Origin of the sequence: Deinococcus peraridilitoris DSM 19664 (assembly GCF_000317835.1) — a bacterium.
Classification (GTDB): Bacteria; Deinococcota; Deinococci; order Deinococcales; family Deinococcaceae; genus Deinococcus_A; species Deinococcus_A peraridilitoris.
In genome coordinates this window covers 3,450,001-3,881,839 of sequence record NC_019793.1, presented here as the reverse complement: position 1 = coordinate 3,881,839, position 431,839 = coordinate 3,450,001, and the positions used below count along the sequence as shown (strand labels likewise).

General features: G+C 64.2%; 394 protein-coding genes, 2 tRNA genes, 1 pseudogene and 2 riboswitches (1 of these 399 cut by a window edge). Of the genes and pseudogenes, 205 read left to right on the top strand and 192 right to left on the bottom strand.

What is annotated here, in order from left to right:
- The first annotated feature begins 10 nt into the window (after window positions 1-10).
- Window positions 11-2,251 (top strand): RelA/SpoT family protein, encoded by a 2,241-nt coding sequence (locus tag DEIPE_RS18680; RefSeq protein ID WP_015237545.1) that lies wholly within the window; start codon window positions 11-13, stop codon window positions 2,249-2,251.
- A 93-nt stretch (window positions 2,252-2,344) separates the two neighbouring features.
- Window positions 2,345-3,310 carry a tetratricopeptide repeat protein gene (locus DEIPE_RS18675; RefSeq protein WP_015237544.1) on the top strand — a complete coding sequence of 322 codons (966 nt, stop codon included), beginning with the start codon at window positions 2,345-2,347 and terminating at the stop codon, window positions 3,308-3,310.
- Between the two features lie 155 nt (window positions 3,311-3,465).
- Here the strand turns inward: DEIPE_RS18675 and DEIPE_RS18670 are convergent, their stop codons facing one another.
- The 16 genes from DEIPE_RS18670 to DEIPE_RS18595 form a co-directional block, all read right to left on the bottom strand.
- The gene (locus DEIPE_RS18670) at window positions 3,466-3,861 is read right to left on the bottom strand and encodes a thiol-disulfide oxidoreductase DCC family protein (protein WP_217218454.1); all 396 of its coding nucleotides are present in this window, start codon (window positions 3,859-3,861) and stop codon (window positions 3,466-3,468) included.
- A gap of 102 nt (window positions 3,862-3,963) precedes the next feature.
- Window positions 3,964-4,356, bottom strand: coding sequence for a 30S ribosomal protein S9 (gene rpsI, locus DEIPE_RS18665; protein WP_015237542.1), 393 nt, complete (start codon window positions 4,354-4,356; stop codon window positions 3,964-3,966).
- A complete protein-coding gene (gene rplM, locus DEIPE_RS18660) occupies window positions 4,356-4,781 on the bottom strand; it encodes a 50S ribosomal protein L13 (protein WP_015237541.1) in 426 nt (141 codons plus the stop codon). Before rplM ends, rpsI begins: the two co-directional genes overlap by 1 nt.
- A gap of 242 nt (window positions 4,782-5,023) precedes the next feature.
- Window positions 5,024-5,461, bottom strand: coding sequence for a type II 3-dehydroquinate dehydratase (aroQ, locus tag DEIPE_RS18655; RefSeq protein ID WP_015237540.1), 438 nt, complete (start codon window positions 5,459-5,461; stop codon window positions 5,024-5,026).
- A 3-nt stretch (window positions 5,462-5,464) separates the two neighbouring features.
- A complete protein-coding gene (aroB, locus tag DEIPE_RS18650) occupies window positions 5,465-6,517 on the bottom strand; it encodes a 3-dehydroquinate synthase (protein ID WP_015237539.1) in 1,053 nt (350 codons plus the stop codon).
- Window positions 6,504-7,118 carry a shikimate kinase gene (locus DEIPE_RS18645; protein WP_157448935.1) on the bottom strand — a complete coding sequence of 205 codons (615 nt, stop codon included), beginning with the start codon at window positions 7,116-7,118 and terminating at the stop codon, window positions 6,504-6,506. The genes aroB and DEIPE_RS18645 overlap by 14 nt, the downstream gene beginning before the upstream one ends.
- A 209-nt stretch (window positions 7,119-7,327) precedes the next feature.
- On the bottom strand, window positions 7,328-8,476 hold the full coding sequence (aroC, locus tag DEIPE_RS18640; protein WP_015237537.1) for a chorismate synthase: 1,149 nt from the start codon (window positions 8,474-8,476) through the stop codon (window positions 7,328-7,330).
- Between the two features lie 96 nt (window positions 8,477-8,572).
- Window positions 8,573-10,474 carry a secretin N-terminal domain-containing protein gene (locus DEIPE_RS18635; protein ID WP_015237536.1) on the bottom strand — a complete coding sequence of 634 codons (1,902 nt, stop codon included), beginning with the start codon at window positions 10,472-10,474 and terminating at the stop codon, window positions 8,573-8,575.
- Between the two features lie 3 nt (window positions 10,475-10,477).
- Window positions 10,478-11,554 (bottom strand): hypothetical protein, encoded by a 1,077-nt coding sequence (locus DEIPE_RS18630; RefSeq protein ID WP_015237535.1) that lies wholly within the window; start codon window positions 11,552-11,554, stop codon window positions 10,478-10,480.
- Entirely contained in the window at window positions 11,551-12,201 is a 651-nt protein-coding gene (locus tag DEIPE_RS18625) for a type IV pilus inner membrane component PilO (protein ID WP_015237534.1), read from the bottom strand. The genes DEIPE_RS18630 and DEIPE_RS18625 overlap by 4 nt, the downstream gene beginning before the upstream one ends.
- Window positions 12,201-12,920: a hypothetical protein gene (locus tag DEIPE_RS18620; RefSeq protein ID WP_015237533.1), complete on the bottom strand. Its 720-nt coding sequence runs from the start codon at window positions 12,918-12,920 to the stop codon at window positions 12,201-12,203. Before DEIPE_RS18620 ends, DEIPE_RS18625 begins: the two co-directional genes overlap by 1 nt.
- Window positions 12,913-14,091 carry a type IV pilus assembly protein PilM gene (gene pilM / locus DEIPE_RS18615; RefSeq protein ID WP_015237532.1) on the bottom strand — a complete coding sequence of 393 codons (1,179 nt, stop codon included), beginning with the start codon at window positions 14,089-14,091 and terminating at the stop codon, window positions 12,913-12,915. Before pilM ends, DEIPE_RS18620 begins: the two co-directional genes overlap by 8 nt.
- A 132-nt stretch (window positions 14,092-14,223) precedes the next feature.
- Complete coding sequence (locus DEIPE_RS18610; protein ID WP_015237531.1) at window positions 14,224-15,225, bottom strand: isocitrate/isopropylmalate dehydrogenase family protein; 1,002 nt, start codon at window positions 15,223-15,225, stop codon at window positions 14,224-14,226.
- Window positions 15,226-15,365: 140 nt separating this feature from the next.
- Window positions 15,366-16,346 (bottom strand): FAD-dependent oxidoreductase, encoded by a 981-nt coding sequence (locus DEIPE_RS18605; protein ID WP_015237530.1) that lies wholly within the window; start codon window positions 16,344-16,346, stop codon window positions 15,366-15,368.
- Entirely contained in the window at window positions 16,343-17,053 is a 711-nt protein-coding gene (mnmC2, locus tag DEIPE_RS18600; RefSeq protein ID WP_015237529.1) for a tRNA (5-methylaminomethyl-2-thiouridine)(34)-methyltransferase MnmC2, read from the bottom strand. The genes DEIPE_RS18605 and mnmC2 overlap by 4 nt, the downstream gene beginning before the upstream one ends.
- Window positions 17,050-18,036 carry a PIG-L deacetylase family protein gene (locus tag DEIPE_RS18595; RefSeq protein ID WP_015237528.1) on the bottom strand — a complete coding sequence of 329 codons (987 nt, stop codon included), beginning with the start codon at window positions 18,034-18,036 and terminating at the stop codon, window positions 17,050-17,052. The genes mnmC2 and DEIPE_RS18595 overlap by 4 nt, the downstream gene beginning before the upstream one ends.
- Before the next feature lie 168 nt (window positions 18,037-18,204).
- On the opposite strand from DEIPE_RS18595, the gene DEIPE_RS22545 reads away from it, so the two are divergent.
- Together DEIPE_RS22545 and DEIPE_RS18585 are read left to right on the top strand one after the other, a co-directional pair.
- The gene (locus DEIPE_RS22545; protein WP_015237527.1) at window positions 18,205-19,254 is read left to right on the top strand and encodes a hypothetical protein; all 1,050 of its coding nucleotides are present in this window, start codon (window positions 18,205-18,207) and stop codon (window positions 19,252-19,254) included.
- 67 nt (window positions 19,255-19,321) lie between these two features.
- Entirely contained in the window at window positions 19,322-20,038 is a 717-nt protein-coding gene (locus DEIPE_RS18585; RefSeq protein WP_015237526.1) for a phosphatidylserine decarboxylase, read from the top strand.
- A gap of 5 nt (window positions 20,039-20,043) precedes the next feature.
- Here the strand turns inward: DEIPE_RS18585 and DEIPE_RS22540 are convergent, their stop codons facing one another.
- The gene (locus tag DEIPE_RS22540) at window positions 20,044-21,339 is read right to left on the bottom strand and encodes a polysaccharide deacetylase family protein (RefSeq protein ID WP_015237525.1); all 1,296 of its coding nucleotides are present in this window, start codon (window positions 21,337-21,339) and stop codon (window positions 20,044-20,046) included.
- A gap of 136 nt (window positions 21,340-21,475) precedes the next feature.
- On the opposite strand from DEIPE_RS22540, the gene DEIPE_RS18575 reads away from it, so the two are divergent.
- Window positions 21,476-23,749, top strand: coding sequence for an endonuclease MutS2 (locus DEIPE_RS18575; protein ID WP_015237524.1), 2,274 nt, complete (start codon window positions 21,476-21,478; stop codon window positions 23,747-23,749).
- Between the two features lie 109 nt (window positions 23,750-23,858).
- Here the strand turns inward: DEIPE_RS18575 and DEIPE_RS18570 are convergent, their stop codons facing one another.
- Both DEIPE_RS18570 and DEIPE_RS18565 read right to left on the bottom strand, forming a co-directional pair.
- A complete protein-coding gene (locus DEIPE_RS18570; protein ID WP_015237523.1) occupies window positions 23,859-24,995 on the bottom strand; it encodes a citrate/2-methylcitrate synthase in 1,137 nt (378 codons plus the stop codon).
- A 239-nt stretch (window positions 24,996-25,234) separates the two neighbouring features.
- Entirely contained in the window at window positions 25,235-26,671 is a 1,437-nt protein-coding gene (locus DEIPE_RS18565) for a class-III pyridoxal-phosphate-dependent aminotransferase (protein WP_015237522.1), read from the bottom strand.
- A gap of 113 nt (window positions 26,672-26,784) precedes the next feature.
- Between DEIPE_RS18565 and DEIPE_RS18560 the strand changes: the two genes are divergently transcribed.
- The 9 genes from DEIPE_RS18560 (at window position 26,785) to DEIPE_RS18520 (ending at window position 38,517) form a co-directional block, all read left to right on the top strand.
- Complete coding sequence (locus DEIPE_RS18560; protein ID WP_015237521.1) at window positions 26,785-27,540, top strand: fumarylacetoacetate hydrolase family protein; 756 nt, start codon at window positions 26,785-26,787, stop codon at window positions 27,538-27,540.
- Window positions 27,541-27,632: 92 nt separating this feature from the next.
- Window positions 27,633-28,814 carry a S41 family peptidase gene (locus DEIPE_RS18555; protein WP_015237520.1) on the top strand — a complete coding sequence of 394 codons (1,182 nt, stop codon included), beginning with the start codon at window positions 27,633-27,635 and terminating at the stop codon, window positions 28,812-28,814.
- A 487-nt stretch (window positions 28,815-29,301) separates the two neighbouring features.
- On the top strand, window positions 29,302-31,632 hold the full coding sequence (locus DEIPE_RS18550) for a 3-hydroxyacyl-CoA dehydrogenase/enoyl-CoA hydratase family protein (protein ID WP_015237519.1): 2,331 nt from the start codon (window positions 29,302-29,304) through the stop codon (window positions 31,630-31,632).
- 44 nt (window positions 31,633-31,676) lie between these two features.
- Complete coding sequence (locus DEIPE_RS18545; RefSeq protein WP_015237518.1) at window positions 31,677-32,855, top strand: thiolase family protein; 1,179 nt, start codon at window positions 31,677-31,679, stop codon at window positions 32,853-32,855.
- 331 nt (window positions 32,856-33,186) lie between these two features.
- Window positions 33,187-33,429, top strand: a complete 243-nt coding sequence (locus DEIPE_RS18540; protein WP_015237517.1) for a hypothetical protein — start codon at window positions 33,187-33,189, stop codon at window positions 33,427-33,429.
- 171 nt (window positions 33,430-33,600) lie between these two features.
- Window positions 33,601-34,716: a Gfo/Idh/MocA family protein gene (locus DEIPE_RS18535; RefSeq protein WP_157448934.1), complete on the top strand. Its 1,116-nt coding sequence runs from the start codon at window positions 33,601-33,603 to the stop codon at window positions 34,714-34,716.
- Window positions 34,713-35,462 carry a sugar phosphate isomerase/epimerase family protein gene (locus DEIPE_RS18530; protein ID WP_015237515.1) on the top strand — a complete coding sequence of 250 codons (750 nt, stop codon included), beginning with the start codon at window positions 34,713-34,715 and terminating at the stop codon, window positions 35,460-35,462. Before DEIPE_RS18535 ends, DEIPE_RS18530 begins: the two co-directional genes overlap by 4 nt.
- Before the next feature lie 156 nt (window positions 35,463-35,618).
- Window positions 35,619-36,617: a LacI family DNA-binding transcriptional regulator gene (locus tag DEIPE_RS18525; RefSeq protein WP_015237514.1), complete on the top strand. Its 999-nt coding sequence runs from the start codon at window positions 35,619-35,621 to the stop codon at window positions 36,615-36,617.
- 103 nt (window positions 36,618-36,720) lie between these two features.
- The gene (locus DEIPE_RS18520; RefSeq protein ID WP_015237513.1) at window positions 36,721-38,517 is read left to right on the top strand and encodes an acyl-CoA dehydrogenase family protein; all 1,797 of its coding nucleotides are present in this window, start codon (window positions 36,721-36,723) and stop codon (window positions 38,515-38,517) included.
- Window positions 38,518-38,594: 77 nt separating this feature from the next.
- Here DEIPE_RS18520 and DEIPE_RS18515 read toward each other — a convergent pair whose 3' ends face one another.
- Window positions 38,595-39,458, bottom strand: a complete 864-nt coding sequence (locus DEIPE_RS18515) for an alpha/beta fold hydrolase (RefSeq protein WP_015237512.1) — start codon at window positions 39,456-39,458, stop codon at window positions 38,595-38,597.
- Entirely contained in the window at window positions 39,455-39,943 is a 489-nt protein-coding gene (locus tag DEIPE_RS18510) for a DUF2243 domain-containing protein (RefSeq protein WP_052326748.1), read from the bottom strand. The genes DEIPE_RS18515 and DEIPE_RS18510 overlap by 4 nt, the downstream gene beginning before the upstream one ends.
- A 94-nt stretch (window positions 39,944-40,037) precedes the next feature.
- Here DEIPE_RS18510 and DEIPE_RS18505 point away from each other — a divergent pair, with 94 nt between their 5' ends.
- Window positions 40,038-40,259, top strand: coding sequence for a hypothetical protein (locus DEIPE_RS18505; RefSeq protein ID WP_015237510.1), 222 nt, complete (start codon window positions 40,038-40,040; stop codon window positions 40,257-40,259).
- A 241-nt stretch (window positions 40,260-40,500) separates the two neighbouring features.
- On the opposite strand, the gene DEIPE_RS18500 is transcribed toward DEIPE_RS18505, so the two are convergent.
- The 7 genes from DEIPE_RS18500 to DEIPE_RS18470 all read right to left on the bottom strand — a co-directional run bounded on the left by DEIPE_RS18500 (window position 40,501) and on the right by DEIPE_RS18470 (window position 47,484).
- Window positions 40,501-41,439, bottom strand: a complete 939-nt coding sequence (locus tag DEIPE_RS18500; RefSeq protein ID WP_052326747.1) for a ribose-phosphate diphosphokinase — start codon at window positions 41,437-41,439, stop codon at window positions 40,501-40,503.
- Window positions 41,440-41,603: 164 nt separating this feature from the next.
- Window positions 41,604-42,722, bottom strand: a complete 1,119-nt coding sequence (dnaJ, locus tag DEIPE_RS18495; RefSeq protein WP_015237508.1) for a molecular chaperone DnaJ — start codon at window positions 42,720-42,722, stop codon at window positions 41,604-41,606.
- Window positions 42,723-42,814: 92 nt separating this feature from the next.
- Entirely contained in the window at window positions 42,815-43,639 is an 825-nt protein-coding gene (locus DEIPE_RS18490) for a type III pantothenate kinase (RefSeq protein ID WP_015237507.1), read from the bottom strand.
- Between the two features lie 168 nt (window positions 43,640-43,807).
- Complete coding sequence (locus tag DEIPE_RS18485) at window positions 43,808-44,509, bottom strand: hypothetical protein (protein WP_015237506.1); 702 nt, start codon at window positions 44,507-44,509, stop codon at window positions 43,808-43,810.
- A gap of 84 nt (window positions 44,510-44,593) precedes the next feature.
- Window positions 44,594-46,399 carry a hypothetical protein gene (locus DEIPE_RS18480; protein WP_015237505.1) on the bottom strand — a complete coding sequence of 602 codons (1,806 nt, stop codon included), beginning with the start codon at window positions 46,397-46,399 and terminating at the stop codon, window positions 44,594-44,596.
- Entirely contained in the window at window positions 46,374-46,781 is a 408-nt protein-coding gene (locus tag DEIPE_RS18475) for an ExbD/TolR family protein (RefSeq protein WP_015237504.1), read from the bottom strand. Before DEIPE_RS18475 ends, DEIPE_RS18480 begins: the two co-directional genes overlap by 26 nt.
- Window positions 46,774-47,484, bottom strand: a complete 711-nt coding sequence (locus tag DEIPE_RS18470; RefSeq protein WP_041231750.1) for a MotA/TolQ/ExbB proton channel family protein — start codon at window positions 47,482-47,484, stop codon at window positions 46,774-46,776. Before DEIPE_RS18470 ends, DEIPE_RS18475 begins: the two co-directional genes overlap by 8 nt.
- A gap of 350 nt (window positions 47,485-47,834) precedes the next feature.
- On the opposite strand from DEIPE_RS18470, the gene sufC reads away from it, so the two are divergent.
- From sufC to DEIPE_RS18450, 4 genes are all read left to right on the top strand, one after another.
- Window positions 47,835-48,590: a Fe-S cluster assembly ATPase SufC gene (sufC, locus tag DEIPE_RS18465; RefSeq protein WP_015237502.1), complete on the top strand. Its 756-nt coding sequence runs from the start codon at window positions 47,835-47,837 to the stop codon at window positions 48,588-48,590.
- A gap of 36 nt (window positions 48,591-48,626) precedes the next feature.
- A complete protein-coding gene (sufB, locus tag DEIPE_RS18460; RefSeq protein ID WP_015237501.1) occupies window positions 48,627-50,045 on the top strand; it encodes a Fe-S cluster assembly protein SufB in 1,419 nt (472 codons plus the stop codon).
- A 59-nt stretch (window positions 50,046-50,104) separates the two neighbouring features.
- Complete coding sequence (gene sufD, locus DEIPE_RS18455) at window positions 50,105-51,475, top strand: Fe-S cluster assembly protein SufD (RefSeq protein ID WP_015237500.1); 1,371 nt, start codon at window positions 50,105-50,107, stop codon at window positions 51,473-51,475.
- Window positions 51,476-51,582: 107 nt separating this feature from the next.
- Window positions 51,583-51,888 (top strand): Rieske 2Fe-2S domain-containing protein, encoded by a 306-nt coding sequence (locus DEIPE_RS18450; protein ID WP_015237499.1) that lies wholly within the window; start codon window positions 51,583-51,585, stop codon window positions 51,886-51,888.
- 20 nt (window positions 51,889-51,908) lie between these two features.
- Here DEIPE_RS18450 and DEIPE_RS18445 read toward each other — a convergent pair whose 3' ends face one another.
- Window positions 51,909-52,163, bottom strand: coding sequence for a hypothetical protein (locus tag DEIPE_RS18445; protein ID WP_015237498.1), 255 nt, complete (start codon window positions 52,161-52,163; stop codon window positions 51,909-51,911).
- A 763-nt stretch (window positions 52,164-52,926) separates the two neighbouring features.
- Between DEIPE_RS18445 and DEIPE_RS18435 the strand changes: the two genes are divergently transcribed.
- Both DEIPE_RS18435 and gltX read left to right on the top strand, forming a co-directional pair.
- Window positions 52,927-53,622: a GntR family transcriptional regulator gene (locus DEIPE_RS18435; RefSeq protein ID WP_015237496.1), complete on the top strand. Its 696-nt coding sequence runs from the start codon at window positions 52,927-52,929 to the stop codon at window positions 53,620-53,622.
- A 66-nt stretch (window positions 53,623-53,688) separates the two neighbouring features.
- Window positions 53,689-55,134 carry a glutamate--tRNA ligase gene (gltX, locus tag DEIPE_RS18430; RefSeq protein ID WP_041231749.1) on the top strand — a complete coding sequence of 482 codons (1,446 nt, stop codon included), beginning with the start codon at window positions 53,689-53,691 and terminating at the stop codon, window positions 55,132-55,134.
- Between the two features lie 80 nt (window positions 55,135-55,214).
- Here the strand turns inward: gltX and DEIPE_RS18425 are convergent, their stop codons facing one another.
- Together DEIPE_RS18425 and DEIPE_RS22535 are read right to left on the bottom strand one after the other, a co-directional pair.
- On the bottom strand, window positions 55,215-55,661 hold the full coding sequence (locus DEIPE_RS18425) for an META domain-containing protein (RefSeq protein WP_015237494.1): 447 nt from the start codon (window positions 55,659-55,661) through the stop codon (window positions 55,215-55,217).
- A 42-nt stretch (window positions 55,662-55,703) separates the two neighbouring features.
- Window positions 55,704-56,210 (bottom strand): META domain-containing protein, encoded by a 507-nt coding sequence (locus DEIPE_RS22535; protein WP_015237493.1) that lies wholly within the window; start codon window positions 56,208-56,210, stop codon window positions 55,704-55,706.
- 74 nt (window positions 56,211-56,284) lie between these two features.
- On the opposite strand from DEIPE_RS22535, the gene ftsY reads away from it, so the two are divergent.
- The gene (gene ftsY, locus DEIPE_RS18415) at window positions 56,285-57,253 is read left to right on the top strand and encodes a signal recognition particle-docking protein FtsY (RefSeq protein ID WP_015237492.1); all 969 of its coding nucleotides are present in this window, start codon (window positions 56,285-56,287) and stop codon (window positions 57,251-57,253) included.
- Between the two features lie 135 nt (window positions 57,254-57,388).
- Here ftsY and DEIPE_RS18410 read toward each other — a convergent pair whose 3' ends face one another.
- The 3 genes from DEIPE_RS18410 to DEIPE_RS18400 all read right to left on the bottom strand — a co-directional run bounded on the left by DEIPE_RS18410 (window position 57,389) and on the right by DEIPE_RS18400 (window position 59,584).
- Window positions 57,389-57,631, bottom strand: a complete 243-nt coding sequence (locus DEIPE_RS18410; protein ID WP_015237491.1) for a hypothetical protein — start codon at window positions 57,629-57,631, stop codon at window positions 57,389-57,391.
- 365 nt (window positions 57,632-57,996) lie between these two features.
- Window positions 57,997-58,944, bottom strand: a complete 948-nt coding sequence (locus DEIPE_RS18405; RefSeq protein ID WP_015237490.1) for an NADP-dependent oxidoreductase — start codon at window positions 58,942-58,944, stop codon at window positions 57,997-57,999.
- A 16-nt stretch (window positions 58,945-58,960) separates the two neighbouring features.
- Window positions 58,961-59,584, bottom strand: coding sequence for an NAD(P)-dependent oxidoreductase (locus DEIPE_RS18400; protein WP_015237489.1), 624 nt, complete (start codon window positions 59,582-59,584; stop codon window positions 58,961-58,963).
- A 93-nt stretch (window positions 59,585-59,677) separates the two neighbouring features.
- On the opposite strand from DEIPE_RS18400, the gene DEIPE_RS18395 reads away from it, so the two are divergent.
- Entirely contained in the window at window positions 59,678-60,307 is a 630-nt protein-coding gene (locus DEIPE_RS18395) for a winged helix-turn-helix transcriptional regulator (protein WP_015237488.1), read from the top strand.
- A gap of 135 nt (window positions 60,308-60,442) precedes the next feature.
- Here the strand turns inward: DEIPE_RS18395 and DEIPE_RS25555 are convergent, their stop codons facing one another.
- The 3 genes from DEIPE_RS25555 to DEIPE_RS18385 all read right to left on the bottom strand — a co-directional run bounded on the left by DEIPE_RS25555 (window position 60,443) and on the right by DEIPE_RS18385 (window position 61,524).
- The gene (locus DEIPE_RS25555; protein ID WP_425387739.1) at window positions 60,443-60,568 is read right to left on the bottom strand and encodes a hypothetical protein; all 126 of its coding nucleotides are present in this window, start codon (window positions 60,566-60,568) and stop codon (window positions 60,443-60,445) included.
- Between the two features lie 54 nt (window positions 60,569-60,622).
- Complete coding sequence (locus DEIPE_RS25550; protein WP_157448933.1) at window positions 60,623-60,859, bottom strand: hypothetical protein; 237 nt, start codon at window positions 60,857-60,859, stop codon at window positions 60,623-60,625.
- A gap of 98 nt (window positions 60,860-60,957) precedes the next feature.
- On the bottom strand, window positions 60,958-61,524 hold the full coding sequence (locus DEIPE_RS18385) for a helix-turn-helix domain-containing protein (protein WP_015237487.1): 567 nt from the start codon (window positions 61,522-61,524) through the stop codon (window positions 60,958-60,960).
- Window positions 61,525-61,604: 80 nt separating this feature from the next.
- On the opposite strand from DEIPE_RS18385, the gene DEIPE_RS24550 reads away from it, so the two are divergent.
- Complete coding sequence (locus tag DEIPE_RS24550) at window positions 61,605-61,880, top strand: hypothetical protein (protein ID WP_169316605.1); 276 nt, start codon at window positions 61,605-61,607, stop codon at window positions 61,878-61,880.
- The gene (locus tag DEIPE_RS18375) at window positions 61,849-62,271 is read left to right on the top strand and encodes a response regulator (RefSeq protein WP_157448931.1); all 423 of its coding nucleotides are present in this window, start codon (window positions 61,849-61,851) and stop codon (window positions 62,269-62,271) included. The genes DEIPE_RS24550 and DEIPE_RS18375 overlap by 32 nt, the downstream gene beginning before the upstream one ends.
- A 110-nt stretch (window positions 62,272-62,381) precedes the next feature.
- Here the strand turns inward: DEIPE_RS18375 and DEIPE_RS22530 are convergent, their stop codons facing one another.
- Both DEIPE_RS22530 and DEIPE_RS23270 read right to left on the bottom strand, forming a co-directional pair.
- Window positions 62,382-64,718, bottom strand: coding sequence for an ATP-binding protein (locus DEIPE_RS22530; RefSeq protein WP_015237485.1), 2,337 nt, complete (start codon window positions 64,716-64,718; stop codon window positions 62,382-62,384).
- Between the two features lie 122 nt (window positions 64,719-64,840).
- The gene (locus DEIPE_RS23270) at window positions 64,841-65,146 is read right to left on the bottom strand and encodes a PadR family transcriptional regulator (protein WP_083865893.1); all 306 of its coding nucleotides are present in this window, start codon (window positions 65,144-65,146) and stop codon (window positions 64,841-64,843) included.
- A 1,172-nt stretch (window positions 65,147-66,318) separates the two neighbouring features.
- On the opposite strand from DEIPE_RS23270, the gene DEIPE_RS18360 reads away from it, so the two are divergent.
- Both DEIPE_RS18360 and DEIPE_RS18355 read left to right on the top strand, forming a co-directional pair.
- On the top strand, window positions 66,319-66,969 hold the full coding sequence (locus tag DEIPE_RS18360; RefSeq protein WP_015237481.1) for a hypothetical protein: 651 nt from the start codon (window positions 66,319-66,321) through the stop codon (window positions 66,967-66,969).
- Between the two features lie 383 nt (window positions 66,970-67,352).
- Window positions 67,353-68,510: a S8 family serine peptidase gene (locus DEIPE_RS18355; protein ID WP_052326745.1), complete on the top strand. Its 1,158-nt coding sequence runs from the start codon at window positions 67,353-67,355 to the stop codon at window positions 68,508-68,510.
- 132 nt (window positions 68,511-68,642) lie between these two features.
- On the opposite strand, the gene DEIPE_RS18350 is transcribed toward DEIPE_RS18355, so the two are convergent.
- Complete coding sequence (locus tag DEIPE_RS18350) at window positions 68,643-69,491, bottom strand: L-serine ammonia-lyase, iron-sulfur-dependent, subunit alpha (protein WP_015237479.1); 849 nt, start codon at window positions 69,489-69,491, stop codon at window positions 68,643-68,645.
- A gap of 322 nt (window positions 69,492-69,813) precedes the next feature.
- The gene (gene sdaAB / locus DEIPE_RS18345) at window positions 69,814-70,476 is read right to left on the bottom strand and encodes an L-serine ammonia-lyase, iron-sulfur-dependent subunit beta (RefSeq protein WP_041230989.1); all 663 of its coding nucleotides are present in this window, start codon (window positions 70,474-70,476) and stop codon (window positions 69,814-69,816) included.
- Window positions 70,477-70,556: 80 nt separating this feature from the next.
- Here sdaAB and DEIPE_RS18340 point away from each other — a divergent pair, with 80 nt between their 5' ends.
- Window positions 70,557-71,399 (top strand): alpha/beta hydrolase, encoded by an 843-nt coding sequence (locus DEIPE_RS18340; RefSeq protein WP_015237477.1) that lies wholly within the window; start codon window positions 70,557-70,559, stop codon window positions 71,397-71,399.
- Window positions 71,400-71,517: 118 nt separating this feature from the next.
- Window positions 71,518-71,844 carry a hypothetical protein gene (locus tag DEIPE_RS18335; RefSeq protein WP_015237476.1) on the top strand — a complete coding sequence of 109 codons (327 nt, stop codon included), beginning with the start codon at window positions 71,518-71,520 and terminating at the stop codon, window positions 71,842-71,844.
- Between the two features lie 62 nt (window positions 71,845-71,906).
- On the opposite strand, the gene DEIPE_RS18330 is transcribed toward DEIPE_RS18335, so the two are convergent.
- The 6 genes from DEIPE_RS18330 to DEIPE_RS18305 form a co-directional block, all read right to left on the bottom strand.
- Entirely contained in the window at window positions 71,907-72,530 is a 624-nt protein-coding gene (locus DEIPE_RS18330; protein ID WP_041231744.1) for a Crp/Fnr family transcriptional regulator, read from the bottom strand.
- A gap of 429 nt (window positions 72,531-72,959) precedes the next feature.
- The gene (locus DEIPE_RS18325; RefSeq protein ID WP_015237474.1) at window positions 72,960-73,916 is read right to left on the bottom strand and encodes a VWA domain-containing protein; all 957 of its coding nucleotides are present in this window, start codon (window positions 73,914-73,916) and stop codon (window positions 72,960-72,962) included.
- The gene (locus DEIPE_RS18320; RefSeq protein WP_015237473.1) at window positions 73,913-74,932 is read right to left on the bottom strand and encodes a VWA domain-containing protein; all 1,020 of its coding nucleotides are present in this window, start codon (window positions 74,930-74,932) and stop codon (window positions 73,913-73,915) included. Before DEIPE_RS18320 ends, DEIPE_RS18325 begins: the two co-directional genes overlap by 4 nt.
- Window positions 74,929-75,939, bottom strand: a complete 1,011-nt coding sequence (locus DEIPE_RS18315; protein WP_015237472.1) for a DUF58 domain-containing protein — start codon at window positions 75,937-75,939, stop codon at window positions 74,929-74,931. The genes DEIPE_RS18320 and DEIPE_RS18315 overlap by 4 nt, the downstream gene beginning before the upstream one ends.
- A complete protein-coding gene (locus DEIPE_RS18310; RefSeq protein ID WP_015237471.1) occupies window positions 75,926-76,984 on the bottom strand; it encodes an AAA family ATPase in 1,059 nt (352 codons plus the stop codon). Before DEIPE_RS18310 ends, DEIPE_RS18315 begins: the two co-directional genes overlap by 14 nt.
- On the bottom strand, window positions 76,984-77,412 hold the full coding sequence (locus tag DEIPE_RS18305; protein ID WP_157448930.1) for a hypothetical protein: 429 nt from the start codon (window positions 77,410-77,412) through the stop codon (window positions 76,984-76,986). The genes DEIPE_RS18310 and DEIPE_RS18305 overlap by 1 nt, the downstream gene beginning before the upstream one ends.
- Before the next feature lie 283 nt (window positions 77,413-77,695).
- On the opposite strand from DEIPE_RS18305, the gene DEIPE_RS18300 reads away from it, so the two are divergent.
- The 3 genes from DEIPE_RS18300 to DEIPE_RS18290 all read left to right on the top strand — a co-directional run bounded on the left by DEIPE_RS18300 (window position 77,696) and on the right by DEIPE_RS18290 (window position 80,859).
- Window positions 77,696-78,046: a YojF family protein gene (locus DEIPE_RS18300; protein WP_015237469.1), complete on the top strand. Its 351-nt coding sequence runs from the start codon at window positions 77,696-77,698 to the stop codon at window positions 78,044-78,046.
- Window positions 78,043-78,768, top strand: a complete 726-nt coding sequence (bshB2, locus tag DEIPE_RS18295) for a bacillithiol biosynthesis deacetylase BshB2 (RefSeq protein ID WP_015237468.1) — start codon at window positions 78,043-78,045, stop codon at window positions 78,766-78,768. The genes DEIPE_RS18300 and bshB2 overlap by 4 nt, the downstream gene beginning before the upstream one ends.
- A 504-nt stretch (window positions 78,769-79,272) precedes the next feature.
- A complete protein-coding gene (locus tag DEIPE_RS18290) occupies window positions 79,273-80,859 on the top strand; it encodes a phosphoenolpyruvate carboxykinase (RefSeq protein WP_015237467.1) in 1,587 nt (528 codons plus the stop codon).
- Between the two features lie 53 nt (window positions 80,860-80,912).
- Here DEIPE_RS18290 and DEIPE_RS18285 read toward each other — a convergent pair whose 3' ends face one another.
- Complete coding sequence (locus tag DEIPE_RS18285; RefSeq protein ID WP_157448929.1) at window positions 80,913-81,734, bottom strand: alpha/beta hydrolase; 822 nt, start codon at window positions 81,732-81,734, stop codon at window positions 80,913-80,915.
- A gap of 119 nt (window positions 81,735-81,853) precedes the next feature.
- Here DEIPE_RS18285 and DEIPE_RS18280 point away from each other — a divergent pair, with 119 nt between their 5' ends.
- The 3 genes from DEIPE_RS18280 to rpsT all read left to right on the top strand — a co-directional run bounded on the left by DEIPE_RS18280 (window position 81,854) and on the right by rpsT (window position 84,593).
- Entirely contained in the window at window positions 81,854-82,294 is a 441-nt protein-coding gene (locus DEIPE_RS18280; protein ID WP_015237465.1) for an OsmC family protein, read from the top strand.
- 110 nt (window positions 82,295-82,404) lie between these two features.
- Complete coding sequence (gene treS, locus DEIPE_RS18275; protein WP_015237464.1) at window positions 82,405-84,090, top strand: maltose alpha-D-glucosyltransferase; 1,686 nt, start codon at window positions 82,405-82,407, stop codon at window positions 84,088-84,090.
- Between the two features lie 224 nt (window positions 84,091-84,314).
- Window positions 84,315-84,593: a 30S ribosomal protein S20 gene (rpsT, locus tag DEIPE_RS18270; protein ID WP_015237463.1), complete on the top strand. Its 279-nt coding sequence runs from the start codon at window positions 84,315-84,317 to the stop codon at window positions 84,591-84,593.
- Between the two features lie 75 nt (window positions 84,594-84,668).
- Here the strand turns inward: rpsT and DEIPE_RS18265 are convergent, their stop codons facing one another.
- Entirely contained in the window at window positions 84,669-85,043 is a 375-nt protein-coding gene (locus DEIPE_RS18265; RefSeq protein WP_015237462.1) for a hypothetical protein, read from the bottom strand.
- Between the two features lie 251 nt (window positions 85,044-85,294).
- On the opposite strand from DEIPE_RS18265, the gene bshA reads away from it, so the two are divergent.
- Window positions 85,295-86,416 carry an N-acetyl-alpha-D-glucosaminyl L-malate synthase BshA gene (bshA, locus tag DEIPE_RS18260; RefSeq protein WP_041230988.1) on the top strand — a complete coding sequence of 374 codons (1,122 nt, stop codon included), beginning with the start codon at window positions 85,295-85,297 and terminating at the stop codon, window positions 86,414-86,416.
- On the opposite strand, the gene DEIPE_RS18255 is transcribed toward bshA, so the two are convergent.
- The 3 genes from DEIPE_RS18255 to sucC form a co-directional block, all read right to left on the bottom strand.
- Window positions 86,395-86,958 carry a hypothetical protein gene (locus DEIPE_RS18255; RefSeq protein WP_015237460.1) on the bottom strand — a complete coding sequence of 188 codons (564 nt, stop codon included), beginning with the start codon at window positions 86,956-86,958 and terminating at the stop codon, window positions 86,395-86,397. The genes bshA and DEIPE_RS18255 overlap by 22 nt on opposite strands.
- 139 nt (window positions 86,959-87,097) lie before the next feature.
- Window positions 87,098-88,009 carry a succinate--CoA ligase subunit alpha gene (gene sucD / locus DEIPE_RS18250; protein ID WP_015237459.1) on the bottom strand — a complete coding sequence of 304 codons (912 nt, stop codon included), beginning with the start codon at window positions 88,007-88,009 and terminating at the stop codon, window positions 87,098-87,100.
- Window positions 88,009-89,154, bottom strand: a complete 1,146-nt coding sequence (gene sucC / locus DEIPE_RS18245) for an ADP-forming succinate--CoA ligase subunit beta (RefSeq protein ID WP_015237458.1) — start codon at window positions 89,152-89,154, stop codon at window positions 88,009-88,011. Before sucC ends, sucD begins: the two co-directional genes overlap by 1 nt.
- Window positions 89,155-89,396: 242 nt before the next feature.
- Here sucC and DEIPE_RS18240 point away from each other — a divergent pair, with 242 nt between their 5' ends.
- On the top strand, window positions 89,397-91,451 hold the full coding sequence (locus DEIPE_RS18240) for an ABC-F family ATP-binding cassette domain-containing protein (RefSeq protein ID WP_015237457.1): 2,055 nt from the start codon (window positions 89,397-89,399) through the stop codon (window positions 91,449-91,451).
- 90 nt (window positions 91,452-91,541) lie between these two features.
- Complete coding sequence (locus DEIPE_RS18235) at window positions 91,542-91,991, top strand: hypothetical protein (RefSeq protein WP_041230987.1); 450 nt, start codon at window positions 91,542-91,544, stop codon at window positions 91,989-91,991.
- A 78-nt stretch (window positions 91,992-92,069) separates the two neighbouring features.
- Here the strand turns inward: DEIPE_RS18235 and DEIPE_RS18230 are convergent, their stop codons facing one another.
- Window positions 92,070-101,534: a translocation/assembly module TamB domain-containing protein gene (locus DEIPE_RS18230; RefSeq protein ID WP_041230986.1), complete on the bottom strand. Its 9,465-nt coding sequence runs from the start codon at window positions 101,532-101,534 to the stop codon at window positions 92,070-92,072.
- Between the two features lie 296 nt (window positions 101,535-101,830).
- Between DEIPE_RS18230 and DEIPE_RS18225 the strand changes: the two genes are divergently transcribed.
- From DEIPE_RS18225 to DEIPE_RS18215, 3 genes are all read left to right on the top strand, one after another.
- Entirely contained in the window at window positions 101,831-102,094 is a 264-nt protein-coding gene (locus tag DEIPE_RS18225) for an acylphosphatase (RefSeq protein WP_041230985.1), read from the top strand.
- Between the two features lie 60 nt (window positions 102,095-102,154).
- Window positions 102,155-102,279: riboswitch (SAM riboswitch) on the top strand.
- 132 nt (window positions 102,280-102,411) lie between these two features.
- Window positions 102,412-103,740: an O-acetylhomoserine aminocarboxypropyltransferase/cysteine synthase family protein gene (locus DEIPE_RS18220; protein ID WP_015237453.1), complete on the top strand. Its 1,329-nt coding sequence runs from the start codon at window positions 102,412-102,414 to the stop codon at window positions 103,738-103,740.
- Window positions 103,737-104,762 carry an alpha/beta fold hydrolase gene (locus DEIPE_RS18215; RefSeq protein ID WP_015237452.1) on the top strand — a complete coding sequence of 342 codons (1,026 nt, stop codon included), beginning with the start codon at window positions 103,737-103,739 and terminating at the stop codon, window positions 104,760-104,762. The genes DEIPE_RS18220 and DEIPE_RS18215 overlap by 4 nt, the downstream gene beginning before the upstream one ends.
- A 72-nt stretch (window positions 104,763-104,834) precedes the next feature.
- On the opposite strand, the gene DEIPE_RS18210 is transcribed toward DEIPE_RS18215, so the two are convergent.
- Entirely contained in the window at window positions 104,835-105,728 is an 894-nt protein-coding gene (locus DEIPE_RS18210; protein ID WP_015237451.1) for a bifunctional 5,10-methylenetetrahydrofolate dehydrogenase/5,10-methenyltetrahydrofolate cyclohydrolase, read from the bottom strand.
- A 1-nt stretch (window position 105,729) separates the two neighbouring features.
- Window positions 105,730-107,244, bottom strand: a complete 1,515-nt coding sequence (gene purH, locus DEIPE_RS18205) for a bifunctional phosphoribosylaminoimidazolecarboxamide formyltransferase/IMP cyclohydrolase (RefSeq protein WP_015237450.1) — start codon at window positions 107,242-107,244, stop codon at window positions 105,730-105,732.
- 58 nt (window positions 107,245-107,302) lie between these two features.
- Window positions 107,303-107,386: riboswitch (ZMP/ZTP riboswitch) on the bottom strand.
- Between the two features lie 216 nt (window positions 107,387-107,602).
- Here purH and DEIPE_RS18200 point away from each other — a divergent pair.
- On the top strand, window positions 107,603-110,566 hold the full coding sequence (locus tag DEIPE_RS18200) for a (Fe-S)-binding protein (protein WP_015237449.1): 2,964 nt from the start codon (window positions 107,603-107,605) through the stop codon (window positions 110,564-110,566).
- 57 nt (window positions 110,567-110,623) lie between these two features.
- Here DEIPE_RS18200 and DEIPE_RS18195 read toward each other — a convergent pair whose 3' ends face one another.
- Window positions 110,624-111,016, bottom strand: coding sequence for an Hsp20/alpha crystallin family protein (locus tag DEIPE_RS18195; protein ID WP_015237448.1), 393 nt, complete (start codon window positions 111,014-111,016; stop codon window positions 110,624-110,626).
- 37 nt (window positions 111,017-111,053) lie between these two features.
- Between DEIPE_RS18195 and miaA the strand changes: the two genes are divergently transcribed.
- Window positions 111,054-112,067: a tRNA (adenosine(37)-N6)-dimethylallyltransferase MiaA gene (miaA, locus tag DEIPE_RS18190; protein WP_015237447.1), complete on the top strand. Its 1,014-nt coding sequence runs from the start codon at window positions 111,054-111,056 to the stop codon at window positions 112,065-112,067.
- A gap of 97 nt (window positions 112,068-112,164) precedes the next feature.
- On the opposite strand, the gene uvrC is transcribed toward miaA, so the two are convergent.
- Together uvrC and DEIPE_RS18180 are read right to left on the bottom strand one after the other, a co-directional pair.
- Window positions 112,165-114,015: an excinuclease ABC subunit UvrC gene (uvrC, locus tag DEIPE_RS18185; protein ID WP_015237446.1), complete on the bottom strand. Its 1,851-nt coding sequence runs from the start codon at window positions 114,013-114,015 to the stop codon at window positions 112,165-112,167.
- Between the two features lie 59 nt (window positions 114,016-114,074).
- Window positions 114,075-115,064: a dipeptidase gene (locus DEIPE_RS18180; protein WP_041231736.1), complete on the bottom strand. Its 990-nt coding sequence runs from the start codon at window positions 115,062-115,064 to the stop codon at window positions 114,075-114,077.
- Window positions 115,065-115,355: 291 nt separating this feature from the next.
- Between DEIPE_RS18180 and DEIPE_RS18175 the strand changes: the two genes are divergently transcribed.
- Window positions 115,356-116,594 (top strand): S8 family peptidase, encoded by a 1,239-nt coding sequence (locus DEIPE_RS18175; RefSeq protein WP_015237444.1) that lies wholly within the window; start codon window positions 115,356-115,358, stop codon window positions 116,592-116,594.
- A 72-nt stretch (window positions 116,595-116,666) separates the two neighbouring features.
- On the opposite strand, the gene DEIPE_RS18170 is transcribed toward DEIPE_RS18175, so the two are convergent.
- Window positions 116,667-118,085: an alpha-amylase family glycosyl hydrolase gene (locus DEIPE_RS18170; RefSeq protein ID WP_015237443.1), complete on the bottom strand. Its 1,419-nt coding sequence runs from the start codon at window positions 118,083-118,085 to the stop codon at window positions 116,667-116,669.
- A 70-nt stretch (window positions 118,086-118,155) separates the two neighbouring features.
- Here DEIPE_RS18170 and DEIPE_RS18165 point away from each other — a divergent pair, with 70 nt between their 5' ends.
- The 8 genes from DEIPE_RS18165 to DEIPE_RS18130 all read left to right on the top strand — a co-directional run bounded on the left by DEIPE_RS18165 (window position 118,156) and on the right by DEIPE_RS18130 (window position 126,539).
- Window positions 118,156-118,893 carry a hypothetical protein gene (locus tag DEIPE_RS18165; RefSeq protein ID WP_015237442.1) on the top strand — a complete coding sequence of 246 codons (738 nt, stop codon included), beginning with the start codon at window positions 118,156-118,158 and terminating at the stop codon, window positions 118,891-118,893.
- Window positions 118,886-119,788 carry a tRNA glutamyl-Q(34) synthetase GluQRS gene (gene gluQRS, locus DEIPE_RS18160; protein ID WP_015237441.1) on the top strand — a complete coding sequence of 301 codons (903 nt, stop codon included), beginning with the start codon at window positions 118,886-118,888 and terminating at the stop codon, window positions 119,786-119,788. Before DEIPE_RS18165 ends, gluQRS begins: the two co-directional genes overlap by 8 nt.
- A gap of 13 nt (window positions 119,789-119,801) precedes the next feature.
- On the top strand, window positions 119,802-121,073 hold the full coding sequence (gene trpB / locus DEIPE_RS18155) for a tryptophan synthase subunit beta (RefSeq protein WP_052326743.1): 1,272 nt from the start codon (window positions 119,802-119,804) through the stop codon (window positions 121,071-121,073).
- Window positions 121,070-121,876, top strand: a complete 807-nt coding sequence (gene trpA / locus DEIPE_RS18150) for a tryptophan synthase subunit alpha (protein WP_015237439.1) — start codon at window positions 121,070-121,072, stop codon at window positions 121,874-121,876. Before trpB ends, trpA begins: the two co-directional genes overlap by 4 nt.
- A gap of 86 nt (window positions 121,877-121,962) precedes the next feature.
- Window positions 121,963-123,252 carry a deoxyguanosinetriphosphate triphosphohydrolase family protein gene (locus DEIPE_RS18145; protein ID WP_015237438.1) on the top strand — a complete coding sequence of 430 codons (1,290 nt, stop codon included), beginning with the start codon at window positions 121,963-121,965 and terminating at the stop codon, window positions 123,250-123,252.
- A gap of 40 nt (window positions 123,253-123,292) precedes the next feature.
- Entirely contained in the window at window positions 123,293-124,141 is an 849-nt protein-coding gene (locus DEIPE_RS18140) for an MBL fold metallo-hydrolase (RefSeq protein WP_015237437.1), read from the top strand.
- A 61-nt stretch (window positions 124,142-124,202) separates the two neighbouring features.
- The gene (locus DEIPE_RS18135; RefSeq protein WP_015237436.1) at window positions 124,203-125,306 is read left to right on the top strand and encodes an acetate/propionate family kinase; all 1,104 of its coding nucleotides are present in this window, start codon (window positions 124,203-124,205) and stop codon (window positions 125,304-125,306) included.
- Window positions 125,307-125,387: 81 nt separating this feature from the next.
- Window positions 125,388-126,539 carry an alanine--glyoxylate aminotransferase family protein gene (locus tag DEIPE_RS18130; RefSeq protein ID WP_015237435.1) on the top strand — a complete coding sequence of 384 codons (1,152 nt, stop codon included), beginning with the start codon at window positions 125,388-125,390 and terminating at the stop codon, window positions 126,537-126,539.
- A 33-nt stretch (window positions 126,540-126,572) separates the two neighbouring features.
- Here the strand turns inward: DEIPE_RS18130 and DEIPE_RS22525 are convergent, their stop codons facing one another.
- Both DEIPE_RS22525 and DEIPE_RS18120 read right to left on the bottom strand, forming a co-directional pair.
- The gene (locus DEIPE_RS22525) at window positions 126,573-128,906 is read right to left on the bottom strand and encodes a putative bifunctional diguanylate cyclase/phosphodiesterase (protein WP_015237434.1); all 2,334 of its coding nucleotides are present in this window, start codon (window positions 128,904-128,906) and stop codon (window positions 126,573-126,575) included.
- A gap of 52 nt (window positions 128,907-128,958) precedes the next feature.
- Window positions 128,959-129,666, bottom strand: coding sequence for a metallophosphoesterase family protein (locus DEIPE_RS18120; RefSeq protein WP_015237433.1), 708 nt, complete (start codon window positions 129,664-129,666; stop codon window positions 128,959-128,961).
- Between the two features lie 116 nt (window positions 129,667-129,782).
- Here DEIPE_RS18120 and lnt point away from each other — a divergent pair, with 116 nt between their 5' ends.
- From lnt to DEIPE_RS18090, 6 genes are all read left to right on the top strand, one after another.
- Window positions 129,783-131,222 (top strand): apolipoprotein N-acyltransferase, encoded by a 1,440-nt coding sequence (gene lnt / locus DEIPE_RS18115; protein ID WP_015237432.1) that lies wholly within the window; start codon window positions 129,783-129,785, stop codon window positions 131,220-131,222.
- 220 nt (window positions 131,223-131,442) lie between these two features.
- Window positions 131,443-131,865: an SsrA-binding protein SmpB gene (gene smpB, locus DEIPE_RS18110; RefSeq protein WP_015237431.1), complete on the top strand. Its 423-nt coding sequence runs from the start codon at window positions 131,443-131,445 to the stop codon at window positions 131,863-131,865.
- Complete coding sequence (locus DEIPE_RS18105) at window positions 131,862-133,208, top strand: N-acetylmuramoyl-L-alanine amidase (RefSeq protein WP_015237430.1); 1,347 nt, start codon at window positions 131,862-131,864, stop codon at window positions 133,206-133,208. The genes smpB and DEIPE_RS18105 overlap by 4 nt, the downstream gene beginning before the upstream one ends.
- On the top strand, window positions 133,205-133,747 hold the full coding sequence (locus DEIPE_RS18100) for a GerMN domain-containing protein (protein ID WP_015237429.1): 543 nt from the start codon (window positions 133,205-133,207) through the stop codon (window positions 133,745-133,747). The genes DEIPE_RS18105 and DEIPE_RS18100 overlap by 4 nt, the downstream gene beginning before the upstream one ends.
- Before the next feature lie 77 nt (window positions 133,748-133,824).
- Entirely contained in the window at window positions 133,825-137,136 is a 3,312-nt protein-coding gene (locus DEIPE_RS18095; protein WP_015237428.1) for an AAA family ATPase, read from the top strand.
- A gap of 110 nt (window positions 137,137-137,246) precedes the next feature.
- The gene (locus DEIPE_RS18090) at window positions 137,247-137,900 is read left to right on the top strand and encodes a YqhA family protein (RefSeq protein WP_015237427.1); all 654 of its coding nucleotides are present in this window, start codon (window positions 137,247-137,249) and stop codon (window positions 137,898-137,900) included.
- Between the two features lie 124 nt (window positions 137,901-138,024).
- On the opposite strand, the gene DEIPE_RS18085 is transcribed toward DEIPE_RS18090, so the two are convergent.
- Complete coding sequence (locus tag DEIPE_RS18085; protein ID WP_015237426.1) at window positions 138,025-138,627, bottom strand: Rad52/Rad22 family DNA repair protein; 603 nt, start codon at window positions 138,625-138,627, stop codon at window positions 138,025-138,027.
- A gap of 301 nt (window positions 138,628-138,928) precedes the next feature.
- Window positions 138,929-139,795 (bottom strand): tyrosine-type recombinase/integrase, encoded by an 867-nt coding sequence (locus DEIPE_RS22520; RefSeq protein ID WP_015237425.1) that lies wholly within the window; start codon window positions 139,793-139,795, stop codon window positions 138,929-138,931.
- Between the two features lie 625 nt (window positions 139,796-140,420).
- On the opposite strand from DEIPE_RS22520, the gene DEIPE_RS18075 reads away from it, so the two are divergent.
- The 7 genes from DEIPE_RS18075 to asnS all read left to right on the top strand — a co-directional run bounded on the left by DEIPE_RS18075 (window position 140,421) and on the right by asnS (window position 148,534).
- Entirely contained in the window at window positions 140,421-141,449 is a 1,029-nt protein-coding gene (locus DEIPE_RS18075; protein WP_052326742.1) for a tyrosine-type recombinase/integrase, read from the top strand.
- Between the two features lie 104 nt (window positions 141,450-141,553).
- Window positions 141,554-141,922 carry an IPT/TIG domain-containing protein gene (locus DEIPE_RS18070; protein WP_015237423.1) on the top strand — a complete coding sequence of 123 codons (369 nt, stop codon included), beginning with the start codon at window positions 141,554-141,556 and terminating at the stop codon, window positions 141,920-141,922.
- 118 nt (window positions 141,923-142,040) lie between these two features.
- Window positions 142,041-143,339 (top strand): histidine--tRNA ligase, encoded by a 1,299-nt coding sequence (hisS, locus tag DEIPE_RS18065; RefSeq protein WP_015237422.1) that lies wholly within the window; start codon window positions 142,041-142,043, stop codon window positions 143,337-143,339.
- Window positions 143,336-145,078, top strand: coding sequence for an aspartate--tRNA ligase (aspS, locus tag DEIPE_RS18060; protein WP_015237421.1), 1,743 nt, complete (start codon window positions 143,336-143,338; stop codon window positions 145,076-145,078). The genes hisS and aspS (DEIPE_RS18060) overlap by 4 nt, the downstream gene beginning before the upstream one ends.
- Before the next feature lie 164 nt (window positions 145,079-145,242).
- A complete protein-coding gene (locus DEIPE_RS18055; RefSeq protein ID WP_015237420.1) occupies window positions 145,243-146,118 on the top strand; it encodes a PhzF family phenazine biosynthesis protein in 876 nt (291 codons plus the stop codon).
- A 133-nt stretch (window positions 146,119-146,251) separates the two neighbouring features.
- Window positions 146,252-147,049, top strand: a complete 798-nt coding sequence (locus DEIPE_RS18050; RefSeq protein ID WP_015237419.1) for a Cof-type HAD-IIB family hydrolase — start codon at window positions 146,252-146,254, stop codon at window positions 147,047-147,049.
- A 150-nt stretch (window positions 147,050-147,199) separates the two neighbouring features.
- Entirely contained in the window at window positions 147,200-148,534 is a 1,335-nt protein-coding gene (asnS, locus tag DEIPE_RS18045; RefSeq protein WP_015237418.1) for an asparagine--tRNA ligase, read from the top strand.
- A 65-nt stretch (window positions 148,535-148,599) separates the two neighbouring features.
- Here the strand turns inward: asnS and DEIPE_RS18040 are convergent, their stop codons facing one another.
- Together DEIPE_RS18040 and DEIPE_RS18035 are read right to left on the bottom strand one after the other, a co-directional pair.
- A complete protein-coding gene (locus tag DEIPE_RS18040; RefSeq protein WP_157448926.1) occupies window positions 148,600-148,785 on the bottom strand; it encodes a hypothetical protein in 186 nt (61 codons plus the stop codon).
- A gap of 205 nt (window positions 148,786-148,990) precedes the next feature.
- Complete coding sequence (locus DEIPE_RS18035; RefSeq protein WP_015237416.1) at window positions 148,991-150,397, bottom strand: aspartate kinase; 1,407 nt, start codon at window positions 150,395-150,397, stop codon at window positions 148,991-148,993.
- 250 nt (window positions 150,398-150,647) lie between these two features.
- Here DEIPE_RS18035 and gap point away from each other — a divergent pair, with 250 nt between their 5' ends.
- From gap to DEIPE_RS18000, 7 genes are all read left to right on the top strand, one after another.
- Complete coding sequence (gene gap / locus DEIPE_RS18030; RefSeq protein WP_015237415.1) at window positions 150,648-151,640, top strand: type I glyceraldehyde-3-phosphate dehydrogenase; 993 nt, start codon at window positions 150,648-150,650, stop codon at window positions 151,638-151,640.
- Window positions 151,641-151,736: 96 nt separating this feature from the next.
- The gene (locus DEIPE_RS18025) at window positions 151,737-152,903 is read left to right on the top strand and encodes a phosphoglycerate kinase (RefSeq protein WP_015237414.1); all 1,167 of its coding nucleotides are present in this window, start codon (window positions 151,737-151,739) and stop codon (window positions 152,901-152,903) included.
- A 54-nt stretch (window positions 152,904-152,957) separates the two neighbouring features.
- Window positions 152,958-153,671, top strand: coding sequence for a triose-phosphate isomerase (gene tpiA, locus DEIPE_RS18020; RefSeq protein ID WP_245557566.1), 714 nt, complete (start codon window positions 152,958-152,960; stop codon window positions 153,669-153,671).
- A 107-nt stretch (window positions 153,672-153,778) separates the two neighbouring features.
- On the top strand, window positions 153,779-154,162 hold the full coding sequence (locus DEIPE_RS24150; RefSeq protein ID WP_157448925.1) for a hypothetical protein: 384 nt from the start codon (window positions 153,779-153,781) through the stop codon (window positions 154,160-154,162).
- Window positions 154,163-154,293: 131 nt separating this feature from the next.
- Window positions 154,294-155,352 (top strand): M24 family metallopeptidase, encoded by a 1,059-nt coding sequence (locus tag DEIPE_RS18010; protein WP_041230983.1) that lies wholly within the window; start codon window positions 154,294-154,296, stop codon window positions 155,350-155,352.
- On the top strand, window positions 155,349-155,897 hold the full coding sequence (locus DEIPE_RS25310; protein ID WP_015237410.1) for a septal ring lytic transglycosylase RlpA family protein: 549 nt from the start codon (window positions 155,349-155,351) through the stop codon (window positions 155,895-155,897). The genes DEIPE_RS18010 and DEIPE_RS25310 overlap by 4 nt, the downstream gene beginning before the upstream one ends.
- Window positions 155,898-156,086: 189 nt before the next feature.
- On the top strand, window positions 156,087-156,530 hold the full coding sequence (locus DEIPE_RS18000; RefSeq protein WP_015237409.1) for a type III secretion system chaperone family protein: 444 nt from the start codon (window positions 156,087-156,089) through the stop codon (window positions 156,528-156,530).
- 71 nt (window positions 156,531-156,601) lie between these two features.
- Here DEIPE_RS18000 and pepF read toward each other — a convergent pair whose 3' ends face one another.
- The 7 genes from pepF to rho all read right to left on the bottom strand — a co-directional run bounded on the left by pepF (window position 156,602) and on the right by rho (window position 164,284).
- A complete protein-coding gene (pepF, locus tag DEIPE_RS17995; RefSeq protein ID WP_015237408.1) occupies window positions 156,602-158,413 on the bottom strand; it encodes an oligoendopeptidase F in 1,812 nt (603 codons plus the stop codon).
- 62 nt (window positions 158,414-158,475) lie between these two features.
- A complete protein-coding gene (locus tag DEIPE_RS17990) occupies window positions 158,476-159,225 on the bottom strand; it encodes an alpha/beta fold hydrolase (protein WP_015237407.1) in 750 nt (249 codons plus the stop codon).
- 80 nt (window positions 159,226-159,305) lie between these two features.
- Window positions 159,306-159,908 carry a pyridoxal 5'-phosphate synthase glutaminase subunit PdxT gene (gene pdxT / locus DEIPE_RS17985; protein WP_015237406.1) on the bottom strand — a complete coding sequence of 201 codons (603 nt, stop codon included), beginning with the start codon at window positions 159,906-159,908 and terminating at the stop codon, window positions 159,306-159,308.
- Between the two features lie 158 nt (window positions 159,909-160,066).
- On the bottom strand, window positions 160,067-160,948 hold the full coding sequence (gene pdxS, locus DEIPE_RS17980) for a pyridoxal 5'-phosphate synthase lyase subunit PdxS (RefSeq protein ID WP_015237405.1): 882 nt from the start codon (window positions 160,946-160,948) through the stop codon (window positions 160,067-160,069).
- A 93-nt stretch (window positions 160,949-161,041) separates the two neighbouring features.
- Complete coding sequence (locus DEIPE_RS17975; RefSeq protein ID WP_015237404.1) at window positions 161,042-161,431, bottom strand: response regulator transcription factor; 390 nt, start codon at window positions 161,429-161,431, stop codon at window positions 161,042-161,044.
- Window positions 161,432-161,435: 4 nt separating this feature from the next.
- Window positions 161,436-162,821: a peptidoglycan DD-metalloendopeptidase family protein gene (locus DEIPE_RS17970; RefSeq protein WP_015237403.1), complete on the bottom strand. Its 1,386-nt coding sequence runs from the start codon at window positions 162,819-162,821 to the stop codon at window positions 161,436-161,438.
- A gap of 134 nt (window positions 162,822-162,955) precedes the next feature.
- Window positions 162,956-164,284 carry a transcription termination factor Rho gene (rho, locus tag DEIPE_RS17965; RefSeq protein WP_015237402.1) on the bottom strand — a complete coding sequence of 443 codons (1,329 nt, stop codon included), beginning with the start codon at window positions 164,282-164,284 and terminating at the stop codon, window positions 162,956-162,958.
- Window positions 164,285-164,872: 588 nt separating this feature from the next.
- Between rho and ileS the strand changes: the two genes are divergently transcribed.
- Window positions 164,873-168,154: an isoleucine--tRNA ligase gene (gene ileS / locus DEIPE_RS17960; RefSeq protein WP_015237401.1), complete on the top strand. Its 3,282-nt coding sequence runs from the start codon at window positions 164,873-164,875 to the stop codon at window positions 168,152-168,154.
- Window positions 168,155-168,323: 169 nt separating this feature from the next.
- A complete protein-coding gene (locus tag DEIPE_RS17955) occupies window positions 168,324-169,103 on the top strand; it encodes a methyltransferase domain-containing protein (protein ID WP_015237400.1) in 780 nt (259 codons plus the stop codon).
- 56 nt (window positions 169,104-169,159) lie between these two features.
- Here DEIPE_RS17955 and DEIPE_RS17950 read toward each other — a convergent pair whose 3' ends face one another.
- On the bottom strand, window positions 169,160-170,962 hold the full coding sequence (locus DEIPE_RS17950; protein ID WP_015237399.1) for an arginine--tRNA ligase: 1,803 nt from the start codon (window positions 170,960-170,962) through the stop codon (window positions 169,160-169,162).
- A gap of 110 nt (window positions 170,963-171,072) precedes the next feature.
- Between DEIPE_RS17950 and DEIPE_RS24145 the strand changes: the two genes are divergently transcribed.
- From DEIPE_RS24145 to DEIPE_RS17935, 3 genes are all read left to right on the top strand, one after another.
- A complete protein-coding gene (locus tag DEIPE_RS24145; RefSeq protein WP_015237398.1) occupies window positions 171,073-171,615 on the top strand; it encodes a hypothetical protein in 543 nt (180 codons plus the stop codon).
- Window positions 171,616-171,727: 112 nt separating this feature from the next.
- Window positions 171,728-172,372 (top strand): hypothetical protein, encoded by a 645-nt coding sequence (locus tag DEIPE_RS17940; protein ID WP_015237397.1) that lies wholly within the window; start codon window positions 171,728-171,730, stop codon window positions 172,370-172,372.
- A 230-nt stretch (window positions 172,373-172,602) separates the two neighbouring features.
- Window positions 172,603-172,983 (top strand): NADH-quinone oxidoreductase subunit 15, encoded by a 381-nt coding sequence (locus DEIPE_RS17935; protein WP_015237396.1) that lies wholly within the window; start codon window positions 172,603-172,605, stop codon window positions 172,981-172,983.
- Between the two features lie 66 nt (window positions 172,984-173,049).
- Here DEIPE_RS17935 and DEIPE_RS17930 read toward each other — a convergent pair whose 3' ends face one another.
- From DEIPE_RS17930 to ligA, 5 genes are all read right to left on the bottom strand, one after another.
- The gene (locus tag DEIPE_RS17930; RefSeq protein WP_015237395.1) at window positions 173,050-173,502 is read right to left on the bottom strand and encodes a divergent PAP2 family protein; all 453 of its coding nucleotides are present in this window, start codon (window positions 173,500-173,502) and stop codon (window positions 173,050-173,052) included.
- 84 nt (window positions 173,503-173,586) lie between these two features.
- A complete protein-coding gene (locus DEIPE_RS17925) occupies window positions 173,587-174,468 on the bottom strand; it encodes a bifunctional 5,10-methylenetetrahydrofolate dehydrogenase/5,10-methenyltetrahydrofolate cyclohydrolase (RefSeq protein ID WP_015237394.1) in 882 nt (293 codons plus the stop codon).
- Complete coding sequence (nusB, locus tag DEIPE_RS17920; protein WP_015237393.1) at window positions 174,465-174,977, bottom strand: transcription antitermination factor NusB; 513 nt, start codon at window positions 174,975-174,977, stop codon at window positions 174,465-174,467. Before nusB ends, DEIPE_RS17925 begins: the two co-directional genes overlap by 4 nt.
- Window positions 174,977-175,315 (bottom strand): Asp23/Gls24 family envelope stress response protein, encoded by a 339-nt coding sequence (locus DEIPE_RS17915; protein ID WP_015237392.1) that lies wholly within the window; start codon window positions 175,313-175,315, stop codon window positions 174,977-174,979. Before DEIPE_RS17915 ends, nusB begins: the two co-directional genes overlap by 1 nt.
- 87 nt (window positions 175,316-175,402) lie before the next feature.
- On the bottom strand, window positions 175,403-177,430 hold the full coding sequence (gene ligA / locus DEIPE_RS17910; protein ID WP_015237391.1) for an NAD-dependent DNA ligase LigA: 2,028 nt from the start codon (window positions 177,428-177,430) through the stop codon (window positions 175,403-175,405).
- 230 nt (window positions 177,431-177,660) lie between these two features.
- Here ligA and DEIPE_RS17905 point away from each other — a divergent pair, with 230 nt between their 5' ends.
- Window positions 177,661-178,761, top strand: a complete 1,101-nt coding sequence (locus DEIPE_RS17905; RefSeq protein WP_015237390.1) for a BMP family lipoprotein — start codon at window positions 177,661-177,663, stop codon at window positions 178,759-178,761.
- A 79-nt stretch (window positions 178,762-178,840) separates the two neighbouring features.
- Here DEIPE_RS17905 and DEIPE_RS17900 read toward each other — a convergent pair whose 3' ends face one another.
- On the bottom strand, window positions 178,841-179,683 hold the full coding sequence (locus DEIPE_RS17900) for a phosphatase PAP2 family protein (protein WP_015237389.1): 843 nt from the start codon (window positions 179,681-179,683) through the stop codon (window positions 178,841-178,843).
- A gap of 155 nt (window positions 179,684-179,838) precedes the next feature.
- Here DEIPE_RS17900 and DEIPE_RS17895 point away from each other — a divergent pair, with 155 nt between their 5' ends.
- Window positions 179,839-181,410, top strand: coding sequence for an ABC transporter ATP-binding protein (locus DEIPE_RS17895; RefSeq protein WP_015237388.1), 1,572 nt, complete (start codon window positions 179,839-179,841; stop codon window positions 181,408-181,410).
- Window positions 181,411-181,464: 54 nt separating this feature from the next.
- On the opposite strand, the gene DEIPE_RS17890 is transcribed toward DEIPE_RS17895, so the two are convergent.
- From DEIPE_RS17890 to DEIPE_RS17880, 3 genes are all read right to left on the bottom strand, one after another.
- Window positions 181,465-182,718: a transcription antitermination factor NusB gene (locus tag DEIPE_RS17890; RefSeq protein WP_041230981.1), complete on the bottom strand. Its 1,254-nt coding sequence runs from the start codon at window positions 182,716-182,718 to the stop codon at window positions 181,465-181,467.
- A gap of 155 nt (window positions 182,719-182,873) precedes the next feature.
- Window positions 182,874-183,545, bottom strand: coding sequence for a zinc metallopeptidase (locus DEIPE_RS17885; protein ID WP_015237386.1), 672 nt, complete (start codon window positions 183,543-183,545; stop codon window positions 182,874-182,876).
- A gap of 101 nt (window positions 183,546-183,646) precedes the next feature.
- A complete protein-coding gene (locus DEIPE_RS17880) occupies window positions 183,647-183,916 on the bottom strand; it encodes a stage V sporulation protein S (protein ID WP_015237385.1) in 270 nt (89 codons plus the stop codon).
- 298 nt (window positions 183,917-184,214) lie between these two features.
- Here DEIPE_RS17880 and DEIPE_RS17875 point away from each other — a divergent pair, with 298 nt between their 5' ends.
- The gene (locus DEIPE_RS17875) at window positions 184,215-186,107 is read left to right on the top strand and encodes a S8 family serine peptidase (RefSeq protein WP_015237384.1); all 1,893 of its coding nucleotides are present in this window, start codon (window positions 184,215-184,217) and stop codon (window positions 186,105-186,107) included.
- Between the two features lie 96 nt (window positions 186,108-186,203).
- On the opposite strand, the gene DEIPE_RS17870 is transcribed toward DEIPE_RS17875, so the two are convergent.
- Both DEIPE_RS17870 and DEIPE_RS17865 read right to left on the bottom strand, forming a co-directional pair.
- Entirely contained in the window at window positions 186,204-187,493 is a 1,290-nt protein-coding gene (locus DEIPE_RS17870) for an alpha/beta hydrolase (protein ID WP_015237383.1), read from the bottom strand.
- A gap of 96 nt (window positions 187,494-187,589) precedes the next feature.
- Window positions 187,590-188,933: a M20/M25/M40 family metallo-hydrolase gene (locus DEIPE_RS17865; protein WP_015237382.1), complete on the bottom strand. Its 1,344-nt coding sequence runs from the start codon at window positions 188,931-188,933 to the stop codon at window positions 187,590-187,592.
- A 117-nt stretch (window positions 188,934-189,050) separates the two neighbouring features.
- Between DEIPE_RS17865 and DEIPE_RS17860 the strand changes: the two genes are divergently transcribed.
- Window positions 189,051-190,148: a prephenate dehydrogenase gene (locus tag DEIPE_RS17860; RefSeq protein WP_041230979.1), complete on the top strand. Its 1,098-nt coding sequence runs from the start codon at window positions 189,051-189,053 to the stop codon at window positions 190,146-190,148.
- Between the two features lie 79 nt (window positions 190,149-190,227).
- On the opposite strand, the gene DEIPE_RS17855 is transcribed toward DEIPE_RS17860, so the two are convergent.
- Together DEIPE_RS17855 and DEIPE_RS17850 are read right to left on the bottom strand one after the other, a co-directional pair.
- Window positions 190,228-190,917 carry an SDR family oxidoreductase gene (locus DEIPE_RS17855; protein ID WP_015237380.1) on the bottom strand — a complete coding sequence of 230 codons (690 nt, stop codon included), beginning with the start codon at window positions 190,915-190,917 and terminating at the stop codon, window positions 190,228-190,230.
- 46 nt (window positions 190,918-190,963) lie between these two features.
- Complete coding sequence (locus DEIPE_RS17850) at window positions 190,964-191,674, bottom strand: beta-phosphoglucomutase family hydrolase (protein ID WP_157448924.1); 711 nt, start codon at window positions 191,672-191,674, stop codon at window positions 190,964-190,966.
- 90 nt (window positions 191,675-191,764) lie between these two features.
- On the opposite strand from DEIPE_RS17850, the gene DEIPE_RS17845 reads away from it, so the two are divergent.
- Window positions 191,765-192,859 carry a peptidase MA family metallohydrolase gene (locus tag DEIPE_RS17845; protein WP_015237378.1) on the top strand — a complete coding sequence of 365 codons (1,095 nt, stop codon included), beginning with the start codon at window positions 191,765-191,767 and terminating at the stop codon, window positions 192,857-192,859.
- A gap of 59 nt (window positions 192,860-192,918) precedes the next feature.
- On the opposite strand, the gene DEIPE_RS24730 is transcribed toward DEIPE_RS17845, so the two are convergent.
- Entirely contained in the window at window positions 192,919-195,375 is a 2,457-nt protein-coding gene (locus DEIPE_RS24730) for an ExeM/NucH family extracellular endonuclease (RefSeq protein WP_217218453.1), read from the bottom strand.
- Window positions 195,376-195,882: 507 nt separating this feature from the next.
- Between DEIPE_RS24730 and DEIPE_RS17835 the strand changes: the two genes are divergently transcribed.
- Entirely contained in the window at window positions 195,883-196,071 is a 189-nt protein-coding gene (locus DEIPE_RS17835; protein WP_015237376.1) for a hypothetical protein, read from the top strand.
- An 84-nt stretch (window positions 196,072-196,155) separates the two neighbouring features.
- Here DEIPE_RS17835 and DEIPE_RS17830 read toward each other — a convergent pair whose 3' ends face one another.
- Both DEIPE_RS17830 and DEIPE_RS17825 read right to left on the bottom strand, forming a co-directional pair.
- Entirely contained in the window at window positions 196,156-197,526 is a 1,371-nt protein-coding gene (locus DEIPE_RS17830; protein ID WP_015237375.1) for an acetyl ornithine aminotransferase family protein, read from the bottom strand.
- 129 nt (window positions 197,527-197,655) lie between these two features.
- On the bottom strand, window positions 197,656-199,080 hold the full coding sequence (locus tag DEIPE_RS17825) for a KamA family radical SAM protein (protein ID WP_015237374.1): 1,425 nt from the start codon (window positions 199,078-199,080) through the stop codon (window positions 197,656-197,658).
- Between the two features lie 197 nt (window positions 199,081-199,277).
- Here DEIPE_RS17825 and DEIPE_RS17820 point away from each other — a divergent pair, with 197 nt between their 5' ends.
- From DEIPE_RS17820 to DEIPE_RS22510, 4 genes are all read left to right on the top strand, one after another.
- Window positions 199,278-199,739: an Lrp/AsnC family transcriptional regulator gene (locus DEIPE_RS17820; protein ID WP_015237373.1), complete on the top strand. Its 462-nt coding sequence runs from the start codon at window positions 199,278-199,280 to the stop codon at window positions 199,737-199,739.
- 379 nt (window positions 199,740-200,118) lie between these two features.
- Window positions 200,119-201,690 carry an L-glutamate gamma-semialdehyde dehydrogenase gene (locus DEIPE_RS17815; RefSeq protein ID WP_015237372.1) on the top strand — a complete coding sequence of 524 codons (1,572 nt, stop codon included), beginning with the start codon at window positions 200,119-200,121 and terminating at the stop codon, window positions 201,688-201,690.
- A gap of 74 nt (window positions 201,691-201,764) precedes the next feature.
- Window positions 201,765-203,072, top strand: a complete 1,308-nt coding sequence (locus DEIPE_RS17810; protein ID WP_015237371.1) for an aminotransferase family protein — start codon at window positions 201,765-201,767, stop codon at window positions 203,070-203,072.
- 226 nt (window positions 203,073-203,298) lie between these two features.
- The gene (locus tag DEIPE_RS22510) at window positions 203,299-204,069 is read left to right on the top strand and encodes a hypothetical protein (protein ID WP_015237370.1); all 771 of its coding nucleotides are present in this window, start codon (window positions 203,299-203,301) and stop codon (window positions 204,067-204,069) included.
- A gap of 63 nt (window positions 204,070-204,132) precedes the next feature.
- Here the strand turns inward: DEIPE_RS22510 and DEIPE_RS17800 are convergent, their stop codons facing one another.
- Both DEIPE_RS17800 and DEIPE_RS17795 read right to left on the bottom strand, forming a co-directional pair.
- Window positions 204,133-204,888: a WecB/TagA/CpsF family glycosyltransferase gene (locus DEIPE_RS17800; RefSeq protein ID WP_015237369.1), complete on the bottom strand. Its 756-nt coding sequence runs from the start codon at window positions 204,886-204,888 to the stop codon at window positions 204,133-204,135.
- Window positions 204,885-205,622: a 2-phosphosulfolactate phosphatase gene (locus tag DEIPE_RS17795; protein WP_015237368.1), complete on the bottom strand. Its 738-nt coding sequence runs from the start codon at window positions 205,620-205,622 to the stop codon at window positions 204,885-204,887. The genes DEIPE_RS17800 and DEIPE_RS17795 overlap by 4 nt, the downstream gene beginning before the upstream one ends.
- Window positions 205,623-205,709: 87 nt before the next feature.
- On the opposite strand from DEIPE_RS17795, the gene DEIPE_RS17790 reads away from it, so the two are divergent.
- From DEIPE_RS17790 to DEIPE_RS25305, 5 genes are all read left to right on the top strand, one after another.
- The gene (locus DEIPE_RS17790) at window positions 205,710-206,417 is read left to right on the top strand and encodes a Crp/Fnr family transcriptional regulator (protein ID WP_245557565.1); all 708 of its coding nucleotides are present in this window, start codon (window positions 205,710-205,712) and stop codon (window positions 206,415-206,417) included.
- The gene (gene bshC / locus DEIPE_RS17785; RefSeq protein ID WP_015237366.1) at window positions 206,414-207,976 is read left to right on the top strand and encodes a bacillithiol biosynthesis cysteine-adding enzyme BshC; all 1,563 of its coding nucleotides are present in this window, start codon (window positions 206,414-206,416) and stop codon (window positions 207,974-207,976) included. The genes DEIPE_RS17790 and bshC overlap by 4 nt, the downstream gene beginning before the upstream one ends.
- A 163-nt stretch (window positions 207,977-208,139) precedes the next feature.
- On the top strand, window positions 208,140-209,741 hold the full coding sequence (locus tag DEIPE_RS17780; RefSeq protein WP_041231722.1) for a chloride channel protein: 1,602 nt from the start codon (window positions 208,140-208,142) through the stop codon (window positions 209,739-209,741).
- 39 nt (window positions 209,742-209,780) lie between these two features.
- Window positions 209,781-211,022: an MFS transporter gene (locus DEIPE_RS17775; RefSeq protein ID WP_015237364.1), complete on the top strand. Its 1,242-nt coding sequence runs from the start codon at window positions 209,781-209,783 to the stop codon at window positions 211,020-211,022.
- Window positions 211,023-211,178: 156 nt separating this feature from the next.
- Window positions 211,179-211,310, top strand: coding sequence for a hypothetical protein (locus DEIPE_RS25305; RefSeq protein WP_015237363.1), 132 nt, complete (start codon window positions 211,179-211,181; stop codon window positions 211,308-211,310).
- A 133-nt stretch (window positions 211,311-211,443) separates the two neighbouring features.
- Here the strand turns inward: DEIPE_RS25305 and DEIPE_RS17770 are convergent, their stop codons facing one another.
- The 3 genes from DEIPE_RS17770 to DEIPE_RS17760 form a co-directional block, all read right to left on the bottom strand.
- Window positions 211,444-212,190: a VC0807 family protein gene (locus tag DEIPE_RS17770; protein ID WP_015237362.1), complete on the bottom strand. Its 747-nt coding sequence runs from the start codon at window positions 212,188-212,190 to the stop codon at window positions 211,444-211,446.
- A 188-nt stretch (window positions 212,191-212,378) separates the two neighbouring features.
- Window positions 212,379-213,689: a PQQ-dependent sugar dehydrogenase gene (locus tag DEIPE_RS17765; protein ID WP_157448922.1), complete on the bottom strand. Its 1,311-nt coding sequence runs from the start codon at window positions 213,687-213,689 to the stop codon at window positions 212,379-212,381.
- A 333-nt stretch (window positions 213,690-214,022) separates the two neighbouring features.
- The gene (locus tag DEIPE_RS17760) at window positions 214,023-214,769 is read right to left on the bottom strand and encodes an amino acid ABC transporter ATP-binding protein (RefSeq protein ID WP_015237360.1); all 747 of its coding nucleotides are present in this window, start codon (window positions 214,767-214,769) and stop codon (window positions 214,023-214,025) included.
- A 142-nt stretch (window positions 214,770-214,911) separates the two neighbouring features.
- On the opposite strand from DEIPE_RS17760, the gene DEIPE_RS17755 reads away from it, so the two are divergent.
- The 4 genes from DEIPE_RS17755 (at window position 214,912) to DEIPE_RS17740 (ending at window position 220,136) form a co-directional block, all read left to right on the top strand.
- Complete coding sequence (locus DEIPE_RS17755) at window positions 214,912-215,871, top strand: TAXI family TRAP transporter solute-binding subunit (protein ID WP_015237359.1); 960 nt, start codon at window positions 214,912-214,914, stop codon at window positions 215,869-215,871.
- A gap of 192 nt (window positions 215,872-216,063) precedes the next feature.
- Window positions 216,064-218,076 carry a TRAP transporter permease gene (locus DEIPE_RS17750; RefSeq protein WP_015237358.1) on the top strand — a complete coding sequence of 671 codons (2,013 nt, stop codon included), beginning with the start codon at window positions 216,064-216,066 and terminating at the stop codon, window positions 218,074-218,076.
- Window positions 218,077-218,187: 111 nt separating this feature from the next.
- A complete protein-coding gene (gene menC / locus DEIPE_RS17745) occupies window positions 218,188-219,306 on the top strand; it encodes an o-succinylbenzoate synthase (RefSeq protein ID WP_015237357.1) in 1,119 nt (372 codons plus the stop codon).
- 14 nt (window positions 219,307-219,320) lie between these two features.
- A complete protein-coding gene (locus DEIPE_RS17740) occupies window positions 219,321-220,136 on the top strand; it encodes a GNAT family N-acetyltransferase (RefSeq protein ID WP_015237356.1) in 816 nt (271 codons plus the stop codon).
- Between the two features lie 149 nt (window positions 220,137-220,285).
- Here DEIPE_RS17740 and DEIPE_RS17735 read toward each other — a convergent pair whose 3' ends face one another.
- The 3 genes from DEIPE_RS17735 to DEIPE_RS17725 all read right to left on the bottom strand — a co-directional run bounded on the left by DEIPE_RS17735 (window position 220,286) and on the right by DEIPE_RS17725 (window position 223,481).
- Entirely contained in the window at window positions 220,286-221,299 is a 1,014-nt protein-coding gene (locus DEIPE_RS17735) for an amino acid ABC transporter permease (RefSeq protein WP_015237355.1), read from the bottom strand.
- Window positions 221,300-221,372: 73 nt separating this feature from the next.
- The gene (locus DEIPE_RS17730) at window positions 221,373-222,134 is read right to left on the bottom strand and encodes an ABC transporter substrate-binding protein (RefSeq protein WP_015237354.1); all 762 of its coding nucleotides are present in this window, start codon (window positions 222,132-222,134) and stop codon (window positions 221,373-221,375) included.
- Between the two features lie 207 nt (window positions 222,135-222,341).
- On the bottom strand, window positions 222,342-223,481 hold the full coding sequence (locus tag DEIPE_RS17725; protein ID WP_015237353.1) for an ABC transporter ATP-binding protein: 1,140 nt from the start codon (window positions 223,479-223,481) through the stop codon (window positions 222,342-222,344).
- A 199-nt stretch (window positions 223,482-223,680) separates the two neighbouring features.
- Here DEIPE_RS17725 and DEIPE_RS17720 point away from each other — a divergent pair, with 199 nt between their 5' ends.
- Both DEIPE_RS17720 and DEIPE_RS17715 read left to right on the top strand, forming a co-directional pair.
- Window positions 223,681-224,106: a sodium:calcium antiporter gene (locus DEIPE_RS17720; protein ID WP_015237352.1), complete on the top strand. Its 426-nt coding sequence runs from the start codon at window positions 223,681-223,683 to the stop codon at window positions 224,104-224,106.
- Window positions 224,107-224,146: 40 nt separating this feature from the next.
- Entirely contained in the window at window positions 224,147-224,458 is a 312-nt protein-coding gene (locus tag DEIPE_RS17715; RefSeq protein WP_041230977.1) for a hypothetical protein, read from the top strand.
- Here DEIPE_RS17715 and secA read toward each other — a convergent pair.
- Window positions 224,424-227,030, bottom strand: a complete 2,607-nt coding sequence (gene secA / locus DEIPE_RS17710) for a preprotein translocase subunit SecA (RefSeq protein WP_015237351.1) — start codon at window positions 227,028-227,030, stop codon at window positions 224,424-224,426. The two genes, DEIPE_RS17715 and secA, sit on opposite strands and share 35 nt — an antisense overlap.
- 94 nt (window positions 227,031-227,124) lie before the next feature.
- On the bottom strand, window positions 227,125-228,111 hold the full coding sequence (gene tsaD / locus DEIPE_RS17705) for a tRNA (adenosine(37)-N6)-threonylcarbamoyltransferase complex transferase subunit TsaD (protein WP_015237350.1): 987 nt from the start codon (window positions 228,109-228,111) through the stop codon (window positions 227,125-227,127).
- A 291-nt stretch (window positions 228,112-228,402) separates the two neighbouring features.
- Here tsaD and DEIPE_RS17700 point away from each other — a divergent pair, with 291 nt between their 5' ends.
- Window positions 228,403-228,915, top strand: coding sequence for a universal stress protein (locus DEIPE_RS17700; RefSeq protein ID WP_015237349.1), 513 nt, complete (start codon window positions 228,403-228,405; stop codon window positions 228,913-228,915).
- A gap of 116 nt (window positions 228,916-229,031) precedes the next feature.
- Here DEIPE_RS17700 and DEIPE_RS17695 read toward each other — a convergent pair whose 3' ends face one another.
- Window positions 229,032-229,829 carry an undecaprenyl-diphosphate phosphatase gene (locus DEIPE_RS17695; RefSeq protein WP_015237348.1) on the bottom strand — a complete coding sequence of 266 codons (798 nt, stop codon included), beginning with the start codon at window positions 229,827-229,829 and terminating at the stop codon, window positions 229,032-229,034.
- A 72-nt stretch (window positions 229,830-229,901) separates the two neighbouring features.
- On the opposite strand from DEIPE_RS17695, the gene DEIPE_RS17690 reads away from it, so the two are divergent.
- Together DEIPE_RS17690 and DEIPE_RS23260 are read left to right on the top strand one after the other, a co-directional pair.
- Window positions 229,902-230,405, top strand: coding sequence for a hypothetical protein (locus DEIPE_RS17690; protein WP_015237347.1), 504 nt, complete (start codon window positions 229,902-229,904; stop codon window positions 230,403-230,405).
- A 28-nt stretch (window positions 230,406-230,433) separates the two neighbouring features.
- Complete coding sequence (locus DEIPE_RS23260) at window positions 230,434-230,577, top strand: EAL domain-containing protein (protein WP_083865844.1); 144 nt, start codon at window positions 230,434-230,436, stop codon at window positions 230,575-230,577.
- 72 nt (window positions 230,578-230,649) lie between these two features.
- Here the strand turns inward: DEIPE_RS23260 and DEIPE_RS17685 are convergent, their stop codons facing one another.
- Window positions 230,650-232,878: an ATP-dependent helicase gene (locus DEIPE_RS17685; protein WP_015237346.1), complete on the bottom strand. Its 2,229-nt coding sequence runs from the start codon at window positions 232,876-232,878 to the stop codon at window positions 230,650-230,652.
- A gap of 140 nt (window positions 232,879-233,018) precedes the next feature.
- On the opposite strand from DEIPE_RS17685, the gene DEIPE_RS17680 reads away from it, so the two are divergent.
- Both DEIPE_RS17680 and DEIPE_RS22505 read left to right on the top strand, forming a co-directional pair.
- A complete protein-coding gene (locus DEIPE_RS17680; RefSeq protein WP_015237345.1) occupies window positions 233,019-233,933 on the top strand; it encodes a DUF1028 domain-containing protein in 915 nt (304 codons plus the stop codon).
- A gap of 114 nt (window positions 233,934-234,047) precedes the next feature.
- Window positions 234,048-235,244 carry a GGDEF domain-containing protein gene (locus DEIPE_RS22505; RefSeq protein WP_157448921.1) on the top strand — a complete coding sequence of 399 codons (1,197 nt, stop codon included), beginning with the start codon at window positions 234,048-234,050 and terminating at the stop codon, window positions 235,242-235,244.
- An 88-nt stretch (window positions 235,245-235,332) separates the two neighbouring features.
- Here DEIPE_RS22505 and DEIPE_RS17670 read toward each other — a convergent pair whose 3' ends face one another.
- Entirely contained in the window at window positions 235,333-236,079 is a 747-nt protein-coding gene (locus tag DEIPE_RS17670) for an IclR family transcriptional regulator (protein WP_015237343.1), read from the bottom strand.
- A 17-nt stretch (window positions 236,080-236,096) separates the two neighbouring features.
- On the bottom strand, window positions 236,097-236,468 hold the full coding sequence (locus DEIPE_RS17665) for a hypothetical protein (protein ID WP_015237342.1): 372 nt from the start codon (window positions 236,466-236,468) through the stop codon (window positions 236,097-236,099).
- A gap of 178 nt (window positions 236,469-236,646) precedes the next feature.
- Here DEIPE_RS17665 and DEIPE_RS17660 point away from each other — a divergent pair, with 178 nt between their 5' ends.
- From DEIPE_RS17660 to DEIPE_RS17590, 15 genes are all read left to right on the top strand, one after another.
- Window positions 236,647-236,928 (top strand): DUF4212 domain-containing protein, encoded by a 282-nt coding sequence (locus tag DEIPE_RS17660; RefSeq protein ID WP_015237341.1) that lies wholly within the window; start codon window positions 236,647-236,649, stop codon window positions 236,926-236,928.
- 1 nt (window position 236,929) lies between these two features.
- Entirely contained in the window at window positions 236,930-238,657 is a 1,728-nt protein-coding gene (locus tag DEIPE_RS17655) for a sodium:solute symporter family protein (RefSeq protein ID WP_015237340.1), read from the top strand.
- A gap of 139 nt (window positions 238,658-238,796) precedes the next feature.
- Complete coding sequence (hutU, locus tag DEIPE_RS17650) at window positions 238,797-240,473, top strand: urocanate hydratase (protein WP_041230976.1); 1,677 nt, start codon at window positions 238,797-238,799, stop codon at window positions 240,471-240,473.
- The gene (locus DEIPE_RS17645) at window positions 240,473-241,390 is read left to right on the top strand and encodes an arginase family protein (RefSeq protein ID WP_015237338.1); all 918 of its coding nucleotides are present in this window, start codon (window positions 240,473-240,475) and stop codon (window positions 241,388-241,390) included. The genes hutU and DEIPE_RS17645 overlap by 1 nt, the downstream gene beginning before the upstream one ends.
- Window positions 241,380-242,594 carry an imidazolonepropionase gene (hutI, locus tag DEIPE_RS17640; protein ID WP_015237337.1) on the top strand — a complete coding sequence of 405 codons (1,215 nt, stop codon included), beginning with the start codon at window positions 241,380-241,382 and terminating at the stop codon, window positions 242,592-242,594. The genes DEIPE_RS17645 and hutI overlap by 11 nt, the downstream gene beginning before the upstream one ends.
- On the top strand, window positions 242,591-244,096 hold the full coding sequence (hutH, locus tag DEIPE_RS17635) for a histidine ammonia-lyase (protein WP_015237336.1): 1,506 nt from the start codon (window positions 242,591-242,593) through the stop codon (window positions 244,094-244,096). Before hutI ends, hutH begins: the two co-directional genes overlap by 4 nt.
- 26 nt (window positions 244,097-244,122) lie before the next feature.
- The gene (locus DEIPE_RS17630) at window positions 244,123-244,590 is read left to right on the top strand and encodes an Rrf2 family transcriptional regulator (RefSeq protein WP_015237335.1); all 468 of its coding nucleotides are present in this window, start codon (window positions 244,123-244,125) and stop codon (window positions 244,588-244,590) included.
- Between the two features lie 218 nt (window positions 244,591-244,808).
- Entirely contained in the window at window positions 244,809-245,237 is a 429-nt protein-coding gene (locus DEIPE_RS17625; protein WP_015237334.1) for a DUF4395 domain-containing protein, read from the top strand.
- Window positions 245,238-245,267: 30 nt separating this feature from the next.
- Window positions 245,268-246,815, top strand: coding sequence for a nitrite/sulfite reductase (locus tag DEIPE_RS17620; protein WP_015237333.1), 1,548 nt, complete (start codon window positions 245,268-245,270; stop codon window positions 246,813-246,815).
- A complete protein-coding gene (gene cysC / locus DEIPE_RS17615) occupies window positions 246,812-247,357 on the top strand; it encodes an adenylyl-sulfate kinase (protein WP_015237332.1) in 546 nt (181 codons plus the stop codon). The genes DEIPE_RS17620 and cysC overlap by 4 nt, the downstream gene beginning before the upstream one ends.
- Window positions 247,335-247,997: a phosphoadenylyl-sulfate reductase gene (locus DEIPE_RS17610; protein ID WP_015237331.1), complete on the top strand. Its 663-nt coding sequence runs from the start codon at window positions 247,335-247,337 to the stop codon at window positions 247,995-247,997. The genes cysC and DEIPE_RS17610 overlap by 23 nt, the downstream gene beginning before the upstream one ends.
- 83 nt (window positions 247,998-248,080) lie before the next feature.
- Window positions 248,081-249,226, top strand: coding sequence for a sulfate adenylyltransferase (gene sat, locus DEIPE_RS17605; protein ID WP_015237330.1), 1,146 nt, complete (start codon window positions 248,081-248,083; stop codon window positions 249,224-249,226).
- Window positions 249,223-249,936 (top strand): sulfite exporter TauE/SafE family protein, encoded by a 714-nt coding sequence (locus tag DEIPE_RS17600; protein WP_015237329.1) that lies wholly within the window; start codon window positions 249,223-249,225, stop codon window positions 249,934-249,936. The genes sat and DEIPE_RS17600 overlap by 4 nt, the downstream gene beginning before the upstream one ends.
- A gap of 353 nt (window positions 249,937-250,289) precedes the next feature.
- Entirely contained in the window at window positions 250,290-253,937 is a 3,648-nt protein-coding gene (metH, locus tag DEIPE_RS17595; protein ID WP_245557653.1) for a methionine synthase, read from the top strand.
- The gene (locus tag DEIPE_RS17590; protein ID WP_015237327.1) at window positions 253,934-254,800 is read left to right on the top strand and encodes a methylenetetrahydrofolate reductase; all 867 of its coding nucleotides are present in this window, start codon (window positions 253,934-253,936) and stop codon (window positions 254,798-254,800) included. The genes metH and DEIPE_RS17590 overlap by 4 nt, the downstream gene beginning before the upstream one ends.
- A gap of 53 nt (window positions 254,801-254,853) precedes the next feature.
- Here the strand turns inward: DEIPE_RS17590 and nspC are convergent, their stop codons facing one another.
- The 3 genes from nspC to DEIPE_RS17575 all read right to left on the bottom strand — a co-directional run bounded on the left by nspC (window position 254,854) and on the right by DEIPE_RS17575 (window position 257,802).
- Window positions 254,854-256,032 (bottom strand): carboxynorspermidine decarboxylase, encoded by a 1,179-nt coding sequence (nspC, locus tag DEIPE_RS17585; protein WP_015237326.1) that lies wholly within the window; start codon window positions 256,030-256,032, stop codon window positions 254,854-254,856.
- Window positions 256,033-256,105: 73 nt separating this feature from the next.
- Window positions 256,106-256,513 (bottom strand): hypothetical protein, encoded by a 408-nt coding sequence (locus tag DEIPE_RS17580; protein ID WP_041230974.1) that lies wholly within the window; start codon window positions 256,511-256,513, stop codon window positions 256,106-256,108.
- Between the two features lie 71 nt (window positions 256,514-256,584).
- Window positions 256,585-257,802 (bottom strand): saccharopine dehydrogenase family protein, encoded by a 1,218-nt coding sequence (locus DEIPE_RS17575; protein WP_015237324.1) that lies wholly within the window; start codon window positions 257,800-257,802, stop codon window positions 256,585-256,587.
- Window positions 257,803-257,906: 104 nt separating this feature from the next.
- On the opposite strand from DEIPE_RS17575, the gene DEIPE_RS24140 reads away from it, so the two are divergent.
- Window positions 257,907-258,056, top strand: a complete 150-nt coding sequence (locus tag DEIPE_RS24140; RefSeq protein ID WP_157448920.1) for a hypothetical protein — start codon at window positions 257,907-257,909, stop codon at window positions 258,054-258,056.
- 21 nt (window positions 258,057-258,077) lie between these two features.
- Here the strand turns inward: DEIPE_RS24140 and DEIPE_RS24135 are convergent, their stop codons facing one another.
- Both DEIPE_RS24135 and DEIPE_RS17565 read right to left on the bottom strand, forming a co-directional pair.
- Window positions 258,078-258,881 carry a hypothetical protein gene (locus tag DEIPE_RS24135; RefSeq protein WP_157448919.1) on the bottom strand — a complete coding sequence of 268 codons (804 nt, stop codon included), beginning with the start codon at window positions 258,879-258,881 and terminating at the stop codon, window positions 258,078-258,080.
- 78 nt (window positions 258,882-258,959) lie between these two features.
- Window positions 258,960-259,304, bottom strand: coding sequence for a hypothetical protein (locus tag DEIPE_RS17565; RefSeq protein ID WP_015237322.1), 345 nt, complete (start codon window positions 259,302-259,304; stop codon window positions 258,960-258,962).
- A gap of 197 nt (window positions 259,305-259,501) precedes the next feature.
- On the opposite strand from DEIPE_RS17565, the gene DEIPE_RS17560 reads away from it, so the two are divergent.
- From DEIPE_RS17560 to DEIPE_RS17545, 4 genes are all read left to right on the top strand, one after another.
- Complete coding sequence (locus DEIPE_RS17560; RefSeq protein WP_015237321.1) at window positions 259,502-259,897, top strand: MmcQ/YjbR family DNA-binding protein; 396 nt, start codon at window positions 259,502-259,504, stop codon at window positions 259,895-259,897.
- A gap of 276 nt (window positions 259,898-260,173) precedes the next feature.
- Complete coding sequence (locus DEIPE_RS17555; RefSeq protein ID WP_245557563.1) at window positions 260,174-260,569, top strand: hypothetical protein; 396 nt, start codon at window positions 260,174-260,176, stop codon at window positions 260,567-260,569.
- Between the two features lie 2 nt (window positions 260,570-260,571).
- On the top strand, window positions 260,572-261,321 hold the full coding sequence (locus DEIPE_RS17550; RefSeq protein ID WP_015237320.1) for an SRPBCC family protein: 750 nt from the start codon (window positions 260,572-260,574) through the stop codon (window positions 261,319-261,321).
- Window positions 261,318-262,544 carry a zinc-dependent alcohol dehydrogenase gene (locus tag DEIPE_RS17545; RefSeq protein WP_015237319.1) on the top strand — a complete coding sequence of 409 codons (1,227 nt, stop codon included), beginning with the start codon at window positions 261,318-261,320 and terminating at the stop codon, window positions 262,542-262,544. The genes DEIPE_RS17550 and DEIPE_RS17545 overlap by 4 nt, the downstream gene beginning before the upstream one ends.
- A gap of 74 nt (window positions 262,545-262,618) precedes the next feature.
- On the opposite strand, the gene DEIPE_RS17540 is transcribed toward DEIPE_RS17545, so the two are convergent.
- Entirely contained in the window at window positions 262,619-263,254 is a 636-nt protein-coding gene (locus DEIPE_RS17540; protein WP_015237318.1) for a DNA-3-methyladenine glycosylase, read from the bottom strand.
- A 58-nt stretch (window positions 263,255-263,312) separates the two neighbouring features.
- On the opposite strand from DEIPE_RS17540, the gene DEIPE_RS17535 reads away from it, so the two are divergent.
- The 5 genes from DEIPE_RS17535 (at window position 263,313) to treY (ending at window position 271,518) form a co-directional block, all read left to right on the top strand.
- Window positions 263,313-263,681, top strand: a complete 369-nt coding sequence (locus tag DEIPE_RS17535) for a hypothetical protein (RefSeq protein ID WP_015237317.1) — start codon at window positions 263,313-263,315, stop codon at window positions 263,679-263,681.
- A 117-nt stretch (window positions 263,682-263,798) separates the two neighbouring features.
- On the top strand, window positions 263,799-264,431 hold the full coding sequence (locus tag DEIPE_RS23255) for a hypothetical protein (protein ID WP_015237316.1): 633 nt from the start codon (window positions 263,799-263,801) through the stop codon (window positions 264,429-264,431).
- A gap of 263 nt (window positions 264,432-264,694) precedes the next feature.
- On the top strand, window positions 264,695-266,824 hold the full coding sequence (gene glgX, locus DEIPE_RS17525; protein WP_015237315.1) for a glycogen debranching protein GlgX: 2,130 nt from the start codon (window positions 264,695-264,697) through the stop codon (window positions 266,822-266,824).
- Window positions 266,825-266,989: 165 nt separating this feature from the next.
- Window positions 266,990-268,723 carry a malto-oligosyltrehalose trehalohydrolase gene (treZ, locus tag DEIPE_RS17520; protein WP_245557562.1) on the top strand — a complete coding sequence of 578 codons (1,734 nt, stop codon included), beginning with the start codon at window positions 266,990-266,992 and terminating at the stop codon, window positions 268,721-268,723.
- Complete coding sequence (gene treY / locus DEIPE_RS17515) at window positions 268,720-271,518, top strand: malto-oligosyltrehalose synthase (RefSeq protein WP_015237313.1); 2,799 nt, start codon at window positions 268,720-268,722, stop codon at window positions 271,516-271,518. Before treZ ends, treY begins: the two co-directional genes overlap by 4 nt.
- Window positions 271,519-271,579: 61 nt before the next feature.
- Here treY and DEIPE_RS17510 read toward each other — a convergent pair whose 3' ends face one another.
- On the bottom strand, window positions 271,580-272,596 hold the full coding sequence (locus tag DEIPE_RS17510; protein ID WP_015237312.1) for an acetamidase/formamidase family protein: 1,017 nt from the start codon (window positions 272,594-272,596) through the stop codon (window positions 271,580-271,582).
- Between the two features lie 85 nt (window positions 272,597-272,681).
- Window positions 272,682-273,650: an MBL fold metallo-hydrolase gene (locus DEIPE_RS17505; protein ID WP_015237311.1), complete on the bottom strand. Its 969-nt coding sequence runs from the start codon at window positions 273,648-273,650 to the stop codon at window positions 272,682-272,684.
- 174 nt (window positions 273,651-273,824) lie between these two features.
- Here DEIPE_RS17505 and DEIPE_RS17500 point away from each other — a divergent pair, with 174 nt between their 5' ends.
- The 4 genes from DEIPE_RS17500 to DEIPE_RS17485 all read left to right on the top strand — a co-directional run bounded on the left by DEIPE_RS17500 (window position 273,825) and on the right by DEIPE_RS17485 (window position 276,017).
- Entirely contained in the window at window positions 273,825-274,529 is a 705-nt protein-coding gene (locus DEIPE_RS17500; RefSeq protein WP_015237310.1) for a Bax inhibitor-1/YccA family protein, read from the top strand.
- Between the two features lie 116 nt (window positions 274,530-274,645).
- Entirely contained in the window at window positions 274,646-275,092 is a 447-nt protein-coding gene (locus DEIPE_RS17495; protein WP_015237309.1) for a RecX family transcriptional regulator, read from the top strand.
- Between the two features lie 116 nt (window positions 275,093-275,208).
- Window positions 275,209-275,285, top strand: a tRNA-Pro gene (locus DEIPE_RS17490).
- A 45-nt stretch (window positions 275,286-275,330) separates the two neighbouring features.
- The gene (locus DEIPE_RS17485; RefSeq protein ID WP_015237308.1) at window positions 275,331-276,017 is read left to right on the top strand and encodes a metallophosphoesterase; all 687 of its coding nucleotides are present in this window, start codon (window positions 275,331-275,333) and stop codon (window positions 276,015-276,017) included.
- 5 nt (window positions 276,018-276,022) lie between these two features.
- Here DEIPE_RS17485 and tilS read toward each other — a convergent pair whose 3' ends face one another.
- A complete protein-coding gene (tilS, locus tag DEIPE_RS17480; RefSeq protein ID WP_015237307.1) occupies window positions 276,023-277,627 on the bottom strand; it encodes a tRNA lysidine(34) synthetase TilS in 1,605 nt (534 codons plus the stop codon).
- A 190-nt stretch (window positions 277,628-277,817) separates the two neighbouring features.
- Between tilS and DEIPE_RS17475 the strand changes: the two genes are divergently transcribed.
- A complete protein-coding gene (locus DEIPE_RS17475; RefSeq protein WP_015237306.1) occupies window positions 277,818-278,294 on the top strand; it encodes a peroxiredoxin in 477 nt (158 codons plus the stop codon).
- Here DEIPE_RS17475 and DEIPE_RS17470 read toward each other — a convergent pair.
- The gene (locus tag DEIPE_RS17470) at window positions 278,279-278,797 is read right to left on the bottom strand and encodes a hypothetical protein (RefSeq protein WP_015237305.1); all 519 of its coding nucleotides are present in this window, start codon (window positions 278,795-278,797) and stop codon (window positions 278,279-278,281) included. The two genes, DEIPE_RS17475 and DEIPE_RS17470, sit on opposite strands and share 16 nt — an antisense overlap.
- Before the next feature lie 228 nt (window positions 278,798-279,025).
- On the opposite strand from DEIPE_RS17470, the gene DEIPE_RS17465 reads away from it, so the two are divergent.
- Together DEIPE_RS17465 and DEIPE_RS17460 are read left to right on the top strand one after the other, a co-directional pair.
- Window positions 279,026-280,198, top strand: coding sequence for a class I SAM-dependent rRNA methyltransferase (locus tag DEIPE_RS17465; protein ID WP_015237304.1), 1,173 nt, complete (start codon window positions 279,026-279,028; stop codon window positions 280,196-280,198).
- Complete coding sequence (locus DEIPE_RS17460) at window positions 280,195-280,515, top strand: hypothetical protein (protein ID WP_015237303.1); 321 nt, start codon at window positions 280,195-280,197, stop codon at window positions 280,513-280,515. The genes DEIPE_RS17465 and DEIPE_RS17460 overlap by 4 nt, the downstream gene beginning before the upstream one ends.
- Window positions 280,516-280,661: 146 nt before the next feature.
- Here DEIPE_RS17460 and pdxR read toward each other — a convergent pair whose 3' ends face one another.
- Window positions 280,662-282,080 carry a MocR-like pyridoxine biosynthesis transcription factor PdxR gene (gene pdxR / locus DEIPE_RS17455; protein WP_015237302.1) on the bottom strand — a complete coding sequence of 473 codons (1,419 nt, stop codon included), beginning with the start codon at window positions 282,078-282,080 and terminating at the stop codon, window positions 280,662-280,664.
- Between the two features lie 570 nt (window positions 282,081-282,650).
- Between pdxR and DEIPE_RS17450 the strand changes: the two genes are divergently transcribed.
- The 4 genes from DEIPE_RS17450 to DEIPE_RS17435 all read left to right on the top strand — a co-directional run bounded on the left by DEIPE_RS17450 (window position 282,651) and on the right by DEIPE_RS17435 (window position 284,952).
- Window positions 282,651-283,181, top strand: coding sequence for a hypothetical protein (locus DEIPE_RS17450; protein ID WP_015237301.1), 531 nt, complete (start codon window positions 282,651-282,653; stop codon window positions 283,179-283,181).
- Window positions 283,182-283,229: 48 nt separating this feature from the next.
- Complete coding sequence (locus DEIPE_RS22495) at window positions 283,230-283,925, top strand: adenylate kinase family protein (protein ID WP_015237300.1); 696 nt, start codon at window positions 283,230-283,232, stop codon at window positions 283,923-283,925.
- Between the two features lie 147 nt (window positions 283,926-284,072).
- On the top strand, window positions 284,073-284,579 hold the full coding sequence (locus DEIPE_RS17440) for a ComF family protein (protein WP_245557561.1): 507 nt from the start codon (window positions 284,073-284,075) through the stop codon (window positions 284,577-284,579).
- Window positions 284,580-284,661: 82 nt separating this feature from the next.
- The gene (locus DEIPE_RS17435; RefSeq protein WP_157448916.1) at window positions 284,662-284,952 is read left to right on the top strand and encodes a hypothetical protein; all 291 of its coding nucleotides are present in this window, start codon (window positions 284,662-284,664) and stop codon (window positions 284,950-284,952) included.
- A gap of 15 nt (window positions 284,953-284,967) precedes the next feature.
- Here the strand turns inward: DEIPE_RS17435 and DEIPE_RS17430 are convergent, their stop codons facing one another.
- The 5 genes from DEIPE_RS17430 to DEIPE_RS25300 all read right to left on the bottom strand — a co-directional run bounded on the left by DEIPE_RS17430 (window position 284,968) and on the right by DEIPE_RS25300 (window position 288,381).
- Window positions 284,968-285,489: a DUF1684 domain-containing protein gene (locus DEIPE_RS17430; RefSeq protein WP_015237297.1), complete on the bottom strand. Its 522-nt coding sequence runs from the start codon at window positions 285,487-285,489 to the stop codon at window positions 284,968-284,970.
- A gap of 67 nt (window positions 285,490-285,556) precedes the next feature.
- Window positions 285,557-285,754 carry an RNA-binding S4 domain-containing protein gene (locus DEIPE_RS17425; RefSeq protein ID WP_015237296.1) on the bottom strand — a complete coding sequence of 66 codons (198 nt, stop codon included), beginning with the start codon at window positions 285,752-285,754 and terminating at the stop codon, window positions 285,557-285,559.
- Between the two features lie 121 nt (window positions 285,755-285,875).
- A complete protein-coding gene (locus DEIPE_RS24540) occupies window positions 285,876-286,415 on the bottom strand; it encodes a hypothetical protein (protein ID WP_041231707.1) in 540 nt (179 codons plus the stop codon).
- Between the two features lie 8 nt (window positions 286,416-286,423).
- Window positions 286,424-286,870, bottom strand: coding sequence for a hypothetical protein (locus DEIPE_RS17415; RefSeq protein WP_015237294.1), 447 nt, complete (start codon window positions 286,868-286,870; stop codon window positions 286,424-286,426).
- Window positions 286,867-288,381, bottom strand: coding sequence for a putative Ig domain-containing protein (locus DEIPE_RS25300; RefSeq protein WP_015237293.1), 1,515 nt, complete (start codon window positions 288,379-288,381; stop codon window positions 286,867-286,869). The genes DEIPE_RS17415 and DEIPE_RS25300 overlap by 4 nt, the downstream gene beginning before the upstream one ends.
- 50 nt (window positions 288,382-288,431) lie before the next feature.
- Between DEIPE_RS25300 and DEIPE_RS17405 the strand changes: the two genes are divergently transcribed.
- On the top strand, window positions 288,432-291,491 hold the full coding sequence (locus DEIPE_RS17405; RefSeq protein ID WP_015237292.1) for an insulinase family protein: 3,060 nt from the start codon (window positions 288,432-288,434) through the stop codon (window positions 291,489-291,491).
- A gap of 162 nt (window positions 291,492-291,653) precedes the next feature.
- On the opposite strand, the gene DEIPE_RS17400 is transcribed toward DEIPE_RS17405, so the two are convergent.
- The 9 genes from DEIPE_RS17400 to aspS (DEIPE_RS17360) form a co-directional block, all read right to left on the bottom strand.
- Window positions 291,654-291,860 carry a DUF1540 domain-containing protein gene (locus tag DEIPE_RS17400; protein ID WP_015237291.1) on the bottom strand — a complete coding sequence of 69 codons (207 nt, stop codon included), beginning with the start codon at window positions 291,858-291,860 and terminating at the stop codon, window positions 291,654-291,656.
- Between the two features lie 185 nt (window positions 291,861-292,045).
- Complete coding sequence (locus DEIPE_RS17395; RefSeq protein ID WP_015237290.1) at window positions 292,046-292,582, bottom strand: hypothetical protein; 537 nt, start codon at window positions 292,580-292,582, stop codon at window positions 292,046-292,048.
- Window positions 292,583-292,718: 136 nt separating this feature from the next.
- Complete coding sequence (locus DEIPE_RS17390) at window positions 292,719-293,471, bottom strand: ABC transporter permease (RefSeq protein WP_245557559.1); 753 nt, start codon at window positions 293,469-293,471, stop codon at window positions 292,719-292,721.
- 34 nt (window positions 293,472-293,505) lie between these two features.
- Window positions 293,506-294,309 (bottom strand): ABC transporter permease, encoded by an 804-nt coding sequence (locus DEIPE_RS17385; protein WP_015237288.1) that lies wholly within the window; start codon window positions 294,307-294,309, stop codon window positions 293,506-293,508.
- Window positions 294,306-295,352: an ABC transporter ATP-binding protein gene (locus DEIPE_RS17380; protein WP_015237287.1), complete on the bottom strand. Its 1,047-nt coding sequence runs from the start codon at window positions 295,350-295,352 to the stop codon at window positions 294,306-294,308. The genes DEIPE_RS17385 and DEIPE_RS17380 overlap by 4 nt, the downstream gene beginning before the upstream one ends.
- 86 nt (window positions 295,353-295,438) lie before the next feature.
- Complete coding sequence (locus DEIPE_RS17375; protein WP_015237286.1) at window positions 295,439-295,945, bottom strand: arsinothricin resistance N-acetyltransferase ArsN1 family A; 507 nt, start codon at window positions 295,943-295,945, stop codon at window positions 295,439-295,441.
- 96 nt (window positions 295,946-296,041) lie between these two features.
- The gene (locus DEIPE_RS17370; RefSeq protein ID WP_015237285.1) at window positions 296,042-296,782 is read right to left on the bottom strand and encodes an alpha/beta hydrolase family protein; all 741 of its coding nucleotides are present in this window, start codon (window positions 296,780-296,782) and stop codon (window positions 296,042-296,044) included.
- Between the two features lie 60 nt (window positions 296,783-296,842).
- Window positions 296,843-297,607: an alpha/beta hydrolase family protein gene (locus tag DEIPE_RS17365; protein ID WP_015237284.1), complete on the bottom strand. Its 765-nt coding sequence runs from the start codon at window positions 297,605-297,607 to the stop codon at window positions 296,843-296,845.
- Between the two features lie 80 nt (window positions 297,608-297,687).
- Complete coding sequence (gene aspS / locus DEIPE_RS17360) at window positions 297,688-298,980, bottom strand: aspartate--tRNA(Asn) ligase (RefSeq protein ID WP_041230971.1); 1,293 nt, start codon at window positions 298,978-298,980, stop codon at window positions 297,688-297,690.
- Window positions 298,981-299,264: 284 nt separating this feature from the next.
- Here aspS (DEIPE_RS17360) and DEIPE_RS17355 point away from each other — a divergent pair, with 284 nt between their 5' ends.
- The 3 genes from DEIPE_RS17355 to DEIPE_RS17345 all read left to right on the top strand — a co-directional run bounded on the left by DEIPE_RS17355 (window position 299,265) and on the right by DEIPE_RS17345 (window position 302,354).
- Window positions 299,265-300,284: a 3'(2'),5'-bisphosphate nucleotidase CysQ family protein gene (locus DEIPE_RS17355; protein ID WP_015237282.1), complete on the top strand. Its 1,020-nt coding sequence runs from the start codon at window positions 299,265-299,267 to the stop codon at window positions 300,282-300,284.
- Window positions 300,285-300,380: 96 nt separating this feature from the next.
- Window positions 300,381-301,223, top strand: coding sequence for a DegV family protein (locus DEIPE_RS17350; protein WP_015237281.1), 843 nt, complete (start codon window positions 300,381-300,383; stop codon window positions 301,221-301,223).
- A 3-nt stretch (window positions 301,224-301,226) separates the two neighbouring features.
- On the top strand, window positions 301,227-302,354 hold the full coding sequence (locus DEIPE_RS17345) for a serine hydrolase (RefSeq protein WP_015237280.1): 1,128 nt from the start codon (window positions 301,227-301,229) through the stop codon (window positions 302,352-302,354).
- Between the two features lie 63 nt (window positions 302,355-302,417).
- Here DEIPE_RS17345 and DEIPE_RS17340 read toward each other — a convergent pair whose 3' ends face one another.
- Together DEIPE_RS17340 and DEIPE_RS17335 are read right to left on the bottom strand one after the other, a co-directional pair.
- Complete coding sequence (locus DEIPE_RS17340; RefSeq protein WP_015237279.1) at window positions 302,418-304,232, bottom strand: hypothetical protein; 1,815 nt, start codon at window positions 304,230-304,232, stop codon at window positions 302,418-302,420.
- A gap of 63 nt (window positions 304,233-304,295) precedes the next feature.
- Window positions 304,296-304,925, bottom strand: coding sequence for a hypothetical protein (locus DEIPE_RS17335; protein ID WP_157448915.1), 630 nt, complete (start codon window positions 304,923-304,925; stop codon window positions 304,296-304,298).
- Between the two features lie 126 nt (window positions 304,926-305,051).
- Between DEIPE_RS17335 and DEIPE_RS17330 the strand changes: the two genes are divergently transcribed.
- Window positions 305,052-306,242, top strand: coding sequence for an N-acetylmuramoyl-L-alanine amidase family protein (locus DEIPE_RS17330; protein WP_245557558.1), 1,191 nt, complete (start codon window positions 305,052-305,054; stop codon window positions 306,240-306,242).
- A 7-nt stretch (window positions 306,243-306,249) separates the two neighbouring features.
- On the opposite strand, the gene DEIPE_RS17325 is transcribed toward DEIPE_RS17330, so the two are convergent.
- From DEIPE_RS17325 to DEIPE_RS17265, 13 genes are all read right to left on the bottom strand, one after another.
- Complete coding sequence (locus tag DEIPE_RS17325) at window positions 306,250-306,813, bottom strand: cob(I)yrinic acid a,c-diamide adenosyltransferase (RefSeq protein WP_015237276.1); 564 nt, start codon at window positions 306,811-306,813, stop codon at window positions 306,250-306,252.
- A gap of 109 nt (window positions 306,814-306,922) precedes the next feature.
- Window positions 306,923-307,414 carry an EF-hand domain-containing protein gene (locus DEIPE_RS17320; protein WP_015237275.1) on the bottom strand — a complete coding sequence of 164 codons (492 nt, stop codon included), beginning with the start codon at window positions 307,412-307,414 and terminating at the stop codon, window positions 306,923-306,925.
- A 193-nt stretch (window positions 307,415-307,607) separates the two neighbouring features.
- Window positions 307,608-309,110: a 4-alpha-glucanotransferase gene (malQ, locus tag DEIPE_RS17315; protein ID WP_015237274.1), complete on the bottom strand. Its 1,503-nt coding sequence runs from the start codon at window positions 309,108-309,110 to the stop codon at window positions 307,608-307,610.
- 136 nt (window positions 309,111-309,246) lie between these two features.
- A complete protein-coding gene (locus tag DEIPE_RS17310) occupies window positions 309,247-310,137 on the bottom strand; it encodes a D-2-hydroxyacid dehydrogenase (RefSeq protein WP_015237273.1) in 891 nt (296 codons plus the stop codon).
- 43 nt (window positions 310,138-310,180) lie between these two features.
- Window positions 310,181-310,732, bottom strand: coding sequence for a GNAT family N-acetyltransferase (locus DEIPE_RS17305; RefSeq protein WP_015237272.1), 552 nt, complete (start codon window positions 310,730-310,732; stop codon window positions 310,181-310,183).
- A 145-nt stretch (window positions 310,733-310,877) separates the two neighbouring features.
- Window positions 310,878-312,434: an Rqc2 family fibronectin-binding protein gene (locus tag DEIPE_RS17300; RefSeq protein ID WP_015237271.1), complete on the bottom strand. Its 1,557-nt coding sequence runs from the start codon at window positions 312,432-312,434 to the stop codon at window positions 310,878-310,880.
- 140 nt (window positions 312,435-312,574) lie between these two features.
- Window positions 312,575-312,904, bottom strand: a complete 330-nt coding sequence (locus DEIPE_RS17295) for a cyclic-di-AMP receptor (RefSeq protein WP_015237270.1) — start codon at window positions 312,902-312,904, stop codon at window positions 312,575-312,577.
- A gap of 178 nt (window positions 312,905-313,082) precedes the next feature.
- On the bottom strand, window positions 313,083-313,781 hold the full coding sequence (locus DEIPE_RS17290; RefSeq protein WP_015237269.1) for a redox-sensing transcriptional repressor Rex: 699 nt from the start codon (window positions 313,779-313,781) through the stop codon (window positions 313,083-313,085).
- On the bottom strand, window positions 313,781-314,809 hold the full coding sequence (locus tag DEIPE_RS17285; RefSeq protein ID WP_015237268.1) for an SPOR domain-containing protein: 1,029 nt from the start codon (window positions 314,807-314,809) through the stop codon (window positions 313,781-313,783). Before DEIPE_RS17285 ends, DEIPE_RS17290 begins: the two co-directional genes overlap by 1 nt.
- Window positions 314,806-316,320, bottom strand: coding sequence for a tetratricopeptide repeat protein (locus DEIPE_RS17280; RefSeq protein ID WP_015237267.1), 1,515 nt, complete (start codon window positions 316,318-316,320; stop codon window positions 314,806-314,808). Before DEIPE_RS17280 ends, DEIPE_RS17285 begins: the two co-directional genes overlap by 4 nt.
- 122 nt (window positions 316,321-316,442) lie before the next feature.
- Complete coding sequence (gene rlmN, locus DEIPE_RS17275; RefSeq protein WP_015237266.1) at window positions 316,443-317,477, bottom strand: dual-specificity RNA methyltransferase RlmN; 1,035 nt, start codon at window positions 317,475-317,477, stop codon at window positions 316,443-316,445.
- Between the two features lie 149 nt (window positions 317,478-317,626).
- Complete coding sequence (glgC, locus tag DEIPE_RS17270; RefSeq protein WP_015237265.1) at window positions 317,627-318,865, bottom strand: glucose-1-phosphate adenylyltransferase; 1,239 nt, start codon at window positions 318,863-318,865, stop codon at window positions 317,627-317,629.
- A 333-nt stretch (window positions 318,866-319,198) separates the two neighbouring features.
- Window positions 319,199-319,990: a TrmH family RNA methyltransferase gene (locus DEIPE_RS17265; protein WP_015237264.1), complete on the bottom strand. Its 792-nt coding sequence runs from the start codon at window positions 319,988-319,990 to the stop codon at window positions 319,199-319,201.
- A gap of 384 nt (window positions 319,991-320,374) precedes the next feature.
- Here DEIPE_RS17265 and DEIPE_RS17260 point away from each other — a divergent pair, with 384 nt between their 5' ends.
- The 3 genes from DEIPE_RS17260 (at window position 320,375) to DEIPE_RS17250 (ending at window position 324,976) form a co-directional block, all read left to right on the top strand.
- A complete protein-coding gene (locus DEIPE_RS17260; RefSeq protein WP_015237263.1) occupies window positions 320,375-322,243 on the top strand; it encodes a glycosyl transferase family protein in 1,869 nt (622 codons plus the stop codon).
- Between the two features lie 97 nt (window positions 322,244-322,340).
- Window positions 322,341-323,912, top strand: a complete 1,572-nt coding sequence (locus tag DEIPE_RS17255) for a polysaccharide deacetylase family protein (protein WP_015237262.1) — start codon at window positions 322,341-322,343, stop codon at window positions 323,910-323,912.
- Window positions 323,912-324,976, top strand: coding sequence for a glycoside hydrolase family 26 protein (locus tag DEIPE_RS17250; protein WP_015237261.1), 1,065 nt, complete (start codon window positions 323,912-323,914; stop codon window positions 324,974-324,976). The genes DEIPE_RS17255 and DEIPE_RS17250 overlap by 1 nt, the downstream gene beginning before the upstream one ends.
- Window positions 324,977-325,290: 314 nt before the next feature.
- On the opposite strand, the gene DEIPE_RS17245 is transcribed toward DEIPE_RS17250, so the two are convergent.
- From DEIPE_RS17245 to typA, 4 genes are all read right to left on the bottom strand, one after another.
- Window positions 325,291-326,391: an IS4 family transposase gene (locus DEIPE_RS17245; protein ID WP_015231253.1), complete on the bottom strand. Its 1,101-nt coding sequence runs from the start codon at window positions 326,389-326,391 to the stop codon at window positions 325,291-325,293.
- A 128-nt stretch (window positions 326,392-326,519) separates the two neighbouring features.
- Window positions 326,520-328,160, bottom strand: coding sequence for a DUF2334 domain-containing protein (locus tag DEIPE_RS17240; RefSeq protein ID WP_169316604.1), 1,641 nt, complete (start codon window positions 328,158-328,160; stop codon window positions 326,520-326,522).
- A 551-nt stretch (window positions 328,161-328,711) separates the two neighbouring features.
- On the bottom strand, window positions 328,712-329,821 hold the full coding sequence (locus tag DEIPE_RS17235; protein WP_015237259.1) for a hypothetical protein: 1,110 nt from the start codon (window positions 329,819-329,821) through the stop codon (window positions 328,712-328,714).
- A gap of 140 nt (window positions 329,822-329,961) precedes the next feature.
- The gene (gene typA, locus DEIPE_RS17230) at window positions 329,962-331,743 is read right to left on the bottom strand and encodes a translational GTPase TypA (RefSeq protein ID WP_015237258.1); all 1,782 of its coding nucleotides are present in this window, start codon (window positions 331,741-331,743) and stop codon (window positions 329,962-329,964) included.
- 189 nt (window positions 331,744-331,932) lie between these two features.
- Between typA and truD the strand changes: the two genes are divergently transcribed.
- The 9 genes from truD (at window position 331,933) to tsaB (ending at window position 340,989) form a co-directional block, all read left to right on the top strand.
- The gene (gene truD / locus DEIPE_RS17225) at window positions 331,933-332,985 is read left to right on the top strand and encodes a tRNA pseudouridine(13) synthase TruD (RefSeq protein ID WP_041231696.1); all 1,053 of its coding nucleotides are present in this window, start codon (window positions 331,933-331,935) and stop codon (window positions 332,983-332,985) included.
- Between the two features lie 74 nt (window positions 332,986-333,059).
- Complete coding sequence (locus tag DEIPE_RS17220; RefSeq protein ID WP_157448912.1) at window positions 333,060-333,449, top strand: hypothetical protein; 390 nt, start codon at window positions 333,060-333,062, stop codon at window positions 333,447-333,449.
- A gap of 93 nt (window positions 333,450-333,542) precedes the next feature.
- Window positions 333,543-333,941 carry a hypothetical protein gene (locus DEIPE_RS17215; RefSeq protein WP_245557557.1) on the top strand — a complete coding sequence of 133 codons (399 nt, stop codon included), beginning with the start codon at window positions 333,543-333,545 and terminating at the stop codon, window positions 333,939-333,941.
- A gap of 143 nt (window positions 333,942-334,084) precedes the next feature.
- Window positions 334,085-335,803 (top strand): AlbA family DNA-binding domain-containing protein, encoded by a 1,719-nt coding sequence (locus DEIPE_RS17210; protein ID WP_015237254.1) that lies wholly within the window; start codon window positions 334,085-334,087, stop codon window positions 335,801-335,803.
- Between the two features lie 150 nt (window positions 335,804-335,953).
- Complete coding sequence (locus DEIPE_RS17205) at window positions 335,954-337,219, top strand: ABC transporter substrate-binding protein (RefSeq protein ID WP_015237253.1); 1,266 nt, start codon at window positions 335,954-335,956, stop codon at window positions 337,217-337,219.
- A 134-nt stretch (window positions 337,220-337,353) separates the two neighbouring features.
- Window positions 337,354-338,301 (top strand): carbohydrate ABC transporter permease, encoded by a 948-nt coding sequence (locus DEIPE_RS17200; RefSeq protein WP_015237252.1) that lies wholly within the window; start codon window positions 337,354-337,356, stop codon window positions 338,299-338,301.
- A gap of 7 nt (window positions 338,302-338,308) precedes the next feature.
- Window positions 338,309-339,157 carry a carbohydrate ABC transporter permease gene (locus DEIPE_RS17195; RefSeq protein ID WP_015237251.1) on the top strand — a complete coding sequence of 283 codons (849 nt, stop codon included), beginning with the start codon at window positions 338,309-338,311 and terminating at the stop codon, window positions 339,155-339,157.
- A gap of 116 nt (window positions 339,158-339,273) precedes the next feature.
- Complete coding sequence (locus DEIPE_RS17190) at window positions 339,274-340,386, top strand: hypothetical protein (RefSeq protein WP_245557556.1); 1,113 nt, start codon at window positions 339,274-339,276, stop codon at window positions 340,384-340,386.
- A 51-nt stretch (window positions 340,387-340,437) separates the two neighbouring features.
- Complete coding sequence (gene tsaB / locus DEIPE_RS17185; RefSeq protein ID WP_015237249.1) at window positions 340,438-340,989, top strand: tRNA (adenosine(37)-N6)-threonylcarbamoyltransferase complex dimerization subunit type 1 TsaB; 552 nt, start codon at window positions 340,438-340,440, stop codon at window positions 340,987-340,989.
- A 39-nt stretch (window positions 340,990-341,028) separates the two neighbouring features.
- Here tsaB and DEIPE_RS17180 read toward each other — a convergent pair whose 3' ends face one another.
- Window positions 341,029-341,940 (bottom strand): carbohydrate kinase family protein, encoded by a 912-nt coding sequence (locus tag DEIPE_RS17180; RefSeq protein WP_015237248.1) that lies wholly within the window; start codon window positions 341,938-341,940, stop codon window positions 341,029-341,031.
- A 133-nt stretch (window positions 341,941-342,073) separates the two neighbouring features.
- The gene (locus DEIPE_RS17175; RefSeq protein WP_015237247.1) at window positions 342,074-342,718 is read right to left on the bottom strand and encodes an HAD family hydrolase; all 645 of its coding nucleotides are present in this window, start codon (window positions 342,716-342,718) and stop codon (window positions 342,074-342,076) included.
- A 101-nt stretch (window positions 342,719-342,819) separates the two neighbouring features.
- Between DEIPE_RS17175 and DEIPE_RS17170 the strand changes: the two genes are divergently transcribed.
- The 6 genes from DEIPE_RS17170 (at window position 342,820) to DEIPE_RS22485 (ending at window position 347,581) form a co-directional block, all read left to right on the top strand.
- A complete protein-coding gene (locus DEIPE_RS17170) occupies window positions 342,820-343,590 on the top strand; it encodes an SDR family NAD(P)-dependent oxidoreductase (protein WP_015237246.1) in 771 nt (256 codons plus the stop codon).
- 676 nt (window positions 343,591-344,266) lie between these two features.
- Complete coding sequence (locus DEIPE_RS17165) at window positions 344,267-344,743, top strand: MarR family winged helix-turn-helix transcriptional regulator (RefSeq protein ID WP_015237245.1); 477 nt, start codon at window positions 344,267-344,269, stop codon at window positions 344,741-344,743.
- Window positions 344,744-344,804: 61 nt separating this feature from the next.
- Window positions 344,805-345,740 (top strand): VOC family protein, encoded by a 936-nt coding sequence (locus DEIPE_RS17160; protein ID WP_015237244.1) that lies wholly within the window; start codon window positions 344,805-344,807, stop codon window positions 345,738-345,740.
- A gap of 55 nt (window positions 345,741-345,795) precedes the next feature.
- A complete protein-coding gene (locus tag DEIPE_RS17155) occupies window positions 345,796-346,218 on the top strand; it encodes a DoxX family protein (RefSeq protein ID WP_015237243.1) in 423 nt (140 codons plus the stop codon).
- A gap of 51 nt (window positions 346,219-346,269) precedes the next feature.
- On the top strand, window positions 346,270-346,650 hold the full coding sequence (locus DEIPE_RS17150; RefSeq protein WP_052326735.1) for a VOC family protein: 381 nt from the start codon (window positions 346,270-346,272) through the stop codon (window positions 346,648-346,650).
- Between the two features lie 211 nt (window positions 346,651-346,861).
- Complete coding sequence (locus DEIPE_RS22485; protein WP_052326734.1) at window positions 346,862-347,581, top strand: hypothetical protein; 720 nt, start codon at window positions 346,862-346,864, stop codon at window positions 347,579-347,581.
- On the opposite strand, the gene DEIPE_RS17140 is transcribed toward DEIPE_RS22485, so the two are convergent.
- Window positions 347,572-348,687, bottom strand: a complete 1,116-nt coding sequence (locus DEIPE_RS17140; protein ID WP_015237241.1) for a PAS domain-containing protein — start codon at window positions 348,685-348,687, stop codon at window positions 347,572-347,574. The genes DEIPE_RS22485 and DEIPE_RS17140 overlap by 10 nt on opposite strands.
- Window positions 348,688-348,847: 160 nt before the next feature.
- On the opposite strand from DEIPE_RS17140, the pseudogene DEIPE_RS17130 reads away from it, so the two are divergent.
- Window positions 348,848-350,048 (top strand): annotated as a pseudogene (locus DEIPE_RS17130) (IS3 family transposase).
- A 511-nt stretch (window positions 350,049-350,559) separates the two neighbouring features.
- Here DEIPE_RS17130 and pheA read toward each other — a convergent pair.
- Window positions 350,560-351,453 (bottom strand): prephenate dehydratase, encoded by an 894-nt coding sequence (gene pheA / locus DEIPE_RS17125; RefSeq protein ID WP_015237238.1) that lies wholly within the window; start codon window positions 351,451-351,453, stop codon window positions 350,560-350,562.
- A 143-nt stretch (window positions 351,454-351,596) separates the two neighbouring features.
- Here pheA and DEIPE_RS17120 point away from each other — a divergent pair, with 143 nt between their 5' ends.
- Entirely contained in the window at window positions 351,597-352,988 is a 1,392-nt protein-coding gene (locus DEIPE_RS17120; protein ID WP_015237237.1) for an amidase family protein, read from the top strand.
- Window positions 352,989-353,201: 213 nt separating this feature from the next.
- Here DEIPE_RS17120 and DEIPE_RS17115 read toward each other — a convergent pair whose 3' ends face one another.
- Window positions 353,202-353,711, bottom strand: a complete 510-nt coding sequence (locus DEIPE_RS17115; RefSeq protein WP_157448911.1) for a hypothetical protein — start codon at window positions 353,709-353,711, stop codon at window positions 353,202-353,204.
- Between the two features lie 293 nt (window positions 353,712-354,004).
- On the opposite strand from DEIPE_RS17115, the gene uvsE reads away from it, so the two are divergent.
- Complete coding sequence (uvsE, locus tag DEIPE_RS17110; protein WP_015237235.1) at window positions 354,005-354,898, top strand: UV DNA damage repair endonuclease UvsE; 894 nt, start codon at window positions 354,005-354,007, stop codon at window positions 354,896-354,898.
- Between the two features lie 175 nt (window positions 354,899-355,073).
- Here uvsE and DEIPE_RS17105 read toward each other — a convergent pair.
- Window positions 355,074-355,148 (bottom strand) — tRNA-Val (locus tag DEIPE_RS17105).
- A gap of 86 nt (window positions 355,149-355,234) precedes the next feature.
- Here DEIPE_RS17105 and DEIPE_RS17100 point away from each other — a divergent pair.
- Window positions 355,235-355,909, top strand: coding sequence for a Nif3-like dinuclear metal center hexameric protein (locus tag DEIPE_RS17100; RefSeq protein WP_041230966.1), 675 nt, complete (start codon window positions 355,235-355,237; stop codon window positions 355,907-355,909).
- A gap of 77 nt (window positions 355,910-355,986) precedes the next feature.
- Here the strand turns inward: DEIPE_RS17100 and DEIPE_RS17095 are convergent, their stop codons facing one another.
- A complete protein-coding gene (locus tag DEIPE_RS17095) occupies window positions 355,987-358,254 on the bottom strand; it encodes a discoidin domain-containing protein (protein ID WP_015237233.1) in 2,268 nt (755 codons plus the stop codon).
- Window positions 358,255-358,526: 272 nt separating this feature from the next.
- Window positions 358,527-360,008, bottom strand: a complete 1,482-nt coding sequence (locus tag DEIPE_RS17090; protein ID WP_015237232.1) for a SulP family inorganic anion transporter — start codon at window positions 360,006-360,008, stop codon at window positions 358,527-358,529.
- A 267-nt stretch (window positions 360,009-360,275) separates the two neighbouring features.
- Between DEIPE_RS17090 and DEIPE_RS17085 the strand changes: the two genes are divergently transcribed.
- The gene (locus DEIPE_RS17085) at window positions 360,276-360,932 is read left to right on the top strand and encodes an MOSC domain-containing protein (RefSeq protein WP_015237231.1); all 657 of its coding nucleotides are present in this window, start codon (window positions 360,276-360,278) and stop codon (window positions 360,930-360,932) included.
- A gap of 29 nt (window positions 360,933-360,961) precedes the next feature.
- On the opposite strand, the gene msrA is transcribed toward DEIPE_RS17085, so the two are convergent.
- Together msrA and DEIPE_RS17075 are read right to left on the bottom strand one after the other, a co-directional pair.
- A complete protein-coding gene (gene msrA, locus DEIPE_RS17080) occupies window positions 360,962-361,501 on the bottom strand; it encodes a peptide-methionine (S)-S-oxide reductase MsrA (protein ID WP_015237230.1) in 540 nt (179 codons plus the stop codon).
- An 85-nt stretch (window positions 361,502-361,586) separates the two neighbouring features.
- Window positions 361,587-362,012 (bottom strand): hypothetical protein, encoded by a 426-nt coding sequence (locus DEIPE_RS17075; protein WP_015237229.1) that lies wholly within the window; start codon window positions 362,010-362,012, stop codon window positions 361,587-361,589.
- Window positions 362,013-362,252: 240 nt separating this feature from the next.
- On the opposite strand from DEIPE_RS17075, the gene DEIPE_RS17070 reads away from it, so the two are divergent.
- Complete coding sequence (locus DEIPE_RS17070) at window positions 362,253-362,966, top strand: aspartate/glutamate racemase family protein (protein WP_041230965.1); 714 nt, start codon at window positions 362,253-362,255, stop codon at window positions 362,964-362,966.
- A gap of 70 nt (window positions 362,967-363,036) precedes the next feature.
- Here the strand turns inward: DEIPE_RS17070 and DEIPE_RS17065 are convergent, their stop codons facing one another.
- Window positions 363,037-363,477, bottom strand: a complete 441-nt coding sequence (locus DEIPE_RS17065) for a hypothetical protein (RefSeq protein ID WP_041230964.1) — start codon at window positions 363,475-363,477, stop codon at window positions 363,037-363,039.
- A gap of 61 nt (window positions 363,478-363,538) precedes the next feature.
- Window positions 363,539-364,510: an MBL fold metallo-hydrolase gene (locus tag DEIPE_RS17060; RefSeq protein ID WP_015237226.1), complete on the bottom strand. Its 972-nt coding sequence runs from the start codon at window positions 364,508-364,510 to the stop codon at window positions 363,539-363,541.
- 199 nt (window positions 364,511-364,709) lie between these two features.
- Between DEIPE_RS17060 and hisB the strand changes: the two genes are divergently transcribed.
- The 4 genes from hisB (at window position 364,710) to DEIPE_RS17040 (ending at window position 368,210) form a co-directional block, all read left to right on the top strand.
- Entirely contained in the window at window positions 364,710-365,297 is a 588-nt protein-coding gene (gene hisB / locus DEIPE_RS17055) for an imidazoleglycerol-phosphate dehydratase HisB (RefSeq protein ID WP_041231690.1), read from the top strand.
- On the top strand, window positions 365,297-365,929 hold the full coding sequence (hisH, locus tag DEIPE_RS17050) for an imidazole glycerol phosphate synthase subunit HisH (RefSeq protein ID WP_015237224.1): 633 nt from the start codon (window positions 365,297-365,299) through the stop codon (window positions 365,927-365,929). The genes hisB and hisH overlap by 1 nt, the downstream gene beginning before the upstream one ends.
- Before the next feature lie 99 nt (window positions 365,930-366,028).
- Window positions 366,029-367,903: a 1,4-alpha-glucan branching protein GlgB gene (gene glgB, locus DEIPE_RS17045; protein WP_041231689.1), complete on the top strand. Its 1,875-nt coding sequence runs from the start codon at window positions 366,029-366,031 to the stop codon at window positions 367,901-367,903.
- A gap of 61 nt (window positions 367,904-367,964) precedes the next feature.
- Window positions 367,965-368,210 carry a hypothetical protein gene (locus tag DEIPE_RS17040; protein ID WP_015237222.1) on the top strand — a complete coding sequence of 82 codons (246 nt, stop codon included), beginning with the start codon at window positions 367,965-367,967 and terminating at the stop codon, window positions 368,208-368,210.
- Window positions 368,211-368,324: 114 nt separating this feature from the next.
- Here the strand turns inward: DEIPE_RS17040 and DEIPE_RS17035 are convergent, their stop codons facing one another.
- Complete coding sequence (locus DEIPE_RS17035; RefSeq protein ID WP_157448910.1) at window positions 368,325-369,851, bottom strand: outer membrane protein assembly factor BamB family protein; 1,527 nt, start codon at window positions 369,849-369,851, stop codon at window positions 368,325-368,327.
- Between the two features lie 137 nt (window positions 369,852-369,988).
- Here DEIPE_RS17035 and DEIPE_RS17030 point away from each other — a divergent pair, with 137 nt between their 5' ends.
- Entirely contained in the window at window positions 369,989-370,513 is a 525-nt protein-coding gene (locus DEIPE_RS17030) for a hypothetical protein (protein WP_245557555.1), read from the top strand.
- A 146-nt stretch (window positions 370,514-370,659) separates the two neighbouring features.
- Here the strand turns inward: DEIPE_RS17030 and DEIPE_RS17025 are convergent, their stop codons facing one another.
- Together DEIPE_RS17025 and DEIPE_RS17020 are read right to left on the bottom strand one after the other, a co-directional pair.
- Window positions 370,660-373,389, bottom strand: coding sequence for an AAA family ATPase (locus DEIPE_RS17025; protein WP_015237219.1), 2,730 nt, complete (start codon window positions 373,387-373,389; stop codon window positions 370,660-370,662).
- Window positions 373,386-374,588: an exonuclease SbcCD subunit D gene (locus tag DEIPE_RS17020; protein ID WP_015237218.1), complete on the bottom strand. Its 1,203-nt coding sequence runs from the start codon at window positions 374,586-374,588 to the stop codon at window positions 373,386-373,388. The genes DEIPE_RS17025 and DEIPE_RS17020 overlap by 4 nt, the downstream gene beginning before the upstream one ends.
- Window positions 374,589-374,869: 281 nt before the next feature.
- Between DEIPE_RS17020 and recD2 the strand changes: the two genes are divergently transcribed.
- Both recD2 and DEIPE_RS17010 read left to right on the top strand, forming a co-directional pair.
- Window positions 374,870-376,990, top strand: coding sequence for an SF1B family DNA helicase RecD2 (gene recD2 / locus DEIPE_RS17015; protein ID WP_015237216.1), 2,121 nt, complete (start codon window positions 374,870-374,872; stop codon window positions 376,988-376,990).
- Between the two features lie 126 nt (window positions 376,991-377,116).
- Window positions 377,117-377,386: a hypothetical protein gene (locus DEIPE_RS17010; RefSeq protein ID WP_015237215.1), complete on the top strand. Its 270-nt coding sequence runs from the start codon at window positions 377,117-377,119 to the stop codon at window positions 377,384-377,386.
- A gap of 114 nt (window positions 377,387-377,500) precedes the next feature.
- Here DEIPE_RS17010 and DEIPE_RS17005 read toward each other — a convergent pair whose 3' ends face one another.
- Window positions 377,501-378,604, bottom strand: a complete 1,104-nt coding sequence (locus tag DEIPE_RS17005; protein ID WP_015237214.1) for a universal stress protein — start codon at window positions 378,602-378,604, stop codon at window positions 377,501-377,503.
- A 226-nt stretch (window positions 378,605-378,830) separates the two neighbouring features.
- On the opposite strand from DEIPE_RS17005, the gene DEIPE_RS17000 reads away from it, so the two are divergent.
- The 5 genes from DEIPE_RS17000 to DEIPE_RS16980 all read left to right on the top strand — a co-directional run bounded on the left by DEIPE_RS17000 (window position 378,831) and on the right by DEIPE_RS16980 (window position 383,538).
- Entirely contained in the window at window positions 378,831-379,028 is a 198-nt protein-coding gene (locus tag DEIPE_RS17000; protein ID WP_015237213.1) for a hypothetical protein, read from the top strand.
- A gap of 125 nt (window positions 379,029-379,153) precedes the next feature.
- On the top strand, window positions 379,154-379,609 hold the full coding sequence (locus DEIPE_RS16995; protein ID WP_015237212.1) for a hypothetical protein: 456 nt from the start codon (window positions 379,154-379,156) through the stop codon (window positions 379,607-379,609).
- A gap of 114 nt (window positions 379,610-379,723) precedes the next feature.
- A complete protein-coding gene (locus DEIPE_RS16990) occupies window positions 379,724-380,755 on the top strand; it encodes a DNA double-strand break repair nuclease NurA (RefSeq protein ID WP_015237211.1) in 1,032 nt (343 codons plus the stop codon).
- Between the two features lie 17 nt (window positions 380,756-380,772).
- Window positions 380,773-382,551 carry an ATP-binding protein gene (locus tag DEIPE_RS16985; RefSeq protein ID WP_052326814.1) on the top strand — a complete coding sequence of 593 codons (1,779 nt, stop codon included), beginning with the start codon at window positions 380,773-380,775 and terminating at the stop codon, window positions 382,549-382,551.
- An 81-nt stretch (window positions 382,552-382,632) separates the two neighbouring features.
- Window positions 382,633-383,538, top strand: a complete 906-nt coding sequence (locus DEIPE_RS16980; RefSeq protein WP_015237209.1) for a hypothetical protein — start codon at window positions 382,633-382,635, stop codon at window positions 383,536-383,538.
- 27 nt (window positions 383,539-383,565) lie between these two features.
- On the opposite strand, the gene DEIPE_RS16975 is transcribed toward DEIPE_RS16980, so the two are convergent.
- Complete coding sequence (locus DEIPE_RS16975) at window positions 383,566-384,570, bottom strand: DHH family phosphoesterase (protein ID WP_015237208.1); 1,005 nt, start codon at window positions 384,568-384,570, stop codon at window positions 383,566-383,568.
- Window positions 384,571-384,727: 157 nt separating this feature from the next.
- On the opposite strand from DEIPE_RS16975, the gene DEIPE_RS16970 reads away from it, so the two are divergent.
- The 6 genes from DEIPE_RS16970 (at window position 384,728) to DEIPE_RS16945 (ending at window position 387,565) form a co-directional block, all read left to right on the top strand.
- Entirely contained in the window at window positions 384,728-385,417 is a 690-nt protein-coding gene (locus DEIPE_RS16970) for a hypothetical protein (RefSeq protein WP_041231687.1), read from the top strand.
- On the top strand, window positions 385,414-386,064 hold the full coding sequence (locus DEIPE_RS16965; RefSeq protein ID WP_015237206.1) for an HAD family hydrolase: 651 nt from the start codon (window positions 385,414-385,416) through the stop codon (window positions 386,062-386,064). Before DEIPE_RS16970 ends, DEIPE_RS16965 begins: the two co-directional genes overlap by 4 nt.
- Window positions 386,061-386,405 (top strand): DUF3208 domain-containing protein, encoded by a 345-nt coding sequence (locus DEIPE_RS16960; RefSeq protein ID WP_015237205.1) that lies wholly within the window; start codon window positions 386,061-386,063, stop codon window positions 386,403-386,405. The genes DEIPE_RS16965 and DEIPE_RS16960 overlap by 4 nt, the downstream gene beginning before the upstream one ends.
- A gap of 40 nt (window positions 386,406-386,445) precedes the next feature.
- Complete coding sequence (locus DEIPE_RS16955; RefSeq protein WP_041230960.1) at window positions 386,446-386,655, top strand: hypothetical protein; 210 nt, start codon at window positions 386,446-386,448, stop codon at window positions 386,653-386,655.
- 122 nt (window positions 386,656-386,777) lie between these two features.
- Window positions 386,778-387,332: a DJ-1/PfpI family protein gene (locus DEIPE_RS16950; RefSeq protein WP_015237203.1), complete on the top strand. Its 555-nt coding sequence runs from the start codon at window positions 386,778-386,780 to the stop codon at window positions 387,330-387,332.
- Entirely contained in the window at window positions 387,329-387,565 is a 237-nt protein-coding gene (locus DEIPE_RS16945; RefSeq protein ID WP_015237202.1) for a hypothetical protein, read from the top strand. The genes DEIPE_RS16950 and DEIPE_RS16945 overlap by 4 nt, the downstream gene beginning before the upstream one ends.
- 7 nt (window positions 387,566-387,572) lie before the next feature.
- Here DEIPE_RS16945 and holA read toward each other — a convergent pair whose 3' ends face one another.
- Window positions 387,573-388,505 (bottom strand): DNA polymerase III subunit delta, encoded by a 933-nt coding sequence (holA, locus tag DEIPE_RS16940; RefSeq protein WP_015237201.1) that lies wholly within the window; start codon window positions 388,503-388,505, stop codon window positions 387,573-387,575.
- Window positions 388,506-388,557: 52 nt separating this feature from the next.
- Window positions 388,558-389,337, bottom strand: coding sequence for a serine/threonine-protein kinase (locus DEIPE_RS16935; RefSeq protein WP_015237200.1), 780 nt, complete (start codon window positions 389,335-389,337; stop codon window positions 388,558-388,560).
- Window positions 389,338-389,486: 149 nt separating this feature from the next.
- Between DEIPE_RS16935 and hemB the strand changes: the two genes are divergently transcribed.
- The 4 genes from hemB to DEIPE_RS16915 all read left to right on the top strand — a co-directional run bounded on the left by hemB (window position 389,487) and on the right by DEIPE_RS16915 (window position 393,696).
- On the top strand, window positions 389,487-390,527 hold the full coding sequence (gene hemB, locus DEIPE_RS16930) for a porphobilinogen synthase (protein WP_015237199.1): 1,041 nt from the start codon (window positions 389,487-389,489) through the stop codon (window positions 390,525-390,527).
- A gap of 110 nt (window positions 390,528-390,637) precedes the next feature.
- A complete protein-coding gene (locus DEIPE_RS16925) occupies window positions 390,638-391,093 on the top strand; it encodes an RrF2 family transcriptional regulator (protein ID WP_015237198.1) in 456 nt (151 codons plus the stop codon).
- Between the two features lie 255 nt (window positions 391,094-391,348).
- Window positions 391,349-392,482 (top strand): branched-chain amino acid ABC transporter substrate-binding protein, encoded by a 1,134-nt coding sequence (locus DEIPE_RS16920; RefSeq protein WP_015237197.1) that lies wholly within the window; start codon window positions 391,349-391,351, stop codon window positions 392,480-392,482.
- Between the two features lie 119 nt (window positions 392,483-392,601).
- The gene (locus tag DEIPE_RS16915) at window positions 392,602-393,696 is read left to right on the top strand and encodes a quinone-dependent dihydroorotate dehydrogenase (RefSeq protein ID WP_015237196.1); all 1,095 of its coding nucleotides are present in this window, start codon (window positions 392,602-392,604) and stop codon (window positions 393,694-393,696) included.
- Window positions 393,697-393,801: 105 nt separating this feature from the next.
- Here DEIPE_RS16915 and DEIPE_RS16910 read toward each other — a convergent pair whose 3' ends face one another.
- The 3 genes from DEIPE_RS16910 to pyrR are packed head-to-tail and all read right to left on the bottom strand — an operon-like array spanning window position 393,802 to window position 396,502.
- The gene (locus DEIPE_RS16910) at window positions 393,802-395,088 is read right to left on the bottom strand and encodes a dihydroorotase (RefSeq protein ID WP_015237195.1); all 1,287 of its coding nucleotides are present in this window, start codon (window positions 395,086-395,088) and stop codon (window positions 393,802-393,804) included.
- On the bottom strand, window positions 395,085-395,999 hold the full coding sequence (locus tag DEIPE_RS16905; protein WP_015237194.1) for an aspartate carbamoyltransferase catalytic subunit: 915 nt from the start codon (window positions 395,997-395,999) through the stop codon (window positions 395,085-395,087). Before DEIPE_RS16905 ends, DEIPE_RS16910 begins: the two co-directional genes overlap by 4 nt.
- On the bottom strand, window positions 395,996-396,502 hold the full coding sequence (pyrR, locus tag DEIPE_RS16900) for a bifunctional pyr operon transcriptional regulator/uracil phosphoribosyltransferase PyrR (RefSeq protein ID WP_052326813.1): 507 nt from the start codon (window positions 396,500-396,502) through the stop codon (window positions 395,996-395,998). The genes DEIPE_RS16905 and pyrR overlap by 4 nt, the downstream gene beginning before the upstream one ends.
- Before the next feature lie 349 nt (window positions 396,503-396,851).
- Between pyrR and DEIPE_RS16895 the strand changes: the two genes are divergently transcribed.
- From DEIPE_RS16895 to DEIPE_RS16850, 10 genes are all read left to right on the top strand, one after another.
- Complete coding sequence (locus tag DEIPE_RS16895; protein ID WP_015237191.1) at window positions 396,852-397,358, top strand: Hsp20/alpha crystallin family protein; 507 nt, start codon at window positions 396,852-396,854, stop codon at window positions 397,356-397,358.
- A 109-nt stretch (window positions 397,359-397,467) separates the two neighbouring features.
- Entirely contained in the window at window positions 397,468-397,689 is a 222-nt protein-coding gene (locus DEIPE_RS16890) for a hypothetical protein (protein WP_015237190.1), read from the top strand.
- Window positions 397,690-397,752: 63 nt separating this feature from the next.
- The gene (locus DEIPE_RS16885; RefSeq protein WP_015237189.1) at window positions 397,753-398,583 is read left to right on the top strand and encodes a PIG-L deacetylase family protein; all 831 of its coding nucleotides are present in this window, start codon (window positions 397,753-397,755) and stop codon (window positions 398,581-398,583) included.
- 138 nt (window positions 398,584-398,721) lie between these two features.
- A complete protein-coding gene (locus DEIPE_RS16880; RefSeq protein WP_015237188.1) occupies window positions 398,722-398,994 on the top strand; it encodes an HNH endonuclease in 273 nt (90 codons plus the stop codon).
- 43 nt (window positions 398,995-399,037) lie between these two features.
- On the top strand, window positions 399,038-399,592 hold the full coding sequence (gene mobA, locus DEIPE_RS16875; protein WP_015237187.1) for a molybdenum cofactor guanylyltransferase: 555 nt from the start codon (window positions 399,038-399,040) through the stop codon (window positions 399,590-399,592).
- A 129-nt stretch (window positions 399,593-399,721) separates the two neighbouring features.
- The gene (locus DEIPE_RS16870) at window positions 399,722-401,653 is read left to right on the top strand and encodes a S9 family peptidase (protein ID WP_015237186.1); all 1,932 of its coding nucleotides are present in this window, start codon (window positions 399,722-399,724) and stop codon (window positions 401,651-401,653) included.
- A gap of 125 nt (window positions 401,654-401,778) precedes the next feature.
- Window positions 401,779-402,912, top strand: coding sequence for an acyltransferase (locus DEIPE_RS16865; RefSeq protein WP_157448909.1), 1,134 nt, complete (start codon window positions 401,779-401,781; stop codon window positions 402,910-402,912).
- Between the two features lie 71 nt (window positions 402,913-402,983).
- Window positions 402,984-404,654, top strand: coding sequence for a glycerol-3-phosphate acyltransferase (locus DEIPE_RS16860; RefSeq protein WP_015237184.1), 1,671 nt, complete (start codon window positions 402,984-402,986; stop codon window positions 404,652-404,654).
- A gap of 153 nt (window positions 404,655-404,807) precedes the next feature.
- On the top strand, window positions 404,808-405,338 hold the full coding sequence (locus DEIPE_RS16855) for a phosphoribosyltransferase family protein (RefSeq protein ID WP_041231684.1): 531 nt from the start codon (window positions 404,808-404,810) through the stop codon (window positions 405,336-405,338).
- Between the two features lie 80 nt (window positions 405,339-405,418).
- A complete protein-coding gene (locus DEIPE_RS16850; RefSeq protein ID WP_015237182.1) occupies window positions 405,419-405,955 on the top strand; it encodes a phosphoribosyltransferase family protein in 537 nt (178 codons plus the stop codon).
- Between the two features lie 162 nt (window positions 405,956-406,117).
- On the opposite strand, the gene DEIPE_RS16845 is transcribed toward DEIPE_RS16850, so the two are convergent.
- The 5 genes from DEIPE_RS16845 to DEIPE_RS16825 form a co-directional block, all read right to left on the bottom strand.
- Window positions 406,118-407,503 carry an FAD-binding oxidoreductase gene (locus tag DEIPE_RS16845; protein WP_015237181.1) on the bottom strand — a complete coding sequence of 462 codons (1,386 nt, stop codon included), beginning with the start codon at window positions 407,501-407,503 and terminating at the stop codon, window positions 406,118-406,120.
- A 288-nt stretch (window positions 407,504-407,791) separates the two neighbouring features.
- Window positions 407,792-408,226, bottom strand: a complete 435-nt coding sequence (locus DEIPE_RS16840; protein WP_015237180.1) for an inorganic pyrophosphatase — start codon at window positions 408,224-408,226, stop codon at window positions 407,792-407,794.
- Complete coding sequence (locus tag DEIPE_RS16835; protein ID WP_015237179.1) at window positions 408,223-408,666, bottom strand: hypothetical protein; 444 nt, start codon at window positions 408,664-408,666, stop codon at window positions 408,223-408,225. The genes DEIPE_RS16840 and DEIPE_RS16835 overlap by 4 nt, the downstream gene beginning before the upstream one ends.
- A gap of 2 nt (window positions 408,667-408,668) precedes the next feature.
- Complete coding sequence (locus tag DEIPE_RS16830) at window positions 408,669-409,355, bottom strand: 16S rRNA (uracil(1498)-N(3))-methyltransferase (protein ID WP_015237178.1); 687 nt, start codon at window positions 409,353-409,355, stop codon at window positions 408,669-408,671.
- Window positions 409,356-409,359: 4 nt separating this feature from the next.
- Window positions 409,360-410,178 (bottom strand): 50S ribosomal protein L11 methyltransferase, encoded by an 819-nt coding sequence (locus tag DEIPE_RS16825; protein WP_041231680.1) that lies wholly within the window; start codon window positions 410,176-410,178, stop codon window positions 409,360-409,362.
- A 167-nt stretch (window positions 410,179-410,345) separates the two neighbouring features.
- Here DEIPE_RS16825 and DEIPE_RS22480 point away from each other — a divergent pair, with 167 nt between their 5' ends.
- The 3 genes from DEIPE_RS22480 to DEIPE_RS16810 all read left to right on the top strand — a co-directional run bounded on the left by DEIPE_RS22480 (window position 410,346) and on the right by DEIPE_RS16810 (window position 413,686).
- Window positions 410,346-412,208 carry a GGDEF domain-containing protein gene (locus DEIPE_RS22480; protein ID WP_015237176.1) on the top strand — a complete coding sequence of 621 codons (1,863 nt, stop codon included), beginning with the start codon at window positions 410,346-410,348 and terminating at the stop codon, window positions 412,206-412,208.
- Window positions 412,209-412,289: 81 nt separating this feature from the next.
- Window positions 412,290-413,084: a pyrroline-5-carboxylate reductase gene (proC, locus tag DEIPE_RS16815; protein WP_015237175.1), complete on the top strand. Its 795-nt coding sequence runs from the start codon at window positions 412,290-412,292 to the stop codon at window positions 413,082-413,084.
- Between the two features lie 65 nt (window positions 413,085-413,149).
- A complete protein-coding gene (locus tag DEIPE_RS16810) occupies window positions 413,150-413,686 on the top strand; it encodes a hypothetical protein (protein ID WP_015237174.1) in 537 nt (178 codons plus the stop codon).
- An 81-nt stretch (window positions 413,687-413,767) separates the two neighbouring features.
- Here DEIPE_RS16810 and glyA read toward each other — a convergent pair whose 3' ends face one another.
- Both glyA and DEIPE_RS16800 read right to left on the bottom strand, forming a co-directional pair.
- Window positions 413,768-415,021: a serine hydroxymethyltransferase gene (glyA, locus tag DEIPE_RS16805; RefSeq protein WP_015237173.1), complete on the bottom strand. Its 1,254-nt coding sequence runs from the start codon at window positions 415,019-415,021 to the stop codon at window positions 413,768-413,770.
- 132 nt (window positions 415,022-415,153) lie between these two features.
- Complete coding sequence (locus DEIPE_RS16800; RefSeq protein WP_015237172.1) at window positions 415,154-415,999, bottom strand: DUF1206 domain-containing protein; 846 nt, start codon at window positions 415,997-415,999, stop codon at window positions 415,154-415,156.
- Between the two features lie 272 nt (window positions 416,000-416,271).
- Between DEIPE_RS16800 and prfB the strand changes: the two genes are divergently transcribed.
- A protein-coding gene (gene prfB, locus DEIPE_RS16795; RefSeq protein ID WP_015237171.1) for a peptide chain release factor 2 occupies window positions 416,272-417,367 on the top strand; the annotation gives its coding sequence in 2 pieces (ribosomal slippage) (window positions 416,272-416,316 and window positions 416,318-417,367; 1,095 coding nt in all).
- 134 nt (window positions 417,368-417,501) lie between these two features.
- On the opposite strand, the gene rdgB is transcribed toward prfB, so the two are convergent.
- From rdgB to DEIPE_RS16725, 15 genes are all read right to left on the bottom strand, one after another.
- The gene (gene rdgB, locus DEIPE_RS16790) at window positions 417,502-418,122 is read right to left on the bottom strand and encodes an RdgB/HAM1 family non-canonical purine NTP pyrophosphatase (protein WP_015237170.1); all 621 of its coding nucleotides are present in this window, start codon (window positions 418,120-418,122) and stop codon (window positions 417,502-417,504) included.
- 58 nt (window positions 418,123-418,180) lie between these two features.
- Complete coding sequence (rph, locus tag DEIPE_RS16785; protein WP_015237169.1) at window positions 418,181-418,885, bottom strand: ribonuclease PH; 705 nt, start codon at window positions 418,883-418,885, stop codon at window positions 418,181-418,183.
- Window positions 418,882-419,727 carry a glutamate racemase gene (gene murI / locus DEIPE_RS16780; RefSeq protein WP_015237168.1) on the bottom strand — a complete coding sequence of 282 codons (846 nt, stop codon included), beginning with the start codon at window positions 419,725-419,727 and terminating at the stop codon, window positions 418,882-418,884. Before murI ends, rph begins: the two co-directional genes overlap by 4 nt.
- A gap of 27 nt (window positions 419,728-419,754) precedes the next feature.
- Complete coding sequence (locus DEIPE_RS16775) at window positions 419,755-420,768, bottom strand: ATP-binding protein (RefSeq protein ID WP_015237167.1); 1,014 nt, start codon at window positions 420,766-420,768, stop codon at window positions 419,755-419,757.
- 15 nt (window positions 420,769-420,783) lie between these two features.
- Window positions 420,784-421,116 (bottom strand): YkgJ family cysteine cluster protein, encoded by a 333-nt coding sequence (locus DEIPE_RS23250; RefSeq protein ID WP_015237166.1) that lies wholly within the window; start codon window positions 421,114-421,116, stop codon window positions 420,784-420,786.
- 12 nt (window positions 421,117-421,128) lie between these two features.
- On the bottom strand, window positions 421,129-421,938 hold the full coding sequence (locus DEIPE_RS16770; RefSeq protein WP_015237165.1) for a DNA/RNA non-specific endonuclease: 810 nt from the start codon (window positions 421,936-421,938) through the stop codon (window positions 421,129-421,131).
- 48 nt (window positions 421,939-421,986) lie between these two features.
- Window positions 421,987-422,640 carry a glycosyltransferase family 2 protein gene (locus DEIPE_RS16765; protein ID WP_157448908.1) on the bottom strand — a complete coding sequence of 218 codons (654 nt, stop codon included), beginning with the start codon at window positions 422,638-422,640 and terminating at the stop codon, window positions 421,987-421,989.
- A gap of 43 nt (window positions 422,641-422,683) precedes the next feature.
- On the bottom strand, window positions 422,684-423,790 hold the full coding sequence (locus DEIPE_RS16760) for a M50 family metallopeptidase (RefSeq protein WP_015237163.1): 1,107 nt from the start codon (window positions 423,788-423,790) through the stop codon (window positions 422,684-422,686).
- On the bottom strand, window positions 423,787-424,965 hold the full coding sequence (gene dxr, locus DEIPE_RS16755; RefSeq protein ID WP_041231675.1) for a 1-deoxy-D-xylulose-5-phosphate reductoisomerase: 1,179 nt from the start codon (window positions 424,963-424,965) through the stop codon (window positions 423,787-423,789). The genes DEIPE_RS16760 and dxr overlap by 4 nt, the downstream gene beginning before the upstream one ends.
- A gap of 203 nt (window positions 424,966-425,168) precedes the next feature.
- Window positions 425,169-426,008, bottom strand: coding sequence for a CDP-archaeol synthase (locus DEIPE_RS16750; protein WP_041231674.1), 840 nt, complete (start codon window positions 426,006-426,008; stop codon window positions 425,169-425,171).
- Between the two features lie 84 nt (window positions 426,009-426,092).
- Window positions 426,093-426,641, bottom strand: coding sequence for a ribosome recycling factor (gene frr / locus DEIPE_RS16745; protein WP_015237160.1), 549 nt, complete (start codon window positions 426,639-426,641; stop codon window positions 426,093-426,095).
- A gap of 84 nt (window positions 426,642-426,725) precedes the next feature.
- Window positions 426,726-427,430 (bottom strand): UMP kinase, encoded by a 705-nt coding sequence (gene pyrH, locus DEIPE_RS16740; RefSeq protein WP_015237159.1) that lies wholly within the window; start codon window positions 427,428-427,430, stop codon window positions 426,726-426,728.
- A gap of 268 nt (window positions 427,431-427,698) precedes the next feature.
- Window positions 427,699-428,517, bottom strand: coding sequence for a translation elongation factor Ts (gene tsf / locus DEIPE_RS16735; RefSeq protein WP_015237158.1), 819 nt, complete (start codon window positions 428,515-428,517; stop codon window positions 427,699-427,701).
- Between the two features lie 111 nt (window positions 428,518-428,628).
- A complete protein-coding gene (rpsB, locus tag DEIPE_RS16730; protein WP_015237157.1) occupies window positions 428,629-429,477 on the bottom strand; it encodes a 30S ribosomal protein S2 in 849 nt (282 codons plus the stop codon).
- Between the two features lie 190 nt (window positions 429,478-429,667).
- Window positions 429,668-430,786, bottom strand: a complete 1,119-nt coding sequence (locus tag DEIPE_RS16725; protein WP_245557554.1) for a tetratricopeptide repeat protein — start codon at window positions 430,784-430,786, stop codon at window positions 429,668-429,670.
- A 213-nt stretch (window positions 430,787-430,999) separates the two neighbouring features.
- On the opposite strand from DEIPE_RS16725, the gene coaE reads away from it, so the two are divergent.
- Entirely contained in the window at window positions 431,000-431,590 is a 591-nt protein-coding gene (gene coaE, locus DEIPE_RS16720) for a dephospho-CoA kinase (RefSeq protein WP_015237155.1), read from the top strand.
- Here coaE and DEIPE_RS16715 read toward each other — a convergent pair.
- Window positions 431,557-431,839: the end of a CTP synthase gene (locus DEIPE_RS16715; RefSeq protein ID WP_015237154.1), read on the bottom strand. 1,382 nt of this gene lie beyond the right edge of the window; only the last 283 of its 1,665 coding nucleotides appear in the window; its start codon lies off the right edge, out of view; it ends in the stop codon at window positions 431,557-431,559. The genes coaE and DEIPE_RS16715 overlap by 34 nt on opposite strands.

Here is a 431,839-nt window from a genome sequence, read left to right as displayed (position 1 = left end):
CGAGCAGCTGATGTCGACGCTCTCTGACCGCTCTCCCGAAGACCAGGACCGAGTCGCGCGCGCCTACCATTTTGCCGAGCGCGCACACGACGGCGTGCTTCGCAAGAGCGGCGAGCCGTACATCACCCATCCCGTGACCGTCGCCCAGATTCTGGCCGACCTGGGTATGGACACCGACGGGGTGATCGCCGGGCTGCTGCACGATACGGTCGAAGACACCGACGTGACCTTCGAGCAGGTCGAGCAGGACTTCGGTGTGGTCGTCCGGCGCATCGTGGAAGGCGAGACCAAGGTCAGCAAGCTCACCAAGATGTCCTCGAACCTGCACGACGAGCAGAGCGAGAACCTGCGCCAGATGCTGATCGCCATGACCGGGGACATCCGGGTGATCATCGTGAAGCTGGCTGACCGACTGCACAACATGCGCACCCTCGCCAGCATGCCGGCGCACAAGCAGCAGCGGATTGCCCGCGAAACCCTGGAGATTTTCGCGCCGCTTGCTCACCGCCTTGGTATCGGGCAGATCAAGTGGGAACTCGAGGACCTGAGCTTCAAGTACCTCGACCCAGACGCGTACGAGTCGCTGGAGCGGCGCCTGCGCACCCGTCAAAGCGAACGCGAGCGTCACATCGTGGGCGCGCTGGAGCAACTGCGTGCCACGCTGGAAGAGGACGTGGAACTGCCCGAGTGGGTTGCATCGACGGATATCACCGGCCGTGGCAAGCATCTCTATTCGATTCACAACAAGATGCGCAAGGAAGGCAAGTCGCTTGAGCAGATTTTCGACCTTCTGGCCGTGCGGGTCATTCTGCGGCCCAAACCGGTCGAGGCACCACCTGGAAAAGCCAAGGAACGGGCCGAGGACGCCCGTGAAAAGCGCGTGTGTTACCACGCGCTGGGTCTGGTGCACTCGATGTGGACGCCGATCCCGGGCCGTTTCAAGGATTACATCGCGGTGCCCAAACCCAACGGGTACCAGAGCCTACACACCACGGTGATCTCGACGGCAGGGCAGCCCATCGAGGTGCAGATCCGCTCACAGCGCATGCACGAGGTGGCCGAGTTCGGTATTGCCGCGCACTGGATGTACAAGCAGGGCGGCAAACTCGACGAGCGTAGCCGCGAGAACTGGCTGGTGCAGTTGAGACAGTTGCAGCTGGACATCACCGATGCCTCCGACTTTGTGGACGCGGTGAAAAGCGACCTGCTGTCCGGGCGGGTTTTTGTCTTCACTCCCAAAGGTGACACGGTGAATTTGCCGCAGGGTTCAACGCCCGTGGACTTTGCCTACCACATCCACTCGCGCATCGGGGATACCACCGTGGGCGCGCGCATCAACGGCAGCATCGTTCCGCTGGGCTACCAGCTCAAGAACGGCGACATGGTCGAGATCATCTCCAGCCGGAATTCCAGCGGTCCCAGTCACGACTGGCTGAACTTTGCCGTGACGCGCAGTGCCCGCGCCAAGATCCGGCATTTCTTTCGCGCCAAGGAGCGCCAGGAAGCGATGCAGAGCGGCCACGATACGCTGGAGCGCTACCTGCGCAAACGTCAGCTGCCGGTGCGCCAGCTGATGCGCACCAAGCTGCTCGAGGACGCCACCGAGAAGCTGCTGGGCACCCGCAATCCCGACGATCTGTATCTCGCCATCCAGGCCGGCAAACTGGCCAGCTCGCAGGCTGCGAAAGTGCTCGCGCCTCAGCTCGAGCAGGAGCAGCAGACGCCGAAGCCTCGTCCCGTTCAGAAAGTCGAGCCCGGCGGCGTGTACGTCGAGGGCATGAGTGCCCCCACCAAAATTGCCAACTGCTGTCACCCGATTCGGGGCGACCACATCATGGGGTACATCACCCGCGGTCGCGGGGTGTCCATTCACCGCATCGACTGCCCCAACATGGTTCGGTTGCTCAAAGAAGAATCCGACCGCTGTGTCAGCGCGTCATGGGATCCCGGGACGCGCGGAAATTCCATTGTGGATCTCGATGTCGTGGCGACCGACCGCCCGGGCCTGCTGGCCGACGTGCTGGCGGTCGTGGCCGAGCAGAAGCGCAGCCCCATGCGCATTGAAGCCGGGGTGGCGGCGGCGGGTACTGCCCACATCTACCTGCGTCTGACCGTGGGTGACCAGACCGATCTCAGCTTCCTGGCCGACGCGATTCGGCGCGTTCAGGACGTTCAGGATGTCATGAGGGCGGGCGTGAGGGGCGGCAAACGGGTGCCCGCGGCTCCCCGCGCCGTGTCGGGCGATGATTGAGCGGGCCGGGCGGTCGGGAGCTTTCCGTCGCGCCCGTGCAGACCGCTGCTGTGCCCGGCGGTACCCTATCCTGAGCCCCGAAGGACGTGCCCTGTGAACCTGACCGTGCTTCCCGACATCGGTGACCTGCTGCGCCTCTCGCCTCAATACAATTCGGCAACCCTGGTGGAGCTCCTGAACGGGTGGGCGGCGAGGTCGGTGTACTGGATCAGCGCCGCCGATCCCGAGCATCCGGCGCGCGACGCCTTTGGCGCTGCCGGGATAGAGATACATGACCTGACTTCCGATTGGCGCTGGGCCGAGGACGAGGCCACGCTCTTTCCCGAGTTTCTGAGTCAGTATCCGCAGGGCCGTGAGCGTTTGCGCGCCGCAGCCCGGCTCGACGAAACGTTGCGCGCCGCCCTGAGCGTCCCAATGACCGCTCAACGGGTGACCAGTCCGGAACTGCTGGGAATCGTAGGCGAGTATCATGCGGGCCGGCGTGAAGTGCTGGGAGAGGGCCCGGGCAACGCGCACCGTGGGCGACGACTGTCCGGTCTGCGGGGACAGCTCGCAGGTCTTCAGGGAGTCGTCTTTGCCTCGCTGGATGACGTGCCCGATTTGCTGGATATTGCGCGTCTGCCGGATGTCTCGGCGTTCGCTCCCGGCGAGCGTTCGCGCGTGCGGGCGCTGGCCGACCGGGCCCTGCGTCTGGAAGAGGGCGACGACCTGGAGGCCCTGGTCGCCGCGCTGCTGCGTGAAGGCGGTGACATGATCACGCCCAAAGCCGAACTGCAATATGCTGCCGCCAACATCTATCTCGCGGTGGGCGATCTTGCCAGTGCCCGCGATCTGTTGGAAGGAGCTGCGCACGCGGTGGTGGACCATCCGCGGTCACTGCCCGGACTGGTGCTGGCCCGACTGGGTCAGGTGCGTGACGCGTTGGGCGAGCGTGAAGCAGCCCGGCGCGCTTATCAGGCGGCCCTGGCGTTGTCGTTCATACCCCAGGTGGCGCGCGAGACGGCCGAGCAAGGCCTTCGGGCGCCGTTCGAGCTGGAGCCGGATTCCCCGCCGCTCTGATCGGCTCCCCGAAGGCATTACGGAGTGCGCTCTGCGGCGAATCTTTCGCGCAGTCCGTGTGTTGCTCTTTTTCGCTCTTCGAAGGATACCCTGTCGCCTGGGCAGGTCTGGCTTTGCACGCGGAGACATTCCGGTACGCACGGAGTGTTTCGGGATCAGTCATTCAGGAAACGGTCATGCCAGTTCGCCTCGGGTACGAGACAGCGCTCGGTGCGGCCAAAGATCCGGTAGCGATGGGCCGCGACCAGTCGGTAGACAGCATCGCGGAGCGGGCGTGGAATGACCCTCAGCCCCCAAGCCAGCCGCCAGGGAAAGGGAAGTCGGCGCGCGAGGTGCACCACCGCGTCGCTTTCCTGGTAAGCCTGCCCGTGGTCGATCAGCACGACGCTGTGCAGGTCAGCTGCCACGCCATGGCAAGCGAGCAGTTCCCGGCCGACGCGTGACTGCAGCGAGGCAAAGCGCAATTCACCCCGCACGTCGCGGCGCAGCAGAAACTGCACGCTGGCGTGGCAGAGGTTACAGACGCCGTCGAACAGCACTACCGCTTTCACGCTGACAGTGTAGTGTTTCACGCGGCTGGTCGTTGCTGGAACTGCCTCCATACCGCGAGAAGCGCGCCCGGCTTGCCGGGCGCGCTTCTGTACAGACGAGCTCTAGCGCTTGCTGAACTGCGGAGCGCGGCGGGCCTTCTTGAGGCCGTACTTCTTGCTTTCGACTTCGCGGGGATCGCGGGTCAGCAGGCCGCGCGGCTTGAGCTGCGCGCGGTAGTCGGGGTTGACTTTCAGCAGGGCGCGCGACAGGCCCAGCTTGATCGCATCAGCCTGACCGGTGGGGCCGCCGCCCGACACGGTGATGTAGGCATCAAAGCGGCCCTGCGTGCCGGTTTCCCGGAACGCCTGCAGCGCGTGAACTGCACGCAGGATTCCCCGGAAGTACTGCTGGAATTCTTTGCCGTTCACGACGATCTTGCCTTCGCCGGGCTTCAGGAATACGCGGGCGATCGCAGCTTTGCGGCGGCCGGTTCCGTAGTATTGTTCAGTCGCCATCACTTGACCTCGAGTCTCTGGGGCTGTTGGGCGGTGTGGGGGTGCTGCTCACCGGCGTAGACTTTCAGACGGGTGTGCAGGGTGCGGCCAAGGCGGCCTTTGGGCAGCATGCCGAACACGGCGTGCTCGATAACGCGCTCGGGGTGCTTGGCAAGGGCCACACGCGCCGTTTCGGTCTTGAGCCCGCCCTGGTAACCGGTGTAGCGGGTGTACACTTTGGTATCCAGTTTGCCACCGGTCAGGACGACCTTGTCGGCGTTGAGGACCACCACGTAGTCACCCTGGGCAATGTTCGGGGTGAAGTCGGGGCGGTGCTTGCCGCGAATGCGCGAAGCGATCAGCGTCGCGAGGCGACCCAGTGGAATGCCTGCGGCATCCACCAGAATCCAGTTCTGTTCTGTTTCCTTGGGTACGTAGGTTTTCACCGTTCGTCTCCGAAATGTTTGGATTTCGGCGCTTTGTCGCGGCTTCGGGGTCGGGGAACCCTGCGTCGCGCGTCCCGGTGCCATTCCGGCGGTCTCGGCTCTACCAAGCGCAAAACACTAGGAGCGAGTCTATCAGAGGACGGCAGCGGAACTCAAGCGCCTGGGCAGCAGGCTTTCTGCTTTCCCGCGACGCTGCGAACCCAGCATTTCCCGTGCGGCAGAAGGGTGACGGCATTGGCCGATCAGTTCTGGTTGCTCACCTCAACCAGGTACTCCATCGCGAGGCGGTAGCCGACAAAGCCCAGCCCGGAGATTTTGCCGCGGCATACCCCGGCGGTGACCGAGACGTGCCGAAAGGATTCACGGGCGTCCACGTTGGAAATGTGCACTTCCACCACGGGCAGATCCTGCCCGGAGATGGCGTCGCGCAGCGCGTAACTGTAATGCGTCAGGGCGCCGGGATTGATGACGATGGCGCGAAAGCCCGCTCCGGCGGCTTCGTGAATCCATTCGATCAGGTTGCCCTCGTGATTGCTCTGGCGGCACGTGACGGTGACCCCGAGGTCCGCTCCCCAGGACTCGCAGGCGTTTTCCAGGTCTTCGAGCGTTTCGCGGCCATACACGGCCGGTTCGCGGCTTCCCAGCAAATTGAGGTTCGGCCCATTCAGGACGAGGATCATGGCTTATTGAACCACGGCGCGCATCTGTGCGCGCCACAGATTGAAGACGTCGCGCAGCTGATCCTCTCCGAGGCGCTCCAGATAAGGTTGACCGATGCGGCGCAGCAGCACGAAGCGCATTCCCGATCGGTCAGCCTTTTTGTCACGGGCGATAAACGGCTCAAGGTGTTCCCAGGTGAGGTGCTCCGGCAACCGGGAAGGCTTCAGATAGCTCAGAAAGCGTGAAGTGAGGGGAGTCAGGTCCTCGCCGCCCTGCGCCCGCGACAGCAGGGCCGCGAAGTGCATGCCATAACCGACCGCTTCGCCGTGCGAGAGCGCGTGCCGGGTCACCGCTTCGAGTGCGTGCGCCAGGGTATGCCCGAAATTCAGAAAGGCCCGCTCACCTTGTTCGGTCGGATCACGCACGACCACGTCGACCTTGACCTGCACCGCGTCGGCCACCACCTCGGCGAGGTTGGACGCGGACGCACCAAAGCCAGGCGCCAGCACCTGCTCGCACAGTGCACCCGAGGTCAGCAGGCCGTGCTTGAAGACCTCGGACGCACCTTCCCGAAAGATGTGCTCAGGAAGGCTCTCCAGGGTATCCACGTCACACCAGACACCCCGCGGATTCCAGAAGGCACCCACGAGATTCTTGCCCTCAGGCAGATTGAGGCCCGTTTTGCCTCCCACCGCGGCGTCCACCTGGGCCAGCAGGGTGGTCGGGAGCGTATAGAAGGCGACGCCCCGCAGGTAAGACGCGGCCACGAAGCCGGCCAGGTCGGTCGTGGCGCCGCCCCCCAGTCCGATCACGGCCGCGTCGCGCGCCAGCGCGGCCCCCGCCAGCCGTGAAAGCAGTGTGCCGTACACGTCGAGCGTCTTGCACGCATCACCAGAGGGCACCGCAAGATTCAACTCCGTCTGAAGGCGCCTTCGGACGTGCTCGACGAGGCTGCCGGGCAGGCCCTCGTCGTAAATGAGCACGCGCCGGCTTTCCGGCATGTCCACGGCCGAAAGTAACCCCCGGCCTACCGTAATGGTATAAGGAACGCTGGCCTGAACGTCAATCCGCTTCATGCCCGCCTTGCAGCTGCGTTATCCCGGGGGTGTGCTCGTGGCCGTCCTCGGCCTCGTCTTGCTGCCAGTGCCAGAGTTTCCCGACGATTTCGTCCACCACCTCGCTCGAAGCCCGTCCGTCGCTGCTGACGTGAATGGTACCTTCGCGGTAGGCGCCTTCACGTTCGGCCATCAGGCCGCGAATGCGTTCGAGCGGCTGCTCGGTTTTCAGCAGCGGCCGGTCGGTGTGCTGTGTGCGTTTCAGAATGGTTTCCGGCGAGGCCCACAACACCACTACCGGTCCGCGTGCCAGCAGCGTCTGCCGGTTTTCCGGGGCAACAAAAGCGCCGCCGCCCAGGCTCACGACGGCGTAGTCGAGCCGAACCACGCGCCGAACCACTTCCCGCTCGAAAGCCCGAAAGCGCGCCTCGCCTTCCTGCGCGAAGAGTTCGGGCACCGGACGACCCGCGACCCGCGCGATCAGTTTGTCGGTATCGACAAAGTGCAACGCCAGGGCCCGCGACAGTTCCCACCCGATCCGGCTCTTGCCCGTTCCCATGAACCCTGCCAGGGCCACCCAGCTTACGGGACGCTCGATCAGGGAAGGGGAGGGGCCAGTCATGATGCTGCAGTCTAGACGAATCGGCGCATCATCGCTCGGTGCCTGTGACCGCTGCGAAACCCGGCCGACGGACTCGAACGGTTCGAGCGTCAGGCCAAGCCGCTCGGAGAACTGTGACAGGGCCATCACGGTGCGTTCACTTGCGAAAGGGACAACCGGGCCCACTCGCGAGACACGAAAACAGGGAGGGTGCCGTCGTGTGCGTGCATTCAGTAAGTCTCGGCAAAGGCGCGCGCCGTCCGTACTCGCTCTTGCAGTTCTGGCAGGGTATCGCCACCGAACTTTTCCATCACGGCATCGGCCAGCACCCACGCGATGACGGATTGCAGGACGATGCCGGCTGCAGGCACCGCCGTCGTGTCCGAGCGTTCGCGTGCAGCGTCGGCAGCTTCATGGGTCACCACATCGACGGTCGGCAGCGGCTTCATCAGGGTGGCAATGGGCTTCATGGCCGCGCGCACCACGAGGTCTTCGCCATTGGTCATGCCGCCCTCCAGGCCACCGGCGCCGTTGGTGTCACGCGAGTAGCGCTGCTCGCGCATGAAGACGGCGTCGTGAACGGCACTGCCCGGTCTGCGGGCGGCGTCGAACCCCAACCCGATCTCCACGCCCTTGATGGCCTGCACACTCATGACAGCGCCCGCAATGCGTCCGTCGAGCTTGCGGTCCCAGTGAACGTGACTGCCCAGTCCAACGGGAAGCCCCCGAAAGCGCATTTCCAGCACGCCGCCCAGCGTGTCACCTTCGGCCTTGGCCCGGTCGATCCGCTCGATCATCCGCTCGGTGGCTTGCGGGTCGAGACAGCGCAGCGGACTGTCGGCAATACCTGGAGCGAGGCTCCATTCGAAGGGCACCTCGCTGGCAATCTCTCCCAGCGACAGCACATGACTGACACCCTCGATGCCCAGTTCGCCCAGCAGCTTCAGCGCCACGGCGCCCACCGCGACACGCGCGGCGGTTTCACGGGCCGAGGCACGCTCCAGCACGTCCCGCAGGTCCTTGTGGCGGTATTTGATGCCCCCGGCCAGGTCGGCATGACCGGGGCGCGCCGCCGTCAGGGCCTTCTTGCGCGGCTCGCCGCCGGGCTCTGGCGACATGATCTCGGTCCAGTTGCGCCAGTCGCGGTTCTCGACAGCCAGCGTCACGGGCGCCCCGGAAGTGCGTCCGGCACGAACGCCGGACAGAAACTGCACTTCATCACGTTCGATGACCATGCGCCGCCCACGCCCGTACCCGCCTTGCCGCAAAGCCAGCCAGGGATCGATGTCTGCTTTGGTCAGCGGCAGCCCCGACGGCAGCCCCTCGATGATGGCCGTCAACTGCGGCCCGTGCGACTCACCGGCTGTTAGGAACCTCATGCAGCGAACTGTAGCAAAGCCCGGCCCGGGCGCAAGAGGGCTTGATTGAACGAGAACGGGGCGCGCCGACTCGGCGCGCCCCGCTGAATATCCGCTTTACTGAACGACGTTGCCCGTGATGACGATCAGGAGCTGCGTCTGGTCCTTGCGGGTCGAGGTCCGCGAGAACAGGTTGCCGATGATCGGAATCGACGACAGGAACGGAATGCCTTCCTTGGTGCTGCGCTCCGTGTTGCTGAGCAGGCCGCCCAGCATGACCGTCTGACCACTTTTGAAGGTCACGGTCGTGTTGGCCTCACGGTTGGTGAACTGCAGGACGTTGGGAATCGAGGTGGCAGTAATGGCCGTCTGCAGGTCGCTGACGTTGCTGCGCACACCGATGGTGATCGAACCGTCGCTGGCCACCTGCGGATTGATGAAGTCGAGAATGACGCCATAGTCGATCTGCTTGGTGATGTTGCCCGACGCGCTGGGGATGTTGACTTCCAGGCGTCCGCCCGACTTGATGGTTGCTGCCGCGTTGGCACTCGACGATTCGGTGGTTCCCTGGTTCCCCTGGCGGCGTTGTCCACTTTGCAAGGTCACGCTGCCGTCATAGATGCTTTTTGACATGCCCTGCGTTTCCAGCGCGGTCAGGGTGGCGCCGAGGTTCAGGCCGGTAAAGCTCTTGGTGCTGTCAAACAACGCGGTGAGTGCTCCACCGATGATGTTGGTGGTAAAGGCGCCCAGGCCCGCCGACCAGTCGATGCCCAGGTTGCGCGCGGCCGATTCGGTGATTTCCTGAATGCGGACTTGCACGTTGATCTGCGGTACCGCCTTGTCAAGCAGGGGGACCAGCTCGGCGATCTGGTCGACTTGTGCCTGGGTGCCCCGCACGATCAGGCTGTTGGTACGCTGGTCGGCGATGATGGAGGCTCCGGTAGACGCGGCCGAGGACTCTGCTGGCGTGGGCTGGGTGGTCTCGGAGGTCGCGGTGGTCGTACCTGCTGCTGCGCCTGTCTGCGTTCCCAGGGCCCGCTTCAGCGTGCCTTCCAGCGTTTCCTTCAGTTCGGTGGCCTGGGCGTTGCTGAGCGTAAAGGTGCGCTGCACGACGGGGGGGGCGCTCTGAACGACGATTTGCTTATCGACTTGGTTCAGCAGGGCGAGGGCGGCGTCGAGCTGGTTGCTGGGTCCGGTCAGCACCAGTTGGCCTGTCCGTCCCACCGGTGTCACGCGCAGGTTGGGATACTGCGTGCCAAGCAGCGTGGCGATTTCCGGCGCTGAGCCCTTGACCGTGTACACCCGCTGCACAACCGGGTTGGTGCTCTCGGCGTTGCCGAGAGTGTCGGCCTTGTCGACTTCCAGCGCGAGACGCTCGACTTCGGCAATTTCCTTGTTGGTGCCGCGTATGATCAGGCTGTTGGTGCGGGTATCGGCAATAATTCGCAGCGAGGCGGAATCGAGCTTGACGTCCATCAGCGTTCGGGTAACGCCGACGACGTTGCCCTGTGCGTCTTTCTGCTGCACTTCGTTGTATTGGGGTGTTCCAAAAAACAGCTTGACCTGGTTGACCGCGTCTGCCGCGTTGGCGTTGCTCAACTTGATGATTTTCTGGACGGGTGAGCTGCTGACCCGCAGCACAAGCTGCTCGCCTACCTTCACCGTGTCGTAGCTGAGACCGTAGACGTCCATCAGAAGCGGCCAGACCTGGTTGAAGGGTTTGCCGGTAAAGCTGTAGACGACCGGCTTTCCTCCCTGCGGTGCGGCAGCGGTGCCCGTGGCACTTTGCGGTGTGGTTGCGCTGGCACCCACTGTGGGCAACGCATCCACGTTGGTGTCGAGCACCAGTTCGTAGCCGGCGGTTTTGGCCACGGCGGCAAGCAGTGAGGAGAGTGGTCCGCCGTAACGGCCCATCTCCAGGGTCACGGGTGCGGCCGAAAGCCGGGTGTCAACGCTGCTCTGGGCGCCGGCGATACCGAGCGTCAGCGTCAATGCGAGGATCAGGGATCGTTTAATCATGGCTCACCTTTTGTCGATTTCGAGGGTCTTGTGCGAGTCGCCGAGGGCCAACGTGACCGAAGTGGCCGAGATGTCCGTTATCACGATGTCGCTCTCGGGAAGCTTCTGGCCGAGCGAGACGACGGTGTAGCCGGTCTTGGACTGAAAGATCACCGTGCTGACTGGACCCAGGACCACCGCGTTGTAGCTGAGGTTCTGTTCGCTGACGTAAGCGTCGAGCGGATTCGCGGGCATGCTGGCCGCCACCGTGGGAGTCTCCAGCTCGGCCAGCAGGGGTGGCACGGCGGGGGACGGCGACTCGACGGCCACGGCAGCGCTGCTGGACGCGCCCGGCAGGGTGAGCGGCGTGCTGAGGGTGGCCACCGTGGGTGCGCGCACCGTCGGTACGGGCGGTTTGGGCGGCGCTTTGGGTGGCGTGGCGCTGATGACACTGACTGCGCCCTGCGTCGGAAAGGGCGCGGTGTTCTGCGGAATGGACACGGGCGGCACTGCTGTCGGAGCCACTGCCACCGCGACAGGAGGCGTGCTCCTCGGCAACGCGGGCGCCGGAACAATCTCCAGCGTGGGCACCGGGATGGGCGCACTCAGGCTGGGCGTAACCGGGGTGGGTGGCGTGCTCGCGGTGAAGGCGGGAGCCGGGGACACCGATCTGCGGGGAACGTTGGGAATGGTGGGCGCTGGAAGGGTACCACTGGCCGCATTCACCGGCGCACTGTTGACGGGCGCGCTGTCCTGCGCGCTCGCAGTTACCGTAAAAGGCCGGAAGGGGTTCGAAAGTTCGGCGTCGCGGGGAGCTGCCGGTGTGGGAGCAGCGGCCTCTTCGCTTGGTGCTGGAACCGGCTGGGCAGTGTTCAGAAACGGAATCGGCTGGACGTCGACCGGTTTGTTCGGCCGCGACACGGTGACTCCACCGTCAGTCGACTGGGTATCGCCCGCCGAGCTGGTCGCCGCACCAGGTGGCGTTTCGAGCACTGGTGGGCGGCCGGCGTTCCAGACCGACCAGCCACCCACGGCGCCGACCAGGGCCACACCGGTGAGGGCCAGCTTCATTTCGCGCCCGAGTTTGATACTGCTCTTCACTGGTTACCTCCCGCAGGGGGCGCGCTCGGGGCGGCGGGAGCGGCGTTGGGCGCGTTGTTTCCAGCCTGGCCCGCTGCCGAAGGATCGAAGGTGTAGATGGTGAGGGCCACCTGGCCGCTGAGTTTGGGATCGAAGCTTTCGGGGTTGCCCATGGTCAGGCCCACCGAATTGATGGTCGAGAAGCGGTTCATGGCCTCCAGCGATTTCAGGACACGGTAGAGCGGGGCGAACTGGCCGTCGAGGCTGAGGCTGATTCCGAGGGGACGTACGCCGGCCGGCAGACCGGCGGCCTGTCCGCCGCCTTGGGTGACACCGGTCAACTCCGCGCCCGAGGCGAGGACGTTCGTACGAATTTCACTTAGCAGGCTGCCCATCTTGGCCGTCGCCGGCAGGGCGCGGAGCAGCTCATCACGCTGCAACGAAAGTTGCGCGACGTCCTGCTGCAAGGCCGGGAGTTGCGCTACTGCAGCTCGTGATGCCTGTACCTGGGTTGCGAGACTTTCGAGTTCGAGCTTTTTATTGTCGATTTCGGCTTTGCTGGCGCTGTAGAACAGGGTGTACCACAGTGCGCTTGCCAGCACGACCAGCACCACGACGATCAGGAACACGTCGCGCCCCTTGAGTTTCGACAGGGAAAAACTGCCCATTATCTCGACCCTCCTGCGTTGGCGGCGCTGGCGTCGGTTGGCGCCTGCGGCGCTGTGGCCTGGGGCGCGCCTGCCTGCGCTCCGCTGGTTCCCGTCGGCCTGACGTTCTCGGCTTGGGCGCCGACCATGCCGACGGTGGCCGAGAAGCTGTACTGACCGCCCGCCTGTTCGCGTTGCATGTTCTGGAACTGCACACCGAAGTCCGGAGCCTGCTCGAAGGCGTTGACAAACTGGACGAGCGCCGCACTCGAACGGGCCTTGCCACTGAGCTGCACTTCTTTGCTCACTGCCTTGCCGTCGTAAAGGCCGTTCTGAGCGGCGGCCTGCTGGGCACCGGCATCGACCGCACGCATGGAAAGCGAACTGAGCGCCACTACCGGAGCGTCGCCGCTGGGAAGTTGACGGACAAACCGCGCGAGGTCGTCACTCCAGGAGGTCTGTCCGGCCTTGAGTGTGTTGGCCACGCTCGTGACCGACTCCAGTTTGGTTTTCTCGGCCTGCAGGCGGTTGCGCTCGTCGACTTGAGGTTTGAGCACCGCGATTTCACTCTGGTGCTCCTCGATCTGGCGGTTGAGGCCCGACAGGGTACCGCTGACGCTGGTTTGCAGAATCACCATGGTCAGCACGGCCACACCGGCGAACGCGCCGGCGCCCAGCTTCCAGTAGTCGGGTCCTGATGCCCGGCGCTGGTCCTTGGGCAGAAGGTTGATGTTAATCAAGGCTGCTCACTCCTCGCAGGGCCAGCCCGAGTGGCACCGTGAATTCGGGACCGTGGCTCTGGAGATAGCCCATGTCGACTTTCGATTCGTCCACGTTCACGGACAACCAGGGCGAGGCGATTTCGACACGCAGTCCAAGCGCGTCACTGACCGCGCCCGCCAGACCGCGCAGTTTGGCCCCACCACCGGCCAGGTATGTCCGATCGACCATCACGTCACCGGCCTGAACCCGGTAGTACTCGAGCGACCGGCGAACTTCGGTGATCAGTTCGCCCAATACCGGGCGAAGGACTTCGAACACCCGGGCCGGCGAGTACTGCTCGCGCGACATGTCGAAGTTCAGCAGGTTCTCCTCGTCCTCGGTGGGTGTGGTTGCCACTGCGTAGCTGATCTTGATTTCCTCGCTGGACGCGAAGTCGAGATTGAAGGCTTTTTGCAGGGCAGTAGTGAAATCGTCGGCAGAGAGACCGATGTTGCGGGTCATCAGGATACGTGCTCCCCGTACGAGTGCGATCACCGAGCTCGATGCGCCGATTTCGAGGACCAGGGCCACCTCGCCGTCCTCGGTGTAGTTGTGGCCCGCCAGGGTGGTAGGGCTCAGGTGGGCACCGAGCAGGTTGCCGCGCAACGCCCGCAGGGCCGCGAACGGTTTGAGATCGACGATCAGTGGTTCGAGTCCGGCCAGGCGCAGCACCTCGACCTGTCGGGCGACAGCCTCGGTTGGGGCGGCGGCGATCACGATTTCCATCTGCCCCTCATCCGCCACCTGTTTCGGATCGTCGAGCAGATCGTAATCCACTGTCACTTCATCGATCGGAAACGGAATGTAACGCTCAGCTTCCCATTTGATGGCTTCGTCAAGGTCCTTGCGCTCCATCTTGGGCACCATGATGTTGCGGGTGATGGCGCTCTGGTTGGGTACGGTGCTGACGGCGTATTTGGCCTGGATTCCGTGTTTGGCCAGGGCATTTTTGATCTCGCTGGCCACAGTCTGCGGTTCGATGACCAGACCGTCGCGCATCGAGCCGATGGGTGTCGGCACCATGAGGGCATGGGTGAGTTGGGGCGGTGAGCCTGGTTTGAGCGCCACGATCTTGATGGCGCTCGTGCCGATTTCCACGCCGATGGCGGCGGGTTTCGGATTCAGCAGGCGTTGGAGAAACTGAGTCATGCACTCCTCCTGGATTCGTTAAAATTTTAGCATCTTTTCATCAAATGCCAATGGAAAATTTCGCGGGACGTGCCAAACACGTCCCGTGAAATGAGCTTGATATTTTTACTTCACAATTTAATTCTCATGCGCTTATTTGACCCGGGCGATCAGCGCGTCAGTAAATTGCGCGGTGCTGGCCGAGCCGCCAAGATCACGCGTGCGTGGGCCTTCCTGAAGCACTGTGTCCACGGCCGTCTCGAGTTTGCGAGCAGCTTCGGCTTCGCCCAGATGGTCGAGCAGCATTGCTGCCGACAGTACGGTGGCCGTGGGGTTGGACACGCCCTGTCCGGCAATGTCGGGAGCCGAGCCGTGGACGCTCTCGAAGACCGCGTGCTCCAGGCCGATGTTGCCGCTGGGCGCAATGCCCAGACCACCGGTCAGACCGGCGGTCAAGTCCGACAGGATGTCACCGAACAGGTTGGTCGCCACGATCACGTCGAAACTCTGCGGGTGGCGCACGAGGTGCATGGCGCAGGCGTCCACGATGACATCGTACGCCTGCACGTCGCCGTAATTGCGCTTCGCCTCCTCCATGATGGTACTCAGAAACAGTCCCTGAGTGACCGGCAGCACGTTGGCCTTGTGCACGACCGCCAGCTTGTTGCGGCGTCGGCGGGCGAGGTTGAGCGCGTATTCGCCGATGCGCTGCGAGGCCCCCCTGGTAATCACCGCGTCGGCAATAGCCGTGTCGCCATAGCGCCGTTCCTGCTCGACATACAGCCCTTCGGTGTTTTCACGGACCAGCACCAGGTCGACGTGCTCGAAGCTGCCGGGCACCGGGTGCGAGCGGGCGGGACGCACGTTGGCGAACAGGTCCAGCTTGCGCCGCATGAAGCGGATCGCCCCGAAGAATCCCGGCACCTTGTGGCTGGGGCTGGTCGCCGCACCGAACAGGGTAGCGTCGGCGGCCATCACCGTTTCGAGGGTCCGGTCGGGAACGCTGGTGCCCGTTTCCAGAAAATGCTCGTAGCCCGCCTGCGCCTCGGTGAATTCCAGGTCGAGGCCCATGGCCTCGAGCACACGACGGGCGGCGGGGATGACTTCATGCCCGATGCCGTCGCCTTCGATCAAACAGATGGTGTGTTTCGCCATATCAGTCAAGTGTATGAGGGGGGGGTGGTCCGGACAAGTTGTCTCCCAGGCGGTGACACGCCGCCCTTCCTGCCTGATGAACGTTTGCACCGACCCCCGCTCGGTCCCAGCGCCGGCGTCCTGCGCCGTCGCGCGGCCCTTCAAGGTAAAGGGCCGCGCCCGTCCGGCCAGAAGGCCGCCTGACACGTCAGGTCGCGGGCCAGCAGAGGCCCCAGCAAAAAGCCTTTTGAGCCGAGCCCGGTCAGCGCCCAGGTTCCATCAGGCTGTGGGCCGACGGTGCGGGTCGACAGGCGGCTCCCGGTCCAGATACCGCGCGCTGGACCGGGAACCCACCCAAGAAGGCGCCGGGCGCGTTCGTCGAGCCAGTCACGCGAGGTTTTCGGAGGAGGCTGCGGATCATAGGTCGGCTGAGGCGCCTCGAAGGTCGCGCCCAACACTCCGCCCTGCGTGGCCGGGGCCACATAGGCGCCAAAGCTGAGGGGCAGCTCGGTGGGGGCCTCTGTCAGCAGCAGCAGCGAGCCCGCGCGGTGTTGAGCGGGCCAGCCTTGCCGGGACACGCCGATGGAGCCGCCGCACCACACCACGCGGTCGGCGTGCAGCACCTGGCCGTTTTGCAGCGTGACCTCATGCTGTGAGAGACGCAGCGCCCACTCCCGAAGCACCACCGCCCTGCTCGCCGAGCGCAGGGCACGCACGAAGGCGGGACCGTCGATCCAGCCTGCGCCGGGCAGCTCCAGCACCGCTTCCCAGCCGGGCGCCAGTCCGGGAATCTCAGTCGGCGGGCGCCAGATGTGCGCGAGCCCTGCCGGAAAATGCTGTTGCCAGCGCCTCCGGGTCTGCGCGTCCGGCACGGGGCGCCACACCCCACGCCGACCGTGCGGAATGAGGTGGCCATGACGCTGCAAGTGCTCGATGAGTGACCACGTGAGGGCGAGTCCTTCGGGGGCCCGTGACTCCACGCGGCCGTTCTGCCCACGTACCGGGTTGATCAGAGCAGACGGCACAGCCGACGCCGTGCCTTCCCCAGCGTCGACGAGCGTGACCTGTGCTCCCGACAACGACGCGAAGTACGCCACGGCGCTGCCTGCCACGCCTCCGCCCACCACGATGACGTGAGTCACGGCTTGCGCGCCACCAGAAACTCACGCTTGCCCGTCAGGCCGCTACGCTTTTCCACCTCGAGCCCTGCGGCGACCAGGGCCCGCCGGACGTGCCCCGCCGCACTGTAGGTCGCCAGGCGTCCCCCCGAAGCGAGCGCCAGAGCCAGCTGAACGCAGAATTCCGGCGTCCAGAGCTCCGGGTTAACGCGAGGTGAAAATCCGTCCAGGTAGATGGCGCTGGCCCAGTTTACGGGCAGCGCCGTTTGGGAAACGTCTTCGTGCCGGACTGTCAGCGTGCGCCCGTGGGAGGAGACATGCAGGCTGACCGCTCGGGCGCTTTCGGTTCCAAACGCGCTCCACGCCTGTACCGTGTCCTTCCAGAGCGGGTCCTGATTGTCCGTGATGGCCCCAAGTATTTCGCTCGGTACAGGAAAAAGCTCGAAGGCGAGATACTCGAGCGGAGCGTCGGGCCGCCGTAACCCCAGGGTTGCGCGGAAGTTGTGACCCAGCCCGAATCCCACCTCCAGCACCCTGGGTGAGGGATGCTGATCGGTCGCCGTGCCGCGCACGAAGACGGTCTCGGCTTGTGAGCGGGCTCCGTGGCGGGAACTGTATGCCTGCGAAAAACGGGTACTGAAGGCGGTCGAGCTGCCGTCTGACGTTTCGATCACCGCGAAGTCCTCGTCGGGTACGCTGCGACGGGTTGTGTCTGGCCGGATGCTGCTCATTCGGCTGGGGTCGGCAGCAACAGTTCGTTTTCGCGCGCGAAGGCCCACATGAAACGCGACAGCAGGCGCAGTTGAGAGCGGTAGCTGCGAATGGCGTCGACCTTGACTGCCTGCTGTTCGTCGGTCAGGTTGTAGCGCTGCCATCTCACGCCCTGCTGTTCCAGACGAGGAGGGGAGAGCGGCAGCTTTGGATGGTAACCCTTGGGCAGAGGCCACTCCACACCGCCGTGAACGATGTAGTAGTACAACCGCACGCCGCGCTCACTGGCGAGCCTCGTCGCCACGTAGCTCGACGAGCGGTGGTCGGGATGGGTGTCGAGCACGCTGGGTGCGAGCACCACGTCCGGCTGGACCTTGTCAAAGACCCGCCCCATCACTTCCTCGAGTGCCTTGCCCGTATAAGGCACTTTCGGCTGAAAAAGGCCGTCGTAAGGCGCACGGTCGGCGCGGGTATACGGGCTGCGGTACGGAATGAGGTAGTTCTGGGTGTACACCCGGGTGAGGCCGCGATCCGGAAAGCCAAGAAACAGCACCTGCTCTTTGGGAATGCCAAGTTTCCGGGTAGCGTCGAGGGCTTCGTTCATGCGCAGCCGACCCTGCCTGAGGTAATCCCCGGCATTCAGGGTCGGCCTGAAGGTCTGGGTCCGGACGTCCCACGGGAAGCCGTCTCCATTGGTCAAAAAGACCACAAAGGCCTGGCCGCCGCTCTTCTGGACCTGATAGAGCAGGCCGGCTGCCGTGAGCGTTTCGTCGTCTGGATGCGGGGACACGAACAAAACCCGACCGGTGACCGGGGCGGCGTGGGCCAGTTGTCCACCACTGCGCTCTACGCCTGACACCACGGCCCAGCCGGTGGGCAGCCAGCTCCAGCCGTTGATGCCCGCCGCGGTCAGCGTCGCGAGAAGGCCTGTGAGGGATACTGTATGGGCGCGGCTCCAGCGACGTGGCGGGCGTCCGGGTCGGAGGGGAGAGAAGCGAGACAAGACAGGTCAATATAAAGCATTCAGCGGGTCGGGCAGTGGAAACTCACGCTGCGCCCCCGTCTGCGCTGTCACGTCGCAAGAAGGGTGCTGTCCTTGCCCCGAGCCCGCGCCGAGGCGGGAGCGCCGATGATTTTCACTTTACCTTTAGCTTTCTCGCTACACTGAGGCGTGAATCTTCCGACGCTCGGGCTCGAAGAGGAAGTCTTCGTCCTGTACCAGGGTCGGCCCTCGACGGCCAGCCTGCTGGACTTGGCGGTGCTGCTGTGGCGCGACCCCCGGCGGAATTTCAGCAAAACGGCTTCCAACTTCACCCGTCGTCTGCCGAATCTGATGAGTACGGTGGAGTTTGCCACGGACGTACACGGCTCTCCGGCTGCCTTGCTGGCCGAAACGATGGCGCGGCGGGCTGAACTGGCCGCAGTGGCGCGCACGGGCCTCCTGGTGCCCGTGGGCATGCTGCCCGACGAGAATCCGTACAACACGGCTGGTCTGCACCTGCACCTGGGCGTCGAGGCCGGGCAGCTGCAGCGGGCCTACACGAACATCGCGCGCTTTCTGCCGGTGCTGACGCTGGCGAGTGCCTCCTCGCCCTGGCGTGGTCGGGAGCGCTTCGGGCACAGCTACCGCCTGCAGGCGTCGTTCGCGCTGGGGCCGTTACAGCGGGACCCCCTGCACCGCTTTCAGGACCTGATCATCACCCGTCGCCTGGGGACCATCGAACTGCGCGCACTGGACCCGATATGGAATCCCGAGCGCCTGCACGCCATCGTCGACGCAGCGTGGCGGCTGGCGGCGTTGCGCCGGGAATTGCCGTTTGACAGCGCCACCTACAACGCCCTGCGCAGGCGTTTTCCCCGTGAGGGGCTGACCCCTGAGTTGCGCGAACTGGCCCTCGAACTGGCCGATCTGACCGGCTTCGACCTGAAATGGCTCGAGGAGACCGAGGCCGAGCGGCTGGCGGAGCTCGCCGAGCAGGAAGGCTTCGAGACGGTCTGGCGTTGTCTGGACGGGGCTTACCGCACCGGTACGTTCGGACCGTCGACGACCCTGGACACGCGCCCGGCCAAGTGGCGCGGTGCGGCCGGTCTGGCGCTGTATTACGCGCCAAAGCTGCCTTACATGGCCCTCAAGGGCTGGCGGGAGCATCACGGTCGGCCGCCGGTGCTGGATCGCTCGCCCGGCTCGCCGCTCTTTGGCGAGGTGGCCGTCGAAGGCTGAGGTCCCCTCGCCGCGAGCATTGGGCACACCGTCACGAAGTGCATCAGTGTTTCGCTAGACTGCCTGTATGCGTAAAGTTTTCCGGGTATTGCTGCCACTCGCCCTCGTGTGGGGCGCGGTGGTGTGGTTTTTGCAGCGGGTCTGGTTTTACCGGGACCCGGTTCGGATCACGCCTCAGGACGAGGCCAACATCATCAGCCCCTGCGATGGTCAGGTCGTGTATCTGCGCCGCATTGAGGACGGCGTAATTCATTCCGAGAAGCTGGGGCAGGTGATCCGGGTAGAGGAGATCACGCACGCCGAGTGGCCGGCAGCCAGCACCCCGGGGCGGGGCTGGCTGATCGGCATTTACATGAGCCCGCTTGACGTGCACTTCAATTACGCCCCGATCGCCGGGCAGATCAGTGGTATTTATCACACCGGTGCCAAGGCAAACCTGCCCATGGTCGATTTGTGGGAGTACGTACAGCTGACCTGGCTGCGCCGGGCAGTCGACCTCTTCGCCAAGCGTTATGCGCTGGAAAACGAACGCCAGACGGTCTTCATCGAGGGACGGATCAAAATCGCGATGGTGGAAATCGCGGACAAATTCGTGAACAAGATCCGCACCTACATCGAAGTAGGTGACACGGTGCGGCCCGGTCAGAAAGTGTCGTTCATCGAGCGCGGATCGCAGGTCGACCTCTTTTTGTTCTCCGAAGACCTCGAGTTTCACGTTGGCGTCGGTGACCAGGTGTACGGCGGGCAGACGGTACTGGCCACCCTCAAGACACCCCAGACTTGAGCTCCTCACCACATGCTGGAAATGCCGATGCCGAACCGACGCTGTGTCGGATGAACGCGTGCAGACAGTTCGAAGCTTCCGAAGCGCATGCTGCTTCCGACGAAGCGCATGCTGCTTCCGACATAGAAGCCGGCATCGTGCCCCAGACTTACCCGCCAGGGACGACCTTCGCGGGTATTCCAGGGCAGCGCATACGAAACGTCGGCGGCCCCTCCCCGAATCGAATCGACTTCGGCCTGGATTCGGGTGTAATCGACAAGGCACAGATCGGCGCCGACTCCCCAGTTGCCGTCATAGCGGGCCCAGACCTCGCCGTAGCCTCCCAGCGCCAGCGCCGCGCCGAGCAGTGGCCCGCGGTTGGACCAACCCCAGCTGAGCGTGACAGGGTCGGTATTGACCGCTATGGCCAGGGCGTCATATGCGCCCTCACCCCGCACGAACGCCGCATTCAGGGCCACCTGACGGCTGCGAGCGAAGAGCTGGTGGCTGCGTTCTGCACCGACCCAACGGTAAGCCAGAAAGCCACTGCCGAGCATTTCAAAGCCGGAAGGGTGCCAGAAGCGGGGTGCGTGCGCGTTCGTGCCACGCTGGTCAAGTGCCGTCACCAACGGCGATCCGAGTAGAAGCAGTGAGCGCAGGTCGTAGCCTCCGGCCGCCCGCAGCATCAATACCGAATCGTCCCAGGGCGTGATCAGCGGTCCCTGCAGCGCATGCGGATCGCTGACGCGGACGCCGAAGGCGACCGTGCCCCCACAGCCGTACAGCGAGGTTGCCTTGCGCCGGACACGCGCATCATGCCGCCCGAAAGGATAGGCGATGCAGGCGTAACGGTGGGAATCATCCGGGAGCAGTTCCCAGGCCAGCGAGGAGGGTGTCAGGTCGGCAAGAGAGGCGTGCGAGCGGGTGTGCGATCCGACTTCCCAGCCGTCAGCCACGAGCTGTGCAATTTGGTCGTGGGTCATGTGGCCCGGATGGCCGATCAGATCGAGAATCGGGTAGACCGTGCCCGGCACGTTCAGCCTTTTCAGTACCGGATAGGCATTCAGGAAAACGTCCTCGAAGCCGTCGTCGAAACGCAATGTGACAGTCTTTTGCCCGCGCCGGTTGTTCACCGTCTGGCTGCTGGTCACGAAGCGGTAGCCCGCATCGAGGAGCTGATGGATCCGCCGTTCCAGTTCGTCTGCCGTCACGCCCAGCGTAACGCCCTTCTGAACGCCGATATGGTGATACACGAGGGTGAAATTTTCCGCTCGGGCGACGCCGAAGCAGCACAGCAGGACGACCAGCAGGAAGGCTCGCATAATGTTCAATATAAAGACATGTTGACCTAATTTTCATGTGTCCCTAATCAATTTTCGATTCGGTCACGGTGGTGGGAAGGGCGGCATAAGCCATTCGTTGCACGGTTGCTTTTCAGAGCGTTGCTAGACTGGATTCGTGCCCTTTCAATCCCACGCCCTCGACACCCTGGATTTTCCGCGCGTGCGCGAGGAGCTGTCTCGTCGTACCGCGACCCGTTACGGTGCCGAGCGCGCCGGCGCCATTGTGCCCTCGGACGATGCGGTCCGGATCGCGCGTGAGCTTGACGAGCTCGAAGACGCGTTGTTCGGAGTTTCCGTGCAGCTCGGTGGCATCTCGGATATTCGCGAGCATTACGCCCGGGCTTATGACGGCAAGGTGCTGGGCGGCAGTGAAGTTCTGGAAGTCGCGTATACGCTTGACGCCGCGATGACCTTGCGCCGCTCGGTGGTGGCGGGCTCCCGCGGGCCCCTGCGCGAGCTTGCCCAGGACATCGGGGACCATGTGATGCTCGTCCGCCGTGCGCTCGAAAGCCTTGACCGTGACGGACAGGTGCGCGACGACGCGAGCCCCAAGCTCCGTCAGATTCGCCGCCGGTTGGGTCCCCTGCGCAACGAGATCCGCGACAAGCTGACCGGGCTGCTCGACCGCTGGGCCGACGTGCTGCAAGAGCACCTCGTCACCATCCGGCGCGACCGATATGTACTGCCGGTCAAAGCGTCCTTTGTCGGTCAGGTTCAGGGCATCGTCGTTGACGCTTCGGCCACCGGACAGACCTACTTTGTCGAACCGGCGACCATCACACCCCTCAACAACGAACTGGCGCGACTGCAACTCGAAGAAGAGGCGGAGGTGCGCCGGATTCTGCTCGAATTGTCCGGTCTGATCGCTGCCGAGACGCATCTGCCGATCACGCTGACCTTGCTGGGCGAACTCGACCTCATCGCCGCCAAGGCTGCGCTGGCCCGCGACTGGCGGCTGAACCGCCCCGAACGGGCCCCGAGGGGTGAATATCAGCTGACCGAAGCCCGCCATCCCTTGATCGAAAACGTTGTTCCGAACGACCTCTCGCTTGGCGATACCCAGTTCCTGCTCATCACGGGCCCGAACATGGGCGGCAAGACGGCCACGCTCAAAACGCTCGGGCTGGCCGTGGCGATGCATCAGTGCGGGATGTACGTTCCAGCTGCCCGGGCGCGCCTGCCGGTCATTGACGACATCCTGGTGGACATCGGCGACGAGCAGAGTATCGAGGCGAGCCTGTCCACCTTTGCCGCACACCTGCGTAACCTCGAGCGCGTGCTCATGCACGCCGGGCGCGATACCCTCGTGCTGATCGACGAGCTTGGCAGTGGCACCGATCCGGCCGAAGGCGCGGCGCTGGCTCAGGCCATGCTCGAGCGGCTGCTGGCCCAGGACGCCCGGGGTGTGGTGACCTCTCACCTGGCGCCACTGAAACTGTTCGCGCTGGAAACGCCCGGCCTCAAGAATGCCAGCATGGGATTTGACCTGAACAATCTGGCGCCGACTTACCGCCTGCAGGTCGGTCAGCCCGGACGCTCGTTCGCCCTGGCCATCGCGCGGCGAATGGGATTGCCCGAGCCCCTGCTGCAGCGCGCCGAGACCGTTCTCGGGCCCGAAGGTGGGCTGCTCGAACAGCTGCTCGAAAACCTCGAGCGCGAGCGTGAGGAGCTCCGGCGCGAGCTGGAAGCGGCCACCAGCGCGCGTCGTGAAACCGAGGCGGCGCTCGGGCGTGCTGAAGAGCAGCGTGCCGAACTGCAGGCGCGCCGTGACGAACTGCTCGCGGAGGCCCACTCGCGGGCCGAGGCGCTGTACGCCGAAGCGCTCGATCAGGTGCGCACGCTACGCTCGCGGGCGCGTGACGACGTGGCCCGTCCCCGGGTGATGGAGGAACTGCGTCAATTGCGCCGAGCCTCCCAGCAGGAACGTCCCCAGCCACAGGAATTCAAGGGTGATCCGCTCAAGGTCGGTTCCACGGTGGACGTGCCCGCTTACGGCTCTGCCGGGCAGGTGCTTGAAGTACGCGGCGACGAGCTGGTGGTGCAGCTGGGCGTGATGAAGGTGAACGTCCGGCGCCGAGACGTGCGTCTCAAGCAAGAGCAGAAGGTCAAGGTCCCGGCGTTTGCGGGCACGGCTCCCCGTGCGTTCACCCGTGAATTGCATTTGCGCGGGCAGCACGTCGAGGAAGCCATCGAGGAGCTGCGTGACGCCGTGGCCGAGGCCAGCGCCCTACGAGAAACGCCGCTGCGGGTAGTGCACGGAAAAGGGCAAGGGGTCTTGCGGCGCCTGATTCGTGATTACCTCAAAACCGACAAACGCGTGGCGAGCTTTCACGACGCCGAACCTTTCGAGGGAGGACACGGCGTGACGGTGGTAAACCTCAAAGTCTGACGGTGAGAAGCGGACACGCTGAGCGGGCCTGCCCACCTCCGCCGCGTTCCGTGACCGGGCAAAGGAAGGGAGGAGCGGTTTTGCTGCTCCTCCCTTCCTTTGCCCGGTCCTACTGCCGGTCTGACAGTTCCGGGTAAGTCTGATCCTTGGCCCCCGCATACACCGCGTCGGGACGCAGCAGGCGGTTGTTGGCAGTGTACTCCATGACCGAGGCCACCCAGCCCGAAATCCGCGCGAGGGCGAAGATTGGTGTGAAGAACGACTTCTTGATGCCCAGATCGCTGTAGACCACCCCGCTGTAGAAGTCGACGTTGGGATAGATTCCCTTGCTGCCCAGGCGGTCCACGATTTCCTTCTCGATGGTTTCAAGAATCTGGTAGTAGTGGCTCTTGCCCTGCTTCTCGGAGACGTGGGCCGCGTAGTCACGCAGCACGCGGCTACGCGGATCGAAGAACTTGTAAACGCGGTGACCCACGCCCATGATCTTCTCTTTGTGATCGAGCTTCTCGGAGATGTAAGGAACAGCGTTTTCAACGCTGCCGATCTCGTCGAGCATGTCCATCACCGCCTCGTTCGCGCCGCCGTGCAGCGGGCCCTTGAGGGCGCCGATGGCGCTCGTCATGGCACTGTACATGTCACTGAGCGTGCTGGCCGTGGCAATGGCGGTGAAGGTGCTGGCGTTCATACCGTGATCGGCATGCAGGATCAGCGCGATGTCGAAGAGGCGCGCTTCTTCAGCGGTGGGTTCGCTTCCCTTGAGCATGTACAAAAAGTTCCCGGCATGCGTCAGATCCGCGCGTGGCGCCACGATTTCCTGACCGTCTTGCGCACGCGCGATGGCCGCAATGATGGTCGAAAACTGCGCGATCATGCGCACGCCGATGCGGTAGCGGTCCTCGGCGGCGGTGTCTTCGGCCTCGGCGTCGAAGAGGCTCAGGTGCGAGACGGCCGTGCGCAACGCCTGCATCGGGTGGACCCCTTTGGGATACGCGGCGATGACGCTCAGCAGCTCGGCTGGAACTTCACGGTTGGCCCGCAGTTCGGCGTCGAAGCGGGCGAGTTCGTCCGCGCCGGGCAGCCGACCGTGCAGCAGCGCGAAGCTGAGCTCCTCGAAGGTGCTCTTCTCTGCCCACTCCTGAATGGGAATGCCGAGGTGCGTCAGGATGCCCTCGGAGCCATTGATAAACGTCAATTTGGTTTCGGTAAACAAGACCCCTTCGAGGCCTTTGGCAATGGTGGTCGTCATATTCCTCCTCTGGAAAGTTTGAGCTCAACCCTGCAGGTGCGCCAAGAGACTTCAAGGTGAAGCGGCGTGGTGGGCGCGGCAGGCTGAGCCTGAACGATGCTGCGTTGTTTGGAACTCGCCTGACCTTGCTCTCCCTTTTCCCCAGGTTATCACTCACGCCTGTCCGCTCAACGGGGCAAAAGTGCCACTCCGCGAGGAACACCCTTGACATTCGCTTCGGCGCGAATTCCTGGCTCGCATTACCCGCGCGTGAGGGCAAAATGGGCCAGGCGGACTGTCGTTGACGGTGGGGTATTTTTCAGCAGGCTCCACGAACGCGGATTGCGTTGCGCGGCCAGTTCCACACGGTTCCACATCTCGTCGAACAGCTCCTGGGGCATGTTGAGTGCGGGCGTGAGGCGCACGGTCCGTTTGGAGCTGAGCGACAGATTGGCCATCACACCCGCGAGGTGCAGCTCGCGCAGACCAAAAATGGCCGTCGCCTCGAACGCCAGCTCACGCAGGGACTGCGGTTTGCCGAGGGCAATCATCGGGTGAAACTCCAGTGCGAACAGCATGCCCTGAGCGCGCACAGCAGAAAACAGCCCGGGATAGGCGCGCATGATGTTCCTGGCGCGCGTCAGGCCTTCTTGCCCCAGACGCTTGCTGCGAGCCGGCAGGTCACCTTCCAGCAGCATCTCAAGTGACTTCACTCCCACGGCCATCGACAGCGAGTTTCCCCCGAAGGTGTTCGAGTGGCGCTTGCTGGACAAGCCCGGCAGCATTTTCTCGAAGATGGCTTTGCGGGCAATGGTGGCCCCGATCGGCACCAGACCGCCACCCAGCGGCTTGGCCAGCGTCATGATGTCAGGATCGAGGCCCTGCGCAGCGCTCTCGAACCAGTGGCCGGTGCGGCCCAGGCCCGTCTGGATTTCGTCGGCGATTACCACAATCCCGTGCCGGCGGCACAGTTCCCCCACCGCACGCAGAAAGCCCGGTGGTGGAATATTCACGCCGCCTTCGCCTTGAATGGGCTCGATTACCACGGCAACCACCTTGTCGGGATGCAGACGGGCGATCAGGCGCTCGAGCGATTCCAGGTCACCATAGGGCGTATGCTCCGCGCCGGGTACCAGCGGGCGGAACAGGTCCTGATACTCCGCGTTCGGGGTGAGTGAAAGCGACATGAAGGTTTTGCCGTGATATCCGCTGCCGAATGAAATGAAGTGCCGCGCCTTCGGGCGGGCAGCCTTGGCAAATTTCACCGCCCCTTCGATGGCTTCGGTGCCGCTGCTGGAAAAAAAGACCCGCGAGTCCTGATGCGACGGCAGGTCTCTGGCCAGCAGACGAATCAGGTTGGACTGGAGGGCGGCGCGCCAGGCGCTGGTGCTCTGCTGCGGCAGCCCCATCGAGGTATTGCCTTGCAGGTAACGCGCGATGAACGCCTTGAGCTCGGGGTGGCCATCGCCAAACGGCAGCGCGGCGTAGCCGCTGGTGTTGATGCGGCGCACCCCGTGCTCGTCTTCGAGTTCCCAGGGACTGACCACCTTGAACGGTCCGGCGAGATCGAGAAGCTCCAGGCCTTCGAGCAGGTCCTGGTTGCCGTGATAGCGGTCCAGCCGCCGCACCTTGGCGGGGCTGAGGCGTTCGCCGAGCACCTCGTCGGCACTTATAAATCCGGGCAGGGTATGGGTCATGGTGGTTTCTGATGTGACGCGCCGCCCACAACTTGGTGGCGCTCCCGCCGATTGTAATCTTTCCGGAAGGCCGGGCGTTGGCGTTGTGGCACACGGCGACTACACTGGGGCGCATGAAACTGCTGCGTGGACTGTTTGACGGCCGGATCATCTGGGCCGAAGTTGAAGGTGAGCGGGCGCTGGTGCGCAGTGCAATGGCAGGCGAACGGACAGGCGAGGAACTGCCGCTGTCGGGCATCAGGCCACTCGCGCCCGCCGAGCCGACCAAGATCGTCTGTGTCGGGCGCAATTACCTCGACCACATCAAGGAGATGGGCAATCTGGTCGGCGGCGACCTGCCCAAGGAGCCGGGCATTTTCCTCAAGGGACCCAATGCGCTCGCCGCTTCCGATGAGGTAGTCGCCTACCCCGACTGGACCGAAAGCTTTCACTTCGAGGGTGAACTGGCGATGGTGATCGGCACGCGCGCGCAGCACCTGATACCTGAGAACGCCCTGTCGCACGTTGCGGGCTACACCTGCGGGCTCGACCTGACGGCGCGTGACAAGCAAAAAAGCGACTTGCAGTGGTTTCGCGCCAAGGCGGCCGACCGCTTCTGCCCGCTCGGCCCGGTCCTGGAAACCGAACTCGATCCGGGTGATTTGCGGGTGCAGACGCGCGTGAACGGAGAGACGCGTCAGGACGGACGCACCAGCATGATGATCTTCGATCCGGTGAGCATTCTGACCTACATCACGCGCTTTGTGACACTGGAAGTGGGTGACGTGGTGCTGACCGGCACACCAGAGGGAGTAGGACCACTTTCCCGTGGCGACCGGGTCGAGGTCGAGGTCGAGGGGATCGGTACGCTGGTAACCTTGATCGGTTGACGTCGTCGGGCTGGTGACGACCGGCGGCACAGAAATTCGATTTCTCACCCGGAACGCTTGCCCCCGCACATCCCGGCACGCGACACTGGGGTGTGCGTCGACTTCTTGCGCTGTGTGCGGCCCTGACCCTTACTTCCTCTTTCGCTTCACCGGCGTCGGATTATTTGGGTGAGGTCGAGCGTCTTCTGCGCGGGTACGACGGTCCATCGGGCGCCGACCTCGCCTCCCTGACCCGTCAGGCGCAGCGTGATCTTACGCAACGCTGTGCCCAGAGCGCTGCCTGTCCGCTCGACGTGGGCCGCGAGGTCGCCAAGTCCTTGGTGGCGGGTCTGGAGGACAAGCACACCAACCTCAAGGACCCCAGCGTCGCCCGGCGTGCGCGCGCCGAGATGCGCGGGGAAGATGTGCCGCGTGTCGGTCTGCGCCTGATTCCGCTGCCCGAGGGCGGGGCCGTCGTGGGGTACGTCCGTCCGGGTTCGCCTGCCGCCCAGGCTGGTCTGATGGGAGGCGAGTTCGTCACGTCCATCAACGGCGCCGAGGCGACGTCAGCAGCACTGGCGGCTGCGGAAGACCGCGGACCTGTGACCCTGCAACTCGAAGGCCGCGCCCTTCGGTTGGCTCCGGAAAATCTACCTTCCCGCGACCTGCCGACCCTTCGTGAGGTGCGGGGGATCAACGTCGTCAACATTCCGTCGTTCCTGGGTGAGGGCGTGGCACAGGGCTTTTTCGACACCTTGCGGCTGGTGGGCTCAGCGCGTCCGCTGGTGATCGATGTGCGGGCCAATGGCGGAGGCTCGCTCAACGAGTGCCTGCTGGCCGCTTCAGCGTTCGGCGAGGTGCGCCACGAGCTTTCCACGCCCCGCTACACGGCACGCTACGTGGCCCGCAATGGGCAGCTGTTCGCCGGCAACCGGCGGACCATCACGCTGGAGAGCGTCAGTGCGCCGCCTGCGGCGCGGGTGACGGTGCTGGTCGGTCCGCGCACGGCGTCGTGTGGAGAGGTGTTCGCGTCGGCGCTGCAGGGACTGGGGGCTACGGTCATGGGTGCCAAAACAGCGGGTGTCAAGAACTCCGCGGTTGGCCTGTATGACCTCAGTGATGGCTCGATGCTGTCCGTGACGACGGCCAAGGCCACCAATGGTCGTGGTCAGCTGCTGGACGCCTTCGTCATTCCCGACCGTGAGCTTGCTGGCACGCCGAACGATTGGAAGGCCGGGCAGGACGTGGTCCTGAATGCGGCGCTGGCCCTGGCGGGTCAGGTCGCCGGGCGCTGATCGGGCTTCGTATTCGGGCCCATTGGTTACCGCCCCGCGGCTTGCCCCTGTCCGGCGGCAAATTCGCGCCGCCAAGGTGAACTTCGGTTGAGCCGAACAAGGAGGCTGCGGGACAAGCCGGAGAAGAACGTCCTGTCTGCCTGGCTCTTTCCGGCGGCTTTTGGATTGTGGTTGTGCTGCGCGGCGTGAGACTGATGGTGCCCGGTGCTGGCCGCCCTGAGCGTCGTGTGGACACCTTCGGCGAAACGAGGCCCGATCGCCGGAGTGTCCTTTCTGGCACTGCTGGGGCTGGTTGTAGTGTGTTTTTGCGTCGCCTCATCGAGCAAATTTGCCCGGACTGGCACCCGCAGAGGCTACCCCCGCGCACTCCTGACACCGCACGGGCGTCCGTTGTCTGGCGTATTTTTGCGGGCTGGACAAAGCTCTTCCATGATGAAATGATTGTACCGAGTCCAATGTTTCTCTGTTTACCGTTCGGAGGAGGCCTATGAAGATCAACACTGCTGCCGTGATCGGTGCCGGAACCATGGGGGCGGCCATCGCCGCGCAGCTTGCCAACGCCGGCATTCCGACCTTGCTGCTGGACATCGTCCTGCCAGATCAAAAGGACCGCAACTTCCTCGCGCGGGCGGGCCTGGAACGTGCCCTCAAATCGCGGCCCGCCGCGTTTATGGACGCGGACAACGCGCGACTCATCACGGTCGGAAACCTCGAAGACGACTTTGAAAAACTCGCCGGTGCGGACTGGATTGTCGAGGCGATCATCGAGAAGCTCGACGCCAAACGTGATCTCTGGGCACGCGTGGAGCAGGTCGCCAAGCCGGGAGCCATCATCTCCAGCAACTCCAGCGGCATTCCAATGCACTTGCAGATCGTGGGCCGCAGTGAAGAATTTCAGCGCCGCTTCGTGGGTGCCCACTTCTTCAACCCGCCCCGCTACCTGCACCTGATGGAAGTCATTCCCACGCCCAAGACCGCGCCCGAAGTCGTGGAGGCCTTCAGCGCCTTTGGAGACGTGCACCTCGGCAAAGGCATCGTGGTGGCCAACGACGTGCCGGGCTTCGTCGCCAACCGCATCGGCGTGTACGGCATGATCCGCACCATGCACCACATGGCGCGCAGCGGCCTCACTCCCGACGTCGTGGACGTCCTCACCGGGCCCGCGATGGGTCGGCCCAAGAGTGCGAGCTTCCGCACTGCCGACCTGTCCGGTCTCGACATCATTTATCACGTCGGGCACGATCTGGACAGGGCCACCGGTGGCGACGAGGACTTCACCCTGCCCGAGTTCCTGGTGAAGCTGGTCGAGGAAAAGAAATGGCTCGGTGACAAAACGGGCAGTGGTTTTTACAAGAAGACCAAGGAAAACGGCAAAACGGTCATCCTGACCCTGAACCTGAACACCTACGAATACGAAAACAAGGGCAAGGTGCGTCTGGCCAGCCTCGAACCCATCCGTAACCTGCCGCTGAACGACCGGCTTAAGGCCCTGTATGCTCTGAGCGGGCCAGAGGGCGACTTCCTGCGAGGCGTGATGCACGACGGATTCTGGTACAGCGCCAAGATGGCTGGCGTCGTTTCAGAGCGCATTACGGACATCGACAATGCTCTCAAATGGGGTTTCGGCTGGGAGCAGGGTCCTTTTGAAACCATGGACGTTCTCGGCGTGCAGAACGTGATCGCGGCGTTAGAAGCCGAAGGACGCGAGTTGCCCCCCTTGCTGAGTGCCATGAAGCACTCTGGTCGCTCGACGTTTTACCACGACGGTACGGTGCCAGATCCTCAGGGCGGGGTGACCCATTACGAAGCGCCATTTTTGATTCTCAAGGACCTCAAAAAGGACGCGACGAAAATCGTCAGGAGCAGCCAGGGCGCCAGCCTGCTGGACGTCGGAGACGGCGTCCTGTTGCTGGAATTTCACAGCAAGATGAACGCCCTCGGCGAGGACGCCCTGCGCATGGTCAGCGTCGCTCACCAGACGGTGCAGGAGCTGGGCTTTGCCGGGCTGGTCGTAGGCAACCAAGGTGAGAACTTCAGCGCGGGAGCCAATCTGGCCCTGCTGCTGATGAACGCGCAGGACGGCGAATTCGACGAAATCGACCTGGCCGTTCGCCAGTTTCAGAAAGCCATCACCAGCCTGCGCTTCAGCCCGCATCCGACGGTTGTCGCGCCGTTTCACCTCACCCTCGGCGGGGGATGCGAGATGGCGCTGCACGCCGATCACGTGCAGGCCAGCGCCGAAACGTACATGGGCCTCGTGGAAGTCGGTGTGGGTCTCATCCCAGGCGGCGGTGGCACCAAGGAGATGCTGCTGCGCTTTACCGACGCATTGCTGCCCGGTCAGCCGCTCATGCCGGCCCTGCAGCGCGCTTTTGAACTGATCGGCACGGCCAAGACCTCGACCTCGGCGCAAGAAGCGCGCCGTCTGGGCTTTCTGCGCGACAGTGACGAGATCAGCATGAACCGGGACCGCCTGATCGAGGACGCCAAACGCAAAGTGCTCGAACTCGCTCCTGGGTACGTGCAGCCGGTCATGCGCGAAGACATTCGGGTAATGGGTGAACAGGGCATTGCCGCCATCAAGGCCGCGCTGTACGGCATGGTCGAGGGAGGGCAGATCAGCGAGTACGACCGTGAGATTGGGCTGCAGGTCGCCCGGGTTCTGTCGGGCGGCGCACTGGTGAACCGCAATGCGCGCGTCAGCGAGCAGTACCTGCTCGATCTGGAGCGTGAAGCCTTCCTGACCCTTTCCGGCAAGCGCAAGACCCAGGAGCGCATTGCGCACACCCTGAAAACCGGCAAGCCACTTCGCAACTGAGGCTACGGCCACGCCTTGAATCAGGCTCGACAGAAAGGACACTTATGCAAGACGCAGTCATCGTATCCGCCGTCCGCACGCCGGTCGGTCGTGGCCTCAAAGGCACCCTGGCCAACACCCGCTCAGACGAAATGGCGGCGCTCGCCGTTGGGGAAGCCATCCGGCGCGCCGGAATCGACCCTGCGCTCGTGGAAGACCTCGTGCTCGGCACGGCTTTTCCGGAAGGCGAGCAAGGCCTTAACGTCGCGCGGCTGGTGGCGCTCCGGGCGGGTCTGCCCGACGAAGTGGCCGGTGTGACGGTCAACCGGTTCTGCTCCAGTGGCCTGCAGTCCATCGCGCAGGCGGCGGCCAGCATTCGCGCGGGTTGGAGTGAAGTGATCGTCGCGGGTGGCCTGGAAAGCATGACCATGGTCCCGCAGACCGGTCACGTGTTCAGCCCCAATCCGGGGCTTGTGGACGAGCGCCCCGGTGCATATATCAGCATGGGGCTCACGGCCGAGAATGTCGCTGAGAAGTACGGGGTGAGCCGCGAAGACCAGGACCGCTTTGCGTTCGAAAGTCACCAACGGGCCGCGGCCGCGCAGGAGGCAGGCGTCTTTCGGGAAGAAATCGTGCCGGTTCCGGTACGTTTCGACCGGGTGAACGGGAAGAAGATCACCACCGAAACGGTCATGTTCGACGCCGACGAACTCGTGCGGCGTAATACCAACCTCGAAACGCTCGGGAAGTTGCGTCCCGCCTTCAAAACGGGTGGTACCGTTACTGCCGGAAACAGCAGCCCGTACAGCGACGGTGCGGCGGCGGCCGTGGTCATGAGTGCCGGCAAAGCCGAGGAACTGGGCCTGAGGCCCCTTGGCCGCCTGGTGTCCTTTGCCGTGGCCGGCGTGGCTCCCGAGCTGATGGGCATCGGCCCGGTCGCGGCGGTGCCCAAGGCGCTCAAGCTGGCAGGGCTGGAGCTCGGGGACATCGACCTGATCGAACTGAACGAGGCTTTTGCCTCGCAGTCGCTGGCGGTCATCCGCGAACTCGGTCTCGATTCACGGAAAGTCAACGTGCACGGTGGCGCGATCGCCCTTGGTCATCCGGAGGGCGCGACGGGCACCAAGCTCGCCGCGACCCTGCTGCACGAATTGCGCCGCCGGGGAGGCCGGTACGGCCTCGTCACGATGTGCGTCGGTGGTGGACAGGGAGCGGCTGGAGTCTTCGAAGTGTTTCCCGCGTGAACGCGGTCTCAGGGTGGGAAGGGCGAGTGGCCTTCCCACCCTTTTGATGTGGTTCACGACGTCGCTGTACCGGCGGTCTCCAGGCTGGTGCCCGGGGTCGGGTCGGTCACCCAAGGCGCGCCCCCGGTTCCCGCCGCACTTCCGGGCAAACGGGCTACACCAGGAAGTGCCCGAAGGGTTCAAAGTTTGCTGAAGTGATCCACCGGAAAAGCGACTGGCTGGCATGTGCTGACAGCCAAGCGAACTTCACGCCCTTCTGGCCGAAGTCCGGGTTGCGAGGCGCATTCTGTGCCTACGTCGGTCCGAATTGCCGATCTTCGAAAGGAGCCGCATGACAGACAGGTACAATAAACCGCATTCCGATCAGCACGGCAACGGCTTTTCTCCGAAGGACAGCATGGTCGAGGAACAGATGGACAACGAGGTCCATCAGCTGCGCCAACAAGACGAACAGAACGGCGGAGCGATTCCTGAGGAAGCAGGAAACGACTTTACCTTTCCGGACGAAGACAAGACCCTCGGCCGCAAGGCCGGTGACGATCTTCCCGGAGAGAAGGCCAGCAACCGCGAATAGTACGGCGACCTGAACCGACGATCACGGCCCTGTCCGTGGGCCAACCTGAGAACGCACGCGCAGGCGTGGCGGAATCCCAACGCAAGGTAAAGAAGGAGGGCGGCCTCGATGCCGACCCTCCTCTTGCGTTTGTGACCCAGGATGGATACGGTGCGCTTGGGGGATCCATACATGGACTTAATCGATACAGAGGGACTCGGTATGCGGGCAGGCATCATCGGCTGCGGTAACATTTCCGGCATTTACCTGAAAAACCTGCCGAAATTCGGCGTTCCCGTCGTGGCCGTCGCCGACCTCAACCTCGACCTTGCCCGGGCACGGGCCGAAGAGTACGGTGTAGCCCGCGCGTGTCGGGTCGAGGAGCTGCTGGCCGATTCCGAGGTGGATGTGGTGGTAAACCTCACCGTGCCCGCCGCCCACGCCGAGGTGGCCATGGCGGCCCTGCGGGCCGGTAAGCATGTCTACAACGAGAAGCCGCTGGCGACCAGCCTGGATGACGCGCGGGCACTGCTCGCGGAAGCGGCTTCGCGCGGCCTGCTGGTCGGATGCGCGCCGGACACCGTCCTGGGTGCCGGATTGCAGACCTGCCGGGCACTGCTCGACGAAGGGCAGATCGGTGCGCCCGTCGCCGGAACGGCATTCATGCTGTCCGGTGGACCCGAATCCTGGCATCCCAACCCCGCCTTTTTTTACGCGCCCGGTGGGGGGCCGCTCTTCGACATGGGGCCCTACTATCTTTCGGCCCTGATCACCATGCTGGGGCCGGTGTCCCGTGTTACCGGTTTTGCCCGAGCCCACACCGCCGAGCGCGAAGTCGGGAGCGGCGCCCTGAAAGGCGAGCGTTTCCCCGTGCTGACCCCCAGCCACGTCGCCGGGGTGCTGGAGTTCGCGAGCGGTCCGGTCGTCACGCTGGTGACGAGCTTCGACGTGCTGGCACATGAAACGCCCCGCCTCGAACTTTACGGTACCGAGGGTGCGCTGAGTTTACCGGACCCGAACACGTTCGGTGGCCCGGTGAAGCTGGCAGGCCGGGAGCGCGAGTGGCGCACCGTCGAACTCACGCATCCCTTTGACCAGAACAGTCGTGGTCTGGGGGTCGCGGACCTGGTACAAGCAGCGGCGCAGGGACGAACGCCCCGCGCGAGCGGTCAGCTGGCCCTGCACGTGCTGGAAGTGATGCACGCCCTGTTGCAAGCAGCAGAGCAGGGGCGCGCGACGACCATCACCTCGATGGTCGAACGGCCCGACGCCATGCCTTCCCACACCACCTCCGGAGGTGTCTTGTGACCGTTTCCATTGGCCTGCAGCTCTACACCCTGCGCAATGAACTCATGCAGGATTTCGAGGGGACCTTGCGCCGGGTCGCTGAATTGGGCTTCCACGGCGTGGAGTTTGCCGGGTACGGCGGCTACTCGGCAACCGACCTGCGCGCGCTGATCGACTCGCTGGGGTTGAAAGCTGCCGCCACGCACGTCTCCCTTGATCGCCTGCGCACGCATCTCGACGCTGAAATTGACTTTATGACCGAACTGGGAGGCATTGCGCTCGTCTGTCCCTGGGCCAACACCGAAAGCGAACAGGAGTGGCTCGCCATCGCGGACGACCTCGACCTCGCCGCTCAGGCCTGCGAAGCGCGCGGCCTGAAGCTTGCTTATCACAACCATGCCCATGAAATCAGCCGCCGTGCCGGGAGCCTGCCCGTGATGGACGCGCTGCTGACGCGCGCACCACGCCTGCACTTCGAAATCGACGTCGCGTGGGTGTATGCCGGAGGGGGCGATCCGGTGGCTTATCTGCAGGAATATGCCGATCGGGTGCCCCTCGTACACCTGAAGGACGTGCGGCCCAAGGCCGATACCCCTGGAGAGTGGGACACGGTCGAACTCGGTGCGGGCACGGTCGACCTCCAGGCAGCCATGCAGATGGCGGGCGACGCGGTCTGGTGGCTGGTCGAGCAGGACCATAGTCCACATCCCCTGGCAAGCGTCGAGGCCAGTGTCCGCTACTTGCGCGCTCAGGGTGTCATGTCGTAAGGCACGCGGGTTACCGGCGATTGACGGATTGACGGTGCCGGTCCGGCCTGTCTGGCGCTCGCACCGGGCCGACGCGACGCTGCACTGCCGATTTCGTGTCCAACCCAGGGGTCGGCATGTATCCTGGCAGCAGAGCAACTGCTGTCAGGGGGAACTGTGGCCACCATCAACGAAGTTTCACGGCGAGCCGGCGTGTCCGTGGCCACCGTTTCACGTGTTCTGAACAACTCGGGCCCGGTGAAGCCCAAGACACGCGAGAAGGTGCTGGCGGTGATGCGCGATCTGCAGTATCAGCCGAATACCGTGGCGCAGGCGCTGGTTTCCGGGCGCTCGTCGGGCATTGGGGTGCTCGTGGGTGATCTGGGCAGCCCCTTCTTTGGGCAGGTGCTCAAGGGAATCGAGAACGTGGTGCGCGAGGGAGGCATGCACGTGATGGTCTCCAGTGGAGACTTCGACGCTCAGCGAGAGCGTGAATCGGTCGAATTCCTGCGCGGACGCCGCGTCGAGGCGTTGATCGTGCAGGTTGATGCCAGCAGCAACGACACGCTGTTGGAGTGGGCGCGTCATAGCGCACCTATGGTGGTCTTCGGGCGTCACCTGCCCGAACTGACCGACCGGTGCGTGTGGCTGGACAACGAACAGGGAGGCTACCTGGCAGCGCGACACCTGCTGCGTGCCGGGCACCGACGTATCGCTCACATTTCAGGTCCCCTGTATCACGAGGACTGCCGGGCGCGGCTGCAGGGCTACGGGCGCGCGCTTCTCGAAGCAGGAATTGACCTGAACGACGATCTGGTCGTCGAAAGTGACTTCAGTGAGGCCGGTGGGCAGCAGGCGGCCGAACAATTGTTGAAACTGGGAAGCGCGTTCACAGCCGTTTTCGTCGATAATGACCAGATGGCGGCGGGTGTGCTGCAGGCCTGCCGAACGGCCGGCCTGCAGGTGCCGGACGATATTTCGGTGGTCGGCTACGACGATGTGGTGTTCGCCAGCTACCTGACGCCCGCCCTGACGACGGTGCGTCAACCCCTGATCGAAATGGGCGAGGCGACCGCGCGGCTGGCGCTGCATTTACTGGGAAATGGGGGCGGCACGGTGCAGCGCAAGTTCGAGCCGACCCTGATTCCCCGGCAATCCGTGCGCACCTTGAGCTGAACGCAGTGAACTGACCCCTTCCTCCTGCATTTTGCCGGGCACCACAACCGCAATGCTTCGCCGAAATGATTTATACTCAGTATAAGTTTAAACGGAGGACAATATGACCGCGACCCAGGACCTACTGAACCTGCAGGCAAATCAACAGAATCTTTTCAAGGGTGGAATGTTCCTGGTTGCCCGGCAGGACCACACGCAAATCTTTACCCCCGAAGACTTCGATGACGTCCTCAGGCAGATTGCCGACACGACCTCAACCTTTGTGGAGCGCGAGGTCATGCCAGTGATGGCCGATCTCGAAGCCAAGAAGGAAGGGCTCAACCGCGCGCTGTTGCGGAGAACCGGCGAACTGGGGCTGACCGCGGTCGAAATTCCCGAGGAGTACGGAGGTCTCGACCTGCCCAAGGCGGCGTCGGTGATCATCGCGGAAAAGACCGCGAAAACCGGTGGCTTTGGGGTGACGTACGGTGCGCATCAGTCTATCGGGAGCCTTCCCACGGTCTATTTCGGCAACGCGGCCCAAAAGGAAAAATACCTGCCGCAGCTGGCCACCGCTGAAATGGTCGCGGCGTACTGCCTGACCGAGCCGTCGAGCGGAAGTGACGCCCAGGCCGCCAAAACCACGGCCGTGCTGTCCGATGACGGTTCGTACTACACCCTCAACGGCAGCAAGATGTGGATCAGCAATGGCGGAATCGCCGACCTGTTCACGGTCTTCGCGCAAATCAAGACGCCTGAGGGCAACAAGTTCAGCGCCTTTCTGGTAGAGCGCGCCTTCGGGGGAGTCAGTACCGCCGCCGAAGAGCACAAGATGGGCATCCGCTCCTCGAGCACCGTGGTCTTGAACCTCGACAATGTCAGGGTTCCGGCCGAAAATCTGCTGGGTGGTGTGGGCGTCGGCGCCAAGATCGCCTTCAACATTCTGAACGTCGGGCGCTACAAGCTCGGGGCGGGCGGCGTGGGCGGCGCCAAGGACGCGCTGGAGCTCAGCACCTGCTACGCGTTGGAACGTGAGCAGTTCGGTCAGGCCATCGCCAACTTCGGTGCCGTGCAGGAAAAGCTTGCCAACATCGCCATTCGCACGTACGCCGTGGAAAGTGCCCTCTACCGCCTCGTCGGCCTGATCGACAGCGCCATCGAGAATGGCACGGACAAACTGAAGGCCATCGAGGAGTACGCGGTCGAGGCGAGCATTCTGAAGGTTCTGGGTTCCGAGCTGCTCGATTACGCCGTCGACGAGGGCGTGCAGATTCACGGTGGAGTCGGCTACAGCCAAGAGTACGCCATTGAGCGGGCTTACCGCGACAGCCGCATCAACCGGATTTTCGAGGGGACCAACGAAATCAATCGCCTCTTGATTCCGGGCCACCTGCTCAAGCGTGCCATGAAAGGCGAACTGCCCCTCATGCAGGCGGCGCAGAAGCTGCAAAGCGAATTGATGGAATTCAGCCTTGACGAAAACGAAAGTGACGAGCCGCTCACTGCCGAAGCCCGCAGCGTCGAGAACCTCAAGAAGCTGGCGCTGATGATCGCCGGGGCGGCGGCCATGAAGTACGGCCCGAAGCTGGAAAGCCGTCAGGAAGTCCTGATGCGTGTGGCCGACATCGTGATGCTCGCCTTTGCAGGCGAATCGGCCGTGCTGCGCACCCGCAAACTCGGATTGCCTGAACTGCAGGTCGAGATGACCCAAGTGTATGTCTATGAAGCGGCCGAAAAGGCAGCCACGCTCGCCCGTGAGGCCCTCGGTATGATTGCCGAAGGCGATGAGCAGCGTGTGATGCTGAGCGCCGTCAAGCGCTTTACGAAACACGAGGCACTCAATACGATCCGGCTGCGTCGCCACGTGACCAAGGCCGTGCTGGAGCAGGGTGGATACCCGGCGCCTAAGGGGCGCGTGTAACCCCGAAATTCAAACTTCAGTGCGTCAATCAGGCGCGCCCCGAGCGGGGCGCGCTTCAGCGTTTCTCAGTTTGGTGATCAGGAAATGGAACTGCCCAGGAACTCGATCAGCAGGTTGTTTACCCGCACGGGCTCGTCGCTCATCAACCAGTGACTGGCCTGGGGAAAGTGTTCGACGCGCAGCCGGGGTACCCACGGCGTGAGGCCCTCGGTCAGCTCAGGAACAAGTGCCACGTCCCTGTCACCCCAGAGAAGCAGCGTCGGTACCTCGATGATCCGCGTTTTTCCGAAGCCCCTTTTTGCCAGTACCCGGTAGTAATTCAGGGCGGGCGTCCAGTCTGTTGGCGTGCGCCAGACCGCCCGGTAGGCGTCTTGCACCTCAGGCGAGAATCCCTCCGGCCTCGCGGAGGTGGACCGCAGGAACGCACCCACGTCAAGCCGGGAGAGCAGCGCTTCGGGCATCCGGGGAAGCTGAAAAAAAAGCGCGTACCAGGACTTGAGAGCCTGCCGCATTCCTCGCAGCTCGCGGCGGTAAGCTTCGGGGTGCGGGGCGTTCAGAATGGCGAGTTTTGCCAGACGTTCGGGGCGGCGCATCGCCAAGGCCCACGCGATGACCCCGCCCCAGTCGTGACCCACGACGTGCGCTCGCTTGTGCCCGAGGTGTTCGATCAGACCCGCGACGTCGTCGACCAAAGCGGTCAGGTGGTAGTGTTCCACGCCATCCGGTTTGCCCGAGCGGTGATACCCACGCAGATCGGGAGCAACAACGCGCAACCCCGAGCGGGCCAGCGGAGCGATCTGGTGACGCCACGCCAAGTGAAATTCGGGAAAGCCGTGCAGCAGCACCACCAACGGCCCCCGTTCAGGCCCGGCGTGCACGTAATGCAGGTGCACCCCGCCCAGGGAGACCTCCGCGTGTTCCCACAGCGCCGATTCGCTCATCTTCGAAGGTCCCGGATCAGCATTGCCCCGACGCCCAGCAGGATCAGGGCAAACAGAAAGAAGCCCAGATCATACGCCAGCTCGGAATGGCCGGGCCCTTCACGGATGTGATGCAGTTGCAGCAGCCAGTGGTGCACGACGCTGTCGTAGACGTTAAAGCCACCCCAACCCAGCATCAGTGCGCCGATCAGCTGTCGCGCGGGCATGCGCCCCAAGGCAGAAGCGGACCACAGCAAGGCAAAACCGATGCCCAGGACCACCACCATGGCGGCGCTGAGCAGCCCGTCGGCCAGAATGTTGGTGCGCAAATGCCCTACGGTGTCAGGGACCACCCGAGCGCTGATGACGTTGTGCCATTGGAGGATCTGGTGCAAGAGGACGCTGTCGAACAGGCCCCCGAAGCCAAACCCCATCGTCAGGCCGCCCCACAACGCACGCCGTTCATGCCGAATCGACACGCTACCAGTGGACGCAGGACGCTGCATGACCCCGAGTGTCTCCTTCATTTCGGCCTACTGGATATGGATTGAGTCAAAATAAATTCAGGGAAGTCCACTGTTGCTGTGCCAGGATCGAAGAATGGATCTTGAGCAACGGGTGTACCTCCTTGAAAAACAGGCCGAGCAGCTGGCCGCACTGGTCAACGTGCTGCTCACCGGCATGAAGTATTCGTACGGCCTGTCGATGACCGGCTTTGATGAGACGGACCGCGAGAAAGTCGACCGGGCGCTGGCCAACGCGCAGGAGCTGCAGCAGGAAATCGAGAGACTCAAGCTGGGCGGCGAAGGGCAGCAGAACTAGCTGGACGGCAGTAAATCCACAGGGTGGTGAAGCCGAGCTTCCGAAAATACTCTCGTTCGGTTTTCTGGCGTAGCGCAAATACCCCGGCGCGCCCTGACTTTGGCAGGCACTCCCCGCAGTTTCAGGACGGAGCGTCACCGGCACCGGTTGGAGTCTCTCGGGCGCGGTGCGGGCGTCGCCTCAGTTGAGATCGAAGCAGTGGAGGCGCGCCTCCACTGCTTCGATCTCTTACTCTTGAACTTTATTCGAACAGCGCGGAAACGGATTCCCCGGTATGAATATGCTGAATGGCCTTGGCAAACAGGGGCGCTACCGAGAGGGTCTTGAGCTTTCCGCCCGAGCGTTCGATCTTGCTGTACGGCACGTCCACGGTGTTGGTACTGCAGACCTCCACCACGTCGAGGCCGTGAATACGCTCGACAGCCGGACCGGTGTAGACGCCGTGCGTGACCGCGACATGCACCGAGTCGGCACCGTTGGCCTTCGCCAGATTGACGGCCTCCACCAGCGAGCCGGCAGTGCTGATCTCGTCGTCAACGATAAAGACCTTGCGGCCTTGGACATCTCCGATCAGCGCGCGGGCGTTCACGGTCGTATCACTTGTGCGCCGCTTGTCGATAAAGGCCAGACCGCTGTCAAGACGACGGGCGAGTGCACTCGCCCGTTTGATGTCACCCGCGTCGGGTGCCAGAACCACCCCGTCGCTGAAACCGTCGACGGTCTGCTGCAGGTGCTCGGCAATCACCACTTCGGCCGAGAGGTGATCTACGGGAATCTTGAAGAAACCGTGCACCTGGGGGCTGTGAAGAGTCATGGTCAGTACCCGGTCGGCGCCCGCCGCCTGAATCAGGTCGGCAACCAGACGGCCCGCGATGGAAATGCGTGGTTCGTCTTTCTTGTCGCTGCGCGCGTAGCTGTAATAAGGAATGACCGCCGTGACGCGCGCTGCCGAGGCACTCTTGGCCGCGTCGATCATCAGGAGCAGCTCCATGATGCTGTCACTCACGGGCGAGCTGAAGCTCTGAACGATAAAGACGTCCGCTTCGCGCAGCGACTGCTTGTAGCGGACCACCAGATTGTCGTTCGTGAATTTCTGCGTTTCGCTTTGCCCGAGCGTGGTGCCCAGAACGTTGCAGATTTCCTGCGCGAGCGCGCAGTTGCTTTGGCCGGAAAAGACCATCAGGGGACTACTGTTGCTGAGCAAAAGAACCTCCGGCAGCCGCGCGGGCGCCGTGCCATAGAATATCTTCGACAGGACCGAAACCACCAGCCAGCTTTCAGGCTTTCATAGTTTGCCACGGCAGGCCGAAAAAAGGGAGGACCGTCCTTTCGGACGGTCGCGCTTCAGTCACCGCGAATAACTTTGCCCAGACGTTCGAAAAACCCCGGTTCCCGCAGATCGCCATCTTCGCCGACTTCGCGCGCGTACGCTTCGAGGTGCGCGCGCGCTTCTTTGCTGAGGCTCGAGGCTTTGGGCACCTGAACGTCGAAGACCACGATCAGGTCGCCTGTTCCGGGCGCCTGCAGCCGGGGCATACCCTGATTGCGCAACCGCAGGGTTTCACCGTGCTGCGTGCCGCTCTTGACCTCGATTTCCCGGTTGCCGTCGAGGGTGGGCACCTCGATCTTCCCCCCGAAAATCGCACGCGTCAGGCTGACCTGCGCGTGGTGAATCAGGTGCTCTCCTTCGCGCTCCAGTGCCGGGTGCGCTTCGAGCTCGATGTGTACGTACAGGTCGCCTGCGCCACCCGGACCTTCGTGACCCATGCCCGCCACACGAATCCGGTAGCCCTCGTCGATGCCTTTGGGCAACTTGACCTTGGCGCGTTCGGCTTTGAGGGTTCGGCCACGGCCACGGCAGACCGTACACGGATCCTCGATGACTTGTCCTTCGCCACGGCAGGTTGGGCAAGGCTGCTGGGTGACGACATTGCCGAAAATGGTGCGGGTCTGCTGCGCCACCACGCCATGGCCACCGCAGGTGCGGCAGGACTGTGGGGGTTTACCGCCGGGCTCGCTGCGTTGACCGTGGCAATGTTCGCACTGCGAGAGCCGGTCGATGCCGACCTCGATTTCAGCGCCTTCGCGGGCCTGATCCAGGCTGATGCGCGCCACTGTCTCCAGATCTTCACCGCGCGCCGCCCGCCGGCCACCACGGCCGCCGAACAGGCCGCCGCCGAACATCTGCTCGAACAGGTCGAAGGGATCGAAGCCCGCTTCGCCGAATCCGCCCGCGCCGGGCATGCCGCCGAGCGACGGTTCGCTGCCAAAGCGGTCATAGTGCGCGCGCTTCTCGGGGTCGGACAGCGTTGCATACGCGGCGTTGATCTGCGCGAACTTCTCCGCAGCGCCCGCTTCTTTGTTGCGGTCCGGGTGGTACTGCAAGGCGAGCTTGCGGTAGGCTTTTTTGATTTCCTCGGCGGGCGCGTCACGCGCTACACCCAACAGTTCGTAGTAATCCATGCAGAGGGCCTCCAGCTCGGGGCTGACCGCTTCATCTTAACACGAAGGCACTCAAGCTTCGTTAGTGCCAAAGGATCAGTTGTAAAACCGAATCACCCGCGCCGCGCTGCAGGGAGTGGCGAGGGCAAATCTGCGGCGGGTCGGCTCGACCACAACTCCACCAGACCTCGCAGGGTGAGGGTATCGTCGAACACATCGATTTCACGGCAGATTCCCTCTATTGTCCGGGAAAAACCACCGGTGGCAACGCTCACGGCAGGGCCGGGCAGCTCGGCGCGCAGGCGACGCAGCATGCCGTCGACCATCTCGGCGTAACCAAAGACCAGACCGCTCTGCAGCGCCTCGACGGTGTTGCGGCCCAGGGCTCGTTCGGGGGCGCTGAGGTTGACGCGCGGCAGCTTGGCGGCACGTGCGAAGAGCGCGTCTGCCGATACCTGCGCACCCGTGGCCAGCACACCGCCCAGAAACTGGCGCCCGCGCCCGATCACGTCGAAGTTGGTGCTGGTACCGAAATCCACCACGATGGCGTATTCGTGCTGACCGAGGTAGCGCTCGGCGCCAAACAGATTGGCCAGACGATCCGCCCCGATGGCGCGCGGTTCATCGAGGTGTACCCGGACGTCGGGAAGCGACTCGGCACTCACATCAAAAGCGTGAATGCCAAAGTATTTTTCCAAAGCCAGCTGTAAATTCTGGCCCACCGGAGGCGCCACGCTGGAAAGCACTGCAAAGGCCGGACGTGGCGCGTTGCCTGCCAAGTCGAGCAGGCCGCGAATCATCAGCGCGAGGTCGTCTGGAAGCAGATCGCGGTTGGTACGAATCCGCCACGTCTGCCGGAGTTCGAGGCCTTCGTCGGTGAGGCCGAGCACCGTGGAGGTGTTGCCGATATCCACGGCGAGTAGGGGACCGCTGGGCATGCCGGCATTCTAAAGCGGTTGTCAGAAGGATGAGCGCTTGCTCCAGTAAGTGGAATGGGCAAACGCTCGAGAGCCGCGCACGGTTGGGGTACCCGCAGGGAGCTCCCGGAAACCGAGCGTCAGCCAGGAGCAGAGACCGGACTTGCCTCTGCGCCTGGCTGACGGGCCTCAGTAGAACTTGGCCAGGTCGATGCCCACCGCAAAGGCGCAGTCGTTGTCGGCTTCGGTGCGGATCAGCACATCCGCCTTGGACGTGGCGTTCAGCCCGGCCTTGGCAGCGTCGAAGTAGTACACCATGCTGCCGCTCCACCGCCCCCGGGCGCTGCCCTCCCCGGCCTGCTTCCAGTCACTCGTAAAGGCGCGCCGGTATGGTTGCACGATCTTGCCGTCCGGAGTCCGCAAGGCGACATTGTAGGCGTCGCGGAGCTTTTCGTTTTCGAGCCCGGCCATGCCCACGTAAACCCGCAGGTGTCCTTCGGGAAGCCCGCCCTCACGAGGCTTGAGGGCGTCTTGAACCGTCAGGTTCTTGAAGGAATCGCGGGCCTGCTGGGCCTGCAGAAACAGCTCGTCGGCCTGGCCCGTCAGGGTGACGCTGGTCGGACGGCTGCCGTGCTGCGCGTACGCGCTGGGGTCCTGTGCCCAGCTGGTCAGACAGCCCGGGTCACCGTCGAAGACCCGAACGGCGTCTTTGGTTGCGAAGGCGCCTTCCTTGACGCTCAAGTCGATGTTCAGCACGGTGCTGACCGGCTGGGTGGTGCGGTTGTAGGCCGTGTCAAGCACCGCTTTGGCACTTTGATTGTCGAGCTTGGGCGCCCAGGCCAGGGCGCCACCGGAAACGAGGGCCACAAGAAGAAGGATGGGTCGTCGCATGAAGTAAGGTCCTTTCGAAATATTCGTGGCTGCTTCGCCTGAATTGTGCGCTTTGAGACTGACCTGGACATGACGCTGCGCAGGTCACGGCAACACGTACACGACGCGGCAGGCCTGTCCGGCCGCGCGGAACTTCTCTGCCTCCGCCGCATTCAGGACGGCGTCGGCGTTGTACTGGGCCTGCGATGAGCCACGCGGTGGCTGCACCCTTGCGGCCCGCACCACGGTCAGGTTTTTATAGGCACTGAGTCCACTGTCTCCGCGCACGTACTGCTGAAGTCCCCCTTCGTTTACAAGCTGTGAAGAGACATTGCGAATGAGTGCCGGATCGGGCCAGAGCTGTCGTCCGGCTTCGTCAAGGACGTACGAGGACATGGCCCGCTCGAAGCGGGCGCCCGCGCTCCGCACGTCCACGGCGACCGTGCACAAAAAAGGCTGGACTTCCTGTCCTGTGCCCGCTTCGCCCGTGCCTCCACGGGCCTGCTCGCCTCCCGGGCCGGCGGCACCTCCACCTGCCGGACTGCCGTTCGTCGCGCCGCGTGGTGCGGGGTTTCCTGAGCCTGCTTCTGCGGGCGCGGCGGGCGCGCCGGAACGCGCGCCCTCGCCCGACTGGGCGACGGAAGGAGGCGTGTTGCGAGGCGGCACCGACCCTCGTGGCGCGCCGCCCTCCGCCGTGACCGGACTCTCTGTCGGCGTTCGTCCGAAGGTGGTGTTTTCGGGCGCGCTGGGCACGCCCTGGCTCGGGCTCCGCTCCAGGCCGCTCCCGCTGCCGGCGCCCGGCTCACTGGCCGCCGGCGGAGTCTGGGCCGCCGCGGCGCTGGGTGGCGAGGCCGGTGGACGTGCCGGCTCGCTGCCTCCAAAGGAGGGCCCCGGGCGCGCCGGCTCCGGGCTGCTCTCCGGCAGGCTCGCGCGGGGTGGAAAGCTGGAGGTCGCTTCGGGCGCAGCGGCGTCTGCGCTTCGCGGCGTTTCTGGAGCCGCTGCCTGAGGAACCGGAGTCGTGCGCCCCTGTTCGGCGAGCACGCCCGTTGACGGCTCGACGGGTCGGGCGAGGACTTCGGGCGTGCTGGGGGTTTCGGCGGCCCGTGGTGCAGTCGGCTCCCCCCCAACGGGCGGCACAGTGCTGCGTGAAGGTTCCGGGGCGCTTTCGGATGGCGCCGGGTCTGCCGGTCTGGTTTCTGTGGGCGTGGCTTCCGGCCGTGGGTTTTCCACGGGCGGTGCGGGCTGGGCGTTGCGCGTGGGCGCCGGCAGGGACTCCGGAGCGCTTTCGGCCTGTCGGGGCGAACCTCCGGCCTCAGCTGGCGTGACACCGGGAGCGCGGGCTGCCTCAGCCTGGGCCAGGTCGGCCTGCGCGCGGCTGGGCAACTGCTCGATGTTGCGAGTTGGCGCGGGTGTCACGCGAGCGGGCGGTGTGGCGCGCGCTGGGGCGGGAGTGGGCGCGCTCGGGGTGGGTGCGCGCTGTTGCGCCGGTGCAGGGGGAGTTGCCGTGCGTGGCGGAGGCTCCGGGCGCGGGGCGGGCGCGGGGGGCGGTGGGGGTTGCGGTTGTGTCCTTGGAGCGGGCTGCGGTATGGGAGGCGGCGTGGGTGCGGGCGTGACACGGGGGGCTGGTGGGGGAGGCGTGGGCGGCGAGATCGGCGCGCTGGGGGTGCTGCGTTCCTCCACCGGCGGGCGCGGTGGGCTGATGGGCGCCCGCGGCTCGGGCGCCAGGGTCACCACCTCGATGGGCACTTCGGAAAAGTCGATGGTCAGCGCTTCGTCGTGCGGTGAGGGCCGCACCTGCAGGGCGGCCAGGCCGAGCAGAAATGCGCCGTGCAGTGCGACGGTCACCAGCAGGGCGCGCCGCCGCTCGGTTCCTCCTTCGAGGTGTTTACTGGCTGCGGGTACCGAGCGCAAGCCGTTCACCTCCCGCGCGTTTGATGGCGTCGATGACGCCGACCACCGTGCCGTAGTTGCCACGCTCGTCGGCGCGCAGGGCGACCACGCCACCCGAGCGGGTTGCGAGCGGTTTCAGGGCCGCTTCGAGCTCGGTCAGCGCGACCTTGCGGCCCTCAAGGAAAATCTGGCCGCTGCGGTCGACGCTGACGGTGGGCACGGCAGCACTGTCGCGCACAGCGGAACTGGCACGCGGCAGGTCGAGCGGCAGGGCGTTGTCACGAGCGTTGAAGTTGCTGGTCAGCATGAAGAAGATGACCAGCAGCAGCACGATGTCGACCATCGGAGCGAAATCGAAGGTCACTGCGTCCGCTTCTCGATAGCGGCGAAGTGGTTTACGCACGCGCAGGTGCCTCGCTGATGCTCTTGACAGGGGCGTTGGCGTCGAATTCGTACATCACGAGTGGGGTACCGGTCAGGACACCTTGCTGGCGCAAGCGCATTTCGGTCAGCCAGGCAGGGAGGACTTCCCGGGCCCGCTCGGCGTGCAGTGCGATCCGGTCGGCGCGGCTGCGCAGGGCGTTGCGGGCGAAATACGCGATGATGGCGACCACCAGACCACCGGCGGTGTTGATCAGGGCTTCGCTGATGCCCGTCGAGAGCTGCGCGGGCGTGGGATTGGCGGCGCTGGAGAACACCAGAAACGAGCGCACCATACCGAACACCGTGCCGAGCAGGCCCAACAGGGGTGCGATCTGCGCGATCGTGCCCAGGGTGCTCAGACCGTTGTACAACCGCTGGTCTTCGAGCAGCATGGCCTCGTTCATGGCCGAGATCGCGGCTTCCTGCCCGGCTGGAGCGCGGTCGACCCCGGCCCGCAGGATGTTCCCGGCCGGGGTGGCCAGCCGCGCTGCTTCACGCGCTGCGCCCGGCAGGTCTTGCTGCATCAGGGCGGCGTGGACACGTGTGAAGGTGAGCGTCGGATCGCTGGCGAGCTTGCGAAGCACTTGAGCGCGCACTGCAACCAGGTACACCACGAACAGCGAGAGGGCCACCAGTACCCAGAGGAGAGGCCCGGCGGCGCGCAGCAGGTCGAAGATATTCATCTCCCACACGGTTAGCACAGCCAGCAATGACACGAGTGAAGGTTTCCTCCGGAAAACATGTGAGTCGGCTGACCTGCCATGAGAACCGCGCCGGGCGGTCTTCGATCTTCTGTTGCCGGAAGATCGGGGCTTGCCTCAGGTGCTTTTCGGTCATGATAGAAGGTAAATAGAAGGCAGTTCGGACCTTGCATTGCCGATTGTCGAAATCCGAGTAGAATACTCGACTTTACCAGCCTGTACGAGTAGAATAGGCTTACTAGGAATGGCTCTCAATAAGGCCGACTCAACAGGGCCGAACCGTGCCTGAGGCTTTTGTCGAGCAAGACCATCAGCAACCCAAAGGAGTACCCATGAGCCACCAACTGGAAATCCGTAACCTGCATGCATCCGTCGGCGACCTGCCGATTCTGAAGGGCATCGACCTCATCGTGCCGCGCGGTGAACTGCACGCCGTCATGGGGCCCAACGGCAACGGCAAGAGCACCCTCGCCAAGGTCATCGTCGGCGACCCCGAATATACTGTTACCGAAGGCGAGGTGCTGGTCGACGGCCAGAACATCCTTGAGATGGAACCCGATGAGCGCGCCCGCCTGGGCCTCTTTTTGGCCTTTCAGTACCCCGTCGAGATTCCCGGCGTCACCATTGCCAACTTCCTGCGTCTGGCGCTGCAGGCCCGTAAAGGTGAAGGCGAGGAGGTCAGCTTCACCGAGTTTTACGGCAAGCTGCAAAGCGCCCTGAGCGTGCTGGAGTGGGACGAGAGCATCGTGGAGCGCTATCTCAACGAGGGCTTTTCGGGCGGCGAGAAAAAGCGCAACGAGATTCTGCAGATGCTGATGCTCGAACCCAGCTACATCATCATGGACGAGACTGACTCCGGTCTCGACGTGGACGCCCTCAAGATCGTCTCCAAGGGCGTGAACAGCCTGCGCGGCCCGAATCTGGGCGGCCTGATCATCACCCACTACCAGCGCCTGCTGAACTACATCGTGCCCGACAAAGTCCACATCATCGTGGAAGGCAGGGTCGTACAAAGCGGCGGTCCCGAACTTGCCCAGAGGCTCGACGCCGAAGGGTACGACTGGGTCAAGCAGCTCGCCACTGTCTGATCACGTCCCCGTCCTCTCAACAACCCCGGAGCGACCATGACCAACCCTGAAATTGCCACCAAACAGCTTGAAATTGGCAACGCCGAGTACGAACACGGCTGGGCCAATCCCGAGACCTACGCTGTCAAGGCCCCCAAAGGTCTGCGCCGTGACGTGGTCGAGATGATCAGCAAGGCCAAGAACGAGCCCCAGTGGATGCTCGACTTCCGCCTCAAGGCGCTTGACGTCTACCTCAGCAAGCCCATGCCGCAGTGGGGCGCCGACCTGTCGGGCCTCGATATGGACGAAATCTACTACTACATCAAGCCTGAAGGCATGAACGCCCGCAGCTGGGACGACGTTCCCGAGGACATGCGCAAAACATTCGAGCGCCTGGGGATTCCCGAAGCCGAACGCGCCGCGCTCGCGGGCGTGGGCGCCCAGTACGAATCCGAGATGGTCTACCACAACCTCAAAGAGGAGTGGGAGAAGCTCGGCGTGGTGTTTCTCTCGATTGAGGACGGCCTCAAGGAGTACCCGGACCTCTTTCGCGAGTACTTCGCGACCGTCGTGCCCCCCGAGGACAACAAGTTTGCGGCCCTCAACAGTGCCGTGTGGTCGGGCGGCTCGTTCGTGTATATCCCCAAGGGCGTCAAGGTCGACATTCCCCTGCAGACCTACTTCCGTATCAACGCCGAATCGGCCGGGCAGTTCGAGCGCACCCTGATCATTGCCGACGAGGGCAGTCAGGCGCACTACATCGAAGGCTGCACCGCGCCGAGCTACAGCCGTGACTCCTTTCACTCGGGCGTCATCGAGATCGTGGTGCTCGAAGGCGCGCGCTTTCGCTACAGCACCATCCAGAACTGGAGCCACAACGTCTACAACCTGGTCACCCAGCGTGCGGCCGTGCACGCGCGCGGCGTGATGGAGTGGGTGGACGGCAACCTCGGCAGCAAGGTCACCATGAAGTACCCTGCCTGCTACCTGCTGGGCGAGGGCGCGCGCGGTGAGGTGCTCTCGATCGCCATGGCGGGACGCGGCCAGCACCAGGACGCCGGGGCCAAGATCGTGCACTTCGCGCCGCACACCAGCGGCAGCATCGTCAGCAAGTCGATCTCCAAGGACAGCGGCCGCTCCTCCTACCGTGGCAGCGTCAAGGTGTACGAGGGTGCCGTGGGCGCGCGCTGCAATGTCGAGTGCGACGCGCTGCTGCTCGACGATGAAGCCCGCACCGACACCTACCCCTACATCGAGATCGAGGAAAAGGACGCCTTCGTGGGCCACGAAGCAACCGTGTCCAAGATCAACGACGAGCAGATTCTCTACCTGCAGTCTCGCGGCCTCAGCGAGGACGAGGCAGCAGGCCTGATCGTGCGCGGCTTCATCGAGCCGATCGCCAAGGAACTGCCGCTCGAGTACGCCGTCGAGCTCAACCGCCTCATCGAACTGGAAATGGAAGGCTCGGTCGGCTGAACGCCGCCGGATGGGGGAGGGCAATTTGCCCTCCCCCGGAAGTCTGTCTTGGAGGGACCATGACCCAAACACTCAACAAAGCCTTTTCCGGCGAAGCGGTCGCGCAACTGGGTGGTACGCCCTGGCTGGCCGAGTACCGCCGCACGGCGCTTGAACTCTTCCACACCCTGAATTTCCCCACGACCGCCGTCGAGGCCTGGAAGTACACCGATGTCTCTGAGCTCGACTTCGATTCGGTCCGGCCTGCGGCGCGCAAGGCTGCCGTGAGCAGCGCGGGTGAGCTGCCTCAGTCCGTCCGGACCCGCCTCCAGAACACCGACGTGGCCGGATACCTCGTGTTTGACGGCCCCGACGTGGTGTTTAGGGACGTGCCGCAGGAACTGGCCGCGAAAGGCGTGATCTTCACCGACCTCAGGAGCGCGCTGGACAGTCACGCAGAGCTTGTCCAGCAGTACCTGTACAGCGTTGTGCCCGCCCAAGTGCCCGATGACACCACCATCGCCGCGCCCGGCACCACGCCCAGCAAGTCGCCGGACCCCAGCGAGGGCAAGTTCAGCGCGCTCAACGCCGCCCTGTGGACCAACGGCGCTTTCGTGTACGTGCCGCGTGGTGTCGAGGTCGAGCTGCCGCTCGGGGCCTTTCAGGTGCTCGACGAGGCGGGCAGTTTCACCGCCCTGCGTACCCTGATCGTTGCCGACGTGAACAGCACGGTTACCTTCATCGACGAGCAGGACAGCCCCGACCTCGTCGGTGCCTTCGCGTTCGGCGCGGTCGAGCTGGTCCTCAAGGACGGCGCCAACCTGCGCTACGTCAGCGTGCAGAACTGGGGCTCGGGCGTCACCCACATTCAGCGCCAGCGGGGTGACCTGGCGTGCGACGCGACCCTCAACAGCCTCGTGGTGACCATGGGCGCCACCCTCAGCCGCAGCGAGATGCAGAGCTACCTGCGCGGGCCGGGCAGTTCCTCCGAGATGCTCGGGCTGAACTTCGCGGCCGCCCACCAGCACTTTGATCACTACACACTGCAGCACCACGCCGCACCGCATGCCCACAGTGACCTGCTCTACAAGAGCGTGCTGGCCGACGAGGCACGTGGGGTGTTCAGTGGCATGATCAAGGTAGATCTCGGCGCGCAGAAGACCGACGCTTACCAGAAGCACCGCACGTTGCTGCTGTCCAGCGAGGCGCGCAACGACAGCATTCCGCAGCTGGAAATCAACGCCAACGACGTACGCTGCTCGCACGGCTCCACGACGGGTCCGGTCGATCAGGAGCAGCTCTTCTACCTGCGCTCGCGTGGCGTTCCCCGCACGCTGGCCGAAAAGATTCTGGTCACGGCTTACCTGGAAGACGTGCTGGCCCGCGTGCCTCTCCAGAGTGTCGTGAAGTACATCGAGGCCGTCATCGCCGAGAAGGTCGGCGCAGTTTAACCCTTTTCTTGCAGGCCGGTCGGCGTATGCGCCGACCGGCTTTTTTCATCGGGAGAAACAGGCTGCTGGCCGCGCCGAGCGGCCCGGATTGCCGTAGACTGCCTGTCATGCGTGTGTTGGCAGGAAAAGTCGCGGAGCTGCCCGAAGGCTCACAGGTGGCCGTGGAGGTGAGCGGCGTGAGTGTCGTTGTCGTGAATTTTGAGGGGCAGTATTACGCCCTGCGCAACAACTGTTCCCACAAGGATTACCCGCTGCTCGGCGGCGATGTCAGTATGGGCCGGATCAGCTGCGAGAAGCACGGTGCGAAGTTCGAACTTTCGACGGGCAAGGCCAAGGTGCTGCCTGCCGTCAAGGCCGTGCAGATCTACCGAACCGAACTTGACGGTGACGAGGTGTACGTCCTGCCGCTCTGACGCGGCAGGTGCCCTGCTGCTCAGCGGTTGTCGCTGCTCATCGGATCCACCTTCGGGTCCAGCCGACCCAGCTCATCCGGTTCGCGGTGCGTGGTTGGACGCGCCTCGTCCTCCGATGAGGGCCTCAGGCTTTCGGTATCAGTGTTCAGTACCGCGTCCAGCACGCCGCCATCTTCGTGCTGATGGCGACCTTCGTGGTCGTCTGGTGTCTTGCTGAGGCCGGAGCTGCGCTCGTCGGCTTCTGGTCGCACTTCGGGTCGCTCTGACGGGTTCATGCAGGCATTCTGGGCGCCGGATGCGCAGCGTGCGCTGAAAATTTGCTGTGCAGCCCTTCATTGCTGCCCTTCATTGGTACTGCTTGAACCGGAGAGCCTCAGACCCACGGCCGCCGGGCGTCAGCGCTCCAAGACGTGTTCCAGGGCGTTGCTGATCAGGAGCGTGACCTGGTGGTCCGGTGGTCCGCACGACGGTAACGGACCGTCCGCCCGCCTTGCGCGAGGTCACAAGCCGGTGCTGCTCGGCTTCGGGAGCTGTCCAGGCGGCGTACTGTGCTGAGCCGACTGTGTGCTGAATGTCGCTGATCGCTACCGAGACGGCTTTGCCTGCCAGCGCGCGTCTGTTTGTGGCGTATAGAAGCTATACAGCAGCGGCCCGGGTCATCTCGAGCGCTTGAGTCGGCAGGTTGGCGTGCGGGTTGGACACGCCCGGCGTGCCATCAGGTGCCCCTCGATCTTCCGAACATACGACGGACAGTCCATTCCATCCACGAAGTACTCGAGCATTGCCGCGACGCCCCGCTGCAGCTTCGTCGCGCGGTGCATGAACGCCCTCAACCTCAACAGATGCTCATATATTGCGATCGGAAATAGATCCTCACTGCTGAAGCAAGACCTCAGGAGAGCATGCAGACACGCCAGCTCCAGAGCGTGCCACGCCGAGGCTGATATACGGGCCAGCCGCGCAAAACCCGCTAAAGTGAGCCAGTCAGTCCTTTGGGGCTCCCTGCAGGCTGCTCCTGCGTCCATCGAAAGGAAACCGATGTCCAAATACCCAGCCATCAAAGCCACGCTCAAAGAGCGGCTGCTGAGCAGCGCGTACCCTGAGAACGAGCCCCTTCCCAGCGAGCCTCAGCTGGCGCGGGAATTTGGTGTATCACGCATGACGGCGCGGCGGGCACTCGATGAGCTCGACCGCGAAGGGTACGTGTACCGGGTCCAGGGCGCCGGCACTTACCCCAGTGGCAAGCGATTCCAACAGGGAACCTTTCAGGTGCGGCTTTTCGCCGACTGGTCGCGCCATCCCGACAAGCGCGTCGAGGTATTGCGGGCCGAACGGCTGCTGGCGACACCTGACATCGCGGCCGTGCTGCACCTGCAGCCGGGTGACCCGGTGATGTTCGTGCACCGCCTGCGTGCGGACAAGACCGATCCGGTGGTGATCGAGAAACGCTACGTCGACGCCGAGGTGCTGCCTGACCTGCTGGAACACGATCTGGTCTCGGTCAGCGTGCACGATCTGCTGGCCAGCCAGACGAGGGTTCCGCTGACCCGAGTCGAGCAGCACCTGGAGACGGTCAATCTGCGCCAGGAGGAAGCGCAGCTGTTGCGCGTGCCGCTGGGCACGGCAGCTTTCCTGATGCGCCGCACGGTCTACAGCTCTGAGCGCCGTGTCAGTTACGTCAATTACTGGATCCGTTCGGACCGCTTCACTTTCCAGGAGCGCTTCACGCCCTGAATGCCCGACTCCAGAACGTCAGTTCTTCCTTGCGGCGACTTGCTCATTGCCGATACCCTGAACAGCATGGTCGTAACTCGAATTGCTCCCAGTCCGACGGGTGACCCGCATGTCGGGACCGCCTATCAAGCCTTGTTCAATTTGGTATATGCCCGGCAGCACGCCGGGAAGTTCATCGTGCGGCTCGAAGACACCGACCGCTCGCGCTACCGCGCCGAGAGCGTGACGAAGATCCTTGAGATGCTCGACTGGCTGGGCCTTACCCCCGACGCCTCACCGGCCCGCGAGGACGAGCATGGCCCCTACACCCAGTCCTTACGCGCGGAGCTTCACCAGCATTACGCCAACGAACTGCTCAGGCGTGGCGCCGCCTACCGCGCCTTTGACACCCCCGAGGAGCTGGAGGCGCGGCGCCAGGCCGCCGTGCAGCGTGGCGAGGATTACCGGGGTTACGACCGGCGCGACCGCGAGCTGGCCCCCGAGGAATCCGAGCGCCGCGCCGCCGCCGGTCAGCCCTTCGTCGTCCGGCTGAAGGTGCCCCTGGCGGGTGAGACGGTCGTGAACGACCTGCTGCGTGGAGCGGTGCGTTTTGACAACCGGGAACTCGACGACAAGGTACTGCTCAAGGCTGACGGGTTTCCTACCTACCACCTGGCCGCGATGGTAGATGACCATCTGATGGGTGTCTCGCACGTGATTCGCGCCGAGGAATGGCTGACCAGCACGCCAATTCATGTCCACATTCTGCGTGCGCTCGAGTGGACCGAACCCGTCTGGATCCACACGCCACTGCTGCGCAATGCCGACAAGTCGAAGCTCAGCAAACGCAAGTCGGACACCAGCGTCGATTCGTACCGCGAACAGGGCATTCTGCCCGAGGCACTTCTCAATTACCTGGGCATGATGGGCTGGACCATGCCCGATGGACGAGAAGTGTTCAGCGTGCAGGATATGATCGAGCAGTTCACCTGGGAGCGCGTCAGTCTGGGTGGGCCGGTCTTCGACCTGGCCAAGCTGAAGTGGCTCAATGGCAAGTACCTGCGTGAGGTACTGCCACCGGACGAGGTCGCCGAACGGCTGCACCACTATCTCAGAGCACACGGCCATCGGGTCGACAACGACGCGTACTTTCGCACGGTGGTTCGGATGCTCTTGCCGCGAATCGAAACCCTGAGCGAGTTCTGGGACAAGTCTTCATACTTCTGGCGTGAAGACTTCGCTTACACGGACAAGGCACTGCAGTTGCTGCGAGACGGGCAGGAACTGCTGCCCGCACTGCGCGAGGCGTTCGTGGCCGCTCCTGATCTCACCCACGACTCTGCCGAGGAAGTGCTGCGCGCCTTGGCCGAAGCGCGTGGGCTCAAGCCCGGCAAAGTGATGCAGCCGCTGCGCGCGGCCGTCGCGGGGACGCTGGAAAGCCCGGGCATGTTCGACCTGCTGAGTGCCTTGGGTCAAGACCGGGTAGTGGCCCGGCTGGAGCGCGCCATCACCATGGCGCAAGCGGCCAACTGACGCACGGCCAGCGAAGCGCAGGGAGGGGACTGGCGAACGCCGGTGCCCTCCCTCTTGTCTGAGGCGCAGCGCAACAGGCTTCAGTTGCGCCGGAAAATCAAGCTCTCGCGATCGCTGGTGTACAGCACCAGCAAATTCTGATACCGGGCGTAGCGCTTGACCTTGCCCAGCGACTTCAGAAAGCTTGCTTCCAGGTTTCCCTCGACGGCGTTCGCGCAGGCCCGCCGGGTGACGATGACAGGACCAAGCGACAGCAGCGCACCGTTGACTTTGGCCACGCTCGATGCCGTGCCTGCCAGCTGTGCGCTGCTGCTAAAGGCGTTGCAGCCGGTTGTGCCACGGATTTGCACACCGTCGAACTGGATGGTTGGGGCCCCTCGACGCAGCACCGTGTGGTGATTACCGGCTTTGCCGCTGCGGTAAAGCGTCCAGCTCCCGTTTTGCACCACGGGAGACGAGGTGGTCTGTGCGGCGGCGTGTCCACAAAGGCAGGCGAGGACCAGGATCCCAGAAGCTCTGAATGTCATTGAGTCAGGTTGCCACGACGCACTGACGCCCTTGTGTCGTTTTTATTGAGAACGTGTGAAGACCAGCGTATCGCGGTCGCCGGTAAACAGCACCAGAAAATCGCCGTTCAGTTGATACCGTTTGACGTTGGTGAGGGCCTGCAGGAAATACTGCTCCAGTTCTCGTGTCCTCTGGTCACTGCACGACAGTTTCGAGGCAGTCAGCGACCCGATCTTGAGTTCGCGTCCCCGGGCGATGTACCCGGCCGAAAAGCTGTTGCAGCCCGCGTGACCCAAGGCGCGGCCCACGTCAAACTGTAGGGTCGGCGCGTTTCTGGTGCTGACGGTGACCTCCTGACTGGCCTGTCCGTAGCGATAGAGGGTCCAGACGGTGCCAAACGTGATGCGCTGGGCGTGGACTTCTCCCACGGTAGACAAAACGAGCAGTGCGACTGCCGCGCGCGCCAGGTCCCCTCCAGGCACACTCGCCAGCCGAAGAGGGCGCAGTCGAAGAGGGCGCGGCAACCGGAAGCTCGGCAGAATCGAGAAGAGGGAAGACATGCGCGCCATGGCCCCATGGTAGCGGCTGGGCGAGAGCGTCTCGCGTTGCCATTTCCTGGTCCCGCCTGGCGTATCGTGAAAGCATGTCATGGTTTGACCGGCTGAGGCAAGGCCTCAGCAAGACCCGCACGCAACTGAATCAAATGGCCGGCCCGCTGGGCGTGGACGTCAAAGACGTCCTGACCAACCGGCTTGAGACCATCGAGGACCTCGAATTCGCCCTGATCGCTGCCGACGTTGGTCGCGCGGCCACCGAAGAAATCCTGCAGGACATCAAGAACAGCGGCAAGCGCGACTTGCAGGAAGCCTTGATGGACGCGATGACCCTGCAGCTCGAACCGGATGCCCGGCGCGCGCAACTGCGCAAGTTGGGCTTCACCCCCGATGCGCGCCGCGCCACAGTCGAACCGCAGGGAAGCGTCATCATGATGATCGGCGTGAACGGTGTCGGCAAGACCACCACCATTGCCAAGCTGGGACAGTACTACGGCAGCAAGGGCAAGCGGGTGATGTTTGCGGCCGGGGACACCTTCCGCGCTGCTGCCGGGGCGCAACTGGGCGTCTGGGGCGAGCGTCTCGGAGTGCCGGTGGTGCAAGGCGTCGATGGCGGCGACCCGGCGGCGGTGGCGTTTGACGCTGCCACGTCCCGCCGGTCGCGCGGGTACGACCTGTTGCTGGTGGACACTGCCGGACGCCTGCACACCAAGCACAACCTGATGGAAGAGCTCAAGAAGGTCAAGCGGGTCATCGACAAGGCCGATCCGGGCGAGCCTGCCGAAGTCTGGCTGGTGCTCGACGCCGTGACCGGGCAAAACGGCCTGTCACAGGCGGTCAAATTCCATGAGGTGGTCGGCCTGACCGGCGTGGTTGTCACCAAGCTCGACGGTACGGCCAAGGGTGGCATTGTGGTGCCGATCGTGCGCGAGTTGGGCGTGCCCATCAAATTCATCGGTGTGGGTGAGAGCGCCGAGGATTTACAGCCCTTCGATGCCCGCGAGTTCGTCCGCGCCTTGTTCGACGTGCAGGTCCCGTTGCAGGCAACTGAAGACTAAGTGCCTCCCACTTGAGTTTTGGTGTTCTCCCAACACTCAAGTCGAGCGGAGGCGAGCAGGGGAAGGGTGTCTGCCGCTGGGTTCTGTCGTTCTACGTGCTGTTCCCTTTGGTGGAAGAACTGAAGCGGTAGACACTTAAGCCACCACTGACCGCGCTTCGATCTTCACCAGCCGCTCCTGATCAAGAAAAAAGCGAATCCCGAGGCTCACCATGAATTCCCGGCGAGCTTCGAGGGTGCTGGCCAGATTCATCGCGGCTGTCAGGCGGGGCGCCAGGCGCGCGACGAGGGTGAAATCCCGAACGTGCTTGGTATGTAGCTCATACGTGCGCTCGAGTTGCGTTTCGAGCTCGGCGATCCGGGACGTGTAGTCAGGCACTTCGATTGGCGTGGAAATGATGACTTGCGCAAGCTCGGCGGGATCGCTGAGCTTGTCACGCAGGGCCGCCCATAAATCCGCGTCAAGTCGATCGGCTTCCAGAGGCGCCGGTTTTCGCAGCGCGCCTGTCCGTTCCTGGGATTAAGTACCTCCCGGATGAGTTTCAGAGTTGTACGGCGCGCATCAGGTGGAGTGCGGCGTTCAGGCACCGGCGGCGTTGCGCTATTGCTGCGAAACAAGGCGCGGTGGATGGAACTTGCTTATCATTCCGGGCTGCTTGGGATTGCTGCCTACCATGCCGAGTGGAAGTCCTGCTTGCAGTTTCAAGGGACGCCACCGGACACGTGACAGAAATTTGGGCGCCGTTATCCGGTGGTGAGGAGTACTTTACCGCGCACGTCGCTGCCTTCGAGGTATCGGTGCGCATCCGCGACCTGTTCCAGGGGGAAGGCATGGTCGATCGGGACGTGCAGATGACCGGCGTCAATCCACCGCGAAAGGAGCGCGAGGTCGAGGCCGCGTTCACGCGTCTGCATCCCATGAAAGTGCGGACCGCCAGGCGTGACAAGCGCCGTGACTTCGGCCACTTCTGCGGGGAAGGCGCGGACGCTCACCAGGGTTCCTGAGGGGGTGAGGTGCGGGCGGGCGGCGGACAGGGTGAGGATGGGTGCGGTATCGAAGATCACGTCCCAGCGTCCCTCAACGCCGGATTCCGCCAGGGAGCGTGTGTCGATGGTTTCGTGCGCGCCGAGCGACCGGACAAAGGGGTGCTTTTCCGGACGTGCGGCGCCGGTGACGTGGGCGCCATAATACTTGGCGATCTGCACGGCGAACGACCCGATTCCGCCGGACGCACCGACGATCAGGACGTGGGCACCCGGCCTGAGGTGCAGCGCGGCCCCGCGACGGAGGGCTTGCAGGGCGCTGAGGCCGGCCAGGGGGACAGCGGCGGCGTGCGCCAGTGGAATGCGCTGCGGGACGAGGGCGACCCGGGATTGCCGGACGGTGACGTACTCCGCGGCACCACCCCCCCCGTGGCCGAGCAGGGCGTACACGCGGTCTCCTACGTTGAACGCCGTAACGTCCGGGCCGCAGCGGGCAACTTCGCCCGCGACGTCGAAGCCGGGAGTAAAGGGGAGGCACGTCACGAGCTTGAAGGGTCCGCTTCCGCCGCGGATGCCGAGATCGGTGCCGTTCACGCTGGAGGCGTGCACGTGGATCAAGACTTCATCGCGCTTCGGGTAGGGCCAGTTGGTTTCTTCAAGGCGCAGTACGGACGGGTCGCCGAAGGTGTGGAATCGGACTGCTCGCATGAAGGCACCTCGTGGGTCAGTTGCTGATGGCGGGGGCATTTTGGATGAAGGCGTCGCTGTCGAGCTGGTCGAGCATGAACCGGGCGACGCTGGCGCGCGTGACGAATGGCTTGATGGTTCCGACTGATCCGGCGTGGACGGGCTTCAGGATGCCGTCGGTAAGCCTCGGAACGCGCACGATGGTCCAGTCGAGAGTGCTGGCGCGGATCAGGTTGGCGTGTGTGGTTGAGTCATTGAGAATGGTGGGCTGGGTGAGCTTGAGCAGTGTCCGGATCACGTGGTCGATGAGTTTCGGCTGGTCGCCGGGGTGGGAGACGCCAGCGCCGGTAAGGGTAATCAGGCGCCGGATGCCGTGGGAGGGAAGCAGCGTGACGAGGTGTTGGGCGGCGCTGGTCATGGTGTCGCTGCTGGTGCCGGGGGTGGGACCGAGGGCGCTGAGGACGGCGTCACTGTGTTCAAGCAGGCGCGCGATGGCGTTCATATCGCGCGCGTCGCCTGGGATGATGCTGAGCCGTTCATGCTGGCGTTTGATTTTGCTGGGGTCGCGCGCGAGGACGCGGACGTTATGTCCGCGCTGCAGGGCGAGGGTAATCAGGTGCTGGCCGGTGCGGCCGGTGCCGCCGAGGATGGCGAGGTTCATGGTTTACCTCTTTACTTTGAGGGCTGTGGTGTTGGGCGGTAGACTTTGCTTGGCGCCAGGGGCAGTATGACAGAAGATGGAGCGAGACAACAAATGGAGTGCAAGGGAGCGGACGCGGCCGCCGCGGCCGTCGAACTCCTGCAGCGCAAGCACGTGCTGCCCATCATTCACGCCTTGCTCGCCCAACCGTACTGCTTCAACGCCCTGCAACGCGCCGTGCACGCTCCCAGCGCCGCCACCCTCCGCGACCGCCTGAAAGCCCTTCTCGCAGTGGGTGTCATTCGGCGCGACGACGACACGTATCACCTCACCGCTGCGGGGTACGCACTTCAACCCGTCTTCGACGCCCTCTCCGCCTTTACCGCTGCTCACCCGCAGCACGACCCGGCGATCGTCCTGGACGCGCTGCAGCGCCGCCACGCGATGCCGATTATGCGAGAACTGCGCCAGAGAAGTATGGGATTCAACGAGCTGCAACGCGCCCTTGGCGCGCCCAGCGCCACCACGCTCACCCGCCGCATAATTGAACTTCAACAGATCGGCCTCATCTTCAAAACTGCCCCTGCGGACAGCACCGTCCCCGGACAGTACCGGCATTCCCCGTTTGGCGCGGACTTCAGTCCGGTGGTGGGCTGTATTGTCGCTTGGGGCATCCAGCACCTGCGCAACGCGCGCCGCTCAGCATCGAGCGACGAGCATGCAGTGGCGGGCGACGGCCCGTAAGTGCAGCGAAACCCGAAGCGAGCTCCTCAAGCAAGTCGTGATTCAGCTCACGACCTGTCGGGCGTATGGCCCAAAGGCGACGAGCGCGGTTTGGCGCTGGTAGGGAGCGCGCGTTAAGTACCTCCCGGATGAGTTTCAAAGTTGTACGGCTTGCATGAGGTGGAGTGCAGCAAGCAGAGCTTCTTTGAGCTCATCGCGGCTGTTGTAGCAACGTATAGGCATCAAAAAGCCCTTCAGCTTGCGCCAGGTCCCCTCAATCAAATTCAAGAACGGGCGGTACGGCGGCAGGTACCGCAGATAGAGTCCCTGCTGCTCTCACTCCGCTCGTCGTCGCTCGATCTCCCCACCCTTGTGGAACCCAGCGTTATCCAGAATCACCATCGTCAACGCTTCAGGCTGATACTGCTCAGCGAGGGTCTTTGGGTACGCCGCCTCCGCTCGGGTGCACTTCCCATCCAGCAAGCGGTACTCCAGCTGCTCGTGCTCACCGTGCAACGAGAGTGACCCCAGGACGTTCAGGAGGCCCTGCGAACCCCACCGGGTTGGAATCATGAACTGCTTCCCACGTCCCCGAGCGAACCAGGTGTTGCAGACGCTGAGCATCAAGCTGAAGCCCGCCTCGTCGAGGTATTTCAGGGTCGGTTTGCCGCTCAGAGCCCCTTTTTCAGCGCCCCAATTAAAGGATCACTCTCTGTCACCGCAGCGGGATCAGGTGTCCTGGCCGGGCTGTAGCATCTTCGTTTCCAACGGTAGCCGAGCTCGAGCAACTTCACCCGGATGGCTTCCCGTTTGATCGACACCTGTAATTCCTGCTCGATGGCTTCACTCAGCAGATCGCAGTTCCACACGCGCTGCTCTGCCAGCTTCGGATACACCAAGGTAACCATTTCTGGGGTGATCTTGGCCGGTTTGCCGGGAGCTTGCCCATCTGCCAGTCCGTGGACGTCGTGCTGCTCAAAACGGTCGAGGTCCTGGCTGATGGCTTCGACACATCGCTGGAAGTGTGCGGCGAGGTGTTCGAGGCTGAAGCCGGTGTGACCGAGTCGGACAATGCGTGCCCGCATCCGGACTTTTTCGCGGTCGCTTCTTGAATCCTGACCGGTCAGGAGATCGCCGGGCAATATATGTTGCGCCGGTCCCAGGAGTCCTTCTTCAAGCTCGGTAAGCATGTCTCCGGCCTTCCGCGCTTCCAGCTTTGCAGCGAAACAGGTCTGCACCGCTGGCCATCCTGAACCGGCTGCCCCAAGAGGCCCTGCAGACCGCAGCCGACCGAGCTTTGATGGTTACGCTCGAAAGCTTGCTCATCGCCCAGTTCCTGCAATTCATTGACCAGCAGCGAGAACTGCTCGCCCGACATGGGTATCACGTCAAGGTTAAATCTCAGGCTACAAAGAAGACTAACGATCAGCTCACTCCTTGTCCCAGCCTGAACTGCCGACCAACCTGCTGCTGTAAGCCTTACGTCAAATACGACCGTAATGGTTTCAATGGCGGCGTGCAGGTTCAGCAGAATCAGGTATGCGACGCCGCCGGAGCAGTTCTTGACCCAACGCGTCATCTTGCTCGTGGATGACAGTTCTGCGGTCGAGCATCTGTTGCGGGCGGCGTTGAAGAAATGTGGCGCCCCGATTGACCTTCACGTCAAACGCACCGCGGAAGAAGCGGTGCGTCATGCGGTGGACGCACCGGCGCCGGACTTGATCCTGCTAGACATCAGCTTGCCGGACGGGAATGGCTTAGTGGTCCTGCGGTGCCTGCGCTTGCATCCTCCCTACCAGGACATCCCTATCCTGATGTTCTCCAGTTCGCATGCAGATGCTGACATGCAACGGGCACGCGCCCAGGGTGCGACAGCGTACCTGATCAAACCCGTTGGGCTGGCTGGGTATTCCAGCCTGATCGGGCAGTTGGCGGAACGCTGGTTGTGTGTGCAGTGCGCAGGTCTTGGGACGCCTGAGCAGTGATCAGGTGACGACTGTGCCGCTCGAACACGAGGCATGGAAATGAACAGCGTTTCAACCACCCCTCCTGCGATCCTTGCAAAACCGGCACGACTGATCGGCTGTCAAAATCCTCAATCAGGTTTGGGTAACACGAAACCAAACGTCGCCCCTTCACCTAGCGTGCTTTGTGCCCACACCCGTCCCCCATGCCGCTGCACAATGCGGCGCACGTTCGCCAGCCCCACCCCTGTACCCTCGAACTCCTCTTGGCGGTGCAAGCGCTGAAACACCCCAAAAAGCTTATCCGCGTACCTTGGATCGAAGCCCACCCCATTGTCCCGCACGAAGATCGCCCACTCATCTTCGCGTTCCTCCGCCCACACCTCGACGTTGCCCGCTTCCTTCGTGCGGGTGTACTTGAGCGCGTTGGCAAGCAAGTTCAACATCACTTGCCGCAGCAAGTTGTGGTCCGCGCTGATGAGCGGCAGGGGAGAAACCTGCCACAGCACCTTCCGGTCCAGCATCTCCAGTTCCAATTCCGCTTGCACGGACGCCACGAGCGCACCCAGGTCTACGAGTCGCATCAGCAGGGGTTGACGGGAGGTGCGTGAGAGGTCCAGCATCGCATTGATGAGAATGTTCATGCGCGCCGCCGCTTGATCCACCACTTGTAAGTACTGCGCCGCTTTGGGATCGAGCGACGTCCCAAACGATTTGCGCAGCAAGTCGTTGAAGCCCATAATGTGCCGGACTGGCGTGCGCAGGTCATGGCTGACGCTGTAGGCGAAGGCTTCGAGTTCCTCGTTCGCCGCCGCGAGCGCCGCGCGCTCCCGCGTCAACTCCACCGCCTGGTCCGCCCGGTCAAGCGCCAGCGCCAAGCTGCGCCCCACCGTCTCGATGATCGCGCGACCTACACCCGTCCACCCCGTCCGGTCAAAAAGCGCCAGGCCGAAAATGCCGCGCACGCCATGCACCGTCATGAGCGGCAGCATGGCAGTGGCGGCCACGTGCGAGGTATGCTCGGGCATGCCGTCGATGCTCACGTCGTACTCGTCCTGGTAATGCACCTCCCCCGTCTCGAACGGGACGCGCAAGCTCCCGGTGGTGGCGTGCGGCAGGCCCGCATCGTGCGCGCGCCGCAGGTCGTCGTTGCCGAACTCCCCCAGCATGCTCCGCACGAACCAGCGGTCACCTTCGCGCTCGTAGTAGGCCGCCGCCTGCACCGGCAGCGACATGTACAGCAATTCCTGCGCCCGTCGGATCAGCGTGAAGGGATCGGTATCGAGCGTCAGGTCACGCGCCCAGTCCTCGGCGGCGGCCAGTACCCGATTTCGCGCGTCGAGTGCGGCGTGTTGCGCTTCGAGTTGCGCGGCGCTCTGAGCGCGCTCCAGGGCGAGACCGAGCGTCGCCGCCGCACGCTTCAGCAGGTCGCGCTCGCCTTCCTGCCAGCCGTGCTGCACCACGGGTCGCCACGTGACGAGAAAGCCTTCCAGGGTGCCGTCCGGCGTATGGATGGGCTCCACCCCGTTGGCCAGGGCGGGAAAGGACCAGACAGTGCCCGGTTCTCGGTGGTAGTCGTCCAGGTACAGGCCCTGACCTGAGTCCGCCACACGCTGCAGCACCGGCGTGTCACGCAGGCTGAGGCCGGGGCGCGTCATGTACGACACGATGACCTCTGGCGTGTCGCCCCAGAGGGTGGGCAGGCGAATCGCGCAGGCGTCAAGGCGCACCATCAGCATGCACTGTGCCCGCAAGGCGGGTCCGATGCGGGGCAAGGCCAGTTGGGCAACTTCTTCAGGGGTAGCGGCACGTTGCAGCGCGTCCCCCAGGGCCGCGAGGACTTCCGCGCGGTCGCGGGCGACCTCGGACTCGCTGGTGCGCTCTTGCAGCTGGCCTCGCAAGCGGGTGGTCAGCTGCGCGCGCCCGAAGGCGATGGCGCATTGCGAGGCGAGGGTGCGCAGGAAGCGTCGCTCCTCGTCGCTGAAGCGATATGGCTCCTGGAAATCGAGGACCAGGGTGCCGAGGGGCCGCTCGTCGAGGAACATCGGCAGCACGGCGGTGGCCACCGGCAGCGTGACCCCGCTTTGTGCAGCGAGTTCAGGGTAGGCGCGCAGCAAGTCGTCCTGGTGCTCGAAGAAGAGCGGCGTGTTTTTCCTCAGGACGTCTCCAGCGGGCCCATTCCCATTGAGGGGTCCGTTCTGCCAGATGGTCTGGGCGCCTTCCTCGTAGCCTTGGACGGCGGCGATCTCCAGACGGTCTTTCGCTGCGTTCACGAGCAACACTACGCCTGCAAGAGCCTTCAAGGCTTGCAGAGCGGGTTGGAGCACAATCACGAACACTTGCTCCTGGGTACGAGCAGCGGCGAGTTGTTCAGTGACGTCTTGAAGGCGGGCGATCAGGTGGTCGGCGCGCTGCGAAGCGGCGCTGGGAGGTGCGGTTGTCGGAGAGGGGGTGGGCGTGTCAGGCATGGGTTCCTGAGCACCAGGAGTCAGCGTGCAGGCCGTGGGCAGTCTCGCGGCAGGTGGAGCGGGCGGCGACGGTCGGGACGAGTCCGGTCAGAAGCGCGGGAGTGACGATCAGGAAGGGGAGCTCAACCATGAACAGTCCTGTGGGGCATCGCCGGATTAAGGGCGGCGCGGGCCCGCTCCAGTTCTGCGTACGCGCGGCAACAACCCGAGCCAGTCAAGCGGTAATAGCGCCGGGCGGGACGGCCTTCCGCTTTTGGGTTAACGTTTTCCCAGGCGGAGGTCACCAGACCGTGCTGTTCCAGCCGGGCAAGAATGGGATACAGGGTCCCGCTTTTCAGTGTGGTTTTCCGGCTGAGGTCGAGGCCGTAGTGTTCACTGTGGAGGTCGTCGTAGAGAACGTGTAGCACCTGCAGCGTCGGGAGGGTCATTCTGAAAGCGTTACCCATAACAATGACTCTACATAGGGATACTGCTCCTCATTCTGGTGCGGGACTACAGTTGTTGCTCATCGTAATCGCCACAACCTCAGACATGCCGTCCGGCCAGGAAGAGTGCGCGCTGCTCAGGGCGGACGAGTACGGCTCAAACCCAGCGATTTGGCACCTTCCAAATCAGACAGAACCAAGGCAGCTGAAGACGCGTTCTTCTCACTCCTATACAGCGAAATCCAAACCCAATGAGGTACAAAAACTGAGTAAAACGCACTGAATACCGCCAAAAACGGGCAGGGCCGCTTTACAAGCGTCGTGAAGAAGCAATCATTGAAATTGTCAAACGCATGAACGACCGGTCTCGCCGCTGTAACAGCCCACAAAGAATTCACGCTTGCCGCAGAAGCACTCGAAGAAATTTTCGTATACGATGCCGAAGTCGAACGCGAACAAGTCAGCCGGGAACAGTGTTGATTATGGATTTCGCTCCAGCCATAGGGCCCTTCGATCGACCGAACAAATGATCAAATCAAGCGGGGCAACCTCCGAGTCGCTTCAATACTGGCTCGACTACGAATTGTGGGCCCTCTCTACGTGGTTCAACCCCAAAAGCTTCGAACTGAAACAATCCAGCATGCCAAACAGGTCATAGCCCACTTGAGACGGACAACGGCCGTAGGAAGGGCCATATCGGTCCTGATTCGGGACCATATCGACAAGCTTCACGACAGGACATCCGTGTTTCCAGACTCCACAGGCAACAAAGCCAAGTTCACGCAGGCCATTCGAGAGGCACAAGAGCAACCTGAGCAGATCCGCACTTCTCAGTGCAAACTGCAGCAGTTACTCGCAAAATGTCTGATTGGGTGAGCGCAGCAGCTGCACGCCGGTTTACTGCAGCACCAAGTCACCAGTAAGGTACGATCACCCCATTGACCTCTAGACCAACCACCTTGAACCGTACCGGCGGATCTGCGTCCAGCAGCGTGCGTCGTAACTGTTCCGGCGAGTACATCCACCAAGCGAAGAGATACCCACGCTGACGGACCCAGAGACGAAGCGGATAGGGAAGATCGTCAATCACCACGGTACACTCCTGTCATGCAGCACGCGAAACAACTTGTTAGGAGCAACGGGACAGGTATAGACGTGCAGGTCCCCGAAGGCACTTGAGCGACGCAGCGGCCCACCTGCTGGCATACTATTCCCCGCTGGCAGGCGAACGGGTGGAATTGTCCGCGGCAAGCGTGTTGTACACGCCCCGTTCCCCGCTGCTGGGCGCCAACGCCGTTTACCCGGCGGCGGGGGGGATCTCTGAGGGGCTCGCCTGGTTGCGCGCGCGAGGAGCGCCCCCGCTGGTGGCGTCATCCGGACGCATCGAAGATGCTCAGGAGATCCTGCGGCTGCGGGTCGGGCGGTATACCCGGCAGGCGGCGCCCGGCACCGTGATGGTCGAGCAGGTGTCACGGCTGCAGCTCGTGGCCTTTGCCGAGGTGCTGGCGCGGTCGTGGGACCTGCCGCAATGGGCCAGCGCGCTGGGGCGCTCTCTGGCGCACTCGCTCGAGTCCCTGCGCGACTTCACACTTCTGATGGCCTATGACGCGGGGCAGGCCGTGGGTGCCCTGCTGGTCGTGAAACGCGACGCGCACCTGTGGGGTGTCACCGACTCTCGCGCCTTGCCCGCCCTGCTCGACGCTGCCGCCGACCTCACCGGTGGGGCCGTGAACACCAGCTGTCCACCCGAGGCCGCGGTGCAGCTGGATGGCGAGTCATCTGTGTCCTATTGGCTGCTGCACGACAATGCGCTCTTCATGCGGTAACATCTCGTCCAGCGGACATTACGCAGGTCACGCCCGCCGATCTGAGGTTCGGTGTGTCCGTGGCCTTTTCTGGAGGTGGCATGCTCTGTAGCACCCAACGCCGAACGTGGGGCCTGGCCGGGCTCCTGATACTCGGTGCACTTCTGGCCTCATGCAACAGGACACCGGTGGCGTACGTGAGTGGTCTGTGCGGAAACCGGGCGGCACCGTCGCAGGAAGGCGGGTCGTCTACCGCTGCGCTGTCTCCTGCCAGTGTGCAACGGTTCCCGAACGACGCGCCTTTGGCGGTGATCGTGCGCTTCCGTGCATCCGCGCCGTCCGCGTCCATAGGTCAGGCGTTCTCGGTTGGCAAGGTGACCTTGCGATACGGGCGCGCCCTTGCCATGGCAAACACGTTCGTCTACCACCTGGAGGTTCCCGTCGCGGCAGACGACAGAGTGCTCGCAGCCACCCTGGATGAGCTGCGTGGACGTGCCGACGTCGAGTACGCCGAGCGCGACGAGCGGCTGACGGTCAGCAAGGCGCCCAACGATCAGGATTATCCGGAGCAGTGGAATCTGACCGCCGTCAACATGCCTCAGGCCTGGGAAGTGGCGACAGGGTCGCCCCGAAGTGTCATCGCGGTGCTCGACACTGGAATTTTGTTCGACCCCCGTCGTCCGGCCTGCCGGCATCCCGATCTGGAGGGCAAAGTGCTTCCCGGCGCCGACTTCATCTCTGATCCTGGCGTTTCAGGTGATGGAGGAGGGCGTGACTCCGATCCGTACGATCCCGGCGGTGATCAGCCGGACGGCAGCTCCTCGTATCATGGAACGCACGTGGCGGGCATCGCGGCAGCAGCGACCAATAACGCTCTGGGGGTCGCGGGCGTGAACTGGAATGCCCGCATTCTGCCCGTGCGGGTCCTCGGCCGAAACGGTGGTGTGGTTTCGGACGTCGCCGACGCACTGCTGTGGGCAGCCGGGATCAAGGTGCTCGGTGCGCCCTTCAACCCCACGCCGGCGCACGTCATCAACCTCAGTGTAGGCGGTCAGGGAAGCGCGTGCCCGGCTTCCCTGCAGCGGGCCATCGATACGGTCGTGAATCGTGGAGTCGTGGTGGTGGCGGCGGCGGGCAACAGCGGGCAGGACGTCTCGGGCATCTTTCCGGCCAACTGCAGCGGCGTCATCTCGGTGGGTGCGACCACCCGGGGCGGAAACCGGGCTTCGTACTCGAACTACGGCGTGGGCCTCGACCTCATGGCGCCCGGGGGCAGCGAATCGGACGGGGTGTACAACCTGTTGGGCGACGATGTATACGCCAACACCGACCCCCGCTTCTACACCTACGCCCCGGTGGCCGGAACCAGCATGGCCGCACCCCATGTTGCCGCGCTGGCCGCCTTGCTCAAAGAGCAACGTCCCGGCCTGACCCCGGCGCAGGTGGTGCAGCGCCTGCGGAACACGGCGATTCCGTTGACCGCCACTCAGTGTGGGCGCGTCGGCAGCAGCGAGTGTGGTGCTGGCCTGATTGATGCTGCCCGTGCCCTGGGCCAGCCCTGAGCCGCGGAGCGAGGGCTCGACAGGCCGCCACGCGCTTTGTGGCCTTGCGCTCCTGAGCACTCCGGGTTGAGGTGGCTCACCCCGTTCGCTTGAAGCACTGACCAAAAGAGGGTCATGCCTTTGACAACGGGTTCAGACCTTGCGTTCCATGTCATGCATGACGCGCAGTCCTGTTGGGGTCTGCGCCAGGCCGCCTTCGGCCGTTTCCTTCAGTTCCAGCGGCATCATACGCCCCACCTGGGCCATGGCCGTCACCACCTCGTCCGGGGGGATGAAGCTCTCAAGCTGCGCCAGGGCCAACTGGGCCGCGCTGACGGCGTGCACCGCGTAAAAGGCGTTGCGGCTGACGCAGGGGACTTCCACGTATCCGCCCACCGGGTCACACACGAGGCCGATCGTGTTCATCAGCGCCAAACTGGCGGCGTGCACGCAGGCGCGTGGGGAGCCGCCCAGCAGCTCGGTAACGGCGGCGGCGGCCATCGCGGCGCTCGACCCGATTTCGGCTTGACAGCCACCCGCTGCGCCCGAGATGTACATCTGCCTGCTGATGGCCTTGCCGATCCCGGCTGCCAGGATCATCGGCATGACCAGCCGCTCGTCCGGAAGGCCCAGGTGGTCGGCAACCCCGAGGAGGGCGCCCGGGATGGTGCCCGCACTGCCGGCGGTCGGTGCGGCCACGATGCGCCCCATGCGCGCGTTTTCCTCGTTCACGGCCATGGCGTACGCCTGAACGCGTTTCACCAGCGGTGCGCCCAGCACATCGGGTGCATCCCAAAGGCCTTGGGCATTCCAGCCCACCATGCCCGTGACGCTCTTGGCCTGGGTCTTGAGGCCACGTTCGATGCTGTCGCGCATTTCCCTGATCCGGCCGAGCATCAGTTCCCGCACGTCGTGTTCACTGAGACCGTTTTCTCGGCAGTCTTCGCTCAATACCCACTGCGAGGCGGGTGCGGGCGCGTTCATGATGTCGTCCAGGTTCATAGGTTCCTCTGCCGTGTCGCTTCCAAGCGAACGCTTGTTTGGAGTATACAACCTGACATGTCGCCGCGGGCTATTGCGGAGCCATGTACAAAGTGCTCCGCGTCCTCTGCGACGCGAAAACGGTGATGTTTCCCCTGCCAGGCCGGAAAAGGTCGGCCTTGGGCAGGTCGGAGGGCAGTAACCGCCTGCCTGCGTCCTGGGCACGGCAATACCCTTCAGGGCGCTCGCCTCGCCTCGTGACGGAACCTTTCACAATGGGTCGGGGGAAGGGGTCAAAGAACTTTTTCGCGCTGAGGTTTGTTTGATTCGGAACTTGGAAAGCTCAGTCCATGACCTTGGGCAGCATGCGGTGCCACGAAATCTCGGGCAGTGTGGCAAGCTGGCGTACGGCGTGATCGCTCAGGCGGGCGTCGAGCTCGATTGACAGCAGGGCCTGGCCGCCACGTTTTTCGCGGGTGCATACCAGTGTGGCGATGTTGACGTCGTCCTCTGCGATCAGTGCCGTCACGCGTGCGATCATTCCCACTGCGTCTTGATAGCGCAGCAACAGGGTAGGCGAGGCACCGGAGAAATCCGTTTTGAAACCGTCCACCCGTACGACGTGAATGACGCCTCCTCCGGTGCTCGACGCGATCACGCTGGTTTCATTGCCGCCACCTGAGAGGTCGAGCCGGGCCGAGTTGGGGTGAACATCACCCAGGTCCACGTCTGTAAATTCGTAGTTGACCCCGGCGCCTTGTGCTTCTTCAAAGGCGCGCGGAAGGCGTGGATCGGCAGGCGAGAATCCCAGCAATCCAGCCACGATGGCCAGGTGGGTACCGTGTCCGCGTCCGGTTTTCGCAAAGCTGGCATGCAGGCCGATTCGGGCGTGTTCAGGAGGATGTCCCAACAGGGCGCGGGCCACCAGACCGATCCGGCAGGCTCCCGCCGTGTGGCTGCTCGAAGGACCGATCATTACCGGGCCGATCATGTCCAGGAGACTCATACCACAAGTATAAAGGTCGCCTATGGCCTATTGCAGCGTATTTCGCCGACACGTCACGGGGAGCACGGTAGCGTAAGACCGTGCGACTTGTATGGCTCTTGATTCCGTTGACGTTTTTTGGGCTGACTGCCTGCTCGCCTGTACAAACGCTCAATACCCTCACGCCCCTGGTTGGCCTGCGGGTCGCCACGAACCTCGCTTACGGGGAGTCTACCCGTCAGCAACTCGATTTATATTCTCCGGCCGAGCCCCAGACGGTGCCCGTCGTCGTGTTTATCCATGGAGGCTCGTGGACGGGAGGAAGCAAGGACGATTACAAATTCGTGGGAGAGTCTCTGGCGCGGGCCGGGTATCTCACCGCGGTGATCAGCTACCGGCTGGCGCCAGAATTCCGTTACCCCGAGTATGTGCGTGACGCGGCGCTGGCCGTACGGTGGGTGCGTGACAATGCCCGGCGTTATGGCGGCGATCCGGCACGAATTTTTGTGGTGGGTCACTCGGCCGGTGCGTTCAACGCCCTGGAAGTGGTGATGAACGAGCGTTGGTTGCGCGAGGCCGGGGTGCCCGTGACGAGCATCAGCGGGGTTGTGGGCCTGGCGGGACCGTACGATTACGACTTCCGGAATTTCCCCTCCCGCAATGCTTTTCCCGAGGCCGCCCTGCCGGAAAGCGTGTTGCCGAGTCGTCATGTTCGCGCTGATCCGCCGCCAACCCTGCTGCTGGTGGCAGCGCGTGATCAGGTCGTGGCGCCCGAAAACGGCCGCAAGATGCTGGCCGCGCTGGAACGTGCGAACGCCGATGTCCAGTTGAACGTGATCGAAAACGCCGACCATTACACCATCGTGGGCGGACTGTCGACACGGCTGAGCTTCATCAACCCGGTGAGGACTCGGGTGCTTGACTTTCTGCAGCGTTACTCATAGCGCAGGGCCGGTATGGACGCGGCGGGCACGCTGACATCCGTTGCAATTCCGCACGGATGGACGGCCCATAACGCCCGGTAGAATGCTCCGTGGCAAGAGACTCGCACCCAGGACGGCCATGAACCTGCTGTACGCGTTGCATACCCACTACGGCTGGTACCTGCAGCTGCTTCCCGTACTGGTCCTGATCTGGACTGCCATCCGTCGACGCGAGCGGCTGCAGCGCCTCGCGCCGGTGTTGCTGGATATCAATGTGACACTCGGTCTGTTGACCTACCTGTTGACCGGTGTGCAGGTGTCCTTGTGGCATCCGGTCCTGATGTTCGCTGCGGTGGCTTTGGCGCACGCCGTGGCGCGTCAGCGCGACCGGAGGGTAGTGATCGGCGTATGGCTCGTGGTGCTGGTCCTGATCGTCGGAGGCGTAAGGAGCGCGTCGCTGTCATAGTCGGGCTGCGTGATGGTAACGGGACCGGCAGGTTACCTGCCGGTCCCGTTACGTGGGGAGCTTCAGACGCCGGCAAGCTCGCGCAGCGCCAGCTCGTTCTGAAGCGTGATGCAGCGGTACGCGGGGGCCAGAAGACCGTCGTCACGCATTTCGCCGATGAGCTTGCTGACACTTTCTCGCGTTGCGCCCGTTCCTTCCGCGATCAGTTCGTGGGTCGCGCGCACAAAGCGCCGCCCGTCCGTGTGCCGCCCGCCCAGCGATGACGACGACAGGTTGAGCAGGTAACGCGCGATACGCTCACGAAGCTCGCCGTCCTGAATGTGTACGCCATCGTTCATGACGCGCTGCAGCTGCTCGCTGAGCGAGCGCGTTACGTTCCACAGATCGTCACCGTTCAGACGCTGGGTATGAATTGGCGAGATGACAGCCTCGGTCAACGCGATCACCTGGTGGCTGCGGGTAAGCCCATGCAGCGCTTCTTCACCGAACACGTCGCCGGGCAAGATGTGCCGGACGGTAAGGTTGCGTCCCTGGGGTGTGAGCCGCACGGCACGCAGCAATCCCTGTTCGAGCCGGTAGAGGCTGGTGCTGGGGTCACCGGTGTAGTAAAGCGTGTCCCCACGGCGAAGGGGGCGGCCTTGGTGATCGGCGGTGCCGAGGGGCGGAACTGAAACGTGCAGGGTCATCTGGCGCTCCTTCAGGCTGAGATGGGCGGGGTAAGGTGGCAGCACTGCCTTGACTCCTGAAGTGTATAACCCTTGTCAAAGCCTGGGAAGTGCTCGGATTACAAAAAGTGAGCGTGAAGAAAGACTAAAAGTTGCGCAGAGCGAGCAGTCGTGACATAGCCCAAGTGGTATGACATTTCGTGCACCCACACGGTCATCCGGATCGGAGCGATCCGGTACGGCGTGGCCTGGCTGACCCTGCATTTTCGTCCCTTCAAGCTGAACAGAGCGGAAAATATCCCGATCCGGTCGTTACCGTTTCAAACACCGAGGTCCTGCATCTCCTTGATCCACCTGCTGCAGGCACGAATGAGCGCGAGGCGAATCGGGCACTCCGTTTTTCGCTCGCCGGACTGCGTATAAGGTTTGTACAATGATTTCAGCACTGTCTCACAGGATGCGGCGGTTGAAGCGTTCCGAGGCCAGCAAACTGGCAATCAGCAGCAGGGCGGCCAACGCTGTGACCACACCGGAAACTTCCCGCGGCTCAACCGTCCAGCCGAGCGACTGGCCCAAGGAGCGGTAAATGCCACTCAGTTCACCGGCTGAGCGCGCCTCGTAATAGCGCCCGCCGGTCATTCGGGCAATTGCCTGCAGGGTTTCCGCATCGAACCCGGCTTGAAAGCGGCCGTATTCGCCGCGGCCAAACGACAAGGTTCCTTCCTGTGTGCCCAGGCCGACCGTGTACACCGATACCTCCAGGTCACGTGCGAGCATCGCGGTTTCCAGTGGATCGGGTTCACGGTTGTTGCGTCCGTCGGACAGCAGCACGATTGCCGCGGGCGGGCGGTCCGCCGGTGCGCCCTCGGTGCGGTTGGGCAGGGCGCGCAGCGCTTCGAGCAAACCAGCTCCGATGGCCGTGCCCCGGCCCAGTTCCAGGCGGTCAATGGCCTGCAGCACCCGTTCATGGTCGCTCGACGGCGGGGCATTCAACACTGAATAACCGGCAAACGACGCCAGCCCCACGCGCGTTCCCCGTGGCAGCGAACGCACGAAGTTCCGCGCGGCCTCCTGCGCGGCCGCGAACCGTGTTGGTTCAATGTCGTTGGCGTCCATCGAGAGCGACACGTCCATCGACAGCATGATGGTGGTCCGATTGTCGGGCATTGGCAGGGGAGCCACCGGTCGGGCGACTGCCAGCAGTGCCGTCGCCAGCGCCCCCAGGTACAGCAGGGCCGGCAAGTGCCGCCTCACCGGCCGCTTGTGACCGCCGGCCTGAGCGAGCAGGTGAAAATCGGGATGCAGCGCGACAGTCTTGGCACCCCGCGACAGTCCACGCAGGTACAGCGTCACCAGTACGGGCAGCAGCAGCAGCGCCAGCAGGGCCCACGGCCAAAGGAAACTCATGGCACCCTCCGCTGCCAGCGCAGCGCCAGCGCGCCACCCAGCAGCATCAGCAGCGCCGCCGTTCCGGCCAGTGGCCCAGCCAGATCAAGCTCGCTGGGTTCCCAGCGCATGACCGTACCGAGATCGCGGTAGAGTTCGCGCAACTGCTCCGTGGTCGCCGGAAAGAGAAAGCGGCCCTGGGTCAGCTGGGTCAACCGCTCGAGTTCGCGGGTATCAAAGGGTACGAAGACCAGCTGCCCCTCGATTTCACTCACGGCCCCACCCGGTCGCCCGAGGGCCACCGCGTACAGCTTGACCTTGTGGTCGGACGCGAACCGCGCTGCCACAAGCGGGCTCGGTCCCCGGTTGGAAATCCCGTCGGACAGCATCAAGATCGCTCCGGGAGCCAGTGAGTCGAGATCGACGGGCGGCGGGTTCGGGTTGCGCTCGTTCGGCGCTCCAGGGCCAGTTTGTAGTTCCTGGGGCACGACCGCGTCCGCCCGCCCGGGAAGAGCGCGAACTCCGCTCACCAGCGCGCCGGTGAACGACGTGGCCTGTGCAGGCTGAACCCGCTCCAGAGCGTCGAGCAGGACCTGACGGTCAGTCGTGGGCGACACCAGCACGGAAGCGCTGTCCGAGAAGGTCAGGAAACCGATGCGGGTAGAGGCAGGTGCGGCGCGGACGAACTCGCGCGCCACCTTGCGTGCGGCCTCCAGCCGGGAGGGCTTCACGTCGTCGGCCAGCATGGACCGGGACGCGTCAAGGGCGATCATGACGGCCGCCTTGTTGACGGGCAGGGTGGGGCGGGCGATTGGCTGCGCGGCACCAAACAGCAAGACCGCCAGCGCGGCCAGCTGCAGCGCGAGCGGCCAACGCCAGTGACGTGCGCTGCCGCTGGTCAGCACCGCGCTTTGCAAGTGCGGATCGGCGTAGGCGCGCGCCCGCTCAGCCCTGCGGCGTGCAGACCACCACAATACCCAGAGTGTCACGGGCAGCAGCACGAGCAGCCATAAGAAAAAGGGCAAACCGAAGCTCATGTTCGCCTTCCCCGGCGCGAAGCCGCAAAACGCAGCAGTGGCTGTACGGTGTCGCGCTGCGTGTCGAGTTCCAGCAGATCCACCTGCGCTGCGCGCAGGGCCGCCTTGAGTGCCCGGTCGCGTTCACCGACCAGCCGCGCGTGTGCGGCGCGCACCCGTGGATCGGAGGTGTCGATCCATTGCTCGGCGCCACTTTCCGGATCACGCAGCCGCAGTCCGCCGACGCTGGGCAGCTCCCGCTCGGCCGGGTCGGATATGCGCACTGCCACCACGTCATGCCGCTGGGCCAGTCGGCCCAGCGCGCCCGTCCAGCCTTCACCGCCCTGGGGTGGCAGTTCGAGGAAATCCGACACCACGAACACCAGCGATCGGCGGCGCAGCGTACGTTCCACAGCGCTCAATGCAGCGTCGAGCTCGCTGCGTTTGCTGTCGGTTCCACCCCGGGCGGATGGCAACGCCCGCCCGGACACGCCCTGACCGGAAAGCAAGTTCAGCACCGCCAGCGCCTGGGCGCGCCCGCTGCGGGGAGCGAGCATGGCGGACGCATCGGAAGCCGAACCGAAGGTCATCGCGCCGATCTTGTCTCCGTGCCGGGTGACCACCAGCGACGCGAGGCCGGCGAACTCACGTGCGAGGTCGCGTTTGAGGACCCGGCGGGTACCGAAGTTCATCGAACTCGACAGATCCACCACCAGCCAGGCGGTGAGTTCGCGTTCCTCACGGTACTGCCGGACGTGCAGCCTGCCGCTGCGCGCGGTGACGTTCCAGTCGATCCGGCGCACCTCGTCGCCGGGCTGGTACTCGCGCACTTCTGCCAGGTCGAGGCTCGGGCCGTAAAAGAGCCCGCGGTAATCACCGAACAAAAAGCCGTCAAGGCGGCGCAGTACCTTGAACTCCAGCCGTCTGAGCAGGTGGGCGGGAAGGTCTATGGGTGCTGGCGCGGGCGCCGGAGCGGGCGCGGTGGAGCGCGGGGCAGCCGGGCGGACGCGGCGGCTAAGCAGTCTCATGGCGCGTCGGCGAGTAACCTGCGCTCCCGTGCGGATCGCCGAGATGCATGCGGGGAAGCGGAACAGCGCCAATGATGCGCCCGATCAGGTCTTCGAGCTGCACCTCCTCGGCGAGTCCCTCGTATGACAGCATGATGCGGTGACGCAGCACCTCCGGAGCGAGGTCGCGCACATCTTCGGGCAGGGCGTATTCGCGCCCGCGCACAATTGCCAGCGCTTTGGCGCCGAGAATCAGGTTGACGCTGGCGCGCGGGCTCGCACCGTAGGTGATGGCGCGCTTCAGCTCGCCAAGCCCCACCTCCCCGGGATCACGGGTGGCCCGCGCGAGCTTCACCGCGTATTCGATCACCGAAGGATGCACGTACACCACATCGGCCATCGCCTGCAGTTCGCGCAGCTCGTCGAGCGAGAGCTGCACCTGAATACGTTCGAATTTCTGCGAGACCCGTTCCACGACGGTCATCTCCTCGTGAAAACCGGGATAGCCCACCACGACCTTGAACATGAAACGGTCCACCTGAGCCTCGGGCAGAAAATAGGTTCCCTCGGACTCGATGGGATTCTGGGTGGCCAGCACCAGAAAAGGCTCAGGCAGCGCATAGCTCTCCAGGCCGATGGTCGCCTGGCGCTCCTGCATGGCCTCGAGCAGGGCCGACTGGATCTTGGCCGGCGCGCGGTTGATTTCGTCGGCCAGAATCAGGTGAGCGAACACCGGACCGAGTTCCACCTCGAAGTTGCCGTTCTTCTGGTTGTAGATGCGCGTTCCGATCAGGTCGGCTGGAACGAGGTCGGGAGTGAACTGGATGCGGCGAAAGCTGGCGCCGATGGCGTCGGCTGTGGACTTGATCGCCAGCGTCTTGGCGAGACCGGGCACACCTTCCACCAGCACGTGCCCGCGCGAGAGGAGTGCGACCAGCAGACGTTCGAGCATCAGGTCCTGGCCCACGATGACCTTCTTGACTTCAAACAGCAGGGTGCGCAGGCGAGCGGAAGCGTCGGTGACGGCTTGCGGCGAAAGCGGGGTCAAGCGGGCATCATTGGTCATCAGGTCCTCACGTCGGGAGTGGGGTTGAGGGGAAGGCCGGGGATTGGAGAAGGACCTTGGTAAGGCTGCAGCGGAAACAGCTCGTTGTCGCCGCTTTGGCCGTCACCTGGCTCGCCCCCCGGTCCCGGCTGCGGCTGCCCCGGGCGCATTTCGTAAAGCTGACCGTCTTTGAGCAGCAGCACCGGGCAGTCACCCTGCTCCCCCTGCTGACCGTTCGGAGCGTTTTGCTGCCCTGGACCCTGCTGGCCGTCCTGGCCGGGACCGGGAACCAGGGGCACGAGTTCTCGCGGATCGTTGGGCGAGAATTGCGCCAGCTGTGCGCGTGCCGCCAGGGCTCCGCCCATCGTGCCGCTTGGCGCGCTGACGCGACCGGCCACGAACCCGAGACCAAGGGCGCCCGCCACCACACCCACCATCAGGGCGTTCAAGGCCGGTCACCGGAGAATCGTGGCCGGGCAGTCGACATCCAGCTGCGGGGAGTGATCATGAAGCCTCCAGGGAGTCGGGAATGGGATGACTTGGATTTACTGTAAGCCGTCATTCTGGGAATCGGCTGAAGGCCATAGGGCTGGCGCGTACGTTTGCTACGGTTGCCTGCCGCCGCGCTGCCAGGGCCTTTGAAGCAGGTCGTGCTGTTGGGGAACGCGCCGTGACCGTTCAGGTCCTTGTGCGCTTGCAGTATGCTGGCGCGACGATGAAAGGCAGGCTGCAGTGAGACCCATCGACCGTGAAGCCGTTCAGGCTGCCCTGAGTGTTCGGGCGAACAGGCCGCTTTATCTTCACCTGGAAACCAACGCGGGCGCATACGCAGGACTGCGGGAAACCAAAACCGTGCCGGTCGGTGCCTACATCCGCAACGCCCTGGTCTGCTTCGAGCGTGCCGCCATTGCCGGCAAAGGGCCTTTCCGCGTCGGGCTCAAGCTGGAACTCGGCTGGGTGTACGCCGAGGGATTGACCGATTGGGAGCTCGATGCACATGACCGGCTGCTGCTCGCCGGCCACGACGCCGACGGCTGCCTCGGCGTAGCCCTGCAACTCAGCGAGGTACCTTTCCGGATATGAACGCGTCAGATGCGAAAGCGACCGACACGAACAGCACGCCGCGACCCGCCGAGCGGCACATTCTGGTGGTGCTGCCCCACCCCGACGACGAAACCCTGGCCTTCGGAGGAGTCATCGCCCTGCACACCGCACAGGGCACGCCCGTGACCTACCTGTGTGGCACCCTTGGTGAAGCCGGACGCAACATGGGCCGCCCGGCCTTCGCGACGCGTGAGACGCTGCCCGAGATCCGCGAGGCTGAGCTGCGTGAAGCCTGCCGGATTCTCGGCATTGGTGACCTGCGCCTGATGGGCCTGCGCGACAAGACCCTGGAATTCGAAAATCAGGAAGAGCTGGCCGCGCGCATTGCGGAAGTGGTTGCCGAGACCCGGCCCTCATTGCTGTTTACTTATTACCCAGGTCACGGCGTGCACCCCGACCACGAAGCGATGTCGGCTGCCGCCGTGCGGGCGGTGGCCGCCCTGCCGCCCGAAGAGCGGCCGGTCATCGCCTGCGTGGCTTTTGGCAAGGAAGAAGACTTGCGCGCCCTGGGGGAGCCGCACGAATTTTACGATGTCTCGCCGGTGCTCGATACGGTCATGGCGGCGGTACGCGCGCACCGTTCGCAGACGGCGGCCTCGCTGCTGCGCACCGAGCGGCAGATGGCCGAGGACCCTGCGTTCCGCGAAAAAACCGAGCGTGAACGGCGCCGGCGCGGTTTGTGGATCTACACGCTCGACTGACACCGGGTCGCGGTCTTGAGTCATTGCCAACCCTGGGTTCGGGTCACGTGCCGAACGCCGGCTCAGAACGCGTCAAGCTGACAGGTCATTTCAACTCGGTTGAGTCCTGCTCCGAAGCCATCGGGCACAATTCGGGTTGTGTGAAACCCGTGGTGGGGAGAGGGCGAGCCCTCCGAAGGCCACGAGATCGCCTTTCACTGCGAGTACGAAGTACGCCTCCGAGGGAGCGTCCAGGAACGCCTCGAAGTCTGCGCGCTCCGAGACATCGAAAAAGGGTGGCGTGTTGCTGTCGAAGATGCGCAGGCAGGCATCACGATCGGGCGCGCGATAAGGGCGAAGGGCATTCATGAGCGAGCTGAGTATGGGCCCCCTATACCGTATGCGGCCAGGCACACCGCTGGCCGTGGCACGACGCTCGCCACCGCCGAGTTGCATCGCGTGACGAACCTACGGCACAATAATGACGAACGATTGTTAGTTATTTGCTTCCCGGAGGACCAACGCATGACAACAGCTGTTGAACGCGACCTTTCGCACCTGGGCATTCGCGGTGCCACGATCCATTTCAACCTGACCGTTCCACAGTTGTACGAAGCAGCTCTTCGCCTTGGTGAAGGACGCATCGCGCAGGGCGGCCCGTTGGCCGTGGTCACGACTCCCCACACCGGACGCTCCCCCAAGGACCGCTTCGTCGTTGAGGATGAGCACACCAGGGAAAGCGTCTGGTGGGGCGGTTTCAATACGCCTATTTCGCCTGAAGTGTTCGAAAACCTGCTGACCAAGATGACCCGCTGGGCAGGGGGCCGTGAACTCTTCGTGCAGGACCTCTTTGCCGGAACCGACCCGCAGTACCGGCTGCCCGTTCGCATGATCACCGAAATGGCCTACCATTCGCTGTTCGTCCGCAATATGTTCGTGCGACCCAGCGAGGAGGAGCTGTCCTCACACCAGGCCGAATTCACGGTTCTCAACCTGCCCTCCTTCAGGGCTGATCCGGCGGTTGACGGCACGCGCAGCGAAACATTTATCCTGGTCAGCTTTTCGCGCAAGATGATCCTGGTGGGCGGAACCAAATACGCCGGTGAAAACAAGAAAGGCATCTTCGGCGTTCTCAACTACCTGCTGCCCGAGCAGGGTGTGATGCCCATGCACTGCTCGGCCAACAAAGGCAAAGAAGGTGACGTGGCGCTGTTTTTCGGGTTGTCCGGCACCGGAAAGACCACGCTGAGCGCCGACCCCTCGCGCGTGCTGATCGGCGACGACGAGCACGGCTGGACCGAACACGGCGTCTTCAACTTCGAGGGTGGCTGCTACGCCAAGGTCATCAACCTTTCCGAAAAAGCCGAGCCTGCCATCTTCCGCACGACCCACATGTTCGGCAGCGTCCTCGAAAATGTGGTGCTCGATGAGCAGGGACGGCCAGACCTCCACGATGGCAGCTTGACCGAGAACACCCGCAGCGCCTACCCGATCGACTTCATCGAAAACAGCGATCCGTCGGGTCAGGGTGGGCACCCCAAGAACATCATCTTCCTGACAGCCGACGCCTACGGCGTGCTGCCTCCGATCGCTCGCCTCACGCGTGAACAGATGATGTATCAGTTCGTCAGCGGCTTCACGGCCAAGATTCCCGGTACCGAGCAGGGAGTCGTCGAGCCTCAGCCGACCTTCAGCACCTGCTTTGGCGCGCCGTTCATGCCGCGTCATCCTGCTGAGTATGCGGGGCTGCTCGCGCGCAAGGTCGCGGAATCGGGCGCGAGGGTGTGGCTGGTGAACACCGGCTGGACCGGTGGGAAATACGGCGAGGGCCAGCGCATGAGCATCCAGCACACGCGCGCCCTGATCAACGCAGCGCTTTCCGGTGAGCTCGATCGGGTGGAATTCGTCACCGAGCCTTTCTTCAACCTCGCGATTCCCACGAGCGTTCCCGGTGTGCCCAGCGAGGTGCTCAATCCCCGGGACACCTGGGCCGACCAGAATGAGTACGACCGGACGGCGCGCAAACTCGCCGCCATGTTCCGGGAAAACTTCAAACGTTTTCAGGACGGAGTTTCGCCGGAAGTAACCGCCTGCATGCCCGATCACGGCTGAAGGTCGCCTCATGCTGTAATCAGGGAACCCGGCTACCTGGCCGGGTTCCCTGATTACACCGCGCTGTCGCTTCGCGCGGCGAGCCACCCGGTTACCTTGTCCAGGGCCAGCTGGCTGTCGAGGTCGTTGAAGAGTTCGTGATACCCGCCCGGCGCTTCCCACAGCTCCCGGTCCTGGCTGGCGATATTGCGCACGAAGCGTCGTGAACCCTCGATCGTGATCAGGCGGTCGGCGTCCCCGTGAATGACCAGCGTGGGCAGTGTCCAGTTGCCTAGTTTCCCCCAGAGGGCATCCGCGCCGGTCATCATTTCATAAGCAGAGCGCGCCTGGACGCGCCCGCTGTAACACAGGGTGTCTGCCTCGAAGGCGCGGTCAATCTCCGGGTCGCGTGACAGGATGCCTTTCGCCACGACCGAGACCGGCGTCCGGGGAGCGACACGGCTGAGCAGCCTCAGGGCCGCCCGTTTGGCGGCAGGCTCCTCTTGCCCGACAACCAGGGCCGGAGACGAAAGCACGACGCCGCGCAGACCTCTGGGATCACGTGCAAGGCTGAGGGCCGTGACCAGCCCTCCCACGCTGTGCCCCACCGCGAAGGTAGGCACCTCGGGAGCGTGTTGACGCAGCCACGCACGGGCCGCCAGATGGTCGTCGGTGAGGTCACGCAGGCGCAACAGCGCGCGAGGTCCAGGCGAGCGGCCGTGCCCACGCTGATCGAAGGCATAGACACTGAAGTTCGCCCGTACGAGTGCTTCGATCAGGTGCGTGTAGCGTCCCACATGCTCGGCGTAGCCGTGCACCAGCAGCACCTGCGCGCGTGCGCCAGGCACGACCGACCCGTAACCGGCAAGCGAGCGCCCGAAGTCCCAGTGATCCATGGCCGCATTCAACCACATCCGGGGAACGCCGCTCATCGGTGCGTCACCTCAAGATATCGTCAGGGTCTCTGGAAGTTCTGTCACGGTCTGTTTGGGGGGAGGGCACGTTACGATGCCGCATGGCCAACATAGAGCGCAAGGCAAATGCCCAGTGGAACGGTGACCTGAAAAGCGGGAACGGAACGATCAGCAGCCTCAGTGGTGTGCTCAGCGATACGCCGTACAGCTTTCGGACCCGTTTCGAGAACCAGCCCGGCACCAACCCGGAAGAACTGATTGCTGCCGCACATGCAGCCTGCTTCACCATGGCGTTCTCGAACGTGCTGCAGCAGGCCGGGCACGCGCCGCGTACGCTGGCTACCGACGCGACGCTCGGCATGGACGCCTCAGGCGGCGGATTCAAGATCGCCACCATGCACCTGGTGGTTCGCGGCAGCGCCGAGGGCCTCGATCAGCAGCAGTTCCAGCAGCTGGCCGAGAAAGCCGAGCAGGGCTGCCCGGTGTCCGGCGCCCTGCGCGGGAACCTCGACATCACCGTCGAAGCAATCTACGAGCAGTAAGGCGCGTTCCATAACCGCCGTCAGAAACGATGAAGGCCTTCACCGAGGCCTTCATCGTTTTTTTGGGCCGATAGCTGAAAGCCGGGCGCCGACCGCTTACACTACTTCGCATGGCCACCGACTGGTACAAGGACGCAGTTTTCTACGAACTCCACGTGCGTGCATTTCAGGACGGCAACGGAGACGGCAAAGGCGATTTTCGCGGTCTGATCACGCGTCTGGATTACCTCAAAAGCCTGGGCGTGGACTGCCTGTGGCTGCTGCCGTTTTATCCGTCTCCGCTCAAGGACGACGGATACGACATTGCCGACTTTTACGACATTCACCCCGACTACGGTACGCTGGAAGACTTCAAGGCGTTCTTGCAGGAAGCGCACGCGCGCGGAATTCGTGTCGTTGCCGATCTGGTCGTGAACCACATCTCCGATCAGCATCACTGGTTTCAGGAAGGCCGCAAGGGGCGTGACAACCCTTACCACGACTACTTCGTGTGGTCGGATACCGGCAACGAGTACGCGGAGGCGCGCGTCATCTTCGTCGATACCGAGAAGAGCAACTGGACCTGGGACCCGGTCGCCGAGCGCTACTACTGGCACCGCTTCTTCAGCCAGCAGCCTGATATCAACTACGACAATCCCGCCGTGCGCGAGGAAATGAAAAACGTCATCCGCTTCTGGCTGGGCCTGGGCCTCGACGGCTTCCGTGTCGACGCGGTGCCGTACCTGTTCGAGCGTGAGGGGACCAACTGCGAGAACCTGCCGGAAACGCACGCCTATCTGCGCGAAATGCGCCAGGTGGTCGACGAAGAGTTTCCCGGCAAGGTCTTGCTCGCGGAGGCCAACCAGTGGCCGGAAGATGTCGTGCAGTACTTCGGCACCGACGAGGAGCCCGAGTTTCACATGTGCTTCAACTTCCCGGTGATGCCGCGCCTGTTCATGGGCCTGCGCCGCGAGGACAGCACACCCATCCGTGAAATCATGGAGCGCATTCCCCAGGCGCCCAGCTTCGGGCAGTGGGCGATCTTTCTGCGCAACCACGACGAGCTGACGCTGGAAATGGTCACCGACGAAGAGCGCGATTACATGTACAACGAGTACGCCAAGGACCCGCGCATGAAGATCAACGTCGGCATCCGCCGGCGCCTGATGCCGCTGCTCGACAATTCACGTCGCCGCACCGAGCTGCTGCACGCGTTGCTCTTCAGCCTCCCTGGCAGCCCGATCCTGTATTACGGCGATGAGATCGGCATGGGTGACAACGTATTTCTGGGTGACCGCAACGGGGTGCGCACGCCCATGCAGTGGAGTCCCGACCGCAACGGCGGCTTTTCGCGCGCTGATTACAACCTGCTGTACGCGCCCGTGATTGCCGATCCGGTCTACGGCTATCAGACCGTCAACGTCGAGTCCCACGAGCGCACCGAGACCAGCCTGCTCAAGTGGATGCGCCGCATGATGCAGACCCGCCGCCGTTACCCGGCCTTCGCGCGTGGTGACATCGAGTTTCTGGAAACCGGGAATCGCAAGATTCTGGCGTTTTTGCGCACTTACGGTGAGGAGCGTCTGCTGGTTTTGTGCAACCTGTCGCGTTTTGTGCAGTCCGCGCAGCTCGACCTTGGCAAATACAACGGGTTCACGCCCGTTGAACTGATCGGGGAGACCCCTTTCCCACCGGTCGGGGAGCTGCCGTACTTCTTCACCTTTGGGCCACATGCCTTTTACTGGTTCCGGCTGGAAAAACCGCTTGACCTGACTCCAGCGCAGACTGCCGCGAGCCAGAGCACTGGCACGTCCTGAAGCGGAGCGTAGCGCTGTCAGGAAGCCCGGTGCAGGTCACGCTGCGCCGGGCAGGCCAGTTGTCATTTCGCTTCACGAACGCTACACTTGCAAAGTTGCCCATCGTCTGGTGAGCGACACGGCCCTGTTTCAACGGCCGCCGCGCAGCCCCGGCCCCCGGGTGTTGTCGCTCGTGTTCCGCAATGCGGAACCGCTCCGTGTCCGCACGGAAGAAAGGATTCATCATGGCCCTGCGCCACAAATCAGCCCAAAAGCGTCACCGTCAGAGCCTCAAGCGCCGTCTTGCCAACCGCAGCAAGAAATCGACCATCCGTACCTTCACCCGCAAGGCGGTCGAAGCCGTGCAGACGGGCGCTGAGAACGCCGCAGAAGTGCAGCGTAAGGCCGAAAGCCTGATCGACAAGGCGGCCAAAGGCTCGACCCTGCACAAGAACGCGGCTGCACGCAAAAAGAGCCGTCTTGCCAAGCGCCTCAACAAGCTTGCTGCAACCGACGCTGCCTGAAGTTACAACCTCGAGGAGAGCCGTGTGTTCCCACACGGCTCTCCTCGTTTGAAGAAGCAGCTGCGACTGGGAAGGTCAGTACGACGCACTGCGGTTTTCGTTGATCTCCAGTCGGCCGGTGAAGTGGTTGAAATCCACTGTCAGCTTGTAAAGTCCGATCTCCCCACCCCCCCGGAGCGCAAGGTTATAACTGCCGGCGCGGCAGACCTGACCGCCGACAAAGGTGCCGCCCGGCGCGTACAGCCGCAATGTGGCCTCGCCGCTGCGTGTCGTGCACGAGCCGCTCAGGAATACTTCCCCACGCTCGTCATAGGTCCGAAACGTGTAGGAGTTGTTTCCCTGGGCGTTGTACATCCACGTCGGGGTCAGGCTCAGGTAGCCGAAACGCAAACCGGCGAAGTAGGCCAAGGTGGCTACGGCAACGATCAGAACAATCCACGCCCAGCGCATATGGATCACAGTCTACTGATTTTTCACGACATCTTAAAGAAAGATAAATCCCAGAGCCAAAATGGACGTTCCTTCCGCAGCAACGTCCTCCTCTGGAGCACTGCCCGCACAGACAGGAAATGTAATCTCACAACCGTCACGGCGTGAGCGCAGCTTTATGATCGGCACCCGTGGACCCACGCGCACCGACCGAGCCTCCCCTGAAGAATTCGCCCGCCTCAGCACGAGCCCTGTCTGCCTCCGGCGAGCAGATGCGCATGGCTGTGCTGTGTCATGCCAGCGCCGGAGGCTCCGGGGTAGTGGCGACCGAACTGGGTGCGCTGGTGGCGCAGGCAGGGCATGAGGTGCGTTTTGTGGGCAGCTCCCAGCCCTTTCGTCTGGCGGGACTGGGCTCTGGTCGGGGTGGTCCGTACTTTCATCAGGTGGGCAGTTACGCGTACGCCCTCTTCGAACAACCTTACCCGGAACTGGCCGAGACCAACGCCCTGTGCGAAGTGATCCTGGAGCACGACCTGCAGCTCACACACGCTCACTACGCCATTCCTCACGCCACCAGCGCCATCCACGCCCGCGCCGTCACCCGGCGTACCCGAGTGATTACGACGCTGCACGGCACCGACGTGACCCTGGTCGGACTTGATCCCGCTTTCAGGCACTCGACCCGCTTCGCGATCGAGCAGTCGGATGCGGTCACGGCCGTGTCACATTTTCTGGCCCGGCAGACGCGTGAGGTGTTCGACGTCGAGCGCGAGATTCAGGTAATTCATAACTTTGTCGACACCGAGCGTTTCGTGCGGACGGTTGATCCGACCATGCGGGCCCGCTTTGCTCGGCCCGACGAGGCGCTGCTGGTTCACGTCTCGAACTTTCGACCTGTGAAGCGTACCGATGACGTGGTTGAGGTCTTCGCCCGGGTGAGCAGCGAACTGCCCGCGCGGCTCCTGATGATCGGCGACGGCCCCGAGCGCCCCCGGGCCTTCGAGTTGGCCCAGCGGCTGGGCGTGCAGGGTCGCGTGCAGTTTCTGGGCAGTTTTCCGGGCGTGGAGGCTATTCTGGGCTTCGCGGACCTCTTCTTGCTGCCCAGCGCCAAGGAAAGCTTCGGCCTGGTGGCCCTGGAAGCCATGAGCTGCGAGGTGCCCGTGGTGGCCAGCAACATCGGGGGTATTCCCGAGGTTGTGCAGCATGACGTGAGTGGAATTTTGTGCTCGCTGGGAGACGTGGACGGTATGGCCCATGGTGCCCTGCGCCTGCTGAGTGATCCCGAAACAGGTCGGCGCATGGGCCGGGCCGGACGTGAACGCGCCATCCGGGAGTTTCATCCTGCGCTGATCGTGCCCCAGTACCTGAAGGCTTACCGGGCGATGCTGAGCTGAAGCCCGCTGGCACCGCTTTGCACGCCCGCCTTGAGCGTCTTGCCCAGCTCAATGGACACGACGTTCCAGCCGAGCGTCAGCGCAACGGACAGGCCGCGCGCCGCGCTCACGTTCACCGGGCGGCTGGCGAACACCAGGGCGACGCTGGCTTTGCCCAGGCGTGCACTTCCTTCGATCAATTCCTCGCCCTCATCGCGGCGGGTGTTGCCGTTGGCGTCGCCGTACACAAAAAGCCGTGCTTCGCTGCCCTGGACACTGCCGGACACGTTGACTTCTCCGGTGACCCCCGGCCAGGCAATGCTGTCCGAGGTAAGTCCCCACAGCGCGCGCCCACTCGGAGCCGTGTCGGGAATGGAGAGTGAGAACGCGTTTGCGCTGATTGGCGCGCTGGCGACTTCCGCGACTGGCCGGCCGGCCGCATCGATCAACCACGCGCCGACCCGGGCCTTGGCGGGGGCTTCGCCTGCCACGCTGCCGCTGAGGGTCAGCGCCTGCGCGGAGCCCAGCAGTAAGAAAGAGGAGGCCAGCAGCGTTCGCTTCATGTTGTCAGTATAGCCATGCCGGCTGACCGGCAAGTGACCGGTGTCATGACAATGGTGAGGATATAGTGAAAAATATGTGCAACGTGAACACTCAAAACACAAAAACGCGGGGTCATTGACCCCGCGTAGCCGCATCAGGTTATGCGCGTTGTGCCAGAACCTGCTGGACCAACTCAACAATCTGGGGCATGGTGTCCGCCACCGGCACGTTCGCGTCGGCCATGGCAGCCAGCTTCGACTCGGCAGTGCCCACATTTCCCATAATGATCGCGCCCGCGTGACCCATGCGCTTGCCTGCGGGGGCGGTGCGTCCCGAGATAAAGGCCACAACCGGCTTCTTCATGCTGGTCTTGATGTACTCGGCAGCGGCTTCCTCGTCTGCACCGCCGATTTCACCGATCAACACGATCGCGTCGGTGTCGGGGTCCTGCTCGAACATTGGCAGCACATCAGCGAAAGTCGTGCCGATCACGGGATCGCCGCCGATGCCGACGGTGGTGCTGGTCCCCAGCCCCGCGTCACCGAGCAACTTGCCCGCCTCGTACGTCAGGGTGCCCGAGCGTGAGATCAGGCCGATGCGGCCCTTCTTTTCATAGATGCGGTTGGGCATGATGCCCACCTTGCACTCGCCGCTCGACACGAGTCCGGGGCAATTGCCACCGATCAGGCGCACACCCTTGCCCCCCGAAGCGCGGCTCTCTGCGTCGAGCGCCTTGACTTCCTGCACGGCGCGCATCATGTCGACCGTAGGCACGCCTTCGGTGATCAGCACGATCAGCGGCACGCCCGCGTAGGCCGACTCCAGCACCGCGTCGGCCGCGCCGGCGGGCGGCACGAAGATGATCGAGCAGTCCACCTCGTGGTGGCGCTGAGCTTCCGCGACCGAGTTGTAGACCGGCACACCCTCGTGGGTCATGCCGCCCTTGCCGGGAGTTACGCCCGCCACGACTTGCGTACCGAACTCTTTCATGGCTTTCGTGTGGTTGGTGCCTTCACGGCCCGTGATGGCCACAACCAGTACCTTCGTGTCCTTGTTCACCAGGATCGACATTACTTGTTCGCCTCCTGCGCGGCGGCCTCGGCGGCCTGGAACATATCCGGATACATCTGGATGAGCGGGCTGTTGACTTCGGCCAGCAGCGCCTTGGCTTCCTCCTCGGCCGTGCCGGCGATGCGCATGCGCACCGGCTTGGTAAGAATTCCTTCCTGCAGCGCCTGAATGACGCCCTTGGCGACCTCGTCGGCGCGGGTGATGCCGCCGAAGATGTTCACGAAGATGCTTTTCACGTCGCTGTCCTTCTGGACCAGCTTCACGGCGTTGTACACGATGTCCGCGCGGGCGCCGCCGCCGATGTCGAGGAAGTTGGCGGGTTTGGCGCCCGCGCGGTTCACGACATCCAGCGAGGTCATCACGATGCCCGCGCCGTTGCCCAGCACGCCCACGTGACCGTCGAGCTTGACGTACGCGAAGCCATAGTTGCTGGCCTCGATTTCCAGCGGATGCTCGGCTTCGAGCTCACGCCAGTCGGCGAGGTCCTTGTGACGGTACATGGCGTTGTCGTCGATCTCGAACTTGGTGTCGAGCGCCAGGGGGATGCCCGACTCGTCCACGAACAGCGGATTGATCTCGACCAGCACGGCGTCCATCTTGAGGGCTGCTTCGCTCATCTTGACCATCATGTCGGCGATCTTGTTGAGGTTGCCCTTGAAGCCCGCGCGCAGTACCACCTCGCGAGCCTCGAAGGGACGCAGACCGGTGGTGGGATCGACCCGGAAGCGGATGATCGCGTCAGGATTCTCGGCGGCGACTTCCTCGATTTCCATGCCGCCCTCGGCGGAGGCCATCAGGGTATAAGACTGCACGTTGCGGTCCACGATCATGCCGACGTAGTACTCGGTGCCCGCGTCGATGTCGACCGCCTTGGTCACCAACACCTTCTTGACCGTCAGGCCCTTGATGTCCATGCCCAGAATCTTCTGGCCGTTTTCATAGGCTTTTTCGGGATCGGGGCTGAACTTCACGCCGCCTGCCTTGCCGCGTCCGCCCACGTGAACCTGCGCTTTCACGACGACCGACTGACCGAATTCCTGCGCGATCGAGCGCACCTCATCGGGCGTGTAGGCCACTTTGCCTTCCTGCACGTTCACGCCGAAACGCCGCAGCAATTCCTTGCCTTGATACTCGTGGAGTTTCAAATTACCCCTCCTGGGCCGATTGTTTGTGGAACACCGCACACGGGCACTCGCCGGGCGGTGATGATTCCCGACAAAGTATATACCTGACGGGCGTTAGGCAAGACGCGCGGAAGGTGTAACTCGAACAGTACAGGGGCCAGACCGGCCGGTGCCGGTCAGGTTGTCACCTCGGGCGCGTGGAGGAGCGTTCATTCGCCTGCTGGCTCACGCCGGACCTGGCGGAATCCTGCTAGCGTGCCGACGTGGCCACGCTGCTTTCCCTGGAGCACATCTCGCTCGCGCGCGGTGAGCGCGTGGTGCTCGATGACATCAGCCTGAGCGTCTTCACCGGCGAGCGCCTGGCCTTGCTGGGTCGCAACGGCGCGGGCAAGACCACCCTGCTGGAAGTGCTGGCCGCCCGCTGCGTACCCGACGAGGGAGAGCGCTGGCAGGCGGACGGCACCCGCCTCGGGTATCTTCCGCAGCACCCCATCTTCGAGGGCGAGGCCACGGTCGCCGCGCTGGTGGCGGCAGCCAATCCGGCTCTGCGCCGTCAGCAGCAACTCGAGGGGCTGGCTGCCCGCCTTCATCACGAACCGGAACTGTTGCCTGTCTGGGCCGAAGCGCAGGCTGCCTTCGAGGCCGAGGGCGGCTACCACTATGAAGTCACGGCGAACGAAACGCTCGGCATGCTGGACCTGGCACCTTTCCGGGACCGCACGGCAGCGTCACTCTCGGGAGGCGAGCGCACCCGGCTGGCCCTGGCACTCACCCTGCTACAGCGCCCCGACGTGCTCCTGCTTGACGAGCCCACCAACCACCTTGATTTGCGGATGCGCGAATGGCTGCAACAGGCCCTGCTCGCGTATCCCGGCGCCGTGGTCCTGACCTCGCATGACCGGGAACTGCTCGATCAGGTGGCCTTGCGCTCACTCTGGCTCGAAGCTTCCCGGGCGACCTTCTACACCGGCGGTTACAGCAGCGCCCGCACCCAGCGTGATTTTGCCCGCCGGGCGCAGGCCCGCACCCATCGCCTGTCGCAGCGAGAAGAGACGCGCCTGGCCGCAGCCGCTTCACGTGAGTCGCGCTGGGGCCGCCACGCCCAAGCGCTGCGTTCGCGCGCCGGGCGCGTGGACCTCGTCGATGCGCCGCTTCCCGAACGGCGTCTCCGGATGCGCCTGCTCAACGGAGAAGCGCGCGCCCGGGTGCTGGTGTGGGCCGAGCACCTGAGCAAGCAGTACGGCGAGCGCATGGTCCTGCGAGATGTCGCGCTCAAGATCAGGCAGGGCGACCGCGTGGTGCTGCTGGGAGCCAACGGCAGCGGCAAGACGACCCTGCTGCGAATGCTGGCCGGAGAGCTGTATTCCGAATCGCCCGAGGGACAGCTGCAATTCGAAGGTGGCGTCGCGGTAGCCTACCTCGATCAGACCTGGCACGGGCTGCACCGCGACGCCAGCTTGCTGATGCAATTCTCCCAGCGTTTCGGAGCCCGGGCAGCGGCGCTGTTGGGACGCGCCGGCTTCGGTGAGGGCGACTGGTCGAAAACGCCGCAACAGCTCTCGGGGGGTGAACGGGCGCGCGCCGGGCTGGCCCTCGTCGGGGCACTGCGTGGGGACCTGCTGCTGCTGGACGAACCAACCAACCACCTTGACGTGGAGGCGCTCGAAACGCTGGAGCAGGCGCTGCAAGGGTATGGCGGGGCATGCGTCATCGTCACCCATGACCGGCGCTTCGCGCGGGAAGTGGCTACCCGTCTGTGGCGCATCGAAGAAGGACAGCTGCTGGAGCAGGCCAGCTGGGAGCGCCGCGACGTGATCGACCCGGCGCGTACCTTGCAGGGCGACCCTCCGCCCCCGCCGCCGCCACCCTCGGCGCGCGAGCGAATGGAGGGGCTTGAGGACCGCGTTGCCGAACTGGACGGCACCCTGACGTTCGGTCGCCTGACCGTTCGTGAGGAAGCGCGCGCCCGACGGGAGCACCGTCGCGCACAACAGGAGCTCGGGCTGCTGTACGACGAGGTCTTCGGGGCGCCGGTATTCGATCACGAAGTTCGTGAAGGTCCGCTGTGGGTCCGCGCGGTGCGTATTGGCGCGGGCGGCATGATCCATGCACGTTCGGCACCCGGATGTCCTCACCTGGTCTGGAACGGCGAAATGCTCTCCTGGCAGGGTGCACCCTGTGAGCTTTGGTTTGCCGAACACTTGTTGCGCGCCGGTCTGCGCGTGCTGTTCGAACACTGGCAGGTGGCCCGCGTCCGCTTTCCCTCGGGCCGCGAACTGCTTCGCGCCGAGTATCTGCGCGATACGGGCCTGAGTTGAAGCAGCGGCCGGCGTCTCTCATCCGCTGGGATTGTGAGCAAGACGTCTCTTCACCTGTCTCTTCACCTGGAAGTGGCTATACTGTCCACCGTGGAAGACGTACTCAAGGGGCGCCTGGGAGGCGCCGAAGGTTTCGACGTGCGCTGCACGCTCGACGGAGACCGCATTGTCGGTCGCGCGGGTGGACGGCTGCACGGCAAAGACATTGACCTCGAAATCACCGAGACCGGCGTTCAGGGTACGGTGGGCGGTGAAAGCGTCGCCGTCGAACTGCAGGAAGGTGAGCTGCGTGGCAACGTTGGCCGCGAGCAGATTACGCTGCGCGGTGTGGACCGGGTTACCGGTTTTCTCGGTGAACCGATCGTTGGCTGGAACATCATGGGCCAGCAGGTCGGGCAAAAGCTGATGGGGCGCCTGGGCAGCACGATTCTCGGCAAGGATTTCGAATTCGAGCTTGGCAGTGCGCCGGGCTGGGTGGGCACCCTTGTCGCGGTGGTGGCGTTCTATGCGCTCGAACCCCGCGCTTCACTGAAAAAGTAAGAGGGGCAGTCAGCAGACCGGAAGACTGGAAGGAGTGTTGGCCCCTTCCAGTCTTCCTTTGTCATGTGACGGGGCTTCCTAAAACCGGAAGGTATACCCCAGCCTGAAAGTCGTGCTGAGACCTGACGAAACCCCGAACTGCACGCTCGACCGTGGCGTGAAGTTGTACGCCACCGCGAGCGAGGGTTGCAAGGTCGTCAGGTTCAGTCCGGAGACGGGAGAGGACACCGTGAAGGTAAAACGGTTGTCGGGCGTGTTGTAGGTGGCATTGACGAGTCCCTCGCCGCGCAAATCCACCTGGTATTCCAGGTAGAAGTCACGCGTGACGTACGAGCCCAGGGTGAACTGCACCTGAAAGTCACTCGCGCCCGAAAGCAGGTTGGTGCGGATGCGAAAGACGTCCAGCCCAAGCGCGCGTCCCACACCGCGCTCGATTTCGCCCAGCAAGAAGACGTTGAGGGTGGTACGCAGCGCACTCTGCGTGAGTTCAGAGGGCAGATTGGACGCGTTGGCACTCCCCAGAGCGACCAGCGCGTAGAGTTCTGACTCGGTCAGTTCCCGACCGGCGCGGGTACAGTTCTGGGTACAGGAGAACGTGGTGCGCAGGTCCAGGTTGCGCTCGCCACCGTCTCCCGCCGGAAAGCTGCCCTCGACGTTGACATTGACACCCACGCGCAGGTTCTCGTCAGGAACGAGGCCTTGCGCCGACGCCCGGAAAGTCGGGTAAGCCGAGGCGCCGTCAAAAGTCGCGCTGCCCTCGGCGATCGCAAATTCATTTTCGCGCAGGAACAGGCTGCCCCGAACCACGCGAATCTGCCCGCTGACCTGTGGTTCGCTTGCCCGTCCACCAAGGATCAACGAACCCGTCAGCTCGGCGCGCGCGAGGTTCTCGTCGATGCGGATGCCGTTCGGCATGAGGACCGGGATGTCCCGCAACACGATGCGAGACAGCAGGGGATTGCTGCGCTGCTCGCCGGGCACCGGCGGAAAGGTAACCAGCTCGCTCGGAAGGGGACTGATAAAGTTATCCCCGTTCCGCCCTTTGTCACCTGTGCCCGGCAGCGTGATGCCGCTTGGCGTGGCCACCCGGCCGATCACCAGGCGCTCGAAAGTGAGGGCGCCGTCCACCTCGAAGTTCTGCCCGTTCTGCTCGATCGTCAGGTCACCGTTGAGCAGTGAGTCGCGTGCATACACGATGCCAAGCTTCGGAGTCAGGCCCCGCGCGCTGGCCGTGAGCTGCAGCTGGGGGGACAGAGATCCGGTGATGCGGGCAGTGCCTCCCTGGACCACGGTCGCGTCGAGATTCCAGCCACTTCCTGCCTGCAACACCTCCGCCACGACGCGTTGCAGGCGCCCGGACTGCCGGGTGGCGAGGTCGCCGTCATACCGCAGGCGCGCGCCGGAGAGCTGCCCTTGGGCGAGCTGGCCGCTGGCAGTGATAACCCCACCGGCGGCCACGTCTCCTTCCAGCCGCAGGCTGGTGTTGGCCTGTAGCTGTCCGCTGCTGAGGCTGGCATTCAACCCCGAGAGCGTGAAGCGCACGTTGCTGGCCGAACCGCTCAACGCGCCTCCGGTCAGACGGGCCTCGGGGACCTCGTAAGTGCCCGCCACGCGCGCTTGAAGGTCGCCGCGTAAGGTGGGCTGCGCGCCACGCACGCCGGGAACGATGGCCAGAAACGGTGTGAAGGAAGTATTGCGTACCGTGGCGCGCAGGTCCACCCGGGCGCGACTGAATTCGCCCTGTACGTCCACCTCGCCCGCACCGCGCAGCCGAATGTCCACGTTGCGCAGCTCGCGGGCCGTGTAGGCCAGCGTGCCCGTGCCCGTCAGGCTTTCGTTTCCGGCAGATACCCGAATCCGTTCGGCAACCACGTCGATTCGGCCCGCCAGCGGATCGGCCAGGGGCAGCGTGAAACGCGCGAGGCCGCTGACCGTGCTTTGTCCGGGAAGCGGGCCGCTGAGCGCACTCAGAATTGCACCGACCGGCAGGGTCGTGAGCTGCAGGCGGCCGTTCAGTACGCCGCCGGTGACCGAGCCGAACAACTGCGAATCGCCGGCGAATCCACGCACGCGCCACTCGGTCCCGAAGGACGTGCCCTCCAGCCGGACAGGCAGGTCTTCGCCGGCCACCCGCAAATCTGGCACACGCAGCACGAACGTCGAACCCCCGTCGGAGAGCGTGGCCGTGCCGCTGGCGCGGCCTTGGAGCAGTTCGGCAATTTGAAGTGCCTGCAGATCGAGACCCTCCAGCCGTGCGTCGACCCGGTAGCCCTCGCCTGAAGGCTGCAAGCCAAGCTGGAGCGTGCTCAGGTTTTCTTCGAGCGCGCCCGCGAAGTCGCCGCCGCCCGAGAACGTCAGCCTTCCGAAGGTGCTGCTCACACCCGCGTCCAGCTCGAATTCATTGTCGCGCACGCTGAGCGCGCCGCGCAGCGCGGCTGCACGACCCAGCAGGGTCAAGGGGTAATTCGCTGCGTTCAGCGTACCGTTCAGCCGACCCCCGGCCAGCCCCAGATCGGCGCGCAGGGTGCCGGTTTCATTGCCGCGCGTCCGGCGCAGGTCGGCACTGACCTGACCCGACCACTCCTGCCGGCGGACGGCATCGAGACCCAGGCGGCCATTGGGGCCGCTGAGCATCCCGTTCACCCTCGTTTCACCCTCTGCGAAGATGGCGTTCAGTTGCACGAGCCCGGCGACCGGCACATCCACGACCGGCAGCGAATACGGGGTCCTCGCTGCGCTGACACTGGCCGAAACGCGCCCGGCGCGCGAGGACAGATCGTACTGACCGTTGGCGACCAGCGTTCCGCCGATCTCGTCGACGCCCAATTGGCCGAGGTCGAGTCCCGGCAGATCCACACGTACCTGCGAGGCGCTCAGCTGCACGGTGCCGTCGCGTGCACCGTCGCTGACGATGATGCGGCCTTCCTGCCTGGACAGGGAACCGCGGGCGCGCCACCCGCCGTAAGCCGCGTCAACTGAGGCGCTGGGCCCGTTGAGGGTGCCGCCCAGACTGAGGTTGACGCGGGCGCCCTCGCGCATGAGCGAAACCGCGCCCGAAAGGGCCTGGCCTGTCAGGCGCAATTCACCGTCTGCCTGCGTGCCCGGGCCATCATCGAGCGCAAGCCGTGCGCCGTTTGAGTCGGCCCTCAGCTGTGCCGCCGCCCCGAACACCCCGAGCTGAGCGGCCAGCGACGGCGTGTCCCAGGCCCCTTCGACGGTGAAGATCGGGTCACGAGTGATCACCTGGGCGGGGAGACCACCGACCCGACCCCGCCCGTTCCAGCCCACGGCTTCGCTGCCCGCCACCTCGAAAGTCGCGTTGGCGCCCGAGGTACGGATGGTTCCGCTGGCCGAGGCAGCCCCGCCCGTGTAGCCCAGACGCAAGGAGCCGCTGAGTGCACCCTCGGCGCGCACCGTCGCTTGCAGCCCCCCTCCAGGCGTGAATGAGCCATCGGCAGTGAAGCGCGACGAGAAGGCCTCGGCGGCCAGCCCTTCAACCGTCAGCTGCCGGCCGTCGAACGTCGCGACGGTGCGCTCGTGCTGCCGCGCCTGCACCGACCACTGGCGCAGCGTGCCTGCGCCGCTCAGGGACAGGTCACCCAGGCGCACGCCGGAGCGTTCGACCTGCCGAAAGCCGCCGCTCAATGCAACTTGCGGATCGCTCAGTGACCCGGAAAAACGCAAGTCGAGCGCCCCACTGCCGCGCGCGTCCAGCAGGCTCAGCGGGGTGAGGCGTGCCGAGCCGCTCAGCTGCGGCACGAAGCCCGACAGTGCGAACTGTCCGCTGCCAAGTACACCGGCGTCGATGGTGTACTGGCCGCGCCCATTCCCCACCAGGCGCACGGGCGCGCCCAGGGCAGCAAACCCGGCGCTCGCTTCGCCTTGCAGTTGCGGCCAGCGCCCGGCAAGATCGAGGGTCACCTGTTCCTCACCACGGCCCACCGAGCCCGTCAGGCGTACGCGGGCACCCGGCGGATCGAGCGTAAGCTCAGCGAGTTCGCCGGACAGCTGACCCCGGTACGGCGCGATAAAGTCGGCGGTGATCTGTGCCGCCGGGTCAAGCAGGCGGCCACGGAGCTGCGCGCGGGTCGTGACTTCCGGCCGTTCGGAGATGACCAGACCTGACAACGCCGGATCGCCCGCTTGCCCGCTCAGCGTCAGGTCAGCGCTCACCACGCCCAGCGCCGCGGCCTGCACGCCCCGCGCGACCATCCGAACTTCTCGCGGAAAAGCGCCCACCGCGCTCAACTCTCCACCGAGCGCACGCACTGTGAGGTCGCTGCTGAGGGTGGAGGGGCTGTAACTCAGTTCTCCCCGCGCACTGAAGCTGCCGGTGCGGACGTGGCGTCCCTGTACATCGAGCGCCTGTGCCCGGACCTGTGTGAGACCACGGCGGTCACCGCTGAAGCTCAGCGCGCCGCCGAGGCGCAGCTCGGAAACTTCGAAGTTGGAAGGCAGCAGGCGCGCCAGCCTCAGGTCGCGCGTCTGCAGCTGTCCACGGTAAGCGCCATCTCTCCAGGACGCCTGCGCGCTGACCTTGTCGAGCCAGCCGTCAAAGCTCAGCTCCCCCCGGGTCCCTGCGTACTGCGCCTGCAGGCGTCCGCTCAGGTCCCCTCCGCGGTCTGTCACGTCGCCCTGGGCGGTCACCTGCAGGTCGCGCCAGGCACCGCCAAGAGACGCCTCCCCGGTGACGGTGAGTTGCCCGCTCCGGCCCCACAGTGCACCCAGATCGAAGGTTTCCAGCCTGAGGGTGCCTCCGGGCCTGCCCGGCAGGCCCGGAGGGAGTGCGGCCTGAATCTGGCCGCGCCCCACCGAACCTGCCACGGTCAACACCCCTTTACCCGTGGCGACGACGTTCGTGTCCTGCCCATACGCCCGGCCGGAAGCGCGCAGGTTTCCCTGCCAGCCGGTGCGGGCATTCCAGCCGAACGGACCGTGCAGCGCCAGTTGACCGTCAGACCAGCGGACGCTGCTGGCCAACTCGAACTGTGCCGTCAGGACGCCCTGGGTCAGGTGCCCGCGTGCCGCTCCCTGGAGGGCAGACCCACTGGCCTCCACCCGCCAGTCCTGACCGAGCAGGCGGGCATCGAGCCGGGTCCCGGCGGCATCCAGACTGAAGGTCTGTGCGCTGCCGGCAGGGGCCCTCAGGGTCCCCGAGGCGCGCAGGTCGGGTTGGTTCAAGGATCCTGCGGCCCGAACGGTGTACTGACCGGGCAGCCACTGACGCAGGTCGACGTTGGCGTTCAGGTTCAACTTCGGGTAGGCCTGACCTGTCACCCGGGCGCCCAGCTGCTGGGAAGCGACTTCGCCGTCCTCAATGCGCAGTGCACCCGCCCTCCACCGGACGGGCAGGCGGAACGTCACTCCCGAGGCGGCGCCGCTGACCTCGCCGCTCGCCTGCGCCAACGTCCCGCTCAACTCGCCGCTCAACTGACCCGGCTGTCCGGTCAGTTCGCGCAGGTCGGCCACCAGCACTCGCAGTGCCCCCGTCCATTTGCCCCCGGACCGGTCAGCCTGCACGTTCAGCTGTGCTTCGGCGATTTCACCCGTCAGGCGCACGCGTTCTGATCCCAGCGTGCCTTGCACCGACACCGCACGGCCCTCGAAGCGTCCGCCAGCCTGCACCGTCACGTCACCGGGAAGCTCTCCCCGCAACGTTCCGGTGACCTGGTCCACCGCGAACGAGGCGTCCGCACGCGGATACACCTGACCCTGCACGCGGACCGCGCGGTTTGCGAGATCGCTCACCACGTCGGCGCGCAGCTGACCCTGGGCGAGCGTGACGGTGCCGCGCGCGGCCTGCTCCCCGGAGCGCAGGTCGATGTTCACCCGCGCCTGAGCACGTTCGAGATCGAGGTCGGGCAGGTGCAGGTTCCCGGTGATGGCGCCTCGTGCGTTGACCAGGGGCCGCAGGGCAAGTGCATCGAGGCGCGCGCCCCGCACGTCCAGGGTGCGGCGACTGAACGAAAAGGGCAGCCGGGTGCCCGGCTGTCTCAACTCGCCCTCGGCCCGCAGGCTGCGCTGCCAGTCCAGGCGGGCATCGAGTTCGAGCGGCAGGCCCACGTACCGTGTGTCCAGCAGATCGAGACTGGCAGTTGAATTCAGGAGGCGGGCGCGGAGCTGACCAGGCTGCAGTTCCCGCCGCATGACCTCTGGCAGCGCCCGGACGAGCGGGGTGAGGCCGGCCCGCACTTCGCCGCTCAGGGTTGGGTACACCTGCACGTTGCCCTGCACGGGCCCGGACATGCTGGTCCGCAGCGACGTTCCGTTGCCGGTTAAGCGCAGCTGTCCGCGCTCGGTTCCCAGCCTGTAGGTAAGATTCTGAGCGCCGCCCAGTACGCCTCCAGCGAAACCAAGACCACCCACCTGAACGCGCGGAGGTACCAGACTCGCGCGGACCGGCAGGGTGGCGCCCGGCAAGCTCAGCGGTGTTTCGAGAATTCGGGTCTCCTGTGCGCTCAGGTTCAGGCGGCCACGCAGATCGCGGGCGCTGCCGGTCAACAGCACGTTCCCCCACGGGCCCCGGGCACTGAGGCGAACTTCGTTCAGCTCGGTGGGCAACTGCAGGCGGGCACGCCCATTCAGGGCGGTGCCGGCGATGTCGCCGCCGAGCGACAGCTCACCCTGGCGAGCTGTGAGGCGCAGATCGCCGACCCGAAGTGTGCCGTTCAGTGCAGCGCCGCTTCCCGAGAGCTCGCCTTGCAGACGTTGCCCCATGGCCGTGAGGTCATTGAAGCGTGCCCGGAAGTTGGTCGGAGAGGAGGCGTCGAAGGTCGCGAAGCCGCCCACTCCGTCGGCAGCGCGTCCTGAGGCACGCCACCGGTCACGCTGCCCACGCAGCCGCCCGTCGACGAAAACGCCGGAAATTCGTCCACGAAGCTGGGCCTGATACGCCAAGGTGGCGGCGTCGAGACTCCCCGTGCCGCGCAGACCGGTGCCAGACACCGAAAACTGCAGCGCCCGCCAGGGCCCGGAGGCCCGCAGGTCGTACGGCCCGACCCGGCCCGACGCCCGTACTGCTCCCGTCCAGTCCGGTCCCAGTTCACCGTTCAGCTGCACGCTTGCCGACTCACCCCGCACCGTGAGCCGCTGGTCGCCCGCCACCCGCACGCGCCCATCGGCATACGTCAAGTCGAGTTCGCCCCAGCGCGCGGTGCCGCTCAGCTGAGGGGTCAGCTGCCCCGAGGCACGCAGATTCTGCGCCGGCAGCACCACGCCCGCCAAGTTCAGGGCCTCGCTCGTCCCATTGGCGGTCCACGACAGATTGCCGGGCGTTCCACTCAGGCGCGTCAGCACCTGCTGGCCCTGCCATGCCAGCGTGCCGTTCACGTCGACGCGCGGATACGCCTGCCCACGCAGGATGGCGCGCAGTTCTCCATAACGAGCGTCGACATTGCTCCGCACGTTGCCGCTGTCGGCCTGAAAGGTCGCGCGAATCTGGGCTCCGCGCAGCTGCGCCTGCAGGCTGCCCGTTCCTGAATTGCCGTTCATGTCGACCACCAGGCGACCATCGAGGTCGGGCGCACCCGCAAGTGCACGCAGGGCCCGCAGATCAAGCGCGCCCGTCGCCCGCACCTGACCGTCGCGCGCTGTTCCCCGCAAGCGCTCGTCGCCCGAGCGCAGATCAAACTGCACGCCCTCACTCAACCGGACGTCGCCACTCAGATCTGCACCATCGAGGCGCACGGTGGTGCGGTAATCCTCGCCGAGCCGCGTTTCACCGAGAATTCGCACGCCGCGTACCCGGGCGTCCAGAAGCGCCGTGGTCCCGCGGCCCCGCAGCCGGAGGGTGCCGAGGTCTCCGATTGCGTCCACCTCTCCCAGCAGCGAGCCCGGCGCGTAGGTGAGATCGCCCTGGGTGGTCAGGCCTGCTACCCGCACACCGCGCAGCGCCAGGGCAATTCCCTCGCCGCGCCAGCGGGCCGTACCGCGCCCGAAATCCCATTGCCCGCGCCGTTCGCGCCAGTTTACGTCGAGCGCTCCGCTGAGCAGCCCCTCGACTGCCGGCAGCCGGGCGTCCAGTACCCCGGTCAGGCTGCTGCGGCGCAGATCGACTCGGCCATTGCCATCGACCGTCACACCGTACGCTGCCAGCGCGTCGGCACGCCAGGTGCCCTGACCCTGGCGGTCGAGTTGTGCGCTCAGGGCACCCAGATCGAGGCTCACGCCGGTTTCGGTGACCTGACCTTTCCCCCTGAGCTCCAGTCCCGCTGCCGAAAGCCGCTCGACACTCAAGTCGAGGTTGCTCAGCGGACCGCGCAAGGCAGCGCGCAGCTCGACCCCCGAGGCGTTGACGTCGGCAAACGCCCGCAAGTTCCGCGTCTGCAGGTTGTAAACGGCAGAAATCGGGCCGCGCAGTGCCCGGCCACTCACGTTCAGGCGGGCCCCCTGGAGAGAGGCACCCAGGTTCAGAGGGGCGTCCAGGAGCATTCCGGTCGCCGTCGCGCGTCCCTCGCCGCCCACCGTCCAGTTCGCCTGGAGCTGCTGGGTTTCACCTTGCAGACGGGTGCGAACCGCGCCTTGCAGGCTACTCTGGCGGTTTTCGAGCGTGTATCCGGCCTGCAGGGCCTCGAAGGGAACTGAGGCCAGTTCTCCCTGACCGGTCACGCGGGCACTGACCACCGGCTGGTCCCATCCCTCGGCAGTGGCCATCACGCGCACATTGCCCTGACCTGTCGTGCCCAGCTCGCGCGCCAGACCGGCCAGGCTTGGCGACGCCTCGCCGCTGGCGGTCCAGCGCCGCGCCGCCGTATTCACCCGGGCGCGCGCCGATACCGGCCCGTCCCACGCCTCGCCCTTCAGGGCAATATCGTACGAACTGCCCCGATGCTGGACGGTCCCGCCGATGTCCTCAATTTCGACCAGCGGTACTCCCGGCACGACGATCCGGCCTCCCACAACCGTGAGGTCGCCCTGCAGGGCTCCGCCGTCGAAGGTGTAGCGCCCGGTGAGTTTGCCACCGCGAACGCCGGGCCAGAAGGCGTTGACAAGGGTGGCGTCGAACTGCACGTCTGCCTCGCCGGTCAGTTGGCCGCCCCGTGGGACATACCGGATGTCCGCCTTGGCGCCGCCGTGCCGCGTGATGGCCTGCACATTGAGGCGGCCGTTTTCACCCCGGGCACTCAGACGCGCGTCGGGAAGGCTGTATCCGCTGTTGTCGAGGTTCACCCGCACGTTTTCCAGTGCGAAGTCCTGCGGCACGAACTGCCAGTTGTTGCGCCGCTGCCCCGAAAACAGCTGCTTGAGATCGAGGTCGATTTCTGCGTCCTTGAGGCGGCCCGTGAAACGCAGCTCACGGGTAAAGGGATTGAAGGCCGTGATGCGGAGCTCGAGTTCGTCGGCCTCAGCACGGATTCCTGATCCATCGATCAAGGCGCCCCGCAGGACGGGGCGCCACAGTGGACCACCGACGCTGCGGGCCTGGATGCGGTAATCGCCCGGCAGTTGGTTGATCAGGCGCGGGCCGTACAGGGGCAACCCGAAGAGCAGCAAGCCAAGCAGAATGACCAGGGCGGCCATCAGCAGCCAGCGTGTGCGCGTCACGAGCGCATTCTATTCGGATGAACGTGAGTTTTGCATCCGTTAAAGACAGCTTTGGATCAGCTGTAAGCTGCCTCGGTCAGGCCTGGCGCAGGCTCGACTAAAGCGGTTGTCAAAGACATTGATCGGTTTTTGATCCATGTCTTTGACCGAGCGGAGAGCGCGCAGTGCCCGAAACCGCTTTTGGGCACGCTGTCAGCGCGGGGAGCGAGTGACCTTGACCAGGAGCGGATGGAAATGGAATTGATGGAGTGTCTTTCTCCAAGGGTGGAATGGACAAACGCTCTAGACTTTCGGGTATGCGAGTGAACGTCCTGATTTCCGGCGCGGTGCAAGGCGTGGGATACCGCCGTTTTGTGCAGCGTCACGCTCTTGACCTCGGTTTGCACGGCTACGCGGAAAACCTCAGTGACGGGCGGGTCGAGATCGTGGCAGAAGGCGAACGCGGTGACCTTGAGCGTCTGCTGCACTGGCTGCGCCGAGGCCCTTATCACGCGGCCGTCACACATCTCGATGTCCAGTGGAACGAGGCCACGGGCCTCAATGATTTTTTCGTGTATTGACAACTGCCTTGACGTGCCCGCACGAGGCGGGTAGCCTTGACGTGTTCCGACTCGGAACGACTCTTATCCAGAGCGCGTGAGGGATCTGGCCCGAAGACACGCGCAGCAACCGGCCCTCATCACGGCAACGGTGCTTTCCAGCCTGCTCTCCGCCGACGATGGCGAAACAGCGGGAACGATAAGGGAAGGGAATTTGGCACGCAATACTGTCCCCCTTCTCTCCGGAGAGGGGACTTTTTCATGTCCCCGAAGCACGCCAGGTGCGCCCTCGAGGCCGCCCAGGCACCCCGGCACTCACGCCGCACCTCGGAGGATTCATGACCACGCCTAGTCCCAAGTTCCGCTTCGAAACCCTGCAGGTACACGCCGGGCAGGCTCCCGACGCCGCCACCGGCAGCCGCGCCGTGCCGATCTACCAGACGACCAGCTACACCTTCCGGGACGCCGCACACGCCGCGAACCTTTTCGGCCTGCGCGAGTTCGGGAACATCTACAGCCGCATCACGAATCCCACCAACGCCGTGCTCGAGGAGCGCATCGCGGCGCTTGAGGGTGGTACGGGCGCCCTGGCCGTCGCCAGCGGTCACGCCGCGCTGTTCATCGCCATTCTGACCCTGGCCCGCCAGGGCGACAACATCGTCTCGACGCCTAACCTGTATGGCGGCACCTACAACCTCTTCAAGGTGACCCTGCCCCGGCTGGGTATTCAGGTGCGCTTTACTTCCCCTCAGGAACGACCTGAAGAGTTCGCGGCGCTCATCGATGCGAATACCCGGGCGGTGTATCTGGAGACCATCGGTAACCCGGCGCTGAACGTGCCGGATTTTGAAGCCATCGCCGCTGCCGCCGCCGATCACGGCGTTGCGGTGATCGTCGACAACACCTTTGGGCAGGGCGGTTACCTGTTCCGCCCGTTCGAGCACGGCGCGAACGTCGTGACGCACTCGGCCAGCAAGTGGATCGGCGGCCACGGCGCCGCCATTGGTGGCCTGCTCGTCGATGGGGGGAATTTTGACTGGGGCAACGGACGCTACCCGCTCTTCACCGAGCCCAGCCCCAGTTACCACGGTCTGAACTTCTGGGAAACGTTCGGCTTTGGCAACCCACTGGGCCTGCCCAACGTCGCTTTTGCGATTCGGGCGCGAGTCGAGAACTTGCGTGACCTGGGCCCCAGCCTATCGCCCCACCACGCGAGCCTGTTCATTCAGGGCCTGGAGACGCTCTCCCTGCGCGCGGAGCGGCACATCGAGAACACCCGCAAGCTCGCCGCCTGGCTGGCCACGCGGCCCGAAGTGGCCCGCGTCACGCACCCCGACTTGCCGTCGCATCCACATCACGCACATGCCCGGCGCTACTTTCCGCGCGGCGCAGGGTCGATTCTGACTTTTGAATTACACGGTGGCCGGGAAGCGGGCGAATCGTTCGTGAACCATGTCCGTCTGGCGAGCCTGCTGGCCAACGTCGGCGACACCAAGACCCTGGTGATTCACCCGGCGAGCACTACCCACAGTCAATTGAGCGAAGCCGAGCAGATCTCGGCGGGTGTGACGCCCGGTCTGGTGCGCGTGTCGGCGGGCCTGGAGCACATCGACGACCTCACCGCCGATTTCGCGCAGTCGCTGGCCGCCAATCTGCAACTCGCATGACGGGCGCCTTTCTGACCGAAACCTTCGGTGGGCGCGATGCCGCCGTGACACTCACACGGCCGACCGGTGCGGTCCGGATGGTGACGCTCTTTCGTGAACGGGCGCTCGAACTCGATTGTGGCGCCAGCGTCCGAAATGTGCGCGTCGCCTTTCGCACCTGGGGTGAACTGAACGCTGCAGGCGACAACGCAGTGTTGATCATGCACGCCCTGACGGGTGACCCGCACGCGGACTCGTGGTGGAGGCCCCTGCACGGGCCGTCGCGCGCGCTCGATCCGCAGGAGCGCTTTCTGGTCTGTGCGAACGTCATCGGCGGCTGTGCGGGCTCGAGTACCCCCGCCGAACTCGGAGGGCACCGCCTCGGCATTTTTGACATGGCGCGCGTGCAGGGTGAATTGCTCTCGCATCTCGGTGTTTCGCGCTTCGACGTGGTGGGCGGCTCGATGGGGGGCATGCTGACGCTTGCCTGTCTCAAGCTGTTCCCCGGGCAGCTGAAACGTGCCGTGGTGATCGCGGCCCCGCAACGTCAGTCGGCCTGGGCGCACGGTTGGAACGTGGCCGCCCGCGCGGCACTGGCGCTCGACCCGGCGCGTGGGCTGGAGGTCGCGCGCATGTTCGCGATGCTGAGTTACCGCTCACCCCTCAGCCTGGAACTGGCGCAGTCCGGGCCGAGCCCGCTGGGCAATGGGGAGCGCGCCATCACGACCTACCTGACCCATCACGGCGCCAAGCTGCGCCGACGCTTCACGCCGGAAAGCTACGCCTGTCTGACGCAGGCCATGGACGACTTCGAAATCGATGACCTGACCCTACGGACCAACCGCGTGCTCACCCTGGTTGTCGGCATCAGCAGCGATGAGCTGTACCCTGCCGAGGAGGTGAGACGGCTGGCGCACAAGCTCGGTGAGAGCACCTATTACGAGTTGACCAGCGTCGACGGGCACGACGCTTTTCTGATCGATACACAGGCGCTGGGAGCGCAGGTCGGGCGGTTTCTCCGTCTTGGTGACGACGCGTGCTGAGCAAGCCAGCATTTCCGGTTGTGGTGACGTATTCCATTGCAGGCGACATAAGGCGGTGTCCGCTACACCGCCTTATGTCGCCTGCAACTCCAGTGCGCGCGCGAAGTTGGCAAACATCAAGGCCGAGGTGAGGGGCCCCACCCCACCCGGCACGGGAGTGATGGCGCTCACGGCGTCTGCCACGTCCGGAGCCACGTCGCCTACGACCATGTTCGCCACGACGTTGATGCCCGCGTCGATCACCACGTGATGGTGCTGGACGTGCCGCGCTTCGAGCAGGCACGGTCGGCCGACGGCGACCACCAGCGCGTCACACCCTTCCAGCACGCGGGCCAGCTGCCGGGTGTGTGGATTGCATAGTGTTACCGTAACCCCGCGGTTGTTGAGCATCCACACGAGCGGCCGGCCCACTGTCCGCCCGGGGCCGATCACGGCGATGTGCGCGCCGCGCAACTCAAGCTGACGAGCTTGCAGCCCCAGCTCCAGCAGATTCAGGCAGGACGTCGGCGTGGGCGGCAGCAGCGCCTGCTCCTCGCGGCCTGCCGCGATCAAAGCCAGGTTGGCAGGGGAGAGGCCCTCGACGTCTTTGTGGGGCGCGATCGACAGCAGTGCACGTTCTGCATCGAGGTGGGGTGAGAGCGGCAACTCCAGCACCACCCCATGAACGCCCGCATCGGCGCTGAGTGCGGCAAGCTGATCTTCGAGCTGCTGCTGGGAGGGCTGCGCTCCCAGATCGACCGTGCGAAAGGTGACGCCCAGCTTGCGGGCACGGTTGGCCTTGCGCTCGACGTACACCCGGGTGGCCGGATCGTCCGAGGCGATCACTGCCGCGAGGGTCGGCGTGAGGTGCGCGAAGTGACCCAGCCGCTCACGGGTCTCCTGAGTCACGCGCCGGGCCGGAGCGCCGCCTTCCAGCAGCTGAGTGGCAGTGCTCGAAAGCGGGCCAACGGGACGCCGGGCCAGCATATCAGTGCCTGAAGTGCCGCGAACCGGTGAAAATCATGGTGAGCCCCAGTTCATCACAGGCGGCGATTACCTCGGGATCGCGCTTGGCGCCGCCCGGCTGCACGACCGAGGTCACGCCCGCCGCCGCCGCCGCCCGCACCACGTCATCGAAGGGAAAGAAGGCTTCGGATGCGAGTGCGCTGCCGGCAGCGGCGGCGCCGGCATTCAGCAGGGCGCGCTCGGCTGCCCAGATGCGGCTGACTGCGCCCGTGCCGAGCCCCACCGTCACGCCGCCTTTGGCCAGCACGACGCTGTTGCTGCGCGCATGTTTGGCTACCCGCCAGGCGAAGGCAAGGTCGTGCCATTCTTCCAGGGTCGGTTCGCGCTTCGTCACGACTTCCGGGCACAGCTCGTCCCAGGTGCGCTGGTCACGCGCCTGCACCAGAAAGCCGCCGACCAGCGGGCGGTACTCGAGCGTCGTGGCGCCCCTTTCGCCGGCCAGCAGGACCCGTAGGTCGGGCTTCTTGGCGCGCAGCCACTCCAGCGCTTCCTCGCTGACTTCGGGCGCCACCAGCACTTCCAGAAAGGTGCCGCGCATGGCCTGCGCCGCCGCCAGGTCGATCGGGCGGTTCACGGCCACGATGCCACCGAACACGCTCAGCGAGTCGGCGTCGCGGGCGCGCTCCCAGGCCGTCCTCACGTCCTGTGCCAGGGCGACTCCGCACGGATTGGCGTGTTTCACCGCCACGCACGCGGTTTCCTGAAATTCCTGCACCAGCGCCCAGGCTGCGTCAGCGTCAGCGTAATTGTTGAAACTCATCGCTTTGCCGGCCAGCACCCGGGCGTCGAGCAGTGGCCCGCGCTGACCCTTCAGGCGGTACACGGCCGCCGCCTGATGCGGGTTTTCGCCGTAGCGCAGTTCGGTCGTGCGTGACAGCTGCAAGTCGATCTCGCCGGGCAACTCTTCGGTGCCGTGCGCGGCGCTGTCCGCTCCCAGATAGGCGGTGATGGCCGCATCGTAAGAGCTGGTATGCGCGAAAGCCTTGGCCGCCAGCGCTCGCCGTTCGTCTATGCTGAGTTCGCCTTCCAGAACCCGGGCGTAATCGGACGGATCGACCAGCACGATGACGCCCGGAAAGTTCTTGGCCGCCGCGCGCAGCATGGCCGGTCCGCCGATGTCGATGTTTTCGAGCGCTTCAGCGAGGTCTACGCCCCGCGCGACGGTTTCGCGAAAAGGGTAGAGGTTGACGCAGACCAGATCGATCGCCGCGATACCGTGCGCACGAAGCTCGCCCAGGTGCCCCTCGTCCCGCCGGGCCAGAATGCCACCGTGGATGGCGGGATGCAGCGTCTTGACGCGCCCGTCCAGAATTTCGGGAAAGCCGGTCACGTCACTGACCGCCGTGGCCTGGACCCCGGCTTCGAGCAGGGCGGCCAGGGTGCCGCCGGTTGAGAGGACTTCGTGACCGCCCTCGGTCAGGGCGCGCGCGAATTCGACCACGCCGGTCTTGTCGCTGACGGAAATGAGTGCTCGCATGTTCACCTGGAAATGTCGAAAACGGTGTCGGACGGTAAGGATTGCTTCCCGTCAACAGGTTCTCGGCCCAGGCGCGCGGCCCGTGGATTCTTGCGGCTCCCCCGCGGTTGCCCGCGTCGCGTCGCCAGTCACCGCAACGTGCTGCAGTATAACAGGTCCGGTGAAAAGCGCTCTTGGGCCTGCCGGCGTACGGGAGACAGTATCCTGAAAGAGGCCGACGCGCCTGAAACGAGAAATCTGTTTTCGCGCTCGGTGCGTCCGCATCTCGCGCTGTAGGCGCGCTCCCCCGCGCGTCCGACCAGCCTCATCCGGGTACCGTTTATACTTAGACTCAGTCCAACTTTTATCGGAGGAGCCCTTGCTTCCGCTCATTCACCAGATTCTCTTCTTTGTGTTCGCGCTGATTGCCGGTGCATTCGGCCTGTGGGGTTTTTACCGCCTTTACCTGCGCGTCCGCCGTGGCCGCCCCGACCAGGAACTGCGCGCGGACCAACCCCTGGCGCGGCTCTGGTACGCCCTGCGCGTCACCCTGACCCAGGAGCGCACCTTCCGCAAGCGTCGGGCCCTGAGTGTCTTTCACAGCCTCATCTTCTACGGATTCGTGTTCTACCTGCTGGTGAACATCATCGACGGGCTCGAAGGCTACGTGCACTTCAACATCGCGTCGACCCATCCGCTTGGCGCGACCTACAACTTCCTGGCCGACCTGCTCAGCGTCCTGGTACTCGTGGGTGTCGTCGCCTTCGTGATTCGCCGTTACTTCGCGCCTGCCCGGCGTGATTTCCGCTTCAACGAAAAAACACTGCTGCACCCGAACGTCAAGCGGGGCGCAATCACCCGGGATTCGGTCATTGTCAGCAGCTTCATCCTGTTTCACGTCGGCAGCCGTCTGATCGGCAACGGCGCCAAGATGGCCGAACTGGGAGGTGACCCGTACCAGCCTTTCTCGAGCGCGCTGGGTGCCCTTTTTACTCCCGAGACTGCCGAAGGCTGGCGCATCTTTGGATACTGGGGCGCCCTGGGCAGCGTTCTGGCGTTCCTGGCATACTTTCCCTACACCAAGCACATTCACATCTTCGCCGCACCGGTCAATTACTTTTTCAAGCGCGACCGGGTGAGCGGAGAACTGCCGCCCATGAAAGTGGACCTCGAAGCCGCCGAATCGTCAGAGCACGGACCGGAAATGGGCGCGCAGTTCATGGAGGATCTGGCGTGGCCGCGCCTGCTTGACGCTTACGCCTGCATCCAGTGCAACCGCTGCCAGGATGTCTGTCCGGCCAGTGGAACTGGCAAGGCCCTCAGCCCGGCGGCACTGGAGATCAACAAGCGCATGGAGCTCAACGTGATCGCGGCGCACCCCAGCCCGTTCACCCTGAAAACGGCTGCCTTCGAGCAGGGCGCGCCCAGCTCGCGTCCGCTGCTGGAGTTCGCCATTTCGCCTGAGGCCGTGTGGGCCTGCACCACCTGCGGCGCCTGCATGGAAGTCTGCCCCGTGCAGGACGAGCAGATGCTCGACATCATCGATATCCGGCGTCGTCAGGTGATGGTGGAGGGCGAGTTCCCGCCGCAGCTGCAAAGTGCCTTTCGCGGGATGGAGCGCGCCAAAAATCCCTGGGGCATCAGCCATGAAAAGCGCATGGAGTGGGCCGAGGGCCTGCGCGTTCCGACCACCCTCGAAAACCCGCAGCCGGACGTTCTGTACTGGGTCGGCTGCGCCGCCGCGTACGATCCGGGCGCGCAGAAAACCGCGCGCGCCTTCGTGCAGCTGCTCGACCGTGCAGGGGTCAATTACGCGGTGCTGGGCAAGCAGGAAGCCTGCACCGGCGACAGCGCGAGGCGTGCCGGAAACGAGTACCTGTATCAGCAACTCGCGGAGCAGAACGTTGAGACCCTCAACGAGGTGCGCCCGAAGCTGATCGTGGCAACCTGTCCGCACTGCATGAACGCCATCGGCAACGAGTACCGCCAGATCGGCGGAAACTATCAGGTCATGCACCACACCCAGTACCTGGAGACCCTGGTCGGGCAAGGCAGACTGGAGACTTCCCGGCTCGACGAGGCCGTCACCTACCACGATCCGTGTTACCTGGGCCGCCACAACGGCGTGTACGACGCGCCGCGCGAAGTCATCCGTTCGATGGGCCTCGAGATTCTGGAACTGGAACGCTCGCGGGAGGCCTCTTTCTGCTGTGGCGCGGGAGGCGCGCAGTTCTGGAAAGAGGAAGAGGAGGGGCACGAGCGCATCAGCGACAACCGTTTCAAGGAAATTCAGCGCCGCCTCGATCAGGCCAAAGCTGGCAAGACCCTCGCGGTAGGCTGCCCCTTCTGCAAAAGCATGATGAACAGCACGCCCAGCAAGGCGCAGGCGGAAGGCATCGTGGTGAAGGACGTGGCCGAGCTGCTGCTCGAAAGCGTTCAGCGTGCCCGCGGTGAGGCTCTCTCACCCGAGGCCGCAGAGCCCGAGGCTCCTGCCGAGATTGAAGCCCAATTTGCCCCGCTGATTTCCGAAACACCGGCGTCCAACTTCATTCCGGAGCCGCGTCACGATGACCCGCCCTTTGCCAATGCCGCCTACGAAGAGCCCGGCACGACCACGGCAGAAGTCGAGGCCGCGCAGGCCGCCGGTGAACACCTGGGCGACCGGCCCGGTTCAGGTGAGGTTACTCCGCCAACGACCGGTGAGCGCAAGAAATGGAGCCCGAAAGGCAAAAGTGCCGACGACGTGTCGAGTGGCGCGCCAACTGCTCAGGACCTGCCCGAAACGCCCGGCGAAGCTCCCGTTCCTCGGCAGAAGTGGGCCCCGGCCCGGAGTGGATCGGCGGCAACGCCATCGCCATCGCCCGAAGCCTCGGGCTCCACTGCTGCTCCGGAGCCATCTGGCACCCTTGCGATTCCCGCTGAAGCGCCCCGGAAGAAGTGGTCTCCCAAAGGCGCCCCCATCCTGACTTCGCAGGAGGCACCCGAAAGCACACCCGGCCCGTCTGCTACAACGGCAGCCCCCGGCGCGGGCGAGCGCCCCAAGTGGAAACCCAGACAGGCGACCGCGGTTTCTGTGCCTGGTCAGGTCGAGGTCGCCGCGGACGCTCCGGGAACACCCCTCACGCCCGAAGAGCGTCATGCGGTCGCCCTCACACCCGACCCGACGGTCGACGACGCCATGACCTCCGGCGCCCCGTCTGCCGCAGAGACATTCAGCTCCGAGTCATCGCCGGCAAGCCAAAACGAGACTTCGCCCAGCGTGCCCACTGGCAACGCTTCCGTTTCGGGTGGCCCGGCCCAAGACGCGCCACGCAAAAAGTGGACCCCCAAGCGCAAAGACTAACAAGCGAGACGGCTATCCAGAATAAGCAGAAATCCGGGCCCTGGCCCGGATTTCTGCTTATTCGTGGTCGATGATCTTGTGACGTTTCTCGAAGCGGATGACCAGAACCCCGGCGCGCAGCTGCGCCTGCCCGGTGCCCGGCACGGTCTCCACCGGAAAGCTGAACGTGCGCTGAAAGCTGCCCTGAGGACGTTCGACGCTCAAGAACGAGCCGTCGGTCTCGGGCGGTGGCCGTTGACCGCGCACAACCACGGTGTTTTCTTCCTCGATCAGTTCGAAGGCGTCACTTTCAACGCCGGGAACGTCCATGATCAGCAGCAGTTCGGTGTCGGTTTCCAGCCAGTCGGCCGGGGGCGCCCAGGGTGCGCCATGCGAAAGGGCCTCGACTTCCTGGCGCAGTTGCATCAGCGAATTGATCCGTCGCAGAACGGGTTCGGAGCCTCCGCTCATGGCGTGACCTGTGTGATGAGCTGGGGGCAAGGGACGAATGCACGGCAGGCGTTCATACTCTTACCTTATCGCGCCTCGCTACAATGACGCCTGTGACGTGCCTTCCAAAGCGGCTTTCCATCGGTTGGCCCCGCTCGGGGAGGCGTCCGTAACCGCGCCGATCTGCGTCCTTACGGCCCCCACGGCGGCCGGAAAAACCGGGCTGTCCTTGCGGCTTGCCCGGCGCCACGGTCTGGAGGTGGTGTCGGCGGATGCCTTTCTGGTCTACCGGGGAATGGACATCGGCACCGCAAAGCCGACGCTGCGGGAGCGTGCACAGGTCAGGCACCATCTGATCGACATTCGTGATTCCCGACAGGAGTACGATGTAGCGCAGTTCGTGCGTGACGCCGAGGCGGCCATCGCGGACATCCGGCGGCGCGGCGCCGTCCCACTGGTGGTGGGCGGTACCGGCTTTTACCTCTCCGCGCTGCTGAGCGGCCTGCCCACCACCCCGCGTGCCGACTTGGAAGTGCAGCGCACGATCGAACGGGAACTCGACGAACGGGGACTCGACGCGCTGATCGCTGAAATTGCCTCGGTGCAGCCGGGAGAAGTAGAGCGGTTGCAGCGCAATCCACGCCGGGTGGTGCGTAGCTTGGAAGTCTACCGCCGCACGGGTCGCTTTCCCTCCCAGTTTGGCAGAACCATCCCGACCTTCACCTACCAGATCGTTGCCTTCGCACCGCCCGCCGAGCTGCTTGACGCCCGGATTGTGGCGCGCGTTGACGCCATGTTCCGCCAGGGCCTGGTCGAAGAAGTTCGCGAACTTCTGGAGAGTGCACCGCTGACCGACCGACCCACGACGGCCTGGCAGGCCATCGGGTACAAGGAGGTCGCGGCGCACCTGCGTGGAGAACGTTCTTTGGACGAAACCCGGGCCGCGGTTGTCGCCGCGACACGGGCATACGCCAAGCGGCAGCTCACCTGGATTCGCACGCAGCTTCGAAGTGAACTGTTGCCGGATGACCTTGCCGCCGAACACCGACTGGACGAAGTATATGGGCACTAAAAAATTCACGAGCCCCGCTTATCGTGAAATACTTCACTAGCTATCGGGTGTTTTCTGAGGCGAGAAGCAATACCCCTTCCCCTGAACTTCAGGTCGCCTATCGGGTACTGTCAGCCGCTTGTCGGCTTTCCAGAAACGACTTGACCGCGCGCGCCGCGACCAGATTCATTCCCGGTACCCGCGCGATCTGTTCCACGCTCGCTGCCCCCAGGTCTTCGAGGCTGGTGAAGTGTTCGAGCAAGGCGTCCTGCCGCTTTTTGCCGATGCCCGGCAGTTCGTCGAAGACGCTGCGCAGCATGCTGTCACCGCGCAGCTTGCGGTGATAGGACACCGCGTAGTTGTGCACCTCGTCACGCACACCGATCAGCGTGCGCAGGGCCGGGTGGGTGTGAGGCAGCAGCAGTTCCCGCTCACGCCCGACCTCGCTGCCCCCCGTGAGCCACCATTGCGCGCCATACACCGACGGCAAAACGATGCGCTCCTCGCGCTTGGCGAGGCCGATCACCGGAATCTGCACGCCGGCGTCCTTCATCGCGTCCAGCGCCGCATTGAGCTGCCCCCGCCCACCGTCGATCAATACCAGATCGGGCAGGGGCAGCTTGTCGGCCAGACTTCCCGTGAAGCGTCGCGTGATGGTCTGCCGCATGGCCTGGTAGTCGTCCGGATGATCGAGGCCCTGGACCTTGAAACGGCGATGCTCCCCCCGCCTCGCGCGGCCGCCCTCGAACACCACCATCCCGGACACGATGTTGGTTCCGAAAAGGTTCGAGTTGTCGTACCCTTCGATGCGCCAGGGCCGTTCGGGCAGCGCCAGCACTTCGCGCAGCGCCTCCAGCCCCGGGTGGTCACCACGCTTTTCCAGGCTCATCAGCTCGGACTCCAGACCCATCTGGGCATTGCGTTGCGCCATGTCGACCAGATCGACCTTGTCGCCGCGCTGAGGCATGCGCAGTTCAATGCGGCGCTCGGCCCGTTCCGAGAGAAACGCGCTCCACAGGGCGGCGTCCTCGAATTCGGCTGGAATCAGAATCAGTGGTGGAACATGCGTTGCCTGGGTGTAGTAATCCTGCACGAAGGCACCGATGATTTCGCTCGGTTCACTTTCGGCCGCGCCCGACAAGAAGCGCTTGTCCCGCCCGACGACCCGTCCGCCGCGCATGCGGAAAAGCTGAACCATCGCGTATTCACCGGCCGCCGCGAAACCCAGAAAATCGAGGTCCTCCGCGCTTACCTGCATCGCCACCTGTTCATTCCCGAACAGTTTCTCGACTGCCTGCAGCCGGTCGCGGACGCGTGCGGCCTGCTCGAAGTCCTGCTTGACCGCCGCGTCCTTCATGGTGTCACGCAGGCGCGCGATAACCGGCGCCGCACGGCCTTCCAGCAATGCCTTGACGTCCTCGACCACGGCGCCGTACTCGGGCAGATCGGCGGCCCCGATGCAGGGCGCCAGGCAGCGGCCCATGTGGTAGTTCAGACAGGGCCGCGGCTTGCGCTGCATCGGCAGACCGCTGTTCTTGCGCAGCGGGAACATCGTGTCAATCAGATTCTTGACCCGCCGCACGGCTGCCGCGTCCGGGTAAGGGCCGTAGTAACTGCCGCCGTCGTTCACCACGCGCCGCGTGACCACCAACATGGGATAAGTCTCGCTGGTGAGCTTCAGGAATGGATAGTGCTTGTCGTCCTTGAGCAGCACGTTGTAATGCGGCCGGTGCTGCTTGATGAGGTTGGCTTCCAGCACCAGCGCTTCGACCTCGTTGCGCACGGTGATGAATTCCAGCGCGGCTGCCTCGCGGGTAAACCTGCCCGACTTGCCGCCCGCCTTGAAATGCGAAAACACCCGGCTGCGCAGGTTGTTTGCCTTACCGATGTAGATCGCTGCGCCGGACGCACCACGAAAAATGTACACGCCGCTGTGCGTGGGAAGAACCGGAAGGTCGTCGAACTGCATTGCCTCAATTTTACGTCAGGGACGAAACGGCAACCATAAGGTGAGCGGGAATTCTTTGTTCACAACTGCGCGCCGAGCCACTTCAACCAGTTTCCACCCATGACCTGCTCGCGGTGTTCGTCGGGCAGCAACTGCGCCAGGCGGGGCAGGTCGGCAGCACTTTCGAGCCCGCGAGGCAGCTCGTGCACGCCGAATCCCCCGTCGAGGTCCGAGCCCAGCCCGACCTTGTCCCAGCCCACTTCTTGCGCAAGATGATGCAGCATTTCACCGACGAGCTCCAGGGGGAGGCGCGCGTCCCCGCGCTCCCAACCGGCCCTCAGGAACTTGTTGAACAGCACGCAGCCCGTAACCCCGCCGAGCTGTGCGACCGCGCGCAGCATGTCGGCGCTCAGGTGCCGGTCGGTCGGAACGATCGCGCGGGCATTGCTGTGCGACGCGATCACTTTGGGCTGCAGGTTGATGGCCTGCCAGAACGCCTCTTCGGCCAGGTGCGAGGCGTCGAGGATCACCCCAAGTTCGCGCATGGCCACCATCAGGTCCTCGCCGCGCTCGGTCAGCCCGCCACTTTCGCCGGTGCCTCCGGCGAAGCGGGTGCGTTTCCAGGCCGGGCCGATGACGCGAACACCGGCGCCGGCCCAGTACGGCAGGTCATCTGCCGCGCGCAGTGGATCGGCGCCTTCCATCAGCAGCACGACGCCCAGCGGCGAGGTGTCTGCACTCCAGCGGCGCGCGTGCTCCACGACCTCTTGACCGCTGGTGAGCAACACCACGTGCCCGTGGTCCTGCCAGCGCAGGTACTGCTCGAGCTGCCGCTGGGCCTGTGCGCGGGCACCCTGCCAGTCCTCGTACCCCCAGGGGTGCGCCGCGTCCTGGGGCATGGCGAAGAGGGTACCCAGGCACAACCCTACCCCGCCACGCCGCAGGGTTTCGAAGGTCACCGTCGCCCGATCCGTGAGCGGGTCCTGTTCGCGCAAGGCGCCCAAAGAAAGCGTGAGGTCGCGGCCGAGCATGGCGTTGTAGGCGAGGTCGAGGTGTGCGTCCACGATCATGATGCGGCCCAGCATACGGCACGAACATGCACGCGCAACGACGAAAGAACGGAGGGTGGTTCTCACGGCGACTTTATGCAAACTTAATGTCACGGCAGGTGTTAAAAATTCGCTCGCTGCGCCCATGGGCCAACGGTTTAGATGAGCCTCGGTGATCACCCACAATTCAGTTCCGACCGTGTGAGGCGCCGCCTCATCAGGTTCCGACGGCACTTCCAAATGCGTGAACGTCGGGCCGCCGAATCCCAGCGTTCCTCAAGCCCTTTCAGACTGTTTTCGGAGGACACCCTCGTGCAATTTCCCAAGTTCGCCCTGAGCATCGGCCTGGCGCTGACTCTCGCCGCCTGCGGTACGACCCCGACTCCCCACAGTACCCAGGCAGATGCCGGCCTTGCGCCCCTGTACGCCGACGGCGAGACGATTCCCGGACAGTACATCGTGGCGCTCAAAGACGGCTCGCTCGTCAGTGGAGGCGTCAGCGCACAGACCACTGCCTCACTGCTCGGTGCGCTCGGCCTCAGCTCTGCCGACGCGCAGGTCCGGCACGTCTACTCGGCCGCCTTTCAGGGGTTTGCCGCGCAGCTCAAGGGTGAGGCCCTCGAAAAACTGCGCCGTGACGCGCGGGTCGCGTACATCGAGCAGGATCAGGTCATGCGGGTGGTTCCTCAGGGTGAAGGCGGAATCGGCACACAGGCGACCCAGTCGAACGCTACCTGGGGCCTTGACCGCATCGACCAGCGCAACATGCCGCTCAACGGCACGTACGTCTATAACCGCACCGGCTCGGGCGTCACCGCCTACGTTGTCGACACCGGCATCCGCACGACCCACACGCAGTTCGGTGGACGGGCCCGCGCCGGCTACACGGCCATCAACGACGGCCGTGGATCGAGTGACTGCAACGGCCACGGAACGCACGTGGCGGGCACCGTCGGCGGCAGTACCCACGGAGTGGCCAAGAGCGTCTCGCTCGTCGCCGTGCGCGTGCTCGACTGCAACGGCAGCGGCGCGACATCCGGCATCATCGCCGGCCTCGACTGGATTCGCACCAACCGCCGTGGCGCCAGCGTGGCGAACATGAGCCTGGGAGGTGGCGCTTCGAGCAGCCTCGACACCGCCACCAACAACCTGTGGAATTCCGGCGTGACGGTCGTGGTGGCCGCCGGCAACGAGAACCAGAACGCCTGCAACGTCTCGCCGGCGCGTGCCAGCGGGGTTATCACGGTGGCCAGCAGCACGAGCAGCGACGCCCGCAGCAGCTTCAGCAACTACGGGTCGTGCGTGGAACTCTTCGCGCCGGGCAGCTCGATCACCAGCACCTGGCACACCTCGGACACCGCCACCAACACCATCAGCGGAACGAGCATGGCGAGCCCGCACGTGGCCGGCGCGGCCGCGCTGTACCTGTCCGGCAATACCGGCGCTTCGCCCAGCACCGTGCGCAGCACCATCATCAACCAGTCCACCGCGAACGTGCTGAGCGGCGTGAACGGCAGCCCCAACCGCCTGCTCTATACCCCCGGCCTCTGATTTTTGCTGAGTAGCAACAGCGAAACCGGTCCTTGCCGCCAAGGACCGGTTTCGCTGCCTCATGGCCAGCGCTCAATCGAGTTCGAAGGCGACTGCCGTCCGAGGAGGCAGCGACAGGTACACCACGCCACCCTGAACGCTCAGCTTGGCATCCTGACCGAACAGGTCGCCGCGCAGTGCGGAAATTCGGGCGGCCACGGTGCTGCGCAGGGCCACCGTGCGCCGCTCACGTCCGTTGTGCCAGGCCACCAGCACGCGCTGCTGACCGTTTTCACGCGTGAACAGCAGCAGATCGCTTGCCAGACGCGCCGGCGTGGCGAGCAGCTTCAGGTTTCCCACTGACAGCGCCGAACTGCTTTTGCGGGTGGCGATGGCCCCCTTGACCGCCTCGTATACCGCCCGCTCGTCCGGGGTCCATACGTCCGAGAAGCGCATGTCGCGGCGGTTGTCGGGATCGCCTCCGCCGCGCATGGCGATTTCGGTGCCCTGCCAGATCACCGGAATGCCGCGCAGCGTCATGAGGGCGCGGACGCCGTAGACGGTGCGTTCGCGGCCCACATCCTCGAATGGGGTGCCGTTGGCAAAACGAGGCACATCGTGATTGTCCAGAAAGAGTGCGACCTGATCCGGCTCGGGAATCTCGTCCTGACGTTCCAGCATGGCCCGCACGCCGTCAAGACCCTGACCGCTCATGATGCTCTGACGCATGGCGCCCTGCAGCGCAAAATTGAACAGCGAGCGAAAGCCCAGCTGCTGGTACTCGGCCACAATGCCCGGATCGGCGTCGAAGTACTCGCCGAGGGTAAAGGTATTCGCGCTGGCATCGCGGCTGAGCAGCTCGCGCAGAAAATCTCGCGGCACGTGCTTGATCGCGTCATAGCGAAAGCCGTCCACGCCGAGGCGACGCCAGAAGTCGGCATTTTCAAAGAGAAACCGGCGCACCTCCGGCTGCTGTTGCGCCAGGTCAGGCAAACCGAAAATCGGGCAGAACACGTCGTTGTCTCCCTTGCCGGCGCAGGAGGACGGATCGTTGAACCATCCTGGATTCTGGCGCACGAAAGGTGCGGTGTACCCGAAGTGGTTGACGACCTGATCGAGCACCACTTTCATGCCCGCTCCGTGCGCGGCGCGGGTGAACGCGCGAAAGTCATCGAGCGTACCGAAACGCGAATCGACGTTGCGGAAATTCTGCGGCCAGTACCCGTGATAGCCGGTGGCCCCATCAAACGTGCCAGGCATCTGTTCGTACACCGGGGTGAGCCAGACGCTGGTCGCGCCGAGCTCACGAATGTAGGGCAGCTTCTGGATCAGTCCGGTCAGGTCGCCGCCGTGCCAGGCCTTCGGGTCGTCACGGCGGACGACGCCGTCGTTGGCCTTGTCGCCGTTGAAGAAACGGTCGGGCATGACTTGATAAATGATTTCGCCGCGCCATGACACGGCGTTTCCCCCGCTCATGGCCATCAGCGCGGCCAGCGCCAGCACTCGTTGCATACGGGTACTGTACACCTCACCTGAGCGGGCGGGCTCGGGAGTCCGACGCACCGGGGCGTACAATGCGGGCGTGAGCGAACGTGCCGGACTGGTGGTCAGCCTCACCATCAACCGCTTTCAGGCGCGTAGCTGGTGGCATGGCTGGCGCAAGATGGCCCTGGACGGTCGCCACCTGCGCCATGTGCCGGGACTGCGCTTCGTGCGCCTGCTGGGCACTGGGCGTGGCGGTGACCTGACGCTGAGCGCCGACCCGCTTCGTTGGGCCCGTTTCGCGGTCTGGCAGGACCGGGCCGCGTTCGAGCAGTTCGAGCACAGCCTGTTTCACCGCCGCGAGTTTCCGCTGCTGGCGGAAAGTTACACGGTCATCATGCGCCCGGTCCAGTGGCATGGCGCGTGGGACGGGGCTCTACCTTTCGGCGCGGGCACGCCAGGGGGCGTGCCCGCGCCCTCCGCGCCCGTGGCAGTGCTCACCCGCGCCACTCTCCGGCCCAGTAAGCTGCGTGCCTTCTGGCAGGCGGTGCCCGCTTCGCAGCGAGCACTGCATGCGCAACCCGGTCTGCTGGCGGCTCTGGGCGTCGGCGAGGCGCCGCTGCTGCGTCAGGCGACCTTCAGTCTGTGGCGGGACGCGGCCAGCATGCGCCGTTTTGCGTACGCTGACGGGGAACACCGCACGGTCATCGCGCGCACCCGGCGGGAACGCTGGTACCGCGAAGAACTGTTCGCGCGCTTCGAGGTGCTTGCCAGCCGCGGAAGCTGGAACGGACGCGATCCGCTGCAGGCCATGACGGGCGAGGGACGCGATGTCTGACCTCCGGGCAGCGCGCACTGGCCGCTTCGCACCCAGCCCGACCGGCGTCATGCACCTCGGGAACGCACGAACCGCGCTGCTGGCCTGGCTGCACACCCGTGCGCTTGGAGGGAGGCACCTCCTGCGGTTTGAAGACCTCGATGTGGGCCGCACGCGTCCCTGGGCCTACGACCTGACCCGGCGGGATCTGGCCTGGCTCGGCCTGACCTGGGACGCCGAGGTGGTGCAAAGCGAGCGGCGCGAAAGGTACGCGGCGGCGCTTGGCAGGCTCGATACCTACCGCTGTCAGTGTACCCGCCGTCAGATCGCCGAGGCTGTCAGTGCGCCTCACGGGACCGAAGCCGTGTATCCGGGCACGTGCCGCCCGGCTGGATTGCCGCCCTCCCCGGGAGCGGCCGTGCGCTGGCGCGCGCCCGACGGCGTGGTCTGCGCGCACGATTCGCGGCTTGGCACGCTGTGCCAGTCGCTGAGTTCGGACATCGGCGATTTTGTGCTGCTCCGTGCCGATGGCGCCTACGCCTACCATCTGGCCGTGGTGGTGGATGACGCAGAGCAGGGCGTCACGGACGTCGTGCGTGGCGAGGACCTGTGGCCCAGCACGCCGCGGCATGTGGCGTTGCAGCAGGCCTTGGGCTTTACTTCGCCACGCTACCTGCACGTGCCCCTGATGACTGACTACCGGGGTCAGCGACTGGCAAAGCGGGGCGGCGCTCCCAGCGTGGCGGAGTTGCGCGAGGCCGGCGAGCGTCCGGAGCGGGTGCTTGCGTCCCTGGCGCGTTCCCTGGGGTGGGACGTTCCCGCCGAGGTGAGCGCCGCTGAGCTGCTCACGCCATATGCGCGAAACTTAGACCGCTTGTCTAAAAATGAAGGGATTCTCCATCCGGGTGAGCGCTAGCCTGAAAGCACTTATGACTTTGCCGCGTTATCCGCAACCGGACGCGCGTGGGCGCTTCGCCGAGTTCGGCGGGCGATACGTGCCGGAAACCCTGATTCCTGCCCTCGACGATCTGGCCGCAGCGTATGAAGCTGCCCGGACCGATCCCGAATTTCTCCGTGACCTGGGTGACTACCTGCGCGAATTCGTAGGCCGCCCCAGCACCCTTTACCTGGCCCGAAACCTGACCCGGCAACTGGGCGGCGCGAAGATTTACTTCAAGCGCGAAGACCTCAACCACACCGGCGCGCACAAGATCAACAACACCATCGGTCAGGCCCTGCTGGCGCGTCGCATGGGTAAACGGCGAATTATCGCCGAGACCGGCGCCGGTCAGCACGGCGTGGCCACCGCGACTGCTTGCGCGCTGTTCGGGCTGCAGTGTGTCGTGTACATGGGCGCCGAGGACATCCGCCGCCAGAGCCTCAACGTTTTCCGGATGAAGCTGCTGGGCGCCGAGGTGCGTGAAGTGACCAGCGGCACGGCCACCCTGAAAGACGCCACCAACGAAGCGATCCGCGACTGGGTCACCAACGTGCGTGACAGCTTCTACATCCTCGGCAGCGTTGTCGGTCCGCATCCGTACCCGGCGATGGTGCGTGACTTTCAGAGCGTGATCGGTGAGGAGACGCGCCGGCAGCTGCTCGAACGCGAAGGACGCGACGTGCCCGACGCGGTGGTCGCCTGCGTGGGCGGGGGAAGCAACGCCATCGGTATCTTCGCGCCGTTTGCTTACCTGCCCGAAGAGCAACGCCCACGGCTGATCGGTGTCGAGGCGGCAGGCGAGGGCCTGGAGAGCGGTCGCCACGCCGCCAGCGTCGGTGGCGGCAAAGTCGGCGTGCTGCACGGCGCCAAGATGTACCTGCTCTTTGACGAGAACGGTCAGATCGTGCCGGCGCACAGCATCTCGGCGGGTCTCGATTACCCGGGCATCGGACCCGAGCACAGCTTTTACGCGCGCTACGGGCTCGCCGAGTACGTGCCCGTCACCGACGACGAGGCGCTCGCCGCCTTCAAAACCTTCACACGGTCCGAGGGGATCATCCCGGCCCTCGAAACCGCGCACGCCATCGCCCACGTCATGAAGCTCGCGCCCCAGATGCCAGCCGACCAGATCATCGTCGTGAACCTTTCGGGCCGTGGCGACAAGGATGTGACCGAAGCGATGCGCCTGCTGCAGCGCGAACTCGACCTGGAAAGCCGTGAAGCAATTCAGGAAGTCGAGCGGGAGGCCAGACTCGCATGACCGCCACCCAGAACAGTGCCCAGAACCGCATCCAGAGTGCGTTTGACGCCGCACAGGCCGAAGGACGCGCCGCGTTCATCGGCTACCTGCCTGCCGATTACCCGGACCAGGCCGCCTTTCAGCGCGAAGCGCGCACGCTGCTGGCCCACGCCGATCTGCTCGAAATCGGTCTGCCGTACTCCGACCCGCTGGGAGACGGCCCGACCATTCAGCAGGCCAGCGAAGTCGCGCTGCGGGGGGGCGCCACCATCGCGCGGACGTTCGAGGCGGCCCGCTCGCTGCGCAGCGTCACCGACAAACCGCTTGTCATCATGACCTACTACAACCCGATCCTGGCCTGGGGCGAGGAGCGCTTCGTGCGCGAAGCCGTGGCAGCCGGGGTGGACGGCCTCATTCTGCCCGACCTGCCACCCGACGAGGCGCACGAGCTGCGCGAGCTGGCCGCCGCCCACGGTCTGCGCCTGACCTTTCTGATTGCCCCGACCAGCACGCCCGAGCGCATTGAGCTGGTCGCGGGTGCCACCACCGGTTTTCTGTATGCCGTGAGCGTCACGGGCGTGACAGGCGCGCGTTCGGGCAGCGCCCTGCACGAGGTTCCGGCCATGCTGGAGCTGGCACGCCGCTTCACTGACAAGCCGATCGCGGTGGGCTTCGGGGTCGCGGACCGCGCGTCCGCCCAGGCCGTGGCGCGCGTGGCAGACGGTGTGGTGGTGGGCAGCGCGCTGGTGACCGCAGCCCGGCAGCCCGGTGGTGTGGGCGAGCTGGCGCGGGAAATCCGCGCTGGTTGCGTGCGCGGCGCCTGAAGCGCGGTTGGCTGCACCGTTCATCTCTGGAGATGGCTTCAGCTTTTTCCTGACCTGACAGCCTGCGCACCCTCTAGACTTCCCTCATGACTTCTCTGGCGCCCACTGCTTACGACTGGTTCAACGCGCACGACACCGAGCGGCGGTTTGCCACCGAAGCGGCTGCCGAAGGCGACCTGCGCGATCCGTACGAACGCGACCGGGCGCGCATCGTCCACAGCGCGGCCTTTCGGCGTCTGCAGGGCAAGAGTCAGATTTTCGCGGCGGGCTGGTCGGGCTACCTGCGCACGCGGGTAACCCATGCCATGGAAGTAGCGCAGATCGCTCGTGCGTTGGCCAGCAATCACGGCTTGCCCGGCAGCCTGGCCGAGGCGGCCGCACTGGCCCACGACCTCGGGCACCCACCGTTCGGTCACAACGGCGAGGACGCCCTGGCCGCCTGCATGGCTCCCTACGGCGGCTTCGAGGGCAACGCGCAGACGGTGCGCATTCTGACCCGCCTGGAACCGCTGACCACCCGACACCCGGGCGTGAACGTCACGCGCGCCACGCTGCTGGGGGTACTGAAGTATCCGGGCGGTCATCACGGTCTGCCGGCCCTGTACGAGGACGACGCCGATGACTATACCCACTGGCTGTACGCTGGGGTGTCCGAGGCGCAGCGCCACACGCCGTCGCGCAGCGTGATCTGCCAGATCATGGACTGGGCCGATGACATCGCCTACTCGCTGCACGACCTGGAGGACAGCCTGACCTCGCAGCTCTTGAGCGCGCATTCACTGCGTTCACGCGAGGTGGTGGAGCGCGTCGCGCGGCGTGCCCGAAGAAGCGACCCGGCCCTGAGCGACGATCTGGTGCTGCACGTGCTGCACTCGCTGTGGTCGCGTCTCGACGACGGCTGGAGTGCCGCCCCCAGCACCGCCCGGGTGCGCGAGGTGGGCGCTTCGTATGTGCACCGCTTTGTCACCGGAACGCGTGTGGCACCCCTGACGGAAGGTGGCCACGTGGCGCAGAGCAGCTTTGACTTCGCGTTGCTGGTGCCCGACGAGGACCGCCAGGAATGCACCATCCTGAAGGCCATCACGCAGGAGCTGGTGCTGCGTGACCAGCGCACGGGCGTGCAGGCCCGCCAGGCAGTGCGAATTGTGCGCGACCTGTTCGAGTTGCTCCTTGAAACGGCGCTGGGCGATCTGGAGGACATCCGCGCGGCCGTGTTGCCGCCTGCGATGCGCTCGGCACTCCAGGACACGGTGTCCGAGCGCGCCCGGGCCCGCATGGTCTGTGATTTCATTGCCGATATGACCGACGCGCAGGCCGGTCAGTACCACGAACGCCTGTTCTCGGCGCGCCAGTCGTCTCCCTTCGCGCCGCTCTGAGCACGCGGCGACGGTGGACGGTGAATGCTAGGCTCGGCGCATGTGGCTTCACTCCCTCAAAATTGGTCAGGCGCGCGTCACCTCGCTCACCGATGGCCGCTTCCGGCTGGACGGCGGCGCGATGTTCGGGGTGGTGCCCCGGGCGCTGTGGCAGAAGGTCGCGCCGCCCGACGAGCACAACCGCATCCAGCTGCGCATCAACCCGTTGCTGATTCAGCTTGGCGGACGCAACGTGCTGATCGAAACCGGCTTCTGGGACCGCGGTGGTGACAAGTTCGAAGCGCTGTACGCCGTCGAGCGCGACGAGACGGTTTTCGACGGCTTGCACGCCCTCGGCCTGACTCCCGGCGATATTGATCTGGTCATCAACACCCACCTGCATTTCGATCATGCCGGGCGTAACGTCACGGTCGACGGCACGCCGACCTTTCCGCGCGCCGCCTACGTGGTGCAGGCACAGGATCTGTACGACGCGACGCATTCCCACGAGCGCAACCGCGCGAGCTATCTGAGCGAGTACATCGAGCCCGTCGAGCGAGCCGGCCTCTTCGAAATCGTCGAAGGGGAAGCCGAGCTGCTTCCCGGCCTCAGCGTAATCCCGTTGCCCGGTCATAACCTGGGCCAGCAGGGCGTGGTGCTTCGCTCGGAAGGCGAGACGCTGGTGTACACGGCAGACCTGCTGCCCACCTTCGCTCACCTGCCGTATCCCTACATCATGGGTTACGACCTGTATCCGGTGACGACGCTCGGGGTGCGTAAGCAGTTCTTTCCGCGCTGGGCCGCCGAGAACGCCATTATCGCCGTGCCTCATGACGCGCACCGGCCGTTCGCCCGCCTGAAAGAATCGCCGAAAGGCGGCTATACGGCAGAACCCGTTGACCGGAGCTAAACAATTCACGAGCCCTGCTTATCGTGAATATATTCACTAAGTCGTCTTCTGGAGGACATCCTTGAGCGTTCTCGTACTCAATGCCGGCTCGAGCAGCCTGAAGTACAAGCTTCTCGGCGCAGACGACCTGCGCGTGCTGCACAAAGGGCTTGTCGAGCGGATCGGAGAAGCGGACGTCCCCGACCACCGCGCGGCCCTGAAGCGCGTCGTGAGCGAGTTGCCCGTGGGGGATATCAAGGTGATCGGTCACCGCGTGGTGCACGGGGGCGAGCGCTTTCGCGCGCCCACCCGGCTCGACGCCGCGGAGCTGCGGGTGCTGGAGGCCATGACGCCGCTCGCGCCACTGCACAACCCACCGGCGCTGGCGGGCATCCGCGCGGCGCTCGAGATGCTGCCCGGGATTCCCAACGTCGGTGTCTTCGACACCGCCTTTCACGCGACCCTGCCGCGTGAAGCGTACCTGTACGCCTTGCCGTATGCCCTTTACGAGGAACACGGCGTGCGCCGCTACGGCTTTCACGGCACCAGCCACGCCTACGTGACGCGCGAAGCGGCCCGCCATCTTCAACGTCCGTTGAGCGAACTGCGGCTCGTCAGCCTGCACCTGGGAAACGGCGCCAGTGCCTGCGCCGTGCGTGGAGGTCTGTCGATCGATACCAGCATGGGGTTCACCCCGCTCGAAGGGCTGGTGATGGGCACCCGCAGCGGCGACCTCGATCCTGCCGTGGCACTGTGGCTCGCGGAGCGCGAAGGAGCGGCGCGGGCCAGCGCTATTCTCAACCGCGAAAGTGGGCTGCTGGGTCTCAGTGGCCTGTCAAACGATCTGCGTGATCTGCACCGGGCACGTCAGGAAGCGCACGAGCGCGCAGAACTCGCCTTGCAGGTGATGGTGTACCGCCTGCGGCAGCAGGTCGGCGCGTACGTGGCCGTTCTCGGCGGCATCGACGCGCTGATCTTCACCGGAGGTGTGGGTGAAAACGACGCCTGGACCCGTTCGGAGGTCATTCGCGGACTGGAAGCTTTTGGGTTTCAGCTCGATGAAGACGCCAACCAACGGGGCGACACCCAAGTCACCCTGACGCCCCCGCACGCGCTGGTGATTCCCACCGACGAGGAAGGGGAGATCGCCCGGCAGACCGTCGCGTGTCTCGCAGCGAGCATCTGAAGCGCGCACCTGCACCGTGGGCGTGCTGGTGTGAACAACTTGCTCCAGGCGCGTGCAGCCGGACGCTACACTGCACGGAATATGCGCCCCAGCCTGCCTGAACCCGTGCTGCTGACTCCCGGACCGACTCCCATCCATCCGGACGCGCGCGAAGCCCTGATGCGCCCGATGATCGGTCATATGGACCCGGAACTCTTCGCGCTCAATGCGGAAATCCAGGCTGACCTGCGGGTTTTGTACGGTACCGCGCCCGAAGCTTTTACCGCGCTCGTGGCCGGGACGGGCAGCCTGGGAATGGAGGCGGGCTTTGCCAACCTGGTCGAGAGTGGTGACGAGGTGCTGGTGTGCGCCAACGGCTCGTTCGGCCGCCGCATGGCCGAGATGGCCGCACGTTACGGCGCACGCGTCCGCCTGGTCACGGCGCCGCTGGGGGAGAGCATCAATCCCGCCGACGTGGCCGCGCACATCGATGGCGTCAGCATGGTGGCGGTGGTACACGGCGAGACGAGCACCGGGGTGCTCAACCCGGTTCCCGAAATTGCCGAGATCGTGCGTCACGCCGGGGTATTGCTGACGGTCGATGCGGTCACCACGGCCGGGATGCAGCCGTTCCGCATGGAGCAATGGGGCGTCGATTATGCCTACACCGGTTCGCAGAAGTGTCTTTCGGCACCTCCGGGGACGGCCCCCATTGCCGTCAGTGAACGGGCACTGGCGCGCTTCAGCGCCCGGCGCTCGCCTGTCCCGCTGTGGTACTGCGACTTCGAGGGCCTGCGGGACTACTGGGTCGAGCACACCTACCACCACACGGTGCCCGTCAACCTTCACTTCGCGCTGCACGCCGCGCTGCGGGCCGCGCTGCAAGAAGGTCTGGAAGCGCGCGCCGAGCGGGTGCGTCAACTGGGTTACGCGGTGGTGAGCGCGCTGGAACCACTGGGATTCAGTCACTATGTCAAGCAGCCGGAAGCGCGCCTGCCCACCGTGCTGGCCTTGCGCCTGCCCGAAGGACTCGACGACACGATTGTCCGTCAGGCCCTGCGCACGCATGGCATCAGCGTTACGGGCGGGCTTGGCCCCACTGCGGGCGTCATCTGGCGGCTGGGCCTGATGGGCGAGGCGGCACGCCCTGCGCCTTACCGCGCCTTGATGGTCGCCCTGGAAACGCTGCTCGGCGCACACGGTCTGGTGCGCCGTTTCGAGGCGGCCCTCCAGGGTGAGCCGCTTTCCGCCTGAACTCGGTTCCCGGAGGCTTTGAGCCGGCCAGGCTTACTCGCCCACGAGCACTTCGATGGGCAGGTCGTAATGACGTTCAATCTCGGCGGCCTGCGCCGGACGGCCGATCAGAAAGCCCTGTCCGAGGTCGCACCCGAGCTCCGCCAGCATTTCGAGCTGTTCGCGCTCTTCGATTCCCTCGACCACGACCGTGAGACGCAGATCGTGTGCCAAAGTGGTGATGGCCCGGACAAACGCTTTTCCACCGTCGTCGATCGACTGTACAAACGAGCGGTCGATCTTGAGGACATCCACTGGCAGCTGACGCAGGTAACTCAACGAGGAGTAGCCGGTGCCGAAGTCGTCCAGGGCCACCCGCACTCCCAGATTCCGAAGAGCGTTGATGGTCTGAGTAGAGCTCTCGATGTTTTCCACCAGGCTGCTTTCGGTCAGTTCCAGCATCAACGCGCTGCCGGGCAACTGCGCGTCGGCCAGCATTCCTTCGACGGTTGCGACGAAGCCGGCCTGACTGAACTGCAGGGCCGAGACATTCACCGACACGTACACCTCGTCGTGCATCGACTCACGCCAACGCTTGATCTGACGCAGCGAGCGCTCCAGCACCCACTCTCCCAGCGGAATGATCAGGCCTCGCTCTTCGGCCAGGGGAATGATCGAGGCAGGCGAAACCACACCAAGTGTGGAAGAAGTCCAGCGAATCAGGGCCTCGAATCCGGCAATCCTGCCGCTGCTCAGCTGCTGCAGCGGTTGATAGTGCACGGAAAGCCCTTCGTGCTGCAGGGCGTGGCGCAGGTGGCTTTCGAGCTGACCACGATGAACGAGCGACTGCGTGAGGTTCTCTTCGTAGAAACGGATGCGGTTCTTGCCCTGCTGTTTGGCCTGCTCGACGGCGAGATAGGCGTTGTGCAGGGCCAGCTCGGCGTCGCCGGCATCTTGCGGGCACATCGAAATTCCGATGCTGGCCGTGAGATACAGCTGGTCCTCGTTGAGCGTGAGGGGCTGCGCGATGCTCTGCAGAAAACGTTCGGCGATCAGTCTGACGTCGGGCGCACCGGTCAGGTTGTGCAGTACCACCACGAATTCGTCTCCGCCGAAGCGGGCCACCAGGTCACCCTGCCGCACCAGCTGTCCGAAGCGCTGCGCCATGGCCTGGATGACCACGTCGCCCTGAGCGTGGCCGTACCAGTCGTTGACGTGCTTCATCCGGTCGAGGTCTACATACATTACCGCTACCAGGTGACGGTCGCGCTGCGCGCCGCGAATGGCCTGCGTCAGGTGGGTGAGCAGTGCTGCGCGCCGGGGAAGGCCGGTCAGGTCGTCGTAACGGTCGCGCCGGAACAGATCGGCGGAGAGGCTCTGGCGCTCGAACACTCCTGCAACCTGCCGGCACAGCACCAGCAGTACCACGGCGGTGAGGCCCGCTTCGAAGTTGGTGTCCCGGGGGCCTGTCATCTGCAACACCAGGAATGCTCCGAAGGAAGCGAGAATGGCGGTGGGCGGCAGCATTTCGCGCAATGACCGGGCGCGCTCGCGCGACTGCGTGGGCGATGGCTCCGCCGTTTTGGCGTGGCGCGAACCGGGCGCCAGGTGCCCTGCCCAGCCGAACAACGCCAGACCCCACAACCAGAACACATCAACCGCGCCCCATTCCTGGTAAAGCGCTTTGCTTTCGAGGTATCCGTAGGCCAGATCGGCCCCGAGAAACATCAGCGTCCCGGCCGTCAGCAACAGCAGCTGCAGACGCGACAGCCCGCGCGGTCGCCACAACGCGGTGACCAGCAGAACCGCGGCCAGCAACAGGTCGGACAGTGGGTAAGCGAGGCTCAGGACCCAGGCCAGCGGGTTGTCGACGTTGCCCGCGAGTGTGGCGGGCAGTTCGGAAGCGTGCCAGATGATGTTGGCGATGACCGTGACTGCAATCGCCACGTCGAGCAGGAACCCGACCAACTGTGGCCTGGTCAGCGGTTCGCGGGGAAAGGAAAACAGACCCAGCATGAAGAGCGGAAAAAAGCTCAGGTAAAACAGATCGGCAGGCGAGGGAAAGACGGGCAGTTGCCATACCGCGTCGATGATTCCGTAGGTCGCTTCACCCAGTCCCCAGCACACCACACCCGCGCCCAGCAACAACCAGCCGCGGGCCCCGGGATGTTCCAAGCGCTTCGCGGCTTTCAGCAGCAGGCCGGCGCTCAGTGCGCACACCGGCAGGTACAGCAGGTAACCCAGCGAATGTCGATGTTCCGCAGGCGGCGCACCGCTCAGCATCCAGACGGTGAGTGTGACCGTAAAGAGCATCAGGGCGAGAAACAGCGTCCGCGCGTGTGGCGAGTCGCCTTGTTGACGTTGCGACTTTGCCCGCACGACGGCCATGACCTGAGTATAGGTGAATGTCTTCTGAGTACATGAACAAGACGCGTGAGCGTCAGCTGGCCATGTGGCCCGAACGGATGACCTCGGCGATCACGGGGGGCAGGTTCCAGGCCACGATGTCGAAAGCGGCCGCATGAACGTCGTAGGGTACTTTGTGGAGTTTGACGCTCACGTCCTTGTTGGTGATTTCGAGCAAGGCCACGTCCGCGCCGGGTTCATGGTTGAGCGACAGGCCCACCGAGCCCGGATCGATAAAGATCCCCCCGTCGACTTTGCGAAAGTAAGGCACGTGGGTCCCGCCGCAGACGACGACCTTGGCGCCCAGATTTTCGAGGACACCCTGCAGTTCGCGGTCGTCGGCCATCAAATCGATTCGGGAATCGGGGTCGTGCGGGCTGCCGTGAAAATAACGCACCCGGCCCATCTTGGTCATGATGCGCCCCCCGGCGGGCAGACGGCGCAGGAATTCCATCTGTTCGTCGGTGAGCATGGTCCGGGTCCAGGCGAGTGTCTGTTCTGCCACCCCGCCACGTTCGCCACGCGCCGCGAAGTCGAACGCGGCGCGAGCGTCGCTGGAGCCCAGGGCCGTGACCCACCCGGCGCGCTGCACCAGGTCGATGACAGGTCCGGGGCTGGCACCGTAACCGACCAGGTCGCCGAGAATGAACACCGACTCGACCTTTTGTTCGTCGAGAAAGCGCTGCACCGCGCTGAGCGCGTGGATGTTGCCATGGATGTCACTCAGAAAGGCCAGTCTCACAAATTCCTCATTGCTTTTCGCCTTCAGCGTACTACAGAACCGTCCACCGTGGCTGAGTCCGCACGTTGCCCCGACGACGACTTGGGCCTCTCAGTTTCCGGGGATAGAGTGAACGGGTGCCGTCCGCCCTTATTGCCCTTGCGCTGGGCGCCTTGCTCGCTGCCTGCGGAATTCCCTTTGCCTGGAGTTTTCTGACCCCCGTCGTGCTGGGCGTCCTGTTCGCCTTCGCCGCTGGTGCCCCGACCTCGCGCGGCGCGGCGGCGCGTCTGTTCTGGGCGGGGCTGGCCTTTTTTACCCTGACGTTGTACTGGCTGCCGCAAAGTTTCGGCACCGGATTCGGCATCTTCGGGGTGTTGATGTTCGTGCCGCTCTATGCCCTGGAAGCGTTTTTCTGGGGCGTGTTGGGGTGGGCCAGCTGGCGTCTCGGCAGTCGGACCGAAACGCGCCTGTGGCTGCTGGCCTTTCTGTGGGTGGTGCTGGAGTGGCTCAGGCACCTGGGCCAGATTGCCTTTCCCTGGGGAACTGTCGGGTATACGCTGCTGCCCTTGCCGGTCGTCCAGATCGCCGACCTGGGTGGGGTGCTGCTGCTCAGCCTGCTCGTGAGCACCACCGCCGCGGTGCTGGCCCTGGCGCTGCGCGGGCACACGCGGCCACTGCTGGGCGCTGTGGTGGTCTGGAGCGCGGCCGTGGCGTACGGCCTCACGCGTCCCGAGCTGACCGGCGAGCCGGGACGGGCACTGCTGCTGCGCACCAACGTGAACTCGTTCGAAAAGGCCAAAGGCGCGGGCAGCTCATTCGAGTCACAGTTCGAAGCCCAAATGCGCCTGAGCCGCCAGATCGATCCGGGTGAAGTGCTGGTGTGGTCGGAAACGGCCGTGTTCGTGCATCCCGACTTCGACCAGCGCACGTTGTTGCCCCGGCGCGAGATGATCACCGGAGTCGGGTTTCCGCAGCGCAACAGTGCCGTCAGCTGGAACGGAGCGATTCTGGGCGAGTACGACAAGATGCAGCTCGTGCCCTTTGGTGAGTTCTATCCCTGGCGTGAGCCGCTGCGCCCGGCGTACGCCTGGATCTGGTCGCGGCTGCTGGGTGTGCCTTTCAATCCGCCCAATCCTGGGCGTGCGGCGACGCCGTTGCCGCTCGGCCCGCACGCTTACGGCACGTACATCTGCTATGACAGCGTGTTTCCGGGCGTGACGCGGGGTCTGGTGGGAGCGGGCGCCGAGGTGCTCGTCAACGTCTCGAACGACGGCTGGTACGACGAGAGTCTGGGCGTCGAGCAGCATTTTCAGATGGGTCGTCTGCGCGCCATCGAAACCCGCCGCTACGTCATGCGTTCGGTTAATCTGGGCGTGGCGGCAGTCGTCGACGAGCGAGGTCGGGTTCGCCAGCGCTTCAGTGGCCCTGGAGAAGAAGCACTGCACGCCCGCTTCCAGTATCTCAGGGGCACGACGCCGTTCGTGCGCTTTGGGAATGGGCCAGTGCTGGCGTTGTGTGTTCTGGGCCTGCTGGCAAGCGTGCTGGTCGACCGCTTGGCCGGGCGGGCGCCCCGGTAAGCAGAAGAACCCGGGAGGCCCGGCGGATTTCGGTGAGGGCCTTCGCCTTCTTGTGACATGCCGAACCCGACGGCCCTGTTCGTGCGGTCTTCGATTTTTCTCCTGAACAGTAAGTCCTCGCCTGCAGCTGCGTGGTAGAATTATCACAAGTCCGGCTTATCGTGAATAATTTCACTTAGCCAATCTGTGCGCGACCTGAGAGCCCTGCTAGAATGCCCGCGTGTATACCAACCGACGCGCCCATTACGAATACGAACTGCTGGAGCGCTTCGAGGCAGGTATCGCGCTGACGGGCAGCGAAGTCAAGAGCGTACGGGCCGGGGGGGTCGACTTCCGGGACGCCTACGCGCGCGTCGAAGGACACAACGTCGAACTGGAAGGGCTCTACATTCCGCCCTACACCCAGGCGTCGTACAACAACCATGAACCCCGGCGCAAACGGCGACTGTTGCTGAAGCGCGAAGAGATCCGCAAGCTCGAACGGACGCTGAGCCAGACCGGCCTGACCCTGGTGCCCGTTCGGCTGTACGAAAAGGGTCGGCACTTCAAAATCGAGCTGGCCGTCGCGCGCGGCAAGAAACTGCACGACAAGCGACGCAGTGAATCGGAGCGCGACGCCCGGCGGGAGATGCGCGACGCATGAAAGTCCTCACGGGCCGCATGCTGGCGCTGGGTTGCCTGATTGCCGCCGGGCTCGCCGGCGCCCAGTTCAACGTGACGCGTTTCAGTTTCCTCGGCAAGACCGCACCGTCGATCACCCTGCACGGCACCGAATTCGCCCGCAGCGACACGCTCGGCGCCTACCTGAAAGTGGCGCGCAGCGGCGACTTCGTGCGCGTCGAGGCCTTTGACCGGGTGATGCTGCTGCCGATCGATCCTGATCAGGCGCGCGCCGCGCGCGAAGACAATACGGTACAAATCGATGTCCGGCGCATTCAGGCCCGCACTGCGACGCTGATCGACGGCAGTCTCTATCTGCCTCTTGCCACGCTGGCCACGGGCTTGGGGGCCGAGTACACGCCGGGCAACTTCAGCCTGCCCGCTCCACGACTGGGTGGCGTCTCATCGCGGGCGGGCAAGAACGTCGACCGCCTGGTGCTCGACCTGAACCGCGACGTGCGCTATCAGGCCCGGGTGGTGGGAAGCGAGCTGCAGATCGTCCTGCCGGGAACGGTCGGCGACGAGCGCACGTACAGCACGCGCGGACAGTTTCTGCCGCGCGTGCGTGTCTCGAGACGTGCCAACGATCTGCTGCTGAGCGCGCCCCTGGCCCTCGGGCACGGGTACCGGCTTTACCGCGCTGGCGAGGCACGAGCGAGCCGGCTGATTCTCGATGTCGGCCCCGGCATTGAGGCTGGAACTCCCGAACTGGCGGCGCGGCGGCGCAAGCCGCTGATCGTTCTCGATCCGGTGGCGCAGCCAAACGGGGACCGCCTCGGTGATGTGGCGCTCGAACTGGCCCGTGAAGCTGCCGCGCAACTGACCCGTGCCGGCTGGCAGGTACGTCTCACCCGCACTGGAAGGGGAGAGGCCAGCCTGGCAGAGCGCGCGCGCCTGGCGCGTCAGAGCGACGTTTTTCTCAGTCTCGACGTCGCGCGCTTTCCCGCGCCCGGTGCGCGTGGCTTGACGCTGTTCGAGGGCAGCGGCGCGAGCGGCGCGGCCTTGATCGACAACGTGCGCTCCTCAAGCGAGCAGAGCGCGCTTGCCTCGCTGGCGGTGGGTGGCAGCGGTGACAACCGCCGGCTCGCGCAGTTGCTGCAGGGTGAGATCAAGGCGCTGAATCTGCCCAGCAAAAGTGCGCAGCTGAGCCGGGTGTACCTGCTGCGCGAAGCCCCGCATGCCGCGATGCTGCTTGAACTGGGCTGGGCCGGCAGTGACGCGGATGTCGCCCGTCTGACCAGCGAGGCCCGGCGCCGGGAGCTCGCCACCGCGCTGGCACGCAGCGTGGCCAGTTATCTGGCGGCACGTGCCGGAGGACGCTCATGAGGTCGCTGCTGACCCCCTTCAATTTTTTCGGCCTGATTGTCCTGGCCCTCAGTGCACTGGCATATCATGAGGTGAACAAACCGCTCGCCGTGCCCGAAGTGCCGCAGTACGGCGCGCCCGCCAAGCGTCAGGATGTCAACGTGCTGCTTTATTTCAGCGATCCGCAGGTGCAGGGCTTTCAAACCGAACAGCGGACCCTCCAGGTGACCGGGAATTCGCTGCAGCGGGTGGCGCAGGCAGCCCTGGAGGCACTGCAGGCCGGTCCTACCGGCGATGGTCTGCGCACGCTGCCCGAGGGCGACACGCCGCAGGTGTGGGTGCGCGGCGAGCATCTCTATGTCGATCTGCCTCAGGCCTACAGCCGCCTCAACTACGGAACCAGCGGCGAGAACATGCTGGTGTGCAGTGTGGCCAATACCCTGCTCGATTTGCGCGGAGCGCGCGACGTGACCTTTCTGGTGAACGGCAAGAACGCTGAAACCCTCCTCGGTCACCTGGATCTGCGCGCACCGTTCACCAAGGATGATTGCAAGCTATGAGAAGGGCAGGACCAGCGCGCGAACGCTGATGGGCGCCGCCTGATCGGGCGGCGCGCACCCACGCGCTCACTTTCATCATGATCACCGCCATATCGCTGCAGGGCTTCAAAAGCTTCGCCGACAAAGCGCGCCTGGACCTGGGCCCGGGCATCACGGCCATCATCGGGCCCAACGGCAGCGGTAAAAGCAACGTGGTCGAGGCGATGCGCTGGGCCACCCACGGCGCCCGCGCGCGCGAGCTACGGGCTGGGCGGGCCAGTGAACTGGTGTTTCACGGCTCGGGAGGCAAAGCTCCGCTGGGATTCGCGGAAGTCACCCTCGAACTGCGCGGCCTGCCGACTGCCGCCCGGCTCAACCTCGCGCGCCGTGTCTATCGGGACGGCAGCGCCGAACAGGACCTCGACGGACGTCCGGCCCGGGCACGCGACATTCACGGCGCGTTGCGTGGCAGCGGACTGGGCCCCGGTGGCCTGGCGGTCATCGGCCAGGGTGAGGTCTCGGGCGTGGTACAGGCCGAACCTCGCACGCTGCTCGGCTATCTCGAAGAGGCCGCCGACCTGAGCCGCCTGAGTGCTGCGCGCGACGAGACGCACGCGCGGCTGCGCGAGGCCGACGGGTCGCTCGACACGCTGCGGCTGCTCGAAGACGAACTGGCGCAGCGCGTGGACGTGCTGGCTGCAGACGCCCGAGCGGCCCGGCGGGCGCGCGAACTGGCATTGCGCGAACTGGCGCTGCGTGACGCCCTGGTGCGGTCCCGTCAGGAAGCGCTCGCTGCCGAAATCGAAACCCTGCGCGCCGGAGAACTGCAGCTGGCCGCGCGCTCCCTCGAAGCGGCGCAAGCGTTGCGTCAGGCTCAGGACGAGCAGGAAGCGCTTCGTGAGGAGCTCGCCGCAGCGACTGAGCGGCGCAGCGCCCACCGTGCCGCCCTCGAGCTGCTGCGCGCGGCGGATGAGGCCAGCCGGCAGGCGGAGACGTACCTGAATCACCTGCAAGGCGAGTCGTCGCGGTTCGCCCGTGAACGCGCCGGGCTGGAACTGACGGCACCGGACCGCGCCGCGCCGGATCTGGCCGCGCTGGAGCTGACGCTTCGCCGGACACGTGATGAAGCCGAACGGCTGGAGAGCGAATGCCGATCCCTCGAACGTGACCTCACGCGAATTCGCACGGTCCACGCCCAGGCCTCCGAACGCCTGGCGCGAGTCGACGCGCAGCAGTCCACGTTGCGTGCCGAGTTCGAGCGGGTCGAGGAGACGCTCGAACAGGCGCGGCTGGCGCGGGAGGAGGCCCGTATGGCGCTCGAAACTGCCCACATGTGGTGTGAAGCGGGCGAGCAGGGCTTTGAACAACTGGCCAGTGGTCGCGAAGCGGCACGCTCGCGGTTGCGCGACGCCCGCTCAGAGCTGCAGGCCCTGTCGTCGGCCCGCGGCCCGCTGCAGCGCGAACGCACCCGCCTCGACAGTCTGCTGGCCAGCTTCGCTCGCTACGGCGAAGGTGCACGCAATGCGCTGAAAAGCGGCGTTCCCGGCATTGTCGGCGCCGTGGCCGACCTGCTGGAAGTACCCGGCGACTTCGAGACGGCCGTGTCGGCCGCGCTGGGGCGGCGCCTGGAGCAGGTGGTGGTCGAGCGTGCCGAGGTCGCACGGGAAATCATCGAGCACCTCAAACGGGTGGGTGGCCGGGCGACCTTTCTGCCGCTCGACCTGTTGCGGCCCCGCTCCCGGCGGGACGCTGTCCTGCTGCGCGAACCGGGCGTGCTGGGCAACCTGGCAGAGCTGTGTCCGAGCGCGCCCGCCATCGTTGCAAACGTGCTGCTCGCCGACAGCCTGCTGGTACAGGATGCCCGTACTGCCACCCGCCTGGCCCGCATTCACGCCCAGCGTCCACGGCTGGTGACCCTGGACGGCGAAGTGCTGGAGCCTGGAGGTGCGTTGACCGGTGGGCGCCTGCGTGATTCGGGTACCAGCCACCTCGCCGATCAGCGCCGCCTGGCCGAGCTGCACGACGAACTGGCGTCCATCGAGTCCCGCGAGCGTGAATTGGGTGCGCTGCTCCTTGAGCTCACGGCGCAGCTCGGTGAGCTCGACACCCGGTACGACGCGTTGCTGCGTGGACGTGAAGACGCTGCGCACCAGGAGCGTCAGCGCGAACAGCAGCTCAGCGGTGCCGAGGCGGCTGTCGCAAGTGCCGAACGCACCCTCGACGCGTTGAGGGAACGCCTCACGGCCGTGCCGCAGAACGCGTCTTCCGCGGCGGAGCTGCCCGAACTCGCACCCCGCGAGGAGGCCCTGGCCGCCCTGCGTGTGGCGGCCCAGACGGCACGGGAAGCCGAGCGGGCCTCCCAGGACGCCTTTTCGGGTGCACGTGAGCTGACGGCGCGTTGGAACACCTACCGCGCTGCCCTGGAGCGGGCGCACGCCATTGACGTGCGGAGCACGGAACTCGGACAGGCGACCCTGCACCAGCGCCAGCTGGTGCAGGGCGCACGCGCGGAGGCAGCCCGGCGGCGTGCCGACCTCGGCGGGTTTGACGAAGGTGAGGTCGAGCGTCTGGAGCAGCGGAGATCGCAGGTCACCCAGCGCTATACCAGCCTGATCGGACGCCAGAACAGACTGCGTGCGGAACTGGAAGAAGTCCGGCTGACGCTCGCGCGGCGCGAAGCAGCAGTGGAAGACGTGCCTCCCGGAGCGTTGCTGCCCGGCACGTCACGCGAGTGGCAAAGTGAGCTGACGCGGGTTTCGCGTGAGCTCGCCGAGTTGGGCGTCGTGAACGCCCGGGCCGAAACCGAGTACCAGTCCGAACGTCAGCGACTGGACGCCCTGAGCGTTGAGCGGCAGGACGCTGAAGACGCGGCAGGTGAACTGCGCCGCCTGCTGGGCGAGATCGAACGCGACGCCCAGGCCCAGCTGGCTCTCGCTTACGCCCGTGTACAGCAGGCCTTCGTGGAGTACGCCGGCGAATTGCTGGGCGGCGAGGGAGAACTGCTGACCGAGCGTGACGAACGCGGTTACTTGGTTGGGCTGCGTCTGGCAGTGCAGCCCCGCGGGAAGCGGACGCGTGCGATGAACCTTTTGTCGGCGGGTGAGCGCACGATGGCCGGTCTGGCGTTTCTGTTCGCGTTGGGCCACGCCACCGAAAACCGTGGGTTGCCGCTGGCCGTGCTCGACGAAGTGGACGCTCCGCTCGACGAAGCCAATATCCGGCGCTTCACGCATTTTCTGCAGGTCTTCGCGGCACGCGGGGCCCAGTTTATCCTGGTGACCCACCAGAAGGCGACCATGGAAGTGGCTCACGCTCTGTGGGGAGTCACCACGGACAGCAGCGGCGCATCGAGAGTTCTGAGCATCAAACACCCCTCCGAGGCCGTGGCGTCCGTGACTTCGGCGCAGTAGGCGTCCCTGCCGCTCCTCACCTCGCCGGCTCCGGGCTGTTCGCCCCACACCGCATTTCTCTATTTCACGTGAACGTCACTCGCCTGTCAGGGCGGCATAGTGGAATCGTCATGGCTAATTCCAGTACACACGACCGTTCGGGTAAGCCGCCGACTCCCTTCAGCCGTGCGGTGGGCCAATCCCGTTTCATTGTGCTGTTGGCAGTGATCGCCGTGATGCTCGTCGCCGTGTCGCTCTTTTTGCTGGGTACCGTGCAGGCGGCTTACAGTGTGTGGTCTGCCTGGAGTGAGGTGGTTGGGGGAAAGCTCAATTCCACCGACCTGACCGTCGAGTTTCTGGAGATCGTCAGCGTCATGCTCAAGGCGGTGGTGTTCTACATCATCGGCGTCGGTCTGTACAGTCTGTTCATCGCGCCGCTCAACCTGACCGTGTCGTTGGGGGTAGAGACCCTCAACGACCTGGAAAGCAAGGTGGTCAGCGTGGTCATCGTGATCATGAGCATCACGTTCCTGGAACACTTCATTCGCTGGACTGAGCCCATTGAGACGTTGCAGTTCGGTGTGGCCTTTGCGGTCGTGGTCGCGGCACTGGTCTTTTTCCAGCGCTACAGTCACCGGGCCAAAGAGGACCAGCAGGCACACCATCCGGACGTGCAGGAACGGGCCAAAAAGGAATTGTTTCAGGAGGACCACGAAGAACACATGATTCGTCCGGAAGATATCGAGGGTCGGGGCCCGTCGGTCCAGCATGACGAGGAGCGTTGAGTGCCTTGACCGGCGGGCATATCGCCCCGGCCACGACTCGACCTCAATATGGCGACGGTGGCTCACCTTTCAGTAGCAAGTGATCCACCGTGACCGCGCGAACTTTGCCAGAACGGGGCCGAACTCAGGCGGCCTGATCGCCCGATTCTTCGCCTGGTCTGAGGGCCGCGAGAGCCGCGCGCAAGTGCTTGTACATTTCACGCTGCACGGCGAGGTCGGCCGGCAGCTCGAAGCGAAGCTGCTCCAGGGCCTGCACCAGGTGGGCTCCCCCCGGTGTGCGCTCGGGCTCCGGCAGTGCCCATTCGGGTAACTGCATGGCACGCATGGGTGTGCGCCGGGTGTCATCCCAATCCGTCCACTGCAGGGGCAGGTCATACAGGTACCGGCCGACGCCGAAATGGACCGCGCAGCGTTTCAAGGCGTCGCTGACGGCCGCCTTGAGCGTGGCAGCGTCGCCCTCGCCGGCTTCGCCGATGTCTTCGCGGACCGTTCCGAATATGGTGAGTCGTCCTTTGACGGTGGGCGTTGTGGCCTGCTCGACGACTTCGACCTCGAAGGACCAGTCGTTTGGGCACACTGCGTCGAGTCGGTCCATGACGGCCCGGGCATTGACAAAGGCCACCATCAGCGCGCGCTTTCTGTCTTTGCTCACCGCTTGAGCCCGCCAATCCACCAAATGACCTGGAAAAGGGGCGGCGAGCCGTCTCTGGACATCGCTCAGTTTCATGGATTTAGTATATAACAGAATACGGTTCTGTTCAAGGCAGAATATCGTCGATATGTTTCCCTGATGGCGCGCGCGGCGGATATGACCGACCTGACCAGAGGGCTGTGAAGTCGGCCTCGGAGCGCTTATAAAACCAATCCCGGTAATTCATTCACGAGACCCAAATATCGTGAAACAATTCACTTGACGCATGTTTGGTCGTTCCGGTAACTCTGCATTCGTTCCACAAGCTAGAGTTCGCTCGCCCATATCCAAGCAGGGGAGCACAGCGAGAACTGAGGAACTCGGACGGGCGCGAGCGTCACCAATCCTCGACCGTGGCGTCATGAGTTTCGTCGTGGTAGGTATAGCGCGTCGTAGTCTCAATCGAAGCATGTCCCAGCAGCTTCTGGGCCGCCTGGAGGCTGCCGGTTTCACGGTGCAGCCGTGAACCGGCAGCCCGGCGCAGCGAATGAACGCCACGCCACTGGACGTGCGCTCGCGCCACGATTTTTTCCAGCGCGTACACCAGCTGATGGGTGGTATCGAGCCCCAGGACGCGGGACTCCGTGGCCGGTTTGCCTGTCGCTTCCCGAAGCCGTTCGAGTGCTGCACGCAAGGAGCGCGAGATGCGTACCGAGCGCTCTTTCTTTCCTTTTCCGAACACCCGCAGGCGTCCCCCAGCCAAATCGACATCACCCCAGGTCAGCTTGAGCATCTCGTCACGGCGCAGGCCAGCGTTGGCCCCGAGCAGCAAAAGCGTTTCCTCGGTCGGCGTCAGTGGACAGGTCAGCATCTGCCTTATCTCGTCGGGGGTGTAGGGGCGAGGTGGCGCGTCGCTGGGCTTGGCGACCACCACTTCGGCAAAAGGATCGCCGGGCGCGATTTCCTCGATCTGCAGGGCGCGGTACAGCTGACGCACCGGAGCCAGTCGGGCGATCACCGTAGCGGCTTTGTGGCGGCGTCGCAAGGTGTCACGGTACAGTCCGGCCTCGAGGCGGTCGAAACCAAGCACGGTCAGTCGCTGCTCTTGCAGGTAACGGAAAAACTGCAGCAGGCCAGTGCGGTAGGCCTCCAGGGTATGGTCGCTGACGACACCACGCCGGGCATGACCACGAACCAGTCGGAGCGCCACCTCGACATCAAATTCCTCGAGGGCGCGCTGCACTTCGGCGTGACGCTTACTCACCGGACACCGCGTTCATGTCACGTCGCACATCCTGAAACCAAAAATCAAGCGGCACCTGTCCAGTATGCCGGACGCGCAGGCGAGGACGCCAAGCGCGGTAATGTCCGGAAGCGAGAACAGACGATGGGGCAGAACCCACCACACATCGGTAGTATTCCAACATAATACGAGTTATGACGAAAACTGGCGACTTTTGAGCGTTCGCGGCTCTCCGGGTTGCCCTGACCGCTTGTGATCAGGGCAACCTACTTCTCAACTGATTCAATGCTGGTCATTGTGGTGTGTGCTCAATTTGCAGGCTGGCCAATCCCAGATCGTCGTGCGCCGCGCACCAGCCTGTTTTCTTGACCCGCGCTACCACTACGCTGGGTCCGTCCGGACACCGCACGTAGTGGCTGGACGTAGTGGCTGGTTGCCCGTTTTCCCAGAACCGGCCGCACCTCGATTTGGCGCAGCATAAGCCCCGGGTACAAAAACCCTCGGAAACTTTCCGCAGGCCCTTCACGGCGATTCTGTGAGCCTGCAAAAATTCTGTGTCTGAGGCAGGGTTTTTGTGATGTGTTGCGGGCGCCGTCCATAATACTGCTGCTAACATCAATAAGCGGCAGTACAGCATACTGAAGGGGTGTCCACGTCGCTCGTGCCCGTTTCTCGATGGCATCATGCCGAAAACCGCCGCCGGGAGGCTTTGCGGGCCGCGCATCAGCAGGACGCGGCGGTCCTGATCGACCTGCTGCAGTACTACCTGTCCGTCAAAAGCCGCAAAGCTGGACTGGTGAGCGCGTCCACCGTGCGCAGCTACAGCCTCGCCGTGCGTGACTTTCTGACGTTCTGTGGTCCCGCCGACCGACCGCGACACGCCCTGAACCAGCTCGACACGGAAGTCGTCGAGGCTTACCTGCGCTCGTTGCGCGAGCGCTCGCTTCAGCTCACCAGCATCCGGACTTACCTGTACGGAGTGCGGGCGCTGTTTCGCGCGCTGCACTGGGCAGGCGCGGTCGGCCATGACCCGGCGCGCGACGTCCGGCCACCGTTCGACCCGACACCCGCCCATACGCGCAAACCGGCCATCCCGCTGGGGCAGGTCGCGCGCCTGCTCACCCTGCCGCGCGAGTTGGCGAAAGACGAGCGTGTCGCGTGGCGTGACGAGGTACTGCTGACCCTCGGCGTCACCCTCGGACTGCGGGCCTCCGAAATGGTGGCGCTCGATGTGCAGGACGTCGACTTGCAGGTCATGGATGTGCACATCCGCCGGGGCAAGGGTGGCCGTGCACGCCGGGTGCCCCTCACACGCAGCGTGGGGGCGCTGCTCGACGCTTGGCTGCGTGTTCGTGCGCAGGTGTCCAGTGCACCGTCAGGCGGCGAAGCGCCCTTGCTGATCAGTTTCAGACCTGGCAGACCAGGCGCGCGTCTGAGCGCTCGCGGGCTGTCGAGCATTGTGAACGGGTATCTGGCCGCGGCTGGCCTGCCCAAGGACATGTCCGGCGTTCACACCTTGCGCCGGACGGCCGGAACGCGACTGTACCGGGCAACCCGGGATTTGCACGTGGTGTCCGATCTTCTGGGGCACGCCTCGGTGACGACCAGCGCCATCTACGCCAAAATGGACACGGACATCCGCCGGGAAGCGCTCGAGCGCATCGAATCCATGTAATGGGCTGCCGTGGCTCGCTTCGTCAGGCCCCTACCTATCAATTATGAGAGTTTATTTGACCCGTTCTTCAGCAGGCCGCTAGACTGACAGCACGGAGGCACATCGTGTTGCGAGTTTTGCTCTGTTCTGTTTTGCTTTTGCCGGCGCTGGCAGGCTGCGCTCCGCGTTCTCAGGCTGTGGCGGGCGTCACCGTGACCCCGGTGCTGATCAAGGTCAGCGAATCGGCGCGGGTGGGAGAACCGGTCACCGTGCAGGGGCGTTACCTGGGAGGCCCCAAGACGGGCCGGATTCGTCTGGGCGCCACCGAAAACGGCAATGGCGGGTATCTGGTTCCTGCGGACGCCATCGTCAGCTGGACCGATTCGCAGATTGTCTTCCGTGTGCCGCCCGGGGCGCCGGCGGGCGCCTTCTGGCTGTTCATCGAAGTGGGTGACATGCGCTCGACGGGTTTGCCGTACAGCATCAAGGAATAGCGAAGGCGCCGAACCACGGGAACCAGGAGGTTCCCGTGGTTTTTTTTGGGTAGCGTCATCTGGAGTTACCCAACCGCACAGCTGCCGTGTCCGATGCCAAAGCTCTACAATCGCCCTCATGGCCTTATTGCAGCGACCGAAGGGCACACAGGACCAGTTGCCCGAGGGTTCACCAAAGCTCGAACCGATGACCAGCGAGCGCTGGCACCGTTTCGTGACCAGCACGGCGCAGAACGTGATCGAGCGTTCGGGTGCCCAGTTCATCTCGACGCCGATGTTCGAGTACGTCGAGGTTGTGCGGCGCGGCGTGGGCGGCTCGACTGACATCGTTCGCAAGGAGATGTTCACGGTGTCGTACTTCGAGGAACGTGACAAGTACGTTCTGCGCCCGGAAGGCACCGCTCCGATTGCACGTGCCTTTCTCGAGAATGGCCTCAAGCAGCTGCCCTCTCCCCTGCGGCTGTGGACCCACGGTCCGATGTTTCGGGCGGAGAACGTCCAGAAAGGCCGTCTTAGACAGTTTCATCAGGTGGACTACGAGGTGATCGGTTCGCCCGATCCGCTCGTCGATGCCGAGGCGATCGCACTGATGGTCGAGGTGTTTGCGCAGCTGGGCGTGCGCGGCACCCGGGTGCAGCTGGGCTCGGTGGGCGACCCTGAGGACCGCGCGCGCTACAACGGGTATCTGCAAACATTATTCACGGCGCACGAAGCGCGGTTGAGCGCTGATTCCATCGACCGCCTGCAGCGCAACCCCATGCGGATTCTCGACAGCAAGGACAAGGGCGACCGTGCGCTGCTGAACGAACTCCGTCCGCTACCCATGCTGGACTTTCTGGGACCGCAGGCAGCCGCGCACTTTCAGGCGGTCCAGGGATATCTGACTTCGTGGGGCGTGCCTTTTGAGGTAGACCCAACGATTGTGCGCGGGCTCGATTACTACAACCGCACGGCCTGGGAAATCCACCACACCGGCATTGGCGCGCAGAGTGCCTTGGGTGGTGGCGGGCGGTACGACGGTCTGATCGGTCAACTGGGTGGTCAGGAGACGCCGGCCGTCGGATGGGCATTTGGTGTCGAGCGTGCCCTCATCGCGCTGGGACACGAAGGCGCCCAGTTGCCCGCCGCCAAAGGCCCGTTGTTGTATGTCGTGGCGCTGGACGAGGAGCTGTTGGGCGCTGCCGCCGGACTCGCCTTGCAGGCCCGCCGCTTCGGACGGGCCGAGTTTGGTGTGCGCGCCCGCAAGCCGGGCGCCGCCCTCGGTGAGGCCGTCAAAAAAGGTGCACATTTTGCAGCGCTGCTGGGTTCTGAAGAAGCGCACAACGGCACGGTCAGCCTCAAAAATCTTGTCACGGGCGAGCAGCAGTCGGTCGCGCAAAGCGACCTCGGCCGCCTGCTCGAAGGAGTAATGCAGTGAAACGCACCGGATACATCGAGGAAATCACCGAAAGCTGGATCGGACAGAACGTCGTCCTGCAAGGCTGGGTCGCGCGTCGGCGTGATTTGGGCAAACTGATCTTTATCGAGCTGCGCGACCGCAGCGGCACGGTCCAGGTGGAAATCGAGCCGGGCAGCGCCGCTTTTGCGAACGCCGAGAAGGTGCGTGCGGAGTACGTGGTCGAGGTCGAGGGCGAGCTGCGGCTGCGTCCCGAAGGGCAGCGCAAGGAGGGCCTGGGGGCCTTTGAGCTGGTGGCCCGGCGACTCGAGGTGCTCAACGAAGCCCGCACGCCCCCGTTCGAGCTGGACGCCGGTGAGCGGGTCAGCGAGGACGTCCGCTTGCGCTACCGTTACCTCGATTTGCGCCGACCGGAGATGTTTCGCAATTTTCTGCTGCGCTCCAAGGTCGTGGCGGCCGTTACCCGCTTTCTCGACCAGGAGGGCTTTCTGAATGTCGAGACGCCCATGCTTACCAAGAGCACGCCCGAGGGCGCGCGCGACTTTCTGGTCCCTTCGCGTCTCAACCAGGGCGAGTTCTACGCGCTGCCGCAGTCACCGCAGCTTTTCAAGCAGCTGCTGATGATCTCGGGCTTCGACCGTTACTATCAGATCGCGCGCTGTTTTCGCGACGAGGATTTACGCTCCGACCGGCAGCCCGATTTCACCCAGCTCGATCTGGAAATGAGCTTTGTCGGACAAGACGACATCCTCGACCTCAACGAGCGTCTGCTGCGCCACGTCTTTCAGAGCGTGCTGGACGTCGAGCTGCCCTCGCCTTTTCCCCGTCTGACGTACTTCGAGGCCATGGATTGCTACGGCTCGGACAAGCCGGACCTGCGCTTCGAGTCCGCCTTTGTCGACGTGACCGACCTCTTTCGCGGTGCGTCGTTCAAGGCATTCGCCGATGCCGTAGCAGCGGGCGGCTCGGTCAAAGTACTGCGCGCTCCAGAACTGACGCGCAAGCAGATCGACGAACTGGAACGGGTGGCCAAACAGAACGGCGCACGTGGCCTGGCCTGGCTGCGCCGTGACGCGGACGGCTTCGGCGGTGGCATCAGCAAGTTCGTCGAGGCGCAGCGTGAACAACTGCTGAGCCGCACGGGTGTACAGACCGGTGAGACCCTGCTCTTCTCGGCCGGTGAATGGCGTGGCGCCGTCGAGGCGTTGGGCGCGGTGCGTATCGCGCTGCGTGACCTATTTGACCTGGCAGCAAAGGGACCCCGGTTTCACATTGCCTGGGTCACCGACTTTCCGCAGCTCGACCGTGACCCGGAAACGGGAAAGTGGACGTATATGCACCACCCTTTCACTGCCCCCCATCCAGCGGACGAGCAGTACTTTGGCACCGAGCAGCAGGGCCGGATCCGGGCACAGGCCTACGACCTGGTGCTCAACGGCTTTGAGGTCGGCGGTGGCTCGGTACGAATTCACGACCCGAAAGTCCAGACCAGGATGTTCGAAGCCATTGGTTTCAGCGAAGCTCAGGCCCGCGAGAAGTTTGGCTTTTTCATGGACGCGCTGGAGTACGGTACGCCACCCCACGGGGGCATCGCCTGGGGACTGGACCGGCTGGTGATGGTGATGTCGGGCGCGTCGAGTATTCGCGAGGTCATCGCCTTTCCGAAGAACAACCGTGGCAGCGATTTGATGGCCGAAGCACCCGGACCGGTCGAGGAAGCACAGCTCGCCGATCTCGGCCTGGCCCTTCGTCGCGATTGACGGGTGAGGGTGGGGTATTGTTCCTCACCCTTAACGCTTGGACTGGCCCAGGGCGGCACAACCGATGAAATACCTTGTGAAATGCTTCACGATAAAGCTGGCTCGTGAAATTTCGGTCTGCCGTCTCACACCACTCGGGGTCATCTCACGCTAGCCTGGAATACATGATCGCCTATTGCCAGGTGAGTGCCTTCACGGAGACGCCCGGTCACGGCAACCAAGCCGGCGTCGTGGTGTCGGCACAACACCTTTCCGACATCGAGATGCAGGGCTTCGCCGCTCGGCTGGGAGTGCCCGAAACCGTCTTCATCACGGACCGGGCGCCCGGCACCGTCCGGGTCCGCTATTTCACACCCACCCAGGAGATTGAATTTTGTGGCCACGCCACCGTGGCCCTCGGACTTGTGCTGGTTTCACAGGGACTATGGCAGGGTGAAGACCTCCAGGTGAACACGTTGATCGGCCAGATCCCCCTCTCGCTCGAAGCTGAACGGGGTGTGCCCAAACGCATCTGGATGCAGCAGCGTCAACTGGAGGTCCGGCCGGTGCCCCGTGAACTGCGCAAGCGTATCGCGGGCGCCCTGGGCATTGACGAGCGTCTCCTCCACCGTGGCCTGCCCCTCTCAAGTGCCAGCACCGGACTGTGGACGACTTTCGTGCCCGTGGTCGACAGCTTCGTCGTCGACGCTCTCGATCCGGATATGCACGAAATTACAGCACTCAGCCGCGAGCTTGGCGTGACCGGCCTGCATCCTTACGCCCCTGTCAAACCCGACACCTTTTACACCCGCGACTTCAGCCCGCTGGTCGGCATTCCCGAAGATCCCGTGACGGGCAGCTCCTCGGGTGCGCTGATCGCGCTCCTGACCGCCGCCGGAACCTTGCCCCGTCGCGGCAACACCACCCACGGATACTGCCTGCAGGGCCACGCGATGGGCAGCCCCGGCGAGGTGATCGTGGAAGTGCGGCTCGATCGCGAGCAGATCTCGTGCATCCGGGTCGGCGGGTGCGCGGTGCTCGAACACGAAGGCCGTCTCTGACTGCCCGACCCATCTGCGCTCGCCCACGAGCTGGCAGGACTCCAAAACTCCAGCTCGAGGTATTCCACGGACCATGCGAATCGCCAGCTGCCGGAGGCAACGCGCACTGCCTGCTGCCCGGTAGACTGGGCGAATGCTTGGACTCGTTTGCATCGATGTGGACGGAACGCTGGTCGGCTCTTCTGGTGACGTCTTGCCCGAGGTGTGGGCAGCGGCAGCACGCGCCCGTGAAGCGGGCATCCGTCTGGCGATCTGCTCGGGCCGTCCTGCCTTCGGCAAGGCACGCGGCTACGCCGAACGGCTCGACCCGGACGGCTGGCACATTTTTCAGAATGGCGCCAGCATTGTCAACACGCGCAGCCTCACCTCACGCTCCTCGCCCCTGCCAATGCGGGCAGTGGCGGCACTGATCGAGCGCTCGCGGCGTCTGGGGCGAATTCTGGAACTCTACACCGACTCAGCGTACGCGGTGGAAAACACGGCCCGACGTGCCCGTGAGCACGCGGCGCTGTTGGGCTTGCCGTTCGAGCCGCGTGACCTGCTGTCGCTTCAGGGGCAGGTCGTCCGGGCGCAATGGGTCGTGCCCATCGAGGAAACCGATGAGGTGCTGTCTGAAGATCACCGTGGAATGACCCTCTCGCCGGCGGGATCACCCGTCATGCCCGACACCATGTTCATCAGCCTCACCACCGAAGGCATCGACAAGGCCAGCGCACTTCGAAGCGTGGCCGCGTCGTACGGCGTACCCATCGAACGGACTATGATGATCGGCGACGGTCCCAACGACGCGCAGGCCATGCGGGCTGCCGGGTATGCGGTGGCGATGGGCAACGCCGAAGCGGAAGCGCTGGAGTCGGCTCGGGTGGTGGTCAGCCACGTCGACGAGGGCGGCCTGGCCGAAGCGCTGGAGTTGGCCCTGACCATCGACTGACGTCGACACGCCTGGGGGCACAGCCCGGCGGAGCGGGTTCCGCGTCCATATCCACATTACTGCGGATAGTGAATCATTTCACGATATGCCGCGCTCGTGAAATCTGTACCGTCGCGAATCAGCCTTGGCGTCCTCCGTATAATCGGCGTCATGGCGTCCATTGCCCAGCTTTCACAGCATATCGACCAGGAGATCAGCCTGACGGGCTGGCTCACCGACAAAAGCAGCAAAGGAAAGCTGCACTTTCTCAAGCTGCGCGACGGCAGCGGCTTCGTGCAGGCCACCGTATTCAAGAACGACGTCAGCGAGGACGTCTTCGAGTCTGCCCGCCGGCTGGTTCAGGAGCAGGCCGTAACCATCACCGGCCTGGTACGCCAAGACGACCGCGCCCCGGGCGGCGTGGAAATTTCGGTGCGCGATCTTCGCCCCCTCAGCCAGAACGAGGGCGAATACCCCATCACGCCCAAGGAGCACGGCGTCGAGTTCCTGTTCGACCAGCGTCACCTCTACACCCGCCACCGTCGGCCCTGGGCGATCATGCGCGTCCGCGACTGCGTGCAGCGCGCAATGATCAACTTCTTTCACGGGGAAGGCTTCGTGCGTTTCGACTCACCCTTTTTCACGCCCAATGCCGCCGAGGACACCACCGAACTTTTCGAAATCAACCTCTTTGACGAGGACAAGGCATACCTCAGCCAGACCGGGCAACTCCACGCCGAGGCCGGGGCGCTCGCCTTTGGCAAGGTCTATACCTTCGGGCCGACCTTCCGGGCCGAGAAATCCAAAACACGTCGTCACCTGCTCGAATTCTGGATGGTGGAACCCGAAGTCGCTCCCTCGAACCATCAGGAGAACATGGCGTTGCAAGAGCGGTTCGTGAGCAGCGTCGTACGCCAGGTCCTGCAGGAATGCGCAGCCGAACTGCAAATGCTGGGCCGCGACCTCACCAAATTGGCGGGAGCGGCCGAGGGGAATTATCCACGGGTAACCTACACCGAGGCATTAAAGATCATTCGTCAGCACATCGAGTCCGCAGACCTGCCCCCCAACGTCTCCCCCGACACCCAGCCCGTCGAGTGGGGTGACGATTTCGGCGCTCCACACGAGACGATCCTGGGACATCACTTCGACCGTCCGGTGATCGTGGAACGCTATCCGGCCGCCATCAAGGCCTTTTACATGCAGCCCGACCCCGAGGACGAGCGGCTCGCGCTGTGCGACGACATGATCGCGCCGGAAGGCTACGGCGAGATCATCGGCGGGTCACAACGCATTCACGACTACGGGTTGCTCAGAAGCCGCATCGAAGAGCACGGGCTGCCGCTGGACGCTTTTGACTGGTATCTCGATCTGCGCCGTTTCGGCAGCGTACCCCACGCAGGATTCGGACTCGGCCTGGAGCGTTTCGTGATGTGGATCACCGGCAGCGAGCACATCCGCGAAGTCATTCCGTTTCCGCGCATGCTGAGCCGCATGAAACCCTGACGCAAGACAGCACGAGACCCGCCGGTGCCTTGGCGGGTCTCGTCGGGTAAAGTGTGAAGTGGGCATCAGGCGCTGTGGGAATTCGGCTGGGCGTGCGCGTGGCGGCGAAAGAGGCGGGCCAGCAACGGCGTGCGGTCGACCGGCGGATTCGCGAAGGCGGCCTTGACGTCGCGGCGGCTCTGCGCCTCCCGGTGGAGTTGATCGATGCGGTGTTGGGCGTCGCGGATGTGTTCGTAATATTCCGAGTTCATGATCGGCGCTCCTTGGGTGTCGGGCAGCTGCCCGCCCACCAGCTTCATTGTCCTCGGCGGCACCCGGCCGGACATGCCCTGAATGAGTTAAGCCGCCCGGACGCGAACGCTTAGCGGCGCTGCGCCGGACGGCTTATCCGCCCGCGCCCGAGGACGATAAATCAAGCGCCCGGCGAGTGCTCGCGGGGCGCTTCAAAGAGAAAGCTCAGGCGGGGCGCAGTTGCGCGCCGAGTTCGAACGCAGCGTGGGCCGCACGCACGGCAGCTTCCACATCGCGGTTCTCGATGGCAAAGGAAATGTTGAGCTCGCTCGATCCCTGCGCGATCATCAGCAGGTTGACATTGGCCTGCGCCACCGCACCAAACAGCCGGGCGGCCACGCCGCGCGAGCCGCGCATACCCTCGCCCACGACCGCGACCACCGCGACGTTTTCCTGCAGGTGCAGCTCACGCGGATACCCGCTGTTTCCCAGGTCACGCTTCAGCACTTCAGCGGCCCGGCGAGCGTCGGGCTGACTCACCACCAGCGAGAGGGTCGCCTGCGAATTTCCCTGAGAGATCATATGAACATTGATCTCCTCACGCGCGAGGACCTGAAAAATCTGGCCGAAGGCGTCCGGCACCCCGACCAGACCCGCGCCTCCCACTGTCAGCACCGCCAGGTTACGAATGGCCGTCACGGCCTTCACCGGGTGCGCCGGATCGATTTGAGGCTCCGCGACGATCAGCGTGCCCGGATGGTCGGGATCCGCGGCGCCCTTCACGCGCAGGGGAATGCCGCTTTGCTGCAGCGGGGTGACGGCCAGCGGGTGCAGCACTTTGGCGCCGAAATAGGCCAGTTCCATCACCTCGGCATAACTGAGCTGCGCCAGATTGCGTGCACCCTCCACCAGGCGCGGATCGGCGCTCATGACCCCGTCGACATCTTTCCAGGTCCAGACTTCCGCCGCCGACAGCGCGGCCCCGATAATGGTGGCGGTGTAATCGGTTCCGCCGCGCCCCAGGGTCGTCGTGACGCCCTGGGTGGTCTCACCGATGAAACCGGCGACCACGGGCGTCAGGCCTGCTCCCAGCAGGCCGCCCAGGCGCTCGCGCAGACGTGGGTAGGCTTCCGGCAAGGGGCGCGCGTTGCCGAACTGCCCGTCGGTGAGCAGTCCTGCACCGCCGCCGCTGAGGTGGTGGGCGCGCACGCCCAGATTCTCAAGCGCCAGCGCCATCAGGGGTGCCGACAGCCGCTCACCGAACGACACGATCAGGTCGCGCGAACGCCTGCTGAGCTCTTTGAGCAGCGCGACCCCGGCGACCGTCTGACGCAGTGACTCGCAGAGTTCGCGCACCTCGCGCGCCGTATCAGAGTTCGGTGCACCGCCGAGCGTCTCGATGGTGCTGAGATGACGGATGCGCAGTTGTGTGACCGCGTCGTTGGCGTAGGCGATGTCACCCTGTTCCGCCTGCGACGCCAGCGCCAGCAGCGAATCGGTCACGCCGACCATCGCGGACACGGCCACGACCACCGACGTCCCACGCCGCACTTCAGCGGCGACCAGAGACGCAGAGCGTTCGATGGCGGACGCGGAACCCATCAGGGTGCCGCCGAATTTCATGATGATCATGCGTTTACCTCCTGGGCCCGGCGCCTGCCTGGCCGCGCAGCCTCCTGCGAGTGCCATGCTAACACCGCCTTTTGGGATGGCCACCATACCTGTCTGATGCGCACGCAGGGTCTGCACGGGCGCTGTGCCGAACGTGAAACTTCCCTGAGATATACATTCCGCTCGGCCAGGCCGATCCCGGGTTAAGATGAGCGGCGCGTGGTCGCGCATGGCGACCCACCGGAAGAATTACCGGATACAAGGAGGACGCATGAAAGTCGGAATCAACGGGTTTGGGCGCATTGGCCGCCTCGTCTTTCGCATTCTGGTCGAGCGTGGCGTCGAGGTCGTGGCCATCAACGACCTGACGGACAATCACACCCTGGCGACGCTCCTGAAGTACGACAGCAACTTCGGGCGTTTCAATGGCACGGTCGAATACGACGAGCAGAACCTGACCGTCAACGGGCGCACCATCCGCGCTCTGGCCGAGCGCGATCCTGCCGCCATTCCCTGGGGTGAGCTGGGCGCCGACATCGTCATCGAATCGACCGGGATCTTCACCGATGGTGAGCAGGCGCGCAAGCACCTGCAGGGCGGCGCGAAAAAGGTGATCATCACCGCGCCTGCCAAGAACGTCGATTTCGATGTGCTGATCGGCGTAAACGAAAAGGAATACGACGCCGCGCAGCATCACATCATCAGCAACGCCTCGTGCACCACCAACAGCCTGGCGCCCGTCATGAAAGTGCTCGATGAAGCGTTCGGCATCGAGAAGTCACTCATGACCACCATTCACAGCTACACCAACGACCAGCGCGTCCTCGATTTGCCGCACAAGGACCTGCGACGCGCGCGCGCCGCCGGGGTGAACATCATTCCCACCAGCACAGGAGCCGCCACTGCCGTGGCCAAAGTGCTGCCGCAGCTCAAGGGCCGCTTCGATGGTTCCTCGCTGCGGGTGCCCACGCCCACCGGCTCGATCAGCGACATTACGCTGCTGTTCAAGCGTGACGTGACCGCCGAGGAAATCAACGGGGCGCTGCGCAGTGCGGCCGAGGGCGAACTGAAGGGCATCATGGCCTACACCGAAGATCCGATCGTCCTGTCGGACATTCAGGGCGATCCGCACAGCGCCATCGTGGACGGTGAGCTCACCATGTCCCTCGGCAACATGGCCAAGGTGTTCTCGTGGTACGACAACGAGTGGGGTTACAGCAACCGCATCGCCGACCTCACCCAGCTGATCAGCAGCAAAGGCTGAGCTCCGGCCCACGGCTGTCCGTTCGGGGGCGCGCACGGTCGCGCCCCTTTGCTTGAAGTTCGCCTACGATTTACCTTCTTACCTTCGGGAGGACCTGTGAACACCCTCAAAGACATCGACGTGCGCGGCAAGCGCGTACTGGTTCGTGTGGACTACAACGTTCCCGTCAAAAACGGTCAGATTCAGGACGCCACCCGCATCGACGCCAGCCTGCCCACCCTGGAGTTTCTGCTCGACGAGGGTGCGGCCGTCATCCTGATGAGCCACATGGGCCGCCCCAAAAACGGTCCTGAGGACAAGTACCGCCTGGCACCCGCCGCGGCCGCCTTGGAGGCGCTGCTGGGCCGCCCCGTCCGGTATATTCCGTCCAACCCCGCCAGCCCGGACACCGCTCAGGCCCTGCAGAATCTGCAGGGCGGCGAAGTGGCCTTGCTGGAAAACGTGCGGTTCGAGAACGGCGAGGAGAAAAACGATCCGGAACTCGCGCGCAAGCTCGCCTCGCTCGCCGACGTTTTCGTGCTGGATGCCTTTGGCAGCGCGCACCGTGCGCACGCCAGCGTCAGCGGTGTGGCGGCCCTGCTGCCGCACGCCGCGGGCTTTCTGATGCACAAGGAAGTCCAGGCGCTCTCGAACCTCCTCGAACGTCCCGAGTCACCCTACGTGGTGATCATCGGCGGCGCCAAAGTCAGCGACAAGATCAAGGTCATCGAAAACTTGCTGCCCAGAGTCGACAAAATGCTGATCGGAGGTGGGATGGCTTACACCTTTATCAAGTCGCGCGGCGGAACGATCGGCGAAAGCATTCACGAAGACGACCAGCTCGATCTGGCTCGCCGGCTGCTGAGCGAGTTCGGTGAGAAGATCAAGCTGCCAATTGACGTGATTGCCGCCGACCGCTTTGCAGAAAATGCCAGCACGCAGGTGGTGCCCGCCGATCGTATTCCAGAAGGCTGGCAAGGCCTCGACATCGGTCCCGAGACGCGCCGGCGCTACACCCGGGCGTTGCAGGGCGCCAGAACTGTTTTCTGGAACGGGCCGATGGGCGTGTTCGAGTTTGCTGCCTTTGCCGAAGGCACCAACGCCATCGCGGACGCCGTTGCCGAACTGGAAGGTGCGTACACCGTCGTGGGGGGCGGCGACTCGGTGAGCGCCATCAACAAGAGCGGTCAGGCCGCCCGCATCAGCCACATTTCCACCGGCGGCGGCGCCAGCCTGGAGCTGCTCGAAGGCCAGCAACTGCCCGGCGTGGTCGCCCTCGGGTAAGGTAAAACAATGACCGCGAGCAAACCACCGATACTGTTGGCCCTCAACTGGAAGATGAACAAACTTCCCTCGGAAGCTGGCCCCTGGGCCAAGGCATTGCAAGAGGAGCTGCCCGCCACACAGGCGGAGGTCGCGGTGCTGGCGCCCGCCACCCACCTGGCGTTTCTGGCTTCCGATCTGTACGGCAGCGGTGTGGCCTTTGGCGCCCAGGATCTGAGCGCGCACGCCTCGGGCGCGTACACCGGTGAAATCAGCGCGGCGATGCTGAGCGATCTGGGTGCACGCTACGTGATCACAGGACACAGCGAGCGGCGCACCATGCACGGCGAAAGCGACGACACCGTGGCGGCGAAGGCGCGCGCGGCGCAGGGAGCGCGCCTGGTGCCGATCGTGTGTGTCGGCGAAGCGCTCGAGATCCGTGAAGCAGGCCGCCATATCGACGTGACGCTGACGCAGCTGCGTGGCAGCCTGAATCGGGTGGATGGTGACCCGTCGCAGCTGGTGATCGCCTACGAGCCGGTGTGGGCCATCGGCACCGGCCGCACGGCCACGGCCGCCGACGCCGAGGAGATGGCGGGCGCGATTCGCAAAACGCTGCACGAACTCTACGGCGAGGCGGCGTCGGCGATTCGGGTGCTGTACGGCGGCAGCGTCAAGCCCGACAACGTGCGCGAAATCTGCGGGCAGCCCAATGTCAACGGGGCGCTGGTGGGCGGCGCGAGCCTCGAACTGCCCAGCGTGCTGGGCATGCTGGCTGCCCTCGGCTGACCGGGCGAAGAAGGGGCAGGGGCGTGGCACTTGCCCCTGCCCCTTCTTCATGGATGCTGCAGGCGCGCCATTCGGCAACGGTGAGGCCGCTAGACTCGTAGTTGACCGTGATGAACCGTTCCCTGGTTGCCCTGTTGCTGGCGCTGCTGACCCTCGTGAGCGCGCTGGCCGACGCCCGCGGGCGCAGTGGTGGAGGCTTCGGGGGCTCACGCAGCTACCGAACGCCGTACCGTACGCCGAGTTACCGCTCGCCCACGCCGATTGTTCCCAACCGGGTGCAACCGCGCCTGTTTCCCCGTTCGACCGTTCGGCCGATCAATCCGGGCTTTCGTGGTCATTTCTTTTTCCTGCCCTTTTTTGGGCTGAATCCCTATGGCTTTTTCGGTCTGGGGTATGGCGCGGGCTGGGGGCTGTTGGGCTTGCTGTTCAACCTGATTCTGGTCGTGGCGCTGGCGTCGTTCCTGTTGTGGCTGATCCGTCGACGTCGCTAATGGGAGTGGCACAACTTCTATTACAGAAGACGAGCCACTCGGTGCTAGTGAATTGTTTCACGATATTCGGGTCTCGTGAAAACTTTATGCAACGAGTAGTCGACATCGGCCCGCATGTTATGATTCGATCCATGTCACAATTTGCTGACCTGTTGGCCTCCGAGGGACTCACTGCCCTGTGGGTGACGCGTCCTGAACACGTGCGGCTGCTGAGCGGATTCTCGAGCCCGGCAGACGCCAGGATCCTGCTGACCGCAAGCGGAGCCACGCTGTACACCGACGCGCGATATACCGCACAGGCCGCGCAGGAGTCGAGAATTCCGCACTTCATCGGTGCTCCGCCACGATCGAATGCCGACCGGGAAATGTACGCCCACGCCCGCGAGCAGCTCGGCGAAGGCCGGTTGGGTTTCGAGGCCGATCACGTCACCGTCGCCGGCCTTGCCCTCCTGGAAGAAGCGTTCGAGCGCCCGCTCGCTCCCACAACTGGTCTCTTCGAATCGCTGCGGCAACGCAAATCGCCAGAGGAAATCGAGCTGATCCGCCGCGCGGTACGCATCGCCGACGAAGCGTACGAAGAGGTGCGCCCACAAATCCTGGCCGGCCGACGTGAAATCGACGTGGCGCTCGACCTCGAAATCGCCATGCGCCGACGAGGAGCCGAAGGCAGCGCCTTTGAGATCATCGTCGCCTCCGGTGAGCGGGGCGCCATGCCACACGGCGCCGCCTCCGAAAAAGTCATTCAGGACGGCGAACTTGTTACGATTGACATGGGAGCGCGCCTCCACGGCTACCACAGTGATATGACCCGCACGTTGGCCGTGGGCTCCGTTTCCGGCGAGCTGCGCCGGTTGTACCGGACCGTACTGGAAGCCGAGGAAGCCTGCGTGCAGCTGGTCCGACCAGGGGTACGCGCCGCCGATCTCGACGCTCATGCCCGCGAGATCCTTGCACGGCACGACCTCGCCCAGTATTTCGCCCACTCGCTGGGACACGGCATCGGCCTGGCAGTTCACGAGCGACCAGGACTCAGTTCCAGCAGCGAGGACGTACTGGAAAGCGGAATGCTCGTCACCATCGAGCCCGGCGTGTATCTGCCCGGGTTCGGTGGCGTGCGCATCGAGGATCTGGTGCTGGTCACCGACGAGGGGTACGAGGTGCTTTCAGGCGCCACGAAAGAAGGCCTGTGAGAATTCTGCTGGTCAGTCTGGGTCTGGCCGCCTGCACCTGGGCCGCGACCGATCACGCTTCTTACCGCGTTCGACCGGGCGACACGGCCTGGTCGCTCGCGCGGGCGAACGGACTCAGCGTGGCAGAGCTGCTGAAACTGAACGCGCTGGAGAGCGCCGACCTACAGGTCGGGCAGCGGCTCGACTTCGCAGTCCACGAAACGGACGGCGGAGCAAGGCCGGAGACGATGACGGCGTCGCCGGTCACGACCAAGGTCTGGCAACGGGGATTCGCGGTGTACTACACCGGCCAACGGGACGCCCAGACCAGCATGACTGCCGCTCACCTCACGCTGCCGTTTGGCACGATGGTCCGGGTGACGCATCAGCGCAGCGGCAAAAGTGTCATCGTGAAAATCAACGACCGTGGACCGTTCAACCGCCCGGAGCGGATCGTGGACCTGTCGATGGACGCGGCCCGTGAGCTCGACATCCTGAACGAGGGCGTGGCGCCCGTCACGCTGGAAGTGCTGGGCGTGCCGGGATTCGCGCTGCGCAAACCGTGAACCGGACAGAACGCCCGTCGTCCGGTAAACTGACGGTCGACATGAACGTGAGCCGCGTGCCTGGCTGCCATCGTGTAGAATCGTTCGGGCACCGAGCAAGTCGCTTACGGGCTTGGTCACTCTTGTCCCGACCGCGAGCCGAGCACACCCAACGCACCCTTCGCGGTGCACATTCAGGAGGATTTAGTTATGGCAGATACCGCCCTGCTGACGCTTGACACCGTCGCGAAGTACCTCAAGGACAAGGAAGTCATCCTCGACATCGAAGAGCAAAACGGCCAGCGTTTCATCCGCATGGGCTGGAAGTTCGAGATGGGTGACGCGGCCGTGCTGGTCAGCGTCAACGACGGCCCCAACAACACGAGCCGCCTCGAAATCACCTGCGTCACCCAAAAGCAGTACACTGGCCGCAAGGACGAGGTCATGGACCTGCTCAACGGCCGCAACCGCGAGCGCGCCTTCAGCCGCTCGATCGACGGGGACGGCAACGTCTGGCTGGAATACGTCGGCTTCTACCCCACCCTGATGGAATTCCCGCAGGACACCTTCGACACGCTGTTCGGCGGCGTGCTGATGCATTTCCAGGATGACTACGCCACCCTGGAGGGCGTGCCGCCCACCCCACAGGCCTGAACGGAGCAAGCGGGGCGAGGGAACACGTTCCCTCGCCCCGCTTCTTTGGCGGCGCTTCCCGGCCGCGAGAATCAGGCGCCGGCGTCGAGCAGCGCTTCGAGCCGGTCGATGTAGCCGTCGAGCACCCCGAACGTCTGCTCGACGGCCTCGCCGCTGCGCATGTCGACCCCAGCGCCGAGCAGGGCGTCCAGCGGATAACGGGAGCTGCCCGCACGCAGAAACTCCAGATAATCCTCGCGGGCCCTCTGCGCATCGGTGTCGAAGCGCGCCAGCAGGGCGTGCGCGGCGCTGATGCCCGTCGCGTACTGCCACACGTAGAAGTTGCTGTACAGGTGTGTCGAGAACATCGCCCAGGTGAGCCCGCTGCGCTCGCGGTCGACTTCGACGGCGTCGCCGTAGCCTTCCTGCAGAAGGTCGGCCATCAGGTCGTTCAGCTGTGGCGCCGAGAGGGCTTCTCCGCGCTCGACGCGCTCGTGAATCTCCAGTTCGAAGCGGGCCAGGGACGGCATCACGAAGAAATAGCGGTGAAAGTTGCTCATGGCTTCTTCGATCAGGGCGATCTGAAAGTTCACGCCGGGCTGGGTGGCGAACAGGTGGCGGCGAACCATGGCCTGATTGAAGTTGCTCGCGACCTCGGCCACGAACAGGCTGTAGCGCGAGTAGGCATAAGGCTGGTGCTGCCAGGTCAGATACGAATGCATCGAGTGCCCGATCTCGTGCGCCAGCGTCGAAAGCCCCTGCAGGTTGTCACGGTAGCTCATGAAGATGTAAGGCAGACCACCGGGAACGCCGCTGGAGTACGCGCCCTGACGTTTGCCGGCGTTGGGATAGATGTCGACCCAGCGTTCCGTGGTCAGCCCCGCTCGCATCACCTCGACGTACTCGCTTCCCAGCGGGGCCATGCCCGCGGCGAGCCATTCGGTCGCCTGAGCGTACGGCACGCTCGGTGCTTCCGGGCTGAGCGGCGCCTTGACGTCGTACTCACGAAGCCGGCTGAGGCCCAGTCCCTGTCGCTCGTTGAGCCACCGCAAACGCACCTGCCAGTAACGATGCCAGGTCGGCAGGTGCCGACGGTACGTCTCGATCAGGGCATGAAACACGCCGGTAGGAAGGTTGTTGGGCGCCAAGGCCGCGGCGAGAGAGCTGTCGTAGCGTCGCGCCCGCGCGGCGAAGACATCCTGCCTTACGCCCGCAGAAAGACACGCGGCCATGGTGTGCTGCGCCGTGCGGTGCGCGTCAGCGTACGCTTCCCAGGCGGAACGGCGCACTTCCCGGTCCACGCTACTCGTCAGCGCATCGATGTTTCCGTGACCCAGCTTGACGTCTCCGACCTGCCCGAGGTCGAGGTCGGTGTTGACCAGGGTGGGGTGAATCGTGCGCGCCGCCGCGAAAGGACCGCGCACCAGGCCGAGCAGCTCCTCGACCTCGGCACTGCGCACGTGAGACCGCTGGCGTTCCAGATTGCGAAAGACCTGTGCGTACGAACGCAGTTCCGCAGACGCCGCCCAGGAATTCAGGGTCCCTGCGCTCAGCGAGAGCAATTCGGGCTCGGCAAAGGCCCCTGCGGCGGCCAGCAGGCTCTGCAGGCTGGCCGCCCGCTCGCGCCGGGCGCTGGCAGTCACGTCAAGCGCGTCCACCGAAGCGGCCATGCTGGCGTAGGTGAACAACCGAGCGACACGCAACGCCAGCGCCTCCTGGGCCGCGAAGAAACGCGCGACCGTTTCGGCGTCGGCCAGCTGACCGGCAAAAGCGCGCAAAGAGGGCAATTCCTGTTGCACCTGAGCGAATTCCTGCTCCCAGGCGTCGGAGGTGGCGAAGAGACGTTCGAGGTTCCAGGTCGTGCGCACGTCAAGCTCCGCGCGCTTTGGCAGGACAGTGGTCATGGCGGCTTATCTTAACGCGATCGACGATCGACGGCGACCGACGAAGGGTCTGTCCGCGGCGGTCAAGGCAGGTCTCCGCTCGGTTGACGCAGGAAACGCAAGACGGCCTCGTTGAATTCGGCGGGTGCGTCCCACATCACCACGTGCCCGGCCCGTTCCAGCAGCACGTGTTCGCCGTGAACCAGTTGCGAGCAGAGTTCCAGCCCCAGTGAGGGTGGCACCAGCAAGTCACGTCCGCCGGAGATCACCAGGGTCTCCGCCTGCACCTGAGACAGCAATTCGCTCGTATTGTCGCTGAGCAGTTCGCGCCCGGCACGGTAGAGATTGAACAGCCCGGCGCGCAGTGCGTCGGTCGTCACGACGGGCACGAAGTCGAGGTGACCATTGACGGCGACGCGTGGAAGCTGCAGCGCCATGCGCCACCATTGACCGCGCAGCAGCCCGGTCGTGGCCGCCAGGATCAATTTGTCGACCCGCTCGGGAAAGCGGGCCGCCAGGTGCAGACAGATGTGGCCGCCCATCGAGTGTCCCAGCACGTGAGCCCGTTCAATGTGTGCATGCTCCATCCAGCGCGCGATGATGGCGGCACTGTGCGCCAGCGGCACCGGACGCTGACGCCGCGCGTACCCAAAACCGATCAGTTCCAGCCGGTACACCGTGTAATGTGTTTCAAAGGCGCTGAGATTGCGCCGCCACCAGCGACGCGAGCCTGACAGACCGTGCACCAGGATGAGCGGCGGGCCGCTGCCGCTCACCGTCGAGGTGATCTGACGGCCGTTCTCGGCGAAGAATTCGTAGGTGCGGCGGGCCACGCGCTTACGATAGCCAGAATCGGGCACGGGTTCTTGAAGGCAAGCTTGAGGCTTGCGGGCGCCTCACGCGAGGAGGCAGGTCATCTGCTGGGCGTGAGAAGCGGGGCACGGGCCACTTTCAAAAACAGTTCGTGCAGCCGTGTGTCGTGGGTCAGCTCGGGATGAAAGGAGCTGGCGAGCAGGGCGCCTTGCCGAACCAGCACGATCTGCCCCTGGTGGCGTGCCAGTACGTTCACTCGCGCGCCCACCGACTCGATCACCGGCGCGCGGATAAACACTGCCGGGAAACTCGACTCGAGGCCCTCGATCTGCAGCGACTCCTCGAAAGAATCGACCTGACGTCCGAACGCGTTGCGGCGCACCGTCATGTCAAGCAGGTCAAGGCTGGGCTGCGTGCCGAACTGGGGCGGTACTCCCCGAATGTCGCGTGCCAGCAGAATGGCGCCCGCGCAGGTTCCCCAGACGGCATGCCCCTGCGCGGCAAACGCACGCAACGGTTCGCGCAGTCCGTAGTCGAGCATCAGCTTGCCCATGGTGGTGGATTCTCCGCCCGGAATGATCAATCCCGACAGACCCTGCAGGTCAGTTGGGAGGCGCACCTCCCGCACGCTCGCGCCAAGCTGTTCGAGCAACCTGCGGTGTTCACGAAAGGCGCCCTGCAGCGCCAGTACTCCGATGTTCATATGTTCTCCGTGGAGCGTGCGTTCCTGATCCGGTGCGGCCCTGAGGGTTGGGCGACGCAAGACGAGCCGCGCCGACCGGAGTGAGGAAGTCAACAGAGGTGAAGTGGCACAAAGCATGCAGCGGTCAGTTCAAGCTGACCGCTGAGGCTCGGGCCGCTTTACCAGCCGCGTGACGCGAGCTTCTCCTCGGGCAGCAGATGGTCGAGGTTGATTCCCACCATCGGTTCGCCGAGGTTCTCGCTCACCTCGGCCAGCACGTCGGGGTTATTGAAGTGCGTCACGGCCTTCACGATCGCGCGTGCGCGCTTCTCCGGGTCACCGCTTTTGAAAATTCCGCTGCCGACGAACACGCCGTCGAGGCCGAGCTGCATCATCAGCGCGGCGTCGGCAGGCGTGGCCACACCGCCGGCGGCGAAATTCACGACCGGCAGCTTGCCGTGCTCGTGCACGAAACGCACCAGGTCGTACGGCGCCTGCAAATCGCGCGCCACTGTCATGAGTTCCTCAACCGGACGGGCCTGAATGGCCCGGATCTCACCCAGCACGGTCCGGGCGTGGCGAACGGCTTCGACGACATTTCCCGTGCCGGCCTCTCCTTTGGTCCGGATCATGCTGGCCCCCTCGCCTACACGTCGCAGTGCTTCGCCGAGGTTCTTGGCACCGCAGACGAAGGGCACCTTGAAGGGAGCCTTGTCGATGTGGTAACTCTCGTCGGCCGGGGTGAGCACTTCGGATTCGTCGATAAAGTCCACGCCGATGGCCTGCAGAATCTGCGCTTCCACGAAGTGCCCGATGCGCACCTTGGCCATGACCGGAATGCTCACGGCCTCGATGATGCCTTTGATCATCTCAGGGTCGCTCATGCGCGCCACACCACCCTGCACGCGAATATCGGCGGGAACCCGTTCGAGGGCCATCACGGCAGTCGCTCCGGCCGCTTCCGCGATGCGGGCCTGATCAGGGGTGACCACGTCCATGATCACGCCGTTCTTGAACATTTCCGCGAAGCCGGTCTTTACACGAGAAGTACCTGTATCCATGAAACCAGCATAAGACGCAACTGGCCCCCTGCGTAGGGCCAGTTTTGCAAATATGAAGGGACCAGTTTTCCCTGTGGAAGTTGACCGGCGGCGCTAGGCCCGCCCGGAGCGGTCCGGGGAGGGGGCGGTGATGGCGCGCAGACGCGCGAGCAGTTCGGCGGGCCGAAAGGGCTTGGTCAGGTACGCCTCGCCCAATTCGAGGCCACGCTCGGTGCTGGCCTGGTCGTGCAGCCCGGTCAGAAACAGAATGCGAGGCGACTGCGGAAGCTCACGCAATCGCTCGGCGGTATCAAAACCGCTCCAGGGACTCATCACGACGTCGAGAATCGCCACATCGAACGTGTGCGTGCGCGCGAGTGCCAGCGCCCGAGGACCGTCAGGCGCCGCGTCGACCGCGTAGCCATTGATTTGCAAGGTAAGACAGAGCAACTCGAGAAGTTGAGGCTCGTCATCAACGACGAGCACCCGGCCTAAAGGGGGCACGCCCTCATGGTAACAAACCGATGGGATCAACGGGCGTATTATCGATGCGCACCTCGAAGTGCAGGTGCGGCCCGGTGCATACACCCGTGCACCCGACGTATCCCAGCAGTTGACCCCGTTCCACGCGCTGACCGCTGGTGACGGCCGTACGGCTCATGTGGCCGTAGATGAGCATCGCGTTGCCACTGCCGACCCAGACATTGAGCCCGTAATCACCGTGTCCGCTCTGATGAATGACCCCGGCCGTCGCGGCGTAGATGGGCGTACCATACGGTGCCGCGAGATCGATGCCACCATGAAAAAACTGCTGGTGAAACTCGATGTCGCGCTCGCCGAAACGTGAGGTCAGGCGAAAATTCCGCATGGGCCACGACACGTCACCACCGTGAAAGGCGGCACGGCGCAGTACCCCGGTAGGGGTGCGCAGGGCGCTGTCCTGCAACTCGGATGTGACAGCTTTTTCATTCTCTGCCTGCGCCAGGGCGGCCGCTTTTTCCTGTGCCCGGCGAGCCAGGTCCTGCTGGTAGCGAGCCTGACGGTCGTATTTTTCCTGCAGGGCCACCCGCTCGGGACTCCTGAGCCACCGCTGATAGCGCTCGAAACGGGCCTGCGCTTCGTATTTGGCCTGCAGACGTCGGCGCTCGACGCCCTTTTGGTAGGCGACATAACGCTCATAGCGAGCGAGCGCTTCACGCCGACGCTCGTTTTCCTGCGCGCGCTCGCGCCGCTCCAGCAGTTCGTTCATATGGCGGGTGGCCTGGACCCCGGGCAACAGCACATAGTCACCCACGCCGACTTCGGTGGGCGAATTGATGGCATTGACGCGCGCGACCTCGACCACGTCCGCGCCGTAGTATCTGCTCAACTGCAGCAGGTCCTGACCGTCCTTGAGGCGCACCACCAGCCCCTGGGACATGCTGGGCACAAATATTTCCTCGCCAATGCTCAGATCATCGAGGCTCTGGCGTTCCAGGTTGGCGCTGACAAGCGCGAGGCTCGACATTTGAAACCGGCGCGCGATTTTCTCGAGGGTGTCGCCCGCTCGCGCCCGGTAGACCTGGACTCCCGGTGGCAGGCGGCGCGCTTGTGGCCCGCTGCGCAGCGGCACACGCAGCACGGCGCCGGCGGGCTGGGGCCGGTCAGGATCGACGCCAAGTTCCGCCGCGCCCACGCCGTAGGCTGCTGCCACGTCACGCGCACGCTCACCCTGTTGCAAGGTGACGTGCACCACGCCGCGTTCGTTGGAAGATTCTGGTTGCAGCCGAAAGGTCAGCGCGGGGCTGCTCAGATCGAGCGGGGGCAAAAGTGAAATTTCTGCACTCGCACTGCTGAGGCTGCACGCCAGCGCGAGTGCAGCCAGGCCCCGAGGCCGAAATAAAGAAGAAACCACCGAGTCATCATAAACCTTAATTTATGAGTAACCGATGTAAAGATGGACACAAGTGACTCATAAAAGCGAGAAAACCGCTGAAAACCGGTCACCGCTTCACGATGACCGGTTCATGCACAACGCTTGCCGCGCTCTCAGCGCGCGGCAAGCGTTGCGAGAAATTCGGCGTTGTTGGCAGTCTTGCCCATGCGGCCCAGCATCATGTCCATCGCCTCGGCGGGGTCCATGTCGGAGATAACTTTACGCAGCAGCCAGGTCTTGTGCAGCACGTCCGGCTTGAGCAGCAGCTCCTCACGGCGGGTGCCGGACTTGAGGATGTCCATGGCCGGAAAGATGCGGCGCTCCTCGAGGCGGCGCGACAGCACCATTTCCATGTTGCCGGTCCCCTTGAACTCCTCGAAGATCACGTCATCCATGCGCGAACCGGTTTCCACCAGGGCAGTCGCGAGGATGGTCAGGCTCCCGCCGCCACGGATATTGCGGGCCGCACCCAGAAACCGCTTGGGCCAATGCAGGGCGTTTGAATCGAGCCCCCCCGACAGCGTCCGGCCCGTGGGCGGCGTGACCAGGTTGTTGGCGCGCGCGAGGCGGGTGATCGAGTCCAGCAGAATCACCACGTGACCTCCTTCCTCCACGATGCGGCGTGCCCGCTCGTGCACGAACTCGGCCACCCGCACGTGGTTCTGGGGCGGCTCGTCAAACGTACTCGCCACCACTTGTGCGCCCTGCACGCTTTCCCGAAAGTCGGTGACTTCCTCGGGGCGTTCGTCGACCAGCAGCACGATCACCGTGATGTCCGGATAATTCTTGACGATGCTGTTGGCGATCTTTTTGAGCAGGGTCGTCTTGCCCGCTTTGGGAGGCGCGACGATCAGGCCGCGCTGCCCCAGGCCGATGGGCACCAGCAGATCGACCACCCGCAGGGCGTGCCCATCGTCCATCAGGGGATCTTCGAGAACCAGCTGACGGTCGGGAAAAGTCGGGGTCAGGTCGTCGAAACGCGGACGGGCAGCGGCTGCCTGTGGATCGAGGCCGTTGACCGCCTCCACGCGCTGCAGGGTACCGTAGCGTTCGTTGTCACGGGGGGGCCGGGCGCGTCCGATGACCTCGTCACCCGTGCGCAGCTGATACTGCTTGATCAGACCCGCCGAAACCAGCACGCTGCGCGACTCGACGGACAGCAGGTCGTCTTGCAGAAAGCCGTAGCCGTCGGCCGCAATTTCCAGGAAACCGCGCGCCAGCGCCTGGCCCTGGCTTTCGGCCTGGCGCTCCAGAATGGCCAAGGCCAGCGCGTCCTTTTTGAGCTTGCGGTAATTGTCGATGCCCAGCCCGGCGGCAATCAGGTGCAGTTCGGGCAGGATCTTCTGCTGCAGGTCCTGAAACTTCAGGCCTTCGTCGCGGCCTTCGGCCCGGCGCGATTCGTCGCGGCGCGTATGTTCATGGCGAGTCTGAGGGTCCATCATGTGCGTTTGTGTCCTTTGGCGCGGCCTTCAGGCTGCCTGGCTTGACGGTCGTGCGGAGCAGCTGAAATGCGGCGCCGGTGAGGGGATGTCGGAACGTTTGGGAGCGTCGTCTTCGAAATGGCCACCGTACGTGCTCGGGCGAGAAACGCCTGCGGGACGGTGGACGCGAACGGAGGCGCCCGCCTGCTCGGTGCCCCTTTACGTGCATTGTACGGTAAGCGGTGGCGTTGACGGGCGCAAAGATGCACTTTAGCATGTAGCGAGGTTCCGGCTCGCCAGAACCTCGCTCAGGCAGGCGACCGGAAGGACGAGTACGCGCGAAAGCCACCCTCAGCGAGTCGGGGACGGTGAAAGCCCGATGGCAGGCACGCGCCGAAGATCACCTTTCGCGCCGTCCGAGGAACCGCGCTGCGGCGCGCAGTAGAACGGACCGTTTCACTTCACGACAGAGAGTGCACGAGGCCCCGACCGGTCGGGGTGAAGTTGGGTGGTACCGCGTGAAGTGCAAGTCACGCCCCAGCAGCAGGCTGGGGCGTGTTGTTTTGTCGTTGCGAGATACGGAAGATTTTGGTTGAGAAGAGGAGCGGCATGAGTCAGAAAACAGCGGACACCAACGCCCCCAGAACGGGCGGAGCACTCTTTCAGGACGTGGCATCACAGCCGAACTTTCGCGAGCTTGAACGCGGCATTCTCGAATTCTGGAAGGAGCGTGACATCTTCGCGCGTTCCGTGCGTCAGGGGGGGCCGGAATTCGTGTTTTACGAGGGACCGCCCACCGCCAACGGACAGCCCGCGCTGCACCACGTGCTGGCGCGCTCGTTCAAAGACCTCTTTCCCCGCTTCCGCTCGATGCAGGGCTACCACGTCACCCGCAAGGGCGGCTGGGACACGCACGGTCTGCCCGTCGAGATCAGCGTCGAGAAGAAGCTGGGATTGCAGGGACGCAACCACGGCGCCTCGCGCGAGGAACTCGAAGAATTCAACCGGCTGTGCCGCGAGTCGGTCTGGACGACCATTCAGGACTGGAATTACTTCACCGAGCGCCTCGGTTACTGGGTCGACCTGGAAGGCGCCTACATCACTTACCGCAACGCCTACATCGAGTCGGTATGGAATCTGCTGCGCCGCCTGTGGGACCGGGGCCTGATCACGCAGGACTACAAGGTCGTGCCGCTCAGCCCTCGCATCTCGACGACCCTCTCCAAAGCGGAACTGGGCGAAGAAGACAGCTACAAGGAAGTCGACGACCCCAGCGTCTACGTGCGCTTTCCGCTCAAGCTCGACACCACGCCCAGCGCGGTCCGTGAGGCGCTCACTTCACAAGGCGTGGACCTCGAGGCACTCGACGGGCTCGCGCTGGTCGTGTGGACCACCACGCCGTGGACCCTGCCTTCCAATACCATGGCGGCCGTGAATCCGGAACTCACGTATGCGGTGTGCTCCTCTCCGGTCGGGCCGGTCATCGTGGCCGAGGAGGCCGTCGAGCGCCTGTCGTCGCTGCGCCCGAAAGAGGAGGCCCTGTCGGTACTGGCGACCCTCAGAGGACGGGACATGGAATTCTGGGGCTACAGCCAGCCTTTTCCCGACGTCGTGAAAGAGCTGGGGGTGGAGGGGCGCATGCACTTCGTGGCGCTCGCCGAGTTCGTGAGCGCTCAGGACGGCTCGGGTGTCGCGCACGAAGCGCCCGTCTATGGCGCCGAGGATCTGGAGCTGAGCCGCGCGTACGGAACGCCGATGGTCTTCGGCACCGACGACCACGGCATCATGCAGGTCACGCATGAGCGTGGGCAGTTCTTCAAGGACGCCGACAAGGGCCTGATCCGCGATCTCAAGGAACGCGGGCTGATGTACTGGGCGGGCACGTTCCGTCACCGTTACCCGTTTCACGACCGCACGGGTGACCCGATTCTGTATTTTGCCAAGCCATCGTGGTACGTCCGCACCCAGCAGATGGCCTCCAAGCTGGTCGAGCAGAACGAAAAGATCAACTGGGTGCCGGGCAACATCAAGCATGGCCGTTTCGGCAAATGGCTCGAAGGCAATGTTGACTGGGCCATCAGCCGCGAGCGCTACTGGGGTACGCCTCTCCCCTTCTGGGTCAGCGAGGACGGCAGCGATTACGTCTGTGTGTCGAGCGTGAAAGAACTTTCGGCGCTGGCCGGGCGCGACCTGAGCGAACTCGATCTGCACCGTCCTTACATCGACGACATCACCTTCGAGCGCGGTGGGCAGCTCTACCGGCGCGTTCCGGAGGTGCTTGACGTGTGGTTCGACTCGGGCAGCATGCCTTACGCGCAGTGGCATCTGCTGCTGGACGGCGGCGTGGCGACTTCGGGCGCCGCAGAGTTCGAACGGCATTTCCCGGCCGATTTCATCTGTGAGGCGATCGACCAGACGCGCGGCTGGTTTTACAGCCTGCACACCATCAGCACGCTGCTGTACGACTCGCCGGCCTACAAGAACGTGATCTGCCTGGGGCACATCGTCGACGAATTCGGCAAGAAGATGTCCAAATCCAAGGGCAACGTCGTGCAGCCCATTCCGCTGTTCGACGCATACGGTGCCGACAGCGTGCGCTGGTACATGTTCACCGCCTCTGAGCCAGGTGACCAGAAGCGCTTCTCGGAGCGTCTGGTGGGGGAAGCCCAGCGCAATTACGTCAACACGCTGTGGAACGTGTACAGCTTTTTCACGCTGTACGCCAACATCGACGCTCCGCGTCTGAACGAGGCGCCGCCGTTGCCCGAGCGTCCGGAAATCGACCGCTGGCTCGTGTCACGGTTGGAAGAAACGATTCGCGACGTGACAGCCTCGCTGGAGACGTATGACGCCCGGGGCGGCGCGCGGGCGCTGGAGCGTTTTGTCGAGGAGTTGTCCAACTGGTACGTGCGGCGCAACCGCCGCCGTTTCTGGCGCGGCGGTGAAAACCAGGAGCGCGCCGACTCGCTGGCCGCCTACGCGACGCTACACGAGGCGCTGGTGACCATCAGCAAACTGAGCGCCCCTTTCACGCCCTTCCTGGCGGATGCGCTGTACCGCAACCTGGCCTTGTCGCAAGGCGCCGGCGCACCGGAATCGGTGCATCTGTGCGACTGGCCAGTGTTTAACGCCGCACGCTTCGACGAGGGGCTGGTGCGTGAAATGGCCGCCGTGCTGAAAGTGGTGGATCTTGGCCGGGCCGTGCGCGGCCAGCACAACCTCAAGACCCGCCAGCCGCTGCAGCGGGTGCTGCTGCGTGCCCGGAGCGCCGACGAGACGGCAGCGCTGGGGCGTTTTCGTGAGCAGATCAGCGAAGAGTTGAACGTCAAGGAGGTCGAGCTGCTCGACCAGTACGCTTCCGTGGTGCGCTACACCCTGCGGCCCAACCTGCCGGTGGTGGGTAAGCAGTATGGAAAGCAGATTCCGCTGCTCAGGCAGGCACTGGCCGAAGCGGACAGCGCCGCGGTGGCGCGCTCGGTTCGCGACGGCCTGAATTTTACGGTGAACGCGGGTGAGGCGACTTTCGAACTCTCTCCTGACGGGGTCCTGGTCGACGCGCAGAGCCCGGAGGGACTTGCTGCAGCCGAGGACGCCGGATACCTGGTGGCGTTCGACACCGCCCTGACGCGCGCACTGGTCCTGGAGGGCCTGGCCCGCGATCTGGTGCGCGGTGTGCAGGACGCCCGGAAAAAAGCGGGGTTCGCGGTGTCGGACCGGATCGAGCTTTCACTGCAGCTGGAAGGCGATGCCCGCGAGGCCGCGCAGGCGTGGCGTGAGCTGATAGCCGCCGAGACACTGGCCGAGCAGTTGTCTTTGACGAACGAGCCGCCCGCTTCGTCGGAGTACACCTCGGAGGTCGAGGGCGGCAGCGCTCACCTTCGCCGAATCTGACGAATCGATGGCCAGCATTTCGCTGGTCATCGTTATGGGTCTCTAGTGATTATTTTCACGATAGATCGGGCTCGTGATTTATTTAGTCATTCGATTGTCGATCAATTGGCACTTGTTGTATCTACCTCAGTAACAACAAGCGGTCGATGGGGGGAGCTACCATGTAGGCATGCCCTGGAATCCCGACCTGTATCACCGCTTTCAGGAGGCACGTTCTGCGCCTTTCTTCGATCTGGTGGCGCTCGTGAAAGGCGAGCCGGTGCAAGCCGTTGATCTGGGCTGTGGTACCGGCGAGCTGACCTGCCGACTTGCCGACCAGTTGCCAGCAAGCCTCATCACCGGTCTGGACAGTTCTCCGGACATGCTGGCGCGCGCCTACACGCAGCGCCACGCCCGGGTCACCTTCCAACTCGGTCGCATCGAGGATTTCGCCGAACCGGCCGACCTGATTTTTTCAAATGCGGCCCTGCAGTGGCTTTCCGACCATCCAGCGTTGATCACCCGGTTATGGAAGCTGCTGCGACCGGGCGGCCAGCTGGCCGTGCAGGTCCCCTCGAACCACGACCATCCTTCACACCGGCTGCTCGCCGAGACAGCGCGGAAAGAGCCCTTTGCGGGCGCCCTGCATGGTTGGACCCGTCAGGGCAGCGCGCCGGTGGGACGTCAATCGCCCGTGCTCGGCATCGTCGAATACGCCGAACTGCTGTTCGGGCTGGGCGCCCGACAGATCACCGCGTTTGAAAAAATCTATCCGGTGGTGCTCGATGGCGCCGACGGCGTGCTCGACTGGGTCTCCGGAACGGCCCTCGTGCCGTACCTTGAGCGCCTGCCGATGGAACTCCAAGACCCGTTCCGTGAAGCCTACCGCGCGCGGCTGTGGCGCGAGTGGCCCGGCGGCCCGGTCTTTTATGCCTTCAAACGCACGCTGTTCTCAGCACACAAGCCGTAAGTGCGCGACGGCAGGCAGGGGCGCAAGGACCACTCCTGCCTGCCGCGCTCATCGCATCACATCTCAGCCGGCACGTCGATGCCCAGCCACCCGAGAGTGTCCACAAGCGCGAAGTGCATCCGTTCGACCAGGGCCAACCGGGCTTCTCGCAACCCGGCAGGGCTTGCCATCACGTTGGTGTCGAATTTGCCGTCGCTGTTTTTGTGGTTATACCAGGCATTGAACGCCCCCGCCAGATCCAGCGCGTACTGCGCAACCACGTGCGGCGAGTGCAGACGCACCGCCGATTCCAGCACGTCGTGTGAGCGGGCAATCACGCGCGCCAGCCCCGTCTCGAGGTCGGTAAGTTGTGACCAGTCGGCGGCCTGGGGCGAGAACCCGGCTTCACGCGCTTTCTGGACGATCTTGCCGGCGCGCACGGCTGCGTACTGAATGACGGGAGCGGTGTCGCCTTGCAAGGCGAGCGCCTGATCCCAGCGAAAGTCGATCTGACGTGTCGGCTCGCTCTTGAGCATCGCAAAGCGAAGCGCTCCGATACCGACCACCCGCGCAACCTCGGCAGCGTCGGCCAGCTCGCGCTCGCCCAGCACCGCGCGTGCACGGGCCTGGGCTTCTTCCAGCACTTCATCGACACTGAGCGTGATGCCTTTACGACCCGACATCGTCTGCCCTTCGAGCAGCACGGTGCCGTACGCCAGGTGAACGCTGCGCTCGGACTGCTCGTTGCATTCCGCCACTGCCAGCGCCGCCTTCACGATGGTCTGCGGGTGACTCTGGCGGTCGTCGATCACGTTGATGACCTCTGACGCATGTGCGAAACGGCGACTTTCCTCACCCGCCGGATGGGAGGTCCAAAGCGTCTTGCCGCTCGGCTGCGCTTCGAATTCACGGTACTTCAGGCCTTCGAACAGACCGTACTTCCAGAATTGCTGCGCAATATCTTTGGCGGTGTACGTTGCCGTGCCGTCACTGCGCTGCAACACCAGCATGGGGTCCTCGAGGCCCGGAATGAATTCGGACATGTCCATGACAAAAGCGCCGGCGTACTTGCCCTCGGTGGGGCGTGAGCAGTAAGGGCTCGCCTCCAGAATGTCCATGGCACGTTGCAAAAAACCGCTTCCCACGATGTCCGACTCCCACACCAGCAAGTCATACTCGGCACCCAGCGCGTAGCAGGTCTGCAGATTCGAGCGCAGCACATCCTCGACTTCGTCGCGCAGCTCGCCCGCTTCCAGCTGGTGCATCACCTCGCGGATACCGCCTTCGAGTTCCGCCTTCAGTGGATCGGCGTTCAGCTTCACGTAAAGTTCGCCCAGCCAGTGGTCGTATTTCTGAGGGCCCGAGTACGTCACCCCATAGTGGCGGCGCGCGAAGATCGACTCGGCCGCCTGGCGCCCCGTGTCATCGACGTAGTTCTGTACCTCGACCGGGTAACCGGCGGCCCGGAAGATGCGCGCCATGCTGTCGCCCAGCACCACGTTACGCAGGTGACCGACGTGCAGTTCCTTGTTGGGATTGACCGAGGTGTGCTCCACGATCACCTTGCCTGTTTTGCGCTCCGGCGTGACCGGCCCCTGCACCACGCCGCGCACGAACTCAGCGGCGTCGAGAAAAAAGTTCAGGTACGGACCGACCGCTTCAGCGCGGGCCACGGTGGCAGGAAGCTCCACGCTCGCCGCCAGCTGCTGGGCAATCTGCGCGGGGTTTTGCCGTAAAGCCTTGGCGAGGAGAAAGGCGGCGGGCGTGCCGTAATCGCCCGGCTTGTCGGGCGGGGTTTCCTGAATGACCGCCTCGATGCTCGCGCCGAGGTGCTGCGCGGCGGCCTCCACGGCAGTTTTGAGTTGCGCTTTTACGTCCATAGTGAGAAATCTTATCAAAGTCGTCTCGCTCTAACGGAGCACCAGTCCTTGGTGGCCGCGCTTGATCTCCCTGTCACGTTGCCGTCAGGTTAACCCGTCACAGTAGAAGCATGAAGAATATTCTTTCACTTCTCGGCATCACCGCGCTGCTGAGTTCTTGTGGTGCTGGAGTCTCCTCGAACGCCCAACTGGTTATCGACCGAAGCAGCGTTTCATTGCAAAGTGACTACACTGTCGACAAGGCAAACGTCCCCTCGAACTATCAACAGTTCATCGGTAGCAGCACGTATTCCGGACCGGTGATTTGCGACGACCGCGCGACGCCAATGAGACTGAGTTTCGGCTACTTCGGTGATATTCACTCGGTGGACGTCCTGCTGGAAGGGTCGGCTGGACAGAAAAATACCAGCATGACGAATATCCGCTCGACAGACTCCGGAAGCAACATTTCAATTTCCTTCCAGACCCCGGCCACCTCAGTACCTCTCTCGGTAGAAAAAACCCATCTCACATCACAGGCAATCGTCGTCGTACCCACAGCCAACGTGATCGGGGCCACCAGAGTGGTGATGGTCGCCAAAACTTCGACGGGTAGCCGTACCGGAGAATTGCTCACGAACTACATTCCGGTCGTAGATAACTGTCCTTCCTGATAAACGCCTGTTGCATCTGTTTGAGCAGCGCCTCTGGGCGCTGCTTCTCTATACCCGAGAAAAATTTAGGGCATTGTCACCCCTCGTCAGGTCTCTGCTCCAAGAATGGGGTATGTACAAGCCCTTGAGCTCTCTTTGCCTGGCCGGCCTCATCGCCGGTTGCAGCAGCACCACTCCCGACAACCGTCTCGAAGTCCGAAACGTCCGCGCGATCACCGAGTATCAGCTTGCCAACAATAATTTTGTCGGCTGCAACTCTGTGGAGGGGGCCAGCGGACCTGCGGCAACCCAGACCCAGGTGCGGGTCACCGTGGAAGCGCGGGGCGCGCTCAGTGCCCTGGAAGTTCGTCTCGAAGGCGAAACGAACGGAGTGCGCGACGAGAATTTCAGCATAAAAGTCGACAGCACGAACACGGACAACTTCCGGGCTTACGGCAACAATACCTACGCCGTCGTCTTCACCGCCGACTCCTCGACGAGTGGCGGAATGCTCCCGGCCAGTGTACCCCCGGTGGGCATTCAGGCCATCACGCCCACCCCCGTGGTCCGCAACATCAAACGTGTCACCGTAGAGCCTGCAAATCAGGTCAACGGCAACGGCCGCTTTACGGCACGCGTGCATGGTTATTCTGATCAGGGATCCCGCACGCTGACCGAGGCGATTTCAACCATCAACATTCCCGTGTATAGCGTGTGTACTCTGGTCGGTCCAAACCCCGATACCGGCGTCAATCTGCTCGATTACCCAGCCAGCTGACACGTGTGTCGACCTTGCTGCAGGTTGACTGAGTGCTTGGGTCTGCCTGGGCGTAAACATCACTCCTGGGTTCTCGGACGCGGCTTCAAAGGTACTCGGAAACACTGCCGAGAAACCGACCTGCCCCACAACGCTACCGAGGCAATGACAGTTGTCTGTGCGCCCACGCTGGCCGAGCGCCGCGACGTGTGAACCACGCTTCTGGCTCGTGATTTGTTACACTTGACGAAATGGCACACAACGACACGGCCTTGTATCAGCAGTGGATCGACTTGCTCGGGTGGATGCAGGATTATGCCCAGCAGCACGGGCTCTCTTACGAAAAGATTTCGGATTTTCCCGACTACATCTACCGCATGGAGCGGCCCTACGACCTGCCGACCACCGTGGCGAGCGCGGGCGTCGGGCACCCCGGCCAGCCCCTCTTGATTGCGGCCGTGTCGCCCCGGCACGTCCGGCTCAAGGGTGTGCAGCTGCGCCTGATGGGCGGCAGCAAGCACTGGCATTTGCACGCGGGTGACTCCGGCCTGCTGGAAGGCAAGCGGCCTTTTACGCGTGAGCGGCTCTTTGCCATTCTCGATGGCGCGTTGATGGGCGTGGCTGGCCGTTAGCACGGCAACAGCATGAACGGGAGGCAGCGGTCGGGCTGCCTCCCGTTCATTGCGTTCTGCCTGCCTTCAGCCGAGCCAGACAAAAGCGGTCATCGCGGCGAGCACCCCGAGGATGGCCCCGACCAGCACTTCCAGGTACGTGTGCCCCAGCAATACCCGCAATGGGCGCGGCGCGAAGCCCTCGCGCACGACTTCGCGCAACTCCTCTATCAGTTCGTTCAGCATCCGCGCCTGCATGCCGCTCGAATGGCGCACCCCGGTGGCGTCGTAGATCACGATCAGCGAAAAGACCACCGTAATCGCAAAGAGCGGACTGCCCGTCCCGGCGGTGAGCCCGATCCCGGTCGACAGGGCCGAGACCATGGCGGTGTGGCTGGAAGGCATGCCGCCCGTTTCCATGAATTTGTCGGGGCGCCAGCGGCGCTCAAAAAGCAGGATCAGCAGCACCTTGATCACCTGCGCACCCGTCGAGGCGAACACGGCAGTCCACAGCCACTTGTTATGAATCAGTTCCAGCATAAGTGATTCGCCTGGGTCGAGAGATTTCCGTGCACCGATGAGACAGGCAACGCACGGCGAGGACGCCCCTCGCAGTGTACCGGTTCACGGTGTGGCCTGCCGCAGCGCCGCGTGACGCTGGTAGTGCTGCAGCTCTGCCGCGCGGACGGTATTGGCCAGCAACTGCGCCACCGTAAGCGGCCCGACTCCGCCCGGTACGGGCGTCATGGCCGAGGCCACGGTGGCCACGTCCGGATGGACGTCGCCCACCAGCCGGTCGCGCTCCGGACCACGGACGCGGTTGATGCCGACGTCGACCACCACCGCGCCTTCCTGCACCATCTCAGGCGTGATCAGCCCGGCGCGCCCCACGGCCGCGAACAGCAGATCGGCCTGACGTGTCACCTGTGCGAGGTCAGGAGTTCGCGAGTGAGCAATGGTGACCGTCGCGTCGGCACGCAGCAGCAGCGCCGCAAGCGGTTTACCGACGATGTTGCTGCGGCCCACGATCACCGCGCGCCGACCGGCCGCGCTGATGCCGTAGTGTGCCAGCATCGCCATCACGCCGGCGGGCGTGCAGGGAGGCAGTCCCGGCAATCCACTCCAGAGCGAACCGACGTTGCTGGGATGAAAGCCGTCGACGTCCTTAAAGGGATCGATGGCGGCGATCACCGGCTCGGTGCTCACGTGGCGCGGCAGGGGAAGCTGCACCAGGATGCCGTGCGCGTGCTCGTCGTGGTTGAGCGTGCCGATCAGTTCGAGGAGCGCTTCTTCGGAAGTCTCTTCACCCAGAGCGTGAACCGTCGAGTGCAGGCCGATCTCACGCGCCTTCTTGTCTTTCAGCCGGACGTAGCTGACCGAGGCGGGATCCTCGCCCAGCCGAATGACGTGCAGGTGTGGCGTGGCCGAAAGGTCAGACAGGCGCGTCCGAGCGTCGGCCAGCAGGGCGTCGGCGGCGGGACCTCCACGCAGCTCGCGCGCGCTCACTCCGCGGTCTCTTCATCCGTCGGGCGTTCGTCACCCGGTGAGGGTCGGGAGTCTTGCGCTGGCAGCGCACGAACCAGGCTGGCGAGCACGCCGTTCACGAAGCGGCCCGACTCGTCTCCACCAAATTTGCGGGCGATGCGCACTGCCGATTCGATCACGGGCGGGGCGCTTTGGTTGCCGTACAGCAATTCCGAGGTTGCCAGCCGCAACACGTTGAGGTCGGTCTGCGCCATCTGGTTGAAGCTCCAGCCCTGAATGGTGCGGCGCAGCAGACCATCGACCTCGTCGCGGTGGTCGTTGTAGCCGTTGACCAGCGAACGGGCGAAGTCGAGCGCTTCAGGGCTAAGGGAGGCGTACGCGTCGTCACCCCCTCGCATGGCACCTTCGGCACGCTGCAGGGTGTCCTGGGTGGTGGACTGGCCCTGTGCCGACTCGAAAAGTACCCGGAACGCGAATTCACGGGAGGCGCGGCGGCTCGAATTGGGTGTGGCTTCACGGCGCCTGGTCATCAGGCACCCTTGGGGAGGTTCAGTCCCTGAACGCTGACGTTCACCGAACGCACCTTGAGGCCGGTCATCAGTTCGACGTTTTCGGTGATGGTGCGCTGCACGCTCTGCGACAGCGTCACCAGATTACGGCCATACTCCACGTTGACACCGATGTCGAACGTGACGCTGTCGCCTTCGCGGGTGACCTTGAGTGCCTTGGGGCGGCGCGCGGAGCGGTTGTTCCCCTTGAGCACCTCGCCTACCTTGATGGGCGCGTTGGCGACTTCCAGTCCCTCGACACGGTCAAGGGCCGTGCAGGCAATGTCATACAGCACGGTTTTGGCAATTTCAATTTCCACGGGTCCTCCTGGTCACCGCCAGTTCGGGCAGTTTCGAAATCGAGATGTTGGCCTGAGCGGGCGCTCGGCGCGCCCAGCGGGCAGGCTTCAGTCTAGCAACTGCACTCCGCGCTCGGAGAGCAGCGCGCCGAGCGCGTCTTCGTCGAGGACCGGGCGTTCGAGTTCACGGGCGCGCGCCAGCTTGCTGCCCGCGTCCTCGCCGGCGAGCACGAAGCTGGTCTTTTTGGTCACACTGCCCGACACCCGCGCACCGTGTCGTTCGAGGTGCTCGCGGATTTCCTCGCGGGGTCGGCTGAGGGTACCGGTGATGACAAAGGTCAGGCCGGCGAGCTGCGCTCCGGCACGCACCGAGGTCGACCGGGTGTTCACGCCCGCCGCCTCCAGCCTCGCCACGAGATCCTGCATTGCCGGGTCAGACAGGGCGCTGTGAACACTTCGCGCGATGGTTTCACCGAGTCCGGACACCCGCGCGAGTTCCTCCTGTGTGGCGCTCGCGATGGCGCTCAGGTCGGGAAAGGCCCGTTCGAGCGCCTGGGCGTTGCGCTCACCCACGAAGCTGATTCCCAGCGCGTTGATCAGGCGCGCGAGGGGGCGCGTCTTGCTTTCCTCGATCTGGGCAAGGATTTTGCCGGCGCTCTTTTCTCCGAGCCGTTCCAGCCCGGCCAGGGTCGCGAGGTCGAGGCGGTACAGGTCGGCGGCGTCGCGCGCCAGGCCCTGCTGCACCAGGATCTCGATGATGCGCTCGCCGAGGCCGCGAATGTCCATCGCGCCGCGCGAAACGTAATGGCGCAGACGCTCGTACACCTGTGCCGGACAGGCGGGATTGGGGCATACGGTCGCCGCACCTCCCTCGGCGCGAACGACTTCGTGGTGGCATTCGGGGCAATGGGAGGGGAACTCGAATGGCACGCTGGCGGCCCCGCGCGCTTCGGGCAACACCCGGATGATTTCCGGAATGATTCCACCCGACTTGTGAACCATCACACTGTCTCCCACGCGCAGGTCGAGCCGCTTGATGAAGTCCTCGTTGTGCAGGGTGGCCTTGCTGACGGTGGTACCCTCAATCAGCCGCGGCTCCAGGTGGGCCAGGGGATTCAGGCGACCGGTTCGCCCTACGCTGACGGTAATGTTGAGCACGCGGGTCTGGGCTTCCTCGGCCGGAAACTTGTAGGCGATGGCCCAGCGTGGGGCGCGCGACGTGAAACCGGCTTCGCCCTGCAGCTGCAGGTCATCGAGCTTGATCACCGTGCCGTCCGCGTCGAAGGGGAGCTGCGAACGCCGGGCCGTCACTTCATGATGAAATTGCGCAGCTTCCTGCCAGTTCGCTACGCGCCGGAAGTCAGGGCTGACCGGAAACCCGGCACTCTGGAGCCAGCCCAGCAGTTCGCTCTGGGTTGTGGCGTTCACACCGTCACGCTTGCCGACACCGTAGAAGTAGGCCTGCAGCCGCCGTGACGCGGTCACTCGCCAGTCTTTCTGGCGCAGCGCCCCGGCGGCCCCGTTGCGTGGGTTTTTCAGCAGTGGCAGCCCGGCCTCTTCGGCCTCCTCGTTGAGGCGCACGAATTCTTCGCGTGACAGGAAGACTTCACCGCGCACCTCGAGCTCGCCCGCGTGCCCGGGAAGCTCCCGGGGGATGCTGGCGATGGTCAGGACGTTGGGCGTCACGTCTTCGCCGACCTGACCGTTTCCACGCGTCGCGGCCCACTGCAGCTGGCCGTCACGGTAATAGAGGTTGACTGACAGCCCGTCGATTTTCAGTTCGCAGGCATAGGTGAAACCGGGCCGCTCACCGGCGGCGGAACGCACCGCCCCACTGAGCGCGCGGGCGAGACGTTCGTCGAACGCGGCGAGGTCCTCATCACTGAACGCGTTGTCGAGCGAGGTCATGGGCGTCGGGTGACGGATCGGCGCAAAAGTCGCGCCCGGCGCGCCGCCCACTTTCTGGGTGGGTGACTGGGGCAACACCCATTCGGGGTGCTCGGCTTCCAGTTGACGCAGCTCACGCGTGAGGGTGTCGTAGGCGGCGTCGCTGATTTCCGGATCGTCGAGTTCGTGGTAACGCCGATTGTGATACTCGATGAGAGAGACGAGTTCCGCGTAGCGAGCTTGCGTCATGGCGCCACAATACCAGCCGCGACGAGTCGGCTGCGCCCTGGATTCCTTGTTCCACGAGTAGTCGAAAAGCCTGAAAATCACGTCAGAAACGTGGGCCTGCGCTCTTAAGATTTCCTGTATACTCCTACAGGGTTCCCGACAATCGACGGTGCCAGGGTGCCGGGCTTGTCGAGGCAAGTCGAGCCGGTGACCATATGCGGTCGGGCAAGGCACTCCCAGGAGGAAATGCAATGAATAAGGTATTGACCCTCGGGCTTCTCGCCCTCGGCGTGGCCAGTGCACAACAACCCGTTCGCGTCGGTCTGGCATTCGACGCCGGCGGCAAATTCGACCGCTCGTTCAACCAGTCGGCCTACGAAGGCTCCCAGCGTGCCGTGAAGGACCTGGGCGTGCAGACCAAGGACTTCGAGCCGAGCGACCCCAGCCAAGTGCAGCAGGGCATCCGCTCATTCGCGCAGAACGGCTTTGACCTGACCATTGGCGTGGGCTTCGCCAACAACGCCTCGATCACCAGCGTCGCCAAGGAAAACCCCGATCTGGCCTTCGGCCTGATCGACGACGTGAGCGACGCGCCCAACGTGGCGAGCCTCGTCTTCAAGGAACAGGAAGGCAGCTACCTCGTGGGCTACCTCGCCGCGCTGAACAGCGCAACCGGGGTGATCGGCTTCGTCGGCGGGATGGACATCCCCTTGATTCACCGTTTCGAAGCGGGATACACCGCCGGCGCCAAGGCCGCCAACAAGGACATCCGCGTCGTTGCGCAGTACGTGGGCACCACGCCGGAAGCCTGGAACAACCCCTCCAAGGCCAAGGAAATCGCGGGCAGCATGAAGAACCGCGGCGCCGACGTGATTTTCGCGGCGGCAGGCGCGTCCGGCAACGGCGTGATCGATTATGTCAAGCAGACCCAGTGCCTCAAAGCCGCCCAACTGCCCAAGGGCACGACCTTCAAGAGCGACAACTTCAAGGGTGTCGCCAAGAGTGCCACCTACACCAAAGCCTGTGCGGGCAACAGCCGCCCAATGTTCTTTGTGGGCGTGGACAGCAACCAGAACTACCTGGGCGACTTCGACAAGAACCCCAAGACGCTCAACCACGGCCTGACCAGCATGCTCAAGCGTGTCGACAACGCCGTGTACTCGCTTATCAAGGACGTCAAGGACGGCACGTTCAAGCCCGGCGAACGCCGCCTGGGCCTGAAGGAAAACGGCGTCGGCTTTGCGATCGACCAGTACAACCAGGCGCTGATCAGCAAGGCCCAGCAGGACCGGGTGGCCAAGGTGCGCGCCGACATCATCGCTGGCAAGATCAGCGTTCCCACCCAACGCTGACCACCTAACGCTGACGCAGTACAGAAAGACGCCCGGCATGGTGCCGGGCGTCTTTCTGTGAATCGCCGTCAACCACGGGTCAGGCCGTCAGCATCACGGGAGGCTCCTGCGCGCCTGTGAAACGGCGCAACAGCCGCGGAACGAGCTCGGTAGCGGTCAGCACCAGCGCCACGTAGCGCAGCGCGTGGACAGCGCCAAGATGGCGCACTTCTGCGGGAAGTGCGCGGAAGGCGAAGTAGACAGCGAAGACCAGCAGCAGGCCCGCAACGACAAAGAGCAGCCGCGCGGGCCAGGTTTGTGGGGCGTTGAAGGACGGCTTGGCCAGCCAGAAGCCCGCGAGAATGCCCAGGGCAGTGGCGTAGACCGGCACGAACGCGGCTGCCACCACGGCGGCAAGCGCGACGCCCCAGGACCAGACTGGGGCGTCGCGCTCGGGGAGAGGCAGGCGTGAACCCACTGCGACCAGCACCGCGCCGACCAGCAATCCCACGAGCACGTCCAGGGGAAAGTGAACCCCCAGCACGACGCGTGAAAGCGCGATCAGCACGATCACCAGCCCTGTCAGTGCCCAGAACGCACGCGAGCGCAGCTGGGAAGCGGCCAATCCCCAGATGGTGGTCGAGACCAGCACGTGCCCGCTCGGCAACCCTGGCCCTCCCGCCGTCTGTTTGGCCGCCTCCGACGCCAGCGCAGCGTCCAGATGAAAGGGCCGCGGCGCGTCAAAGGCGTATTTGAGCCCATCGGTGACCAGGATGCTCGCTCCGAAGAAAATACCGACGGTCCGCCCTCCGCGCGGATTGATGAGCCAGTAGTACAGGCTGAGCAGCACGATGAACGCAAAGTCAGAGCCGAGGTTCGTCACGGCCAGCCAGAAGCTCTCGGCGCCGCCGAGCGCGGCGCGCATGATGTGGACTGTCTCCATGCCTCAGTGTGACAGATCGTGTCCTGGACCGACGCACAAATATGACGCTGCGGTCGCTCCTCGTACGAATCCTCGCCGGCCCGGACCATCCGTTCGAAACGGGCGAAAATCGGCCTCACGCCGCGCCCGCATACCGGGTGTCCTAAGATGAGTGTATGACGATCAACGCGCCAGCACAGTCTGGTCAGCCCTCACACCGCAGTCCGGACGCCATCGAGTTGCGCGGTATCACCAAGCGTTTTCCCCTGGTCTTGGCCAACGACAACATCAGCATGACGGTGAAGTGGGGCAGCGTCCACGCGCTGGTCGGTGAGAACGGAGCGGGCAAGAGTACGCTGATGAAGATCATTTATGGAATGCAGCCACCCACCAGCGGTGAAATCGCGGTGGACGGTCAGGTGGTCCATCTGCACGATCCCAAGGACGCCATCGCCCTCGGAATCGGCATGGTCCACCAGCACTTCATGCTGGTCGATCCGCTCACGGTGACCGAAAACGTCATTTTGGGCGCCGAACCCACCCGTGGCACCTCCATCAACTTTGCAGCGGCGCGTAAAAAGGTCGCCGAGCTGATCCGGCGATTCAACTTTGCCCTCGATCCCGATGACCGGATCGAGGATCTGCCCGTGGGCCTGCAACAGAAAGTGGAAATTCTCAAGACGCTCTACCGCGGCGCGCGCATTCTGATTCTGGACGAGCCGACGGCGGTGTTGACGCCCAGCGAAACCGACGAGCTGTTCGACTTTCTCAAAAACCAGTACGCCCGGGAAGGCAACGCCGTGATTTTCATCAGCCACAAGCTGCAGGAGGTACTGCACATCAGCGATGAAATCAGCGTGATCCGCGACGGCAGGATGATCGGCACTGTGCCCACCGAGGGTGCCACGCCGCAACGGTTGGCGCGCATGATGGTGGGCCGGGACGTGGTGCTGAGCGTTGCCAAGCAACCGGCGCGCCCGCAGGAAGTGGCCCTGGAAGTGCGTGACCTGGTCGTGCAGAACGAGAGTAAAACGAACGTGGTCGATTCGGTGAGCTTCGACGTACGCGCCGGCGAAATCGTGGGTATTGCCGGGGTGGAGGGCAACGGTCAGAGCCAGCTGGTCGAGGCGATCACCGGACTGCACCCGGTGGCCGGGGGGACCGTTCGCTACCTGGGACGCACGCTGTCCACCGTGAATGCCCGATCGGTGAGCGAGGCCGGGGTGGCGCACATTCCCGAGGACCGCAACGAACGTGGCCTGGTGCTCGACATGTCAACTGCTGAGAACCTGATTCTGGGCCTGCACGACGAAAAACCGTTTGCCGGCCCCCTGGGCTTGCTGAACCTGGAGAAAATCCAGAAAAACGCGCTCGACCTGGCTTCACAGTACGACGTGCGGCCGCGCTCGACGACGCTGCCGGCCGGGCGCTACTCGGGCGGCAATGCCCAGAAACTGATCGTGGCGCGCGAGATGCAGAAAAACCCAAAAATTCTGCTGGCCAGTCAGCCCACCCGAGGTGTCGACATCGGCGCCATCGAGTTTATTCACAAGCAGATCGTGGCAGCCCGCGACGAGGGGCTCGCGGTGCTGCTGGTCAGTGCCGACCTGGGAGAAGTCATGAACCTCGCCGACCGGATTCTGGTGATGTTCGAAGGGAAAATTGTGGGCGAAGTTCCGGCCGGCGAAGCCACCGAAGAGCGGCTCGGACTGATGATGGCCGGTGTCAATTCCGGACCGGCCGACTGACGGGTGACGGCGTGCCCGGGACCGCAGGCACCTTCGACTTCCGCAGCCTGTGATTCAGGGCAGGCGGCGCAGCTTGGAGAGGTAAAATCCGTCGAGGCCGCCGACGGCCAGGGTCCGGACGCCAAACTTGTCCTGGACGCTGGGAACGGCAATCGACAGGCCACTCGCTTCAAATTCCGGATGCCGCTGAAGGAAGACACGCAGCACGCCTGGTCCTTCATGCTCCATCACCGAGCAGACACTGTAGAGCAGCGAACCACCCGGGCGCACGAGGCTCGCGGCGCTCTGGAGCAGCTGTGCCTGCAACGCGGCCATCTCCTCGACAGCCTGCGGGGTGAGGCGAAGTTTGATTTCCGGATGGGCCCGCAGGGTACCACTGCCGGTGCAGGGAGCGTCGAGCAAGACGAAGTCCGCGCCCTCGATCCGTGGGGCTTCTCGGAGATCGGCGTCGAGAAATTCGGCCTGTAACCGCAGTCGGCTCAGGTTCTCCCGCGCCGCCTTGTGCTTGCGGGCATCGACGTCGACGCTGGTGACATGCGCACCCCGGGCGGCCAGCATGGCGGCCTTGACGCCCGCACCCCCGGCGAGATCCAGCACCCGCTCGCCGCGGACGTCGCCGAGCGCCTCGACGGCTGCAAAGGACGCGGGGTTGATCGGTTGCGCCTCGCCGCGCACAAAGGCGCTCGAGGCACGCAAGGGCTTCGCCAAGGTCACGCGGTACACGTCGCCAAAGCCCGGTTCGACTGCCGCGCCCTCGCTTTCGAGGTCGCGCACGCCCTGACCTGTCAGCCACAACCACAGCGGTGAGGGCTGCAAGAAATCGCGCATGACCGCTTCGGCCCCTTCACCGTAGGCATTCTCGAAGGCCGTGATCAGCCAGCCGGGCAGGCTCAGTTCGGTTTCGGCGCTGGGTGTGGGTGCGCTCACCCGGCGGAGCACCGCGTTGACCAGGCCGGACAGGCGGCCGAAATCCCGCTTGGCCAGATTGACGTATTCATTGACGACCGCGTGCCCGGGTGTCTCGAGAATCAGCTTTTCAAAAGCGCCCGCCAGCAGGAGCGCTTTGACCTTGTTCTGGGTATTCGAGCGCAGCAGCGGCTGCAACGCGCGCTCGAGCGTCAGGTGATAGCGCAGGCTGCCATACACGATATGCGTGGCGAGGCCCGCGTCGCGCGTGCTGAGGCGCGCTTTCGAGAGGGCTTCGTCCAGGGTGGGTGCGGCAAACCGCTCACCGATCAGAACCTGCGCCAGCACCCGGACAGCCAGTGCGCGAGCTGGGTTGAAGGAGGAAACAGCGTCGTCCGTCACAGTACCGAACAGTGTAGAGGACGAGACCGGGCTTGCGTCGCCCCGGACCCGTTGTACGCAACGCGAGGGCTCCGCACGCTTGTATCAGACACAGAGGCGCCCAGTCAGGGCGCCTCTGTGTGGTATCAACTGGCCTGGACCGCTCGGAGCGAGGGTCAGTCGCGCCGTCCGCCGGCCATGCCGAGGAAGTACACCAGCTGCGCCAGTGCGATAGCAAAGGCGGCGACGTAGGTCAGTGCAGCGGCGGTCAGCACGCTGCGCGCTCCGCCTACCTCGTTTGCCGAGAGGTAGCTGCGCTGATAGAGACTTGCGAGCGCTCGACGGCTGGCATCGAACTCGACCGGAAGGGTCACCAGATGAAACAGCACTGCGGCTGCGAAGGCAATGATTCCCAGCCAGAAGAGCCCGGCCACGTTCAGGAACAGGCCGGCCAGAATGAGCAGCGGGCCGAAGTTGGCACCCAGCTGCAGTGCAGGAAGCATGCGCGCGCGCAGCACCAGTGCCGGATATCCGATCTTGTCCTGAATGGCGTGGCCAACTTCGTGAGCGGCGACCGCAGCGGCGGCCAGGCTGGGCACGTCGTAATTCGTCTCGGAAAGACGTACGACTTTTTTAAGCGGATCGTAGTGGTCGGTCAACTGACCGGGCACCCGCTCGACCGGCACGTGCGCCAGGCCGTTTTCGTCGAGAATCAGCCGGGCCACGTCTGCCCCGGTCAGGTTGCGGGCATTGCGAATCTTCGAAAACCGGCCATACGTGTTGGAAAGGTACGCCTGTACGAGCATGGACACGCCGAACAGGAGAATCATCAGCAGGTAGTAGCTCATTGTCGGTCCTCCATACATATCTTAGCGTAGTGCTATCAAGTTTCATGAGAAAGCGCTCAACAGGGTGCCGGGCAGTTGCCCGGCACCCTGTTGAGCGGCAATTACTGGGTTTTGTAAGAAGCGATGGTAAAACGCACGGCCGTGCGTTCTTCTTCTTCCAGATCGAGTTTGACAAAGGCCGGCTGAGTCTGCAGGTCGAGTTGGTCGGGCACGATATAGCCCCGCGCGATGGCGATGGCCTTGACCGCCTGATTGACCGCCGCCGGTCCGATGGCCTGAACTTCTACTTCACCCTGAGTGCGAAGTAGGGCGGCAATCGCCCCGGCAACGGCATTAGGGCGGGACTTGCCGGACACGCGCAACGTTTCCACGAACAACCTCCGAGACGATGAAAAGCCCGATGACCGTTTCAGTGTAAGGCGCAGACTTTCATAAAGTCAACATATTTTCTCATAAAACCAATCTTTGCCCGAGAACCACTTCATACACGCTTGAGTCTTTTACCCACCAGCCTGGCCCATTTGAGCGCACAAGGCAGAAATCGCTGTCCTGGACAACGTTCTCGCCATTTTCGCGCGGTGTGCAGGGCCAGCTCCTGCTGTGAACTTTTGAGTGGAATTTGAGGGTGACTACCTAGGGTAAAGACAGTCCAACTCAAGGAGAATCCCCATGAACTGCAAACTCTCTGTCGTGGTGCTGTCCACTACCCTTCTTCTGGCATCCTGCGGCCAGCAATCGAACAAACAGGTCGCGGCGCAAGACAGCGCTGCCCGCGCGGATACGCTTTCGAACAAGGGTGGCAAGAAAAAAATCGTGGAGCCGACCCCTACCACGCCCCCGCCAAGCGAGTGCATGGCACTGTATTCCTCGCCCAGCGCGAACACCGCCACCACCAACGCGGTGATCGATCCGAGCATCGACTACAACGGTGAGGTGGGCACGCTGATCTTGTCCTTCAACTTCGACGATGCCGTCTCCCCCGCCGTCGACTTCGTGAGCAGCAAACTGAACATCAAGCTCGGCGACGGCCTCGGCGCGTTTGGCGAACTGCCGATGATCGCCCTTCAGGCACCCATCACGCGCGAGCTCGTCGATACCCTCAAGACCAACCTGCAGCAATACGGCCTGCTCTCGATCTACCAGGACCGTCCGCTGCAATACTTCCTGGACCAGAGCATCGCCTACATCAAGGCCGACGCCGCCCGCACCGCCTTCAAGACGACCGGTAAGGGCGTCGGTGTGGCCGTGATCGACTCGGGCATCGACGGCACACACGGCGACTTCCCCAACCTCGTCAAGAACATCAAGATCGCCGCCCCCATTATCGCGCCGGGCCTTGCCGGGGCCCTTTACGTCGATACGCCCAACTCTGACCTGACAAGCGGACACGGCACGCACGTCGCGAGTACAATCGCGGGCAGCGGCACGCAATCGGGCGGCAAGTACAAGGGTGTCGCGCCCGGCGCGAGCCTGGTTGGCGTGGGCGCGGGCGACGCGATCAGCATTCTGTACGCGCTGCAGGGCTTTGACTACGTCTTCCGGCCCGACGTTCGCGAAACCTACAACGTGCGCATCATCAGCAACTCCTGGGGGACCTCGGGCAGCAATTTCGCACCGTTCAACCCGATCAGCATCGCCTCGAAGCGCGCATACGACTTCGGAATGATCGTCAACTTCGCGGCCGGCAACAGCGGCCCCCGCGAAAACACCCTCAATCCCTACAGTGCCAGCCCCTGCGTGATCAGCGTGGGCGCCGGACACGCGAAGAACACCCTCACCGCCACCAACCCGCGCGTCCGCAAGGGTGTTCCGGGGGAACTGGCGAACTTCTCCAGCCGCGGCATTCCCGGCGACCAGTATCACCACCCCGACATCGTGCTGCCCGGCGTGAACATCGTTGCCGCGCGCGCCATTTCGGGTCCGATCGTCGATCCCTACCTGGGCATGGACGGCACCTCGCCCGAGCCGATGTACTCCTCGATCTCGGGCACCAGCATGGCCACACCGCATATGAGCGGTGTGACCGCGCTGATGCTGGAGGTGAACCCCAGCCTGAACCTCGACGGCGTGCTCGCGGCCGTGACCAGCACTGCCGATCCGATGTTCACCGTCACCGGTGAGCGCCGCCAGCTTGAGGTGTGGGAAGTTGGTGCCGGATACGCCAACGCCTACGCGGCAGTCGAGAAGGCCGCCAGCACCGCCGGAAGCCGTACCACCGTGCAGAGCTCCGCGCTCGACAGCTGGAGCGGCACCGTCGGCACCACCGTGGACGGCACCCCCGTGGCAGGCGAGGACAACCACAACGTGACCGTTCCCTCGGGCGCCTCTGCCCTGAAAATCAAGACCGACTGGGGCAACCCCGCCTACGACCTTGACCTGTACGTGTACGATCCGGCCGGCAAGCTGATCGCTTCCAGCGCACAGGGAGCGAGCGTCTCGGAAGAAGTGGTGATTCCCACCCCGGCTGAAGGCACCTACCGCGTGCAACTCAAGGGCTGGCTCAACCCCACGACCCAGTACAAAGGCAGCGCCGAACTCGAGAAGATCGTCGCGCTTCAGTAAGGCTGGAACAAGGCAAGAGGGACCCGATCGGGTCCCTCTTGCTTTTGACCACGCGGCTGGAAACGGGGCAGCGTGGTCAAAACAGTCTCTGCCTGGTTACTTGGCGGTGATGTTTTTGCCGTCCTGTGGTTTGACGCCGTGCTCCGTCCACAGCCGAAGGGTCTCCCAGGCGATATCGTGCTCGCGCTTGGAGAAATGGCAGTGCCCGGAGTTGGTCACGCTGGCCTGCTGCCAGGGCAAAGGGTCGACGGTCTGCTGCACCAGATTGTCCAGATTTTCCGCCGCCGAGACGGTGCGCCGAAAGATCGCCGCATGCTCGTAGGGCACCAGTGGGTCGATGGTGTTGTGCACGCTGAGCACCTTGGCCGTGAACCGTCCCATCGGTGAATAGTTGGCGCGGAGATAGTCGGCGGCCCGCGCATCAGCCTGCAGGCGCTCAACTCCGGAGTTGACGCGCGCTTCCAAACCCGCAAAGCGCGGGTCTCGGCTCTGGTACCGCTTGCCGACATTGCTGTAGGCGTTTCCACCGGTGGTGGCCAGCGAGTCGGTTAGACCGTAAGCGCTTCCTGCCAGCGCAGTGACAAACGAGACCGGATCGGGATGGGCGCCCGCAAAACCCGCCACCGCGCCCACGAGTTGCGCCTCCGGACCAGTGGCGTTTCTGGCTGCTGAGGCGAACAGATTCCCGACGGATTTCTGCACGGCCTCGACCGTCAGGCCCGGATGGGGTTCGAGGATGTTCCCGCTGCCTGGCAAGGCGTAGGGCGTGTTGCGCGTAAGGACGTCATAGATCAGCCGAAAGTCTGTCAGGTACCGCTGTTCCTCATACCAGCCGCCCGTGACGCCGCACAGCGACAGCGCACCCACGAACGCGTTCGGAAACTTCTCGACGAGGCCCACCACGATGTTGCCGCCCATCGAGTGACCGACCGCGTAGGCCCGCACCGAGCCCAGGGTATCCATAAACGCTTTCAGACGCGCGGTACGCTCGATCCCACTGTTCACGGCGTACCCGGTCTTGCGGTAAGCGGAGGCCGCAACGGCGTATCCCTGGTTGAGCGGTGTGTTCAGGAAAGCGCTCTCCACGGTTTGCGCCGGGTCCGGCTCGCTAGACGTGGGCTGCACATAACCGTGCGCATACAGCAGGGTGCTCTTGTTCCAGACAGCGGGCAATTTGGCCGCGAACGCCACACCATCGAGCTTGCCCGACAGGGTGATGCGGCCGTCGGCGGCACGCTGAACTCGGATGTCGCTGGCACCAGGAAATACCCGGGCCTGCTCACCGAGCGGCAGTTCGGCAGCGGGGCTCGCACCCGCCTGCGCGCAGGAGACGGAAGCGCCCGCAAGCAGGGCGCCGGAAAGCATCATGATCAGGGGTCGATTCACACCAGCCTCGATTCCGGCGGACAGCCCGGGCTGCCCGCGTCATGCGTTGTCATCCGGCAAATTGTACTGCATCCAAAATTCCAAATGGGGTGCAGGTCAGTACTGCGCCAAGCGCCGGAAGAACTCGGCGCCGAAGCGAATGCCGTTCTGAAAGTCTTCCAGGCGGATATTTTCATTGGGTGCGTGGACCCGACCACCCAGGTTCCCGATGCCCATGGCCACCACCGGCATTCCCAGGTATTCGATAAAGGGATGCATCGGACCACTGCCCCCGCTCGACGGGTGCAGTACCGGTTCGGCTCCGTACACGTCGCGTGCTGTTGCGACGGCCAGTTGTACCAGTGGATGGGTCAGGTCCGAGCGGGCGGGTTCTTCGTGCGATTCGAGTTCAACCACCTCGACATCGGCCAGGCCGATGCGCGCGAGATGCTCGCGCACCAGTTGCGCAACCCGCGAAGGCGACTGGTCGGGCACCAGACGAAAATCCAGTTTGGCAAACGCCGTTGCCGGCAATACGGTCTTGCTCCCCGCATCACCGTAACCGCCATGCACGCCGTTGATGTTCAGGACCGGCTCAAGGGCCAGACGCCGGTAGAATTCCGCGCCACTCGCATTCCCCAGAAACCCGGTGATGCCGTAAGTTTCCTGCAGGGCGGACGACTCATCCGGAATGCGCGACACCGCACCCAGGTCGGCCTCCGACGCAGGACGCACGTCGTCATGAAAGCCCTCGATCGTCACCCGGCCTTGCTCGTCGCGCATCGACGAGAGCGCCCGCGCCAGCTGGTAAAGCGGATTGTCCACGACCGCGCCGAATTGCGAATGCAAGTCGGACTGCGCCACCCGGGCGCGCAGCTCCAGGCACAAGATGCCCTTGAGCCCCGCGTACAGGACCGGGCGACCGGCCGGATCGATGGTGCCGAATTCCCACCAGCAGAAGTCAGCGCGCAGCTCATCGGCGTGCTCACGCACGATCCTGGCCAAGCTGGGGCTGCCGATCTCCTCTTCACCCTCGATCAACCAGCGCACCCGAAAGGGCAGCTCACCATCGCAGGACGCCTTCAGTGCCCGCAGGGCGCCGAGCCGTGAAATCAGTTCACCTTTGTCATCGCTCGCACCGCGTCCGTAAAGTCGGCCCGCCCGCTCGGTCAGTTCGAAGGGCGGGCTGTCCCACAGTTCCAGCGGCGTCTCCGGCTGCACGTCGTAGTGGTTGTAGAGCAGCACGGTACGCGCGCCCTGGCCTGCCTCGGCAATCAGCACCGGGGCCACCTGGCCCTCATAGCGCTTGACGGTAAAACCCTCAGCCTCCAGCAGCACCGTTACCGCGTCCGCCGTCTCGGGCAGCTGACGGCCCTGCGCACTCACACTTTGCAGTTTGACCAGATCCGCCAGGTCACGGCGGGCCCGCTCGAAAGTTTCAGAAAGATCGGATGTGAACATGACGGGAGCGTACCATGCGCGCCGAAGAGCTGCGGCATGAACACCAGGGCGCCCGGACCGGCCCTGGGCAGACGTGTCTCGCTGCACACGCTGGCCCTTTGTATTACACTTGCGCGCATGTCCGCCCCGCAAGAATCGTCCGCTCGTCCGTTTCCCACGGTGTTGATCGCCGGCGTGGGCCTGATCGGCGGCAGCGTCGCCCTGCGCGTCAAGAACCTGTTGCTGGCCGACCGCGTGATCGGCCTTGACCAGAACGCGCAGGTGCTCAACAACGCCATCGCCCTGGGCGTGATCGACGAGGCACAGCTCGATCCCGGCCCGTGGCTCGAACAGGTCGACCTGGTCGTGCTCGCGGCGCCGGTCAGCGCGCTGCCCGAACTGGGACGCCGCATCGCCCGCTTTACCCGCAAGGACGCGCTGTTCACCGACGTGGGCAGCGTCAAGGGCCCGGTCAGCGAGCAATTGCAGGACCTGCCGAATTTCGTGCCCGGTCATCCGATGGCGGGCAGCGAACGGGCGGGTGTCGAGCACGCCAGCGGGCTGCTGCTGCAGAACGCCGTGTGGGTCCTCACTCCCACCGAGAACACGCCGCTGCCCGCGCTGGGCAGGATTCGCGGCTTTGTAGAAAGTCTCGGTGCCGCGCCGGTAGTGATGCCGCCACACGCGCACGACCAGCTGGTGGCGACCATCTCGCACCTTCCCTACCTCACCAGCCTGGCACTCACCCACATGGTCGCGCGTGACGAACGGCTGGCCCTGCTGGCTGCGGGCGGCTTCCGAGACCTGACCCGGGTAGCAAGCGGCGATCCGCGTATGAGCCGTGACATGATCGTCGAGAACCGTGCAGCGCTCCGCGACGCACTGTCACGCTTTCGCCGGGAACTCGACCACCTGGAAGCCCAGCTCGGCGCTCCCGAGGAGCTGCTCGAAGCGGCCCGGGAAAGCAAACGCACCCGCGACAGCCTGCCGATCGTGCGTCGCAGTTTGCTGCCCCCCCGACACGACCTGCTGGTCGCGGTCGAGGACAAGGCGGGGGAGCTCGGGCGCATCACGCAGATCGTGGGCTTCGCAGGCATCAACATCAAGGACATCGAGGTGCTGGCAATCCGCGAGCAGGGCGGCAGCGTCCGTCTGGGATTCGAGATGCCCGAAGAGGTGGAGAAGGCGCGCGAACTGCTGGAACGCGAAGGCTACACGACACGCAGTCGCGTGTAAGTCAACCAGTTGCCAGCGGCGCGGGCAGTGCCGGGAGCGCCCGCCTGCCCGCGCCGCGCGCGATTTCCGTCATGGGTGTTCAGCTTCCCGGGCGCACGGTCAGATCCGTCAGGTGGGCGTCGCGTGGCAGCAGCAGTGCGGCGCGAATCGTACTGGCTACGCTGTCGGGACGAATGTAGGCCTCTGCCACAAACTCGCCGCCCTCCTGGTTCCGGACCTTGCGCTGCATGTCGGTGGCCGTGCGCCCGGGGTACACGGTGGTTACCCGCACCCCGTGAGGTGCTTCCTCACCACGCAGGGCGTCGGCCAGCGCGCGCAAGCCAAACTTGCTCGCTGCGTAGCTGCCCCAGCCCGGATTGGCGGTGAGGCCTGCCCCCGAGTTCACGAACAGCACGTGGCCACGCGCGGCGCGCAAGGCGGGCAGCAGCAGCCGGGTCAGTTCGGCCGGGGCCACCAGATTGATGGTCAGGGTCCGTTGCCATTCATCCAGTGAGGCTGCTTCGACGGTGGCCAGGTCCACCACGCCGGCATTGTGAATCAAGGCATCGAGACGGTCGATGCCGTGTACCGCGTCGGCCAGCGAAGCCGGCTGGTCGAGGTGCAGCGCCAGCACGCGGGCTTCAGGGAAACGCTCGGCGAGATCGGCCAGCTTGGCCCCGTCACGCCCGGCCAGAATGAGGTGATAGTCCGACGCGAGGCACTCGGCCAGAGCACTGCCAATGCCTCCGGTGGCGCCGGTGATCAGGGCGGTCTTGCGGTGCTCGGTCATCGTTTTCGAGTTTAGCGCCCTGCATGAGCGCCGCGACAGAGCCACTTCAAGAGAGCAGGTTGCCGCCCGTTTCGGTACCGGACGGGCCTGGCCAGGGCGGAGCGAAATCCGCGAGGCGCGAGCCGCCCAAGTCGGTCAACACCCGGTGCGCAGCGCCAACCCGCGAAACCGGCCCCAGGCCCACCACCTGAAAGCCTCCGGACAATGCAGCCTGCACTCCGGCGGGCGCGTCTTCAAAGACGACACACTGACGTGGGGGGAAACCGAGACGCCCCGCGACCCAAACAAAAACGTCCGGTGCTGGCTTGAGGTTCGCCACGACCGAAGCGTCGGCAACGACATCAAAGGCGCTTTGTAGCGCAAGCATTTCAAGCACGATGGTGACGTTGCGACTCGATGAGGCGAGGCCGGTGGGCACCCCGTGCAGGCGGGCCTCGCTGAGCAACTCACGTACGCCCGGAAGCGCGTGGTCGGGTCCGAAGTCCGAACGTGTGAGGGCTTCCAGGAAATAGTCCTGCTTGCGCCTCATCCATGCCTGCTCTTCCGTCTCGCTCAGCGTCCGTGCGCCCAGCAAGACCCCGAGCGCTTCACGGCGCGAGCGCCCCAGCAGCCGGTCATTGTCGGGGCGGGAGAACACAATGCCCTCCTCGTCGGCGAGGCGCTGCCACGATTGGTAGTGATATTCCACCGTATCGGCAATAACGCCGTCCATATCGAAAATCAGGGCGAAGGCATCGCCTGCGGGTCTGCGGGTCATCGTGCCCAGCATGCCACGCAGCGCCCCGGTCCTTCTCTTCTTCTCGCCTCCACCTCATGCAGCCCAGGACCCACGCTCTAGCATGCAACCATGCTGCAATTCGTATTCGGCCGGGTGTGCCTCACCGTGGCGTTTGCCACCGCACCGCTGGCGCTGGCTCAGGTCAACGAGCGCGCCAGCGTCGAGCAGGTCGTGCGCGAAATGGAAGCCACCATCTCGCGCGGGGATGGGCCGGCTTACCTGCGGCTGGTGGATCTGCGCGAGCCGGTGTTCGCCGCTGAGCACCGCAACTTCGTGCGGGACTGGCAAAGCAAGCCACCGAAGTCCCTGACCATCACTGCGAGCAACATCGCGGTCGAGGACGCAGTTGCGTACGCCGACCTTCGCTGGGCGTGGCGGCGGGAGGAGACTGCCCGCTCCGCCACGTTCGCCGCGGAGTTTCGAAAGGTTAACGGGGCGTGGCGTTATGCGGGGGAACGCTGGAATGAAGTGCAGGTCGGCGGTGCACGGGTCCTGTGGCAAGACCAGCAGGAAGCCACCGCCCGAGCCATGGCCTCTGAGCTGGGCGCGCTCCAGTCACAGGTTGCGCGTGAACTGGGCTTTCCGGCAGCGCCACAACCGGTGCTCAAGCTGTATTCGTCTTCCGAAGCGCTCTCCGCGAGCGTGCAGCTGTCGCTGCAGCCTGTCGCGGGCTGGAACGAACCGGGCGAGGCCGTCAAGCTGGCGCGGCCCGGTTGGCCCGGGTCGCGCAGCACCCTGCTGCACGAACTCACGCACCATGCCGTCTTCGAGCGCTATGGCGCGGGTCAGGCGCGCCTCCCGTGGTGGCTGCACGAAGGAATCGCCCAGTATGTCGCGTCGACAGGCTGGCCCGCAACGCAGCGTGAGACGTACCTGCAACGTTCGGCCAACTGGCAGAAGCGCGGAGAGCTGCCTGAATTTTCGCGTCTGGCGGTCTTCGAGTCGACACCTGACGCCTTATGGGGTTATGTCTACGCGCAAGGGTACGCCTTTGTGCGCTTCGCCGTAGAACTGCATGGCATGGGCGCCCTGACCGACTTCATGGAGCGTGTTGCGCGTGGAGCAGACCTCGGTGAGGCCAGCACCGCCTCTTTTGGGAAGAGCTTCGAGGCCATGGACGAGGCATTTCGCCTGTGGCTGAAAGACGGTGCGGAGCGTACCTGACCCGAATTTGGACTGCGAAGCGCCCGCTCTGTTAGGAGCGGGCGCTTTCGGGTTGACGCTCAGGGGCAGGTGTTGGCAGGGCTGGCGCTGTTGAAGGTGCTGGCTACCGCAGGGGTGAAGGTAGCGAAGTCGGCGCCGTTGTCGGGCGTGTTCTGGCAGCGTCCCGCCTTGCGAAGGGCGGACGCGGTGGCGCTCAGGGCGGGCGCGGGCGCGGCGCCCAGGAAGTTGTTGCTGGCGCCGTACCCGACAAAATCGGCGACATTGGCGTCACCCGCGCAGGTCGCGCCGCAGGTGAGGGCGGTGGTGGTCTTGACGAGTGCGACTTTGCCTGCACTCGCGGCCATAGCAATGCTACCGGTCGCGTCCGCAGCAGGCAGGCTCTCGGTGCCGCCCGCTCCGGCAGCTTGCTGGATCAGGTAGTATCCGCCGGGCGCGACGATGCCGCCGAGGTTGGTCTTCTGCCACGTGGAGCCAGACGCAGAAGCGTACTGCACCGACCACCCCTCAAGCGAGACCGGGGTGCTTCCCAGATTGTGGAGCTCGATGAAATCGTTCTTGAGGGTGGCGCCGGAGTTGCCACCGCCGCCGTAGACCTGGCTGATCACGACCTTGCCGTCGTTCGAGGAAGGCGCCGGACTGACGGTAATCGTGGCGCTGTGGCTGGATACCGCGCCGCTGACATCGGAGGCCGTCGCGGTGATGTTGTAGGTGCCAGCGCTGGCATAAACGTGCACTGCACTCGTGGTGCCGCTTTGCAGGGTGTCGATCTGCCCGTCGCCCCAGTTGATCTCCAGGGACTGGAGACTGCTGCCACGGCCCGGCTCGGCAGCGACCTGCAATTCGACATCCTGACCGGCCTGGGCACGGACCGGCGCCGTGACGCTGACGTAGGGTTGGGCAGCCCGCAGCGGGTCTGCGTTCAGCTGCAGACCAACCACGACCGGGTCGTGGTCGCTCGAGCGGTACGGCGTCGCGGCAAAGCGGTCGTCCGTTTTGAACTCGAGGTTGTAGTCGAGCACGATCGGCTCGTCGCTGTTGATGTGCCACTCGGTGATGCCGCTGACCTGGGGTGACAGGCTGGCCGTCGACAGGGCGTGGTCGAGGTAGCCGCTCTGGCCGTCGAACACGTACGAGTAGCGCTCTTCGGCCGGAACGCGCAGGTTGAGGCTCTCGAAGCCCGCGCCCTGCAGTGTCCTGATGGGGTCCTCGGCACCGTAGGCGTTCAAATCACCGATCATCAGCACATCGGTGTCGCCGCTCTCCGCGCGCAGCTTTTCCGCGAACTCCACCAGGGCCTGTGCTTGCTGTACGCGCTTCGCGTTCCAGCAACCCTGTCCCAGATCCGCGTTTTCACCGCTTGCCGTGCCGCAACCCTTGCTCTTGAAGTGGTTTACGGCCACGGTGAAGACACCGTGGCCGCCGACGTGTTGAAAGGTCTGGGCGAGGGTCGGCCGGTCGAGCACGCTGCTGCTGTCGGTCTTGTACCGTCCGATCAGGTTGACCTTGCCCGGCTTGTAGATGATGGCCTGTTTGATGGCGTCCGTGCCGAGGGTACCGGTCAGGAGGGCACGGTAGATTTCGCTGCCATAGGCCGCGTTGAGGGCAGCGACGAGGTTTTGCAGGGCCACGTCACCGTTGTTCTGCATTTCGATCAGCCCCAGCACATCGGCGTCGATGGCCGTGATGGCGGCCACGATCTTGGCCTGCTGCCGCTCGAACTCGGCCGCGTTGTTCGCGCCGCGCTGGCCGAAATCCGTGAAATAGTTCAGCACGTTGAAACTGGCGACCTTGAGGCTGCCCCCGACGTCCTTGGGGCGCGCGGTGCGCTTGTTGGCGTTGACGAACTGCGGCTCGGCAGTGGGCTGGATGCGGTACTGGTCGAAGGCAAAGCTCAGGATGCCGGACAGCTTCTTGACAGTGTCACCGACGCGGCGGGTGCCGCTCGACGACGGGTCGCTGAGATAAGGCGTGGGCACCGGATTTGAAGCGGTGCTGCCGTCGTCGAGAATGATCCGGCGCAGTTTGTTCTGCTCCAGGGTCGATTCCGTGTTGCCGTTGGTGGGATTGAACAGGCGTCCGTCGGCCGACAGCGAGAGTTCCCCGAAGCGGCCGAGCGCGAACACTTCGGTCACCGTGAGCGTCTGCTCGAAATGCACGGCCATGCCCTCGAAGGCTTCGAGCTGTGCACGCGAAGCAACAGGAAGGTTGATTTTGGTCGACTGCACCCAGTAGCCCGACGCGCAGACTTCCAGGTTGCTCACCTTGTCGATCTGCGTCTGGGAGTCGGTCTGGTTGGCGCCCTTGAACTCGCTCACGGTTCCGCTGAGCTTGACGAAGTCGCCTGCCTTCACCGCCTGCTTGCCGAATACGAAAATTCCGTCGGAAGTCGCCCGGTTGCCGTCTCCCAGGTAATCCTGAACAAAAAAGCCGCCAAGTTTCTCGAATACCCCCACCACGACGCCCTGAACGGTGACAGGTTGTCCTACCAGCGGACTTGTGGCACCGGGTCCCTGCACGGTGTAAATAGGGGTAGCAGGCGTCGCGAGCAGACAAGCTGGGGCAGCTTTGGAATCCTTGTCCGCTTTCTGTGCCTGAACGGTCTGAGATTGAGCCGCAGCACTTGCCGAAGCTGACTTCGGAGAAACCTGCTGCCCGCAGGCAGTCAACAACATCACCAACGTGAGTGCTTGGGTATATTTCATAGTTCTTGAGAAAGGCTATACATCTATGGTCAGGAAATGGTTGCGAATTACTTAGAACTTTTTAATTTTATCCACATAATTTGCCCACTTATGCGGAGACTGGGCGAACTGCAGCCAGGCTGCACCCCCGCCCTGCAGTTGCCGTAACGGTCCACCATCCTCAGCCGAACGAATTGTCCTCAGGTGGTCATCGCATTTCAGGTCGCTCGGGCCTGACTGATTTTTGACGCCACCTGAAGGATGGCGGAATTCAGCAGGCCTGGCCTTCAGCTTAAACTGCAGCCGTACCTGAAATGGGCCATTTGCCCAAAGGAGGAAACGATGTCGTCATTTGGCATTTACATGTTGGGATTCATTATTCTCGTCGCCGGCCTGGCTTACGGGGCAAGCGTCGCCGGACTGAGCCAGACATGGATTATGGTCGGCGCGATCGTGTTGGTCGGGCTTGGAATTATCATGGGCGTATCGAATACCAAGCGCCGCGACCCGCCTGGCGGCCCGCAGCCCTGACCGACCGGACGATTCCCAGAGCATGACAAAAGAGGACCACCGCCACGGGTGGTCCTCCTCACGTGCTCGCCTGTTGTACAGAAACTACAGGCTCGACAGGGCTTCGCGCATCAATTCCAGGCCGACCCCGGCCTCATTACGCGTCAGGATGAGCGGCGGGCTGATGCGGATCGTGCTCTCGCCGCAATCGAGGTTCAATAGTCCACGCTGAAACATCGCCATGCTGGCCCGGTCACGCAGTGCCCCATCGGCACGACCATTCGTGCCGACGAACTCCAGTCCGATGAAAAGGCCTTTGCCACGCACGTCGCCGAGAAAGCCGAACTCGTGTTGCATCGCGCGCAGTTCGCCCAGCACGAAATCCCCGACGTTGGCGGCATTGTGCATCAGGCTCTCGCCACAGCCAGGGTGGCGCACGTGACCTTCGAGCAAGTCCAGGGTCGCCAGCGCGGCTGCGGCCGCGACCGGATTGCCGCCGAAGGTGCTCCCGTGGCTGCCCACCGGCCAGGTCATGACACTTTCGCGTGCCAACATGCACGAGATGGGCATACCGCTGGCCAGGCCCTTGGCCATCGTGATGATGTCGGGCTGCACGTCACCGCCCTCGAAAAAGTGCTGGTAAGACAGGAATTTCCCACTGCGTCCCATCCCGGCCTGCACCTCGTCGTAGATCAACAGGATGCCGTGGCGGTCGCACAGGGCGCGCAGCTTGGGCAGAAAGTCGGCTGGCGGCACGATGTACCCACCTTCGCCCTGCAGCGGCTCCACGATAATGGCGGCAACCTCGTCAGCCGGGATCACGGTCTGAAACAGCGTGTCTTCCAGATAGGACAGCACCGCGTCCGCGCAGGTTTCTGGCGTGCTGCCCAAGGGTGGACGAAACGGGTTGGGGTAGGGAATGTGGCTGACGTTGGGCAGCAGGGGACCAAAGCCACGCTTGTACTTGGTCTTGCTGCCGGTCAGCGTAATGGCGCCGTAGGTGCGGCCGTGGAATGAACCCAGCGTGGAGATGATGTGACTGCGGCCAGTGTGGTTGCGCGCCAGCTTCACCGCGGCCTCGACGGCCTCGGCGCCGCTGTTGCCGAAAAAGGCCCGCCAGGGCTCACCTGGACGCGCGACGTGCGCAATCAGACGTTCGGCAAGGCAGGTGGTGACCTCCTGGGGATAGTCGGTGAGGCAGACGTGCATAAACCGCTGGGCCTGCTCTGTGATGGCTGCCACCACATGCGGATGGTTGTAGCCCGTGGTGCTCACGGCAATACCTGCCATAAAGTCGAGCATGGTGTTGCCGTCAACGTCGGTCAGCCAGACACCCTCGCCAAAGTCGGGCACGAACGGGTACGGGCGCATGTAGCTGGTCGACAACCGCACACGGTCGCGCGCGAGCAGTTCTGCAGCCTTGGGGCCGGGAAGCGGGGTATTGATCACAGGGCGGCGAATCGAGGTGAAGGTCATGCGGGCTCCTTTGCCAGGGCTTTCAGCGATTGGCGTTCAGCGCAAGTGTGTTGGCAGCAGTGGGGTTCTGGTTCGGCGCCCGGTCCACTGCAGTCGGGCAGATTCATTCCTTGCTATGGGGCACGAGGGTCAGTCATCGCCGCTGTGCAGCGGGGTATCGAGCATGCCGTCCGGCGCGGTGTCGGTCACGGTGTTCGCGGCCGCCTGACCCACTCCATAAGCCGCCCACTTGTCCTCGCGACTGTTGAGGCGGTGCTGGGTCGCTCCGGGCCGGTGGCGCGACTCGCTGAACTCCTTGGGCTCGATGCTGATCCGCTCACCCTCCATCAGACCGTAAATGCCGCTCTGACCGGGCTCCTGGCGAACCCAGTCCTGCGGCACGGCCATGTCAGGACCGGTATAGTCGGTCGGCTCACTGTAGGCGGCGATATAGCCCTCGAAGTTGCGCAAAATCAGCTTGTCGCCACCTTGCGCCAGGACGTAGTTGGGCATCACCGGAATCTTGCCGCCACCGCCGGGCGCGTCGACCACGTAAGTGGGAATGCTGTAGCCGCTGGTGTGCCCACGCAGACTCTCCATGATTTCCAGGCCCTTGGCGACGGTCGTGCGCAGGTGTCCGGCGCCGTGCACGAGGTCGCACTGGTAGATGTAGTAGGGGCGAACGCGAATCTTGACCAACTCGCGCATCAGCTTCTGCATGATGACCGCGTGGTCGTTCACCCCGCGCAGCAACACCGCCTGGTTGCCCAGCGGCACACCGGCGCGCGTCAGGCGGTCGCAGGCCTCAGCGACTTCCGGGGTGATCTCGCGCGGGTGGTTGATGTGAATGTTCATCCACAGCGGGTGGTGCGCGGCCAGCACGTCGCACAGTTCCTGCGTCACCCGCATGGGCATGAACACCGGCACGCGCGTGCCAATGCGAATGATCTCGATGTGCTCGATCTTGCGCAACTCGGAGAGCAGCCCGGAGAGCACCTTGGGCGCCAGCGTCAGGGGATCGCCGCCCGAGAGCAGCACGTCACGCACCTGTGGTGTGCGCCGCAGGTAGTCGAGCTGCGCCTGATACTCGGCAGGTTTGAAGGTCTCGCTGGGGTCGCCCACGATACGGCTGCGTGTGCAATAGCGGCAATAACTCGCGCATTGGGTGGTCACCAGCATCAGCACCCGGTCCGGGTAGCGGTGAACCAGGCCGGGCACCGGGCTGTGGCGGTCCTCGGCCAGGGAGTCTTCCATCATGCTGGTGAAAGGAGTCAGCTCGTGGTGCGTTGGGATGACCTGGCGCCGAATCGGGCAGGTGGGGTCGGTCCGGTCCATCAGGGACGCGAAATACGGGGTGATGTCCAGCCGGAAGATTCCCTCGGCGCTGATGCCACGCCGCTCGGACTCGGTCAGTTCGAGGATGGCTTCGAGTTCTTCAAGGGAGTTGATGCGGTTCTTCAGTTGCCACTTCCAGTCATACCACAGCTCGTCGGGCACCTCCCTCCAGGTGTCTGCGCGGTGATTGCGGGGAAGCATCTGTTGTGAACGGGTGGTGGCCTGCGGGTGCAGCGGCATAAGCGCTCCTCTCAATGAACGGTCGTTGGTGGGCGAACGCGATCCGCAAGCGCGCCACCAGTTCGAACGGTTGTTAGGTTTAGTCTAGAAAGAAACCGGGAACACTTTGAATGGGCTTTTCACGGCCGCGCGGCGGTTTCGTGAAGCAGCAGCCCAGAATTATGAGTCGCCGACTTTACGTTTGATAAGATGCCGGCATGAAGCTTGATCCGACCGATCTCAAGATCCTCACCGAACTTCAGCAGGACGCACGGCTTTCGATGCGCGAGCTTGGACGGCGGGTCGACCTGTCAGCCCCGGCGGTCACCGAGCGCGTGCGTCGGCTGGAAGACGCGGGAGTCATTCTGGGGTACGGTGCGCGGGTCGCTCCTGAGCCCCTCGGCCGACCGATCACCGCTTTTATCGGGGTACAGGACAGCGGGCAGCGTGACCCGCAGCTGGTGCGCTGGTCGGAGAAGCGCGACGGGGTCCTGGAGGTCCACAGTGTCACGGGTGGCAACAGCTGCATCATCAAGGTGGCCGTCGAGCACGTCCAGGCCCTCGACGCGCTGCTGGGCGAACTGATCCAGATGGGCTTCACCTGCTCGACCAGCATCGTGCTGTCCACGCCCCTTCACGGCAAGAAACTGCTTCCCCCGCGCGAGATGATCAAAGGGTAGACCTGGCATCCATAGCGCAGGAAAAGCCGGTAAGTGTCGAGTGGTTCGACGCGAACGCCGTGATCTGCACGGTCAGGCGCGATGTCGGCCCCGGGTAAAGCCGGGGCTCCAACGATTCGCCCGGCCGCTCACCGCAGCTTGGTGCTGCCACCTCTGCGGAGCGTCACTGCGGTGGTCGTCAACCTGATGACGACAATGGTGTGGGGGCGAACACCACTGCGGCAAATGTAAAGTGATGTGCGCCGCGCGCAAGCGTCTGCAAAGTGCGTTCGAGGAGTTCTTGACGCATGGCAAGACACGGTCGCCGCGCAAAAAACGCGTGTTAGGCTCAGAAAAACCTTGATGTTTCGAGCGCATTTCGGCGTTCAAAAGGAGATCTATGAGCCTGATTGCGGGTCTGTTGCCCTTTACCCACGAAGCGTACTTTGATTTCAGTTGCCCTGAGGTGGCCGAACGACAGCGCGAGGCATTTCGCTACGTGCGTCAAACCTACCTGGGCCGTTCCTTTCCACTGATCCTGGGGGGTGAGCGCGTCGAGCTGACCGACACCTTCGCCGTGACCAACCCCGCGCAGAACGCCGAGGTGGTGTGGCGTTTTCCAAAAGCGCAGCGTGAGCACCTGGAGCGCGCCGTTTCGGCAGCGGCCGAAGCATACGAAACCTGGCGATTTTCAGATCCTCTGCAGCGCGCCACGATCCTGAAACGCGCCGGTCAGTTGCTGCGCGCGCGGCGCATGGAACTGAACGCCGTCATGACACTCGAAAATGGCAAGAACTGGACAGAAGCCGACGGCGAGGTGGCCGAGAGCGTCGACCACTTCGAGATCTTCGCCCGTGAAGCGCTGAAGTGGGCCCAGCCCAAACCGGTCGAGCCCATGCCCGACGAACACGTCACGATGATCTACGAGCCCATCGGGGTCGTGGCGGTCATCTCACCCTGGAATTTCCCAAGTGCCATTCCACTGGGCATGGCCCTCGGTGCCATCGCCGCCGGAAATACCGTGGTGCTCAAACCCGCGTCCGAGGCACCCCTGAGTGCCTGGCTGCTGCTCGAAATTCTGGAGCAGGCCGGCTTGCCGAAAGGGGTAGTCAATTTCCTGACCGGCGAGGACGACCAGATGGGCGATCCGCTGGTGGACCATCCCCGGGTCCGCATGGTGGCCTTTACGGGGAGCAAGGAAATCGGGATGCGCATTTACGAGCGTGCGTCACGGGTGCAGCCGGGGCAGATCTGGCTCAAGCGGGTGATGGCCGAGATGGGCGGCAAGGACGCCACGGTCGTCTGCGCCGACGCCGATCTCGATGCCGCCGCGACGGGCATCGTGCAGGCCGCGTTCGGGTACGCCGGGCAGAAGTGCAGCGCCTGCTCGCGGGCCATTGTCGAGGACAGCGTGTACGACGAGGTGCTCGCCAAAGTCGTGGAGCGCGCCGCCCAGTTGCGGGTCGGTCCGGGTGAAGAGGCCTTCGAGGTCGGTCCGGTCATCGAGATGCGCCAGGGAGAACGCCTGCTGCGTGCCATCGAGGAGGGCAAGCAGCAGGCGAAACTGGTGCTGGGGGGTGAGCGGGTTCAAGTCGAAGACTGTGACGGCGCATTTATCCAGCCCACAATTTTCAGCGAGGTTCCACGCGACTCGCGACTGTTTCGTGAGGAGCTGTTCGGACCTGTGCTGGCCTTCACACGCGCCCGCGACTGGCAGCACGCCCTGGAACTGGCCAACGATTCGGAATTTGGCCTGACGGGCAGTTTCTACAGCCGGGACCCGCACAAGCTTGACGAAGCACGCCGACGCTTTCACGTCGGCAACCTGTACCTGAACCGCAAATGTACGGGCGCGCTCAGCGGTACCCACGCCTTTGGCGGTTATAACCTGAGCGGCACGGGCGCCAAGGTTGGAGGGCCGGACTACCTGTTCTGGTTCCTGCAGTCCAAGACCATCGCCCAGAAATACTGAGGACGACGCGTGCTTTTTCTTTTCCTTTACGGAGCGAATCACGTCGCTCGGCCATTCCGTGGGGCGGGCCACCGGTGAGCAGCGTGTTTCACCGCTCGGCCAAGACCTATCCGGTGGCCGTTCGTGGTCAGGGTGTGTATTTGTGGGACGCTTCAGGCAAGCGCTATCTGGACGGCGCGTCGGGCGCCCTGGTCGCCAACATCGGTCATGGGCACCCGGGCATCGCCGACGCGCTGGGCCGGCAGGCCCGCGCGTTGCCTTTCGTCCACGGCAGCCAGTTCACCAGCGAGATCTACGAACGCTACGCCGCGCGCCTCGCGGGCCTGCTCCCCCAGGACGGTTACCGCTTCTGGGCCGTGTCAGGCGGCTCGGAAGCGGTCGAAAGTGCCATCAAGCTCGCCCGCCAGTACCACACCGAACGGGGCGAAAGCGGCCGCTACCGAATCGTGACACGCAAACCCAGCTACCACGGTGCCAGCCTGGGTGCGCTGGCCGCCTCCGGAATGGGTGCACGGCGCGCGCTGTACCGACCACTCCTGAACGAGGACGCCTTCCCGAAGATTCCGCGCCCTGACCCCAGGGTCGATGGTGAGCAGGATGCGCGGCAGCTCGAGACGCTGCTGTTACAGCTGGGGCCTGAGTCGGTCGCGGCTTTCATCGCCGAACCGGTGGTTGGGGCCTCCGACGCGGCCCTCTCCCCTGCTGCGGGGTACTACCAGGAGGTGCAGCGCATTTGTGCACGCCACGGCGTGCTGTTCATCGCCGACGAGGTGATGTGCGGCCTCGGGCGGGCAGGCTCGATGTTCGCGCTATCCCAGTGGCACGTCACCCCGGACCTGCTGGTGCTTGGCAAAGGGCTTGCCGCCGGGTACGCGCCGCTGGCCGGGGTGCTGGCCGCACCCCACGTCCATGCGGCGGTGATGGAGGGCTCGGGCGCTTTCAAGCACGGGTTCACGTACGCCGGACACCCGATCAGCCTGGCGGCAGGTGACGCGGTGCTCGAAGTCATCGAACAGCAGAATCTGGTAGAACGCAGCCGGTGTGCTGGTGACGCGCTGCTGGCGGGATTGCGCGACCTTGCGCAGGATTTTTCACAGATTCTGGAGGTCCGCGGCCGGGGCCTGATGCTGGGCCTGGTCCTGGGCGACCCTGACACCCGGGAAGCCTACGACGATCCCGGTCTGGCCGAGCGGCTCGGCCGAGCGGCCTTCGCGCATGGTCTGATCACGTACCCTGGAAGTGGCGCGCTCGATGGCCGGCGCGGTGACCACCTGCTGCTGGGGCCACCGCTCAACGCGACCGACCGTGAGCTGGACGAGCTGCTGTCGCTGCTGCGCGTCGCCTGCACTGAAACCCTGACGGGGCGGACTCACCCGGCCTGAGCACGCGCTTGGCTCCGCCTGCCGATGGCAGGACACGAAGTGCCGGTCTGGCGTTCGGGCGCCACGCCCGGATTGCGCGCGTCCGGCGCCCGGCCTGGGCGAACTCTGGCGGAACCCAGGCACCGTAACGCTCGTAATGGGCAGCAAGCAGGTGGGTACTTTGCATCCGTGACCCTGCTCCTCGCCTGCCGTCCGAGTTTCTATTCCGAAAGGAGCCCCAAGCGACATGCCGTTACTGATCATCATCGCCCTGATCGCCCTGGCGCTGCTGGTACGCCGATCTTCACGCGACGAGAGACTCCCGGGGCCGATTGTAGCCGCCCTCCTCATGACCGCCCTGGCGATTCTCACGGCCAACTTCTGGCTGGTCAACATGGCCGCCCTCGTGACGCTGATCTGGATTCTTTCGGTGCTGAGCGGCCCCAGGGAAAGCAGGGCACGGCGGGGGCACCAACGCGAAAACGAACGTCTGGGCACTCAGCGCGGCGCGTGCCTGGATAACACGTGCCTGGATAAACGGTCAGCTCAAAGGAGGGACACCCGGCCGGCGGCGGGTCGGGTGGTGCCTGGACAGGCGGACGACGCACTAAGCAAGAGTATCGAGGAGCTGCTGTCGCGCACGGCCGCTGATCTGCCAGTTGAGGCCGTCATCGCGGTTCGTGAGTTTCAGCGCGTCGTCGAGGAGACCGGCGCCTATCTGAATTCACGGGCCCTGGAGGACGGCGAGTACGCTCGTCTGCTTCACCAGGCGGTAAGGCAATATCTGCCGGACACGGTGAACGCGTATCTTCGACTGCCCGGCGCGGCGACCGATGCGGTCGTGCTGGAAGGCGGCCAAACCGGACGGGAGTTGCTGATGGGGCAGCTGACGATGCTGCAGGAGGCAGTGCGAGGCGTTCTGGAAGACGCTGCGCGCTCCGAAAGCCTGTCGCTGCTGGCCCACCAGCGTTTTCTGGAGCAAAGGCTGCAACGCCGCCCGCGTGACTTCGAGCTGTGACCGCCTGGCGCGGCGGTCGCCTGCCGGTCTGCGGCTTTGCACGGTCGGCGCGATACGGGCGGGTCAGCGTCCCTGCTCGCGCGCTGCCAGTCGGCGCCGTTCGCGTCTCACCAGACGGACAAACTGGGCCAAACGCGGCGCCCGGTTCCAACGGCGGCGGTCCCCGGCCACACGCCAGATCCATTCGACGCCCATTCGGCGCGTCCAGCCCGGCGCGAGTTGAGCGGTTCCCGCCAGCACGTCGAGTGTCCCACCCACGCCGATCATCACGGGCACGTTCATGATCAGGCCCCAATACTGATTGAAGATTTCCTGCCGGGCTGCGCCCATCGCGGTCAGCAGCAGGTCAGGCTGCGCGTCGCGCACCAGTTCAGCGATCCGCTGGTCCTCGGCGGCGGCGAAAAAACCGTGGTGAGCACCGACAACCGTCACACCCCAGCGCTGGACGGCCTGCTGAGCGGCCAGTTCTGGAACACCGGGCTGACCGCCCAGCAAAAAGACCCGTAAACTCGCGCCGTGCCGCGCCATCAGCTCGAAGGCGATGTCGATGCCGGGAGCGCGCCCGGGCAGTGTCTCGCCGAGCAGCTGTCGGGCGGCCCACACGATCCCCACACCATCAGCCGTCACAAGGTCCGCCGAACGGATTGCCTGAGCCAGCGCTTCATTGTGCTGCGACTGCACCACGATCTCCGGATTGAGGGTGACGACCGTGCGAGGCGTCCGTGACTCGGCCGTGATCCAGGCCGAGGTGGTCTCCACTGCGCCGGACAAATCCAGCGGATCCAGTGGCAGGCTCAGCAGTTCCAACCGCCTGCTCACGGCGCTCCCACAGCCGGAGCACGGTTGGCGTCCTCGAAGGCGTAGACCGGGTGCCCTTCGTGCTCTTCGGTGCTCGCAAGTCGCGGAACGGCCGACGAGTGCGAGATCAGCGACGCGACAGCAAGGTCCTCGAACAGGCCGAGCTTCATCAGCAGGGCGCCGCTGGCACTTTGGGCCAACGCTTCCAGGGGATCGGCATACGCACGCAGCAGGGCCTGCGACAGGCGCACCCGCTCACGCACCTCGACTGGGGCCAGCTTCTCGATCCGGCGGGACAGGAAACCCGCGCAGACGATATCTTCGATGGCTTCCTCGCCGCGCATGCCAGCGCATACCAGGCTGATCTCCTCGGTTGCCAGCCGAAGGGCCACCTCGGTCACGGCGCGCGCATTGTAAAAGCTGCCCAGCAGCACGTGGCGTGCACCCACGACCTGCGCCAGAGCGCGTGGGCCATTCTCGGTGGTCAAAACGACATCGCGCTCGAAGCGTGCACGACGCAGGTCGTCAGGCGAGGCGCTGTAATTGAAACCTTCGGGCGGCAGGCCGTCACGTTCGCCGGCCACCAGCAGTGATCGGGCACTGCCAAAGGCCCGGGCAGCCCGCAGGCTGGGAGTCACGAACAAGCCGGTCTTTTCCAGCACGATCGGCGCGGCCGTGGTGGCGCGCAGGACGTCGACGAGAATCACAACGTCCGGGTACTCGCGTCCTGGCAATAAATCTACTCTGAGCCGCATCTTCCTCCCACAACGCCGCACTCGCAGGTTCGGCGCTCGTCCGGCGTGAATTCTATCATGGAGTGAAACGTGCATTACACTGCGTTTATGGCGCACCCTGGCACGGATACTGACCGCATGCAGAGCGGCTTCATGCACGATCTGCCGCCGGACGCGCGCGCTGCCCTGCTGGCCAGTGCGCGCCGCGTCAATTTCGACCGTGGCGGCCTTTTATATCACACAGAAGACTCTGCCGAAACGGTATACGTGCTGCAGGGCGGTCGGGTGCGGCTTTACCGCATCGGTTCGGGTGCCCGCGAGGTAACGGTCGCCGTGCACCAGGGCGGGGAACTCTTCGGAACCGCCGGGCTGCACGGCGAAAGCAGCTACGGCCAGTATGCCGAAGCGCTCGAGAGCGGCGAGGCCCTGGCCATCGGCGGCACCACTTTGCGCGAGCTGCTGCGGGCTCAGCCGGCGTTGGGTGTGGCGCTGAGCGCGCAGCTCACCCGGCAGACCCGGGCGTTGCAAGAACGCCTCTCAAGCCTCGTCTTTCTGGAAGTGTCGCAGCGCCTCGCGGGTGCGCTGCTCACCATGGCAGAGTTGAACAGCGCCGGAGAGGGAGGCAAGAAAGCCCTCAAGGGCCGCGTGTCGCATCAGGATCTGGCCTATCTGGTGGGCTCCACCCGGGAAACCATCACCAAGCTGCTGGGCGAATTCAAGGAACGCGGTCTGCTCGATCTCGGCTACCGCCGCATCGTAGTGCTCGACGAAGCCGGCCTGCGTGACGTGGCCGAGCATCCGATTCACGGCCTATGACCTGTCCTGTGACCACCCGACGAAGCATCGCACAAGCGTACGCGGCCGGGGAGCTGAGTGACTTCTTCGGCTGCTCCCCCGCCGATCTGAATTCAACCAGGACGGCCCGCCGTGATGTGGACCGCGCCGGCCTGAGTGAGGCCCTCCGCGCTTACCACCGCGACCTGGGCACGCTCGACCGGAGTGTCGAGACACAACTGGCGCGGCTGGCCCATCCGAATTCACGGGTGGTGGTGACCGGTCAACAGGCGGGCCTGCTGACCGGTCCGGCCTACAGCGTCCATAAGGGCGCCGACGCGGTCTTGCGGGCCCGTTCACTCGATCAGGACGAGGCGCCGGTGGTCGCGGTCTACTGGATCGCCAGTCAGGATCACGACGCCGCCGAGGTCGCCTCGACGACCCTGCTCGATATGAATGAAGCCCTGCACCACCTGACGCTCGATCTTCCTTTGGGCGTGCCGGTGGGCCGCATTCCCTGGCGTGAGGAATGGACACATGAGGTGGAGGCGCTGCTCGAGCGCTTCGCCGCTCCCGAAGCCCACCGCCTCTGGCTGGGCGCGGTCCTGCGCGCTGCCATGCGCGAGGGCAGTTACGCTGATGTCTTTGCGCGGCTGGTGCATTCGCTGCTGGGAGAGTTCGGCCTGCTGGTGCTCGATCCGCTGCACCCGGCGCTGACGGCCCTGTTTGCGCCCGCCCTCGCACGTGAACTCGACCGGCCGCGCGAAGGGCCACAGCGCATCGAGGAGGCCGCGCGCGCCCTGGAAGCGCGCGGCTATGTGGCGCAATTGCGCCGGCCCGAGGGCGCCACCAACCTGTTTCTGGAAGGTGAAGACGGGCAGCGGCGGCTGCTGCGCTGGGACGGACGTTTTTTCGAAGCGGACCGCCGGTACGATCGTCAGCAACTGCAGCGGATTCTGGAGAGCAATCCCGGCCGCATCACACCTGCCGCCGGACTTCGTCCGATTCTGCAAGACAGTATCCTGCCCACTGCCGCTTTTGTGGTCGGGCCGGGCGAGATCGCCTACTGTGCCGAACTGCGGGGAGTCTACGATTTGCATGGCGTGCCCCAACCGGTGCTGTTGCCTCGTCTGAGCGTCACCTGGCTCGAACCGCCCGTCGTCCGCCTGCTGCAGCGCTTCGGACTGACGGCAGCTGCGTTTCAGGCGGCGCCCCACGACGCGCTGGGCAGCGCACTGGCGCGTGAACGGGGTGCTGCTGCCCTCGCTGAGGATCGTCTGGGCATTCTGGAGCGCGAATTCAGTCAGCTCATGCAGGAAATCGGCAACCTCGACCCGACGCTCAGCGGCGCCGTGCAACGCACGCGGGAACGGACACTCACCCGCCTGATAAGGCTGCAGTCCCAGGCGCGGCGAGCGTTGATCGACGCCGAACAGACACGCGAAGGTCAGGTCGGGCGTCTATACGCACACCTGCTGCCGCGCGGCGTCGCTCAGGAACGCGAGATGAACTTTCTGACCTATCTGCTCAAGCACGGTCGTGCTCCGCTCAAACGGCTCATGACGCTGGCGCCCGGCTGGACTGGCCCGGTGGAGATCTGAGAGCACGGCGGTGAGGCCGGTCGCCTTGACGAGAGAGCAACGCGAAACCGGCCCTCAGAACCAGGCGCCTGAAGCCAAAGCAAATGGGCCAGTCACGCACTCCCGGGGCGTGCTTTCGGACGCCGCCTGAAAAAATCCTCTACTATTCAGTTCAGTGGCGAGCGTGCGTCAATCCCTTCCCCGAAACGTGATGACCCGGCTCGAATCGAGCCGGGTGGTCATTTATGGCTTGCTGGCGGGAGCGCTGGTCGGGCTCATGGGCAGCGGGCTGCGCGTGGTGCTCGACCAGCTTGTCAGTGCCCTGGCGTTCGTGACGCGCTTCCGGCCACCGGGCACACCGGGTGAAGGTGGGCTGCTGATGGCCTTTGGGGAAGCGGCGCCGCTGGGCCTGCTGGCCCTGCCGGTCCTGGCAACCCTGGCCGCGCTGCTGAGGCCCGGTATGCGTCATGATCCCCTGGAAGAAGCCGTGCGCCAGTATCACGACGACCGGCACCTGCCGGACACCGCAGCGGACGGGCGCAGCCTGGTGGCCAGTACGCTGGCTTACCTGTCGGGTGTGGCCGTCGGGCGTGACGGGCCCTTTACTGCCCTGGGGAACCTCAGCGCCAGGCTGCTTACCCGGATGGCCCGCCTGAGCCGGACAGAAGCGCGCACTCTCGCGCTGAGCTGCGTTGGGGCCGCGCTGGGCCTGGTGCTGCACGCTCCACTCGCGGCGGCCGTGCTGATCGTGGAAGTGCTGTACCGGCGCTTCGAATTCGAGTTCGAGGTGCTGCTTCCAGCCGTGCTGGCGAGCGTGGCGGCCTACGCAGTCTATGGTGCGCTTCACGGCTTCTCACCGTTGCTGGTGACTTCCGTCATGCAGTTCCCCGGACTCGCGCAGGTACCGATGTACGCGCTGCTGGCCCTGGTCGTCAGTCTGGCGGCCTGGCTGGTGACACAGGCGCGTGAAGCGCTGCCAGGGCTGGAGCAGCACCACTGGTGGCATACGGCAAGCGTCACGGTGTTTGCCTCGCTGGCTGCGGTGCTGGCTTACTTCGTGCCGGAAACTGTTGGAGACGGCGCCGGCTGGCTGCAGGTGGCCCTAAGGGGGTTCCAGGATATTGAGAGCTTGTGGCAGGGACTGTTGCGGCTGTTGCTGCTGGTGGGCGTAGCGTGGCTCGCCCTGGGAGGCACCGTGCTCAGTGCGGTGAGCGCCGGGGGCTTGCTGGGTGTGGGCGTCTCATCGCTGCTTCCAGCGCTGGGACTTGACCCTGCCGTGGGTGGACTGGTGGGCGCTGCAGCCTTTCTGACCACCTCGCACAACGTTCCGGTGGCAGCGACCCTGCTGCTGGCCACCTGGGGCGGCGACGCACTGCTGCCCGCGTTGCTCGCGGGCACCCTGCTGGCCCACGCCCTCAGCGGTGAGGCCAGCATCGTGCGACCACAGGTGCGCAGCCACGCATTCAGCCCGGTTCACGCCCAGGCAGCGGTGATGCCGGACACTGAAAACGCAAATATGCCACCCGAGGAGCGCCCGGCGCTGGATAAGGCTCCTGTCGAAGAGCAACTCTACCGGGTTCCCCTGCCGGACGGATGGCAGGGGTTGGGCGCCGACGACGTGGTCTGGCCGGTGGGCGTGCAATACGTCGCGCTCGTTCGCGGGGGCGACGTGCGCGTCGCGGAGCCCATGCAGATCTTTCAGGAAAACGATGAGCTGGTGCTGCTGGCCTCGCCGGACCAGTTCGAGGGTTTCGCGGCCACCCTCTCCTCGCTGCGTGCCCGCTAACGCACGGCGAGACAGGCCACCGTCAGGTAGGATGTCCCGGTGCACGCCTGGAGACAACGCCGCGCGTCCGAGTGGGCAGACCGCAATTACCGATTCGGAGTGCTGAACGGCTGGCTGGTATTCATCGGCGACGGCTTTCTCAATGCCTCGGTGGTCCTGGCCGGCTTCGCCAGCCGTCTGGGCGCCTCAAACGCCGTGATCGGCCTTTTGCCTGCTATTCAGGCGGGTGGCTGGATGCTGCCGCAGATTCTGGTGGCCGCGCGCATCCGGCAGCATCCCTACAAACTCCCGGTCTACCGCAGTGCCGCCACCATCCGGGTGATCAGCTACCTGTGGATGATCGCGTCGAGCGCGCTGCTGATCGACTATCCGGGCGTTCTGCTGACCAGCTTCATTTTGGGCATGGTCATAAATGCTCTGGCGTCGGGCGTTTCGGGTCTGCCGTTTCTGGAAGTGGTCTCGAAGACCATTCCCAGCGAACGCCGGACGGCGTTCTTTGGCGTACGTAACCTCGTCGGGGGTATTCTGGCGTTTCTGGCCGGCTTGGCAGTACGGGAAATTCTCGCTTCACCGATTCCCTTTCCGTACAATTACACGGTCATTTTTACCCTGGCGACGGTGGCGTTTACCCTGGGGTACGGGGTCTTTGGCCGGATACAGGAACCCCCTGACCCGCCCCAGCCGCCCAGCAACCTCCGGGCGGAGCTGCGCGCCATTCCCCTGACCTTGCGCGAGGACCGCGACTTCCGCGCGTTTCTGAGCGTGCGGCTGCTGCTGGCCTTTGCGAGCCTCTCCGAACCATTTTATGCGGTGTTCGCCTTGCGCGAGCTGGGAATGCCTACCAGCATGCTGGGAGTGTTTCTGATGGTCCTGGCGGGCACGGCGCCCTTGTCGAACATCGTCTGGACCCGACTGGCGCAGGGACACGGATCACGCCGGATTATCCGCGCGTCGGCAGCCTGCGCGCTGCTCGCTCCGCTGCTCGCCTTGACCCTGTCGAGTTGGTGGCCGGGAGCCTACCTGCTGGTCTTCGTCGCGACCAGCGTGGCCGCGCAAGGCTTCAACCTGGGGCATACCAACCATCTGCTCAACCTGGCGCCACCTCATGCGCGCGGACGCTACATCGGGACACTCAACACCATCGTGGGAGTAGCGCTGTTCGCTCCGGTGCTGGGCGGCTTGCTGGCCGACACCCTGGGATACCGGGCCGTGTTCGCGGTCAGCATTACCCTGTACGCCCTTGCGTGGTGGTGGTCGAACCGCCTGAGACGTGACGCATGAAAGGCCAGTTTCCCCGCCGTTGGGCTGCCTGAACGCGGCGACCGCTGTCATGAGCACCTTTTCGGTCGACCTCGGCACACCGAAGCCGAACGGGAGCGCTCGGGACTTTACGAGAACTCACAATGCCCGTTTGGCCTCGACAGTGAGGGAAACGAAATGCGCGATTCCCTGCTGATCTCCCTGCTGATCCTGCTGTCCATCGCTCCCGCTTTCGCCCGAATGAACCACAGTGGCACCAGCCATGCCGCGCCCGCCCCCAGAACGCCTCCGCAAGCACGACGGGCATGACTGAGCTCGGCAGGCTGAGTGGCAAAGGCGGGCAGCACAAGTCGTTTCACCTTCACGCTGCCGCGGAAGAAGGGCGCCTATGGCACGGAGCGGCAAACGACGCCCGGACGACCTGCCGTGCCAGCGCCCGCACTCAGTTCGGCGGCAGGGCCTTCCAGAATCCTTCACCCCACATGGGTACGGTGCGGCCAAGCAGGCGCGTGAAGCCTCGCCGGATGAACCACAGGGCCAACCCGTATCCGGCAGCACTGGCCAGGTAGGCCAGCGGAATCATCACTGCTGTCGCACTGGCCAGCTGGGAATTGAAGGTCTGGGTGCCGAACGGAGCGCTCACCATGGCGCTTTTCACAATGATGTTGGTGCTGGCCACCAGCAGCGCTTTGAGTTGCAGCGCGACCGTGGCGCGCCGGGTGGCGTCATACATACCAGGAGTGGCAAGCAGCGTCCGCAATTGCATTTCCTGCCTTGGGGTGCCTGGTAGGAGTGCCACCTGTAGAATCGAAGTGAACAACGGCCTACGAAGCCAGAGCGATCCAGAAGTAACCATCAGCAGGAACAACGACCCAGACGAGTCTTTTATGGCAAAAGCGACGCCGCTGAGCGGCCAGAACGCCAGTGCGCCGCTCATCAGGGCGCTGGCGGCGGCCAGGGTGGTGACGGTGTTCACGCGCCGGGCCAGCAGCACGGACAGCAGCAGGTACGTGACCGGCACAAGGCTGGCGGTCAGGTAGGCGGCAACGGGGCCGACCAGCATACCAAGTCCCTGGTCGGTGAAGGGCAGCACCGGACGGAGACAGGCCAACGGCACGATCAGGGTGAACACGACGTCCATGACGTAGTTCGCCCAGCTGGGACGGGAGCGCGGCGCAGGACGGGTCACATCTGGAATCCTCGCGGCACGATGGAGTGTATTGTATCGTTCCCAGTGGCCCAGCCGCCAAGGAACGCTCCCGCTTGCGGTGCGGCATGGCCGGTCACGCGGAGGGGCACACAAAAAGTGGAATACACGGTGATGGCTGATCTCCCGGAAACGCGCTCCGAGAGATCAGCCATCACCGCAGACGGGCTTTATTTCTTGTACAGCCGGTAGATGGTGCCAGTGTAATCGTCCGAAATCAGCAGGCTGCCGTCGGGCATGTCGGCCATGTCCACCGGGCGACCCCAGCATTTGTCCTGGACCTCGGAGCAGTTTTTTCTGCCGGGGTTCATGGTATCGGTGACCCAGCCCGTGACCAGGTCACGCTGTGCGCCGATGGTGCCTCCGTTCACGGGGAAGTAGGACACCTTGTAGCCGACGTACGTCGAGCAGTTCCAGCAGCCGTGCAAACCGACCGTCATGACATTTCTGAATTCTGCGGGTCCGTTGCGCCAGAAGGTCAGCCCCAGCGGCGCTTCGTGGGCCCCCAGTCCCTTGGTGGCGCGTTCGGCGGTGGCGCAGTTGAACTTCTTGCCATCGGCGTTGTTTTCGAAGTCGTTGAGGTAGGGCATGTTGTTCACCCCAGCGCGCGGATCGGCGTTGCAGTAGGGCCAGCCGTAATCGGCGCCCGGCTTGACTTTTACGATCAAGTCCGGCGGATTTTTGTCGACGTACGACTGAATCAGCGCGCCGTCGTCAGGCTTGCCGTCGCCGGTACAGTCGATTCCTTTCGGACAGCGCACGTCGTCGCGGTTCATGACGGCGATCCATAAGTCGTTCGAATTTGGCGCAAAGGCCAGCCCTTCGGCGTTGCGCACGCCACGGGCGTATGGCTGCGCATTGGCGGCGATCTTTTGCCCGAGCGCCGCAGCATTGAATTCATAGATGGCACCGCGCTCGACGCCGCTGCCACCCTCCATTGCCGGCCGGTCGATTTTGGGGTCGGCGTTGGTCTCCGAGGCCACGGAAACATACAGCTTGCTCCCGTCCGGGCTGATCACGATGTTCTTGAGGTAGTGGGCGTACGATCCGCGGAGATCCTCGGAACTTCCGGTGGGCAGACCCTCCACCACGGTCTGCGCCGCTGAAGCCTGGATCATGCCGTTGGTGTAGGCGTAGCGAACGACCTTGTCGTGCACCGCCACATACAGGTAAGTGGTGCCGGCGACCGTGGCGAACACCATGTCGTGTGGCATCACCAGGCCTGAGACGAACACATTTTGCTGAGCGGCCTGTCCTGGCTTGACCACAAGCCGGACGATGGTGCCCGCGCCAGGCTGTGAAACCAGTACGTCGCCGTTGGGAGCGACGGCCATGAAGCGCGCACCAGCCACACGGGCGACCACCTGGATGCTGAAGCCGCTCGGGACGGTCAGGCGCCGACTGGCACTGACCTTGGCGTCTCCCATGCCGCCTGGAACTTCCAGATTGACTTGCTGCATCCCCTGCGGGGAATTGGGCAAGGACCCTCCCGAATTCTGGTCGCCACTGCTTCCGCATGCTCCCAGACCTAGAAGCAGCGTCAGACCGATTGTCAACGTTCCAAAAAACTGACGTGAATGTAACATGAAAACCCTCCAGGACGCATCGTCCTGGTCTCAGAATCGTGAATGGCCATGAGTTTCCCGTGGCAGGTACGTGCAGGGCGCTTCAGTTGCCCTCCACCATTTTCCAATGAGGGCAATGTGCAGGCGACACGTGGCTTCGGTCATCGGTGGCCTGGCCAAAGAGGTGACCTGGCCAAAGAGGTGGCCTGGCCAAAGAACCGACACCGTTCGCGGTTTCGGGCAATACACTCAGTGACCGAGAATCTGTGACAGAAACAGTTTGGAACGTTCGTGCTTCGGATAATTGTAAAACTGCTCCGGGGTCGCTTCCTCGACGATGTTGCCCTGATCGAAGAAGACCACCCGGTCAGCCACTTCCTTTGCAAAGCCCATTTCGTGGGTGACGACCAGCATGGTGATGCCGCTCTGCGCGAGCTCTTTCATCACGTCGAGCACTTCCTTGATCATCTCCGGGTCAAGCGCACTAGTGGGCTCGTCGAAAAGCATCACTTTCGGCTGCATCGCCAGCGCGCGCGCAATTGCCACCCGCTGCTGCTGACCGCCGGAGAGCTGTGCCGGAAACTTGTGCGCCTGCTCTGGAATACCGACGCGTTCGAGCAGTTCCATGGCAGTCTTTTCGGCTTTGGTCTTGCTCCAGCGACGCACTTTCATCGGCGCGAGGGTGATGTTGTGCAGCACGCTGAGGTGCGGAAACAGGTTGAAGGACTGAAAGACCATCCCGACTTCACGGCGAATGGCGTCGAGGTTGCTGCCGTCTTTCAGCTCGATGCCGTTTACGATGATCTGTCCGCTGTTGTGAGGCTCGAGGCGGTTGAGCGTACGGATAAAGGTGCTCTTGCCGCTGCCCGAGGGGCCGATGATCACCACGACTTCACCGGTTTTGACTGTCATGTCGACACCGCGCAGGGCGTGGAACTCGCCGAAATACTTGTGGACGCCGCGCGCCACGATAATGTCTTCGCCGTGCTTCTTCACGTTGAGCGAAGTGTACAGCGAAACGCCTCTGTTTCATGCATTTGCCGCCACGACCACCAAAATACCGGGGGGCTTGTGCTACCCTTCATCAAGATATTTCACCTGCACAAAGGACAGCCATGCTCTGTCGGAAAGGTCTGCAATGAAAAAAGGAATCCTGGCTGGAACGCTCGTGTTGGGCGCGCTCGCCGTCGCGTACGCGCAAGGCAGCAACTTCATCACCATCGGTACCGGCGGAACCACGGGAGTGTACTTCCCAGTGGGAACCGGCATGGCCAAACTGGTCAACGACTCGAACTCTGGCCTGCGTGCCAACGCCCGCTCGACGGGTGGCAGCGTCTTCAACGTGAACGCCCTCAGCACCGGCGAACTGCAGATGGCCATCGCTCAGAACGACGTGGTCTTTTACGCCTACCGTGGAACAGGGCTCGCCGCCTTTGAAGGCAAGGCCAACACCAAGCTGCGCTCGGTCGCCGCGCTCTATCCGGAGCTGGTTCACATCGTCGCACGCAAGGACGCCAACATCCGCTCGGTCGCCGACCTCAAGGGCAAGCGCGTCATCGTTGGTGACGTCGGCTCGGGCACCGAGCAGAACGCCCGCCAGATTCTCGAAGCCTATGGTCTGCAGTTCAGCGACCTCGGCCAGACCGTGCGCGTGAATCCCACCCAGGGCGCCCAGCTGCTGCAGGACGGACGCGCCGACGCGCTGTTCTACACCGTCGGCCTGGGCGCATCGGCAATTCAGCAGATCGCGCTGACCACGTCCGTGAACCTCGTGCCGGTGGCCGGCAACAACGCCACCACGCTGCTCAAGAAGTACCCCTTCTACGTGCGCTTCAACATCCCCGGCAAGAACTACCGTGGTGTCGATGCCACCGTGCCCACCGTGGCCGTGCAGGCGACGCTCGTCACCTCGACGGACGAAAGCGAAGACGCCGTGTACAAGGCAACCAAGGCCATCTTCGAGAACGAAGCTAGCCTGAAGGCCATTCACCCCAACCTGTCGAACAACTTCAGCTACGAAAAAGCCGTGAAAGGACTGCCTGCCCCGCTGCACCCCGGCGCACAGAAGTTCTTCCGGGAAAAGGGTGCCGTTCGCTGATTCACGCTGAGGGTGACGCGTCCGGTGCTGCCCCGCTCCCCTGAGGAACGGCGCACCCGCGTTCCCGACCCACTTGACAGGCCAGCGTTCCAGAGAGCACGCTGGCCTGTCTGCTGTGTCCGGCGCCTGGGCTTGCCCGCCCGGTGCCCTGTGGCGCGGCGTCAAGCAGGCACATTATCAAGAGGAGCAAGAATGGCGGACAAAGACGAACATCAGGCGGCCCAGGAACTGCTGGAGCAGACAGAGCTCGGCGGACGCCGTGTCACCGGCAAGACTCGCCTGCTCGCGGGTGTCCTTGCGGTAGCCTGGAGCCTGTTTCAGTTGTACTCGACATACGTCGGGAACATGGAGCCCATTTTGCTGCGCGCGGCCCACCTCGCGTTTGCGTTCTCGCTGGCCTTTCTGGTCTATCCGTTCAGCAAGCGCAGCTCGCGGGAACGCGTTCCATGGGCCGACTGGCTGCTTGGCGTCGCGGCGGTGCTGGGCACGCTGTATATCGTGGTGGCTTTTCAGGACATCCTGTTGCGAGGTGGGGTGCCCAACCGTCTCGATGTCTGGACGGGAACGGTCACCATCGTACTGCTGCTGGCAGCCTCGTGGCGGGCGCTGGGCCCAGCCCTCCCCATCATCGCCATGGCCCTGATGGTCTATGCGGCCACGGGACCTCGCGGTCTTCTTCCGTTCGAGTTGCCGCGCATGCTGCAGCTGCACGCGGGTGCGAAGTGGGACCAGCTGGTTGCTCAGCTGTATCTGTCTACAGAAGGCATTTTCGGGACGCCGCTGGGCGTCAGCGCCACCTTCGTGTTTCTGTTCGTATTGTTCGGCGCGTTTCTCGACAAAGCCGGCGCGGGCAACTTCTTCATTCAGCTCGCCTACAGCCTGCTGGGCAATTTCCGTGGAGGTCCGGCGAAGGCGGCCGTGGTGTCCTCTGCCCTCACGGGCGTGGTGAGCGGTTCGAGCGTATCGAACGTCGTCACGACCGGCACGTTCACCATCCCGCTTATGAAGCGCATCGGGTACAGTCCTGAAAAAGCGGGCGGTATCGAGGTCGCCAGTTCCAGCAACGGTCAGCTGATGCCCCCGGTAATGGGGGCGGCGGCCTTCATCATGGCGAACTTCCTGAATATCTCGTACACCAGCCTGATTCTGGCGGCGGCCGTTCCGGCAGTGCTGGCCTACGCTGCGCTGTTCGTGACCGTGCACATCGAGGCCCTGAAGCTGGGCCTCAAAGGGGTGCCGCGCAGCGAACTGCCGCCGCTGGCGCCCGTACTGCGGGCTGGCGCTCACTACTTCATTCCGATCATCTACCTGATCTACGCGCTTGCCATTCAGCAGATCACCCCCGAGCGCGCGGCGCTCAACACCATCGGCGTGATGGTGCTGCTGTTGATCATTCAGGAACTCGTGCGTGCCGCCCGTCGTGGTGACGGTCTCGGACTTGGCGCACGAAGCGCCGGAACCATGATCGTGCAGAGCCTGGAAACCGGTGCGCGCAACATGGTCGGCATTGCACTGGCCACTGCTGCTGCGGGCATTATCGTCGGCATGGTGACCATCACCGGGATCGGCTTCGGTTTGACGGACATCGTTCAAGCCGTCTCGGGGGGAAACCTGATCGTCGTGCTGATCATGGCGCAGCTGATCAGTCTGCTGCTCGGCATGGGTTTGCCCACCACGGCCAACTACATCGTGATGGCCAGCCTGATCGTGCCAGTGATTTCGAATCTGGCGCAGGCCTCCGGATACAACGTGCCGCCGCTCGCCGTGCACATGTTCGTGTTTTACTTCGGCATCATGGCTGATAGCACGCCTCCCGTAGCGCTTGCCGGGTACGCCGCGGCTGCCATCGGCAAGGGAAATCCCTTCCGGACCGGCGTACAGGGCTTCATTTACGAGCTGCGCACGGCCCTGCTGGCTTACATGCTGTTCTTCAACCCGAAACTGCTGCTGATCGGCGTCTCTTCTTTCGGCGAAGGGGCCTGGATTGCCTTCTCCGCCTTTGTCGGGCTGGTCGCGTTCTCAGCAGCGACCCTGGGCTTTCTGCACAAGCCCAGCAATATCCTGGAGCGTCTCATCCTGTTGGCCGCCGCGTTGCTGCTGATCACGCCCGGCCTGGTCACCGACGTGGCCGGCTTCACGCTGATCGGGCTGGTCTACACCTGGCAGAAGCTGCGCCCGGCTGTGCCTGCCCGTCCTGCCGTCTGAAGGCGATGATCGAGCTCCCAGAAGGCCCCGACCCCCGGTCGGGGCCTTCCTTCATGCGTGCGGCCCGCCCTGGGGTGCGCCGGATGACCGTTTCATGGCATCATTCACCGCATGACCCGCGTCACCATCGAAAGCGCCGAACTCCGGTTGCTGGAGTTGCCCCTCAAGTTCCGCTTCGAGACTTCTTTTGGCGTTCAGACCAAACGCACCATCCTCCTGCTGACCCTGCGGGGCGGCGGCATGGAAGGATACGGCGAAGGCGTGATGGAGCGTCTACCCTCCTACCGCGAAGAAGTGGTGCCAGGGGCGGAGTACCTGGTGCGCGAGGTGTTCCTGCCGAAGGTGCTGGGGCAGTCGTTCGCGAACCCGGCCCAGCTGGAAGCGGCACTTGCTCCATTTCGGGGAAACCGCATGGCAAAAGCCATCGTCGAGATGGCCTTCTGGGATCTGTGGGCCCGGTGCCTGGGTGTGCCGCTGCAGAGCCTGCTGGGCGGCACACGCGAGCGGGTCCCGGTAGGCGTCTCGCTCGGCATCCAGCCGAGCATCGAGACGACCGTGGACGTGGTGGAGCGGCATATCGCGCAGCAGTACAAGCGCATCAAACTCAAGATCAAACCCGGCTGGGACGTGGAGCCCGTCCGGGCCGTGCGCGAGGCATTCCCCGACCTGACCATGACCGTGGACGCCAACAGCGCCTACAGCCTCAGCGACGCCCGCACCTTTGCGCAGCTCGACGAACTGGGACTCGATTACATCGAACAGCCGCTGGCGTATGACGATCTGCACGACCATGCCAAACTTCAGTCGCTGATCCGCACGCCACTGTGTCTGGACGAAAGCATCCTGAGTGCCCAGGATGCCCGCAAGGCGCTCACCACCGATGCCGGGCGGGTTCTGAACGTCAAACCTGCCCGTTGTGGAGGCCTCACCGAATCCGTGCGCATTCACGCGGTCGCGCAGAGCTTTGGGGTGCCACTCTGGATGGGTGGCATGCTCGAAGCGGGCGTGGGTCGGGCGCACAACATTCACGTGGCGAGCCTGCCTGGCTTCACCAAGCCTGGGGACGTGTCCAGTGCCAGCCGCTACTGGGAGCACGACATCGTCCATGAAGCCCTGGAAGCCGATCAAGGGGAGATGCCGGTTCCGGCGGGAGCGGGCACGGGTGTCACGCTCAATCATGACGTGCTGAAGCGCGTCACGGTGCGCAGCGAAGATTTTCGCCCGTCCTGAAAGGCCCGGCAGTCGTGAGCCACACCTTGCCAGAAGCGGCGCTGTCAGTGCGCGAATTGCGCGGCGCCAGCGAAGCCATACAGGTCGAGGAGCTGCAGCTGGCCACCTGGGGACGCCACGAGCGCGACGTGGTGCCGCGCGGCATCCTGGTGGCCCTGCAGCTGCAGGGGGGCCTGCTGGCCGGCGCGTTTCACGGGACCGAAATGATCGGCTTCGTGCTGGGCTTTCCCACCCGTGATCCGGCGGTACAGCATTCACACATGCTGGCCGTCACGCCAGGGCAGCGCAAGAGCGGCGCTGCCCTGGCGCTCAAGTCGTTTCAGCGCACGTGGTGCCTTGAGCGCGGCATCACGCGGGTCGTGTGGACCTTCGACCCATTGCGCGGACTGAATGCCAACTTCAACCTGTGCAAGCTCGGCGCGGTGATCCGCCACTACTACCCTGACTTGTACGGCCCGATGTCGGGCATCAACGCGGGTGTGCCGTCCGACCGTGTGCTTGCCGAATGGGAATTACGCTCAGCGTCGGTGGAGTCGGCACTGTCGGGCCAGCTTCCCGTTGTGAACGCGCAAGAACTGCCCCTGATCAATCCAGCTGCTCCAACAGCGTTCATGACGCATTTGAGCGCTCCACGACTGGGTTTTCAGATTCCGCCAGATTACGGAGAATTGCTCACACAGGAGCTCGCGCTCGCGCAGGAATGGCGTCGGCATGGCCGTGACGCGCTGCAGTGCTACTTTGCTGCCGGATACGCCATTCGCGGCTTCTGCCGCACGCCTCGGAACCTGTATGTCCTTGAGCGTGAAGTGCCGCCGACTCCGGCGTCCTGACGGTCCTGCCGCGCTGCCCGGGGGTGCCGCACGCTGCAGCACGTTATCCACCACCGCCGCGTTGGACTGCACCATGCGTCAAATTCCACACGGCAGGCTGCAGCACTGTTGCAGCCTGCCCGCGTCGGATAAACGGGTCGCCGAGCCCGTCAGCGGCTCGACAGCCGCAGCCGTGTTTCCAGGATGTTGGTAAAGAAGGTCAGTACCGTCGTCAAAGCCAGGTAGACCACTGCCAGCGTGGTGAGGGTCGGGATGGGCAGGAAGGTCTCGCTGGAAATCCGTGAGGCAATCGTCGTGACTTCGGGCAGGGCAATCACGAAAGCCAGCGACGAGTCCTTCAGAAGAGCGATCAGGTTGTTCACCAGGGGTGGCAGCACGATCCGCAGTGCCTGCGGCATCACCACGAACGACATGGTCGTGAGGCTCCCAAGGCCCAACGAGCGGGCAGCCTCGTTCTGGCCACGCGGCACTGCCTGCACACCCGCACGAATGACCTCGGCGTTGTACGCACCCACGTTGACCGCGAGTGCCAGCACGGCCGAGTAGAACTCGTTGAGCTGAAAATCCAGACCGACAGCCTTCAGAATCTGCGGCAGGGCGTTATAGACGAACAGCAGCTGCACCAGCAGGGGTGTTCCACGGATGATCCACACCACAAAACTCGCGGGCGCGCGGGCAATCCACAACCGCGAGAGCCGCATCAGGCCCAGCAGGACGCCGATGGCCAATCCGATCGCGCCCGCGACGATGGTGAGGGTCAACGTCACGCGCGCGCCTTCGACGAACAGATCGGCCCGTGATCCGATCGGCTCCGGGACGTAGCGCAACACGATGGCCAGCAGGTAGAAAAACCCGTAGAAGACTACGGCGAAACCCAGCACATACATCAGGTTGTTGACCAGATTGTTGGGCGTCTTCTTCTGCCGTTTGCCGAACTGGCCGTCCCATTCCTGCGAGAACTCCGACAGGGCCGAAAAAATCAGAATCGGCAGGATCAGCAGCAGGAACGGATTAAGCAGCAAAAACAGCCCGGCCAACAGCACCCAGGCGGCCAGAATCTGCAGGCCCGTCATTTTCCGCTGCAACGGCGAGATCAGCCAGCCACTGCCGGGAATCACGACATTCATGAATTGGGCCGGCCAGAAACGCGAGCGGTCAGTCATGAGAAGAATCATAGAGGGCGTGAGGCCAGAAATGCCGCCGCACGCCCTGCCCGCTTGCCTTTTTACTTACAGGTTACTTACAGGCGACGTTTTGCTTGAAATACTGGGTGCTCAGCTTGCCGTAGGTGCCGTTCTTCTGCACGGCCGCCAGCGCGTCGTTCAGACCCTTGAGCAAGGTGCTGTTTTCCTTCTGAACGGCCATGGCAATTTTTTCCTGGAACAGCAGGTCACCGACCTGCATCCGCCCGCCTGCCGCCTGCGCGGCTTCCAGGCCCACAAATTTATCACTCACCCACGCGTCGACACGCCCGGCCATCAGCGCCTGCTGGGCGTCGCTGTCTTTAGGGTAGGTCTTGACGTCTTTCAGGCCCGAAAGCTTGCGTACATTCTCGGCGTAGGTGGAGCCGACCTGCACGGCCACCGACTTGCCAGCCAGGTCAGCGGCCTTCTGTGCGCCGCCCTTTTGTGCCACGATCGCGCCGCCCGTGCAGTAATGCGGATTGGTGAAGTTCACTGCCTTGGCGCGCTCCGGGGTAATTCCGTGCGACGCGATCACGAAGTCATAGCGTCCCTGGTTCAGTCCAATCAGCAGCGAATCGAACGGTTGGGTCACCCAGCGTACCTTGACGCCCAGTTCCTTGGCGACCGCCTCGCCCAGATCCACCTCGAAGCCGGTGAGCTTTTTTCCTTCGAAGTAGTTGAAGGGTTTGAAGGCCCCTTCGGTCGCGATGATGATGGTACCCGACTTCTTGATTTCGGCGAGCGTGCGTGCGGAAGCCGTCGCCGTCGCCAGCACGGCGAGGACCAGCACGGTGTTGGTAAGTCGTTTTTTCATAGAGTCCTCCTGTGGCAGCGTGAAGCTGCCGCGAACGTCACGTGACGCAATGGTCGATTCGGTTCAATCTACCTTACGGTAAAGGGGTGGTAAAGCGCGCGCCCATCAAGCCATATCCAGGCGAGCGCCCAGGTATTACAGATTGTGACTGCACTGCGACAGGAATAAAAAAGGGCCGGATGCTCCGGCCCTTTTTTGGGTTCGCGCTCAGTCGTCGGCTGAAATACCGCCGACCATCGTATCAACGGGCGCGTCACGCCGGGCCAGGGCGTTTTCGGTCTGGTAATCGAACGCGTGCAGCTTGCTGCGGTCGACCACCAAGTCGACCGTGTCACCGGGTTCGATGCGGGCGTGTCCTTCGACTTTGGCGGTCAGGGTCTGCCCGCCAACTTCCACGATCAGGTCGGTCTGGGCGCCCAGAGGCTCCACCACCAAGACCTTGCCGCGCATGACGTCGCCGCCCTGCGCCTGGGCGGTGATACCCTGCACACCGACGTGCTCGGGCCGGATGCCCATCCACACCTGCTTGCCTTCATAAGACCGCAGGCTGTCCACCAGGGCGCCGCCCGGTGCGAGGCGCGCACCGCCGACCTCGAACTGGCCACCTTGCACGGTCGCGGTCAGGAAGTTCATGGAGGGACTGCCGATGAAGCCGGCCACGAACTTGGTCTTGGGATAGTCGTACAGGTTAAGGGGCGTGTCGACCTGCTGAATCACGCCGTCACGCATCACCACGATGCGCGAACCCATGGTCATGGCTTCGACCTGGTCGTGCGTCACGTAGATGACGGTAGTAGCGAGGCGGCGGTGCAGCTGGCTGATCTGCGAACGCATCTCGACGCGCAGCTTGGCGTCGAGGTTGGACAGCGGCTCGTCCATGAGGAACACTTTCGGCTCGCGCACGATGGCGCGCCCGAGGGCGACGCGCTGACGCTGACCACCGGAGAGTTCCTTGGGCTTGCGGGCCAGCAGGTGCTCGATCTGCAGGATGCGGGCCGCGTCACGCACACGCTTGTCGATCTCCGCCTTGGGGGTCTTGCGCAGACGCAGACCGAAGGCCATGTTCTCGTACACGTTCATGTGCGGATACAAGGCGTAATTCTGGAAGACCATCGCAATGTCGCGGTCTTTGGGCGGCATGTCATTGACTACTTTGTCGCCGATGCGCAGCGTGCCGTCCGAAATCTCCTCGAGACCCGCGATCATGCGCAGGGTGGTGGACTTGCCGCAACCCGAGGGCCCGACGAAGACCATGAACTCCTTGTCCTGAATGTGCAGGTTGAAGTCCTGAACCGCCACTGTCTTGCCATAGCGCTTGTACACGTTCTGCAAAATCACTTCAGCCATAAGGTCACCGCCCCATCTCTCACCCGTGAGCTTCCTCGGGCGACCGGGGTTGATACGAGAATCCTGGGTTTACGCCAATACCATTCGAACATCTGTACTTTAACACACCCGTCATAAACTGATGCGCTCAATGTGTACGAATCTGAATTTGCGGTGAAGATGTGCGGGCTGCGGAACCGAAATTCCATGAAGCCCTGCTGTGCTCGTGCAGGGTGCCTCGCGGCTGGCGCGCGTACTGGGGATCAGCACGCTGGTGGTCGGGCTGACCGTGGTATCGTCGGGCACCTCCGCACCCGAGCTGATCGTGAGCCTGCTGGCAGCGCTGGGTGGACAAAGCGATGTCGCGGTGAGCAACGTCGTCGGCTCGAATGTCGGTAACATCGCCCTGGTGCTGGCCGTCGCAGCCGTGATTTTCCGCCGCGTGTGCACGCCCGGCTGGTCATACAGAAAACTCCCCGGATGGTCGCGGCCACCGTTTCTGCTGTTGCTGCTCGCGCCGCTCGGACTGAAGTGCGCTGACGGCGCGATCCTGCTTGGCGGGCTGGTCGCCTACCTGATATTTCTGTTCTGCACCGCGCGCTCAACCAGAACTGGCGGAAGAACTGGCTGGAGATCCGCCCGGTGATGACGCAGAGCCCAGCGCCCGCTTCCTGTACGCACTCGCCGTGCTGGCGATCTGGATATCGCTGTCCGAGCGGGCCACCTCGGTCCTGGCCGCCGTGCGGCGTCTGACGGACATCGCCGCCCGTAACGCGGTCGGGGCGAACATCTTCAACGTGCTGAGCATCCTGGAAATCACAGCGCCGATTCAGCCGATTGATGTCTCCCCTTCGCTCTACCGCCTCGAGTTTCCGCCCGTAACGCGCTCCGGCACAAACCAAAAGGTGGTGAACGTCGTTCACCACCTTTTCCATTCGGAACTGTCCGAACCCCGCGATTCGGTCAGGCCTGCGCGCCCACCTGCATGCGGAAGATGAACTTGGTCACTTCGGCTTTCAGGGTATCGATCATCTCGTTGAACATCTTGGTGGCCTCGAACTTGTACTCGGTGAACGGGTCACGCTGACCATAACCCCGCAGGCCAATGCCCTGACGCAGGACGTCCATGCCGTGCAGGTGTTCTTTCCAGTACTGATCTACCACCTGCAGCAGCACGTAACGCGATACGCCGGTGAGGAGTGCCTTGCCGAGCTCATTCTCGCGCTGTTCGAGCGCTTCGGCCGAAGCTTCCAGCACGCGCGCGTGCGCGTCGGCAACACTCATGGCCCGCAGGCCCTCGAAATCGAAGGACTCGAAAGCAGGAATGGCGTCGGAGAGTGCGCCTCGTAGCCCGTCCAGGTCCCAGTCGTCGGGATTCTGGTCGGCAGGGGCGAAGGTGTCGAGCTGCAATTCGACGAAGTCACCGATCATGCCCTCGACGCTTTCCTCGACATCAGCGTCGGGACCCAGCAACACCTCACGGCGCTGTGCGTACACCACTTCACGCTGTTTGCTCATGACGTTGTCGAACTCGAGAAGCTGCTTGCGGGTGCTGAAGTTGCGGTCCTCAACGCGGGCCTGGGCGCGCTCGATGGCCCCGGTCACCATGCGTGCCTCGATGGGTTGTGCGTCGTCCATGCCCAGACGGTCCATCATGGCGACGACGCGCTCGTTGGCAAAGAGGCGCATCAGTTCGTCTTCAAAGGACACGTAAAAGCGGCTGGAGCCCGGATCGCCCTGACGTCCGGCGCGGCCGCGCAGCTGGTTGTCGATGCGGCGTGACTCGTGACGCTCGGTGCCGATGATGTGCAGACCGCCTGCCTCACGCACTTTCACCCGGTCTGCTTCGACGGCGTCACGCATCTGCTCGGCCTCACGCACGAACTGCTCGGTCACCCCGGGCAACGCACGCGCTACTTCGTAGACTTCGGGATTCTTGCGCATGAGGGCCTTGACGAACTCCTCGGCCTCCGGGGCAAAGCGCGAGATGCCCAGTTTGTCGAGACGCTCGCCCAGCATGTACTCGGCGTTGCCGCCCAACATGATGTCGGTGCCACGTCCAGCCATGTTGGTGGCAATGGTGACCGCCCCGCTGCGTCCAGCCTGCGCCACAATCGAGGCTTCGAGCGCCTCGTACTTGGCGTTCAGCACGTTATGCTTGATCCCCGCCGCCGTGAGCAGACGCGACAGCTGCTCGGAGGAATCGATGCTGGCCGTGCCCACCAGAATCGGGCGGCCGGTGGCATGCAGCTCCACGATTTCCTTCACGGCCGCCGCGAACTTGCCGTTCTTTGTGCGGTAGATGATGTCCTCGGCGTCCTTGCGGATCACCGGCAAATTGGTGGGAATCACCAGCACGTCGGCGCCGTAGATGTCCAGAAATTCCTTTTCCTCGGTCTTGGCCGTGCCGGTCATACCCGAAAACTTGCTGTACAGCCGGAAAAAGTTCTGGTAGGTGATGGTAGCGAGCGTCTGGTTCTCGTTTTCGATCTTGACGCCTTCTTTGGCTTCGATGGCCTGATGAAGCCCTTCGCCGTACCGGCGCCCTGGCATGGAGCGGCCGGTGAATTCATCGATGATGACCACTTCGCCCTGCTCGGTGACGATGTAGTCGGTATCGCGGTGGTACATCTCCTTGGCGCGCAGGGCCTGCACGATCATGTGCGCCTTTTCCATGTTTTCGGGTGAGTACAGATCGTCCACCGAAAGCAGCTTCTCGATGCGCGTGATGCCGTTCTCGGTCAGGTGGACGTTCTTGGACTTCTCGTCGAGGGTGTAATCACCGGTCGGCTCGGGACGTACGCCCGGCTCGGCGGGTTCACCTTTGGCGAGTCGCTTGACCAGCTTGGCCATCACGAAGTACTGGTCGGTGGCCTTTTCGGCGGCACCCGAGATGATAAGCGGCGTGCGGGCCTCGTCGATCAGAATCGAATCGACCTCGTCTACGATGGCGTAGTTGAGCGGATAATCGGCGCGCAGCACCAGCTGTTCGGGAGACTGGGCCATGTTGTCACGCAGATAATCGAAGCCGAGTTCGGAGTTGGTGACGTAGGTGATGTCGCAGCTGTAGGCGGCTTTGCGCTCGTGCGGCTGCAGGTTGTGCTGAATCACCCCGACCGTGAGCCCGAGGGTGCGGTACACCAGCCCCATTTCCTCGGCGCCGACCCGAACCAGATAGTCGTTGACGGTGACAAGGTGCGCGCCGCGACCTTCCAGGGCATTGAGCGCCAGCGCGAGCGTGGCGACCAGCGTCTTGCCTTCGCCGGTTTTCATTTCGGCAATGCGCCCGCCGTGCAGCGCCGCCCCGCCGATCAGCTGGGTATCGTAGTGGCGCTTGCCGATGGCGCGCCGCGAGGCCTCGCGGATCATGGCAAAGGCCGGGACCATGACGTCATCGAGCGTCTTCTCCCCGCTCTGGACCTGCTGACGCAAGCCCATGAAGGCGGCCGCGAGGTCCTCGATCTGCTGCACCTCGCCTTCCATGGCGTTGACGGCGTCGACCACGCCGCGGCGAATTTTCGCCACGTCGCGTTGATTGTTATCGAACATGCGGTTGAGCAACCTGAACATTGCTGCCCAATATACCGCGAAACCCTGAGGCGTGAGTGCGAGAGACTGAGATTTGATGAGTGATAGATTCGACACCCGCCCACAAGACGGAGCCTCAAAGAGAAGCGAGCGGAAGGTAAGCCGTCGCGCCGATACTCAGGGGGCTGGCCGGACGCCCGGCCAGCACTGCGGCAGCGCCCGCCAGCGCGATCATCGCACCATTGTCCGTATTCAGGCCCGGAGGCGGAAAGTAGGTCCGAAGACCTGAGGTGGCAAACGCCTCGCGCAGCGCCGCGTTGGCAGCCACTCCGCCCGACACCACCAGCGTATCGCGGCCCAAGTGCCGGGCGGCCCGCACACTTGTTTTCAGCAGCGAACGCACGGCCACCGCCTGAAAGCTCGCGGCCAGGTCTTCGGGAGTCGCTCCCGCTTTGCTGGCCAGGAGCGCCGCAGTTTTCAGACCGCTGAAGCTGAATTCGAAGCCTTTCTGACCCTGCAACGGCTCGGAAAACGCTACGGCATTCGGATTGCCCCGTCGGGCCGCCTCGGCAATGGCCGGACCACCGGGAAACCCCAGGCCCGCCAGGCGGGCCACCTTGTCAAACGCCTCGCCAGCCGCGTCATCGCGGGTCGCGCCTACCAGGCGGTATTCGCCTGCCCGGGGCACGTCGAACAGGTGAGTATGACCACCTGACACCACCAGCGCCAGATACGGCGGCTCAAGTTCGGCTTCCGAAGCGGCGGCGTAGATGTGCCCCTCCAGATGATGCACCGCATAAAACGGTCTGTCCAGCGCCTGCGCGGCACCCTTGGCATACATCAGCCCCACCAGCAGCGCGCCGATGAGCCCGGGACCGTGGGTAGCGGCCAGCACATCCACCTGCGACAGCGTGACCCCCGCCGCCGCCAGCGCTCCCGACACCACACCGTCGATGCGTTCGACGTGCTCCCGAGACGCCAGCTCCGGCATGACGCCGCCGTAGCGTGAGTGCACTTCCTGTGTCCAGATCAGGTTGGAGAGAATCTCGGGCCGCCCCCCTTCGAGGCGCACGAGACCCACACCCGTATCGTCACAGGACGTGTCAATGCCGAGAATCAACATGCGCGCAGCATAGCGCCGCGCAAAACCACGCAAGGTGATGACGCAAGGTGATGACAGAGCCGACCGCAAGGAGTACCCTGAGGTACACCACGACGAATCAAGCGTGGCGACCGAGTGCGTCGCCCTGGCTCCAGCCCCACCGTTTGACCGCTCCGTCGTTCGCCCCCTCATCAATGTTCGTCCAGCCCTGCGCCACACAGAAAGGAGGCCACTCCTGCCCAGCAACTGTCCGCGCGGCGTACCTTCACTCCTCCCGGCCTTTCGGCAGATGACCTGCAAACGAGGTAGACGATGCTACAGCACATTCTGGTGACCACGGACGGCACGGCGCTGTGCAACAGCGCACTCGATCAGGCCAGAGAGCTCGCGTTGCGACTCGATTGCCACCTGACCATTCTGCACGTGATTCCGGACCTCGAGGTCCCGGTGGGCGCAGCCGACGGCTTGCCTTTCAATTACGTCGACGAATGCGATCGCCACCGCGACGCCTGTCAGAACATTATTCAGAGCGCCCTGCAGCGTGCTGCGGGAACGCAGGCAGATGGCATCGTCCGGGAGGCCAGCGGCCGGACCATCGCTCAGGTGATCGTTGAGGAAGCCGACGCGCTCAACGTCGATCTCATCGTGATGAGCACCCACTGCCGCACGGGCATTTCGCGCCTGCTGACGGGCAGTGTTGCCGAAACCGTGCTGCACCACGCCCGTCAGCCTGTCCTGCTGACGCACGAGCCCTCACGGACAACGCGATCGAAGAGCAGCCGCAGTCGTCAGTCCGACTCCCCATCCCCTGCTCGCACGTCATAGCGTCCATCTGCGAGCGGGAAGTGCCTGGCTGGCCACCCGCCCGGCACACTACCCAGGAGCATGATGGTCAACCTGACAGGTCCTCAGGTCTTCTCGGGCCGGTCTGCAGGCGAGAATCAATTGCCACGAAAGTGGAAGAACAGCAAAATCGCGATTCCGGCGAACACGCGGTACACCGCAAATCCCTTGAAGTCGTGGCGGGAAATGTAGCGAAGCAACCAGCCGATCGCCAGCAGGGCGACAATAAAAGACACGACGAGACCGATGGCCACCACTCCCCATCCTTGCGTGGCCACCTCGTCGCGGTGTTTGAGCAGGGAGTAGAGCGACGCCGCTCCCAAGGTCGGCATCGAAAGGTAGAAGCTGAATTCCGTCGCGGCGGGTCTGGACAGGCCCGTCAGCATTCCCCCGATAATGGTGCTCGCCGAACGTGAAACCCCCGGCACCAGCGCCAGCAGCTGAATCACTCCGATGGTCAGGGCCTGCATGGGCCTCACCTGCTCGACACTGACGGCCTCGCTGCGTTGTGGGCGCGACTCTACCAGCCACATCACCACCCCACCGACGATCAGGGAACTCGCCACCACCGTCGGCTTGAACAGATACTGCGAGATCAGGTCGCCCAGCAAAAAGCCGACCAGCGCTGCGGGCAGAAATGCCAGCAGCACCCCCAGCCAAAAGCGGCGCGTGCCGGTATTCGTGCGCACCTCGCGCGCCTGACGCAACAGCTGCTGACGGTAAAACCACACGACCGACAGCACCGCTCCCAGCTGGATGATAATTTCGAATGCGCCCTGGGTGTCGAATCTCAGCAGTTCGGACGTCACGATGAGGTGCCCCGTCGAGGATATCGGCAGGAATTCCGTGATGCCTTCCACGACTCCCGAGATGGCGGCGGCGAGGTATTCGTTCATCCCGAGAAGCCTACAGGAAAAGGTGAAAACCGAACGAAGGACGCGCGTCCCGCTGTGAAGTACCGTAAATCCATGAACATTCCAGCAGGATTTGGTTCCGAAGAGTGGTTCACGGTTCTCAATGGACCGGGTCGCGCCGGCCTGGCGGTCATCGCGGCCAGTCCCAGCGGCATTACCGGGCTGCTCGCCGAAGCAGGCGCGATGGCCGATGTGATCCGTGAGGCCATGCGCGCCCCCGAGACTCCCCTGATGGGGGCGCTCGTTCAGGCGTACGGCCACACCAGCCGCGACGAGTACAAGGCGCTGCGTGAAGCCGCCGGGGAGGATGCCCAGCAGCCCCGAGACCTCGCCCGGGTCAAGGAACAGGCGCTGGAGGGCGTGCGCCGGGCACTGTGGACCGTGACCACCAAGGGGACGCCCGAGGACGTCGTGGCCTACAAGAAACTGTTACTCGACGTGGCGCAGCGGGTGGCAGGCGCGGCCAAAGAAGGTGGGTTCCTGGGCATCGGCGGCGTGCAGGTGAGCGAGGCCGAGAAGGCGGCCATCGCAGAACTGCGTCAACTTCTGGGCACCTGAAACCAATCCCGCGGGCGCGGCCCGCCCCGTGATTGCCGAAGGCATCGAGACCGAGGAGGAACTGACCGAACTTCGGGAACTCGGGTGTGATATTGCGCAGGGCTATTACTTTGCCCGGCCCGTGCCCGCGGCGCAGGTACGCTTTCCGGCGTTGAGTGCCGTCAGAGAGTAAGCTGGCGCGCCCGCCTACTGTCTGAGATCGTCGCGACCCTGGTCGTCAGGGTCGTCAGGATGACCACGATCCTCAAACCGACTGCAAGTTGGCGAACCTCACGAGCAGCTTTTTCATTCCGGCCGAGTTGAAACTCACCGTCACTTCCTGCTTGTCACCGAAACCGGAAACGGCCAGCACCCGACCCTCGCCGAATTTGGGGTGCTTGACCCGTTCACCGCCCTTGTAGGCCATCCCGGCAGTCATGCTGCTGGTGTCCTTGCGGGCGGGCGGAGCAACGGGTACGGTCGGGCGGTACTGACGCCAGCTGGACTTCTTGTAATCGACTTCCTGCCCGAACTGGTCGACCGGCACAAATCCACCTTCCAGTTCCTCCAGAAAGCGCGAGTCTTCGGTGGTGGCGGTCTTGCCGTACATCATGCGGTTCTGCGCTGCCGTCAGGTACAAGCGGTCCATGGCTCGCGTGATGCCGACGTAGAACAGCCGCCGTTCCTCCTCGATGCCGCCTGCCTCGACCAGGCTGTTCTTGCTGGGCAGCAGGCCTTCTTCGGCACCGACGATGAACACCGCCGGGAACTCCAGGCCCTTGGCATTGTGCATGGTCATCAGGGTGACGGCGTCCTCGGGAACACCGTTGTTTTCCCGGCGGGTCTTGGCGTCGTCAACGCTGGCGAGCAGGGCCGCGTCGTCCAGAAAGTCCGCGATGGTGCCTCCTGAGCCGTGGGCTTCCTGTTCGCGCGACCATTCCTCGGCGGCAACCACCAGTTCCTCGAGGTTTTCCAACCGGACCTGTCCTTCGGTACCCTCAGCGCGAAGCATCTCGACGTATCCCGACCCCTCGATCAGCAGACGCAAAAATCCCTGGGGCGGATAGGCTTCTACGCCTTCCGAGAACGACGTCATCAGCGCAGCGAACTCGACGGCCTTGTTGGCGCCGCGTTCCAGCACTTCCTCGGCCTGCGCGCACGCCTCCAGAATGCTCACGCTCCGTGCGGCCGCCCACTCGGCCAGCTTGGCGAGCGCCTGATCGCCGATGCCACGCCGGGGCCGTCCGACAATACGCCGCAGCGCCACGTCGTCCCCGGGATTGATGGCGAGCCTCGCGTAAGCCAGGATGTCCTTGATCTCGCGTCGGTCATAAAACCCAACACCGCCCACGATTTTCGCGGGAATGTTCAGCCGCCGCAGGCTTTCCTCGAGCACCCGCGACTGCGCGTTGGTGCGGTACAAAATCGCGATCTGACCGAGGTTCAGTCCCTCGGCGTGCAGGCGGGTGATGCGATCGGCCACAAAGTCGGCTTCGCTGCGGTGGTCGATCGCCCGGTGAAACCGCACCGCCTCGCCGGATTGCTTGACCGGCCGCAGCGTCTTCTCGAGACGCTCGGTGTTGTTTTCGATCAGCTTGTTGGCGAGCGCCAGGACGCTCGCGCTGGAGCGGTAATTGTCCTCCAGACGGTAAATTCGTGCGTCACGGTAGTCCTTCTGGAAATCGAGAATGTTCTGAATGTCGGCACCGCGAAACTTGTAGATGCTCTGATCCGGGTCTCCAACCACCAGCAGGTTGCGGTCCCGGCTGGCAAGCAGCCTGGTGAGCTCGTACTGCGCGCGGTTGGTGTCCTGATACTCGTCGATGTGAATGAAGCGCGCCCGGTCCTGTATTTTGTTCAGCACCGCCGGCACTTCCTGGAACAGGTGCACGGTGAGCACGATCAGGTCGTTGAAATCGATGGCGCCGACGCCTTTCATACGCCCCTGATATCGGCGGTAGCCTTCGACGGCAGTCGCGCGCGGCAGACCTGCGATGAAGTCCTCCCCGCTGCGCGCCAGGTCGTCGGGAGTCCAGAGGTTACTCTTGGCCCGATCGATCACCGCGCGCAGCTGCCGGGGGTTGGCGTCCGGACCGACGCCCGGCAGATTGCCCATGATTTCCTTGAGCAGATCGAGCTGATCATCGTCGTCGTAGATCACGAAGCCACGCTTGAGGCCGATGTATTCCCCGTAAGCGCGCAGAATGCGCACTCCCGCCGAGTGGAAGGTACTCATCCAGAGTTCGCCGGCTCCTTCGATGAGGTGCCCGGCCCGCTCGCGCATCTCGGCGGCGGCCTTGTTGGTAAAGGTTACCGCGAGAATCTCCTCTGGCTCCACGCCGTGCTCCTGGATCAGGTGAGCGATGCGGTAGATCAGGGTGCGCGTCTTGCCGCTGCCGGCGCCCGCGACGACGAGGGCAGGACCCGTAAAGTGCGCCGCCGCTTCGGCCTGCGCAGGATTGAGTTGCGACAACAGGTCTTGAGCCGTCTTCACCCGAGGATTCTAGCGCCTGAAAGGTGACCGGTCCTGAGCACCTTCACGCACAAGCTGGCCTGGCACCACCTCACACCGACCACGTAGAGCGGGTCCGGTTAGAACGGGTATAGTGACGCCGTTTCGTACAGGAGGCTGACATGCACCAGAACCTTCCGGCCCGACCGGTTTCGACCTTTTCGATTGTGGCGCGCGACGAGCAGAGCGGCGACTTCGGCGTTGCGGTGGCCAGCAAGTTTCTGGCCGTTGGCGCGGTCGTGCCCTCGGCGCGGGCAGGCATAGGCGCCGTGGCGACCCAGTCGTACGCCAACTTGCGTTTCGGGCCGCAGGGACTGGCCCTGCTCGCCCAGGGCGCATCTCCTCAGGCGGTTCTGGAGGCGTTTCGCCGCACCGATTCACAGCTGGCTTCGCGGCAGTTCGGGCTGGTCGCGGCGAGCGGTGAAGCGCTCAGCTTCACGGGTGAGGACTGCCATCCGTGGGCGGGGGGACTGCAGGAGCACAATGTGGCCGTGCAGGGCAACCTGCTGGCCGGTCCGGAAGTCGTGCAGCAGATGCTGAATGCCTACCAGCAGGGCTGGGCACAACCTTTCGCGCACCGCCTGCTGGCGGCCCTGCAGGCAGGCGACCGGGCCGGTGGGGACCGTCGGGGCCGTCAGTCCGCTGCCCTGCTGGTGGTGGGCGAGGCCAAGGGCTACGGCGGCATGAGTGACGTCTGGATCGATTTGCGTGCTGACGATCATCCGGCGCCCACGGAAGAGCTTTCCCGGTTGCTGCACATTCACGAACTGCTTTTCAGCCGCCCGGTGGAAACCCGTCCGCTGGGCCCGGATGAAATCAAGTGGCTTCAGGCCTTGCTGAAGCGCGTCGGCTTTCGTGACGACTCCGCGTCTGGAGCGTGGGACGAACGGACGGAGGCGGGGCTGCGCGCCTTGTACGGCGCGGAAAACCTGGAAGAGCGCTGGGTTGCCGGAGGACTTGTCGACCCGGTCGCATGGAACTATTTCCGTTCCCGTTTCGATGCCCCGGATACCGACACGGGTCGGTCACCACTGTAAGAATTCCGTGAGAAACGTTTTCATAAAGTGAAATCATGGCAACATCCTGACGCTTGGCCTCGCTCCATCACGTCAGGATGTTGCAGGTCACCACCTCCACTTATGCCCCTACCTGTGCCCCGGACTTCTCACCAACGTCAGCAACTGGCGTTCTTATTCTTTGCTGTCGTGGTGCTGTGTGCGCTTGTATTCTTTGCAGCCCGCGCCTTGAACGACGGCTTTGGTAATTCGGAAGCCGTTACGCATCAGGCACGCACGCAGCTCGAAACGCCCCTGCGCCTGCAAAAGCTGATGCAGATGAGCATCATGCGCGTGCATCACTTCCATATTCGGGGGCATCACGACGAAGCAGCACACTTCGAACGCGAGCGGCAGGCCGTGGACAGCCTGTTTGCCGAAGCCTTTTCGGCACGCAACGGCCCGGATGTCCGGGACCTCGAAATGGCCCGGGGACATTGGAACGAAGCCGTCGAAAACGCGCGCAAAGTGCTCGCGCTTGTCGCTCCGACAAGCGTCCCGCTCGACCGGATTCACGCCGACATACAACAGATCGACATGGCAGTCATGATGGCCAGCGACGCCATCGGCCGCGTTCACGAACGCGATCGCGGTCAGATTTCCCGCCGTGCCGAGGAAGCTGCACACCACAACCGCTCGCTCGTCCGAATGGTCCTCGGCGCCTTCACATTGACCTTGCTGGCGGTCAGCGCCGCCGGCATCACGGTGTACCGCAGTCAGGTCGTCTTCAGGGAACTCTCGGCGCGAGACGGCCTGACCGGTCTGCTCAACCGGCGCGAATTTCACCGGCAACTGCAGCGGCAGTTGGCGCAGAATTCCCGCCCAGGCCATGCGTGCTCCCTGATCCTGCTGGACATCGATCACTTCAAGAGCGTCAATGACACGTACGGCCACCAATTCGGCGACACGGTACTGCAGCTGATTTCCCAATGCATCACTCGCGAGGTGCGCGGCGGTGACCTCGTCGCCCGATTCGGCGGCGAAGAGATCGTCGTGATTCTGCCTGGCGCCACCAGCAACGAAGCCGGCGTCATCGCCGGCCGAATCCACCGGGCCATCGCTTCGGCAGCCTGCACCGCACCCGATGGTTCGTGCGTGCGTTTGACGGTCAGCATCGGTATTGCGAGTTTCCCTGAGGATGCGCACACAGAGGACTCGCTGATTCGCGCCGCGGACCAGGCCATGTATGACGCCAAGTCACGAGGTCGCAATCAGGTGCGTCGCCACGCGGAGTGGGCCACGTTCTTGCACCCATCCTCCGGCGCGCTTTCCGGTCCGCTTCCCGAAACCTGACACCACGCGCGAGATCAGCAGAAACCGCTCGCCGCACCATCGGGCAGCCCCGACTGCGCTACAACGGGGAAACATGGGCGCCTGGCGCCTAGCGCAGCATCGTGCGATGAAGCCTCGCCAGCCGCTCGGTCAGCTGCAACAGCTGCTGACGGAGCCGTTCGCGTTCGCGCTCATACCGATCGAGTGGCCACTGAAGACCTATGGCGGCGACCAGCTCTCCCTGGAAGAAGAGCGGAGCGGCCAGGGCACACTGCCCCGGCACCCACTCCTCGACTGCGTGCGCGTAGCCCTCCTGGCGGACCCGCTCAAGCTCGGTGTCCCACTCGTCCTGAGTGGTGATCGTACCCGGCGTAAACGGGGTGAAGTTCAAGAGCTTCAGGTTGGCGTGGGCAAACAGCACTTTTCCTGCAGCCGTGGCGTTTGGGGGGAGATATACATCGGTCTGCACAAGCTGAGAATCGGCCTCTGGCACCCCTAACGAGCGGTCAATGCACACCACCCGGCCTTCCACCGGATTGCCACCCGACAATTCCAGCACGCACAGAAAGGCCAGCGAACGCGTCTGATCGGCGAGGCGCGCCAGTTCCTGGCGTGCCGGTGGCAACCATCCGAGCGAACGGTGCAACAGGCCGCTCAGTTCCAGCAGCTTCCACGACAGCCGGTAGCGCCCGGTGGGCGAGCGGCGCAAAAAGCCGTTTGCGCCGAGACTTTGCAGGTATTGGTGTGTAGAGCTGCGCGTGAGCGAGACGTGCAAGGCCAGTTCCCGGACCCCCCACTCCGGATGTTCGGGCGTGAAGGCACGGAGAATCTGGGCCGCTTTGTCGATGGTCTGCATGAGGTGCCGCACCCCGATCAGAAGTTGCGCCGGCGCAACTGCGCCCCCAGAAAGGCCGAGAGGGCCAGCGACAGGGGCGCCGCCTGTGGCAGCAGCAACAATCCGATCGCCACGGACAGCCCGACGGCTGGAATGGCGAGCAGCAGCATCCGGATCACGCTGACAAAACCCGGGCGGGCAGGCAGCGGCCAGTAGCGCCCATAGGCCCGTCCGAGAGCGAGACCGGCCGCCGTCAGCGCGAAACTTTCCAGGATGCCGCGCGGTGTCAGCACGGCGCTGCCCGGCGCCACGAGCGGTGCGAACAGATAGAGCGCGAACAGCACCAGGTTGAGGCCCAGCCAGAAGCGAACGACGGGCAGCACTCCCGGCGAGGCAAAGGATGGTTGCATGGCTCAGGATACAGGGCGGTGCATGTCATGGGCCTGCGCTGGCGGCCCGAGGACCATGAATTACCGTATTGCACTGGGCAAACGACTGTGAGTACAGTGTCGCAACGGACAAGTGAAGATTGGCACGAGAGAAGCGTGAGGTTGGACTTTTCCTTGTTTTCGTTCGTCAGGAGGTCGCATGAGCAATCAGGACGGTCGCACCATCGAACAGGCCAGCCGTGTCGGGTACTGGAAGGCGAACATCCGCCTCACCCTGATTCTGCTGGCCATCTGGTTTTTCGTGGCCTATGTGCTGGGCATCCTGCTGGCCCCCACGCTGAACGGGCTGGGCCGCATCGGCGGAGCGCCGCTGGGCTTTTGGATCGCACATCAGGGAGCCATCTACGTGTTCATCGCCCTCATCATCGTCTATGCCGTGCGCATGCGGCGTCTCGACCAGCAGTTCGGCGTGGAGGACTGACGTGAGTGACGTTCAACTGTGGACGTACGCGCTGGTGATTCTCAGTTTCAGTGTATACATCGGTATCGCGCTGTACACCCGTGTCAGCGACACCAAATCCTTTTACATCGCCGGGCAGGGCGTTCCCCCCTTGTGGAACGGTATGGCCATTGCTGCTGACTGGATGTCGGCAGCGTCCTTTCTGTCGATCACCGGCCTGATTGCCTTTATGGGATACGACGGCGCCGTCTATCTGATGGGCTGGACCGGGGGATACGTGCTGCTGGCCCTGCTGCTGGCGCCTTTCCTGCGCAAGTTCGGCAAGTTCACCGTGCCCGATTTTGTGGGTGACCGGTACAATTCGCAGTCCCTGCGGGCCCTGGCAGCGCTCACGGCCGTGCTGATCTCGTTCGTGTACGTGGCGGGGCAGATGCGCGGCGTGGGCGTGGTCTTTTCGCGCTTTCTGGACGTGCCGATCAACACCGGCGTGATCATTGGCGTATTCATCGTGTTTCTGTATGCGGGTCTGTCGGGCATGCGCGGCATCACCTGGACACAGGTGGCGCAGTACATGGTGCTGATCGTCGCCTTTCTGATCCCGTCCATCGCCATCAGCTTGCAGCTGAGCGGCAATCCGCTTCCTCAAATTGGCTTTCTGAACGTCATTCCGACGCTCAACCAGATTCAGCAGGACTTGGGATTCAGCGCCTACACAGCGCAGACCCGCACGACCCTGGACATTTTCTGCATCACGATGGCCCTGATGGTCGGCACCGCCGGGCTGCCGCACGTCATCACGCGTTTCTACACCACCCCGAACGTCACAGGGGCGCGTACCAGCGCCATCTACGCCATTCTTTTCATCGCGGCGCTCTACACCACCGTTCCGGCCCTGGCAGTTTTCGCCAAGACCAACCTGATCAATCAGGTGAACAACCGCCCCTACGCCGAGGTGCCCGCCTGGTTCAAGAACTGGGAAAGCACGCGCCTGCTGGTCTTCTCGGACAAGAACGGCGACGGCCTGATTCAGTACCGTCCGGGCAACGCCTTCCTGGCCCAGCGTGATGGACGCCCGGACTTCGCCCAGCCCAATCCGGACAGCCAGAACGAGCTGTATATCGACAACGACATCATGGTGCTTGCTACCCCCGAGGTCGCCAACCTCTCGCCTTTCATCATCGGTCTGGTGGCCGCCGGTGGCCTGGCCGCCGCGCTCTCGACCGCTTCAGGCCTGCTGATCACCGTCTCGGGGGCGGTCGCGCATGACCTGTATTACCGGGTCTTTTCACCGAACGCCTCGGAGCGCTCGCGTCTGCTCGCCGGACGGATCACGGTAGGACTGGCCGCCATTGCCGCCGGATACTTCGGCATCAATCCGCCCGGTTTCGTGGCGCAGGTGGTGGCACTCGCTTTCGGACTGGCCGCCGCGAGTTTCTTTCCGCTGCTGGTGCTGGGCATTTTCGACAAGCGCATGAACTGGCAGGGCGCCATGGCGGGCCTGATCGTAGGGCTCACCTTCACCATCATCTACATCGTGCACTTCACGCCCAGCCTGGGCGGCACCGGCGCGCCCGCCAACCTGTGGTTCGGCATCAGCACCCAGGGCATCGGCGTGATCGGCATGCTGCTCAACTTCATCACCGCCCTGATCGTCAGTCGCCTGACCCCCGCCCCCAACGCCGAGATTCAGGAACTGGTGGAAAGCGTCCGCTACCCGGCGGGAGCGGGAGCGGCCAGCGCGGCGCACTGACCCTTGTCCCGCAGGGAGGCCGCATATGCGGCCTCCCATTTGCTTTGGACCGTTCGCGCCCTCTCTGATAAGCCGAGCCCGTCCACTATGGCTGGACAGTTGTCTTGTATTCGGCCTGGGCGCACGCCACGCTCAAGACATGCAGGACACCGTCGTTCGCGCCCAGCGGGGCAACACCCGCACGGCCAAAGGCTGGATTCAGGAAGCCGCCAAGCGCATGCTGATGAACAATCTCGACCCGGAAGTCGCCGAAAAGCCTCAGGACCTGATCGTCTACGGTGGCCGGGGCAAGGCCGCACGCGACTGGCCGAGCTTCTGGCGCATCGTCGAGACGCTCGACCGGCTCGAGAACGACCAGACGCTGCTGGTGCAGTCCGGCAAGCCTGTGGCGGTCTTGAAAACCCACGAGCTCGCGCCACGCGTGCTGATCGCCAACTCGAACCTGGTGCCGCAATGGTCGAACTGGGAAGTCTTCGACCGACTGGAGAAAGCGGGCCTGATGATGTACGGGCAGATGACCGCGGGCTCGTGGATCTACATCGGCACCCAGGGCATTCTGCAGGGCACCTACGAAACCTTTGCCAGTGCGGCGCAGAAGCACTTCGGCGGCAGCCTGAAGGGCACCATCACGGTCACGGCGGGTCTGGGCGGCATGGGCGGCGCGCAGCCGCTCGCCGTGAAGTTGGCGGGGGGCGTGAGCATCAACATCGAGATCGATCCCACGCGCATACAGCGCCGGCTGGAAACGCGCTACCTCGACGAGGTGGCGAGCAGCCTCGACGACGCGCTGATGCGGGCCACTCAGGCCAAGCGCGAAGGACGCGCCCTGTCGGTTGGCCTGTGCGACAACGCCGCGCAGGTGCTTCCCGAACTGGTGGCGCGCGGCTTCACGCCCGACCTGGTCACCGACCAGACGAGTTCACACGACCCCATGTGGGGCTACCTCCCCCCGGCACGGGCCGACGAGGACCTGAACACGCTGCGAGACCGCAATCCCGACGAGTACCTGCGGCGAACCCGTGAAGCCATCGCCGGGCACGTGCAGGCCATTCTGGAGCTGCAGCGGCGCGGCGCGGTCGCCTTCGATTACGGCAACAACCTGCGCGAGCAGGCCCGGTTGGCAGGCGTCACGGACGCCTTCGACTACCCTGGTTTCGTGCCCGCCTTTATCCGTGATTCCTTCTGCGAAGGGCGCGGGCCCTTTCGCTGGGTGGCGCTCAGCGGCGACAGCGCCGACATCCGCGCGACCGACCGGGCGCTGCTGGAACTCTTTCCCGAAGACGCGCGGCTGCAGAACTGGCTCACCTACGCGGCCGACCAGATCGCCTTTCAGGGCCTGCCCGCCCGCATCTGCTGGCTCGGCTACCGCGAGCGCGACCGGGCCGGGCGGCTTTTCAACGAGATGGTGCGCGACGGTCGCCTCTCGGCGCCGGTGGTCATCGGGCGTGATCACCTCGACGCGGGGTCGGTCGCCAGTCCCTACCGTGAGACCGAGGCGATGCTGGACGGCTCGGACGCCGTGAGCGACTGGCCACTGCTGAACTTCGCGACCGGCGTGGCGTCGGGTGCGGCCTGGATGAGCTTTCATCACGGAGGCGGGGTCGGCATGGGATACAGCCAGCACTCGGGACTGGTGGCCGTCGCCGACGGCAGCGACGAGGCCGAGAAAAGACTGCAGCTGTGCCTCACCAACGACCCGGCGATGGGCGTGATCCGCCACGCCGACGCCGGGTACGGCAAGGCCGTCAGCGTGGCCCGCGAGCGGGGCCTCGACCTGCCCAGCCTCGAGCGGTCGGACTCCAGCGGAGGACATTGATGGCGCATCTCCCCTTCTCCGGCATCGCCTCCTTTGCGCGGGCGCCCATCGTTGAAAGCGGGGGCGAGTGGCGCTCGGACGTGGCCGTGCTGGGCGTGCCGTTTGACATCGCCCTCGGTTACCGGCCCGGAGCGCGCTTTGCTCCCCGGGCGATCCGGGAAGCCAGCCTGCGCTACGCCCTGACCGAAGAAGGCTTCTACGACCTCGAAAGTGGCCGCACACGCCTGGCGGGCCTGCGCCTGGCCGACGCCGGCGACGTGGAATTGCCCAGCCTGGAAACCGAACTCGCGCACGCCCGCATCGAGGAAGCGGCCCGGCAGCTCCGCGCGCGCTGCAGCCTCCCGGTGTTTCTGGGCGGCGACCACAGCGTGACGTACCCGCTGCTGCGCGCCTTTGACGACGTGCCGGATCTGCACGTGGTGCAGCTCGACGCGCACCTCGACTTCACCGACCTGCGCAACGACACCCGCCTCAGCAATTCCAGCCCCTTTCGCCGTGCCTGCGAGGACCTGCCCAACCTGACCCACATCACGACCCTGGGTCTGCGCGGGCTGCGCTTTGACCGGGAGGCGGTCGACGCTGCGCGGTCGCGCGGGCACCAGCTGGTCACGATGCGCCGCCTGACCGAGAACCTCGACGAGGTGCTCGCCGTCTTGCCCACGGAAAAGGCAGTCTACCTCTCGCTCGATGTGGACGCCTTCGACCCGAGCGTGCTGCCCGGAACCAGCAGCCCCGAGCCGGACGGGCTGACCTACGGTCTGGCCATGGGGCTCATTCGTGAGGTCGTGCGGCGCAACCACCTGCTGGCGTATGACGTTGTGGAACTCGCACCCAACCTCGACTCGTCGGGGCGCAGCAGCCTGCTCGCCGCGCGCCTGATCATGGAAACCCTGGTCGAGGCCCTCGATGCACGCTGACCTGCTGCTTACGAACATCTCGCAGCTGGCCACACCCAGGGCCATTCCACAGCGCGGCACCTCGCAGGGAGAGCTCGCGGTCGTTCGCGACGCGGCGTTGGCGGTGCGGGGCCAGCAGGTGTGCTGGGCCGGGCCGAGGTCGGACTGGCCCGGCGAGGCAGAGCGTGAGATCGATCTGGGCGGTCGGGCCGTGGTTCCGGGGCTGATCGATCCGCACACCCACGCGGTCTGGGCCGGTGACCGCCTGGCTGATTTCGAGGCGCGTGTCAAAGGTGAATCTTACGAGGCCATCCTGGCGCGCGGAGGCGGGATTCGCAGCACGGTGCGGGCCACCGCGGACGCCAGCATCGAGGAGCTTGTGACGCTGGCCCGGCCCCGTCTGCAGAGCCTCGTGCGCTCGGGCGCGACCACGGTCGAAATCAAATCCGGCTACGGCCTGAGCATCGAGGCAGAACTGCGCATGCTGCGCGCCATCCGCGAGCTGCAGCGTGAGGTGACCGCCTGGCTGGTGCCGACGCTGCTGATTCACGTGCCGCCCACCGAGGGGCGCGGGGCGTACCTGCGTGAAGTGCGCGAGGAGCTTATCCCGCTCGTGGCGCGTGAGCAGCTCGCCGTGGCGCTGGATGTCTTTGTGGAGCGCGAGGCCTTTAGCGTCCGGGAAGCCGAGGAGCTGCTCGATTGCGCCGTCCGGCACGGCCTGCGGGGCAAGCTGCACGCCGACCAGTTTCACCCCCTGGGTGGCACGGAGATGGCCGCCGCGCGGCGCGCCCTCTCGGTCGATCATCTGGAAGCGTCGGGAGATGAGCAGCTTGCGGCCCTGGCCGCTTCGGACACGGTCGCGACCCTGCTGCCCGGCGTGACCCTGCACCTGGGCTTGGCGGCGGGCCGGGCGCGCGCGCTTCTTGAGGCGGGTGCCATCGTGGCGCTGGGCACCGACCTGAATCCCGGGTCGAGCCCGCTGTTCTCAGCGCAGCTGGCGTTGGCATTGGGGGTGCGCCTGTGTGGTATGACACCCGCCGAGGCGCTCGTGGCGATGACTGCAAACGCCGCATACGCGCTCGATTTACACGACCGTGGCGTGCTCGCCGCGGGCAGGCGCGCGGACTTCCTGGTGCTGGAAAGCGGTAATTGGCGTGACATCACGTATACCCTCGGGGGAAACCCCGTGTCGGAAGTCTGGATTGGTGGGAGGAGAGCAGGATGAAGCTGGACCGGCAGTTGACGTTGCAGGAATTTATTGGGGTGGCCCGGGGCTCTGAGCAGGTGGAGCTCAGCGAAGCGGCCCGGGTGCGCATCGAAAAAGCGCGCGCCTTTGTCGAGACGCTCGTCGACGGTGAAGAGGCCGTATACGGCGTGAACACCGGCTTCGGCAAGTTCGCGACCGTGCGTGTGGCACGCCACCAGCTGGAAGAGTTACAGCGGAACCTGATCCTTTCGCACGCCATCGGGGTGGGTGAGGTGCTGCCCACCGAGGTGGTGCGCGGCATGATGATGCTGCGTGCGCAATCCCTGGCGCTGGGGCATTCCGGAATCCGCCTGGAAGTCGTGGAGCAGCTGCTGGCATTGCTGAACGCCCGGGTGCATCCGGTCGTTCCGGCGCAGGGCTCAGTGGGAGCGTCGGGCGATCTGGCGCCGCTGGCGCACCTGGCACTCGCGTTGATCGGCGAGGGCGAGGTGGAGTTCGGCGGTCAGGTGTGGCCCGCGCGCAGCGTGCTCGAACAGCTGAATCTCGCGCCCCTGGTGCTGCAGGCCAAAGAGGGCCTGGCGCTCATCAACGGCACGCAGCTGATGGGCAGCCTGCTGGCCCTCGCCGCGCATGACATGCGGCGGCTGCTGTCATGCGCCAATCTGGCGGCTGCCATGACGGTCGAGGCGCTGCGCGGCAGCCACAAACCTTTTGCCGAGGGTGTGGTTCGCCTGAGGCCGCATCCGGGCGCGCTGGAGGTGGCCGCCGAGATTCGCGCGCTGCTGAGGGGGTCCGAGATTGCCCCTTCCCACGCGACTTGCGGCCGGGTGCAGGACGCCTACTCGCTGCGTGCAGTTCCGCAGGTGCACGGCGCCAGCCTGGACGCCCTCACCAACACCCTGCGCGTGCTGGAGACCGAGTTCGCCTCTGTCACCGACAACCCGCTGATCTTTCCCGACGAGGGCGAGGTCGTCTCGGGCGGCAACTTTCACGGGCAGCCGCTGGCGCTCAGCGCCGACGCGCTCACGGTGGCCGTGGCCGAACTGGCGAGCATCAGCGAGCGGCGAATCGAGCAGCTGCTCAATCCCGCCCTCTCCGGGCTTCCCGCCTTCCTGACGCCGGAGGGTGGGCTGAATTCTGGTCTGATGATCGCGCAGTACACGGCGGCCGCCCTGGTGAGTGAAAACAAGGTGCTTTCGCACCCCGCGAGCGTGGACAGCATTCCGACCAGCGCCAACCAGGAAGACCACGTCAGCATGGGCGCGCACGCGGTCCGCAAACTGCGCACGGTGCTGGACAACAGCTTCACGGTGGTCGCCATCGAACTGCTGTGCGCGGCGCAGGCCCTGGAGTTCCAGCCACTGCGCGCGGGCAAAGGCGTGGACCGCGCCTACCGGGAAGTGCGCGAGCTGGTTGCTCCCCTGCAGCACGACCGCTACTACAAGCCCGACCTCGACCGGCTGCGTACGGCCATCCGCAGCGAAGGGTGGGCCGGTTTGGCGCCTGTGGCCTCATCGTGACGCGAGAAGGCAGGTAGGATACCCTCATGCGGCTTTCCTCGACGGACATCTACGCGTTTCAGGCACTGGGCTACCTGGGGCTGCAGGACCCGACCCGCTGGATCAGCAGCGACGAGATCAGCGAGAAAACCCGGGTGGCGCGTCCTTACCTGGTGCGTATTCTGGCAATGCTGTCCAGCAAGGGCGTCGTGAAATCCAAAAAGGGAATCGGCGGAGGGTACGCCCTGGCGCGCAAGCCGCACCTGATCAGTTTGTGCGAGGTGGTGCGCGCGGTGGACGGGCCAGTGGCTCCCCTGTCGTGCATCAGCCTCAACTGGCATGAGGAGTGCGTGGAGCAGGATCGCTGCCACGCGCGCAACACAGTGTACAAACGCATGCGTGACGCGATGCTCGGGGTGCTGCAGGAGTTCAGCGTGGCTGACCTCGTGCAGGACGCACGGGCCAAGGTGGATTACGGGCACTGCCTGACCCACCTGCTGCGTCCGAACGCGTGAATTCGGTTGGTTCGTTTGTAGGGCGCTCCTCACCGGAGCGCCCCATCGCTGGTGTTCAGGGTTACGCGGCGATTGACCAAGAGAGGGCGAACAGTCGACCGGGCGGGCTTTCAGAAGTCACTTAGACAATTGGCCTACCCTGAACCAAGTTGACCAATCTTGTCACTTTGTATAGTGTACAATTTCGGTCAGTTATTCGGATGCCGAAGGGAGGCGACTTGAACACCGAAACCACCACCCTCAAGTTCAACCAGATCAGCATCGTCACCATCACGACCCTGGCCGTGCTGACACAAACGCCCTGGTTGCTCGCCTGTCTGGCGGCCATTTTGCTGCTGGGCAGCTGGCGGGGCGAGATCGCGCTGTTCAAGCAGCTGTGGCAGCGCGGTCTGAGGCGCGCCCTCGGGGTCAAGCCACAAGTGGTCGAAGACGACCCGCGCGCGCACAACTTCGCGCAGACCGTCGGCGGAATCGTCCTTGCCCTCGCCGCGCTCGCCTCCTTTGCCGGTGCACCCCTGATCGGCACAGTTCTCGCCATCACGGTCATCGCGCTCGCGCTGCTCAACCTCACCACCCATATCTGCGTCGGTTGCCTGCTGTATTTCCAGTACAAGATGCTGCGCTTCCGTTTGCGTACCAGCCGCTGAGCCTTATTTCAATCCTGATTCGGAGCGTTCATGTCAGACATCGAAACCCTGAAAAAGCAAAAACCACCCTTTGAAATCCTGCGAGACATCTACCAATGGGCCGAAAGTGGTCAGGTGGACGCCGAACTCCTCGACCTCGCCAAGTGGTACGGCATCTATCCGCAGCGTCCCCAGGAAGACGGCTTCCTGATGATGCGCGTCAAGGTGCCCGGCGGCGCCTTCAGCGCCGAGACCCTGCGTACTGTCGCGGGAATCAGTGAGGACTTTGCGCGCGGCACCCTCGACGTCAGCGACCGTCAGGCCTTTCAGTTCCACTGGCTGAGCATTCAGGACATTCCGCAGATCTTCGACCGGCTGGAAACGGTCGGGCTGCACTCCAAGGGCGCCTGCGGCGACACGGTGCGCGCCGTGATCGCCTCTCCCCTGGCGGGCCTCGACGCGCGTGAAGTCTTTGACGTGCGTCCCTACGCCGAGGAGCTCGACCGCGAACTCAGCGGCAATCCCGACTACGGCGACCTGCCGCGCAAGTTCAAGATCAGCCTGACCGGCACGCCCGAGCTCGAGGGTATTCACCTGGTGAACGACATCGGCTTCCTGGCCCACGAGGTGAACGGCGAAGTTGGTTTCGACGTGTGGGTCGGCGGCGGCCTGGGCGCGGTCGCGCACCTCGCCGAGCGCCTCGGGGTGTTCATCAAGCCCGAGCAGACCCTGGATGTCGCCAAGGCCATCACCGCCGCCTACCGCGACCACGGATTCCGGGTGAACCGCAAGAAGTCCCGCCTGAAGTACCTGATCATCGACATGGGCGTGGAGAAATTCCGCGAGATCGTCGAAAACGACTACCTGGGCTACAAGCTCCCCGACGGACCCAGCGCGCCCGTCGCGCCCTTCGGCGGCAACGACGTGCTGGGCGTGCACCCGCAGAAAAACGGCCAGCACTACCTGGTCGTCGCGACCACCGTGGGCCGCATCAATCCCGAAAAGGCGCGTGCCCTGGCAGACCTCGCCGAGAAGTACGGCAGCGGCGAACTGCGCAACACTCCTTTCCAGAACATGCTGATTCCCAACGTGCCGAGCGAGAACGTGGAGGCGCTCAGCCAGGAACTCGCGGCGCTCAACCTCGCCCCCAAGATCTCGCTGCGCGGCACCACCATCGCCTGCACCGGCATTCAGTTCTGCCGCCTGGCCCTCACCGAGACCAAGCAGCGCACGAGCGACCTCGTCGATTACCTGGAGCCGAAATTTGCGGACCTCGACGTGCCCTTCACCATTAACCTGACCGGCTGCAGCAACGCCTGCACCCGTTACCAGGTGGCCGATCTGGGCTTCATGGGCGCCAACCACCTGGGCGAGGAAGTCTACAACGTGCACCTCGCGGGCTCGCTCGGTGAAGCCCAGCGCCTGGGCGCCAAGCTCAAGGGACGCGTCAAGGCGGGCGAACTGGAGCGCTACACAGAAGGCGTGCTGGAAGACTTCCGCCAGGGCCGCACCGCCGGGGAGAGCTTCGTGCAGTACGTCGGTCGGGTCGGCCAGGACCGCTTCACCCCCGACGCCATTCTCGGCAAGGTGCCCGCGTGAGCCGCACCCGGCAAGGACGCGTGGTGTGGTTTACCGGCCTCTCCGGTGCCGGCAAGACCACCCTGGCCCAGGCGCTCTATCAAGAGCTGGTGGACCAGGGCGAGCAGGTGGAGCTGCTCGACGGTGACGCCGTGCGTGAGAATCTTTCGAAGGGCCTGGGGTTCAGCAAGGCCGACCGGGACACCAACGTGCGCCGCATCGCCTTCGTGGCGGGCCTGCTCGCCCGCCACGGCGTCACGGTGCTGGTGAGCGCCATCAGCCCCTACCGCGACACCCGCGACCAGGTACTCAGTGAGCTGCCCAACGCCCTGGAAGTCTTCGTAGACGCGCCCCTGGACGTGGTGACACAGCGCGACGTCAAGGGTCTGTATGAAAAGGCGCTGCGCGGCGAGATTCAGCACTTCACCGGAGTGAACGATCCGTACGAGGCGCCCCTGAAGGCCGACATTCACCTCAAGACCGACGAAATCAGCGTGCAAGAAGGCCTGCAGCGTCTTCTGAGCGCCCTGGGGGTCCAGCATGGCGAAGTTGCCCGAGTTTAACGAGCACACCCACCCGACCGACGTGATCGCCTGGGCACTGCAGGCGCATCCGGACATCCTGATGCCCAGCGCCTTCAACCTCAACGGCACGGTTCTAATCGACCTCGCCGCGCAGGCGGGCTACCGCGGCGAGGTGGCCTTTGTCGATACCGGCTACCATTTCCCCGAGACGCTCGTGACCCGCGACCGCCTCGCGGAGCGCTACCCCGAACTGACCTTCGTGACCCTCAAAGCGGGCCAGAACCTGCCGGACGAGGGGCAGTACATCACCGACCCCGACGGCTGCTGCGCCGTGCGCAAGGTCGCGCCGCTGCAGAACTACCTCGCGCAGAAGAACCCCAGCGCGCTGCTCAACGGCCGCTCGCGCGACCAGGCCAGCACCCGCGCCGAGATTCCCTTCGTGGAAGAAGGCGCGCGGCGGCGCATCAACCCGCTGGCCTACTGGACCCGCGAGCAGCTGGAGGCCTACGCCCAGGAGCAGGAACTCCCCGTGAATCCGCTGTACTGGGACGGCTTCCTCTCGATCGGCTGCTGGCCGTGCACGCGGGCCGTGCGCCCTGGTGAGGACGCCCGCGCGGGCCGCTGGGCCGGCAAGGGCAAGACCGAGTGCGGGCTGTGGGTCGGCGAAAAAGCGCTGTAAGCCCCCGCGCAGAACGACAGCTCGCTGGGAGGGCTTGGCTCCCCCGAGCCCTTTGAACTGGAACCGAACGAAAGGATTCTCTCTTGACCCTCACTGCTGACACCCTCCCCACCCCGCTTGGCGGCCAGCTCGTCTGGCGCGTCGGAAACCTCGACGCGGCCGAGCTCGCCACGCTCCCGACACTCGAACTCAGCGCGCGCAACTACGCCGACCTCGAGCTGATCGCCACGGGCGTCTACTCGCCCCTGACCGGCTTCATGGGCGAGGCGGACTACCAGAGCGTGATCGACCGCATGCGGCTGGCGAGTGGCACTCCCTGGAGCGTGCCGATCACCCTCGGCGTCAGCCGCGAGGATGCTCCGCGCCTGCGCGGCCCGGTCGCGCTGACCTACCACGGTGAACTGGTCGGTCGGCTCGACGTGCAGGAACAGTACGAAGCGCACAAGCAGTACGAAGCGCGCGAAGTCTACCGCACCCAGGACGAGGCGCACCCGGGCGTGGCGGCGCTGTACGCGCAGGGCGACATCAACCTGGCGGGTAACGTGACGCTGCTCAGGCTCGACCGTGGCCGCTTTCCGGAGTATCACCACACGCCGCGCGAGACGCGTGACGCGTTCGCCGCGCGCGGCTGGCAGACCGTGGTGGCTTTCCAGACCCGCAACCCGATTCACCGCGCGCACGAGTACCTGCACAAGGTCGCACTGGAGCACGTGGACGGGCTGCTGCTGCACCCACTGGTCGGCGAGACCAAATCCGACGACGTGCCCGCCGACGTGCGCATGCGCGCCTACCGCGAGCTGCTCGCGCACTATTATCCTGCGGCGCGCACCTTCCTGAGCGTCTACCCGGCGGCCATGCGCTACGCCGGACCGCGCGAGGCGGTCATGCACGCGATTTCGCGGCGCAATTACGGCTGCACCCACTTTATTGTCGGGCGCGACCACGCGGGTGTCGGCAGCTACTACGGTACCTACGACGCGCAGGAAATCTTTAACGCCTTTTCGCGCGCCGAGCTGGGCATCGAGATTCTGAAATTCGAGCACACCTTTTATTGCCGCAAGTGTACCCAGCTGGTCTCGCCGCGCACCTGCCCGCACGACAGCAGCGAGCATCTGGTCCTCTCCGGCACCAAAGTGCGCGAGATTCTGCGCAGCGGCGGCGACCTGCCGGTGGAATTTACCCGTCCCGAGGTTGCAGAAGTTTTGCGTGAAGCCTACCGCGACGTATGATCCTGATCGCACTTGGCATTCTGACCGGTCTGCTGGTCTCCAGCACCGGGATCGGGGGTGGAAGCTTACTCACCCCCCTTTTAATTCTGGTGGGCGTGCCACTGCAGGTCGTGATCGGGACCGATCTGGTCGCGGCAAGCGGGACCAAGCTGGTCGCGACTATCCGGCACAGTCAGGCGCGGCAGGTGGACTGGCGTACCGTTGCGCGGCTGGCATCCGGGAGTCTTCCAGCCGCCCTGATCGCCGGCCTTCTCCCCGTCGACGGTTCGTCGCTCAGGCGCTTTCTGGCCGTGGCGCTGATTCTCACGGCCATCGCGCAAATCTGGCAACCGAAATCGAGCGCGCCACGGTTCGTCACTGCATTGCCATTGCCGCTCGTCGGCGTGCTGGTGGGAGCCATGGTCGGAATCACCAGCGTGGGAAGCGGCGCCCTCACGGCACTTTATCTGCGGTGGGCGCAGCCACAGCTCCCGCTGGCGCGCCTCGCCGGGACAGACGTCGTGCATGGCCTGTTTCTGACCGGCGTAGCGGCCATGGCGCACGCCTCCCGCGCTGCAGTGGACTGGCGGATCGCTTTGCTGGTGCTGTGTGGCAGCGTTCCAGCGGCGTGGATCGGCGCCTCGCTGGTTTCACGACTTGGGCAAAAGGCATCACGCTCGCTGCTCGGCGGAGTACTGTTCGTATCAGGTTGTCTGCTCCTGCTCCGTTGACCTGTTCGCGTCCTTGCGACACAATAGAGTGATCGCGCGTTTTCGCGCGGTTCTATCCAGAGCGCGTGAGGGAACTGGCCCGAAGACACGCGCAGCAACCGGCCCTCATCACGGCACGGTGCTTTCCAGCCCCCGGGCAAGCCGACGATGGCCGATTCGAGGGACCGATGGAGCCGTCTGTCCGCGCCACGAGCGCCGTACCCGCACAGGCTGAACCTTCGGCCTGTGCGGTTCACTGGCACGCAGCGCGGCCCTTCCCGAGCGAGGAGCCGACCTTGAGTATCCACGATTCACCCGTACCTTCTGACATCCGCGCCCTGTTGCGTGAGCGCATCCTGATTCTCGACGGCGCCATGGGCACCATGATTCAGGCCCGCCAGCTGAGCGAACTCGATTACTGGCGCGAAGATTTTGGCGCAGACCTGAAACCTCAGGCGCTGCGCGGCAACCACGATCTGCTCAACCTGACCCGCCCGGACGTCATCGCGGACATTCACCGCGCGTTCCTGGAAGCGGGCGCTGACATTCTGGAGACCAATACCTTCAGCTCGACCAGCATCGCGCAGGCCGACTACGGCATGCAGGCCTGGGTCCGGGCGCTCAACGTCGAGGGCGCGCGCATCGCGCGGGAACTGGCCGACGAATTCACCCGCCTCGACCCCGGCAAACCACGCTTCGTGGCGGGCTCGATCGGCCCGACCAACCGCACGGCGACCCTGTCGCCGGACGTGAACGATCCTGGCTTCCGGGCGGTGGACTTCGACGAACTCGTGCGGGCCTATGAGGAGCAGACCGAGGCGCTGATCGAGGGCGGCGCGGACCTGCTGCTGATCGAGACCGTCTTTGATACCCTCAACTGCAAGGCGGCCCTGTTTGCCGCGCAGGAAGTCTTCGACCGGCTGGGGCGCGAGCTGCCCATCATGCTGTCCGGAACCATCACGGACGCCAGCGGGCGCACGCTGTCGGGGCAGACTGCCGAGGCCTTCGCGGCGTCGGTGTCGCACGCTCCCCTGCTCAGCCTGGGCCTCAACTGTGCGCTGGGCGCCGACATGCTGCGCCCGCACCTGCGCTCCATCGCCGGCAGCACCGACGCCTTCGTGAGCATTCACCCCAACGCGGGCCTGCCCAACGCCTTCGGCGAGTACGACGAAACACCCGAGCAGATGGCGCAGGTGCTGGGCGAATTTGCGCGCGACGGTCTGCTGAACATCGTGGGCGGCTGCTGCGGCACCACGCCCGAGCACATCCGCGCCATCGCGGAGGCGGTCGAGACGTCGCAGCCCCGTGCGCCTGCGCCCCTGCCCGCCCTGCCGCTGTTCTCCGGGCTGGAGCCTCTCAGGATCACGCCGGAAACCAACTTCGTCAACGTGGGTGAGCGGACCAACATCACCGGCAGCCCGAAGTTCTCGCAGGCGATTCTGGCCGGGGACTACGACGCGGGCCTCAGGATCGCCCGGCAGCAGGTACTGAACGGCGCGCAGGTGGTGGACATCAACGTGGACGAGGGGCTGCTCGATTCCGAAGCGGTGATGGTGCGCTTTCTGAACCTGCTGGCCGCCGAGCCCGACATCGCCCGCGTGCCCCTGATGCTCGACTCCAGCCGCTGGGACGTGCTGGAAGCAGGTCTCAAGCGCGTGCAGGGCAAGGCCATCGTGAACTCCATCAGCCTCAAGGAAGGTGAAGCGGAATTCCTGCGTCAGGCGCGGCGCATTCGCCGCTATGGGGCCGCCGTGGTGGTGATGGCCTTTGACGAGCGCGGACAGGCCGACAACGCCCCGCGCCGCATCGAGATCTGCTCGCGTGCCTACCAGTTGCTGACCGAACAGGCGAATTTCGCGCCGCAGGACATCATCTTCGATCCCAACGTGCTGACCGTCGCCACCGGGATTCCCGAGCACGACCGCTACGCGCTCGACTTCATCGAGGCGACACGCTGGATCAAGCAGAACCTACCCGGGGCCCTGGTGTCAGGCGGAATCAGCAACGTGTCGTTCAGCTTCCGGGGCAACAACCACGTGCGTGAAGCGATGCACAGCGTCTTTCTGTACCACGCCATTCGCGCGGGGCTCGACATGGGCATCGTGAACGCCGGAATGCTCGCGGTGTACGACGATCTGGAAAGCGAGCTGCGCGAGCGGGTCGAGGACGTGATCCTGGCCCGCCGCCCGGACGCCGCCGACCGCCTGCTGGAGATCGCCGAGCGCTACAAGGGCGAGAAAAAAACCAGGGCCGAGGCCGCCGCCTGGCGTGAACTGCCGGTACGTGAGCGCCTGCAGCACGCCCTGGTGCAGGGCGTGGCGGACTTCGTGGAAGTCGACGCCGAGGAAGCCTACCAGCTGCTCGGCTCACCCCTGGAGGTGATCGAGGGGCCCCTGATGGACGGCATGAACATCGTCGGGGACCTGTTCGGCAGCGGCAAGATGTTTCTGCCGCAGGTCGTGAAGTCGGCGCGGGTGATGAAACGCGCCGTCGCGCACCTCACGCCGTACCTGGAAGCCCAGAAACAGGAAGGCTCACGCAAGGGCCGGGTGCTGCTGGCGACCGTCAAGGGCGACGTGCACGACATCGGCAAGAACATCGTCGGGGTGGTGCTGGGCTGCAACGGCTACGAGGTGACCGACCTGGGCGTGATGGTCAGTGCCGAGAAGATTCTTGCCGAAGCGCGGCGCCTGGAGGTGGACGTCATCGGCCTGTCGGGCCTGATCACCCCCAGCCTCGACGAGATGGTTCACGTCGCGCGCGAACTGGAGCGCCAGGAACTCACGCTGCCCCTCCTGATCGGCGGCGCGACCACCTCGCGCACGCACACGGCGGTCAAGATCGCGCCCGCCCGCCGCGCGCCGGTGGTGCACGTGCACGACGCCAGCCGTGCGGTGACCACCGTCGGCGACCTGCTTGGGGCGAACAAGGACGCCTTTTTGCAGCGCACCCGTGACGAGTACGTGGGCTTGCGTGACCGTCACGAGAACCGCAAGATCCGCCTGCTGACCCTGGAACAGGCCCGCGCGCGGGGACCCCGGCTGCCCCATGCCGGAACGCCCGCACCGCGCCAGCCGGGGCGGCAGGTCATCGAGCAGAACGTGTCCGGTCTGCTGGACTTTATCGACTGGACCCCGTTCTTCATCGCCTGGGAACTGCCCGGCGTCTACCCCAAAATTCTGGATGACCCCAAGGTGGGCGCGCAGGCCCGCGAACTGCTGGCCGACGCCCAGGCACTGCTGCGGCGCATCGTCGAGGAAGAGCTGCTCACGGCGCGCGCGGTCGTGGGCCTCTACCCGGCGGAAAGTACGGGCGACGACGTGAGACTGCTGCAGCCGGGCGGCGAAACGCTCGCCACCCTGCACACCCTGCGCCAGCAGCGCGAGCAGGGCGGCGCCAACCTCGCCCTCTCCGACTTCGTGGCGCCCCAGGGCAGCGTCACGGACCACGCGGGCCTGTTCGCGGTGACCATCCACGGGGCCGAGGAGCTCGCTGCGCAGTTCGAGGCCCAGCACGACGACTACAGCTCGATTCTGGTCAAGGCCGTGGCCGACCGTCTGGCCGAGGCCTTCGCCGAGAAACTGCACGCCGATGTGCGCCGGGACCTGTGGGGCTATGCCCACAGCGAGGACCTCACCGGCGAGGACCTGATCAAGGAGCGCTACGTGGGAATCCGCCCGGCGCCCGGCTATCCGGCGCAACCCGACCACACCGAGAAGCGCACCCTCTTTGAGGTGCTGCAGGCCGAGGAGATCGGGCTCAGGCTGACCGAGAGCGGCGCCATGTGGCCCGCCGCCAGCGTGAGCGGCCTCTACTTCGCGCACCCCGAGTCGCGCTACTTCGCCATCGGGCGCATCGGACGCGATCAGGTCGAGGACTACGCCGAGCGCAAGGGCTGGACCCTGCAGGAAGCCGAACGCTGGCTGGCTCCCGTGCTCGCCTATGACCCGGCCGGCGCGGTGAGCGCCCAGGCCGGCCCGAACTCCCAGCCCACCGCCCCTTCTGCAAAGGAAGCCGTATGAGCCTCAGCAAAAACCTTGGCCGCTCGTTTGTCGTCACCGCCGAACTCGATCCACCGCGTGGGCCGGACCCGACCTCCACCCTGAACGAGGCCCGAGCGCTGCGTGGCCTGGTGGACGCCGTGAACGTCAGCGACTCGCCCATGGCGAATCTGCGCATGAGCCCCATCGCCATCGCCCACCTGATTCAGCGCGACCTGAGCCTGGAGGTCATTTTCCACCTGACCTGCCGCGACCGCAACGTGCTGGGCCTGCAGGCGGAGCTGCTCGGCGCACACGCGCTGGGGGTACGCCACATCCTGTGCCTGTACGGTGACCCACCCACACGCGGCGATCACCCGGAGGCCACCGGTGTCTACGAGGTGGGCGCGGACGGGCTGGCCTCGATGGCCAGCGAACTGAACGCGGGACGCTCCAAGGCGGGCCGGGAACTGGGGTCGTGCACCGATTTCCGCATTGGCGTGGCCCTTAACCCGACCAACCCTGACCTCGAACGTGAAAAAGAGCGCCTGCAGCAGAAGGTGAGCGCGGGCGCGCACTTTGCGCAGACCCAGCCGGTCTTCTCGACCGAACAGGTAGAGCGCTTCATGGATGCGGTCGGCGAACTGCCCATTCCGGTGCTGTTCGGCGTGCTGCCGATTCGCAGCGTCAAGATGGCGCAGAACGTCTCCAAGTGGGCGAGCGTCCCGGCGGAGCTGCTCAGCGCCGTCGAGGAGGGCGGCGCGGCCGCCGGGGTGGCGTGGAGCGCCAAGCTCGTCGAGGACCTGCGCGGGCTCGGTGTGGCGGGCGTGCACCTCTATCCTCTCGGCAAACCCGAGATCGTGGGGCGGGTGCTGGGCGAAACCCCGGCTTTGACGGCGGGCTGAAGCTCGGAAAGAAAAAGAAGCGCCCGCGCGTTGCGGGCGCTTCCTTGTAATGTCTACGAAAGCTTGGCCTTGAATTCCTCGTAACCGAACTGCTTCACCACGCGGTACTGACCGTCCACCGACAGAATGCCGATGTCGGGGTGCTTGACGCCATTGAAAAAGGTTGTCTTGACCATGGTGTAGTGGATCATGTCGTCGAACACCACCCGGTCACCCAGCTGCAGGGGCGCGTCGAAACTGTACTCTCCGACCACGTCCCCCGAAAGGCAGGTCGTGCCGCCCAGCAGGTAGGTGTGGGCTTTCTCGCCGGGCAGGGCCGCACCCAGGATGCCGGGACGGTAAGGCATTTCGAGCACGTCGGGCATGTGCGCACTCACGCTGATGTCCAGGATGGCGATTTCCTTTTCGTTGTGCAGCACGTCGAGTACGCTGGACACCAGCCAGCCGGTCTGCCAGCCAAAGGCGCTGCCGGGCTCCAGGATGACCTTCACGCCCCACTTCTCGCGGAAGTTTCTCACCACCCGGATCAGGCGTTCCAGGTCGTAGCCTTCGCGGGTCATCAGGTGGCCACCGCCAAAGTTGACCCACTGCATCTGTGGAAGAAACTCACCGAAATTCTGCTCGATGACCTCCAGCACCCGCTCCAGGGTGTCGCTGTCATTTTCGCAGAGAGTATGGAAGTGCAGACCGTCCACACCGTCGAGCAGGTCCGGGTGGAAGCGCGCGCGCGTCACCCCCAGGCGGGAAAAGGGCATGCTGGGGTTGTAGAGGGCCGTGCCGACCTCGGAGTATTCCGGATTGATGCGGATGCCGATCCCGACTTTCTTGCCGGCCGCGCGGGCAGCCTGAACCTGCGGCCTGAAGCGTTCCCACTGCGAGAACGAGTTGAAGGTCAGGTGGTCGGCCAGCTGCAACATCGGTCCAAAGTCCTCGTCGCTGTAGGCGGGCGCGTACACGTGCACCTCACCGCGCATTTCCTCTTTGGCGAGCAACGCCTCGTTGAGGCTGCTCGCCGTGGCCCCGGAGACGTACTGGCGCACGAGGTCGAAACTGCTCCACATGGCAAACCCCTTGAAGGCCACGATGATCTCGGCGCCGCTCTGGTCAGCGACGTGCTGAATCAGTTCGAGGTTGCGCTTCAGGCGGCCTTCGTCGAGCACGAAAGCCGGCGAGGGAATCTGGTCCCAGGAAATGTCTTGAACCGGACGGACCGGGGATAGGGTGAGCGTCACGGCACACAGCTTAAAGCAAGGGGCGTGGGGCAAATGGGCGACGGGGCAACCTCGTCTACAAGATGTCTCCGCCTTAGCGGCGCGGTTTGCGCGGACGCGGTGTCGTGTCACTCCGGCCGGGCGCGAGGCGCAAGACTTCTTCGCCTTCGCGTGCGTATGCATCAAAGGCGCGGCGCGTGAGTTCGGCCAGCCCATGGGCCTGCACATCGTCGAGCGTCTTGAAGACAAACTCGGCTTTGCCCTGCAGGCGGCGTCGCAGGGGTTCGGGCAGCTCCTCACCCAGCTCGGGCCGTGTTTCAAGGGCACGCAGCTGAAAGACCACCTGGGTTCTTCGGAGCACGACCGATCCAAAGAACACCCGCCCGGCGCGCACTTCGTACTTGGTGGCCTCGTCGTGAATGACGTTCAGTTCTTCGGTCTCGTCTTCGAGAACGTCTCGCAGGCGTTCGAACACTTCTGACAGGTCTTCGGTCACGCTCACCTCTCTACTGTATCGGCCCGAAGGCAAAGCAGCAGGCTCCGCGACCAGCGCGGAGCCTGCTTATACCGGTTTCAGTCGCGCACGAGTTCGATGCCGCTCAGCTCGTCCACCGGGAGGCCCCAGCGATTCATGGCCTCGACAAAGGGATCGGGGTCGAACTCCTCGACGTTATAAACCCCGGCCTTCATCCAGTCACCGCGCAGCATCAGCATCGCGCCGATCATGGCGGGCACACCCGTGGTGTAGCTGACCGCCTGGGCCTGCACTTCCTTATACGTCTCGGCGTGGTCACAGACGTTGTACACGAAGTGCACCTTCTCCTCGCCGTTCTTGCCGATCCCCTTGGCCTGCACGCCGATGCAGGTCTGGCCGGTGTAATTCTCGGCGAGCGATTCCGGGGCGGGCAGCACGGCCTTGAGGAACTCCAGCGGGATGATCTGCTGGCCCTGAAAATTCACCGGCTTGATGCTGGTCATGCCGATGGCTTCGAGCACGCTGAGGTGCTTGATGTAGGCCTCGCCAAAGGTCATCCAGAAACGCGCGCGCCGGATGGCGGGAAAGTTCTGCACGAGGCTTTCGAGTTCCTCGTGGTACAGCACGTAGCTCTTGCGGGTCTGGACCTTGGGGTAGTAGATGTCCTGCGAGATTTCCAGCGGCGCGGTCTCGACCCATTGCCCGTTTTCCCAGTAGCGGCCGTTGGCGGTGATTTCGCGGATGTTGATTTCCGGGTTGAAATTGGTCGCAAAGGCCTTGCCGTGGTTGCCGTTGTTGCAGTCCACGATGTCGAGGTAGTGAATTTCCTGAAAGTGGTGCTTGGCGTGGTAGGCCGTGAAGACGTTGGTGGCCCCGGGATCGAAGCCACAGCCCAGCAGTGCCATCAGGCCGGCAGATTCGAAACGCTCGCGGTAAGCCCACTGCCAGGAGTACTCGAACTTCGCCACGTCACGCGGCTCGTAGTTGGCCGTGTCGAGGTAATGCACACCCGTTTCGAGGCAGGCGTCCATGATGGTCAGGTCCTGGTACGGCAGCGCGACGTTGATGACCAGCGCTGGACCAAAGCCCCGAATCAGCTGCATGAGCTCGGGCACATTGTCGGCGTCGACGCTGGCAGTCGTGAAGACGGTCTTGCTCTGCGGAAAGTGCTCGCGAATCTCGGCGACGATCTTGTCGCACTTGGCCACCGTGCGGCTGGCGAGCAGCACCTCGGTGAAGACCTCGTCGTTCTGGGCGCACTTTTTGGCGACGACGTTTCCGACGCCGCCCGCGCCGATAATGATCACTCGGCTCATGGTTTCTCCCTCTGCCGGCCTCAGTGGACGCGGCATACAAACGAAGGAATTGTACAGGCTTTCATGCGCGGGCGCGCCGGTCGGGCGTCCTTCTTGCGCGCTTCGTGCAAGCCCGCAATGCACGGTCGGTCACCGGCCACCTGCTGCGCAGCGTGGAGCTGCCGCTCGGCGAGTACGTCATCGAAGCGTGGGTGCCGCGCTTTGCAGGACGCGAGCCGGTTGTCGCGCGCCAGGCGCGCATTCAGGCGAAGTGAGGAAGTCGCCAGGAGTGCCGGTCAAAGCCATTTGCGCAAGTCGAGCAGAATAAAGGCCAGGGCGACCAATCCGGCCGCCAGAGAAGCGGGAGCAACGAACGGCCTCAGGCACACGGCCAGCAACGCGCTGGCGCCGGATGCCAGGGCCAGCCGCAGCCACGACGGGTCGACAAACCCGGTCGCCTTCCAGGTGGCAAAGGCCACACCGAAGGCAAGCAGGCCTCCCAGCAGACCGTACACACTGCCCAGTTCGCGCGGCTGGGGCTCGGCCTGGTAGGCACTCCAGCCCGCGAGCAGCATGACCCCACCCAGGCCCATGGCCCACCACTCGAGCTCCTGCTGCGCAACGGGAAAAGCCAGCGCGCCGTTCATGCCACTGACCGCCCACAGCAGCGCCGCCAGGGGAAGCGCCACCCGCAGGACGTGTCCACATGCCTGCTCGATGCCGTGTGGGCGACGTGCGCAAAAGGCCGCCAGACCTGCCAGAAACGGAGGAAGGGCTAGACTGGCCATGAACACCACCGGAGTCGGCTTGTGTGCCAGCGCATACACTGCAACGGGGGAAGCCACCAGTGCGAGTGCCCGCGTGACCCGCGCGACCCGCGCTTCACGGGATGTAAGCTCGGCAGCGGACCGGGGTATGAGCCGCGCTGGGGTAGAGGTCTTCCCTTTCGGTGCTGCACGCCCGGCAGAAACGGCTTTGGCAGGACGCGCATCACTGCCGCCACGCGCCTTGCCAGAGGCCTTGCGGTTCGGTTTCCGGGGCGACACGCGTGTTTCGATGACAGGGCGCAGAGGATGATCGTCTGGAAGCTTGCGGGACACGACTCCATCATGCCTTGCCGCGCCCTGCTTGCTGCGGACATATTCTGTGAGAGCCCTGGCAGTCACAATGACGGGGCGTCAGGCTTGTGGGGGTTGAAACCGTGCGGGGTCCATCAGCCAGGCCATCAATTCCTCCCCGATGGCTTCCCCGCTCAGGCGGACTGCCTCGATGGTCATGCTGGACTCGTCCGTCTCGACCAGCCAGTTCACCCGTCCGTCGGCGAATGGTCCCAGCACCGCCACCGTGAAGTTCACCTCCTGTGTGGTGTCGCGCAGCAGGCGCTCGAAGGCGAGCTTCATGGCCGCGTCGAGGTCAGCCCGAACCCCGACCAGGGGACTTTCGTCCTCGTCGAGCAGGTCGTCTTCCGTGGTGTAGACGACAAACACCACGTCCAGCAGTTGCAGGGTCTGTTCTTCATTCATGCGCGCTCCTGATACAGCACACTACGCGCTTCTTGCAGTTTTGGCACGCCCTGTCTCCGGTCGCTCGCCTTCCGGTGCCGCTTCCCCTACGATTCGCGCTTCACTTTCAAACGCTGGTGGCACAATGCCGGTGTGAATGCCTGTTTGGACGCCTACACCAGCCTTATAGGGCACTCTTTGTCCGGCGACGTCCGTTGATGAAACTCGTCTCCGAACTGCGCTCGATGTGCGCCGCCTTCCCGGGCAGCCGCGAGACCTTTCCTTTCGATCACCAGAACCTCGTGTTCAAGGTGGGGGGCGAGGACCGCGACACCCACAATCTGGCCGGAATCTGGAAGATGTACGCGATGGTGAACATCACCGAGGACCCGCTGCGTCTACTCGTGAAATGCGACCGGGTACGGTCGGCTGCGCTGCGCGAGCAATTCCCGGCCATTCACCCCGCCGCCTACTTCGGAGGGCACTGGATCTTCCTGCCGCTCGACGGAACACTGCCGGGAGGACTGGTTGAGGAACTGCTGCGCACGTCATATCAGGTTGTCGTGACAAAAAGCCTCCCCGGCCGCATTCGGGAGCGCCTGTCGGCCTGCTGACGGGCAAGGTGCCGAGTACGCGAACTTGCCGATTCAGACACGTTGGTGCGCCAGACATGAAGCCAGCGCCTTAAGCAGAGCTCAACGCGTCCACGACCGACTCTCTCGCCAAATTTGGCGGGCTTTAACCCTGCTCATGGCGAAGCGCGCATGACTGGCTAGAGGAATGCACGCCGGCAGGACCCCTTCAGCTGCGCCCTCGAGTTCGGCTCCAGGCTCGAAGCGCCCGAATACGCCGCGCGTCATTGCCCGATAGAGAGTGAGGAGGCCACCATCATGATGACGGCTAGGCAGATCGCACGAGGTCTTGGTTGGTACAGCATCGCCCTGGGCACGCTGGAGTTGCTGGCACCAGGGCGGATGTCCCGCGCCCTGGGCCTGGGGAGCCGGGCTTCCCTGGTTCGCACCTACGGACTACGCGAACTCGCGCACGGCGCGGCAATTCTCACACAGCGCAACCCGGCGCCGTGGGTCTGGACGCGCGTGGCCGGTGACGCCCTGGACCTGCTGGTTCTTGGCAAGGCCCTGGGGCGCCCGGCGAGGGGGGCACGCCTGGCGGTTCTCGCCGTGCTGGGTACGACCATCGTCGATGTCCTGTGCGCCCGGCAACTCAGCCAGCCAACCAGTCCCAAAGGCTTGCTGGGACGGCTGGTGCACCGGAGAGGAAAGTGACCATGAAAGGGGACGAATCCACCGTCAGCAAGCCCGCCAGAAACGAGCAGCCGGGCGAGCTCAGCATACCCCTGCGCGTGGCCCTGGCCGCTCTGGGAACCGGCCTGATGATTCTGGGCACCCGCCGACCGGACAATGCCGGTACCGCGCTGGCAACAAGCGGCGCCCTCGGCCTCTCGGTGGCCGCACTTGGACGGGGTCCGGGCGCTCTGGCCGCAGCGCCTCAAGTGATCACGGTCGAGCGAGCCACGACCATCATGCTTCCTGCTGAGCGCATCTACGCGTTCTGGCGCGACTACACCAATCTGCCGCAGTTCATGAGCCATCTGGAGTCGGTCACGATGCAAGGGCAGAACCGCTCGCACTGGGTCGCCAAGGGACCAGCAGGAACCCAGGTCGAGTGGGACGCCGAGACCATCGAGGACGTCGCAAATGAGCGGATTGCCTGGCGCGCCCTGGAAGGGGCCAGCGTTCCCAACGAGGGCCACGTGACCTTTCGGGAAGTGACGGGTGGACGCGGCACCGAGGTTCGCGTCACGCTGCGCTATGAATCCCCTGCGGGCGCCCTGGGGGCTGCCGTCGCCAGGCTGCTGGGTGAAGAACCGACCGTGCAGGTGAACGACGATCTGCGGCAACTCAAGCGGCTGCTGGAGACCGGAGCGCTGCCCACCACCGAGGGCCAGTCGAGTGGGCGCAAGAACCCGATGACGCGCACATTGGCCAAAGCATTCGATAACCGGAGGACCCAATGAAAGCACTGGTCTGGCAAGGCGTGAACCGCGTGGGCGTCGAGAACGTGCCCGATCCCGAACTGCTGCAGCCCACCGACGCCATCGTGCGGGTCACGTCCACGGCCATTTGCGGCTCGGATCTGCACCTGCTCGACGGGTACGTGCCCAGCATGGTGCACGGTGACATTCTCGGTCACGAGTTCATGGGCGAGGTGGTCGAAGTCGGCCGCGAGGTCAAAAACGTCGCGGTGGGCGACCGGGTCATCGTGCCCTTTCCCATCTCCTGTGGAAAATGCTGGTTCTGCCAAAAGGGCCTGACCTCGCTGTGTGACAACAGCAACCCCAACGCCAAGCTGGCCGAGGGCATGTGGGGCCACTCCCCCGCCGGAATCTACGGGTACTCGCACATCACCGGCGGATACGCTGGTGGCCAGGCGCAGTTTGCCCGCACGGTCTTTGCCGACGCCAACCTGTTCAAGGTGCCCAAAAATCTCAGCGACGAGCAGGTGCTGTTCCTGACCGACATCTTTCCCACCGGCTACATGGGCGCCGAGCATTGCGATATTCAGCCGGGCGACGTGGTGGCCGTCTTCGGCTGCGGTCCGGTGGGTCTCTTTACCATCATGAGCGCTTACCTTCTGGGAGCGGAGCGCGTCATCGCGATCGACCGTTTCCCGGAGCGGCTGGAACTGGCGCGCCGCCTGGGCGCCGAAACCATCAACTACGAGGAAACTGAAGTCTTCGAGGCGCTCAAGGTGCTGACCGGGGGGCGCGGACCTGACGGGGTGGTGGACGCTGTCGGCCTCGAGGCGCACGGCACGGGCATCGGCGGCGTGTATGACGCGGTGAAGCAGACGACCCGCGTGCTGGAAAGTGAGCGTCCTCACGCACTGCGCGCCGCGATCATGGCGTGCCGCAAAGGCGGTACCGTGAGCGTTCCGGGCGTCTATGGCGGCCTTGCCGACAAGATTCCAGTGGGGGCCTTTATGAACAAGGGCCTGACCATGCGCACCGGCCAGACGCATGTTCACCGGTACCTGCCCACGCTGCTCAATCACATCATCAACGGGGACGTGGACCCGACGGTCATCATCACCCACCGCCTCGGGCTGGAGGACGCCCCGCACGCCTACCACATGTTCAAGCACAAGCACGACGGCTGCGTGAAGTGCGTGCTCAATCCCTGGGGTGACCACAGCACCCACTCGCAGGTCCCGGCAAGCCAGCTGTCCTCGGCCGACTGAGGGCTGTTCTGGCTTGATGCTTTCTGGCCCAATACCCACCGCAGCCCACACGCGCCGTGACGGCGCGTGTGGGCTCATTGCTGGCGCATGCGTCCTCGGGAGACGAACTGGCTGCCGAGCACAAAGAAACGCAACGGCAGGTCGGCAGCCTGCGTGATGCCCACCCGCGTGGAACGCGCGACGACCAGGCCATGTGGTTTGCCGTGGGCAAGGTATAGCGGCAAAGCGCCTTGCCCCGCGTCAGGTGCGGACGGCCCGGCCAAGCATACCCCGTCGAGCGACCGGTCGATGGCGAGGGCCGCGCAGAGTTTCCCGGGGCCGTTGGCCAGTTGCCACGCCGGTCCGGCGAATCCTCCGCGGTGGGCACGCATGAGCTCTTCTCCCTGCACTGGCTCGATGGCGCGCAGCAGCACGGCGCTCGGAATATCGGCACTTTCGGTGGTCACATCCAGCAGGGCGTACTGGCGCAGGTGATAGATGTAGGCCCGCCCCGCCTCGCGCCATAGCCCCCTGGTGCGCTCGTTGGGCGGCCGGGCGCCGTGACAGGCCGCGTCGTTGTGGGCAAGGTAGGCTTCCGCCTCGACGATCTGCCCGACCATCCGCCCCTGATCAGTGAGGCGCACGATCCAGCGACCCAGCAGGTCGGGCGCGACCTTCTCGGGTGAACGCTCGAAAAAGGAGCGGGGAAGGAGACTCAACGGCGAGGGCACGGCACCCGCAGTCTCGCATGGACGACACGGACCCGCCCTGCTCTATGCTTGAACGAACATGACCAGGGACAAGCCCGTCACCGAGGATCTTCGCTCCCGGCCCGACCACGCCGACCTGGCAGGCCATCCTCGCAATGTGGCCTTTGTCATGCTGGGCCAGCGTTTTCATCTGGGTGAGGCATACGGATTTGGCCGGAAAGGCGAACGCGGACGAATCCACCTGGTCCGTCTTTCCGATGGTCTGGCCTTGTGCCGGGCGCGCTTTTCGGCGGACCTGCTCTTTCAGCTCTCGCCCACCGGTTCGCTGACGTGTGCTTCTTGTCTTCGCGCCGCTGCCAGAAGGGTGCACCAGAAGTTTCAACCCCGCCCGGCGTCTGGGGCGGCGCCAACGCGCACCCGCAGCCGCCGCAAATCCTGGCAGCGCTGAACAGTGGCGCATTTTTCAGTTCGGGTGCACCCTTCCTCCAAAGCGGCGGTTCACGCTTTCGGGACTCTGCCCGCCGCTGCACTTTCCTCTGCTGCCGTTGGTCACTAGACTGCGCTCATGACCAAGCCCAAGCGCCCGACCACCAGTGGCCCCTCACGCGGCCGCAAGCCCGCGCGCGAGGAGCGGAACTCGCCCGGCCGCCCATCTCAGGACAGCCCGGGACGCGACCGGGCCAACGCGCCACGAGCCGAGGACAAGCCCGGCAGCGAAACGCGACCCAAACGCGGCAGGGGCGCGGGGGGCACCACCACGGGGCGCACGCAATCACGTCCGGGAGCGGCGCCCGGCAAACGCCCCCGCACGACCCGGGACGTTCCGCAGCTCGACGTGCCCGCCAAGGAAATGATGTTCCGCGATCTTGACGGGAAAAGCCACGCCTTTCCCGACAGCAGCCTGAAACGGGTCGCCGCCCGCATCCTGAGCGAGCGTAATAAATTCTGGCGTTACCGCCCGTTTTCCTTTCCGCTGTTCACCGACAAGGGCAACGAGCAGGAGTTCTTTTTCGATTTTTACGTGTACGACAACCAGAACGCCGTGATCCGGCTGATCTTGCTGCTGCCGCGGGAGACCCGCGAAATCTGGGACAAGGTGGGCCGTTTCAAGCGCCAGTACCCGATGTATCACTACGAACTGTGGACACCGGAAAATCTTGAACAGCTGCAGCGCCCCCGAGCGCAGCTGGGCTTTTGATGTCGATCAGGGAACAAAAGCGCTCCGCATGACGTCGCAAAAACATCAACGTTGCCTTTGCATGACTGCCACGGCGTTCTTGATAGCGTAGGCGCGAACCTTTGGGTTCGTCTCTTCGCTTACCCAGACGCGGCCGCACCTGCTGCCGCGCTCTTTGCAGCGCCCGAGACGTTCGCGCGTCGTCGGTAGTTTACCCAGCCACGTTGGCTGTTTTGCCCTGGGCGTCGCGATCAGAGCGTTTGTCAGCTTTCGCGGGAGGAATCATGCACATTTTACCCGGTCATCCTTACCCTCTTGGCGCCACCTGGGACGGCCAGGGCGTCAATTTCGCAATCTATTCGGAAAATGCCCACAAGATCGAGCTGTGCCTCTTTGATGAAAAAGGCAAGGAAACCCGTCTCTCGCTGCGTGAACAGACTGCGTTCGTCTGGCACGGGTACGTCGAAGGACTCCAACCGGGCCAGCGCTATGGCTACCGGGTTTATGGCGACTACGATCCGGACCGTGGTCTGCGCTTCAACCCGAATATTGTCCTGCTCGATCCCTACGCGCGCGCCCTGAGTGGCACCGAGGACTTCCACGCAGGGGTGTTCGGATACAAGCTGGGGGCCGAGAATGCCGATTACGAGATGGAAACCAAGCAACAACGCGGCGCGCCGCTGGGTGTCGTGGTCGATCCTCACTTCGACTGGGAGGGGGACCGCCCGCCAAACGTTCCGTTTCACCAGTCGGTGATCTACGAGACCCACGTCAAGGGCCTGACCATGACGCACCCCCGGGTTCCCGAGCACCTGCGCGGCACGTATGCGGGTCTGGCGAACGAACACGTAGTGAGGCACCTCAAGGAACTCGGCATCACTGCCATCGAGTTGATGCCCGTTCACGCGCACCTTGACGATCCATTTTTGCTCGACAAGGGGCTCACCAATTACTGGGGGTACTCGACGCTCAGCTATTTTGCTCCGGAGGTGCGCTACAGCGCCGCGCACAAAGGCAAGAAACCCCAGATCGCCGGAGAGATTCACGAGTTCAAACAGATGGTCAAAGCCCTGCACCGCGCCGGGATCGAAGTGATTCTCGACGTGGTGTACAACCACACCGCCGAAGGCAATCATCTCGGGCCGACCCTCAGCTTCAAGGGCATCGACAATCCCACGTACTACCGTCTGGTCGACGATCAGGCGCGCTTCTACTTCGATTACACCGGCACCGGCAACAGCCTGAACGTGCGGCATCCCCAGACCTTGCAGCTCATCATGGACAGCCTGCGCTACTGGGTGACCGAGATGCACGTGGACGGCTTTCGCTTTGACCTCGCCTCGACCCTGGCGCGAGGACTGCACGAAGTCGACCAGCTCTCGAGCTTTTTCACCATCATTCACCAGGACCCGATCCTCAGCCAGGTGAAACTGATCGCGGAGCCCTGGGACATCGGCGAAGGCGGATACCAGGTCGGCAACTTCCCGGTGAAGTGGGCCGAGTGGAACGGCATCTACCGTGACTCCATGCGGGCGTTCTGGAAAGGTGAAGGCGGCCTGGCCGCCGATCTCGGGTACCGCATGACGGGTTCGAGCGATCTGTACCAGAACGACGGACGCAAGCCGTACGCGAGCATCAACTTCATCACCGCCCACGACGGGTTTACCCTGCGTGACCTCGTGAGCTACAACGACAAGCACAACGAGGAGAACCAGGAAGGCAACCAGGACGGCCACAACGACAACCGCTCCTGGAATTGCGGCGTGGAAGGCCCCACCGATGATCCTGAGGTCAATGCCCTGCGCGCCCGGCAGCAGCGCAACATGCTCGCCACCATCCTGCTCAGCCAGGGCACGCCGATGATTCTGGGCGGCGATGAGATCGGGCGCACGCAGGGAGGCAACAACAACGCCTACTGCCAGGACAACGAGATCAGCTGGTACGACTGGGAGAACGTCGACGAGGCCCTGCTGAACTTCACCCAGCGCCTGATCCGCATTCGCCGTGAGCACCCGGCCCTGCACCGCCGCAAGTTTTTCTCCGGACGGCCCATTCGCGGAACCGACGTGCGCGACATCATGTGGGTACGTCACGACGGCGAGGAAATGACCGACGAGGACTGGAAGAACCCGGTGACCCAGTCTCTTGGCATGTTTTTGGCGGGTAACGGCGTGGGGGACCTCGACGAACTGGGGAACCCCGTGCGCGACGACCATTTGCTGCTGCTGCTGTCCTCCTCGCACGAGGACCTGGAGTTTACCCTGCCCGATTTTGGCGGCTGCGACACCTGGGAACTGTTGCTCGACACCAGCGACGACGCGGCCCAGGAAGCGGTCGCAGCGGGCATGCAGGCCAACCTGGTGGCGCGCAGTGTCAAACTGTTTCGCTGCGCCAACATCGCTTCACGAGACTGAAGGCGGCGTTCACCTACCCTGGTGAACTCCCTGATGAACTGCTCTCACACGTGTGCTGATTCACGCAGCCACCGACCGCTCAGGAGGAGCACGGACATGACCACACCTGTTACGACAAGGACGTCTCTTGGGGCGTTCCCGGATCAACATGGCACGCTTTTTCGGATGTGGAGTACGCGCGCCCGGAGTGCTGGCGTCGTCCTGCTGGGCGAGGAGGGTGAGGTTCTGAACCGCCATCCACTTCAGGCACGTGGAGGCGGCGTCTTCGAAACGAAAGTCGAGGGCGTTGGCGTCGGGACACGCTACAAGTTCGAGGTGGACGGGCAGGCGTTTCCGGACCCCTACGCCCGCTTTCTGCCTGAAGGCGTACACGGGCCGGCGGTCGTCTGGGAAAACCGCTTCGAGTTTCGCCACGCTTCGCCGAAGCTCCGTGCCGACGAACTGGTCATTTACGAGATGCACGTGGGCACCTTTACGGAGGAAGGCACTTACCGGGCTGCAGCGGAAAAACTGCCGTTCCTGAAGGACCTGGGCGTGAACTGCCTGGAACTGCTGCCGGTATCGAGCTTTCCCGGAACGCGCGGCTGGGGGTACGACGGCGTGGCCCACTTTGCCCCGTACAAAGAGTACGGTTCCCCGGAGCAGTTGCAGGCCTTCATCGACCGCGCACACGAACTCGGCTTCGTGGTGCTGCTCGACATGGTCTACAACCACTTCGGTCCCGACGGCAACTACCTGGGGGCCTATAGTCCGGAGTACTTCACAGACCGACACAAGACCCCGTGGGGCGACGGACTCGATTACAGCAACCCCTTCATGCGTCACCTGGTCCTCGACAGCGCCGAGCACTGGCTGCGCGAGTACCGCTTCGACGGTTTTCGCCTCGACGCCACCCAGGACATTCAGGACGACAGCGAAAAGCACGTGCTCAGGGAACTGGCCGAACACGTGCACGCGCTGGGCGGCGGCCATTTCCTGTTCTGCGAGGATTACCGCAACTCTCCCCACCTGGTCACCGAATTCGGTACCGACGGCATCTGGGCCGATGACTTTCACCACCAGGTCCGGGTGACGCTGACCGGTGAGCAGGACAGCTACTACAGCGCCTTTACGCCGGGCGCTGCCGGTCTCGCCCGTCTGATCGAGCGCGGCTGGCTCTACGAGGGGCAACAGTGGCCGCTGGAAAACGAACACCTGGAGGGCGGCAGGCGCGGGCAGAGCGCCGGCGCGCTGCGCGCCGAGAACTTCGTGTACTTCATTCAGAATCACGATCAGATCGGCAACCGCGCCCTGGGCGACCGCCTGCCCGAGACGGCCGGGCTGGAAGGCTACCTGACGGCGAGCGCGCTGCTGCTGTTCCTGCCCATGACACCCCTGCTGTTTCAGGGACAGGAATGGGCGGCCAGCACGCCCTTCCAGTTCTTCTCGGATCACCATGGTGAGCTCGGTCAGCTCGTCAGTCAGGGTCGCCTGTCGGAATTCGGGCATTTCGCCGCGTTTCAGGGCCCCGAGATGCAAAAGAAAATCCCCGATCCGCAAGCAGAAAGCACCTTCGTGACCTCCAAGCTCAACTGGAACGAGATCGGTGAGGGGGAGCACGCACGCACCCTGGAACTGTACCGGGCGCTCCTGGCGCTGCGCCGTGAAGACCCGGTCCTGCGTCACGCTTCACGCGGTGACCTGCAGGCGGGCGCGGTGGGGAACGTCCTGTGGGTACGGCGCTGGCATGACGGTCAGGAGCGCGTACTGCTCGCCAACTTCGGTCAGGAAGAGGCCACGTGGCCGCAGGTGCCCGACGCCGGTATGGCCAACCTCTCCCCCATGCTCTCGACGCAGGAGCTGGCCCCGGGCCGCCTCGCCCCGCGTTCCACAGTCATCCTGGGTGGTGCGCGCGGATGACTGCCCGGATTCCCAGGGCGACCTACCGGCTGCAGCTGCACGCCGGCTTCACCTTCGAAGACGCCCAGGAAGTTCTCGGATATCTCGACCGGCTCGGCGTCAGTGATGTGTATACCTCACCACCCTTTCAGGCCGTGACGGGCAGCACCCACGGGTACAACCTGGTAAGCTACGAGACGCTCAGCACGGAACTCGGCGGCGAAGACGCCTTCCGGGCCCTGGCGGGGGCGCTCGCGAAACGCGGGATGGGCATGATCGTGGACTTCGTCCCCAACCACATGGGCATCGCGAACGGCGAGAACGCCATGTGGGAGGACGTGCTGGAAAATGGCCAGAGCTCGCGCTTTGCGGATTTCTTTGACATCGAGTGGCAGCCGCTCAAGCGCAGCCTCAGCGGCAAGGTGCTGCTGCCCACGCTGGGCGACCAGTACGGCGTGGTGCTCGAACGAGGTGAACTGCGGCTGGTGCGTCAGGGCGGGCGCATTTTCCTGGCGTACTATGACCGGCGTTTTCCGGTCTCCCCGCGTTCGCTGGCGCCGCTGCTCGACCGGGCCGAAGAACTGACCGGCCTGAGCGAGGATGACTGGGACCGCCTGGAACTGGCCTCGATCGCGACCCAGGCGCGCAACCTGCCGCACGCCGCGACCGCCGATCCGGCGGCGCGCGTCGTCCGGGCGCGCGAAAAAGAAGTGCTCAAGCGGCGACTGCGTGACCTGTCCTTTCGCTCGGAGGCAATTGGCAGTGCCCTTGACGCGGCGCTCGCCGAGTGGAACTCGCCTGAGGGCATCGAGAAGCTCGACGCGCTGATCCGCGATCAGAACTACCGCCTGGCGTTCTGGCGCATCGCCACCGAGGAAATCAATTACCGGCGCTTTTTTGACATCAACGACCTTGCGGCTATCCGTATGGAAGACTCGGCAGTGTTTGAATCGGCCCACCGGCTCCTGATGCGCCTGATCGACGAGGGCCTGGTGACCGGCGTGCGGCTGGACCATACCGACGGCCTGTACGACCCGCTGGGGTACTTCCGGGCGCTGCAGGAATGCCGCGCCAAACAGACCGGCGAGGACGCCAAGGGCCTGCCCCTGTATCTGCTGGCCGAGAAGATTCTTGAAAGCGGAGAACACCTGCCCGACCGCTGGCCCATTCACGGCACGACCGGCTACGACTTTCTGGCCCAGCTGAACGGACTGTGGGTCCGTACCGAGGCCGCCGAGGAAATGAGCGCCATCTACCGGCGCTACACCGGTGAGAACACCGGTTTTTCGGAACTGGTGTATCAGGGCAAACGCCTGATCATGCGCTCGAGCCTCTCGAGTGAGGTGGCCGTGCTGGCCGAGCGCCTGGAGCGCCTCGCGGAATCAGACCGCCGCTCGCGAGACTTCACCCTCACCAGCCTGCGCACGGCCATCACCGAGTTGATCGCCAGTTTCCCGGTATACCGCACGTACGTTCGCCCCGACGGCACCCGTGAGCGCGCCGACAACGCCCACATCGATCGCGCCGTGCGTCTCGCCAAACGTCGCAACCGCGACCTGAGCCCCGCCGTGTTCGACTTTCTGGGCGACGTGCTCAAACTCCGTGCCGCAGAAGGCGGGCGCGACATATCGTTCACGGACTTTGCCCTCAAGTTTCAGCAGGCGACCGGTCCCGTTACCGCCAAAGGCGTCGAAGACACGTCCTTTTATCTTTATAACCGCCTTGTCAGCCTGAACGAGGTCGGAGGGGACCCGGCCATCTTCGGCACAACCCTTGAAGCCTTTCACAAGGAAATTGCCGGACGTGTCAGCCGCTGGCCACAAGCCATGCTCGCCACCAGCACCCACGACACCAAACGCGGTGAGGATACGCGCGCGCGCATCAGCCTGCTGAGTGAGATTCCCGACTCCTGGATGGCCTACCTGTCGACCTGGGGCCGGGTGGCGCGCCAGTACACGGTGGACCTCGATGGTGAACGCGCCCCGGATCTCAATGACGAGTACCTCTTTTACCAGACGGTGCTGGGCAGTTGGCCACTGGACGCCAACTTCGAGGGGTACACCGAGCGCATCGTGGACTACCTGCACAAAGCCATCCGCGAAGCCAAACGGCACACGAGCTGGACCAACCAGAACACCGAGTACGAGGACGCCATTGCCAATTTTGCGCGCGGCATGCTGGAAGACCAGGAATTCAAGGCGGGCATCGAGGAACTTCACACGCGTCTCAGTCCGTACGGGGCGCAGAACGGGCTTTCGTCGGCGCTGGTCAAGCTGACCGCTCCCGGGGTGCCGGACACCTACCAGGGCTGCGAAGTCTGGAATCAGAGCCTTGTCGATCCCGATAACCGCAGGCCGGTCGATTACGCGCGGCTGAATACCATCCTGAAAAGAGTCGAGAAGGCCGGAGCCGAGCCCCTCGCGTTGGCGGCGGAATTTCTGCAGACCTATCAGGACGGCGCGGTGAAACTGCTCGTGACCCACCTGGCCCTGCAGGCGCGGCGCGATCACGAAGCGCTCTTCCGGGACGGCGATTACCAGGCGCTCGATGCCGGCGAGCATATTGTCGCCTACGCGCGAACGCTTGGCCGGGCCGTGTCAGTCACGGTCGCGCCGCGCTTTACGCTCACCCTTACGGGTGAACAGCAAGCCTGGGCGCTCGGAGAGGTGTGGGGAGACGCGGAATTACCCCTCCCTGTTGGCGGCAAATACCGCAACGTCCTGACCGGCGAAATCCACAACGCCTCACGAAAGCGGACGCTCAAGCTGCGCGAGGTGCTGCGAGAATTTCCGCTGGCGCTGCTGGTCAAGGCCTGATTCATCAAGTCGTCAGCAGGCCACCACGGGTCCCGTGGTGGCCTGCTTTTATGACCGGGAATCACTCCTCAAAAATACGCAGGGGAACAAAAGCACTGACCGTCCAGTTGGGCGCATCGACCACCTGACTGATCTTGAGGTCCACGCAGGCGCTCGACAGAATGTATGCGTCCGGAATGCTCAGCCCGTGTTCTTTCGAGAGCCAGCGCAGCATGGAGCGCAAGGCAATTCGCGCGGCTTCCATCAGGTCGGGCGCGTGACCGGTCGTGGCAAACCACCCTGCGCTGTCAAGATGCTGGTCCAAAGCGCGCGGGGTGCGCAGCTGCGGTGTCTGAATTTCCGCTTGCTGACGCACGCTGAAACGCAGGGTCACGTCGGCTTCCATCTCGATGCCAGTGCCGCACACTTCCCCGTCACCCTGGGCCGCATGCACGTCGCCCACCGAGAACAACGCGCCCTCGACCTCAACCGGCAGTTCCAGCACGGAGCCCTTGACCAGCTGCCGCACGTCCATGTTGCCGCCGACCTGGCGGGGCGGAGAGGTCACGTGCGGACCTTCAGCGGCCAGGGCGAGGCCCATCACCCCACAGAAGGGTGCCAGCGGAACGCGAATTTTCTCGCCGAACGGCGCGTGGGTCCCTCCGCGCAGGTCCCAGTAATGCCAGACCTGCTCGGTCAGCCCGCCCTGCTCGGCGAGTTCGGCGTCCAGCAGACCGATTCCTTTGGGGCGGCAGGACGTCCAGCCCCAGGGTGCCGACCTGATATCGACGACCTCGACGATCAGTGCGTCACCCGCTTCGGCTCCGCGGACGAACACCGGTCCGGTCAGTGGATGGCCGCGCATTCCCGAGTGTGGCCGCTCCGGATATGCACTGTCGGCGATGAGCTGCGCGAATTCGGGCTTCAGTCCTTGCTGCTCTCCGGCCTGAACGCGCCGCGCCGCGTTGCCAAAGGAGGCGTCCAGGGTCCGGAAGACAACCGTGTCACCCGAATTGATGGTCAGCACGGGCGGAATGCCGCGGTCCCAGACGGTATGAATGGTTTGTGGGCCGAGCTGATGGGTGGTCTTGGAGGTCACCCGGACAGCATATCCACTTCAGCAGGACGCACCAAGGCACCTGCGACAGGCGCGGCGCAGTGGCGCCGCGCCCGCTCACCGAACGCTACAGTTGGAAGTAGGTGGGAATGAAATCGTAGGCGTTGCCCGCCTTGCGCACATACCCCACGCCCGGCCAGTTGTAGTGGTAACCCACGACGCGCAAATTCTCGGCAGCGGCGCGGTTAAAGAGCGCGTTGCGGGTCGCGACCGCAGTGGACTTATCCTGGTCAAAGCCCAGGTACTGCTGAGGATAACGGAAGGACAATACGTAATGGCCGCCGGCATCGGCAAGGTGCAGGAGCTGCTGGTTGCCGCTGCGGACAAGCAAGGCCAGCTGGCCCGGCGTGTGACCGTAGGCCGCGACGGTCGTGAGACCCGGTACGATCTGCGCGCCGGCCTGCACCAGGGTATAGCGGTCCTTCAGCGCGACCATGTTGTTCTGGACCGCCGCGTTCGGCTGGGCTTGCGACGCCCAGAAATTGAACTCACTTTCCCCCATGACCAGTCGGGCGCGGGGAAAAGTCAGGGCGCCACCGCGCGTGATGCCGCCAATATGGTCACCGTGCCCGTGCGTCAGGAACACCGTCGTCACGTCAGTCGGCTGATAGCCGGCTGCGGCCAGGTTCGCGAGCAGCTGTCCCTGCTCGCCGCCACGGCCAGTGTCCATCAGCACTTTTTCAGTGCCGGTGTCGACCAGCATGGGATTGAAGTTGTTCTGATACTGCGCGGGGTTGATGCCCGCTTCGCGCAGGCTGGCCTGAAACTGCTCTTGCAGGTCGGGATTGGCGCCCCAGTTCGGCAAGGCCGGCCCCGGTGCCGACTGTCCGTCACTGAGAATCGTGACCGTAAAGTCGCCGACCTTCGTTTTGTAGAAACCCGCGCCGTTGCGGGCGGTAGCAGCGGGAGCGGCCTGCTGGGCCTGGGCAGCGGCGGTAGCGAGGCTGCTGCCAGCAGCAGCCAGTCCGGTGGCACCCAGCAGTTTGAGGGCCTGACGGCGAGCGAGCTTCGTTTCGGGTGAGTCCTGATTGCTCATAATTCCTCCTAATAGGTTGTAGACGACATGCACGAGCATCGTGACCTGAAAAGGAACCCAGCAACGGGCAATTTGTTACAGTACCGATCAGAGACCCGTCCATCAGGCGTCCGCCCACGAACTGTGGGAACTTTCGGCTGGCTGCTCGCGTAACATCCCTTGAAAGGAAGCACCGTGTTTACCAAGATCGACACCCTGTCTCCCAGTACCACCACTTCTGTCCGGTCCTTTTTCAACCGCACCTACACCTGGATGGGCGCGGGTCTTTCGCTCACCGCAATCATTGCATTCCTCACCGCCCGCAACGAAGTTCTGCTCGGGACGGTCATGGACAACGTACTGATGCTGGTGCTGGTGCAGCTCGGCATCGTTTTTGGGCTGGGCTTCCTGCTCAACCGCGTCAGCGCGAGCGTCGCGAGCGTCTTGTTCATGCTCTACGCAGGTTTGAACGGCCTGACCTTCGCCACGCTGTCCATGCGCTACGCAGCGAGTGACATCACCGCAGCGTTTGTCATCAGTGCCGGCATGTTCGGAGCGATGAGCCTGATCGGCTACACCACCAGGCGTGACCTCAGCAAGTACGGCAGCATTCTGCTGATGGCCCTGATCGGCCTGATCGTTGCGATGCTGGTCAACCTCTTTTTGCAGTCCACCCTGATGGTATGGATCACCAGCGTGATCGGGGTGCTGCTGTTCAGCGCACTGACCGCGTACGACACACAAAAACTCCGTGAAATGGCGCTGGGCGGCGTGGACGCGGCCAGCGAAACGGGCGAGAAGCTCGCGGTGTACGGCGCGCTCACCCTCTATCTGGACTTCATCAACATGTTTCTGTTTGTGCTGCGCATTTTCGGTCTGACGGGCTCCAACCGCGACTGATTTCGTCAGCGTGATGAGGAAGCGGGGGCGTGGCCCCCGCTTCCTCATCACGCATGTGTGGCCTGTTCGTCATGCGTGCCGGGTTACGGACCGCGCGATGACTCTAGACTGAGGGCATGGCCGACGCGATGCAATACGCCTTTCGCGCGCTGGCGCAACGGGCGCTCACCGAGCAGGAACTGCGCACCCGCCTCGCGCGGCGCGACGTATCCACCGAGGAAGCCGAGCGGGTCATCTCACGCCTGCGGGAACTGGGCTACCTGGATGACACTGCCCTGGCACGCGCTGCGAGTGACCGTCGCGGCGTGGGCGCCTCGCGTATCCGCTTTGACCTGAAGCGGCGCGGGGTAGACCGTCAGACCGTCGACGCGGCCCTGCTGACACGCGACCCCGAGCAGGAACGAAACGAAGCGGCACAGCTGGTGGAACGCAACCGTGAGCGATGGCTGCGTGCCCGTGATCCGCGGGCACGCGCCTACGGTTTTCTGGCCCGGCGTGGGTTCTCACCGGACGTGATCTGGTCGGTGTTGCGCGCCCTGGAAAGCGAGGCAAATGAGTTGTGAGCGCGGCGTGCCGCGCCCGGCACGCCCCCTGCCATGACACTGGACGGCCTTGACACCCTCCGGGCCCGCCGCTAGACTGCGTGGCGCGATCCGGGTTTCCCGGCAAGCGCGTGGTTCGGGGCGTAGCGCAGCCTGGTAGCGCACTTCGTTCGGGACGAAGGGGTCGGAGGTTCGAATCCTCTCGCCCCGACCACAGGAAGCTGGCCCCACAGGGCCAGCTTTTTATTTGGACAGACGAATGAATATTCTTGCCATTGCCGACCTGCACCTTTCAGCGGTGCATCCGAAACCCATGACGGTATTCGGACGGCAATGGCATGGGCATCCCGAGGCTATTTTCGATCGCTGGCAGGACACCGTACAGGAAGACGACCTGGTGCTGCTGCCCGGCGATCTGTCGTGGGCAATGAAGCTCGACGACGCCCTCGTCGATCTGGAGCACGTGGCAAAGCTGCCAGGACTCAAAGTGATCTCCCGTGGGAATCACGATTACTGGTGGCCGTCGATCAGCAAGCTGCGTGCGCAGTTGCCGCGCGGGATGTTCGCAGTGCAAAACGACGCCCTGCGCTTTGGTGATGTGGCCATCTGCGGAACACGTGGCTGGGTGGTGCCCGGCAGCGACGAATTCAGCGCGGACGACGAGCGGATTTACAAGCGTGAGCTGGAACGGCTGCGGCTGGCCCTCGAAGCCGCGCGCCTGACAGGTGCGCCTCGCACGGTGCTGATGCTCCACTACCCTCCGACCTCGCTGCACTTCGCCCCAACCGGCTTTACTGACCTGATCGATCAGTACCGGCCCGAAGCGGTGGTCTATGGTCATCTGCACGGCGTACCGATCGAGCGCAGCCTGCGCATGTGGAATGGCATTCCCACGCACCTGGTGGCGGCCGATGGTCTCTTCTTCCGGCCCAGAAGAATCTTGTAATCCGCTCAAGATTCCTGAGGATTCTGCCGGCGGTCCAGAAAAAACGAGTGCAGCAACGCGGACGCTTCGCGCGCGCGCACACCGCGGGTGATGCGGGGCCGGTGACTCCACGGGGCGCGCGACACGTCCGACAGACCGCCCAGCGCGCCCAGCTTGGGGTTATCGGCTCCAAACACGATTTCGCCAATCCGCGACTCGACGGCTGCTCCGTAGCACATCAGGCAAGGCTCAAGCGTCACCACCAGGGTGCAATCGTTTAAATAGGGGGTCCTCAGGATCTGCGACGCTCGCTGCAATGCCAGCAGTTCCGCGTGGCGCGTCATGTCGCCATCCTGGCGCGACGTGTTGCGTGCCGAAGCGATCACCTGCCCGTGGTATACGACCAGCGCCCCCACCGGCACCTCCCCCGCGACTGCGGCCTGGGCGGCCAGACCCAGAGCCTCGCCCATCTCGGTCCACCAGGGCGCTTCTCCTCCTCCCAGACCAGCCGGTCGAAACTCAGCGTCGCTGTCGCTCGCCCAGACGGGTGGTCTCAGGCCGATCCACTGGACACGTTCGCCCTCGCACAACAGCCAGATCCGGTCTCGCTCCGCACGGGGTACCTTGCGGTCGCTCAACAGGTCGGACAGCTTGCGCGTTCCGCCGCCCAGTCGGATCCGGTCGCCGGGTCGGCGGTGACGGCGCTCCCAAGACGCCGGAAACGCAAAGTCCGGGATAGGCCATTCCACGGACGTCAGGTGAAGTGCTCCGCCCGTGACGGTCACGTCGCGACCGCCGGGCAGTGTGACGTGCCGGGTATTTCCTTCACGCAGGGCCCCAGACAGGCGTTCCACGTGGTCGGCGTGAAAATCGAGCCGGGCGCCCCGCAACTGCTGCGCTACCAGACGGCGCAGCACTGCGGGCGACTCACGCTCCAGCGAAGCATGAGGAGGCACCGAGGAGGCCAGTGCGCCCAGCAGCGCCTCGTCCTCGGCCTGCCAGGCTGCCAAGCGGGCCAGCACAGCGTGAAGTGACGGGAACCGTGAGCGCAGATTCGGCAGCACGTCATGCCGCAACCAGTTGCGGGTAAATGCGCGGTCGAGGTTGCTCGCGTCCTCGCGCCAGCCCTGCCCGAGCTGACACAGGTAAGCTTCGATGTCGCTCCGCTCGACGTTCAGCCAGGGACGCACGAGATGGCCGGACACCGGGGCGATGCCGGTCAGGGCGTGTTCGCCGCGCAGCAGCTGGTGCAGCACTGTTTCGGCCTGGTCTCCGCGGGTGTGCGCGGTCAGGATGGTATTCAGCGTACGCTGCCGCGCAGTCTGTGCCAGAAAGGTGTACCGGAGGGTGCGGGCGGCCTGCTCCACCGTCCAACCGCGCGCGCGCGCCACACCCGCAACGTCGGCCCCTCCGAGCGCCAGCGCCAGCCGGAATTCCTTGCAGAGGGCCTCGACCCAGGCTGCGTCGTCACCTGAGTCCGGTCGCAGCCGGTGGTCGAAGTGCGCCACCGTGACCGTCGCCCCGACTTCCTGCAGGGCCCGCAGCAGGCCAACCGAATCCGCACCGCCGGACAGGGCCAGCAGCACCTCCTTTCCGGCAAAGCGACGCAGCGGCAACAAGAGCGGCGTCACGAAGCGCCACCCCACAAAAGGATCATTTCGCTGCCAGTCGGCGTGTCGGGCACCATGACACAACATCCGCAAGAGAAGACGGCTGCCCAGTTTGTGGGAGCGTACTTCTTCTCGCCGTCGGAACGCTGCACCCTGGCATTCTAGGCGCAACCCGGTCTCCCCGGGAGCGACGGACCCGTACAATGACCGTATGGGTTTACGCGTGGGTGAAACGGCGCCAGCCTTCAGCGCCCGCAGCGACGACGGGCGCGCTGTCGAGCTGAGCGCCCTGCGCGGACGCTGGGTGGTGCTGTTCTTTTATCCGAAGGCCGGGTCGATGGGCTGCGCACTCGAAGCCGGACGCTTTGAATCGTCACTCCCGGAGTTCGAACGCCTCAACGCCACGGTGATCGGCGTGAGCACGGACACCGAGGCGTCACAGGCAAAGTTCCGGCAGAAATGCTCCCTGAGCTTTCCGCTGCTTCCCGATGGCGACCGGCAGATCGCCGCTGCATACGGCGTGATGGGCGGGCTGATGAAAGTTTTCGGACGCAGCAGCCGTCAGACCTTCCTCATCGATCCGGCGGGAAACATCGTGCACCACTGGAGCCGGGTCAATCCCCTGCGTCACGCAACGGACGTGCTCGCGGAACTGGAACGGATTCAACAACGTCACAACGCGGGGTAAGCGGTGGCCTTGTTGAGGCGCAGCTTGTCAGTAAAGCCGGTGCGTGGGCCCTTGGACAGGCTGAGGCCAAAGTAGCCTTTGCCCGTGTGCGCCACACGGTCCAGAATGCTTCCCTTTCCACCGTTGAGCGTGATCCGCTTTGCCACGCCGGCGACCAGGATATCCTTGGCGATCTGCACCCCGCCTGCAGCATCCTCGCACGCATACACACCCTGATAAGAAGGGCAGTTGGGAAGGGTCTCGCGCAAATACACCGTCAGCTCACGTTCACCGGGCGCGCCGCTGTAGAGCGCTTCCATCTCAAGGCGCTGCAGCGTGATGGTGCCGGGAATCGTTTGACCTTTGAATGCGTCTGTTTCCAGGTACAACACCATGCTCGAAGGTTCAATCAACGGCGGAACGGGGACTTCGAGATCGAGATTCACACTCTGGGCTGGCAAGGGAATGGTTCCGCAAGCGGTGAGCGGCAAGGCCAGCAGAAACAGGGCAAGTCGGTGGGTCATGATTCATTCAGTGTGACGCGAACGGTCTGACGCCGTATGAAAAGCCGGCAGACAGCGGTCCACCAAAGCATCACGTTGCGTACCGATCGCCGCCAATGCCGGTCCGGAAAGTCTGGCGGGGAGCCGGAAGCACGGCGCGCCTGCAAAAAAGGGGCATCAGCACCACCCTCGATCTGATGGGCGCACTCTATACTCCTGCGAGTCAGGCCCCGGCCTGCAGGAGACATTATGAAAGTGCGACTGAAAGCTGGCCGGGAACGCAAGATACTCGGCCGTTATCCGTTTGGCCACACCGGTGACATCCTTGACGCAGAGGCCGGAATCGGCGCGGGCGAAGTCGTCGACGTCCACGGTGAAAGCGGGGCTTTTCTGGGACGCGGTTATTTCAACGCCGAAGGCGGCACCCCGCTGCGCATGCTGACCCTGCAAAAGGAAGCCATCGATGCTGCGTTTTATCGGCGCCGCCTGGAAATGGCCTTGCAGCGGCGCGAGGGGCGCATCCAGGACACCAACGCCCAGCGGGTGGTCCACGCGGAAGCGGACGGCCTTCCGGGCGTGGTGGCCGACCAGTTTGGCGAGGTGCTGGCGGTGCAGCTTCGCAACGCCGGGGTAGAGCGGCACCGTGACCTGATTCTGGGGGCGCTGCGCGAGGTCACCGGTGCCGCCCACGCCTTCGAGCGTTCGGATACGTCAGAGCGCACCAAGGAGAGCCTGGCCTACAAAACAGGACCGCTGTGGGGTGAAGTTCCAGAACGCGTCACCTTCTTCGAGGACGACCTCGAGCTGTTCTTTTCGCCGCTAGAAGCGCAAAAAACCGGCTTCTTCCTCGATCAGCGCGACAACCGGCGCCGGATGCGCTCGCTCATCCGTGCGGGAGACGCCCTGCTCGACGTCTACAGCTACACCGGGGCGTTCTCGCTGCACGCCGCGCTCGCCGGAGCCAAAACCCTGGCCATCGACAAGGACGCTTTCGCCCTGGGCACGCTCGAACGGGTGGCCCGCGCCAACAAGGTCGAGCGCCTGGTCGGCAGCCGCCTGGGGGACGCGCTGGAAGCCCTAAAGGGACTGGAGGCCGAGAAACGCCGCTTTCAGCTCGCCGTCTTCGATCCGCCGACGCTGGCCAAGCGCAAGGATGACGTGCCGCGTGCCAAGCGTATTTTCTCCGAGGGCACCGCCAGCGTGATGCGCATGCTCGACAGTGGCGCTCACCTGCTGGTGTCCAGCTGCGCGCATTACCTGCGCGTCGAGGAGCTGCTGGACGCCACGCGGGTCGCGGCCGGCGAGGCGGGCGTGAGCGCTGAAGTGCTTGACGTCACGTACCAGCCGGCTGATCATCCCTGGATGCTCGCCGTACCCGAAAGCCTCTACCTCAAATCACTGCTGCTGAGGATCGAACGGTGAGCGCCGAGCAAAATCTGGAGGTCGTCTTCCCTGCTCCACCGGAGCCTCGCTATCCGGGAGGCTGCACGCTAGAGCCAGCACCGTTCGTACTTGATTTTCTGGTGAACTGGCGAGCGGACATGCAGGCGGGTGGGGTCGCTTATCAGGACGTGGTGGTTCTGGACTTGCTGCGGACGCTGCTGCGGCAGCCTGAGCGGTACGGCGTCACACCCCAGGCCGCGCAACACGCCCGGGAGCGCTTTCTGGAACTGGCGACCCCGCTGCTGGAGCGCGAAGGCGGCCGACGCGCCTGGCTCGAGCACGAATTCGAGCGCTGACGGATCAGTTAAGTAGCTCCCACTTGAGTTTTGGTGTTCTCCCAAAACGTGGGGCGAGCGGAGGCGAGTCGGGGAAGCGTGTCTGCCGCTGGGTTCTGTAGTTCTGGGTGCTGTTCCCCGAACGGAAGATCTGAAGCGGTAGACACTTAACGCGTGGCCCGGGCAAGACGCTCGATGCCCGGGCCGATCCGGAGCGGAGACAGGTGAGCGAACGCCAGCAGCACGGCGGAAGGCTGCGGTGTCAGGGCATACTCGGAGGCAATTCCGACGCCTACGCCCGCTTCCCCAGCGCGCCGCCTCACTTCTTTCTCGTCAAGCTCGGGGGGCAGCTCCACGTACAGGTGCAGCCCGGCCCCGCTGAAGCGCGGTCGCCAACTCGGCAGGTGGCGCTCCAGTGCGGCCCGGAGGGCCTCGGCGCGCTCTTCGGCCAGTCCACGGGCGTACCGGACGTGCCGAGCATACTGCCCGCCTTGCAGGAATTCGGCCAGCGCGAGGGCGTCCAGCGTGGGAGGCTGGCGGTCGGTGAGTGCGCGTGCCCGCGCCAGTGTGCGCACCAGGCGGGCCGGCGCGACCAGGTAGCCGCTGCGCAGCGCGGGGGCGAGGCTTTTGGAGAAGGTGCCCACGTAGATCACGCCGTGGGGTGAGAGACCCTGCAAGGCCGTGAGGGGACGCGAACCGAATCGAAATTCCGAGTTGTAGTCGTCCTCGATCACCCAGGCGCCCGTGCGCCTCGCCCACTCGAGAATCCGCATCCGCCGCTCTGCTGGCAGGATCGCCCCGGTCGGAAATTGATGAGCGGGCGTCACGTACAGCAACGTGGCCTCGCTTGGCAGGGCTTCGGGCATCAGGCCGTCCTCGTCAACAGGAACCGCGTGAATGTGCGCGCCGGCAGCCTCGAAAACACGGCGGGCCCCCAGGTAGCCGGGGTCCTCGACGGCCACGTGGCGGCCTGGCTCCAGAAACACCCGCGCCAGGGCGTCGAGGCTGCCCTGCGACCCCGACGTGAGCATCAGCATGTCTGGGGTGGCCTGTACGCCGCGTTCGCGTCGCAGGTACGCCACCAGCGCCTCGCGAGTCTCGAGCGGTCCCAGCTCGTCGCCGTACCCGCCGCGCTGAAGATCACGCGACCGCGCCGAAAGCGCCTGGGCCCAGGCCTCGCTGGGAAAGATGTCGGTGGGCACCTGACCGGGGCGGAAATCGAATTCGAAGTGCAACTCTGCTTCCCGGGCAGGTTCGGCGGCCAGGGCGCGCTCGGCCCAGCCACTGAGGTGCAGGGGCGGATGCTGATCCTCGGTCTGGGACAGCGCGCCTCGGGGATGCTCGGGGGCCAGGCTGGGCGCCACGAAAGTACCCGACGCCGGGCGCGCCACCAGGTAACCTTCCACCATCAGCAGTTCGACCGCCTCGATCACCGTGTTGCGGGCGACACCCCACTCGCGCGCCAGCTCACGCGAGGAGGGCAGGCGCCGGCCAGCCGGCCATTCTCCACTCAGGATGGCCGCGCGCAGGCTGCGGTACACCCGGCGGTACAACGCTTCCGCGCTTTGAGCGGGCAACAGGTCCACGCTGTCAGTCTAGAGCGTTTGTCCATTCCACCCTTGGAGGAAGACACTCCATCAATTCCATTGTCTTGGGCAGAACGGACGCGCGCAAGCCCTCAAACCGCTTTGAGGGCTGCTCTGCGCAAGACGCCCATGAGGACGCCTGCCCGCGTCTTGGGCAGAACGGACGCCCTGAAGGACGCCTGCCCGCTTCCAAACGCTCCTGGTCAAGGTCACTCGCTCCCCGCGCTGACAGCGTGCCCAAAAGCGGTTTCGGGCACTGCGCGCTCTCCGCTCGGTCAAAGACATTGATCAAAAACCGATCCATGTCTTTGACAACCGCTGTAGGTTGCGGCACGTCTTTTCGGTGGGCCGACTTGCCTCAGGCACTGCACTCACGACTGCACTCACGGTCAAGTGCCGAGTTTTGAGTTTTGATCCGTGTGCAGACTGCCCTTGCCGGCCTGAAGCGGCCACGTGATCCGGCGAACCGGCAGTTGCCGGTCGTGAACGCCCTGCACTTCTCGGGGCGCACGGTTTTGCGGCGCGAACACTGAGCAAAAACACCATATTTCGCCTCGCGAGGTCACTACAATGACGGTCGTGCCGCAGCCCGTGTCATCGCTGCTTCGTGAATATCAGGATTACGTGCTGGCTTACCGTCTGCGCGTCGCCGTGGGAGGCCGCGTGACACCTGCCGACGCCCTGCTGTCGATCTCGCGCTACGCGCGCAAACGCCTTGAGCGGCAGGCACTTGCCCGGGCGCTGGTGAACAAGGAAATTCCGCTTTCCGGCCTACGGGACATCGACCGTCTCACTTCGGAGACCGCTTTCGGCTTCTGGCACAACCCCTCCGAAGTCGCGGAGTTCCTGCGGGCCGCCCTGCGGCAGGGCGGCCACCCGGCGCTGGGCGATCCCGGAGTGTTTGCCGGGCTTTTCACGCCCGATGAACACCAGCGTCTTGGCGACCGACTGCTCCCGGTGTGCGAGTACTACCTTACCTGCCTCAGCCTCGCGGCACCGGGAATCGACCCCGCTGCACTCGAGCACCTGTACGCGCGCATTGAGGCTTTCGATCTGCCGCTGTTTGTCGACGATCTGCCGCAGGGCGAACCCACGTCCTGATGAGCTGGCAACCCCGGCGCCGTTTCACCTGCTAGACTCCTCCACGACATGACCACCCCTGGCGATCCTGCGCGCCCTGCTTCTTCGCGGGGCGTTTTTTTGCTGGCCGGTCCGAGCAGCAGCGGGAAAGGGACAGTGGCGCGCGCCTTGCTCGCCCGGGGTCTGGTGCACTCGCATGTATCGATGGGACAGTTGCTGCGCGACATCGTGGCCACCACGCGCCGCGACCGGGTCCAGCGGGCTGAGGTGAACGCTGAACTTCGCGCCCTGCTTCCCGACGGCGCCCGCGATCCGCTGGGCGAAGTCGAGCGCTGCATGGGCGCCGGCCTGCTGATTCCGAATGTCTGGACGCAGCACCTCATCTCACGGCAACTTCGGGAGTCTTTGACGTTGCAGCAAGGACGCTGGTTGCTCGACGGTTACCCACGCCGGGTAGTGGTCGCGCGGCACCTGTTGACCACGCTCCAGGCACTCGATCTGCCGGTGCTGAAAGTCGTTCACCTGAACATCGACGCCGCAGAGCAGGCCCGACGTTCACTCGCCCGACGCCGGGACGACGACTCCCCCGAGGCAATAGCGCGCCGCTGGGCCATCTACGAGCAGGAGGTGTTGCCCACCATTGCGTTTCTGCGCGGCGCGTTGCCGCCCGGAACGGTGTGTGACATCGATGCCTCCACGCCGGGCATGACGGTGGCCGACGGTGAACGTGAATTGACCGCCCGAGTGCTGTCTGCACTGTTGTGAGGCCCAGGCCACCCGGAACCCGCAGTAAGCTGTGCTGTGCTTGGGCTGCTGCGGTCGCTGTTGCCCCGCGCCTGTCCGGGCTGCGGGGTGTCACTTGACCGATCCTGCGGCTGGTGCGGGACCTGCCACGAACACCTGCGTGCCGAAGTGAGCGCGCACTCGGTGCTGTCACGGCAAGCGCACCCGCACCTCGTGTCGCTGGGACGTTACGAGGGGCCGCTGCGCCGGGCGGTGCAGGCCCTCAAATACGAGGGAAGCCGTGAAGTCGCGCGCGCGATTGCCCGGGAGCTGGCGGGCGCCGTCCCGGAGAGCTGGCACCCTGAGGTGGTGTGCGCGGTTCCCCTGCACGAGCGCCGTTTGCGCTCGCGTGGTTACAACCAGGCGGCGCTGCTCGCCGGCGCCCTGGCCCACGGGCTCTGCGTTCCTCACCGCGAACTGCTGAGCCGCGAACGTTTTACCTTACAGCAGGCCCGACTGTCGGCCAGTGAGCGGCGGGCCAACGTGGAGGGCGCCTTCCGGACGGTTGGCGCCGTTCCATCACGTGTGCTGCTGGTCGACGATGTGCTGACGACCGGCACCACCCTGGCCGAATGCGCGCGGATGCTCCGGTGCGCGGGCGCCGATCAGGTCTACTTTGCGGTGGCGGCCCGCTGAATACGGCGAACAGACCGCCCACGTCCTTGAGCAAACCCTGAGTCTTCAAGTCGGTACCTGCGCCTTTGACTACGCTTATCCCATGAGTCTGTACGGCGTTCACGCCCGCATTGCCGACGAGATACGCGCGATGCTGAATGATTTGTTCACCGTGCAGGTGCGGGAAGCGGATCAGGCCAAACTGCGTGATTTATTGACGCAGTTCGCCAGCGATTTTGCCGGACGCAAACTGAACGAAGAGGAATTCGCGTTCGTCCTGCGCGATGGTGAAGGTGCCTTTGACGCCTTGCTGCATCATCTGGAACAAGTCCGCCTGCGCCGACTCGAAAACCATTCTCATCCCGAACCCCTTGGCCACGTGGATTCGGACTGAGCGCTCGGCGAGCGTTCAGAGCAGGTTGCGCTCTCCCGCGCGCACCGGGAAATCAAGCCAGTTGGCTTGAGGTGGCAACGGGCAGCTCCATCCTTCGCTGTAAGCGCAGTAGGGATGGTAGGCAAAGTTGAAGTCCAGCAGCACCTGATCGCCCTGCACCTGCGCTTCGACGTACCGGCCCGCCCCGTAGGTTTCCTTGCCGCTCGTGGCGTCACGAAACGGCACGAACAACTGGGTGGGTGCACGCTCACCGGGCGGCGCATACAGGTACAGCTCCGCGCCGCCCTCGGGCAACTGCACATGGGCGGTGGCGTACAACGCGTACGTCTGCAGCTCGCCGGTGCTGGTGAGCAGCTCGGTCTCCTCGCCGTGAGCAAGGGCAAGGGACGTGATCAGGCGGTAAGCGGGGTCGGGTGGATAGTACGCCAGCCCGGCAAAATCGTTTCTGGTTCGTTCGGAAAGCGGTGACTGCCGCGTGCGAAAAAAGTCGTCTTTTGTGCGGCGGTGGTCAAGTACCTCGCTGACATAGTCGTTCATGCTGACAGTAAAGAGGGAGGCGGGGTGCCCGAAGGTAAAGCGGTTTGCACTTGACCGACCGTGCTCCTTACCAGTCGACTTTGAAGCGCTGCCCTTCGATCTCGATCTCGTCGCCTCGCCGCAGCTTTTTGCGGCGGCGTGTTTCGGTTTCACCGTTGAGTTTCACTTCACCACCCTGAATCAGATACTTCGCTTCGCCACCCGTGCCAACGAGGCCCGCGAATTTCAGCCAGTCTTGCAAGTCGATGGTAGGCTCGTCGGTCATGAGCGCATGATGCCAGAATTCGCCGAGGCATGAAACGCCCGCGCTCCCTGCCAGAACGCAAAAGCGCGCCGGTGGGCGCGCCTGCGGAAGTTTGCAGTTGAGGAGGCCAGCGGTCCGGCGTTTACGGCAGTGTGTAAAACTTCGAGAAGAGCTGCAGGTCGACCCCATCGACTTTACCGTCACCGTTCAGGTCGCCGGGCAGGCCACTGCCGTTTTTGCCGTAATTGGCCGTGAGAATGGCAAAATCCGCCAGGTCGATGCGTCCGTCGGCGTTCAGGTCCGCGCCGCCGTACCGTGCCCGCACGTCTTGCGGGGTCGCGTTTTCGGGCAGGCCCAGCACCCGCGCGGCTTCCAGTTTGACTGCCTGCGCCAGCGGCAGCGGTCCGTTCGGGTTGAATTCGACGACGCGCTCGCCGCCACGAGTCAGGCTGCGGCTCACCACGTCAGGATTGAAGGCCGGAACGCCACCCAGGCGAAAGGTGGGACCGGCGGAAGCAACGAGGGTAAAGGTCACGTCGCCCGTGCCCAGTTCCTGCAGTGCCTGCCGCAGGGCCACTTCGACTTCGGGGCTGCCGGGTCGGATCTGTACGTTCACGGCCCCGGCCACTGTGCCCAGCAAGGCCAGCAATGCGAGGGCCAGCAGTGCGACGGTTTTCCTCACCGTCCCGTTCACTGGCTCCCCCGCGCGCGCAGGAGCGCTGCCTTGAACGCTGCGAGTTCCGCGGGGTCACCGCCCTCCACGCGGGCGTTGGCAATTCGGTAGATGCCCTGGTTGAAGCCCACCACCGGACTGTCCATCAGGCCAGTGTAGAGCAGCAGGACCGCTTCATCGTTGACGCGTAGGGTTGGTGCGTTCTCGACTCCTTCGAGTACCCACATGGCAGGCGTGTTGTCGATCACCGGAAGCGAAGCGGCATTGCCGGCGAGCGTCTCGACCAGGTTCAGCCGGTAGACCGTCCAGCGCTGACCGTCTCGCTCCTGAGCCGTGACGGCAGCCACACGCGCCTGCACGATCACCTGCGCCTTTCTGGCCTGCTCGGTCAGCGACAGCTTGGGAGCCACCGTGGCCTGAGCGACCGAACCGAGCAATGCTGCGGCCAGCAGGAGGCGCCTCATCGCGTCCCCCCGGCGGGCGGCTCACCAATCGTGGGCACGGAAGGCGTGCCAGGGTCTTTGCCCTCCTCGTCATCCTGCTCACCCGTGTCGCCGTCGGTTTCGTCCTGTGTGTCGTCGGGCGGACTTGCGGGCGGCGTGCTCTCGGTTGGCTCGGTTGGCGTGCTCGGCGCGGCGGGAGTGCTGGGCGCGCTGTTGGTAGGGCCGCTGGTGGGGGTTTCGCCCGGCGTCGCCGGAGTGCTGCCGGGTGCCGGAGTGGCGGGTGCGGGCGTGGCCGCCCCCTGGGGCACGCAGGCCTGGGCGGTCGCGGCGGGCACCTGTGGCACCTGAACGCTGGGCGTAGCCGCCCCGGCATTCTGTGCGGGTGCAGGCTGCGCGGCTGGAGCAGAAGCAGGAGCAGCGGACGGTGTGGAAGCCGTGGGGGTTCCGGTGGCAGGTGGACTGTTCTGCGCGGTATCCGGCGTGGCACCGGTGCCCGCCGGGGTCGTCGCCGTAGCGGGGGGGGTGGCGGCTGGGGCGGGATTTGGTGTGCCCGGAGCTGCAGAAGTGCTCCCCGCCGGAGCAGTCGGCGGGGTCGTCGGCGCAGTCGTCGACCCGGCCGTTCCCTGGCCCGCATTGCCCGCCGCGGCAGTGCCGCTCGGCGCAGCAGTTGTCGGCGCAGCAGTTGAAGGAGCTGCGGTTCCGGTCGGCGCGGCAGCACCGGGGGTCGCCCCCGCGGGCGCCGAGGCTGCCGGGGTCGTGCCGGAGCCTGGGGCCGGGGCCGGGTTCGAGGCGGCACTTCCCGCAGGGGCACACATGACGGTTGCCGCTCCGAATTTCTTCTCGGCGATCAGCTTGCCGTCACCTGCCGCCGAAGTAAACGCAACCTGGGCTGCGTCCAGGCGGGTCGGTTGGGCGAAGCGCAGGCCGATCAGGGCTACGTTCGAACCGGTGGTGGGCTGGCGCACGAAACCCAGATCGAGGGTCAGCAGGGTGCCGCTCTGCTTCCAGAGCAGCAACTGCCCGCCGCTCCCCGTCTCGACCCGCGTGACCTGCACTCCTGGCGGCAGTTGCCAATGGAAACGGGCCGCGCGGGTTTCGCGCGGAAAGTCGATGCGCAGCGGAATGCGGGTGTCCGAACGAAATTCCCCGGCTGGAAACGCGGGAACAAGACCCAGGGGCGGCAGTTGTCCCACTGACACTGCGAACGTCTGTGCGCGGGTGGAGAGGTTGGCGTCGGTCGCCTCCACGATGAACTGGAAACGGCCCTGGGTGGTCGGCGTGCCCTCCAGGCGCCGCCCGTTCAGGCGCAGACCAGGGGGTAGGGTACCGTTCGTGACGCGCAGGGTATAGGGATTGACTCCACCGGCCACCTGAAGGTCGGCCCCGAACGGCTCGAATTGGTAAGCGGTGGGCAGGTTGGTGGTATTGAAGCGCAGCACCTCACGGGCACCCGTGCTGCCCGTGGCGGCGTTGTTGGCACCGCAGGCCGCCAGCGCCAGCGCCAGCCCGAGGGGAGCGAGATTGCGTAGCATGGCCCAAGTGTACGGTCCGACAAGATGAAATTGCGACCAAACGGGCCCTCATGTTTTATCTGGAGTTGCATCCCGTTTGTCTCAGTGCGGCAAAGGGCTGCCGCCCGGGCGGGGAAATCGGGAGCGGATCTCGTCTGGCAATAAGCAGGTATGCCGCTGTATCAGGCCTTCTGACTGGGTACAATCCGGGCGTGACTCTGACCCATGAGCAACTGAAGGCAGGAACCCGCCTCGGCCGCTACACCGTGCAGCGCAGCGAGCGCCTGCCGGAAATCGATGCGACTTTCTACGAGCTTCGACATGACCTCGGCAGCCGCCACGTGCACATCGCGCGTGAGGACGACAACCTGACGTTCACGGTGCTGTTTCCCACCGTACCGCAGGACTCCACCGGCGTGGCGCACATTCTGGAGCACATCGTGCTGGCCGGATCGCGCCAATTCCCGGTCAAGGACCCGTTCTTCTCGATGCAGCCGCGTTCTCTCAATACCTTCTCGAACGCGTTTACAGCGTCGGACTGGACAGCGTACCCGTTCAGTACCCGCAACGAGCAGGACTTTTTCAACATGCTCTCGGTCTACCTTGACGCCGCGTTTTTTCCGCTGCTGCGCAAGGAAACCTTTCTGCGCGAAGCCTGGCGCCTGGAGTTCGATCCCATCGACGATCCGCAGGGTGAACTGAAGCTGCAGGGCGTGGTCTACAACGAGATGAAGGGCGGCATGGCGTCGGCGTCCTCGCAGATGCACCGCGCCCTTGGAAAAGCCCTCTACCCCGACCTGACCTACGCGGTGAACTCGGGAGGTGAGCCGACCAATATTCCCGACCTCACGTGGGAAGGGCTGCGTGATTTTCACGCCCGTCACTACCATCCCAGCAACGCCTACTTCTTTACTTACGGAAATCTGCCCATCGAGCGCTTTCTGAACGCCATCGAGGCGCAGGTCATGTCGCAGTTCGCACCGCTGGAGCTCGATGTCGGCATTCCCGACCAGCCTCGCTTCGACACCCCGAAGCAGGTCGAGGTGGCTTACCCGTCGAGTGACGCGGCCACCGGCGCTCAGGTGCTGCTGGCCTGGATGGTCGCGCCCAGCTTCGACAGCTTCGATGTGCTGCGCTGGAACGTGCTCTCCGACGTGCTGCTCGGCAATCCGGCCGCGCCGCTGCGCCGCGCACTGATCGAGTCGGGTCTGGGCAGCGCCACGGCCGACCTCACGGGATACCATGACGACTTTCGGCAGTCGGCCTTTGCAGCCGGCCTCAAGGGACTTTCGATCAGTGAGAACGCCGACATCGCCGATTCGGTTGAGGCGCTGGTCCTGGGCAGCCTGCAGCGGATTGCCGACGAAGGCATCGAAACCGAGCTGGTGGACAGCGCCATCCACCAGCTCGAACTGTCGCGCAAGGAAGTCAGCAATTCAGGCTGGCCATATTCGCTCAAGGTCTTTTTCCGCTTCGCGAGCACCTGGCTGTACGGTGGTGATCCACTGCGTGCGTTGCGTCTCGAAGAAGACCTTTCGCGCCTGAACACCTTGCGCGCCCAAGGCGGGTTTTTTGAACGGATGATCCGTGAGGAGCTGCTCGACAACCCACACCGGGTGCGTCTCGTGCTGCGCCCGGACCCGGCGATGCCCGAGCGGCAGCTTGAAGAGGAGCGGTCGCGTGTGAGCGCGCTCAGTGCCGAGTTCACGGATGAGGACCGGCGCGCGGTCGTTGAAACGGCGGTGGAACTTGCCCGGTTGCAGGAGCAGCCTGACGATACGAGCGTCCTGCCGACGCTGGAGCTGCGAGACATTCCCCGCGGCGTGCCCCGTCCAGCGTACGGGGTACAGCAGGGCGCTGGGGCCACGGTGGGGCGAGCGCCGCAGCCGACCTCGGGGGCGGTGTACCTCGACGTTCAGCTGAACGTCGGCGCGCTGCCCACGCCGCTGCTGGACGTTCTGCCGCTGTACGCTTACGCGCTGACCCGCTCGGGTGCCGGTGGGCTCGACTACGTCGGGCTGTCGAGGCGCATCGAGGCGCAGACCGGTGGCGTGAGCGCTTCGGCAGGGGTCAGCACCGGACCGGACGATCTGGATGACGTGCGAGCCAGCTTCACGGTGAGTGGCAAGGCCCTGTCGCGCAATGCTGCTCACCTGGTGGACATCGTGCACGACCTGCTGGCCGAACCGGCCTTCGACCTCGCGCGGCTCACGCAGCTGACGCGCCAGCAGCGGGCAGGCATGGAGTCGGGCGTGGTGTCCTCTGGTCATGTGTACGCGCGTGGTCTGGCGACCGCACAGCTGAGCAGCGCCGCCGCCTTGGCCGAGCGTCAGGGTGGACTCAGCCAGCTGGCCCGCCTGAAGGGCCTTGACGATGAAGCCAGGCTGACCGGGTTGCTCGAGGATTTTGCCGAGATCACGCGCGCGCTGCGCGCGACCCGGGCTCGCGTACTGCTGACGGCGACGCCGGCAGATCTGGAGCTGGACCTGAGTCCCGTCACAGGTCTGTTCGGCGGTGGCGAGGCACGCACTCCTGAAATCGCCCTGCCCAGCCGCGTGCCTCAGGCCCGCACAACCGACGTGCCGGTGTCCTATCACGCGAAATCGTTCCGGGCCGTGCCCTACACGCACCGGGATGCTCCGGCGCTGCTGGCGCTCGCGCACCTGTTGCGCAGCGAATACATGCTGCGAGAGCTTCGCGAGAAGGGTGGCGCGTACGGTGGATTTGCGACCTACGATCCACAGGGGGGCCTGTTCGGGATGCTGTCGTACCGCGATCCTCGGATGGCCCGGACATATCAGGTCTTCCAGGCGGCCCGTGACTTCGTGAACGGCCCGCTGGGAGAGCGCGAACTTCGCGAAGCCATCCTGAGTGCCTCGACCCAGCTCGATCCCCTCACTTCTCCGGATACGGTGGCCCGGATGCGCTTCTTCGGGGATCAGGCGGGGTATACGCCCGAAGTGCAGGAGCGCTTCAAGAGCCGCCTGCTGGAGGTCACGCTGGGAGACATGCGGCGCGTCTTCGACGAGCATCTGCACGAGGAGGCAGCCGCGTACGCCATGGTGACGGGCCGTGACCCCAACGCAGAACTGGCCGAAATGGGCCTGCAATTCGAAGTCACAGCGATCTGACACCGTTTCGGGCGCAAGCGGTAAGGTGGCGCGAGTGCCTGCCGTGCCCGTGAAAGAGTACTGACGCGAACCGCCTGTGGTGTCACTGCCGTCACAAAACGTCACAAAACCGCAAAAGGAAGAAGACCCAACCAAGGTTGGGTCTTCTTCCTTTTGCCAGGCTCAGGAGGGGTTGACCCGCGGCATGTCGGTCATGCCCGACTGGTCCCCGGTGGGGTCATACGTCATACACTGCGCCATGTTGCCGGCCATGCCAACCTGAATCTGCCCGGCGTGGCACTCGCGGTCCTCGTTGTAGCGGCAGTCGGTGGCTCCACACGCGCCGACGATGCTCGTCTGACGTTCACCCATCTGGTCGTTCTGCGTCATGCTGCTCCTCCTTCGTTCGCCGGGACACCTTCCCGGCAGCTGGTGCTGTCCTCACCGTAGTGCACCACCCACCACCCTTCAACGCAGAAAGCTGACCCGATTACTGCGATATAGACCGGTCTTCATACAAAAAACGCCGTTCCAGCGCAGAAGCTCGAACGGCGTCGTGAGTGGACGCTCTGAATTCAGTTGAGGGTCACTGAACGAATTCCCTGCACGCAGCGGACCCGGTGCGCGATCTCAACCTCGTCGAGTACGCCGCGCTCGATCAGCGCGAGGGCCACCACCTCCACCTCGGGCCAGCAGTGACGCAGGGAACCGCGCGTACGGGCCAGCAGTACGGTCAGGTAGGAATCGACGCTCAGGGCCTCGTCATCGTGTTGCGCTGCACTCAGCAGCAACTGGCGCGCACGCTCCAGAGAATCTGCAGTACCTTCGGCGCCGAATTTGATCTGCTCGGCACCCAGGGGCGCCAGTTCGACCATCACGACTTCTTCCAGAAACGCGCGGTTGGTCCTCAGGGCCTGGGAATGCACCGCTTCGGCCAGACGGACTTCGGGGGTCGGCCGCAGGCGGGCAGTCACCACCCGCAGGGGCGCACGTGGGTATTTCCCGGCGAGTACCGCCCGCGCCGCCATCGCGTAAGCAGCGCGGGTCTCGGGGTCGGTGAGAATGGGCTCGTGGTCGCCGGGTTGAAGGAGGGGTGATGGCAGGTCTGGCATAAGAGTAGGGTGCGGCCCAATTCCGACCGTTTCACTCTACTTTGGCGTGGGATGAACAAAACGTCAAGCCACCCAGCTACATTGCACCTGCAGGTCGCCTGTACAGGCGATCTGCCAGTGCCACCCCGAGTCAACGTCAGCTCGAAGCGCTGGTGTATGAACGCAGAGCGTACAGCCAGAACAGACGGCTGATCGCCAACAGCGCCAGCGCAATCAAGGGAGAAACCAGCGTCAACGTCAAGGTACTCCGGCCCAACATGGCCTGCGCCGGTACGGTAGTAATAAACGTAATCGGCACCACGAAGGTCAGAAAGGCGCGCACCCAGCCAGGAAAGGATGAGGCCGGAAAACGCGCCGCGCCCAGCAGCCCGGTGAACAGCTCGGTGATGTTCTCGACTTTGACCCACCAGAACGCCGTGGTGGCGAGGATCAGGAAGATGCTGTAGACGATGGCAAGCGCGCACAGGTACAGCACGACGCCCGCCAGCAGGGCAACCACACCCACACCGCCCAACTGGACGAGTGCCCAGATCACCACGACCAGACCGATCAGGCCATCGCCCATACGAAAGGCGTTGAGGTTTCGCGTCGAGACATGAAACTGCGCGTCCAAGGGTTTGAGCGCTGTAAAATCCATGGTGCCCAGGCGTACCTGTTCGGCAATGCGGCTCAGGTTGGGATAGAGAAACACGCTGATAAAGCTGATGGTGAGCATGTAAAAACCCAGCACCAGGGCCGCCTCGGGCAGACTCCAACCCCCAAGGGCGCTGCTGTTGCGGAAAAACAGGCTCAGGCTGAGAAAGCCGATGCCGATCTGTCCCAGGCTCTCGAGCAGGCCGGCGAAGAAATTGCCGCGATACTCGAGTTGCGCGCTGAGTGAATTGGCCATGAAGAGCCGCATCAACCGCCCGGCACGCCGCATCTCAGGCCCCCACCGCACCGTAGCGCTTGAGCCCGGCGCGCCAGAGCCCCAGACGCAGCAGCGACAGCGCGCCGAGCCAGCCCAGCAGCACCAGCGCTCCTGAGGCGACTTCTGACCACCCGGCGCTCCCCGACAGCATGCGGGCGGGCAGATTCACGATATACGGATACGGCGTCAGACGCGCGATGTCCTGCAGGGCCGGAGGGTACAGCGAGAGTGGTGCGAACACACCTCCCAGCCCCGCATAAACCAGGAAACTCAGGTTGTTGAGCGAAGTCGTCGACTCCATCCAAAAGCACAGCAGTCCCAGGCAGTACTCGATCAGGAACCGCACGCAGAACGCCAGCGCAATCATTCCCGCAAAGGCCACATACACCAGCGGGTCGCTGCTGAACCGCGCTCCGGGCACCAGCCACAGAATCACTGCGGAGATCAGCCCAATAAAGGGCAGGCGCACCACCTTCTCTGCCAGGTGATTGCCGACGTGTTCCCAGATAGGGTCAAGGGGACGCAGCAGCTTGGGGGACAGCTGCCCCAGCCGCACCTGATAATCGAGCTCCCATACCACCCAGACCACCAGAAACTGACCGGTGATCCAGGTTCCCAGAAAGTAGGAGGCGAAGGCGCTCGCGTCGTACCCACCGATCTCACCTCCAGGCGCGCTGCGTGCCTGGGCAATCCAGACCGCCATCATCACGAAACTGAGCGTACCGGCCAGCATCCAGATCATGATTTCGGCGCGGTAAGCGGTCATGTGCGCCACTTGCGCCGCAAAGATCGCCCGCAGCTTGCGAACGAGGTTCACGGGGTTTTCTCCAGTTCTGCTGAGACGCCATCCTGAAACAGCTGGCCGATCACACTTTCGATGGGCGGGTCCTCGACGGTCAGGTCGGCCACCTCGAGGTCAGTCAGGAGCAGGCTGGCACGTGCGGCCACCTCGGCGCGCGGCACGCTGATCTCGGCATGAAGCCCTTCGAGCGTCATGACCGAGCCGTAACGCGTCAACTCATCGTGGGAAACCGGACGGGCAAGCTGCACTTTGATGCTCTTGTGGGCACCGCCGCGCAGGGCCAGCGACGCCAGGGCTCCGTCGAACACCAGCCGACCGGCATCAATCACCAGAATGCGCTGACAGAGCGCCGTGACATCGGCCATGTAGTGACTCGTCAGGATGACGGTCGCGGCGTAGCGGGAGTTGTATTCGCGGACAAACTCACGGATGCGCAGCTGCATGTTGACGTCGAGGCCGATGGTCGGCTCATCGAGAAAGAGCACTTTGGGTTTGTGCAGCAAGGCGGCAGCCAATTCGCACTTCATGCGTTCACCCAGCGAGAGTTTACGGACCTGCTTGCGCAGGATGCCCCCCAGGTCGAGCACCTCGTCGAATTCGCGCATGGTTTGGCGAAAATCGGCTTCGGAGATTTCATAGATCGCCTGATTGACCAGAAAGGAATCAAGCGCGGGCAGATCCCACAGCAGCTGCTGCTTCTGCCCCATGACCAGGGTGATGGAGCGCAGAAAATCACGCTCGCGCCGTTTGGGTTCCCGCCCCAGTACCCGCACCGTTCCATCCGTGGGATACAGCAGACCTGACAGCATTTTGAGCGTGGTGGTCTTGCCTGCCCCGTTGGGCCCCAGGAAGCCCACCATCTCGCCTGCCCGCAGATCGAAGCTGACACCCTTGACCGCCTCGACCGTGCGCAGTTGGCGGTGAACGAACGAACGCAGCGAGCCCAGGAGGCCAGGTTCTTTTTCATGGACGACGTAGCGCTTGGCCAGGCCGCTGACGTGGATGGCGCTGGCTTCCGGCGTGGCGGCAGCCTGCGCTGACGAGGTTGATTTGAGCATGCTCCTCCCGTGTGCCGTGGGTACCGAAACAAGCGGAAACTTCGGTCAGGCTCCCCAGTCTTGGGGACCGCGGTTGCCATCAGTGATCAGTCAACCGCTCCGAGCCACTTCTCGACGATCACCACGTCCTGCCAGGCCCCTTCGAGCCGGGCGTGCTTCTCATAGGTCCCCACCTCCCGAAACCCCAGGTGGGACAGCAGCGCACGACTTGCAGTGTTTCCGGGAAAGACACGCGACACCAGCTTCCAGAATCCCGCCTGCCGCGCAGCGGGAATGAGCGCCTCCATGGCGAGACGCCCGGCACCCCTACCGCGCGCCTCGCGGGCCACATAGACGCCGAATTCCGCGATGCCCGCATAGCAGTCGCGGAGACGGTAACTGCTGGTCGAGGCAAACGCGACGATGCCCGCCTGATCCACGACCACCACGATCGGAAAGCGCTCGTCAAACCAGCCGGCGACCTCGTGCGACGAGCGCGGCCGGGTCTCGAAAGTACTGCGGTCCTCGATGCCCTGGTTGTAAATCCGTGCAATAGCTCCTGCGTCGGCGGGCGTGGCACGACGGGATGTCAGTGTTCGGGCGGGGTCGGTCATCAGTCTCCAACGTGGCAAGAGAAACTTCAGCCGAAGCATAGCAGGGGCTGGTGTTTCCCGGACGACGCTGCCGTCAAGTCCGGGCCGCTGCTTGTTTCAGCGGCCCCGCAGAAAATGCAAAGTTCCTTCGTAGAGGGCTTCGCGTGCCCCCAGCCGTTCAAAGTAATGGCCGACCCTGGGCACCACCGAGTACGGCGCGTTCGCGGCGTGCGCGTACTGCTGACCGCTCGACTCGGGCGCCACTTCATCCTTTTCGCCCTGAAAGACGTGGGTCACGCGCTGTGCCCTGCCGAGGGCCGTGAGCGGATCGAGTCGGGGAAGTTCCAGCAGGAAGGCCCGCCCGACACCCATCCCCTGATACTCGCTGATTCCTGCCGGAAGCTGACCGCCCGGCACCAGCCTCAGCAAATCGGAAGGCAGAAGTGGCGACCAGAGTGCCAGGCGGTGAGGCGCCACCTGCGGTGCGGCCAACGCTGCCACCAGGGCACCCAGCGAAAAACCCAGCAGCGACACCCGTTCAGCATCGATCTCGGGAAAGTTGCGCGCGTGATCCACGGCGGCCGTCACGTCCTCGACTTCATCGGTGACGGTCATGGCGGCGTGTTCTCCCTGCGAATCGCCGCTGCCGCGAAAGTCAAAGCGCAGACTCGCCAGGCCACCGGCGGCGAAAAACCGGCTGGCCTGGGTCAGCAGGCGTCCACGCTCGCTGCGGTCGCCTCCCAGCCCGTGCAGCATGACCACCAGCCCAAAGCCCGTCGACGAAGCCAAGGTGTCGGGCAGGTGAAGCATCCCGACCAGTCGTTCGCTCCCTACGCGGAAAGACGCAAAGGTTTCCATGCGCGCCAGTGTACGGCTCGCCCGCGCACGGCATTGCACTTTGAGTGCCTGATCCGGTGTTCAGCTTGCCTGCACGGCTTCCCGGTGTCCTTCTACGAAAAAGTCCACCGTGGTGCGGTACAGCCGCTCGGTCCAGGCCAGCGAATCGAAGCAGTGATTGGCCGCTTCGATCACGACCAGCTCGCACCCGGCGGCCCGCGCGTAACGCTCCCCGATACCGAGGGGCACCGAAGGGTCTGCGGATCCATGAAAGATACGCACGGGTCCCGCGTAGGACTGCAGGGTCATCAACGGATCGAGCATCGTCAGTTCTTCCACGAAAGCGCGCCCGAGCGGCCAGCCGTTCACGTCGATCACTTCGGGCAGCACGCGCGGATCTGGCATCTGACTCAGCCACAGTTCGGGCAAGGCCGGTGCCCACAGGGCAAGCCGCTCAGGGCGCACCTGCGGCGCGCTGAGGGCCGCGACCATGCCCCCCATCGAAAAGCCCAGCAGACTCACCCGCTGCGGATTCAGACCGCGCTGCATCCGCATGAAGTGAAAGGACTCCACAACGTCTTCGATCTCACGCGCCACCGTCATCTCGGCAAAGCTTCCCTCAGATTCGCCGCTGCCACGAAAATCGAAGCGCAGGCTTGCCACTCCGCGCGCCATCAATTCCCGGCTAAGTAAGGGCAGCAGCCGGTGGTCGCCTGAGCGGTTGCCGGTGTAGCCGTGCAAAATGACGACGCTCGGAAAGCCTTCCTCAGGCGCCGTGCCTTCGGGCACGTGCAGCATGCCATGAACACGTTGCCCGCCGACCACGAACGAAGCCCATGTTTCCATGCGCCGAGTCTACGGCATGGAGTTTGCATGCGGGCGACCTGCCTGCAGTGGTCACTTGCCGGCGAGTCGCCCGGTGGGCATCAGGGCGTCAGGCGGTGACGGTCACGCGGAAAAGCCCGTGCAAAGCGGACATTGGCGATCCCCAGAATCCGGGCGGTCAGGCGCTCGGCACCGATCGCAAACCCGCCGTGAGGCGGCATGCCGTGCTTGAAGACCTCGAGGTACCCTTCGAAACCCTCTTCACTCATGCCGCGTTCGCGCAGCGAACGGCGAAGCATGTCGAGGTCGTGAATGCGCTGCCCCCCCGAAGTGATCTCGATGCCGCGAAACAGCAAGTCGAACGAGCGGGTCAGACCGTCTTCCTCGAAATACGCGTAGAAGGGACGGGCAGTCCGGGGATACTTGGTCACGAAAACGAAGTCACTGCCGAACTCATCCTTGACGAACTGGGAAAACAGCCGTTCCGCTTCGGGATCGAGGTCCTTGCCGCCAATCTGATGGCCGTACCTTTCGGTGACGATGCGCCGCGCTTCCATCAGCGGAATGCGGGGAATGCGCCCGGAAAAGGCGGGCAGGGCTGCCCCGAAGGCCGCGAGCTCGCCGGAACACTGTTCTCCGAGGCGCGCGACGATGTGCTGCAGCACCTGCTCCTCGACATCCATCACATCGTCTTCGGACTGCACGAAACCCAGTTCCACGTCAAGCGAGAGGTACTCGTTCAGGTGTCGGCTGGTCGCGTGCTCCTCGGCGCGGTACACGGGCGCCACCTCGAACACCCGCTCGAACACGCCGACCATGATCTGTTTGTAGAGCTGCGGACTCTGCGCCAGGTAGGCCCGACGTCCGAAGTAATCGATCTCGAACAAATTGGCGCCGCCTTCAGCGCCCGCCGACACGATCTTGGGTGTAAAGATCTCGGTGAAGTCCTGTGCCAGCAGGGCCTCGCGAAAGGCGTTCACCAGAACCGCCTGGACTTTGAGTGCGGCGCGGTCCTTGAGGCCGCGAATGGTGACGTAGCGGTAATCGAGCAGGGTTTCGGGGTTGGCGTTCCACTCGACTTTGGGGAGTTCCACCGGAGGGGGCTCGGTCGCCGCACTCAGGATGTGCAAGTCGGCGGCCTGCACCTCGAAACCGCCGGGCGCTTTGGCCTGCCGGACGACTTTTCCGACGACCTCGACGCTGCTTTCCGGCAACGGCAGGTGAGCACCAGAGAGCACGACCTGCGCAATGCCGCTGCGGTCGCGCAGCACCAGAAACTGCACGCCGCCCAGATCGCGGCGGGTGTACACGAAGCCCCGCAGGCGGACTTCTTTCCCTTCGTATTGCCCGAGATCGGCATTCAGAACCCGCTCATTCACGGCACTTTGCGTCATGACTTCACCCCGAAACTGAATCCGCCCCCCGTCTTGACGGGGGGCGGTGTACTCCGACACGAAAACACCGCCCTTAAGGGCGATCGTTCGTATTGCCAGCCGAGAGCACGCTCATGCTGGGAAGTGTAACACGGACGCCAACTCAGGCGTCAAGCGCTATAACCGACAAATATGGACAACTGCCCCTCTGCCCGACCGCCTCGAACCCCCCTTCGCTCATTCGCAGGGGCAGTGCACCGTCTTTCTGAAGCAGTTCCGACGGCAGCGATTCGAAAGGCCCAGTGATGCAGAGCGAACTACAGATGGCCGAGCAACTGGCCCGTGAAGCCTCACAACTGCTGCTCGACCACGTGCGGCGTGGTTTCGTGGTCGAGGAAAAAACACCTGACGACCCGGTCACGGTCGCCGACCGCGAAGCTTCGAGCCTCATCGTGGCCGGACTGCGCGCGGCCTTTCCGGACGACGGCATCCTGAGCGAAGAGCTGGCCGACAGTCCTGAACGGCTTTCGAGGGAGCGGGTGTGGATCATCGATCCGATTGACGGGACCCGCGAATTCGTCAAGGGCAGCGGTGATTACGCGGTGTCGATCGGGCTCACCGTTCGGGGCGAACCCGCCCTGGGCGTGGTGGCCGCCCCCGCGCGGGGTGACGTGTACATGGGGGTGGTCGGCGAGGGGGTCTGGAAAAACGGTGATCCGGTGCGCTTCTCGGAGCGCCCGACAGCGGAAGCGGTCATCGCGGTTTCCGACACCGAATATGAACGCGAGCTGTCGCGGTTTGCGCTGGAGCGTCTGGCACCCAGCGGGTCCATTGCCTATAAACTCGCGCGCATCGCGGCCGGCGAGGCGGACGCTACCTTCACCATCAATCCGCGCTCCGAGTGGGACATTGCGGCCGGGCACGCCCTGGTTCGCGCGGCCGGAGGCGATCTCACCACCCGCGACGGACACATGATCCGCTACAACCAGCGCGAGCCCCGGTTGCGGCGCGGACTCATCGGAGGGCGCCAGGATGTCATGGAGGCCCTGACTCACGGGCTGTCCCGTCTGGCCGTTCCCGAGCAGCAGCTGTACCTGCGTGACATCGACGCGCCGTGGATCATGCTGCCCGAGCGTGACCGTCGAGGGCTCGCCGGGCATCCTCACCTACACATCCGGCATGCGGGCGGTCACATCGAAGCGCTCGTCACACTGGAGGGATCCGCGGAAAGGTGGCGCGTCACCCGCTCGGAAGGACGCGACACCGCGCTGCGAATTTTGCTGAGGGACCTGCAACGCGAATACGGCCCCCTGGACTTCACCTGAGGCGGGCCCGTTCATGAGAGGGCCGGTGTCATACCGTTCCCTCGACCCGCGACGGAAGGCAGTGCACCGCGATCAGCTTAGGTTAAAGTGAAGATCATGATTGCCATAGTCACGGACTCCACGAGTGATCTGCTGCCACAACACCTCAGCGAGTGGAACCTGAAGAGCGTTCCGCTGTATGTTCTGTTCGACGGCAACATGCTCAAGGACGGCGTGGAGATCACGCCCAGCCAGATTTTCAAGGGTGTTCGCGAAGGCAAGAAACCACCGTCGACCTCACAACCGAGCCCGGCCGAATTCGCCGACGCATACCGCGCCGCCCTGACGAGCGCAGACCATGTCCTCTCGATTCACATCTCCAGTGAGCTGTCGGGAACGAGCAGCAGCGCCCGGCTGGCCGCGCAGGAATTTCCGGGTCAGGTGACGGTGGTCGATTCGCGCAGCGTTTCGGGCGGACTTGCCCTGCAGGTGCTCCGCGCCGCGCGGCTGGCCAGAGAAGGTGCCCAGACCAGCGATATCGTCGCGCAGCTCGAACGCATACAGCGCGTCATGACGCTGCGCTTCACGGTGGACACCCTCGATTTCCTGCGCCTCAACGGACGCATCGGAGGCGCGCAGGCCCTGCTGGGAAGCTTGCTGAACATCAAACCGATCTTGCAGGTCAAAGAGGGCAAAGTCGACGCGGCCGGCCGCGTGCGCGGGCAGAAAAAAGCCGTCGCGGAAATCGTGAATTCCATCAAGGCCTACACTGAGCAACATGGCCCCAGCCGCGCGTTGCTGCTCGTGACCGAGGGCGGCGAAGGAGCCGTTCAGGAAATCCGCGCGGGCATGCGAGGGCTCCAGGTCGAGGATGTCGGGACGGTGTCCATCGGCGCGGTGGTGGCCACACACGCCGGTCCGGGAGCCATGGGTATCGCGCTGGAGCCGGTGACCGTTTAACCGATGCGCGTTCCACGTTTCACGCTCAAGCGCAAAGGGCGCTATCTGTTGATGGCCCTGGGTGCCTGGGCGCTCTATTCCTGGTGGCCGGGTGCCGGTTCGAGCGATATCCTGCACAACGCCGCGGCGCGCATGCCGTCACCCGACTGCCTGCAGAGCAGTGAATTCCAGCCCGCTCCAACGCCACCTTCCGCCCTCACCGGTCGTCTGGGGCTGTGGGTCGCCCGTATCGACCCGATCACACTGCAGCCGATCCGCGTGGTCGCGCAGGACCCCGACGGCCTTTACCCGCTGGCGAGCTCGTACAAGCAGGCGGTGCTCTGGGCGCTGCTGCACGGTGTTGACGCCGGCGAAATCGCGCTGAACGAAAAGTTCTCGGTCACGCACGCCAACCAGAGCCTGGGTCGCTACCCGTATGACCATTCAAACGTCGTGACCCTCGCGCAGAGGATGATTCATAATTCGGATAACACAGCCACTGACATCCTGCACCGCCGCGTCGGCTTCGGTGCGGTTCAGGCCGTCGCCGACGAACTCCATCTGTGCCGCACCCGTCTGCTGCTGCCCACCAAGCACTGGTGGATCGCCCAGGCCGGTCTCGACCCCGCGTGGCCGGGCGCGACCGTTTTTGCGAACGCCACCGCCGAAAACCGGATGAAGTTCGCCCAAGCGCTCGACGCAGCGTCGCAGGCAGTGAGAGCTGACGTGCTGCAGGTCAATCTCGATCGGTACTTCGAAAACCGCTACGACCCGCAAGCGGATCTGGGAACACACAACGTCTCCACGCCCTTTGAGTTTGGAACCTTGATCGCGCGGCAGTTCCTGGCCTCGGGGTTATCGCCGTCGTCGAGTGCGATGCTGCGCGAGGTGATGGCCAGCGGGTATGGCCGGACGCAACTGCACAGTCCCATGGTCTACTGGGGCGGTAAGGGCGGGAACGGCTGGAAAATCCTGACCATGACCGGTTACTTCCAGACGCCGAACGGCGAGCACGTGGTGTATGTGTTCATGCAGCACGGTTCGCACGAGGATTACACACTCCCCAACAGCCGCACCGCTTTTCGCTGGATCAACGACGCCGTTCAGCAAGCGCTTTCCAGCAGCGGGCAAGTCGCGGCCAGATCACCCTGAAGCGAGCCCGGACAAAGCAGCAGGGAGAACCCGCCTTCTCCCCTGCTGCTTTGTCCGGGCTCCTCAGCGCAAATTAAGCTTCAGCCGGGCGCTCAGTCCGCTGCGGTCCGGGAAGCGGTATGCCTCCACCACCACCCCGTACGCGAAGCATTCGGAGGAGCGCGTCACTTCGGTTCTCAGGCCCAGGCGTTCCTGTGCCCAGTCGTAACTCAGCGTGGGCACCACTTCAGAGTCCAGCACACGAGCCGCGAGCGTCGCGCTCAGCTCGCCCTGGTCGAACCGTTGCGAGCGCCAGTCAAAGCGGGACAGGTAACCGACCGTGCGGAGCTCGACGCCTGCGAATGAAACGGCAGGTGTGAGGCTCGCGCCGAAACCAGTGGTTCGCGCCGGGTCCACCTGCAAGGCGGGCAGCAGGGCGCGTCCCCACACCTGCCGTTCGACTTGCTCGACGAACAGCTTGAGCTGCCCCTGAGTGACCCCGAATCGCACCGCTGCCTCGCCGTTGAGCTGTGACCCGCCCGCGAGCGCATAGGCGTCGATCAGGGCGCGGACATCCACGCCCAGCGCGCCGGCGCGCCAGGTGCCGTCAAGGCGGGGTTGCACACGGGCAAAGGCGTCCGTCAATCCCACCTGATGCGCCCAGCCGGCTTCCAGCAGCAACTGGGCCGAGGCCGACCGGGTGCCGTCGGAGAGTGGCACATTCCAGGCGTAGCCGACACGGGACTCGCTCAGTTCATCGCTGCCGCGAAATGCCAGGGCAAGCTGAAGCCCGCTGACCGGACGCCGCGTCAATGCGAGCTGAGGCAGCGGTCGGTCGTCGGCTGCCGACCGACCCTCGGTATCGGGGTCCTGAAAAATGCCGATCTCGACATCCGCACCGTCGACGCTCGTGCGGACCCCGAATTCCAGGTAACGTGGGTGAACGGCTACGTTCAGGCGGCTACCCGTTGCGTCGAACAGCGGCAAGTCACGTACTCCGAAACGACCCTCACCTGTCAGCAACTGCGGCGCCACCCGACTCACCCTCTCACCGAACGCTTGCGCGCTGCCCGCGAGGTTGCCGAGGCTCTCACCCAGCGTGTCGCCCCTCGCAGTGATCGGCAGCGTGACCGTTCCAAAACTGGGCAGACCGAGGCCGAAGAGCTGCAGCCGAGCACCCGTGAGGATTGTGCTCTGGGGAGTGGCGACAAATGAACTCGCGCGAAGCGCGAGTTCGCGGCTGCGCGGATCGCGGCACAGACCGAGTTCGCTTGGCCCGGCGCTGACCCGGTTGGGCCGGGCCTGCAACTGCGTGGTCTCGATTCTGACCAGCTCGGCCCGTGCCGCACTCAGGCGCTCACCCTGCAAGAGCGCGTCGACCAGCCGGTAGCGGTCACGGGTCTGCAGGTGGGTGAGCGCCGCGTCGCCCAGGCGCAATCCACCTTCGGGCAGGACGTCAGCCCGGTCGGCCATCAAGGCGTACTGACCGGGCGGCAGGGGCACCGCGCCGAATACCAGCGACGGCAAGGTGAGCACCAGATCTACCCCGAACAGGCGCAGTTCTGTGCCTTCACTCGAGGCACGCTGCGCGCGGCCCTGCAAGCCGGGTCCGCTCAGCTGCACGTCCTGAGCGTCCACGCCGGCTTCGACGGCGCGGGCAACGCGGGCATCGAAGCGCAGCTGGCCGGTCTCGAAACAGGCCGACTCCAGCACCGCCACCTCCTCCTCGTATTCCAGTGAAGCGGCGCGCACGACGCCCAGGCCTTCCTGCTCGATTTCCACCTCGCGCTCCGGGCACGCCTGAGCACTGGCATAGGACAAGGTTCCGAGCAATGCACAAGCCCAGATCAGACGCCCGGCACGCGCGAGCCTTCTGGATGCCGGAAAGGGTAGCTTCATCGTGATCAGTGTAGCGACAGGGGCCGCTTCCCGGTTGGAAGCGGCCCGCTGTGCCAGGTCCGGTTATTTCAGAAGCGCGCGGTAAGGCGCAATCTGCGCTTCGGACACCTTGGTGCTGGCGCTGGGTTGACCGAGTGCGTTCCAAGTCACCAGCAGCACCGCGTCGGCCTTGGCGCTGCTGAGTTTGGTGCGGTTGTAGCTGTACTGGTAATTTCCAAACATCACGGCGCGGTTGTTGGCGTAATCCACCACGATGTTATCGGCGGACATGGCCGGTTTCTGGCTGCTGACCCCGCCCATCGCCACCGCCAGTTTCCTCGTGGTGTCCAGGCTGATGGTCCGGGCGCTCAGCCCCTGAACGCGCGCGTCGCCGTACTGCAAGTTCCCGCTGGCGCTGAGGATGCCGCTTTTGGCCTGGTATTCGACATTTTGGCCCAGCAACGTGCCCCCCTCGCGGGTGGTCAGTTTGGCGTCGCGCGCCTTGAGCCAGTCACCTTCCTTGAATTCGATGTATTTGGCGTCCACGCTGACGCCGCGTTCCGCATCGCTGGCCACGCCGCCCTTACCCAGGACCGTTGTGCCGGTCTGCAAATTGAGCTTCTGGTCGCCGTAAGGCTTGATGGAAAATCCCGCAAACGTTGCGGCCGAGGACACGCCCCAGAGCGCAGCAGTGATCATCAGGGCTCGTCTCATGAGAACGAGTCTAACAATTTGGGCCTGAGATGCGTGAAAACTCGCGTCAGGGACGAATCAGCGCCGCATCTTTCTCATAGTTGCACGATGCGGCACAGCGTGACTTCGTTTACACTGCCAGGAGAAGTGAAGCGGCCCTCTCTTTCTCTCCGACTCTGTCTGACGCTGGGCATGCTGCTGCTCAGCCCTTCGACCGCCCTCGCAGCGCCACGCGTCGGCCTGCACCCGGACTACACCCGCCTGGCCTTCGATCTTCCGAAAAATGCCACGTACCGGGTGGACACTCAACCCGGCAAGGTCAGCGTCACACTTGACGTGACTCTCGCCAGCGAACACGGCAAGGTCAGTTCTCCGAATGTCAGCGCATACGGCGTTTCCGGCACCCACGACGGCAGTCTCGTTACATTGTCGCTCACGGCCAATCAAAGCGCCAAGGTCTTTGTGCTGGCCGCCGACGGCAAGTCTCCTGCGCGGCTGGTGGTGGACATCGGGCCAAACGGCACGTCCACCGGTGAGGCGGCCAGGCTGACTCGGGCTGCGGTGAGCAGCGCGGTCCAGCAGAAGCAGGCGCAGGCGACTTCCCGTCCTGCTGCTTCGGGCGTCGTGACCCCGGTCAGCACCCGCGCGCCCGCCCGCCCGACCTTGCGGGTGGTCCTCGACGCGGGACACGGCGGACGGGACCCAGGGATGGTCGGCTTTGTCACCGAAAAAGAAACGACGCTCAGTCTCGCCCTCAAGGTCCGTGAGCGCCTGCAGCACCGGGGAATTGACGTCGTCATGACGCGCGACGACGACTCGCACCTTTCGCCTGACAAATCCACGGACCTGGGCCTGCGCGCCAAGATGGCCAACGCGGGTACGGTCAATGCTTTCGTGAGCATTCACGTCAACGCCGCCTCGCCCAGCGCGCAGGGCATCGAAACCTGGGTGTTCGGGCGTCCGCTCGACAGTGCCAACCGGGCGCTGGCCGTCCGCGAAAACGGTGGGGGCAACCTGGGTGAACAGCTCACGAAGGAAGCCAGCAACGTCGCGCAGAATCTGCTGGGCGATCTGCTGACCCAGAGCAACGTCACCTACTCGCGCAAACTGGCCAACCTCGTACAGAACAAGCTGATCGCCGCGACGGGCGCGGTAAACCGGGGGGTGGGCAGCAACATCTTCTATGTCATCCGCAATGCCCGGACCCCGGCCATCCTGATTGAAGTGGGTTTCGGCTCACACCCGGTGGAGGGACGCAAGCTCGCCACCGAGGCTTACCGGGACCGACTGGCCGCAGCCGTTGCCGACGCCCTGATCGAATTTTTACATGCCGACTGACGGCCGGTTACCGGCGTCCCTTGACGTGCCACGCTTCCTCGGCAATTCCGGCGCGGGCATTCACGACGCGCGCCATGCTGAAGAGCAGGTCTGAAAGTCGGTTGAGGTAAACCCGCACGTGTTCGTTCACCGCCTCGTCGTGGGAAAGCCGAACGACTTCGCGCTCGGCACGGCGTGCCACAGCGCGCGCGACTTGCAGATTTGCCGCCACGAGCGTTCCTCCCGGATGAACGAATTGACGCAGCTCAGGCGCCTGGCCGTGGTAGCGGTCGATCTGCTGCTCAAGCTCCGCCACGTCTTGCGCGTCAATCCGGCTGATATTTTTCGAGTAAGGGCTTTCCTCGCGAGTGGCGAGGTCGGCGCCCAGATCGAACAGCGCGTCCTGCAGCCGCGCAAGATCACGGTCAATCACCCCGTCGTCGGGGCCGAGGTGAGCGCGAACCAACCCGAGCAGGCTGTTGACCTCGTCGACCGTTCCGTATGCTTCAACGCGCGCGTTGGCCTTGCTGACGCGGTCGGCGCCGTACAGGCCTGTTTCACCCTGATCGCCAGTCTTGGTGTAAAGCTTCATGCCCTACCTTATCGCCGACCCCAGAAGCGGACCGTGAGCGACGCTCAAAAATCCGCACGAGCGCGGAGGACAGCCCAGATCACCCTGGACTGTCCTCCGCGTGGTGAGTTCACCGGGCAGGATTGGGATTGATGGCCACGTCGAAGCTGCCCCGGACCGAGCTCAGCTCGTTCGGGCCGAGGTTGCCGTCCTTATCGCGGTCAAGCGCAGCAAAGCGGGCACTGGCCAGTCGAGCCAGCTCGTAGTAACCGATCTGGCCGTCACGGTCACGGTCAGCGGCGCGAAAGAGCGCCGTCCGCCGGGCAACGACGTCGCGCTGCTGGGTGCCCTCGGCTTTCTGCACACGCTCGTACTCGGCCGCGTTGATGACGTCGTTGGCGTCCGTATCACCGTCGATAAACCAGTTGAAGGCCACCCGGCGAAATTCGTTGTAGGTAATCACGCCGTTGCCGCTCAAGTCGGCCGTTTCAATCCACGACGTGCCCACGACAATGATCGACTGGGGCTCCACGCGGTTCTGGGCCGCTCCCAGGCCGAGGGTGAGGACACCCAGGGCCAGGATGGCGCCAACGGTCATGCGGTGGGAATGGCTTTGTTTCATGCTCTACCTCCGGGAAGCCGTTTGGAGTCATGAGGCGTGGGGACTTCCGCGTGCCCATATTCAAGCAACGGGCCCTGACGCACAACTGATAAAAGTCGCAGCGAACTCAAATAATTCCGCTTTTGCGGTGAGCTGTTCTTCAGGGCCGAGCAGTCTCACGCTGCGGTCACCAGGCCATTCGCGACGGACGTCCTCAGCGGGGCAACCGGTCATGACGCTCGGTCAGCGCGCGCAAATCACGGGCAAGTTCGGAGCTGAACGCTTCCGGACGAGCGCGCCAGGTCCAGTTGTGGGCGCCCAGACTGCCGGGCAGGTTGATGCGCGCCTCGCTGCCCAGGTTCAGCAGGTCCTGCAGCTGCGCAACGGCCAGCACGCAACGTGTCGACCAGGCGAGCTCGGTGAGGCGCCAGCCGAAATTCAGATCACTGGCGTCCGGCAGATACTGCATTACGTGCCGGCGTTCGTGCTCCTGCGCCTTGTGCCACCAGCCAAGCGACGTATCGTTGTCGTGCGTACCCGGATAGACCACCTGGTTGAGACGCAAATTTTCAGGCAAAAATGCGTTCTTCTCCCAGTCATTGCCGCCAAAGGCGAACTGCAGCACGGCCATGCCCGGCAACCCGAAGTCGTCGCGCAACGCTTCCACGTCCGGGGTCACCACCCCCAGATCCTCGGCGATGATGGGCAACTCGCCGAGCGCGCCGCGCACCGCCTCGAACAGCGCGTGTCCGGGTGCGGGAACCCACTGGCCGTTCATGGCGTTTTCGGCGGGATAGGGAATTTCCCAGTACGCCGCAAAGCCACGGAAATGGTCGATGCGGATCACGTCGTAGAGCTTCAGGCTGCCCTGAATGCGCTCGATCCACCAGCGGAATCCTTGCTGCTGCATGACGTCCCAGCGGTAAAGCGGGTTGCCCCACAGCTGACCGGTTGCCGAGAAGTAGTCGGGTGGCACGCCCGCCACCACCGACGGCTGACCTTCGGCGTCGAAATAAAACTGGTCGGGGTTGGCCCACGCGTCCGCCGAATCCATCGCCACAAAAATCGGAATGTCGCCGATGATCTGCACGCCCTGCTGGTGGGCGTAAGCGCGCAGTGCGTTCCACTGACGGAAAAACAGAAACTGCACAAAGCTGTACAGCCGCACCTCGCGCTCCAGCTTGTCGCGCCACGCGGCCATTGCCGCACTTTGCCGGGTGCGGATCTCGCGGTCCCATTCATTCCAGGCCCGTCCACCATGCGCATCCTTGAGGGCCATGAACAACGCGTAATCGTCGAGCCAGGCGGCCTCGGCTTCGCAAAAGGCCTGGAAGTCGCCCGTCAACCCCGCGCCAGCGCCCGCCTCGAAGTGCTCGAAGGCGCGGCGCAACACCCCATTGCGCCACGTGTACTGCACGCCGAAATCAACACGGTCGTGGTCGAAGTCTGGATGACCGGACAGATCCTGATCGCTCAGCAGGCCGTCGCGCCGCAGGGCGTCCAGTGAAATCAGGTATGGATTGCCGGCAAACGCACTGAATGACTGATAGGGGCTGTCGCCGTAGCCGGTCGGGCCAAGCGGCATCACCTGCCAGTACTGCTGTCCGGCCCGAGCAAGCCAGTCGACGCAGGCATATGCGTGCTCATTGAATTCTCCTATGCCGTACGGTCCGGGCAGCGAAGTCAGGTGCAGCAGAACGCCACTGGACCGCGTCATGCCCTGAGCGGCACGAGCGCCGTCGAGGGGGCGAAGCCGGGAATCAGGAAGGCCGTCGTTGCGTTCTAAGGACATTTCGAGCGCTAGTGTACCAGCCGGCTTCTCATGAGCAAGCGCGATGAGGGCAAAGATGAGCTTAATACCCCTTGTGGCGCTCGACCCGGTTGGTCATTTCGACGCCGCGCAGGAGGTCACTCAGAAACTCCTGCGTGAACATCGCGGCGCGCTGCAAGATGTCCTGTGTCGCCGACGCGACGTGAGGCGTAATGATCACGTTGGGGAGTGACCACAGTGGGCTTTCTTCGGGAAGTGGCTCCGGGTCGGTGACGTCCAGAATGGCGCCGCCCAGCTGCCCATTCGTCAGCGCCTCCTGCAGGTCCGTCGTCACCACCAGCGTGCCACGGCCGAAATTGGCCAGCCACGCACCGGGTTTCAGCTGCGCGAGTACCTCGGCGTTGACCAGACCCTGCGTTTCCGGGGTACTGGGAAGCAACAGCACGACCACGTCGGCCCCTGCCAGGGCCTGGCGGATTTCGCCGGGACCCCTGCCCGACCGCAGGCCGGTGATCCGCGCGCCCAGGGGCTCGAGCATCCCCGCCAGCCGCCTCCCGATGTGCCCATGCCCCCAAATCACGACCGAACGGTCCTGCAGCGTCCAGAGGTCATGCGGCCGGGTCCACTGACGCTGTGCCTGGGCGTCGCGGGCCCGGTGGAGGCCACGGGCGGCGGCGAGGATGGTCGAAAGCGCGTGCTGGGCCACGGCGGCGTCATGCAAACGCGAGGCGTTGTAAAGCGTGACGTGCTCGGGCAGGTCATGCACGACGTGGTCGATTCCGGCCGTGAGGGTGAGCACCCAGCGCAGCGACGGGAGTTCGAAGGCCGTCTGCCGCCGACCCCGCGGCAGGCCCCACAGCACCAGACCTTCGGCCTCAGCCGGGAGATCGGCATCACGGCGATAAGGCGCAAACTGCACGCCGGGCATCTTCAGTTGCAAGAAAGGTTCTGCATCGGGAACGAGTACTTTCATAGGTTTCTCCGAGTCTCGGTGGAATGGGGCGTCATCGGGGGCGTCAGGACGTTCCGGCAAGCCAGTCGTCGCGCTGAATACGCATCAGGACGTCGATACGATCGCGCTGCGTCTCCCGACCCTCCTCACGGAATCCAGCGGCAAGAAAGGCCCTCTGGGCCCGCTTGTTGTGCGCGAAGGTTCGCAGACGCACCGACACGAAGGGCGGGGTGTGCACCTCGAAAGCCCAATGCAGCAGCGCCCGAACCGCGTCACGCCCGTACCCCTGTCCCCACAGGTCGCGCTCTCCGATCATGATGCCCAGCGTTCCCTCCCGGGGGCGCGAGGGCGCCGGTGGACGCAGTTCATAGAGCTCTACGCTGCCGATAAAGCGCCCCACTTCGTTGTAGATGCCGAAGCCGAACCGCTCACCTGCCCGCTCCTCGTCGAGCATGATGCGCTGAAACAACCACTCGGGAATTCGGATGGGCTTCACGCCATTCCAGTCGGCGATTTCGCGGTCCTTGAAGTAGGCATAAAAGCGCCGCCATTCACGGGGCGAAAGGTCGACCAGGACCTTCAGGGACACGCGTCCCCACCGGGCGACAACGCTCATGACGAGGGACGCCCGCGGAGATTGCCCGCACGAATCGACACGAAATGCAACGAGGGGAGCGCCACAGGCTCCGATTGTACAAGCTGCCAGGCTGCCCGCCGCATGGCGGTGGCGTTACGCCTCCAACGATGCTGTGAGCGCCTTGTCAGGGGGTGTCGGCGGGAAGCGCCGGATCGACAAACACGGTCTTCTGCTGCGTGTACAAGACTTTGCCAGCCGGTGCACCCCGTGGCTTCCAGACGTTCTTGACGCGGGTATAGTCCACGGCGACGTTCGCGTCTCCGCGGGCCTTCGAGTGGTAAGCGGCGACGGAAGCGGCCATCAGGATGTCAGGCAGCGCAAGCTCGCGTCCGTTCGTGCGGACCAGCACGTGCGAACCCGGAAAGCCCTGCACGTGAAACCAGTAATCCAGGCTCTTGCCCACCCGGTGGGTCAGGACGTCGTTTTCCTTGTTGTTGCGCCCCACCAGCACCTCGAATCCCGACGGTGAGACAAAACGCCATCCCAGCACCGGGCGGTCACTGCGCGGTGAGACGGCGCCTCGTGCAAGCGCCTCGAGTTCGGAGAGTTCAAGCTGCTCGAGGCGCGCGAGCTGATCCTCGACTTCGGACAGCTCTCCTCGCAGCGCGGGCTCGCGCAGCACCAGGCGGTCAAAGACTTCTTCGCGCCGCCGCGCACGTGCGTAGAGCTTCTCGGCGTTCTGCATGGCCGAGAAGTGTGGCTCGAGCGAAAGTGTGACGTTTCCTTCGCCCGAGAAGTCGGGCAGTTCCACCTCAAAGGCGCCCGGCGGAACACGGTGCGCGTAGGCCATCAGCAGGTCGGCCTGATTCCGCTCATGCTGCGCCGTTTCGTACGCCTGCAGAGCGCGTTCGACGTCTCCAAGCTGGTTGTGCAGCAGCGCCCGCCGCTTTGTGAGGGGCTCACGAAGGGATTTTCGCAGCGCCTCGGCTTTTTCACTTCGCACCGCTTCCCGCACGCCCTCGGCCAGTGCGCCTTCCTGCACCGTCGGGTTCTCGACCAGCGATCGCAACGCCCGCAAGGCGTCCGGCCAGCGCTCGGCGGGCGCTTGCGCGGGGGGGATGCCGGCACGTCGGCACAGTTCGGCACCCAGGCCGAGGCCCAGGCCGTCTATGCGGTCACGCCAGCGGCCCAGGGGCAGTTCGGAGAGTCCACGCGCCTCCTCTTCTCCGAGGCGGCGTGGATCGAACTTTTCGTAGGGCGGGGGCGGGGTGTAACGCCCTCCCACACGAACGCTGCGAAAGCGGTTGCGGGAATGGGTGATTTCCCGCGCGGCCCCGACGATGGACCCGTCCCAGCCTTCGCCCGGTTCGAGCAGCACGATGTTGGTGTTGCGGCCGGTCAGCTCGAACACCAGACGCATGGGGGGCACGTCGACAAATCCGCGCTCACCCGAAAAGGACAGCTGCACCACCCGGTCGAGCTTGAGTTGTGTGATGCCGACCAGCTCACCGCGCGCACGCCCGGACAACACGCGCTGAAACGAGGTACGGGCCTCACCGGACAGCCGCTCACGCGACACGAACAGGCCTGGCTGAGGTGGCCGGTAACTCAGTACCAGGTTACCCAGGCCTTCGAGCAGCAGGGCCGCGGTGGTTTCATCGGGAAAGACCCAGCCCAAACCCCGTACGGGCAATTTTTCCTGCAGGTCACGAACGGTGCGCGCGAGTAACAAGCCCTCCACTCAGGGGCTCCTGTGGCAGGCGCAAAAAGCAGCAAAAAGCATGCCGCCCATTCTAAAGGGCGGCCTGACCAAGTGAGTCGGTCAAACGGCTTGCCGCTCCCTTCCCTGAGCCGCGCCGCCGACGAACGGCCTCAGTGGACTCAGACACGCACGAATTCGTCGACGCCCAGCACGAACATCACCGCGCCGCCCACCGGAACCTCGACCGGCTCGTTGATGAGCGTCTCTGCCTGTTCTCCGACGGGCATTCCCGGCGTCACCAGCCGCGTCCGTGAGCGGCAGGCCTGCGCCACGATTCGTTTGAGTTCGGCCAACCGCTCATCGCCAACGCCGATCATCAATGTCGTGTTGCCCTCGCGCAGAAACCCGCCCGTCGAGGCGAGTTTGGTCACCTCAAATGCATTTTCGCTGAGCGCCCGGATCAGTCCGGGCGCGTCAGCATCTTGAATGACCGCCAAAACAAGCTTCATGAGCGGAGTGTATCAGAACCGTTTTTCCAGTGCCGAAAGCGCGTGAGGCTGCCGTAAACTCTGCTGCACTCAGGCGCGGCGCCAGCAGGGTCGCGGCTGGGAAAGGCTACACGGGGCTTGCATCGCGCGTCGTCAGGACCTGGTGCGGACGCGGCCGGGCCCGCGTGGTCGCTGGTGATCAAGCGGTTTCTTCGGGTTCCAGATCACGCAGGTGGGGATTGAGGATATAAAAGGCCAGCCGCTTCATGCCAGCCAGGAAATCGACGTTTTCCACGATCACCCCGCGCCATTCTTCGGCGATCTCGGATGCACCGTGGCGTTCCACGGCGCGTGGCTGCAGCACGACCGGTGCGAAGTTCAGAATGCCCTTGACGCCAGCCTCGACGAGCATCTGCGCGGCGTCCTGGGCTTTTTCAGGAGGCACGGCGAGAAAGCCCATATCGACATGGTTGGCCGTGGCAAAGGCAGCCAGTTCCGAGACGTGACGCACGTTGAGGCCCCGGACTTCCTTGCCGACCACGCCTTCGGCGACATCGAACAGCCCGACATAACTGAAGGCGTACTCGCTTGCACCGGGATAATTCGCAATGGCTTCGCCCAGGCGACCGATGCCCAGAATCACCACGTTCCAGGCCTGGGTCAGGCCCAGCACGCGCATCAGTTCGCGTTTCAGCACGGGAACCGTGTATCCCATGCCCCGGGTGCCGAAGCGGCCGAAATACGCGAGGTCCTTGCGGACCTGAAAGGCGCTCACCTGTGCCCGTTCGGCCAAGTCGGTGCTGGAGGTGCGCGAGATGCCCTCGCCCTCCAGATTTTCCAGAATACGCAGATACGTGACCAGTCTCGAAATGGTTGCCGAAGGAATTCCGGAACTCATCACTGCACCCTGAAGTGGTCGACGCCAAGCGACTTCAGTTTGTCCTCGATCGTCAGAAGGGACTCACCGGCAAACGGCCCGACCAGCACCCGCACCTTGCGGCCCGGCGGAGCGTTTACCTCAGCAGCAATCCCCTCTGCACGCAGACGGCTCACCAAGCCCGCAGCGCGCTCCTGGCGGTCGAACGCGCCCACCTGCAAGTAGACCGGAACCCCCGGTGCACTGCGACCGCTGGGAGTCGACGGGCTGGCCGGTGGCGCGGTGTCGGAAGCGGCGGTGGGCACTGTGGCCCGGTTGCTGGGCGCGTCTGCCTCGTTTTGCGCCGGCGCCGAAGACGCGGCTGGCACTGGCGACGGCGCCGGAGAGGCGGGCTGAGCCTGAGCGTCATCGCGCACGACCGGCGAATAAAGCGTGATGCCCGGAAAGACACGCCGGATATCGGCGGCTGCCCGCGAGGCCGAGTCACGGTCGGCGAAAGGACCAACCTGGGCAACCACGCCCTGCTCCACCGCGATGAAGTGCACCGTGTAACCCAACGCGCTGATGCTGGCCGTGCGTTCGCGCGCGACTGCCTCGGAGTTGAACACCCCGGCTGACAGGCGGTAATCAGCGCGTGTTGGCGTGCCGCTCCGGCTGGTCGCCACGGGCGCGCTCTCACGGGGCGCGGGCACCACTTCGTCCGGACGGTCCGGTGTCGGGGTGGGCGTGATGTCGGGCGCCGATGTAACCGCTTCCTCTGTAGGCGCTGTCTCGGGCGGGGAGGCTGCCTCCCCGCCCCCGCTCGGAATGGTGGGCAGTTCCTCGGGCTCCTGGTCGTCTGATCCGTCCGCAGGAAGCCCGGCTGTGTCCGGGCTTCCTGCTTGCGACGCCGGGGGCACCGGCGTGGCAGACGACTCGATCGGCGCACGTTCTGCCTGCGTCTCACGTCCGGTCTCCGAATTGAAGAACACCAGCGCAAAACCGGCGAGCAGGGCGACGATCAGCGATGAGATCACCAGATCCGGCCAGTGCCGCTTGAGGAAGGTCAACGCAGCGCTCCTTCGGCTTTGGCGTACCCCAGGCCCAGCGACTTCTTGAAGGCCACGCGGGCGTCTGCTTCACGTCCCTGGCTGCGCATGCTCCAGCCGAGGTTGTACCATGCCTCGCCGTTTTTGGGGGCGTCGGTAACCACGCCCCGCAGGGTCGCCTCGGCCTCAGGGTAGCGTCCGGCCGCGAGCAGCGCCGCACCGAGGCTGGTGCGCGCGGTCATCTCCGGCGCACTCTTGACGCTCGCTTCCAGTGCGGTAACGGCACCCGCGTAATCCTTGAGCGCGTACTCACTGAGCCCCAGCCACAGGTACGTTTCGGCACTCGGCGATTTCAGTGAAGCTGCCTGCAGGGCACTTCGGGCCTGGGCGTGGTTCCCCTGGCGGTAGGCCGCGACACCGAGCACGAACTGGGCGCGGGCGCTGGTCGCCGCGTCGACCGCGTCACGCTGAACGATCAGGGCGTTCTCACGGGCGGCGTCAGTCTGCCCGACTGCCAGCTGCACGCTGGCGAGGTTGGCCCGGAACAGCGTGTTTTTTGGTTCCAGCTTGAGCGCCGTCTGCCAGGCGCTGAGGGCGCCCCCACGGTCTCCACGTGAAAAGAGCAGCTCTCCCAGGCTGGCTACCGCACGCGCGTTGGACGGATCGGCCTTTATCGCCGTTCTCAGCGCGTCGGCCGCTTCCTTGGGCTTGTCGGACGCGCGCAGCAACTCGGCTTTGCGTACCAGCAGTGTCGCCCGTGCCTTGGGTGGGGCGACGCTGGCCACCTTGTCGAGTTCACGCGCCGCCCGCTCGGGCAGGTTCTGCGCGGCGTACACTTCGGCCACCAGCAGCGCCGCATTCACGTTGGCGCGCTGACGCTGCAAGACCGTGTAGGCCAGGGGCAGAGCGTCGAGGCCGTTGCCCGCACGGAAGGTGGCCTCGGCCAGTCGAAGCCGCAACGCGTCATCCTGGGGAGAAAGCGCGAGCGCTTCTTCCAGGGTCTTGCTCAGACCGGCGAAGTCCGCCTTGCGGCCCTGCTCGGCGGCCACCGCGTCGAGGAGCTGGCGAAGGGTGGCGGGTGCAGTCTTGCCGCGCGCCACCTCCAGGGCCTTACCGAAATTGACGAGCGCTTCGTCGGAGTTGCCGCTGCGGGCGGCAACCACCCCGAGGTTGTAGTGTCCCTCGACACGCTCGGGCGCCAGCTTGACCAGCTGCTGAAACTCGAAGCGGGCACCGGTGAAGTCACCGAGCGCGTACAGGGCCAGCCCCAGCCCGAAGTGCGCCTCGACGTTCCCAAAGTCGGCGGCAACCAGCGCCTCGAATTTGACCTGGGCTTCACGCAGACGCCCGGCGTTGAGTGCCGCGCGGGCCGACTCGAGGGCGTCGGCGTTTACGGGCGCCGGCGTTGCGGTGGTGACGGCGGGGGTAGAGACGGGCGTGCTCGGCGCCGGAGTTGCCTGCGCCAGAACGCCACCAACGGCCTGAGCGGCCATCAGTGCACCCATCATGTTCAAGAATTTGTGCTGAGCCACCTGCTCCTCCTCGTACTCGTGCAAAATCTGAGGGTCATGCTACCATGCTAAGTTTTCTTCATGTTTAAAAAAATCGGTCCGGTCGGCTTCCATCGCCTCCGGACCGATTTTTCATGAGAGCGTTACTGGAGCGAGATCAAATTCCCTTCAGGACGTTTAAGCGCCAGCTGTCCGCAAGCGGCGCCCGCATCACGACCCCGCGAACGGCGCACGCTGACTTCTACACCACGCGCTTCCAGCCGGTCATAGAACGCCTGAAGCTGCTGCTCGCTGCTTTCCAGAAATCCGCTCCCATCCCACGGATTCATCGGAATCAGGTTGACGTGCGAAACGAGCCCGCGCAGCAGATCGGCCAGCAGGTCCGCCTGCCACAGCTGGTCGTTCACATCACGCAACATGGCGTATTCGAAGGTGACACGCCGCCCGGTGACCGCCTGATATTCACGTGCGGAGGCCATGATTTCGGCAATGGTGTTGGCATGCGCTGTCGGGATAATGCGCTGGCGGGTTTCCTCGTCCGGGGCGTGCAGTGAGATGGCCAGCTTGATGCCCAAATCGTCCTCGGCAGCCAGTTTGCGAATGCCGCGCGGCAGACCCACCGTCGAGAGCGTGACGCGCCGCTTGCTCATTCCGAGGCCGTGCTCGTGGAGCAGGATGCGCGACGCCAGCATGACGTGGTCGTAATTCAGCAATGGCTCACCCATGCCCATGAACACCAGATTGCGGATCTCACGCGGGGCGACGCCCTGTCCACGCGCGACGGCCAGAACCTGACCCACGATTTCCCCGGCAGTCAGGTTACGACCAAAACCCAGCGCACCGGTCGCGCAGAAAGCACACTTGGCCGGACAGCCGACCATCGTCGAAACGCAGATGGTCCGGCGGTCCAGGTAAGGCATGTACACCGCTTCCATCTGCTTGAGATCGGGCAGGGTGAACAGGTATTTGACGCTTCCGTCACTCGAAGAGACGGTCTCGATACCCAGAAAAGGATCAAAGGTGTACTGGTCTGCCAGCTCGCTTCGCAGCGTGGCGGGCAGGTTGGTCATGGCCTCGAACGACGGCGCGCCGTGCTCGAAAACCCACTCCAGCAGCTGCCGTCGTCGGTAGCCGTGCAGAGGGTATTGGTCCGGGTGGAGATCCAACAAAAGAGGCATCAGGACAGTCTACGCTGCCCGGCTTGACGATTCAGGAACAGCAGAACAAAGCCGTCAGCGCTGAAGAGCTCACCTGGACGGCGTACCCAGAGTACTCGGACCTCTGATTCGGGACGGGCCAGGATAAGCGCCCCGCCTGCCCTCAAGATTCAGAATGTGTAGGACTTGGGCACCACCACGATGCCGTTTTCGGTGATGGTAAATCCCCGAGCCCGGTCTTCTTCGAGGTCAAAGCCAATGCGGGTCCCAGCCGGAATCACCACGTTCTTGTCGATGATGGCGCGCCGGATGTGGGCATGCTGTCCCACCTCGACGTTGTCGAACACCACCGAGCCTTCCACCACCGAGTACGAGTGGGTATGCACGCGCCGACCGAGTACGCTGTCGCGCACCGTCCCGCCCGAAACAATGGTCCCGCCGGCCAGGAGCGAGTTGAACGCCTGACCCCGCCGCTCTGCCGCCTCGTGCACGAACTTGCCAGGCGGGCTGAACTCCGCTGCCGTGCGCAGCGGCCACTCGGGGTTGTAGAGATCGAACTCGGGCGTGACCGACACGAGGTCCATGTTGGCCTCGTAGTACGCGTCGAGTGTTCCCACATCACGCCAGTAGGTGTTCGGTGTATCCTGACCGGGAATGGGGTTGCTCAGGAAATCGTAGGCCATGACGTTGTACCCGTCACGCAGCGCGCGCGGAATCACGTCCTTGCCGAAATCGTAGCCTTCTTCCTCGTTGCGGACGTTGGTTTCGAGCAGTTCCTCAAGCGCCCGGCGCGAGAAGATGTAGTTACCCATGCTGGTCTGCACGGTCGTCGGGTTGCCAGGCAGGGTGCTCGGGTCGGGTTTCTCCAGAAACTCGGTCACGCGAGCGCGCGGATCGACGGTCATGACCCCGAAGCGCTTGGAGTCTGCCGCAGGCATCGGAAAGGTCGCGATGGTGATGTCGGCCCGGGAATCGCGGTGCATGTCGAGCATGTGGGCCACGTTCATCTTGTAAATGTGATCGCCACTGAAAATAGCCACGTAGTCGGCCTCGTAATTATCAACCAAGTGCAGGTTCTGGTAGACCGCGTCGGCCGTTCCCCGGTACCACACTGGACCCAGCTCCTCGTAGCGGTACATCTGGGCCGGTACCAGCGTGATGAAGTAGTCAGCCAGAAAGGTACCGAAACGCCAGCCGCGCTGAATGTGCTCGGTGAGGCTCTGGGCCTTGTACTGAATCAGCACGTAAGTCGAATAGATCTCCGAGTTGATGAAGTTGTTCAGCGCAAAATCGATGATGCGGTACTTGCTGCCAAAGGGCACGGCAGGCTTGGAGCGTTTTTGTGTCAGAGGAAACAGGCGAGTACCCTGTCCTCCCGCCAGAATCATGCCGAGAACGCGTTGCTTCATGCGGCCCTCCTTGGAAATGTCCCTCAAAACGAAAATGGAGCGGGTGATCGTGAGGCGTGAATTGTCCCGTACACCACGCCTGGAGCTAGTGTGCAGCCAGTGTAACGTGACGTGGTCGGCTGCACGCGAGGCCAAAGAGAAAGTAAAGCCGGTAACCAGATAGACGCACCATCGGCCGCACAGACTGAATTTGGTACCGGTTGTGTCTGGGCCGAGGCCAGGCCTGCTCAAGTCCTAGTTTCGTCGCGCCCGTTGCACCGAATTCGAGGGCGCAGCAGCCTGGCCTCAAGAGCAGCAGGCAGGAGGCCTGCCTTTCGGCTGAGCTTGATTTCATCATTTCATCGTGTTCTGTCGTTGCCGCAGGGCCTCGTAGAGGACGAGCGCACCCGCGGTAGCAACGTTCAGGCTGTCGGCCGCGCCCTGCATCGGAATGCTCAGGCGTTCCCGTGCGGCCGCCTTCCAGACGGGGTCGAGTCCCGAGTGCTCGGTACCGAGAACCAAGGCGACCGACCCGGTCAGTTCAGCATGCCAGTAACTTTGGGCGCCTTCAGGCGTCACAGCGAAGAGGGTAATACCCCGATCGCGTAAAAAGGCCAGTGCATCTTCGTCGGTCATGACCGTCAGCGGCAAGGAAAACACACTTCCCTGCGAGGCCCGGATGACGTTGGGGTTATGAAGGTCGGCACCGCGCCCCGCGATGATGACGGCGTCAACGCCGACCGCGTCGGCCGTCCTCAAGAGTGCGCCGAGGTTACCAGGTTTTTCAAGGCCGGCGAGGACCAGCACCAGGGACCGCTGGGGCAAAGCTGGCAGATCCCAGGTTCGCAGGGGCGCTATGCCGACCAGGCCATCCGGATTTTCGCGCACGGAAAGCTTGTCGAACGCCACGCGTGAAACCGTCAACAGTTCGGGGCCGGACAGGGTGAGCAACAGATCATGACCTTCGGGGCGCAGCAGTTCCTTGCAAAGGTACACGCGCTCCACTTGTACGCCACCCTGAAGGGCTCGAGAGAGCTCCCGGGTGCCTTCGATCAGAAAGTACCCGTCACGCTCGCGATCTCGGCGGTCTTTGAGGCGGGCAAGGGCCTTGATCTCAGGGTTTTGGGGCGAAGTGATGACGCGCACCCCTGTATTTAAACAGAAGCCATCCCCATCGGCGAATGTGAGGATCAGGGTGCAGCTGGATTATGCACGGACGTCTGAAATCTATCCGTCCCGTTGTTGAGCAAAATCGAAGGCAACCTCAATTTCGATTTATCTTTCTAATAATTTATCTAGAAATGTACCCGGGTAGCCTAGCTATGCATATTACACATTATGAATAGCCTCATTCACTCAATGGCTCATCTCTCTAACCGGAATATAAACTTCGGCTTAAAAACTTACACATAAGCAGGTGTGAAAAACCTGACATTATTGTTGAGAGAAAAATAAGTTTGGTTGGCCGCCCAGTTACTCGCGCCCTGCAACATTGCAAGAGCGTCGGCACACTCATGTCAGGAGAACACCATGTATGAAACGGTGACAGTCGTGCTGGCCCTTGTTTTAATCGCTTACCTGCTCGCCAGCATTGACGACATCCTCCTGGATCTCGTATACATCTTCTACCATCGACGTGCGTACGCATCACGCCTGAAGGCAGCTGAAATTGCCAACGACACCCCCAAGCGTATTGCCGTGATGGTGGCGGCCTGGAAAGAGGCCGGAGTGGTGGGCGACATGCTCCTGACGACCCTGCGGCACTCGCACTATCCAGAAGAACGCATCGAATTCTTTATCGGCGTGTATCCCAATGACAGGCAAACCCTGGAAGAAATCACCGCCTTGGCCGGGGAGCTGCCCAACGTTCACTGTGTCGTTAATTCTCGCCCGGGTCCAACCAACAAAAGCCAGAACCTCAATGAGGTGTATCAGGCGATTGAACGGCTTGAACACGAACGTGGGCAGCTGTTTGACGCCATCGCCGTACACGACGCTGAAGACGTTATCCATCCTTATGCATTCAAGCTGTACAGTGCGCTCCTCAACAAGCACCACATCGTGCAGATGCCCGTCTTCGCGCTATTTCATCGTCTCACGTGGCAAAACGCATTGAACGTGCTGATCTCGCGGACTTACGCCGATGAATTCGCTGAGCATCATATGCACCACGTCCCGATTCGCTCGGCCCTGGGGCTTTTCGTTCCGAGTGCCGGTACCGGGTTCGTCATGCGTCGGGAAGTCTTGAGTCACCTGGCGCAGCATGGACCGATCTTCAACGAAAAGAGCCTGACAGAGGACTACGAACTGGCCTGGAGATTGTGGCGTCTGGGTTACCGCGTTCACTTTCACCTGCAGCGCCTCCAGCGCCTCAACCATCGCGGCACGGTGTCAAGCGAGTACGTCGCCGTCCGCGAGTACTTCCCGAACGATTTTACCGCGGCCGTCAGGCAAAAAGGTCGCTGGACGTACGGAATCACACTTCAGACACCCACGTTCATCGACTGGCACGCGCTTTCATGGAGAGACCGCCTGACGCTGCTGCACGACCAGAAAGGAAAGTTCACGAATCTCGTTCACCTCGTCGGTTATCCCGCAGCCCTGTATACCGTCCTGGCTCCCTACCTCGGACTGCCCACAGGAGACCCGCATGTACTCACCCCCTTGCTCCTGACCGTGCTTGGCTTCACGGCCGAACGTCTGTTGATGCGGATGTTTGCCATCAGGGCCGTGTACGGCTGGGGCGAAGCCTTGCTTTCGACCTTCGTTCTCCCCTTCTTTCCATTGCGCTGGTTTGTGGGCAACATCATCAATGCCTGCGCGACACTGCGTGCCTGGCGTCTGTACTTCTGGCCCGGAGCGGGAGCCAAGAAAGGCAGCACCCCCAGGTGGGACAAAACCGAACGCAAGGCGTATGTGCCAGAAGTTATTCTTCAGGGCGTGCGGCGCCGGCTTGGTGACGCCCTCCTCTTTTACGGCGACCTGACCCCACGCGACCTGGCCGCCGCTGTGCGGGAGCAGCACGGAACTCATTCCGACCGGCTCGGCGCCATCCTCGTACAGCGTGGAAAACTCACGAGTCATCGCTTGTATCAACGGTTGGCCGAAGTCGTCGGCGTACCCTTTGTCGAACTAGACGAGGCCACCCCCGACTTCACCCTGCTACCCATCGAAGCCATGACGAAGTGGCAGCTCGTGCCGCTGCAGCGCAAGGATGACCGGATTGTGGTGGCGACACCGCTGGCCTTCGAGGATGACCGGTTGTGGAGCGCCCTGCAGGATGTACGACAGCAGTACGGGCAGTCGCTGATCACCCTAGCCCTCGATCCTCAGGACGCCCGCCATGTTCTCAGTCGTCTTCACGATTACACACCCACCACCGTGACCGGCAACGACTAAGATTAGATGTAGGTTGAAAAAGGCAGAGCATCACCAGCCCCAGCACCGCCAACGACTTCGAAACGTGTGGCAGCGGCACTCCACACCCAGGACGATCGTGCCACTGACCTTCCTCTTGCTGGCCGCATTCACCGCAGCTATCCTCAGCCTGTCGTTCAGCAACCTGAAAACCCTGATCATGGACATCCGCGCGGCACGCTCGCACGACGAGTCACAGAAGGTGCTGGCAGATGTACAGCGCCAAATCAGCACCCTGGGCGGCGAAGTACTGATCCTCGTTCACACGGGACCAGGCATCATCCCAGCATATGCCGACCAGGCCCGCTCATATGCCGTTAAACTTCAGAACCTGCTCGGCTCGTTCCCCAACCTCCATATTACGGTCAAGCCGGTATCCGAATACACGGGCGGGCAGGCATTTCAGACCAGGCGCACCTTCTATCTCGGCAATGTGTATGGCGGACTTTTACCAAAAGCGTTTGTCGATGACGTCCTCCAGGATGCACCTGTCACGTGGATCGGGCACAATCTGTGGCAGCTCCCGTCTGACGCGCTGCTCCCGTTGGGCATCTCTGCAGTTCAGAACCTTCCCTTGCCCACCAGCTTTGACCGGGTGGAATACCGAAACCACGCCTTTAAACGCCCGGGCCGGCTCGACATTTCGGAAGTGAAACTGTCAGACAAAGCCAGTGTCCGGGTGCATGCCTGGGCGCACGACCATCAGGGCCGGCGTCTGCCCTACGTCGCGCAGCTCAAGCGACTTTGGTACTTTGCAGACATCCCCCTCGAAGAGCCGGGGGAAACCGACCGGTATCTTGTTCTGGCCGACCTGCTGGGCGATATGCTGGGCCAGAAACGATCATGCGTGCCACGAGCCCTGGTTCGCATGGAGGACATTCAACCCAACGAGTCGGCTGCAGTTCTTCGCAGGGCGATCGGTTTGCTCGAACGGGAACATATACCCTTCTCGGCCACGGTGATTCCCGAATTCCGGGCACCCGGTCGCCGTGTGTCGTGGGAAAGTCGCCCGGAACTACTTGCCGAGCTGCGCCGCATGCAGCGCCTCGGTGCCCGGATTTTCCAGCATGGCTACACCCATCAGTACGAAGTGCAGGCCAATCCCAAGGGCATCAGTGGTTATGACTACGAATTCTGGGATGCCCGTACGGACGCCCCCTTGTCTGGCCTGACGGCTTCTGCAGCACGCGAAAGGCTGGAGCTCGGCAAGACCATCTTGCAAGACCTGGGCATCAGGCCGGTCGGCTGGGTCACTCCGCACTATGCGGCGCCTGCAGAGTTGTACGAGGTTTTTGCGCAGGCCTACCCGATTGCCTACGAGCGCAGAACCTACCGGACCGGAAGCGTGACCTTTGAGCAGTTTTTTCCGTATCCGGTACGGGATGTGTTGGGAACTTATATTCTTCCAGAGAACATGGACCAAGTCGAAACGCCCGCGAGCCTGCAACACATGCTCGAAGTGGCCAGAGCGAACCGCGCCTTGCAGTGCCCCTGGGTCAGCTTCTTTTTTCACCCTTACCAGCTGAGTCCCGACTACCAAGGGGAACACAAAGTCACAGAGCGCCAGTTCACGGCCTTCATGCGGCAGCTTTCACAGCTGGGCTTCCGCTTTGTCGATCCTTTCAAATCCGCATCCGACACTTCCCCGTAATGATCGCCCGTCCTCATCTGTATGTGGTGTTGCTCAGCCTGGCACTGGTCGGCATGGGCCCAGCACCCTCGGCCAGCCGTGATTCCCGCCCAGTGCCTCTCTCGCTTCCACCGGAAGGAAAGCTCTACCACGGTGTCTATCCGGGAAGGTTTCAAGGAAGCGAGAGTGACATCAGGCCAGCAGATCTCGAAGCGTACGAGCAGGCGGTTGGTCGCAAGGTGGCCTGGGTTTATTTCTCGAACGAATGGAGCGTCGACCGGACATTTCCCCGAGCCACCGCCGAGTGGATCCGGGCGCGCGGCGCCGTACCGTTCATTCGGCTGATGCTGCGCAGCTCTACGGACCTCGGACGACCAGAAAGGATATTCACCCTGGAGGCAATTGCCAGAGGCACGTTCGACAGGGACCTGCGAGACTGGGGAGACGCGGCACGGGCGTTCAGAACACCAATCCTGCTTGAGTTCGGAACCGAGGTCAACGGACGGTGGTTTCCCTGGAACGAGATCCACAATGCGCCCAACGGACCGGCACGCTTTCGAAAGGCATACCGACATCTTGTGGATGTCATCCGCTCGCGGGGAGCCACGAATGTGTCATGGGTGTTTCACGTCAATGCCGCTGACGATCCGCAGACGGCAAGCAATCGGCTGGAAGGGTATTACCCGGGAGACGACGTGGTCAGTTGGCTGGCTGTCTCGGCTTATGGCGTGCAAACTCCGCTGCAATCCTCCTCGGCCCCATTTGTAGCTCAAATGGACGCCGCCGTGACGCGACTGACCAGGCTCGCTCCGAACAAGCCCATCTTGCTCGCCGAATTTGGGATGGTTTCCAGTCATCCTGTGGAGCGCGTTGTTCCCTGGGCAGAGGCCGCCTTAACCTCGCTGTTACAAAACCGCTGGCCTCAGGTGCGAGGCTTTGCCTGGTGGAATTCAGCATGGGAGAACGACACCGTTCCCAGCCACAATTCCGAGATGCGGGTGCAGGCCGTACCCGAACTGGCGCGGGTCTTTCGTACCAAGCTCGCGTCGCCCCTGGTGCTTGACACGCCGAGCTTTGATCAATAGTGCTCATGCTGTACGGGCAGCTACCGCGCAGCTGGCCTGCTCGTCGCGGCATTTCACTCCAAGATGCCGATCAAGTGGGCAGCTGAAATCGCTCAAGTCCACCGACACCTTGCAAAACCGAACGGGTAAAGCACCTGCCATCACCGGACGACACTTTAAAGGGGTTGTCAAAGACATTGATCGGTTTTTGATCAATGTTTTTGACCGAGCGGAGAGCGCGCAGTGCCCGAAACCGCTTTTGGGCACGCTGTCAGCGCGGGGAGCGAGTGACCTTGACCAGGAGCGTTTGGAAATGGAATTGATGGAGGAAGACCTCAGTACCCCACAACTTGGATTGAGTGGTGTGCTGGAGCGGGAAAAGGCTGCATGACAAGCGCCAAAAGTGTCAGGCAGTCACTCGTGTCCCAACGCAAAGAAGCGGAAAGAAGCTCCAGGCCGTACCTGACGAGGCTCACTGCACGGCGTCCGTGTTTTTTGCGTTTGATGGGCCGCTGCTGGTGACACCACACGCCGACACGCAAACACCATGCCAAAGCCAGCGTGACTACCCCGAACAAGCGTTCCAGCCGATCCGGCCTGGTCATGGCACTCGCCTCCAGGTCGAAGCCTCTGGATTTCTGAGTGCTGAAGGTACACTCCACGGTCCAGCGCAAACGATACACCGCCCGCGTCTCGTCGATCTTCAGGTCGGTCGCCAGGGCGAGCAGTTCCCCGGCGTCGGTGCGGGTGACGACCAGTTGCATGACGTTGCCGTACACATTCGCTTTTTCGAGCAGCGCGACCACTTGTCCGGGCTGCACGTACCCCCAGCCCTCGTCGAGCCGCACGTCGTCGATCCGAGCGTCACCTCGGATGCGCAGGCAGCGTTTGATGCCGCGCCGCCTCAGAAACGTGAACCACGCCGCCCCGACGAACTCACGGTCGGCAACCAGAACACGCCACCGCTTCGCGGGCAAGACCTTGAGAAGTTGAGCGACCAAACGCTCACGCACTCCGGTGTCGCTGCTACCCCCGTGCGGCAAGGCCATCCACACGAGGGGCAAGGTGAAGCCTTCAAGCACTACGCCCAGCACAAGGAGGTTCAGGTCGGCTTCGCCGTGTTCCCAGTTCGTGCGGTCCATGGTCATGACCAGCTTCTCGTCGGGCAGCAGTGGCACGAGGAGCTTCAAGAAAACGTCGCGATCGAGCTGAGGGTCGTGTAGGCAGCGCTCGACTCGGCGCAGCTTGCTGACGGCACCGACTGTGCCGGGCAGATGGAGGGCAAGCTGGGCGTGCTTGGTCGAGCGAGCTTGAATCAGGGCGGTGACGACGTCGGCGAGGCGTTGCAGGGTATCTCGGCGTAGGAATGGCAGATGGTGCTTGATGACCTCGCCGAGCTTGGTAGGATCAGCCAGAGCGGCTTCTTGGAGCGACACACTCCCTTGATGCCGCTCTTCTTGTGTCTACGCTGCGATCAAATCGCCCTTCAGGACGTTACCCGAACCAAGTTGTGGGGTACTGAGGAGGAAGACACTCCATCAATGAAATGGACAAACGCTTCAGGTTACGGAACCTGCAACTCCAGCGGATCCACAAACTCGAATCCGAGGTCGCGGATTCCCCGAATCAACGCCGCCAGTTCCTCTTGGGTCGTTTTGTCCTCGTCCGTATAATCGGGCTCAAACAGGTAGGTATGGATGAAGAAGCTGGCCGTGGGACAAGTGAGGTTCCGATTCGCTTTCGCGGCTTCCAGGATCTGCGCGGGCATCCAGCCGACCTGGATGTTTCCCAGGTTTTCAGGAATAACTTTCGTGCCATAAGTGTCACGCACAGCGTAGGGAAAAAACTGGCCGGCACGCACATCATCACCCACGTATATACGCCGCTCGAGCGCCTGCGGATACACCTGATTGAAGGGCGTGTAAAACGGTGTATGCGCTTCGTAATGAGGCGTGGTCCAGCCGTACTGCTGGATGCCGAGTTTCAGCAAGAGCTTGCGACCGTCCTGAATTCGCTTCACGGCTCCGCTTGCGGTCAGGTTCGGAATAGGCGTTTCCTGGGCCTTGTACCAGAACTCCCAGTCATCACCGCTGTGTCCGCTCATGTTGCGCAGCGGCGTGAACTGGTGGGTGTAGCCGTGCTGCATGACCCTCCCTCCCAGATCGATTCCCCGGTAGACCTGTTTGAGCATCGCGACATTCCGGTTCCAGTTGTAGTTGCTGAACGTACCATCAGCCTGCGGCACGACATTCTGCGGAATGACCGTCATGCCGAATTTCGTGACCTTCTCCTTGACCAGCACGTCGAGGATGTTTCGCAGTCCGCTTGGATCGTCCTCGGCAATGAGGTCTTCGATCCGCAAGATGGCGCGCGGAGTACATGATTCCTGGCTTTCCAGCATGCTGAACAGGGTGTCTGCAAAGGCCACGTAGCGGTCCGTCGGGTGGATATACGAGAACGGGTCGTCCGCCACATACCAGAACTTGCCGCTGTTCGCGATGTAGGGAATTGCCTGGCCTGCGGCATTCTTCGCCGTAGCAACCACGTTCACGCCCGCGTTCGCCTGCACTTTGATCATGGCCATCGGCGCGATGTACTTGTCGTAGGTGTATCCCTTGTACTCAATCTTGTTGTAGGTGGTTTTTTCTTCGCCTCCCGTGGCGAAAATACTTTCGACGTACTGCAGTCCCAGACGGGTCGGCAGCTTTTCACCCAGTTGCCAGATGTTGTAATTGATCCAGGTCACCGGCGCGCCTTGCGCCGTTTCGTCGAGAAACGACGCCGGCATCACCTCGTCGAAAACGGTTCCGATGTAAAATGTCCGAACGCTCGCCGACGCATCCCCCGCTCGATATTCCGAGATGCGTTTGACGACGATCTGATATCCCGGGAAGTGGCCCAGCAGATTCGCCAAATGAATCGCGTGTACTCGCCCTCCATCCCGGTACGGAGACGAGGCAGGAAGTGGATCGCTGTAGAACACGTTGATGGTACCGCTTGACGCACTCAGCGCCTGCGACTGAAGTTGCAAGGACGGAGGCGGGCCATCGGGAATGGCCGGACGCAGCTCGTCCGGTCTTGCTGGCCGGGCATTTGAGAATGGTTTTCGGGGAGTGTGCTTGAAGGTTGGCCAGCCTGGAAGACCCAAATTCAGCGCCAGCTGGCGCTGACGGCCCTGACCTCCAGTCTTGTCGCGCTGAGCCACAGCTTGAGGGCCACCCGGTACGGTTTTTCCAGCAGGATGTGCCGACTGGTTCGCCGAATCGGGCGTGGGTGCCTGGCTGCATCCGATGAGGAGTGACAGCGAGATGCTTAACGCTGACCACTTCCTGCCCATAACCAACCTCCGTTTTCACATTAGTTTTTTTATTCAGCGGTGAAATGATTGAAATCTACATGAAGGGATGGAAAACTTCACATCGTATAAAACTTCAAAAATCGTGTTTCACATGGAAAAATGCACTCATAGGGCAGCGGTGCATATAAATAATTTTCTCACGCTACCGCGTAGTTGAAGCCCGACGCGATCGCACCTTCATGAATGGAGACACCCTGGCCCTCACTCCGGTGCCGGTATGGTGCCGCAGACAACGGGCATACATAGGGCAATTCATGTGACTCAAGTGTCTGCCGCTGGGTTCTACCGTTGTGGGAACAGCACCGAGAACGACAGAACCCAGCGGCAGACACGCCTCCCTTACTCGCCTCCGCTCGACTTGAGTGTTGGGAGAACACCAAAACTCAAGTCGGAGGTACTCAATCGAGCTCAAAATCTTTCTTGCCACCAAGAAATTTGGCTTCCAAGAACCGCTGGTGCGCCAGCAGCTCGCGCCCACCCGAAACAGTCGCGTCGGAAATAATCCGGGCGACACCGTCGAGCAGGAGGTCGAGTTGTTCGATGAGCAGGTCGCGCCCGGTCTTGCCGTCCTGCAGAGGCAAGGTGTTGGCTGTTGAGGGGGGTAGCCTCAGATACGCTTTCACTGCGTCAGGGGCATACTCATCAACGATATGCCGGGCGAGCAGCGCGTGTTCGCTTCCATCCAGGCCGCGCTCGGTCAGGTATTGAAGAGCTTCGGCGCCTCGTTGCCGAATGGCTTCCAGGCGTGATGTGGCCTCTGGCGGGAGCTGCGCTCCGTGATCACCCACAACACGTTCGATCTGGGTTCTGGTGTCCGGAGCGTCCGGTTTCGGACCGGACACTCCCGGTCCGGCTTTACTACGGCGTTTCGAGCTTGCCCGGCGGCCAGCGGGCACAAAGACGTCTTCACGCGCTTGCGCTTCGCCGGCCATTGATGTCCACACCGTGGCGCCGTCAATGCTGGTTGCGGGCAGAGCATGCGGTGACGCAGTCAACTCCCCGTCGGGCTGCGTGTCCTTTCGTTTGGGCTCAACGAAGACTTTACCGGAGAACATCACCGTTGCCAGCCACGCCAGCATCAGGCTGCTGGCTGGAAACGCCACCCACGAAGCGCCCAGTACACCGAGCAGCGCCATGACCGCCAGTGTTCCAGCCACGTCCGGCAGGTCACGCCGGCGCCGGGTGAAGAGCACCGAGGCAAGTACGCCGAGGGCCATGCCCGCAGCCGGATGAACCAGCCATGACGCGCCCAGCAACGACAGTGCAAACAGCATTCCGAGCCCGCCGGCGAGCAACGGCAGGTTGCGCCTGCGCTTTCTGGAAAATACAAAGCTTGCCAGCCACGCCAGCGTGAGCGCCCCAACCGGGTGCACGAACCAGCCTCCCGTAGCAATCACCCCGAGGGCGACCACTGCCAGCACCACACCCGCCAGCGGCACCGAGCGGCCTGATCCCCGCAAGGCAAAAATCACGGCGACAATGAGGGCGGCAATCAAAATGGGGGTCACGCGGGTGCTCCTTTGGCGTCTGCTCGCTTCACAGGTGAACGACAGTGACTCCACAATAGCAGCGCGCCCCAGATGGCCAGCAAAAAACGAGGGAAGCCTGCTGCTTCCCTCGTTTCGGTCTGGCGTTTACGCGAGCGTGTTTACTTGCGCATGTTGGGTTCGAGGATCTTCTTGCGCAGACGGATGCTCGTCGGGGTGATCTCGACCAGCTCGTCGTCGCCGATGTACTCCAGCGCGTCCTCGAGTGTCAGCTTGCGCACCGGGGTCAGCGTGAGGGCGTCGTCAGCCCCTGAGGAACGCACGTTGGTGAGCTTCTTGTTCTTGCAGACGTTGACGTTGAGGTCCTGCTCGCGGCTGTTCTCCCCGACAATCATGCCCACGTAAACCTCGGTGGCGGGCGTGATGAAAAAGCTGCCGCGGTCCTGCAGCTTCCAGATCGAGTAAGCGTACGCGCTGCCCGATTCCATGGAGACCAGGCTGCCGTTCTGGCGGGTCTTGAGGTCCCCGGCGTAAGGAGCGTAGCCGTCGAAGACGTGGCTCATGATGCCTTCGCCCTGGGTCATCGACAAGAACTGGGTACGGAAGCCGAACAGGGCGCGCGAGGGAATCTTGAACTCCACGCGTACCCGGGTGCCTTGCGGCTCCATGTTGACCATCTGGCCCTTGCGGCTCGAGAGCACGCCGATGACGTTGCTGGAAAACTGCTCGGGCACATCGATCACCAGGTGCTCGAAGGGTTCGTGCTTCTCGCCGTCGATGTCGCGCATGATGACCTGTGGCGCGCCGACCTGCACCTCGTAGCCTTCACGGCGCATGGTTTCGAGCAGGATCGACAGGTGCAGCTCTCCACGGCCGGAGACCTTGAATTCGTCCGGGCGGAGTTCCTCGACACGCAGACTGACGTTGGTCTGCACTTCCTTTTTCAGGCGGTCGTTGAGGTGACGGCTGGTGACGTACTTGCCTTCCTTGCCGGCAAACGGGCTGGTGTTGGGCTGAAAGGTCATGCTGACCGTCGGCTCGTCCACCGTGATGATGGGCAGCGCCTCGGGATCGGCGAGGTCGGCAACGGTCTCGCCGATCTGCGCGTCCTCGATTCCGGCGAGCGCGACGATGTCGCCCGCTCCTACCTCGTCGGCCTCGATGCGCGCAAGGCCAAAGTGGGTGAACGGCTGCGTGACGCGCACCTTGGTCATGGTGCCGTCTTTGTGCATCAGGTTCACGAATTCGCCGCGCTTCACCTTGCCGCGCTTGACGCGACCCACCACGATGCGCCCCAGGTACTCGCTGTAATCGAGGTTGGTCACGACCATCTGGAAGGGCGCGTCAAGGTCCACCTGCGGCGCCGGGATGTGCTCGAGCACCGTTTCGAACAGTTCGTGCATGTCGTCCTGCGGGGCCTCGATGTTGCGGAAGGCCTTGCCTTCGCGGGCGATGGCATACAGGATCGGAAAGTCGAGCTGGTCGTCACTGGCGCCCAGTTCGGCCATCAGGTCGAAGGTCAGGTTGACGACCTCTTCGGGCCGCGCGTCCTGACGATCGATCTTGTTGATGACGACGATGGGCTTGAGACCCAGCTCGATGGCCTTGCGCAGCACAAAGCGCGTCTGCGGCATGGGGCCTTCGGCGGCGTCCACCAGCAGCAGACAGCCGTCCACCATGCCGAGAACCCGCTCCACCTCGCCACCGAAGTCGGCGTGACCGGGAGTGTCCACGATGTTGATCTTGACGCCGCCGTACTCGACGGCGGTGTTCTTGGCGAGAATGGTGATGCCGCGCTCTTTTTCGAGCGCGTTGCTGTCCATCTGACGCTCGGCGATCTCCTGCCCGTGACCGAGCTTGAGCGTCTGCTTGAGAAGGCCGTCCACGAGCGTGGTCTTGCCGTGGTCGACGTGCGCGATGATCGCGATGTTGCGGTATTCCATGTCTTGACTCCCTGGCCCGTGGTGTCACCCGACGTTCAACGTTCACGCCCTTGGGTTACGGGCACCCAAAAATAGATTCTATCGCAAAGACGCAGGTCTTGCTCATCTCGAAGCGCCAATCACCTACGCGATTCCCGAAATACCATCTTGGCGCTGCGGCCTGGAAGCGGCATTCGCTACGCTGTGTGGGTGAAGCTCACCTTTTCCTGGTCCGACCTTGCCGCCCTCACCGACACCCCGGGAACGGGCGGCGTTTTGCGCACCGAACCGGCCGACTTCGTGGTCGAGGAACGTCCGGCCTACCTGCCGTGCGGCGAGGGCGACTTCGTATTCGTCAGATTGCGCAAGGTCGGACACACGACCATCCACGTGGTCCGCGAGCTGGTAAGCCAGCTGGGCATCAACGAGAAACACGTCGGTGTCGCCGGACTCAAGGACCGCCACGCAGTAACGACCCAGTGGCTCAGCCTCCCCGACAAGGCCGAGGGCCGGCTGGAGCGCTTCTCCATGGAGGGCGTCGAGATTCTGGAGGTGTCCCGGCACGGCAACAAGCTCGGCATGGGACACCTCCAGGGCAACCGTTTCCGGATCCGGGTGCGCCAGGCGCCGGGGACATACGAGCAGGCAGCCCACACCCTCGAACTGCTGGCCCGCAGCGGGGTGCCGAACTACTTTGGGCCGCAGCGCTTTGGCTTGGGAGGGCTGAACGCCGAGGAGGGACTGCGGGTCTTGCGCGGCGAGTCGTCGCTGCGCGATCCACGGGTGCGCCGTTTTCTGGTGTCCAGCGTGCAGAGCGTGCTGTTCAACGCCTTCGTCAGTTTGCGCCTGCAGCGTGGCCTCTTCGATCGCCTGGTCGTGGGCGATATGGCCCGAAAGCACGACACCGGAGGGGTGTTCCGGGTCGAGGACGCGGCAGCCGAAACTTCCCGCGCGCAGCGCGGTGAGATCAGCGCGACGGGCACACTTTTCGGGCGAAAGGTCCGCGAGCTCACCGAGGAAGCGGGCGCCCTGGAACGTGAGGTGCTCGGGGAGTTTGCGCTGACGCCCGAGGCTTTTCGTTCCCGTAAGGGAGACCGCCGCACTATCCGGATCTTTCCCGGCGAGATGGGAATTGAGCCCACTCCTGACGGGTACTGGCTCTCCTTCGAGCTGCCCAAGGGCAGCTTCGCCACCTCGGTCATGCGCGAGGTGCTCAAAACCGAAGTCGACGCGGGTGAGTTGCCGGAAAGTGATCCGGAATGACACCAGCCTGAAGGAAGACGCTTCATGCCAAGTTTGCGCCCGACCGCCGAAAGAGACCACGCTATGGTCGCCTCATGCGATTTTCACTTTTGATGGCCGCCGCGCTGGCAGCTGTCTCTCCACAGGCGTCGGCCCAGGTGCGCACCCCCACCATGTCTCCCTTGCAACTGCAGCCCACCGCGAACGGAGTGATGCTGGTCACGACCATGACGCCGCGCGGCGCAGCCGATACCCTTCAGCGCGCTTTCGTTGCCAGGCACGCGACCAATATGCTGCTGTGCGATCCACGCTGCAAACCCGTCAACGAACTGCCGCTCGGCAACCCGACTGCGTTCGGGCCGAGTACTTCGCATCGCGTGATCGTCGGCGGCAAGTTCCAGCCCGGACAGAAACTGCACTTCATCATGCAGTTTGCAAGCGGCGTGTCGGTTGTGGAGGCGGTCGTCACTCCAAACGCCCCCTGAAGCGCTTCTCAGCCTGCCGAGGCAGCACCGGGCGCGGTTCCGGTTCCTCAGCATCGACATCGCCTGCCCCTGGTCGGGTAAACTGTGGCCATCGTGCACTTCCGACTGGTTCTGCTTGTCCTGCTGACGGCGTTTTCTTCGACGTCTGCGGGCGCCCGCGCTCCCTTTCTCAGCGAAGCGACCCTGCGCCCTTCGGCCGGCGGCGCCGTACTGGAGGTCACCGTGAGCGCCCGGGACCGGGACGGTGACACCCTGCGCGGCATCTGGGTCGCGGGCGCCCGCACCAACCTGCTGCGTTGCCAGCCTCGCTGCAAGATCGTGAGCAGCATTCCGGTGCAAGGTCAGATGCTGCTAGGAGGCAAGACGATGTACCGCGTGGTGCTCGGCGGACGCTTTTTGCCGGGTCAGAAAGTGGGCCTGGTGCTCTCCTTTGCGGGCGGCAACGCGGCGGTCGAGGCCACTGTCGGGCGTGAGACGGCTTGGCTGCCCTGAGCTGGCTGCTGCCCGCTGCCGGAATGCGGGCGGCGCCGGGCGTGGCGTATTTCTATGTGAACCGGGCGTGAAGGCGCTAGCATGACTTACTGGCTCACGCGGTTCGGTCCATCGCCGAACCGTTGAGACTGCTTTTCGCGCCTATGAACAAGCCCACGCCCGCCCTGGGATTTTCCCCGCTGATCGCGCCTCCTTCGGCGCAGCACGTTCACCTGCCGCTTGATATCAGTCCTCTGGATCTTGCGCGGTACGCGGTTGGCCTTGCCAACGTGCGCGGTGGAACGGTCATCGTTGGTATGGGACGTGACGGTGTGCAGGACGCAGGCGACCTGCATCCGCTGCAGGTCACGCACGCCATTTTCGAGCTGTCCGGGGGTCGCCTGAGCGTCAACGTGCAACACCACCTCACGGACGCCGGGCGTGTTCTGCTGGTTCACGTACCGCAGGCGCCTTACCTGCTCGCCACGCCTTCCGGCGAGGTCGTGGCCTGGGATGGCGCGCACCTCGTTCCCGTGAGTGCGAGCAACGTGGAGCCCCTGGCCCAACCCGACTACACCGCCACCGTGCCACCTCACGCTTCGCTCGCCGACCTCGATCCGCTGGAAGTCGCCCGCCTGCGCTCGATGGGGCGACGCGGCGACCTTGCTCAGCTGGCCGACCTGGATTTTTTGCGTGAGCTGGGTTTGCTCGTCGAACAGGACGGCGAATGGCGTCCGACCATCGCGGGCGTGCTGATGGCTGGCACGCCGCGCGCCCTGAAAGCCTACATTCCGCAGGCCGAAGTCGATTATTACCATCACGCTCAGGGCGACGTCGATTTTCAGTTTCGTGAGGATCTGCTGCGTCCCCTTCCGGCGCTGCTGCTGCGGCTCTCGGAACTGGTGCAGGCGCGCAACGCGTTTACTCCGGTGCAGGTCGGGCTGTTTCGCATCGAGGTCTGGGATTTCGACGAGGCCGTGTACCGCGAAGCCATCCTGAACGCCCTGGCGCACCGCGACTATCAGCTGCGCGACGTGGTGCACGTGCATCATTATCCCGACCGGCTGGAGATCAGCAATCCAGGCGGATTTCCGGGCGGCATCACGCCGAAAAACATCCTGCGACACCAGCCCAAGCGCCGCAATCCGCTGCTGGCCGAGGCGCTGGCGCGGCTTGGCTTCGTTGAGCGTGCCGGAGTGGGCGTCGACAAGATGTACCAGTTGATGCTGCGTCACGGCAAAGAGCCACCGGAATTCATCACGTACCCGGACGCCGTAACGCTGACGCTGCACAACCCCGGCTTCGATGCCGAGTTCGTGCGCTTCGTGGCCCGCAAGCAAGAAGAGATGCAGACCCTTAACCTCGACATGCTGATCGTGCTGAGCCTGCTGGGACGGGAGGGTGAGGCGGCGCGGGGCGAGCTGGCGCGCGCCCTGCAACTGCCCGAAGAGCGTACACCGCGCCTGCTGGCCACCATGGAGGACCGTGGGCTGATCACGCGGACCGGGCGTGGATCGGCCACGCGCTACGAGCTGTCACCGGCCTCGCGCGCCGCGATTGGCCGTGGAACGGTGCGACATGCCCATTCCACCGTGCAACACCCGACTCCACAGCCTCCTCCAATGCCTGCACACCCTTCTCCTGCCCTGCAGCGTGCTCAGACGCCCTCCACTTCTGACAGGCCGGCGCGGCCCTCTACGCGCGAGGTGGCCCTGATGCTGGCCGCCCGCACTTCCGGGGTGGCCAACGGTGAGCTCCGGATGGCGTGCGGGCTTTCTACCCAGGGAAGCTGGCGGGCCCTGCGATCGCTTGTCGACGCCGGAAAGCTCGAACGACGCGGCCACGGGCCCCGCGCAGCGCGGTATTTCCTCAAGCAAGGCTGAGGTTTGATTGACAAGCGTTTCATGGGCGAGGTAGCCTTAACCGTCAGTCAATCGTCTTGTGGAACCGATTCCAAGTATAATCGGGGATCGTCGGCAGGCTCTATCCTGGAGTGCACCAACATCGCAGCATTTGTTCTAGTAGGGGGACATATGAAAAAAGCCGTGCTGATTTCCACCTTGAGCCTCGCCTTTTCGGCGGGAGCGGCCTCAGCCCAGGGTGTAACCCTGACCTTCGCCTGCGACTCGGTCGGCAGTGGATACGATCAGTGCAAGACTGGCGCGGACGCCTGGGCCAAGAAGACCGGGAACACCGTGCGTGTGCTGCAGGTGCCCAAAGAGACGGGTGACCGCCTGGCCCTCTACCAACAGCAGCTGGGCGCCAAGTCCAAGGACGTCGACGTGTACATGATCGACGTGGTGTGGCCGGGCCTGATCAGCCAGCACCTCGCCGACCTCAGCAAATCGATTCCCAAAGCGGAACTCGATGCGCACTTCCCCGCGATCGTCAAGAACAACACCATCAACGGCAAGCTGGTGGGCGTACCGTGGTTCACCGACGCGGGCGTGCTGTACTACCGCACCGACCTGATGGAAAAATACGGCTACAAGAGCGCACCGAAGACCTGGGCCGAACTGGAAACGATGGCCAAGAAAATTCAGGACGGTGAGCGCAAGGACAACCCGCGCTTTGTCGGCTTCGTCTTTCAAGGCAAAAACTACGAAGGCCTGACCTGCGACGCCCTGGAATGGGTCGCCAGCTTCGGTGGCGGCAGCATCGTCGACGCCAACGGCAACGTCACCATCAACAACCCCAAGACCGTCGCCGCGCTCAAGACCGTGCAGGGCTGGATCGGCACCATCGCGCCCCAGGCTGTCACCACCTACGCCGAGGAAGAAGCGCGCAACGTCTTCCAAGGCGGAAACGCTGCCTTCATGCGCAACTGGCCTTACGCCTACGCGGCCGGTCAGGACGAGAAGTCACCCATTCGGGGCAAGATCGGCGTGGCCGCACTCCCCGCAGGCCCGGGCGGCAAGCCCGCAGCCACGCTGGGTGGCTGGCAGCTGGCGGTCAACAACTACAGCGCTCACCCCAAGGAAGCCGCCGATCTGGTGCGCTACCTGACCGGGCGGGAAGAACAGAAGCGCCGCGCCATCGAGGCCAGCTACAACCCCACCATTGCCTCGCTGTACAAGGACCAGGACGTGCTCAAGGCCGTGCCCTTCTTCGGCAGCCTGTACGACGTGTTCGTCAACGCCGTCGCGCGTCCCGCCACGGCCACCAAGAGCAAGTACAACCAGGTGTCCAACGCCTTTGCAAGCGGCGTCTACGGCGTGCTGACCAAAAAGCAGACGCCCGAGGCGGCCGCGGCCAGCATCCAGGCACAGATCACCCGCATCAAGGGCCGCGGCTTCTAAGCCGGAGCCGGGCAGGAACCGCACCGTTGGGCGCCCCCTACCAGGGCGCCCAACGTGAATTTGCTGCAAATTCATAACAACGCGCGCATCCTGTCCGGACGTGGACGCCGCACACTGAATATGAAAGGAGCATCATGGCGACTTCTACCCCATCCGCGCAAAGCCACCCCAAGCGTGGCCGCAGCGTCGAAGCGACCCGGGCCCGCACGGCGATCTGGCTGTTGCTGCCCACGTTGATCGTGATCGCCCTGGTTGCAGGGTATCCGCTGCTGCGCACGCTGTACCTGTCCCTGACGGAATACAACATCAACACGGATGCGTCACCGAACTACATCGGATTCGACAATTTTTTCTTCCGTGGTGACGACGGTACGGCACTCGGGCTGCTGACCGATCCGCTGTGGTGGCAGTCGGTCTGGACAACCCTGCGCTTCACGCTGGCCTCGGTGGTGACCGAAACGCTGCTGGGGCTCGCCTTTGCGCTGGTCATCAACAGCAAGTTCAAGGGGCGCGGTCTGCTGCGCACTGCCATCCTGGTGCCCTGGGCCGTGCCGACCGTGGTGAGCGCGCAGATGTGGAACTGGATGTATCAGGACAACTTCGGAATTATCAGCCAGTGGGGACGCAATCTGGGCATGCTGGACGTCGGACAGTCCTTTGTGGCCGACCCCAGCACGGCCCTGTGGGCGCTGGTGGCCGTGGACGTCTGGAAAACGACCCCCTTCATGGCCCTGCTGCTGCTCGCCGGCCTGCAGAGCATCCCCAGCGACATGTACGAAGCAGCTGACGTGGACGGTGCCAGCAAGGTGCGCCAGTTCTTCCGTCTCACGCTGCCACTGCTCACCCCTGCCCTGCTGGTGGCCCTGATCTTCCGCACGCTCGACGCACTGCGGGTGTTCGACATGCCGTACATCGTCAAGGGCAACGCCCCCGAAACGATGACCATGAGCATCTACGCGCGTCAGCAGATGATCGACAACGCACAGTTCGGTTACGGCAGTGCGGTCAGCATCCTGATTTTTCTGATCATCATGATCTTTACCATCGTGTACGTCACCACCCTGCGGGTCCGCTTCGACTGAGGTAGCCATGAACAAGAATCCTGTGCTTCAACGCCTCGGTCTGGCGCTTTTCTGGGTGGTCGTGGCCATCATCCTGTTCTACGTGCTCTTTCCCTTTTACTGGGCGCTCAAGACCAGCCTCACCAGCCCGGGAGAACTTTCGAACACCGCGCTCGACTGGTTTCCCCGTCGGCCCACCCTGGAGAATTACGCGCTGGTGTTTCAAGGTCAGCCTTTCGGGCGCAACCTGCTCAACAGCCTTGGTGTGGCCAGCGGCACCGTGATCATCAGTTTGCTGCTCTCGGTTCTTTCGGCCTACGCACTTGGCAAGTTCCGCTTTCGCTTCAAGCCGATCTTGATGTACACCATTCTGGCGGTCAGCGTGTTTCCACAGATCGCCGTACTGGGGGGCATGTACACCACCGTGCGCGCGCTGGGACTCTACAACCAGTGGGGCGGTCTGATTCTCAGTTACATGATCTTCACCCTGCCCTTTACGGTGTGGGTGCTGACCAGCTTCGTACGTGAAATTCCCGGCGAACTCGAGGAGGCGGCCGTCATGGACGGTGCCTCGCCGCTGCAGACGCTCTTCAAGGTAATGCTGCCGGTGATGACGCCTGCCCTGGTCACCACCGGGCTGCTGGGCTTCATTGCCGCCTGGAACGAATTTCTGTTCGCCCTGACATTCACCACCACGGACGCGGCGCGCACCGTTCCGGTGGCCATCGGTTCGTTCAGTGGGGCCAGCCAGTACGAGAATCCCTTTGCGCAGATCATGGCAGCCAGCGTCATCGTGACGATTCCGCTGATCCTGTTGGTGCTGATCTTCCAGCGCAACATCGTGTCAGGCCTGACGGCAGGCGCAGTCAAAGGCTGACTCCACCTTCCGTTTCTGACGAATCAAGGCGCTCGGTGACCGAGCGTCTTGATTTCTTATGAAGGGTGGAGAGCCCGGCGCTTGTGGTGCCCGCTCCGCTCGCGTACGCTCAAAGCGTGTCCGTCGTGGCGCGGGGCAATCCATGGATCGTGCGGGGCAAAGCGCTCGCGACGATGACCTTGCTGCTGCTGATCAGCTTCAGCCCCTCGGTGGCCTGGTTTGTCTCGCGGCAATACACCCATTGGCAAAGTGATGCCGTCAGTCCGCGCCGGGCGGAACTGCCCCCACCACCGGCTCTCACGGTGGACCTCTCGCGGCGTTACGCACCCCAACTCGCGCGCTACGAGCGTCGGCTCGACGCCCTGAAAATTTCCGCACCGCGCCGCTCGCGGCTGGTCGAAGAGCACTTCCAGCTGTACCGGCGCGCCCACGCGCTGTTCGGTGCGGCTCAGGCAGGTGCGATGCTGGGGCTGATCGAAGCCGAAACCCGCAATCAGGAAATCGCACTGGGGCGCCGCTCCGTGTTCTCCAGCCCCGAGGCGGCGCTGAGCAACGTGGAACGCTGGCTGACCTTTTCGGCGGTGGCGTTGCTGGAACAGCAGCAGGTCGAGCGGCGCGAGCTGTCACGGCGTCTTCGCGCGCTGGCCCCCGTGCCGTTGGCGCCGGAGGTGGTGTTCGTGCACGCGCGCTGGATTAAACGCGCCGCGTCGGTCACCGGGCTGCCCCCGGCGGTGCTGGCCGCAGTGGTCGATACCGAGCAGGCCGGTGCCCGGGTTGCGTACGGTCTGTCCGGCGCCCTGCGCACTTTTACCGATACGGCGGCGCTGCGCACCACCCAGATGTACGGGCGCAGCGGCCTCACGGGTGAGCTCTCCAAAACGGTCGGGCTGACCCAGATGTCATGGCAGGACGCGCTGGGCCAGCAGAACCGGCTGGCCGCCATGAACGCACAATTGGGCGTGCCCTTTCCGGCCAACGAAGCCGAGGCACGCGCACTGCTGTCGCGCCCCTATGCCAACCTGCTGCTCACAGCCTCACGGATCGTCGGTTACCTGAACTACACCGAGGGATTGGGCGCCAACAGCGTCGTTGCGCATACCAGTGCTCAGGTGTACTACCTGGGCCCGGGTTGGCACAACAACCCCGCCCTGGCCTCCAGCGGTCAGACCTGGCCGTATGCCTGGAACGCCTTTTTCAAGGCTTGCCTGTACGAACGGCTTCTGCGGTGACGGCCAGCGGCCGCGCGTTGCCCGCCGCGAATTGATAGCATCCGGGCAGGCATGATTCTGTCAATCGATACCAGCACGCCCTTCCTGGTCCTCGGGTTGTGGGACGGTCAATCCGGAGCAGCGCTCGCCCTGGAGGACATCAAGGAGGTGGGACGTGCCCACGCCGAGGAATTGCCCCAGGCCGTGACGCGGCTCTATCAGCAGTCCGGCCGCCCACCGGGAGCAACAGTGCTCGCCATCGGTACGGGACCGGGCTCCTACACCGGGCTGCGCGTGGGCACGAGCTACGCACTGGGCTGCGCCCGGGCATGGAACGCTGATGTGGTGGGCGTGAGTTCACTTGAGGGAGTCGCCGCTCGCGCCCAAGGCACAGTGGCCGTCTCCGCAGACGCCCGCCGGGGTCAGGTGTATGGTGCGGTGTATCAGGTACATGAGGGGCTGGTCACCGAAGTGCTCGATCCTCCCCGCAAGCAGCCCACCGACGAGTTCGCGTCACTTGCGCGTGGCCTGACCTGGCTGCGTGACGAAGCGCCCAGCGGGATCGCGCTGGCCCGCCTGGCCGCCGCGCGAGGTCAGCCGCACTGGCAGCTGGAGTACAGCTGATCCCTACTTGCCGCACGCTTGATCCAGCTTCACCGCGCCTCAGGACAGCGCGGTCAGGTCGGCCAGGGTCGGTGCGTAAGCGCCCGCACGGGTACAGGCCGCCGCTCCCACCGTCAGGGCAAAACGAATATGTTCGCTCCAGCCCGCCTGCGCATCACGAACCGCGTGGGTCAGCAGACCGGCCACAAAGGCGTCGCCCGCACCGACCGTATCGATCACTTCGACCCGAACGGCCTCAAAGTCGCGCCGTTCGCCGTCCGCGAACAGGCTGGCCCCCTCTCCCCCGCGCGTCACGATCAGCGGCGCGCCCGGATTGAGTTCCCGCATCGCATTGACGGCCTCGGCTTCGGACGACTCGGGATAAAAAAAGCGGACATCCTCATCGGAGAGCTTGATGACGTCCGCGAGCTGCAAGGTGCGCTCGAACATCGGGCGGTACGCCGGGTTGCCGTGAACGTTGCGTGCATTGGGATCGAAGCTGACCTTCGCTCCCGCGTCCCTGGCACGCTCGGCCAGTTCGAGCAGTCGGGTGTTCAGCGGCGCGCGGGCAAGACTGATGCCGCCCAGATGAATCCAGCGCACCGAGCGCATCCACCCTGTGGGCAGTTGATCGGGCTGAAAGTGCAGGTCGGCACTGTTCTCGCCCAGAAACATATAGGCTGGCGGATGCACCTGATGCACCACGGCCATCAGGGTGGGCGCCGAGACCTGCTGCAAGAAGCGCACGTCGAGACCGGCGGCCACCGAGACCCGCCATATTTCGTCGCCGAAGACGTCATGACCGACTGCGCCCGCGAACGCTGAAGGCACACCCAGTGACGCGGCGGCACGCGCGACGTTCCAGCCGGCACCGCCGGCGTGCGACGTCCAGGTCTGCTCTCCCGTACGGACAAGGTCGGTCAGCGCTTCGCCGGCACTGACGATGAGGGGCTGAGGGGAAACGTCTGTCATTCGGTCAGTCTAGAAAACTACCGGGGGCAGCATCCCGGCCGTTGCCTGCCTTGGGCCGGCAGGCCCCAGTACGACAGACCCGAGCACCTGAACCGCCACACGGGAAAATGAGCGCAGCCAAGAACGCCCAGCCTCACAGGTCATCAAGGTGGCGCGCCAGATCGGCAGGGTCACGGTAGACCGCATACGCTCCCTCGTGGCGTGTGTCCCCCCCGCAGGTCAGGAACACCGTCCGCACGCCCGCCTTCTGCGCGGCCTGCACATCGAAAGGCGTGTCGCCGACCATCAGCACCTCGTCAGGCGCGAGCGCCAGCCGTTCCACCGCAGCGAGGATGATGTCGGGCTCGGGCTTGGACGCTTCGACGTCGCTGGCGGTGGTGAACGGCAAATCCGCGTCGGCGAGTTCGGCGCGCTCCAGCAGACCCTGCACCAGGGATTCGTCTGCCGACGTACCGATGATGACCTTGAGTCCACGCGACCGCAAGCCCGCGACCAGCTCGCGCGTGCCGGGCTGGGACCGGACGCGCGCCAGCTCCTCGGCCACAAAGTGCGTCTTCCAGCCTTCCTTGACGCGCGCGTAACGGGCGCTGTCCTGACCGATTCCCAGGACCTCGGGAACGAGCTGGTCGCCTCCCATGCCAACCAGGGAACGCACCCGCTCGAAGGGCACGTCAAGGCCCTCGTCACCGAACGCGCGCACCCAGGCGCGCGCGTGGGCATCGTTGCTGTCGACGAGGGTTCCGTCGATATCGAGAATCACTCCCTGCACGCTTGGCATGTCCGGAGCCTAGCCTGCCCGCGTGAAGGGCAGGTCGGCGTCGCGTTCAGACGAGATTGAGGATTGGCGCCGCCCACTGCGTGAAGTGGCAAGCTGAGCCCATGATCCATGTTGATCAATCGAAACGGGTGCTGGTGACGGGCGCAGCCCAGGGCATCGGCCGGGCGATCGCGGCACTGTACGTGGAGCGCGGTGCCCGGGTGGTGCTGTTCGATACCCAGCCGAAAGTTCAGGATGTGGCGCGCGAGCTCGGGGCCGTAGGCGTGACAGGTGACCTTTCGCTCAGTTCAGACCGCACACAGGCGGTGGCCGCGGCGGTAGAACGCTGGCAGGGTCTGGATGTGCTGGTGAACAATGCCGCCTTTCAGCAGGCTCCCGGCTCGACAATGGAGGTGGCCGGTGAGGGCTGGCAGCGCGCCCTTGACGTCAACCTCGGCGGCCCGCTGTTTCTGTCGCGCGAGTGCGTCCCCCATATGCCATCGGGAGGAGCCATTGTGAACGTCGCCTCGGTACAGGGATTGTTCGCCGAACCCGGCAACGTGGCGTACAACGCCAGCAAGGGAGGACTGATCAACCTCACGCGCGCCATGGCGCTCGATCTGGCACCGAGGGGCGTGCGCGTCAACGCGGTGGCGCCGGGCGCAATCGAGACTGAGGGTGTTCTGGAAGCGATCGAAGGGAGCGACAACCCTGCGCAGACCCGCCGCGACTACGAGGAATTGCACGCGCTGCGACGCCTGGGGCAACCTGGAGAAGTCGCTCAGGCCGTGTATTTTCTGGGCTCGGACAACGCCAGCTTCATTACTGGCACCATTCTGACGGTCGACGGCGGAATGACGGCGAGCTTCATGATGGCCGGAAGACCAGTATAGAGAGGCTCCCGGCGCGCCTTTTGCATGGCCATCCCCAAAGTTTGGACATGTGCTGCCCATATTGTGCGGCCACCTCACGATTCTGGGTGACCGTAGCAGGCTTGCGGTGCCTGAAGCTCGGATTCATCCCCGTAACTTCTCCGGTCCTGGTGGATGTAGATGTCCTGAGTGATCGAGGCGCGAGAGTGCCCCATCTAAGCTGCGATCTCGGTGGCCGACTTGCCGTCACCTGCCTTCCGCGAGCCGAACGTGTGCCGAAGCCCGTGCGCTTTGATGTAATCCACCCTGGCCTTCTCGCAGAGGGGCTTCATGTGGCGCCTGATCTTGTCGCCGTACCGGGAAGTACCCCCTAGCGAAGTGAGCACGTACCGGGATCGACCCGACCCGGCAGGCTGGCTGAACGCCGTTCATCCTGGTGGCGCTTCTGCTCTAGCAAGGGATGTGTTGGTCCGTATGTACTTATTCGGCCTTCACGCACGGTCGGCAGATGACCTGCGGATTCGACACGCTCCAGGACCTACTGCTCCACGCCTCGCCAGCGTCATGGCATGCTCTCAGGACCCTCTTGCCTATAGACCGAGATACCTTGCAGACGTGGTGTCGTCTGGGACGTTGCCCCTCGTAGACCGGGATTCACTCCTTGACATTAATCGTTGAAACACCTATTGTGGAGGTCATGAGCGCCACTCTTCGTGTCGAAATCCAACAAAATAGCCCCTTCCGCAGCCTGGAAGAGGAAGCGGCGCTCAACCTCCACCGCACCGCGCAGCTGCTCGCCGACCAAAGTGAGCTGTCGCTCCGTGAGTATGGTCTGACGCCCACCCAGTACAACGTTCTGCGCATTCTGCGCGGCGCGGGTGATGGCGGGCTGGGCCGCAACGAAATTCGCGAGCGGCTCCTCAGCCGCATGCCCGATGTGACCCGCCTGCTCGACAAAATGGAGGACATGGGCCTCGTCACCCGCGTGCGCAGCTCCAGTGACCGCCGCTGCGTTCCAACCGCCCTCACGGAGAAGGGTCACGCCCTGGTGGACTCGTTGGACGAACCGGTCGCCGAGCTCCACAAAGCGCAGTTCGGGCACCTCACGCCTGGTCAGCTGCACTCCCTGATTGAGGCCCTCACGCTGATCCGCGCGCGGGTATCCCAGGTGTAGGTCCACTTTTTCTGCTACCAAATACTTGTTACAACACTCAATCATCCAACAAGGAGTTCCAGTGATCTTCCCCACAACCATTCCCTACCCCGACCTGCCCGCCGACCGCCTCGGCCTCAAGCCCGAGCGCCACACCCTCCCCGCGAACATCGGCCTCGGAACCGTCACCCTCCAGATCAACGACCTCGGCGCCTCCATCGCCTACTACACCCGGGTCATCGGTCTGACCTTGCACACCCAGGGCGAACAGCACGGCCAGCGCATCGCCACCCTCGGCATTTCCGACAGCCAGACCCTTCTCGAACTCCGCGAGAAGCCCGGCGTCAAGTACGCCCCGCACCGAGGTCGGCTCGGCCTTTACCACTTCGCGCTGCTGCTCCCCACTCGCGCCGACCTCGCCCGCTTCGTCCGCAACGCCCTCAGCCTCGGCGTGCACGTCGGAAGTGGCGACCATCACTACAGCGAAGCCACCTACCTGATGGACCCCGATGGCATCAGCATCGAGGTGTATTGCGACCGTCCCCGCGAAGAGTGGCAGGTCACGGAAGGCGGCGAGATCGTCGGCCGCGCCGACCCCCTCGACCTCCACGCCCTCGTCGCCACTGCTGCCGCGACTCCCTGGACGGGCCTCCCGACCGGCGCCACCATTGGCCACTTGCACTTCTACATCGTTGACCTCGACCAGGCCGCCCGCTTCTACCACGCCGGCCTCGGCTTCCCCAAAATCACCTGGTCGTTCCTCGCCCCCTCGGGCCTGTTCCTCAGCGTCGGCGGCTACCACCACCACATCGGACTCAACACCTGGGCCGCCGGCAGCCCTCCCTCCGGCGAGAACGACGCGCGCCTCCTGACCTGGGAACTGATCCTCCCCGACCAAAAGACCACTGACCAGACGGTGGCCAGCCTCCGGGCCGAAGGCTTCGACGTCACCCCTACCCCCGATGGCCTGCTCGCCAACGACCCTTGGGGCATCACCGTCCGCCTCCGCACCGCCTGAACCTCCCGTCCGCCCGTCGACTCCTCGCTACTCTCACGCCCTCAAGGAGCACCCCATGACCACGACCACCCGCACCACCGCCCGTCCCAGCAAAGCCCTGCACATCACCCTCTGGATCCTTCAGGCCCTCCTCGCCGCCGCGTTCCTCATGACCGGCCTGATGAAGCTCGCCCAGCCCATCACGCAGCTCGCCGGCATGCTGCCTTGGGTCACTGAAGTTCCCGCCCTGCTCGTTCGCTTCATCGGTCTCGCCGAAGTCGCCGGCGCGCTCGGCCTGATCCTGCCCGCCCTCACCCCCATCCGCCCGAATCTCACGCCGCTCGCTGCCCTCGGCCTCGTCGCCGTCATGCTCCTCGCCAGCGCGTTCTACCTCACCCGAGGCGAAGGAATGATGGTCCCGATGAATCTCGTCCTGGCCGCACTCGCCAGTTTTGCCGCCTGGGGACGCACCCGCAAAGCGCCCATCCAGGCCCGCTAAACCTCACCCCTTGAATCCCGCTCGCTGATCCCTTCCCGAGGAGTTCGCACCATGACCAACCCTGCTTCCCAGGCTCACACCGCCGCGCGCATCGACCCGAAGCTCACCCTTGGCGAAGTTGCCCTGACTGTGCATGATCTCGACCTCATCGTGGGGTTCTACCAGCAGGTTCTCGGTCTGCGCCTCCTCGCCCGTGAAGGAACCCGCGCCGTGCTCAGCACGCCCGACGGCCACCCGCTCGTCACGCTGCGCCAAAACCTCCAGGCGCCCATCGCGCCCGGGAATAGCACCGGCCTGTACCAGCTCGCCATCGCCTTCCCCACCCGACCCGACCTCGCCCGCTGGCTCCGGCCCGCTCCTGCGGAACCGAGTTCAGCGAACGCAAAGGTACACCCCTGTGGAACACGCGTGCTGCCGAGGACCATCTGGTGAGCGCTGTAGAGCACCTGGGCGCCGGGAATGCCCTGAAGACCACCGCCAAGTTGACCAAACTGAGCCGCCCTACCGTCCGTCGCCTGGCCATCCTGACCGGCGTCCACGCCCAGGGCATTCACGAGCAGCACGCCAGGGAGCTCCAGCTCAGTGCGTTGCAGGCCGATGAGCGGTACGGCTTCTTTGAACGCAAGGATCAGCAGCTGTGGGAATGTGGGAAGCCACCGTTATCGAACCCAGGAGCAAGTTCCTGGTGCAAAGTGAACTCGGCCAGCGGAACGAGGATCTTGGACGCCGCCTGTTGCTGGGAGCCCGTCAACGATTGGCCAACCCACATGACCTGGTGCTGTTCACCGACGTCTGGGCGGTGTACGAGTCACTGTTCCCCGAGGTGTTCGGCGTTCCGTACCGTGCACCTCGTAAAGGATCACAGGAGCACTTCAAGAAGCTGCGCTTCCGGGTGCCTCGCACGCTGGCACACGTGCTGATCATCAAGCGGAGGGTGGTGGAAGTACTGCAACGTATCGCCCATGGCAGTTGGTCGAGGGTGGATGCCGAGGTCGAACAGCTTGGCTACCAGACACCGAACACTTCAGCGGTGGAGCGGCTGAACGGCACGTCCACAAGGATGAATGCCTTTGAGGCCAGGAAGAGCCTGGCCTTTGCCCGTACATCCCTGATGCGTCGTGCGCTGAGCCAGCTGTGCATGGGCTGTATCACTGGTGCAACGAGCAGCGCGGCTTACGTGTCAAGCTGCCTGAGCCACAGGGACGGCAGCAGTACCAGCAGCGCACCCCAGCTATGGCTATCGGCATCAGCGCGGACATCTGGTCGGTCGCTGACTTCCTTCGCTTTCCCATCCACCGAGGTGAGCAAAGTTCCACCCCACTGCCGACCATCCTTAGCCAGCAGATATTGCGCTCAAGCGTGATCTGCTTGATTCACTTGTCGTAGCGTGAGCACCGCCCCAGCCTGCAAGCCATCCGAGGTGAACACGGGATTCGCAGCCCCTGACACGAGAATGATGTCTCCATCTGGACGCCGAATCTGCCAGTGTGCGTCGCGGACCACCTCTCCCTGCCGTAAGGCCCGCACCAGAGGCAATTCATCCTCAGGGTGCGGCTGGCCGTCCATTGTGAGCAGGTTGTACGTATCGGTGTACGCTTCCGGAGTAATATCCAGCACTTTCACGCCGTGTAACTCCGCCGCGACGTCATTCACGAAGATGAGCCGTCCCTGGCTGTCCGCCACAATGACACCTTCCTGCAGGTGCGTCAGCACCGCAGCGTGCTCTTCAGCCAGGCGTTCACTTTCCTTACGAGCTTCGACGTACCGGGTGACATCCACGACCAAACCCAACACCCCGCTGATCTGCGCATCGAATCCTCGCAGTGGAATGTACGAGGCGTTGATGTAGATCTCCTTTGGCGTCCCCGTATATGGATCGGTGAGTTGGGCACGTGCCTCTGTCACTTCGACGACTTCTCCTGTGCGGTACACCTGATCGAACAGCTCGTAAAAGCCTTGACCTTCGATGTCGGGGAAGGCGGCGCGAAGCGCGCGTCCTTCGATGTCACGGTTGTTGATCAGCTGACGCGCGAAGTCATTGCTGTATTCAAAGACATGCTCCGGTCCGCGCGTCAGGTACAGCGCGACTGGGGCGGCCTGGAAGATGTTACGCAGGTAGCCTCGTTCAGCTTCTTTGCGGAGCAGCCACTGCCGGTCGGTGATGTCCCGCAGGATCAACCCCAGGCCGCCATCGAGTGGGAAAGCGCGAACTTCGAACCAGCTGAAGAACGTGGGAAAGAAGACATCAACTTCCGTGGTGATCTTCTGTTTGCTGGCGCGGTGCAGTTCACGCCAGGTGTTGGTGGTGGGATCGGCCGGGATGAGGTGCTGGAGGGTGAGTTCGTCGCTGAGCTGGGGGTTGCGGAGCATCAGGCGGGCAGGTCGGTTCAGGTACGTGACGTGCCAGTGCTCGTTGACGGCGATGAAGCCGTCATTCATGGCCTCAGCGAGGACTTCAAAGGCGGACATGACAGCAATCTACAACGACCCGAACGCTGGTGAACAACAGGACGAACGTCAATTGCGTCTACGACCGCTTCGAGGACTGGCATGCCTGTGAGGTTGCACCAGTTGAGGTTGACCCGATTTTACGCAGGTGGGAATAAGCCCAAAGATAGGGGGCACCACCATGACGAATCGCAAAGTGTACACCGCCGAATTCAAACGAGATGCCGTCAACCTGGCCGAGTCCACCGGCAACGTCGCGGGCACAGCCCGAGACCTGGGGATCAGCGACTCCGTACTGCGAAAATGGATCAAAGCGGCCCAGCAGGGCATGCAAGCCTTTCCTGGGCAGGGCCGTCAGCACCTCACGCCGGAGCAGCAAGAGATCAAGCGGCTCCGACAGGAAAACGAAATCCTGCGGCAAGAACGGGAAATATTAAAAAAGGCGGCTGCCTGTCTTGGGCAGAACGGACGCCCATGAGGACGCCTGCCCGCTTCTTTGCCAAAGAAAGTCGCTGATCTTCGCGTTCATCCACGACAACCGACACGAGTTCCGCCTGGACATCTTGTGCCGAATGCTCGGGGTGGCGATCAGCGGATACTACACCTGGCGAGGAAGGCCAATCTCGCAACACCAGTTCCACGACGCAGCTCTCTCTTTGCGGATCAAAGCACTGCACGAGCAGTACAAGGGCCGCTACGGTGCTCCCCGCCTGCACATCGAACTCGCACAGGAGGGCCTGAAGTGCAGCAAGAAGCGCGTAGCTCGTCTGATGCGGACGGCTGGTCTGAGGGCCAAAGGCAAGCGCAAGCATGTCGTCACCACCGACAGCAATCACGAACTGGCTGTGGCAGAGAATCTACTGCAACGCGACTTCCAACCTCAGCAGCCTAACCAGGTCTGGGCTGGAGACATCACCTACATTCCCACCAAGGAAGGCTGGTTGTACCTGGCAGTCGTGCTGGACTTGTACTCCAGGTTGATCGTGGGGTGGTCGATGAGCGACCGTATGCCTGCCGAGCTACCGGTGGCGGCCTTGCAGATGGCTGTCCAGCGCCGGTCACCGCCTCCAGGGCTGATTCATCACAGCGACAGGGGAAGTCAGTACGCCAGTGGGCTCTTCCAGGCTGAACTCCAGCAGATCGGAGCGCAAGCCAGCATGAGTCGGCAGGGAAATTGCTGGGACAATGCCTGCGTAGAGAGTTTTTTCGCCACCCTCAAGCGAGAGCTGCTAGATAGTGAGCCGTTTGAGTCACGAGAAGCAGCCAGGGCCGCCATCTTCTCGTACCTGGAAGTCTTCTACAACCGCCAGCGCCGTCATTCGACCCTTGGCCTTGGCTACTTGACACCACACCAGGCTGACCGCCATGCTCAAGCCGCTTAACTTCACCTACGCAAAATCGACCCAACCCCAAGTTACGCGCAGACAGGGTACGCCTATGAGCAGCGCCCTCTTCGCACACGAGAGAATCCACACCCTTGCTTCAAGTGCGGAGCGGGTATGACAGTGTGCGTGCCGCACGATGAACACAAACGTGTCCACAGTCACCTCCTCCGCATTGGGTACCCGGCAATGGTGAGTGGTTTCACTCCGAACATCTGATCAGTCACTGGCCTCATTCGCTTCCCCCTCTATCGGGGGACGGCATGGTTCCACGCAACTGCCTACTGTCCCATATTGGCCGACAAGGCAGCAGGCCAGGTAGTACAGGACGGCATTCTCTCAAAGGAGGAATGCCGTCCTGTAGTACCTTCAACCTGCTTAAACACATCCAGAGAAACTGGCTTACACATAGGACCGGCTCACTTCATGATGGCCGGAAAGCCAGTCTGATCTAGGGAACGTCATCTGCGTCACAGTGCGGCCTGGCGAGGATTGTTTGGGCGGGCGACCTTTATTCGCTCGGTTCAAGCGCGCGTGGGTAAGAACCGATGATCTTGACGAAGCTCGCGCGGTGCAACACCCCGACCAGTGACTTGGCAATGGCAGGGTCACGGGCGTCGCCTTCGAAGTCGACGTAGATCAGGTAACTCCACGCCCGGTCACGGCGAGGACGGGACTCAATTTTGCTCATGTTGAGCCCGCGCAGTTCACTGAGCGTCTCGACCAGAAACCCCGGTGTGTGCCGCACCGCGAAGACCAGTGAAGTCTTGTACGGCACGTCCTCGCGCGGTGGTTCCGTGCGCGAAAGCACCAGAAAGCGCGTGTAGTTGAAATCCTCGTCCTCGATGCCTTGAGCGAGCACGTCGAGGCCGTACAGTTCTCCGGCGCGCCGTGAAGCGATTACGGCCTCATCCCGTGCGCCGCTGCCCAGCAGATTCTCGGCCGCGCCGGCCGTGTCATAGGCGGCGACGGGCAGCAGGTGGTGCCGGGCGAGAAAGCCGTCACACTGCGCCAGGGCCTGTGGATGCGAGGCGACCCGACGCACATCTTCGAGCTTGACGCCCGGCAGTGCCAGCAGGTGGTGCTTGACCCTTACGATGATTTCGCGCACGACGTGCAAATCGGTTTCGAGCAGCAGATCGACGTTCTGGTGCACGCTGCCGGCCAGGCTGTTTTCGACTGGCACGACGCCCAGGTCAGCCTGACCCCCGGTGACTGCCGCGAACACCTCGTGAAACGTGGGGTAACCGCGTGGCTGGGCGTGCTCGCTGGCCAATTGCGCGGCGCGTTCACCATAGGCACCCGGCACCCCCTGAAAGGCCACCACCGTGGATGTCGGGGGCGCGGCGTCCTGCGCGGACCAGATAGGGTGGGCGTCTGCTGTTCGTTGATCGGGAATGCCCATTATGCCCCAAAGCCTACGCGCCCGCCGAACGCAAGGCAAGAACGGATGTTCGGCACGGTGTGCCGATCCGGCGACCGGACTGTTGAAGCGAAACGGACCCCAGATGGGGTGCGCGTTGCCTTTTGCACTATCATGCAGCCGACATGGCCGACAATCTGCTGAACCTCGACGCCACCGACCTGGTGGCCGCCCTGCGCCGCCGTGAGGTGAGTGCGCTCGAAGTGACCGAGCTCTACCTGCGCCGGATCGAGGAGCACAATCCCAACGTCAACGCCGTACGCGAAATCAATCCACGTGCCCTGGAGTTCGCGAGACAGCTCGACCAGCAGAATCCGACCGGACTTTTGCACGGCCTGCCCGTGCTGCTCAAGGACAACATCGATACGGAAGGTGAACTGCACACGACCGCCGGAGCCTGGAATCTGCGCGCGCACCGCGCCGAGCGTGACGCACCGCTGGTGGCGCAGCTGCGCGCCGCCGGTGCGATTGTGCTGGGCAAGGCCAACATGACCGAATGGGCCAACTTCACGACGTTCGGTATGCCCAACGGCTTCTCGTCGCTCGGCGGACAGGTGCGTAATCCCTGGAAAGATGGCGCTGACGTGGGAGGCAGCTCCTCAGGAAGTGGTGCGGCCGTTGCGGCGCGTCTGGCACCGATTGCTGTCGGCACCGAAACGTCCGGGTCAATTCTCTCACCAGCATCGAGCAACGGGGTGGTGGGGCTCAAGCCGACGGTCGGCCGCGTTTCGCGGGGTGGAATCATTCCGATCGCCTCGAGCCAGGATACGGCCGGGCCGCTGTCACGCACGGTTCGCGACGCCGCATTGCTGCTCTCCGCCATGAGCGCGCAGGATTCTCACGACCAGGCAACGCACGCGGCGCCACCCTTCGAGCCGGATTTTTCGCCTGATGCGCTGGCGGGCGCCCGCCTGGGTGTAGCGCGCAAAGCCTGGGACAGGCTCACCCCCGAGCGGCGATCTGCGCTGGATGACGTGTTGGAAGTCTTGCGGCAAGCGGGCGCCGTGATCGTCGAAGACTCCGACCTGAGCACCTGGGACGAACTGCAACACGGTGGTCTCGAGGTACTGGTCTATGAATTCAAACGCGACCTCAATGCCTATCTTGGAGGCGTCAGGAACGGCCCGCGTAGTCTGCGTGAGGTCATTTCGCAAAATGAGGCGGAGGGACACATGCCGTATGGTCAACTGCTCCTGCTGGCAGCAGAGGCGACTTCGGGGACCTTGCGGGAAGGGGCCTACCTGCGTGCGCGGGCCCGCGATCTGGAGCTGGCCCGCGACCGTGGGCTGAGCGCGCTGTTTTCTGGTCTGTCCCTCGATGCGTGGCTGTCACCTGGCGCGGGCGCGTCGCATGTCGGGGCCAAGGCAGGCTTTCCCAGCGTATGTGTGCCGGTCGGTGTGGTAGAGGGCACACCGCTCGCCCTGACCCTGACGGGACCCGCCTGGGCCGAGCCACGCCTGCTTTCCATGGCCGCGGCTTATGAAACGCTGCGCGGTCCGTGGGAAGCGGGCCTCTGATACCGAGTTGCTTTGACGCCCGAGCGAAGCAAAGACCTCAACGCCGAACGAAGTGAGTGTACTCAGCCACGAGGTTGCGGCAATCGAGGAAATGGAGGAGCACCTGAGAAGAGCACCCAGGTGCTCCGAAGTGAACGCAACTTCGTGTGACGCTTTCGGGTGACCTTATCCCTTCGGGTCACCCCTCGGCAGGCCCGCGATATGTGCCGAACGTCAGTACCAAAAATTGACGTAATCAGTGCCGCTCAAGGACCAGAGGCGTGGGCCAGCCCAGCGGGCCAGCAGCTCTTCACCTGCGGTCAGACGAATCTCGGCGCTGGGAATGCTGCTTCCGAAGTCCTTGCTCCAAACGACCTTGAGGGTGTTGCGCCCCTTGTGCAGGTACGAGGAGATGTCACGTTTTTCCAGGCTGGCATAATCGCCAAGCGGTCGCCCGTTCAGCGTCAGCTGTATCAGCCCGCGCGCCACCAGGGTGCTCAGTCGCAGCAGCCCCTCGGCAGATGCGTTGCGCGCCTCCAGCGGTGGATCGTCACGAACGATGGCCACGGACAGCACGCCACTGGTCGGCCGGAGTACCCCGTCGATTCGGTAGCGAAACAGCAGTTCCGGAGATCCGGCGTCAGAGATCCGGCTGACTGCAACCTCCGCTCCCTGCCGCACGTTGCTCCAACCAATGCGCACCGGGTTGCTTCCCTGCAGCAGCAAGTCATTGATGGTTCTCACTTCAGGTTTTCCAGCGGAAAAACGCATCAACTTCTGCCCGATAACCACGCGAACCTCGGCGTCACCTGGAGAAACGCTCAGAATGTAACGAGCCTGCGCCCCAGCAGCGCTCATTGAGAGTAGGCACAGTAATAAGATGAAGGCTTTCAACGTGTCTCCATGTTAATGCTTTTTAAAGTTCACGCACATGAAAAATGTTGAGTGAAGGATAAATGAATTAGACATTATAGTAATATGAAAACCAGTGGGCGTGCCTACAGCGCACACCTGGTACCACCCGTTAGGCTGAATCAGTGTCGGCCTCTCCTGCCTTCGGACTTGTATGTGTGACTGCCTCGGGAGAAGTACGCTTCCGTACGGTAACGCGCACCAACTATCTCAAACTCAGTCCTGCTGCCCGGCGCGAAAAACTACGCGATCTGTATCACGACAACACCGCCCGGCTGCTGAAGGCGCTCGACTTCTGCCGTCAGCGCGGAATTCGCCTGTACCGCATGACCTCGCAGCTCTTTCCGATGAGCGATCTCGATGATGGCATCGGCGCCGAAGTCCTGGCCGAGCTGTCGGCCATCCTGCCCGAAGTTGGACAGCGCGCCGAGAGCTACGGCATTCGCGTGGTCGTGCACCCTGATCAGTTCGTGGTCCTCAGCTCCGACTCACCGAACGTGGTGGAAAATTCGCGCCTGATTCTCGGCCAGCATGCCCGAAACCTCGACCTGATGGGTCTTCCACGCAACGCCTGGAGCATCATCCTGATCCATGGAGGCAAGGGCGGACGCAGCGAGGCCCTCGGAACGCGCATCATGGAGCTGCCTGAAAACGTCCGCACCCGGCTCGCCCTGGAGAACGACGAGCACATCTACAGCGCCGCTGAAATACTGCAGGTAGCCAGGCGCACAGGCGTGCCATTCGTCTTCGATGCCCATCATCACGTCATTAAAGAGAAAGTCGCTTCGTACGACGACGCCTCGGTCAAGCACTTCGTACGCGAGGCACAACGCACCTGGCCGCATCCAGAGTGGCAGATCGTTCATCTGTCGAACGGTAGGGAGGGCCTGCTCGACCGGCGCCACAGCGATCTCATCGAAACGTTCCCCCAGGCGTACCTCGACGTTCCCTGGATTGAAGTGGAGGCCAAGGGCAAGGAAAACGCCATCGCCGACCTCCAGCAGCGCTTTGCAGGTTGAGAAAACCCGCTGGTGACTGCGGGGCACCAAAGTCTTCTCCGACGACATCCCGTGGCGACCGTGACACATAGGGCTTCCAGTGCGCTTTGGACAACCTTCGGGCAAGATCTGTATTTCTGCCGCGAGGCAAAAATACACAAAAAAGTAAGAATCCCATCCAGGACGGGATTCTTATTGGTGGGCGGTGAGGGATTTGAACCCCCGACCCTTCGCTTGTAAGGCGAACGCTCTACCGCTGAGCTAACCGCCCGATCGTACGCCCGAAGGCGCCTCAGCCTCAGCATGGTAGCGACCGCGCCGGCTTCGGTCAAGCGGGCGCCGAGGTAGCCTGAGGCCATGACGAGGCTCGGTGTGCTTGCGGCGTGGATACAACGACGTCTTGGACCCGAGGAAGTACCCGTCTTGTACCGGACCGGTCGCGAGCAGATAGCGACGCTGGGCCTGGCGCTAGAAGCGGCTGACGTCCCGTCGGGTTGCGGCGTGGACGCGCTCTTCCTGCATCGCCCATTTGATGTGGGCAGCTTGTGTGAGGGCGCAGGCGTACTGGCGTCTCATGCGGGTTTCGACCGGTATCTCACCACTGGGGAGAACTGGTCGCTCGCTTCGCATCTGGGTTGGACAGACGTTCAGCCCTTTGTGGTGGGCGGACGAATCCTCGGTCTGAGGGCAGCCGCGCCGAGCGAGGGCTGGGATGGACTGCTTGCGTCGGCCCTGGAAAGCTTCGGAGGATGGGATGAGGCACTGCCCCCAACTTCGGTGTTGCACGAACGGGCGGGCAGCGTGGCGCTCGTGAACGCCATGCGGCCCGCTTTACTGAGTGCCGCCCATGACCGGGGCGTCAGGGTGTATGTCACGGGACAGTTTCGTGGGGGTGCCCGGCAACGGGCCGAAGCACTCGGGATGGGCATTCTCGCGCTGGGCCACAAACGCAGCGAGCGGTGGGGACTGCAGCAGCTGGCGCGGGAGCTGTCAGCCGAATTCCCCGATGTACACATCCGTGTTTTTGCGTGAACTACGAAATCCCGGTCATTCCTGAAGAGCCTTCTCGAGCGCTGTGCGAGACCGTCTGCAGCCGCTCGCCTGCACGGTTACAGCATCGGGAAAAACCCCGCGACGGGAACGGGCGCTCCGGGTTGACGACGGTAATTGTCCGTTTGGACATCGACAAACTGTGGATCGGCCAGACGTGAAGTGCTCGAAATCGCGCTCGTACCACGCCGCCCGGCGATCACCACGTCGGCGCTGCCATTAGGCCAGAAGACGTTTTCGCTCTCACCGATCACACCGTCGGTCCACACGAGGCTTTTACCCGCGTCACTGCGTCCTTGCAGGACGTTCTGGCGAAGTTCCAGCACGCTGGCGTCGCAGCCTTCTCCGCAGGAGACCCCGACCTTGACGTTCACAGCGGTGTTGCCAATGGCTTTCGTGCCGAGATTGTCACCCCATTTGCTCTGGCTGCCTCGCAGCACCAGAAACTCACCGCCCAGCGAGTGCCCGACATACAAATTGCGCTCGAAGATGTTGTGCCGGGCCGCCTCGGTACTGGTTCCTCCCAGCTCGGTAAAGGTCGTGTCCCGGATGGACTGGTTGTGGTGCACGTAATTCTGGCTGCCTTTGTAGACCTCGACGCTGGCACCCTCGATCGCGTAGTCCTCGCTGCAGGCGAGATTGCCGGAAAACGTGTTATAGGCGATCTCGTTACCGTGTGCGTTGACCAGCACCCCCCAGGCTCCGGAATCGTCGTCGTACTTAAGGGCCGCGGGCGTGTTGGTGCTGATGACGTCGTTGTTGGTGAGGGTGTTGTAAAGCGCCTTGTTCCTGGTTCCGGCACTGAAGTGGATGGCGGCAGTGAAGCCGCTTGCCCGCGAATGCTGCACGACGTTGTCGCTGTTTCGCAACGCGAAACCGACCCGCCAGCCCTGCGCTTGCGTGGGGCACTTCACGGTGCCGCCGTAGGAAGGGTTTTTGGCAAGCCACGAGGTGGGGCGGTTTCCCACTTCCGGCTCAAGGTACTCCAGAACCTGATGGGTACCACTGATGGCAATGGCCACTTCCTGTGTTCCGGTGGTGCGTATACGAGGCAACTCTCCTGTCCCGTACGCGCCGATGGTAACGGGTGCCGACGCAGTGCCGTTCCAGCGGGCGCTCAGCTGACCGTCCCAGCGGCAATTTCTCTTGAGCAGCAAGGCTTCGCCCGGATTCAGGGCAGCCGTGTTGGCTTTGGCGAGACTTTTCCAGGCGGTCATTTCGCTGGTGCCGTCAAAGGAATCGCTGCCCGAGGAACAGTCCAGATAGTACGTCTTGCTGTACGGGGTGACGGGCGACGGGGGCGGGGCGGGCACGACGGGTGACGGCGGTAGTTCGGTGGGCGGAGGAGCCGGGTCACTGGGGGGAGCCGGTTCGGTGGGCGGGTTTGCGGGTGCCAGCGGCGCACGGTCCGGAAGCAGTACCACTGGCAGAAAGGAAACTTCCGCCAGCGTCACGTCCGCGTTCTCCGAGTTACCGGAGTTCGTGACGCGTACGAACCGCGCCTGATGCGAACCGAACAGAAATGGCTCGATCTGCAAAGTCGAGCCGCTGGACTTCAGGCCCGACGCAACGTTTCTGAAGGTTTGACCATCATCGCTCACTGCAATGTCAAACGTTGCCTGCCGCACATCTCCCCGGTGGAATGCCACGCCGATGCCACTCAGACGTTTGCTGGCCCCGAGATCGTAACGAATCCACTCACCACGCCCTGATGCGGCCCAATGCGTCCGCGGATCGCGGTCCACAGAGGCCTGCGGTCCGAACCCTGCGCGGGCACTGCTGGATCGCACGCTCACGGCGGCGATCGGCGTGCTTTCTTTGAAAGCGGCCTCGGCCAGCGAGATGCGGGCGTCCTGGCTCACCACCCGGACATACCGCGTCTGGACCGGCGAAAAGCCGAAGTACTGAAGGCTCGTGCTGGTACGGCCCGACTCGGCCTCAAGCACCTTTGTGAACGCCACTCCATCCAAGCTGACCTCGACACTGAAGCGTGTCGTCCGCAGGTTTGCGTCGAAAAAGGCCAGTTCGAGACCGTCAAGCTGCGTCTCTGCGCCAAGGTCGAAGCGAATCCACGCCCCGGCCTCCTGGGCTGTCCAGTAAGTACCGAGGTCACCGTCCGTCGTGAATGAAGGCAGCGAGTCACCGTCTGCCGCGCTAACCGACGTCCTGGTGATCGTGAGGGGCCGAAGGTTCGGCGAGACGAGTGGCAGCAGAAACTCCTGGGTGTCGTAGCCCGTTGTACTCGGCGCTTGCGGGCTACCACCACAACCGGTCAGGACACTCAGCAGGGTCAGGGAAGCCAGGGTGATGAACTTGTTGAGGTGCATGGGGTGGTTCTCCTCATGTCCGTCACTCCGCCCGAACTGCGCGAGTATGACGCTTTGATGAAGTATGTCTTACTCACATCTTAAAGCGCCCTTAAATTATTCACATGTGATGATTCTTGCGGGCGAACCACGGCGAAATCGGATGAGAAGCTGCCGACTCGGCTTCACGGTCGGGGAACACAAGGCCACTCCTTCGCCACAGAATTCAAAGTTGGCACGGCAAAACGAAAGCGCGGGCAGGCCTTATCGGCCTGCCGCGCTTTCCCGGCGGGTCAGTGGCCCGGTGTCCGCCCGAGCGCACCCAGTTTATCGTGCACGGCGATTCGGTCAATGAGGGTGGAGCTGGCCTCGTTCAGGCCGACCAGTTCCACCTTCACTCCCTGCCGCATGAAATTCAGGGCCACCTTGTCAATGGCACCAACCGCGCTGCCGTCCCACAAGTGCGCGTGCGTCAGATCGATCACGGCTTTGTCAATGTTCTCCTGCACGTCGAACGAATGCACGAATTCATGCGAACTCACGAAGAACATCTGCCCCAGCACGTGGTAGGTGCGCGTGCGTCCGTCGGGGCTCAGCTCGCTGGTGACGCTCGACAGCTGTGAGACCTTGCGGGCGAAGAAGATGGCGCTCAGCACCACGCCCACCAGTACCCCGATCGACAGGTCGTGCGTGATGACCGTGGCGGCCACCGTTGACACCATCACGATGCTCTCGCTTTTCGGAAAGGTCCTGAGTGACTTGAAGCTGCTCCAGTCGAAGGTACTGATGGCCACCACAAACATCACCGCCACCAGGGCCGCCATCGGAATCTGAATGACCAGTGGTTGCAGCACCAGAATCAGGATCAGCAGCACCACCCCGGCCGTGAACGCCGAAAGTCTTCCGCGTCCACCGCTGGTGACGTTGATGACGCTCTGCCCGATCATCGCGCAGCCCGCCATCCCTCCCAGAAAGCCCGTGGCAATGTTGGCCACACCCTGCGCGTTGGATTCCTGGTTCTTGTCGCTGGTGCTGAGCGTCAGGTCATCCACGATCTGTGCGGTCAGCAAGGATTCCAGCAGTCCGACGATCGCGAGGGTAAAGGCGACGGGCGCGATGATCATCAGGGTTTCCAGCGTGAATGGCACTTGTGGCAAGGCGAAAAATGGCAGCGTGCTCGGGAGTTCTCCCATATCGCCGACCGTACGGACGTTGGCGCCGGTGAAGATCGCCACGGCCGTGAGCGCCACGATGGCGACCAGGGCGCTCGGAACGGCCGGAATGATTTTCGGCAGCAGGTAGATGATCGCCAGCCCGGCGGCAACCATGGCGTACATCTGCCAGTTCGCGCCCACGAACTGCGGCAGCTGGGCCAGGAAGATCAGGATGGCAAGCGCGTTGACGAAGCCGGTCATGACGCTTCTCGGCACGAACTTGAGGTAGCGGGCGAGTTTCGCCCAGCCGAACAAAATCTGAATGAAACCGGTGAGGACGGTGGCAGCGAACAGGTAAGGCAAGCCGTGATCTTTCACCAGATCGATCATCAACAAAGCCATGGCGCCGGTTGCGGCGCTGATCATGCCAGGTCGTCCACCGATAAAGGCGGTGATGACGGCGATGCTGAAGCTGGCATAGAGACCCACTTTGGGGTCTACTCCGGCGATGATGGAAAAGGCAATGGCTTCAGGAATCAGCGCGAGCGCGACGACCAGCCCGGCGAGGAAATCTCCGCGGATGTTACCGAACCATTCTTTTTTGTACTGAGCGAGCGTCAAAAAAATACCTCTGTGTTGAAATCCGCGGTGGCAGCAGGCGAGAAGGCGCAAAGCGTGAAGAAACATGCGCAGACCGGAGTCTCAGTTCACCTGATTGTTCTTCGGGGGCGCTCTCGTGGGCGCCGCACCCGCGGTAACGTCATTATGGCAAAAGTGTCCAGTGAACGCAAATCGGGGTCAGTTCGCCTGTCCAGGGCCGCCCTCTGGCGCCGGTAGCCGTTCTCGCCGCCCGCCTGCGGGCGGCGACCCACGCCCATACAATGGGGCATGCGAGTCGTCTCTGTGAACGTCGGTCAACCCCGGGTGGTCAGAATCGGCGCCGAGGATGTGGTAAGTGGCATCTGGAAAGTGCCTGCGGCGGGCCTGCAGGCCATCGGCCCGCTGGGGGTACAGGGAGACCACGTGGCGAACACCAAGCACCACGGTGGACCGGACCAGGCGGTCTACCTGTACACCGCGCAGGATTACGACTGGTGGACCCAGCGCCTGCTGGAGCACGGACAGGACGAACCTCTGCAGGCCGGAGTGTTCGGCGAGAATCTGACCCTGTCGACGTTCGGTGAGACCGAGGTCCGGATAGGCGACCGCTTCGAGATGGGCGAGGTTGTGCTGGAAGTCACGGCGCCCCGTATTCCCTGCGCCACGTTCGCTGCCCGCATGAACGATTTGTCGTTTGTCAGGAAGTTCCGTGATGCCCGGCGCCCCGGCTGCTACGCGCGCGTGATGCAGTCCGGCCGTCTCCAGGCAGGCGATGAAGTGCGCAGAACGCCCGCACCACCGGCTTACCCGACGATCACCGAGGTCTTTGACCTGTGGTATGAGAAGTCACCGCCCACCGAGCTGCTGCGGCGCGTGCTGGCCGCGCCCGTGGCTGAACGGGCGCGCCTTCACTACGGTGATCTGCTGGCATCACGGCCAAACTGACGCCGACCCGAGGCGCGGCACCGACCGTTTCAGGCGCTCTTCAGACGCTGCGCGAACTGACGGCGAAACTTGACCACTTTTGGTGCCACCACGGCCAGGCAGTACCCTTGCCCGGGATTGCGCCGAAAGAAGTCCTGGTGATACGGCTCAGCCTTGTAAAAGGGGCCGTCGCTTTCGATCGTCGTGACGATCGGGGCCTCCCAGATGTGCGCGTCATTCAGCTCGGCGATCACGCGTTCCGCGGTCACGCGCTGCGAGTCACCGTGCGCGAAGATGGCCGAGCGGTACTGGGTGCCCACGTCGCCTCCCTGTCGGTTCAGCGTCGTGGGATCGTGAGTCGCGAAGAAAATGCCCAAAATGTCTTCGTACGAGATGACCTGGGAATCGTAGGTGATCCGGACAGCCTCGGCGTGACCGGTGCGGCCGCCGCAGACCTGCTCGTAGGTGGGGTTGGGATCGGCACCGCCAATGTAGCCCGATTCGACGCTGCTCACGCCGAGCACCTCCTGAAAGACCGCTTCGGTGCACCAAAAGCAGCCACCGGCCAGTGTCGCAATTTCTTGAGCCATGGCGGCAGTCTGCCGCAATGCTGGCGTTCGCGCTGTCGGGATGGGCACGATTGGTCAGAAGCCGCGTCCGGTCATGGCAGACCGCTCAGGCGCGAACATGCTCCACGACAAACGGGCCATAAAAATGTACCGAGGACGCCCCGGCCATTGTGAACGCCTTGCAGACCTCCTGATATGACGTTCCCCGCGACAGCGTGACGCACACGACGTAGCGGCCCATCAGCAGTTCGTGCACGTAGTGCTCAAGCTGCCCTCGCTCCTCGGTCATGCCTTGCAGGTAGCGTACGAAACGGGCGATCAGGCCGTGGTGGCGTCCGTCCGAGTCGAGGGTGTGCGCGCCTCCTTCGCCCTCCAGTATTTCGATCTTCTCGTCGCCGCAGCCCAGGGCCATCAACTGCCCGGCCAGCACGCGTACAGCTTCCAGATCGGCAAGCACGCCAAAAATCTTGCCGCGTGGGTAAAACGAAAAGGGCCGGGTGGAGCCGGATACAGTAGGGGGGCGGATTTCCATCGGGTGCTCCTGTTCGCCTGCCGGGATACGTCACAGGGTCGCGGTGACGTCATCACCAATGAGAGCGGGAAAACCAATCGACTGCCGAAGTGGGGGACTTTTGTCCGACGGTAACACTGTCCGGCGACCAGGATGGTGCGCTGGCCTGCGAGGTGAACGTCGTCTCAGGGAAACCGCCAGACAACTGAGCGAAGAGGTCATTTTCTTGCGCTGGAGGCAGCAAGTTTGCACAATGTCGGCATGCGACGCATCGGCTTACTCGGCGGCATGAGCTGGGAATCGACCCAGCTGTATTACCGCTTCATCAACGAAGCAGTCCGCGATCAGCTGGGCGGCCTGCACTCGGCTGACCTGCTGCTGCGCTCTTTCGACTTCGAGCAGGTCGCGCGTCTGCAGCGGGCTGACCGCTGGGAAGACGCTGCCAATCTGCTGGGCGGAGCGGCGCGTGACCTCGTCCGGGGTGGCGCCGAGGTCATCCTGATCTGCACCAATACCATGCATCTGGTCGCGGAGGACGTTGCCACGCAGGCTGGAGCGCCGGTCATTCACATCGCCGACGTGACCGCTGAGGCGGTGCAGGCCGCAGAACTGACGCGAGTCGGGCTGTTGGCCACTGCCTTTACGATGGAGCGTTCCTTTTACCGCGAGCGGTTCGAACAGCGGGGCCTGTCGGTGCTGGTGCCCGAGGTGCAGGCGCGCAGCGAGGTCCACCGGGTGATCTTCGAGGAGCTGTGTCAGGGCGTCGTGCGGCCGGAATCCAAAGCCGTGTACCTCGGCGTCGCGCGTGATCTGATCGAGCGTGGGGCGCAAGGCCTGATTCTCGGCTGCACCGAGATCTGCCTGTTGATCGGGCAGGAGGATTTCCGCGTACCAGTGTTCGACACCACCGCTTTGCATGCCCGCGCCGCTGTCCGCTTCGCGCTGTCCGCGCCCGAACCGGCCCAGGCATACTAAACCGGGACCGGGACTGAATGAGAAGAGCCGCTCCTGAGCGGCTCTTCTGCGCGAAGGCGTGTTGTCCGGTTCAGGCTTCCATGTGCGGTGAGCCCGACAGGCTGCGCTCCACGGCGTTGCTCACTTCAGTTTCGAAGCGCTGCAGGTGTCGCTCCAGACGGGCAATCTCGTTTTCACCGAGGTCGCTCAGCAGCAGGGTCGTGCGCCCCAGAACCGAGAACATCAACCGCTCGTCTTCGTCGCTTTCGAGGGGATCAAGAGTCAGGCTGCCGAAATCCAGGCTCTGGTTAAGCAAATTGACACCCAGCATCACGTCTGCCAGAGCCTCCTCGTCCACGTAGAGATCCAGGTCGAGGTGGGCGCGCACCATCACGCCCTCCCCCGCCTCATCACCCTCGGCGAACAAGGCCAGTTGCGCGCTGTGACCTGCCAGCACCGCACCGTCTTCCACGCGCTCGACGTCGCGGCCACGCTGGGCCAGTTGCGCGATCAGGCGCTCCAGTTCGGTCATGGGGGGGAGTATAGCGTTCGGCCACAACCAGCGAAAGGAACGCCGCACGGTATGATCACCGTCAGGCCGTGGCGCGGTAGACCCAGACGTGACCTTGCCATTCACGCAGAAGTTCACCGTGCAGGCGCAGGTACTCCACGTGCGCGAGCGTCTCGGCCAGCGCAAAGCGCCGGGCGCTGGCCGACAAGTCGCGCGGAAACATGGCAAAGGACAGTTCAAAGGCGTGCTGTGGTCGGGCGCACAGCTCGGCTCGGCACAAGTCAAGGCGCTCGGCGTGATGGGCGAGCAGTTCGGCGGCACGCTCACGGGTATCGTCGAGAAAGGGCCCGTAGTGACCGACGACGGAACGGCGCGGCGCGAGATCGTGCAAGGTACGCAAGGTACTGAGATAGTCGCCCAGGGGATCGGGCCTCGTGTATGCGTACAGACCGACATTGGGTGAGATGCGCGGCAAAATCGCGTCACCAGCGATCAGCAGACGCTGGTCGGCCTGCCACAGGCCCAGATGCCCGTCGGCATGACCGGGCAGCCACAACACTTCCCAGGGCAGGCCGGTCAGCTCGATCCGCTCGCCCTGCCTCAGGGGAAGCAGGCGGCTCGCGGGGTGAACGCGCTCGCGCGAGCGGCGCGATTCGCTCTCCATCTCGGTGAGCAGTTCACCGCGCATGCCGTGATCCTCGAAGTGCCTGCGGTGCCCCGCGAGCCACTGTTCCCACATGCGCCAGTAGCGTTCGCCGCGCGCGATGTCGAGGTCAAGCATGTGTACGGTCGCGCCGCTGCGCTCTTCGATCAAACCGGCCAGCCCGTAGTGGTCGGGATGATGATGGGTGATGATGACCCGCTCGATGCGCTCCCAATGCAGCCCGAGTTCACCCAGGGCGCTTTCGATGGCCGCCTGGGCTTCCGGTGTGTCGAGCGCCGCGTCGATCAGGGTGACCGGCCTCGCCGTGTCGATCAGCACGGTCACGAAGCGCATGGGGTAAGGAATGGGCACTTGCAGGGCGTACAGAGTGCCGTGGACATGGGTGAGCATGGACACAAGCTAGCAAGACCATGCCGGGCCGGCGTTGCCCCGAACGCGAGCTGCAATCGCCCGTATCCCGTGCCAGATTCTCGGCGCCACCGGGCGCACCACGGCGCGGGGGCGGTCCGGCACGGCCGATTGTCGATTGTCTACGGTGTCGCAGGAAGGGCTCGCTGCCGATCGGTAAGATGTCGGGGTGACCCACGTTCTGACCCGCGCCGCGTCCGTCGAGCGCCACACCCTGGAAACCCGCATTCACGTGACGCTCGATCTCGACGCGGCAGTCGAGGGGGAGCTGTCGACCGGACACGGCTTTCTCGACCACATGCTTGAACAACTCCGCCGGCACGGCCGGCTGGGTCTGAGCGTGGCCGCCCAGGGTGATCTGCACATCGAGGTGCATCATCTGGCCGAAGACACGGGCATCACGCTGGGTCAGGCGCTGTCACGCGCGTTGGGTGAACGCGCGGGCATCGAGCGGTACGGCAGCGCCTTCGTGCCAATGGACGAGACGTTGGCGCACGTGGTCGTCGACCTGTCAGGTCGCGCCCATCTGGCCTTCGAGCCTGAATCGCTCGATGTCTGGGGCAGTGCGGGCGGCTTCAGCCATTATCACCTGCGCGAATTCCTGCGCGGGCTGTGCAACCATGCGGGCGTGACCGTGCACGTGCGCCTGCTGGCGGGCCGTGAAGCACACCACGTCATCGAAGCGGTATTCAAGGCCTTCGCGCGCGCCCTGCGGGACGCCGTGCGGATCACCGGTCAGGGCACCCCGAGCACGAAGGGCGTGCTGTGATGGGCAAGACGCTGCTGATCGATTATGGATCGGGCAACCTTCGCAGCGCCCACAAGGCGCTGGTCCGTGCAGGTCTGGACGTCGAGCTGTCAAGCGACCCTGCGCGGGTGTCCCACGCGGCGGCCCTGGTGGTGCCCGGTCAGGGTCACTTCCGGCAGGTTATGGAGGCATTTCGCTCCTCAGGTTTCGAGGAGCCGCTCCGCGAGGCCGTCGGGCGCGGCGTCCCACTGCTGGGCATCTGCGTGGGCATGCAACTGCTCTTCGAGGGTTCCGAGGAAGCGCCCGGGACCCCAGGGCTGGGTTTGTTCGGCGGCATCGTGCGCCGGTATGGAGGCGACGTGAGCGTGCCGCAGATGGGTTGGAATTCGATCGACCGGGTGGGTGACTCGCCGATTCTGCGGGATCTGGCGTGCCCCGCCTACGTGTACTTCGCCAATTCGTACTATGTCCCGCTGGACGCCGAAGTGGAAGCCGGGGCCATCAGCGAGCACGGCGTTACGTCCTGGAGCGCCATTTCACAGGGCAATATCCACGCCACGCAGTTCCACCCGGAGAAGAGTGGCCCGGTGGGCTTGGAGATTCTGCACGGCTTTCGCCGCCACGTGGTCGAGGCGGCCTCACTCACCCGTTGACCGTCGCGCCGCCCGGGATCAGCCGCTGTGGCCGGTTCGCGAATTCTGAATGGTTTCATGCATGACCGTCGCCCGAAGGCGGACGTTTAATCTATGGCCATGTCTTTGCCCTCGGAGCTGAGTTATCTGGATTTCTGGAGCCTTGCTTCAGGTGAAAACGTCCGCCCGGACCGTCTGCTGGGTGCCCACGTGGTGGAGCAGGGCGGCGTGCCCGGCACGCGTTTCGCGGTCTGGGCGCCCAACGCGCGGATGGTGAGCGTTATCGGTGATTTCAACGGCTGGAATCCCTTCGAGCACGGCATGCACCGGCACGAACTGGGGTTCTGGCACGTGTTCGTGCCCGGCGCCGCACACGGACAGCAGTACAAATTCGCAGTCACGAGTCACGCCGGCCATACCGTTCATAAAAGCGATCCGGTTGGGAAATTCATGGAGCTGCGTCCCAATACCGCCTCGGTCATCTGGGCACCCGAAGCGTTCGCCTGGAGCGATGACGCGTGGCTCTCGGCCCGGCAAGGCGCAGGCTACGACCGCCCCATCTCGGTGTACGAGGTCCACCTGGCCTCATGGTCGCGCCGCGAGGACGGCTGGTACCTCAATTACCGCGAGATCGCCACACGGCTGGCCGACTACGTCTGCGAGATGGGCTTCACGCACGTCGAGCTGATGGGCGTCTCCGAGCATCCCTTTGACGGGTCCTGGGGCTACCAGGTGACGGGATATTATGCACCCACTTCGCGTCACGGCACGCCGGACGACTTCAAGTGGATGATCAACCACCTGCACGAGCGTGGCATTGGCGTCTACGTGGACTGGGTACCCGGCCACTTCCCGACGGACGAAAGTGGACTCGCCCTCTGGGACGGCTCGGCGCTGTACGAGTATGCCGATCCCCGGCGCGGCTTTCACCCGGACTGGAACACCTACGTCTTCGATTACGGACGCAACGAGGTCGTGACCTTCCTGATCGGCTCTGCCCTCAACTGGATCGAGGATTACCACATCGACGGCCTGCGCGTGGACGCGGTCGCCAGCATGATCTACCTCGACTTTTCACGCACCGAATGGCTGCCGAACATCTACGGCGGGCGCGAGAACCTCGAGGCCATCGCCTTTATGAAGCGTCTCAACGATACCGTTCACAGCCTGCATCCCGGGGCGGTGATGATTGCCGAGGAATCGACCGCCTTTCCCGGCGTGACCTCGCCCACGCCGCAGGGACTGGGCTTTGACTACAAGTGGGCGATGGGCTGGATGAACGACACCCTGGCGTACTTCGAAAAAAATCCGCTGTACCGCCGGTACGACCACGGCAAGATGACCTTTTTCAACGTGTACCGCACGACAGAGCATTTCATGCTGGCCATCTCGCACGACGAGGTGGTGCACCTGAAGAAGTCGATGGTCAGCAAGATGCCCGGCGACTGGTACCAGCAGCGCGCCGGTCTGCGGGCCTTTCTGGCGTTGCAGTGGGCCACGCCCGGCAAGAAGCTGCTGTTTCAGGGTCAGGAATTTGCGCAGAGCACCGAGTGGGAGTACAACGTCGGTCTGCCGTGGTATGTGACGGAGCACATCGAACACCGCGGGGTGCAAGTCCTGGTGCGGGACCTCAACCGGCTCTACTGTGCGCAGCGCGCGCTGCACGCCGGCGACCATCACGAAGCCGGTCAGGAGTGGTTGAGCGCCAACGACGCCGAAGCCAGCGTCTTCACCTTCCTGCGGCGCGATCCGCAAGGCAGCGACTGGCTGCTGGTAGTCGCCTCGCTCACCCCGGTCTACCGGGAAGGCTACATGATCGGCGTTCCAGAGAGCGGCCGTTACCGCGTGGTACTCGATACTGACGCGGCCGAATACGGTGGATTCGGTACCCGGCAGACTGATCTGGAGGCGCGCGAGGGGCAGTGGCACGGTCAGCCTGCGCACCTGCGCCTGAATCTGGCGCCCAACAGCGTGCTGTGGCTGGTCAAAGAGTGATTTTGGGCAGGCCGGGCGCGCGGCGAGCACGGCGGCGCGGGCCATGCGGAGGCCGCGACCGATGAAGCCAGATCCGGGTCTGCTGCCGCTTGGCAACCTGATCATCCTGCTGGTGCTGGCCCTGCTGCTCTTCGCCGCGCTCGTGGACTTGTGGCGGGCGCCCGTCTGGATGCTCGCCGCACTGTTCGCCGCTCGACTGGGCGTGCAGCTCTTGCGCGCCCGCCACGACCCGGCCTCGCGGCGTCCGGCGGCGTGGCTGGTCGACGTGGTTCTGCTGGTCCTGCTGGTCACACAGACACCTCGCTGAGCGGGCCGATGCGGAGGGCAGGCGGAGGGCAGGCGGAGGGCAGAAGGGCGCCCCAACCGGCAAGAAAGAAGAGCGGGCAAGTGCAGGCCCGCTCTTCTTTCCGCCGTACTCCAGTTACATCCGGCTGACTGCCTGTGCCTCTACGGGGATGACGATCACCCGGTCCGGAGTGATGACGCGCACCTCACGCTTGGCGGCCTGCCACTGGACCCGCAGTGCCGGCAAGGAACGCAGGGCGCCCACCTGAACGTAGGCGGTGTTGCCACGCACGGCGGCCGGAAGACTCAGAGACTGGGCACCGACGCGCACGGTCACCTCAGTTTTGCCGGGCAGGAGCACCTGGCCACCCAGTGCATTCACCAGCGCTCGCAATGGAACATACACGCTGCCTGCACTGGTCATCAATCCGCGAGCGTCGAGGACAAACGGCACGAGCGGCGGCCGGGGGGCGGCCGTCTGCGTTCCCTGTACGGGCGGCGCCGCTTCGGTCTGCGCCGCCTGAGTCTCCGGGGCACTCGCGGCGACTGACACGCGTGGCGTGTTGGCGACCTGCTCGGCCCGCGCCGTGATTTCGCTGGGTGTGAGCGTGCGTCCCCAGCCGGCCGGCACCGAGCGCCACTGCGACCATGGGCCGCTGGCCGGGCCCTGCCCGACAGCCATCGCCAGCAGGCGTCCGTCGTTGGAAACGCTGTAGAGCATGCCCGAGTCGCTGATCGCTGCCGATACGTCGATGCGCGCCGAGGTCGGAAGCTGCCACAGCGGCCTTCCGGTTTCAGACACTGCGTGCAGGGTACCCTGCGCGTCACCCACCACCAGATCACCATTGCTCAGCTGCGCCGCGGGAGCAGCAATGGGCGCGCCGGCGCGGTAGGTCCAGGCTTCGGTGCCGCCCTGTTGCAGGGCGTACAGGGTACCGTCGAAGCTTCCCACCACCACCAGGCCTTGCTGTGTGATGATCGGCGAGGCGTTGACGAACAGTCGGGTCTGTACTTTCCAGCGCAGCTGACCTGCCGGGTCCACCGAATAGACATGCCGGTCTGACGATCCGAAGTAAATGTTTCCTTGTGCGTCGAGGGCCGGGCTCGAAAAGACGAACGAGCCTGCCGAGAATTTCCATTTCACCTGCCCGTCGGGCGACAAGGCGGTGAGGGTGGAATCCTGCGCGCCGAAATAAATGGTGCCGTCAAGAGACACGGCAGGGCTCGAAAAGATACCCGCTCCTGCCTGGAAGGTCCACAGTACCTGACCTTGCGAACTCAGCGCCACCACCCGGCCTGCCGTCGACGCGACAATCAGGCTGCCGTCTGTGCGCAAGGCCGGCGTGGCAAAGATATCCCCGTCAAGCTTGTATCGCCACTCCAGTTTGCCGTCGGGCGTGAGGGCGTAGACATAGTCGTCATAGCTGACCACATAGATCTGGCCACCTGGGGCAACCACCGGCTGCCCGCGCCCGATGTCGCCCAGCGCGTATGTCCAGCGCTCCTCGCCTGCCGAGGTGGTGCGGTGTATTTTGGCATCACTGCCGACAAACAGCAGGTCGCCCTCTGCCGTCAGAGCCAGGGCACTCAGGCCTTTCAGCGGCTTCTGCCACACCACCGCCGGAGGGCTGGCAGCCAATGTTACTCCGGAAAGATGAAGCATAAACAAAGCGAAGGTCAATGATTTTCTCATTTAAAAGTGGACTCCTTCATTCGGTCTTCATGCGACCTGTAAGCTTCATTGGCTCAGAAGCTGCTTCGTAGACGTTACAACACTGCATTTCTACAATGCTAAGTGATATGAAAAAGACTCTCATTGTAAGTGTGATCCTCGGCATGACCACCATGGCATTCGCCCAAACGGGCACCACGACCACCACAACAACCACGACCCAGACGCAGCCCGCCGCGCCGGCCACCCAGGCCACCGGACAGCTGAGCGCCGAGCAATACTTCGCCCGCGCCCAGGAGCAGGCCGTGCAGGCCGAAGTCGCCTACCCGGTGGCTTTCGTCGACCGTACCCTCTGGAAGGCTGCCGTCACGGACGCCAGCATGGCGGCAATGGCCGAACCTGACAACCGCGAGTACCGGTCCTACAGCGCACAGCTCTACACCAAGACCCAGTGGTGGATCAACGCTTACAACGCCTGGAGGGAACTGGGCGAGCTGACCGAAGCCGAGCGTGACCTGGCCGCCCTGTCCGCTGCCAAGCTCGGTTACCTGGCCCTGCAACGCGGTGACCGCGACACTGCCCGCACCTATGTCACGCAGGGCATGCAGTGGCGCAACACGCAGTCCCTGCAAGACCTGATGCGCCGCCTCTGAGCGTCTGTTTCTGCCAGAGCACTCCGGGAACTCCGGAGTGCTCTTTTCATGTCCCGCTGCCCCGTCTCCGGACCACTTACGTTGCGTTCCTGCCGCCGCGCGAAGGGTCGGTTACCCTGCCTGAACAGCGCCGTGTTCGACCGGCTTTATTCCATGCGGAGGGCGCGGCTGCCAGCCACGCTCTTGCTCACCAGAATGCGTGACGGCAGGCGCTCCGAGAGACTCTCGACGTGAGTAATGACCCCCACCGTACGGCCCTGAGTACGGACCTTTTCGAGGGCGCCCGCCACCGCTTCCAGGGCCTGCGGATCGAGGGTGCCAAATCCCTCGTCCAGAAAAAGTGCCCCGAGAATATGATTCCCGGCAAGGTAATCACTCAGGGCAATCGCCAGGGCCAGGCTGGCCAGAAAAGTCTCGCCTCCCGAAAGGGTCTTGACACCGCGGGTCTCGCCGGCATTCCATAGATCCTGCACGCTGTACTCACCGCTTTCCAGCAGCAGGCGGTAGCGTCCGTCGCTGATCTCGAACAGCAGCTCGCCCGCCCGGTCCAGCAGGCTCGATTCGACTTCAGCCAGCAGAAACTGCTGGAACTCGTTGGCCCGAAGGGACTGCGCCAGGGCCGACCAGGTGTCCAGATCGCGCGAGGTGCGGGCCAGGGCCGCTTCAAGTTCGAGTTTCCGCGCGAGTTTCTCCTCTCCGGCGCGCAGCTGCGCCGCCAGTTCCGCGGCGCGGCGCCGTGAGGCCGTGACGTACTGCTCGGCACGCTCACACTGCGCTCGCGCTTCAAGCAACTCCCGCTCGTCGAACGTGCGGCCACCCAAAGTGCTCTCCAGATCGGCCACCTCGCCCTGGCATTTCTCCAGGACCGTGCTCCACAGCCGGTAGCGCTCTTCGAGCCCGAGGATCTCGTGCTCGGGCAGCGCTGCCGAACTGGCCTGCGCTTCGGTCAGCCGCAGCTCGGCGAGGCTGGTACTCAGGACCTGCTCCGCGCTGTCGAATTCGCTCTGGCGTTCGGCCATACCGCGTTCGGCGGAGCTTAGGGCCGCTTCGGCGGCGGCCAGCGACACCTCGAGGGTCGCGGCGCGGCGACGGATTTCCTCGGTACGGGAGACCCGCATTGCAATTTCGCTCAGCAGCGCGCGCCGTTGCCCGGCCGGGTCGTCACCGCTGGCACGCAATTCAGCGGCCAGACCGGCCAACAGCGAACGCGCCTCGGCGGCAGCGTCGCCTGAGAGCTGCTCCTGCAGGCGCCTCAGGGCCTCACGGCGGGAGTTGAGCGCCTCTTCACGGCGATAGAGATCAGAGCGGTCCCGGGTCACGGTGCCCTCCAGCGCACGGATGTTGGCACGCAGCTCGCTGAGCCGGTCTCGCAGCGCCAGCAGGGCTTCCTCGAGCGTTAAGGTGCGCTGTTCCAGGGTAGCCATATCGACGGCGGGAGGCGCGGGCAGCGCGTGCACCGTCTGCTCGCACAGTGGGCAGGGCTGACCGACGTGCAACTGGTGACGCAAGGCCAGTGCACCCTCACGTTCGCGCACGGAACGCAATTCAGCTGCCGCCACGTCGTGCTCACTGCGAATCTGCCGGCCCTTTTCCGTCACGTCTTCTTGCTGAAGGCGCCAGGCGGCCAGATTTTCGTCGTCGCTCGCCACCCGCAGCCGCAGGGCGGCAATTTCACGCGCTTCGTGTTCGATGGCTTTCGCCTCGACCGAAAGCTGCTGCTGGAAATTCACGCGCTCACGTGCCTGCACAAAAGCGTCTTCGTCCCAGGCGCGCGGCGATGGGTCGGTCAGCCCGAGCGAACCGCCGTGACGCCGCAACACTGCCAGTTTACGTTCGGCCTCGTGCAGGCCGTCCGCGCGGCGCTGCAAGGCAGGGCATTCCTGCAGAGCGCTCTGCGCCTCCTGGGACTGCTGCAGCGCCGCGCGCACCCCGACGACGCGCTCATCACGTGTCTGCCGGGCTGCGCTGACCTCCGCCATCGCCCGCTCAGCGCGTGACTGCGCGCGGTCACGCGCCTCGATGCGCGGCAGAACGCCCGCGACCCGGCGGGCACGGCGGGCGCGCTCCAGGGCTTCGTTGGTCGCCGCACGGCGCTCCTCGAGCTCGCTCAGTGAAGCGCGTGCCGCTCTCAGCTGAGCGTGCAGCGCCCCGATCTGGGCCAGCTCGGCGACCCGAGCGCTCAGCTGCTCACGCACCGACTGACCCTGCTCGGCGGCCTCCTCGGCCAGCCGCACTTCAGTTCGCCAGCCGTCCAGTACCTCTGGCGTCAGGCTGGCGTACTCGCCGTCGAGCAGGGTCTGTTGGGCGCGCAGATCGGCGCTCAGGGCCGCCTTGCGTTCACCCGCCACCTCGGCCATGCGTCTGTAGTGGTCGAGGTCCAGCAGCGCGCCCAGCAGTTCCTGACGCTCCTTGCCGGTGCCTCGCAGAAAACGGTCGAATTGTCCTTGCGGCAGGACCACGGCGCGGGTAAACGAATCGAAGTTGAGTCCGACCACCTTCTCGATCGCCAGTTGTGTCTCGGCTTTCTTGGTTTCGGTGAGCGTCACGAAACGTTCACCGTTCCAGGTCTCGAAACGCACCTCGTTGTCGGCCTGCCGTCGCCCACGCGCGCGCGCGACTCGGTAGCGCGCACCGGCCGACTCGAATTCCAGACTGATCGAGAGACCCCGCTCACCCTGCGAAATCAGCGCGTCGTGCCCGATCTTGCCTAGGCGCGGCGTCTGGCCGTACAGCGCGTACATCACCGCGTCGAGCAGACTCGACTTCCCGCTGCCCGTCGGGCCCTGAATGGCGTAGAGTTCCAGGTGCTCGAAGTCGATTTCGACGTGCTGTCGAAAGCAGGTGAAGCCCTGCACGGCCAGCTTGAGCGGCTTCATGCGTTCACCCCGGCACCCGGCACTTCTTCTTCGCGGGCCAGTCGGTCGGCTTCCTCGAAGGCGGCTTTCAGGTTCGACGGCAGGGTCTCGACGCCACGCCGCTCCCGATAGTACCGCTCGAACAGCTGCAGCGGGGTCAGGCCGTCGCGGCGCTCCACGCTGGCCGGCGCTGCCTCGCCCACCGCTTCGGTTTCGATGGCGAGCGTTTGTGGCAACAGCCGCAGCACCCGGTCCTTGAGTCCGGGCATCGTCGCTCCGCCCGGCACCTGCACCACCACCTTCAGCAAGCCGGGAAAGTCCGCCACGGCGGCCAGCTTGCGGTCCAGATCGTCAAGGTCCGACTTGACCACCTTCAAGGGTTTTCCAGCCGAGAGCGGCAAAAAATGCACTTTGGCCGGTCGGCCCGGCTCGACCTCCACCAGGTTGACTCCCTTGCGCTCGCCGGCCTCCCCGAAGTCCAGCTGAATCAGGCTGCCCGGGTAATACGCGGGCGGCGCCTCGGAGGGCTGCTGCGGCTTGTGAACGTGACCCAGCGCAACGTACTGGGCGCTGGTCGGGAATTGCTGGGGCGACACGGTGTAGGCGTTGGTCAGGTCGAACAGGAAGGTCCGCTCGGAGCCCGACGGGGCACTGCCTTCGACGGTCGCGTGCAGCATGAGGGTGTTGACAGCGTTCGCCCGGAAGGAACGCTCGAACTGCCCCATGAAAAAACCCATGCCTTCGCGGTACTTCTGCCGCCAGGCCCCGACGTCCCCGCCGAGCACGTCGGCGTACTTCACCAGGCGACGCTCGCTGAGAAACGGAAAGGCCGCCACCACCAGGTCCGTGCCGTTCTTGGCGGTGATGGTGCGCACCGCCGCCTGCGGACTCGCGGGCATCTGCGCGACGAGGTGCACCCCGACCCAGCCCAGCAGACCCGAAAGGCCAGCAAGTCGGTTGGCGCTGTCGTGGTTGCCGGCAATCGCGACGCTGGGAATCTCCAGTTCGCGCAGACGCAAAAAGAAATCATAGATGGCCGACTCGGCTTCGGCACTGGGGTTGACCGAATCAAAGAGGTCGCCGGCCACCAGAACGGCATCTGCCCGCTCACTCTTCGCGAGATCGGCCACTTCGGTGAGGGCGGCCCGAATTTCAGGGGTCCGGTCAAAGCCGCGCAGGGTGCGTCCGGCGTGGAAGTCGGCGGTGTGCAGTAAACGCATGAGCCTTCATTATGCCTGAAGCAGAAGAAGCGGACGCCGCCCAAATCACGATGACGTATCCGGCGGCGCGGCAAGACGACCACAGCCTGCACCTGGGCCCTCCGCGCCAGGTGCTGTGAATCTTTGGAACACGCCTCCCGCTGAGTGCGCTGAGTGCGCGTGTGACCGTCAGCTGGACGCGCTCAGCTCGGAAACCCACTTCGGGCGCGTGAGCCTTTTGGCCGCAGCTGTCTTGCCTCGCATTCGCCACCGGATCTCCGCTATGCTGTCCACATAACGCCGTGACCCCAGATTCTCCGCTCACCTCGAACCCCGACGCTCCATCCGCTCAGCATCTGCGGGTGCGTGGCAGCGTGAACAAAGTGCGCTTCCGTGCTGACAGCGGCTTTGCCGTGCTCTCGGCAACCATCGAAAACGAAGAAGGCCGGGACAACGACGCCACCCTGGTCGGAATGGTGCCCCCGCTGGAGTCCGGTGACACCTTCAACGCCGAGGTTACCCTCGAAGAGCACCGCGAATACGGGTATCAGTACCGCATTCAGCTGCTGCTGCTGGACGACGTGCCCGTGGCGCTCAACGAAGAGGGTGTCGCGGCCTACCTGGAAGCGCGCGTCGCCGGAGTCGGCAAAGTGCTGGCAGGACGCATCGCGCAGCATTTCGGTGCCGACGCCTTGGACATTCTCAGTGAGGACCCCGAACGGCTGCTGTCGGTGCCCGGCGTGACCCGCAGCACCCTGCACAAAATCGTGCAGAGCTGGGAAGAAGCGGGAGGCGAGCGTCGCCTGATCGCAGGGCTGCAAGGTCTGGGACTCAGCATCTCGCAGGCCCAGCGCGCCGTGAAGCACTTCGGCTCGAACGCCCTGGATCACCTCAATTCGGATATTTACGCGCTCACGGAAATCGAAGGCATCGGCTTTCTCACCGCCGACAAGCTCGCCGAGAAGCAGGGAATCCAACGCGACGACCCGCGACGACTGACGGCCGCGGCGGTCTATGCCCTGCAGCAGGCCCAGCTGGCGGGTGGGCACACCTACCTGCCGCACGAACGCGCGCTCAGGGGGCTCGTCCACTACGCGCGGGTCTCGCCGCTGCAGGCCGAATTTGCCCTGGAAAGCGCCAGCGAACTCGGACGGGTCATCGACGATGACGGGCGTATCTACCTTCCGAGCGTGCTGCGCGCCGAAAAGAAGCTCGCGAGCACCATCCGCACGCTGCTGGCCACGCCGCCCAGCGACGAATGGACCGTCACGAAAAAGGACGCCCGCGGGCTCAGTGCCCAGCAGGCCGAAATCTTGCAGTTACTGGAAGAAAACCGGCTGGTGGTGCTGACGGGCGGACCGGGCACCGGCAAGAGCACCACCACGCGGGCCGTGGCCGATCTGGCCGAGAAGCTCGGGCTGGAAGTCGGCCTGTGCGCGCCAACCGGCAAGGCGGCGCGCCGGCTGGGCGAAGTGACGGGCAGAACTGCCAGCACCATTCACCGGCTCCTCGGGTATGGCCCGGACGGTTTTCGCTTCGGGCCCATCGAGCCACTGCTCTACGACCTGATCATCGTGGACGAGGTCAGCATGTGCGGCGACGCGTTGCTGTTGGCCCTGCTCAGTGCCCTTGGGCCGGGCACGCGCGTACTGCTCGTGGGGGACGCTGATCAGCTGCCGCCCGTCGATGCAGGCCTGCCCCTCCTCGCGCTGACCCAGATCGCGCCCACCGTGCGCCTGCAGCAAATTTACCGTCAGGCGGCCGAAAGTCCGATTGTGACTGCCGCCCACGGGTTGCTGGGTGGTCAGCCGCCCGTCTTCGGGCCTGCGGCTTTGCGCCACATCGAGGTCGAAAGCGACGTGGGCGCGCGCCGGGTGGCTTTGCTGGTGCGCGAACTGGGCGGGCCGTCGATGGTACAGGTCCTCTCCCCTATGCGCAAGGGCCCGCTGGGCGTGGAAATGCTCAACCACGCCCTGCAGAGCCTGTTCAATCCCGGCTCGGGCGGCACGCGCATCGGCGAGTTCGAAGTGCGCGCAGGCGACTACGTGGTGCAGACCAAGAACGATTACCAGAATGAGGTGTTCAATGGAACGCTCGGCCTGGTGCTCGCAGAAGGCGGCGGGAAAGTTCAGGTGGACTTCGAGGGCAATATCGTCGAACTGTCCGGCGCCGAGCTGTGGAATCTGCAGCTGGGCTACGCGCTGACCGTACACCGCGCGCAAGGCAGCGAGTGGAAGACCGTGCTGGGCGTCTTGCACGAGGCCCACGCGAACATGCTGTCGCGCAATCTGGCCTACACGGCCCTGACACGGGCCAGCGAGCGTTTCCTGGCGGTCGGCTCCGAGCGGGCCTGGGCCATTGCCGCGTCGCGTCAGCGCGAAGTGCGTCACACGCACCTGCTCGAACGTATCCGTGGAGCGTGACCGGGGCCGCATCGGGCGGCGCCTGGCGCGCTTGCGATGATGAAGCCTCCCTGCGCTGTTCCTCAGGGCCTCCGCATGACACCGCTTCTAAGCTGAAGAGGCTGAAGAGCAAATTACGGAGGAGCGATGACTGAGGACACTGGAATGATGGCCACGGGAGGTTTGCGCGGCATCAGCGAGGACACACCCGAACACCAGGACCGGAGCCTCGACGGCATCTCGGGCGCGCGGGACGCGGCTCCCTCGACCGAGCGGTACAGCAACTTGCAGCAGGGTGCTTCTGTCAGCGCTGAGCCCGACCAGGCCTCGCTTGAACAGCGTGCCCGTGAAGAGGCGACCGTGGAAGGCCTGGTGTCGGGTCCGCGAGGCGGAGTCACCGGCACGAGTGACAGCTGAGAGCCCAGGCCTTCGAGACCAAGCCTTCGGGAAACGCCCGGCGGGCAAGTAGAACCACTCCCCCATGACATGAAACAGCTTCGTCGTGCCCGGTGACTTTGTGGCCATCGGACGCTATTCGCGTGTCAGGACGTAAACATCCACGTTGCGGGTGTGGCGCAGCACCGTATGTACGATCGAACCGCGCAAAAATTCCTCCCAGCGGGAACGGCTGCTCTCACCGATCACCACCTGGGTGATGTGATTTGCCTCGACATACTGCACCAGGGTGCGTCCGATGTTTCCCTGGCTGGGAATGACCTTGAAGTGGCCTCCCAGTGCCTCGGTGGTGTCCTGAAAAAACTGCAGGAGCTGCTCGCCCTGGGCATCGGGCTTCCCTGAACTCACGAAGACCACGTCAAGTTCCCCGCCGAGCCGACTGGCAATGCGCCCGCCCCGGCGGATCAGCCGGCCCGATTCGGGCTCCAGGGCGCAGGCGACCAGAATGCGCTCCTTGACACCGCCGTTGTCTTGATCCTCACCCTGCACGGCGTCCGCGACCTGCCGCAGCGCCAGTTCACGCAGCGTCGTCAAGGTGCTTTCGGTAAAAAAGTTCTTGAGCGCGGCGTCGACCTTGTCAGGGGAATAGATTTTTCCGGCACGCAGGCGGTGTTGCAGGGTCTGTGGACTGACGTCCACCAGCACCACCTCGTCGGCTTCCTGCAGCACCTTGTCGGGCAGGCGGTCCTTCACGCGCACGCCGGTCAAACGCGCGATCAGGTCGTTGAGGCTTTCGAGGTGCTGGATATTCACGGTAGAAACAACGTCGATGCCGGCCGCCAGCAGGTCTTCGACATCCTCATACCGCCTCGCGTGAGCGCTGCCGGGCGCATTGGTGTGCGCCAGGTCGTCGACGAGAACCACTTCGGGGCGGAGGTGCAACAGCCCTCCCAAGTCCATTTCACTCAACACCGCCCCTTTGAATTCCACTTCACGACGTGGAAAGGACGGCAGCGCGTACGCGACGTCCTGGGTTTCACGTCGGCCGTGTGTCTCCAGCACCCCGATCATCACCCGGCGCCCTGCGGCCAGCAGCTCGTGAAGATCCTGCAGGGCACGGTAGGTTTTTCCGACCCCGCTGGCCATACCGACATAGATCTTGTGGCGACCGCGCGGGCGGGCCGCGTTTTCATCGGGGGTCTGCTGAGTGAGCGGGCTCGCCTCGTCTGGCTCGGCCATGCCCGCTATTGTAACGCTGGCCCGTCTCAGCACAAGCTCCAGCGTTCGGCGTGGACCTGAAGAGCAAGCCGACCTGCATTCTCACCCAAGCCAGGGCGGCGCGGCCTATTATTCGCCCCGGCGCGAGCGCGCAGCGGGCACAGAACATGAAGATACCCATAATTGTCAGGATGTCCTGGAGTATGCTGGAAGGCGTGAGGCGCCCTGAGGTGTCAAGGAGAATGTCGTGAAAGAACTCGTGCTGGATGGCGAGGAGTGCCAGACTCACCTGAAAAAATGTGCACGCGCCCTGATCGCCAACGACGGCAGCGTGATCTACAAGGACAGCGTGCCGCGTTTCTGGTTGTTCGACGAAGCGGACGGCAGCATGCGGCTGCTGACCTGGAACGAAATGCAGCTCAACTTTCCGGAACTGCTGGATTGAGGCTGCAAGAGGAGGGCGCGGACGCCATGGCGTCCGCGCCCTCCTCTTGCACTCTTCGCGGGGCCGGGCCCCATTTGCTGGTCGCCTCGGCTCAGCGCCATGCTATCGTTCCCGCGGAGGTTCTCATGAAGAAAACTTTTATGGCTCTCGCATTCGCCGGCATGGTGTCGATGGCGTCAGCTGAAGGCTACTTTGGCCTCTACACGCTGGGTGCCCAGTACACGGTGGACAACGGAAATTTCGCATCACGGTTCGGTGTGGGCGTGCCCCTGGCGCTTGGCGGTGCGCTGATCGTGACCGGTAACGCGGCGATCATCCTGCCGGGAGGCAACCTCAGCAACGACGGCGCCTGGAAGTCGCGCTACGGTTTCGGGACCGACCTGGGCTTCATCAGCGCGGGCGGCGCGGGCGCTTTGCTGGTTCGTCCCAACATCCTGGGTGTGGTCGAATACAACTTTCAGAATGGCGTGAGCCTCTTTGGTGAAGCCAACATCGGTCCGGCCTTCGTGACTGGCAGCGGTGGGGGCGGCCTGATCGGCTACGCTATTCCGGGCTTCAAACTCGGCGTCAATTTCAGGTAAATCCACCCCAGAAGAGCAGAGGACCGCCCAACCGGGCGGTCCTCTGCTCACTTCACGCATCAGATTTCCGTCTCCTTCAACTGCCGAACTGGACCCTTGAGCTAACATGGCTGCATGCGGATTCGCCTCGACCCCTGGCCCATCGACACCCTTGATCCTCAGATGAGCCTGAACGCTTTCAAGGGGGACGTGATCGATATCGAGTCGAACCGCTGGGAACGGCTGGCGCGCCGCACGATTCCGCAGAATCTGCACACGGTCTATGTGGTGGACGGCAAACCCCGCATGGAAGCCCGCCTGCTGGTCGAGAACGGTGCAGCGCCACTGTTTGGTGGCTATGGCGCCTACGTGGTGGGCGCTGTCGAGCTGGATCCACACGGACGGCGTGAAGCGCAATTGCAGCACGTCCGCGCCAGCCGGATACTGGCGCTGTGCGGGGACGTCAAGGCCGAGGGCGCGCGCCTGATTCCCCGCAACCCCCACACCGGAGAGCTGCTCTACCGGGTGGAGAACGCCGAAGGCAACACCCAGAGTGCGCCCGCCCAGAAAATCCAGTCCCTGATGCTGCGTGAGGAGCAGAAACTCTCGCACGCCTTCGCGTCACAGGTACCGTGGAGCGAGGACGACGACGAGGAAGATCTCGCTGCACTCACCTTGCAAGATGGCCCGGTGCGCCCCGGCTTCGGCGGTGGCGCGGTGGTCGGATGCGTGAAGACCATGCAGACCCTGTACGTCAGCGCCGACCGTGCCTATCTGCTCTCCGAACTGCGCCCCGGCGAGCGCAGCCCGATTCTCTACTTTCGCTATGACGGCTCCGGCGAAGCGCGCTTCACCTGGTATGTGCGCCTGTGTGACGCCGAGTTCTACCAGCATCCCTACGCGGGTGTAATGCGGCTGGAGATGCACGCGGGTGACAACACCGAGCTGCCCAACATCGTACGCGCCATTGCCGACCTGAGCGGCGACTTGCTGTGCAAGCTCGCCTCCAAGGCCCACAAGGACCCGCGTGCGCCGCAGAATCTGATTCCGACCCGGGCGCTGGAGCAGGCAATGGGACGTGCGATGGGTGACGCTTCGCTCGTGATGCGGCGTATTCGCGCGCACATCGCCCAGGAACTCGGTCAGCCGCTCGGAGGCGTGGCGTGAGCGGAACTCCGGTTGGCATGATTCTCGGCACCCAGGAAGCCACACCACTGCAGTTCTGGTTCTCGGTGGTGGCGGGCGCCAGCGTTCAGCTCGACGATCTCATCGTGGCACGCACCAGAAAGCCAGACGGCTCCAGCGTGGCCTTTTATGGGGTAGTGGACGCTGTGCGCAAAATCCACGAAGGCGTCAGCTTCGAGAGTGACGTCGAAGAAGTCGTGAACGGCTTTTTGCCCGCCAACACCAGCTACACCGCGCACGTGCTGGTGACCCGCGTCGATCCCGAGGACTTCGTACCACCGCAGCCCGGCGACCGGGTCTTTCACGCGCAGGACGAGGATCTGGCCCGCGCCCTGTACCAGGACGGCATGAAGTCGCAGCTTCCGGCGGGCCTGCTGCGCTCCGGCCAGCCCGTCGCGCTCAACTTCGATTTCCTCAACGGTTCGCAGGGCGCGCACGTGAACATCTCGGGCGTGTCGGGAGTGGCCACCAAGACCAGCTATGCACTGTTTCTGCTGTACTCGATTTTCAACTCCCAGGCGCTGGGAACCGAACGCGGCAACACCAAAGCCCTGATCTTCAACGTGAAGGGCGAGGATCTGTTCTTTCTGGACCTGCCCAACGCCAAGCTGAGCGAAAAAGAAGGCAAGGTGATGGCCGCCCGCGCTCAGAGCGGCGACCGCTACCGGGCGCTGGGGCTTCCACGCACTCCGTTCACCGACGTGCAGTTCCTCGCCCCGCCTCATCCAGGCGGCGGGGACGCCGTAGTACCGCACGTCGAACAGCGCGCGCAGGGTGTCACGCCATACCTGTGGACGCTGCGCGAATTCTGTCTCAAGCGCCTGCTGCCGTACTGCTTCTCGGACCGGGAAGCGAGCCTCAACCTCGGCTTCGTCATTTCCGGGCTGGAGGAAAAACTCTACCGGTTGGCCATGAGCGAGCCAAACAAGCCTTACCTCACGGTCGACGACTGGAACGAGCAGGATGAATTTCAGGCCATCGAACTCGGCCTGGGCTTCGACGAGATGGGCAAGACGCGCCTGACCAGCTTCGAACAGCTGGTGTCGTACATCGAATACAAGTTGCTCGAGCAGAGCGACGGCGCGGGCGATCCCAAGTGGGTCGCCAAGCAGAACCAGGGCACCCTGCAAGCCTTCGTACGCCGCCTGCGCGGCGTGCAAAAGCACCTCTCCCCGCTCGTGCGCGGCGACCTGAGCGCAGAGCAGGCCGCGCGCTTTCGGCCTGATGTGCTAAGGCCGGGCGTACAGCTCAGCGTGGTCGACATTCATCAGCTGCACCCGCACGCGCAGATGTTCGTGGTAGGCGTGGTGCTGCGCGAGCTGTTCGACAAGAAGGAGCGTTCGGGACGCAAGCCCTACGTATTTGTGGTGCTCGACGAACTGAACAAGTACGCGCCGCGTGACGGGGACAGCCCGATCAAGGAGGTGCTGCTCGACATCGCCGAACGCGGACGCTCGATGGGCATCATCTTGATCGGTGCACAGCAGACGGCTTCGGAGGTCGAGCGGCGCATTACCAGCAACGCCGCCATCCGCGTCGTGGGCCGCCTCGATCCTGCCGAAGCCGAGCGGCCCGAATACCGCTTCCTGCCCGCGACCTACCGTCTGCGCGCCGCAATTCTGCAGCCGGGCACCATGATTTTGCAGCAGCCCGAAGTGCCCACGCCGGTGATGGTCACCTTTCCTTTTCCCGCGTACGCCACCCGCAAGGACGAGGTCATGCAGGCCGAGGCGCCCGAAGAAGTCGAACAGCAGGCGAGTGACTGGCTTGGCCTGTAAGCTTCCCGCAGTGCGTGAGACCCGTCGCCCTGGTGCCAGATCTCACGCCTTCCCCGATTTCACGCGCGAGGATCCTCGTTGATGCCCGCTGAACCCGCGCGGATCCTGGAGCGGCTGGTCACCGAGCGCAAAGTGCGGGCAGTCGCCTGGGCGGGAAGCTTTGCCACCGAAAATGCCTGGAGTGGCAGCGTCCCGACCATCGTGACCTTCGAGCGGGGTCTGCTGTCCCACCACACGGAAACCCGCGCCGGCCTGACCCAGGAACGTTTTCCTTACGAGCAGCTCGAAGCGTGGCGCGACTGGGACACGGCCCGTGAGCAGGCGCCGCTGGGCTTGCTCGCCACCTCCCGCGTCGCCTACGACCCCACCGGCTACTTCGCCCGCATCCAGAAGACGCTCTGGGGACTCTCAGATGAAAAAAGGGCCGCGTACCGCTCCGACCTGCTCAACAGCGCCCGCTCGGCGCTGGAGCAGGCGCAGCGCGAATTCACCGGACCCGGCCAGGGCGTGGCAGGTCAGCTGCAGTGTCTGGTGATCGCGCGCGAGGTGGCCCTGACGTTTCTGTATCCGGCGCTGCTGACCTGGCTGCACGCGTGGCCCGAATTCGAAATCCGTCTTCCGCACGCCTGGCGCGCGGTGGCCGGGCTGAAGTTTCCCCGAGCCGTATACCACCTGGAGTCACTTTACGGCTTCGCAGGAGAGGACGAAGCGCGCAGGGTGCTGCTGGCATCGCGCGGCCTGGGTCTCGTGGAGCAGGAACGGCGCGCCCGGGCCGCGTTTCAGGCTGGGTATTTTGATGGCGCGGTGCGCCTGCTGCGCGATGAGGCCGCGCGCACACACCGCGCGGACCTGGTGGGCTGGAATCACCTCAGCACCAGCAGACGCGAGCGCCTGGCCTCCCTGCTCGGCCTGGAGCGCAGCCCGCTCGGTCCGACAGCCCTCCAGGCCACCGGAAAGCTGCTGGAGGCTTGCCGTGAAGGAGCATGAAGCCCGGTCCGGCCTGACACGGGGGCCTCAGATCAGACCGACTCGCTCGAACTCGCGCCGCGCTTCCTCCTCGAACCTGGTCCGCACCTGCGCGTACGAACCCGTCACCGTCGCGCCCGCAGCGGCCACGTGGCCACCGCCACCACAGGCCACGGCGATGTTCTGAGCACTCACCCGCCCTCGTGAGCGCAGCGACAGCTTGACGCGCTCACCGTAATCCTTGAACAGGCAGGCCAGCTCGGTTCCCTCGGCCGAGCGGATGGTACTGACATATGACTCCACGTCGTCCCAGCTCGACTGCGTGCGGTGCAGCATGGCCTCGTCGACGCGCGCCGTGACCACCCGGCCGTCCATCAGAAACTCCATGCTGCCCAGTACCAGTTCGAGCAGGGCGAAGTAGGCGCGGGGCTGCTGGGCGAGCATCTCGTTGATCCAGGCCAGCTGCGCGCCGTGCTCGACCAGATCGGCGCCCGCGCGCAGCACCTCGGGCGTGGTATTGGAAAACCGGAACGAACCGGTGTCGGTGTTGATGCCCAGCAGGACTGGCGTGGCGGTCTCTGGGGTCCAGGGCACGCCCAGCGCCTCGATCAGGTCCTTGACCATCAGGGCGGTGGCCGCCTTAGTCGGGTCGACCAGTCCGAGGTCGGCCCGGCGTTTGTTCGTGCCGTGGTGATCGACATTGATGACCTGACCCGTGAAGGAAGCCAGGTCAGCTCCCGCGACCCGCCCGGTGTCGTTGTTGTCGACATCCAGCACCACCAGCAGTGCCCCCTCGGGCCAGGCGCCCAGGGCCTCCTGCGCTTCGCCTTCGGCCAGGAAATATCCCAGATAGCGCGGAACGCGCATGTACATCCGCGCGTCGTGGCCCAGGCTGCGCAGGGCGCGCACGAGACCGAGACAGCTTCCCAGCGCGTCTCCATCCGGATCGACGTGCGAAAGCACCACAATCGGTCCGGGGTGACGGCGCAGCTTGTCTGCGATGGCGCGGGTCAGCTCCGCGTAGTGTGGTTCGGAGGCGTTCGAAGCGGTCATGCTGGAAGTATAAGATGCCCCTGAGGCGCGAGGTGCGGCGCAGCGGGCCTTCAGCCGGGCCGCCCATGAGGGACGGCCGGGCCAACGGAAAGCCCTGACCTGCCCGCCAACCGGGCTTGCTGTGCGTCTCCCGGTCCTGGTCACGTATACTCCGCTCGTGGCGCCTTTTTTGAACCTCGCCGCCCTGACCGGCGAGGAACTCGAGCTGCTGCTCGGCGTCGAGGCCGCGCAGCGGCTGCGTCCCGACCTGTCGCGCGCCCGCATGGAGCAGAAAGCCTTTCGCGGAGCGGAAATTCCCGACGAATTGCGCTTCGAGCCGCTTTCCGGTTCGTCCGAGGATGGGCGAGCCTGGGGAGCGACGAGCGACCACACCCGCAAAATCCGCAGCATGCGCGAAGCGTACGCTGCCCTGGGATTTGCCGAGCACGGCGCGTTCTACGCCCCAGGACTCCAGGGCGCGCGGCATCAGCTGGCCCTGACCGGCGAAGGTGACACTGCCGCGCGCATCGTCTGGAGCGAAACCCTCAGCGAGCACAGCGAAACCCCCAGCACGCAGCTCCTGACCCTGCTTCGGGACCGCGCCTCGGGATTTGCGGCCGTACTGACCAGCACGGTCCTCACGCTGCCCGCACCCTCGCTGAGTGAGGAAGTGGCGCTGCGTCACCTGCCCGGGCTTGACGTTCAGGCCGCGCATGCGGCTCACCGCAGCGAGGTGCAGCGTGACGGCCGTGGGGTGCGCCTCGCGACATATACAGACTGGGAGCGGGCATGGCGTTTCCTGCGTAGCCTCAACATGTCGGCCTGGGCCCGGCGGGGCGTCCTGCTCGACGTCAAAGGAGAGAAATGACCAAGGCAACGAATTCGAACGCGGCGCGGCACGTGGCGTTCGACTGGGGCGGCGTGTTCACCATCGGAACCTTCGACGGCCGTTCCACCGAGCGGCTGGCAAAACAGTACGCGCTCGACGTCGATGTGGTCCGAACGCATTATTTTGCACTGATCCATCACCTGGAGGTGGGTGAATGGACCCTTCCGGCGTTCTGGGAAGAGTTCGCGGAGCGCCTTCAGATCGGCGCTGTACCTTACGAGGACTTTCGTGACCTGTATCTCGGCTCGGTGGTGCGCAATGAAGCGATGTACCGCGCGCTGGCACAACTGCCCGGCAGTGTTCGCGTGGGCCTGCTGAGCAACAACTACCCGGTGGTCAGCGACGTGCTGCGCCAGGATCCGGAATTCGGGCGCTTCGATGCGCTGGTTTTCAGCAACGAGATCGGTCACAAGAAACCTTCCGCCAAGGCATTTCAGGCCCTGGTGGACGCGCTGAACGTGCTTCCCGAAACGTGTGCCTTCGTGGATGACGTGCCAGAGAATATCGCAGCTGCCCAGGCGCACGGCTTTCACGGACTGCTCTACGACCACACCCGCCACGCCGAGTTCCTGAGCGACCTGCAGGGCTGGCTGCGCGTGCCCTTGACCGACGTGGAGCGCGTTTGACGGAGTCCGAGGAACTACAGCCCATCCGCCTGCTGCAGGGATACCTGTGGCATCCGCGCGACGCGGGTATCGAGCTCTCCGGTTACCTGCCCCAGGAACTGTCGGGCGCCCGGCTGGTCTGGGACGAGGTCACGCCTCCCTTTGCCTTTTTCGAGAACGGTGAGCTTACCTCATCGCAGGTGTTTTACCAGTTCACGACTTTCCGAGTATACGAACGCCGGCCTGACAACGACACGCTGCACGCTCACGCGCAGGGGCTCTCCGAAGCGTTGGGGCCCCTGCTGGAGCGGACTCCGCCGGGTGTCGGCTGGCAGCTGTGGGAAGACCTGCGCGAACTGTGAGTGGGCCGACCAGATGACACGCTTGGATTACACTGGGGCGATGACGTTGCGCTGGTTGGACCTGTACTGCGGCGAGGACCCGCACCCGCGACGCTTTGACCGCATCGAAACGGCCCTCGAGTACCTGCGACGTATTGAACGCCTGCCGCAGGAAGCGTTGCAGGTCATGGCAGAGTACGGCGTCGTCGAGCCGCCTCTCGCGCGCCGGGCGTACCGGCTGAGCTTCCACACTGCCGAGCGCCGCGCCTAACACTGGTGTGCGGGCTGAGCGCGAAACCGTTGGACAAAGTGCTGAAAAGGAGCAGAGTTGCCGAGATTCATCCAGAAATTCCCTGTTCAATTCTCGCCGCGCCGTTCCCGTGAGCGTGACACATGAGCGTGGCCGTGCTGGTCTACGCCGGCGTGCTGGAACTCGAGCTTGGCGCGGCGCTCAGCGTGTTCAGCCTGGCCGGAGGCGACGGTGCGACGCGCACCGTCGCCCGCTCGCGCGCCTCGGTGGTGGGCTCGGGAGGCCTGGTCACGACACCGGAAGTGATGTTCGCCGCACTTGAGCCGCCTGAAGGGGTTTTCGTTCCGGGCGGCGTGGGCGCTGCCCGGATGAGCCGCGATCCGCTGGTCCAGTCTTTTCTGCGGGCACAGCACGCGCGGGGTGTTCCGATGGCCGCCTCGGGCAGCGGCGTACTGGCGCTCGGTGAGGCCGGACTGCTGGAAGGCCTGGTGGTCTCCACCTCAGCGGATCTGGAAGATACCGTCTGGGGGTATTCACCTTCGGACGTGCTTTCGGGGGGCCTGTCCGAGGACTCGGACCGCATCAGTTCCCACGGTGGTCTTGGCGCCCTGGACGCCGCCCTGTGCCTCGCGGCGCGCCTGTGGGGTACGGCCGCCGCGACCGGGGCAGCGCGGCGCCTGGGCTACGGCGCCGCGTGACGCCCTACACTGAGCGGCTGATGGTCACGCCAAACCCGGCACAGGCTTCCCTGCAGTCGTTACAGTCCGCCTGGCCCGACATCGATGTGATGCTGCAATTCGGCAGAGATGCCCGAGGAGGCGAGCGCCTGCTGATCACGTTGACCGGCCTTCAGTCCGAACGCGTGGAACTGGCCCGGGACGCCTGGCTGACGGCACTGGCAGCGTCGGGCGTGCGCGCTTTTGTCGTTTGATCTCACCTTACAGGCTGAGGTTGACCATCAGACGTTCCAGCGTCAGCTCGGGGTCCGCGCCACTTTTCATGCCTTGGTCCGCTTCGAGGATGCGGCACAGGTGGCTGCGGATTTTGGCTTCGCTGAGGCGGCGCGCGACGTCCAGGGCCTTTTTGGCCGGGTATGGCCTGACCCCGAGCCGGGTGGCAGCCGTCTGCTCATTCACGCTGCGTTCCTCCTGCAGCAGTGCCACGCAACGCGCCACCAGGCTGTACTGCCACACCACCGCTCCCATCAGCTTGAAGGCGTCCTCACCGCCACCGAGCAGCCGTGAAAGCTGCGCGAGGGCTTCCTGAGGCCGCCCGGTCGTGGCGGCGCCCAGCATGGCAAAGCTGTCCCCTGGCGTCTCTCGACCTACCACACGCATGACCCGTTGGCGGTCAAGCCGGCCGTCCACAAAAACCAGCTTGGTCAGCTCTCCCTCGATTGACGCCAGGTCGCTGCCAAAAACCTCGGCCAGGTACAGCGCCGAGTCGCGGTCGAGCTTGAGCTGGTGCTCACGGGCGCGCACCGCCACCCATCCGGCAACATCACCGGGCTTTTCGGGCGCAGGCGAAGCGAAATGTTCGCCGCGATTCTGATACAGCTTGAGCCGGGTCGCGGGCGCCGCAGCGTCCAGAACAGCGACGGTGGCGTCGGCGCCGCTGAGCAGATCGAGCAGTTCCTTGCCGACCTTGACTCCCTCGAGGTCCACCACCACGGACGCCTCACCGAACAGCGACGGCACCAGCAACGGTGCCAGCACCTCGGTGTTCACGTCCTCACCGCCCAGACGCGGCAGGTCACGCAGGGTGAGTCCGCGCTCGGCCAGAACCCGGCGGGCAGTCTGCTCGACCAGAAAACGGTTGCCGGTGAAGCCCAGAATCACACCCTCAGCATAGAACACCAATCGCAGCTGCACGCAGGGACGCTGCCCCGAAGGCCAAACGAAGCGCCCATGTCTCCTCTCGGCGCTATCCGTCCAGGCGCAACTGTTCGGCTGCGCGCTCCAGTTCGATCAGAAAGGCGATGGCGCTCGACGGGCGCCTTGCAGGATCACGCGCCAGCGCCATTTCGAGCAGCGGGTGCAGCGCCTGGGGGTGCGGCAGCGGCACGCGCTCGTCACGAATGCCAGCCAGCCAGCTGAAGGGGTCGCGGTACGGCGGAGTACCCGCGAGCGCCTCAAACAGAATGACGCCCGCACTGTACAGGTCACTGCGCGGATCGTTGCGGACGCCCTTGTACTGTTCGGGCGGCATGTAGTGCGGTGTGCCGAAGCGCTCTCCCAGGCGGGTGATGCGCGGTGCGGCGCGATCGTGCGACAGGCCGAAATCGGTGACGCGCACCCGCCCACCTTCGAGCAGGATGTTTTCCGGTTTGAGGTCCAGGTGGGTGATCCCCCGGGCATGCGCGTGACCGATGGCCGCCATCAGACCGCGCATCAGGTCGACTGCCTCACGGACTTCCAGCACGCCACGCTCAAACTTGCAGCGCAGATCGCCTCCTTCGATGAAGCGGTAGATCAGCTGCGTTCTGGTGTGCCCCAGCAAGGGCACAATGTTCGGATGGGTGCTCAGCCGTGCCGCGATGTCGCCTTCACGCTGAAAGCGCATGATCATTTCCGGATCGTCACTGGTGAGCGTCTTGACGAGCACCTGTTCGCCACGCCACACTGCCCGCTCCACCCGCGTCCCGAGCCGCTCTTGCAGCACCTCGACGGGGCGGATACGTTCGTGCAGCAAGCGCGAGAACACAGGGTGATTCTATCCTGCTGTCCGTCCCGAAACTGTTCAGGCTCGCAGCAGTAGGCACTTTTATGGGTCCTTCCATTCGCGTTGCGGCAGCCCGCCGGAACCCTGCCGGACGCTCCTTTGTTCTTTCCAGCCTGCGCTAGGTTTAAAGTATGACCTCTCGCCTTCCGGAGTCGCGCCAGAATCACGAGCCCAGCACGTCCAGCCCACTGACCGAGCGTCCGCGCCGTCTGCGGCGCACCCGTGCCCTGCGCGCGCTGGTACGGGAAACCAGCCTGCGCCCGGACCAGCTGATTTTGCCGCTCTTTGTGCATGAAAGTCCCGGGGAAGCTGAAATTTCCTCGATGCCGGGCGTCTGGCGCCAGGATGTGACGCGCGCGGTCGAGCGAGCTGCGCACGGGCAGGAGCTCGGCGTGTCCTCGGTGGTCCTGTTCGGAATTCCCAGCGAGAAGGACGAGCTGGGCAGCGGCGCCTACTCGGAAGAAGGTGTGGTGCAGCGTGCGGCGCGCGAACTGAAGCGCCAGCTCCCCGAACTCACCGTGATCTTCGATACCTGCCTGTGTGAATACACCAGCCACGGCCACTGCGGACCGCTGCACCTGCACGGTCCCGGCGGCGCCACAGTCGACAATGACGCGGCGCTGGCGCTGATCGCCCGCACGGCCGTCAGCCAGGCGCGCGCGGGTGCCGACGTGATCGCGCCGAGCGCCGCGATGGACGGCATGGTGGGCGCCATCCGCTCGGCCCTCGACGCCAACGGTTTTCACGACACCGCGATCATGTCGTATGCCGTGAAATACGCCTCGGCCTTTTACGGTCCCTTTCGTGACGCCGCCGACAGCGCGCCGGCAATGGGTGACCGCGCCAGCTATCAGATGGATCCGCTGGGCGGTTACCGCGAAGCCCTGCGCGAAGCGCGGCTTGACGTGGCGCAGGGAGCCGACTTTTTGATGGTCAAGCCGGCGCTGGCTTATCTGGACGTGCTGCGCAGCGTTCGCGAGCATTTCGACCTGCCGTTGGTGGCCTACAACGTGTCAGGCGAGTACGCCATGGTAAAAATGGCCGCACGCGCGGGCATCCTCGATGAACGCCGGGTGGTCCTTGAAAGCCTGGGCGGCATGCGCCGCGCAGGGGCGGACGCCATCATCACCTATCACGCGCTGGATGCGGCGCGCTGGCTGCGTGAAGCCTGAAGCAGGGAAACTCGTAATTGCCTTACGAGTTTCCCTGCTTTAAACTGAAGCATCAGAAACCACCTCACCGACGCAGGGCGCGTCAGGGTCGTTTCGCAAAAGGGGCAGAAATGTGGATTTCGACAAAAGCGCAATACGGCTTGCGGGCGCTGATTGAAATTGGCAAGCGTCCCGGAGAAGCGGTTCCACTCAAGGACGTGGCAGAGAAGCAGGACATCAGCCAGCATTACCTGGAGCAGCTCGCCGCCCAGTTGCGCCGCAGCGGATTCATCCGCTCGGTGCGTGGCGCACACGGCGGGTACCGGCTGGCACGCTCACCCGAGCTGATTCAGGCCTGGGACGTGGTGGTGGCGATGGAAGGCAGTCTCTCACCGGTGTCCTGCCTGGAAGACGAAGGCAACTGCGAGCGCGCGGGCGCCTGCGCTACGGAAGGATTGTGGCGCCGGGTAGAAGAGGCGGTGCGCGACGTCCTGGGAGGCACCACACTCGCCGACCTCATTCACGAAAATTTGCTGATCGAGCAGAGCCGTCTGGTTCAGCTCGAGACAAACTACCTCGGGCGCTGAGGGTCACCGGAAACCGCCGCACGACATCAGGTCGGCGCGGCGGTTTCTTGGTTTCGGGTCCTGCCACCTGATACGCACTACCCTGGCAGCGCCTATCGAATGCCTCACCATTCGCCTCATGAGTGGTGCTGACTTTTTCACGCCTGTACTGCAGACCTCAATGCTATAAGTTCTATGAGGGTCTTTTAAGGGCCTGCTCATTCGTGACAGCAAGGCCCTCGCCCGTACTCCACCGTCTCTTCCTCCGAGGTTTATATGCGTAAATCAATGCTGGTTCTGGTGCTGCTGGCATCGCAGGCTGCCGCCGTCTCCACCGTCAAAATCGCCGTGATCGCGCCGCTCAGCGGCTCACTTCAGACGGGCGGCGAAGCCATCCGCCAGGGTGCGGAGCTGGCCATGCGCGATTACGCTCCCGAGCTGCGCCGTCTTGGCGTCGATGTGAAGCTCGAAGCCCTCGACGACCAGGGCAACGCCACAGTGGGTATCAACCAGGCCAAAAAAGTGGTGGCCGATCCGACGTTCGTCGGTGTGGTCGGCTCGCTCGCCTCGGGCGTGAGCATCGCGCTGAGCGACGTGCTGCGCACAGGTGACCTCGCGCAGATTTCGGCGAACTCGACCGCCAACGAGTTCACGGATCGCGGCCTGCCCAACGTCAACCGTGTGGTGGCCCGCAACGACGACCAGGGCGTCGTTATGGCGCAGTACGCCAACGAGGTTCTCAAGGCCAAGCGTGTGTACGTACTGAGCGACTCCACAACTTACGGCGACGGCCTGGCCGAATCGTTCGTCAAGGCGGCCGGAGCGGCCGGCATGGAGATTCTGGGGCGCGTCAGCACCACCAAGCGCAGCGGCTTTGACGACCTGATCAAGCTGGTGGCCGGTCGCAAGCCCGACATGATCTATTACGGCGGGCAGTACGACGGCGCGCTGGGCTTTCTGAACGAGTACCGCGCCGTGGACGCCACCACCCTGTTCGCCGGGGGTGACGCGCTGGACAGCCCGAACTTTTACCGCAGCGGGCAGGCCAGCGCGCGCGGCACCGTATTCACCACGGTGTACGGCCCGGTCAACCGCTTCAGCAACAGCTTCCTGTTCGTGCAGAAGTTCAAGGCCACCTACAAGAGTGAGCCGAACATTCGTGCGCTGTTCGCGTACGACGCGACACGCGCCATGCTGAGCGCCATCCGCGACGCCGCCAAAACCCCGAACACCGCGCCGACCCGCGCACAGGTGATGGCCGCCCTGCGCAAGGTCAACCTCGACCGCGCCGTCACGGGCGCCATCGCCTTCGACCAGAAGGGCGACCGCCAGCGGGCGCCGCTGTTCGTGATGAAGGTCAACGATGTGTTCGTTCCCGACGTGCAGCGCATCACCATCGTGCGTCCCTGAGCGCAAAGCATCCCAGCTGGTGCGGGCTTCCTGAAGGAAGCCCGCATTCCTTGTTTGCCCGAACAGGTCAATCGGCACACGGGCGAGCGCCGGCGTACTAGACTGCACGACGATTCGCTATGCCCTACCGTCGCCTGCTCAAACCCCTGCTCTTTCGCCTGGACGCCGAAAACGCCCATCACCTCACCTTACGCGGACTGTCGTCGGCGCAACGGCTTTCCGCAGGGCGCGCCCTGCTCGCGGCATTGTACGCCGTGCCTGCTTCCAAGCGGCTGGAGAGCCATCTGTGGGACCTGCGCTTTCCGTCTCCCGTAGGACTGGCAGCCGGACTCGACAAGAACGCGCAGGCCGTGGACGCGCTTTCACGCATTGGCCTGGGCTTTCTGGAGGTCGGCACCGTCACCCCCAGGCCCCAGGCCGGCAACGAACGTCCTCGGCTTTTTCGGCTTCCCGAAGACAAAGCCCTAATCAACCGCATGGGCTTCAACAACGAGGGCGCGCAGGCCATGGCGCGTCGCCTGGCCGCCTTTGTGTGTCATCCCGTGCCGGTCGGGGTGAACATCGGCAAGAACAAGGACACGCCCAACGAGCAGGCGGCTGAGGACTACCGCGAGTGCCTGCGCGAGCTGTATGCCTACGGCGACTTCTTCGTGGTGAACGTCAGCTCCCCGAACACGCCAGGGCTGCGCAGCCTGCAGGGGGGCGGGGAGCTGCTCGGGCTGCTTCGTGCCGTACTGCAGGAAGCAGACGTGCAGCGCGTGCGGCAGCTGCAACACAAGCCAGTTCTGGTGAAAATCGCGCCGGACCTGGACGACGACGCCCTGCAGACCACCGTGAACGCAGTCCGGGCTGCGGGCGTTCAGGGCATCATCGTCTCCAACACCACCCTGAGCCGCGAAGGCCTCAGCAGCCCCCACCGCCAGCAGGCGGGCGGTCTGAGCGGTCAGCCCCTCCGCGAGCGCTCCACCGCGCTGGTGCGTCGGGTCTACGCGCTGACCCAGGGCGCACTTCCCATTGTGGCGTCGGGCGGGGTATTCAGCGCGCAGGACGCTTACGAGAAGATCCGGGCGGGCGCCAGCCTGGTCGAGATCTACACCGCCCTGATCTATGAGGGGCCCGAGGTGCTGCGCAGCATCAACGAGGGGCTCGAAGCGCTGCTGCAGCGCAACGGCTTTGACAACGTCGCGCAGGCGGTGGGCGCAGACCATCGGTAAGGCCGCCAAAGTGCCTCTGCCCTCATCTGACTGCGCCGACGAGATCATTCTCGTCGGCGCATATCGCTTAAGTTCAACGCAAGTGACCGAGGTGCCGCCAGATCGCTAGGAGTTCGTGTCGGGCCTGCTTGCCCGCTCAAACGCGACCCGACCGCCCACCACCGTCAGCACCGGCCAGCCGCGCAGCTTCTCCCCAGCCCAGGGACTGAACCTGGCCTTGCTTTTGAACTCACTCACCTTCACCTCACGCTCGGTTTCGAAGTCCAGAACGGTCAGGTCGGCGGGCGCGCCTTCCTCCAGCGAGGGCAGCGTCCAGCCCATCACCCGCGCGGGGGCGGAAGTGAACAGCTCTACGATCTTGGCAGGGCCCAGCACGTCCGCGAAGCGGGTGTACATCAGGGGAAAGGCCACTTCGATGCTGGGAATGCCAAAGGGCGCCTGCAGCAGGTCACGCTCTTTCTCGGCGCTGGTGTGCGGGGCGTGGTCGGTGGCCAGGCAATCGACAGTGCCGTCGCGCAGGCCTTCGAGCAGGGCCTCGGCGTCGGCTTGGGTACGCAGGGGCGGAGCGACCTTGTACATGGCGTCAAACGATCGCAGCGCCTCGTCAGTGAGGGTCAGGTGGTGCGGGCAGACTTCGCAAGTGACCACAATGCCGTCAGCCTTGGCACGGCGCACGATCTCCAGGGCACGCGCGCTGGAAAGGTGCTGAATGTGCAGGCGGGCGCCGGTCAGTCGGGCGAGTTCCACGTCACGCGCGACCCGGGCCGCTTCGGCCGCAACCGGGTTCCCGGGCAGGCCAAGTGACTCGCTGACCGCTCCTTCGTTCATCACGCCGTCGGCCCGCAGGGTGGCGTCCTCGGCATGGACGCTGACGACCAGACCCAGGCTGTGAGCGTATTCGAGGCCCAGACGCAGCATGCGGGCGTCCTCGTTGGTCCGGCCGTCGTCGGTGAATGTCACCGCGCCCGCTTCTTTCAGCAGGGCCAGTTCGGCGAGCTGTTCACCCTTCTGGCCTTTGGTCAGGGCGGCAGCGGGCCGCAGCCGGGCGTAACCGAGCCCCTCGGCCTTGGCGATCAGGCTGCGCACGAGCGCGGGGTCATCGACGACGGGCGCGGTGTTCGGCATGCTGACGACCGTGCCGTAGCCTCCGGCAGCGGCCGCCGCGAGTCCGCTTTCCAGGTCTTCTTTTTCCTCCTGACCCGGCTCGCGCAGGTGGGCGTGCAGCTCGATCAGGGCCGGCACGACCGTGCCGCCCCGACCGTCCAGGGTCTGGTCTGCCTGGCGGTCCAGGTTCCAGCCGAGAATCACGCCGTCTTCGAAGAACAGGGTTTCGAGGGCCCCGGCACCGAGCTCGGCGCCGAGCCGTTTCACGTTTTGCAGTCTGGTAATCATTCGCCCCTCCCGACGAGCAGGTGGTACAGCACACTCATGCGCACCGCCAGGCCGTTTTCGACCTGTTGCACGATTCTGGAGCGCGGTCCCGACGCGGTCTCACCGCTGATTTCGAGGTCACGGTTCATGGGGCCGGGGTGCATCACCACGGCGTGTTCACCGGTCCGCAAAAGCAGGGCGTCGTTGACCTGATAGTGCCGCGCATACTCCTGCAGGCTGCCCAGGTAGCCTGCGTTCATGCGTTCATGCTGCAGCCGCAGGGCCATCACGGCGTCGGCGCCCTTCACGGCCTCGTGAGGATCGGTGGTGAGCGTCACGCCGCGCCGCGCGAGTTCACCGGGAAGCAGTGTGGCAGGCCCGCAGAGAGTGACGCGCGCGCCCAGCATGGGCAGGAGTTCGGCGTTGCTGCGTGCGACGCGCGAATGACGCACGTCGCCGATGATCGCCACTTTCCGCCCCGCCAGGTCTCCGAATTCGCGCCGCAGGGTGTAGGCGTCCAGCAGCGCCTGGGTCGGATGAGCGCGTCGCCCGTCTCCGGCATTGATGGTGGGCTTCCCGCTGTAGCGCTCCACGAGGTGGGCCGCTCCGGAAGCTTCGTGCCGGACGATGAAGGCGTCGACCTGCATGGCACCAAGCGTCTCGACCGTGTCACGCAAGCTCTCGCCCTTGCTGAGGGAGCTCGCTCCCGCTGCAAAGGTCACCACGTCCGCGCTCATGCGGCGCGCGGCCAGTTCGAAACTCATGCGGGTGCGGGTGCTGTTCTCGAAAAAGGCGGTGCAGATGGTCAGGCCCTGCAGGGCGGGAACTTTCTTGACCGGGCGCGCCAGCACTTCTTTCATCACGTCGGCGGTGTCGAAGATGGCGTTCACGCGCGCCTCGCTCCAGCCACCGAAGTCGAGCAAACTCCTCATCGCGCGTCCTCCCACAGCTCGACGGCGTCGACCTCGTCGGTTTCCTGGAGCTTGACCTTGACCACCTCGTCGCGGGCGGTGGGCAGGTTCTTGCCCACGTAGTCGGCACGGATGGGAAGCTCGCGGTGACCGCGGTCGACCAGCACGGCCAGCTGGATGCCCTCGGGACGGCCCAGATCGATCAGTGCGTCGAGGGCAGCCCGCACGGTGCGGCCGGTGTAGAGCACGTCGTCAACCAGAATGACGCGCCGCCTCGCGAGGTCGAAAGGCACCTCGGTGCGCCGGACGATGGGCTGGTGCGCGATTTCGCTCAGGTCGTCACGGTAGAGGGTGATGTCCAGCTTGCCCAGGGGCACGTCCGTGCTTTCGAGCTCGCGCAGTTTCGCGGCCAAGCGTGCCGCCAGGGGGATGCCACGGGTATGCACGCCGATCAGCGCAAGGTGCTCGGCGCCCTTGTTGCGCTCGAGGATCTCGTGAGCGATGCGGGTCAGGGCGCGCTTCATCTCGTCGGCGCTCAGAATGTTGGCCTTAAATTCCACGAGGACCCTCCTGCGCGGCTCGCCGTGGCAAAAAAAAGCCGCCCAGCGTGTTCAGGCGGTGGGTCGTATGCAGGCTGTTTCTCATGTTGTCTCCTTCTCGCCTCGCGGGGCGCGTGCGGTTTCTCGGTACCGCGTTAAAGGTCCAGCAGATTCTACACCTCCTGAACACACCGGGTGCAAGCAAACTGTCGGCCATTAGGTTACTTGACAACACCAGACTCAGGTTTTAATATGTTGGGCGTAGGGGATCAGTGGGGCGCAGCGAAAATAAAGTCGCCCTCGACCCCAGAAACACCACCTTCAGGAGGAACTCATGATGCGATTTGATCCTTTCCGCGACATCGAGGAACTTCAGCAGCGCGTCGACCGCATGTTCGGCTCGGGCACCAGCAACCACACTTCGCAGCGCTTCTCCCCCACTGTCGACATCCACGAGGATGACGGTGGTCTGGACATCAGCCTCGACCTGCCTGGCATCGACCCTGGCAACATCAAGCTGGAAGCCGAAAACAACACCGTGACCGTGCAGGCCGAGCGCAAATACGATCAGGGCGGGCGCACCGCGCACCGTGTCGAGCGCGCCTACGGCACCTTCGTGCGCACCTTCAACGTACCCCCGCGCTACGACCTCGGCAAGATCGAAGCGTTGTATGCCCACGGCACCCTGAGCCTGCGCGTACCCCGCGCCGAGGCTGCCCAGCGCCGCAGCATCCCCATCAAGGGAATGTCCAACGACGCCGTGCAAACCCTCGAAGCGGGAGCGGCGCAGCGTCCGCAGGCCATGCAGGAAAGTCAGAGCGAAGCCAGCCTGTCCTCGTAATCCACCATCCGGCAACAGGTAAAGAAGGAGGCGGACCTTTCAGGTCCGCTTCCTCTATTCTGCACGACCGCTTTGGCTCACCGTCGTTCAGGGTGATTAAACTTGCGCCATGAGCGAAGAGACGGAACAGCGGCTCCACGAGCTGATGCACGCCGAAGTGTACTGGACAGCACGCGCGATGCGAGAGCAGGGCAGCCATTTCTTCCAGAAGCTCGGCGAAGCGCTCGAGCGCGCTGACGCGCACAACCGCCGGAAAATCTACCAGACCTGGACCGAGGAACTCCTCGATTTTTACCGGCGCGGCCTCCAACTCGCTGCCACAGAGGAGTGAATTCACCCCGGAAACGCGACTTTCCCCGCATTGTCCCGTTATGCGAATTCCTCAAGATGACGCATGCCCGACCAGCCCTCTTTGCTCGCGGTCTTTGCTCATCCGGACGACGAAGCCTTTTCCAGCGGCGGTACGCTCGCGCACTACGCCAGACAGGGCGTGCGTATCACCCTGGCCTGCGCCACGCGCGGTGAGGCAGGCAAGATCACCGACCCCAGCCTTACCGTCGAGGACCTGGGGCGTTTTCGTGAGGCCGAGCTGCAGGCCGCCTGTCAGGCGCTCGGCATTCCTGACGCAGTCTTTCTTGATTACCACGACTCCGGTCGACAGGAACGGGTGCGCACGAATGACCCACGGGCGCTCATGAACGTGGACCCCTTCGAGGTGGAAGGCCGCCTGCTCGAACTGATCGGGCAGGTGCGCCCCCAGGTCATGCTGACCTTCGATCCGCACGGCGGCTATGGGCACATCGACCATCTGGTCATTCACCGCGCCGCGAGCGCCGCGTTCTTCTCAGGCGGTCATCGCTACTCCGGCCTGCGGCGGCTGTTCTTCACCGCCCTGCCCGTGGCCTTCACCCGCCGCTTCGCCGAGACCGGCATGCCCATGGATTACGAGCCCGAACGTTACGGCGTCAGCGACGAGACGCTGGCGGTCAGCCTCAACGTCAGCGCCCTCGCCGAGCACAAGCTCGCGGCGCTGCGCGCCCACGGCACGCAGACCGGCCCGAGTTCCCGGATGGGCCAGCTGTCCCACGAGGAGCGCGAGCGACATCAGCGTGACCTGGTTCATCGGGAATCGTTCAGCCTGGGCGGTTCCCGCGCCGCCGTGCCGTCTTATCCTCTCCGGGGATTTTTCGATGGCCTAAGCGGCTTCGAGCATTTGGACACGTAAGTGTGGGCAGACACGCTTTCCTGCTCGCCCCCGCTCGACTCGAGTTTGGGAGAACACCCAAACTCGAGTGGGAGGTACTTAACTTTCCCTGAGCGCTTGATACTCCCTCCTTCACCGTGCCCTGCTGTAGTGGGATGCGTGTCCCTGTGCCAGCTGTGCGAGCGAGACGTGCCGAAGCTGACGGTGCATCACCTCGTGCCGCGTTCGCAGGGCAGGCGCGGCGAGGCGCTGCCCACCTTGCTGATCTGTTTGGCCTGCCACCGCCAGCTGCACGTGCTGTTTTCCAACGAGGAGCTGGCACGCAGCCTGAATACGCGCGACAAACGCGTTTCGCACCCGGCCATGGAGCGCTTCTTGAAATGGGTGCGCAAACAAAGTCCACAGACCCACGTGCGCGTCCGGCGTGGCTGAGGCTCCAAAGTGCCACACAGGCCGAGTTCGCTATGCTGCGCGCATGGACCTTGCGGCGGCGATCACGGCAGGTGGCGCTTCACGGCGCTTCGGCGCGGACAAGGCGCGCCACCTCTGGCAGGGCCGCACCCTGCTCGAGCACGTGGCGGGGAGCCTGGAGATGTGCTCGCCGAAATTGCTGATCGCCCCGCCTGGAAAATATGACCTGCCATCGTGGCGAACCATTCCGGACGGGCGACCCGGCGAAGGACCACTGGCCGGTCTGGAAAGCGCGCTTTCCGAGGTGCCCGGCTGGCTGGCCTTCGCGGCGGTGGACCTGCCGCACCTCACCCCGCTCTTTTGGCAGCTTCTCGCCCGTCAGCGGTGTCACCACGCGCTGGCCGTGTGCCCGCTCGATCACGACGGAAGGCCTCAGCCGCTGGCGGCGCTGTACCACGCGAACCTGCTTCCCGCAGTCAGCCGCCTGCTGGACAGCGGTGAGCGTCGGCTGCGAGAGGTCCTGACGGCCAGCGAGACCTGTTTCTTGCCTTGGCCTGCCCTGGCCGACCTGGGAGCGTCGCTGTTTCATAATGTCAATTATCCGGCTGACGCGCCCTGAGCGCCGCCTGGCAGACCCGCCACGTTGCGCGGTCACTCGGGCCTCCGTCCCTACGCCAAATGGCCGAGTGGCCGGAAATTGAAAGCCGGTCGGGTTCGTGCGACCGGCCGCTCGTGTTAAAACCAGCAGGTGCTACAACCTGACAGTCTGCTGAAGTTCGTGTTTCCGTCCGATCCGCAAGTATCGCCCGACGGGCAGCAGGTGGCGTACGTCCTGACCCGCATCGAAGAAGAAGATCCACGAAAGCCCGACCCGGAATATCCCAAACCCAGGTATAAGAGCGCCGTCTACCTGGGAGGGCAGGGCGGGGTGCGTCAGCTGACCGCCGGCCTGAAGCGCGACAGTGCGCCGCGCTGGTCACCGGACGGCTCGCAGCTGCTGTTTGTGTCAGACCGCGAAGACAAACCCCAGCTTTTCGTGCTGTCCCTCTCGGGCGGTGAGGCGAGGCAGCTCACGGCGCTGAAGTCCGGCGTCGGAGAAGGCCAGTGGAGCCCTGACGGCCTGACGGTGGCCTTCCTGTCACGCGGTGACTTCGAGGACCGTGGCCCGGACCGTGGTGAGGCCCGCGTGGTCGAGAAGCTGCGCTACAAGTTCAACGGCGCCGGCTTTCTGCCCGACAAGACGCGTGACCTGTACCTGCTGAACGTCGAGAGTGGAGAGGCGCGAATCCTGCATGCCCCCCCAAGCGAGATCTCGGACTTCGTGTGGAAGCTGGACGGCTCGGGCTTGCTGTTCGTGTCATCAGTGGACGAACACAAAGAGGCGCTGTGGGAAAGTGAGGTTTTCGACGTCAACCTGTCCGGAGAAGTCCGCCAGCTGACCCGTTGGGGATCCAGCCTGAGCGGCCTGGCCGTGCATCCCTCCGGAGAGCGCTTCGTTGCCGTCGGGCATCCGGGCGACAAACGGAACACCGAAGATCCGCACGTGTTCGAGTTTTCCCTGCGCGCACCCGACAGCGCACCCCGCCGCCTCGACGCACAGGTTGATTTCCCGGTGGGCAACATCGTCGCGGGAGACTGCCACGTCGGCAGCTTTCCGGGCCGCCCAGTGTGGCTCGGAGACACCCTCACGCTGCTGTATACGGTCGGTGGGAGTTGCGGGCTCTTCGAACTCCTGCAGGGTGACAAACGCGAACGGGTGTTCCATCCGGGCCAGGTCGTGGCAGGATTCACGGCCAACGCGAACGGCAGCGCCTACCTGCTGGAAAGCGACCACGACTATCCTGAGGTGTACCTGAACGGCAAGAAAATCACCGACCTTGCGAGTACCCTCGGCGACTTCCCACGCCGCAGGGCCGAGCGCGTGACCGTCCAGAACGAAGACGGCGAAATCGAAGGCTGGGTGCTGCGGCCCGAACTCCAGGGAAGTCCAGCCCTGCTGACCATTCACGGCGGTCCGCATACGGCGTACGGGCACGGCTTCATGCATGAATTCCAGCTGCTGGCCGAGCGCGGCTACGCAGTGTGCTACTGCAATCCGCGCGGCTCGGTGGGATACGGTCAGGCCTGGAGTGAGGCGATCTACGGGCGTTGGGGCAGCATCGATCACGCCGACCTGCTGGCCTTCTTCGACGCCTGCCTGGAGCGCTTCCCTGACCTCGACCGCGCGCGCACGGCCGTGATGGGCGGCAGCTACGGCGGGTACATGACCAACTGGATCGTCGGTCACGACTCGCGCTTTCGCGCGGCCGTGACCGACCGTTCGATCTGCAATCTGGTCGCCTTCAACGGCACCTCCGATATTGCGCCGCGCTTCTGGCGTGACGAGCTGGGCCTCGAATACATCCGCGAAGGCGACATCGCCGGTCTGTGGGACATGAGCCCGCTCAAGTACGTCGGGCAAGTCCGGACACCCTCCCTGATCATTCACTCGGAGGAAGACCACCGCTGCCCCGTCGAGCAGGCCGAGCAGTGGTTCACCGCGCTTAAGCTGCTGGGCGTCGAGACGCGCTTTGTACGCTTTCCCGGCGAAAACCATGAGCTGTCGCGCTCGGGACGTCCGGACCGCCGCCTGGCGCGCCTCGGCGAGTACCTCGCCTGGCTGGACCGTCACCTGGCCTGAGTCTCTCGGGCAGAGCGCCGTGAGGCTGCGGCAGGAAGCTGATGTCCTGGCTTCCTGCCGCAGTCTTGATCCTCAGGTGTCCTTCAGGTGAGAAGCAACTTTATTCGGTAAACTGGGCATTCGCCATGACCACGCGACCCGCTGCCCCAGCACTCACGACACCTCCAGCGGAGACCGCGTCAACCGACGAAGCGCACACGTTGGCCAAACACGGTGCGGCGCGCATTGCCGCCATCGACCTGTTTCGCGGCCTGGCCATTCTGGAGGTCGTCCTACATCACCTCAGCGGCGTGGCCCTGCGTTTCACCCAGCCCGATACCCTGTTGCGCGAAGCCCTGATGATCACGAACCGCACCCTGCACTTCGCGGTTCCCGCCTTTTTGTTCATGACGGCGGTCGTGCTGACACGCGCGGCCCTGAAAGACTTCCGGCCCGGCAGATATTACTGGAACCGCGTCAAGAAGTCGCTGCTGCCCTACGTGCTCTGGACGGTGCTCTACGTCCTGTTTCGCGTATTCACCAGCCAGGACCCGCCGAGCGTGCTGACCGACGCGACACGCTGGCAGCTGTGGCTGCAGTACGGCAAGGGCTACTTTCACCTGTATTTCCTGCTGATCGCCCTGCAGTTTTATCTGGTGCTGCCCCTGCTGCTGCCGCTCGTGCGGCGTACACCACCCTTTCTTGTCATGCTGAGCGCGGCGTTCGCGCTGCAGTTTGCCGTGTACTTTCTCAATCGCAGCCCCCTGATCAATTTCCGCTATCCGGGGACCATGGCCCTCTGGTACATCCCGGCAATCACGCTGGGCATGTACTTCGGTGCGCACTACTCCTCGTTCGAGCGTTTCTGGCTCCGCTACCGTCCCTGGATCGTCGGAACTGCGCTGTTCGCCCTGATCTGGTACATCCCTCAGGGCGTGACCGTGCTCAGCGGCGGGCGGGTGAATACGATCGAGTACAGCTCGGCCAACTGGGTGTATACGACGGCCATGGCCCTGACGCTGTTCGGGGTGGCGCACTCCCTGGCCCGAGGTCCGGTGTGGCTGCAACGTCCCCTTGCCCTGCTGGGCGCCTCAAGCCTGCAGGTCTACCTGATTCACCCAGCGGTCCTGTTTTTCTTCAACCGCTGGGGCTACCCGGGTGAGACAGTGCTGTTTGTCCTGACCCTGCTGGGCTACGCGGTGCTGGCCCTGGCCATTCCGCTGGGCATCGCCCACGCGCTCAAAGGAAGCCGTCTTTCGCTGTGGCTGTTCGGCCGTTGAGGCTTCTCGGGCCAGTTCGTGCGATCAAGCCATAGCGCGCTCCGGCAATGACCGTGGGCTAGAATTTCATCATGCTGTTTCTTGCCTTGGTGCTGCTCGTGCTTGCGTACGTCGTGGGCAGCCTGCCACTCGGGTACTGGCTGCTGACCCGGCTGGGCTTCAACCCCCGCACGGTCTCGGCCTATAACCTTGGCGTGGAAAATGTCGTGCGTCAGCTTGGACCCACAGCGGCCCTGGCGAGCGCGGCCCTTGACCTGCTCAAGGGCTTCCTGGCGGTGCTGATGGCCTCCAGCCTCCAGCAGGCCGAGGTGGCCGTCATGGCGGGCCTCGCGGCCTTTGCCGGGCACCTTTACCCACCCCGCTTTCTGTTTCCCCACCTGCCTCCGCGCGGACGCGGAAACCTGGTGCTGCTGGGAGTGTTCGCCGGCCTGTATGTCGGCGGCCTGAGCCTGTGGATCACCTTGCTGCCGCTGGTCGTGTGGGCAGCGGTCATCGGCCTGTTCGGCTTCGCGTCTGCCGCGACGGTCGCTGGGCTCAGCGTCTTTGCGATCGCGCTTTCCCTGAGTGCTCTTCCCACAGCAGCCAAACTGGCCGGCTGGGCGCTGCTGGCCCTCTCGGCCTGGCGTTTCAAGGAAAACCTGGGCCGAATCGTGGACGGCACCGAACCGCGCGTCGGAGACGACGTACCGATGCGCGGCAAGAACCCCAAGCAGGTGGTGACGGCATTCATGATTCACCCGCTCACGGTGGCTGATTTCTGGGAAACCCGCCGATTCGCCTGGATGAAGCCGCTCGTCGAGCGCGGGGTCCTGACCGAACGCAGCGTACGCGCGTTTGCAGCCCAGCTGCGGCCTATGAAGCTGGGCGAGTTGCGCGGCATCAAGACGAGCGACGGCACCGAGATCCGCATGTACCTACTGTCGAGCCCATTGCTGCCCGACGTCATCCAGAACCAGCCTGAGCTGGCGGTGAAGCGCGCTATCGAGGGGGCGCGGCTCGCTCACGAGCTGGGCGCGAGCGTGGTCGGCCTGGGGGCATTCTGGAGCGTGGTCGGCAACAAAGGTGAGGCCGTCCAGAGCGCTGTGCCCGAAATCACCGTGACCAACGGCGGCGCCTATACCGCCGGAACGATCAAGGCGGCCATTCCGGGCATCCTGTCCCACTTCGAAAATGAAGGACGCGATCTCAAGCAGGCTGTGGCGGCCGTCGTGGGTGCCAATGGCGTGGTTTCCTTCGGAATCGCGCGCACCATCACCCCGCAGGTCCGCAAGGTCATTCTGGTCGGACGGGACCTGGAGCGCCTGGAGCGCAGCGCCGCCAGCCTGAGACGCCTCAACCCCGACACCGAGATTGTCACCACCATCGACATTGCGACGATCAGGGAGGCCGACCTGATCTTCAGCGCCACCTCGGACCCGAATCCGGTGATCTTTCCCGAGCACGTCAAGCACGGGGCCTGGATCTTCGACGAAGGACGCCCCGCCGACGTACACGACACCGTCGCCCTGCTGCCCGGCGTGCGTGTCATACCCGGGGGCGTGGTGCGTCCGCCCGGTCAGATGCGCACCAACATCGACGTCAAGTTCGGCGAGAGCAACGTGCCGGCCTGCCTGGCCGAAACCCTGATCATCGCCGCGACGGGAGAGCATGAGCGCAAGTCGCTCGGACCGCAAACCAAAACCGAGAATATTAACTTTTTCGTGGATCAGGCCGAAAAGCTCGGTTTCCGCGTAATCGACTGACCTCTCACCACGTCGCCACGACAGCTCACGCCACTGCCTGACTTGCGCCCGACCCGGGCATGCCCATCACGCCTCGCGCACATGGCGGCGCACAGGAGCGTCAGCTGGGGTGGGGCGCTGACGATTGGGCGCCGGGCGCTGTACACTACCCCGGTGAAGATGCACACGGTTCAAGTCGGCGACGTTCACCGCGATCTGCCCATTGTGGAGGTAGCTCCCGGGGTTTCCGTCGCCCTGTTCAACATGCTGGGCGACACCGAAGTGACCGAGGCGGCCGGTCGCGCCCTCGCGGAGCGCCTGCCGGAGGGCATCGATACCCTGGTCACGCCCGAAGTCAAGGCCCTGCCCCTGGCGCACGTCATTTCGCGGTATTCGGGCAAGCCCTATATCGTGATCCGCAAAACCCAAAAGCCCTACATGGTCGAACCGGTCATGCGTGAGGTCGTGTCGATTACCACTGGAAAGCCGCAGCTGCTGGTCCTTGACGGCTTCGACGTCGAGAAGGTGCGCGGCAAGAAGGTCGCCATCGTGGACGACGTGGTGTCGAGCGGTGGGACGCTCCAGAGCCTCACGGCGATCATCGAGGAGGTCGGCGGCACCGTCGCGGCGGTGGTGGCGGTGTTCACCGAAGGCGCCGAGCGTCCTGAGGTAATCTCGCTGGGTCATCTGCCGCTTTTTGGCTGAAACGGAAGTCGGACGCCAAGGCTGCCGATGAACGCCGCAGTCCTTTGCCGCGCCGGCACCTTCCTCGTTACACTCTCCCCATGACAGCCAACAGCTTCACCGTCACCGTCGGCCGTGTTTCGAGGGAACTGCCCACCATCGAGGTCGGCGAAATGGGCCGCGTGCCCCTGGTCGAATTCCTGGGTGATGTGGAATTCACCAATGCCGTCGCCGACGAACTGCGCGCGCTGGTGCCTGAAGACGCCGAAATGCTGATGTCGGTCAGCACCACCTGCATTCCCCTCACGCACGCCCTGAGCGAGCGGACCGGACTGCCTTACGTGATCGTGCGCAAGAAACGCCGCACCTACCTGCGCGATCCTCTTATCCAGGAAGTCCAGAGCATGACCTTGGGTGTGAACGAGACACTGTGGCTCGACGGACGGCACGCGGCGCGCCTGCGCGGTCGTCGGGTCGTCATCCTCACCGACGTCGTGTCGACGGGCGGCACCAGCCTCGCCATGGCCCGGCTCGTCGAGCGTGCCGGCGGTCAGCTGAGCTGCTTTCTGAGCGCTTTCCGGCAGGGCGAGCCGGGCATCGACGTGAAGTACCTGCAGGAATTGCCCAAAGTTCTTTGAGGCGTGAAGTTCGCTGATGCGGACCTGCGCCCGTTTCGGAGCACCTGAGAACATACTCAGTGCTCCTGCAGTGCGGCAACCTCGTCGCTGAGGGCACCCACCGGGTTCGGCCTTGCCTGCTTCGTTTTGCCTGCTTCGTTCCGTCGTCCACGCAACCCGGTGTTACTCTTCGAAGATCTTGCCAGGATTGAGCAGGCCATAAGGATCGAACAGGCTTTTGATTTCACGCATCGCGTCGAGCGCCTCACCGTGCTCGTCTCGCAGGTACTTGCGTTTGCGGATACCCACGCCGTGCTCGCCCGTGCAGGTCCCGCCCATGCGCAGCGCCTCTCGGGTGATAGTGTCCGAAACAAGCGCGATGCGCTCCCAGGTCGCGGCGTCCTCCGGAGCAGCGTGAAACAGCAAATGAAAGTTACCATCGCCCACGTGCCCCACGATGGGCGCATGAAGCTGGTGCTCGCGCAGGAGCTGCTGAGTGATGGCGATGGCCCCTGGCAAGGCGGCAATTGGGACGCACACATCGCCCAGGCGGTTGGAGTGACCCGGATACATGGCGCGCAGGGCGTAATAGACGTGGTGACGCGCGGTCCAGAGTTCAGTGCGCTGAGCTTCGGTCGTCGCGCGTCCCGTGACCGCGCCGCCCGACTCGCGGCACAATTCCTCGACGAGGGCAAGCTGGGTGGCCACGTCAGCTCCATCGCGTCCGATCACTTCGATCCACAAAGTGGGCTGCTCGGCATCCGAGCGACCCTTGTAGAAATTCACAGCCCGAATGGTCTCGGCGTCCACCAGCTCCAGCCGCTGAGGACCGATGCCCGCCCCGATGATCATGACAGTTGCGGTGACCGCGTCATCCACGGACGCAAAGCTCACCTGCATACTGGCCGCGCTCGCGGGCAGCGGCCACAGGCGCACCGTGAGTTCGGTGATTACGCCGAGGGTACCTTCGGAACCCAGAAACAGGTGTTTGAGGTCATAACCGGCACTGCTCTTGGGGGCGCGGCTGCCGACGCGAAGGACGCGCCCGTCGAGCAGCGCAACGCGCATTTCCAGGACGTTGTCCCGCATCGTGCCGTACTTCACTGCCGCCGTGCCGCTCGCCCCGGTCGCCGCCATGCCGCCCAGTGAGGCCTCGGCACCAGGGTCGACCGCGAAGAACAGGCCATGCGGTCTGGCCTGACGCGACAGTTCGGGGTACAACACCCCAGGCTCGACCGTTGCGCTGAAGTTCGCGCTCTCGATGAGGAGCACACGGTTCATGCGTGTCAGGTCGAGGCTGATTCCACCACGCCACGGAACGGCGTTGCCTTCCAGGCCGCTGCCTGCTGCATAGGGCGTGATCGGCACGTGCAGTTCGCGCGCCAGGCGCAGGGCCGCCACTACGTCGGCTTCCGACTCGGCATATACGACGGCCTGGGGGGCGTGAGTATCGGGGTAGCCTTCATCGCGCCCGTGCGCGATGAGATCGGCTTTCACCGTGCTGACCCGCTCCCCGAACACCTCGCGCAGCCGCAAGAGCTGCTGGTCCTCCAACTCCCGAATGGTCATGGGTTCAGCCTAACTCGCCTGGAGCCTTAAAGCGTTTGTCCACTCCACCCTTGGCGGAAGACACACCATCAATTCCGTTGTCCTGCGCAAGACGCCCTGAAGGACGCCTGCCCGCGTCTTGGGCAGAACGGACGCCCATGAGGATGCCTGCCCGCTTCCAAACGCTCCTGGTCAAGGTCACTCGCTCCCCGCGCTGACACCGTGCCCAAAAGCGGTTTCGGGCACTGCGCGCTCTCCGCTCGGTCAAAGACATGGATCAAAAACCTATCCATGTCTTTGACAACCGCTTTAGGGCCGCAGACTGCGCAACCACGCCCAGGCAGCCTCGGCAGAGCGCACGCGCGCACCCCGTGAGGCCGGGAACCAATCCAGCAGGGCCTGAATACTGCCCATGCTCCCCTCAGCGACACTGCCGGGATCGCCAAAAATCACCTTGTGATCTCCGTCGGACAGCCAGAGCAGGCCTCCGGGTGGCAGAAAGGTCGACTCGCCGACCTTTCGGGCCGGTCCGAGCCACACGGCGTCAATCTCTGCTTCATCGGCGGGGTTCCGTGTGCCGGGCAGACAGCCGTAGTTCACCGGAGCAGGGAGAGGCTCTTCACGGTAAAACTCCACGGCTGCCCCGCTTTCCGTCTGTCGCCAGATAAAGCGGCGACGCTCGCCGAGCCGCCACTCGACCACGCCGCGCACGCCCTGAAGCGCGCCGGCCTGCCCGCTGATCAAGGCGCACCGCCGGGCGCGGGTGGCGCGGGAGCGCTGGACGGCGCGACCGGAACCTCTTCGAGTTCGAACTGACGCAGGATCGCGCCTTCAAAAAGCACCACCGCCCGGTAGAACCCAGGCTCCGGCGCACCCAGACGGAATTGCGCGGTGGGTTCGCGGATGTCGAGGTAGACGCGGTCGCGCCCCAGTTCGGTGTCGTCACGGAACCAGGCGACCGTCAGAAAACCCGACTTGCTGCGCGCGTCGAGGCGCACAGTCAGCGTCAGGTCGCCGCCGTCGCGGGCCAGGAGCCCCTCACTGAGGCGGGCCGGAAATTCGCCTTGCAGGGTCGGCGGCGCCAGCGGAAATGTGGTGTAGCGGCAGGCGGAAAGACCAAGCGAAAGAAACGCCGCCATCAAGAAAACAGTTCGCCTGAAAAGGCTGCTCGATTCTGTGTTCATGCTTAGACTCCTGTGGCCGCGATGGCACCCAGCAGCGCCAGCGGGGCCGTCTCGGCGCGCAGAATACGCTGGCCAAGCGTGACCGCGTGGTAACCACGCGACCGAAGCAGGGCGATCTCCTGCTCGGAAAAGCCACCTTCCGGACCGCTGACCAGGGTCGGCCCCACCGACCAGTCGAGCAGCGCGGTCAGTCGGGATGTGCTGCCAGGATGGGCCACGAATCCCTGGGTCGTTTCGGGCAGAGCGCTGAGGGGAATCGGCCTGAGTACGACTGGAACTACGGCACGGCGCGACTGTTTGGCGGCTTCCTGAGCGACTCGGTCCAGGCGCTGGAGTTTGGCATTGCCGATTTCGGGCACATCCGCAAAGCGGGTGCTGAGCAGCTGAATTCGGGAGACCCCCAGTTCCGTGGAGGCGCGCACGACATCGGTGAGCTTGTCTCCCTTGAGCAGGGCGACAGCCAGCGTCACCGGTTGCGGGGTTTCCGGCGCAGCGTCAACCAGCGCGCCCAGACGCAGCTCGGCCAACTCGTCGTCCAGCCGCACGAGGCTCGCCTGCGCTTCCTGACCGTGGCCGTCGAACACCCGGACGATGTCGCCGGGCGTCAGGCGCAGGACACGCAGGTGACGCGCTTCACGCGCCGTGAGCGTAATGGACTCCTGCAGGAAATCGACCCGGACGCGGTGCATGACTTCAGGCCTGCGCCACGACCAGCACCCAGTCACCCTGGGTGCGGCTTTGCGCGTTTTGGAATCCCTCCCGTGCCAGGGCGTCAAGCACCAGGGGCAGCTTGCCCGTCAGGATGCCGGTGAGTACCACCTGGCCTCCAGGCGCGATGACTTCGCGGTACTGACTCATCAGAATGTCGTGCAGCTCAGCGTATAGGTTCGCCACGAGCACATCGAAAGGCTGAGCCGCCGGCACCTCACTGAGGGTGCCTTCCATAAAGGTCAGCGTTCCCGCACTGCCGGGCCGGACGAAGTGGTCGTCCAGGCGTAAAAAGCCGTTCAGTCGGGCGTTTTCCTCGGCGGCCGGAATGGTCACCGGGTCGATGTCCACGCCGATCACCTCGCCCGCACCCAACAGTGCCGCGGCCAACGCCAGCACCCCCGAGCCGGTGCCGACATCCAGCACACGAGGCTGCAGCGCCCAGGAACGCTCGCTCAGGGCCTCGACGGCCAGGCGGGTGGTTTCGTGGTGCCCGGTGCCAAACGCCATTCCCACCTCGATCAGCAGCGGACGTTGGCCCGGCGGAACCTCGCTTGCCAGCCAGGGCGGGGCAATGGCGAAGGCGCCTGCCTGCACAGGCTTCAGGTCCTTCTTCCAGCCTTCCTGCCAATCCTGATCGGGCTCTTCGGTCCACTCACCCAAGAGCGGGACATCCATTTTCTCGGAGAAGTAGGCGAGCACGGTCTCGCCGTGTTCCTCGAGGCCCTGGGCGCCGGCGCTCCACAAGGTGTCGAGGTCCACTTCGCGCGCATCGAGGGTGCCGGGCAAGCGAAAAATCCACATGATCCAAGTGTAGTGCAGACGCTTGGACTGCCGACGCACCGGCTGGCCTTTTTGTCGTATTTTGAGAGTGTGGAAAACACACTGCAACGAGCGTGGAATCGGGCCCATGCAGACCAGACTTCCCGTCCTGGCTCGGTCCGGGTCCACTACTGGAGCTGACAGGACGCATGTCGCCGTTCAGCCCCGAGATGCTCGCCCAGGTGTATGACGAACTGGCCGCTCAGACATCCACCGAATCCCTCGTTTCTGCTCTGCTTTCGCACCTCACGCGCGGCACGAACGGTCGGGCGAACGTCTGGATGCTCGACCAGCAGTTGCGGTCGATGTCGGCGCAGTGGCGCGAGGAGCCGTCCGCCTGGCCGCCGCTGAGAAGGGCCCTGCGCGAGTCCTTTGACACGGCGCGGCCGCATGAGCTGCTGTGCGAAGGGAGCCAACGGCCTGAAAACCCGCCTGAGCACAGCCGTCACGCGCTCGTGCTGCCTCTGGCGGTACGGGGTGAGGTTCAGGCGGTGATACTGATCGAGCAAGGCGCACCTTTCGGCGAAGCCAGAGGCCCGCTCGTCGTATTCGCGAAGGCTGTGGCAGGATTGCTGGTGCAGCTTCGTGAGCGCCACCGCGCGGCCGCCACCGCCAAGCTGGCACAAGCGCTGCCGGGACAGGGTGCCGAGGAAGCATCCCGTTCGGCGCTGGACCATTTGCGCCGCTTCACCCCGGTCAAGACCGTCACGCTGCTCGACTACCGTGACGCTACCTTGCGTCCCAGTGGACGCGACGACAGAGCGCCGAGCCTGCCAGTAGAATGGCCGCCTTCGATGTTACACTCGCTGCGGCACGGAGAGCCGAGCCTGGGTGAGGACTTCATGCTGTGCCCGGTTGCCGGGCGCCACCGCGCCCGACGGGCACTCTGGGCAGAATTTGGAACCGCGAAGTGGTCCCAGGCCGATGCCATTCTGTTTCAGATGGTCGCCCGCCTGCTTGGTTCCGCGCTGGAGCGTTTCGATGTGCAGGCGCAGCTCTCGAGCCAGCTGCGCCTGCAGCGCGAACTGCTGAGCGTCCCCCCCGAGGGACTCTACCTGCCGTTGCTGCAAGAAGCCGTCCGACTTGTTCCCGGCGCAGGGGCCGGCAGTCTGTTGGTCCGCGTCGACGACCGTTTTCATTACCGCGCCTGGGTCGGCTATGAGCGTGAGGAACTGCAGGATGTCAGCTTTATGGTGTCCGATACCCGTGACACCTGGTACGGGCTCGATGACGCCGCGTGGCTGGCCGGAGTTCCACGGGTACTCAGCCAGGGCAGCATCGTGCAGCAGGGCGCGGGCTATCAGGTGCAAAGTCAACTGATTGCCGCCTGCCTGCCGTCCACCCACCTCCTGCACGCCAACCTGTGTGTGCCCATCTTGTACCAAGGGCAGGTGTACGCGGTGCTGAACCTCGATTCGGTCCGGGACCCCGACGCCTTCGGGGCAGATTCAGTTGATGTCGCCCGCGCGTTCGCGGCGCAGGCAGCGGCCCTGATTCATCATGCCGAGCAGCGGCAGCTGATCGAGAACGCCGCGCGAACGGACACCCTGACGGGCTTGCCCAACCGGCGTGCGTTCAACGAGGCGCTCACGCGTGCGGTGAAGGGTGCCGGGCGCAATCTACAGCCGGTCTCGATGCTGGTGCTCGATCTGAGCGGTTTCAAGGGAATCAACGACCGCTTCGGGCACGCTGCCGGAGACCAGGTGCTCGTGCAGATCGCCCAGGCACTTCAGCAGCAATTGCGCGGTGAGGATCAGGTGTTCCGCTGGGGCGGTGACGAATTCGCGGTGCTGCTTCCCTTTACGGACGGGCGTGGCGCGGTGCAGGTGGCCGGAAGACTGGCCGACTCCGTGGGAGAACTCTCCACCGCCAACACCAACCTGCGCGCCAATATCGGCATTGCAACGGCATGTGGCGAAGCGCTGTGCGGCGAGACGTTGCTGCGTCAGGCCGACGCCGCGATGTACCGTGCCAAGGCGAGCGGCCGACCGTACGCCATCAGCTCAGGCTGAACGCCGGGCGCTGCCCTGCTGGTGCGAGAAGTCTGCACGGGCGCGGCGCGTCCTTACGCCACATTTGCCATAATCGAGCGCATGAAACTGGCAATCGTCGGCGTGGGCAAGCTGGGGCTTTCACTTCTGGAGGGCCTGACCCGCCGGGGAGTGGTCCAGGGGAGCGACATCGGCCTGCTGGACATCAACGCGGTGCGCGTCCAGCAGCTGTCGGAACGTTTCGGGGCGCGTGTTTTGACCCCAGGAGACCTGGCCCAGGTCGGGCGTATCGCGCTGTGTCTCCAGCCACGCACCTTTCCGGGTGCCGTGGAATGGCTCGCGCAACCCAACACCGGCTATCTCTCCACCATGGCCGGAGTCAGCGTCGCCACCTTGTCGCGCCGCCTGGGCACACGCCGGGTGGTGCGGGCCATGCCCAGCCTCGCCGCAACCATCGGCAAGGCGCAGACGGCCATCACGGCGCCCAAGGAAGCCGTTGACGCGGGCGATCTTGACTTTGCCCGTTCGCTGTTTGGCGCGGTCGGTGATGTCTATGAACTGCCCGAGCACCTGTTCAATACCTTCACCGGCATGAGTGCCTCGGGACCGGCTTACGCGGCGGTGTTTGCCGAGGGCCTCGCCGACGGTGCGGTGCGCATGGGCCTTTCGCGTCCGCTGGCGCAAGAACTCGCCGCCAAGCTGTTGATCGCGTCGGGAGAACTGCTGCTGGGACGCGCGCATCCGGGCCTCCTCAAAGACGAGGTCGCCTCGCCGGGCGGCACGACCATTGCCGGACTGGCCGAGCTTGAGCGCGGAGCGGTGCGTTCTGCCCTGATCGAAGCCGTGGTGGCCGCCACCAAACGCGGCGCCGAGCTTGGCAAGGACGACGAGCAGTAGCCGCCGGGCGGACACAGGCCCTTTTATTCAGCAAGCGGTCTTCAGAAGACGCTAAGCTGAATTTCATGCGAAGAGTCGTCGGGCTGCTGCTCCTGGCCGCCACCAGCGTGTCGCTGGCAGCGGGCAATTATTATCCCAGCGCGCCGGGCACCACCTGGAAGCTGTCGAACGGCGAGGTGCAGCGCCTGCTCCAGCCGCAGACACTGCGTGGAGTCAAGGTCACGCCCCTGCAGCACCTCATCGGCGGCAAACTGGTCTCCGAGGATCTGCTGGAATTCCGCGACGGGGCCGTGTACCTGCGCGCGACCCGCTCTGGCGGCAAGCTCAACTGGTACGAGCCGCCGCTGACCGTGTACCCGGCGAGCCCGCTCACACCCGGCCAGAGCTGGACCAGCAGCTCGGGTGGTCTGACCCTGACCGCGCGGGTGATGGGCCAGGAAGCCCTGAGTATGCCGGCAGGACGCTTCAACGCGCTGGTCATCCGTAACGACGTCTCGACCAGTTCCGGTGCGGCCAGCTCCTCGTACAGCTATTTCGTGCCGGGTATTGGAACCGTGCGGTACTCCAGCGGAAACGGCAGCTCAGTCGATCTGGTGAAGTAGCGCCACTCAAATCGTGCCGGGATCGTTGTCTCACAATCAAAAAACGCCCGGGAGTGTCCCGGGCGTTTCATTCTCAGGACCTCAGGGCAGCGGAAAGCGGCTGGTAAACGCCCTGACTTCCTCGCGGATCAACTGCGCATCCTCGCCACGCAGGGTGCGGTCGATCAGGTCGGCGATCAGGCTCATGTCGCTTTCGATCATGCCACGTGTCGTGACGGCCGGGGTGCCGATGCGGATACCGCCTCCGTGCAGGATTTTCTCGGTGTCGTACGGCAGGGTGCTCTTGGAGATGGTGATGTGTGCCGCGTCGAGGAGCTTCGTTGCCTTGGTGCCGTTCAGACCCTGCGGACGCAGATCGAGCACCAGCAGGTGGTTGTCGGTGCCGCCGGACACGATGCGGTAGCCACGCTCCTGAAAGGCCACCGCGAGTGCCTGTGCATTCTTGATGACCTGCGCGCCGTACACCTTGAACGAAGGCTGCAGCGCCTCGAAGAGGGCCACGGCTTTACCGGCGATGACATGCTCCAGGGGGCCACCCTGGGTGCCTGGAAAGACCATGCGGTCGATCTTGGCACCGATCTCCGGGTCGCTGGAGAAGATGATGCCGCTGCGCGGCCCGCGCAAGGTCTTGTGGGTGGTGCTGGTCACGACGTGTGCATGCGGCACCGGGCTGGGGTGCAAGCCCGCTGCCACGAGACCGGCGATGTGGGCGATGTCGGCCATCAGGTAGGCACCCACCTCGTCGGCGATGGCCCGGAAAGCCGCGAAGTCAATGGTGCGAGAGTATGCGCTGGCACCCGCGATGATCAGCTTGGGGCGGTGCTCCAGCGCGAGTGAGCGCACCTCGTTCATGTCCAGCAGTTCGGTCTGCTCGTTGACCTGGTAGCTGATGACCTCGTAGTTCAGACCTGAGAAGTTCACCGGGCTGCCGTGGGTCAGGTGCCCGCCGTGGCTGAGGTTCATGCCCAGCACCTTGTCGCCCTTTTGCAGCAGCGCGAAGTACACGGCCAGGTTGGCGCTTGAGCCACTGTGTGGCTGCACGTTGGCCCAGGCGGCGCCAAAGAGCTCCTTGGCGCGTTCGATGGCCAGACGCTCCACTTCATCCACCACTTCACAGCCGCCGTACCAGCGCTTGCCAGGGTAACCTTCGGCGTACTTGTTGGTCAGCACACTGCCGACCGCTTCACGCACCGCAGACGAGGTGAAGTTTTCAGAGGCAATCAGTTCGAGGCCTTCGAACTGGCGCTGGCGTTCACGGTCAATCAACGCGAATACCGTCGGGTCACGCAGGTTGTCTTCTCGCAGGTCACCGGGGTTATGGGCGGTCTGGGTCATGTGGGCACTCCCTTCGACATGTTGGTGGCGAGCGGCCGAAAGGCGCGCCGCCTGGTCGGTGCTCAGTGTACCGCCCCAGGCGGAGGCGCGCCCCGGGCGCCCTACTCAAGACGCCCTGGCACGTTTCGGTGTTCATTCCAGACGAATCCGGCGAAACAGGCCCTGCACAACGGCGTACAGGCCAAAGGCAATCAGACCCAACGCGACCGTTCCCAGCAGCCACGGGCCGAACGGTTGCTGCTCCACAGTACGGAGCGCTTCGGCAATGCCACCTGCTCTCTGGGCATTATGTGTCCACGCGGCCTGCAGAAAAAAACCGCCAACAATAGCGAGTACCACCGCTCGTGCGGCGATTCCCGCCTGCCCAAGCCGCGTGGCCAGACGCTGACGGTCCGCCGGCAGGCGGCTCAGGTCGAGGCGTTTCAGAAAGGCCTTTTTGTAGGCCACGAACAGCTGGCTGGCCGCAATGCCCAAGGCGACGAGACCGACGGCGCCCACCAGAAATGGTCCAAAAGGTTGATCGAGCAGCAGGGCTGTCCAGTCGTCCTCATTTCGGCCACTGCCACCGATGGGACGAGCGCGGGTGGCCAGACTGCCCGCGTAGAGGGCCAGCGCGGTGTGGGCTCCGCCGCTGAGCAGGTAACCCAGGCGTTTGGCCAGTCCTTTGGCCCCCGTGCCCTGTCCTTCCGGGTCAAGCGCGGCGCGGGCAAACTGCCACAAAGAGTACCCGATCAGGCCAAGTGCCACCACAACCAGCAGCGCCTGTCCGAACGGCTGCTCGCCGATGCTGGCGATGGCGCCTCGCGTGTCCGTGGTCTTGCCTCCCTGCCCGAACGCTGCGCGTGCCGCCAGTGCTCCCAATGTCACGTATACCGCTCCTTTGGAAGCGTACCCGAGCCGGGCGAGCCGCACGACCCAGGGCGCGGCCTGATGCGCGGCATGCTGCACTTCGCGTTTCACCTGCTGCGATGTGTTCATGTAGTGAGCCTAGTCACTATTACTACGACCCTGGTTATGGAGCGGCTCAAGCTGCGTTCATACCAGCCCACCCAGAGCTCGAAAGCCTCGTGAGTGGCTTGGTCCACTCCAGGTGTGCCGCTCGTGCCGGCGCCACGCCGAACTCTCCAGGCTCAGGGATGCCTGCCCGTGAAGTGACGGACTGACGGACGGACGGGAGCCACCAGCTCTCCCTGATATACTCGCGTTTGCATTGCGCGCCGCATCAAGGCGAGCGCGTCAAGGAGGAGCGCATGGAACAACTGCTGGAAAAGCTGGCCGCCCTCCGGGAGTATCTTTGACATTCCCGGGAAAACCCGGCGCCTGAACGAACTGGATCATGAACTGCAGGACCCGGCCCTCTGGAATGACCAGTCACGGGCCCGTGCCGTAAACCAGGAAGCGACTTCACTGCGGCGACTGGTGGAAGCCTACGGTACCCTTTCCTCGGATGCCGAGGGACTGGGTGAAATGCTCGAGATGTCCACACCCGACGAGCGCGAGATGCTGCAAGAGGAGCTGCACGGCCTGCAGGGTCGGGTAGACGAGCTGTACCGCGAGACGCTCTTCACCATGAAGCACGCTGACGCCCCGGCCATTGTGCTGGTCAAGCCCGGCGCCGGGGGCACCGAAGCGCAAGACTGGGCGGGCATGCTCTCTCGTATGTACATGCGTTGGGCCGAGCGCAACGGGTATAAAGTCGAACTGCTCGACGAACAGGCCGGCGATCAGGCGGGCATCACCACCTCACAGTTCATCGTGCGCGGTGAGCGCGCCTTCGGCATGCTGGCACCCGAACACGGCGTACATCGCCTGGTGCGGGTGTCGCCTTTTGACAGCAACAACCGCCGTCACACCTCATTTGCGTCCGTAGACGTGGTGCCCGAGGTTCCCGAACAGGAAATCGACATTCACGTTCCCGACAGTGACGTGCGCGTTGACGTGTACCGTTCGCAGGGCGCCGGTGGCCAGGGGGTCAACACGACTGACTCTGCCGTACGGGTAACGCACCTCCCAACCGGTCTGCAGGTAGCGATTCAGGTCACGCGCTCGCAGATCAAGAACCGCGAGATGGCCTTTCGGATTCTCAAACAGCGTCTGCACGACATCGAAGTACGCAAGCGCGAGGAGGAAGACGCCAAGGCGCGCGGCGAGCAGAAAAAGATCGAGTGGGGCAGTCAGATCCGCTCGTACGTACTCGACAAGCAGTACGTGAAAGATCACCGGACCGGTGTGATGCGCCACGACAGCGGCAACATTCTGGACGGCGACCTGGAGGAATTCATGTGGGCCGGGCTCGAATGGCTCGCCGGCAAGCGCGTGGCGGAGGGCGGAGCCGACGACGAGTAATCGGGAATCGGGCAACCGTTCCTGCTTCTGGGGCCGCAGCCCCACTCAGGAAAGCACTATCGGGAAGAACAAAGGGAGGGGCACGAAACACTCGTGCCCCTCCCTTTTATTTCGTTCAGGTACAATTTTCGGCGCTACTCCAGCGTCACGGTCTGCCGTGCGGGCGGACCGTCCTGATGTGCGGTCCGGAGGGCCTCGAGGGCCCGGCCGCGGTGCGAGACCGCGCGTTTTTCCTCAATGCTCCGTTCGGCCATCGTTCGGCCGAGACCGTCCACCTCGAAAATGGGATCATACCCGAAACCCTGATCGCCGCGCGGTCCTTCCAGAATGGTGCCGGTCACTTCACCGCGGTACGTTTCCAAGTGCCCATCCGGGTAAGCCAGCACCACAGCCGAGACAAACTTCGCGCTGCGGTCCGGGGTGCGGGCGTCACGCAGACGCTCGAGCAGGTACAAGTTGCGCTCGACGTCGGTCGCGCGCGAGCCGTAACGCGCGCTGTAAATGCCGGGTTCGCCCTGCAGGGCCGTGACCTCAAGGCCCGAATCGTCCGCGAGGGCAGGCAGGCCGGTCGAAAGCGAGACAAAGCAAGCTTTCAGTGCGGCATTCTCCTCGTAGGTGGCCGCGTCTTCAGGCGGAAACTCCAGGCCCGCGACGGGCGTCACGGCCCAGCCGAGCGGGGCAAGCGCCTCGGTAATCTCTATAACTTTTCCCGGATTCGAGGTTGCCAGGACCACTTGCTGTAGGGGTATGCTCACGCCGGGATTCTAGCGCAGCACCCTGGCATCGGCGTGAAAGGTCGCTCGGGCGCCCATTTCACAGCTGACGGCGCAGTTCGCTCAGCAGCGACTGAACTCCTGCAAGACCAAGCACAACCATCTCGGAGAATACCTGGGGATCAAGCGGCACGCCCTCAGCCCCACCCTGCACCTCCAACAGCTGCCCGCTGCCGGTCGCCACCACGTTCAGGTCCGCGTGGGCGCCCTGATCCTCCTGGTAATCAAGGTCAAGGAGCAGTCCGGCGTCCACCAGGCCCACCGAGACCGCACCGACTTCATGTCGCAGCGGCCATTCGCTGAGCTTGCCACTCGCGATGAGGCGGTCGGACAAGTCGAAGAGGGCCGCGTAGGCGCCCAGAATGCTGGCGACCCGCGTGCCCCCATCGGCCTGCAGCACGTCTGCGTCGACAATCAGGGTCTTGTCGCGAAACAGGTCGAGGTCCACGCAGGTCCTCAGCGCGCGGCCCATGAGACGCTGAATTTCCTGCCGCCGTCCACCGGACTGGTTGCGTTCCCTCGAAACCCGCTCGTGGGTGGCGCGCGGCAGCATGTCGTACTCGGCCATCAGCCAGCCGGTTTTTTTGCCCCGCACGTGAAACGGCACCTTGTGCTCCACGCTCACCGTCACCAGCACGTGGGTGTGCCCCAATCGAATCAGGGCCGAACCCTCCGCATGACGACTCGCGCCCCGCTCGACGATCAAGGGGCGCGCCTCACCGGGCAACCGGTTCTGGCGATTCACGCGGCACCTGGCAGGGCGCTCGCGGGTTCGACACTCAACGCTTCCCCGAACAGGCGTGACGCCACCGGCCCGACGAGTGCAGGGTCGCCGCTGGTAAACGCCCGAACTTCTCCGCACTCGTGATTTTCGCGCAGCGCGTGTTGTTCGGCCAGCACCCGACGGGTCTGGCGCGCGACCGCCTCGGCCGAATCAAGAAGCGAAAAATGTGAAGCGAACTCGGCCATGATGGCTTCCCGCAAAAAAGGATAGTGAGTGCAGCCCAGCACCAGCTGGTCGGCACCTTCACGCGCAATCGGTGCCAGGACACGGCACAGCTCGGCGCGCGTCTCCGGGGCGTTCCATTGCCCGGCTTCCACCAGCGGCACCAGCTTTTCACTGACCGCCGTCATTACCCTGACCCCGGCCGGCCGGGCCACACGCTCGATGACGTCGGCCAGCAGCGTACCGCGCAGGGTCCCGGGGGTAGCGAGCACACCCACCACGCCACTGCGCGTACGCTGCACGGCAGGCTTCAGGGCCGGAACCAGACCCACGATGGGATAAGCGTTCCCCGCCCAGGCGCGTAGGGCGTCCAGCGAAAAGGCGCTCGCGGTGTTGCAGGCGATGATGGCCGCTTTGGTCGGGTGCACGGCAAGCGTGCGTACCGCCCGGAAAGTCAGGGTGCGGATCTGCTCGTCGTCAAGCCCACCGTACGGGCAGTGGGCCGAATCGGCATAGTACACGAAGTGTTCCCCGGGAAGCTCACGCCGCAATGCCCGCAACACCGAGAGGCCGCCCACGCCCGAGTCGAACACCCCGATGGGCCGACGTGAGACTTCGGGAAGTGCAGAATCTGTCGTCACGGGCAGATTCTAGCCTGAACGGTTCCCTTACACAGACGTCGAGTCACGCAGCAACACGGGCGCCGCGAAGTCAGCCTCGGCCCATTCACCCTGCAGGGCCATGGCGTCGGGTGGACAGCTGCGCACGCAGGCATCACAGCCGGTGCACGCCGCAAGATCGAGGTGCAGGGTGATGGTGCCGTCCGGCGCGAACTCACGCGCAATGGCTTCCGTCGGACAGACGTTGGCGCACACCGGGCACAGGATGCACTTGTCGTCAACAACCGGAGCCGGCCAGTACACTGCCGCCTGCGGCGGCGGCGTCGGTTTGAGGGCCCGCCTGCGCCACTGCCACTCGGCGGGAACGCGTTCTTGCGGCACGCTCCAGTCGACGAAAGGCAAGGGTTGATCGGGCACCAATTCCGACACCACACTGCGCGCCGAGCGAAACAGGGATCCGAACACCCCCCGGCGCGACACCGCCTCCCCGCCCGCTCCCTCACCGTTTCCGCGCCGGACCGTGACCTGGGCCGGTCGGCCCGTGGCCAAGCGCAGCTGCTGCGCCTGCTCGACGACCTTTTGCAGTTCCTGTGGCACCTGCGGTCCACCCAGCTTGCAGTCGGCACAGTCGCCATGAACAAGCTCGAGGGGCGTGTCCCAGGCGCCGGCAGCGACGATGAGGCTGGACGTGACCCGCGCCAGGCAAGGCAGCGTCTTGCCCGATTCGCCGGCCTGCGAGCACACCAGCTTGGCACCATCGTCAACTGAGCCGTCAACTGAGCGCCGCTCCGGGACCGTCTGCTCACGCACCGCGCCCAGGGCCGCCGTGACGTCGAACTCCAGCGCACCGCTCGGGCAGACCTGGGTGCACAAGCCGCACCCGGTGCAGCGGGTGTCGTTGATTTCGACGCGTGCGTCGATGGTGATAGCCTCGTGCGGGCAGATTTGCTGGCATAAGTCGCACCCTCCCACCGCGAGGCGCTCGACCAGACAGCGGGGTCCGGTGTAACGCGGGACGGGATTGCCGTACTCGCCGATCACTTTCAGAAAACTTTCTAGCATGGTCGTGCCGAAAGTCTAGTGCGCCTCGTGCGAGGTAAAGGTGTGCTCTGGCGTGAGTTGGTAGAGTTCCAGAAACCGCGCAACCCGCGCTTCCAGCGACGGCAAGGGCGCCACTTCACCGCATACCCAGTCGGGCCGGTAATTGCGGCAGACATCGGGGCGCTCGAGATACACCTGACAACGGCAGTGGGCGTCGAGGTTGCGGCAGGCCACTCCCAGCGGCTTGTGCAGCGCCGTGATGTCAGGTGCCGCGCAACAGGCCCCGCAAGACGAGCACTCGCGCCGCCAGGGCGAGCGCGGCGCCACATCCGGAGGTGACCGGAACAGATCAGGCAGAACTTGAGACATCCGGCAGTGGCCTTAGGAACCGAAGCTGCTGGCGCAGAAGGCCCCGGAGCGGGTCTTGTCGATGCGGCCTTCCGGGAAGAAGGTGAGTCCGGTCAGCTGTTCGATGCGCGTCACGGGCACCTCATACCGTCCAAAGTCGGAAGTGCGCTGCAGGGCACGGTTGGGCATCAGAAAGGTCCGGGCCTGACCCGACTTTGGCTCGACCACGACCTTGTACAAGCCCGTCGGCACCGCTACCCGGTTGCGTCCGACGGTCCGCTTGACGCCGCCCTCGAATACGGGCCCGGTATAAATGAAAATTTCTCCGACGCTTTTGGCACAGGCGCGCGTGGCCGACTCCAGGCCGGACCAGATGCCGCTGTTCATCGGACCGTTCTGCGGCACCATGTTCGACAGCAAAAAGGATTCGTCCATCTCGGTCGGGTCATCCGAAAAGTCAGCCGCCGGGGCCAAGTGTCCGCGGTCAAAGCCGCTGCCCCGGTAATCGGACAACTCGGCCCGCTCACCGGCGGGCAGATCGGGGTCAGGCTCGAAATCGTCCTGCCGGGGCACGCTGCCGTCGGCGTCGGTGTTCGTCAGCCGCTCTGCCGCGTACAGCGAAACCCGCAGGTCCGGGTCGTGCAGCACGGCGTAGCCTTTGCGGCACAGCAGGGTGGCGTTTTCCCCTTCTCCCTGTACCAGCGGGCGCCCGAAGGCAAACTTCTCACCACACTCGCCCGCCGAGCCGAAATCGGACGGGGAGTCAGGGGCCAGCAACCGACCCAGCAGTCCGAGGACCAACAGGACGGCCAGGATCAGCCAGGAATTTCGGCGTCGACGCATGCAGCCACTCTAGAGCACCAACCGGCGAGCTGGCTTATCCTGCAGTTTTCAGTCCGCGACATCCTGCCGTTTGCGGCGCCGGCGAAAGGTCAGCAGATCGAGGTACATGCGCGTGCGGTATTTGACGCCTTTCCAGAAACCGCGTTTTTCTTCTTTCATGACTTGTGACAGACGGGGCAGCTCGACATACCCCCACTTCACCCGGTCGTTTTTCAGGGCGTAGGTGATGGCGGGCTCGGGCCAGCGTTCCTGCGCGAGGCGCGGTACCGAGAGCAGCCACGCCCGGCGGGCGGCACGCTGCCCGGACAGGTGTGGAGTCATGCGGTTGCCGAAGTCGGTCATGAATCTGCCGTCGCTGAACACCCCGATGGCCATGTCGAGTTCACCTCCCAGCACCGGCTTGACGAGGGCGTCGAGGTGCGTGATCGTCAGGCCAACGAGATCGGCGTCAAGCAGGACGATCCATGGGGCCTGGGCGGCCTGCAGACCGGCGTAGAGGGCGGGCCCCTTGCCGGTGTTCTCTCGCTGGTCGATCACCTGGGCTCCCGCCGCTCGCGCCTCCTCCGCCGTTCGGTCGCCTGAGCCGTCGGACACCACGATGACCTCTGGTGTCAGTTGCAGCGCCACCCGCACGACGTCGCCCACCGTCTCCTGCTCGTTGTAGGCAGGAATGACGACTGCGACACGCGGCACCTCAGTCATGGTTTCAGGGCTCATTTTATACTCACAAGGCGAGAAGGCGTGTTCAGAAGAATCGGGCCACGTCGCTGAATACCACGAATAGCATGAGCAGCATCACCAGGGCAAACCCGGTCAGGTTGATGAAGTTTTCCTGTTGAAAGGTTAGCGGCCGACGCAGCAGTGCCTGCACCAGCACCAGGAAGATACGCCCACCGTCGAGACCGGGAATGGGGAGCAGGTTGAAGAGCGCCAGGCTCAGGTTGATCAGCGCCATGATGCCTACCACCGTCCAGACTCCTGCCTGAGCAGCCTGCCCGACAATGCCCACCGTTCCGATGGGACCGACCACTTCGCCGTTGCCCTGCAAGTCCAGCGTCAGCATCCGTTGAAACAGGCCCGCGAACGCTCCGACCGCCTGCGGAATCACTGCTACGCTCGTCCGGGCGGCCGCAGCGATCGCAGCCGGCACGGCCACCTGCTCGACTTTGCGGTCCTCGCCGTACCCGATCCCCAACAACCGGCGTTCGCCATTCTCACGTGCCTGCCAGTTGAAGCTGACTTCGCGCCGCCGGCCGTCGCGCTCGACCGTAAAGGTCTTGGGGCCGTCCAGCGCCAACGCGTCCTGCACCTGACGGAATCCGGGGCGCGGCTGCCCGTCGACCGTGTAGCTCTCCGGAATGTCGCGCCCGTTGATGGCGACAATGACATCCCCCTCGCGCAGTCCCAGCCGCTGCGCTTCGGAATTTGGCGCGACGGACGCCACGCGGGCACGGTCGTTGAGCGGCGTCACGACTCCCTGGGCCGCATAGTTTCCCGCCAGCAGGGCAATGGCCAGAATCCAGTTGAACAGCGGACCGGCCAGCAGAATGGCGATCTTTCCTGGCGCGCCCAGCCCGGCGTAACCGGTAGTGGGCGCACGTAGTTCTCCGCGCTCACTGACGGTCGGGGCCATGCCGTCGATTTCGACGTATCCCCCGATCGGCAGGGCGCTCAGGCGCCACTCGGTGCCACCTGAGCGCCAGCGTACCAGAATGGGACCCATTCCAATGGAGAATGATTTGACTCCGACGCCCTGCGCACGGGCGGCCCAATAGTGGCCCAGCTCATGCCAGAACGTGGCTACAACGATAATCAGCAGCCACAGCGCAATGCTGATGCCGGTCCCGCTCATGCTTTTCCTCCTACGACGGACCGCCCTGCGTGCCCGGTGAGTTCCCGAGCTCGCACGCGTGCCCAGTGGTCGGTATGTTCGAGGCCTTCCCAGCTCAGGGTGTCGACTGGAGTCTCGGCCAGAATTTGTTCGATCACCCGGGGAATGCCAGTGAAAGGGAGGCTTCCAGCCAGAAAAGCCTCGACGGCCACCTCATCGGCGGCATTGAGCGCGACGGGAGCCAGCCCGCCGCACTCACCGGCCTGGTACGCCAGCCTCAGACACGGAAAACGCCCGAAGTCGGGCTCAAAGAATTCCAGGGTTCCCGTCAAGGGAAAGTACGCGCCCGGGCGTTCCAGGCGCGGGCCACCGCGCACGTCGCCGGGACGCGTCATGCCAGTCGCGGCCGCACTGAGCGCGTACGCGATGGGCAGGCGCATGTCCGGCGCGCTGAGGTGGGCCTTGACGTTTCCATCCTGAAAGCGTACCAGTCCGTGCACCACGCTCTGCGGATGGACCAGCACCCGGACCCGTTCCAGGCCCAGACCGTACAGGGCCGCAGTTTCAAGCACCTCCAGCCCCTTATTCATCAACGTCGCCGAATCAATGGTAATTTTGGGTCCCATGCTCCAGGTCGGGTGCGCCAGCGCCTGAACAGGGGTCACCTCAGCCAGATTCTCGGGCGTCAGGCGAAAAGGGCCCCCGGAAGCCGTGACGATCACCTCGCCGACCTCGCTGAGTTGTTCGCCCAGCAGCAGCTGGTAAATGGCCGTGTGCTCGCTGTCGACGGGCACCAGATGAGCACTTCCCCGCGCAGCCGCTTCCCAGATCAGCGGGCCCGCCGCGACCATGGCTTCCTTGGTGGCCAGCGCCACGTCTCGCCCCGCCTCCAGGGCCGCGCGGGTCGGGGGCAGACCGGCCAGCCCGGGAATGGCCGCCACCACGACGTCGACGTCGGCAGTGGCCACTTCCTGCACGTCGGCGACGACACGGACACCCGGCAGCCTTTCGCGCGCTTCGGTGAGAATGTTCGCAGCCACGCTGACCAGCTCCGGGCGAAATTCGCGCACTTGTGCTTCGAGCATATCCAGTTTGTTGCCGGCAGCCAGGGCTCGCACCGTCAGGCCGCGTTCGCGCGCGACATCCAGCGATTGGGTACCGATCGAGCCCGTCGAGCCGAGAATGGCAATTCGTATCAAATCAACCTCGGGGTTGCCACATGAACCCGCCCGCTCCCACTCCGGACCGGAACGGACAGGGCCGCGTTCGACGTGCGCAATCGAGTCCACTGTCGTGGATGGAAGCCGGAAGCGCAAGGGTAAATCTTACCAAGGTGCGCGTATACCGACTCGTGCGCAACGCCATGTCCCGCCTGGCAGCGGCGTTCACCTGTGGTACTTCAGAACAGACCCACGACCGTCAGGAACAGGTAGGTGATCGGTACCGCGAACAGCAGGGAATCGAGCCGGTCGAGAATACCGCCGTGCCCGGGAAGGGTCGCGCCGGAATCCTTGGCTCCAAGCGAGCGCTTGATCAGGCTCTCAGCCAGGTCGCCCAACTGCGAGGCGCTCGACACCAGCAGCGAAAACAGCAGGGAATCGTAAATACTCCAGCTGAAGGCCCAGAGCCCCACGACGCGGCTGACCGCAAACACGATCACAAAACTCAGCAGCAGGCCCCCAAAGGCCCCTTCGATGGTCTTGGCAGGCGAAACTTCTGGCGCCAGCTTGCGCCGCCCGAAGAAGTAGCCGAAGAAAAATCCCCCGACGTCCGAGGCAAACGTGGCAATCAGCGGCAAAATCAGGTAGACGAGCCCGCTGTCAGCACCCTGGAGGTAACGCAGCATCAGAAAGTAACCCAGCAGCCAGGGAATGTACAGCAAGCCGAAAACGCTGTACACGATACGCTCCAGCGGACGCTCCCCAGGCGAGATCACCTCGACGACCAAAAAGTAACCCACGGCAACGCCCAGAGCCACCTCCCTCCACGAAACACCGGACAGCGGAAAGGCAGTCCAGCCCGGGTAAGACGCGATGATCAGCAGGACTCCGAGCAGGTACAGGCTTTTGCGCCGCACGTCGAGATCCCGACGGCTGAGCATATGCACGTATTCGCGCAGCGCCAGCGTGGACACCACCAGCAGGGCCGGCAGCAACAGAGGCCAGCCGGCCCAGATGGCAAGCACCACCGCCGTGAATCCGATGATGGATGTCAGGACCCGGGTACCTAGGGTATCCACGACGCTCCACGAAACCGCCAGCCATGCCATTGGGCGCCGCGCACGAGGCGTGAACGGGGAAATGTGGGCATCAAGGAAGGCACATCAACCGAGAATTTCCTGCTCCTTGCGCTCCAGAACCTCTTCGACCCTGTTCACGAACTCATCCGTGAGCTTCTGCACTTCGCCCTCGGCGCGCTTGATTTCGTCCTCGCCCACGCCTTCTTGCTTCTTGATGTCCTCCAGTGCACTCTTGCGGACATTTCGCACGGCGATCTTGCCGTCTTCGGCATAAGTTCGCGCGGTCTTGACCAGATCCTTGCGCCGCTCCTCGGTCAGGACCGGCAGGGTGATGAAGATGGCGTCGCCCTTGTTGTTGGGATTGAGCCCCAGATCGCTGTCCCGGATGGCACGCTCGATATGGCCCAGGGCGCCCCGGTCCCAGGGTGTCACCAGCAGCGTCCGGGCGTCCGGTGTGGTCACCGACGCCACCTGATCAAGCGGCATGGTCGAGCCGTAATACTCCACCTGAATCTTTTTGAGAATGCCTGGATTGGCCCGGCCCGTGCGCAGCACGGACAGATTGCTCTCGAGGGCTTCAATTGCTTTTTGCATGCGTGCACGAGCATCGCCGAATATCGATTTCATGGTCATGATCAACCTCCTGCCGGCATTTTACAGAAAAGTACCCGGCAACCCCGCCTGAAGCAGCCTCGCCACGAACACGGTGCGGCCCACTCAGGAAATCAGCGTGCCGACCCGCTCCCCGCTCAGCAGGCGCTGCAGATTGTCCGGAGCGAAGATGTCGAACACCACGATCGGCAACCCCTTCTCGACGCACAGCGTCAGCGCGGTGGCGTCCATGACCTGCAGACCGCGCTGCACCACGTCCATGTGGCTGATCGCGTCGATCTTGCGGGCATCGGGATTCTTGCGCGGGTCGTCGTCGTACACGCCGTCGACCTTGTTTTTGGCCATCAGCACGACCTCCGCGTTGATCTCCAGCGCCCGCAGCGTGGCCGCACTGTCGGTGGTGAAGAACGGATTACCGGTTCCTCCGCCGAAAATCACGATGCGACCCTTTTCGAGATGACGCATGGCGCGGCGCCGGATGTACGGTTCAGCCACTTCGCTCATCGGAATGGCGCTTTGCACGCGGGTAGGGCAGCCGACACGCTCCAGCGCGTCTTGGAGGGCCATAGCGTTCATGACGGTGGCGATCATTCCCATGTAGTCGGCCGTAGCAGCGTCCATGCCGGCGCCGTTACGGGTCCCCCGCCACAGGTTTCCAGCGCCCACCACAATGGCCATCTCGACGCCCCCGGCTTCCTTGGCCACCTTGATCTCGCGCGCAAGTTGTTCGGTCGCTTCCGGCGAGATTCCGAATCCGCCTTCACCGGCCAGAAACTCGCCGGATAATTTCAATAGCACCCGTTGGTACACGGTTCCTCCTCTTGTTGGGGTGCGCGGTCCCTGAGCAGCAAGTAGATAGTCCCACTCGCACCCGAGCCGCGACATCCCGTTGGTTTTCTGGCTGCTTCTCCTCGGTGCTTGAAAGCCGTTCGGGCACTGGGGCCGCGGGTGGCCCAACGCGAGACCGGGCATGCTCTGCTGACGCTTCCGAAGCGGACGACGAGCACCGTCGGAAACGGTCCCGCTCAGCAGGGGCGCAGAAAAAAAGCGGCTTTGCGCCGCTTTTCTCTGTGCTGGCTCAAGCGCCGACTTCGAAACGCACAAACCGCTTCAGGTTGGCCTGGGCGCCTCCCTGTGCAGTGAGCAGCGCGCTTATGGTCTGCGTGTTGTCCTTGACGAACTTCTGCTCCAGCAGCACGTTCTCTTCGTAGAATTTGCTGATCTGGCCGCCGACGATCTTGTCGACGATGTTTTGCGGCTTGCCTTCGTTGAGCGCCTTGTTGGTCAGGATTTCACGCTCTTTTTCGATGTCGTCGGCGTTGACTTCCTCGCGCTTCAGGTAACGTGGACGCTCGGCCGCAATGTGCAGGGCGATGTCCTTGGCAAGTTCTTCGCTTCCGCCCATCAAATCGACCAGCACGCCGATCTTGCCGTTGTTGTGGACGTAACCGCCGATCACGCCGTCGGTCTCCACGTACACCGCGCGGTTGAGCACCAGGTTCTCACCGATCCGGCCTGCCGCTGCCGCCAGGGCGCTTTCGACGGTTTCGCCTTCCAGCGCGCTCTGCTTGAAGGCTTCGAGGTCAGCCGCACCGCTGGCCAGTAAGGCGTCGGCAAAGTTGGCCACCAGCTGCTGAAAGTCACTGTTGCGGGCCACGAAGTCGGTCTCGCTGTTGACTTCGATCAGGGCGCCCTTTTTCTTGTCCGGCGAAATGCGGAACACGATCAGGCCTTCTTTGGCTTCACGGTCCGCCTTCTTGGCCGCTTTGACAATGCCGCGCTCGCGCAGCAACGCCACGGCCTTGTCTTCGTCGCCGCCCGCGTCACCGAGCGCTTTCTTGACATCCATCATGCCGGCGCCGGTCATTTCCCGCAGCTTCTTGATTGATTCCATCATAGTGCTTACCTCCGCTTGGTTGGCGCGCCACCCCACAGCGGCAGCGCTTCGCTCGTTCGTGAAAAGACCCCGAAAGGACGCAGGCGCGCCCCTCCGGGGTTGCCAGGTACTTTACGCTTCGAGGGTGCTCTGGACGCCAGCTTCGATCTGCTGGTCCATGGTCTGGTTCTGGCTGATTTCGCCCGGTACGCCACCTTGGGTCGTCAGTCGGGCAGCCGAGCCGTCCTCGCCTTCCACGTCAGCCTCGCCCGCCACGCCTTCGCTGCTGATGTCCTCGGCACCACCGCGCGCTTCGACGATGATGTCGCCGATGCGGTGCGTGATGAGTTGAATCGAGCGGATCGCGTCATCGTTACCGGGCACGATGTAGTCGATCACATCCGGGTCAGAGTCGGTGTCGGCCAGTGCGATGATTGGAATGCCCAGCTTCATGGCTTCCTGTACGGCGATGACTTCCTTGGTGGGGTCGACGACGAACAGCGCGTCAGGCAGACGGGACATCTTGCGGATGCCGCCTACGTAGCGCTGCAGTCGCTCGCGCTCGGCACTCAGTACGATGCGCTCGGCTTTGGGGCGCTCGTTGATGCGGCCCGACTCGAACATCTCGTCGAGGTCGTTCAGGCGGTCGATGCGGGTGCGGATGGTGCGGAAGTTGGTCAGCATGCCGCCGAGCCAGCGCTGGGTCACAAAGGGCATGCCACTGCGGCGCGCTTCGAGCTCCACGATTTCCTGCGCCTGCTTTTTGGTGCCGACGAACAGGATTACGCCACCGCGCTCCGAGGTGGCCTTGATGTAATCAAAGCTGCGGTCGATCTGCTTGAGGGTTTTCTGCAGATCGATGATGAAGATGCCGTTGCGCTCCGCGAAGATGAAACGCTTGAACTTGGGGTTCCAGCGCTTGGTCTCGTGGCCGAAGTGCACGCCAGCTTCCAGTAGTTGCTTCATTCCGATGTACGACATGAATCCTCCCGAGCGTTTTCTTTGAGATGTGGTCGTCCGCGCATGGAAGATCGCCGCGACGCTCGGGCACGGCGATGCGGGCGCGGAGGCACCCAAAAAAGGAGTGTAGCATGGCAGGGCGCGCGCCTCAAAACAGGTCGGCAAAGAACACGGCAACCTCGCACATCGGGTTGCCGTGTTCGCAAAATGCTTACTTCACGCGACTCAGACCGTCTTGTGCCACTTTCATGTTCGGATTGAGGCTAAGGGCCTGACCGTACGCCAGACGGGCAGCGCCCTTGTCGCCACTGGCTTCCTGGGCGCGGCCCAGCCAGTAGAAATATTCCGAGTTGGTCGACGCCAGCGCCGCGGCCTTGGTGAAGTCGGCTTTGGCCTCTTTCACGAGGCCGCTGTCCATTTCCAGGCGCCCCAGGTAGTAGTAAAACTCCGGGTAACGCAATGGATCGAGTTTGAGGGCCTGTGTGAGTTTGATCCGCGCGAGCGTATTGTCCTTGGTAAGGTAACCATAGACACCGTACTGCCCGACCGCATAGGCGTTGTTGGGGGCCAGGCGTTCGGCCTGCGCCAGCTCGAGACGCGCGGCATTCGGATTGCCCGAGAGCAGCAGCAGCTTGCCGTAGTACGCCCGCGCCTGCGCGTCGGTCGGATCGGCGATGACTGCTTTTTGCAGTGACTCGAGCGCCATCGCCGAATTGCCGGACGCCTGGTACAGGTCGCCCAGGTTATAGAGAATCACCGAATCGTTGGGGTCGATAGTGCTGGCCCGGCGGGACATTTCGATGGCGCGGGCATAGTCACCCTTGAGTTTGTAGATGATCGAGCGCTCGTTCCACAGTACGGCCGAATCGTTTTGCAGCACCTCTGCCTCGCCCAGCACCTTGAGGGCCTCGTCGAGGTTACCGGCGACGGCCGCCCGGTCCGTCGTACCGACATACTGCGCAACGTACGACTGTGAAAGCGCCAGGTGAGCGCTGAAATTACGTGCGTCCATGCCGACCAGACGCCGCAAGGTTTCGATGGCCGGGGCGTACAGACGCAGGCGCGTTTGCGACCGGCCAAGGCCCAGCAGGGCTTCGGTTGAGCGGGGATCGTTCTCACTCGCAGCGCGGAAAGCGACATAGGCCGAATCGTACTGGCCTTTGGAGTAGTAGAGGTTACCCAGCGCGATGTAGCTTGACGCGCTGATATTATTTCGCGTCTGCGCAGGTGCAGCAGGAGTGGTCTGGGCCTCGGCCAGCATACCCAGTCCGAGCGCAGCAAGGGCGAGGTATCCGGCAGGTCGCAGGCCGAGCAAGGAAACACGTTTCACGAAAAAACCTCCGGCACTGCCCACATCCCGCACAAGTGCCTTCCCTCAAAGGAGGGCGTCGATCGGTGTTGGGTCACCTTCCAAGCATAGCCAGCTCTTAATCTATTAAGGTGAGCGGTATGTGAGAAAGTTTCCCCTGCTGTTGAGCCGCCGGAACTGCGCCGCCCCAGACTGGCACGAAAGAGGTTTCTTTTCCACCGCTATGATGAGACCATGGCGCCCCGTCGTCTCGGCCTGACCGGCTCGATTGGTGCTGGTAAAAGCACTGTCGCTCACCTGCTGCGCGCACGTGGATTCACAGTACTTGACGCAGACGTGGTGGCCCACGAAATCTCGGCTTCCGTGGAGGTGACCCAGGCGGTCGAGGCTGCTTTTGGTTCGCAATACCTCAAGGATGGCGCGCTGGACCGCTCCCGCCTGGCCGAGTTGGTCTTCAATCACCCTGAGCAGCGCAAACAGCTCAACCGGATTATCCATCCTCGCGTCAGGGCGAGGATGACCGAGCTGGAGCGGGAGGCGTCCGGCGAGTGGATCGTACAGGATATTCCCCTGCTTTTCGAGAACGGTCTTGACGCGCAGATGGACGCAACATTGCTTGTCGACGCGCCGCTCGAACTGCGGGTCGCACGTGTACTGGCGCGTGGAGGTCTGTCACGCGACGATATTCTGAAGCGTGACGCCGCCCAACTTTCGGGAAGCGAAAAACGCCGTCGTGCCAGCATGACGCTGGACAACGACGGCGATCTGGCTCAGCTGGAACGCCGACTCGATCAGGTGCTTGACGCACTCAAGGTACGGCCCTGATTGGCGCGCTCCAGCGCCGCTGCAATAAAGCCAGCAAACGGAGGACTGGGCCGCATCGGACGGCTTTTGAATTCAGGGTGGCTCTGAAGCCCCACAAAAAATGGATGATCGGACAGCTCGATGGATTCGACGAGACCGGCGCCACGCCCAGCCATTCCCGGCGTCACTCCACTCACGATCAGGCCCGCCCGTGTCAGTGCCGACACATGCTCCGGGTTGACCTCGTAGCGGTGCCGGTGGCGTTCCATC

Bases quoted from the DNA above. Each gene is read 5' to 3' on its own strand.
- DEIPE_RS17210 (WP_015237254.1), top strand. From the start codon at position 334,085: ATGAACAAGCCCACGCCCGCCCTGGGATTTTCCCCGCTGATCGCGCCT.
- DEIPE_RS18625 (WP_015237534.1), bottom strand. From the start codon at position 12,201: ATGGGCAGTTTTTCCCTGTCGAAACTCAAGGGGCGCGACGTGTTCCTG.
- DEIPE_RS17290 (WP_015237269.1), bottom strand. From the start codon at position 313,781: ATGAGTTCCGGAATTCCTTCGGCAACCATTTCGAGACTGGTCACGTAT.
- DEIPE_RS17140 (WP_015237241.1), bottom strand. From the start codon at position 348,687: ATGTCCGCCTTTGAAGTCCTCGCTGAGGCCATGAATGACGGCTTCATC.
- DEIPE_RS17665 (WP_015237342.1), bottom strand. From the start codon at position 236,468: ATGCAACCATCCTTTGCCTCGCCGGGAGTGCTGCCCGTCGTTCGCTTC.
- DEIPE_RS17940 (WP_015237397.1), top strand. From the start codon at position 171,728: ATGTACAAGCCCTTGAGCTCTCTTTGCCTGGCCGGCCTCATCGCCGGT.
- secA (WP_015237351.1), bottom strand. From the start codon at position 227,030: ATGTTCAGGTTGCTCAACCGCATGTTCGATAACAATCAACGCGACGTG.
- bshA (WP_041230988.1), top strand. From the start codon at position 85,295: ATGCGCATGGCTGTGCTGTGTCATGCCAGCGCCGGAGGCTCCGGGGTA.
- DEIPE_RS18520 (WP_015237513.1), top strand. From the start codon at position 36,721: ATGACCGCGACCCAGGACCTACTGAACCTGCAGGCAAATCAACAGAAT.
- DEIPE_RS18095 (WP_015237428.1), top strand. From the start codon at position 133,825: ATGATCACCGCCATATCGCTGCAGGGCTTCAAAAGCTTCGCCGACAAA.
- DEIPE_RS17550 (WP_015237320.1), top strand. From the start codon at position 260,572: ATGAAAGGGGACGAATCCACCGTCAGCAAGCCCGCCAGAAACGAGCAG.
- DEIPE_RS17095 (WP_015237233.1), bottom strand. From the start codon at position 358,254: ATGCACCTCAACAAGTTCATCACCCTGGCTTCCCTGACCCTGCTGAGT.
- DEIPE_RS16925 (WP_015237198.1), top strand. From the start codon at position 390,638: ATGTGGATTTCGACAAAAGCGCAATACGGCTTGCGGGCGCTGATTGAA.
- DEIPE_RS17085 (WP_015237231.1), top strand. From the start codon at position 360,276: ATGCGAGTCGTCTCTGTGAACGTCGGTCAACCCCGGGTGGTCAGAATC.
- DEIPE_RS17345 (WP_015237280.1), top strand. From the start codon at position 301,227: ATGCGCGTTCCACGTTTCACGCTCAAGCGCAAAGGGCGCTATCTGTTG.
- DEIPE_RS18225 (WP_041230985.1), top strand. From the start codon at position 101,831: ATGCGAGTGAACGTCCTGATTTCCGGCGCGGTGCAAGGCGTGGGATAC.
- tsaD (WP_015237350.1), bottom strand. From the start codon at position 228,111: ATGTTGATTCTCGGCATTGACACGTCCTGTGACGATACGGGTGTGGGT.
- DEIPE_RS16980 (WP_015237209.1), top strand. From the start codon at position 382,633: ATGCCCGCTGAACCCGCGCGGATCCTGGAGCGGCTGGTCACCGAGCGC.
- DEIPE_RS18040 (WP_157448926.1), bottom strand. From the start codon at position 148,785: ATGAACTCGGAATATTACGAACACATCCGCGACGCCCAACACCGCATC.
- DEIPE_RS16920 (WP_015237197.1), top strand. From the start codon at position 391,349: ATGCGTAAATCAATGCTGGTTCTGGTGCTGCTGGCATCGCAGGCTGCC.
- DEIPE_RS16890 (WP_015237190.1), top strand. From the start codon at position 397,468: ATGAGCGAAGAGACGGAACAGCGGCTCCACGAGCTGATGCACGCCGAA.
- DEIPE_RS18320 (WP_015237473.1), bottom strand. From the start codon at position 74,932: ATGAGCTTCGGTTTGCCCTTTTTCTTATGGCTGCTCGTGCTGCTGCCC.
- DEIPE_RS16895 (WP_015237191.1), top strand. From the start codon at position 396,852: ATGATGCGATTTGATCCTTTCCGCGACATCGAGGAACTTCAGCAGCGC.
- pdxT (WP_015237406.1), bottom strand. From the start codon at position 159,908: ATGAACATCGGAGTACTGGCGCTGCAGGGCGCCTTTCGTGAACACCGC.
- DEIPE_RS23255 (WP_015237316.1), top strand. From the start codon at position 263,799: ATGACCAAGCCCAAGCGCCCGACCACCAGTGGCCCCTCACGCGGCCGC.
- tsf (WP_015237158.1), bottom strand. From the start codon at position 428,517: ATGATGGAATCAATCAAGAAGCTGCGGGAAATGACCGGCGCCGGCATG.
- DEIPE_RS18035 (WP_015237416.1), bottom strand. From the start codon at position 150,397: ATGATCATCATGAAATTCGGCGGCACCCTGATGGGTTCCGCGTCCGCC.
- DEIPE_RS17065 (WP_041230964.1), bottom strand. From the start codon at position 363,477: ATGACCGAACTGGAGCGCCTGATCGCGCAACTGGCCCAGCGTGGCCGC.
- bshB2 (WP_015237468.1), top strand. From the start codon at position 78,043: ATGAACGCGTCAGATGCGAAAGCGACCGACACGAACAGCACGCCGCGA.
- DEIPE_RS17795 (WP_015237368.1), bottom strand. From the start codon at position 205,622: ATGCGGCTCAGAGTAGATTTATTGCCAGGACGCGAGTACCCGGACGTT.
- DEIPE_RS17600 (WP_015237329.1), top strand. From the start codon at position 249,223: ATGATCCTGATCGCACTTGGCATTCTGACCGGTCTGCTGGTCTCCAGC.
- pilM (WP_015237532.1), bottom strand. From the start codon at position 14,091: ATGACTCAGTTTCTCCAACGCCTGCTGAATCCGAAACCCGCCGCCATC.
- coaE (WP_015237155.1), top strand. From the start codon at position 431,000: ATGGCGCCCCGTCGTCTCGGCCTGACCGGCTCGATTGGTGCTGGTAAA.
- sufB (WP_015237501.1), top strand. From the start codon at position 48,627: ATGACCAACCCTGAAATTGCCACCAAACAGCTTGAAATTGGCAACGCC.
- DEIPE_RS18405 (WP_015237490.1), bottom strand. From the start codon at position 58,944: ATGCGAGCAGTCCGATTCCACACCTTCGGCGACCCGTCCGTACTGCGC.
- DEIPE_RS17590 (WP_015237327.1), top strand. From the start codon at position 253,934: ATGAGCCTCAGCAAAAACCTTGGCCGCTCGTTTGTCGTCACCGCCGAA.
- DEIPE_RS18425 (WP_015237494.1), bottom strand. From the start codon at position 55,661: ATGACATTCAGAGCTTCTGGGATCCTGGTCCTCGCCTGCCTTTGTGGA.
- DEIPE_RS16825 (WP_041231680.1), bottom strand. From the start codon at position 410,178: ATGTGGATTTTTCGCTTGCCCGGCACCCTCGATGCGCGCGAAGTGGAC.
- DEIPE_RS17395 (WP_015237290.1), bottom strand. From the start codon at position 292,582: ATGCCAGACCTGCCATCACCCCTCCTTCAACCCGGCGACCACGAGCCC.
- hutI (WP_015237337.1), top strand. From the start codon at position 241,380: ATGCACGCTGACCTGCTGCTTACGAACATCTCGCAGCTGGCCACACCC.
- DEIPE_RS17070 (WP_041230965.1), top strand. From the start codon at position 362,253: ATGCGACGCATCGGCTTACTCGGCGGCATGAGCTGGGAATCGACCCAG.
- dnaJ (WP_015237508.1), bottom strand. From the start codon at position 42,722: ATGGATTACTACGAACTGTTGGGTGTAGCGCGTGACGCGCCCGCCGAG.
- mobA (WP_015237187.1), top strand. From the start codon at position 399,038: ATGGACCTTGCGGCGGCGATCACGGCAGGTGGCGCTTCACGGCGCTTC.
- treS (WP_015237464.1), top strand. From the start codon at position 82,405: ATGGCCACCGACTGGTACAAGGACGCAGTTTTCTACGAACTCCACGTG.
- hisS (WP_015237422.1), top strand. From the start codon at position 142,041: ATGGCCTTATTGCAGCGACCGAAGGGCACACAGGACCAGTTGCCCGAG.
- DEIPE_RS17790 (WP_245557565.1), top strand. From the start codon at position 205,710: ATGGCGCACCCTGGCACGGATACTGACCGCATGCAGAGCGGCTTCATG.
- DEIPE_RS16915 (WP_015237196.1), top strand. From the start codon at position 392,602: ATGCCCTACCGTCGCCTGCTCAAACCCCTGCTCTTTCGCCTGGACGCC.
- DEIPE_RS17560 (WP_015237321.1), top strand. From the start codon at position 259,502: ATGAAACTCGTCTCCGAACTGCGCTCGATGTGCGCCGCCTTCCCGGGC.
- DEIPE_RS18105 (WP_015237430.1), top strand. From the start codon at position 131,862: ATGAAAGTCCTCACGGGCCGCATGCTGGCGCTGGGTTGCCTGATTGCC.
- DEIPE_RS17040 (WP_015237222.1), top strand. From the start codon at position 367,965: ATGAAGCCAGATCCGGGTCTGCTGCCGCTTGGCAACCTGATCATCCTG.
- pyrR (WP_052326813.1), bottom strand. From the start codon at position 396,502: ATGAAGCGCGCCCTGACCCGCATCGCTCACGAGATCCTCGAGCGCAAC.
- DEIPE_RS17845 (WP_015237378.1), top strand. From the start codon at position 191,765: ATGCTGCAATTCGTATTCGGCCGGGTGTGCCTCACCGTGGCGTTTGCC.
- DEIPE_RS17545 (WP_015237319.1), top strand. From the start codon at position 261,318: ATGAAAGCACTGGTCTGGCAAGGCGTGAACCGCGTGGGCGTCGAGAAC.
- DEIPE_RS16800 (WP_015237172.1), bottom strand. From the start codon at position 415,999: ATGAACACATCGCAGCAGGTGAAACGCGAAGTGCAGCATGCCGCGCAT.
- DEIPE_RS18560 (WP_015237521.1), top strand. From the start codon at position 26,785: ATGAAACTGCTGCGTGGACTGTTTGACGGCCGGATCATCTGGGCCGAA.
- DEIPE_RS17250 (WP_015237261.1), top strand. From the start codon at position 323,912: ATGATCGCCCGTCCTCATCTGTATGTGGTGTTGCTCAGCCTGGCACTG.
- DEIPE_RS18450 (WP_015237499.1), top strand. From the start codon at position 51,583: ATGCGTGTGTTGGCAGGAAAAGTCGCGGAGCTGCCCGAAGGCTCACAG.
- DEIPE_RS17610 (WP_015237331.1), top strand. From the start codon at position 247,335: ATGGCGAAGTTGCCCGAGTTTAACGAGCACACCCACCCGACCGACGTG.
- rho (WP_015237402.1), bottom strand. From the start codon at position 164,284: ATGATGGACCCTCAGACTCGCCATGAACATACGCGCCGCGACGAATCG.
- DEIPE_RS17755 (WP_015237359.1), top strand. From the start codon at position 214,912: ATGAAAAAAGGAATCCTGGCTGGAACGCTCGTGTTGGGCGCGCTCGCC.
- DEIPE_RS17400 (WP_015237291.1), bottom strand. From the start codon at position 291,860: ATGACGCAGAACGACCAGATGGGTGAACGTCAGACGAGCATCGTCGGC.
- glgB (WP_041231689.1), top strand. From the start codon at position 366,029: ATGTCTTTGCCCTCGGAGCTGAGTTATCTGGATTTCTGGAGCCTTGCT.
- DEIPE_RS17860 (WP_041230979.1), top strand. From the start codon at position 189,051: ATGTCCGCCCCGCAAGAATCGTCCGCTCGTCCGTTTCCCACGGTGTTG.
- aroC (WP_015237537.1), bottom strand. From the start codon at position 8,476: ATGAGGTTCCTAACAGCCGGTGAGTCGCACGGGCCGCAGTTGACGGCC.
- DEIPE_RS22495 (WP_015237300.1), top strand. From the start codon at position 283,230: ATGACCACCCCTGGCGATCCTGCGCGCCCTGCTTCTTCGCGGGGCGTT.
- DEIPE_RS17370 (WP_015237285.1), bottom strand. From the start codon at position 296,782: ATGGAAACCTTTGCGTCTTTCCGCGTAGGGAGCGAACGACTGGTCGGG.
- DEIPE_RS16955 (WP_041230960.1), top strand. From the start codon at position 386,446: ATGACGTTGCGCTGGTTGGACCTGTACTGCGGCGAGGACCCGCACCCG.
- DEIPE_RS18435 (WP_015237496.1), top strand. From the start codon at position 52,927: ATGTCCAAATACCCAGCCATCAAAGCCACGCTCAAAGAGCGGCTGCTG.
- DEIPE_RS17950 (WP_015237399.1), bottom strand. From the start codon at position 170,962: ATGGACGTAAAAGCGCAACTCAAAACTGCCGTGGAGGCCGCCGCGCAG.
- DEIPE_RS16775 (WP_015237167.1), bottom strand. From the start codon at position 420,768: ATGCTAGAAAGTTTTCTGAAAGTGATCGGCGAGTACGGCAATCCCGTC.
- DEIPE_RS17435 (WP_157448916.1), top strand. From the start codon at position 284,662: ATGAGTCTGTACGGCGTTCACGCCCGCATTGCCGACGAGATACGCGCG.
- DEIPE_RS17310 (WP_015237273.1), bottom strand. From the start codon at position 310,137: ATGAAAGTACTCGTTCCCGATGCAGAACCTTTCTTGCAACTGAAGATG.
- sufD (WP_015237500.1), top strand. From the start codon at position 50,105: ATGACCCAAACACTCAACAAAGCCTTTTCCGGCGAAGCGGTCGCGCAA.
- DEIPE_RS17120 (WP_015237237.1), top strand. From the start codon at position 351,597: ATGGCCGACAATCTGCTGAACCTCGACGCCACCGACCTGGTGGCCGCC.
- DEIPE_RS22480 (WP_015237176.1), top strand. From the start codon at position 410,346: ATGTCGCCGTTCAGCCCCGAGATGCTCGCCCAGGTGTATGACGAACTG.
- DEIPE_RS16770 (WP_015237165.1), bottom strand. From the start codon at position 421,938: ATGCGTCGACGCCGAAATTCCTGGCTGATCCTGGCCGTCCTGTTGGTC.
- DEIPE_RS18610 (WP_015237531.1), bottom strand. From the start codon at position 15,225: ATGGCGAAACACACCATCTGTTTGATCGAAGGCGACGGCATCGGGCAT.
- DEIPE_RS16985 (WP_052326814.1), top strand. From the start codon at position 380,773: ATGATTCTCGGCACCCAGGAAGCCACACCACTGCAGTTCTGGTTCTCG.
- DEIPE_RS16830 (WP_015237178.1), bottom strand. From the start codon at position 409,355: ATGCACCGCGTCCGGGTCGATTTCCTGCAGGAGTCCATTACGCTCACG.
- DEIPE_RS18325 (WP_015237474.1), bottom strand. From the start codon at position 73,916: ATGAGTTTCCTTTGGCCGTGGGCCCTGCTGGCGCTGCTGCTGCTGCCC.
- DEIPE_RS17295 (WP_015237270.1), bottom strand. From the start codon at position 312,904: ATGAAGCTTGTTTTGGCGGTCATTCAAGATGCTGACGCGCCCGGACTG.
- hutU (WP_041230976.1), top strand. From the start codon at position 238,797: ATGCAGGACACCGTCGTTCGCGCCCAGCGGGGCAACACCCGCACGGCC.
- DEIPE_RS16950 (WP_015237203.1), top strand. From the start codon at position 386,778: ATGAGCGTGGCCGTGCTGGTCTACGCCGGCGTGCTGGAACTCGAGCTT.
- DEIPE_RS17900 (WP_015237389.1), bottom strand. From the start codon at position 179,683: ATGGAGACAGTCCACATCATGCGCGCCGCGCTCGGCGGCGCCGAGAGC.
- DEIPE_RS17830 (WP_015237375.1), bottom strand. From the start codon at position 197,526: ATGACCTTCACCTCGATTCGCCGCCCTGTGATCAATACCCCGCTTCCC.
- DEIPE_RS17155 (WP_015237243.1), top strand. From the start codon at position 345,796: ATGACCACGACCACCCGCACCACCGCCCGTCCCAGCAAAGCCCTGCAC.
- purH (WP_015237450.1), bottom strand. From the start codon at position 107,244: ATGCGAGCACTCATTTCCGTCAGCGACAAGACCGGCGTGGTCGAATTC.
- DEIPE_RS18470 (WP_041231750.1), bottom strand. From the start codon at position 47,484: ATGAATATCTTCGACCTGCTGCGCGCCGCCGGGCCTCTCCTCTGGGTA.
- gluQRS (WP_015237441.1), top strand. From the start codon at position 118,886: ATGTCTGACCTCCGGGCAGCGCGCACTGGCCGCTTCGCACCCAGCCCG.
- DEIPE_RS17100 (WP_041230966.1), top strand. From the start codon at position 355,235: ATGACGAGGCTCGGTGTGCTTGCGGCGTGGATACAACGACGTCTTGGA.
- DEIPE_RS18055 (WP_015237420.1), top strand. From the start codon at position 145,243: ATGATCGCCTATTGCCAGGTGAGTGCCTTCACGGAGACGCCCGGTCAC.
- DEIPE_RS22530 (WP_015237485.1), bottom strand. From the start codon at position 64,718: ATGCCTGACACGCCCACCCCCTCTCCGACAACCGCACCTCCCAGCGCC.
- gap (WP_015237415.1), top strand. From the start codon at position 150,648: ATGAAAGTCGGAATCAACGGGTTTGGGCGCATTGGCCGCCTCGTCTTT.
- DEIPE_RS18540 (WP_015237517.1), top strand. From the start codon at position 33,187: ATGACAGACAGGTACAATAAACCGCATTCCGATCAGCACGGCAACGGC.
- DEIPE_RS17175 (WP_015237247.1), bottom strand. From the start codon at position 342,718: ATGCCAAGCGTGCAGGGAGTGATTCTCGATATCGACGGAACCCTCGTC.
- hemB (WP_015237199.1), top strand. From the start codon at position 389,487: ATGACCTCTCGCCTTCCGGAGTCGCGCCAGAATCACGAGCCCAGCACG.
- DEIPE_RS17005 (WP_015237214.1), bottom strand. From the start codon at position 378,604: ATGGCCGAGCCAGACGAGGCGAGCCCGCTCACTCAGCAGACCCCCGAT.
- treY (WP_015237313.1), top strand. From the start codon at position 268,720: ATGACTGCCCGGATTCCCAGGGCGACCTACCGGCTGCAGCTGCACGCC.
- DEIPE_RS17700 (WP_015237349.1), top strand. From the start codon at position 228,403: ATGCTACAGCACATTCTGGTGACCACGGACGGCACGGCGCTGTGCAAC.
- DEIPE_RS18265 (WP_015237462.1), bottom strand. From the start codon at position 85,043: ATGCGCTGGGCGTGGATTGTTCTGATCGTTGCCGTAGCCACCTTGGCC.
- mnmC2 (WP_015237529.1), bottom strand. From the start codon at position 17,053: ATGAGCAGCATCCGGCCAGACACAACCCGTCGCAGCGTACCCGACGAG.
- DEIPE_RS17485 (WP_015237308.1), top strand. From the start codon at position 275,331: ATGAATATTCTTGCCATTGCCGACCTGCACCTTTCAGCGGTGCATCCG.
- frr (WP_015237160.1), bottom strand. From the start codon at position 426,641: ATGACCATGAAATCGATATTCGGCGATGCTCGTGCACGCATGCAAAAA.
- DEIPE_RS17335 (WP_157448915.1), bottom strand. From the start codon at position 304,925: ATGAGACGAGCCCTGATGATCACTGCTGCGCTCTGGGGCGTGTCCTCG.
- DEIPE_RS25305 (WP_015237363.1), top strand. From the start codon at position 211,179: ATGCGCGATTCCCTGCTGATCTCCCTGCTGATCCTGCTGTCCATCGCT.
- DEIPE_RS17645 (WP_015237338.1), top strand. From the start codon at position 240,473: ATGGCGCATCTCCCCTTCTCCGGCATCGCCTCCTTTGCGCGGGCGCCC.
- DEIPE_RS16850 (WP_015237182.1), top strand. From the start codon at position 405,419: ATGACAGCCAACAGCTTCACCGTCACCGTCGGCCGTGTTTCGAGGGAA.
- DEIPE_RS17060 (WP_015237226.1), bottom strand. From the start codon at position 364,510: ATGCTCACCCATGTCCACGGCACTCTGTACGCCCTGCAAGTGCCCATT.
- DEIPE_RS18090 (WP_015237427.1), top strand. From the start codon at position 137,247: ATGGCTAATTCCAGTACACACGACCGTTCGGGTAAGCCGCCGACTCCC.
- DEIPE_RS17030 (WP_245557555.1), top strand. From the start codon at position 369,989: ATGAAAAAGACTCTCATTGTAAGTGTGATCCTCGGCATGACCACCATG.
- DEIPE_RS17200 (WP_015237252.1), top strand. From the start codon at position 337,354: ATGGCGACTTCTACCCCATCCGCGCAAAGCCACCCCAAGCGTGGCCGC.
- treZ (WP_245557562.1), top strand. From the start codon at position 266,990: ATGTGGAGTACGCGCGCCCGGAGTGCTGGCGTCGTCCTGCTGGGCGAG.
- DEIPE_RS18585 (WP_015237526.1), top strand. From the start codon at position 19,322: ATGCGTAAAGTTTTCCGGGTATTGCTGCCACTCGCCCTCGTGTGGGGC.
- DEIPE_RS17695 (WP_015237348.1), bottom strand. From the start codon at position 229,829: ATGAACGAATACCTCGCCGCCGCCATCTCGGGAGTCGTGGAAGGCATC.
- DEIPE_RS17555 (WP_245557563.1), top strand. From the start codon at position 260,174: ATGATGACGGCTAGGCAGATCGCACGAGGTCTTGGTTGGTACAGCATC.
- DEIPE_RS18510 (WP_052326748.1), bottom strand. From the start codon at position 39,943: ATGCAGCGTCCTGCGTCCACTGGTAGCGTGTCGATTCGGCATGAACGG.
- DEIPE_RS18280 (WP_015237465.1), top strand. From the start codon at position 81,854: ATGGCCAACATAGAGCGCAAGGCAAATGCCCAGTGGAACGGTGACCTG.
- DEIPE_RS17865 (WP_015237382.1), bottom strand. From the start codon at position 188,933: ATGTTCACATCCGATCTTTCTGAAACTTTCGAGCGGGCCCGCCGTGAC.
- DEIPE_RS18085 (WP_015237426.1), bottom strand. From the start codon at position 138,627: ATGAAACTGAGCGATGTCCAGAGACGGCTCGCCGCCCCTTTTCCAGGT.
- DEIPE_RS25550 (WP_157448933.1), bottom strand. From the start codon at position 60,859: ATGATTCCAACCCGGTGGGGTTCGCAGGGCCTCCTGAACGTCCTGGGG.
- aroB (WP_015237539.1), bottom strand. From the start codon at position 6,517: ATGAAGCGGATTGACGTTCAGGCCAGCGTTCCTTATACCATTACGGTA.
- DEIPE_RS18535 (WP_157448934.1), top strand. From the start codon at position 33,601: ATGGACTTAATCGATACAGAGGGACTCGGTATGCGGGCAGGCATCATC.
- DEIPE_RS17630 (WP_015237335.1), top strand. From the start codon at position 244,123: ATGCGGCTTTCCTCGACGGACATCTACGCGTTTCAGGCACTGGGCTAC.
- pdxS (WP_015237405.1), bottom strand. From the start codon at position 160,948: ATGGATACAGGTACTTCTCGTGTAAAGACCGGCTTCGCGGAAATGTTC.
- DEIPE_RS18170 (WP_015237443.1), bottom strand. From the start codon at position 118,085: ATGCAACGAGTGCTGGCGCTGGCCGCGCTGATGGCCATGAGCGGGGGA.
- DEIPE_RS17425 (WP_015237296.1), bottom strand. From the start codon at position 285,754: ATGACCGACGAGCCTACCATCGACTTGCAAGACTGGCTGAAATTCGCG.
- DEIPE_RS17565 (WP_015237322.1), bottom strand. From the start codon at position 259,304: ATGAATGAAGAACAGACCCTGCAACTGCTGGACGTGGTGTTTGTCGTC.
- DEIPE_RS17220 (WP_157448912.1), top strand. From the start codon at position 333,060: ATGCGATTTTCACTTTTGATGGCCGCCGCGCTGGCAGCTGTCTCTCCA.
- DEIPE_RS18500 (WP_052326747.1), bottom strand. From the start codon at position 41,439: ATGGTCTTTTCCGGCCAAAGCAACTGCGCGCTCGCGCAGGAAATCTGC.
- DEIPE_RS23270 (WP_083865893.1), bottom strand. From the start codon at position 65,146: ATGACCCTCCCGACGCTGCAGGTGCTACACGTTCTCTACGACGACCTC.
- asnS (WP_015237418.1), top strand. From the start codon at position 147,200: ATGGCGTCCATTGCCCAGCTTTCACAGCATATCGACCAGGAGATCAGC.
- DEIPE_RS18130 (WP_015237435.1), top strand. From the start codon at position 125,388: ATGCGCCCCAGCCTGCCTGAACCCGTGCTGCTGACTCCCGGACCGACT.
- nusB (WP_015237393.1), bottom strand. From the start codon at position 174,977: ATGACCAGGCGCCGTGAAGCCACACCCAATTCGAGCCGCCGCGCCTCC.
- DEIPE_RS16975 (WP_015237208.1), bottom strand. From the start codon at position 384,570: ATGACCGCTTCGAACGCCTCCGAACCACACTACGCGGAGCTGACCCGC.
- DEIPE_RS17340 (WP_015237279.1), bottom strand. From the start codon at position 304,232: ATGAAGCTACCCTTTCCGGCATCCAGAAGGCTCGCGCGTGCCGGGCGT.
- DEIPE_RS17010 (WP_015237215.1), top strand. From the start codon at position 377,117: ATGACTGAGGACACTGGAATGATGGCCACGGGAGGTTTGCGCGGCATC.
- DEIPE_RS17325 (WP_015237276.1), bottom strand. From the start codon at position 306,813: ATGAAGCTTTACACCAAGACTGGCGATCAGGGTGAAACAGGCCTGTAC.
- DEIPE_RS18545 (WP_015237518.1), top strand. From the start codon at position 31,677: ATGCAAGACGCAGTCATCGTATCCGCCGTCCGCACGCCGGTCGGTCGT.
- DEIPE_RS17405 (WP_015237292.1), top strand. From the start codon at position 288,432: ATGTTTTATCTGGAGTTGCATCCCGTTTGTCTCAGTGCGGCAAAGGGC.
- trpA (WP_015237439.1), top strand. From the start codon at position 121,070: ATGACCGCCACCCAGAACAGTGCCCAGAACCGCATCCAGAGTGCGTTT.
- DEIPE_RS17450 (WP_015237301.1), top strand. From the start codon at position 282,651: ATGACGGTCGTGCCGCAGCCCGTGTCATCGCTGCTTCGTGAATATCAG.
- DEIPE_RS17855 (WP_015237380.1), bottom strand. From the start codon at position 190,917: ATGACCGAGCACCGCAAGACCGCCCTGATCACCGGCGCCACCGGAGGC.
- DEIPE_RS17670 (WP_015237343.1), bottom strand. From the start codon at position 236,079: ATGCAGACCATCGACAAAGCGGCCCAGATTCTCCGTGCCTTCACGCCC.
- tsaB (WP_015237249.1), top strand. From the start codon at position 340,438: ATGATTCTGTCAATCGATACCAGCACGCCCTTCCTGGTCCTCGGGTTG.
- DEIPE_RS17035 (WP_157448910.1), bottom strand. From the start codon at position 369,851: ATGCTTCATCTTTCCGGAGTAACATTGGCTGCCAGCCCTCCGGCGGTG.
- DEIPE_RS22535 (WP_015237493.1), bottom strand. From the start codon at position 56,210: ATGGCGCGCATGTCTTCCCTCTTCTCGATTCTGCCGAGCTTCCGGTTG.
- DEIPE_RS17895 (WP_015237388.1), top strand. From the start codon at position 179,839: ATGACGATCAACGCGCCAGCACAGTCTGGTCAGCCCTCACACCGCAGT.
- DEIPE_RS17505 (WP_015237311.1), bottom strand. From the start codon at position 273,650: ATGAGCAATCAGGACTCACCCGAAACGAAGCTCGCTCGCCGTCAGGCC.
- DEIPE_RS17390 (WP_245557559.1), bottom strand. From the start codon at position 293,471: ATGGCCAATTCACTCAGCGCGCAACTCGAGTATCGCGGCAATTTCTTC.
- DEIPE_RS17305 (WP_015237272.1), bottom strand. From the start codon at position 310,732: ATGAGCGTTGTCGCCCGGTGGGGACGCGTGTCCCTGAAGGTCCTGGTC.
- DEIPE_RS17365 (WP_015237284.1), bottom strand. From the start codon at position 297,607: ATGGAAACATGGGCTTCGTTCGTGGTCGGCGGGCAACGTGTTCATGGC.
- miaA (WP_015237447.1), top strand. From the start codon at position 111,054: ATGCACGGCAGGCGTTCATACTCTTACCTTATCGCGCCTCGCTACAAT.
- DEIPE_RS18290 (WP_015237467.1), top strand. From the start codon at position 79,273: ATGACAACAGCTGTTGAACGCGACCTTTCGCACCTGGGCATTCGCGGT.
- ileS (WP_015237401.1), top strand. From the start codon at position 164,873: ATGAGTCAGAAAACAGCGGACACCAACGCCCCCAGAACGGGCGGAGCA.
- rpsI (WP_015237542.1), bottom strand. From the start codon at position 4,356: ATGGCGACTGAACAATACTACGGAACCGGCCGCCGCAAAGCTGCGATC.
- DEIPE_RS16885 (WP_015237189.1), top strand. From the start codon at position 397,753: ATGCCCGACCAGCCCTCTTTGCTCGCGGTCTTTGCTCATCCGGACGAC.
- DEIPE_RS17875 (WP_015237384.1), top strand. From the start codon at position 184,215: ATGAACTGCAAACTCTCTGTCGTGGTGCTGTCCACTACCCTTCTTCTG.
- DEIPE_RS22525 (WP_015237434.1), bottom strand. From the start codon at position 128,906: ATGGCCGTCGTGCGGGCAAAGTCGCAACGTCAACAAGGCGACTCGCCA.
- DEIPE_RS17680 (WP_015237345.1), top strand. From the start codon at position 233,019: ATGCACCAGAACCTTCCGGCCCGACCGGTTTCGACCTTTTCGATTGTG.
- proC (WP_015237175.1), top strand. From the start codon at position 412,290: ATGAAACTGGCAATCGTCGGCGTGGGCAAGCTGGGGCTTTCACTTCTG.
- DEIPE_RS17930 (WP_015237395.1), bottom strand. From the start codon at position 173,502: ATGCTGGAACTGATTCATAACAAGTGGCTGTGGACTGCCGTGTTCGCC.
- pheA (WP_015237238.1), bottom strand. From the start codon at position 351,453: ATGGGCATTCCCGATCAACGAACAGCAGACGCCCACCCTATCTGGTCC.
- DEIPE_RS18255 (WP_015237460.1), bottom strand. From the start codon at position 86,958: ATGAAGCGAACGCTGCTGGCCTCCTCTTTCTTACTGCTGGGCTCCGCG.
- DEIPE_RS17020 (WP_015237218.1), bottom strand. From the start codon at position 374,588: ATGCGTTTACTGCACACCGCCGACTTCCACGCCGGACGCACCCTGCGC.
- DEIPE_RS23250 (WP_015237166.1), bottom strand. From the start codon at position 421,116: ATGTCTCAAGTTCTGCCTGATCTGTTCCGGTCACCTCCGGATGTGGCG.
- DEIPE_RS16760 (WP_015237163.1), bottom strand. From the start codon at position 423,790: ATGAGCGGGACCGGCATCAGCATTGCGCTGTGGCTGCTGATTATCGTT.
- DEIPE_RS25300 (WP_015237293.1), bottom strand. From the start codon at position 288,381: ATGCTACGCAATCTCGCTCCCCTCGGGCTGGCGCTGGCGCTGGCGGCC.
- DEIPE_RS17260 (WP_015237263.1), top strand. From the start codon at position 320,375: ATGTATGAAACGGTGACAGTCGTGCTGGCCCTTGTTTTAATCGCTTAC.
- DEIPE_RS18285 (WP_157448929.1), bottom strand. From the start codon at position 81,734: ATGGATCACTGGGACTTCGGGCGCTCGCTTGCCGGTTACGGGTCGGTC.
- DEIPE_RS17150 (WP_052326735.1), top strand. From the start codon at position 346,270: ATGACCAACCCTGCTTCCCAGGCTCACACCGCCGCGCGCATCGACCCG.
- DEIPE_RS17905 (WP_015237390.1), top strand. From the start codon at position 177,661: ATGAATAAGGTATTGACCCTCGGGCTTCTCGCCCTCGGCGTGGCCAGT.
- DEIPE_RS17730 (WP_015237354.1), bottom strand. From the start codon at position 222,134: ATGAAAAAACGACTTACCAACACCGTGCTGGTCCTCGCCGTGCTGGCG.
- DEIPE_RS18680 (WP_015237545.1), top strand. From the start codon at position 11: ATGTCGACGCTCTCTGACCGCTCTCCCGAAGACCAGGACCGAGTCGCG.
- DEIPE_RS17820 (WP_015237373.1), top strand. From the start codon at position 199,278: ATGAAGCTTGATCCGACCGATCTCAAGATCCTCACCGAACTTCAGCAG.
- DEIPE_RS22485 (WP_052326734.1), top strand. From the start codon at position 346,862: ATGTGGGAAGCCACCGTTATCGAACCCAGGAGCAAGTTCCTGGTGCAA.
- rlmN (WP_015237266.1), bottom strand. From the start codon at position 317,477: ATGCCTCTTTTGTTGGATCTCCACCCGGACCAATACCCTCTGCACGGC.
- aroQ (WP_015237540.1), bottom strand. From the start codon at position 5,461: ATGATCCTCGTCCTGAATGGGCCGAACCTCAATTTGCTGGGAAGCCGC.
- DEIPE_RS17575 (WP_015237324.1), bottom strand. From the start codon at position 257,802: ATGAGCCGAGTGATCATTATCGGCGCGGGCGGCGTCGGAAACGTCGTC.
- DEIPE_RS17075 (WP_015237229.1), bottom strand. From the start codon at position 362,012: ATGGAAATCCGCCCCCCTACTGTATCCGGCTCCACCCGGCCCTTTTCG.
- sucD (WP_015237459.1), bottom strand. From the start codon at position 88,009: ATGTCGATCCTGGTGAACAAGGACACGAAGGTACTGGTTGTGGCCATC.
- DEIPE_RS17660 (WP_015237341.1), top strand. From the start codon at position 236,647: ATGAGCAATCAGGACGGTCGCACCATCGAACAGGCCAGCCGTGTCGGG.
- DEIPE_RS16865 (WP_157448909.1), top strand. From the start codon at position 401,779: ATGACCACGCGACCCGCTGCCCCAGCACTCACGACACCTCCAGCGGAG.
- DEIPE_RS18215 (WP_015237452.1), top strand. From the start codon at position 103,737: ATGACGGGCGCCTTTCTGACCGAAACCTTCGGTGGGCGCGATGCCGCC.
- malQ (WP_015237274.1), bottom strand. From the start codon at position 309,110: ATGACGCGGTCCAGTGGCGTTCTGCTGCACCTGACTTCGCTGCCCGGA.
- DEIPE_RS17475 (WP_015237306.1), top strand. From the start codon at position 277,818: ATGGGTTTACGCGTGGGTGAAACGGCGCCAGCCTTCAGCGCCCGCAGC.
- sdaAB (WP_041230989.1), bottom strand. From the start codon at position 70,476: ATGAGTCTCCTGGACATGATCGGCCCGGTAATGATCGGTCCTTCGAGC.
- DEIPE_RS18010 (WP_041230983.1), top strand. From the start codon at position 154,294: ATGTCACAATTTGCTGACCTGTTGGCCTCCGAGGGACTCACTGCCCTG.
- DEIPE_RS17320 (WP_015237275.1), bottom strand. From the start codon at position 307,414: ATGAAACAAAGCCATTCCCACCGCATGACCGTTGGCGCCATCCTGGCC.
- menC (WP_015237357.1), top strand. From the start codon at position 218,188: ATGACCCGCGTCACCATCGAAAGCGCCGAACTCCGGTTGCTGGAGTTG.
- DEIPE_RS17690 (WP_015237347.1), top strand. From the start codon at position 229,902: ATGAACATTCCAGCAGGATTTGGTTCCGAAGAGTGGTTCACGGTTCTC.
- DEIPE_RS17165 (WP_015237245.1), top strand. From the start codon at position 344,267: ATGAGCGCCACTCTTCGTGTCGAAATCCAACAAAATAGCCCCTTCCGC.
- DEIPE_RS18210 (WP_015237451.1), bottom strand. From the start codon at position 105,728: ATGCTGGCCCGGCGTCCCGTTGGCCCGCTTTCGAGCACTGCCACTCAG.
- DEIPE_RS18050 (WP_015237419.1), top strand. From the start codon at position 146,252: ATGCTTGGACTCGTTTGCATCGATGTGGACGGAACGCTGGTCGGCTCT.
- DEIPE_RS18335 (WP_015237476.1), top strand. From the start codon at position 71,518: ATGAACCTGCTGTACGCGTTGCATACCCACTACGGCTGGTACCTGCAG.
- DEIPE_RS17380 (WP_015237287.1), bottom strand. From the start codon at position 295,352: ATGCTCAAATCAACCTCGTCAGCGCAGGCTGCCGCCACGCCGGAAGCC.
- DEIPE_RS18550 (WP_015237519.1), top strand. From the start codon at position 29,302: ATGAAGATCAACACTGCTGCCGTGATCGGTGCCGGAACCATGGGGGCG.
- DEIPE_RS17170 (WP_015237246.1), top strand. From the start codon at position 342,820: ATGATCCATGTTGATCAATCGAAACGGGTGCTGGTGACGGGCGCAGCC.
- DEIPE_RS18100 (WP_015237429.1), top strand. From the start codon at position 133,205: ATGAGGTCGCTGCTGACCCCCTTCAATTTTTTCGGCCTGATTGTCCTG.
- DEIPE_RS17025 (WP_015237219.1), bottom strand. From the start codon at position 373,389: ATGAAGCCGCTCAAGCTGGCCGTGCAGGGCTTCACCTGCTTTCGACAG.
- sufC (WP_015237502.1), top strand. From the start codon at position 47,835: ATGAGCCACCAACTGGAAATCCGTAACCTGCATGCATCCGTCGGCGAC.
- DEIPE_RS18645 (WP_157448935.1), bottom strand. From the start codon at position 7,118: ATGACTGGCCCCTCCCCTTCCCTGATCGAGCGTCCCGTAAGCTGGGTG.
- DEIPE_RS17750 (WP_015237358.1), top strand. From the start codon at position 216,064: ATGGCGGACAAAGACGAACATCAGGCGGCCCAGGAACTGCTGGAGCAG.
- uvrC (WP_015237446.1), bottom strand. From the start codon at position 114,015: ATGCAGTTCGACGACCTTCCGGTTCTTCCCACGCACAGCGGCGTGTAC.
- DEIPE_RS18145 (WP_015237438.1), top strand. From the start codon at position 121,963: ATGACTTCTCTGGCGCCCACTGCTTACGACTGGTTCAACGCGCACGAC.
- DEIPE_RS16990 (WP_015237211.1), top strand. From the start codon at position 379,724: ATGCGGATTCGCCTCGACCCCTGGCCCATCGACACCCTTGATCCTCAG.
- DEIPE_RS17465 (WP_015237304.1), top strand. From the start codon at position 279,026: ATGAAAGTGCGACTGAAAGCTGGCCGGGAACGCAAGATACTCGGCCGT.
- DEIPE_RS18395 (WP_015237488.1), top strand. From the start codon at position 59,678: ATGGAGTGCAAGGGAGCGGACGCGGCCGCCGCGGCCGTCGAACTCCTG.
- DEIPE_RS17195 (WP_015237251.1), top strand. From the start codon at position 338,309: ATGAACAAGAATCCTGTGCTTCAACGCCTCGGTCTGGCGCTTTTCTGG.
- DEIPE_RS18330 (WP_041231744.1), bottom strand. From the start codon at position 72,530: ATGACCCTGCACGTTTCAGTTCCGCCCCTCGGCACCGCCGATCACCAA.
- DEIPE_RS17470 (WP_015237305.1), bottom strand. From the start codon at position 278,797: ATGACCCACCGACTTGCCCTGTTTCTGCTGGCCTTGCCGCTCACCGCT.
- DEIPE_RS17375 (WP_015237286.1), bottom strand. From the start codon at position 295,945: ATGACCGACCCCGCCCGAACACTGACATCCCGTCGTGCCACGCCCGCC.
- DEIPE_RS18195 (WP_015237448.1), bottom strand. From the start codon at position 111,016: ATGAGCGGAGGCTCCGAACCCGTTCTGCGACGGATCAATTCGCTGATG.
- DEIPE_RS17735 (WP_015237355.1), bottom strand. From the start codon at position 221,299: ATGACTGACCGCTCGCGTTTCTGGCCGGCCCAATTCATGAATGTCGTG.
- trpB (WP_052326743.1), top strand. From the start codon at position 119,802: ATGACTTTGCCGCGTTATCCGCAACCGGACGCGCGTGGGCGCTTCGCC.
- aspS (WP_041230971.1), bottom strand. From the start codon at position 298,980: ATGACGCAAAGTGCCGTGAATGAGCGGGTTCTGAATGCCGATCTCGGG.
- tpiA (WP_245557566.1), top strand. From the start codon at position 152,958: ATGAACAAACTTCCCTCGGAAGCTGGCCCCTGGGCCAAGGCATTGCAA.
- DEIPE_RS16910 (WP_015237195.1), bottom strand. From the start codon at position 395,088: ATGATTACCAGACTGCAAAACGTGAAACGGCTCGGCGCCGAGCTCGGT.
- DEIPE_RS17495 (WP_015237309.1), top strand. From the start codon at position 274,646: ATGGCCGACGCGATGCAATACGCCTTTCGCGCGCTGGCGCAACGGGCG.
- bshC (WP_015237366.1), top strand. From the start codon at position 206,414: ATGACCTGTCCTGTGACCACCCGACGAAGCATCGCACAAGCGTACGCG.
- DEIPE_RS18140 (WP_015237437.1), top strand. From the start codon at position 123,293: ATGTGGCTTCACTCCCTCAAAATTGGTCAGGCGCGCGTCACCTCGCTC.
- DEIPE_RS18000 (WP_015237409.1), top strand. From the start codon at position 156,087: ATGGCAGATACCGCCCTGCTGACGCTTGACACCGTCGCGAAGTACCTC.
- DEIPE_RS17430 (WP_015237297.1), bottom strand. From the start codon at position 285,489: ATGAACGACTATGTCAGCGAGGTACTTGACCACCGCCGCACAAAAGAC.
- DEIPE_RS17415 (WP_015237294.1), bottom strand. From the start codon at position 286,870: ATGAGGCGCCTCCTGCTGGCCGCAGCATTGCTCGGTTCGGTCGCTCAG.
- DEIPE_RS17355 (WP_015237282.1), top strand. From the start codon at position 299,265: ATGCAGAGCGAACTACAGATGGCCGAGCAACTGGCCCGTGAAGCCTCA.
- rpsB (WP_015237157.1), bottom strand. From the start codon at position 429,477: ATGTCGTACATCGGAATGAAGCAACTACTGGAAGCTGGCGTGCACTTC.
- DEIPE_RS18485 (WP_015237506.1), bottom strand. From the start codon at position 44,509: ATGCGACGACCCATCCTTCTTCTTGTGGCCCTCGTTTCCGGTGGCGCC.
- DEIPE_RS18180 (WP_041231736.1), bottom strand. From the start codon at position 115,064: ATGATCGTGGACGCACACCTCGACCTCGCCTACAACGCCATGCTCGGC.
- hutH (WP_015237336.1), top strand. From the start codon at position 242,591: ATGAAGCTGGACCGGCAGTTGACGTTGCAGGAATTTATTGGGGTGGCC.
- rpsT (WP_015237463.1), top strand. From the start codon at position 84,315: ATGGCCCTGCGCCACAAATCAGCCCAAAAGCGTCACCGTCAGAGCCTC.
- msrA (WP_015237230.1), bottom strand. From the start codon at position 361,501: ATGGCTCAAGAAATTGCGACACTGGCCGGTGGCTGCTTTTGGTGCACC.
- glyA (WP_015237173.1), bottom strand. From the start codon at position 415,021: ATGACCCAGACCGCCCATAACCCCGGTGACCTGCGAGAAGACAACCTG.
- hisH (WP_015237224.1), top strand. From the start codon at position 365,297: ATGGGCAAGACGCTGCTGATCGATTATGGATCGGGCAACCTTCGCAGC.
- gltX (WP_041231749.1), top strand. From the start codon at position 53,689: ATGGTCGTAACTCGAATTGCTCCCAGTCCGACGGGTGACCCGCATGTC.
- DEIPE_RS18355 (WP_052326745.1), top strand. From the start codon at position 67,353: ATGGCAAACACGTTCGTCTACCACCTGGAGGTTCCCGTCGCGGCAGAC.
- DEIPE_RS18310 (WP_015237471.1), bottom strand. From the start codon at position 76,984: ATGACCAATGATGCCCGCTTGACCCCGCTTTCGCCGCAAGCCGTCACC.
- DEIPE_RS17850 (WP_157448924.1), bottom strand. From the start codon at position 191,674: ATGACCCGCAGACCCGCAGGCGATGCCTTCGCCCTGATTTTCGATATG.
- DEIPE_RS17725 (WP_015237353.1), bottom strand. From the start codon at position 223,481: ATGGCTGAAGTGATTTTGCAGAACGTGTACAAGCGCTATGGCAAGACA.
- DEIPE_RS18570 (WP_015237523.1), bottom strand. From the start codon at position 24,995: ATGACGACCACCATTGCCAAAGGCCTCGAAGGGGTCTTGTTTACCGAA.
- DEIPE_RS18350 (WP_015237479.1), bottom strand. From the start codon at position 69,491: ATGAACCTGGACGACATCATGAACGCGCCCGCACCCGCCTCGCAGTGG.
- glgC (WP_015237265.1), bottom strand. From the start codon at position 318,865: ATGAAGCAACGCGTTCTCGGCATGATTCTGGCGGGAGGACAGGGTACT.
- DEIPE_RS18515 (WP_015237512.1), bottom strand. From the start codon at position 39,458: ATGAGCGAATCGGCGCTGTGGGAACACGCGGAGGTCTCCCTGGGCGGG.
- ftsY (WP_015237492.1), top strand. From the start codon at position 56,285: ATGTCATGGTTTGACCGGCTGAGGCAAGGCCTCAGCAAGACCCGCACG.
- metH (WP_245557653.1), top strand. From the start codon at position 250,290: ATGGGCACCATGATTCAGGCCCGCCAGCTGAGCGAACTCGATTACTGG.
- DEIPE_RS17620 (WP_015237333.1), top strand. From the start codon at position 245,268: ATGTCAGACATCGAAACCCTGAAAAAGCAAAAACCACCCTTTGAAATC.
- DEIPE_RS17935 (WP_015237396.1), top strand. From the start codon at position 172,603: ATGGCACACAACGACACGGCCTTGTATCAGCAGTGGATCGACTTGCTC.
- DEIPE_RS16845 (WP_015237181.1), bottom strand. From the start codon at position 407,503: ATGACCATTCGGGAGTTGGAGGACCAGCAGCTCTTGCGGCTGCGCGAG.
- DEIPE_RS18400 (WP_015237489.1), bottom strand. From the start codon at position 59,584: ATGAACCTCGCCATCCTCGGCGGCACCGGCCGCACCGGCCAGCACCTG.
- DEIPE_RS17815 (WP_015237372.1), top strand. From the start codon at position 200,119: ATGAGCCTGATTGCGGGTCTGTTGCCCTTTACCCACGAAGCGTACTTT.
- DEIPE_RS22510 (WP_015237370.1), top strand. From the start codon at position 203,299: ATGCCGTTACTGATCATCATCGCCCTGATCGCCCTGGCGCTGCTGGTA.
- DEIPE_RS18505 (WP_015237510.1), top strand. From the start codon at position 40,038: ATGGATCTTGAGCAACGGGTGTACCTCCTTGAAAAACAGGCCGAGCAG.
- ligA (WP_015237391.1), bottom strand. From the start codon at position 177,430: ATGACGCAAGCTCGCTACGCGGAACTCGTCTCTCTCATCGAGTATCAC.
- DEIPE_RS18490 (WP_015237507.1), bottom strand. From the start codon at position 43,639: ATGCCCAGCGGTCCCCTACTCGCCGTGGATATCGGCAACACCTCCACG.
- DEIPE_RS16995 (WP_015237212.1), top strand. From the start codon at position 379,154: ATGAAGAAAACTTTTATGGCTCTCGCATTCGCCGGCATGGTGTCGATG.
- DEIPE_RS18635 (WP_015237536.1), bottom strand. From the start codon at position 10,474: ATGATTAAACGATCCCTGATCCTCGCATTGACGCTGACGCTCGGTATC.
- DEIPE_RS18445 (WP_015237498.1), bottom strand. From the start codon at position 52,163: ATGAACCCGTCAGAGCGACCCGAAGTGCGACCAGAAGCCGACGAGCGC.
- DEIPE_RS17955 (WP_015237400.1), top strand. From the start codon at position 168,324: ATGCCCTGGAATCCCGACCTGTATCACCGCTTTCAGGAGGCACGTTCT.
- DEIPE_RS17825 (WP_015237374.1), bottom strand. From the start codon at position 199,080: ATGCCGCTGCACCCGCAGGCCACCACCCGTTCACAACAGATGCTTCCC.
- typA (WP_015237258.1), bottom strand. From the start codon at position 331,743: ATGGAATACCGCAACATCGCGATCATCGCGCACGTCGACCACGGCAAG.
- DEIPE_RS16860 (WP_015237184.1), top strand. From the start codon at position 402,984: ATGCTGTTTCTTGCCTTGGTGCTGCTCGTGCTTGCGTACGTCGTGGGC.
- DEIPE_RS17885 (WP_015237386.1), bottom strand. From the start codon at position 183,545: ATGAGCTACTACCTGCTGATGATTCTCCTGTTCGGCGTGTCCATGCTC.
- DEIPE_RS17835 (WP_015237376.1), top strand. From the start codon at position 195,883: ATGTCGTCATTTGGCATTTACATGTTGGGATTCATTATTCTCGTCGCC.
- DEIPE_RS17180 (WP_015237248.1), bottom strand. From the start codon at position 341,940: ATGACAGACGTTTCCCCTCAGCCCCTCATCGTCAGTGCCGGCGAAGCG.
- DEIPE_RS24145 (WP_015237398.1), top strand. From the start codon at position 171,073: ATGAAGAATATTCTTTCACTTCTCGGCATCACCGCGCTGCTGAGTTCT.
- DEIPE_RS17350 (WP_015237281.1), top strand. From the start codon at position 300,381: ATGATTGCCATAGTCACGGACTCCACGAGTGATCTGCTGCCACAACAC.
- DEIPE_RS16810 (WP_015237174.1), top strand. From the start codon at position 413,150: ATGCGAAGAGTCGTCGGGCTGCTGCTCCTGGCCGCCACCAGCGTGTCG.
- DEIPE_RS18565 (WP_015237522.1), bottom strand. From the start codon at position 26,671: ATGACCCATACCCTGCCCGGATTTATAAGTGCCGACGAGGTGCTCGGC.
- glgX (WP_015237315.1), top strand. From the start codon at position 264,695: ATGCACATTTTACCCGGTCATCCTTACCCTCTTGGCGCCACCTGGGAC.
- DEIPE_RS16765 (WP_157448908.1), bottom strand. From the start codon at position 422,640: ATGACTGAGGTGCCGCGTGTCGCAGTCGTCATTCCTGCCTACAACGAG.
- DEIPE_RS22540 (WP_015237525.1), bottom strand. From the start codon at position 21,339: ATGCGAGCCTTCCTGCTGGTCGTCCTGCTGTGCTGCTTCGGCGTCGCC.
- DEIPE_RS18220 (WP_015237453.1), top strand. From the start codon at position 102,412: ATGACCACGCCTAGTCCCAAGTTCCGCTTCGAAACCCTGCAGGTACAC.
- DEIPE_RS16965 (WP_015237206.1), top strand. From the start codon at position 385,414: ATGACCAAGGCAACGAATTCGAACGCGGCGCGGCACGTGGCGTTCGAC.
- DEIPE_RS17535 (WP_015237317.1), top strand. From the start codon at position 263,313: ATGACCAGGGACAAGCCCGTCACCGAGGATCTTCGCTCCCGGCCCGAC.
- DEIPE_RS18315 (WP_015237472.1), bottom strand. From the start codon at position 75,939: ATGAGACTGCTTAGCCGCCGCGTCCGCCCGGCTGCCCCGCGCTCCACC.
- DEIPE_RS17205 (WP_015237253.1), top strand. From the start codon at position 335,954: ATGAAAAAAGCCGTGCTGATTTCCACCTTGAGCCTCGCCTTTTCGGCG.
- DEIPE_RS16905 (WP_015237194.1), bottom strand. From the start codon at position 395,999: ATGAGGAGTTTGCTCGACTTCGGTGGCTGGAGCGAGGCGCGCGTGAAC.
- DEIPE_RS16835 (WP_015237179.1), bottom strand. From the start codon at position 408,666: ATGAACACAGAATCGAGCAGCCTTTTCAGGCGAACTGTTTTCTTGATG.
- pepF (WP_015237408.1), bottom strand. From the start codon at position 158,413: ATGACCACTGTCCTGCCAAAGCGCGCGGAGCTTGACGTGCGCACGACC.